At 36.4% G+C, this 331,105-nt stretch carries 262 protein-coding genes, 9 tRNA genes, 1 rRNA gene and 1 other RNA gene; 145 read left to right on the plus strand and 128 right to left on the minus strand.

All coding sequences use genetic code 11. From position 1 onward, the window contains the following. Window positions 1-1,265: 1,265 nt before the first annotated feature. The 14 genes from rpoC to JAZ75_RS02720 all read right to left on the minus strand — a co-directional run bounded on the left by rpoC (window position 1,266) and on the right by JAZ75_RS02720 (window position 14,644). The gene (rpoC, locus tag JAZ75_RS02655; protein ID WP_208700129.1) at window positions 1,266-5,543 is read right to left on the minus strand and encodes a DNA-directed RNA polymerase subunit beta'; all 4,278 of its coding nucleotides are present in this window, start codon (window positions 5,541-5,543) and stop codon (window positions 1,266-1,268) included. Between the two features lie 74 nt (window positions 5,544-5,617). Beyond that, complete coding sequence (gene rpoB / locus JAZ75_RS02660; protein ID WP_183915895.1) at window positions 5,618-9,427, minus strand: DNA-directed RNA polymerase subunit beta; 3,810 nt, start codon at window positions 9,425-9,427, stop codon at window positions 5,618-5,620. Between the two features lie 169 nt (window positions 9,428-9,596). Continuing rightward, on the minus strand, window positions 9,597-9,968 hold the full coding sequence (gene rplL / locus JAZ75_RS02665) for a 50S ribosomal protein L7/L12 (RefSeq protein WP_183915897.1): 372 nt from the start codon (window positions 9,966-9,968) through the stop codon (window positions 9,597-9,599). 80 nt (window positions 9,969-10,048) lie between these two features. Next, window positions 10,049-10,567: a 50S ribosomal protein L10 gene (rplJ, locus tag JAZ75_RS02670; RefSeq protein WP_183915899.1), complete on the minus strand. Its 519-nt coding sequence runs from the start codon at window positions 10,565-10,567 to the stop codon at window positions 10,049-10,051. Between the two features lie 2 nt (window positions 10,568-10,569). Next, on the minus strand, window positions 10,570-11,268 hold the full coding sequence (gene rplA, locus JAZ75_RS02675) for a 50S ribosomal protein L1 (RefSeq protein ID WP_021191049.1): 699 nt from the start codon (window positions 11,266-11,268) through the stop codon (window positions 10,570-10,572). Window positions 11,269-11,290: 22 nt separating this feature from the next. Then, entirely contained in the window at window positions 11,291-11,734 is a 444-nt protein-coding gene (gene rplK, locus JAZ75_RS02680; RefSeq protein WP_045752391.1) for a 50S ribosomal protein L11, read from the minus strand. A 186-nt stretch (window positions 11,735-11,920) separates the two neighbouring features. Further along, window positions 11,921-12,466, minus strand: a complete 546-nt coding sequence (gene nusG / locus JAZ75_RS02685; protein WP_132773503.1) for a transcription termination/antitermination protein NusG — start codon at window positions 12,464-12,466, stop codon at window positions 11,921-11,923. A gap of 18 nt (window positions 12,467-12,484) precedes the next feature. Beyond that, a complete protein-coding gene (secE, locus tag JAZ75_RS02690; protein ID WP_031288930.1) occupies window positions 12,485-12,679 on the minus strand; it encodes a preprotein translocase subunit SecE in 195 nt (64 codons plus the stop codon). 19 nt (window positions 12,680-12,698) lie between these two features. Then, window positions 12,699-12,769, minus strand: a tRNA-Trp gene (locus JAZ75_RS02695). Between the two features lie 164 nt (window positions 12,770-12,933). Continuing rightward, window positions 12,934-14,118, minus strand: coding sequence for an elongation factor Tu (gene tuf, locus JAZ75_RS02700; protein WP_045752394.1), 1,185 nt, complete (start codon window positions 14,116-14,118; stop codon window positions 12,934-12,936). A gap of 56 nt (window positions 14,119-14,174) precedes the next feature. Further along, window positions 14,175-14,246, minus strand: a tRNA-Thr gene (locus tag JAZ75_RS02705). Between the two features lie 94 nt (window positions 14,247-14,340). After that, window positions 14,341-14,413, minus strand: a tRNA-Gly gene (locus JAZ75_RS02710). A 56-nt stretch (window positions 14,414-14,469) separates the two neighbouring features. Continuing rightward, window positions 14,470-14,550 (minus strand) — tRNA-Tyr (locus tag JAZ75_RS02715). Window positions 14,551-14,571: 21 nt separating this feature from the next. Further along, window positions 14,572-14,644, minus strand: a tRNA-Thr gene (locus JAZ75_RS02720). A gap of 459 nt (window positions 14,645-15,103) precedes the next feature. Between JAZ75_RS02720 and JAZ75_RS02725 the strand changes: the two genes are divergently transcribed. Then, window positions 15,104-16,267: a BamA/TamA family outer membrane protein gene (locus JAZ75_RS02725; RefSeq protein ID WP_208700131.1), complete on the plus strand. Its 1,164-nt coding sequence runs from the start codon at window positions 15,104-15,106 to the stop codon at window positions 16,265-16,267. Window positions 16,268-16,339: 72 nt separating this feature from the next. Here JAZ75_RS02725 and JAZ75_RS25935 read toward each other — a convergent pair whose 3' ends face one another. The 4 genes from JAZ75_RS25935 to JAZ75_RS02745 all read right to left on the minus strand — a co-directional run bounded on the left by JAZ75_RS25935 (window position 16,340) and on the right by JAZ75_RS02745 (window position 21,326). Beyond that, window positions 16,340-16,867: a hypothetical protein gene (locus JAZ75_RS25935; protein WP_232789344.1), complete on the minus strand. Its 528-nt coding sequence runs from the start codon at window positions 16,865-16,867 to the stop codon at window positions 16,340-16,342. Between the two features lie 362 nt (window positions 16,868-17,229). Beyond that, window positions 17,230-18,549, minus strand: a complete 1,320-nt coding sequence (locus JAZ75_RS02735; RefSeq protein ID WP_208700133.1) for a sensor histidine kinase — start codon at window positions 18,547-18,549, stop codon at window positions 17,230-17,232. 3 nt (window positions 18,550-18,552) lie between these two features. After that, entirely contained in the window at window positions 18,553-19,914 is a 1,362-nt protein-coding gene (locus JAZ75_RS02740) for a sigma-54-dependent transcriptional regulator (protein WP_208700135.1), read from the minus strand. A 104-nt stretch (window positions 19,915-20,018) separates the two neighbouring features. Beyond that, window positions 20,019-21,326, minus strand: coding sequence for a TolC family protein (locus JAZ75_RS02745; protein WP_183915907.1), 1,308 nt, complete (start codon window positions 21,324-21,326; stop codon window positions 20,019-20,021). Between the two features lie 312 nt (window positions 21,327-21,638). On the opposite strand from JAZ75_RS02745, the gene JAZ75_RS02750 reads away from it, so the two are divergent. The 18 genes from JAZ75_RS02750 to JAZ75_RS02835 all read left to right on the plus strand — a co-directional run bounded on the left by JAZ75_RS02750 (window position 21,639) and on the right by JAZ75_RS02835 (window position 62,949). Then, entirely contained in the window at window positions 21,639-22,892 is a 1,254-nt protein-coding gene (locus tag JAZ75_RS02750; RefSeq protein WP_208700137.1) for an efflux RND transporter periplasmic adaptor subunit, read from the plus strand. Window positions 22,893-23,007: 115 nt separating this feature from the next. After that, window positions 23,008-25,362 carry an ABC transporter permease gene (locus JAZ75_RS02755; RefSeq protein ID WP_208700139.1) on the plus strand — a complete coding sequence of 785 codons (2,355 nt, stop codon included), beginning with the start codon at window positions 23,008-23,010 and terminating at the stop codon, window positions 25,360-25,362. A gap of 21 nt (window positions 25,363-25,383) precedes the next feature. Further along, entirely contained in the window at window positions 25,384-27,750 is a 2,367-nt protein-coding gene (locus tag JAZ75_RS02760) for an ABC transporter permease (RefSeq protein WP_208700141.1), read from the plus strand. Between the two features lie 49 nt (window positions 27,751-27,799). Continuing rightward, window positions 27,800-28,477, plus strand: a complete 678-nt coding sequence (locus JAZ75_RS02765; protein WP_132773513.1) for an ABC transporter ATP-binding protein — start codon at window positions 27,800-27,802, stop codon at window positions 28,475-28,477. A gap of 40 nt (window positions 28,478-28,517) precedes the next feature. Beyond that, window positions 28,518-30,920: an ABC transporter permease gene (locus JAZ75_RS02770; protein WP_208700143.1), complete on the plus strand. Its 2,403-nt coding sequence runs from the start codon at window positions 28,518-28,520 to the stop codon at window positions 30,918-30,920. Window positions 30,921-30,944: 24 nt separating this feature from the next. Continuing rightward, the gene (locus tag JAZ75_RS02775; RefSeq protein WP_208700145.1) at window positions 30,945-33,344 is read left to right on the plus strand and encodes an ABC transporter permease; all 2,400 of its coding nucleotides are present in this window, start codon (window positions 30,945-30,947) and stop codon (window positions 33,342-33,344) included. Between the two features lie 54 nt (window positions 33,345-33,398). Then, window positions 33,399-35,798 carry an ABC transporter permease gene (locus tag JAZ75_RS02780; protein ID WP_208700147.1) on the plus strand — a complete coding sequence of 800 codons (2,400 nt, stop codon included), beginning with the start codon at window positions 33,399-33,401 and terminating at the stop codon, window positions 35,796-35,798. 71 nt (window positions 35,799-35,869) lie between these two features. Next, window positions 35,870-38,269 carry an ABC transporter permease gene (locus tag JAZ75_RS02785; protein WP_208700149.1) on the plus strand — a complete coding sequence of 800 codons (2,400 nt, stop codon included), beginning with the start codon at window positions 35,870-35,872 and terminating at the stop codon, window positions 38,267-38,269. 46 nt (window positions 38,270-38,315) lie between these two features. Beyond that, window positions 38,316-40,721 carry an ABC transporter permease gene (locus JAZ75_RS02790; RefSeq protein WP_208700151.1) on the plus strand — a complete coding sequence of 802 codons (2,406 nt, stop codon included), beginning with the start codon at window positions 38,316-38,318 and terminating at the stop codon, window positions 40,719-40,721. A 52-nt stretch (window positions 40,722-40,773) separates the two neighbouring features. After that, window positions 40,774-43,179: an ABC transporter permease gene (locus JAZ75_RS02795; RefSeq protein WP_208700153.1), complete on the plus strand. Its 2,406-nt coding sequence runs from the start codon at window positions 40,774-40,776 to the stop codon at window positions 43,177-43,179. Window positions 43,180-43,343: 164 nt separating this feature from the next. Next, window positions 43,344-45,716, plus strand: a complete 2,373-nt coding sequence (locus JAZ75_RS02800) for an ABC transporter permease (protein WP_208700155.1) — start codon at window positions 43,344-43,346, stop codon at window positions 45,714-45,716. Window positions 45,717-45,851: 135 nt separating this feature from the next. Beyond that, entirely contained in the window at window positions 45,852-48,233 is a 2,382-nt protein-coding gene (locus JAZ75_RS02805) for an ABC transporter permease (protein WP_208700157.1), read from the plus strand. Window positions 48,234-48,287: 54 nt separating this feature from the next. Next, the gene (locus JAZ75_RS02810) at window positions 48,288-50,651 is read left to right on the plus strand and encodes an ABC transporter permease (protein ID WP_208700159.1); all 2,364 of its coding nucleotides are present in this window, start codon (window positions 48,288-48,290) and stop codon (window positions 50,649-50,651) included. A 163-nt stretch (window positions 50,652-50,814) separates the two neighbouring features. Further along, on the plus strand, window positions 50,815-53,175 hold the full coding sequence (locus JAZ75_RS02815) for an ABC transporter permease (RefSeq protein WP_208700161.1): 2,361 nt from the start codon (window positions 50,815-50,817) through the stop codon (window positions 53,173-53,175). 63 nt (window positions 53,176-53,238) lie between these two features. Further along, window positions 53,239-55,629, plus strand: coding sequence for an ABC transporter permease (locus tag JAZ75_RS02820; RefSeq protein ID WP_208700163.1), 2,391 nt, complete (start codon window positions 53,239-53,241; stop codon window positions 55,627-55,629). A 40-nt stretch (window positions 55,630-55,669) separates the two neighbouring features. Further along, on the plus strand, window positions 55,670-58,048 hold the full coding sequence (locus JAZ75_RS02825; protein WP_208700165.1) for an ABC transporter permease: 2,379 nt from the start codon (window positions 55,670-55,672) through the stop codon (window positions 58,046-58,048). 39 nt (window positions 58,049-58,087) lie between these two features. Next, entirely contained in the window at window positions 58,088-60,472 is a 2,385-nt protein-coding gene (locus tag JAZ75_RS02830; protein ID WP_208700167.1) for an ABC transporter permease, read from the plus strand. A 71-nt stretch (window positions 60,473-60,543) separates the two neighbouring features. Beyond that, a complete protein-coding gene (locus JAZ75_RS02835; RefSeq protein ID WP_208700169.1) occupies window positions 60,544-62,949 on the plus strand; it encodes an ABC transporter permease in 2,406 nt (801 codons plus the stop codon). Window positions 62,950-63,107: 158 nt separating this feature from the next. Here the strand turns inward: JAZ75_RS02835 and JAZ75_RS02840 are convergent, their stop codons facing one another. After that, window positions 63,108-63,788, minus strand: a complete 681-nt coding sequence (locus JAZ75_RS02840) for a hypothetical protein (RefSeq protein ID WP_183915940.1) — start codon at window positions 63,786-63,788, stop codon at window positions 63,108-63,110. A gap of 510 nt (window positions 63,789-64,298) precedes the next feature. Here JAZ75_RS02840 and JAZ75_RS02845 point away from each other — a divergent pair. The 7 genes from JAZ75_RS02845 (at window position 64,299) to JAZ75_RS02875 (ending at window position 75,616) form a co-directional block, all read left to right on the plus strand. After that, the gene (locus JAZ75_RS02845; RefSeq protein WP_208700171.1) at window positions 64,299-66,740 is read left to right on the plus strand and encodes an ABC transporter permease; all 2,442 of its coding nucleotides are present in this window, start codon (window positions 64,299-64,301) and stop codon (window positions 66,738-66,740) included. Window positions 66,741-67,015: 275 nt separating this feature from the next. Further along, window positions 67,016-67,309 carry a helix-turn-helix domain-containing protein gene (locus tag JAZ75_RS02850; protein ID WP_021192029.1) on the plus strand — a complete coding sequence of 98 codons (294 nt, stop codon included), beginning with the start codon at window positions 67,016-67,018 and terminating at the stop codon, window positions 67,307-67,309. Window positions 67,310-67,553: 244 nt separating this feature from the next. Next, window positions 67,554-69,998 carry an ABC transporter permease gene (locus JAZ75_RS02855; RefSeq protein ID WP_208700173.1) on the plus strand — a complete coding sequence of 815 codons (2,445 nt, stop codon included), beginning with the start codon at window positions 67,554-67,556 and terminating at the stop codon, window positions 69,996-69,998. A 226-nt stretch (window positions 69,999-70,224) separates the two neighbouring features. Then, window positions 70,225-71,133 carry a DUF4097 family beta strand repeat-containing protein gene (locus tag JAZ75_RS02860; protein WP_208700174.1) on the plus strand — a complete coding sequence of 303 codons (909 nt, stop codon included), beginning with the start codon at window positions 70,225-70,227 and terminating at the stop codon, window positions 71,131-71,133. A 431-nt stretch (window positions 71,134-71,564) separates the two neighbouring features. Further along, the gene (locus JAZ75_RS02865) at window positions 71,565-73,961 is read left to right on the plus strand and encodes an ABC transporter permease (RefSeq protein WP_208700176.1); all 2,397 of its coding nucleotides are present in this window, start codon (window positions 71,565-71,567) and stop codon (window positions 73,959-73,961) included. A gap of 68 nt (window positions 73,962-74,029) precedes the next feature. Beyond that, the gene (locus JAZ75_RS02870; protein WP_132773453.1) at window positions 74,030-74,689 is read left to right on the plus strand and encodes an ABC transporter ATP-binding protein; all 660 of its coding nucleotides are present in this window, start codon (window positions 74,030-74,032) and stop codon (window positions 74,687-74,689) included. Between the two features lie 78 nt (window positions 74,690-74,767). Further along, window positions 74,768-75,616, plus strand: coding sequence for a transglutaminase-like domain-containing protein (locus JAZ75_RS02875; RefSeq protein WP_208700178.1), 849 nt, complete (start codon window positions 74,768-74,770; stop codon window positions 75,614-75,616). 7 nt (window positions 75,617-75,623) lie between these two features. Here the strand turns inward: JAZ75_RS02875 and JAZ75_RS02880 are convergent, their stop codons facing one another. After that, the gene (locus JAZ75_RS02880) at window positions 75,624-76,757 is read right to left on the minus strand and encodes a hypothetical protein (protein ID WP_208700180.1); all 1,134 of its coding nucleotides are present in this window, start codon (window positions 76,755-76,757) and stop codon (window positions 75,624-75,626) included. Between the two features lie 155 nt (window positions 76,758-76,912). On the opposite strand from JAZ75_RS02880, the gene JAZ75_RS02885 reads away from it, so the two are divergent. From JAZ75_RS02885 to JAZ75_RS02945, 13 genes are all read left to right on the plus strand, one after another. Further along, entirely contained in the window at window positions 76,913-77,563 is a 651-nt protein-coding gene (locus JAZ75_RS02885) for an epoxyqueuosine reductase QueH (RefSeq protein WP_021192033.1), read from the plus strand. Window positions 77,564-77,671: 108 nt separating this feature from the next. Further along, a complete protein-coding gene (locus JAZ75_RS02890) occupies window positions 77,672-78,208 on the plus strand; it encodes a YceD family protein (RefSeq protein ID WP_132843715.1) in 537 nt (178 codons plus the stop codon). Window positions 78,209-78,222: 14 nt separating this feature from the next. Further along, window positions 78,223-78,414, plus strand: a complete 192-nt coding sequence (gene rpmF / locus JAZ75_RS02895) for a 50S ribosomal protein L32 (protein ID WP_021192035.1) — start codon at window positions 78,223-78,225, stop codon at window positions 78,412-78,414. A gap of 106 nt (window positions 78,415-78,520) precedes the next feature. Continuing rightward, on the plus strand, window positions 78,521-79,459 hold the full coding sequence (gene plsX / locus JAZ75_RS02900) for a phosphate acyltransferase PlsX (protein WP_021192036.1): 939 nt from the start codon (window positions 78,521-78,523) through the stop codon (window positions 79,457-79,459). Between the two features lie 5 nt (window positions 79,460-79,464). Then, the gene (locus tag JAZ75_RS02905) at window positions 79,465-80,454 is read left to right on the plus strand and encodes a beta-ketoacyl-ACP synthase III (protein WP_021192037.1); all 990 of its coding nucleotides are present in this window, start codon (window positions 79,465-79,467) and stop codon (window positions 80,452-80,454) included. Window positions 80,455-80,533: 79 nt separating this feature from the next. Beyond that, the gene (accB, locus tag JAZ75_RS02910) at window positions 80,534-81,007 is read left to right on the plus strand and encodes an acetyl-CoA carboxylase biotin carboxyl carrier protein (RefSeq protein WP_021192038.1); all 474 of its coding nucleotides are present in this window, start codon (window positions 80,534-80,536) and stop codon (window positions 81,005-81,007) included. 82 nt (window positions 81,008-81,089) lie between these two features. Beyond that, window positions 81,090-82,439: an acetyl-CoA carboxylase biotin carboxylase subunit gene (gene accC, locus JAZ75_RS02915; RefSeq protein WP_031289467.1), complete on the plus strand. Its 1,350-nt coding sequence runs from the start codon at window positions 81,090-81,092 to the stop codon at window positions 82,437-82,439. A 75-nt stretch (window positions 82,440-82,514) separates the two neighbouring features. After that, window positions 82,515-83,384 (plus strand): twin-arginine translocase subunit TatC, encoded by an 870-nt coding sequence (gene tatC, locus JAZ75_RS02920; protein ID WP_021192040.1) that lies wholly within the window; start codon window positions 82,515-82,517, stop codon window positions 83,382-83,384. Beyond that, window positions 83,384-83,830 carry a ribose 5-phosphate isomerase B gene (gene rpiB, locus JAZ75_RS02925; protein ID WP_208700182.1) on the plus strand — a complete coding sequence of 149 codons (447 nt, stop codon included), beginning with the start codon at window positions 83,384-83,386 and terminating at the stop codon, window positions 83,828-83,830. The genes tatC and rpiB overlap by 1 nt, the downstream gene beginning before the upstream one ends. An 87-nt stretch (window positions 83,831-83,917) precedes the next feature. Further along, on the plus strand, window positions 83,918-85,492 hold the full coding sequence (locus tag JAZ75_RS02930; protein WP_208700184.1) for a M28 family peptidase: 1,575 nt from the start codon (window positions 83,918-83,920) through the stop codon (window positions 85,490-85,492). A 255-nt stretch (window positions 85,493-85,747) separates the two neighbouring features. Next, window positions 85,748-88,435 carry a carboxypeptidase regulatory-like domain-containing protein gene (locus JAZ75_RS02935; RefSeq protein WP_208700186.1) on the plus strand — a complete coding sequence of 896 codons (2,688 nt, stop codon included), beginning with the start codon at window positions 85,748-85,750 and terminating at the stop codon, window positions 88,433-88,435. Window positions 88,436-88,480: 45 nt separating this feature from the next. Then, a complete protein-coding gene (locus JAZ75_RS02940; RefSeq protein WP_132843720.1) occupies window positions 88,481-89,377 on the plus strand; it encodes a DnaJ C-terminal domain-containing protein in 897 nt (298 codons plus the stop codon). A gap of 4 nt (window positions 89,378-89,381) precedes the next feature. Continuing rightward, window positions 89,382-89,672: a chaperone modulator CbpM gene (locus tag JAZ75_RS02945; RefSeq protein WP_132773437.1), complete on the plus strand. Its 291-nt coding sequence runs from the start codon at window positions 89,382-89,384 to the stop codon at window positions 89,670-89,672. 34 nt (window positions 89,673-89,706) lie between these two features. Here JAZ75_RS02945 and JAZ75_RS02950 read toward each other — a convergent pair whose 3' ends face one another. The 5 genes from JAZ75_RS02950 to JAZ75_RS02970 form a co-directional block, all read right to left on the minus strand. Further along, entirely contained in the window at window positions 89,707-90,588 is an 882-nt protein-coding gene (locus tag JAZ75_RS02950) for a hypothetical protein (RefSeq protein WP_208700188.1), read from the minus strand. 44 nt (window positions 90,589-90,632) lie between these two features. Continuing rightward, window positions 90,633-92,378 carry an energy transducer TonB gene (locus JAZ75_RS02955; protein ID WP_208700189.1) on the minus strand — a complete coding sequence of 582 codons (1,746 nt, stop codon included), beginning with the start codon at window positions 92,376-92,378 and terminating at the stop codon, window positions 90,633-90,635. A gap of 27 nt (window positions 92,379-92,405) precedes the next feature. After that, on the minus strand, window positions 92,406-92,780 hold the full coding sequence (locus JAZ75_RS02960; protein ID WP_021189331.1) for a BlaI/MecI/CopY family transcriptional regulator: 375 nt from the start codon (window positions 92,778-92,780) through the stop codon (window positions 92,406-92,408). Window positions 92,781-93,105: 325 nt separating this feature from the next. Next, window positions 93,106-93,510, minus strand: coding sequence for an alternative ribosome rescue aminoacyl-tRNA hydrolase ArfB (gene arfB / locus JAZ75_RS02965; RefSeq protein ID WP_208700191.1), 405 nt, complete (start codon window positions 93,508-93,510; stop codon window positions 93,106-93,108). Then, window positions 93,500-94,216 (minus strand): DUF1003 domain-containing protein, encoded by a 717-nt coding sequence (locus tag JAZ75_RS02970; RefSeq protein ID WP_031287875.1) that lies wholly within the window; start codon window positions 94,214-94,216, stop codon window positions 93,500-93,502. Before JAZ75_RS02970 ends, arfB begins: the two co-directional genes overlap by 11 nt. Window positions 94,217-94,375: 159 nt before the next feature. Here JAZ75_RS02970 and bshA point away from each other — a divergent pair, with 159 nt between their 5' ends. From bshA to JAZ75_RS02990, 4 genes are all read left to right on the plus strand, one after another. After that, window positions 94,376-95,512, plus strand: coding sequence for an N-acetyl-alpha-D-glucosaminyl L-malate synthase BshA (gene bshA, locus JAZ75_RS02975; protein ID WP_021189334.1), 1,137 nt, complete (start codon window positions 94,376-94,378; stop codon window positions 95,510-95,512). Between the two features lie 77 nt (window positions 95,513-95,589). Beyond that, complete coding sequence (gene pyrH, locus JAZ75_RS02980; RefSeq protein WP_021189335.1) at window positions 95,590-96,294, plus strand: UMP kinase; 705 nt, start codon at window positions 95,590-95,592, stop codon at window positions 96,292-96,294. A gap of 30 nt (window positions 96,295-96,324) precedes the next feature. Beyond that, window positions 96,325-96,888: a ribosome recycling factor gene (frr, locus tag JAZ75_RS02985; protein WP_132773429.1), complete on the plus strand. Its 564-nt coding sequence runs from the start codon at window positions 96,325-96,327 to the stop codon at window positions 96,886-96,888. Between the two features lie 130 nt (window positions 96,889-97,018). Beyond that, window positions 97,019-97,999 (plus strand): sugar phosphate isomerase/epimerase family protein, encoded by a 981-nt coding sequence (locus JAZ75_RS02990; protein WP_132773427.1) that lies wholly within the window; start codon window positions 97,019-97,021, stop codon window positions 97,997-97,999. A 54-nt stretch (window positions 98,000-98,053) separates the two neighbouring features. On the opposite strand, the gene purE is transcribed toward JAZ75_RS02990, so the two are convergent. The 8 genes from purE to glyA all read right to left on the minus strand — a co-directional run bounded on the left by purE (window position 98,054) and on the right by glyA (window position 105,591). Next, window positions 98,054-98,563, minus strand: coding sequence for a 5-(carboxyamino)imidazole ribonucleotide mutase (purE, locus tag JAZ75_RS02995; RefSeq protein ID WP_021188838.1), 510 nt, complete (start codon window positions 98,561-98,563; stop codon window positions 98,054-98,056). A gap of 6 nt (window positions 98,564-98,569) precedes the next feature. Then, window positions 98,570-99,712, minus strand: coding sequence for a 5-(carboxyamino)imidazole ribonucleotide synthase (locus JAZ75_RS03000; protein ID WP_132843726.1), 1,143 nt, complete (start codon window positions 99,710-99,712; stop codon window positions 98,570-98,572). Window positions 99,713-99,736: 24 nt separating this feature from the next. Next, the gene (locus JAZ75_RS03005; protein ID WP_021188837.1) at window positions 99,737-100,240 is read right to left on the minus strand and encodes an NADH-quinone oxidoreductase subunit B; all 504 of its coding nucleotides are present in this window, start codon (window positions 100,238-100,240) and stop codon (window positions 99,737-99,739) included. Beyond that, the gene (locus JAZ75_RS03010; RefSeq protein WP_208700193.1) at window positions 100,237-100,836 is read right to left on the minus strand and encodes an NADH-quinone oxidoreductase subunit A; all 600 of its coding nucleotides are present in this window, start codon (window positions 100,834-100,836) and stop codon (window positions 100,237-100,239) included. Before JAZ75_RS03010 ends, JAZ75_RS03005 begins: the two co-directional genes overlap by 4 nt. Before the next feature lie 259 nt (window positions 100,837-101,095). After that, window positions 101,096-102,433 carry a signal recognition particle protein gene (gene ffh / locus JAZ75_RS03015; RefSeq protein WP_132773420.1) on the minus strand — a complete coding sequence of 446 codons (1,338 nt, stop codon included), beginning with the start codon at window positions 102,431-102,433 and terminating at the stop codon, window positions 101,096-101,098. 155 nt (window positions 102,434-102,588) lie between these two features. Then, on the minus strand, window positions 102,589-103,272 hold the full coding sequence (locus tag JAZ75_RS03020; protein WP_132773418.1) for a zinc metallopeptidase: 684 nt from the start codon (window positions 103,270-103,272) through the stop codon (window positions 102,589-102,591). A 214-nt stretch (window positions 103,273-103,486) separates the two neighbouring features. Beyond that, complete coding sequence (locus JAZ75_RS03025) at window positions 103,487-104,077, minus strand: RNA polymerase sigma factor (RefSeq protein ID WP_132773416.1); 591 nt, start codon at window positions 104,075-104,077, stop codon at window positions 103,487-103,489. 242 nt (window positions 104,078-104,319) lie between these two features. Next, window positions 104,320-105,591, minus strand: a complete 1,272-nt coding sequence (glyA, locus tag JAZ75_RS03030; protein ID WP_132773414.1) for a serine hydroxymethyltransferase — start codon at window positions 105,589-105,591, stop codon at window positions 104,320-104,322. A gap of 409 nt (window positions 105,592-106,000) precedes the next feature. Here glyA and JAZ75_RS03035 point away from each other — a divergent pair, with 409 nt between their 5' ends. The 7 genes from JAZ75_RS03035 (at window position 106,001) to JAZ75_RS03065 (ending at window position 113,568) form a co-directional block, all read left to right on the plus strand. Beyond that, entirely contained in the window at window positions 106,001-106,354 is a 354-nt protein-coding gene (locus JAZ75_RS03035; protein ID WP_021188834.1) for a HesB/IscA family protein, read from the plus strand. Between the two features lie 234 nt (window positions 106,355-106,588). Then, window positions 106,589-110,002 carry an isoleucine--tRNA ligase gene (ileS, locus tag JAZ75_RS03040; protein ID WP_208700195.1) on the plus strand — a complete coding sequence of 1,138 codons (3,414 nt, stop codon included), beginning with the start codon at window positions 106,589-106,591 and terminating at the stop codon, window positions 110,000-110,002. A 3-nt stretch (window positions 110,003-110,005) separates the two neighbouring features. After that, the gene (locus JAZ75_RS03045; protein WP_021188833.1) at window positions 110,006-110,392 is read left to right on the plus strand and encodes a TraR/DksA family transcriptional regulator; all 387 of its coding nucleotides are present in this window, start codon (window positions 110,006-110,008) and stop codon (window positions 110,390-110,392) included. Between the two features lie 60 nt (window positions 110,393-110,452). Beyond that, window positions 110,453-111,103 carry a lipoprotein signal peptidase gene (locus tag JAZ75_RS03050; protein WP_021188832.1) on the plus strand — a complete coding sequence of 217 codons (651 nt, stop codon included), beginning with the start codon at window positions 110,453-110,455 and terminating at the stop codon, window positions 111,101-111,103. 55 nt (window positions 111,104-111,158) lie between these two features. Next, window positions 111,159-112,109, plus strand: a complete 951-nt coding sequence (locus JAZ75_RS03055) for a M20/M25/M40 family metallo-hydrolase (protein WP_208700197.1) — start codon at window positions 111,159-111,161, stop codon at window positions 112,107-112,109. Further along, window positions 112,109-113,026, plus strand: a complete 918-nt coding sequence (locus tag JAZ75_RS03060; RefSeq protein ID WP_232789345.1) for an SDR family oxidoreductase — start codon at window positions 112,109-112,111, stop codon at window positions 113,024-113,026. The genes JAZ75_RS03055 and JAZ75_RS03060 overlap by 1 nt, the downstream gene beginning before the upstream one ends. Window positions 113,027-113,040: 14 nt before the next feature. Next, window positions 113,041-113,568: an acyl-CoA thioesterase gene (locus tag JAZ75_RS03065; RefSeq protein WP_021188831.1), complete on the plus strand. Its 528-nt coding sequence runs from the start codon at window positions 113,041-113,043 to the stop codon at window positions 113,566-113,568. A gap of 60 nt (window positions 113,569-113,628) precedes the next feature. On the opposite strand, the gene JAZ75_RS03070 is transcribed toward JAZ75_RS03065, so the two are convergent. From JAZ75_RS03070 to JAZ75_RS03085, 4 genes are all read right to left on the minus strand, one after another. After that, window positions 113,629-114,036, minus strand: a complete 408-nt coding sequence (locus JAZ75_RS03070; RefSeq protein WP_021188830.1) for an EVE domain-containing protein — start codon at window positions 114,034-114,036, stop codon at window positions 113,629-113,631. A 10-nt stretch (window positions 114,037-114,046) separates the two neighbouring features. Then, window positions 114,047-114,397, minus strand: a complete 351-nt coding sequence (gldC, locus tag JAZ75_RS03075) for a gliding motility protein GldC (RefSeq protein WP_021188829.1) — start codon at window positions 114,395-114,397, stop codon at window positions 114,047-114,049. Between the two features lie 157 nt (window positions 114,398-114,554). Next, window positions 114,555-114,794, minus strand: a complete 240-nt coding sequence (locus tag JAZ75_RS03080; protein WP_132843735.1) for a hypothetical protein — start codon at window positions 114,792-114,794, stop codon at window positions 114,555-114,557. After that, window positions 114,794-116,143: a DEAD/DEAH box helicase gene (locus tag JAZ75_RS03085; RefSeq protein ID WP_168128229.1), complete on the minus strand. Its 1,350-nt coding sequence runs from the start codon at window positions 116,141-116,143 to the stop codon at window positions 114,794-114,796. Before JAZ75_RS03085 ends, JAZ75_RS03080 begins: the two co-directional genes overlap by 1 nt. A 186-nt stretch (window positions 116,144-116,329) precedes the next feature. Here JAZ75_RS03085 and JAZ75_RS03090 point away from each other — a divergent pair, with 186 nt between their 5' ends. Both JAZ75_RS03090 and JAZ75_RS03095 read left to right on the plus strand, forming a co-directional pair. Then, complete coding sequence (locus JAZ75_RS03090) at window positions 116,330-118,468, plus strand: S46 family peptidase (protein WP_208700199.1); 2,139 nt, start codon at window positions 116,330-116,332, stop codon at window positions 118,466-118,468. 127 nt (window positions 118,469-118,595) lie between these two features. Then, window positions 118,596-118,775 carry a hypothetical protein gene (locus JAZ75_RS03095; RefSeq protein WP_021188827.1) on the plus strand — a complete coding sequence of 60 codons (180 nt, stop codon included), beginning with the start codon at window positions 118,596-118,598 and terminating at the stop codon, window positions 118,773-118,775. A 134-nt stretch (window positions 118,776-118,909) separates the two neighbouring features. Here the strand turns inward: JAZ75_RS03095 and JAZ75_RS03100 are convergent, their stop codons facing one another. Both JAZ75_RS03100 and JAZ75_RS03105 read right to left on the minus strand, forming a co-directional pair. Beyond that, entirely contained in the window at window positions 118,910-119,704 is a 795-nt protein-coding gene (locus JAZ75_RS03100) for a GLPGLI family protein (RefSeq protein WP_183915973.1), read from the minus strand. A 9-nt stretch (window positions 119,705-119,713) separates the two neighbouring features. After that, window positions 119,714-122,467, minus strand: coding sequence for an outer membrane beta-barrel protein (locus JAZ75_RS03105; RefSeq protein WP_208700201.1), 2,754 nt, complete (start codon window positions 122,465-122,467; stop codon window positions 119,714-119,716). Between the two features lie 200 nt (window positions 122,468-122,667). On the opposite strand from JAZ75_RS03105, the gene JAZ75_RS03110 reads away from it, so the two are divergent. The 11 genes from JAZ75_RS03110 (at window position 122,668) to JAZ75_RS03160 (ending at window position 133,951) form a co-directional block, all read left to right on the plus strand. Continuing rightward, complete coding sequence (locus tag JAZ75_RS03110) at window positions 122,668-124,038, plus strand: dipeptidase (RefSeq protein WP_208700203.1); 1,371 nt, start codon at window positions 122,668-122,670, stop codon at window positions 124,036-124,038. A 100-nt stretch (window positions 124,039-124,138) separates the two neighbouring features. Further along, the gene (locus JAZ75_RS03115; RefSeq protein ID WP_208700205.1) at window positions 124,139-124,882 is read left to right on the plus strand and encodes a lysophospholipid acyltransferase family protein; all 744 of its coding nucleotides are present in this window, start codon (window positions 124,139-124,141) and stop codon (window positions 124,880-124,882) included. Between the two features lie 29 nt (window positions 124,883-124,911). Further along, window positions 124,912-125,670 carry an ABC transporter ATP-binding protein gene (locus JAZ75_RS03120; RefSeq protein ID WP_021188823.1) on the plus strand — a complete coding sequence of 253 codons (759 nt, stop codon included), beginning with the start codon at window positions 124,912-124,914 and terminating at the stop codon, window positions 125,668-125,670. Between the two features lie 145 nt (window positions 125,671-125,815). Further along, window positions 125,816-126,037, plus strand: coding sequence for a DUF2795 domain-containing protein (locus tag JAZ75_RS03125; protein WP_021188822.1), 222 nt, complete (start codon window positions 125,816-125,818; stop codon window positions 126,035-126,037). Window positions 126,038-126,117: 80 nt separating this feature from the next. Next, window positions 126,118-126,582 (plus strand): hypothetical protein, encoded by a 465-nt coding sequence (locus tag JAZ75_RS03130; RefSeq protein WP_168128233.1) that lies wholly within the window; start codon window positions 126,118-126,120, stop codon window positions 126,580-126,582. A 208-nt stretch (window positions 126,583-126,790) separates the two neighbouring features. Further along, complete coding sequence (gene trpD / locus JAZ75_RS03135; RefSeq protein ID WP_132843741.1) at window positions 126,791-127,780, plus strand: anthranilate phosphoribosyltransferase; 990 nt, start codon at window positions 126,791-126,793, stop codon at window positions 127,778-127,780. A 1-nt stretch (window position 127,781) separates the two neighbouring features. Beyond that, window positions 127,782-128,420: a phosphoribosylanthranilate isomerase gene (locus JAZ75_RS03140; RefSeq protein WP_132843743.1), complete on the plus strand. Its 639-nt coding sequence runs from the start codon at window positions 127,782-127,784 to the stop codon at window positions 128,418-128,420. Further along, window positions 128,401-129,585: a tryptophan synthase subunit beta gene (trpB, locus tag JAZ75_RS03145; RefSeq protein WP_021188818.1), complete on the plus strand. Its 1,185-nt coding sequence runs from the start codon at window positions 128,401-128,403 to the stop codon at window positions 129,583-129,585. The genes JAZ75_RS03140 and trpB overlap by 20 nt, the downstream gene beginning before the upstream one ends. A 3-nt stretch (window positions 129,586-129,588) precedes the next feature. Beyond that, a complete protein-coding gene (gene trpA / locus JAZ75_RS03150; RefSeq protein ID WP_168128235.1) occupies window positions 129,589-130,350 on the plus strand; it encodes a tryptophan synthase subunit alpha in 762 nt (253 codons plus the stop codon). A gap of 126 nt (window positions 130,351-130,476) precedes the next feature. After that, entirely contained in the window at window positions 130,477-130,920 is a 444-nt protein-coding gene (locus JAZ75_RS03155) for a hypothetical protein (RefSeq protein ID WP_021188816.1), read from the plus strand. A gap of 97 nt (window positions 130,921-131,017) precedes the next feature. After that, entirely contained in the window at window positions 131,018-133,951 is a 2,934-nt protein-coding gene (locus JAZ75_RS03160; RefSeq protein WP_208700207.1) for a TonB-dependent receptor domain-containing protein, read from the plus strand. Between the two features lie 35 nt (window positions 133,952-133,986). Here JAZ75_RS03160 and JAZ75_RS03165 read toward each other — a convergent pair whose 3' ends face one another. The 4 genes from JAZ75_RS03165 to floA all read right to left on the minus strand — a co-directional run bounded on the left by JAZ75_RS03165 (window position 133,987) and on the right by floA (window position 138,006). Beyond that, window positions 133,987-134,565, minus strand: a complete 579-nt coding sequence (locus JAZ75_RS03165) for a Maf family nucleotide pyrophosphatase (protein ID WP_208700209.1) — start codon at window positions 134,563-134,565, stop codon at window positions 133,987-133,989. A 3-nt stretch (window positions 134,566-134,568) separates the two neighbouring features. Beyond that, a complete protein-coding gene (locus JAZ75_RS03170) occupies window positions 134,569-135,087 on the minus strand; it encodes a KdsC family phosphatase (protein ID WP_206368672.1) in 519 nt (172 codons plus the stop codon). A 484-nt stretch (window positions 135,088-135,571) separates the two neighbouring features. After that, entirely contained in the window at window positions 135,572-136,873 is a 1,302-nt protein-coding gene (locus tag JAZ75_RS03175) for a DUF3472 domain-containing protein (protein WP_208700211.1), read from the minus strand. A 143-nt stretch (window positions 136,874-137,016) separates the two neighbouring features. Next, window positions 137,017-138,006 carry a flotillin-like protein FloA gene (gene floA / locus JAZ75_RS03180; protein WP_021188810.1) on the minus strand — a complete coding sequence of 330 codons (990 nt, stop codon included), beginning with the start codon at window positions 138,004-138,006 and terminating at the stop codon, window positions 137,017-137,019. Between the two features lie 364 nt (window positions 138,007-138,370). Here floA and JAZ75_RS03185 point away from each other — a divergent pair, with 364 nt between their 5' ends. The 7 genes from JAZ75_RS03185 to JAZ75_RS03215 all read left to right on the plus strand — a co-directional run bounded on the left by JAZ75_RS03185 (window position 138,371) and on the right by JAZ75_RS03215 (window position 147,556). Beyond that, a complete protein-coding gene (locus JAZ75_RS03185) occupies window positions 138,371-141,805 on the plus strand; it encodes a response regulator (protein WP_208700213.1) in 3,435 nt (1,144 codons plus the stop codon). Between the two features lie 12 nt (window positions 141,806-141,817). After that, complete coding sequence (locus tag JAZ75_RS03190) at window positions 141,818-142,627, plus strand: CheR family methyltransferase (RefSeq protein ID WP_132843750.1); 810 nt, start codon at window positions 141,818-141,820, stop codon at window positions 142,625-142,627. Window positions 142,628-142,756: 129 nt separating this feature from the next. Next, on the plus strand, window positions 142,757-143,332 hold the full coding sequence (locus JAZ75_RS03195; RefSeq protein WP_021188807.1) for a chemotaxis protein CheB: 576 nt from the start codon (window positions 142,757-142,759) through the stop codon (window positions 143,330-143,332). Continuing rightward, on the plus strand, window positions 143,332-144,936 hold the full coding sequence (locus JAZ75_RS03200; RefSeq protein ID WP_021188806.1) for a response regulator: 1,605 nt from the start codon (window positions 143,332-143,334) through the stop codon (window positions 144,934-144,936). The genes JAZ75_RS03195 and JAZ75_RS03200 overlap by 1 nt, the downstream gene beginning before the upstream one ends. A gap of 43 nt (window positions 144,937-144,979) precedes the next feature. Next, entirely contained in the window at window positions 144,980-145,516 is a 537-nt protein-coding gene (locus JAZ75_RS03205) for a plastocyanin/azurin family copper-binding protein (RefSeq protein WP_208700215.1), read from the plus strand. 162 nt (window positions 145,517-145,678) lie between these two features. Beyond that, window positions 145,679-147,085 carry a dihydrolipoyl dehydrogenase gene (gene lpdA / locus JAZ75_RS03210; RefSeq protein WP_021188804.1) on the plus strand — a complete coding sequence of 469 codons (1,407 nt, stop codon included), beginning with the start codon at window positions 145,679-145,681 and terminating at the stop codon, window positions 147,083-147,085. A gap of 66 nt (window positions 147,086-147,151) precedes the next feature. Then, window positions 147,152-147,556 (plus strand): acyl-CoA thioesterase, encoded by a 405-nt coding sequence (locus tag JAZ75_RS03215; protein ID WP_021188803.1) that lies wholly within the window; start codon window positions 147,152-147,154, stop codon window positions 147,554-147,556. A gap of 18 nt (window positions 147,557-147,574) precedes the next feature. Here JAZ75_RS03215 and JAZ75_RS25940 read toward each other — a convergent pair whose 3' ends face one another. Then, window positions 147,575-147,868, minus strand: coding sequence for a DUF3817 domain-containing protein (locus JAZ75_RS25940; RefSeq protein ID WP_232789346.1), 294 nt, complete (start codon window positions 147,866-147,868; stop codon window positions 147,575-147,577). A gap of 253 nt (window positions 147,869-148,121) precedes the next feature. On the opposite strand from JAZ75_RS25940, the gene lpdA (JAZ75_RS03225) reads away from it, so the two are divergent. After that, complete coding sequence (gene lpdA, locus JAZ75_RS03225) at window positions 148,122-149,510, plus strand: dihydrolipoyl dehydrogenase (RefSeq protein ID WP_132772342.1); 1,389 nt, start codon at window positions 148,122-148,124, stop codon at window positions 149,508-149,510. Window positions 149,511-149,584: 74 nt separating this feature from the next. On the opposite strand, the gene JAZ75_RS03230 is transcribed toward lpdA (JAZ75_RS03225), so the two are convergent. From JAZ75_RS03230 to JAZ75_RS03245, 4 genes are all read right to left on the minus strand, one after another. Continuing rightward, entirely contained in the window at window positions 149,585-150,592 is a 1,008-nt protein-coding gene (locus JAZ75_RS03230; RefSeq protein WP_208700217.1) for a LacI family DNA-binding transcriptional regulator, read from the minus strand. Window positions 150,593-150,730: 138 nt separating this feature from the next. After that, window positions 150,731-151,276, minus strand: coding sequence for an HAD family hydrolase (locus JAZ75_RS03235; protein WP_132772344.1), 546 nt, complete (start codon window positions 151,274-151,276; stop codon window positions 150,731-150,733). A gap of 7 nt (window positions 151,277-151,283) precedes the next feature. After that, a complete protein-coding gene (locus JAZ75_RS03240; protein WP_132772346.1) occupies window positions 151,284-151,772 on the minus strand; it encodes a hypothetical protein in 489 nt (162 codons plus the stop codon). 96 nt (window positions 151,773-151,868) lie between these two features. Continuing rightward, the gene (locus tag JAZ75_RS03245; RefSeq protein WP_183916712.1) at window positions 151,869-152,522 is read right to left on the minus strand and encodes an ABC transporter ATP-binding protein; all 654 of its coding nucleotides are present in this window, start codon (window positions 152,520-152,522) and stop codon (window positions 151,869-151,871) included. A gap of 173 nt (window positions 152,523-152,695) precedes the next feature. Here JAZ75_RS03245 and sucC point away from each other — a divergent pair, with 173 nt between their 5' ends. From sucC to JAZ75_RS03260, 3 genes are all read left to right on the plus strand, one after another. Beyond that, on the plus strand, window positions 152,696-153,889 hold the full coding sequence (gene sucC / locus JAZ75_RS03250) for an ADP-forming succinate--CoA ligase subunit beta (protein WP_132772350.1): 1,194 nt from the start codon (window positions 152,696-152,698) through the stop codon (window positions 153,887-153,889). Between the two features lie 184 nt (window positions 153,890-154,073). Continuing rightward, the gene (gene asnS, locus JAZ75_RS03255; RefSeq protein WP_132843754.1) at window positions 154,074-155,519 is read left to right on the plus strand and encodes an asparagine--tRNA ligase; all 1,446 of its coding nucleotides are present in this window, start codon (window positions 154,074-154,076) and stop codon (window positions 155,517-155,519) included. 100 nt (window positions 155,520-155,619) lie between these two features. After that, a complete protein-coding gene (locus tag JAZ75_RS03260; protein WP_021188797.1) occupies window positions 155,620-156,240 on the plus strand; it encodes an L-threonylcarbamoyladenylate synthase in 621 nt (206 codons plus the stop codon). Here the strand turns inward: JAZ75_RS03260 and JAZ75_RS03265 are convergent. The 7 genes from JAZ75_RS03265 to tilS all read right to left on the minus strand — a co-directional run bounded on the left by JAZ75_RS03265 (window position 156,235) and on the right by tilS (window position 161,023). After that, window positions 156,235-156,681: an SRPBCC domain-containing protein gene (locus JAZ75_RS03265; protein ID WP_021188796.1), complete on the minus strand. Its 447-nt coding sequence runs from the start codon at window positions 156,679-156,681 to the stop codon at window positions 156,235-156,237. The genes JAZ75_RS03260 and JAZ75_RS03265 overlap by 6 nt on opposite strands. 44 nt (window positions 156,682-156,725) lie before the next feature. After that, window positions 156,726-157,298, minus strand: a complete 573-nt coding sequence (locus JAZ75_RS03270) for a Crp/Fnr family transcriptional regulator (RefSeq protein WP_208700219.1) — start codon at window positions 157,296-157,298, stop codon at window positions 156,726-156,728. 29 nt (window positions 157,299-157,327) lie between these two features. Beyond that, window positions 157,328-157,654, minus strand: a complete 327-nt coding sequence (locus tag JAZ75_RS03275; protein WP_021188794.1) for a DUF721 domain-containing protein — start codon at window positions 157,652-157,654, stop codon at window positions 157,328-157,330. Further along, entirely contained in the window at window positions 157,647-158,750 is a 1,104-nt protein-coding gene (gene recF, locus JAZ75_RS03280; protein ID WP_021188793.1) for a DNA replication/repair protein RecF, read from the minus strand. Before recF ends, JAZ75_RS03275 begins: the two co-directional genes overlap by 8 nt. A gap of 35 nt (window positions 158,751-158,785) precedes the next feature. Further along, window positions 158,786-159,109 (minus strand): DUF4834 family protein, encoded by a 324-nt coding sequence (locus JAZ75_RS03285; RefSeq protein ID WP_021188792.1) that lies wholly within the window; start codon window positions 159,107-159,109, stop codon window positions 158,786-158,788. Between the two features lie 92 nt (window positions 159,110-159,201). After that, window positions 159,202-159,696: a hypothetical protein gene (locus JAZ75_RS03290; protein ID WP_132772360.1), complete on the minus strand. Its 495-nt coding sequence runs from the start codon at window positions 159,694-159,696 to the stop codon at window positions 159,202-159,204. 1 nt (window position 159,697) lies between these two features. Continuing rightward, window positions 159,698-161,023: a tRNA lysidine(34) synthetase TilS gene (gene tilS / locus JAZ75_RS03295; RefSeq protein ID WP_208700221.1), complete on the minus strand. Its 1,326-nt coding sequence runs from the start codon at window positions 161,021-161,023 to the stop codon at window positions 159,698-159,700. Window positions 161,024-161,165: 142 nt separating this feature from the next. On the opposite strand from tilS, the gene JAZ75_RS03300 reads away from it, so the two are divergent. After that, on the plus strand, window positions 161,166-163,523 hold the full coding sequence (locus tag JAZ75_RS03300) for an OstA-like protein (RefSeq protein WP_232789347.1): 2,358 nt from the start codon (window positions 161,166-161,168) through the stop codon (window positions 163,521-163,523). A 70-nt stretch (window positions 163,524-163,593) separates the two neighbouring features. Here the strand turns inward: JAZ75_RS03300 and JAZ75_RS03305 are convergent, their stop codons facing one another. The 7 genes from JAZ75_RS03305 to JAZ75_RS03335 all read right to left on the minus strand — a co-directional run bounded on the left by JAZ75_RS03305 (window position 163,594) and on the right by JAZ75_RS03335 (window position 169,585). Beyond that, window positions 163,594-164,172, minus strand: coding sequence for a DUF417 family protein (locus JAZ75_RS03305; RefSeq protein ID WP_132772366.1), 579 nt, complete (start codon window positions 164,170-164,172; stop codon window positions 163,594-163,596). A gap of 80 nt (window positions 164,173-164,252) precedes the next feature. Next, a complete protein-coding gene (locus tag JAZ75_RS03310) occupies window positions 164,253-165,071 on the minus strand; it encodes a helix-turn-helix domain-containing protein (RefSeq protein ID WP_208700225.1) in 819 nt (272 codons plus the stop codon). A 129-nt stretch (window positions 165,072-165,200) separates the two neighbouring features. Further along, entirely contained in the window at window positions 165,201-166,166 is a 966-nt protein-coding gene (locus tag JAZ75_RS03315) for a glycosyl transferase family 90 (protein ID WP_208700228.1), read from the minus strand. 2 nt (window positions 166,167-166,168) lie between these two features. Further along, window positions 166,169-166,741, minus strand: a complete 573-nt coding sequence (locus JAZ75_RS03320; protein ID WP_208700230.1) for a non-canonical purine NTP diphosphatase — start codon at window positions 166,739-166,741, stop codon at window positions 166,169-166,171. A gap of 67 nt (window positions 166,742-166,808) precedes the next feature. Continuing rightward, window positions 166,809-167,366 carry a hypothetical protein gene (locus tag JAZ75_RS03325; protein WP_168128248.1) on the minus strand — a complete coding sequence of 186 codons (558 nt, stop codon included), beginning with the start codon at window positions 167,364-167,366 and terminating at the stop codon, window positions 166,809-166,811. Window positions 167,367-167,373: 7 nt separating this feature from the next. After that, window positions 167,374-168,354: a deoxyhypusine synthase family protein gene (locus JAZ75_RS03330; RefSeq protein WP_021188785.1), complete on the minus strand. Its 981-nt coding sequence runs from the start codon at window positions 168,352-168,354 to the stop codon at window positions 167,374-167,376. 133 nt (window positions 168,355-168,487) lie between these two features. Continuing rightward, window positions 168,488-169,585, minus strand: coding sequence for a mandelate racemase/muconate lactonizing enzyme family protein (locus JAZ75_RS03335; protein WP_208700232.1), 1,098 nt, complete (start codon window positions 169,583-169,585; stop codon window positions 168,488-168,490). Window positions 169,586-169,695: 110 nt separating this feature from the next. On the opposite strand from JAZ75_RS03335, the gene JAZ75_RS03340 reads away from it, so the two are divergent. From JAZ75_RS03340 to JAZ75_RS03355, 4 genes are all read left to right on the plus strand, one after another. After that, complete coding sequence (locus JAZ75_RS03340) at window positions 169,696-169,944, plus strand: hypothetical protein (RefSeq protein ID WP_208700234.1); 249 nt, start codon at window positions 169,696-169,698, stop codon at window positions 169,942-169,944. A 552-nt stretch (window positions 169,945-170,496) separates the two neighbouring features. Beyond that, entirely contained in the window at window positions 170,497-175,011 is a 4,515-nt protein-coding gene (gene gltB, locus JAZ75_RS03345) for a glutamate synthase large subunit (protein ID WP_132772377.1), read from the plus strand. Between the two features lie 15 nt (window positions 175,012-175,026). Beyond that, window positions 175,027-176,484, plus strand: coding sequence for a glutamate synthase subunit beta (locus tag JAZ75_RS03350; RefSeq protein ID WP_183916012.1), 1,458 nt, complete (start codon window positions 175,027-175,029; stop codon window positions 176,482-176,484). Between the two features lie 269 nt (window positions 176,485-176,753). Continuing rightward, window positions 176,754-179,699, plus strand: a complete 2,946-nt coding sequence (locus JAZ75_RS03355; protein WP_208700236.1) for a VIT domain-containing protein — start codon at window positions 176,754-176,756, stop codon at window positions 179,697-179,699. Window positions 179,700-179,828: 129 nt separating this feature from the next. Here the strand turns inward: JAZ75_RS03355 and JAZ75_RS03360 are convergent, their stop codons facing one another. Genes JAZ75_RS03360 through tgt form a run of 3 tightly spaced genes read right to left on the minus strand, consistent with a single transcriptional unit; the run spans window position 179,829 to window position 182,985 of the window. Next, entirely contained in the window at window positions 179,829-180,740 is a 912-nt protein-coding gene (locus JAZ75_RS03360; RefSeq protein ID WP_132772383.1) for a DMT family transporter, read from the minus strand. Between the two features lie 11 nt (window positions 180,741-180,751). After that, window positions 180,752-181,831, minus strand: coding sequence for an LptF/LptG family permease (locus JAZ75_RS03365; protein ID WP_132772385.1), 1,080 nt, complete (start codon window positions 181,829-181,831; stop codon window positions 180,752-180,754). A gap of 23 nt (window positions 181,832-181,854) precedes the next feature. Beyond that, window positions 181,855-182,985 carry a tRNA guanosine(34) transglycosylase Tgt gene (gene tgt / locus JAZ75_RS03370; protein WP_108160421.1) on the minus strand — a complete coding sequence of 377 codons (1,131 nt, stop codon included), beginning with the start codon at window positions 182,983-182,985 and terminating at the stop codon, window positions 181,855-181,857. 201 nt (window positions 182,986-183,186) lie between these two features. Between tgt and JAZ75_RS03375 the strand changes: the two genes are divergently transcribed. Both JAZ75_RS03375 and rsmG read left to right on the plus strand, forming a co-directional pair. Beyond that, window positions 183,187-184,332: a glycosyltransferase gene (locus JAZ75_RS03375; RefSeq protein ID WP_132843773.1), complete on the plus strand. Its 1,146-nt coding sequence runs from the start codon at window positions 183,187-183,189 to the stop codon at window positions 184,330-184,332. 24 nt (window positions 184,333-184,356) lie between these two features. Further along, window positions 184,357-184,992, plus strand: a complete 636-nt coding sequence (rsmG, locus tag JAZ75_RS03380; RefSeq protein WP_132772388.1) for a 16S rRNA (guanine(527)-N(7))-methyltransferase RsmG — start codon at window positions 184,357-184,359, stop codon at window positions 184,990-184,992. Window position 184,993: 1 nt separating this feature from the next. On the opposite strand, the gene JAZ75_RS03385 is transcribed toward rsmG, so the two are convergent. Both JAZ75_RS03385 and JAZ75_RS03390 read right to left on the minus strand, forming a co-directional pair. Then, on the minus strand, window positions 184,994-185,599 hold the full coding sequence (locus JAZ75_RS03385; protein WP_208700238.1) for a hypothetical protein: 606 nt from the start codon (window positions 185,597-185,599) through the stop codon (window positions 184,994-184,996). An 89-nt stretch (window positions 185,600-185,688) separates the two neighbouring features. Beyond that, window positions 185,689-185,919 carry a hypothetical protein gene (locus JAZ75_RS03390; RefSeq protein ID WP_132772391.1) on the minus strand — a complete coding sequence of 77 codons (231 nt, stop codon included), beginning with the start codon at window positions 185,917-185,919 and terminating at the stop codon, window positions 185,689-185,691. A gap of 155 nt (window positions 185,920-186,074) precedes the next feature. On the opposite strand from JAZ75_RS03390, the gene dprA reads away from it, so the two are divergent. The 5 genes from dprA to accD all read left to right on the plus strand — a co-directional run bounded on the left by dprA (window position 186,075) and on the right by accD (window position 190,041). Next, the gene (dprA, locus tag JAZ75_RS03395; protein ID WP_208700240.1) at window positions 186,075-187,166 is read left to right on the plus strand and encodes a DNA-processing protein DprA; all 1,092 of its coding nucleotides are present in this window, start codon (window positions 186,075-186,077) and stop codon (window positions 187,164-187,166) included. A 24-nt stretch (window positions 187,167-187,190) separates the two neighbouring features. Continuing rightward, a complete protein-coding gene (locus tag JAZ75_RS03400; RefSeq protein WP_208700242.1) occupies window positions 187,191-188,675 on the plus strand; it encodes an MFS transporter in 1,485 nt (494 codons plus the stop codon). After that, complete coding sequence (locus tag JAZ75_RS03405; protein ID WP_021188509.1) at window positions 188,668-188,895, plus strand: DUF6814 family protein; 228 nt, start codon at window positions 188,668-188,670, stop codon at window positions 188,893-188,895. The genes JAZ75_RS03400 and JAZ75_RS03405 overlap by 8 nt, the downstream gene beginning before the upstream one ends. A gap of 84 nt (window positions 188,896-188,979) precedes the next feature. Beyond that, an RNA gene (ffs, locus tag JAZ75_RS03410) (signal recognition particle sRNA small type) lies at window positions 188,980-189,077 on the plus strand. Window positions 189,078-189,198: 121 nt separating this feature from the next. Beyond that, a complete protein-coding gene (gene accD, locus JAZ75_RS03415) occupies window positions 189,199-190,041 on the plus strand; it encodes an acetyl-CoA carboxylase, carboxyltransferase subunit beta (protein WP_021188511.1) in 843 nt (280 codons plus the stop codon). A 65-nt stretch (window positions 190,042-190,106) separates the two neighbouring features. Here accD and JAZ75_RS03420 read toward each other — a convergent pair whose 3' ends face one another. Then, a complete protein-coding gene (locus JAZ75_RS03420) occupies window positions 190,107-190,448 on the minus strand; it encodes a hypothetical protein (RefSeq protein WP_132843781.1) in 342 nt (113 codons plus the stop codon). A 199-nt stretch (window positions 190,449-190,647) separates the two neighbouring features. On the opposite strand from JAZ75_RS03420, the gene JAZ75_RS03425 reads away from it, so the two are divergent. Further along, window positions 190,648-190,983: a MerR family transcriptional regulator gene (locus tag JAZ75_RS03425; protein WP_021188513.1), complete on the plus strand. Its 336-nt coding sequence runs from the start codon at window positions 190,648-190,650 to the stop codon at window positions 190,981-190,983. 8 nt (window positions 190,984-190,991) lie between these two features. Here the strand turns inward: JAZ75_RS03425 and JAZ75_RS03430 are convergent, their stop codons facing one another. Both JAZ75_RS03430 and JAZ75_RS03435 read right to left on the minus strand, forming a co-directional pair. Further along, entirely contained in the window at window positions 190,992-191,486 is a 495-nt protein-coding gene (locus tag JAZ75_RS03430; protein WP_208700244.1) for a metallophosphoesterase family protein, read from the minus strand. A gap of 1 nt (window position 191,487) precedes the next feature. Continuing rightward, window positions 191,488-192,195 carry a tRNA1(Val) (adenine(37)-N6)-methyltransferase gene (locus JAZ75_RS03435; RefSeq protein ID WP_208700246.1) on the minus strand — a complete coding sequence of 236 codons (708 nt, stop codon included), beginning with the start codon at window positions 192,193-192,195 and terminating at the stop codon, window positions 191,488-191,490. A 97-nt stretch (window positions 192,196-192,292) separates the two neighbouring features. Between JAZ75_RS03435 and JAZ75_RS03440 the strand changes: the two genes are divergently transcribed. Then, entirely contained in the window at window positions 192,293-193,471 is a 1,179-nt protein-coding gene (locus tag JAZ75_RS03440) for a hypothetical protein (RefSeq protein WP_208700248.1), read from the plus strand. Here the strand turns inward: JAZ75_RS03440 and mutS are convergent. After that, a complete protein-coding gene (gene mutS / locus JAZ75_RS03445) occupies window positions 193,468-196,077 on the minus strand; it encodes a DNA mismatch repair protein MutS (protein WP_232789348.1) in 2,610 nt (869 codons plus the stop codon). The genes JAZ75_RS03440 and mutS overlap by 4 nt on opposite strands. A gap of 258 nt (window positions 196,078-196,335) precedes the next feature. On the opposite strand from mutS, the gene mtgA reads away from it, so the two are divergent. After that, window positions 196,336-197,064, plus strand: a complete 729-nt coding sequence (mtgA, locus tag JAZ75_RS03450) for a monofunctional biosynthetic peptidoglycan transglycosylase (protein ID WP_132772407.1) — start codon at window positions 196,336-196,338, stop codon at window positions 197,062-197,064. A gap of 64 nt (window positions 197,065-197,128) precedes the next feature. On the opposite strand, the gene JAZ75_RS03455 is transcribed toward mtgA, so the two are convergent. The 16 genes from JAZ75_RS03455 to JAZ75_RS03530 form a co-directional block, all read right to left on the minus strand. Beyond that, entirely contained in the window at window positions 197,129-197,584 is a 456-nt protein-coding gene (locus JAZ75_RS03455) for a hypothetical protein (protein WP_021189367.1), read from the minus strand. A gap of 14 nt (window positions 197,585-197,598) precedes the next feature. Then, window positions 197,599-198,141, minus strand: coding sequence for a DUF420 domain-containing protein (locus tag JAZ75_RS03460; protein ID WP_208700250.1), 543 nt, complete (start codon window positions 198,139-198,141; stop codon window positions 197,599-197,601). 1 nt (window position 198,142) lies between these two features. Further along, the gene (locus JAZ75_RS03465) at window positions 198,143-198,871 is read right to left on the minus strand and encodes an SCO family protein (RefSeq protein WP_208700252.1); all 729 of its coding nucleotides are present in this window, start codon (window positions 198,869-198,871) and stop codon (window positions 198,143-198,145) included. A gap of 5 nt (window positions 198,872-198,876) precedes the next feature. Continuing rightward, window positions 198,877-199,254, minus strand: a complete 378-nt coding sequence (locus JAZ75_RS03470; protein ID WP_132843793.1) for a cytochrome C oxidase subunit IV family protein — start codon at window positions 199,252-199,254, stop codon at window positions 198,877-198,879. Between the two features lie 27 nt (window positions 199,255-199,281). Then, window positions 199,282-200,016: a cytochrome c oxidase subunit 3 gene (locus JAZ75_RS03475; protein WP_021189363.1), complete on the minus strand. Its 735-nt coding sequence runs from the start codon at window positions 200,014-200,016 to the stop codon at window positions 199,282-199,284. Window positions 200,017-200,025: 9 nt separating this feature from the next. After that, the gene (locus JAZ75_RS03480; protein ID WP_021189362.1) at window positions 200,026-200,613 is read right to left on the minus strand and encodes a heme-copper oxidase subunit III; all 588 of its coding nucleotides are present in this window, start codon (window positions 200,611-200,613) and stop codon (window positions 200,026-200,028) included. Then, the gene (gene cyoE / locus JAZ75_RS03485) at window positions 200,613-201,521 is read right to left on the minus strand and encodes a heme o synthase (RefSeq protein WP_021189361.1); all 909 of its coding nucleotides are present in this window, start codon (window positions 201,519-201,521) and stop codon (window positions 200,613-200,615) included. Before cyoE ends, JAZ75_RS03480 begins: the two co-directional genes overlap by 1 nt. 78 nt (window positions 201,522-201,599) lie before the next feature. Then, a complete protein-coding gene (locus JAZ75_RS03490; RefSeq protein WP_132843797.1) occupies window positions 201,600-202,643 on the minus strand; it encodes a COX15/CtaA family protein in 1,044 nt (347 codons plus the stop codon). A 76-nt stretch (window positions 202,644-202,719) separates the two neighbouring features. Further along, the gene (locus JAZ75_RS03495) at window positions 202,720-204,582 is read right to left on the minus strand and encodes a cbb3-type cytochrome c oxidase subunit I (RefSeq protein ID WP_207898655.1); all 1,863 of its coding nucleotides are present in this window, start codon (window positions 204,580-204,582) and stop codon (window positions 202,720-202,722) included. Between the two features lie 28 nt (window positions 204,583-204,610). Next, window positions 204,611-205,948, minus strand: coding sequence for a cytochrome c oxidase subunit II (locus JAZ75_RS03500; RefSeq protein ID WP_208700254.1), 1,338 nt, complete (start codon window positions 205,946-205,948; stop codon window positions 204,611-204,613). Between the two features lie 42 nt (window positions 205,949-205,990). Then, window positions 205,991-207,226 carry a quinol:cytochrome C oxidoreductase gene (locus tag JAZ75_RS03505; RefSeq protein ID WP_208700256.1) on the minus strand — a complete coding sequence of 412 codons (1,236 nt, stop codon included), beginning with the start codon at window positions 207,224-207,226 and terminating at the stop codon, window positions 205,991-205,993. Between the two features lie 19 nt (window positions 207,227-207,245). Continuing rightward, window positions 207,246-207,884: a c-type cytochrome gene (locus tag JAZ75_RS03510; protein WP_380918722.1), complete on the minus strand. Its 639-nt coding sequence runs from the start codon at window positions 207,882-207,884 to the stop codon at window positions 207,246-207,248. Beyond that, window positions 207,868-208,404 (minus strand): DUF3341 domain-containing protein, encoded by a 537-nt coding sequence (locus JAZ75_RS03515; RefSeq protein WP_021189356.1) that lies wholly within the window; start codon window positions 208,402-208,404, stop codon window positions 207,868-207,870. Before JAZ75_RS03515 ends, JAZ75_RS03510 begins: the two co-directional genes overlap by 17 nt. Before the next feature lie 5 nt (window positions 208,405-208,409). After that, window positions 208,410-209,885: an NrfD/PsrC family molybdoenzyme membrane anchor subunit gene (nrfD, locus tag JAZ75_RS03520; RefSeq protein WP_021189355.1), complete on the minus strand. Its 1,476-nt coding sequence runs from the start codon at window positions 209,883-209,885 to the stop codon at window positions 208,410-208,412. Between the two features lie 29 nt (window positions 209,886-209,914). Next, a complete protein-coding gene (locus tag JAZ75_RS03525) occupies window positions 209,915-212,920 on the minus strand; it encodes a TAT-variant-translocated molybdopterin oxidoreductase (protein ID WP_208700258.1) in 3,006 nt (1,001 codons plus the stop codon). A 38-nt stretch (window positions 212,921-212,958) separates the two neighbouring features. Further along, on the minus strand, window positions 212,959-214,224 hold the full coding sequence (locus JAZ75_RS03530) for a c-type cytochrome (protein ID WP_208700260.1): 1,266 nt from the start codon (window positions 214,222-214,224) through the stop codon (window positions 212,959-212,961). A gap of 345 nt (window positions 214,225-214,569) precedes the next feature. Here JAZ75_RS03530 and JAZ75_RS03535 point away from each other — a divergent pair, with 345 nt between their 5' ends. Further along, entirely contained in the window at window positions 214,570-215,055 is a 486-nt protein-coding gene (locus JAZ75_RS03535) for a methionine-R-sulfoxide reductase (RefSeq protein ID WP_168128269.1), read from the plus strand. On the opposite strand, the gene JAZ75_RS03540 is transcribed toward JAZ75_RS03535, so the two are convergent. Beyond that, window positions 215,039-216,043 carry a LacI family DNA-binding transcriptional regulator gene (locus JAZ75_RS03540; protein WP_208700261.1) on the minus strand — a complete coding sequence of 335 codons (1,005 nt, stop codon included), beginning with the start codon at window positions 216,041-216,043 and terminating at the stop codon, window positions 215,039-215,041. The genes JAZ75_RS03535 and JAZ75_RS03540 overlap by 17 nt on opposite strands. A 149-nt stretch (window positions 216,044-216,192) precedes the next feature. Here JAZ75_RS03540 and JAZ75_RS03545 point away from each other — a divergent pair, with 149 nt between their 5' ends. Together JAZ75_RS03545 and JAZ75_RS03550 are read left to right on the plus strand one after the other, a co-directional pair. Further along, the gene (locus tag JAZ75_RS03545) at window positions 216,193-218,475 is read left to right on the plus strand and encodes a GH92 family glycosyl hydrolase (RefSeq protein ID WP_208700263.1); all 2,283 of its coding nucleotides are present in this window, start codon (window positions 216,193-216,195) and stop codon (window positions 218,473-218,475) included. A gap of 68 nt (window positions 218,476-218,543) precedes the next feature. Then, entirely contained in the window at window positions 218,544-218,870 is a 327-nt protein-coding gene (locus JAZ75_RS03550; RefSeq protein WP_021190954.1) for a DUF493 domain-containing protein, read from the plus strand. Window positions 218,871-218,965: 95 nt separating this feature from the next. Here the strand turns inward: JAZ75_RS03550 and pnp are convergent, their stop codons facing one another. From pnp to JAZ75_RS03565, 3 genes are all read right to left on the minus strand, one after another. After that, a complete protein-coding gene (gene pnp, locus JAZ75_RS03555; protein ID WP_208700265.1) occupies window positions 218,966-221,125 on the minus strand; it encodes a polyribonucleotide nucleotidyltransferase in 2,160 nt (719 codons plus the stop codon). Between the two features lie 264 nt (window positions 221,126-221,389). After that, window positions 221,390-221,668, minus strand: a complete 279-nt coding sequence (gene rpsO, locus JAZ75_RS03560; RefSeq protein ID WP_021191167.1) for a 30S ribosomal protein S15 — start codon at window positions 221,666-221,668, stop codon at window positions 221,390-221,392. Between the two features lie 230 nt (window positions 221,669-221,898). Then, entirely contained in the window at window positions 221,899-223,113 is a 1,215-nt protein-coding gene (locus tag JAZ75_RS03565) for an acyltransferase family protein (protein WP_208700268.1), read from the minus strand. 379 nt (window positions 223,114-223,492) lie between these two features. Here JAZ75_RS03565 and JAZ75_RS03570 point away from each other — a divergent pair, with 379 nt between their 5' ends. The 8 genes from JAZ75_RS03570 (at window position 223,493) to JAZ75_RS03605 (ending at window position 238,739) form a co-directional block, all read left to right on the plus strand. After that, window positions 223,493-224,671 (plus strand): ROK family protein, encoded by a 1,179-nt coding sequence (locus JAZ75_RS03570; protein ID WP_132772432.1) that lies wholly within the window; start codon window positions 223,493-223,495, stop codon window positions 224,669-224,671. 21 nt (window positions 224,672-224,692) lie between these two features. Continuing rightward, window positions 224,693-227,917 (plus strand): SusC/RagA family TonB-linked outer membrane protein, encoded by a 3,225-nt coding sequence (locus JAZ75_RS03575; protein WP_208700270.1) that lies wholly within the window; start codon window positions 224,693-224,695, stop codon window positions 227,915-227,917. Window positions 227,918-227,935: 18 nt separating this feature from the next. Further along, entirely contained in the window at window positions 227,936-229,516 is a 1,581-nt protein-coding gene (locus tag JAZ75_RS03580; protein WP_208700272.1) for a SusD/RagB family nutrient-binding outer membrane lipoprotein, read from the plus strand. Window positions 229,517-229,583: 67 nt separating this feature from the next. Next, the gene (locus JAZ75_RS03585; protein WP_208700274.1) at window positions 229,584-231,017 is read left to right on the plus strand and encodes an alpha-L-fucosidase; all 1,434 of its coding nucleotides are present in this window, start codon (window positions 229,584-229,586) and stop codon (window positions 231,015-231,017) included. A 329-nt stretch (window positions 231,018-231,346) separates the two neighbouring features. Next, window positions 231,347-232,522 (plus strand): ROK family protein, encoded by a 1,176-nt coding sequence (locus tag JAZ75_RS03590; RefSeq protein WP_208700276.1) that lies wholly within the window; start codon window positions 231,347-231,349, stop codon window positions 232,520-232,522. Between the two features lie 22 nt (window positions 232,523-232,544). Next, window positions 232,545-235,610 (plus strand): SusC/RagA family TonB-linked outer membrane protein, encoded by a 3,066-nt coding sequence (locus JAZ75_RS03595; protein WP_208700278.1) that lies wholly within the window; start codon window positions 232,545-232,547, stop codon window positions 235,608-235,610. Between the two features lie 11 nt (window positions 235,611-235,621). Next, window positions 235,622-237,529, plus strand: a complete 1,908-nt coding sequence (locus JAZ75_RS03600) for a SusD/RagB family nutrient-binding outer membrane lipoprotein (protein ID WP_208700280.1) — start codon at window positions 235,622-235,624, stop codon at window positions 237,527-237,529. A gap of 175 nt (window positions 237,530-237,704) precedes the next feature. Beyond that, complete coding sequence (locus tag JAZ75_RS03605) at window positions 237,705-238,739, plus strand: sialidase family protein (protein ID WP_208700282.1); 1,035 nt, start codon at window positions 237,705-237,707, stop codon at window positions 238,737-238,739. A 112-nt stretch (window positions 238,740-238,851) separates the two neighbouring features. Here the strand turns inward: JAZ75_RS03605 and JAZ75_RS03610 are convergent, their stop codons facing one another. The 5 genes from JAZ75_RS03610 to JAZ75_RS03630 all read right to left on the minus strand — a co-directional run bounded on the left by JAZ75_RS03610 (window position 238,852) and on the right by JAZ75_RS03630 (window position 245,088). Continuing rightward, the gene (locus JAZ75_RS03610) at window positions 238,852-241,218 is read right to left on the minus strand and encodes a glycoside hydrolase family 3 N-terminal domain-containing protein (RefSeq protein WP_208700283.1); all 2,367 of its coding nucleotides are present in this window, start codon (window positions 241,216-241,218) and stop codon (window positions 238,852-238,854) included. A 290-nt stretch (window positions 241,219-241,508) separates the two neighbouring features. Beyond that, window positions 241,509-241,991 (minus strand): hypothetical protein, encoded by a 483-nt coding sequence (locus JAZ75_RS03615; RefSeq protein ID WP_208700285.1) that lies wholly within the window; start codon window positions 241,989-241,991, stop codon window positions 241,509-241,511. Between the two features lie 76 nt (window positions 241,992-242,067). Then, window positions 242,068-242,559, minus strand: a complete 492-nt coding sequence (locus JAZ75_RS03620) for a hypothetical protein (protein ID WP_208700287.1) — start codon at window positions 242,557-242,559, stop codon at window positions 242,068-242,070. A gap of 106 nt (window positions 242,560-242,665) precedes the next feature. Continuing rightward, window positions 242,666-243,331, minus strand: a complete 666-nt coding sequence (locus tag JAZ75_RS03625; protein ID WP_208700289.1) for a hypothetical protein — start codon at window positions 243,329-243,331, stop codon at window positions 242,666-242,668. Next, window positions 243,328-245,088, minus strand: coding sequence for a hypothetical protein (locus JAZ75_RS03630; protein WP_208700291.1), 1,761 nt, complete (start codon window positions 245,086-245,088; stop codon window positions 243,328-243,330). The genes JAZ75_RS03625 and JAZ75_RS03630 overlap by 4 nt, the downstream gene beginning before the upstream one ends. A gap of 895 nt (window positions 245,089-245,983) precedes the next feature. On the opposite strand from JAZ75_RS03630, the gene JAZ75_RS03635 reads away from it, so the two are divergent. From JAZ75_RS03635 to JAZ75_RS03645, 3 genes are all read left to right on the plus strand, one after another. Then, window positions 245,984-247,774 carry an alpha-L-fucosidase gene (locus JAZ75_RS03635; RefSeq protein WP_232789349.1) on the plus strand — a complete coding sequence of 597 codons (1,791 nt, stop codon included), beginning with the start codon at window positions 245,984-245,986 and terminating at the stop codon, window positions 247,772-247,774. A 134-nt stretch (window positions 247,775-247,908) separates the two neighbouring features. Further along, on the plus strand, window positions 247,909-249,780 hold the full coding sequence (locus tag JAZ75_RS03640) for a PAS domain-containing sensor histidine kinase (protein ID WP_208700293.1): 1,872 nt from the start codon (window positions 247,909-247,911) through the stop codon (window positions 249,778-249,780). After that, window positions 249,781-250,209 (plus strand): response regulator, encoded by a 429-nt coding sequence (locus JAZ75_RS03645; RefSeq protein ID WP_021189865.1) that lies wholly within the window; start codon window positions 249,781-249,783, stop codon window positions 250,207-250,209. Between the two features lie 113 nt (window positions 250,210-250,322). On the opposite strand, the gene JAZ75_RS03650 is transcribed toward JAZ75_RS03645, so the two are convergent. Together JAZ75_RS03650 and JAZ75_RS03655 are read right to left on the minus strand one after the other, a co-directional pair. Beyond that, entirely contained in the window at window positions 250,323-252,566 is a 2,244-nt protein-coding gene (locus JAZ75_RS03650; RefSeq protein ID WP_208700295.1) for a glycoside hydrolase family 20 protein, read from the minus strand. 134 nt (window positions 252,567-252,700) lie between these two features. Beyond that, complete coding sequence (locus tag JAZ75_RS03655) at window positions 252,701-254,476, minus strand: aminopeptidase P family protein (RefSeq protein WP_208700297.1); 1,776 nt, start codon at window positions 254,474-254,476, stop codon at window positions 252,701-252,703. A gap of 136 nt (window positions 254,477-254,612) precedes the next feature. Here JAZ75_RS03655 and dacB point away from each other — a divergent pair, with 136 nt between their 5' ends. The 4 genes from dacB (at window position 254,613) to JAZ75_RS03675 (ending at window position 259,558) form a co-directional block, all read left to right on the plus strand. Beyond that, window positions 254,613-256,034 (plus strand): D-alanyl-D-alanine carboxypeptidase/D-alanyl-D-alanine-endopeptidase, encoded by a 1,422-nt coding sequence (gene dacB, locus JAZ75_RS03660; RefSeq protein WP_208700299.1) that lies wholly within the window; start codon window positions 254,613-254,615, stop codon window positions 256,032-256,034. A gap of 109 nt (window positions 256,035-256,143) precedes the next feature. After that, window positions 256,144-258,423 (plus strand): NADP-dependent malic enzyme, encoded by a 2,280-nt coding sequence (locus tag JAZ75_RS03665; protein WP_183916098.1) that lies wholly within the window; start codon window positions 256,144-256,146, stop codon window positions 258,421-258,423. Window positions 258,424-258,435: 12 nt separating this feature from the next. Then, complete coding sequence (gene ruvA / locus JAZ75_RS03670) at window positions 258,436-259,017, plus strand: Holliday junction branch migration protein RuvA (RefSeq protein WP_021189326.1); 582 nt, start codon at window positions 258,436-258,438, stop codon at window positions 259,015-259,017. Window positions 259,018-259,087: 70 nt separating this feature from the next. Then, window positions 259,088-259,558 (plus strand): GAF domain-containing protein, encoded by a 471-nt coding sequence (locus tag JAZ75_RS03675; protein WP_132843851.1) that lies wholly within the window; start codon window positions 259,088-259,090, stop codon window positions 259,556-259,558. A gap of 6 nt (window positions 259,559-259,564) precedes the next feature. On the opposite strand, the gene JAZ75_RS03680 is transcribed toward JAZ75_RS03675, so the two are convergent. The 11 genes from JAZ75_RS03680 to JAZ75_RS03730 form a co-directional block, all read right to left on the minus strand. Then, on the minus strand, window positions 259,565-260,485 hold the full coding sequence (locus JAZ75_RS03680) for a WD40 repeat domain-containing protein (RefSeq protein WP_208700301.1): 921 nt from the start codon (window positions 260,483-260,485) through the stop codon (window positions 259,565-259,567). Between the two features lie 144 nt (window positions 260,486-260,629). After that, window positions 260,630-261,214: a bifunctional phosphoribosyl-AMP cyclohydrolase/phosphoribosyl-ATP diphosphatase HisIE gene (hisIE, locus tag JAZ75_RS03685; RefSeq protein WP_132772467.1), complete on the minus strand. Its 585-nt coding sequence runs from the start codon at window positions 261,212-261,214 to the stop codon at window positions 260,630-260,632. A 61-nt stretch (window positions 261,215-261,275) separates the two neighbouring features. After that, window positions 261,276-262,028, minus strand: coding sequence for an imidazole glycerol phosphate synthase subunit HisF (gene hisF / locus JAZ75_RS03690; protein ID WP_183916106.1), 753 nt, complete (start codon window positions 262,026-262,028; stop codon window positions 261,276-261,278). Window positions 262,029-262,030: 2 nt separating this feature from the next. Beyond that, on the minus strand, window positions 262,031-262,783 hold the full coding sequence (locus tag JAZ75_RS03695) for a HisA/HisF-related TIM barrel protein (protein WP_183916108.1): 753 nt from the start codon (window positions 262,781-262,783) through the stop codon (window positions 262,031-262,033). Between the two features lie 20 nt (window positions 262,784-262,803). After that, window positions 262,804-263,397, minus strand: a complete 594-nt coding sequence (gene hisH / locus JAZ75_RS03700; RefSeq protein WP_208700303.1) for an imidazole glycerol phosphate synthase subunit HisH — start codon at window positions 263,395-263,397, stop codon at window positions 262,804-262,806. 152 nt (window positions 263,398-263,549) lie between these two features. Then, window positions 263,550-264,689 (minus strand): bifunctional histidinol-phosphatase/imidazoleglycerol-phosphate dehydratase HisB, encoded by a 1,140-nt coding sequence (gene hisB, locus JAZ75_RS03705; protein ID WP_132772472.1) that lies wholly within the window; start codon window positions 264,687-264,689, stop codon window positions 263,550-263,552. A gap of 4 nt (window positions 264,690-264,693) precedes the next feature. Beyond that, window positions 264,694-265,752 carry a histidinol-phosphate transaminase gene (gene hisC / locus JAZ75_RS03710; protein WP_183916112.1) on the minus strand — a complete coding sequence of 353 codons (1,059 nt, stop codon included), beginning with the start codon at window positions 265,750-265,752 and terminating at the stop codon, window positions 264,694-264,696. 194 nt (window positions 265,753-265,946) lie between these two features. Further along, window positions 265,947-266,858 (minus strand): ribonuclease Z, encoded by a 912-nt coding sequence (locus JAZ75_RS03715; RefSeq protein WP_183916114.1) that lies wholly within the window; start codon window positions 266,856-266,858, stop codon window positions 265,947-265,949. A 1-nt stretch (window position 266,859) separates the two neighbouring features. Then, window positions 266,860-267,240, minus strand: coding sequence for an STAS domain-containing protein (locus JAZ75_RS03720; RefSeq protein ID WP_132772477.1), 381 nt, complete (start codon window positions 267,238-267,240; stop codon window positions 266,860-266,862). A gap of 17 nt (window positions 267,241-267,257) precedes the next feature. Next, the gene (locus JAZ75_RS03725; protein ID WP_021189321.1) at window positions 267,258-268,208 is read right to left on the minus strand and encodes a phosphoribosylaminoimidazolesuccinocarboxamide synthase; all 951 of its coding nucleotides are present in this window, start codon (window positions 268,206-268,208) and stop codon (window positions 267,258-267,260) included. Between the two features lie 49 nt (window positions 268,209-268,257). Then, the gene (locus JAZ75_RS03730) at window positions 268,258-269,223 is read right to left on the minus strand and encodes a PhoH family protein (RefSeq protein WP_132772558.1); all 966 of its coding nucleotides are present in this window, start codon (window positions 269,221-269,223) and stop codon (window positions 268,258-268,260) included. 355 nt (window positions 269,224-269,578) lie between these two features. Here JAZ75_RS03730 and JAZ75_RS03735 point away from each other — a divergent pair, with 355 nt between their 5' ends. The 18 genes from JAZ75_RS03735 to JAZ75_RS03820 all read left to right on the plus strand — a co-directional run bounded on the left by JAZ75_RS03735 (window position 269,579) and on the right by JAZ75_RS03820 (window position 287,328). Continuing rightward, on the plus strand, window positions 269,579-270,367 hold the full coding sequence (locus JAZ75_RS03735; protein WP_132843862.1) for an S-adenosyl-l-methionine hydroxide adenosyltransferase family protein: 789 nt from the start codon (window positions 269,579-269,581) through the stop codon (window positions 270,365-270,367). A 74-nt stretch (window positions 270,368-270,441) separates the two neighbouring features. Then, a complete protein-coding gene (locus tag JAZ75_RS03740) occupies window positions 270,442-270,966 on the plus strand; it encodes a hypothetical protein (protein ID WP_183916118.1) in 525 nt (174 codons plus the stop codon). Between the two features lie 59 nt (window positions 270,967-271,025). Further along, complete coding sequence (locus JAZ75_RS03745; protein WP_208700305.1) at window positions 271,026-272,858, plus strand: ABC transporter ATP-binding protein; 1,833 nt, start codon at window positions 271,026-271,028, stop codon at window positions 272,856-272,858. A gap of 96 nt (window positions 272,859-272,954) precedes the next feature. Next, window positions 272,955-273,362 carry a hypothetical protein gene (locus JAZ75_RS03750; protein WP_031287862.1) on the plus strand — a complete coding sequence of 136 codons (408 nt, stop codon included), beginning with the start codon at window positions 272,955-272,957 and terminating at the stop codon, window positions 273,360-273,362. A 73-nt stretch (window positions 273,363-273,435) separates the two neighbouring features. Next, window positions 273,436-274,095, plus strand: coding sequence for a heme exporter protein CcmB (locus tag JAZ75_RS03755; RefSeq protein ID WP_208700307.1), 660 nt, complete (start codon window positions 273,436-273,438; stop codon window positions 274,093-274,095). A gap of 33 nt (window positions 274,096-274,128) precedes the next feature. Continuing rightward, window positions 274,129-274,794 carry a cytochrome c biogenesis protein gene (gene ccsA, locus JAZ75_RS03760; RefSeq protein ID WP_132772486.1) on the plus strand — a complete coding sequence of 222 codons (666 nt, stop codon included), beginning with the start codon at window positions 274,129-274,131 and terminating at the stop codon, window positions 274,792-274,794. A 28-nt stretch (window positions 274,795-274,822) separates the two neighbouring features. Beyond that, window positions 274,823-275,038: a CcmD family protein gene (locus JAZ75_RS03765; RefSeq protein WP_132772488.1), complete on the plus strand. Its 216-nt coding sequence runs from the start codon at window positions 274,823-274,825 to the stop codon at window positions 275,036-275,038. A 127-nt stretch (window positions 275,039-275,165) separates the two neighbouring features. Continuing rightward, window positions 275,166-276,149 (plus strand): DUF6427 family protein, encoded by a 984-nt coding sequence (locus JAZ75_RS03770; RefSeq protein ID WP_021189315.1) that lies wholly within the window; start codon window positions 275,166-275,168, stop codon window positions 276,147-276,149. 224 nt (window positions 276,150-276,373) lie between these two features. Further along, window positions 276,374-277,696, plus strand: a complete 1,323-nt coding sequence (locus JAZ75_RS03775) for a hypothetical protein (RefSeq protein WP_021189314.1) — start codon at window positions 276,374-276,376, stop codon at window positions 277,694-277,696. Window positions 277,697-277,709: 13 nt separating this feature from the next. Continuing rightward, a complete protein-coding gene (gene lptC / locus JAZ75_RS03780) occupies window positions 277,710-278,318 on the plus strand; it encodes an LPS export ABC transporter periplasmic protein LptC (RefSeq protein ID WP_132772489.1) in 609 nt (202 codons plus the stop codon). A 160-nt stretch (window positions 278,319-278,478) separates the two neighbouring features. Further along, the gene (locus JAZ75_RS03785) at window positions 278,479-280,584 is read left to right on the plus strand and encodes a SurA N-terminal domain-containing protein (protein WP_208700309.1); all 2,106 of its coding nucleotides are present in this window, start codon (window positions 278,479-278,481) and stop codon (window positions 280,582-280,584) included. 61 nt (window positions 280,585-280,645) lie between these two features. Beyond that, window positions 280,646-281,158, plus strand: coding sequence for a DUF2480 family protein (locus JAZ75_RS03790; protein WP_132772493.1), 513 nt, complete (start codon window positions 280,646-280,648; stop codon window positions 281,156-281,158). Between the two features lie 41 nt (window positions 281,159-281,199). Beyond that, entirely contained in the window at window positions 281,200-281,985 is a 786-nt protein-coding gene (locus JAZ75_RS03795; RefSeq protein WP_132772494.1) for a DUF3108 domain-containing protein, read from the plus strand. 9 nt (window positions 281,986-281,994) lie between these two features. Next, window positions 281,995-282,558, plus strand: a complete 564-nt coding sequence (locus tag JAZ75_RS03800) for a DUF3109 family protein (RefSeq protein ID WP_132772496.1) — start codon at window positions 281,995-281,997, stop codon at window positions 282,556-282,558. Between the two features lie 58 nt (window positions 282,559-282,616). Next, window positions 282,617-283,588, plus strand: coding sequence for a polyprenyl synthetase family protein (locus tag JAZ75_RS03805; RefSeq protein ID WP_208700311.1), 972 nt, complete (start codon window positions 282,617-282,619; stop codon window positions 283,586-283,588). A 3-nt stretch (window positions 283,589-283,591) separates the two neighbouring features. Beyond that, the gene (locus tag JAZ75_RS03810; RefSeq protein WP_021189307.1) at window positions 283,592-284,650 is read left to right on the plus strand and encodes a TerC/Alx family metal homeostasis membrane protein; all 1,059 of its coding nucleotides are present in this window, start codon (window positions 283,592-283,594) and stop codon (window positions 284,648-284,650) included. A gap of 131 nt (window positions 284,651-284,781) precedes the next feature. After that, a complete protein-coding gene (locus JAZ75_RS03815; protein ID WP_208700313.1) occupies window positions 284,782-285,969 on the plus strand; it encodes an aminopeptidase C in 1,188 nt (395 codons plus the stop codon). Between the two features lie 129 nt (window positions 285,970-286,098). Further along, on the plus strand, window positions 286,099-287,328 hold the full coding sequence (locus JAZ75_RS03820) for a thioredoxin family protein (RefSeq protein ID WP_132772502.1): 1,230 nt from the start codon (window positions 286,099-286,101) through the stop codon (window positions 287,326-287,328). Between the two features lie 79 nt (window positions 287,329-287,407). On the opposite strand, the gene JAZ75_RS03825 is transcribed toward JAZ75_RS03820, so the two are convergent. Both JAZ75_RS03825 and JAZ75_RS03830 read right to left on the minus strand, forming a co-directional pair. Then, window positions 287,408-288,457 (minus strand): NAD(P)-dependent alcohol dehydrogenase, encoded by a 1,050-nt coding sequence (locus JAZ75_RS03825; protein ID WP_208700315.1) that lies wholly within the window; start codon window positions 288,455-288,457, stop codon window positions 287,408-287,410. 80 nt (window positions 288,458-288,537) lie between these two features. Next, window positions 288,538-290,655 carry a prolyl oligopeptidase family serine peptidase gene (locus JAZ75_RS03830; protein WP_183916139.1) on the minus strand — a complete coding sequence of 706 codons (2,118 nt, stop codon included), beginning with the start codon at window positions 290,653-290,655 and terminating at the stop codon, window positions 288,538-288,540. A gap of 149 nt (window positions 290,656-290,804) precedes the next feature. On the opposite strand from JAZ75_RS03830, the gene JAZ75_RS03835 reads away from it, so the two are divergent. The 9 genes from JAZ75_RS03835 (at window position 290,805) to JAZ75_RS03875 (ending at window position 296,420) form a co-directional block, all read left to right on the plus strand. Beyond that, entirely contained in the window at window positions 290,805-292,979 is a 2,175-nt protein-coding gene (locus JAZ75_RS03835; RefSeq protein ID WP_208700317.1) for a M1 family aminopeptidase, read from the plus strand. Between the two features lie 101 nt (window positions 292,980-293,080). Then, a complete protein-coding gene (locus tag JAZ75_RS03840; RefSeq protein WP_132772509.1) occupies window positions 293,081-293,830 on the plus strand; it encodes a UDP-2,3-diacylglucosamine diphosphatase in 750 nt (249 codons plus the stop codon). Next, window positions 293,818-294,396: a Crp/Fnr family transcriptional regulator gene (locus JAZ75_RS03845; RefSeq protein WP_132843880.1), complete on the plus strand. Its 579-nt coding sequence runs from the start codon at window positions 293,818-293,820 to the stop codon at window positions 294,394-294,396. The genes JAZ75_RS03840 and JAZ75_RS03845 overlap by 13 nt, the downstream gene beginning before the upstream one ends. Before the next feature lie 62 nt (window positions 294,397-294,458). Next, window positions 294,459-294,788, plus strand: coding sequence for a DMT family transporter (locus JAZ75_RS03850; RefSeq protein WP_021189301.1), 330 nt, complete (start codon window positions 294,459-294,461; stop codon window positions 294,786-294,788). Between the two features lie 92 nt (window positions 294,789-294,880). Next, window positions 294,881-295,954: a peptide chain release factor 1 gene (prfA, locus tag JAZ75_RS03855; protein WP_132772513.1), complete on the plus strand. Its 1,074-nt coding sequence runs from the start codon at window positions 294,881-294,883 to the stop codon at window positions 295,952-295,954. 73 nt (window positions 295,955-296,027) lie between these two features. Continuing rightward, window positions 296,028-296,104 (plus strand) — tRNA-Asp (locus tag JAZ75_RS03860). A gap of 48 nt (window positions 296,105-296,152) precedes the next feature. Beyond that, a tRNA-Asp gene (locus JAZ75_RS03865) sits at window positions 296,153-296,229 on the plus strand. Between the two features lie 26 nt (window positions 296,230-296,255). Beyond that, window positions 296,256-296,332 (plus strand) — tRNA-Asp (locus JAZ75_RS03870). 14 nt (window positions 296,333-296,346) lie between these two features. Continuing rightward, window positions 296,347-296,420: transfer RNA gene (locus JAZ75_RS03875), tRNA-Asp, on the plus strand. Between the two features lie 414 nt (window positions 296,421-296,834). On the opposite strand, the gene JAZ75_RS03880 is transcribed toward JAZ75_RS03875, so the two are convergent. Then, complete coding sequence (locus tag JAZ75_RS03880) at window positions 296,835-300,878, minus strand: glycoside hydrolase family 2 TIM barrel-domain containing protein (RefSeq protein ID WP_208700319.1); 4,044 nt, start codon at window positions 300,876-300,878, stop codon at window positions 296,835-296,837. A gap of 339 nt (window positions 300,879-301,217) precedes the next feature. Between JAZ75_RS03880 and JAZ75_RS03885 the strand changes: the two genes are divergently transcribed. Continuing rightward, window positions 301,218-301,787, plus strand: a complete 570-nt coding sequence (locus tag JAZ75_RS03885; RefSeq protein ID WP_208700321.1) for an RNA polymerase sigma factor — start codon at window positions 301,218-301,220, stop codon at window positions 301,785-301,787. Window positions 301,788-301,813: 26 nt separating this feature from the next. Next, a complete protein-coding gene (locus tag JAZ75_RS03890) occupies window positions 301,814-302,926 on the plus strand; it encodes a S1C family serine protease (protein WP_232789350.1) in 1,113 nt (370 codons plus the stop codon). Window positions 302,927-302,998: 72 nt separating this feature from the next. Here the strand turns inward: JAZ75_RS03890 and JAZ75_RS03895 are convergent, their stop codons facing one another. Further along, window positions 302,999-303,634 carry a peroxiredoxin gene (locus tag JAZ75_RS03895; RefSeq protein WP_208700323.1) on the minus strand — a complete coding sequence of 212 codons (636 nt, stop codon included), beginning with the start codon at window positions 303,632-303,634 and terminating at the stop codon, window positions 302,999-303,001. 180 nt (window positions 303,635-303,814) lie between these two features. On the opposite strand from JAZ75_RS03895, the gene JAZ75_RS03900 reads away from it, so the two are divergent. Next, a complete protein-coding gene (locus JAZ75_RS03900) occupies window positions 303,815-304,954 on the plus strand; it encodes an acyl-CoA dehydrogenase (protein WP_132843885.1) in 1,140 nt (379 codons plus the stop codon). Between the two features lie 97 nt (window positions 304,955-305,051). Here JAZ75_RS03900 and JAZ75_RS03905 read toward each other — a convergent pair whose 3' ends face one another. Genes JAZ75_RS03905 through proB form a run of 3 tightly spaced genes read right to left on the minus strand, consistent with a single transcriptional unit; the run spans window position 305,052 to window position 307,735 of the window. Beyond that, entirely contained in the window at window positions 305,052-305,450 is a 399-nt protein-coding gene (locus JAZ75_RS03905; RefSeq protein ID WP_208700325.1) for a hypothetical protein, read from the minus strand. A 1-nt stretch (window position 305,451) separates the two neighbouring features. Further along, on the minus strand, window positions 305,452-306,699 hold the full coding sequence (locus tag JAZ75_RS03910; RefSeq protein ID WP_168128314.1) for a glutamate-5-semialdehyde dehydrogenase: 1,248 nt from the start codon (window positions 306,697-306,699) through the stop codon (window positions 305,452-305,454). 1 nt (window position 306,700) lies between these two features. Next, complete coding sequence (proB, locus tag JAZ75_RS03915; protein WP_021192437.1) at window positions 306,701-307,735, minus strand: glutamate 5-kinase; 1,035 nt, start codon at window positions 307,733-307,735, stop codon at window positions 306,701-306,703. Window positions 307,736-307,897: 162 nt separating this feature from the next. Here proB and JAZ75_RS03920 point away from each other — a divergent pair, with 162 nt between their 5' ends. Continuing rightward, entirely contained in the window at window positions 307,898-308,320 is a 423-nt protein-coding gene (locus JAZ75_RS03920) for a hypothetical protein (RefSeq protein WP_132772529.1), read from the plus strand. Between the two features lie 22 nt (window positions 308,321-308,342). Here JAZ75_RS03920 and uvrB read toward each other — a convergent pair whose 3' ends face one another. Next, window positions 308,343-310,373 (minus strand): excinuclease ABC subunit UvrB, encoded by a 2,031-nt coding sequence (uvrB, locus tag JAZ75_RS03925; RefSeq protein WP_132772531.1) that lies wholly within the window; start codon window positions 310,371-310,373, stop codon window positions 308,343-308,345. A gap of 152 nt (window positions 310,374-310,525) precedes the next feature. On the opposite strand from uvrB, the gene upp reads away from it, so the two are divergent. The 4 genes from upp (at window position 310,526) to JAZ75_RS03945 (ending at window position 313,086) form a co-directional block, all read left to right on the plus strand. Then, on the plus strand, window positions 310,526-311,170 hold the full coding sequence (gene upp, locus JAZ75_RS03930; protein ID WP_021190634.1) for a uracil phosphoribosyltransferase: 645 nt from the start codon (window positions 310,526-310,528) through the stop codon (window positions 311,168-311,170). A gap of 118 nt (window positions 311,171-311,288) precedes the next feature. Then, the gene (locus JAZ75_RS03935) at window positions 311,289-311,762 is read left to right on the plus strand and encodes a ribonuclease H-like YkuK family protein (protein WP_021190635.1); all 474 of its coding nucleotides are present in this window, start codon (window positions 311,289-311,291) and stop codon (window positions 311,760-311,762) included. A gap of 153 nt (window positions 311,763-311,915) precedes the next feature. Further along, window positions 311,916-312,521, plus strand: a complete 606-nt coding sequence (gene pnuC, locus JAZ75_RS03940) for a nicotinamide riboside transporter PnuC (RefSeq protein WP_132772533.1) — start codon at window positions 311,916-311,918, stop codon at window positions 312,519-312,521. Between the two features lie 34 nt (window positions 312,522-312,555). Continuing rightward, window positions 312,556-313,086, plus strand: coding sequence for an AAA family ATPase (locus tag JAZ75_RS03945; protein ID WP_132772535.1), 531 nt, complete (start codon window positions 312,556-312,558; stop codon window positions 313,084-313,086). A 285-nt stretch (window positions 313,087-313,371) separates the two neighbouring features. Here JAZ75_RS03945 and ahcY read toward each other — a convergent pair whose 3' ends face one another. Further along, window positions 313,372-314,688 carry an adenosylhomocysteinase gene (gene ahcY, locus JAZ75_RS03950; protein ID WP_021190641.1) on the minus strand — a complete coding sequence of 439 codons (1,317 nt, stop codon included), beginning with the start codon at window positions 314,686-314,688 and terminating at the stop codon, window positions 313,372-313,374. 171 nt (window positions 314,689-314,859) lie between these two features. On the opposite strand from ahcY, the gene JAZ75_RS03955 reads away from it, so the two are divergent. Further along, window positions 314,860-315,270, plus strand: coding sequence for a BrxA/BrxB family bacilliredoxin (locus JAZ75_RS03955; RefSeq protein ID WP_021190642.1), 411 nt, complete (start codon window positions 314,860-314,862; stop codon window positions 315,268-315,270). 110 nt (window positions 315,271-315,380) lie between these two features. Here JAZ75_RS03955 and JAZ75_RS03960 read toward each other — a convergent pair whose 3' ends face one another. From JAZ75_RS03960 to lipA, 7 genes are all read right to left on the minus strand, one after another. Beyond that, window positions 315,381-315,950, minus strand: coding sequence for a hypothetical protein (locus JAZ75_RS03960; protein ID WP_231577323.1), 570 nt, complete (start codon window positions 315,948-315,950; stop codon window positions 315,381-315,383). Between the two features lie 182 nt (window positions 315,951-316,132). Continuing rightward, window positions 316,133-316,372, minus strand: coding sequence for a hypothetical protein (locus JAZ75_RS03965; protein WP_132772536.1), 240 nt, complete (start codon window positions 316,370-316,372; stop codon window positions 316,133-316,135). A 233-nt stretch (window positions 316,373-316,605) separates the two neighbouring features. Continuing rightward, window positions 316,606-317,787: an ABC transporter permease gene (locus tag JAZ75_RS03970; protein ID WP_132772538.1), complete on the minus strand. Its 1,182-nt coding sequence runs from the start codon at window positions 317,785-317,787 to the stop codon at window positions 316,606-316,608. 5 nt (window positions 317,788-317,792) lie between these two features. Further along, window positions 317,793-318,764: an HlyD family secretion protein gene (locus JAZ75_RS03975; protein WP_132772540.1), complete on the minus strand. Its 972-nt coding sequence runs from the start codon at window positions 318,762-318,764 to the stop codon at window positions 317,793-317,795. Window positions 318,765-318,766: 2 nt separating this feature from the next. Further along, on the minus strand, window positions 318,767-320,158 hold the full coding sequence (locus JAZ75_RS03980) for a TolC family protein (RefSeq protein ID WP_132772542.1): 1,392 nt from the start codon (window positions 320,156-320,158) through the stop codon (window positions 318,767-318,769). Between the two features lie 100 nt (window positions 320,159-320,258). Beyond that, entirely contained in the window at window positions 320,259-320,822 is a 564-nt protein-coding gene (locus JAZ75_RS03985) for a Crp/Fnr family transcriptional regulator (RefSeq protein ID WP_132772544.1), read from the minus strand. A gap of 90 nt (window positions 320,823-320,912) precedes the next feature. Further along, window positions 320,913-321,794 carry a lipoyl synthase gene (gene lipA / locus JAZ75_RS03990; RefSeq protein ID WP_021190648.1) on the minus strand — a complete coding sequence of 294 codons (882 nt, stop codon included), beginning with the start codon at window positions 321,792-321,794 and terminating at the stop codon, window positions 320,913-320,915. Between the two features lie 148 nt (window positions 321,795-321,942). Here lipA and JAZ75_RS03995 point away from each other — a divergent pair, with 148 nt between their 5' ends. Continuing rightward, entirely contained in the window at window positions 321,943-324,204 is a 2,262-nt protein-coding gene (locus JAZ75_RS03995; RefSeq protein WP_132772546.1) for a family 20 glycosylhydrolase, read from the plus strand. A 227-nt stretch (window positions 324,205-324,431) separates the two neighbouring features. After that, window positions 324,432-327,248: a carbamoyl-phosphate synthase large subunit gene (gene carB / locus JAZ75_RS04000; protein WP_132772548.1), complete on the plus strand. Its 2,817-nt coding sequence runs from the start codon at window positions 324,432-324,434 to the stop codon at window positions 327,246-327,248. 79 nt (window positions 327,249-327,327) lie between these two features. Here carB and JAZ75_RS04005 read toward each other — a convergent pair whose 3' ends face one another. The 3 genes from JAZ75_RS04005 to rrf all read right to left on the minus strand — a co-directional run bounded on the left by JAZ75_RS04005 (window position 327,328) and on the right by rrf (window position 330,897). Next, on the minus strand, window positions 327,328-328,296 hold the full coding sequence (locus JAZ75_RS04005; RefSeq protein WP_132772550.1) for a formylglycine-generating enzyme family protein: 969 nt from the start codon (window positions 328,294-328,296) through the stop codon (window positions 327,328-327,330). 242 nt (window positions 328,297-328,538) lie between these two features. After that, window positions 328,539-329,948, minus strand: a complete 1,410-nt coding sequence (locus tag JAZ75_RS04010; protein ID WP_132772552.1) for a Gfo/Idh/MocA family protein — start codon at window positions 329,946-329,948, stop codon at window positions 328,539-328,541. 837 nt (window positions 329,949-330,785) lie between these two features. Next, window positions 330,786-330,897: ribosomal RNA gene (gene rrf / locus JAZ75_RS04015) — 5S ribosomal RNA — on the minus strand. Window positions 330,898-331,105: the final 208 nt, after the last annotated feature.

The raw sequence follows: 331,105 nt of genomic DNA on the forward strand, positions 1-331,105 counted from the left end.
CATCCTGAGCCAGGATCAAACTCTCCATTGTAAAATGAAGTGTAAGATCAAGACTATTTATAATAAATAGAATTGTCTTGTATTTTAATTTCTAATTCTAAAATTGAACAGGTTGATTTTTTTTAACTTTCGTTGTTTCTCAACACTACTCGTTACGTTACATGATTATATTTTTAAAGAACTTCTGTCGCTTCCGCATCTCGCTTCGGCTTTTATGATGTCGGCATTGCGCCGTTATCGATCTTGTTTCTGTTTCCCTTCGTTTCCGTTGGGACTGCAAAGGTAGAAATCTTTTTGGTTTCTCCAAAATAAATGTGAAAATTTATTTTTTTGTTTTCCTGATGTTTCTGCGTTTAATCTTCATTAAACCCTTCTTTTTTCAGTGCCCATCCTTTCGGATCAGCCGTTCCTCCCTTGCGGAGTGGTGCAAAGATAGCGACTTTTTATAATCACTTCCTAATCTTTTTTCGCTTATTTCTCCATAATAAGGTTAACTAACTGTAACATTGGATGATTCATTTATAAGCTATAGATCAATAGCAAGACATCTGGAATAAAAAAGGACTGGTTCCTTCTTTTATAAGGTGTTTTGGACTGCTATACTTGAACTCCATTTCAATGACTAATTGCTGCAATACCATAATATGTATTGGTATAATGCTCAAAAAAATATTGCTAATCTGAGAAAAACAATGATTCGAGATCCAATACACATCTGCTCAGGTAAGCATTTAATGCAAATCTTTTATCAATAACGGAAAATATCCGATCATTTAATAAGGAATGTACATTTCGGTAAATTAACTTTTAGCACCCGATATGTGGACCATCAAAAGATCTTCACTTACCGCTTATCCGTAACAAAAACTTTTACATAATGAACGAAAATCTTATCTGGAACGGCACATCGATTTATCTGATGCAACATGGCGTGCTATTTTCTTGGGTCTCCCCCTACTCAATCACTCCTGATGATGACTATTTCATCGAAACATTCGAATTGACGTTGAACGATCATCAACACTAAGTGGTTACCTCTGTTGCAACTGAATTCAGTATACTATGCGTAGATTAAGGCTTTGCTGATGTTTCTCAAAAAGTAGTAAATGCCTATTCACCAAAAGGTAGCAGGAACCACATAGTATTCATTCTTTAACCAGGTTGCAGCAACAACCTGTATATATACAAGAGTCGTAGTATAATATTGTAAAAAAAAAGGGTTGCAAATAAAATTTGCAACCCTTTTAAGTATTATTAATAAATTATTAATCTTCTTCTTTCGAAGCCAATAATTGATCATATTCTTCACGTGAACCAACGATAATATTACCGTATTGACGAAGACCTGTACCTGAAGGGATCAAGTGACCCACAATTACATTCTCTTTCAATCCTAATAAATTATCACGTTTACCTGCAATAGCTGCTTCGTTCAAGACTTTAGTAGTCTCTTGGAATGATGCTGCAGAGATAAATGATTTCGTTCCTAACGAAGCTCTAGTGATACCTTGTAATAAAGGACTTGAAGTTGCTGGAATAGCATCGCGTACCTCTACTAGTTTTTGATCACGACGTCTCAAGCTAGAGTTTTCTTCACGTAATCTACGTAATGAAACGATCTGTCCCGGACGTAAATCATTAGAGTCACCCGCATCAACAACAACTTTCTTGTCGTAAAGTGAATCATTTTCTTCCATGAAATCCCATTTGTTAACAGCTTCTTTTTCTAAGAAACGTGTATCTCCTGGATCTTCAATATTCACTTTTTGCATCATTTGGTGAACGATCGTCTCAAAGTGTTTATCATTAATTTTTACACCTTGAAGACGGTATACCTCTTGAATACCATTTACGATATAATGCTGTACTGCCGAAGGACCTTTAATTGATAAGATATCTGCTGGAGAGATCGAACCATCCGATAAAGGCATACCTGCTTTAATAAAGTCATTATCCTGTACTAAGATATGTTTCGAAAGTGGAACTAGGTATTTCTTAATTTGGCCATCGCGTGACTCAATAGAGATCTCACGGTTACCACGTTTAACACCACCTAAAGTTACAACACCATCAATCTCAGTTACAACTGCTGGATTAGAAGGATTACGCGCTTCGAATAATTCAGTTACACGAGGTAGACCCCCTGTAATATCTCGCGTTTTACCTGTAGAACGAGGAATCTTAACCAAGATACCACCTTCTTTAACAGTTACACCGTCCGATACAGAAACGTGAGCTCCTACTGGAATGTTATATGTACGAATTACTTCACCTTTTTTATCTAAAATTTTAATCGCAGGGTTCTTCGTTTTATCACGAGTTTCAATAATTACTTTCTCTTTGTGACCCGTTTGTTCATCTGACTCTTCGCGGAAAGTTACACCTTCAACAATTGCATCAAATTCAACTTTACCGGCAAACTCAGAGATAATAACAGCATTGTATGGATCCCATGCTACTAATTTATCACCTTTAGCTACTTGACTGCCTTCTTCTACAAATAATTGAGAACCGTAAGGGATATTTTGTTGGAATACAATTTTCTTAGTTTCATCCAAAATTTTAATCTCACCTGAACGACCCAATACTACTTGATGCGTACCGTCTTCACCTTCTTGAGATACTGTACGTAGGTTTTCAAATTCTACAGTACCAGCATATTTAGAAGAGATTTGTGACTCAGCAGCAATGTTAGAAGCCGTACCACCGACGTGGAAAGTACGAAGCGTTAACTGTGTACCTGGCTCACCAATTGATTGCGCTGCAATTACACCGACAGCCTCTCCCAATTGAACACGTTTACCAGATGCCAAGTTACGACCGTAACAGCTAGCACATACACCGCGTTTACACTCACATGTTAATACGGTACGGATCTCAACCCCCTCAATACCTGAAGCTTCAATACGTTCAGCAACAGCTTCTTCAATATCTTCATTTTCAGAAACGAGTAATTCACCTGTTTCAGGATCATATACATTGTATAATGAAACACGACCTAAAATACGATCGTATAACGGTTCTACAATATCATCGTTATCTTTTAATGCAGTTGTGTAAATACCTCTTAAACCTCCACAGTCTTGCGTAATAACAATCATATCCTGTGCAACGTCATGTAAACGACGTGTTAAGTAACCCGCATCGGCAGTTTTCAATGCCGTATCGGCAAGACCTTTACGAGCACCGTGGGTAGAGATAAAGTACTCTAATACTGAAAGTCCTTCTTTAAAGTTTGATAAAATCGGATTCTCAATAATTTCACCACCAGCTGAACCAGATTTCTGAGGTTTAGCCATCAAACCACGCATACCACACAACTGACGAATTTGCTCTTTCGAACCACGCGCCCCAGAATCAAGCATCATATATACAGAGTTGAAACCTTGGTTGTCATTCGATAAGATATCCATTACGTGTGATGTCAACTTATTGTTGATACGTGTCCAAATATCGATAATTTGATTATAACGTTCGTTGTTAGTAATGAAACCCATGTTATAGTTATTCATTACTTCTTCAACTTCGTTAGTAGCTTGTTGAATTAAGTCAGTTTTAGCAGCAGGAATGTTCAAATCTTGCAAGTTAAACGATAAACCACCTTTGAAGGCCGTTTGGAAACCTAATTCCTTCATATCGTCCAAGAACTGTGCAGCACGAGCCATACCCGTAGTTTTCACAATTTCTCCAATGATATTACGCAAAGATTTCTTCGTTAATAACTCGTTGATGAAACCTACTTCATGAGGTACAACCTGGTTGAAGATAACACGACCAACTGTTGTATCTAATAACGTATCAACAATACTACCGTCTTTTGTTCTGATTTTAGTTTTTACCTTAATAAAAGCATGCAAATCAATTTTCTTCTCATTTAAAGCGATAATAACCTCTTCAGCAGAATAGAAAATCATATCTTCACCATGAACGATATGGTCTGGTGTGCTCTTACGGCCTTTAGTAATATAATAAAGACCCAAAACCATATCCTGAGATGGTACTGTTACTGGAGAACCATTTGCAGGATTTAAGATATTGTGAGCAGCCAACATTAAAACTTGTGCTTCCAAAACTGCAGCATTACCTAAAGGTAAGTGGACTGCCATTTGGTCACCATCAAAATCGGCGTTGAACGCTGTACACACTAATGGGTGTAATTGAATTGCTTTACCCTCTACTAACGTAGGTTGGAAAGCTTGAATACCCAATCTGTGAAGCGTAGGTGCACGGTTTAATAATACCGGGTGACCTTTCAACACGTTTTCTAAAATATCCCAAACAACTGGATCTTTACGATCTACAATTTTCTTAGCCGATTTTACAGTTTTAACGATACCACGTTCGATCATCTTACGAATGATAAACGGTTTGTAAAGTTCTGCTGCCATATCTTTAGGGATACCACACTCGTGTAATTTCAAGTGCGGTCCAACGACGATTACCGAACGAGCCGAATAATCCACACGTTTACCCAATAAGTTTTGACGGAAACGACCTTGTTTACCTTTTAAGATATCAGATAATGATTTCAACGCACGGTTACCTTCAGTTTTCACTGCGTTAACTTTACGTGAGTTATCGAATAATGAATCTACAGCCTCTTGTAACATACGTTTTTCATTACGTAAAATTACTTCTGGCGCTTTGATTTCAATTAAACGTTTCAAACGGTTATTACGGATAATAACACGACGGTATAAATCATTTAAATCTGAAGTCGCAAAACGACCACCATCTAAAGGCACTAATGGACGCAATTCCGGTGGAATAATAGGAACGATTTTAACAATCATCCACTCCGGACGATTCTCAATACGATCTCTAGAACCACGGAATGCTTCTACAACGTGAAGACGCTTTAAAGCCTCATTTTTACGTTGTTGAGAAGTTTCGTTAGCCGCTTGATGACGCAAATCATAAGATAATTTATCTAAATCAATACGTTTCAATAATTCTTCTAACGCTTCAGCACCCATTTTAGCAACGAACTTTTGAGGATCGTTGTCATCTAAATATTGATTTTCTTTCGGTAATGTATCTAAAATATCTAAATATTCTTCTTCAGTCAAGAAGTCCATATAGTTGATACCATCATCCTCTTTAATACCAGCCTGAATAACTACATATCTTTCGTAGTAGATAATCATGTCTAGTCTCTTGGTAGGAAGACCTAATAAATAACCAATTTTATTTGGAAGAGAACGGAAGTACCAGATATGAGCAACAGGAACCACTAATGAAATGTGTCCCATACGCTCACGACGTACTTTTTTCTCCGTAACTTCAACACCACAACGGTCACATACGATACCTTTGTAACGGATACGTTTGTATTTACCACAGTGACATTCATAATCCTTTACAGGACCAAAGATACGCTCACAGAATAAACCATCACGTTCTGGTTTGTAGGTACGATAGTTAATCGTTTCCGGTTTTACAACTTCACCACTTGAACGCTCTAAAATTGTTTCTGGAGACGCCAAGCTTACAGTAATTGATGTAAAGTTGCTTTTAATTTTATTATCTTTTTTGTAAGACATACTTATTCAAAAGTTAAAGCTTTATGAAGAAGTTTTAGTGATCATAGCGATCACTAAAACTTCACTTTGCTTAATTAATCCAATGTGATATCTAAACCTAAACCACGTAACTCATGTACCAATACGTTAAACGATTCTGGTACAGATGGAGTTGGTAAATTGTTTCCTTTTACGATAGCCTCGTAAGTTTTCGCACGACCAACAACATCATCCGATTTCACAGTCAAGATTTCTTGTAGGATATTAGATGCACCAAATGCCTCTAATGCCCAAACCTCCATCTCACCAAAACGCTGACCCCCGAATTGAGCTTTACCACCCAATGGTTGTTGTGTAATCAATGAGTATGGTCCGATCGAACGAGCGTGCATCTTATCATCAACCATGTGTCCTAATTTCAACATATAGATCACACCAACTGTAGTTGGTTGGTCAAAACGCTCACCCGTTAAACCATTGTACAAGTAAGTTCTACCTGAAGCAGGTAAACCAGCTTTAGCTACCCAGTCTTCTACCTCTTCTTTTTCAGCACCGTCGAAAATAGGAGTTGCAAATTTAACACCTAATTTTTGACCAGCCCAACCTAAAACAGTTTCGTAAATCTGTCCCAAGTTCATACGAGAAGGTACACCTAATGGGTTTAACACGATATCTACTGGTGTTCCATCATCTAAGAAAGGCATATCTTCATCACGTACAATACGTGCAACAATACCTTTATTACCGTGACGACCAGCCATCTTATCCCCTACTTTCAATTTACGTTTCTTAGCAACGTAAACTTTAGCCATTTGAACGATACCTGATGGCAATTCATCACCGACAGAAACTGCGAATTTATCACGTTTGAAAGCACCTAACTCTTCGTTTAACTTAATGTTATAGAAGTGTAAAGCAGCTTTAATCATTTCATTCTTATCTTCGTCAGTTGTCCAACCTGTAGGGTTGATATTATTGTAGTCTAATTCAGCTAAGATTTTTTGTGTAAACTTAGCTCCTTTCGCTACTAATAATTCTTTATATACATTATAGATACCTTGAGCAGTTTTACCATTTACAACTGTAAACAATTTCTCTACTAAACGTTCTTTCAAAATCTTAACAGCTCTTTCATGCGCTGTTTCTAATTTCTCTAATGTTTTACGCTCAACTTCTTTTGACATTTTCTTAGCGCGTGCAAACAACTTCGTATCAATAACAACACCTTTCAATGAAGGAGAAGCTTTTAATGAAGCATCTTTAACGTCACCCGCTTTGTCACCAAAGATTGCACGTAATAATTTCTCTTCTGGAGAAGGATCAGACTCACCTTTTGGAGTGATTTTACCAATCAAGATATCACCACCATTAACCTCAGCACCAATACGGATGATACCGTTTTCGTCTAAGTCTTTAGTCGCTTCTTCCGAAACGTTAGGGATATCTGCTGTTAATTCTTCTTCACCACGTTTTGTATCACGAACTTCCAATTCAAACTCTTCAATATGAAGAGAAGTAAACCAGTCTTCTTTTGCTACACGCTCAGAAATTACGATCGCATCCTCAAAGTTATATCCTTGCCAAGGCATGAATGCAACTTTCAAGTTACGTCCTAATGCTAATTCACCATTTTCAGTTGCATAACCTTCACATAATACCTGACCTTTAGTCACACGTTGCCCTTTACCTACAATAGGTTTTAAGTTCATACAAGTATTCTGATTGGTTTTCTTGAATTTGATCAATCTATATGTTTTCACGTCGTCATCAAATGACACTAAACGGTCATCATCAGTACGGTCGTAACGAATTTTAATCTCATCCGCATCTACATACTCAACCACACCATCACCCTCTGCATTAATTAATGTACGAGAATCTTTCGCAACACGGCCTTCTAGACCAGTACCTACGATAGGTGCTTGTGGACGTAAAATTGGAACAGCTTGACGCTGCATGTTTGATCCCATCAATGCACGGTTGGCATCATCATGCTCCAAGAAAGGAATTAATGAAGCCGCAATAGATGTAATTTGGTTAGGTGCAACATCCATATAATCCAAACGTGTAGGTTCGATTACCGGGAAATCACCAAAATATCTAGCTTTTACTTTAGCATCGATAAAATTACCATTATCATCATATTGTGCATTAGCTTGACCGATTGTTTTCTCATCTTCGTCCTCAGCAGATAAATAATGTACAGGTTCTTCAACCACAACACGACCATCTTCAACACGACGGTATGGCGTTTCGATAAAACCTAAATTATTAATCTTAGCGTGAACAGCTAATGAAGAAATCAAACCAATATTTGGTCCCTCAGGAGTTTCGATTGTACACAAACGACCGTAGTGCGTATAGTGAACGTCACGAACCTCGAAACCAGCACGCTCACGAGAAAGACCACCTGGACCTAAAGCTGAAAGACGACGCTTGTGCGTGATCTCTGCAAGAGGGTTAGTTTGATCCATGAACTGTGATAACTGGTTAGTACCAAAGAAAGAATTAATAACAGACGATAACGTACGTGCATTAATTAAATCTGTCGGTGTGAAAACCTCATTATCACGAATGTTCATACGTTCACGAATAGTACGTGCCATACGAGAAAGACCTACTCCAAATTGCGCGTATAATTGCTCACCTACAGTACGTACACGACGGTTAGATAAGTGGTCAATATCATCCACCTCAGCTTTAGAGTTGATTAAGTTAATCAAATACTTCACGATAGCGATGATATCTTCACGAGTCAATACCTTCGTTTCATCAGGAGTATTTAATTTCAATTTACGGTTAATGCGGTAACGACCAACATCACCTAAATCGTAACGTTTGTCCGAGAAGAATAAACGGTCGATGATACCACGAGCAGTTTCCTCATCAGGTGGTTCAGCGTTACGTAATTGACGGTAGATGTGCTCTACTGCCTCTTTCTCAGAGTTAGACGTATCTTTTTGTAATGTGTTATATATAATTGAATAGTCAGCATTGTTAGATGCATCTTCTTTCGCTAAAATAATAGATTTTACTCCAGCGTCGATGATCAAATCAATGTGATCTTCTTCTAAAACAGTCTCACGTTCAAGTATGATCTCATTACGGTCAATAGATACAACTTCACCTGTATCCTCATCAACGAAATCTTCAATCCATTTTTTCAATACCCTTGCCGCCAAACGACGACCAACGTATTTCTTAAGACCAGATTTACTAACTTTAACTTCATCAGCAAGATCAAATAATTCTAAGATATCCTTATCCGAATCATAACCGATAGCACGTAATAAAGTAGTAACTGGGAATTTTTTCTTACGGTCGATATAAGCATACATAACGTTATTAACGTCAGTTGCAAACTCGATCCAAGATCCTTTAAAAGGAATTACCCTTGCAGAATATAGTTTAGTACCATTTGTGTGTCTACTTTGACCAAAGAAAACGCCAGGTGAACGGTGTAATTGAGATACGATTACGCGCTCCGCACCATTAATCACGAAAGTACCTTTCGGTGTCATATATGGGATAGTTCCCAAATATACGTCCTGTACAATAGTTTCGAAATCTTCGTGTTCTTCATCATTACATGATAACTTTAACTTCGCCTTTAGAGGAACGCTATAAGTTAACCCACGTTCGATACATTCTTGTATATCATAGCGAGGAGGATCAATAAAATAATCCAAAAACTCGAGCACAAAAATGTTTCTAGAATCAGAAATAGGGAAGTTTTCCGAGAATACCTTGAACAGCCCTTCCTGATGGCGGTTGTCAGAAGTAGTTTCTAATTGAAAAAACTCCTTGAAAGATTGCAATTGCACATCTAAGAAATCTGGATATTCCAGAACTTTCCTGCTTGTCGCAAAATTTACTCTTTCTTGTTGAATATTATTGTTTGCCAAGGGGATATGAATTTTAGTTTTAAAAAAACTGAGCTTAACTATGCTGTTATTACTACATCTCGACTATGTTCAGCACACACATAGACTAGTAGTCAAATATCATAAATAGGAATAGACTCTAACGAAATTACGTCAGAGTCTAAACCTTTTGAGGGCTTGTTAGATAAGATTATTTAATCTCAACAACAGCTCCAGCTTCTTCTAATTGTTGTTTCAACGCTTGTGCTTCGTCTTTAGAAACACCAGTTTTGATTTCTTTAGGAGCGCCATCTACTAAATCTTTAGCTTCTTTCAAGCCTAATCCAGCTAAATCTTTTACTAATTTAACTACAGCTAATTTAGCACCACCAGCTTCTTTCAAGATAACATCGAAAGATGTTTTCTCTTCAGCAGCAGCAGCTTCAGCTGGAGCAGCAGCAACTGCAACAGCAGCAGCAGCAGGCTCGATACCGTACTCGTCTTTTAAGATATCAGCTAGTTCTTTAACTTCTTTTACTGTCAAGTTTACTAACTGCTCAGCAAGTTGTTTTAAATCTGCCATTTTATTTTGAATTTTTGAATGTCGTTATGAAAAATTGTTATTAATAATAGTACGAATGTTTTATTATAAAAGAGTATTCGTTAACCTCTTTGCTCTAAAGCTTTTACTAAACCTGAAATTGTATTTCCACCCGATTGAAGAGCTGAAATAACATTCTTAGCAGGAGATTCCAATGCAGCGATAACGTCAGCGATGAGTTCATTTTTAGATTTAAGACTCACTAATGCTTTCAACTGATTGTCACCTACAAATGCAGTTTCTTGGATATAAGCAGCTTTTAACAAAGGTTTATCACCTTCTTTACGTAAAGCTTGGATTAATTTCGCTGGAGCATTTGCTACTTCAGAGAACATCATTGTAGAGGCACCTTTCAATGCTCCTAAGATCTCTTCTGAATCAACACCAGCTTCGATTAATGCTTTTTTGATTAAAGTGTTTTTAACAGCTTTAATTTCAATATCACTTTCGAAACATTTGCGACGAATGCCATTCACTTTCTCTACCGATAATTCAGAAGTGTCAGTAATATAGAAATTACCGTAAGATTTAATCTGCTCTGCCAAAGCTTGAACAATTTCTTGTTTTTCTTCTTTTCTCATGATTAAATACCCGCTACTGATTTAGTCTCAATATGAATACCAGGACTCATAGTTGATGAAATGTGAATGCTTTTAAAGTATGTTCCTTTTGCTGCAGACGGTTTTAAACGAGAGATAGTTTGTAATACCTCTAATGCGTTTTCATAAATTTTGTCTGCATCGAACGACGCTTTACCAACTGAAGTATGGATGATACCAGTTTTATCAACTTTGAAATCAATCTTACCGCCTTTAACATCTGTTACTGCTTTACCTACTTCTGTAGTTACAGTACCAGTTTTAGGATTTGGCATTAAGTTTCTTGGACCTAAAATACGACCCAATTTACCTACTTTAGCCATCACACTAGGCATTGTAATAATGATATCAACGTCAGTCCAACCGCCTTCAATTTTACTGATATACTCATCTAAACCTACGAAATCAGCACCTGCTGCTTTAGCTTCTTCTTCCTTATCAGGAGTACATAAAACTAAAACACGTACAGTTTTACCAGTTCCGTGAGGTAAAGTTGCAATACCACGAACCATTTGATTTGCTTTACGGGGATCTACGCCTAAACGAACGTCGATATCCACAGAAGCATCGAATTTGGTCAATGAGATTTCTTTAACTAAAGCCGCAGCTTCTTTTAAAGAGTATGCTTTACCAGCTTCAATTTTGGATAGTGCCGCTTTTTGATTTTTTGTTAATCTAGCCACTTTTCTTAAATTGATTTCTTAATTAATTGTTCCAAGGAGCATTACCTGATACAGTAATACCCATACTACGTGCTGTCCCAGCTACCATTCTCATAGCAGCATCTAAAGTAAACGCGTTTAAATCTACCATTTTATCTTTAGCAATAACTTCTACTTGTTCCCAAGTAACTGAAGCTACTTTTTTACGGTTAGGCTCACCTGAACCGCTTTTTAAACCCGCAGTTTCTTTCAATTGAATAGCAACTGGTGGAGTTTTAATGATAAAATCAAAAGATTTATCAGCGTAAACTGTAATGACAACAGGCAATACTTTTCCTGGTTTGTCTTGCGTACGAGCGTTGAACTGTTTACAGAAATCCATAATGTTCACACCTTTAGCACCTAAAGCAGGCCCTACTGGTGGAGATGGATTCGCAGCTCCGCCCTTAACTTGTAATTTTACTAACGCACTGACTTCTTTTGCCATCTTGTTTTGAATTAAATTATTAAATGTTTGTTAGTAAGTTGGAAGCAAATAACGTAACATTTATTATTTCACCTGGTTATTAACTTGCGTTTAACCACCAAATGAGGTGCAAAGATATATAGAATTAAATCTATTTGCAAATTTATTTTAACATAAAAAGAGCAAAGTTGTACTTTGCTCTTTTTATTATTCTTTTTCTACTTGCATGTAGTTTAATTCCAATGGTGTTTTTCTTCCGAAAACTTTCACCATTACAATCAGTTTTTTCTTATCTTCATGAACTTCTTCGATCTCACCTGTGAAACCATTAAATGGACCATCATTCACTTTAACTGTCTCACCAACGTAATATGGTACATTAATTGTCTCACCCTGCTCAGCCATCTCATCTACTTTACCTAGAATACGATTAACCTCAGCTTGGCGTAACGGAATAGCATTACCTGCTTTATCCCCTAAAAATCCAATGACACTATTAACTCCTTTTATAATGTGTTCCAACTCACCATCTAAAGCAGCTTCTAGCAAAACGTATCCAGGATAGTAGTTACGCTCTTTAGCCACTTTCTTTCCATCACGCATCAAATAGTACTTCTCCATCGGAATCAACACTTGAGTAATCAAATGCTCAATTCCTAAACGGCTAACTTCGGCATCGATATATTGCTTTACCTTCTTCTCCTTACCACTCACTGCACGAACTACGTACCATTTTAAACTTTGATCTGCCATAAATAATGTTTGATGAAATTAAGAAGCAATACCGTACAATAACTCTAATACGTTACTTGAAGCTTTATCCATTACAAAAACCAATAACGCTATTATAACAGAAGCAACAAGTACAATTACAGCGGAGTTTTGTAATTGACCCCAAGTAGGCCAAGTAACCTTCTCTGTAATTTCGACATAAGAGTCTTTAAAAAAATCAAGTACTTTTGCCATTTTCAGTTTATTTATTAAGCACGGGAACAAGGATTCGAACCCTGATCAAAGGTTTTGGAGACCTCTATTCTACCGTTGAACTATTCCCGTGTATTATCTTATTTTGATGATGCAAATATAGTGTTTTAAACTATTCCCTGCAAATTTTTTTAATCTTTTTTTATTGTTTTTTAATCAATAATCTGGACTGAAAAAATAAGCTAATCAGTATGAACTGATTAGCTTATTATATGTGATTTTAGAATCTTAAAAGACTATAAAATTTCAGTTACCTGACCAGCACCTACAGTTCTACCACCTTCACGGATAGCGAAACGTAGACCTTTTTCCATAGCGATAGGAGAGATCAATTTAACAGTGATCGTAACGTTATCACCTGGCATTACCATCTCAGTACCTTCAGCTAATGAAATCTCACCAGTTACATCTGTTGTACGGAAATAGAATTGAGGACGGTATTTGTTAAAGAATGGTGTGTGACGACCACCTTCAGCTTTTGATAAAACGTAAACCTCAGCTTTGAAATAATCGTGAGGAGTTACTGATCCTGGTTTACAGATAACCATACCACGTTTGATATCAGTTTTCTCAATACCACGTAACAATAAACCTACGTTATCACCAGCTTCACCGTAATCTAAAATTTTACGGAACATCTCAACACCAGTTACTGTAGATTTTAAGTTCTCAGCACCCATACCTAAGATTTCAACTGGATCTCCAGAGTTGATTACACCTCTTTCAATACGACCTGTAGCAACAGTACCACGACCTGTGATCGAGAATACATCCTCTACTGGCATTAAGAAAGGTAATTCAGTTAAACGTGGAGGAATTGGAATGTAGTTATCAACAGCATCCATTAATTCCATAATTTTAGCAACCCACTCAGGCTCACCGTTAAGAGCACCTAAAGCAGAACCTTTAATTACTGGAACATCATCTCCTGGATAATCGTAGAATGATAATAATTCACGAACTTCCATTTCAACTAAATCTAATAATTCTTCATCATCTACTAAGTCAGTTTTGTTTAAGAAAACAACTAAAGCAGGGATACCTACTTGACGACCTAATAAGATGTGCTCACGTGTTTGAGGCATAGGACCATCAGTAGCAGCAACTACGATGATAGCGCCATCCATTTGAGCAGCACCAGTAACCATGTTTTTCACATAATCGGCGTGACCTGGACAGTCAACGTGTGCATAGTGACGGTTAGCTGTTGAATACTCAACGTGTGCAGTGTTGATCGTGATACCACGCTCTTTTTCTTCAGGAGCAGAGTCAATTGAATCAAATGAACGAGCTTCTGATAAACCTGCGTCTGCTAATACTTTAGTAATAGCTGCAGTTGTAGTAGTTTTACCGTGGTCAACGTGACCGATTGTACCAATGTTTAAGTGTGGTTTACTACGGTCAAATTTCTCTTTTGCCATGTTTATGCGAATTAGTAATTATAAATATTTCTATACTTGTTATACAATGTTGTACGAGCCAAAGATGGGATTTGAACCCACGACCTCTTCCTTACCAAGGAAGTGCTCTACCCCTGAGCTACTTCGGCTTTTCGAAAATCCTGTTTACAGATTAATGCCTCCACCTTTAGATATAATATTATCAAAGAAGACAGAGACTAAAAATCAATACTTAAAAATTTGAGCGGAAGACGAGGTTCGAACTCGCGACCTATAGCTTGGAAGGCTATCGCTCTACCAACTGAGCTACTTCCGCTTTGTTTGCGTTTTATTTAGATTTTCACCTACCAACAGTACGCAAACTGTTTAGTGTGGGGGGAGAAGGATTCGAACCTTCGAAACCGAAGTAACGGATTTACAGTCCGTCCCATTTGACCGCTCTGGAACCCCCCCATAACTATAAAGTTATGTTTGAGCCTCTTATCGGAATCGAACCAATGACCTACTGATTACAAGTCAGTTGCTCTACCAGCTGAGCTAAAGAGGCGTCTTTATTTAAAAGCTTTCTTTCTAATCTCTAAACTCAATTTCTTTTGTTTAGCGAGTGCAAATATCTATTTTAATTTTGACACTTGCAAGCTTTTTTTTTATTTTTTTTCACTCTTAAAAGAACTATCAAACTTTCTGTGTTAGCATCGCTATTTCCTTGTTTGCTGATGCAAAGATATACACTAAACCCACATTACAAAAATATTTTTTTAAAAAAAACGCTACTTTTTCACAACACTACTGATACGCAGATAAATAAATTTCAAGCGAAATAAGACAATTAATAACACGGGTGCAAAATTCAGTATTGCATAGGCTAGATTATTATCCTTGACAGATCGAGATCCAGAACAGAGCTTCCATCATAAAGCCTAAAAAATAAATGTTAATCGATAAATTTGTTATCTATATGACGCAATTAAAATTGTAAATAAAACAAATTTATCTAAGTTTGGCCATGCAAAATCGAGATCAGCGTAAAGTGATCGAAATACTAGTTTCAATACTATTCATTGTTTTCATCACCGATACACATATTGTAAAAGCTCAAAATATAATAGAAAAAGTTACGAAAAAAGTTTTTTCGACCTCAAAGGACTCAACAAGATCGGGCGTATTCATGGTATTGCCGGCTTTGGGATATGCGCAAGAGACAGGTGCTGAATATGGAATCGCCAGCAATTACAATTTCTATTTTAACAAAAAAGATTCAAGTATTAGGTCATCAAACATTTTATTAATGGGTACCTATACAACTAAAAAACAATCCAATATTAAATTACAAGCTGATATTTGGACAGATAATAATGATTATCACATTATTTCAGAGCTCCGATACCGCAATTGGCCCTCGAATTACTATGGTATAGGTATGGATACAAAAAAAGCGGATGAAGATCTCATCAGTCAGAAACTTTTTCGTGCTAAATTAGAGATAGAAAAAAGAATTGCTTCCAAATATTACGCTGGTGTCAATATACAATATGATTATGTACAATTTAGGGACAAAGAAATCGACGGTATCTTTGACGACGCATTATTACTAGGAAAAAAAGGTGGCCAGCAGTTACTGCTGGGTATTTCACAGCTTTTTGACAGCAGAAACAATGTATCCTACACGACTCAAGGATATTACGCAAGAGCTAAGCTAGCTTATGCTCCAAAACTATGGACAAAAGAAGATTTCGAAGGTGGCAATTTTGACGCTGATCTGCGTGCATTTTTTCCTCTTCATCCCAAACTAACATTAGCTGCTCAGGCTATTTATAGATCTACCTTTGGCAAAACCATTCCATATTACGCCTATAGAGATTTAGGTGGTGATATGATGATGCGTGGATACTATATCGGTCGGTATAAAGATAAAAACTATCTGGCATCACAAGCAGAATTACGTTACCGGTTTCATCCCAGATTTGCAGCAGCAGCGTTTACAGGTGTGGGATCTGTCTTTTCAAAGGAATATAATGCTCGATTTATTCCATCCTATGGAGGAGGTTTTCGTTATTTTTTCAGCTTAGAACATAATAGTAATATTCGAATTGATTACGCTTACGGCGAACAGCGGCCTGGAGAAAAAAGACAATCGGGATTCTACCTTTCTCTTAGCGAAGCATTTTAAAATAACATACCAATAGTTAATTGATCATCTTTTCCGAATAAGTGATGATCAATTTCATAAATACTTCTTCTCTTAAAAACGAATGAGAAAATCTTCTTTTCTTTGACCTTTTTTAAAGAAAACCAATCCTAAATGGAAAAGATCAATAGTCACGACTACCATTTCAGCTTGTTTTAGTAGGTCCCAGTATTTTTCATTGTTTTTAGAAGCATGTGGCTCTTCAATAATTAAAATAGCATGTTCATCAACATCCTCCAATACAGATAGATAATCCTCATCGGTATCAATATAATAAATAACCCTAGGGAAGTCATCACTTCTTATTTGCCTAAATAATTCTAAAAGATCCTGCTGGACCATTTTACCTCTTAATTTAAAGGTTCTAAAGGCAAATGTCCGCAACAAACGTTCTAGAAATAAATATTTTTTGATAGCCTTCTTCCCTGCCCTCTTATAGAATAATGGCACTGCATTCAATTCTTCAACAGTAGGTTTTCGATAAAGAACTTCATCAACCAATTTATATACAAACGGTGAATGAGTCCCATGACGGCTATGAGAGATTAAGTAATGACGTAAATATTTTAGATAAAACTGCATTTCGAGGACAAATGTACATAGAGTTATACATATTTGGATCACCTGTGTAGCTTATTGGATATTTCTTCAGCGTTTATACTCATTTTACTTAGCATTAATAGAGGGTTTATAGAGCTTTACCTCTATGAACCCCCTATCAAACCTCTATAAAAGCTCTATAAATCCTTTAGAAAATAACAATAAGGTCTATACATATTTCCTATTAAGAAACAACATGATCTACCTTCATTTCTCTAAAAAAGTATAAAACAGGAAATATTTCACATGGAACATTCGTGAATAGCTGATGATAAAACACAGAAGTATAGGGCTAACCAGCGTAGAATTGTTAGCAATAAAATAAGTCAATAGCAAGGAATGATCTAAAACTGTAAGATAAAAACACTTCCTTTTCCTTCTTCACTATTAACAAAAATCGTCCCTTTGTGCAGCAGCATAATCTGCTTGCTCAAGGTCAAGCCAACACCTGTACCGGTTTTCTTTGTTGTAAAAAATGGTGTAAAAATTTGTTCTTGCAGATCACTGGGTATACCAATTCCATTATCTTCAATCCTCACCTGTATCTTACCATCGGCTTCTATGGCAGAAAGACTGATATAAGGGTTGTCATTTAATTTAACGGCATCAATAGCATTTAACATCAAATTGATGATAACCTGTTCAATCAGATTAACATCAGCGTGAAGAATCAAGCGGGTATTCTTCAAAATAATATCTACATCCACATTCTTTTGAAGAATTGTTGGTTCCAATAATTGGTAAATATGTTCAAAAAGCTGTGCTGCAGAAATGGGAACCAGCGAAGGTTCGTCGACCTTATTGATCATCCTGTAACTTTTAGCAAAATGCAAAAGTCCCTGACTTCTGCGTTGGATGGTCGAAATTCCTACTTTTAAATCCTCTATATCTTCCTGTCCTCTGAAATGATTTAGCCTTCCGTTTAAAGTCTCTGCTAGCGAACTGATCGGAGCAATTGAATTCATGATTTCATGCGTCAACACCCTTAAAAGCTTTTGCCAGGCTTTCGTTTCGGTCTCATCCATCGCTTCATTGATGTTTTGATAGACGACAATCCGAAAGACCGCGTCTTGTGTTTCAAAGCTAGAACTCTGAATAAGCAACTTTATCTTTCCTTTTTTTGACTGTACAGATTCCATTTGTTGCTGTCCAACATCCAAACGCATGGTCTTTTCGTACAATTCTTCGTGTTTTTTCTTTAGGGCAGAAATATTTCCTAAATGTGGCATATGAAACAATTGCTTAAAAGCATCATTTACCCACATCACTTTTCCGCTATCCAATTGATAGAAAATAATAGCCGAATTTAGCATATTAATAACCTTATCGAGATATTGATGCTGGATCTCCTTATCCATGCTGATCTCCTTATAGGTGTCGTTAATCTGATTAAAAGAGGTAAAAAGTCTACCTTCCGTTGATTTCGCATTTTTAACAACGAATCTACGTGTAAAATCATGGTATTTCACCGCCTCGGAAAACTCGACCACTTGCTGCGATAAAAAGTGGATTTGCTGATAGACGCTGTAAGCTAAGCAGGCAAGCAGAATAAAAATCAAAACAGCATAGGTATAAAAACCCTTAAACACCAGAAAGGCATCGATCACACATCCTGCCAACAAAATCAGTAATTTAACTAGATTAAAGAATCGATTACCTTTCATTCTTTAGATATCATATTTTTCCAATCTTCTGTATAAGGCTGCCCGTGTCAGTCCCAACTCCTTTGCAGCTTTACTTATATTTCCATTAAATCGGTCTATCGCCGCTTTAATCGCTTTTCTTTCTAATTCTTCCAAATTTGTACCAGCAATGCTCGTGTCAAATGAACTTTCTTCGGGCTGTTGCTCAATTGGGGAAAAAAAGATATCGTTACCGCTAATACTCGCTTGGTCGGCCATAATCACCGCGCGTTCAATGCTGTATTGTAATTCTCGCACATTACCCGGAAAATGATAAGAAAAGAGTTTTTTTATGGCATCTGCTTCAAATCCGTCAATCCGTTTATTATATTTCTTAGCATAAACGTTTAAAAAATGTTCTGCGAGAAGCTGAATATCATGTCCCCTATGTCGTAAAGGTGGAACCTGTATTTCTACGGTATTGATCCGGTAAATCAGATCTTTTCGGAATCTATTTTCATCAGCTAGTACTTTCAATCCTGCATTTGTAGCTGTTATGAGGCGGATATCGACAGGAATCATCTGATGTGATCCTAATGGCGTCACATAACGATTTTGAAGGACGGTCAATAATTTAGACTGTTGCTGCAGCGAGATATTTCCAATTTCATCCAAAAACAAAGTCCCTCCATTGGCCGCTTCAAACCGACCTTGACGATCCTCCCGTGCATCCGTAAAAGCTCCCTTTTTATATCCAAATAATTCGCTTTCAAACAAACTTTCCGTTAAAGAGCCTACGTCTACTTTCACATAGACATCATTGGCACGAAGTGAACGTTTCTGAATGGCCTGTGCGATCAGATCCTTTCCAGTACCATTTTCTCCTAAAATCAATATGTTTGCATCTGTCGGAGCAATCTTCTCTAACTTATATTGCAACTCATCCATTACGACCGACTGCCCAATTAAATCGGGAACACCGTCCAACGTTAAAAGCGAATTTTTAACTTTTTTGTCTTGATTTTTATTTTCTGTCAGCGCACTTTCTATTGTAGCCAATAGATGTTCGTTAATCCATGGTTTTACCACGAAATCTGAAGCTCCCTGTTTGAGCGATTTCACGGCTAGGTCAACAGCTCCATACGCTGTAATCATGATAACCCGAATATTTGGATATTTTTCTTTTATCCGTGACAACCAGAACAATCCTTCATTACCCGTATTGATTGTACTTTTAAAATTCATATCCAGTAAAACCAGATCGTAAGACATCTTATCCAGATGTCCCATGAGATTTTCTGGATTAGATTCTACTTGCACATGGCTCACTTTGGGCTTGAGTAATATACGTGCTGCTGTTAATAAATCATGGTCATCATCGACGACTAAAACTGCTGACTTTTTCATTAAAATAATTTGTTCTGCACTAGCAATGAGGTTATCATGAGTAATTTATTGTTCATAATTATAAAAGAATACTCATGCATGCTTTTATTCAGATACTAAGATAACTATAAATTCAACGAGCCTGCATAATAATCATTGATATATTTTTGAAGCAACCATTCATATTGCTTGACAAGCAACTGAATCTGACTACTGTCCAATTTATTCTTTGCTGTTAAGAACAGTACGGAATTGCTATTTCCTGCCTCAAAATGTACCTGTGCAATACGAAATGATTCCGAATAACTTTGTTGCTGTTCTTGCAATTGAACGATGTTATTACTGACATTTTTCAAATTAAAAACAGCCTTAGCAGTCTCGGTACGTAATTCATTGAGACTAACATCTTTTTGAAATTTGGCAGATTCCAAATCTAATTTAGCCAATTTCACTTGATTATATACAGCGAGATGATTGAAGATCGGAATGTTTAAATTGAGTCCAATTGACTTCCCTAAATTATTGTTGAATTGCTTAAAATAACCAAAATCAGCACCGTTTGAATAATTTGTAGATAAACCTGCACTGAAAGACAAGGATGGCCAATAATTTGATTTCACCACTTTAATATTGCGTTCAGCAGCCTTGATCCGCCAATCCAGTGCTGGTATAATTGGCAAATTCTCACTTGCAGCATCAAACAATTGCGCTGCAGTTTTAATTTCGGCATCCTGTTTAAATTCGATTGCTTTCAACTCGCCCAGACTTGTTTCATCTACATTCAATAAAGTAGATAACCTCAGTCTATTGACATACAAAATCTGTTTATTATTTTCAATCGCATTGATATCATTCGCCAATTGTCCTTTCAGATCAAAATAATCTCCCGGTGCAATTGCACCTTCTTTATGAAGTACTTCTGCCCTACGCACCTGTTCCCTGGTCACCTCAGTTTGCAATTCGGACTGTTTCAATACATCTTGAGCCGTCAAAATCTGAATAAACGATTCGATCACATCCAGTTTAAGCGTATTTATTCTCGAATCGAATTCCAACTTGCTGGCAGTTTTTGCATCAGCTTTCATACGTACATCATGCAAAATTCGAAATCCGTTAAACACAGGAACATTTACTCCTAAAGAAGCTCCTCCCGAAGAGTTGTTTGTAGTTGTGTATTGATTCACAGCCTTATCCAGAATACGTCCAGTACTAAAACCATGATTTAAACCTGCATTGACATCTGGCAGTCGATTTGCTTTTGCCTGTTTCAAATTAATGTCCGCCCTTCTTACATCTAGTTCGTTCTGCATTAAAGCCGGATTTGCTTTTATAGCCAACTGTATGCATTCATTCAACGAGCGCTGTTGAACTTGCGCACGGACAAAAGTCAAGCTATAAAGAAAACACAAACCGTATATAAAGATTCGTTTCATATTTCATATTTTCCAAATCTTTAACCACAGGCCATGCCAAACAAACAAATCGCTAATTATCAACCAAATAACAATAACCAGTAATCATATATGTTCATCTTCGTACATTCAGGTGTTCGAAAGCGAACACTTCAATAATAGACTCATTTTATATGAAAAAAAACGGCTCAATTATCAAGTTGTACGTAGCCGAACAATAAGTGTTCGATTACGAACACTAAACAAACAGCTAAAAGATAATAATATTATGAATATCAACACATTACATTTATGGCACATCTTTCATAGATAATAACAAAATTGAAACGTATTATGGACAGACCTTTAGAAAAGAAGAAGTGGAATAACAAACGCATATTAACCTTAGTCGGAATTACAGGTTTGGTCGGCCTTATAGCCGCAAGCTTTTATTTTACAAGCGGTAACAGCAAGTTGAATGTAGAAGCAGATCGTATTTCCATCGTTGAGATTAAAAAAGACAATTTTCAGGAATTCATTCCAATCAATGGATCTGTTCTTCCTATTAGCAGTATTTATTTAGATGCTTCTGTTGGAGGCCGTGTGGAGGAAAAATATGTAGAAGATGGTGCGACCTTAAAAAAGGGAGATCCAATCATGCGGTTGTCCAATACCGATCAGGAGCTTACTCTTATTCAACAGGAAACACAGGTTTTAAACCTCTTGACACAATCACAGATTGCCCAAACCAATGCACAACAGGTTTCGATCAATAACCGTAACCAGATGGCAGATGTAGAACAGGCTTATAAAGAGGCTGAACGTGTATATCAATTAAATAAAAAATTATTGAATGAAAAAGCGATAGGATCACAAGAATTTGAAAAATCAAAAAATGAATATAACTACCAAAAAGAACGGGTTAACTTAACAAAACAAATCCTAAAACAGGATGAGGTTTCGACCAATCAAAAAGCGCATCAGGATAAAGAAACGTATCAACGTACACAAAGTGCTCTTGAATTGATGAAGAGAAAAATCGGTGATTTGATCGTTCGTTCTCCTGTAGATGGTCAATTAACATCATTTGACGCTGAGATTGGACAAAATAAAAATGCAGGTGAACGTCTTGGACAGATCGACGTACTTACGGGGTTTAAGGTTCGTGCGGATATTGACGAGCATTATATCAATCGAATTTTCCCGGATCTTCAAGGTGAATTCACGATTGGTGATAAAGCATATAAGTTAAGAATCAAAAAAGTATATACGCAAGTAACAAATGGACGGTTTCAGGTCGATATGGAATTTATCAATGAGGTTCCTAAGGGTATCCGTAGGGGGCAGACTTTACAGATCAGATTGGCTTTGAGTGACGAGACCAAAGCAATATTACTTGCAAAAGGAGGATTTTATCAGCAGACCGGTGGTAATTGGATCTTTAAACTGGATAAAAATGGAAATACTGCTTACCGTGTGGATATTCAACTGGGAAGACAGAATCCTGAATATTATGAAGTCATTAAAGGCTTACAACCTGGTGATAAAGTAATTGTATCCAGCTATGAGACTTATGATAAAGTACAGGAGTTAAATATTAAAAAATAGAAACTGTAATTGGAACTCCTGCTATAAATTGTTGGAGTTCCTCAGCAGCGATCTTCAAATTTTAGAAGAAAAAATTATGATTATACAAAATTTTAAATTCGGAATCAGGTCCTTAATGAAGGATAAGAAATCCACGATTTTATTAATATTTGGATTAACCATAAGCTTAGTTGCTGTTATTTTGATCGCTTTATGGATTACAGATGAAGTTACCTATAACAGAAGTTTTAAAAAATCTGACCGAACCTATCAACTCGTTGCCCGTTTCGATAAAGATTTAGATAAATTCACATATTCAAGTCCTGCTGTAATTGCAAATCACATTAAGACAGATATTACAGGTATTGAAGAAATCTGTAGAATACAGAAATCAGCATTCACTTCCTTTAGAACGACACTTGGTCAATTTAATGAGGAGGGTATATTTGCTGATAATTCTTTCATAGAAATCTTCACTCCTAATATTGATCTTCAGAATGATCAAAATTTATTTCCATCAGATCATTCAATTATCATTACAGAAACATTAGCAAAAAAACTATTTAAGAATATAGATCCTATTGGACAATCTATTCAATTAGAATTGGATTGGATTCTAAAAACAGGAGATGAAGCATTCAACGTTTCTGGAGTTATTAAAGATTTCCCTGAGAATAGCTCCCTTAAGGGCAGCTTCATCCTACCCTATAATTTATTAAGAAGAATTAAAGGTAAAGATTTTGAAAGCGAATGGGGTAATTTCCAAACCACTACATTTATTCTATTAAATTCTAATACTGAAGCAAAGGATATCTCCAAACAATTAACTACAATTCAGAAAAGCAAATTCGGAACTGATGATGAAAATGCGCAAGGCGGTTTATATAATAAATTTGAATATCGTCTGCAGAACATTCAAAATTTAACATTATACAGCCCGACGGGTGAAGGTAAAAGAATTCTATTAGTATATACTTTTTTAATATTGGGCTTAGCTATCCTAAGTATTGCATGTGTTAATTATGTTAATTTGGTCACCGCTAAAGCAACGAAAAGAAGCAAGGAGATCGGTCTTAAAAAAATAATTGGCGCTTCTAAAAAACATTTATTTTTCCAATATATATTTGAAGCAATCATCGTATTTGCAATTTCAATGTTTTCGGCGATCCTAATTGCTTACTTATTGATGCCATTTTTTAATCAATTAGCAGAGAAGCAACTGCACTTTTCATTCAGATCGATTGAACTCTATTTTGTTATTCTTATAACTTTTATCACCTCAATTTTATTAGCGGGTATATATCCAGCTACATTATTTTCAAGTCAAAAACTTTCAGGTTTACTTAAGTCTAGCGATCCATCTAAATCTGGAAAAAGCATTATTCGTAAAACATTAATCGTCGTGCAAATAACAAGCACTGTTATGCTCATTATTGGCAGTATTGTATTTGAAAAACAAATACAATTTATGAGAAAAAAAGATCTCGGATACGATAAAGAAAATGTTTTCTTATTTGAACAAAAAAACTTCCTTCCCCATTATGAAGCAGTCCGCAATGACTTAGAAAAGGAATCTGGGATTTTAGGTGTCACTGCCGCTAGTAGCGATTTAACTAATTTTGGGTCGGAAACTGCTGATATTAGCTGGAAAGGAAAAACAGCTAATCAAACCAACTTCTTTATTACTCAGGTGGGAATTGATCGCAACTTCACTAAGGTAATGGGCATTCCACTAGTTGATGGAAAAGGATTCACAGGAACAGCCTCGGATAGTAACTATGTCTATCTAAATGAATCTGCTATTCAGCAAATGGGGATAAAAGATCCTATTGGAAAGAGCATTGAACTATATGGCAAGAATATGATCATCGCAGCAGTGATGAAAGATTTTAATTTTACTGATTTAAAAACAGCTATAAAGCCATGTGTGTTTTTCTTGGGGAATGGCTTTGCATTAGGTGGTATGTATGTAAAAGCCTCTCCAAACGAGACTCAAAAAGCAGTCGCTGCAGTGCAACGACTTTGGGCAAAGTACAACCCAGACTATACATTTCAGTACAACTTCTTAGATGAATCCTTTGATAAGCTTTATAAAACAGATCTTGTTAGTGGTAAATTAATATCCATATTAACGATTATCGCTATCATTCTTTCATGTATGGGGCTAGCAGGGATGATTGTTTTTACAACGGAGCTTAAAGTAAAAGAAATTGGAATTCGAAAAACATTAGGAGCAACAGTAAATAATATTTTATTGATTATTGTTAAGGATTACTTCCTCTTAATCGGAATTTCCTTCCTCATTGCTTTTCCTATTTCATGGTTAATTCTATCTAAATGGTTAGAAAATTACATTTATAGAACGAGTATAAATTATTGGGTATTTTTACTTACCGCCGCCATAACTATGATATTAGCCTTTATTACCATCGCTAAAATTTCTATGAAAGCCGCAAAAGCAAACCCAATAAACTCATTAAGAAATGAATAATTACAAACAATACTTAAAGATATGGTTAAGAATTTTATAAAAGCCACCTTTCGTAACCTTTGGAAAACCAAAAGCTACAGCTTTCTTAATATTTTTGGGCTTGCTATTGGAATTACGGCAGCAGCTTTAATTTTTCTATGGGTAGAAAACGAGGTAAATTATAATAAGAACTTTACGAACATAAATGACATATATGTTGTTAAATCTAAACAGACTTATGACGGTGCTACCTTTGTATTTGAATCAACTCCAGGCCCTTTAAGCCAAGCCATAGAAAAAGAAATTCCTGGTATAAAACATGCAGTAAGAGTCGGTTCGAATAATTCCCTATTGTTTTCAAATGGGGAGAATAATCTCTATCTAAATGGTTATCATGCCGAACCCGAAATTCTCGATTTATTATCAATAAATTTTCTGCAGGGCAATCGTTCCGAAGCATTAAAAGAGCCCAATAATATTATTCTCAGTGTGGATGGTGCGAAGCTATTATTTGGTAATGAACCCGCACTTGGAAAGTCTGTTCGTATCGGGAATAACGAATCATACATTGTTTCTGGTATAGTACAAGATTTCCCGAATAATAGCAGTCTGAAATTTAATTGGATGATTCCTTTCAAAAAATTTGAGACCGGACAAGAAGCGTTAAAAGAATGGGGAAACAACAGCATCATGACCTTGATCCAGCTTGAGAAAAATGCCGATGTTAATCAGATCAATGCTAAGCTACTAGACTTTGTTAAAAATAAAACAAATGGTCAAGTAACATTTTCTAAGAACTTCCTTTATCCGATGAACCGCTGGCGTCTTTACAATGCATTCGATCAAAATGGGAACGAAAAAGAGGGAAGAATTAAAAATGTTAAACTATTTAGTTTTGTCGCTGGCATCGTGTTACTAATCGCCTGTATCAATTTCATGAACCTGGCTACAGCCAGATCGGAAAAAAGAGCCAAAGAAGTTGGTATGCGCAAAGTGGTTGGAGCTACTAAAAATTCTCTAATTACACAATTTTTAGGAGAATCTTTGATTTTCGCCTTTCTTTCTGCACTATTGGCGATTCTGTTTGTTTACATCTCCATTGGACCATTTAATAGTATTATCAATCAAAAACTCGAAGTAAATCTATTGAGTACAAACCATCTATTATTTTTACTCACTATTGTATTATCATGTGGCATATTTGCTGGAAGTTATCCTGCATTTTATCTTTCGTCATTCAATCCTATTTCGACGTTAAAAGGACACAAGCAGAAAGCTGGTGCGTCAATTTTCATTCGAAAAGGATTGGTAGTTTTGCAATATACCGCATCAATTGTTCTTATTATAAGTACGATTATCATTTATCAACAGATAAACCATGCTAAAGGTCGAGATTTAGGTTATAATCGCAGTCAAGTCATTACCACCAATCTCCAAGGTGATTTATCTAAACATATTGATTTAATAAAAGATCAGTTAAAAGCTACAGGAAATATTGAACATTTAGGGCTTAGCGATATGAGTGTTTTAAATATCGGCAGCAATTCAAGTGGCTTTGAATGGGAAGGGAAAGATCCCAAATCCAGTATTCTAATTAGTATGTTGCGAACTGATGATGGTTTTATTCCAAGCATGGACATGAAAATGATCGATGGACGTAACTTTAATCCACACTTTTTAGGAGATAGTACATCTATTATCGTAAATGAGACTCTCGCAAAAATGATCAAAAAAGATGGAATGGTTGCAGGAAGTACGATTACCTATGGAACAGAATCCTTTCGAATAGCGGGTGTTGTTAAAAACTTTCTTTATAACAGTGTCTATTCATCGCCAATGCCACTTATTTTTATTCCTTTTTCTGCATCTAATGGAATCTTAAATATTAAAACTAAAAATGGTGTTGATTTTCCGGTCGTTATTCAGCAAATTGAAAAAATTATTAAAAAATATAATCCCTCTTATCCTTTTGAATATCGGTTTTTAGATGATTCTTTTAATAATACATTTCAATCTGAACTGTTTATTCAAAAACTAGCCTCAGTGTTTTCCATCCTTTCTATTATCATCTCTTGCCTAGGTCTATTTGGGCTGTCAGCTTTTGCAACAGCACAGCGATCAAAAGAAATTGGTATTCGAAAAGTATTGGGAGCATCTGTTACGCGACTGATCAATATGCTCAATCGTGAATTCATTATACTCATCTTTCTATCTTGCCTGATCGCTTTTCCGATCGCTTGGTACATGATGAATCAATGGTTAGGTAATTATGGTTATCGCATTGATATCTCCTGGCTAGTATTTTTACTCAGTGGAGCACTTGCACTTGTTATCGCCATCATAACGATTTCAGGCCAAGCTTTAAAGGCGGCATTATCTAACCCTACAAACTCATTAAGAGATCAATAATAAAATAGAACAATTACAAACAATACATAAAGATATGAGCACAAAAAATATGATCAAAATCAGTAACCTTCAAAAGTACTATCGTACAGAAGAAGTAGAGACCGTGGCACTCAACAATTTGAATATCCATGTTAAGGAGGGGGAATTTGTTGCCGTCATGGGACCCTCTGGATGTGGTAAATCTACATTGCTCAATATTATCGGGCTTCTGGATGATTTGGATGAAGGTAGCTACTTATTTAATGAAATTGAAGTCGCTAAATTCAAAGAACGTGGCCGTTCGGATTTACGTAAGCATAATATTGGTTTTGTCTTTCAGAGTTTTAATCTGATCGATGAATTGACGGTATTTGAAAATGTAGAACTTCCTCTAGTTTATACCAATGTTCCTGCAGCAGAGCGTAAACGTCGTGTTGAAGAGGTGCTGGAGAAAGTACAGATCATGCATCGACGCAATCACTTCCCTCAACAACTGTCTGGAGGTCAGCAGCAACGTGTTGCAGTGGCTCGGGCTGTTGTCAATAATCCAAAACTAATTCTTGCCGATGAGCCTACGGGTAACTTAGATTCCAATAATGGTAACGAAGTGATGCAATTATTAACAGAGCTGAATGAAGCTGGAACAACGATCGTTATGGTAACACATAGTGAGCATGATGCTAAGTTTTCCGATCGTGTGATCCGCATGTTAGATGGACAGGTCATTATGGAAACAGCAACATTATAAGGAAAATTTCAGGCACTGATTCATAACAACACGTACATAGATGGATATGATAAGACATTATTTTAGAACAGCTTGGCGCAACATAAGGCTACAGCCAAGCTACACAATCAGTAATCTAATTGGGCTTTCTGTAGGGTTACTGGTCATCCTTCTCATCAGTTCTACTGTAATCGATCAATTATCCTATGATAAACATTGGAAACATGCTGACAATCTTTACAGACTGCAATTAGCAGACCATTCCTTAGATAACCCTTCTATCAATCGACTGGACCGAGCTCCAGCTGGACTTGGTCAAGCATTAAGCAATGTCATTCCAGAAGTACAAGGAGCCTCGTTAGTTCAGAAAAGCTATTCTAAACTTATGTTAGATTCAGTTTATGACCGTAGAGTCGAACTCAGTATATTAGAATGTGATATCAATTTTTTCAATTTATTTGACATTCAGGCTACGGAAGGCAACCCCAAACACACTTACTCTCAATTCAAGAATATTGCGATATCGCAAGAGGTGCACCAGCAGTATTTTAACAAAGCAGATGTAATTGGCAAAATTTTCTATAATATCCCAGAGCATGGCGACTCCGAGCCCTATGTTATCAGTGCAATCATAAAAGAAATACCTAAAAACAGTCATCTGAACGTTGATGCAATCCTGATAAATCCCAAGCCTAACGTATTCCAACCTGGACAAGGAGGAGATTTGCATGGACAGTACATCCTGACGAAATCAGGTACTGATACAGCTTTAATTACTCAAAAAATAAACCAATGGTATGCAAGCCAACAAGGCCCATTATCCAACTACAAGCGTGTCATCGAACTCCGCTCTATCAAAGACATTCATTTAAAATCTGACACTGGCTGGAAAAGTCCTATGACCAATTTGTACATTTTAATGGGTATCGGGATCATCATCATCATCCTTATTTCAATCAATTACATCAACCTAACACTGGCACATACCTTAAAGCGCACACAAGAGTTTGGTGTTCGTAGGGTGCTAGGTGCCGACAAGAAACAAGTCGCGATGCACATTGCTACAGAAAGTATTTTGATCTTCACTATTTCGTTCTTCATCGCATTTATAGGCTATTTAACAATATTACCGCACTTCGAAAACTATTTAGGACAATCATTGACGTATAAATATACTTCTTTATCACCTATGTTAACTGCTTTTTGTATCTGGTTGGCAATAGGCATAATACTCAGTAGCATCCCTGCCTTTTTATCTTCCCAATCAAAAATATATAGTGGACTTAAAAAACAATACGCTGTACACAATATATCGATCAACCTAGGGTTTACACGTACGCTAATAGGAGTACAGTTTGCCATTACTGCAGTATTGTGCATGTGCATGCTAACCTTTAAAGAGCAACTACAGTACATCGATAACAAAGACCTTGGGTACAATCCTAAGGGTTTGCTGCTACTACAAAACCAAGAATGGGGAGGAAAAGTTAAAAGCTTCAAAAACACCTTACTCAGCAGTTCACACATCTCTTCGGTAAGTCTAGCGAGTTGGACACCTTTTAGTGGAGCTGTCAACTTTCAAGAAATTCAGAGCCCTTCAGATCCGACAAAAAAGGAAAACATGGTACTCATAGATGCCGATTTTGACTTCATAAAAACTATGGGATTAAAACTGATTGAAGGTCGTCAACTTTCACCAGCATATGCTCTGGATGGAAAAATTTTTTATTCGGCAGCAGATAGTGTTACAGGATACGCTAATGTATTACTTCTAAAAAGTACATATCAAAACTTCCACTTCAAATTAAATGAAAGTTCACCCTCACTAAAACGAACACCAGTTGGTATACTCGAAGATTTCCATGCTGCTAGTCTTCGCTTTCCATTACCCACGACTATTTCAATTGAAGCTACCAGAGAATCCGATTATGGTAGTCTACTCGTTCGAGCGAAACCTGGAAAAGAAAAAGAGGCCTACGAAATACTTCATAAAACTTGGGACAAATTCTTCCCCAAAAGAGTAGCTCCAGTCAGTTGGATTGAACAACAAGTTAAAGATCAATATGCTAACGATAGAAAGCAATTCCAGCAAATAGCGTTCTTTTCTATTGTGAGTATTTTACTTGCATTATTAGGAATACTTGGTATAACCATTTACAGTTTAGCTCAAAAAATAAAAGAAATTGGGATACGTCGTGTTTTAGGAGCTTCTAGTACTGCCATTATCCTACTGTTAACAAAACCGTATACGCGTCTTGTACTCATCGCGTCACTTGTAGCTATACCTATTGCATACTGGCTGATGAAACATTGGTTGGATAATTTTGCATACCGCATCGACATCCCTATTCTGCTATTTATTAGTACTATCATTTTCTTATTCATAGCCACGTTTGCTGTTATAGGTATCAATGTCTGGAGAACTGCTCGAGCTAATCCTGTCAATAGTTTGAGAGATGAATAAAGTAATTGTAAAACCTAAATCAAGATGATAAAGAACTATTTAAAACTAACCTTACGTAGCCTTTGGAAAATCAAAGGGTATTCGGCCATTAATATTCTTGGACTCACTGTAGGTCTAACTAGTTTCTTGATGATCTTATTATACCTCAACTATGAACTTAATTATGACCGTTGGGACCCGGAACTTGAAAAAGTATATAAAGTATCGCTTCGTGACGCCGAGAATGATATTTCTCCCAATACACAGGCACCTTTAGCGACTTTATTGCGTGAAAATGGTTCTCAAATCGAATCTAGCACTAAAATCTCAACAGATGCTACTTTTGAAGTACCTCTTTCTGTAGGAGAAAAAACATTTTCACAAAGTGGTACCATATCTGCAGACTCACTCTTTTTCTCAGTCTTTCCATATAAGATTGTAGCAGGAGATGCATTAAATCCTCTACAGAAACCAAATGCCATGGTCATTAGTGAATCGATGGCTAATAAACTTTTCGGAAATGAAAACCCAATAGGAAAGACTATTAAAACATTCAATTCATTTGATTTCGAGGTGACTGCAATTATGGAAAATCCAGAAGGGCCGACTCATCTGAATATTGAAATCGTATACCGTTCACCATTTGAAAAACAAAACTATCATTGGGAAAATTGGTCCTTCCATACGTATGTTAAAACCAAAAATATCCTAGCTGGAAATGATTTGGAGACAGCAATAGACCGTATTTATTATACGGAAAGACTTATGAAAGAAACAGGAAAGACCTATGATCAGTATATCAAATCTGCCAATCGCACAAGTCTTTTTGTCGATGCTGTTCATGATATCCATAATTTCCCTAAACACGGAACTAGCAATATTGGCACGATTTCAATCTTATTGGTTTTAGCTATACTGCTTCTCTTTACCGGAGCAATTAATTTTAGTAACCTTTCGATCGCATCATCTTTGAGACGCGCTAAAGAGGTGGGTATCAAAAAAGTTCTAGGCTCTAGCCGTGCTAGTTTATTTTGGCAATTTATGGTGGAAATTGCCCTGCAATGTACCATCGCATTATTCTTATCCTTCCTACTTTTAAGCGTAGCCATACCTTATTTTAATCAGGAATTCGGAGTCTCTTTAAATTTATTTGGTATAGGATCTTCGTGGTCATTAATTGCTCAAATTGCCGGTTGCCTTGTTACTGTCACCTTGCTTTCCGGACTTTATCCGGCCGTTTTCCTCTCACGCTATAATACCACAAAAGTTCTTAAAGGTGATTACTCAACCGGAAAACAAGGGCTTGCTTTACGAAACGGATTAATTGTGGTTCAATTTGTGGTGGCGACCTTCTTCATTATCAGTATTGTAGTTGTTAATCGGCAATTGACTTACATGCAGCAGTCAGACAAAGGGTTCTCGAGTGAACAGGTACTACGTGTGCAAGCATTCATACAGAAAAACAGAGACGAAAACTTTGACCAGGTTAAAAATGAACTGCTTCGTATACCAGGTGTACAGTCTGTCGCGAAAACAACCAAGGTACCTGGTGATGTTTTATCGGATACATCGACAATGAATTTTAAACATGCAGGAGCTTCCTATCGCCTGGGGTCGGTCAAAGTAAGTCAGGACTATTTTAAAACGCTCAACATTGATTTAGTCGACGGAAGGCCATTCAATGACAGTCATGCTGACCTGCATACAAGATCGGCTATTATTAATGAGGCCACGGCTCAAAAATTAGGTCTTAAACATGCTGGCGGAGCATATATCAGTTACCCTGACTGTGATAGTGTTCCTATCGAGGTGGTAGGAATTGTGAAAAACTTTAATGTGCTGGGCTTTGAGCAGGAAATACAACCGACTGTCTTCACTATAGGTAATGATGCTTGTGTTTTTCAATCAGGAGGTGCGATTTTGGTTAAACTTTCTGGCGGTGACTCGCACAAAACGGTTGCAGGTATTGAGAAACTATGGAAAGATATTGAACCTGGTTTAGGAATTCGTCACTCTTTTTTAGATGAAAATTTTCAACAACTATTTGCGAGTCATCTGCGCTTAAAACGTATCGTCACCTTCTTTGGATTTACAGCCATTGCAATGGCCATTATTGGGCTATTCGCGCTAACTGCATTTTTAATTGGACGTAGGACAAAAGAAATCAGTATCCGTAAGATTCTGGGAGCAGACTTAAGCGATTTAGGAATGTTACTCGGTAAAGATTTTTTACGTCTAGTTGCTTTAGCTGTATTGATTGCAATCCCGCTTGGTTGGTGGGCGACAAATGCTTGGTTGCAAGGCTTCGCTTATAAAATATCTCTTAGTGTGTGGCAATTTGTACTATCGGCAGCTGTCTTACTTATTGTCGCAGCCTGTACGATATGCATTCATATTGTAAAAGCATCCCGTTCAAATATCTCTGATAATCTAAGGAATGAGTAGTATATAAAAAATAAAGCACTTACCGGTTTTAATAGTCTGTGTTATAAAAATATTATGTTAAAGAATTATATCAAAATCGCATGGCGTAGTCTTTGGAAGAATAGATTTTTCAGTATTCTCAATATATTTGGTTTAGCCATAAGCTTGTCCGTTGCTATCCTATTGATAACTTACGGTCGCCAAGAATTAAGTTTTAATAAGCAATTTAAGAAGGAAGCCAATATATATCGTGTTCTATTGGAGTCCAACGGGAAATATAATTATGAGAAATGGAGCAATCTTCCTAATGCGGTTGGTCCCGCAATGCAAGATGATATTCCTGAAGTAAAATCAACCGCCCGATTGGTAAGGCTAGATTTTACAGGGTTTGGTTCTGTCCGTGCTAATGATAATAATTTCATCGAAAAAAATATTTACCTAACCGACTCCTCATTATTTAATGTATTTGATGTTGAATTTATAGAAGGAAATAGTCTTACTGCCTTTTCAAATCCAAAAAATGTTGTTATTTCATCCAGTAAGAAAAGTAAAATATTTGGTGAAGGATCTGCATTAAATAAAAAAATCATCATCAATCAGCGAGATACCTTAAATATTTCAGGTGTATTTCAGGATTTTCCAGCGAACAGTTCATTTGAAGGTGATATTTTCTTGAATATGATGGATTCTTGGATGGGGAAAGATCTCTATTGGTCAAATGCCAGCTACTACACATTTTGCTTATTAAACAATCATGCAGATCCCGCTCAAATAGCAAAAAAAACAACGGCCCTTATTGATAAATATATTCCAAAAGAAAATCAATATTTTACTCAATTTTATTTACAGCCTTTATCCCAAGTTTATTTAAACTCAAAGGATTTACGTGATAATATGTCCACTCGCGAAGGAAACATGAAAACTGTAAAAACAGTATTTTTTCTTTCCTTTCTTATTATACTGATCGCATGTATTAATTATATGAATCTGGCGACCGCTCGTTCACAAAAAAATGCGAAGGAAGTTGGTATTAACAAAGTATTGGGGGCTCATCGTAACCAAATCAAATTTCGATTTTACATTGAAACAGGAATTATTGCATTTCTCTCCATTACCCTTGGAATAGTTTTGGCTCTCGTAGCTCTCCCTTTATTTAACCATGTGATTGGTTCTGGTATTGCTGTTTCGAACTTGTTTACGCTAGAAAACATAGGAATCTGTTTGACTATTTGGCTAATTATTACACTTGTAGGTGGGAGTTATCCCGCCTTTATGATGGCCAATATCCCGAGCCTGTCTCTTATGAAAAATATCATTACACAAGGTAAGGTTACCCATTATCTGCGTAAGGGGTTAGTTATATTCCAATTCACCTGCTCTATTATATTGATTATTGGTGTTATTATCATTTCGCTACAGATGCGCCATATCTCTAGAAAAGATCTCGGATATCAGCCGACTAACATTGTTACGATTCCAATACGCTCTGTACCTTCTATGGACAAATTAAAGAATATTAAAGAATCTATTCAAAAGTTAACAGGCACTGTTAGTATCGCTACTTTACAAACATTCCCTGGTTTTGGTGAAAGTGGAAAAACAATGCATAAACCAGGGGATACGAATGAAGGTCTACCAATCAATACTTCAAGTAGTCTTGGAGCTGTAGTTCCCACACTAGGACTACAGCTTATTGCAGGAAAGGATCTACCGGAAGTATTAGCTCCTACAGATTCTACCTGTTATATTTTGATTAATGAAGTCGTTGCTGCCTATTTAGGCTATGAAAATCCAAGCGATGCTGTAGGACAAAATATTCCAACTGAAATAACTCCAAATACGACTATTGTAGGAGTAGTTCGAAATTTTAACTTTCAAAGTTTAAAAGAATCCATTGGTGGGTATATGTATTACCGTATGCACAACCCCAATGAAAGTTATCGTTATTTACTTATTCGATACGATACGCAAAACGTATCTTCCTATACTACCCAAGTCCAACAATTATTTACACAACAGGTTCCTGAGGCAGCATTTGATTATCAATTTTTAGATGAACACATCAAGAAATATTACACAGCCGAGAACCGAACAAATAATATCATTTCAACATTCTCCATTTTAACGATTTTCATTGCTTGTTTGGGTTTATTTGGTTTAGCGACATTTACCGCTCAGCAGCGAAAAAAAGAAATTGGAGTACGTAAAGTACTTGGTTCAAGTACTTTTAAAATCGTTCAATTGCTTTCCGGCCACTTTCTAAATTTGATTATACTTTCATTATTTATTGCAATACCTGTAGCTTGGTGGCTATTTTCTCATTGGCTTCAAGATTTCAATGATAGAATTGCATTCCCATTATGGTCATTCGCGATTGCTGGCTTATTTGCTCTGATAATCGCGTTTGTAACCGTAGGCTATCAAGCACTAAAAGCAGCTTTAATAAATCCTGTAGAAAGTTTGCGAGATGAGTAAACCGTTTTTAATCAATACTAAAAAAAACACTATTGATTCTGTTAGTAAAATCAATAATAAACCTTACGATAATGAACAATTTTAAATTAATATTTAGACAATTATGGCGCAACCGCCTCTTCACCTTACTTAATATTGTAGGGTTATCCATCGGTATCAGTGCCTGTTGGGTGATATTCCGTATTGTCAATTATGAATTTAGTTTTGACCAGAAACATCCTGATAAGGAATTGATTTATAAAGTCCACACGAGCTATCTTGAAAACAACAAAACAGATCATTTTGACGGTATTCCTGCACCACTACCCGCCTTTGTAAAAGATAATTTTTCTGATGTAGCATTATCTGTTCCTGTATTCAGTGAATATTTTGAAAAGGTCAGTTTACCGAATAGTAAAGCATTAGTTTTTGAAGACCCAAAGGAAATTATTGGAACTACACCAGATTATTTCAAACTCACCGATTATCACTGGTTGCAGGGAAATAAAGATATCGTATTTAAGAACCCTAATGAAGTGGTTTTGACGGCATCAAGAGCAAAATTGTATTTCCCGAAAAACACGTTTGCAGATATTATTGGCAAAACCTTATCCTACGACAGTACGTTATTTACAGTTGCTGGAATCGTGGAAGATCTAGCTTACCCAAGTAGTTTTATCGGTAAAGAATTTATGCAGATTCCGACAAAGGATTGGACAAGTACCACTTGGACAAATTCTAATTCCAATTGGCAGATGTTTATTAAGGTTAAATCGCCGAACGTTATTGCTCCCATTTTAAAATCGGTTAATGCTAAATTCCATGAGATGACCAATGAAGAATTTAAAAAATACGGCTTCAGTATGTCATCAAACTTAATTCCGCTATCTGAATTACATTTCACATCATTTGCACAAAAAAGTAGCGACAAAAAAACAATGTATGGCATTATTGGCATCGGAATATTTCTACTGATACTTGCTTGCATAAACTATATCAATTTAACGACAGCCCAAGTTCCACATAGAGCAAAGGAAATAGGTATCAGAAAAACGTTGGGAGAGAGTCAAAAGAGAATAACCGTCATCTTCTTTCTCGAAACATTTATCATCACAATATTGGCACTCTTGTTATCATGGCCACTAGTTAAAATTATCCAATCGAGCTTAAGTTCCTACATTCCGCAGCAGATGTACAGCTTTGCTGACAACTTAACGGTTCTATCATTTATAGCCGGGACGACAATTTTAATCACACTACTATCTAGTTGGTATCCGGCCATGCTCATTAATCGAGTTAAAATCTCCGAAGTTATCAAAATTACAGGAGGCAGTAAAGTGAAAATGGGCGGCCTGTCTTTACGAAAAACACTTATTGTATTTCAATTTGTGATTGCTCAAATATTTGTTGTCTCCACGTTTATCATCGGAATGCAACTTAAACATTCTTTAAATAGTAAACTGGGCTTCAACAAAGAAGCAATTATTACGCTACAGCTTCCATATAAAAGCTTTCAAAATGCTGATACGGATCCCTTCACCTATAAGCATGCTTTGGAAGGACTTTCTGTCATCAAAAACGTTTCTTTGGGGCATCTCCCGATGAGCGGTGATCATTGGGGTAATTCGATCGTTGTAAAAAGTGATACCGGAGAAGTACGGGTGGATCATCAATTTAAGTTTATAGATGATGACTATTTTAAATTATACAATATCAATATACTGGCTGGTCGAGCGATTAAACTATCGGACACAGCTTCAGGTATTGCTCTAAATCTAGTGGCTATTGAGAAACTAGGATTTAAATCTGCATCAGAGGCTATTGGTAATTTTGTAAAAATAGATGATCAGGATCGACAAATCGTTACCGTGATTGATAACTTTCACAGTAAAAATATGCATAGTAAAATTGGCCCTTTAGAGCTCAGACCTTCAAACAAAAAAGGACAATTAAAGAATATGAGTATTCAATTGCCGGATCATCAGGAAAAATGGCCATCTGCCTTGCAACAGATTGAAAAGGAATGGAAAAAATACTATCCAAATGCTCCATTTAAATACGAATTTTATGATCAGCAAATAAAAAATCAATATGAAAACGATACGAAGTTTTCAAAAATAATCAATTTGTCTACCTCAATAACCATTTTATTAAGTTGCTTAGGACTGATTGGTCTTGTGACGATTACTACAGCCCAACGGACAAAAGAGATTGGAATCCGTAAGGTATTGGGTAGCAAAATTTCTGGAATCATTGCATTACTATCCAAAGAATACATCAAATTAATTTTCATTTCGATTCTGATAGCATCTCCAATTGCCTGGTGGGCGATGAATCATTGGCTGAATGATTTTGCTTACAAAATTACGCTTAGCTGGTGGATGTTTACAATTCCTGCAGTGATTACTTTGCTTATTGCATTTATTACCATGAGCTATCATTCCATCAAAGCCGCAAACGCAAATCCCGTTGAGAGTTTGCGCGATGAATAAAGCTAAAATTTAGACATTAATGTTAACATCTTAAATAATTACAGCCATGATCAAGAGCTACATTAAAATAGCAATAAGAAACTTAAAGCGAAATATTTCTATTTCATTAATTAATGTATGTGGATTAGCTTTAGGCATTGCGACCTGCTTACTCATCAGTCTGTATATCACTGATGAACTTAGCTATGATCGTTTTAATAAACAGGCTGACCGCATCGTTCGCGTAGTTTTTAAAGGAAAAGTAAAGGGTGGCGATATCAAGGAAGCTCATATCATGCCACCTGTTGCTTCAACGATGAAGGCTGAATTATCGGATGTCGAAGAAACGGCTCGCTTACGCATGGGAGGAATTCCGCTATTTCAAATAGGCAACCAGGTTTTTCACGATGCCAATTTAGCATATGTTGATGCATCCTTCTTCAAGATATTCACATTACCTTTATTGAAAGGAGATCCTTTAACCGCATTAGCGGAGCCGAATACTGCTATTATATCTGAAACGATGGCACGTAAATACTTCAATACCAATGATGTGATCGGGAAAGAACTACCAATAAAGGGAAATGGGACAATTCTTAAAATAACGGGTGTAATGAAAAATATACCCAAAAACTCTCATTTTAATTTTGATATTTTCACTTCCATCGATGCGCTTGAAGATGCACGATCTACTTCCTGGATGACTTCGGAATATTATACCTATGCCCTATTAAAAAAAGATGTAACAGTTAAACAAGTGGAGACTAAACTCGCGGCCTTATTTAACAAGCATGTGGGGCCTCAGTTTATGGCAGGTTTCGGAATGAGTTATGAAGATTACAAAAAAACCGGGAATAAGATCGGACTATATCTACAGCCTTTAACTGATATCCATCTACACTCTGACTTTGTATATGACCTGAGTCCGTCTGGCAATATCAGATACCTTTATATTTTTGGAGTCATCGGCATCTTTATGCTCCTGATTGCTACGATCAATTTTATGAACCTATCGACCGCCAGTGGGTCTAAAAGATTTAAAGAAGTTGGCGTAAGAAAAGTATTAGGAGCTGGAAAACAAAAATTGCTGATACAGTTTTTTACAGAAGGAATCCTTACAACTTATATTGCTTTACTATTGGCTATAGGCATTGTTTTACTTGCACTTCCTTTGTTCAACCACTTTTCTGGAAAATCATTAGAGATCGGACAGCTTTCCTTTATCACAACAATTCCTTTATTACTTGGTTTTGGTTTACTGATCGGTTTATTCTCCAGTAGTTATCCTGCTCTATACTTATCATCATTTAATCCTATAATGATCTTAAGAAACAGGTTCAACGCCTCTGGAAATGGTCTGGGATTAAGAAGTGGCCTTGTGGTATTTCAATTTATCGTTTCAGTCGGATTGATATTTAGCACTGTAGTGGTAAGTCGTCAGCTGTACTACATGCGTCATATCAAACTTGGTTATGACAAGGAAAATGTTGTCATTATTCAAAGCTGGCCTCTAGGAGCTAACGAAAAAGCTTTCGCTGAACGCCTAACTCAGGATAGCCGTGTACTACATGTTTCACACTCGTCTTATCTTCCTGCGGGAGCTACCTACAATAACAATTTTTTTATCTATCCAAAAGAGAGCCCTAACCAATGGGTAAAAACTCTCCGTTATGATGTTGACGAGCAATACATTCCTACCATGGGTATGAAGTTGAAAGAAGGGCGCAATTTTTCAACAACCTATGGCAACGATAGCCTATCGGTTGTGATCAACGAAACTGCTGCCAAAAATCTAGGTTGGAAAGATAATATCATTGGTCGAACATTAACCGATAAGGATAATAAGGTCTTGCAGGTGATCGGTGTTGTTGAAGATTTTCATTTTAAACCGCTGCATGAAACTATTGCTCCTTTGGTGATGGTATTGAATGATCAGGCAGGAAATCTGATTATCAAAACTAAGGCGACAGACATGGAAAAATTACTGGCAACAGTAAAACAGTATTACAATGCATATCCTTCGGATCTGCCCTTTGATTATTCTTTTCTTGATGATCGTTATAATCAGACCTATCAGTCGGAACTTAAGACCGGACAATTACTGACTATCTTTGCGTCACTGACCATTTTTGTTGCCTGCCTTGGATTATTGGGATTGGCGATTTTCACCACGCATCAACGTAAAAAAGAAATTGGAATCCGAAAAGTAATCGGTGCTTCTGTGCCTGATATTGCGCGTATGTTATCCTTTGAATTTATTCGATTAGTGGTCATTGCCATCATTATTGCCTCCCCTATTGCCTGGTGGATGATGCACATGTGGTTGGAAGATTTCGCTTATCGCATCGACATTCGATGGTGGATGTTTGCTATTACAGGACTTTTAGCTGTCGTCATTGCGCTATTTACAGTCAGTTCACAGGCTATACGGGCTGCGGTTGCTAACCCTGTCAATAGTTTAAAAGATGAATAATACAATTAAAGCTTACATACTTCAAAAGAAATAAAGACCTAAAATATAAACAATGATCAAGAACTATATAAAAATCGCATGGAGAAATCTTTGGAAAAACAAGGGTTATTCTTCCATCAACATCGTTGGGCTAGCCATAGGCTTAGCTTGCTGTTTATTAATCGTCTTATATATTCATGATGAATTATCCTATGATAAATACCATGTAAATAAAGACCGCATTTACCGTGTTATTAATTCTTTCGAAGACAACGAAAAACTAATCAGACGTAATGTATGGGGGGTTGCCCCTATAGGTCCAGCTTTAAAAGCTGATTTCCCAGAAGTCAAGAATGTGGTTCAGTTTTCAGGAGTTACATCCATTTCTTTAAAAAATAAAGAAAAAGTATTTCAGGAAGAACGTGTTTTTTTCATGGACTCAACTGCATTTGATGTGTTTAGCTGGAAAGTACTGGCTGGTAATCCAACAACCGCTTTGACAGCGCCCTATACTGCTGTTTTAACAGCAAGTACAGCCAAAAAATATTTTGGAAATGAAAATCCGATTGGCAAAACATTAGAAGGCGGTCTTGCCGCAGGACGGGCAGACCCAGGACTATACAAAGTCACAGCAGTTATTGAAGATGTTCCTACCAACTCGCACTTTACATTTGATGCCTTGTTGTCGATGAATACATTTAAACAAGCGCGTTCAGATATTTTTGACAGCTGGGGTTATGTCGATTTTTATACTTACATACTGGTATCAGATCAATTTAACCTTTCTAATTTTAATAAGAAAATTCCGCAATTTCTCAAAAAGCATGTTGCTTCTGCAGAGGGAAAGTTTAACTTCTATCTTGAACCGATGCTGGATGCCTATATGCATTCGTCTGCAGGCAGACAGCCTGGTGTAACGGGGAGCGTACAGAATCTGTACATATTTGCTATCATAGGTCTATTTATCCTTTTCATCGCCTGTGTAAATTTCATGAATTTGGCTACATCTCGTTCCATGGAGAGAGCGAAAGAAGTAGGTGTGCGAAAAGCGATTGGAGCCAGTCACCGTAACTTGATCCTACAGTTTATGTTCGAATCGCTCGCTTTAGTTTTTATCGCTGCACTGCTAGCTTTGCTATTAGTCATCATTCTTCTTCCTTCCATGGAGGCCTTTGCAGGGAAACATTTTGCATGGAGCAGTCTATTCAATTTGACTACATTCAGTATCTTTCTAGGTATCGTGACAATAACCGGAATTATTGCCGCCAGCTATCCTGCTTTTATTTTAGCACGTTTTAAACCTGTTGAAGTTTTAAAGGGAACATTTAAAACCGCTGCTGGTGGTCAATTTTTAAGAAAAGGACTAGTAATCTTTCAGTTTGGTTTATCCATTGTACTTATTGCAGGAACCTGTATTGTCTTTTCACAATTATATCACCTGCAACATACGAATCTTGGTTTTCAGAAAGATCAGATGCTGGTTATCGATTATAATTTTGACGATGGGGTCAACAAGAATTTAGAAGCAATTAAAAATACGTTTAAGAGAGATAAGGACGTCATAGCGGTATCATCATCGCGCAGTGTTCCGGGTACATTTTTCCCTAATGCGGGCACAGAGATAGAGACTAAAGAAGGAAAAATGACGATGTTGGGTCCTGCACTTTTTGAGGTGGATATTGATTTTATCCCGAACATGGGGATTGAAATGGTCGCAGGACGGGCTTATTCCCGGGATTTTCCTGCCGACACTGCGCACTCCATGATAATCAATGAAGCTGCAGCTAAACTTTGGGGCTATAATAATCCACAGGATATTATTGGAAAGCGTTTTACGCAATGGGGACAAGAGGGACAGGTTATCGGCGTTGTAAAAGACTTTAACTATATGTCTTTACATAATAAGGTTGAACCACTTGCTTTGCGATTATCACCGTGGAGCAGCAAATTTATAACGATTAAATTGCAACAAGCGAATCAACCGGAAACTATTGCCCGCATCGAAAAGATCTGGACAAGCCTAGCTCCCCAGATTCCTTTTAATTATACATTTTTGGATCAGAGTTTTAAACGTCAATATGAAGCAGATTATCGTTTCCAAAGAATTTTCACCACATTTTCAGGATTTGCAATTTTTATTGCCTGTTTAGGGCTCTTGGGACTTGTGACTTATACCGCTCAACAACGCACCAAAGAAATTGGCATCCGTAAGGTACTTGGATCTAGTGTTTTTGGCATCATGCAATTATTATCTCTTGACTTCATCAAACTTGTCATTATTGCTATATGTATTGCCATACCGGTAGCCTATTGGGCAATGGGTAAGTGGCTCAATAATTTTGCTTATCACATTGATATGCAATGGTGGATGTTTGGTATAGCGGGAGTGAGTGCGCTGTTCATTGCTTTAACAACTGTCGGTTATCAAGCTTTAAAAGCTGCAAAGGCAAATCCTGTTGATAGTTTAAGAGATCAGTAATTTAGCATACATGTACGTTTGCGAACGCCAACTGTTCGGAAACGTACACTTACAAAACCAAACAATACAACACAAACAGTTGTAGAACAGATAATTAACACTATGGCTCACGGATTGGACTTTAAAATTAGAAAAGGAACAAAAATATAATCAATTAAACCTTTATGATTTTTAAATATATTAAAACTGCCTGGCGAAATCTAAAAAAGAGCAAGTTTTACACCGCCATCAATATTTTAGGACTTTCGATCAGCATTGCCACAGCAATTATGATATTGCTATGGGTACAGGATGAAATCAGTTTTGATCGTTTCCACAAAGATTATAAACAGATATACAATGTCCATAACATCTGGAAGGGAGGTGGTAAAGAAAACATTTCTAGTAACACACCTGGGCCAGTTGGATTCTATGCAAAAGACGTTCCTGCAATAGCATCATCAGTGAGAATAGCCCGCGAGTATTCTGGCATCATTAGCCTAAAGAACCAAAAAGATTCTTACACGGGTTTATCCATGGCTTATGCAGATAGTTCATTCTTTAATTTCTTCTCTTTTCCGCTACTACAATCCAGTAAGCCAAACTTATTGACAAATATAGACGAAGTGACCATAAGCGAAGCGCTAAGTCAAAAACTGTTTAAAGGAGAAAATGCCATTGGCAAGATGATTTTATTTGAGAAAACACCATTTTTCGTCACGGGAGTTTTCGTTGATATGCCTCAGAATTCAACATTAAGATACGATGCAATTTTTCCAATGACCTATCGTGCAAAAATTTTTACTGAAAATGGAGGCAATGGAATATGGAAAACGATTGATGAAGATCTTGGTAATTACTCCTTTGATACCTATTTCAAATTAACTCCAGAAGCAAACCCTGATCAAGCAATTGCTCAAATAAATAATAGCTATATTAAAGCTAGAGAAGGTAATAAAAATACCATTTTTAAATTGGGATCACTTGCTGATAAACATTTAATCGCTCCTGACGGAAACAAATCAGCCTTACGCATGGTGCAGATATTTGGTGCAGTAGCTTTACTCCTACTTTTTATTGGAGCTATTAACTATGTTAATCTTGCTACAGCTCGGGCTATGGACCGTGCTAAGGAGGTAAGTATTCGAAAAATTGTGGGCGCAAGCCGTAAACAACTGTTTTTTCAATTTATGGCCGAAACCTTCCTAACCTTTATTTTAGCAACTTGCGTTGCAGTTATCTGGATTGGATTATCCTTTTCTACTTATAATAGTATTTCGGGAAAATTAATGGCTTTTAATCTGAATAATCCCACACTTTGGCTTTTAATAGGGTCTTCTTTGCTAATGACCGTTTTATTTTCCAGCATATACCCTGCTATTCAACTGTCATCTTTCAAACCTATTGCAGCACTTAAAGGCAAATCATCCAAACCCACAAATAGTATTTTCCGAAAGGGCTTGGTTGTATTTCAATATGTATCATCAATTATTTTAATCATCTGCACCTTGGTTATTGAAAAGCAGATGAAGTTTATCCGCGAATTTAACTTAGGATATGACACTTCATATATTTTTACCGTAGAGCTCAATGAAGGAGCCGTTGAAAATAAATCTACTGTAGCGTCCAAACTCTCTGAAGATCCTTCCATTGTTTCCTACTCCATTAATGGAATATATAATCCAATGGACTATGGCAGTTCAACTGGAGATATCGACTGGCCAAATCGTACTAAAGATCAATCACTCATAGTAACCCAAGCAACCATAGACAAAAATTTCATTCCACTAATGAATTTAAAATTGATTGAAGGAAATAATATCAAAGGTGTACCTGCCGACTCGTCGAGTTATATCATCAACGAAACGATGGCCAAACAATTGGGATTGGAAAAACCGTATGTTGGCGCGCAAATGTCATTACATGAGGTACCCGGAACGGTGATTGGTGTTGTAAAGGATTTCAACTTCAGTAATCTGAAGAATAAGATTGAACCTCTAGTCTTTTGGACTCATCGTTATGCAGGTACCTTATATGTTAAAACGACTGCTTCAAATGCTCAAAAAGCAATTGAGAAGGTAAAAACGATTTTTAATAGTTATCCATCAGAACAACCTTTCGAATATACATTTTTGGATAGCAAATTCGATAAAATGTACAAATCGGACTTACGTACCGGATTGCTTTTCAACATCTTTGCTTCGATCGCAATTTTCGTTTCTTCACTAGGTCTTTTAGCTTTGGCCACCAATGCGGCACAAACGAAAGTAAAAGAAATCGGAATCCGCAAAGTCTTAGGTGCTAGCATACCACAAATTGTTCAGTTATTAGGTAAAGAGTTTGTGAGCTTACTCATCATCGCAATTTTAATTGCAAGTCCTCTTGCCTGGTATTTTGCAAATGAATGGCTGGCTAATTTTAGCTTTAAAACAGAATTGAATGTTTGGATATTTTTAATCGGCGCAAGTATAGCGCTATTAATTGCAGGGCTGACCATTAGTTATCAAGCCATTCGTGCGGCAAAAGTAAATGTGATCAATAGCCTACGAGATGAATAATTAACATACGTGTTTTATAAGTTAAGTATTAAGTGTGAAAATGAGGGTCGTTGGTTTTTAAAATCAACGGCTTTCTATGTTGCTAAAAAGAAGATAGTGACCAATTAAATCTAACAACTGACAATCGACTCAATCATGATAAAGAATTATATAAAAATCGCATGGCGAAGTATTTTCTCTAATAAATTTTATACTGCCATTAATATTTTAGGATTGTCGGCTGGATTAATCGTTGGGATATTCCTATTACTTTGGATTCAAGATGAGCTTTCTTTTGACAGATTCCATGAAAATGAGCGCCGGATCTATAAAATTGGTATTGAGGGTGGAACTGGAATAACTAAAAAAATATTTGAGAATATCATTGCTCCTGTTGGTACTTTTGCAAAGAAAGAGATTCCGGAAGTTAAAGATGCCGTTCGTATCCTCAAAATCGGAGATGGTCCCATCAAATATAAAGAGAAAATATTTATCGAGAAAAGCTTTGCTTTTGTCGATCCGAGCTATTTTTCTGTATTTAATTTTCCTTTGGTTCAAGGCAATCAAAAGCTACCTTTTCCAGACAACAATTCGATTATCATCACAGCAACTACTGCCCAACGTTATTTTGGAAATGAAGACCCCATTGGTAAAACTGTGACCATAGGTCTAGATGAACTTTGTGTGGTATCGGGTGTTATCGCAGACTATCCCGAAAATTCAAGTTTACAATTGCAGGTACTTCTTCCCCTTTCTAGGTTTAATGAGCAGGCATACGTAAAAAATAAAACCACTTATGACAACAAAACATATTTGTCATCGATGGATATGGATTGGTCCAGTTTTTCATTTGAAACTTATCTACTGCTAACTCCCCAAGCGAACCTCACTGCTTTAACTAAAAAGTTACAACAGATACATGAACGCAATAAACCTGAAGATACACCTGTACCTTACGTAGCACAACCACTATCTAAAGTTCACTTATACCACATGGATGGTAGCGATGGAGGAATCGGCGCTGTACATATTTTTATGGGAGTCGCCCTGATGATTATAGCAATAGCGAGTATTAATTATATTAATCTTTCGACTGCACGTTCTTTAAATCGGGCCAAAGAAGTCGGAATTCGAAAAATTATTGGGGCTGGCAAAAGGGAACTTTTCTTTCAGTTTATCATAGAAACTACATTATTGTTTCTTTTTGCAGTAACCATTGCGATAACGGTCGTTTTTATTTTTCTCCCTTCTTTTAATAACTTCTCTGGAAAACAAATAGCATTGGATCTCGCCAGTATTAATTTATGGGTCTACATTTTCATCTTACTGATTGGAACACTTCTCTTAGTGAGCATCTATCCAGCATTACTGCTATCAACTTTTGATCCTATCAAAGTCCTAAAAGGTAATCTGGGAATGAAAAAATCTAGTTCCAGAAAAGTATTGGTTGTATTGCAGTTTACGGTTTCTATTGTTTTGATAACCATGACAATTGTCATTGGTCGTCAATTAGAGTTTATCCGCGACAAAAATCTTGGCTACGAAAAAACCCATATTTTCGCGGTTCCTATGGGATCAAAAATGGGCGAACATTTTGATGCCATCAGAAATGAACTGATCAAAAACGAAGGAATAAATGATGTAATCCGACTAGGTCGTGATATGATACACGGCGGAGATGCTACTGGAGATAACGATTGGGAAGGAAAACCTGCAAAGTCAAATCTATGGTTTAATATCACGCATTCAGATCAACATACGCTCGATTTCTTTAAGATAAAACTAGTAGAAGGACGAAACTTTACGGGCTCATTAGCGGACTCTACCCATTTTATTCTAAATGAAACAGCTGTTAGAGAGATGGGGTTAAAAAATCCTATTGGCACCCGTTTGAGAATCCGAACTGTACCTGGAACTATTATTGGTGTCGTGAAAGATTTTAATTACGCTAGTGTACGTCAGAAGATTGAACCTATCGTTTTTAAGTTTAATCCAAAAAATTCTCGGCAGCTTTATATAAAAACGAATGAAAATAAAACTGTTGATGCTATAGGCGCTATGGAAAAAATTTGGAAGCAATACTATAATAATATGCCTTTCACTTATAATTTCCTGGATGAAAGCTATCAAAAACTATACACAAGTGAACAAAAACAGGGTACCATATTTAACTTCTTTGCAGTCATAACCATCTTAATATCTTGTTTAGGTCTTTTAGGTTTATGTACATACACCGCACAAGTAAAAACAAAGGAAATTGGGATTAGAAAGGTGCTAGGTGCGACGGTTTTCCACATTATACAAATGCTGAATCGGGAGTTTTTCATCTTAGTCATTATTGCGAATATTATTGCGATTCCTCTTGCTTTATATTTCGCAAATGACTGGCTTCAGGGGTTTGCCTTTAGAACTAATTTACCTATATCTATATTTTTATTTTCAGGTATTCTCACATTGTTCATCACGGCACTTACAGTTAGTTTTCAATCCATTAAGGCTGCAATTATCAATCCTGCAAATAGCTTAAGAGACGAGTAATTAGGACCTTTTCATATAAAAGAAATTGCTAAATATAATAATTGATTCAAAATCATGATAAAACTATTTTTTAAAACTTTTCTACGCAATATAAAACGTAATCCATTAAGTGGAATTATCAATATAATCGGTCTAGCATTGGGATTTACAGTCGTCATAATTAGTTCATTGTGGATAATGAAGCAGTTTTCTGTTGACAAAAACTTCAAAAACTACGATGATATCTACCAGGTCATGATCACAGGTACATTTAATGGTGAGAAGTCTACAGATCGATCTACTCCCATACCATTGGCTAAGCTATTGCAATCTGATTTTAAAAATGAAATGCAACATATTACTTTAGTCAGTAAACGTGAAAATGCTAATTTTAAGAGTGGTGAAAAAAGGATCACTGGCACAGGATTGTATGCAATGGGTGCATTTTCTGAACTTTTCACATTTGAATCTATAAAAGGAGACGTATCTACACCTGCCCTACCATCAAAAATGATTATTTCCGAATCATTAGCACGTCGGTTATTTGGAGATGTAGACGTTATAAGTAAAGTAGTTGAACTTAACGGTAAAGCGCAGTACCAGATAACAGGCGTTTATGCTGACTTGCCAGAAAATAGTACTTTTCATCAATTGGATTATATATTGCCATTTTGCGACTATCTGAAACAAAACCCTGATGCCGATCAAAGTTGGGGTAATTGTTTTTTCCATACTTATGCCTCTATTCAAAATCCGCTCTCTCTACCTTCATTAGAGAGAACGACAACCACCATTTTAAAATCGAAACTTACAGACATCGATCCTGAAGTTCTTTTACACCCTATGTCTAAATGGTATTTGTATAATGATTTTAAAAATGGTAAAAATATCGGTGGGCAGATTCAATATGTTTGGATGTTTGCATTGGTAAGTGCTTTGATTATTTTACTAGCATGTATTAACTTTATCAACCTCAGTACCGCTAGAAGTATCAAAAGAGGTAAAGAAATCGGTATATTAAAATCGATCGGCGTAAATCGCCGCCAATTGATTCAGGGCTTTTTATTTGAATCTATCTTATCTGTATTTTTAGCATTTATACTCAGCCTCCCCCTTATACTCTTACTTCTTCCATGGATAAACGGTTTTATAGGAACTGAATTACGAATACCTTTTCATTCGATATTTTTCTATCTTATTGCTTTCTTAAGCATCGTTCTTCTTGGTCTTTCATCCGGATTATATCCATCCCTGTTCCTATCTTCATTTAATCCAATTTTAGCACTTAAAGGAAAATCAATTCAAGGAAATAGTAAATTTAAAGCGCGGAAGATTATGGTTGTTATTCAGTTCGCTATTTCTATTTTTATGATGATCGCCACATACCTCGTCATCACCCAATTAAACTATGTAAAAGATCGTCCAATTGGCTACAGCAACAAAAATTTAGTTAATGTCACGAGTTCAAGCGGTGAGATTATTAAAAAATTCGACGTCCTCAAAAAAGAATTGTTTGACAAGGGACTAATCCAAAACGCAACTTTATCCTCTAGTTTTGTAAACAATCTCGCTTTAACAGGCGGTGGATTTACCTGGCAAGGTAATGATGCTAAAGAAGGATCAATCATGGGCATATATACTATTGACGAAAATTTTGCTCCTACTGTCCAATGGAAATTTATGAAAGGTAGAAACTTTTCGAAAGATTTTAAAACAGATTCTATTGCTGTCATTTTAAACGAAGCTGCTGCAAAATATATGGGAGTATCCGATTTGAATAGCAAGCAATTAAGTTTTAGAGGTGTAAAATACAGAATCCTTGCCATTATACAGAACACAATGTCGGAATCACCTTTCGAATCAATTACCCCAACAGCTTATTTCCTAAATCTATTACCAAAGAGTAAGATTACCTTACGCTTAAAGGATGACAGTGAAGTCAATACAACAATGAAAGCCATTGCTATGCACTTCACCAAAACAGATCCTGATATTACATTCAGTTACACCTTTACGGATCAAGATTATGGTAAGCAATTTAAGCAGATGGAAATGATTCGTAGTTTGACCAGTTTATTTACTGGTCTTGCAATTTTGATTTCCTGTCTAGGATTGTACGCCCTTGTCTCATTCTTAACTGAACAACGAGAAAAAGAAATTGGTATCCGCAAGGTATTAGGGGCATCTGAACTCGGTTTATGGAAATTGCTATCAACAGAATATATCTGGCTTACCTTAATTGGTTTTATGATAGCTGCACCTTTGGCTTATCTACTTATGGATAAATGGTTAGAAAATTATGTTTACCGTATTGCAATAAGCTGGTCTATTTTTGTCGTCACAGGAGGTCTGGCTCTTTTTATAACCTTGATCACTGTAAGTTATCAGGCCGTTAAAGCAGCTTTATCAAATCCTATAGATACCCTACGGAATGAATAATCACCCTCATAACCTGTACGCTTACGAACGCTAGGTGTTCGAAAGCGTACAGTTAAAGAAGGATACAGCAATAAACAATTAGCTGATTAGCAATAATTTAAAACATTGGCTTATGGATTGAACTTAAAAAGTGGCAAAAAATACGAGTCTAAAGTTTAAACAAATGATACAGAACTATATTAAAATAGCATGGCGCAATCTTTTGAAAAGTAAGGGATATGCAACCATTAACATTATTGGCTTAGCTATTGGTATGGCAGCTGTATTGTTAATAGGCATCTGGATACAGAATCAATCACAATTTGACAATTTCTATAGCAATAAAGATAATCTATATAGACTCTGGAACAAATATGACGAGGAGGCTGAAATCAACTTGCTAAACATCACAGCAGGAACTGCTTCATCTACTTTAAAAGCAGAATATCCAGAGGTGGAGCATGCTGCTCGTATGTATTGGAGCACCGATAGATTATTATCCTTTGATAATAAAAAGATAAAATCTAAAGGAAATGAAGTTGATCCAAATTTTATTGAAATGTTCGATTTCAAACTTTTAAAAGGTAATCGCAATGAAGTATTAAACGGTCCAAACAATATTATCCTAACAGAGCGACTCTCAAAAAAAATATTTGGGGATGCGGATCCTTTGAACAAAACGATTACATTGGATAACAAAGAACCTTATCAGGTGACTGGAGTAATAGCAGATTTACCCAGCAATACAGATTTTGATTTTACTTATCTGATTCCCTTAATCAATGCAAGTAGTCAATCTCCCACTTGGAACATAAATACATTTATGACTTATATCCAGCTAAAGAAGGGGACAAATGTAGATGCCTTTAATAAAAAACTAGTCAATATCATTGCAAAGAAAACGAATAATGAGCAGAAAGGTTCACTCTTTTTATATCCAGTATCCAAAATGCACTTGTACTCTAAATTTGAACAAGGTATCCCAGTTGGAGGCAAAATCACCCAAGTTAAACTTGTTGCTGGTCTTGGATTTTTGATTTTAGTGATCGCTTGTATCAATTTCATTAATTTAAGCACTGCGCGCAGTCAAAAGCGAGCAAAAGAAGTCGCGGTACGTAAAGTGGTTGGCGCCCAACGCAGCAGTTTGATTATACAATTTTTAACAGAGTCGGTCCTACTATCTTGTATTGCAGGAATACTTGCCATAGGATTAACATCTATATCCCTCCCACTATTTAATAAAGTATTGGACAAACCTTTAGTTTTTTCGATTACAGATCCTATGATCTGGGTCTCTCTTCTCGGATTTATATTGTTTACAGGAATATTAGCTGGGTTATACCCTGCATTTGTGCTATCGTCTTTTAAACCCGTTAAATCATTGAAAGTATTTGGAAAGTCTCAAAGATTTGCCTTCAATTTCCGTGAAGTATTAGTTGTTTTCCAATTTGGAGTTGCCCTAATCTTGATTATTGCAACCCTGATCGTCAATAAACAGATTGAATATGCAGGAAAACGTGATGTTGGTTACTCACCTTCACAACTGATCGAAATTCCAATGGAAGGTGATATGACAAAAAATTATGAAGTCATCAAATCTGAATTGATCAATAAGGATATTGCGCAAGCTGTGACCCGTACCGGATGGTCAATTACCCAAAACAATTCTAATTCAGGGGGTAATTTTTCATGGGAAGGATCTACCCCTGAACAAGGAAAAAAAATCGTATTCAATATTGGAAAAGCTGAGAGTGATTTTGTTAAAACTCTGGGATTAAAATTGATCGAAGGTCGTGATATTGACTTCGAGCGATTGGCTTCTGATAGTATGTCGGTACTCGTAAATGAGGCTGCTATCAAAGAAATGAAATTGAAAAATCCTATTGGCAGCATTTTGAAATGGGGAAGTAATACCTTTACAATTATAGGAGTTATCAATGATTACATCAGCGGATCTCCATACAGCCCAGTTACTCCACTTCTTATTCATCCTGCCAAAGAGTGGATGTTTAATATGGTTGTTCGTACTCCTGCATCTGTACCTATAGAACAGAGCTTGAAACAAATGGAGCAGGTACTCAAAAAATTCAATCCGGCGTACCCTTTTGAATACAAATTTGTTGATCAGCAATTTGCGGCAAAGTTTAAAGAGCAACAACAAACAGCTCAGTTAGCACTCATATTCTCTGCATTAGCCATTTTTATATCTTGCCTTGGATTATTTGGACTGGTATCGTACATCGCGGAATTGAGAACGAAAGAAATTGGTATCCGCAAAGTATTGGGTGCGTCTGTAACAGGTATAACAGCCATGCTCTCAAGAGATTTTGTAAAATTGGTTCTTATTGCCATTTTAATTGCCTCACCTATTGCCTGGTGGATCATGAATAAATGGTTGCAGGATTTTTCTTACCGCATCGAGATTCAATGGTGGGTCTTTGCTTTAGCGGGGATTGCCGCATTAACTATCGCAATTATTACGGTGAGTACACAAGCCATTAAAGCGGCAAATACAAATCCTGTAAAAACATTACGGGATGAATAATAACATACACTTACTGTAGGGTTATCTGAATGAATTAATGAAAAAAGCTTTAAAGCATAAAAAATGATACGAAACTATATTAAAATAGCATGGCGGAATATTCGAAAGAATAAAGGGTTTTCACTGTTGAACATGTCGGGATTAACAATTGGAATAACCTGCTTTTTGTTATTAGCTACTTACATATACCATGAATCCAGTTATGAACGTTTTTTCTCTCATGCAGATCGCATTGCGTATTTCAGCCTATCATACAAGGCTCCAAATAGCCCAGAAATGGTTTCATCCAGTACAACGCCAACAGGTCTACAACAGACTTTACAATCTGATTTTCCCGAAGTTGAGCAGGCCAGTCGTTTATATCCGTATATACAAGGTGGATTAGTTGATATTGGAAATCAATCTTTAAAGGAAAATAAGCTGATTTATGCTGATAAAAACGTATTTGAAATTCTCGATTATGATTTTATTGAGGGAAACAAAAAACATGTATTGGATGAGCCTAATCAAATTGTATTGACAGAAACCTTAGCTAAAAAATATTTTCCAAATGAATCGGCTATAAATAAAACATTGATTATTGATAAAGTGAACTGGAAGGTATCTGGGGTAATAGCCGATATGCCAAGTAATACGCAGTTCAGATTTTCTGCCATTCTCTCTAACCAAGGTCTAGCACACTATAAAGAAGCTTCATGGAATTCAGCTAACGATATTACTATAGGATTATTAAAAACTGATCAAAGCTTTCAATCGGTGCAACTTAAACTGGATAATCTGGTTAAGGACAAATTTAGTGAGTCTATTAAACAGGGATATGAATTCGGTTTTAAAGTAGAAAAATTAAGTGATATTCATTTGCACTCAAAAACTGCAGGTACAGGAAATATCCTCTATGTTTATATTTTAATGGCTTTGGGTATTGCTCTTATCGTCTTGACCTGCATTAATTTCACCAATTTGATTCTTGCAAATGCGATTGAGCGCAAAAAAGAGATCGGTGTAAAGAAGGTACTGGGTGCAGGACGAAAAACAATATTCTTTCAGTTTCTCTTCGAATGTAGCTTAATGATTTTGATATCCTTAATTATAAGCTTAGTGGCAACATGGTTACTTTTACCTCTATTCGGTCATTTTATGGGAGTAGAAATGCAGATCAACTTTTGGAACAAACCTATCCTCTATATAGCAATATTAACTTTCTTTATTATCCTGTCACTACTTGCAGGTGGTTGGCCTGCCTACTCGATTTCGAGTTCAAAACCGATTTCAATATTCAGAAGTAAACTGATCGAAAAACAGACAGGGATATCCTTGAGTAAAGTGCTGATTGTGTTCCAATTTTGTATTTCCATATTTTTTATCATCTGTACATTATTTGCTGGTCAACAAATGGAATTTATTCAATCTAAAAATACAGGACTGGATCGTTCAGATATATTGGTGCTCGATGGCCGAGGATGGCAGGATAAAGAGCGTCAATTGCTAAAGGATAAGCTAAGTCAATTAAACAGTGTTAAAGGCGTAACGGCATCTTATGATAGTCCGGTTAATATTCAGGGGGGCTATACGATTAATGAAGTAGAAGGACAGGCTCCAGACTTCTCTATTGATGTCACTGCTATTCCTATTGAAAAAGACTTTGTATCCGTGTTCAACATTAAATCTATTGCTGGTTCTTCCCTATCGGATACGGACATCTTAAGAGCAAGCGATACCGTCGCTCCGGAGAATAGTTTTATTATTAATACGCTAGCTGCAACTGCTATGGGCTGGACTCCTAAAGATGCGATCGGTAAGAAAATAAATTTAAATGGCCGCAAGGGCACTGTAAAACAAGTGGTTGAAAGCTTTAATTTTAAATCTTTACATAATGAAATCACTCCTGTTGTGCTCTTTCCTGAATATGGTTATTTCGGAAATATCTTTATTAAGCTACATGATGGAATTCCTACACAAGACGCATTGAATCAGATCAAAACGATCGTAAAAGAGATCGCTCCGAAAAACAATTATGACTATCATTTTTTAAATGACGACTTTAATCAACTTTATCTACAGGATCAACAGACAACGCGAGCGATGCAACTCTTTTCATTAATTACCATCTCCATTGCGTGTATGGGATTATTTGCACTTTCGACCTATACGGTGCAACAAAGAATTAAAGAGATTGGAATCCGGAAAATTGTTGGTGCATCTGTTATAAAAATTGTTAGCTTATTAAGTGTAGATTTCCTCAGGTTAGTAGTTATTGCGCTCGCTATTAGCATTCCTTTTGGCTGGTTTGCAATGCATAAATGGCTAGACAATTTTGCTTATCATATTGAACTTGACTGGTGGATCTTTATACTTGCCGGTGGCAGTGCTTTACTCATCTCGTTCTTAACAATAAGTTACCAGACTGTCCGTGCTGCTATGGTCAATCCAATTGATTGTTTACGGGATGAATAATTTACTGCATTAAAAAAATTGACTACTTTATACGATAACGATGATAAAGAACTATATCAAAATCGCATGGCGTAATTTATTGAAAAATAAGGCTTTCTCTAGCATCAACATCATTGGATTGGCTATTGGTATGGCCGGAACTTTGCTTATTGCGCTATGGTTGCAAAATATGCTGAGTATGGATCGGTTTCACGAGAAAAGTGATAGACTCTTTATCATCAGTAATCACGATCTTTATCAAGGTGAGATGCAGGCATGGACCAATACTCCCAAAATAATGGGTCCTATTTTAAAAAGTGATTATCCTGAAATTGAAAGTTTTAGCCGTATAGAAGACGGTAATAAATTCTTGACAACTTATGGCGATAAAAAATTGGTTTCCAATGCCAGTTTTGTTGATCCCGGATTTTTCAACATGTTCAGCTATCCCTTACTCAAGGGTGACAAAACGAACCTTTTGAAAGATGCAAATTCAGTCGTCATTACTGAGAAATTTGCGAAATCTCTTTTTGGAGATGAGGATCCTATAGGAAAATCTATAAAAGTCGAATCCAATAACTTGGTAACAGTTCAGGCCATAATTAAAGATCCAACAAGTTATAGCAGTATTCAATTTGATTATCTATTATCATGGGACTTTGCTAAGAAATTAGGGTTTGTTGACGAAAACTGGTCCAACAACTCTACTTATACCTATATTTTATTGAAGGAGGGTACATCCTTACAGGAGTTCAATGATAAAATAAAACTCGTGAGCCAAAATCATATCAATGTAGGTAACAATGAAATCAAGTCCACGAATGAGATCTTTGCTTTTCCCTATAAAGATACCTACTTATACAATAAAAGCATCAATGGGTCATATACGGCCGGTCGTATTCAACTGGTACATTTATTCTCTTGGATTGGAGCATTTATCTTGTTAGTCGCCTGTATTAACTTTATGAATCTGAGTACAGCCCGCTCCGAAAGAAGAGCCAAAGAAGTGGGTGTCCGCAAGGTTGTAGGCGCTGGTCGCAAAAGCCTCATGTTACAGTTTATTGTAGAAAGTATCTTAATCAGTTTTGGGGCTATGATATTGGCCATCATCTGTGTGATATTGGTTCTACCTGCATTTAATAATCTTGTAGAGAAAAATCTTCATATTTCTTTACTTTCCGGTAGTACCTGGTTCTTTTTAATTATTTTCTCGGTTATCACAGGGGTTTTAGCGGGTAGCTATCCTGCATTTTTCCTTTCCTCTTTTAAACCGTTGAAAACGCTTAAGGGAAAGTTGAATACCTACAATAAAGGCCTCAGTGTACGTTCTTTTTTGGTTATTCTTCAATTTTCGATCGCTATCATTCTGACTATAGCAACAATTATCATATTTCAACAGATCCAGTATACGAAAGATCGGGATCGGGGTTATAATGACAATGGCTTATTAACGACCCGTTTTTCAGGAGAATTAGACAAAAATTATCTAACGTTACGTAATGAATTGCTGGCTAGCAATGCTGTACTTTCTGTATCTAAAAATATGTCTCCTGTTACCGATCGCTATAGTAATGGATGGGGTTTTTCCTGGTCTGGTAGTACCGACAGTGATAAAAAAATATCTTTCAATCGTTTCAGCACCGATGCTGATGCAGTAAAAAACCTGGGATTCGTACTTATGTCGGGACGTGATATTGATGTATATAAGTATAAGACCGATAGCAATGCAATGCTTTTAACAGAAACTGCTGTTCGCAAAATGCGGTTAAAAAACCCCTTAGGGCAAATCATTAAAGGCGATGGAAGAGATTGGACTGTGGTCGGTATAATCAAAGATTTTATCGTGGAATCTCCATTTGATGAAATTATTCCTATGGTGGTATTTGGTCCTAGATCCTGGTTTACAACCATACATTACCGATTGAATCCAAACAATAGTACTGCTGTTAATTTAAAAACTATAGAATCTATCTTCAAGAAATACAATGCTGACTACCCATTTGATTATAAATTTATTGATAAAAATTTTGAAGCTAAATTTAAAGAGACACAATCCATTGGAACAATTTCTATGCTATTTGCAGGATTAACAATCTTCATTTCCTGTTTGGGCTTATTTGCCCTAATCGCCTATATGGCAGAGACACGAATGAAGGAAATTGCTGTTAGGAAGGTATTGGGAGCATCTGTTAGGCAATTAACATCTTTGCTCTCTTTAGATTTTCTAAAATTGGTCCTTATAGCAATTCTTATCGCATCACCGATAGCATGGTGGACAATGAATGACTGGTTGAAAGATTATAGTTACCGCATTGAAATTCAATGGCATTATTTTGCTATTGCAGGTCTTATGGCTATTCTGATCAGTTTGGCAACGATTAGTTACCAAGCGATCAAAGCCGCTCTTTCAAATCCTGTCAATAGTCTACGTGATGAATAACAGGCTTAATAGATATTTTAAATAATTTAGAACAAGTAAATGATTCAGTTATTTTTTAAAACAGCATTTAGGCAGCTCGTAAAGCACCGGTACTATTCAATTTTGACCATTATTGGTTTAGGATTAGCGATTGCATGTGGTTTGTTCATTTACATTTACAATAGCTATCAGCTTAGCTACGATCAATTTCATCATCAAAAAGATCGGACTTACATGGTTGTTTACGATCTTAAGCTGGAGCAGGTTGAGCATGAAAAAGGAGGATCATTTGCCATGTATGAGGCCATTTCGAAAGAAATGCCACAGATCGAGAAAACTGCTTTATATATTGACAAAAAAGATTTCACTATAGAAATCGAAGATAAACAGTTCAAAACAGATGGAAAAGCAGCTTTTGCTTCTTCAAATTACTTTAATATGCTTCATTTCCCCTGGGAACAGGGGAATCCTAAAGATTTAGATGCGCCTAATACTGTCGCGCTTACTGCATCTACTGCTAAGCTTTATTTCGGAGATGAAAATGCAATAGGAAAAACAATCCTAGTTGAGGGTGAGTTTCCTATAAAAGTTATTGGTATTATCGATGATAGTCGAAAGAATTCTGACTTTAGATCGGAAGTTTACTTTTCCTTAAAATCGATTCCGACACTTTTTAAGATCGATACAAAGGATGATTATTTTCATAATTGGGGTTATACAAATACGAACAACAATATTTTATTGACTTTAAGGAATAATGAAGATAAGGTTCAGGTAGAAAAAACAATCCATGAGCTTGTCGGAAAATATTATGATAAAAGTGTACTAGAATATTATTCCTATAAACTGCTTCCGTTAACCGATTTTCATTTTGATAAAGACTATGGAAAAGGTACCCAAAAATCGCTACTACAGATATTGTCAATTATTGCCCTTGGCATTAGTATCATGGCAATCGTGAATTACAGCAATATTCTTTTTGCGCAACAGATGAACCGTAGTGTTGAAATGGGGGTAAGAAAAATTTTAGGGAGCTCAAAGAAACAACTCTTTTACCAGTTTTTATTGGAGACTTTAATATTGACCCTTCTGTCCACTATTTTTGCACTCATTTTATTAAGCATTTTCCTAAACTGGAGTAATGAGTATCTTTTTCAAGATGAACCTATAGCAATTCTTTCTTTTAGTTCACTGATTAGTATTGTCGGATTGACCTGGATCTGCACGGCTCTTCTGACTAGTGTTTATCCTTTACTTTTCGTCAATAGGACACCTATCCAAGATGCTCTAAAAAAACTGACAATGGGTCCATGGAGTTTCACCAGAAAGTCTTTCATTATTTTGCAAAATGTAATCGCGATGGTACTTCTGATCGCAACCTTAGTGATCATTCTTCAAGTCAATTATCTTAAAAATACGGATCTGGGATTTGAGCGCGAGCAGGTATTCCTTTTTCCTATGAAAAAAGAAATGTTTGCCAGCAAAGAAAAAATTAAGCATTTCCTTGCGAAACGGCCTGACATTACCTCATTTAGTTTTTGTGATAATCCGCCAGCAAATGATAAAGTTTGGGGAGGAACTATTCAATTTGATGATCGCTCAGATTGGGAAAAATGGCCTGCCCGTTATGCTATTGCTGACTCTTCATATATTAAAACATTTAATATCAAACTTGTCGCTGGACATAATTTTAATGATAACCCCAAGAATCCGGAGTTTTTGATCAATCAAAAAATGGCTAGGGACCTCGGATATGAGAACCCATATGATATCTTAGGGAAAAACCTTAACGCGGGAGGATTAAATGAAGAAAGCATCGGAAAAATTGTTGGTGTTGTAGCTGATTTTAGTACAAACTCTCTAAAGGAAGGTATAGCGCCGACAGTTATCGGTTATAATGCGGGGCGTTTAAAAAATATAGCCATCAAGTTTAATGGTACAAATCCACAGCAATTTATACATGAATTTGAACAGCAATGGAGGGATTGGTACCCTAAGGAAATATTTGAATATAAATTTTATGATGAACAAATCGCTAATTTGTATGCAAAAGAAACACTAACTGAAAAACTGATTTGGATCGCTGCGGTCGTTTCTGTTATCATAAGCACTATGGGCTTTTTAGGATTGTTATCGATTACTATTCTGAAGCGAACCAAGGAAATTGGTATCCGAAAAGTTCTTGGCTCTTCTATAGCAGGAATTATTCAATTATTGACGCAAGATTTCGTTAAATGGATGATCATTTCTGGTATAATAGCTACGCCTATTGCCTTTTATTTGATGAATAGATGGCTGGAAGATTTTCCATTCCGAATTGAGCTGACATGGTGGATTTTTGCTTCAGCGTTGCTCTTTGGAGTCATGACTACGTTATTGGTAATCAGCTTTCAATCTTTCAAAGCTGCGCGGGCAAATCCGGTAGACAGTTTACGGGATGAATAAGTAACGCGATTAATAAACCCAAAATAAGATAATTAAACCCGAAGCTTAGCGCTGCGGTAAAAAATATAGCTATGTTAAAGAATAATATCAAAATCGCCTGGCGCAATATCATAAAACGTAAGTATGAAAGTTTAATCAATCTTTTGGGTTTGATCTGCAGTATTACTTTCGTCATACTGGTCGGCGCATATGTTTGGGAAGTGCATCAGGTCAATAGTGAACTTCGCAACAAAGAGCAACAATATATATTACAAAGTAATTATAAGAAAGAAGGTTTCGGCATCCCACTAACAAGTATTGGTGCTTTGCCAAAGGCTTTAAAAGAAGAGTATCCACAATTGGTGGCAAATTATTACCGCATCGACGGTTTGACCTGTATTGTCTCTCATGGCGAGCAGATATTTGAAGAAGGGACAGTTTTAGGCGATCCGACATTACTGGATATGTTTGGTTTTGAGATTTTTGCTGGAAATTCAACAACTGCATTAACGAAGCCTTTCACTGTGGTCATCACCGAAAAAGCTGCTCAAAAGTATTTTGGAAAAATAGATGTTTTGGGTCAAACACTTGAAATCAAAAACTTCAAAGGCGATAAGCAACCCTTCACCATTACAGGTGTAATCAAAGAAAATACTCAAAACTCCGTCATGCATTTAAATGACGCCATGAAGTCCGATATTTTTTTACCGATCGCGAGTGAATCTTATTTCGGAAGGTCTATCGACAACTGGCAAAACCCTTATATTGCATCATTTATTGAGCTACAGAAAGGTGTTACGCCTGAGCAACTCGCTATTCCTATCCAGGATCTGGTAAAGCGCAATACGGATGGTGAGTTTTCAACAAACTATGCCCCGGATTTAAAGCCTTTGAAAAGTTACTTTTTAGATGATAATAAGGGAGCTGTCCGCAAAATGATTGCTACTTTACTATGGATTGCAGGCTTCGTATTGTTGATGGCCATCATTAACTTTATCAATATCACCATCAGTCAAAACATTACCCGATTGAAAGAGATCGGGATTCGCAAAATGATGGGTTCTTCCCGTTCGCAGATCATATCCCAGTTGATAGCCGAATACATGACAACCATGCTGATTGCTGTCACGATCAGTCTTCCTATTTATGTACTTTTAAGTCCTATTTTTGAAGAAATCTTTATGCGTAAGTTACCATCGTTGACAGCACTACCTTTTAGTTTTTATATTTTACTTTTCTTATTTGCATGTATTGTTGGTCTTTTAGCAGGTATCTATCCAGCAATCAAACTTTCAGGCAATGACATTCTACAGTCTGTAAAAAATAAGTTTACACAAGGTAACGGCAAGCAGGCCGTTCGTCGTGTACTCATCTTCACACAGTTTGCGGTCGCTGTCATTATACTAATGGCTACAATCATTATATCGAAACAAATTAATCTATTTATAAATGGTGAGCTGGGCTATAATAAAGAATCGGTATTGAACGTTCAGGTACCCCGTGACTGGACCGAACAGGGGCTTAAAAAAATGGAAACGACGCGAGATGAGTTCCAAAGACTTCCACAAATAGAGTCCATTAGTCTTTCTTATGAGATCCCTGGCTTTATAGGAGGCAATAATCAAACACTTTTCAACACGAAATCTGAAAAAATAGTGCATTCTAAAATCATTATGTCTGATTCTTATTTTGCAAAAACGTATCAGATCCCGCTATTAGCGGGTCATTTTTTAAATCCTAACAGTTCTCAAAATGACCAAAATCCTGATGTGGTCATTAATAAAGAGGCACTGCTCGCTTTAGGGTTTACAAAAGCGGAAGAGGCTATTGGCCGAACAATCGGTTTTGGAGAAGCTAACGTTCCTGTCATGATATCTGGGGTAACAGCAGACTTCGTTCCAAACTCCATGAACGATGAAGCTACGGCAATAGCGTGGATCAATATTTCCAGATCTGCACAATTCCGATTTTTGAGTATCCGTTTAAAGGATGGTTCTTTGTCTTCATCTATGGAGGCTTTGGAAAAAAAATGGAAAGAACTCCTTCCTGATGCACCGTTTGAGTATCAATTTACAGATGACCGCATCCAAAAATTATATGAAACAGAACTGCAATTGCAACGTGCCTCCCAGATTGCAACTATTGCATCTTTACTGATCGTCGCCTTGGGCATCATCGGGTTGATTACATTATCCATCAACCTGCGTAATAAAGAAGTGGGTGTACGCAAAGTGCTTGGTGCTTCTTTGATGCATTTAATTTTACTTTTTTCAAAAGAGTTTTATCTCGTTTTTATTCTGGCTTTATTGGTAACTATACCTGCCAGTTATATGCTGATGAATGTCTGGTTACAGAATTATAATAATCGTATTGTTATCGACGTAGGGACATACCTGCTTCCATTGGGGTTTTTAGCATTATTGCTGGGTACACTGATTGTAGGTATTATATACCGTGCTACGCGATTCAATCCGATTGAGAAGTTAAGGGATGAGTAAAAAACAAAGCCGTAGGAGTTACGAAGCAAACTATACAAGCCGACTGAGAGGTGGGCGGTTTATAACTGGTGTTTTCCTACGGCTTAAGGTTTTAAAATGCTAATCTAAATTGTCATAAGCTTAGCTTACTCCTATTTTTCATAGTTTCTTGCTTCTATTTAAGATTTCACCTTATTTATCTGTAAATACGCAAATCCAGGAAAGTTCTTTTTACTGGATATCTTTTGCTCTAAATGATAGTCTTCCTTCTTATCTAAATAATCTTGTAAAACCAACATCAAATTTTTAGGAGATATAGATCTATCGATAGAATTTTGACATTTATTAAGTATTTCATAAGCGATTCTTTCTTCTGTAAAATAACCTTCTACAAACAACTGTCGCATAAGACTTCTTAATTGTTCAATTTCTGTAGCTGTTGAATTATTAAAGCAATCAATATCATGTCTTGAATCTATTAACAAGAAGATAGTTTTGATAGCTTTCTTGTTTTCATCCAACTGTTTGAGCTCATAAATTACACGATCACTAAAAATAGTTACAAACATGTCATAGTCAAACTTTTGATGATCAACATCAACAGATTTAGGGTAAGCTGCTCCGGCATTATAATCTAACACCTGTGTAAATATGTAAAGATCATGCGCATAGACACTCTTTATTTTAAAAGTCTCTATTTTTTCAATAAAATCATGCTCTTTACCCATTAAAAATGAAACTTCTTCTGTTGATAAATGTTTTGCTGTCCGTAGTAGCATCATGCGGTAGATAATGGTGATTTCAATCTCACTACACCGAATTGTGTGGACTTTGGTTCCTGGTATAATTTCTTTTTCCATAATTCAATAATATTGTATAGTTATTCTATACAAAGAAACATTATTACTAGCATAATTCAAAACAATTATATAGATAAATAATTCATTTTATAATTTTATCTATACATTACAATATAGTATATGATGTTTTTATAACAACAAAACTCAACGAATTTTTGGTAGATAGGTAAATCAATAACTATAGTTCGAGAAACTGCGATAAAACACTCATTAATAACCTTATGATAAGTAATATTCAAACTTGGTATAGACATCTCATTGAAAAATTTTGATCAACATAATAATCTCATAATCGATATTTACAATGGACATAGCCTAGAAATATTTTAAAATCTTAAAGTGCATTCGTACGAAAACGAACGAAAACTGTTCATTTTCGTACAAACCTCAACTGTAAAAAAATAATTAAACAAATACAAATCAAATACATAAATATTTGGCAATGCAATTGTTTTCAGATGTATGTCCCATACTATATTGATAGGACCCTGTGAAATAAAAACAATTATTATGTTGATCAATAATCTTAAAATCGCCTGGCGGAATATCACAAAGAATAAACTGTATTCCAGTATTAAGATTGGTGGCTTTGCCTTTGGTATTGCCATCTGCATTTTAATTGTTTTATATATTAAACATGAGACGAGCTATAATAAGTTTTATCCAGATGTTAGCCGGATCTATCGTATTGTATCAGAAATTCCGGATGGGGATGATGTGATGAGAGGTTTATCTTTGACTGCACCAGCGGCAAAAGTAATTAAAGAGGAAGTCCCGACAGTGGAACAATCCGGTCGGATATTGCCCAATCCGCTTTTTGGGGCTGGAGGTAACCAATTAACATTAGGATCTGGACCAGAGAACTATTATGACGATGGGTTTGTGTACGTTGATCAGTCCATTTTGGAAATGTTTCCATCGCCCATGATCTATGGACAATTAGAGCATGCTCTGGACAATCCAAATTCTATCGTCCTGACCAAAAGTAAAGCTTCAAAATATTTTAAGGATAATCCTGTAGGTCAACAGATTTATCTGAACAATGATAAATCGAAGGCTTATACGATTAGCGCTGTTATCGATGATATCCCAAGCAATTCGACACTGTATGGCTACACATTTTTCATGTCTTTAGCAGGTGAGCCTTTATATCCAGGTGAGCAAAATAGTTGGATGGCTACAAATTACACTGTCTATGTCAAACTGAGAGAAAATAGTGATCCAAAGCAAACGCAAAGTATTATTCAGAAAGTATATATAGATGGTCATCTAATCCCTGAGACGCAAAAAGCAGGTGGAAGCATTAAACCTTGGTTTCGTCAGGTAAAAATGTATTTACAAAATGCTTCTGATATACACCTTTACTCTACGGGTATCCGCGATGACAAAGTCTCGATATTAAATCGGGGAGATATTAAGATGATATGGGCATTTGCATCTATTGCGGCCTTTATCTTACTGATCGCCTGTATCAATTTCATCAATCTTTCTACCGCAAATGCGGCGACAAGAGCTAAAGAAATTGGTATTCGTAAAACCATTGGCTCAAACAGAAAATCTTTAATTGGTCAGTTTATGGTCGAAGCTATCTGTTATAGTTTAATTTCACTGATCATCGGCCTTTTGTTAGCTTGGATCTTATTACCATTATTTAACAATCTGGCTAATAAAAGTTTAGAGATTCCAATATTTAGCTGGTATTTTATTCCGACACTCCTTGTTTCTTTGCTGTTTATTGGAAGTTTAGCCGGTATTTATCCGGCACTTTACCTATCGGAATTCAAACCTATTTCAGCATTAAAAAATAAACAGGATTCTACTCCAAAAAGTTCGTTATTACGCAATGGTCTTGTTACGTTTCAATTTGCAACTTCTATTATTTTAATCGTGAGTGCACTTATTGCCAATCAACAGGTTAATTTTATTTTAAACAAAGATCTGGGTTTCAGTAAAGATCAGGTCATCGTATTACGTGGCATCACCACTTTATCTCAGGATCTAGCTAGTCTAAAGAATGAATTAAAATCACTTCCTTACGTTTCTGATGTTTCTGTGGGAGACTACCTTCCTGTACCTATTGATGGTGTGAAACGAAATGGAAATTCCTTTGCACTTGATGATAATAAAGATGTACAACTTGGTAGAGGAGCACAATTCTGGCTTGTTGACGATACTTATTTATCTACATTTGAGTTGCGCTTGTCTGAAGGCCGCAATTTCAATCCCAAATTGGCTTCAGACAGTTCGGCTACTATTGTTAACAAAACGCTTGTGGAACAATTGGGACTCACACATCCGATCGGTGCCAAAATCAATAACGGTCAGTCCTGGACTATCATTGGAGTGGTGGACGACTTTATATTTGAATCGCTAAAAGAGGAGTCTGGGCCAGTTTCTTTAGCTCTTGGAAACAGCCCTTCCCTCCTATCTATAAAAGTTAAAACTGGTCATATAGATCAATCTCTTGCACAGATTACTAAAGTCTGGGATAAATTTTCTCCCAATCAAAAGATCAATTATAGTTTTTTAGATGAAGGTTTTGAAAGTTTATATCAGGATGTTGCGCGTACAAAAAATATTTTTACAAGTTTTGCCTTTATCGCTATTTTCATTGCCTCATTAGGTTTATTTGGCCTTGCCACATATATCACTCAACAGCGTACAAAGGAGATCGGTATCCGAAAAGTATTGGGTGCAAGTAGTATTAGTTTGTTAAAACTGCTATCTAGCAATTTCATAAAACTGGTATTCATTGCTATCGTTATTGCTGTTCCCATATCGTGGTGGTCTATGGATACGTGGTTACAGGACTTCAACTATCGCATTGAGATAAACTGGTTATATTTTTTATTGGCAGGCTTTTCGGCTATCCTTATTGCTACCGTTACAATCAGTTACCAAACGTTGAAGGTTATTCGAACCAATCCTGTAGATAGTCTACGCGATGAGTAAGGTTCGTGATAAAATATAATAAAGGATTTTAGTGTTTGTTTAAAATCTCTTCTAAGAGATTAATATGTTTATGTTATGCCGGTTGTTCGATGATGGACAGCCGGCATTTTTTTACTATAATATCTATTATGTACATTCTTCTTATGTAGAAATTTTCCTTGTTGTCAACATAAGTTTTTTCTAATTATCAGTTTTTCCTTTAAGTTTTTCTCATTCATAAATTTATTTATATACATATTCTATACAAACAAACCGAATAACTGGCAATATTCGCAATGATTGTATATTTAAATACAACATTTTGTATTTTTATCTATACAGATGAGCAGACAGTAAATAGTATTATAATGACAAAACTTGGAGAGATTTTAGCAAAGAAATCCGTCAATAAATCTATGGTGGCACGCAAGACGGGACTAAGTAAAGCACGTATCAATGAACTAACGATGAATGATACAGCAAAATTGCGGTTAGATGAAATGTATCTTATTGCTCTGGCAACGGATAGTGATCCAAATGAGATGATGCTTAAATTATGTGAAGACCTACGCTTGAAAGAGCCTGAATAATAAAAATAAAATGATCGATCCGGTCCAATGACAATATAACCGATCGGTTTTTAGATCCTGACTAAAGTATTTGTACGGAAGCGAACGGAAACTGTTCATTTCCGTACAAATATAACCTACCAAAAACAGAAACAATAAGCTCATTAACAGCTACATAACTATTTGGCAACACAATTGTCTCTATTAAGTTACGCCCCCACTATCATCATGATAGGATATGGCTGTGTAAATAAATACTGTTGTTATGTTGGTAAATAACCTTAAAATTGCCCTGCGCAATATTTCAAAGAATAAGTTTTATTCCAGTATTAAAATTGGCGGATTTGCTTTTAGTATTGCAATTTGTGTACTGATCGTTCTCTACATCAAACATGAAATAAGTTACAACAAGTCTTATCCGTCAATGGATCGTGTTTATCGTCTCATTGTCCAAGCTGCAGAGGGAAATAAAATCAATCGCTGGGTATCGCTTTCTGCTCCAGGAGCTAGAACATTAAAAGAGGAAATTCCTGCCATAGAGAACTCCGGGAGAATACTCCCAAATCCGCAATTAGGAGCAGGTAGTAATCAGCTTTCGATTAATAATTTGCCCGATAGTCATTATGATGATGGATTTGTCTATATCGACCAATCCATATTGGATATGTTTCCATCTTCGATGCAATATGGTCAGTTACAGCATGCTTTAGATAAACCGAATACCATTGTGCTGACCAAAAGTAAAGCGCTTAAATACTTTAAGGGTAATCCTATTGGTCAACAGATCTATCTCAATAACAATAAGTCAAAGGCTTTTACCATTACAGGGGTCATCGATGATATTCCTAGTAATTCGACCTTATCTGGATATGGTTTCTTTATGTCCCTGGCCGGAGAACCATTTCACCCTGGTGAACAGAACAAATGGACAAGCAATAATTACACGATTTATATCAAACTGACTCCACAGGCAAATATAGATCTTGTTGAAAAAGAGATTAATAAAATTTACATCACTGGCCATTACATTCCGGAACTGATAAAAGCGGGAAGAAAAATAGGACCTATTGTCCATCAAATTAAGATCAGTCTTCAAAATGCTCTAGACATTCATTTACATTCATCTGATATCGAAGATGATCAAGTATCGACACTAAATCGCGGTGATATTCGCATGGTGTGGATTTTTGCATCGGTAGCTCTGTTTATCCTACTGATAGCTTGTATCAATTTTGTAAACTTATCGACTGCCAATGCCACGACTAGAGCAAAAGAAATCGGTATCCGAAAAACAATTGGATCTAACCGAAAAAGTCTAATCAGTCAGTTTATGACGGAGGCATTATGCTATAGCTTTATTTCTCTATTTTTAGCGATACTCATCGCTCACCTATTATTGCCTGTCTTTAATAATATCGCTCATAAATCAATTGAAATTCCGTGGTTCACGTGGTATTTTATACCTTGTTTATTGATTTCGGCTATTATAATCGGTAGCATCGCAGGGACATATCCAGCACTTTATCTTTCTGGTTTTAGACCTATCACGGCACTAAAAAATAAACTGGTTAACAATGCAAACCCTTCATTGTTACGGAATGGTTTAGTCATTTTTCAATTTTCAACATCGATTATTTTAATCGTTGGGGCATTGATCAGTCATCAGCAAATTCAATACATGCTGCAAAAAGATCTGGGATTTAACAAGGATCAGGTTATTGTACTTCGAGGTCTAAATGTAATAGGCGATCAGCTTGGTCCATTTAAAAATGAACTAACTTCGATTCCCTCCGTAAATCACATTTCCGTTAGCGACTATCTTCCGGTTCCGATAGATGGTGCAAAAAGAAATGGTAACGCGTTTTGGTTAGATGGAAGACGTGAACTTGATCTTGCAACTCAGGGTCAGTTTTGGAGAGTCGATCAAGAGTATCTGGCTACTTTTGAAATTGAAATGGCTGAAGGCCGCAACTTCAATGCGCAGATAGCCTCGGACAGCATGGGAATCATCGTTAACAAACAGATGGTTAAAGAAATGGGAATTAAGAATCCAATCGGTACAAAGATTACGAATGGTGAAACATGGACAATTTTAGGGGTAGTCGATGATTTTATTTTCGAATCGCTCAAAGGTGAAGGTACAGCTCCGGTTGGTCTGGTACTCCGGGATAGCCCTTCATTGTTGTCTATTAAGGTAAAACCGCAACATATGGATGAGACACTGAATGCGATAGCAAAAGTCTGGGATCAGTTTAGTCCAAATCAAAAGATCAATTATAGCTTTATGGATGAGAGTTTTAAAATATTATATCAAGATGTGGAGCGAACAAAAAATATTTTCACCTGCTTTGCAGTTGTCGCCATCTTTATCGCTTCACTGGGTCTTTTTGGACTGGTCACCTATATCACGCAACAGCGAACTAAAGAAATTGGTGTTAGAAAGGTTTTAGGGGCAAGTGATATGCGCTTATTGAAATTATTATCGGAAGATTTTATGAAACTTGTATTTGTCGCTATTGTTATTGCTACACCTATTGCCTGGTGGGCCATGAATACATGGCTTGCGGACTTTAATTACCGTATCGACATCGGTTGGATATATTTTATTATTGCTGGTGGATGTGCTATTCTGATTGCTTTGGCAACAATCAGCTTGCAAACATTAAAGGTAATCCATACAAATCCCGTGGAGAGTTTAAGAAATGAATAGGATTTTCTGATCACCAGCTGTATTTGTTGTGGGATTGAGATTCATTATTGTTCAAAACCGAACGTAAACTGTTCAATAGCGAACAGGTAATTCTTAAAATAAAAATAACAAATCACTGACTACTAATTGATAAGGAGAATGGCAAAATGATTGTATGTTATAGTGAATACATTGTGATTGTATCTTAATAAGGTACGCCAATTAATATCTTAATAAAAACATGAATATGAAAAGATTTATTCAAACCACATTATTACTATTGTTGGTACAGGTTTCTTTCGGTCAAAAAATGGTACGGAAAGAAACTTTTCAGAACAGCAAAATTAAAGATCTCGAAGTCAGCACATCGGCCGGGGCAATTAAAGTAACCGGGTCTAATAACCAACCTGGTTCGGTTGAAGTCTGGGTGTCTCGCAACGGAAACTTACTCAATTCATCAGCGGATTTAGAAAAATTATTGCAAGAAGAGTATGACGTTGTCATCCAGTTAGAAAGTGGAAAATTGACCGCATCTGCTAAACGTAAAAAAGGAAACAATGGTAACAGTTCGGTTTCTGTTGCTTTTTATGTAACAGTTCCTGAGTCTGTCAACAGTAATCTAAGCACTTCAGGAGGTAGTATACAGCTGAATGCACTAAATGGCAAGCAAACATTCCGAACTTCGGGTGGAAGTTTACAAATTAAATCGTTAGCAGGAAATATTTCAGGTAAGACTTCAGGTGGCAGTATCACTGCTAGCAACAGTCAGGGCGATATACAGCTCAACACTTCTGGAGGATCTATAAATCTGGATAATTGTTCTGGTAATATCCGTATCGCTACAAGTGGCGGATCAATTAATGGTAAGAATGTAGAAGAATTAGTTGATGCACATACAAGTGGTGGAAGTATTACTATGGATATGAAACGTATGTCGGATGACATTACATTAGCTACATCTGGTGGCAGCGTGAAGATTAAAGTACCAGAAGGAAAATATAACGTCGACCTAAAAGGTTCACGTGTCAATCTTCCGTCCGCTCAAAATTTTTCTGGCAGATCTAACAGATCTTTAGCTCAGGGTGCAATTAATGGAGGTGGCAAAAAAATAGATGCCCGTACTTCTTCAGGTTCTGTATCGCTAGATTTCTATTAACTAAATCTATACCAGAGTTTTAACATGTAAAAGTCAATAGATCACATGTTAATAATCTGAGTATAATAAAAAAGAGTATTGAATTTTTCGCTTGCTTTTCTAACGAAGCAAGCGAAAAATTACTGACGTCTGTTATGAAGTCCCCCTGCAAATTGAAATTTCCCGCCTCCCCTATTTCTATCCTAATCACGCATTAGTACTGTCTAACTGACTATGCATAATTTGTTTAAATATTCTGCTATTAACAAATGATGAGGATTTCTTGTCCAATACTGAACGGTTACTGTTCGATATCGAACAGTAATATAAATTAAATACAGAACAACACACTGATAATCAAACATAAACCAAAATGGCAACGCAATTGCATCTTCCGCTTTTGTAATGACTTCATACATTTCATTTTTAACAACGAACTAAACAGGCGACATATGATCTTAAACGAAATCAAAATTGCATGGCGAAGCCTATTGAAAAATAAGTTCTTTTCATTGTTGAACGTATTCGGACTGATGTTGGGATTTACAGGTTTTATCCTGTCGTACCAATACATCAATAGAGAAACAAGCTATGATAAATGGAACCCCAATTATGATCGGATCTATCAGGTTGGACTGACCTCTTCAGAAGAATTTACAGATGCAACAAATGCCATGCTTGCGCCCTTATTGAAAAGAAGTTTACCCGAAATAGAAACTGCCGGCAGAAAAATAATTTATAGTTTTGGTACTTATCCACTTTTCGGAGAAAATACGGTATTAATTAAAAATGCGGCGGTAATAGATTCTTCTGCAGCACATATTTTTCAAATTGAAAGTAAGACCGGGAACCTTTATAAGAGTAAAATTCAAAATGAGGCCACTCTAGTAAAGCAAGGTATCGCTGAGAAAATTTTCAAAAAGGAGGATTTAAATTTTGACACCCCTAAGTCTGTTCCAGTGCTTAGTTTACTATTAGATCAACATGAACGTATTTATGGAATTAGTAAGAATAATGGTTTATCCCTGATTGACCATGACTTACTCTTTATAAAAGAACCTGAGGATTTATTTGCAGGAGAAATTCCATTTTCATATCAAACATACATTCAAGTAAAGCCTGGAACTAATATCGATGTTCTGGCCCGTAAAATAGACAAACTCTACCACGATAAAATTGTTCCTCTATCTCAAACAGCAGCTTTATCGCAAGGAAAAATTTATTTAGATCCCCTAACAAATCTACATTTAAGACCAAAAAATGGAAGTAATACGCCTTATCTCATGTTATGGATAATTGGCATCGTATCGATTATTATACTTGTATTAGCATCAGCAAATTTTGCCAACATGATCATGGCGCAAGCTGACAAACGTATTAAAGAGTTAACATTAAAGAAAATACTGGGAAGCTCGCGCTGGACAATCATTCGTCAATTACTTTTGGAAGTCTTTATTTTGACATTAACTGCAGCTGTGTTTAGTTTTTTTATGCTAAGTATTACCGGAAATGTATTGCAAAAGTGGTTCAATGATGACCTCAAACAGTACATTTTAAATCAAGATACGGTAATGTATCTTTTTTTAGGTGTAATTGGCACAACCTGTCTATCCGGGATTTACCCAGCTTTCGTACTTTCGGGATTCAAATCTGTTAGTTTATTGAGGGGCGGACTTGGTAAGACGCAACGAAAAAATACACTCCGTAATGGTTTACTGGTTTTTCAAATTGGTATTGCTTTACTATTTATGACAGGAATGCTCGTTATACATGAGCAGATCCGGTATATTCAAACCACAGACAAAGGATTTGAACCGGCACAGGTGATTACATATAAGGGCTTAGGCATGTATTATGATGGCACATTAAATGGTACATACTACAATCTTAAGGAACGACTGCAACAAGATCCCAGTATTTTATCGGTTGCTTCAGCAACAAATATGCCTGGAGATGGGGAGCTTCCCCCCAAAAAACAGTTTTCTCATAACCAAAAACAATTGGAATTCGATCACGTCGGGATCGATAAAAGCTATTTCAGCACACTGAATATAGCGGTATTAAAGGGAAACATTCCCACATCAATCAAGCAATTGCTACAAGATTCTACTTCGCATTATGCAGTTATCAATGAATCGGCGGCTATGGCATTAGATCTAGGACAGCCTATCGGAGCTAAGTTAGCCGGTTGTGATGTCAATTTTGAAATTATCGCTGTGGTAAAAGATAGTAAAGCTTATGGTTTTGAAAATGTCGTGAAGCCAACGGTCTATTCTTATAAAAATGAATGTGGATCTGCAAGACCCCAGGCAACATTAATTGTAAAAGCTGCTCAAGGAAAAGCAGCACAAGCTATCGAAACTGTAAAAAAAGAATGGCAACAAAATTCATCAACAAAATCATTGCCTCTGGAATATGCTTTTATGGATCAACAATATGCTTTGTTGCATAAAAAACAACAGGAGATGCAGACTGTTTTCAATAGCTTTACATTTTTAGCAGTTATTATTGCGGCTCTTGGTCTTTTTAGTATGGCCGCTTATCAAGTAACAATTCGTAAAAAAGAAATGAGTGTACGTAAAGTATTAGGTGCTTCTGTACAATCTATTTTCATGCAACTCAACAAACCGTTTTTCCGACTGTTTTTAACTGCTACTCTAATCTCTCTTCCTCTGACTTACTTCATACTCAATAGATGGTTGGACAATTTTGCTTACCGCATTGACTTGCAGTGGTGGTATTTTCTAATTGCAATCATGATAATTTTCATCATCATCTGCGTTTCGATCAGCTATCAGACTATACGTGCAGCAAAAGTTAATCCGGTAGATAGTCTGAGAAATGAGTAAATTAGGATAACAACAGTTTAAAAATTATATATTACATACAGTTAAAATAACCAACAAAAATAGATAAAATGATACAGTTAAAACACTTATTTAAATGGTATAATGTTGGAAGTACACGTTCATTTGTACTAAAAGATGTCAGCCTAAATATTGAAGAGGGGGATTTTATTTCGATCATGGGACCTTCTGGATCTGGAAAATCAACACTATTAAACATCATTGGAATGCTTGATGAACCCGATGAGGGTGAATACCTATTTCAAGGTGAAAATGTGTTGGAGCTAAAGCCTAAAAAAAGAACGCAGCTTTTTCAGTCCCACATGGGCTATGTGTTTCAATCTTATCATCTGCTTGATGAAATGACTGTGTATGAAAACATTGAAACACCATTGATCTATAAGAATAAATCTTCGTCGGAGCGTAAGTCCATTGTCAGTGATCTATTGGACCGTTTTAACATTGTCGGTAAAAAAGATCTGTTTCCTTCACAGCTATCGGGCGGTCAACAGCAGATTGTAGGGATTGCAAGAGCTTTAGCGGGTTCTCCGTCGCTGCTATTGGCTGATGAGCCAACGGGAAACCTGAATTCTAAACAAGGAGAAGAAATCATGGAATTGTTTCAACAGCTCAACACGGAAGGTGTCACGATTATACAGGTGACCCACTCGGACAAAAACGCCACTTACGGAAAAAGAACGGTCCACATGCTGGATGGTCAATTAAAGTAACTCTATAACCATATACCTAGATATATCCCTGCATATGCTTCATTTGGCATATCGCGGGGATTTTTGTTAAATTTGTATATGGATGAAAAAGAATTACATGCTTTGGTTACTTTACTCGATGATCCGGATCAATTGATTTCTGAAGAAATCGAAAATAAATTATTGAGTTTAGGACCAGAGATCATACCTTCTTTAGAGGAGTATTGGGAGTCTGCTTTTGATCCCTTCATACAAGAACGCCTGGAGAAAATAATCCATGCAATACAGTTTGATCAAATTAAAAGTGAACTTCTGATCTGGAAGATGAGCAACTCATTTAACCTCTTAGAGGGCCTCATCATCATCAATAGCTATCAATACCCTTCTTACGACAATAACCTCATACGAATGAGCTTAGAAGAGCTAAAGCGCGATATATGGATGGAGTTGCGGTATGAAATGACACCCTACGAAAAAGTGTCACTGATGAATTATGTTCTATTTGATAAATTTGGTCTTTCCGGAAATACAAATGATTATCATAATCCGCAGAATTCGTTTATCGGTAGGGTTATAGAAACAAAAAAGGGAAATCCCCTGACCCTTTCATGTATCTATAGTATCGTTGCTCAAAAACTGGATATCCCGATCTTCGGCATTAATCTTCCAAAGCATTTTATTTTATCTTATCTAGATGAGGATCAGAACGCAGATCATTTATTGTTCTATCTAAATGCGTTTAATAAAGGTCAATTGATGCAAAAAGCAGATGTTATTTCATTCTTAAAACAACTGAACCTCCCACTCTCAAAAGAATTTATGCTGCCCTGTGACAATGTGACGATACTAAAAAGAGTATTGCGTAATCTTGTTACAGCTTACGAACAAAATGAAAGTGTTGGTAAGAAACAAGAAATCGAAATACTCTTTAAACTCTTAGAGGAATAATATAATCTTAATCGATCTCACTTGGTCCCCTTGCATCTAAAGATAGTGCAACAGGTGTTAAGGTATATTGTTTTTTCTTGTTGGGTTCCACATTATCTTTATCGGTAATCAAAAAACGGGAAACGATCTTAGTATCGGCATCGGCGACATACAAATATTTCGCTCCATCACGGTTATCAATAGCGACGTCCAAAGGTTTTTCCAATCCTGTTAATGCCCCCGTAATGACACGTGTTGGTTGAATAGCACGGTCTCCTGAGGCTGCTAATAATGCTCCTGCTCCTTCAAATAATAAAATTCTACCGACACTCTTTATAAGAGCAGTCCCTTGCGTATAACAAGCAACAGCAAGTAAATCCTGTCGCGCTGAGTAACTAAATCCTCTGATTACTCCCGGATCTTCGATGGTTAGCACAGCTTTTGGCGGAAATGCTGTCTCACTCAAGACACTATCCGCGGGTTGATTTTTTCTTAAGATATCTCTAAATATTGCTATACCCCTCTTTTCTCCATTGACAGCTACATATAAGTCTGAATTATCTTCGGCATTTTTAAAAGCCATCGTCCAAGGCAGTAATTTACCTAAGGATATTTGTTGATTTCTTTTTGCTTTTCCTCTGTAACTTCCTGGTCTTTGAAACAGATAGATACTCGGAGGTCTAGTACCTTCCCCAAGGTCTGCTACATAGAGATTTTCTGTGCCTTTATTATAATGGTAGGCTAACCCTCTGACACGGGTTAACAATCCATTTGAAATTAAACCATTAGATGCCAGAGCTCCTGTTATAGGATTTACTTTCATTACCTGAATGCTTGTATCTTTGACAATCCCTCCCTCATTAGCACTGCTTTGAAAAACATACTTTGCAATTGGGTCAAATAATATTGTCGCACCACCTTTTGCACTTGAATTATAGGACAAAGACGGTTCAAAATGAGTCAATGAGTCAGCAGGATCAATAATATCGACATTGTTATAAGGAGGTTGGCCTGCATCCAATTGATAATCTGAAAAAGAAACATACAGCCTCGAGATTGCTACCCTAGCCAATGCTGGCTCATCATCCTCTCGTACACATGAAGTCAAGCATGTTACAATAGCCAATAAAAGTAAAGTTATATACGTTGTTAGTGATTTCATTTTTAATCTGATATAGGTACAAATCTACAAATATGATCCAATATAAAGATAAAAAAAGAGAGATTGGCGAGGGTACAATAAATTCTGTTTATCAAATATTTGCTAGTTCAGTACTTTTTGAGTAAAATTGCCAAACTTTTATCAGTAAAATAGCAATGGAAGAGAAGGAGTTCATCAGAGAAAAGTTAACATTACCTAACGAAGGCAAAAATCTGCTTTTACATTCGTGTTGTGCACCTTGTGCTGGTGAAGTAATGGAGGCTTTGATCAGCTCGGATATCAAATTTACAATCTATTTCTACAATCCAAACATTCATCCTCGTAAAGAATACGATTTACGAAAAGAGGAGAATATCCGTTTTGCAGAAAAACATAATATTCCTTTTATTGATGCCGACTATGATGTAGATCATTGGTTCGACTTGGCAAAGGGAATGGAAAACGAACCTGAGAAGGGTATTCGTTGTACGATGTGCTTTGACATGCGCTTTGAGAAAACAGCAGAATATGCTGCTGCGAATGGATTTGATGTTATATCAAGTTCTTTAGGAATCTCAAGGTGGAAAAACATGGATCAAATCAATGATTGTGGTGTACGTGCTGCCTCCCGCTTTGAGGGAATGGACTATTGGACATTCAACTGGAGAAAAAAAGGTGGTGCTATCCGCATGTTAGAAATATCTAAAAAAGAAAAGTTCTACATGCAAGAATATTGTGGATGCGCTTACTCTTTACGGGATACCAACCGTTGGCGAATGGAAAACGGTCGGGAAAAAATAGAATTAGGTAAAAATTATTATGAATAACCGCTTGCTATAAGGCATATAAATGAAGTAGGAATTGAAATATATTTTTAAAAAAAATTTCAATGCTAACTTATTTATACATACCTTTGCAGGCTCAAATGCAAGATTGTGAAACATCTAATACAATACAAAATACCGTTTTCGGGGCTAAATGCAGGGAAGCACAATTTTGAGTTTGAGATCGATAAAAAGTTCTTTGATTGTTTTGAGCATTCCATTGTTAAAGATGGTCATCTAACAGCAAATGTTGAATTACAGAAGCAAGAAAATCTGCTTATTTTAAATTTCACAATTGTTGGAGATATCGGATTGACTTGTGATGTTTGTTTAAGCGAATTTCCATCGCCTATTACAGTAAAAGAGCGGATATTGGTTAAATTCACCGCTGAGGACTGGACTGATAATACGGAAGAAGTATTGGTTTTATCCAAAAGCGATCACGAGCTAGACCTGACTGAATTGCTATATGAATATATCAATTTGGCAGTTCCTTTGTTTGCTAAATGTAGTGATCAAGGAAAAGATATTACCTGTGATCCGATTATGTTAGCGCATATATCAACTGAGCAACAGAAAGAAGAGCAAGTAAAAGAAGAGAACATTGACCCACGTTGGGCCGCATTAAGAAATATTAAAAATAACTAAAACAGAAATACGAGATGGCACATCCAAAGCGTAAGACTTCTAAATCAAGAAGAGACAAGAGAAGAACACATTATAAAGCAGACAGACCTAGCTTAAGCATTTGTAAAGAAACTGGTGCAGTTCATTTACCACACCGTGCATACACTGTAGATGGTAATTTGTACTACAACGGTAAATTGATCATTGAAAATACGGCTGTTGTCTAACTTAGATCTTTCAAAACATAAAACATCCCAAAACGAGTATAATTTTCAGATTATACTTTAATTTGGGATGTTTTTTGCGTATTATTGACTTGAAAAATAATCACGAATGAAGATTGGTTTAGATATTTTAGGTGGCGATTATGCCCCTAATGCAACAATATTAGGTGCGATAGAAGCTCAACAACTCTTGACGGGAGATCAAAAACTTGTTCTTTTTGGTGATGAGGAGGAGACTAAATCGCTTATTGAAAAAGCTGGGGGTAATCCTTCGGACTTTGAATATATACATGCACCTGAAAACATTAGTATGGGTGAACACCCTACTAAAGCGATTACACAAAAACCCAACTCTAGTATAGCCAAAGGCTTTGAATTACTAAAAAACGGTGAAATTGATTCTTTTGCTTCTGCTGGTAACACCGGAGCAATGCTTGTCGGATCTATTTTTAGTGTAAAAACGGTACCTGGCGTACTAAGACCTGCTATAACGACAATTGTACCCAAACTGAAATCCGGTTTTGGACTACTCCTTGATGTCGGAGCTAATGCAGACTGTAAACCCGAAATGCTCAATCAATTTGCGATTTTGGGAAGTTTGTATTCGCAACATATGTTTGGTATTTCTTCTCCGAAGGTTGGTTTATTAAATATCGGTGAAGAAGAAGAAAAAGGAAATATCCTAACCACAACCACCTATCCCCTTTTAAAAAATAACGAACGCATTAATTTCATCGGAAATGCCGAAGGCCGTGATCTGTTTTCAGATATTGCCGACGTGTATGTTTGTGATGGTTTTACAGGGAATGTTGTTTTAAAGCTAGCAGAATCATTTTACGTAGTAACATTGAAAAAAGGACTTAAAGATGAGTTCTTCGACCGATTCAACTACGAGCAGTATGGAGGTAGTCCTGTTTTAGGAGTTAATGCTCCTGTTATAATAGGCCATGGAATATCAACTCCTCAGGCTATTAAAAATATGGTTTTACAATCTAGAGATATGATCCAGTCAGATTTTATTGACAAAATCAGATCTGCTTTTAATTAAATTTTATGTCAAAAATTCATGCTGCGATTACAGCAGTTGGTGGATATGTACCTGATTATATCCTCACAAATAAAGAGCTGGAAACTATGGTTGAAACCAATGACGAGTGGATTGTATCTCGTACAGGTATCAAAGAACGTAGAATCTTAAAAGGAGAAGGTAAAGCTACTTCGGACCTTGCTGTACCTGCGGTGCAACAATTATTAGAAAAAAGAGGAATTACTGCAAAAGATATTGATTTGATCATCTTCTGTACAAGTACTCCAGATATGCTTTTTCCTGCCACAGCTAATATCTTAGCCGATAAAATTGGGGCTACAAATGCTTGGGGATATGATTTACAAGCGGCATGTTCAGGTTTTCTTTTTGGCTTGACAACTGGTGTCCAATTTATTGAATCGGGTAAACATACAAAAGTATTGGTTGTCGGTGCCGATAAAATGTCTTCAGTAGTCAACTATCAAGATCGTAATACGTGTATTTTATTTGGAGATGGTTGTGGTGTAGTGCTACTGGAACCTAACACTGATGGCAATGGTATCCAAGATGCAATCTTGAAAACGGATGGTTCAGGTGGTCAATATTTAAATATCAAAGGTGGCGGTTCTCTAAATCCGGCATCCCATGCTACTGTGGACGCTGGTTTACACTATGCTTATCAAGAAGGAAAAACGGTATTTAAATTTGCTGTTACCAATATGGCTAATGTAGCAGCCGAGATTATGGAGAAAAATAATCTTCAAGCTTCGGATATTGCTTATTTGGTACCGCATCAAGCAAATAAACGTATTATCGATGCAACAGCAGAACGTGCTGGATTACCGGAAGAAAAAGTAATGATTAATATTCAGAAATATGGTAACACCACAAGTGCCACTATTCCTTTATGTTTATGGGAATGGGAAAGTAAACTGAAAAAAGGTGATAACCTGATTTTAGCAGCTTTTGGCGGTGGATTTACTTGGGGATCTGTATACTTAAAATGGGCTTACTAAGTACAAATATTATTTTGTAGCTTTGAAGGCTGTTTTAAGAATTTAAAAATTAACACTAAAATATTTAACCTGCATAACTATGGGTATGGACATTAAACAAATTCAAGACTTGATTAAATTCGTTTCAAAATCAGGTGTGAATGAAGTAGCAATCGAAGAAAAAGATTTCAAAATTACGATAAAAACAAATCAGGAGCCTACATATGTAACCGCTTCGGTTCCAGTTGCAGCAGCACCAGTAGCAGCAGCTCCTCAACCGGCTGCAGTTGCTCCAGCAGCGGCAGCTCCTGCAGTAGTTTCTGAAGAAGCTAATTTTATCACGATTAAATCTCCAATGATCGGAACTTTTTACCGTTCTGCGGGACCAGGTAAACCATCATTTGTAAATGCTGGTGACGAAATCAGTACAGGTAATGTATTGTGTATCATTGAAGCTATGAAATTATTCAATGAAATTGAATCTGAAGTTTCAGGTAAAATTGTTAAAATCTTGGTAGAAGATGCTCAACCAGTTGAGTTCGATCAACCATTATTCTTGGTAGATCCTAGATAAACAATCGTCAATATTTTTATTGTCGATCAACATGAGCGCACAGGTACTGTGCACTCATACCTCAAAACTTACAGAAAATACAATGTTTAAAAAAATATTAATAGCTAATAGAGGAGAAATCGCTTTACGTATCATCCGCACATGTCGCGAAATGGGTATCAAAAGTGTAGCTGTTTATTCAACAGCTGATAAAGATAGTTTACACGTTCGTTTTGCGGATGAAGCTGTTTGTATCGGTCCTCCTGCCAGTAAAGATTCTTACTTAAACATCCCAAATATTATCTCAGCTGCAGAATTAACAAATGCAGATGCGATTCATCCTGGATATGGTTTCTTAGCAGAAAATGCGAGATTTTCTTCAATATGTGCACAGTATGGTATCAAATTTATTGGTCCCACTGCAGAGCAGATTGAAAAAATGGGCGATAAATCACAAGCAAAAGATACAATGAAACAAGCTGGCGTACCTACGGTACCTGGTTCTGATGGTCTTTTGAGCTCATTGCAAGAAGGTGTTAAACTTGCTAAAGAAATCGGATACCCAGTTATCATTAAGGCTACGGCTGGTGGTGGCGGTAAAGGTATGCGCATTATTTGGAAAGAAGAGGAATTTGAACATGCTTGGGATTCTGCACGTCAGGAATCTGCTGCAGCCTTCGGTAACGACGGTATGTATCTGGAGAAATATGTAGAAGAACCAAGACATATCGAAATTCAGGTAGTGGGTGATCAATACGGTACCGTATGTCACTTATCTGAAAGAGACTGTTCTATTCAACGTCGTCACCAAAAGTTATTGGAAGAAGCTCCTTCACCTTTTATTACGCCAGAATTACGTCAGAAAATGGGCGAAGCGGCTATCAAAGGTGCTAAAGCTGTTAACTATGAAGGTGCTGGTACAGTAGAGTTTTTAGTTGATAAAAACCGTAACTTCTACTTCATGGAAATGAATACACGTATTCAGGTTGAGCATCCAGTAACAGAGGAAGTCATTAATTTTGATTTAATCAAAGAACAAATCAAAGTTGCTGCCGGTATCCCTATTTCAGGTAAAAACTACGAGCCGACCATGCACGCGATCGAATGCCGTATCAATGCTGAAGATCCATTTAATAACTTCCGCCCATCACCAGGAAAAATTACTAATTTCCATTCACCAGGTGGTCACGGTGTACGTATCGATACACATGTATATGCGGGTTACACGATTCCTCCATATTACGATTCGATGATTGCTAAAGTAATCTGTGTTGCGCAAACACGTGAAGAAGCTATCTCAACAATGGAAAGAGCTTTAAGTGAATTTGTTATCGAAGGTATTAAAACAACAATACCTCTTCATTTACGTTTAATGCGTGATCCTAACTTCAGAGCTGGTAACTTTACTACGAAGTTTATGGAAACTTTTGACCTTTCAGAAGATAATGTATAATAAAATTATCTTTACATAGATAAAAAATACCATTCTTTTCAATAAGAATGGTATTTTTGTTTACAAACAATTTTTATGAGTACTACAGAACGGAAAAGCCTAGTCGAATCTATAAAAGATAAAGGAAAAAATTTAGAAGCAGAAATGTCATTCTTTGATCATCTCGAAGTACTGAGATGGCATTTGGTTCGTTCGGTGATTGCAATTTGTATTTTCGCAGGTTTATCATTCACTTTCTATGATTTCGTATTTAACGAAATCATTATGGGGCCAAAAAGTCTTAATTTCTGGACATATAGAATGATGTGTCTTGTTGGTAACAAGTTTAATATCGATGGATTCTGTGTCGAACATATTCCTTTCAATATTATCAATACTGAACTAGCTGGACAGTTTATGTTGCAAATTAACTCTTGTTTGCTCATGTCTTTACTATTGGGTTTTCCTTACATCTTATTTGAAATCTGGCTTTTTATCAAACCAGCTTTAACAGATATTGAACGAAGATCTGCTCGAGGATTTGTTTTTTATGCTACCCTATTGTTTGTATTAGGAGTATTATTTGGTTATTATGTAGTCGTTCCGTTATCTGTTAACTTCTTAGCCAATATTTCATTAAGTATCGAAATTACGAATCAGATTACTATTGACTCTTACCTTTCAACGATCGCTACATTATCGTTAGGCTGTGGTATTGTGTTCTTATTACCAATTCTGATCTTTATCTTATCAAAATTAGGTATTATGACTCCAGAGTTTATGCGTGCAAGCAGAAGATATGCAACGGTTATTATCCTTGTTGTGGCAGCAATTATTACTCCTACAGCGGATGTCATCACCATGTTGACGGTAGCTACCCCAATGTTCCTTTTATACGAAATTAGTATCTTAGTATCGGCGAAAGTTAAAAAACAAAAATTAGCACAAGAAAAAAACAATATATAATGAGTACTGTAAAGACAATTGCAATAGGAAGTGACCATGCAGGTTTTGAATACAAAACGGCTATCGTAGCTTTATTAAAAGAATTAGGTTACGAAGTAAAAGATTTCGGACCATATAATACGGATTCTGTTGATTATCCAGATTATGCTCATCCGGTTGCAAGTGAAGTGGAAGAAGAAAAAGCAACATTAGGTGTATTGATATGCGGTAGTGCAAATGGTGTTGCAATTACAGCAAACAAACATCAAAGGATCCGCGCTTCAATAGCGTGGTTAGAAGAAATTGCAGCATTGGCACGTCAACATAATGATGCTAACATTGTGTGTATTCCAGCAAGATTTATTGATCTTGATCTTGCAAAATCAATCGTTAAAACATTTGTAACGACAGATTTTGAAGGTGGTAGACATGCTACACGTGTTGGTAAAATTGCCTGTGGTTGTTAATTTTAACATAATTTAATAGACGGAGAAAAGGTATATATATACTTTTTCTCCGTTTTTTTTGTTCTATTTGTTCTAAATGAAAAAACAATGAAAAAATTATTCAGTTTAATTTGTCTTATTTCGTCCATTTACAGCTGTGCAGTTGCACAAAATCCAGCTGCAAAATATGCTGATCTGATTACTGAAGAGTCTTCCAGAAAGCATCTTACTATCCTAGCATCTGCAGATCTTGAGGGACGTGGCACAGGTCAAAAAGGTGGTCGTTTGGCTACTGAATACATTGCAAATGAATTTAAAAAATTAGGATTAACACCACCTGTTGCAGGTAAATATTTTCAACCGGTAAGTTTACTAAAAAACAGTTATCAGGTTAAGAGCTTTAAAATTGGAGGCCGTCCTTTTGTCAATGGACAAGATCTACTGGCGTTAGGTAATAATGAGTTGAAATCAATCGACGATAAAGAGATTATTTTTATCGGTTACGGTATTGATGACCCCAAATATTCTGATATCCAGGGAATTGATTTGCAAGACAAAATTGTGATGCTGATCAATAACAAAGAACCTGTTGATGCAAAAGGGAAATCTGTGATCACTGGAACGACAAAATTATCGGAATGGTCCACCGTGCGTAATAAAAAGATTAGAGAGGTGCTAAAACATAAGCCTAAACTTATTCTTGCATACACTGAGGATCTCGGTACATGGCTGGAAAGTGCAGGAGATCGTGCAACCGAAGGACGCTTTAATTTAGCTCAGGATCAAACAGCTCCTGAAACTAATCCAATGCCTATTGTTGTCAATATCACCGATCATGTTGCTAACTATATCCTGAATCAGGGAAAAACAAGTCTTGCAAATATTACATCAAAAATCAATCAGAGTCAAAAGCCTCAATCTTTTGCCATCAATACAAACATTAATGCACAATTGGGTATGGTGGCTGAACAATTCACGGATCCTAATGTACTGGGCTTGCTTGAAGGGTCTGATCTGAAAGATGAAATAATTGTTATAGGTGGCCATTATGATCACGACGGCAAAAGTTCAAATGGCACTATCTTTCCTGGAGCTGATGATAATGCTTCAGGAACTACTGCTGTTCTTGAGTTAGCGAAAGCATTTAGTCAGGCTAAAGCTGAGGGCAAAGGTCCTCGGAGAAGTATCTTGTTTATCACATATGCTGCAGAAGAAAAGGGTTTATTGGGCTCTAAGTATTATACCGAAAACCCGGTTTTCCCTCTTGAAAATACCGTTACTTGTATCAATATTGATATGATAGGCCGCATTGACGATAAGCATTTAAATGGAAATCACAACTATATACATTCCATTGGAGCAGATAAATTAAGCTCTGAATTAGCAAGAATCAATAAGGAAGCAAATGATAAATCCAGCAAACTGGAATTAGACTTCATGTACGATAATCCAAAAGATCCAATGCGTCTTTATTACCGATCTGATCATTATAATTTTGCCAGTAAAGGTATTCCTTCAATTTTTTACTTCTCAGGTTTACATCCGCATTATCACACGCCTGAAGATACTGTTGATAAAATAGATTTCCCGATTATGGTCAAAAGAGAAAAATTTATTTTTCAAACGGCTTGGGATGTTGCCAATAGTGCTACAAAACCCGCTGTAGATAGCAAGAAGGATTAAAAATTAGTTGCGTAAGATTTTTAAAGTGGTTCTCCTGAATAAGGAAACCACTTTTTTTATGTGCTTATTGCACCTAATTAAACGAGTAAAACTGCTTCCTATTTTGATAACCGATCCAACTGATTAAATCGGATAAACAATTTCATTCAGCATAAAACAAAGTGAATGTGTTAAAAATAAGTTAATTAAAAATCGATATCTAAAAAAGTAATTATCTTAGCGAGCAATAAACCAACCATTCCTAAAAAGTCAATTATGAAGCTATATGTATTAAGCTTGCTATTTTTATGCATTAATTTTGCCTATTCCCAAAACTCAGGAAGTTTGAAAGGGACTGTTATTGATCATACAAATAAACCGCTTGAAAAAGCAACAGTTTCCATTCTTATGCAACAGGATTCTTCGGTACTCTCCTATTCTCTGACAAATGATAAAGGAGAATTCAACCTCGTTAAACTGCCTGCAAATAAAAATCTGATCTTATATATCTCGCACGTCAATAGCAGCAACTATCATCAGGACATTCTTTTAAATCCTGACGAAAAAAAGCAATTAGATTCGATTAAACTGGGGGGAAAACTATTGGACGAGGTCGTCATTTCTGTTGCACCACCTGTGCGCATGAATAAAGATACATTAGAATATAACACTGATTTTTTTAAGACTAGACCGAACGCCAATGCTGAAGAACTTTTAAAACAGTTGCCTGGTCTACAAATTAATATGGATGGTACTATTTATTATGAAGGTAAAGAAGTTTCTCAGGTAAAAGTAAATGGTAAGGATTTTTTTGCCAGCGATCTGCGAATTGCTACACGCAATCTAGATGCTTCCTTAATTAAAACGGTACAGGTATACCGCGATAAAGGCGAATCAAAAAAAACAGTGGAGGATGAAGAAAAATTACCTATTACCATCAATCTGAAATTCAAAAAAGATTTTCTGAAAGCAAGTTTTGGTAAATTATATGGCAGTGTCGGAACTAGAGACCGCTATGAAGCTGGTGGTCTGTTCAATACTTTTCAGGATACTTTGCAATTGAGTTTCATCGGATTCGGAAATAATATCAATCGAGAAAGTTTTGATTACAATGAACTTAATCAACACGGTGGATTAGGAAGAGCTGAAAATTATGGTTTTAATGACTTTGGTGGCAGAAATTATAATGGCAAAGCAAATGATATTGCCGGTGGCTTTAACCTCAATAATGATTGGGGAAAGAAAACAAAACTAAACCTCATGTACATGTTAAAGTACAAAAATGAAGAAGGCCAAAACCAAGGAAGTCAAACCTCGCTGTATGATAATGTTAAGCAATTCGGCGAAAACGAATATAATAGCTACCGGAAGTCGCTTGCGCACAATATCAATACGCTTTTCAGACACCGAATGGATACAACAGCATACGTCGAGTTTACACCTAAGCTTTCAATTACCAATAATGATGGTAAAACTGATAGCTGGATGAATACCTATACCGAAGACAAAAAAATAAATAACAGCAAAAGCAATAACACATCAGATGGGTATAATATTAATTACGATCATAATTTCCACATTGAAAAACAATTAAGTAAGAAACATCTTGTATCTCTAAAAAATACCATCAATATTAGAAATGGTAAATCAGAAGAAATTGGCAATCAATTAACAGAGATATTCCAGAACCCGATCCCAAATACTAGTCTATGGGAAAACAGAACGAATCGAGAGAAATCCAGCAGTATTAAAACTTTTGCTGGGTATAATAATACCAGTATCGAAAAACTAAATTTTGACTTCTATATTTCTTATAATACTTCGAGTAGCAGACCTACGCAAAGTTTATTCTACAACAGAGATAATACAGGGACTATCCATGGTGAGCAGTTTGAAAACAGCTATAGTTTTAAATCACAGGAATATGTGACTGCCATGAAATTTTACTGGAAACCTTTCAAAAAATTAGCGGTAAACTTTGGTACAGCATATGCTGTTAAGGATAATCAATTTAATTTATTCAAAATCAATGAACGAAAAACAACTTCGAATGGTTACTGGCTACCTAATATCAATATTCGCTATAAAGATTTTGATCTTTCTTGGTCTAAAGATTTAGAATCACCTGCAACATATCAGATCCAAAGTATTAGGGATACACTAAATCCTCTGATGACGCGACTGTCAGCTTTTTTCTATGAGAATAAACTGCAACAAAGTACGCGCTTTTCATTCAATAAATACACACAAAAATACCAACTGGGATTTAGTGCCGGTGTAAACTATAAAGATAAAAGTGAGGGTCATAGAAGTTGGCGTGATGTGACAAATGGACATTATACCATACAGGCATTTCAAGCAGGATCAACGACTAATTATAATGGCTATTTATATGGTAGATATAATTTTAAAGCTGGTAGCGATTGGGTATTTTATATATCTCAAAACAGTAGCTTATATACTTACCAATATTATTCTTCGATCAATGATGTGGACAACAAATTAACAAACCTCGGCATCAATCTAACACAGGAATTTTCTATTACTTGGAAGAATTTAATCGGCCTAACGCCTAAATATACCTACAGCTGGAACAAGGCTCAGAATTCGGTTAAAAACAATCCTGATTTTATTGCTACCGCTAATAGAACACACAATGTTGGCGTAGGATTAAATGTAAATCCTATAAAAGGTTTTTCTTTAGAGACCTCCTATTCACTAGAGAATAGGGCAAGTGGCCTAAGTGGAAGAGACAATTATCATATACTGAACTCTTCTATTTATTACACGTTGAAAAATAATTCCCAAATCAAATTAACGGGTTTTGACATCTTAAATCAAAACAGACAGAACTACTGGGGTACCAGTGGGAATACAACCTATTTTCAAAACACGGTTACTTTAAGACAGTACTTTTTGTTAGGATATATTTATAAATTTAAAGTAACAAAACTGAAAAATTAAACAAACAGGCTTCACAATTGTTGAAACTATAGCAACTAAAATAATATGGCATTTGAAGATTACTATAAAGTACTTGGCATAAGCAAAACGGCATCTGTTGATGATGTAAAAAAAGCTTATCGAAAATTAGCCCGCAAATATCATCCCGATCTCAATCCTAATGATGAGGCTGCAAAACAGAAGTTTCAAGAGATCAATGAAGCCAATGAGGTATTATCCGATCCGGAAAAACGTAAGAAATATGATCAATATGGTGAAAACTGGCAGCGAGGAGAGGAATATGAGCGGTCTCAACAGCAGTACCGACAGTCGAATGAAAATCCTTTCGGAGGTTCGCAGGGCTATACAGGAAATTTTGATGATGGACAATTTTCAGATTTTTTCGAACAGATGTTTGGTAACCGCTCCGGGGGCGGAAGAAGAAATAACTTTCGTGGACAAGATTTCAATGCTGAATTGGAGTTAACACAACAACAGGCTTATACTACTCATGCACAAACTTTTACGATTAATGGTAAGAACATCCGAATCAACATACAGGCGGGTGTAGAAGATGGTCAGAAAATTAAACTTAAAGGCCTTGGTAGTGAAGGTGTAAATGGAGGGCCAAAAGGAGATCTTTATATTACTTTCCACATCATTGCTGATCCCAAGTTTAAACGTCAGGGTAATGACCTCTATACAACATTAGATATCGATCTTTATACCGCTATTTTAGGCGGGGAAGCCATCATTGATACATATGGTGGTAAAATAAAACTTAAAATTCAACCTGAAACACAAAACAATGCCAAAGTCAGGTTAAAAGGAAAAGGTTTTCCTGTCTATAAAAAAGATGGTGAATTTGGAGATCTGTATGTCAGTATGAACGTGATGATACCAACCAATTTAACCGACAAAGAAAAAGAACTATTCAAACAGTTGGCCGATTTAAAGAAATAATCCTATGGAAAGGACCCTAATTAAACTATCTGATTACTGCTATTCAAGGAAAGCGGAGATTACTTTTATAGAAACTTTAAATGAGTATGGTCTTCTCCATATTATCATCCAACAGGAAGAAAAATATATTGAAGAGGAACAGCTTCGGGATCTGGAAAGATTTTCGGACTGGTATTATGAGCTAGATGTAAATCCTGCGGGTATTGAGGTAGCACATCATCTCATTCAGAAAGTGGAAGCATTACAAAGTGAATTGCAGCGCATAAAAAATCAGCTTAAAGCTTTGGAATCATAATTCAAAGCTTTAAGCTGATTTTTACAATATGGTATTAATTATCTAAGTCTTTATCAACTGTTATTATATCTTTCCAAATCACATTATGCCGTAAATCTGTTAATTCAATTTGATAATTACCTTTGCAAACAACAAACGAACCATATGATTGTCCTGGTTGAACAAGCCGGTAAATAATCAACTGTTTTTTTCCTTCATCTCTATCTGCAGAAAAGCCCTTCATTAATGTGTAATTTTCCTTTTGTATATATTGATCAGGAATGCGGTAATCAAAATGCCCCCTACTGCTGTCATCAGGACATAAAATTTCTGTACGGCTTGGCGTAAAAATATAATGCTGCCTATACATAGACGCATTTGATATCGCCAGATCTTCAATGTGATCAAAATTCTTAAAGTACTTCTCAGGGATAATGTAAATCAAACTGACATACTCTTCTCTTCCCAATTGCTGCTTAAAGGGAACCATAGCATGATAAATAACTTGTTTTTTTAAGGTCGTAGTTCGATAATAATATTTCCCTTCTGCTGTCTTTTTAATTTCGAATCCATCTCTTGACAACAATTCTTTTGTATTTTTAAAACGCTCATCCGATTTATTATTGATTAAGCTGATCAATCTAAATGTCGTATCTCCGATACTTTTTCCATTGAACAAAACAGTATACTTCGTCGCATCATAGCCTAATTTCTTTATGATCTTCTGATCGTCATGTGAAAGATAAGCTGTCTGCAGTCCAGTTTTCGTCCTTTCATCATAATTTGAAAAATTATCACCGACATATACGGACAGATTTCGTTCAACATTAACAAAATACTCATCCCCATCAACAATAAAACCTTTTGGAGTGAATTGATAAGCTGATCGACAAGACGTTAATAAGAATAGTCCAAATAAAATATAAATAGCTTTCATAACATTATTCAAAAAAAGCGCTATCGCATTAGAACGCTATTTAATTATTGGGCAGTTGTATTTAATCGGAAAGGCATGGTGTAAGCAACCCTTACATGCTCTCCATTTTGTATCGCAGGTTTCCATTTTTCAGGATAATTCTTCAAAACTTTCACCGCTTCTTGTCCAGTTCCGTACTTTAAATCTCTTTTTACATCAAAGTTAGATAGGCTACCATCTTTTTCAACGATGAATGATACTTCTACAACACCGTTAATATTATTTTCTAAGGCCTCCTTTGGAAAATTGTAATTTTCTCCAACATAATTCATAAAATCACGCATCCCCCTTGGTGGCGCTGGTTTAACTTCAACAGCTGAAAATATAACCGTATTTTCCGCTGGTTTCTTGGGATCCGGAAAACGAACTTCATCAGGAGACGATTTGACAGGTTTCTTCTTTGGCACTTCATCTTTCGTTACTTTCGGTGGCGGGAAACGAACGACATCCTCTGAAGATTTTGTAGTCTGTCTCTTAACAGCAGCTTGCTTATTTGATTTTTTAGGCTCTGGAAAATGGACTGTCTCTAATTTTATCGGAAGTGTAACTGCTGTTCGAACAGCTTTACCATTCTGAATTCCCGGATGCCATTTTTTTCCATTTTTTACTACATCTTCAGCAACCTTCGCTGAACCATATCCCAAATCTTTTTTTGTTTTAACATTCGTAATACGACCATCCTTCTCTACAATAAAAACGACTTCAAGAATACCATTAATATTATTTTCGGTCATCTCCTTTGTATAAATTAAATTCTGACCTACATATTTCATATAAGCCTGCATACCTCCTTTAGGTATTGGTAAAACTTCCGGATTACTAAAAATCTTTTCCTGCTGTGGTCCTTGTTCCTCAATCTCCATCAGTTTTGTAACAGCCTCAGATACCACCGGTAGTTTCACATCGATCACTTTATCAATCAGTTCTGTTTTTGCGTCAACGGTATTGTTTAATACCAGCCCCACCAAACCTATTAAACCAGCAATTGGAATAATCAACATATATTTCCACTGATTTGATTTCTTTGATTTATTTTGAAATAACATCATAATTCTCTTTTTTAAAATGGACTCTCTGGCAAAGCCATGTGATAACACATCAGTCGATACCCGGAGTGCATTTGCAATTAATAATTCTGCATAAGATGCTTTATCTTTTGCAGCACAAAGTTGATCAGCAATACATTCATGCTGAAATTTCAATTCTCTGATATAAAAAAAGAATACAGGATTAAACCAATTAAAAACTCGAACAATCTCTAAAAAAAGAATATCATAAGAATGCCCTTGCTGTACATGAACTAATTCATGACGGTGGATGATTTCATTTTCTTTCACTTCCTCACCGATATAAACAAAATTCAAAAAAGAAAATGAGTCGTTGCCATCAGCTTTATTAAACCTACGGTATAGCTTATACAATCGAATTAGTAAAAACGAAGTAGCAATGATGATTGAGACCCAATAAATGAGTTCAACATTCGAATGCAGTTGCCAAAATTGCTGTTTACCCTCAATTTCAGGTATACTAAATTCTGTTAATTCCAGCGAAATAGCAGGAATTAACGTAGTCTTATAATCCATTTCAGATAGATCTACAAATTGTATTGCTGGTAATGTAAAAGACAATAGTACAGCAACCAATAAATAGATCCGATTTCCTTGGAAAAATGTGAGTTTTCTCAGGACTAAATAATAAAGTAAATAGCATATGACGAGGCTTGTGTTTGCTAAAATCAGATAAGCTATCATAATTCAGGTGTTAAGTGATTGAAATCTTTAAATTTTCTTTTGTTTGGCAATCATCTCTAATAATTCGTTGACTTCGCCGAGATCAAGTTTATTCTCTTCAAGAAAATAAGATAACATGCTGCTCGCTGAATTATCAAAATAATTATTTAAAAGTTTCCCTGTAATCAGTTTCTTATACTCTTCTTTTGTAATCTTAGGGATATAACGATGACTTTTCCCATAAGATTCGTGCACTAAGAAACCCTTGGTTTCTAAAATCCTCACTATGGTCGAGACTGTATTGTAAGCTGGTTTGGGCTCTGGTAAACGATCTATCACTTCTTTAACAAAGGCTCCATCCATTTCCCAAAGCTCATGCATGATTTGCTCTTCAGCTTTTGTAAGTTCTTTAATTTCGTTCATAACTCTATTTATTAAAATGGCACGTCTACCGATAATCGATTATATAACAAGTATAAAACTAAAAACCTAGTTATCAAACTAATTTTTTAGTTCACAATATATTGCATTGATATACAATGAATTAAAATTAACAATAAAGTTACATTTTCATATTGTAAGAGACTATTGCTAAATTGAGTCATTTGGGATAACTGTAATTTAGGTTCATTAAATTCCTATAAATACTGGAGAATTACCTTCAATATTTACAGGAATATACTAGCATAGGCCTAAGTGACTATATTTTAAATTTGAGTTTTAAGCTTGAATGATTTTTTAATAGCCACTATTCAGCACTCCAACGTCGGTTACTTTTCTTTTCTGATTGTTTCGCCTTTCTATCTAGCCTATCTAAAACTTTCCGATAAGGTATTTTTGTTTTTTTCCGTGCTTTTACGGGTGTCAATGTCGTTTTGATAATATATAAAAATCGTTCGATTGCAATTTCTTTGTTTTTCAATTGAGAACGATCTGTATCGCATTCTAATTGAAAGATACCATCTTTATTGATACGGTTACTTAATGTTTCCATAATGAGACTCTTCATATCCTCATCAACGCATGTACTGGCCAAAACTGGCCATTGTAACAGGACCTTAGTTGAAACTTTATTGACATTTTGTCCCCCTGCTCCACCCGAACGTGCAAATTTAAAGGTTAATTCTCTTAATACTAATTCTTTATTTACCATTGTTACTTCTTTCCAACTTATCTATTTTATTGATTAGATCTTTTATGATATCTAACTGGAACTGCTGCATCTCGATGAGCTCCTGTTCTTTATGAATCAATAAATGATCTATCTTTTCATGTAAAGTACGTATTTCCAACTCTGCTTTAAGATTGACCATATAATCATTCTGCGCTCTTTTACGGTCTTTATCCTCTTGTCTGTTTTGACTCATCATAATAACGGGAGCCTGTAAAGCAGCAATACAGGATAACAACAAATTGAGCAATATAAATGGATATGGGTCAAATCCTTTGTTACTCAACCAATACATATTTAACACAATCCAACAAACTAAAAATCCTAAAAAGGATAAAATGAATGTCCAGCTCCCTCCAAACCCAGCAACTCTATCTGCAATACGTTCCCCAAAAGAATCTGCAACTTCCTCTTGGTCAATAGATGCGCTAATCATCTGATTATTATTCATACTCTCAATCACCAGCTGATCTAAACGTGTAAGCTCTCCCAACTCATTTTTCAAGATTGTTGAGATATACTTTTCTTTATATCCATCCAGTTCGCTAGAGGCAATGAGAGATTCTTTTGAAAATTCTGGAAAATCCTCCTTGACAAGATCAAAAATAGAAGTTCTTAATGTAGATCCCAACACTTTACTGGTAATGGGAAATGTCTTTCCAGATATACTGCTTACAAAAGTCTTCATAATAAGTTTAGTTAATATATAACAAGATAATTTATTTCCAGCAATAAACCAGCAATACCGATTCATAATACCTGAAAATAGTCCTTCACAAATTATTGCATTCGTGTGATTGGCTGTTTTACAAATTAATCTTTAATTTGCAGTAAATAAATAAGCATTATGAAAATAGGGATTGTATGTTATCCAACATTCGGCGGTAGTGGCGTCGTAGCAACAGAACTTGGAAAGGCTTTAGCTACGCATGGACATCAGGTTCACTTCATCACTTACCGGCAACCTGCCCGCTTGGATTTTTTTTCGGAAAATCTATTTTATCACGAAGTTGCTGTTTCACAATATCCTCTTTTTGATTTCTTGCCATACGAATCTGCCTTAGCAAGTAAACTTGTTGATGTTGTTCGTTTTGAAAAACTAGACGTCATCCACGTTCACTACGCCATTCCACATGCTTCAGCTGCTTTTATGGCTAAACAAATCTTATTAACTTACGGCATTAATATTCCTGTTGTAACGACATTACATGGCACTGATATTACTTTAGTTGGTAAAGATAAAAGCTTTAGCCCTGTCGTTACTTTTTCAATTAATCAGTCTGATGGTGTAACAACCGTATCACAGAGTTTAAAGGATCAAACGCTTACTTATTTTGATATTAAGCGAGACATTCAAGTTATTCCTAATTTCATTGATCTGGAACGTTTTAGTATAAAAGACCGTTCTCATTTTAAACGAGCTATTGCTCCTGGAAATGAACGCATTTTGATTCATACCTCCAACTTTCGAAAAGTTAAAAATACCGGAGATGTGATTCGCATATTTCAAAAAGTAAATGAACATATCCCCAGTAAACTATTAATGGTTGGTGATGGACCAGAACGGACGAATGCTGAAGAATTATGTCGTGATCTTGGTGTATGTCAAGATGTTCGCTTTCTGGGTAAACAAGATGCTGTTGAAGAAATTCTATCCGTATCCGATCTTTTCTTAATGCCATCGAGTTCTGAAAGTTTTGGTCTAGCCGCTTTGGAAGCAATGGCCTGTAAAGTTCCTGTTATTTCAACCAATACGGGAGGTTTACCAGAACTGAATGTTAATGGAGAAACAGGATTCTTAAGTGATATTGGAGATGTTGATGAAATGGCGAAAAATGCAATCTATATTTTAGAGGATAATGATCGCCTAGAAAAGTTTAAAGATGCTGCATTAGAGCGAGCTAAAACATTCCAACTTAGTAATATTATGCCCCAATACGAAGAATATTATAGGCAGGTGATAGAAAAAGTTAAAAATTCCTAATAAATATGACATTCGTCCTTATCGGATGAAAAAAAAATTTTATCTTTGGCCTTTGGAGAATTTCCAAAAAAACAATTATGAAATACAAACGTATCCTATTAAAACTTAGCGGCGAATCCTTAATGGGAGATCAAAGCTATGGCATTGACATCAAGAGAGTTGCACAATATGCAAAAGACATCAAAGAGTTACATACTCAAGGCTTAGAAATTGCTATTGTTATTGGTGGAGGTAATATCTATAGAGGTTTAAGTGCAGAACAGTCTGGTATGGACCGTGTACAAGCGGATTATATGGGCATGTTAGCAACGGTTATCAATAGTATGGCGTTGCAAGATGGTCTTGAAAAAGTAGGTTTGAAAACCCGTTTGTTGACAGCTATTAAGATGGAGCAGATCTGTGAGCCTTTTATTCGCAGAAGAGCTGTGCGTCACCTTGAAAAAGGCCGTATTGTTATCTTTGGAGCCGGAACGGGTAACCCATATTTTACGACAGACACCGCAGCTTCACTTCGTGCGATTGAAATTAATGCAGATGCAGTTTTAAAAGGTACTCGTGTTGATGGTATTTATACTGCAGATCCTGAAAAAGATCCTTCAGCTACACGTTTTGATGAAATTTCATTTACAGAAGTGTATCAAAGAGGTTTGAATGTAATGGATATGACAGCATTTACACTGTGTCAAGAAAACAACTTACCAATTATTGTGTTCGATATGAACAAGCCTGGTAACTTGTCTAAATTAGCAAACGGAGAGCCTGTAGGTACTATCGTACGCTAATCATAAAAAAGAAAAAAACGATATTAAGATATGAATGAATTGATTTCACTTGAATTGGACGATTGTAAGGAGAATATGTCCAAAGCTGTTTCTTTTACAGAATCAGAATTAACAAAAATTCGTGCCGGAAAAGCTTCACCATCTATGTTAGATGGCATTTCGGTTGATTATTATGGATCTCCAACTCCGTTGGCTCAAGTTAGTAATATTAATACAACTGACGCACGTACTATTGTTATCCAACCATGGGAAAAACAATTGATCAATGCTATTGAAAAAGCTATCACAGATGCTAACTTAGGTGTTAACCCACAAAATGATGGTATTGTGATCCGTTTGGTAATTCCTGCTTTAACAGAAGAAAGAAGACGTGATTTAGTAAGAAAGGCAAAAGAAGAAACTGAAAAAGGTCGTGTTGTTGTTCGTAATATCCGCAAAGAAACAAATGAGTCTTTGAAAAAATTGAAAAATGACGGTGCTTCTGAAGACGAAATAAAAGTTGGTGAAGCTGAAGTTCAGAAATTGACTGATTTATATATTGCAAAAGTTGATAAATTAGCAGAATTAAAAGAAAAAGATATCATGACGGTATAATTTTCTTTTCTGAGAATATTAAAATGGGGATGTATGCTATACATCCCCATTTTTTATTTTATAATAATGGTTTTCTTTAAAATTAGTTGTAACTTAATCCTTAAACTAAACTACAAACAAATTAAACAGTATGAATAATTCACGCCGTCAATTTATCAAAAAAGCTGGTCTTGGACTTTCTGCAGCATATTTCCTACCACAGCTCCTTTCTTGTGAAAGTAAGAAACCAGGTATTGATTCACCTTTTGCTAATATAGGTGTACAACTATATTCGATTCGAGATCTGATGACTGCAAACCCGACCGATTCTTTACAGCAGGTTTCTAAAATAGGTTATAAGCATGTTGAAACATATGGAATAGATACTGTAGCAAAAAGTTTTTGGGGTTTAGATTATAAAAGTTTAAAAAAAGTATTAGACGATAACGGCCTAAAATCGCATAGCGGTCATTACGATATGTCAAAATACTTCAGCCGAAACCATCAAGATAAAGAGGATCTAAATATCTATTTTGATGCGGCAAAAGAGTTAGGACAAGAATATGTTATCGCTCCTGTCTCTCCAATGTTTGATATTTCTGCCTTAAAGAAGGATGATTTTCTTTACATAGCTGAACAGCTCAATAAAGCGGGTGAAGCGGCTAAGAAACATGGTTTAAAGGTTGCTTTCCATAATCATTTCTGGGAATTTAGAGATTTAGGAAATGGCACCAAAGGGGAAGAAGTATTGTTGGCTTTTACAGAGCCCGACCTTGTTGATTTTGAACTTGATTTATACTGGGCAGAAAAGGCAGGAATTAATCCGGTCAGTTTATTTGAAAAATTTCCGAACCGATTCAAATTATGGCATATCAAGGATATGGATAAAGCATTTACAAAAACTATTGTTGGACCTGAATTTGACAAATTAGACTTTGGCGCAATTTCAAAAGAGGTAAAATATACAGAAGTTGGAACTGGCCATATTGATTTTATTGCTATCGCACAGGCAAAAGCAAAAGCTGGTTTAAAATATGCTTTTGTTGAACAAGATGATATCTATCTACCTAATAAATTTGAGAGCTTAAAGAAAAGCTACGATTACGTAGAACAGCATTTAGCTAAAATATAATTATAAAAATAAAGGGGGCTTAAGCCCCCTTTATTTTTATAATTATATTCACACTTAAAAAGTCATTTTTTCGACTTCTTCAGCTGTTTCAATCACTTTTGCGGCTAATTCAGCTTTAAAAGCGATGATATTTTTTTCGATTTCTTTATCTTGTGTTCCTATTATCTGTGCGGCAAGGATACCTGCATTTTTCGCTGCATTCAATGCCACTGTCGCTACAGGAATACCATTTGGCATCTGTAAGATCGATAATACAGAATCCCATCCATCAATTGAATTAGATGACTTTACCGGAACGCCGATAACAGGCAGATGCGTAATTGATGCTACCATACCTGGTAAATGTGCTGCTCCACCTGCACCAGCAATAATAACTTTCAAACCTCTTTTCGCCGCATCTTGCGCATAATCAAACATTCGTTGCGGCGTACGATGTGCGGAAACAATCGTTACTTCGAAAGGAACTCCCAATGTTTTTAATACATCTACTGCATCTTGCATTACAGGTAAGTCTGATTTACTTCCCATAATAATTCCAACTAAAACCTGGTTCAATGTTGACATATATTTTTAAGCTTTTACTTTTAAAATTTCTTGTACTTTTCTAGCATTACTGATGGCTAATTCACGGTCGTCATTGATAATACACACGTGTCCCATCTTACGGAAAGGTTTAGTGAATTTTTTGCCATACAAGTGTACATATACACCTTCCATAGCCAGAATCTCTTCTACACCCTCGTATTTTGCTAATCCTTCATAACCTTCTTCACCAAGAAGATTTATCATCACTGCATTAGTTCGACAACGTGTATCGCCTAATGGCAAATTAAAGATCGCTCTCAAATGTTGTGCAAATTGAGAAACATAGTTCCCTTCTATTGTTTGATGACCACTGTTATGTGTACGTGGCGCAAGTTCATTGACTAATATCTCACCGTCTTTTGTTAAGAACATTTCAACAGCTAGAAGTCCGACAATCTGTAAATCATTGGCAATCTTCTTGGCTAATTCTTCTGCTCGTTGCTGAATATCGAAACCATATGTTGAAGGTGCTATTAAAAACTCCACCAGGTTAGCTTCAGGATTAAACTCCATTTCTACCATTGGAAAAGTTGCAACATCACCATCATCATTTCGTGCGACTATAACAGCTATTTCTTTTTCGAAATCAACCCATTCTTCAATTAAAGAGGGTTCATCAAAAGCAGTTTCTAAATCATCAACTGTGTTTATCTTCTTCACTCCCTTACCATCATAACCATCTTTACGCAGTTTTTGAATATAAGGAATAGTCAAATTTGTATTTTTAAGATTCTCTTTGGTAGAGATCAGCTGAAATGCAGAAGTTGGAATATCATTTTGTTTAAAAAACTGCTTTTGCAATCCTTTATCTTGTATAAGACGAATGATACGCGATTGTGGATAGACAAGTACACCTTCTTCTTCCAATTTTTCTAAGGCATCCACATTTACCTTTTCGATCTCAATGGTAATCATATCAAGATCTTTTCCAAAATTGTATACAGTTTCAAAATCGCTCAGAGAGCCACATTCAAAACGATTGCATAATTTACGGCAAGGAGCATTCTTATCTGGATCAAGAATGTGAACATTAACGTTATAATTAATGGCCTCTTGAATCAACATACGGCCCAATTGACCACCGCCAAGAACACCTAATTGCAAATCACCATAAAAATCTTTTCCCATGTCTATTTTTCTATTTCTATTCTATTAAGCTTTTTGGTTAAACAACTGTTCTCCCAATAAACTTTCTTTTTCAATTTTCTTTTGTAGTTCTAAAAATGCACCAATCAATGCTTCTGGTCTCGGAGGACAGCCTTGCACATATACATCCACCGGTATAACGCGATCAACTCCCTTTACAACATGATATCCATGTTGCCAATATGGCCCTCCACAATTTGAACATGATCCCATCGAAATCACATATTTTGGTTCTGGCATCTGTTCATAAAGCTTCCGAATACGATCGGCCATTTTAAAGGTTACCGTCCCTGCTATAATCATCACATCCGACTGTCTAGGTGAAGGGCGAGGAAAAACCCCTAATCGATCGAGATCATAATTAGCAGCCATGGCTCCCATCATCTCGATAGCACAGCAGGCTATACCAAAACTAATCGGCCACATCGATGATAGTCTTGCCCAATTCAGGAGATCGTCCAATTTGGCTACAATAACACCATTATTCTGTATTTGACTTTCTAAACTCATGATGTTGCTCCTGGTTTTTTGAATCTGGGTTTAAAAACTATTTTTGGGGCTACAGGCATTTCTTCATTAGCTTTTTCTGCAGTTGCTTTATCGTCTAACTGCACTGTATACGCCCTTAAGGGATAAGTTGCTTGATTAAGACCATCATAAGCAGTACTTGGAATACTGACATTGACCTTTGGTCGTTGATGTATCGGCTTTACCCATTCGAGATCGCCCTTTACCCACACAAAAATCAACCCTATAATAAGTATACCTACAAACAATGCCATTTCAATCAGAGTAAACCACCCCCATCTTCCATCGGCGGCAATGTATTCGGCCTGTCCAAATACAGTAGCCCAAGGAAATATGAAAATGAGCTCTACATCAAAAAGTAAAAATATAAGTGCAATAACATAAAATCTTGGGTTAAATTGAACCCACGAAGAACCTACTGCGTCTTCACCACATTCATAAGTACTTAATTTTTGAGGAGTAGGTTTATTTACAGAAAGCATTCTTCCTGCCATAATGGTCATCGCAACTAAAAATATGCCTACCAAAATTATGATAAGTATCTTTCCGTATTCCGATAATTGCCCGGGGTCATCCATTGTTTTACAAAGTTAAAAAATAATTCTATTACAATCAGAACTAAGTCTAAAATACAAAAAAATAAATACGAATTGTCAAAAGATATCAGAGAATCCATGCCCTTATAGCTCATTTATTTCATCTTTGATAACTCTATGACAATGGGCCAGCTACAACGCTCCATTTACAATCGAACTGGCATTTTTTATATCTCTAAAAAAATACCCTAAAAATTATGCATTTTTAGGGTATTAAAGGATATAAAAAATAATTTCTATCTTATTTCCCTGGCATTTTAGGCATGCTTTTCATTAATTTCGCTGCCATTGCCGGGTTTGACATCTGCTTCATTACTTTTCGCATATCGCCAAACTGCTTCATTAACTTATTCACTTCATTGATATCAGTACCTGAACCTTTGGCAATACGAGAACGTCTTTTTTGATCGATCGCATCTGGATTTTCTCTTTCAAATGGAGTCATTGAATCAATAATTGCTTCAATTGGCTTGAATGCATTATCATCTACTTCAATATCTTTCATCGCTTTACCGACACCAGGAATCATACCCATCAAATCTTTCATGTTACCCATTTTTTTGATTTGCTGAATCTGCGATTTAAAATCGTTGAAGTCAAATTTATTTTTGCGAATTTTCTTTTGAAGCTCTGCGGCTTCTTTTTCATCAAATTGTTGTTGTGCTCTTTCTACTAAAGAGACAACGTCACCCATACCCAAAATACGGGAAGCCATACGATCCGGATAAAACACATCTAATGCATCCATCTTCTCGCCTGTACCGATAAATTTGATTGGTTTGTTTACAACAGATTTAATTGATAATGCGGCACCACCACGAGTATCCCCATCTAGTTTTGTTAAAACGACACCTGTAAAATCCAAACGGTCATTGAATGTTTTAGCTGTATTCACAGCATCTTGACCAGTCATCGAATCCACAACAAAGAGAATTTCATGCGGTTGAGTAGCTTCTTTTACAGCAGTAATCTCCACCATTAAAGGCTCATCAATAGCCAAACGACCTGCAGTATCAATGATCACTACATTATGTCCACTTCTTTTTGCCTCCTCTACCCCTGCTTTTGCTATAGCGATTGGATCTGTAGAATTACGGTCTACATAAACCGGAACACCTACCTGTCCTGCCAATACTTCCAATTGGTCAATTGCCGCAGGACGATACACATCACCAGCTACTAATAAAGGCTTTTTACCTTTTTTATCTTTTAAGTATAAAGCTAATTTCCCTGAGAATGTTGTTTTACCAGCACCATTTAATCCGGCGATTAGTATAACAGTCGGATTTTTAGAAGCTTCTAATTCAGTAACAGAGCCTCCCATTAACGCTGTCAACTCATCATTCATGATTTTGGTCAACAATTGGCCGGGTGAGATACTTGTTAATACATTTTCACCTAACGCTTTTTGTTTAACATCATCTGTAAATGTCTTTGCAGTTTTATAATTCACATCGGCATCTAATAATGCCTTACGAATTTCTTTCATCGTTTCTGCAACGTTGATCTCGGTAATACTGCCTTGGCCTTTTAAAACCTTAAAGGCTCTATCTAATTTATCCTGTAAGTTCTGAAACATGATAATTGTAAGTCTATGCTATTATAAAAAGCAAAGTTAAAAAAATAGTCGGAAGCTGAAGCATATAGAATTCAATTCCAAGGATTAATAGATAAAAAAAGCGAATATTTATAAAAACATTCGCTTTATTGTGCTTTTAAGTATCCGTAAAGCCCTTAATCTCTTCTTCCGAATAATAGGGAAGCATAATATAATAGGGTAACCAAAGCACTTAATGCTGCTACTACATATGTCATTGCAGCCCATTTTAATGCATCTTTTACACCTTCATCTTCTGTCGAGCTGTAAGTTACACCATTATTGCTTAACCAGGCTTTCGCACGATTTGAGGCATCAAATTCTACTGGAAGCGTCACGAAACTAAAAATTGTTGTAATCGCTAATGCCGCAACTCCTATTGCTAGAACAATGTAGTTCTGTGAAAAGGCCATTAATATAACACCCAACATCAAAACCCAAGATGTCAATTTTGAAGCGAAGCTCACCATGGGTACCATGGCAGATCTAAATCCTAACCATTTATATGCCGTAGCATGTTGCACAGCATGACCACATTCGTGAGCAGAAACTGCCGCTGCAGCAATACTTCTTCCACTGTAAACTTCAGGGCTTAGATTTACTGTTTTATCTGCTGGATTATAGTGGTCACCTAAACGATCAGGGATCGAAACGACCTTCACATCATAAATACCATTATCATGAAGCATTTTTTGTGCAATCTCTGCCCCTGTCAATCCGCTCGTTAAAGGAATTTCAGAATATTTTTTAAACTTATTTTTAAATCGGGTTTGAACGATCAGGCTTATAACCATGATCCCTATAAATAAAATCCAATACATAATATTTTCTTTGTTTTAGTAGTTACTTATCAAAATACATTCCACCTTGTCATAACAGACAAAATTTCACATACTAATGTACTAAAATCATTCATTAATACATAAAAGAACAATAAGTGAAACAAAAATATGACATTATTACATAGAAAGTCAAAAAACAAAAGGGATGCCCTCATCGGTTCATCCCTTTTAAATCGTAGTATATTGTGTGATACTAACCGATCTGCAACATCAGACTTTGGCCTTCGATCATCTTACGAAGGTTGGCTAATGCATACCGCATACGTCCCAATGCAGTATTGATACTCACTTCAGTGATATCAGCTATATCTTTAAAGCTCATATCGCAAAAATGTCTCATAATCAATACCTCTTTTTGATCATCAGGAAGTTTTTGAATCATTTTCTTCAAATCGATATCACGCTGTTCTCTTAACATTTTTGATTCCACATTTTCATCACTGAAATCCAATACATCGAAAATATCAAAACCTTCTGTATTGACAATACTCGGAGCTCTTTTCTCTTTTCTAAAATGATCGATAATCATATTATGGGCAATGCGCATAACCCAGGGCAAGAATTTACCCTCGTCATTATATTTCCCTCCTTTTAATGTATTGATTACTTTTATAAAAGTTTCCTGAAAAATATCTTCTGCAAGATATTCATCTTTTACTTTCATATAAATGGATGTGTATATTTTTGATTTATAACGTTCTAACAAAGCTGCTAACGCTGTTTCTTTACCATCTAAATATATATGGATTAATTCTTGATCCGTCTTTTTATTTAAAATACTCATACTTCACCTATTTTTAGCAGTTACCAAATTAATTTTAATTACAACCTGTTTAAAAAGTAGATGTCTGTCGTATAGTATTTCGTTTATATAGTGATCAATTTTCGTATACTCAAAACAAGAGAAAATTATCGAGTAATCAAATTATTACAATGGAATTTAAGACTTTTTAACATTTGCACAAAAAAAGTGCCCTGATTTTAAATCAAGGGCACTTATTATGTTATGATATGTTAACGTACTGCTTATTTATAAAGAGGGAAACCTGCCATCATCTCTTTTACCTTAGCGTGGATTTTAGCAAGTTCTGATTCGTTTGATGCATTTACGATAGCTGCATCAATTAATTCACCGATTTGTACAATCTCTGTTTCCTTGATACCGCGAGTTGTAATGGCTGCTGTACCAAAACGAACACCTGAAGTAACAAAAGGAGAACGAGAATCAAAAGGAACCATATTTTTGTTAGTTGTGATACCCGCTTTTCCTAAAACTGCCTCTGCTTCTTTACCAGAAATATCTTTATTACGTAAGTCAACCAACATTAAATGATTGTCTGTACCGCCAGAAATAATTTTGTAATCTCTTTCTACGAAGAACTGTGCTAAAGCAGCTGCGTTTTTCTTTACTTGAACAATATACTCCATATATTCGTCAGAAAGAGCTTCACCGTAAGCAATAGCTTTAGCAGCGATAGTATGTTCCAAAGGTCCACCTTGTGTACCTGGGAATACTGCTAAATCTAACAACTGTGTAATAGTTCTTGTTTCCCCTTTTGGTGTTTTTGCACCCCAAGTGTTTTCGAAATCTTTACCTACCATGATCATACCGCCACGTGGTCCACGAAGTGTTTTATGGGTAGTAGTTGTTACGATATGACAATGTGGAAGTGGATCATTCAACAATCCTCTTGCGATAAGTCCTGCAGGGTGAGAAATATCCGCTAAAACCAAAGCTCCAATTTCATCAGCAACTTTACGGATACGCGCATAATCCCAATCACGAGAATAAGCAGAAGCACCACAAATAATCATTTTTGGTTTTTCACGAAGTGCTGTTTCTTCTAATTGTTCATAGTCAATTAGTCCTGTATCTTCTTTTACACCATAAAACAAAGGTTGGTAAATTTTACCTGAAAGATTTGCTGGAGAACCGTGTGTTAAGTGACCACCATGCGATAAATCAAGACCTAGAATTTTATCACCTGGTTTAATTGTTGCTAAAAAAACTGCTGCGTTGGCCTGTGCTCCTGAATGTGGTTGTACGTTTACCCATTCTGCACCGAATAATTGCTTTGCACGGTTGATGGCAATAGTCTCAATTTCATCGACTACCTCACAACCTCCATAGTAACGTTTTCCCGGTAAGCCTTCAGCATATTTATTTGTCAAAACTGAACCTGCAGCTTCCATAACTTGTTTTGAAACGAAGTTTTCTGATGCGATTAATTCGATACCCTCCTCTTGGCGTTTCAGCTCATCAGCTATCAAATTGAAAATGGCTTGATCTCTTTCCATTGTTTTAATCTAGTGTAAAATATGAATATTATGATTTTAGTCTACAAATATAGTATAATACTTAAAAAAGGCCTCAAAAAACAGGCTTTATTATTACGAAATTTCACAAAAACCCCTTATTTATTAAAATTCATTAAAATGAAAAATTCAAATATCGCCTGATTCTTTCCTGCATATGATGCACATAAAATCAATAAAAGAAAGTTGCTCATCCACAAATAACTATCAATATCAGGAATCCCATGACGATCAAATTGATGTTAATACATATTACTTTGTAACATGTTACGAACCGACCGATGTCCGATATTGGCAATCAATGTGTTTAATCAATGTCATAAATTAGAAGCAGTCCTATTTTCTATTAAAATTATGTAATTTTGTTTAAGTTGGTTAAAATATTATCACGATGAGTACAGAGACTATAACAGAAAAAGCTCCCTTGACATTAACTGAAGGAGCGATAAAGGAACTAAAAAAACTGAAGGATCAACAAGAAATTTCAGATGATTTTGGATTACGTATTGGTGTTGAAGGTGGCGGTTGTTCTGGGATGAGCTATATTTTAGGATTCGACCAGAAAAAAGAAGGTGATAGCGAATACAGTATTTCGGGAATTAGGGTATTTATGAACAAAGCACATGGTTTATATTTAGCTGGGATGGAAGTTGATTTTAGAAACGGTTTAGATGCACGTGGTTTTACCTTCAACAATCCAAATGCTTCCAGCACTTGTGGTTGCGGAAGTTCTTTCTCTGCATAAAGAATTAAAATATACAGACAAAGCCCAATATTCAGTGAATATTGGGCTTTTTTTATTTATGAATCCTATTGATATGATCACTCCTTCAAGTTGAAATATCACTTTTTAGATTGATTATGCTATACAACCTGATGTTAAAGGTTGTATTTACCTTAAAAGGGTTGTTTTTTAGCTTTTACCTTTCAGCTTAATTGATTAAATTAGCGACCTTTAGAAAAAGAATACGAGACACTGATGTATAAAGAATATAAGCAGCTTAATTTGCCGGAAATAGGCAAAGAAATATTGACCCGTTGGGAACAGGAAAAAATATTCGAAAAAAGTATCACAAACCGTCCAGGAAATAAAACGTACACCTTCTATGAAGGTCCTCCTTCTGCCAACGGTATGCCTGGTATTCACCATGTAATGGGGCGCGCAATCAAAGATATCTTCTGTCGTTATAAAACTTTAAAAGGATTTCAAGTAAAACGTAAGGGCGGATGGGATACGCACGGCCTTCCAATTGAACTTGCTGTTGAAAAAAAACTTGGCATTACTAAAGAAGATATTGGAAAGAAAATATCTGTTGAAGAGTACAATGATGCCTGCCGTACAGAGGTAATGAAATACACTGATGTATGGAATGATTTAACTATAAAAATGGGGTATTGGGTAGATCTTGAAAACCCTTATATTACCTATGAAAATGAATATATTGAAACACTTTGGTATATCTTAAAAGAATTTTATAAAAAGGGTCTTTTATACAAAGGGTATACCATACAGCCTTATTCACCTGCGGCGGGAACAGGATTGAGCTCACATGAACTAAATCAACCTGGTACTTACAAAGATGTAAAGGATACGACAATTGTCGCACAATTTAGATTAATCAAAAATCAATTGCATCCAGCAATTGCCACTTTAGTGGAAGATGACTCTGAAGATGTTGCTTTCATTGCTTGGACAACTACGCCTTGGACATTACCTTCCAATACGGCACTGGTCGTTGGTAAAAAAATAAACTATGTAAAAATTAAAACTTTTAATCAATATACAGGGACACCGGTTTCGGTTATATTGGCTAAAGATTTGATCCCTAAACATTTTAAAACTGAAGGAAAAGACGCATCGTTTCAAGATTATAATTTAGGTGATAAGGTTATTCCTTGGGAAGTTGCGGCAACTTTCACGGGCGAAGAGCTTGTTGGTTTACGCTATGAGCAGTTGATGCCTTATATCACGTCAGATGAACTACAGGAAAAAGCTTTCCGTGTAATCCCTGGAGATTTTGTAACCACAGAAGATGGTACAGGTATCGTGCATGCTGCACCAACATACGGCGCAGATGACTTTAGAGTAGCTAAAGAGCAAGGTGTACCGGGAATCTTGATCAAAGATGAAAATGGCAAAGAGGTACCTACTGTGGATCGTACAGGTCGATTTGTTAAGGAAATCACTGACTTTGCAGGTCGTTTTGTTAAAGAGGAATATTATTCGGATGCTGAACGTGCCGATAAAGATTTCCGTCCTACGGATGTGCTTATCGCCATAAAATTGAAAGAAGACAACAAAGCTTTTGATGTTAAAAAATACGAGCATACTTACCCACACTGCTGGCGTACAGACAAACCTGTTCTCTACTATCCTTTGGATAGCTGGTTTGTTAAATCGATCGCTGTTAAAAATGATTTAGTTGCACTAAATAAAACCATTAACTGGAAGCCTGAAGCGACTGGTACTGGACGCTTTGGTAATTGGTTGGAAAATCTAGTTGACTGGAATCTATCACGCTCACGTTACTGGGGGACTCCCCTACCTATCTGGCGCTCTGAAGATGAGAATGAAGAAATCTGCGTTGGTTCTATGCCTGAATTAAAGGCTTTATTGGAAGCATCTCTGGTTTCTGATGTATTATCTGAAAAAGAAAAAGAAACTAACAAAGCATATTTGGATAAATTCGGAACTGAAAAACTTGATCTGCACCGTCCTTATGTAGACGATATTGTATTTGTATCGGACGCGGGTCAAAAATTATTCCGTGAACCTGATTTAATCGATGTTTGGTTTGATTCTGGTGCTATGCCTTACGCCCAGTGGGGTCTAGACTATGAAAAACTTGCAAAAGGAGAAGCACTTCCATTTAAAGAAGGTTATAAAGAAGCATTTCCGGCAGACTTCATTGCGGAGGGAGTTGATCAGACACGTGGCTGGTTCTTCACACTTCATGCAATCTCAACGATGCTGCAAAAATCGGTTGCATTCAAAAATGTCATTTCGAATGGATTGGTTTTAGATAAAAATGGTAATAAAATGTCTAAACGTCTTGGTAATGGGATTGATCCATTTACCATGTTAGATAAATATAGTGCTGATGCAACACGTTGGTACATGATCAGCAATGCTTCACCATGGGATAATTTAAAGTTCAATGAAGAGGGGCTGGATGAGGTACGTCGTAAGTTTTTCGGAACTTTATATAATACTTATGCATTTTTTGCTCTGTACGCTAACATTGATAAATTTAATTATAGTGAAGCGGATATTGCTTTAGAAAACCGTCCTGAAATAGACCGTTGGGTAATATCACTATTGAACAGTTTAATTAAAGAAGTCGATGAATTTTATGCGGACTTCGAGCCCACAAAAGCGGCACGTGCAATCCAAAATTTTGTTGACGAGCATTTAAGTAACTGGTACGTTCGTCTTTGCCGCCGTCGTTTCTGGAAGGGAGAATATTCTGAAGATAAGATCTCTGCTTACCAAACTTTATTTACTTGTTTGGATACGATAGCGAAATTGATGTCTCCTATCTCGCCTTTCTTTTCAGACCAGTTGTATCTAGATTTGAACAACGCTACGGGTAGGGAAACTTTTGAATCTGTGCATTTAGCAAATTTCCCGAATTATCAGGAAAAACTGATCGACAAGGATCTGGAGGAGCGTATGTCATTGGCTCAAGATATTTCATCCCTTACCTTATCACTGCGCAAAAAAGTAGGCATCAATGTAAGACAACCGTTAAACAAAATCTTACTTCCGGCACTGGATAATAGCTTCCAAGAACGTGTAGAAAAGGTAAAAGATTTGATACTTTCCGAAACGAATATTAAAGATATTCAATTCATTACGGACACGACAGGTATCATCAAGAAAAAAATTAAACCGAACTTTAAAGCTCTTGGCTCGAAAGTTGGTAAAGACATGAAGTTAGTGTCTGCAAAAATCAATGCACTTTCTACAGAAGAGCTTGCAAAATTGGAAAGCGATGGTGAAATTTTATTAGCCGATACACCTTATACAATTCAATTGAGCGATGTAGAAATTATAGCAGAAGATGTTGCTGGCTGGCAGGTCGCTAATTTAGCTAAATTAACCGTAGCCCTGGATATCCATATTTCTGAGGAATTAAAACAAGAAGGATTGTCAAGAGAGTTGGTTAACCGTATCCAAAACCTAAGGAAAGACAAAGGTTTTGAGGTTACTGACCGTATCCGTGTTTTAGTTAGCAAAGATGCTGATATTGAGAGCGCAACGAATGAAAATTTATCTTATATTTGTACCGAAATTCTAGCGGATTCATTGAGTTTCGAAGAATCACTAACTACCGGAGATAGCATTGATATTGACGGAAAGGAATTGAATGTTTTAATCGAAAAAATTTAAATTATGGCAACTAATAACGAAAAGACACGCTATAGCGATTCAGAGCTACAAGAATTTAAAAGCATTATCTTAGAAAAACTAAGAATTGCAAAAGAGGAACTTGCTGCCTTAACAGCCTCTCTAAATAATAGTGATGCAAACGGTACGGATGATACTGCTGGTACTTATAAAACTTTGGAAGATGGTTCTGCCACTTTAGAAAAAGAACAAACGAATCAGTTAGCTGCTCGCCAACGAAAATTCATCGACAACTTAGATGCGGCTTTAGTTCGTATTGAGAACAAAACTTATGGTATTTGTAGAGAAACGGGAAAATTGATCCAAAAGGAAAGATTGAAAGCTGTTCCTCACACTACGTTAAGTATCGAAGCTAAAAATAAACAGTATTAATATTTTTTAAATACAAAAACATAATGGTCTTTACCAAAAGTAAAGACCATTTTTACAACTATGAAAGGCTATACTAAACCAGTAATTCTGATTATTCTCGTTCTTTTAATTGACCAGATATCAAAAATATGGGTCAAATTAAATATGACCATTGGTCAAAGTTATGAGGTGATTGGTAAATTTGTACAAATCCATTTTATAGAGAATAATGGAATGGCCTATGGAATGGAATTTGGTGGCGAATTTGGGAAACTGATGCTTACACTTTTTCGTATTATCGCTGTCGGAGCAATCGGCTATGGCCTGCATTACATGGTTAAAAAGAAATATAATCGCGGATTTATTCTCAATATTGCCTTAATCTTTGCAGGAGCACTTGGAAATATTATCGACTCTACTTTTTATGGTATGATCTTTAGTGAAAGCACCTGGTACGATAAAGCTTCATTATTTCCTGCAGATGGAGGATATGCAACGATTTTCCATGGAAAGGTCGTTGATATGCTCTATTTTCCACTGATTAATGGAACATTCCCATCTTGGCTCCCGATTTGGGGTGGTCAAGAATTTCTATTCTTTCGACCGGTATTCAATATTGCTGATTCTGCAATATCGGTGGGGGTTGTGCTGATTCTACTCTTCCAAAAGAAATATTTTAAAGAAGAGAAAGAAGAAAAAACAAGTATACATAGTGAAATCGTAGAAGATTAATAACGACTTCTAAAAAGTCTTGAATTTTCAAGGCTTTTTTTATGAACAACTACAAATGATAAAATTATATATTAAATGCGCCCTTTTAACACTTTTCAGTGTTCTAAGTTTACAAGGAATTGCACAATACAGCAATCCTGAACTCGTAAAAAAACATATCAACTATCTCGCAAGTGATAAAATGAAAGGTCGCGGTACAGGAAGCAAAGAAGTATTCAAAGCGGCAGATTATATTGAAAAATATTTTAAAACACTTAAACTTCAACCGTTAGGTGAAAAAGGATTCAGACAATCGTTTGATGCTAAAGTATGGAAAGTTAAAGTGAGTGACAGCATTCGCAAAGCAGATAACATCATTGCATTTTTAGACAATGGCGCTCCACTTACTATTGTAATCGGGGCACATTATGACCATTTAGGAACTGGTCATCAAGGCAGCTCAAAAGACTCTCTCGGTGTTGGTAAAATACACAACGGAGCTGATGATAATGCTTCAGGCGTAGCCGGTTTACTGGAATTAGCACGTTATTATAGTACGAATAATTTAAAGGAAAGTTATAATTTTCTTTTTATCGCATTTGGTGCTGAAGAGTTAGGATTAATCGGATCAAAATATTTTACCGAACACCCAACTTTGCCACTTGATAAAATAACAGGTATGTTAAACATGGATATGATCGGCAGGTTAAATCCTGAACAGGGTGTTGCTGTAATTGGATATGGAACAAGTAAAAAATGGCCGGAAATATTTAAGGGTATCACACCTAAAATTAAGTTTTATACAGGTCATGATGGTAATGGTGGTTCTGACCAGACCTCATTCTATAAGAAGAATATTCCAGTTCTATTTTTCCACACAGGAGGTCATCCTGATTATCATATGCCAACAGATGATCCAGAAAAAATCAACTATTCAGGACTTACTGGAATTATCGATTTCGAGGTATTGGTTATCAACAATATGTTAAAACAAAGTGAGAAACTCGAATTCCAATTCACAAATTAATGATGGTTACCAACAAAGTGTTAATAACTGGGTCAAATGGGTTTTTAGGACAAAAACTAATCGATCTACTTAGTAAAAACCTCAATTATGAAGTTTTTGCTATTTCCATGAATAAAAACGACAATCCGAATGTAGCGAATTATCATTTTCAACAATTGGATTTGATGAATTCGGATCTTTTAAACACCTATCTGTCAGAAGTTAAACCAAATTACATCATTCACACTGCTGCAATCACAAGTGTTGAAGGGTGCGAAGCTGATAAAGTGCTCTGTGAAAAGATGAACGTTGAGGTAGCGAAGCAATTGGCCGATTATTGTAAGCAGACAAATGGTTTTTTAGTACAGTTATCCACAGACTTTGTTTTTGATGGCCAAAATGGTCCATATAAAGAGGATGATTCAACCAATCCATTAAGTGAATATGGTAAAAGCAAATTACGTTCAGAACAAGTTATCCATAACTCTGGATGTGAATATGCGATCTTAAGAACGATATTGGTGTATGGAATAAATGCTAATCCAAACCGCTCTAATTTAGTGCTTTGGGCAAAAGAAAAACTTTCAAAAAATGAACCGATAAAAGTGGTGAAAGATCAATGGCGCATGCCAACGTTTGTTGATGATTTAGCTGAAGCCTGTCTTTTAGCTATTGAAAAACGTGCAACAGGAGTTTTCCACATCAGTGGGGAGGAAATGTTTACAATTGCTGAAGCAGTCTATCAAATTGCAGATTTTTGGAAATTTGACAAATCCTTAATTTCAGAAATTACGGCGGCATCAATAGGTCAATCTGAAAACAGACCACAAAAAACAGGGTTTATATTATCAAAAGCCAAGTCGATTTTGGGCTTTCAACCAACTCCTTTCAAAGCGAGTTTAGAAATAATCGATAAACAATACGGAATCTTCCGTTAATAATAAAAAAAGAGATGAAGGAGAAATGTGCTAAAGAGTCTACAACGGTAATGAATGAATTAGTATTACCGAATGATACGAATACTTTTGGTAATTTAATGGGCGGTAGATTGTTGTATTGGATGGATATCTGTTCTGCAATGGCAGCGCAGAAACACTGTAATAGTCCAGTAGTAACCGTATCGGTCGATAACGTTTCATTCAAAAGGTCCATTCGACTAGGAGAAGTTGTGACCATTGAAGCGAAGGTAACGCGTGCCTTTAATACTTCAATTGAAGTAAGAATGGAGGTGTTTGCTCAAAATCTTCCATTGGGAACAAAAGAAAAATCAAATGAAGCTTATTATACATTCGTAGCGGTAGACGAGCATGCCAAACCGCAGCCTATTCCAAAAGTAGTTCCGGAAACGGAATTGGAACATAGGCTTTACGACGAGGCAATGAGACGTCGTGAGTTACGCTTAATATTAAGTGGTAAGCTAGATCCAAGCAAAGCTACTGAATTAAAAAACCTTGTCAATTTATTTGATCACAAAGGCTAATTAAAAATGCCTCAGATGGTGTATCTGAGGCATTTTTAATTTTAATTAGTGCAAACGCTATTATTCAGAGCCTAAAGCCACTATACGATCAAACTCTTCAGCCTTTAGTGGCATTACAGATAATCTTCCTTGACGTACTAATGCAACATCCTGTAAAAACTCATCTGCTTTGATCTGCTCTAGTGTAACTGATTTTTTAAATGTTTCGACAGGAGCTAAATCTACGACTACCCATTTCGGATCTTCAGTTGTAGGATCCTGATAGTATTCTTTTACAACTTTTGCAATACCCACCACTTCTTTTCCTTCATTGCTATGGTAAAATAAAACAAGATCGCCCTCTTTCATTGCTTTAAGATTGTTACGGGCTTGATAATTACGTACACCATCCCAAAATGTCTGACCATCTTTATTAAATTGCTCCCAGCTGTATTTGAAAGGTTCAGATTTGACCAAAAAGTAATTCATATCGAAAAAATTAGTTTTGTTGTTCTAATACTTCCATTTTATCAGCAAAGTGAGCGCAATAATCACGTAAATCTGCGATTACTTTCTCTGCCATAGGATCACCGCCTGAAGAACGTAGAAATGAATCTCCTAATGTCTGTAAGGTTTCATAGAAAAAACGTTTCATCTCATCATAAGGCATATCTTTAGTCCATAAATCGATACGCATTGAGTTTTTATATGCAGAATCCCATAATGCTAAAAACATGGCTTTGGCAGGAAGTTCATCAGAAGATTCACCATCATTAGAAGACCAAGTAATTTTGTCAGGCACGTTTGCATCATCCAATTCAACCTGTAATTTTATTTCTGCTTTTTTCATTAGAATATGATTTGTTTTAATAATGAGTGTTAGCTTTTACTAATTATTAAGCTGGTTTCACTCGGTTTTTAAAGGCTATGAAGCTACTCTGAACATGTTGATTTCTATATGATATGCTCAAGATTGTTCCATATTAATAATGCTTTTTACAAAAGGCTTACGCTATTTTTATAATAAGTGTTAAGATCGCGACTACCACTATAAAACCCAACTCATAGAGCCAAAGTTTTTTATTTTGTTTGACAATAATCCGGAAGAAAATATCCACCAATAGTAATACCACCATTAAGATCAACAGCGCGGTCATAGACAGTAATGGTTTCGTATCGGACATATCCTCTACAAAATACCAAGCTACTAAGCATGCCGATACGATATTAATTGGTGTAAGTCTCACTATTTTGTTCTATAATTTCTTTTAGTAGAAGTTTTAGGACCTTGTTTATTAGACTTGAACCCCGATGCACGCTGTGATGCTTTTGCTTCTTTCTGCTTGATTGCAAATTTCTTCTCGTGGAACGCTCCTTTAAAATCTGGATCTTCTTTTCGTTTTTGAATATCGATTTCTTTGGCAATAGCCTGGCGTTCGAAATATGGTGTTTCTTCGATAAAAACTTCATCTGGTAGTGGAGCAACATCAACAGACTGACGCATTAGCTTTTCAATTTTTCTGAAATAATATTTTTCTGCATCATTGCAAAAAGTAATAGCATCACCAGAATTAAATGCACGGCCGGTACGTCCGATACGGTGTACGTAATCTTCTGTCACTATGGGAACTTCAAAGTTAATCACATGAGAAACATTTGAAACATCAAGACCACGTGCTGCTACATCAGTCGCTACTAAAATTCGTATATTTCCTTCTTTAAAGGCATTAATAGAATTGATACGTGTATTTTGACCTTTATTAGCATGTATAACCCGTACTTGATCTTTACCATATTTACGTTCTAAAAAGGCAAAAACATTATCCGCAACTGTTCTTGTTTTGCAAAAAACAATTAAACGATGAAATGATTCATCATCTTTCAATAGATGTTGCAATAAATTGAGTTTTGTTTTTTGGTTAGGAACGAAATAAACTCTCTGACTCACCGTCGAAGCTGGCGTTGCTTGCTCAGAAACTTCTATAACCGTTGGAAAAGCTAAGAAATCACCAGCAATTTTCCGAACCAGCTCTCCCATTGTTGCGGAGAATAATAAATTTTGTCTTTTTCGAGGCACGACTTCCAAAATACGGTGCAATTTAGAAATGAATCCCATATCCATCATTTTATCGGCCTCATCCATCACCAAAAATTTCAATGATTTCACATTAATATGACCTTCTAAATATAAATCTAAAAAGCGCCCCGGTGTCGCGACAATTATGTCTACTCCTTTTTCAAGGTTTTCAATTTGGGTTTTAGGCCCCAAACCACCATATAAAACGACTGTACGTAAATCAAGATATTTTGAAAATGTCTGGATATTTTCCTCGATCTGCATAGCAAGTTCGCGGGTTGGCGATAAAATTAAAGCGCGTGCATCTTGACCTTGCGCATATTTCAATTTCATTAATATAGGTAAGACAAATGCAGCCGTCTTTCCAGTGCCTGTTTGCGCTACTCCCATGATATCTTGACCAGCTAGAATCGGTGTAATAGCTTTTTGTTGTATTTCTGTTGGAACCGAATAACCTGCTTCTTCAATTGCGTTCAAAAGCTGCTTATTCAATTTAAAATTTTCAAATGTTTGCTGCATTTTACAAAGATAATGAAAAGCATCCACATGCTTATCTTATGCATTAAATGATTATCAGATTGACGTAAAACTGACATAACTGTTTCATTATTATTGTTAAAAAGATGCTTCATTGGTCGCATTTTGATTTAAAGCAGAATTAAACCACCTTTGTAGTAAATAACTAAACTTTTTTATCAAGTTTGTATGAAAAAATTATGGATCTTATTGCTGCTTATCACAGCAAGTATGACCACATTCGCAGATGAAGGAATGTGGTTCTTAATGCACTTGAAGCGACTTAATGAAGCTGATATGCAAAAGAAAGGATTGAAACTGACGGCTGAGGAAATCTACAGCATCAACAATTCAAGTTTAAAGGACGCAATCGTACAATTCAATGGTGGTTGTACTGCAGAAATCGTTTCTGACCAAGGCTTAGTATTCACAAATCACCACTGTGGATATGGTGCAATTGCAGAATTATCAACTCCTGAAAATGACCACTTAACAAATGGTTTCTGGGCAAAAACAAAATCTGAAGAACTAAAACCGAAGTCTTTGTTCGTTCGCTTCTTTGTTCGTATGGATGATGTTTCAAAAAGAATTTTGTCATTAGTAAATGATAAAATGTCTGAATCTGAACGTCAAAAAATCATTAATCAGGAAATCGCTAAAATCGAAAAAGAAAACAGCAAAAACGGTAAATACATCGTCAATGTAAAATCATTTTACAATGGCAATGAATATTACTATTTCGTTTATCAAGATTTTAACGATGTCCGTTTAGTAGGAACTCCTCCTAACAGCATAGGTAAATTTGGTGGTGATACAGACAACTGGGAATGGCCACGCCACACAGGAGACTTTTCTATCTTCCGTGTATACGGGGACAAGAATGGTAACCCAGCAGAATATGCTAAGGAAAATGTTCCTTTAAAACCAAAACACTTCTTACCGATCAGTTTAAAAGGTTTTAAAGAAGGTGATTTTGCTATGATATTGGGATACCCTGGCCGTACCAATCGTTGGATGCCTGCAGGAGGAATTGATCAAAATGTAAAGTTTGCTTACCCTGCTTGGGTAGAGGCATCAAAAACAGGAATGGATGTCATGAAAAAATACATGGACAAAGATCAAGCTGTTAAAATCAATTATGCTTCTAAATATTCTCAAGTAGCTAACTACTGGAAAAATCGCCAAGGAATGATCGACGCTTTAACGTTGCACAAAACTGCGGTGACAAAAGCTCAAGATGAGGCTAAATTTAACAAATGGGCTAATAAAAAAGAGAATAAAGCAGAATATGGTGATGTAATTGCTACGATTAATGCTTATTATGCTGCTACGAATGAAAAAGCACGTCATGATAACTATTTAAGTGGTATGATCCGTTCAAGTACATTAGCCGCTTTACCGTTTTCAATCGGAAATGGATTGGATTTATATGTAAAGTCTAATGAGGCGAAACGTAAAGAGTTATTACCGAAGTTGCAAGGAGCAATTGCTTCAAGTTATGAGAAATTATACTTACCTCTAGAGGAAGATGTATTGATTGATGAATTGAACCTATATGCAAAAAAAGGTGGCAACATCGCTCCTTATGTTGCAGAACTAGCTGGTAAAAACAACAATGATCTAACATCATATATTCGTGAAGCTGTCAAAAATAGTATTTTTGCTTCCGAAGAAAGACTTAATAACTTTTTAGACAATCCGACAGCGTTAGCGTTGGATAACGATCCATTGTACAAATTATCGACAGCATTATTAAATAAATACCGTGAGTCTTCGCCTTCAGATAAAGAAGCAACGGATAAATTCGAGGCTGCACACCGTAAATATGTTGCTGGCGTATTAGCTTCTAATCCAAAAGGAAAATTCTATCCAGATGCAAACAGCACGTTACGTTTAACATATGGTTCTATTAAATCATTGCCTGCAGATAAACGTAATGATGCTGCACAAAACTTCTATACGACTTTGAAAGGCACTATTGCTAAGTACAAAAAAGGAGACGAAGAGTTTGATTTGCCTCAGAGATTGATTGATTTGCAAAACAATAAAGATTACGGTCGCTATGCAGATAAAGCTGGATATCTTCCAGTTAACTTCTTAAGTGACAACGACATAACTGGCGGAAATTCAGGTTCTCCTGTAATAAATGGAAATGGCGAACTAATTGGCTTGGCTTTTGATGGTAATATTGAAGCGATGGCAGGTGACGTTATTTTTGATCACAAATTGCAACGCACGATATCTGTAGATATTCGTTACGTTTTATTTGTAATTGACAAATTTGCTGGAGCTACCAATATCATTAGTGAATTAAAAATTGTAGAATAATCATATTTCACAATTTTTAACAGAAATTTTTCTGAAAAAATATTTTCTATTAAATTGGTTTTTGTATATTTATTGTGTTAATTAGAGTAATAAACAAGACCATAAAACTAAAATTATAATTATTAAAATGGAAAACTACGTAAAATTAAAAGAGTTAGTAGCATCAATCGAAGGAGATGCAGACAAATTTTTCAACAATGGTAACTCTGCTGCAGGTACTCGTGTACGCAAAGGATTACAAGACATTAAAACATTAGCACAAGAAATTCGTAATGAAGTTACTGCTAAGAAAAATGACGGTAAATAGTTTTTATTTATCTTAATCAAAATAAAAGGCGCTTTAAAAGCGCCTTTTATTTTGATATTATTTTTTTATATTAATAAAGCCCTTAAATGTAATATTTAAGGGCTTTATTAATTAGACACAGCTTGGTTTTACAATTACAATAAAAGTAGCTGCATAATATATTTAACCATATCCTTTGTCATCATTCCTGACGAAAGAGTCTGTGTAAATTGCTTATCGACCTCAGCTCTTGTTAATACTTTAACTTTTTTGGCTTCAAATACTTTCTTATCCATTACTGGAGCACTAGAAAGTTCAACTTTAGAGGCAAAATAGGAAACATGTTGATTAGGAACCACAAGCCCTAAAATCATTCCTGGAAGACCATTTATTGATTCAGGGCCACCGTATACAGGTATTTCATTTGCATAAAATCCAATCACATAAATTGAATCTGAAGTAACACCATTGGCCCTTCTGCAGTTAAATCCAGCAATTTCACGATATTCATCTGTAATTTTCCATTTAATTTTCTTCAAGGAATCTTGAATTACTATCTTTTCTCCAAATATGTCATTGAATCTTTTATAGCTATTTTGTTCAAGATTAGAAGATGTAACCCCGTCAAAATCTAATGCTAATTGCATCATGTAACGTGATGATGCTGGATCAAGCTCCTTCTTAACAGGCTCAAAAAGAGTTTCACTACCATTAAATTTCAATGTTTTTTGAATTGTAACACTTTGAGGTGCTGTTGTCACCATTTCTTGAAACCAACGACGAGAATTTTCATCTGCTTTTGCTACAAATTGCTTAGCAATGATGTTTTTAATATACATTGTCTTATCAAATGTAATTGTTCCGGTCTTTGAAAATAGGGTATACTGTGCTTTACTCTCCCCTACTACAAACAGTAAGAATAGAACTGCTATAAATTTTAATATTTTCATAAATAATTTTTAATTCATAAACATTTTTGTGAAATCCCAGCTCAACTTCAACATGTAATAACGTTGAATTGTGTCATAACGACGTTGTGTGAAAACTGAATTATTTTGACTACGTGCAAATCCTTTATTTTGATTCAGGATATCATTTACTGTAAAATCCAATTCTAAGGATTCGTTTTTCAAGAATTTTTTACTTACGCCCGGATGAATCAACAATTGATCAAATTTTGTTGCAAAAGCTTTAGTTGATGCTTCGTAGGTATAATCATAGTTAACGTAAACTTTAAATTTCTTAGGAAAAAAATAAGTCGCTCCACCATTAGAACCAAAAGTAAAACCATTACTATTTACATCAGGCTGTAAAGAAGAATTCATAGTTTTAAATCCAGGTGTCAAGTTAATATCGAAATCAAAACCTTTTTTCATATTTCTAAAAATGGCATATGTAAAACTGTAATTTAGCACATCAACTTTATTTAAAGCTCCATTGATCATATTATAGTTCTTTGATCCATAAACTGCTATCCTAGGAGAATTTTCTATTCCCAATTCTTTATTCAATTTAAAATGGAAACCACCATAAACGTTAATTGATTGATTTGTTTTATCTGTTAAATTTTCCCAACGATAGATACTTTTACCACTTTCTTCATCAGTTGTAATATTCTGGACAAATGCGTCATTCTGATTACTATAATTTGCACCCAAATAGGTATAAGAACCTGAAAGAATTTTAAAAGAATTATAATTTACATTAAAACTATTGCTAAATGAGGGTTTTAGATTCTCATTACCGATCACCAAGTTTAATTGATCAGTATTATCAAGAATTGGCTGAATTTGATTCAAAGATGGCAATTGATTTCTTCCTGAATAACTAAAATAAATTCCTTTTCCTTTTGTGATATTATAGCTAATATTCAAATTAGGATTGTAAGTTAAAAACGAACGTTGAACTTGTTCTTTCGAACGGTTATTAGATTGCTTTAATTGATCATCATTTATACTATTCGTGAAATTGGCTCTAAGTTTTTCATCTTTATAAGTTAGTGCAACCTTATAATTATTAGAAAATCTATCGTAACTATAATCATTACTAAAACGATCATCTAAGACATTATAATTACCTGCTTGATCTCTGTTATAAGAGAACTGTGATGAATTATTATCATTTTTATTTAAACCATAATTTAAAGAAAGATTCAATTTCTTCGTTAGTGGTTCCGTATAAGTTATTGTAGCACCTTTGGTCGTATTATTTCCATCGTTCTTCTTATACTGATCAGTGGTATCTTTTGAAGCTACATTATCTTTGTAAAACTGAATGTTAGCAAATAAATAACCATCACCATCATTTTCATCTCTATTGATATTCATATTTAAAGAGACTGAACGTCCAGCCTTTTTGAATTTCTTAGTTAAAAAAGCATTAAGACCAAAAGATTGCGCATTCGAATTTCGACTATTATTTGTCGAATCAGAGTTTAATAAAATGCCATCCTTATTTATCGTATTTGATAATGATCTATCATCAGTCCAATTTTTACTTTTAGAAGCATTACCTTGAATAGTTAAAGTAGTCAACGAATCAAATTTCAAATCATATTTCAGATTCATTCTTTGTTTCGTTAAATCAGATTTAGCATTTCTTACTTTATCTGTAAATTGAATATCGTTCTCGAGATTATTTTGTTTATTTGTTGTCTCGTTACCATCACTTTCAATTTTCCCGTATTTGTAACTTAAATTTAATTTATGCTTATCTGTTTTCCATTTATCAAAAAAGTTGACACCTGTATTCATCACTTTAGGTACTCCTATAGAGCCAGATCCTGAGAAATCATCTCCTCCTGAACTAAAATACATACCATCATCATTGTAACTAACTCCGGAATCCGAGCCGTATTTCTGAGCATCTTCCCAAGACAATGAGGTGCCACCGTTATTTCCAAATAATCCGTAAGCGGATATTTTTTGTGAACCTTTAAATTTGTTCAGCATTAGCTGTCCATTGTAATAATCATCAGTTCCCACTCCGGCAACAGCTTTACCAAAGATTCCATTTTTAGAACCTTCTTTTAGCTTTACATTGATCGTTTGTTCTTTATTTCCATCATCGACTCCAGTACGTTCCGCTTGTTCAGACTGTTTTTCATAGACTTGCACTTTGTCGACCATATCCGAACGGATATTACGAGTTACTAATTTTGGATCATCGCCAAAGAATTCTTCCCCGTCTACTAAAACTTTTTTCACAGTTTTACCTTGTGCAGTAATCTTTCCCGATGCATCAACCGTAATACCTGGCAATACTTTCAATAAATCTTCAACTTTAGCATTTTTTTCCACTTTAAAGCTACCTGCATCATACTCCGTAGTATCTCCTTTAATAGTGATCGGAATACGACCTGTCACGATAACTTCTTGTAAAAGCTGTGCTGTATTTGTCAAACCAACTTTTAATGCTGAATAATCTTGATTTGGTAATATTTCGGTATAATAGTCTCCGTATTTGGGATAACTTACAATAAGTACTGCCTCACTTTGTACGGGTGTACTTAACGAAAAATTACCATTTTCATCAGATCTGGTAAAATCTAAAAGAATAGAGTCTTTGGCACTCAAAAGCATGACTGTTGCATTTGACAACTTCTGCTGATCTTTGGCATCACTAATTTTACCTTGAATTTTACTCTGAGCAAAGCAAAAGCTCACAAGCATCGGTAATAGCAACAACAAATGGAAAATCGTTTTTCTTTTCATCTAAAAACTATAATTATCACTTTGGTTAATAAAACTGCACAAATATATTGCATAGTTACCCCTATTAGATAGGCTTTCAATAGAAATGTTACAACTTTTTATAACTTTTTTTTAAATCCTTTAATTATGCCTCTAAAACCATAATTACCAAGGTGAAATTATAATGTTTTACCTATTTTTGTTTTAAATACATTCATACTATGCAAACTATACAAGAATATGTTGAGGCGAACAAACAACGATTTTTAGATGAGTTGTTTGATTTATTACGTCTTCCGTCAGTAAGTGCTGATCCAAAATTTAAAGGTGATATCGAAAAAACGGCAGAATTTGTAGCACAAAAGTTAAAGGAAGCTGGCGCAGATAATGTAGAAATCTGTCAAACAGCGGGTAATCCGATTGTATATGGAGAAAAAATTATCGATCCTGCTTTACCGACGGTATTGACCTATGGACATTATGATGTGCAACCTGCTGATCCATATGAATTGTGGGATACGCCACCGTTTGAGCCAACAGTACGTGATGGTAAAATTTACGCGCGTGGTTCTGCAGATGATAAGGGACAATTCTATATGCATGTAAAAGCATTTGAATATATGATGAAAAATAATGTACTTGCGTGCAATATTAAATTCATGATCGAGGGAGAAGAAGAAGTTGGTTCTGCTAACCTTGGAACTTTTGTAAAAGAAAATAAGGAAAAATTAAAAGCTGACGTAATTGTTATTTCTGACACATCGATGATCAGTCTGGAAACTCCATCTTTAGAAACTGGATTAAGAGGATTATCTTATGTTGAAGTTGAAGTAACTGGCCCAAATAGAGATTTACACTCTGGTGTTTACGGGGGCGCAGTTGCAAACCCAGCTACAATCTTAGCAAAATTAATCGCATCTCTACATGATGAGAACAATCATATTGCCATTCCAGGATTTTACGATGATGTCGTCGAACTATCTCAGGAAGAACGCGATGAGCTCAATAAAGCGCCATTTGAAATCGAAGCATATAAAAAAGATTTAGGTGTTCAAGAGCTATGGGGAGAAGAAGGATATTCAACAATTGAACGTACAGGTACTCGCCCGACTTTAGAAGTGAACGGTATTTGGGGAGGTTATATTGGTGAAGGTGCAAAAACTGTACTTCCTTCAAAAGCATATGCCAAGATTTCGATGCGATTAGTTCCAAATCAAAATTCACAGCGCATTACAGACTTATTTAAAAAACATTTCGAAGCAATTGCTCCCAAAAATGTACAAGTCGAAGTTAAACCGCATCATGGTGGCGAACCGGTTGTAACTCCAACTGATAGTGTCGCTTACAAAGCTGCTGAGAAAGCTTTAACGGACACATTTGGGGTAAAACCTATCCCAACCCGCGGCGGAGGTTCAATTCCTATTGTAGCCTTATTTGAGGAAGTTTTAGGCTTAAAAACTGTCCTTCTTGGTTTCGGATTAAATAGTGACAACCTACATTCTCCGAACGAGAAATATGGTATTGAAAATTATCTTAAAGGTATTTCAACTATTCCTTTGTTTCATAAATATTATGCTGCATTAAGTAAATAAATACCTGCACAAAATACAGAAAGGGGTTCGCTAATTTGAACCCCTTTTTTATTATATTGCTCTCCTTACGAAAAGCTATCTTGTATAAAAATATTATTGAATGATTAAAATTCTGAAGAAACTGCATCGCTATTTTTATTTTGCTAGTGTTTTTATTGTGTTCTGTTGTCTTTTTCCCATCATATGGCTATATGCAAGAAATGCATCCAAAAACTATAATCAAATCGCGTATCTCAGGAGATGGATGAGTCTCATCGGTTCATATGGTGTCGGTATTTTTTACCGCGTAAAGTTTGAAGAAAAAATTGACTGGTCCAAACCTTATATCCTCTGTGCCAACCATACTTCCGTTTTAGACATCACGGCGATGACTTTTATATCCCAGAAGGCTATTAGTTTTATTGGAAAAGCAGAGTTATTGAAAAACCCCGTAACACGCATATTTTTTAAAACAATTGATATCCCTGTAGATCGTAAGAGCAGAATGGCTTCTTTCAGATCTTTTAAAAAGGCTAATGAAATGCTTAAGGAGGGAAAATCTCTTGCCATTTTTCCGGAAGGAAAAATTGATGAGCAGTATCCACCTACTATACATCCTTTTAAATCTGGTGCATTTCGTCTGGCAATTGAGAATAATATTCCAATAATCCCGATTGTCATTGAAAATGCCTGGGAAATTTTATGGGATGACGGTCATAAATTAGGATCGCATCCAGGCATCGTAAAAGTGCAAGTATTTGCTCCGATTAATACAGATAATTATGATGAACAAAATGCTGCTGACTTAGAAAATTACGTTTACAATAAAATGCTTTCACATTGGAAATTGCAGAATAAATTGTAATTTGAACACCAAATTTAAACAAGTTTGCTATGGCTTCCGCAACATTAATTGAAATTCAAGAGATCGCTCGACAATATACAATAGGAACAGAGACTATTCATGCGTTAAAATCTGTTTCTTTAAATATAAAGAAAGGTGAATTTGTAGCTTTAATGGGTCCATCTGGATCTGGAAAGTCAACATTAATGAATATTTTAGGTTGCTTAGACACTCCTAATTATGGTGATTATATTTTAAATGGCATCAATGTCAGTGATATGACAGATGATGAACTGGCTGAAGTTCGGAATAAGGAGATTGGATTTGTTTTTCAAACATTCAACCTTTTACCCAAAAGCACAGCATTGGAAAATGTTGCACTTCCATTAATTTATGCAGGGATTAAACAAAGTGTGCGGGAGGAAAAAGCAACACAAGCTTTAAATAGTGTCGGATTAGGAAATCGTGTTGATCATCGTCCAAATGAGTTATCAGGTGGTCAACGCCAACGTGTAGCAGTTGCCCGTGCATTGATAAACAACCCATCCATTATTCTTGCGGATGAACCTACAGGAAATCTTGACACAAAGACTTCTATCGAAATCATGGGGCTTTTAGAAGAAATCCATTCTAAGGGAAATACCATCATATTGGTAACTCACGAGGAAGATATTGCACAGCATGCACATCGAATCGTCCGCATGAGAGATGGACTTATAGAAGCCGATTATCCAAATACAGATATCAAATCCGTTTCTCCAAGACTATCAGCATTAGAAGAAAAAGGTGATGATTTTGAAAATATTTAGAAAGATGAGCACAACGCTAGTGTATTTTTTCAAACTGAATATCAATTACTTAAATTGATGATAAAAAAAATAAATGACAAATAACTTGCTAAAGACAAATTAAATTATATTTTTGCGAAAATTGAAAACTTAATCTGTTTTTATTATGTATTGGACATTAGAGTTAGCTTCACATTTAGAAGATGCCCCTTGGCCGGCAACAAAAGATGAATTAATCGACTATGGTATTCGTTCTGGTGCTCCTGTTGAAGTAATCGAAAATTTACAAGATTTAGAAGACGACGGTGAGCCTTACGAGAATATAGAAGAAATTTGGCCAGATTATCCTACAAAGGATGATTTCTTCTTTAACGAAGACGAGTATTAATAAAAAATGCCTTACATTGAATTGTAAGGCATTTTTTATACGATTTAATCCTTTTCACTAAATAGCAGTCTTATCACTATATGATAACATATCTTAAAAGTGCATGTATACTTTTGGCATTTCTGATTCCCAATATCAATTTTGCACAGGAAAACAGAGTTCCTGATTCCAATTTGGTTATTGTGAAAAAATTTGTCACTGCTCTTAATGACCCCAATATTGCTACAGATGTGATCTTAAGTCAGCACATCATCATCAACAAAAAGCTTACGGATGAATATTTTGAATATCTCGAAGCAAGTCTAAACGAAGTCCGTCTCAATATACAGATGAAAGATATTAGTCAAATTCAGTATCTCAACTATCATCAGCTTCCTAAAAAGGAAACTAGGGATATCGACTTAGAAGGAAAAAATGCGTCGAACATTTACTTTCTTAAAATAAAAGACAGGCTGATTGTATCCCTTTATCTTGAAGCAGACAAAATTGCATCCTTTACTTTAGTCTCAAAAGGAAATAATTTAGCACATTTTGTCACATATTAAAATTATTCACTAAATCACTTGCTTTTTTTAAAATAATCAACCATATTTGCTATTACAATAAAGAAATGAATATAAACGTATTAAATAAGTCTTGGTGGTGGCATAACAGTTAAACTGTTGTGGCAAAGAACTATTGCTTAGATTTATCTATACATCAAAATAGTAGGCTTGCCTTTTTAGGTAAGCCTTTTTTTATTTTAATAATACCATGAAAAAAATATTAGCGCATTTATTTGAATATAAATCATTCAGCAGAAAAGAGGCTTATGATATCCTCATCAATATCACAGAGGGCAAATATGATAGCCATCAGATCGCTGCATTCATGACAGCTTACGGCATGCGAAGTATCCGTGTGGAAGAACTTGGTGGATTTAGAGATGCGATGTACGATCTATGTCTTCAGCTTGACTTCAGCGGTTATGATTTAATCGATTTATGTGGTACAGGTGGAGATGGAAAAAACACTTTCAACATTTCTACATTAGCATCCTTTGTTGTAGCTGGAGCAGGTTATCATGTCGCTAAACATGGTAATATCGGCGTCTCATCGGGCTGTGGTTCTTCCAATGTTATGGAATATTTGGGCTATCAATTTACAAACGATAAAGGCGAGCTAAACAGACAACTGGATGAGGCCAACATTTGCTTCTTACATGCCCCTTTATTTCATCCTGCGATGAAGACGGTAGCACCTATTCGAAAAGCGTTGGCCGTTAAAACATTCTTTAACATGCTAGGCCCTTTGACGAATCCTGCGAATCCAAAATTTCAATCCGTAGGTGTTTTTAGTCTAGAGCTTGCAAGATTGTATGGATACCTCTATCAAGATTCAGTAAAACAATATTCGATTATACATGCACTGGATGGATACGATGAGATATCACTTACAGGTGATTTCAAAGTTATAACCAATGCTGGAGAAAAATACTACAGTATTCCTGAACTTGGCTTTGATATTGTTGCACCAGCTTCTTTAGCTAGTGGGGAAACAATCAATGAAGCGGCAGACACATTTTTGAAAATTATAAGCAATGATGGCAATGACATTCAAAATAACGTAGTACTTACAAATGCCGCCTTTGCTATCAATACATTTGATCCGCAAAAAACATTTGCAGCTTGTTTGGCCGAAGCAGCAGAATCACTTAAAAGCGGAAGAGCATTCAATAGTTTCAAAAAACTTATAAATAAATAACATGAGCTTAAAAATTAAAGTTTGTGGCATGAAAGATCTGGATAATATGCTAGATCTCATTAAATTACCGATCGATTATATGGGTTTGATTTTCTATGAAAAATCAAAACGATATGTCAGTGCTTTGGATGCCCATTTTATAAAGGCAATCCCAGGAATAAAAAAAATAGGTGTTTTTGTAAATGCCAGCGAGCAGGAAATTTTACAAAAAATCAGTGATTACGGATTAGCCGGAATTCAGTTACATGGTCATGAGGATCCTGATTTTTGTCTTAGGTTAAAATCTAAAGATATTCTTGTCATCAAATCTTTTGGCATTGACGAAAACTTTGATTGGCAATCTCTCAACGCATACGAATCGGTTGCTGATTATTTTTTATTTGACACTAAGACTAGTAACCATGGAGGTTCGGGAATACACTTTGACTGGGATTTATTGAGGAACTACCCATTAGAGAAACCCTATTTTTTAAGTGGTGGTTTAAGTGCTGAAAATATAAGAGAGGCAAGCCAGATTTCCGACCCTCGTTTATACGGTCTCGATTTAAATTCAAAATTTGAATTTAAGTCAGGAATAAAAAATGTAGAATTATTAGAACAGACATTGAAAAACATGAATTATGAGCAAGTACCAGGTTAATGAAAAAGGATATTATGGTCAATTTGGAGGTGCTTACATTCCAGAAATGCTATACCCTAATGTAGAAGAACTACGTCAAAAATATTTAGATATTATTCAAGAACCCAGTTTTCAGGAAGAGTTTAATCAACTTCTAAGAGATTATGTCGGTAGACCATCACCTTTATACTATGCAGGCCGTCTATCCGAGAAATATGGGAGTAATATATATTTAAAAAGAGAAGATCTAAATCATACAGGTGCTCATAAAATAAACAATACAATTGGTCAAATCTTACTTGCACAGCGACTAGGAAAGAAAAGGATCATAGCTGAAACGGGAGCTGGGCAACACGGTGTTGCTACTGCTACTGTATGTGCACTAAAAGGATTAGAATGTGTGGTCTACATGGGCGCCATCGATATTGAGCGCCAAGCACCAAATGTGGCCAGAATGAAGATGATGGGAGCACAAGTAGTACCAGCACAATCGGGAAGCAAAACTTTAAAAGATGCTACTAACGAAGCTTTAAGAGATTGGATAAACAATCCCGTTGACACACATTATATCATTGGTTCTGTAGTAGGGCCTCACCCCTACCCAGATATGGTTGCTCGTTTTCAGTCTATCATATCTGAAGAAACAAAAAAACAGCTCTTAGAAAAAACAGGCAAATCCAATCCTGACTATGCAATAGCATGTGTAGGTGGAGGATCGAATGCTGCAGGTATGTTTTATCACTTTGTAGATGAAGAATCAGTAAAGCTGATTGCTGTAGAAGCTGCTGGATTGGGTGTTGATTCTGGCGAGTCTGCCGCAACAACGGCACTTGGAAAAGAAGGTGTATTACATGGGAGCCGATCATTGCTGATGCAGACTCCAGATGGACAGGTTATAGAACCATACTCCATATCTGCGGGATTAGACTATCCTGGAATTGGTCCACAGCACGCCTGGTTATTTAAATCCGGACGCGGCAATTATGTGAGCGTGACGGATAAAGAGGCAATGGAAGCAGGATTGTTGCTCACAAGACTGGAAGGAATTATTCCTGCTATTGAAAGTGCTCATGCTTTAGCATACTTAGAAAAAATGGATTTAAAACCAGATGATACTGTGGTCATCTGTCTGTCAGGACGCGGAGATAAGGATCTGGACAATTACATGAAATATTTTGGCTTTTAAACGATGAGAAAAATAAAAAAAACAGGGGATCAAGGTCTCTTATCGATATATTATACTGCTGGTTACCCAACACTTGATAGCACAGTAACTATTGCCAAAAAGCTGGAGGAATCAGGTGCTGATTTTTTAGAAATCGGTTTCCCTTATTCAGATCCTGTTGCCGATGGCCCCACTATTCAACATAGCTCCGAGGTTGCTTTAAAGAATGGCATGACAGTAGAAATTCTTTTTGAACAATTGAAAGAGTTACGTAAGCATGTGACCATTCCCGTATTTTTAATGGGGTATGTAAACCCTTTATTACAATATGGTGTGGAACGCTTTTGTGCTGACTGCAAAAAGGTGGGTATTGACGGAATAATTGTACCGGACTTACCGATGTATGAATATGAAGAACTTTATAAAGATACATTTGAAAAGAATGACGTTGCCAATATTTTTATAGTGACCCCACAGACTTCAGAAGAACGTATTAGAAAGATTGATAAACTTTCCAATAGCTTTATCTACTTGCTCTCCTCTAATGCAACTACAGGGACAGAACTGAATGTAGGAGACACAACAACTGCTTACTTCCAGCGAATAAAAGATATGCAGCTTGAAAATCCAATTGCAATCGGATTTGGTATTTCAAATAAACAATCTTTTGAACAAGCTACATCGTTTGCCACAGGAGCTATTATAGGTACAGCATTTGTGAAACTACTAACGAAGGACAATTACTTAGATGAAATTCCTAATTTTATTAAATCAATAAAAGGTTAAACAAAAAATAGTCCTTGCTCCATCAAGGACTATTTTTATAAACTTCTACTAACTGAACAAAAATTGTAGCAATAATATGACAACAAGAATGCTTAAGAGAGCAAGTTGTTTATTAGCTTTGTCGAAATGAAACAGTTGATCATACTTATCTTGATTTTTCACTATTCCCTTACGGCGACTAGTGCAACTGTGTACTTTCATTTTTGTCATGGAGAAACGCAATCCATCTCCCTCAATAAAGACGAGGCCTCACATGCAGAATGTGCATTATGCAAAAAAAATGATGCCTGCCATAAAACTCCTGTTTCGGAAGAGCATAAATCAACTGAAGATAATAAATGTAAAAATGTTTCTGTCGATTTAAAAAACGTCGACGACAATCATTTTTCATCGGATAGTGCAAAGGTTTATCCGGTTATCAGTCCAGCCATTCTGGTATTAAACTGGATTATTATAAATCAAAACTACTTTGAAAACATTGCCAATTCCAAATGTGTTTTCGCGTCAAATAAACCGATATCGGCAACTGATATTTCTCCTTATTTGATAAACTGTAACTTCAGAATCTGATTTTTAAATTTTTTAATAGGTCTTTTAAAGACAACCAAGGTCACACTTTAGCGATAAAAGCTGAAGTATACTACTATTTCAAAATTTTAAAAAAATCATGAAACAAATATTAAAATACGCACTTATACCCCTATTTATTTTTCTTGCAAATACTTCGCTGAAAGCCACTTCTTATATTGCTAAACAAGACAGTACGGTCACATTACATGTCGCTGGAAACTGCGGTATGTGTAAAAAACGTATTGAAAAAGCAGCCAATCTTCCGGGTGTGTCGAACGCCGTGTGGAGTGAAGATACCCAGAAGCTGTCCTTAACATATAGTGCTAAAAAATCAACATTAGAAACGATTAAAAAAAGCATTGCGGCTGTCGGACATGATGTTGAGAATGTACGAGGAAACGATAAAGCATATGCCGAATTACATGAATGCTGCTTATATCCTAGATTAGAAAAAGTTCAAGCTTCGCCATTAACAGTTAGTGCTACCACAAACAATAGTAGTGCTACAACAACCGTTTCTGTTGATAGCACAACCACTATGCATGTAGCAGGAAACTGTGCTTTATGTAAAAAAAGAATCGAAACTGCAGCAACTATTACTGGTGTTACATCAGCAATCTGGGATGTGAACACAAAAGAGCTGTTAGTAAAACATAATCATCAAAAAGCACCTTTAGAAGAAATAAAAAAGAGCATTGCTGCCGTTGGACACGATGTAGACAATGTACGTGCCGATGATCAAGTATATGAACAATTACATGAATGTTGTTTATATCCGAGAATGGAAAACGGTAAAATTACGGATGTAAAAGCAAAGAAAGATGATCATCATGATCACAACCACATTTTAACGGGCGTAGTTGTTGAAGAAAATGAAAAAGGAGACCTCAATCCAATCACAGGTGTTAATATCCATTGGTTAGAAGATAAAAGCAAAAATGCAAGAACAAATGAAAATGGTGTTTTCAAATTACAGCATCATGGAAATTTTAAGAAGATCGTTGTGAGTTTTGCAGGTATGCAATCGGATACGATTACTATAAAAGACTTGCATGAAGTATTGATGATAAACGCAAAAAGCAATGTCTTATCTGAGGTGGTAGTAACAGGAAGCAGAAGATCAAACTTCATCAATCGAATGAATCCTGCACGTGTAGAGGTATTAACAACTAAAGAACTATTTAAAGCTGCATGTTGTGATTTAAGTGAAAGTTTCGAAACAAATGCTTCTGTTGATGTCGTAAGTAATGATGCTGTAACAGGTTCTAAACAGATTCAAATGCTAGGATTAAGCGGTATATATACACAGCTTACTGTAGAGAACTTACCTGGCCCTAGAGGCTTAGCAGCCCCACTAGGTTTAAATTCGATATCTGGAAGCTGGATCGAATCTATTCAAATTGCAAAAGGCATTGGTTCTGTTGCAAATGGATATGAAAACATGGCTGGACAAATTAATGTTGAACTTAAAAAACCGCAAAATTCGGACAGACTTTATTTCAATGCCTATGCAAACAACATGGGAAGAACAGATGTAAACTTAAATTTAGCTCAAAAAATAAACAACAATTGGTCTACCGCTGTCCTGTTACATGATAATTTCATGTATAATAAAACAATGAATTTCAGTGATAACGGTTTTCGTGATATCCCTGTTGGAAACCTCTTTTCCGGAGTAAACCGTTGGAACTACGAAAACGGAAAAGGCTTCATGGCACAGTTTGGAATTAAATACTTAAATGATGACCGTACAGGTGGTCAAACAGATTTTAACAAAAAAACAGATAAAGGAACTACCAATAGATATGGTCTAGGTTTTGATATTGAAAGAATCGAAGGTTTTGCTAAAATCGGCTATGTATTTCCAGAAAACAGACACCGCAGTATAGGTCTACAACTTGCAGGTTCAAACTATAATCAAAAAAGTTATTTTGGTCTAAAAAATTATAATGGTGAACAACAGAATGGATATGCCAATTTGATATTTCAAGATGTTCTCGGAACTGTAGCTCACAAATACCGTGTGGGAGCTTCGGTAAATTATGATAACTATGATGAGTTATATCTGGATGTTCAGAATTTTAAGAGAAAAGAAACTGTTTCCGGTGCTTTTGTAGAATATACTTTCAGTCCAAATGAAAAATTTGATGCCGTAATAGGTTTAAGACAAGATTATAACTCATTGTACGGTTGGTTTACTACACCTCGTTTAAATTTACGTTATGCACCTTTTACAGGTAATACAATGCGTTTAAGTGCTGGTAGAGGGCAAAGAACGGCTAACATTATTGCCGAAAATATGTCTGCACTAGCAAGTAGCCGTACATTAATTATCAAATCTCCAGACAATTTTAAAAATGCTTACGGATTAGATCCTGAAGTTTCTTGGAATACTGGCTTTACAATTGATCAAAGTTTCAGATTGTTCAACAGAGAGGCAACTGCATCGGTTGAGTTATTTAGAAACAGTTTTGAAAATCAGGTCGTAGTTGACTATGAAAACCCTAGAGAAATATCTTTTTATAACTTAACAGGTAAATCATATTCAAATAGTCTTCAGGCAGAATTACGTTTCAATCCTCTTCCTCGTTTAGAAACAAGACTTGCATATCGTTTACTCGATGTTCAAACTGACTTTGAAAGTGGTAGAAAAAGTAAACCGCTATTGGCTAAGCACAGAGGTTTTACTAATCTAGCTTATACATTACCTTCATCAGGATGGAGCTTTGACTATACCTTAAATATTGTAGGAGATAAAAGAATACCTTCAACAATAGAAAACCCAGTTGCATATCAGGTAGCAACAAAATCAAATGCTTATGTAACGATGAATGCGCAGGTAAGTAAAGATTTTGGAAAAAATAAAAACTTCACAATTTATGTCGGTGGTGAAAACTTAACAAATTATTTCCAACATAATCCAATTTTAGGAGCAGATGATCCATTTGGATCTTACTTTGACACGTCTCTATTATGGGGACCATTAACGGGAAGAATGTTCTACACCGGTGTAAGATTTCATATCAACTAAAATAAAAAAGGGAACCAAGTTAGCGGTTCCCTTTTTTATTTTAGTTTCTTTAGTTCCTGATAGAGTCGAGCTGTTGGCAATCCTACCACATTTGTATATTCTCCCTTGATACTTTTGATCCCGATACGACCTATCCACTCTTGTATTCCATAAGAGCCCGCTTTATCAAATGGCTCATATTTTTCAATATAAAAATTAATTTCATCATCACTAAGCGGATAAAATTCTACTTCAGTGGATTCCGAAAAAGTAATTAATTTTTCATCTTCCAGAATACAAACTGCAGTAATTACTTCGTGGATATCACCAGATAACATCTTTAACACGTGAAAAGCTTCCGCTTTACTTTTGGGTTTTCCTAATATTTTTTGATCAGAGGTAACAACAATAGTATCTGCAGTAATGATTACAGCCCTTTCAAAATCATTAAGAAAAGCCTCAGCTTTTTTTGTCGCAATGGCCTTCACTACCGCTATAGGTTTTAGAAGTTCATCGACAACTTCATCCGTCTCGCGGACCACCACTTCAAACTTCAAACCCAATTCACTTAACAATTGGCTTCTTCGCGGCGATTGAGAGCCCAGTATTATTTGTCTATTCTCTAAATTTATCATTACTTATATACTTTTGACTGTTGTATCCATTTGCCATTTACCCTGAATTTTTAATACTTTTTCCATGACATCTCTTACAGCCCCATCACCACCAATTTTTGGAGAAATATAATGGCAAATTCCTTTAATTTCCTCAATAGCATCAGCAGGACATGTGGCTAGACCAGCCAGTTTCATACAGTCAAAGTCTGGCATATCATCTCCCATATAAAGGATATCTTCAAAATTCAGGCTCAGTGAAGCCAGGACTTCATTCAGCTTTCCAATCTTATCGGAGATTCCTGAATGAATTTCTTGAACACCTAACCCCTTTAGTCTTTTAACAACACCAGTAGAATTTCCACCTGTAATAATGATGATTGGATAACCCCGCTTAACAGCTAACTGCATGATATAACCATCCTTAATATTAAAAGTGCGCAACTGTTCACCAGCCTCATTGACCAGCACACGTCCATCAGTCAACACACCATCCACGTCCAATACAAAAGCTTTCACTTTTTTAAGATTATCAAAAATCATAGCTGTTTTCTTTCAAAAATAAGTAATATATAATTCGAAATACAATATAAAATAATACAAAATTTACAGCTATTAAGACAACTTATTATTACAAATAGACAAAAAATCATATTAATGTCACAACACATATTGTGGAGACAACTTTAATTCAAAAACATTTGGAATAAATAGGTTTTTTGATGTATCTTTGTAGGAGATAATTAAGGTTATCTATTGCAGGGGAATAATGATGAATGACATCAAGAAATATTTGAAATGACATTCACATAACATAATATCAAATGTTTATCATTAATTTTGCTGTATCAAATCACTACTTAAAAACAGTGATTATTAAAAATGTCTTTTCATAATTTAGGTTTATAATTGGTTAGTAACAAACCCTGGTGCCCATCACCAGGGTTTTGTTTTTTAAACAACTAGCAAGACAAAAAAATAGCTGCAAATAAACTATTTACAGCTATAATTCCTTAAAAAAACGTTATTATCTTGGAAGTGATTTGAAATCAATATTAGGCTTCGCTCCTGTTGCTTTTCTAATAAATTTACTACCAAACGGAACATACTTATTAAAGAATCCAAAATTCTTTAAATAAAACCCTTTCTCATTTACGCCACCGGCATAGTCCATACGGTAACCTTTACGGCCAGTATTATCAATGGTAAATCTACCTTCAGTACATTCGAACCAGTCCCCTTTGTCATCGGCTACCCATTGATTTGAAAACTGTACCTCCCGTTGATAAATACCTTGATCAGGGTTAAAATTTTCTAAGAAAGAATGAAAGCCTGTTAAATATTGATTCGTCTGAGGACGTTCAAATTCGGCTATAATTTGCCATTTACCTACTTCAGGCGCATAAAACCAAGCAGTATAAGCAGTATAATTATTTGCAATAGGTCTACCTCGCAATAAGAATTTATAAGTACTTCCGGCTTTCCAATTAAATTTCAAATAGCTTTGTCCACCAGAGCCTTCGTTTCCGAATTCGCCTGTATGAACAGTTTGACCTTTTGTTTTCAAAATTATCTTATGGTCATCAGGAATTTCTTTAGGATCATCTGTTGTAAAAGGACTCCATACGGAGAATAAGACACGACGTTCTGTACTGCTATTTACCTGCATACCAAAATATCCTACATTAAAACCATTGGACATAAAATAAGATCCTTCCACATCACTACCGTTTGGAACAGTAACTTCGTTATAATAATATTCTATATTCTTATCTTTCGGTTGCTGATATCCCATGTGGGTCGACGGCCCTCTTCTACCCCAGTAGAAGAAATTATCTTCATTATCTTTAACATAGTTCATCTGACCATCGGAAGCTGTTCCTTTCAAAACGTAACCACCTATTGTCGGATACAATGAAGCTGTAGTTTTTGCTTTTAATTCAATTGCGTGATATCCGGTATCCGCAATACTAAAATCAGCAACATTGATCAGTCCTTTTTGATTCGGTTCTATTGTTACATCAACGCTTTTACCAGCGAATGTAAAAGTGAATTTCCCACCAGCATTGGCTTCAAGTACCTGAACGGAAAGATTTACCTGACCAGTTTTACCAAAGCGAACAAATGTCTTTACTGTCCGTTTATTGTCTTTCCAATTTTCAATCTTTCCATTCTTTACAATAGATTCTCTATGATTGCTATTCGGATACTCCCAACTATTACCTCCAATAGGGACAAAATTCTCTTTTCCCGATGTCAAAGACTGTGCGTAAGCTAGCGTCAGATTCAAAGAAAGGAAGAGAAATAATAACTTTTTTATTGATTTCATGTTTATAATAATTAATTATAGCACTAAATATAATGATAGGAATAGGAATATAGAACAGTCCAAAATATTTAAAAAAAAACAACCGATTGCATTTTAACTGCAATCGGTTGTTGATTCGTATAAAAAATCTGTTACATCAGCTTTTAATCTTTCTGCTGTCCTCTGGTATCATGTCCAGGTTTGGAAATAGAAGTTCGCATGTCTGTATCTGCCTGTATATTTTGCATCTTATAATAATCCATTACACCCAAATTTCCATTTCTAAAAGCTTCCGCCATAGCTAATGGCAACTGTGCTTCGGCCTCAATAACTTTCGCTCTTGCTTCCTGTGCCTTGGCACGCATCTCTTGTTCACTTGCAACAGCCATTGCTCTACGCTCTTCTGCTCTTGCATTAGCAACTTTCAAATCAGCTTCAGCTTGATCTGTCTGCAATTTTGCTCCTACGTTTTCACCGATATCTATATCTGCAATATCAATAGATAATATTTCAAATGCCGTACCGCTATCAAGTCCTTTTGAAAGAACAGTTTTAGAGATTCGATCTGGATTTTCTAAGACCTGCTTATGACTTTCCGACGAGCCTATCGTTGTTACGATACCTTCACCGACGCGCGCTAAGATAGTTTCTTCGCCGGCACCACCAACTAATTGATTGATATTGGCGCGAACAGTTACTCTTGCTTTCGCTATTAATTGAATTCCATCTTTAGCAACAGCTGCCACTGGAGGTGTATTAATAACTTGAGGATTTACTGATAACTGCACAGCATCAAATACATCACGACCAGCCAAATCAATAGCTGTAGCAAGCTTGAAACTCAAAGGAATATTTGCCTTATCGGCGGATATTAAAGCTTTAATTACTCTATTAACATTTCCCCCCGCCAAATAATGGGTTTCAATTTCATTAGATGTGATGTTTAGTCCTGCTTTTGTTGAGATTATCATTGCGTTAGTGACCAAAGAAGGTGGTACTTTACGTAATCGCATCAAAACCAAGTTCAATAAACTAATTTTAACATTAGAAAGCTGTGCGGTAAACCAAAGATTTACAGGTAATAAATAAAGCAATAGAAACAAGGCTACAATACAGCCTATAATCATTAAAGCGAAAGAAAAATTTGGATCCATTTGATTAGATTAATTAAATAGTAATTGTCTTAAAGATATCAAATAATGATCAAACATGAGCCAAAACAATTCAAAAAGTGTAAATAAAGTAAAATCCAACCAAACTCAACTTCCAAATATTAACCTCAAAAACTACGAGTACTTCCTCATTTTTTTACTACTTTTACTTAGAACTAGCATTGATTTCTAATTTGCCACTTTTCCCTTAAAAATTATTGAAAAACGCTAAAGAACAGCTTTCTTTGACGCATTTGAATGATAAAAAAGGAATCAAAAGAAATCAGAAAATTATTATGCTATTACTCTAATGTCAATTAGCGTATTATTTTAACGTGTTATCAAAAAATATTACTCTTATATCAAGATGAAAAAGCTACGTTTTCAACAACAACTCATCATTGGAATTATATTTTCATTTCTAATCATACTTTCGGCATCGTTATTATTTTTCATCCAATTGGATAAAAGTACGGCTCATGAACAAGACCTTATACAAAAAGCAGAAGCAAAGTTTGATCTTATCGATAATATCAAGAATAGTGTTGCCCGAGTAAATGATGCAAAACTTAAGTTTTATACAGAAAAAAATGCAAGTGTATTTGCACCCTATGCTGGTGAAATAACTGTGGTCCTTGAAACTATAAAAAACTTAAGCAAGAAGGACAGCTACTATACATTTGATGCTAACAAGCTAAATAATTTAAAAAATACCATTTTAGATTTCTATGACTTCGAGCGAGCCATCTCGTTAAGTAAGGAAAACAAATTTAAAGCGCTAAATGTAAACAATAAACGAGCTGATATTCAAAATCAGATTTCTATAATCTCCAAAGACTTAATCGATAAAAGAAAAGATTTAATTAAAAAATCAACAGATAGATTAGAAAATATCAGGTATTTAACTTACTTTCTAGTTTTTGTGGGTCTAGCGATCATGATCTATATATTCATCATTGTTCTTAATGTTTTTAAAACATTAAAAAAGAGTATAATTGATGAAAAGAAGTCCAATACAGCCCTTTTAAAATTAACCTCTAAAGTTGAACAAGACAACTCTATTTTAAATAACATCAACACTTTAGACCACAACCTTCGAGGCGATTTTAATGAAAAACAAATTGCAACGATAGGACTCGATAATATCTGTAAAACGACTTCCTCTCTTGCTGGTACAGTATATGTCAAAAAAGAAAATAGTACCCTTTTTTCCCTATTAGCAAATAAAGGAATCCCATTAGATGTCCCTATTAAAACTTTTATTTCAGAAGGAGATGGGATACTCAGTGATGTGATTAATAATCAAAAATTAACGATCATTCGCGATGTAAATGCAAACAAATATCAGATTGCGTCTTCGTTAATTGATCAATTTGAAACGAATCTCTATCTTATTCCGATCGTATATGAAGAACAATCTATTGGTATAATTGAATTAGTATGTCCAAAAGACAAAAAGAATGAAAATATTGAATATTTACACCGCGTTAGCAAAATATTAGCTGTTAGTTTGAAAGTTGCGCAAGCGCATTCAAAGATGGCGGAACTCTATGAAGAATTACAGCAACAAACGGAAGAATTAGAAGCGCAACAGGAGGAACTGAGAACAACGAATGAGGAATTAAGTTATAAAACGAATTTGCTAGAAGCATCCGAAGAGGAATTGAGAGTACAGCAAGAGGAGCTTGTACAAACAAATAATGAACTGGATGAAAAAGCTAAATTACTACAGGAGCAGAATAATGAATTAGAAAAAGCAAAAGATAACATTGCTTTAAAAATCAAAGAGGTTGAATCAGCCTCTAATTACAAATCGGAATTCATGGCAAACATGAGCCATGAACTGCGTACACCTTTAAATAGTATTTTAATATTAGCAAAATTATTACAAGATAATAAACTAGACAATCTAACTGGTGAACAAATCAAATATGCCAGTGTGATCCATAATGCAGGCACTGATTTACTTCATTTAATCAATGACTTACTTGATCTTGCTAAGATAGAATCGGGCAAAGTGGAACTGGCACAGGAGAACATTGACAACAAAGATCTCATCGATTATATCTTAAATTTCTTCAAGAATACTGCGGAAGACAAAGGAATCAATTTCAAGATAGCTCTTTCTCCAGATGTGCCTACTCATTTTTATTCGGATGAATATCGGATCCAGCAGATCTTGAAAAACTTACTATCAAATGCTTTCAAATTCACCAATCCTAATGGAAATGTAACACTTGATATTGGTATAACTAAGGGTGATGAACTTACTTTTAAAGTTATCGATTCTGGAATTGGCATTGCTGCTGATAAACAAAAACTCATATTCGAAGCTTTTAGACAAGAAGATGGTTCTACAAGCCGCAAGTATGGTGGAACTGGTTTAGGATTATCAATATGTAGAGAAACTGCAAAATTACTAGGTGGTCGAATCACATTATCGAGTGAAATCGGAGTCGGAAGCACCTTTATGTTTACATTGCCACTACGCACCGCGCCCGGTACTATTCAAACGCTTAAATCTAATGAGGAACATACTGAAAAAATAATCTCGTCCACTGAAACCGATGATTCAATACTGTTACCAGAAAATAAAGATATAATTCGAAACCCAGATGACCTGAATACCTTGTTGATCATTGAAGATGATTTGATTTTTGCAGAAATATTAAAGGATTATGCCGAAGCATATCATTACCGTGTCATACTTGCCCATGACGGAGAAGAAGGATTAGAAAAGGCAATGGCACTAAGACCAAAGGCGATTATTTTGGATATTATGCTTCCTAAAATTGATGGTTGGAATGTACTAAAAGTTTTAAAATCAAATCGGGAGACCTCCTCAATACCTGTACATATGATGTCTGCAGGGACGTATTTGGATAATGAACCAATCAATGCCGGAGCTATCGGATTTATGGCTAAGCCAGTTTCTGAAAAAACCCTTCAAAAGACATTTGAAAAAATTCAATCCATGCTTTCGAATGTTATGAAAAGAGTTTTACTTATTGAAGACCAAAAAGTACAAAGCGATTTTATCAAACATGGTTTAAAAGATGAAAAACTAACAGTAGATCAAGCCTATGATGCCAATAAAGCACTTGAATTATTGAAGAATAAAGCGAATAATTACGATTGTATTATTTTAGATTTAAATCTTCCAGATAAATCAGGGTTAGAATTACTAGACGAAATAAAATCCTTAGAGACGTACAATGAAACTCCTATCATCATCAACACGGCGATGGAATTGACCTCTGAACAGACTACCAGAATTTTAAAACATTCACAAGCTATGGTTTTAAAATCTGCCAAGTCAAACGACAGATTAGTAGACGAAGTACGTCTTTTCCTGAATAAAATTGACCAGAAAACAGAAAATAAATCGAGGATAATTGATAAAGCAAATGATTTTCAACTTGAAAAAACATTAGAAAACAAAACAATTTTACTAGCAGATGATGATATGCGAAATATCTTTGCATTGACAAGTGCATTTGAAAGTTTAAATATTCATGTTGAAATTGCCAATAATGGTCAGGAAGCGCTTGATATTCTCAATCTAGAAAATAACATTGATCTGGTATTAATGGATATTATGATGCCCGTTATGGATGGATATGAAGCCATTGCCAATATCCGTAAAAATAAAAAGTATCAGGAGTTACCCATCATTGCCATAACAGCAAAAGCGATGAAAGGTGATAAAGAAAAAGCTATCGAAGCGGGTGCCAATGACTATGTCAGTAAGCCTATTGATATTGACAAATTAATTTCATTGATCCGTGTTTGGGTTAGTTAAATAGAATTAGATATGTTAGACTATTCCGAATTAGACGACGTTATAGAAATCATAAAAAATTTCCATGGATTAGATATCTCTGGATATTCAAAAGCATCTTTAAAAAGACGAGTTACCCGCATCATGGACATTAATAAACTGGATGTCGTTGGTCTTAAATCAAATCTGATCAATCAAGAAGGTTTTATACATTATTTCATCCCAGAAATGACGGTAAATGTTACAGAGATGTTTCGGGACCCCGACTTTTATTCATCTGTAACCACAAAACTGTTCCCCTATCTGGAAACTTATCCACATATAAAAATATGGAGTGCTGGCTGTTCTACAGGCGAAGAAGTTTATTCCCTAGCTATCTTACTAAAAGAAGCTAATTTACTCAACAGATCGTTTATATATGGTACTGATATTAATTCGCAGGTTATAGAAAAAGCAAAAAAAGGTATTTACACCTTAACAAAGCTTAAGGAGTATTCCGAAAATTATATCAAAACAAAAACTGAACATTCTTTATCCGAGTATTATACCGCGATGTATGATGCAGCCACCATTCAGAATGATCTAAAAAAAAATATACTATTTTCTATTCACAATTTAATTTCTGATGGTGTTTTTAATGAATTTCAATTAATTACATGTAGAAATGTATTAATCTACTTTGATCTTAACTTACAAGAAAAAGTACTTGATCTTTTTTATGATTCTTTGTGCAAATTAGGATTTCTATGCTTAGGATCAAAAGAATCCCTAATCAACTATAAGCACGCAAACCGATTCAAGTTAATTGATAAAAAAAACAATATCTATCAAAAAATAGCGTAAGAAATATCATATGGAATAAGCTATTTCGTAAGCGGGCGAGATCCAGTACATAACAAAGATTTCATTAACGCTATAAACGAGCTTAATAATAACACTAAAACGAACACGCATTAAAAAAATTAGCCGTATATGAATAAGGGCAATAAAATATTACTGTTGGGAGGATCTGCCGGAGGTTTTGGTGTGATTTTAAATCTATTAAAATCAATACCGAAGAACTTTCAGATTCCAATACTTGTAATCGTTCATCGTAACCCAAAATTTGAATCTAATTTTGAGCAAGTTTTAAAAAAAAACTATGCCCTACAAATTAAATCGGCTGAAGATAAAGAACAGATTCAAGGAGGAAAGGTTTATTTTGCGCCCCCTGGTTACCATTTATTGATAGAACCTGATTTCAAACTTGCATTAGATAATTCAGAACCCGTCCAATTTTCAAGGCCTTCGATTGATGTCACATTTGAATCAGCATCCGAAGTTTATAAAGAGAACTGTATTGCAATTTTGTTTTCGGGAGCGAATCAAGATGGTGCAAAAGGCTTATTAGCAATTAAAAATAGGGGCGGAATATGTATAGTACAACATCCAGATTCTGCAGAAGTTCCTACAATGCCTCAAGCAGCTATCGATTTACATGCTCAACATCATATTTATACAACAGAAGAAATTGTAAAGTACATTGATCATTTAAATGGACTAGTATAATGAAGAATATAAACTTATTAATAGTTGATGATAAAATTGAAAATCTCATTAGCCTTACAGCATTATTAAATGATATTGTAGGTATCAATATTATCAGTAGCCAAGATCCTAATGAAGCACTTCGCATCTGCTATAAACAAAACATTGATATTGCATTGGTTGATGTACAAATGCCAGACATTAATGGGTTCGAATTTGTGGAGCTTATCAAGCATAATCCGAAAACCAGCCACATTATTGCCATCATGGTTACGGCTATATCTAAAGAGGAAAAATATCTCATTCAAGGATTGAATAGTGGGGCTGTCGACTACCTTTATAAACCGCTAAGTCCTGAAATCACCATTGCTAAAGTAAAATCCTTTATTCAGCAGGTGCAAACTCAAAACGAGATTAAAGAAAAAAATCAGGCTTTAGAGAACTCCAAAGAAGAACTTATACGAGCAAAGGAAGAGGCAGAATTAGCCCGAAAATCCAAAGAAACTTTTCTAGCAAATATGAGTCATGAAATTAGAACACCAATCAATGGTGTGATGGGAATCGCTCAAATGTTAAAAAACTCACCGCTTTCACTTGAACAACAAGATTGGGTCAATAAGTTAAATAGTGCATCGCTCAATTTACTTAATATCGTAAATGATATTTTAGATCTTTCCAAATTTGATTCCGGAATGATGAAACTAGAAATTGAACCCACCTCCGTACATGATATAACAGACGACCTCAAAAATCTATTTGTACATAAAGCGATTCATCAAGGTCTAAATTTTTCTATTTATATCGATGAAAAAATAGATAGTTTTTTCTTAGCAGATCCATTGCGATTAAAACAAATTCTCACCAATTTCATATCAAATAGTTTCAAATTTACTGCAGAAGGCAGTATCACTTTAAATATCAATTTAATTGATAGCAATGTTTCAAAACTTCACCTACAATTTCAAGTTACCGACACTGGAATAGGTATACCGGAACATTCTTTGGAGAAAATCTTTTTTGCATTCGAACAGGGTGAGGATGGAATCACGAAAAAATTTGGAGGAACAGGTCTTGGTTTAGCAATTGTGAAAAAACTCTCCATATTGTTAGGAGGAAAAGTTACTGCTGTTAGTACTTATGGAAAAGGGAGTGAATTTACATTTGACTGTTGGTTTGACAGAACAAATGCAGTCACAAAGTCTAAACCTGAAAAAATACTATACTCAGAACTCAAAAGTTTCGATAATTTAAAAATTCTAGTGGCAGAAGACAATGAATTGAATAGTTTCATGCTTGCTAATATCCTCAGAACTTGGAACTGTGAAATTAAAACTGCGAATAATGGTAAAGCCGCACTTGAAAAGGTAGAAAGTGAAGATTTTGACATTATTTTTATGGATTCACATATGCCTATTATGAGCGGTTTTGAGACTATCCGTAGAATCAGACAGCATGATAATCCAGCAATTTCGAATATTCTCATCATATCGATATCCGCATCTGTGCTTGAGGCAGAACAACAGGAAGCTCTTGATGCTGGAGCGAACAATGTGATTGGAAAACCTTTCGATCCAAACCACCTACATGAAATGATAGAAAAAATGTTACGCAAAAAATACAATTAAAAGCAATATTTTCCTTATTTTTAGTAAAAATATAATTAACATAATGAAAAAATTATTTGTTTTACCAGTTATTGCCTTAGCAGTAGCCTTTGCTTCTTGCGGTGGCGATTCAACGAAAAAAGAAACCAGTTCAACAACTGAACAAACAACTCCAGAGGTTGCTGAAACAGAAACAGAAAAAATCCCTGGAATTGAGAATGTAGAGCTTTCTAATACATTAGCTTTAGAAGGTAATGATGCAATGAAATATGATAAAAACCTATTCCGCGTAAAAGCTGGAGCGAGCGTTGAGTTAAATTTTAAGAATGCTGGTACTATGCCTAAAGAATCTATGGGGCATAATGTTGTCATTTTAAAACCAGGAACTGACCTAGCGACATTTGGCGCTGAAGCAGCTGGTGCTCAAGCAGATGAATATGTACCTAAATCAGCACTTTCTTCTGTAATTGCACATACAAAATTATTAGGTCCAGGTGAAACAGATAAAATCACCTTCACGTTAGAAAAAGGAACTTATGATTTCATCTGTAGCTTTCCAGGACATTACGGTGTAATGCAAGGAAAGATTGTTGCAGAATAATCATTCAGAAATATTTCAATGAGGCATTCCTTAAATAGGGATGCCTTTTTTTATGACATTATAACGAGACTACTATTTCAAATTTATACACGTTTTTAACAAAATAGATTTCCTATAATGTTAATTATGACTAAATTTGCTCAAACATTTAAAACGTAATAGATGCAATACGACGTAATAGTAATTGGAAGTGGACCAGGCGGATATGTAGCAGCAATCCGTTGTGCACAATTAGGGTTAAAAACTGCTGTAATTGAGAAGTATAACACTTTTGGAGGAACTTGTTTAAATGTAGGTTGTATTCCTTCAAAGGCTTTATTAGATTCATCTGAGCATTACCACAATGCTGCACATTCTTTCGAAGCACATGGTATTAGCTTAAGCAATTTAAAAGTTGATATTAAGAAGATGATTGCTCGTAAAGACGATGTTATCAATCAAAATACTGCAGGTATCACTTACCTATTCAAAAAGAACAAAGTTGAAAGTTTCCAAGGAATTGGTTCATTTGTAGATAAGAACACCATTAAAATCACAAAAGATGATGGTACTTCTGAGCAAATTACAGGTAAAAATGTAATTATTGCTACAGGTTCGAAACCTACTTATTTACCATTCTTACCTGTTGATAAAAAAAGAATTATTACTTCGACAGAAGCTTTAAATTTAACAGAAATTCCTAAACACTTAATCGTAATCGGTGGTGGTGTTATTGGCCTTGAGTTGGGTTCTGTTTACGCTCGTCTTGGTTCTAAAGTATCTGTTGTAGAATTTGCAAAATCAATCATCGGAACTATGGATGGTGGTTTAGGTAAAGAATTACAACGCGTTTTGAAAAAATCAGTTGGTATGGAGTTCTATACTGGTCACAAAGTAACAGGAGCAACTTCAAAAGGTAAAACTGTAACTGTGACAGCTGAAAACCCTAAAGGTGAAATCATCTCATTAGAAGGTGATTACTGTATCGTAGCTGTAGGACGTACTGCTTATACGGATAATTTAGGTTTAGAGAATATCGGTATCACTGTTGAAGAAAGAGGTAAAAAAATCACAGTGAACGATCATTTAGAAACAATCGTCCCAGGTGTATACGCAATTGGAGACGTTGTCAAAGGTGCTATGCTAGCGCACAAAGCAGAAGATGAAGGTATCTTCGTAGCAGAAAGCATTGTTGGTCAAAAACCACATATTGATTATAATTTAATTCCTGGTGTTGTTTACACTTGGCCTGAAGTTGCCTCTGTAGGTAAAACAGAAGAACAATTAAAAGAAGCTGGTGTTAAATACAAGACGGGTTCATTCTCATTCAAAGCTTCTGGTCGTGCCAAAGCTTCGATGGATACGGATGGTTTTGTAAAAATATTAGCTGATGCTGAAACTGATGAAGTTATTGGCGTACATATGATTGGACCAAGAGCTGCTGATATGATTGCAGAAGCAGTCGTAGCGATGGAATATCGCGCATCAGCAGAAGATATCGGTCGCATTTGCCATGCACACCCGACATATACGGAAGCAATAAAAGAAGCTGCGTTAGCCGCAACTTCGAATAGAGCAATTCACGCTTAAAATACTAAAAAGGGGAAAATAAAATTTTCCCCTTTCTTTTTCAACAAACCAAGCCCAAAATAAAACATGAATTTCTATACAAGAAAATGGGTAAAACCAGAAGACTTAAACCCTAACGGTTCACTATTTGGGGGGACCCTATTGAGATGGATTGATGAAGAGGCTGTTATCTATGCAATTGTGCAATTGGCCAATTCACATGTAGTAACGAAGTATATTTCTGAAATCAATTTCGTCAGTTCGGCTCAACAAGGTGATATTATAGAATTAGGAATAGAAGCAACTAATTTTGGTACAACATCCATCACGATGCGATGTGAGGTTCGCAACAAAATTACGAGAAAAACAATTCTATCCATCGACAAATTAGTTTTTGTCAACCTTAATAAAGAAGGCACACCAACACCCCATGGACGCACCGAAATTACTTATGCTTATGTAGGTATTGATAAAATAAAAAAGGATGAATAAATCATCCTTTTTTATTTTCTATTTCTTTTGTCCATTAATAATCTTCTTCACATCCAATTCTACCCAGAAACCTACAATAGGAATTAGAGATAAGACAAAATAAGTCAATGGTCTTTTCCAGTTCCATTTATATTCTACTGTGCACATGATCAACATGATGACAAATATGACGACAAAAAAGCCATGAATCGAGCCTGCAATTCTCACCGCTTCGGGCGTTTCAAAAAAATATTTCATCGGCATAGCAAAGAAAAACAAACAAATGGTTGAAACAGCTTCCCAAAGTGCTATTTGTCTAAAAATACGGAGCATAAAAACTTGATTTAAAAATAAGTAATCCCAAAAATAGAATTATTTAGTGAGATGGATATTTTTTCTGAATGCTTTGACCTTCCTTTGACATATTAATCTTTAAAATGACGTGCGCTTATTAAAATCTGCCAATATAATGTCGCTCAATTTTATAACATTCAGAAAAAATGCGTACTTTTGAATAAGCTTTGCTATTCTGAATCTCAAGAAATTCAGAAATAGATTGAGCATTCAACTACACAATAATTATTTTATGAATTACGACATCATTGTAATTGGTAGTGGTCCTGGTGGATATGTTGCTGCCATTAGAGCCTCACAATTAGGTTTCAAAACTGCTATCATCGAGCGCGAATCTTTAGGAGGTATTTGTCTAAATTGGGGCTGTATCCCGACGAAAGCTCTATTAAAAAGTGCACAAGTTTTTGAATATTTAAATCATGCTGCTGAATATGGTATTAATGTACAAGGTGGTGAGCCTGACTTTGATGCTATTGTAAAAAGAAGTCGTGGCGTAGCAGATGGAATGAGCAAGGGTATTCAATTCTTAATGAAAAAGAATAAGATTGACGTCATTAATGGTACTGCAAAAATTAAAACCGGTGGTAAGATCGATGTTAAAGCTGCAGATGGTTCATCAAAAGAATACACCGCGAAACATACTATTTTAGCTACTGGTGCAAGATCACGTGAATTACCAAATTTACCACAAGACGGTAAAAAGATCATCGGTTACAGACAAGCATTAGTATTACCAAAACAACCAAAATCACTTGTGATTGTTGGATCTGGAGCTATTGGAATCGAATTTGCATATTTCTACAATGCAATTGGTACGAAAGTAACAGTAGTAGAATTCATGGACAGAATCGTTCCTGTTGAAGATGAAGAAATATCAAAACAATTAGAAAAAAGCTTAAAGAAACAAGGCATTAACATTTTAACTTCATCTGAAGTACAATCTGTTGATACTTCAGGTACTTTAAGTAAAGTAAATATCAAGTCTGCTAAAGGCATGGAAGTTATCGAGGCTGAAGTTGTATTATCAGCAGTAGGTATCATGCCAAATATCGAAAACCTAGGTCTTGAAGAAGTTGGTGTAAAAACAGACCGTGGCCGTGTTGTGGTTGACGATTATTATAAAACAAATATCGACGGCGTTTATGCTATCGGTGATATCGTAAAAGGACAAGCTCTTGCACACGTTGCTTCAGCAGAAGGAATTTTATGTATAGAAGCGATTAAAGGTCTTCATGTAGAACCAATTGACTATAACAACATCCCTGGATGTACCTATTGTTCTCCTGAAATTGCTTCAGTAGGTTATACTGAGAAAGCGGCAAAAGAAGCTGGTTACGAAGTTAAAGTAGGTAAATTTCCTTTTTCTGCTTCAGGTAAAGCATCTGCTTCTGGAGCAAAAGATGGTTTTGTAAAAGTTATCTTTGATGCAAAATACGGTGAATTCTTAGGAGCTCATATGATCGGTGCAAATGTTACGGAATTGATTGCTGAAATTGTTGTAGCAAGAAAATTAGAAACAACTGGTCATGAAATGATTAAAGCGATCCATCCTCACCCAACTATGAGTGAAGCTATTATGGAAGCTTGTGCCGATGCTTACGATGAAGTGATACACTTATAACGGTAACGGACAACATAAAATAGAAAGGGCTTATCATAATGATAAGCCCTTTCTATTTTATGTTAAAAGATTGATCACATAATCAATCTCGACTTAAATACAATCTGTTGTGGAGCAAGATCAGGATTATTTATTTTTTCAAATAAAATCTCAGCTGCTTTCTTAGCTTGGTTTCCTGGAAATTGTTCAATACATCCCATTGGAGGATTTTCCATATATTTCCAGAGAGGATAATTAGCATAACTAATAAAGTGAATATCATGATTAAGAACCAGACCTCTGTTTCGGGCAGCCTTCATAACATCTAAAGTCACAAAGTCATTAAAAGACACAACTGCTGTAGGCCTTTCCGGTAAGGCATATAGTTTCTCCATAGCAGCCTCATTTCCCTCAGTCGTTAAATCCGTATTCACAATATACTTTTCATCATAGTCCAAGCCATTACGTTTCGAAGCGGATAAAAAGGAATTTTTGCGTTCTTCACTTGCAGGAAGCAATTGTGGACCATTAATAAGTGCTATTTTAGCATGACCCCGAGCAACGAAAGCATCAATAGCTTCGTTCATACCCGTTGCTAGATCACTTTCAACTTTATTAATTTTAGGAATATCGGGTACACAGTCAAAGAATACAATTGGTGTTCCAGAATTTTCTAGCTTTTCAAGAAACTCAAGATTTGTGGTATTTTTACCTACTGACATTAAAACACCATCAACACGATGGCTTTTAAAGGTTTTCAAAATTCTCTCTTCTCTTTCGGCATCGTCCAAAGATTGCCCCATGATCACGGTATACTTACGGTCGTTGGAAACATTTTCAATTTCACTAATTGCAGAAGAGAAAAATGGTTCAGATAGACTTGGTAATAAAACACCGATTGTAAAAGTTTTGCGTTGCTTAAAAAATATCGCCGTTTGGTTAGGCTCATAATTCAATTCCTCAGCAACTTTTTTCACACGCATGGTCGTCACTAATCCAATACTTGGATGGTCATTCAACGCTCGAGATACAGTAGAGGGTGAAATTTTCAGCTTCTTCGCTATTTCCTTAATTGTTGTTGGTTTATCTCCTTGTATACTCATAGTCGAATCTCACTAAATTTACATTCTGATAAATATAACATTTTTTAGCATATTTTTTAGAATTAGAGTTTAATTTTAGAAAAAAGCAATTAATTACATAAATTTAAACAACTGATAATCAATGGCTAAATCGAAAAACTAACAATCTTGATATATAAAATCATTTTTAGCTATTTGTAGCTCATCAGCTATATAATCGAGAGGCTCCAAATTGCGGAATTTTAACTCATCCACAAAATAAACCTTTAATTTAGATGCCAAAGGCCCCCACTCCATATGTTTTATTTTATTCAACTGCATAAGCGGATTCCCTTTCGTCAAAATACAGATCTGTTTATCTGCATTAACAATAGCTGTTAATAATTCTGGAATACCATCTTTCATCAATAATTTAACGGGTAAAACAGCATTAACAAATAATCTTTCGAAATGCTCTTTATACTTTAAATCAAAATGAAAAACTTCGGCAGCATGTTCAAAGATCATATCTTCTCCTTGACTATCTAGATGATTCTTAAAAAATGTAACCAAATCAGCCTGAGGAGGAAAGGTCTCTGTAAATTCAAGAAAATTAGCAAAAAGATAATATACCTGTAATAAATAGTCCCGTTTTGGATAAATAACGTCATCCAGTTCAAAAATAAATACCTTTTTATCCGTTGGGAAATCTTGATATCTTAACATAAAACAATTAATCTTTTGAAACAGCACATAAGGCAAAATCATCACCTGAATCCGATACCACAAACAAACCATCCAATCCAGGATGTTCGGTTGTAAAATCATCAATCAATGACTTACCATCAACTAATAAAGCAAGTGATAATTCTTTTGGTGGATTTTCAATCACATAGTAATCTTGTAAAACATCCTGAGCTGGAACAATTACCTTAATATCATATTCTTCAAATAATATTTTGGCCACGGCTAGAGGTTCAAATTCATAACCACCCAAAGGCAGGACATAGTCAATCTGATGATCTAAACTTATTTTTAATACTTCGTGAGCATAGGTTGGCATTAACCCCGCAGGCAATTTAAAATACTTGCCTGAATTTAATAACAGTGAAGGAATCTCCTCAGAACTCGCAAAAAAGATTTCAAATTCATCCCCTAATAGCTTTGCAATACGTTGCCCAAGCCCTCTAGTTCCAAAGGTTATTAGTATTCTTTTTTTCATCAGAATAAAGTGTTTTTTTAAGCGATAAAGTTATAATGAGCAATACATTTATCGCGGTTTATGTATTCTAAGTGACTTATAATGACTGTATACATACTATACGATCACAATTCCATCACGCATATGAATAGTACGGTCCGAAATACGTGCCAGCTCTTCATTATGAGTAACGATGACAAAAGTTTGTTCAAATTTATCCCTTAGGTCAAAAAACAACTGATGTAATGCTGTAGCATTTTCAGAATCTAGATTTCCTGAAGGTTCATCTGCCAAAATAATAAAAGGGTTATTAATTAAGGCACGAGCAACAGATACACGTTGTTGTTCTCCACCAGACATTTGAGTCGGCTTATGACTAGCCCGATGTGCTACACCTAATAAATCCAATATCTCCATCGCACGAACTTCTGCATCTTTGCGCCCCACACCTTTAATAAATGCTGGGATACACACATTTTCCAAAGCCGTAAATTCTGGGAGTAGGTGATGGAACTGAAAAACAAACCCGATATGTTCATTGCGAAAGGCACTCAGTTTTTTTGCATTCAGTGCACTGATGTTGGTTCCATTGATATACAGTTCTCCCTTATCTGCTAAATCCAAGGTCCCCAAAATGTGAAGAAGCGTACTTTTCCCAGCTCCCGAAGCTCCAACAATACTCACAATTTCACCCTTTGCAACTTCTATATCCACCCCTTTTAATATAGGTAAAGGACCGTATGATTTGAAAATACTTTTGGCTTGTAACATCATATGACAAAGTTAAATATTTTTTATGAACAAAACCTTTGAATAAATCAAGACCTTTTAACTCCATATCCGCCAAGTAGTATATAATAAAAGTCAATTTAAGCTAAATTTATGCTTCAGAACTTGACCATTCACTTAAAAAATAATACTTTTACAACACAAACATTTTTGCAATGAACATTCACGAATATCAAGGAAAAGAAATACTTAAAAGTTTTGGCGTAAGAGTACAAGAAGGTATTGTTGCTGAAACTCCAGAGCAAGCTGTAGAAGCTGCTAAAAAATTGAAAGAAGAATACAATTCTGACTGGGTTGTAATCAAGGCTCAAATTCATGCTGGTGGTCGCGGTAAAGGTGGTGGCGTTAAATTAGCTAAAAACCTAGAAGAAGTATCACAACGTGCTACAGATATCATCGGTATGCAATTAGTAACTCCTCAAACTGGCGCTGAAGGTAAAAAAGTAAATAAAGTATTAGTTGCTCAAGATGTTTACTATCCTGGTGAAAGTGAAACTAAAGAATTTTATGTATCTGTGTTATTAGACCGTGCTAAAGGTCGTAATATCATTATGTATTCTACAGAAGGTGGAATGGATATTGAAGAAGTAGCAGAGAAAACTCCAAACTTAATCTTCAAAGAAGAAATCGACCCTAAAGTTGGTTTACAAGGTTTCCAAGCACGTAAAATTGCTTTCAACTTAGGCTTAACTGGTGGTGCACATAAAGAAATGGTGAAATTCGTTGCTGCTTTATATAAAGCATACGATTCAACAGATTCTTCTATGTTCGAAATCAATCCTGTATTAAAAACATCTGATGATAAAATCTTAGCTGTAGATGCGAAAGTAGACTTAGATGAGAACGCATTATACCGTCACCCGGATTATGCAGCATTACGTGATGTAACGGAAGAAGATCCTACAGAAGTTGAAGCTGGTAAATCTAACTTAAACTATGTAAAACTTGACGGTAACGTAGGTTGTATGGTAAATGGTGCTGGTCTTGCAATGGCAACTATGGATATCATCAAAATTGCTGGTGGTGAGCCTGCTAACTTCCTAGATGTAGGTGGTACTGCAAATGCTGAAACGGTAAAAGCTGGTTTCAATATCATTTTATCAGATCCAAATGTAAAAGCAATCTTAATTAACATCTTCGGTGGTATCGTTCGTTGTGACCGTGTTGCGCAAGGTGTAATCGATGCTTATAATGAAATCGGAAATATTCCTGTGCCAATTATCGTACGTCTTCAAGGTACAAATGCTGCTGAAGCGAAAAAATTAATTGATGATTCAGGCTTACAAGTTTATTCTGCAATTCAATTACAAGAAGCTGCTGAATTAGTAACTAAAGTATTAAAAGGATAATCTTCCCTTTAAAACAATATCAAAAGCCTCTGAAAATCTCAGAGGCTTTTTTAATTAAAACAAATACCGAATATTTCTAAATAAATAAAGGATTTTTATAAATTATACCCTATTTTTGAGTTTCATACAAAAAAATAAGATCCTGATCTATTATTTAGACCTGATTTGAAATGCCACAATAAAAATGGAACATACACGTATAAAAGAATTATTAAATGCCACTGAATTTGGGCATGAAGTTATTGTTAAAGGATGGGTTAAAACTTTCCGAAACAATCAATTTATAGCAATCAATGATGGATCTTCCATTCACAACATCCAAGCAGTAGTTGATTTTGAAAACACACCCGATGCTTTATTAAAAAGGATCACAACAGGTGCTGCATTACGCGTAAAAGGAAATTTAATTGAATCACAAGGTAAAGGTCAAAAAGTTGAGATCAAAGTAAATGAGTTGACGATCTTAGGTGATTCAGATGCTGAAAAATATCCTTTGCAACCGAAAAAACATAGCTTAGAATTTTTACGTGAAATCGCTCACTTACGTTTCCGTACAACGACATTCAATGCTGTCTTTAAAGTACGTAATGCCTTAGCATTTGCTGTTCACAAATTCTTCAATGACAAAGATTTTGTGTACATGCATACGCCAATTATTACTGGTTCTGATGCAGAGGGTGCTGGTGAAATGTTCCGTGTAACTTCATTAGATCTTAACAATATTCCACGTACAGAAAATGGTGATATTGATTTTAAAGAAGACTTTTTTGGTAAATCTACTAATCTAACCGTATCAGGACAATTAGAAGGTGAATTAGCGGCTATGGCCCTTGGGAATATCTATACCTTTGGTCCAACTTTCCGAGCTGAAAATTCTAATACAACCCGTCACTTAGCAGAATTCTGGATGATTGAACCAGAAATGGCATTTTATGAGTTGGAAGATAACATGGATTTAGCGGAAGATTTGTTGAAGTATGTCATCAAGTATGCGCTGGATACCTGTCCTGAAGAAATTGAATTTTTAAAAACACGTTTATTAGAAGAGGAGAAAAATAAACCTGCGGCAGAAAGAGCAGAATTAAATCTAATAGATAAATTAACGTTTGTACTGAATAATGATTTCGAACGCGTAACCTATACAGAAGCGATCGACATATTGAAACGCAGTAAACCAAATCAGAAGAAACAATTTAAATACTTAATTGATGAATGGGGAGCTGATTTACAGTCCGAGCACGAACGTTATTTAGTAGAGAAACATTATAAAAAACCGGTAATCCTGATTGATTATCCAGCGGAGATCAAATCATTTTATATGAAGCAAAATGATGTAGATGCTAATGGACACAAAACAGTACGCGCGATGGATATTCTTTTCCCGGGAATCGGTGAAATGGTGGGCGGATCACAACGTGAAGAAAACTTAGATAAGTTATTATCACGTATGGCTGAAGTCAACATCCCTGCGGAAGAAATGGAATGGTTCTTAGATACACGTCGTTATGGCTCAGCTCCGCATTCCGGTTTTGGACTAGGATTCGAGCGTTTGGTATTATTTGTAACAGGAATGACCAATATTAGAGATGTTATTCCGTTCCCTCGTACACCGAACAACGCAGAATTTTAATCGATAACAATACGATAGCAAGCGGTCAAAACATATCCAGTTTTGACCGTTTTTCTTTTATCTATAAATAATTTGTAATTTAGTATTATATCTCAACGTTATGTTAGTCCGAATTTACGATAATAACCCCAATGAAAAGTCAATACAGCAAGTTGTTGACGTTCTAAAAAAAGGTGGAGTCATCATCTACCCCACCGATACGGTTTATGGTATAGGATGCGACATTACAAATCAGAAAGCAATAGAAAAAGTTTGTGAAATTAGAGGATTAAAGGCAGATAAAGCCAATCTATCCTTTATTTGCTATGACTTGACAGATATATCTTTGTATACCAAACCATTTGATACAACCGTTTTTAGAGTATTAAAAAAAGCCCTTCCAGGTCCATTTACATTTATCTTTAATGCCAGCAGTCAAGTTCCAAAATTATTAAGTTCCAAAAAGAAAACAGTGGGTATCCGTGTTCCTGATAATAATATCGTACGCGAAATCGTACGTGTGCTTGGTAATCCCATTGTTACAGCCTCCATTCGAGATGAAGATGACATTCTAGAGTATTCAACAGATCCAGAATTGATCCATGAAAAATATGAAAATCTAGTCGATTTAGTAATTGATGGTGGTTATGGTGATAATGTTGCTTCTACAGTAGTTGACCTTACAGAGGGCGAATTTGAAGTTATCAGAGCTGGCAAAGGAAACTTAGAGGAATATCTATAAGATATTCCTATTCTCCACCTGTTTCTTTAAAGCTTCATTAAAAGACTTAAAACCATTGGAGGTTACACCATAAATCATTTTTCGAAAAAAATAAACCAACACTCCTGAAAAGTATTCACCTTGAGTCACAACTGTTTCATGATCGGATTTTTTTTCGAGTATAAAATAATGTTCGCCATCGAACAAACCTGGAATAAAAAGACTGCCTTTCCAACGAAGCTCCTTCTGAGGATTGATAACTAAAAACATCGGATTCATGGTCATACTTGGTCCATCAGGCTGTTCCAATCTAACCTTCGATCTTTCTCCAACGCTTGGAATAGAAAAAAAATGCTTAATTGTAGGGCTCCAGATAGAGTAACTATTAAAATCTGCTAATACATTCCAAACTGATTCGATTGATGTATTAATAGTAATTGTCTGTTCGATATGTGCTTTCATATACCAAAACTAGTATATTCAAATAACCATACACTTGACTTTTATCAAGAATTAATTTTTGCTCTTATTCGGCTCAATGTTTCTGGAGACATACCCAGTACAGACGCAATGTATTGAAGCGGCACTCGGTTAAAAAGCGCTTTATGCTGTTCAAAATATAAATGATAGCGTTCTTCTGCCGTATGCGCTATAAAGTTATATATGCGATCTTCCAATTGTAAAAAACATTTGGCTATAAATCTTTTTTCCAACCGGTTCCAATCAGGGATCTGCTGTTCAAATAAAAGATAATCCTGTTTAGAAATGGAAAGTAACTTCGTATCCTCTAAGACCTGAATACTCCACCTGGCAGGCTCATCAAAAAGAAACGAAGATAAGTCAGTAACGAAGTACCCCTCCTGCCCTATCCATTGCGTAACCTCGCCTGAAGCATTTTCTTTAAACACGCGGACAATACCCGACTGAATAAAACTCAATCGATCACAGCGTTTACCGTGCTCTAAAAAATATGTTCCTTTTAAAAGATCCTCTTCGACAAAAGAAGATAATATGGTGGTCAGATTATTGGGGGAAACATCAAAAAGCTTCGCAATTTGATCTTGAAAAAATGTATTCATCTCCTAATACTGAAGATTTGAGAATTAAATTATAAAACGACAAGTTCTTCAACGATGACGTGACCAACATGCTCATTGACTCGTCCCAATATCTGCCTGCGCATTAAAACAAGTTCATTTTTAATTACAGCAGACTCGACCTTTACAAAGAGTTTTTTGTCTTTAATATAGATCTGTTTTGTCCGATTGGCAATAGCCTTACCGATCAACGTTGGCCATACTGCCAGAATAGAAGTTTCTTCAAATTTACGTTTCAATTTGTAAGCATCCAAAAGACGGTCAATCGCCTCTTTTATTGTGATATCATCACTCGAACGAATATATTCCAATCCGCCCTTATACTTCTTATTATACATAAACTTCACCTCCTGCTATGTCAAAGATACGCACTGGACTGGCAATCGCATCAAAAATTCGCTTAATTCTTTTTGCATCTGTATCTGTTAGAAAAATTTGACCAAATTCATCATCAGATACCATCTGCATCAGTTTGTGCGTACGTTTATCATCCAATTTGTCAAAAATATCATCCAAAAGCAATAGTGGTTTAAAGCCTTTCTTTTGTTGAAAAAAGGAATACTGTGCTAATTTTAGTGCAATTAAAAATGATTTTTGCTGACCCTGAGAACCAAATTTTTTCAAGGGCATACCTCCGTGGATGGTGAAAATTAGATCATCTTTATGTATACCCACTGTGGTTCTCTCCAGTGCCCGGTCGCGTTCCAGGTTCTTTTCCAAAATGTTCAAAAATGAATCTTCCATCAAAGGAGATTCATAGACAAGCTGGACAGTCTCTGCATTTTCAGTCAGGTATAAGTAATGCCGATCAAATTCCGGCTGAAATTCAGCCATAAAAGCAATACGTTTATTATAAATGACAGTACCAACTTCATCGAGTTGCATGTTTAGCACTTCAACAAGACCAAGATCCAATACCCCACTTTGTTTGGCCAGCTTTAATAGCATATTACGCTGGGCAATGATTTTATTGTAAATAATAAGCGTGTCCAGATATTTATTATCTGTCTGCGAGATGACATTATCGATAAATTTACGGCGTTCTTCACTGCCATCAGTAATAATTAGGGTATCATTAGGAGAGATCATTACCAAAGGAAACTGACCGATATGATCAGCCAATCTAGGATAATCCTTTTTATTTTTCTTAAATTGTTTCTTTTGATTACGTTTGATGCTACAGGAAATAACATCTTGAAATTCGTTTTTTTCGAATGAACCCTGCAACATAAACCAGTCTTGGCCCTGTTTAATATGTTGGGAGTCGATGGGATTAAAATAGCTTTTACATAGGGAAAGATAATGTATAGCATCCAAAAGATTGGTTTTACCAACACCATTATCCCCCGCAAAAGCATTTACCTCCGGTAAGAATTCTAAAGAAGACTCTGAATAATTTTTAAAATTTAAAACTGAAAGCTGACGCAACCACATAGCACAAAGATACGCTATTTAGCGTAGCAACTCATCTATTTTATTTCTTCAAAATCCACAAATTCACCAGCATTGTCAGCCACTTTTCTTTTTGACTCTTGTTTAGGTGGAACATAATCTACCGATATACGACCATCTGTTTTTGGAGCTGATTGCGAACTGTTATTATTTTGACCAAATGTTTCATAATGGAACGAGCCACCACCATTGGTATAGGTAGAGCCACCTTGTTGCTGCGCTTTTTTCATAAGCTTTTCTGCAGCCTTACGCATTGCAAATGGTAATATTAATCGAATTAAGAATTTAACTAAATACCATACAGCGAATGCAATCAATAAAAATTTTAATAATCCTGCCATAACTTTATATTCGTTGTCATTTTAATCAAAAATAAAGAATCTCGTTCAAAACAGTTGTCTTAAAAATGTCAGTATATTCGATTTAACAATTTTTAAGGGTTTGTTTTGGACTTTGCTGTCTCAATTGCACGAAATAATTCCTCTTGACGTTGCGTACCGATTACGTACACCAGACCATCTTTATCTGTTAACCATACCGCATCTTTCCCACCTGCATAAAACTTAATCTTACCATTAATATGTAGATTATAAACAGGATTATTGAAGAAAAACTTACTAAATGGTTTTTTTTCCACCTTAACAATTGAACTCAATTCAATTTTAACTAAGCGCGTAGTCCATAAGCCACTCAACATCACCTTTCCTTCAAAAACTTCGATACGGTACAGCAATAGATACATCATGACCACAGAGGTAATAATAATCGCTATTCCGACTAAAAAAAACAATTGGCTGGAAAGTAATTGATCTATGTTGAGATAAACAGCTGTAAAACAAAACAAGGCCAGAACCAGACGTACACTTATCCAAACACGGTCCCGCCCCAAATATTGATTTTCAGTATATAGAAGTCCTTCTTTTATCATGTTATTTACAGCTTAAAATAAACACTTTATTTGTATTTCCACTTATTTTATATCGATTATCAAGTTGATAGTTTGCTACCCAGATGATATCGCCGTTACCGTTTATTAAAATTGGAACATTTCCCTTTTCAAAAACATTCACCTTATAATTATTAAAAAGATCACTCAATTTTTTACGTCCTGTCATTCCCAAAGGATAGAAATAATCACCCGTTTTCCAAGCTCTTAGCGTCAAAGGAAAAATCAGAAGATTAGCATCTATTTTTGCAATCTGCTTATCCCGAACAATAGAAACATCATGACTATAATCACAACAAAAACTATAATTTCTCCAAGATACAGATTTAGTTTCTGAAGTAATAATGGTTTCATCTTCCTGCTTATACTCTTTTTCACGAATAATCAAAAAATCGCGATCAAGTAACAGATCGTATCCCTCAGATTGAAACAATCGACCTGATTCCTTATCAAAACAAGATTGGAGATCGGTCAGCACACTTTTACTAAAACAGAATGGTGAAAATAATTCATACAACAGCGGAAGATCCGTTATATGCTTCCGAAGCTTTTCCTTTTCAATAATCCAAGCTTCTTGTTCCTTTATAAAAAGGTCATTACGAAGGGGTGTTATGAATTGTTGCAACAAAGCATAGCTTTCTTTGAAGTGAGCAATGTTCTGTTCAAAAATACGTTCAAAATCAGGTTGCATTTTTTTAAATTGCGGAATGATGTCGATACGTACTTTATTACGCGCATATTTCGTCGAAAAGTTGGATTGATCATCACGGTATGGAATCTGATATTCCTGGACATAATGTAATACTTCCTCTGCTTTAAGAAACAGTAATGGACGAATCAGGCGGTCGCGTTTTGCCTGAATGCCCTGTAGGCCTTGAAGGCCTGTTCCACGGGATAGATTTAACAACACCGTTTCAATATGATCATTCAAATGCTGTGCAACAGCTATTTTATCAAAACTTAACGCTTCTCTTAATTCTTCAAACCAGGAGTACCGCAGTTCGCGTGCAGCCATCTGTATAGAAATTCCTCTTTCGGAAGCTATCTTCTCTGTATCGAAATGCCTCACATAAAAAGGGATACCATGCGCTTCAGCGAAATCCCGAACCAAGCACTCATCCAGATCAGATTCTGCACCACGTAATTTAAAATTACAATGAGCAATAGCTATCTGATAACCGGCCTTTGCCAATAAAAAAGTCAAAAGCATCGAATCGCGTCCACCGCTCACTGTCAACAAGATCTTATCATCAGCCTCAAAAAGGCTGTTATCTTTGATAAAAAATGTTAATCTTTCCAGCAAATTCATATATCAAAGATAATGTATATTTTTTGAGCATATATTTGTTTAAATGAAAAATTACCATTAATCAACAAGTTCAATTAAAATACATATTTTTGTCTCTGTGAAACAATACTTTTTGTCCTTTATATTTATGGCCCTGGGCCTCATGCTAGCATCTGCACAACAGCAAGATGAACTCCGTTTATTGTCGTCTTCTTACAGTGTTCTCAATTCAAAAACAGGCAATGCAATGTTTTACAGACCGGTTTATGAACATAAAGGATCTACCCTCTCTGCAGATAGCGGTTATTTACATAAAGACGACATAGGGCGCCAGTTCTTTGAAGCTTATAGCAATGTGATCATTACACAGCCTACCGGGACTCAAATATTCGCGGATAAACTTCACTACGATGCGGCTTCACAAAATGCAACGCTAACGCAAAACGTCCGTATGGTCAGTCGGTCTTCCATACTTACGACCAATCATCTGCAGTATAACATGAGAAGTAGTGTTGGAAATTATTATGGTGGCGGCCGTATCACTAGTGGTACAGATACCATTACGAGTACCAATGCGACTTATTTCGAAAATACGCAAGATGCCTTTTTCAATAAAAAAGTCGTGGTACGCACACCAAATGTCAAAATATACACGGATTCAATGAAGTATAATTCGCCTAGCAGTATGACTTACTTCTATACCCCTACCAATATCAAAGGGAATAAAGGGGAAAATCTATATACAGAAAAAGGAGATTATAATACCAATACCGGCGTAGCAAACTTCACAAAGAAAAATCTATATACCGAAGGCAGTAAAATGCTAAAAGGAGATACGCTGCATTATGACCGACGAACCGGAGAAGGAGAAGCGATCCGGAATGTTGTATTTGTCGACACGACCGATAAGTTTTATGCCTATGGGGACAAAGGATTATATCGACAGTCGGATGAATCCATCACGATGACCGACAAGCCCTTGATCATCTCTGTCGTCAAAAAAGATAGTACGCAAAGTGATTCAACAAATACTGGAAATACAAAAACCAATCCGTCCAACAAAAAAGAGGTAAAGAAGAAAGAAAAAGAAGATAAAAAGGTTAAAGAAGAAGTTGTCTCAAAAGATGATAACAAGGGAGAGAATAAACTAGTCAAATTAGATCCTGTAGTAGTACCTAAGGACTCTGTACAGATGGATTCTATATTTATGACTGCAGATACCCTGTTCTCAAAAATGATTCTCCGAAGCACCTACATACCCAAAAATTTCAAACTAAGCCGTGACGGTGGTGAGCTAGATGTAGAGGTAGATGAAGATTATGGAGACGATAATGATAGTACGGATACCGATTTTACATCAGGTTTAGATTCTTTGCAGCAGCAAGGTGATACCTTAGGAAAAAAGGAAATCAATAACGATGCACCTCAACAGAAAATTAAAGACAAGCAAGCTGTCTTAAAAGAAAAAACCAAACAGGAGCCTAAAAAAGCAAGTCCAAATACTGAAAAAACAACAGCAAAACCTGTTGTAAAAGATTTAAATCGTTTTGAATTAGAGAAAAATAGTAAGGCTGACAGTATTTTGCGAAAAAATGCAGTCGTCCCAAAAGCAGATTATAGTGATCAAATCTTTAATAAAGCTCTTAAAGCTGCGAAAAACAATCATGAAAAACCTGCAGCTCCACCCGACACAGCAAAAACCCGTATTGTCAAAGCATACCATAATGTGCGCATGTTTAAATCCGATTTTCAAGCTGTAGCAGATTCTGTTTACTATGGTATGGCAGATTCTATGTTCAGGCTAATGGGAAAACCGATGATCTGGGCAGAGAAATCTCAAATATCCGGTGATACGATTTTTCTGCAATTTGTGAATCAGAAACTGGACAATACGTTAATTGTAGGTAATGCATTTATGGTAAATGCAACTTTGGACTCCGCTAAATACAATCAGTTAAAAGGCCGTAAAATAACAGGATTCTTTGATAAAAACAGTTTAGAACGGATGTTCGTTGATGGAAATGCCGAAAACATCATTTATGTCGTCAATGAAGAAACCAATGTAGCAACAGAATTATTCCATGATCGCAGCAGCCGCATTAAAATTTACATGGAAAACAATAAATTGAAAGAGTATGTTTCCATTAGAAAAGTTGATGGTAAAGTCTACCCAATTGCCCAATTAACGCAAGAAAAAGAATTTCTACCGGGGTTTATTTGGAGGCCGGAAGATAGACCGAAGTCAAAAGAAGATTTACTCAATAGAAAACGATCTGTTGCAAAAGACGAGATTAAAGTTCCCGAGGCTGAAAACAAAGAGGGAAAACCTAAAGAGAAAACAATTAAGAATATAGAAAGCGAACCGGAGGAAAAGCCTCAAGAAGAAGTTAAAAAACAAACTGCGCCTAAGCGGGAAATTCAGAAAATGGAAAGTAAGGCTCAAGGAGAAAAATTGCAGGCCGTACAAGATAGCACTCTTATTAAGGCAGTTTCTCCAAATAAAGAACCGATCAAAAAGTAAGATTTAATTAAAAGATCATCAACAATGCGGCCTGTCAATAATACCGCATTGTTGATGATCTTCAAATAAGTTAATGTCTTTCGGAAACCAACAAGCGCTTAGCACTATCTGCAGCGATCACAAGACCTGCAGCCAACATAATAATATCTTTTATAACCAAACGCCCTGCTGCGGAAAGGTAGGGAAATCCATAGTGAGGTGTCGGAAAATCACCACCTAAATTTGGCACAAATGTTTCTGGTGTGGTAATCAAGAATGATAAAGTCACGAGGGACATCCCAAATGTCAAAACACCACTAAGCAATCCTATTTTCGGAAACCATATACCCAATAAAACAAAAAATCCAATTCCGACAATAACCGCTCCCAAGCCATAAGAAAATAGATATGTCCTGTTTTCATTATGCCAATCCACATTTTTTTGAACAGTTTTACCTTCAGGATTTTTATACTGCTGATACTCTGGTGCCTTCTTGCTGTAAAAAAAAGACATAACAGGACTATTGGCTACAAATGGAACAATACCATCAGCTTCGTACTGAAATGCCTTTAAACCACCTATCCATGCCATCACAAGAAAGACTGCAAAACGTAAAAAATTAATAAATTGATTTTGTAGTCCCGCTAGAAAAGAAATAAATCTGTACATAGTTGTCTATATTTGATATGGCTACAAATTTCCATTTAATAAATCAGCTATGACATGGACAAATCGGTAAATTCAATAGATTATTTAGCCACAATGGAGATCCCTACACGCTCTCGAAAACCTGAAGGAGAAATACCAACATTCTTCTTAAAATACCTGCTAAAGTAAAACTCATCTTCAAACTGAAGTTTTGCAGCTATTTCTTTGACAGATAAATATGTCAGATGCAACATTTTTTTTGCTTCAAGAACAACACGATCCTGGATCAATTGGGAAGGAGATTTTCCCAATTCTTTTTTAACCTTTTTGCTGAATGAATCTACTCCAAGAGCAAGTTCATGTGCATAAAATTGCACCGATCTCTCTAAAAGAAAAGCAGACTCCAACAGTTCTTGAAATTTTAGACTAACTGTCAATTCGTTCTGATAAACATCGGTATGAACAAGCTGAAGAGATTTTTCCTTACTGCAAAGAGCCAAAACAAGTTGTAGATAAGATTTCAATACAGATTCAGAAAATGGACTTCCTCCATCTTTCTCCACTTCAATTTTATTAAAAATTGTTTTTATTTCAGTAAATAAAATCGGAGAAATAGTCACAAATGGTGTTAAGTAGATATTGTTAAATAATAAACCATTGCAAGCAACTTCCTTTTTATGATATTCAATGCAGTAAAAATCACCATGGAACTCCAATTTAATAATGGAAGCCGGTGTTGTCCCCTGCCACTTGAAATGTTGATAAGGAGATAAAAAAACCAAACTATAAGCCGCGCTGGAATAATTTGAAAAATCAACCGAAAATTTCGCCGGATTTTCGAACATAAAAATCTGATATAAAGCCGATTGAAAATCATCTTGAAGCGAAGATGTATGAAGATGCTGAATATCGATTAACATAGTTTTTCTCCTAAATTTTTAGCTCTATTATAATCTACTTTGAAAAAAATAAAATAGACTATTCTAGCGTTCGCTTAATTAAAGTAACATCGATTTACAGCTGACTAAATTGAAAAGCAACACTCACTGCTATAATACTGCTCTTTGACCAGTTTTTATAAAAAACTTTTCTAATACCAGGACAGAAACCAGATCTTCTACCATCTGATTTTCAAACCGTTTCACAAACTGATGTGCATTCTTAATGATTTCTTCTGCCTTTTCCGGATTTTCGATATAATAATTTAATTTCACTTCTAAATCCGAATAATCATCTTGGATATGTATATAATGATAATCAGGGATCAATAACCCTTCCATAAACCAAGTTTCAAACTTTGGAATTGGCATTACGGCAATAGAATTTGATGACATCACCCATTTTAAATTGGTCGCCACATCATTTCCTTCTAAGGCCAGTATAAATTTATAATGTAGATGTTCTGTTATTGAAATCGCAGGTTTATACCAGCCTTTATGTTGATTCTTTTTAGAGACATCTCCTAAATCGCACAGAGGATGATCAAAATAGATCTGAAAAAAACGGCTTCTGTGCTCCTGTTGAACTGTAGCGCGTCCCAGCAACATATTTTTTTTATCTCGAAAAGCAATCTCATCTTTGATAAAATTAAAATGCCTGACTTTATCCATATTTAGCAATACTGAATTGCAGTTATTTCCTCCAATAGGTCTGCTTTTCACAATTGCAGGTGTTTTGGGAATATCAACAACATCACCTGGAATCATATCTATTCGAAGATCACCGTCAAAATATCGTAAATATTCTTTCAGATCAAAATAATAAACTGAACCTTTTTTAGGTCTCTTCATATCCTTTAAGTAGCAAGCACCCTCGCCCACTGTTTGAATCTCATCTAGTTTATTGTAATAAGCCAGACGATCAACAATAGCCTGGTCATAAGAAGAAAGATTGTTGATCATTGCTACTCTTTTGGATCGAAACAAAGGCAAAAATGAATATTCCCGGAAACTAGCTTTCACATAATATCCAAACTTAAAATTCTTATTCTTAAAAAATATTCGTTTTATATTCATTTCTAATTACTCAAAAACGCGGCTAATTTCTGAACAGCGACTGCCCGGTGGCTGATACTATTTTTCTCGTCTGCAGTCATTTCCGCAAATGTTTTATTATAGCCATTTGGTATAAAAATAGGGTCATAACCAAATCCATCCGCACCTTTACGTTCATCAATAATGTGGCCTTCAATACTACCTTCAAAAAAATGTTGCTGACCGTTTAGGTTAAGTGAAATCACTGTTTTAAATCGAGCGGTACGATTAGCGATACCTGCTAACTTCTCCAGAACCAAATTAATATTTTTTTCCATATCACGGCTACCAGAATAACGGGCCGAATACACACCTGGTTCACCATTTAATGCATCAATTTCCAACCCAGAATCATCTCCGAAACAATTTAATCCATATTTATTGACTAAATAATCTGTCTTCTGTTTTGCATTCTCATGAAAAGTAACACCTGTTTCAGGAATATCTTCATGGCAATCAATATCAGCCAAAGATTTAAGTAGGAATTTCTTTCCTACAATAGCCTGCACCTCTTCCAATTTATGTGCATTATTAGTCGCAAAAATAAGTTCAATCATCCGAATAAGATTTTATTCAAATGTATTAAATATAATAGAAAAAACAGCTAATTATCCGAGCTAAAGACTAGCTCTGATGTTGAATTAATGACTTAAACTCAGTCCAAAAAGCTTTTTTCTTAACCATGTCTGCAAACATCTCTTCAAAACTGTAGGTATTGAAGACTGTCGCAATACGACCGTGCATATAGGAGTTATGCGCAATCTCAGGCAACTTTAATGATAAAGGTTCAACGCCTAGAAGAATAATCTTTTTAGGAGTGAAAAATGACATAATTCGCTTAAAGTCATTTGGATTGTGTGCATTGGCCAAATTAACAACCGCAACATCAGCAACTGTTAGCTTAAGCGCCCCAATTGTCTTTACAAATGCCTCCTCTGCTTCCGGAGAAAAGTAAGGATAAGCGGGATATCTTAAGATAAACAGAATTCCTTTTGCTTTAGAGCCTTGATATATAAATTCCTCAACAGATTCCTGATGAGCAGTAACCTGTTGAGGATTTAAAGGTGAAGATACCGATTCAGACTGACCCGAAAAAGCTTCTACAGCATCGGCCGTCGCGAATATAGTCTCGGACATGAATGCCTGTAAAGCAATGGGGTCTGTAGTCAGTAAATTCGACATATTCTTATTATTTACCCAAAATATAAGAGAAAATCAAAGGAGCAACAATAGTTGCATCAGACTCAACTACGAATTTAGGTGTATCGATATCTAATTTACCCCAAGTGATTTTTTCATTTGGAACAGCACCAGAGTAAGAACCGTAAGATGTTGTTGAATCAGAGATCTGACAGAAGTAAGACCAGAAAGGAACATCTTCCCACTCTAAATCTTGGTACATCATCGGAACAACACAAATAGGGAAATCACCAGAGATACCACCACCGATTTGGAAGAAACCAACACCCTTACCAGAAGAGTTAGCACGGTACCACTCTGTTAAGTAAATCATATATTCGATACCAGATTTCACTGTATGAACATTTAATTTACCTTTGATTACATTAGAAGTAAAGATGTTACCTGTCGTTGAATCTTCCCATCCTGGACAAACGATAGGCAAGTTTTTCTCTGCAGCGGCAACAATCCAAGAGTTTTTAGGATCAATTTCGTAATATTGTTCCAACACTCCAGAATTAACCACCTGGTATAAAAATTCGTGTGGTAAATAACGCTCGCCTTTTGCTTCAGCAGCATGCCATACATCTTCCAAATGTTTCTGTAAACGACGGAATGCTTCCTCTTCAGGAATACAAGTATCTGTAACACGATTATAATGTTGATCTAATAATTCTCTTTCTTGCTCTGGAGTCAAGTCACGATAGTTAGGAACACGCTTGTAATGTGAGTGTGCTACTAAATTCATAACATCCTCCTCCAGGTTAGCACCTGTACATGAGATGATATGTACTTTATCTTGACGAATCATTTCAGCCAAAGAAATTCCCAATTCAGCAGTACTCATTGCACCACCTAAAGAAATTAACATTTTACCACCTTCTAATAGATGAGCCTCATAACCTTTAGCTGCATCCACCAATGCCGCAGCATTGAAGTGAAGGTAATTTTCCTCAATAAACTGAGAAATAGGACCTTTTTGTGTACTCATAATATTTTGTTACTTTTAATAAAATAATAAGTGTAGCAAAGGTACTGAATATTATTTATTTTAAGCTTGGAGGTCTGCCAAACAGCATGCTATTCAAGCATTTTTTAACAAATGTTAAAAAATATTTGCAATCTTAAATTACCCATCGCTCACAGGAATCCAAAAATTCCTGGTTAATATCAGCACCAATACCCGGAAGATCCGAAAGATGAATATGATATCCTTTATATTGAATACCACCGACAACAGGATCCTCTAGATGGCCGACCATACAAGTATCCAAATCATAAAACTTCACATTCGGCACAGCATAAGCAAAATGAACTTTCGCGGCTAAAGCCAATCGACTTTCAAGCATCCCCCCTATCATACAGGGAATATTAAATTCAGCAGCTATTGCGGCAATTTTTAATGCCTCATGAATGCCTCCTGATTTTGAAAATTTAATATTAATATAGTCACAGGCATCTGCACGACACAAGCGTTCCGCATCATGATGGCTATAGACAGATTCATCTGCCATGATCAGAACCGTTGTTTCGGTACGAAGTTCAGGAAGCAAATGATCTAAATAAGTACGCATAGGCTGTTCACAAAACTGAATCTTAAAAGGTTCCAGTCCCTGCAAAGCCTCTACAGCACCTTCGTATGTCCATCCTTGATTTGCATCAATACGAATCGGCATATCAAAGCCGACCGCTTTACGGATTTCCCGAATCCTTGCGATATCCGTTTTAGGATCCTTGCCCAATTTCACTTTCAACATCACAGCCCCTGCACGGTACAACTCTTTTGCCTTAGCTGCCATTTCTTCCGGACTGGCGATACCTAACGTGATATCGGTTACGATCTCTCGTGGAATACCTTTTAAAAATTGATATAACGGAACTCCTGCATTTTTTGATGCAATATCATATAAAGCCATGTCAAATGCAGATTTTATTGTTGTATTGCCGGCTATATACATATTTAGCTCTGCGAGACGCTCCTCTATATTTAAAGGATCTTTACCTTTCCATAACTTCGCAAAGTCACGCGCTATCACTAAACAGGTGTCCTGGGTTTCCCCTACAATCATAGGAAAGGCAGAACATTCACCAACCCCAACGATTTCGGTATCCGTACGAATCCGAATAAAGGTGTTCTGTGCAAAATCCATAGTGCCTGTTGCAATGACAAAAGGCTCCATAGGAATGCTTAATCTATAAATTTCTATTTCAGTGATTTTCATGGTTTAAACTATTATGTATTTCCTACCTCACAGCGAAAATAACAAAAGCTAAGATAGATAAAGAATATCTAAAATATAGCGCAAAGCTTATCCGTTCCAGAATTAGTTATATGCTAAAATCTATTATTTTTAAGGACCTGTCTCCGATCGACTTCTTATTGAGATCGGAATACAATGCGCAAAGGAAAGTCCGTGAAAGTCCATGGAAGTCCGTAAAAGTCCATACAAGTGCATACGTTATTTCGCCTTACTCCGACATTGCTAGGGCATTGGCAGGACAACTCTTCGAGTCTGGTTCGAGTACCCTTCGACTATTATTCGACAGGTATGCGGCAGGGTGTCGAACACCTACCGAATAGACCACGAACAACTGTGGGGCTTGTCTCCTATCTCTCCCCTAGCAAACTCGAACTTAAGTCAAACGGCAGTCATTCACAATTGAATAAAGTAAGAGTTGATTTCGCCCTTCGTTCGCAAAAGGTTCGAAAAGGATTCGTCTTCCTTATACTAATCCTATACCCATCCTATACCTCGCCTATACTGAAACAGTAGACAAACGGAAGACAAACAGAAGACAAACAATAGACAAAAGGTAGAGCTTTACCGAAGGCTTCCCGAACAAAGTGCGAATAAAGATTGAAGCATACTCTAATCAAGTAAAAGGCAGATCATCTTGATGAACCCGCTTTAAAAACTGCATCACCAATCATTAAGATGATACAAATCATTTTATTACAACACGTAACATGCTCATTCAAAAAACAAATCACAAAGCTCTTTCAAAATACAATATCAGCAATAAAAGACTTTTTATTTACAAATAACATAAGCTTATTTAAAATAATTTATAAAATCTATAATATTTTAATGTTTTTATTCATATATTAGCAAAGTAATAATTGAATAGGAAGATGATTGAAAGTAACACAAATCAGCAAGGGCTATACGACCCGAGTTTTGAGCATGACGCCTGTGGGGTTGGTTTTGTAGCGCATATTAAAGGAATAAAATCACATGCACAGGTAAAAGATGCCTTGACCATGTTAGAAAATATGGAGCATCGTGGTGCTTGTGGCTGTGATCCAGAGAGTGGAGATGGCGCAGGTATTATGATCCAATTACCACATGAGTTTCTTTGGGAAGAATGTATTAACCTAGGTATACAACTTAAAGAACCAGGATATTATGGAGCAGGAATGGTTTTCCTACCCAAAGAACCTGAAATGAACAAAATTTGCAGAACAGTTATACAAGAAGCGGCTACTGAAAGGGATATGAAATTCCTTGGATTTCGGGATGTACCAGTAAGTAGAGCAGGTATAGGCCCGACAGCATTAAGCGCTGAACCCGAAATAGTTCAATTCTTTATCGACAGACCCGAGACCGTACATAACACTGAAGAATTTGAACGCAAATTATTTGTCCTCAGACGTTTGATTATCCAAAAAATCAAACAATATCAAGAATATCCACTACCGCTTTACTTCGCTTCCCTATCTTGCAAAACAATTATTTATAAAGGTCAGTTGACAACTTACCAAGTTGGCACTTATTTTAAAGACCTTCGCGATCCAAGAGTTGTTTCTGCATTTGGATTAGTACACTCTCGCTTTTCAACCAATACTTTCCCTTCCTGGTCTTTAGCACAGCCTTTCCGTATGTTAGCGCATAATGGTGAGATCAACACATTAACAGGAAATCTGAACTGGTTTTACGCAGGCATGCGTGCGCTTTCGTCTCCTTATTTTACAGAAGAAGAGATGGAGATCTTATTACCTGTTGTAGACCGTGGTCAATCTGATTCTGCATGTCTAGACAATGTTGCAGAACTTTTATTACACAGTGGCCGCAGCCTTTCCCATGTGATGCTGATGCTGGTCCCTGAGGCTTGGGATGGCAATACACAAATGGATCCATTAAAACGAGCATTTTATGAGTACCACGCCACATTAATGGAACCTTGGGATGGTCCAGCTGCTCTTTGTTTTACTGATGGCAAGTCCATTGGTGCAACCCTAGATCGAAACGGATTGCGTCCTTTACGCTATGCCATTACTTCAGATCATCGAGTCATCGTTGCTTCAGAGGCAGGCGCACTTCCTATTGATGAATCAACGATCATCAAAAAAGGAAGACAACAAGCTGGTAAAATTTTCTTGGTCGATATGGAACAGGGTAAAATTTTATCTGACGAAGAGGTAAAAGGCGACTTAATACGTCAACAGCCTTATGGCGATTGGTTAGACAGTTATAAAATAAAATTAACAGAATTGGCTGAGCCTCGTGTTACTTATACCTATCTGTCTAAAGAATCGGTATTTAAGTATCAGCAGACTTTCGGATATTCGAGAGAAGACTTAGAAACAATTCTAACACCAATGGCACTGACCGGGTATGAGCCAACAGGTTCCATGGGATCTGATGTACCATTAGCTATACTTTCCGATCAACCGCAACACTTATCCAGTTACTTCAAGCAGTTTTTTGCTCAAGTGACAAACCCTCCTATTGATCCAATAAGAGAGCGTTTAGTTATGAGTCTAGCAACATTCATTGGAAATGCAGGCAACATACTCATTGAAGATAAAAAATTCTGTCACTGCGTTACGCTCGAACATCCGATATTGACCTCGAAAGAATTAGAAAAGCTACGGTCAATAGACACGGGTGTATTTCAGGCAAAAACTTTACAATCTTACTTCCGAGCAGATGGTCAAAATGGTTCTCTGGAAGCTGGATTAGAACGCCTTTGTCGATATGCAGATGATGCTGTACGTGATGGCTTCGAAGTATTGATACTTTCAGACCGTGCCATTGATTCACAACATGCTCCTATCCCGTCCATATTAGCTGTATCTGCAGTACATCACCATTTAATCAAAACAGGAAACCGTGGTGCTGTCGGTCTTGTTGTAGAAGCTGGAGATGCTTGGGAAGTTCATCATTTCGCATGTTTACTTGCATTTGGTGCGACTGCAATCAATCCTTACATGGCTCTTGCGAGTATTCGTACGATGAAAGAACAAAGTAAAATCGAAACCGAATTAACATGGCCTGAACTTTCCAAAAACTATGTAAAGGCAGTAAATGCGGGATTATTAAAGATATTTTCAAAAATGGGGATATCGACCCTGCAGTCGTATCATGGTGCACAAATTTTTGAAGTATTAGGTTTAGATAAAACTGTTGTAGACAAATATTTTTGCGGTGCCGTATCCCGTATCGGGGGCTTAAACTTGGACGATATTGCACAGGAAGTATTGACAAAACACTGGGTGAATTTCAAAGAAAGCCGTACTCCACAAACATTGCTTCCTGAAGGCGGTCTTTACCAATGGAAACGAAGAGGTGAAGGACATCTTTGGAACCCAGATACTGTACATCTTCTACAACAGGCTTGTCGCAATGATGATTATGCTACTTATAAAAGATATGCGGAAAAAATAAACAACCAAAAAGAACAGATGTTCACCCTGCGTGGTTTATTAGATTTTGCTAAACATAGAACAGCAATTCCTTTAGAGGAAGTAGAACCAGCTAGTGATATTTTAAAACGTTTTGCCACAGGTGCGATGTCATTTGGTTCTATTTCACATGAAGCACACAGTACACTGGCAATTGCGATGAACCGCATCGGTGCAAAATCAAATACTGGAGAAGGTGGTGAAGATGAGCTCCGTTATCAGCCTCTTCCTAATGGTGACTCGATGCGCTCTGCAATCAAACAAGTAGCATCCGCAAGGTTTGGCGTTACATCCAACTATCTGACACAGGCAGACGAAATACAGATCAAGATGGCTCAAGGTGCTAAACCTGGAGAGGGCGGTCAGCTTCCTGGACCTAAGGTTAATGAATGGATTGCTAAAACAAGACATTCAACGCCAGGTGTAGGGTTAATTTCACCGCCACCACATCATGACATCTATTCGATTGAAGATTTAGCACAATTAATCTTTGATCTAAAAAATGCAAACCGTGCTGCACGTATCAATGTCAAACTCGTTTCAAAAGCGGGTGTTGGAACTATTGCTGCGGGTGTCGCAAAAGCACATGCCGACGTTATACTGATAGCAGGATTTGACGGAGGAACAGGAGCTTCTCCGATCAGTTCGACAAAGCACGCAGGTTTACCTTGGGAATTGGGATTAGCAGAAGCACACCAAACTTTGGTGAAAAACAAACTTAGAAGCCGTATCGTACTACAAGCAGATGGACAGGTAAAAACTGGACGTGACATCGTTGTAGCAACCTTATTAGGTGCAGAAGAATGGGGCGTATCAACTGCTGCCCTTATTGCTGGAGGCTGTATCATGATGCGTAAGTGTCACTTGAATACTTGTCCAGTAGGTGTAGCCACACAAGATCCAGAATTAAGAAAATTATTCACCGGTAAACCTGAGGACATTGTTAACCTATTCCGCTTCATGGCCGAAGAAATCAGAGAGACCATGGCAGAATTGGGTTTCCGTACCATCAATGAAATGGTAGGAAAAGCACAGTTCCTTAAAAAACGTGAGAACATAGATCATTGGAAAGCTTCCAAAATTGATTTCTCAGGCATATTATATGTTGAGCCCAACGATCCTAATCAGTCTCTTTACAATACTGAAGAACAAGATCACGGCATGGGTATGATCTTAGACTGGGGATTATTGAAACAAGCGAAACATGCCTTAGAAAGCAAAACTCCAGTTTTTGGAACTTTCACGGTTAAAAATACGGATCGTACCATCGGTACGCTATTGTCGAATGAGATTTCTAAACTATACGGATCCGAAGGCTTACCTGATAATACCATCAATTACAAATTTGAAGGTTCTGCGGGACAGAGTTTTGGTGCATTCTCAACAAAAGGACTATCATTTGAGTTAGAAGGTGAAGCAAATGATTATGTTGGTAAAGGATTATCTGGTGCACAATTAGCGATCTATCCGAAAGCAGAAAGTAAATTGATACCGCATGAAAATATCATCATCGGTAATGTTGCTCTATTTGGTGCTACATCGGGACATCTCTTTATTAATGGACAAGCCGGCGAACGTTTTGCTGTTCGTAATTCAGGTGCTACGGCAGTAGTAGAAGGTCTTGGCGACCATGGTTGTGAATACATGACCGGGGGACGTGCACTTATCTTAGGAGCTACTGGAAGAAATTTCGGCGCTGGTATGAGCGGAGGTATCGCCTGGATCTATGATAAACAAGGAACATTTAGAGACAATTGCAATACTGAAATGGTAGATCTTGATCCATTGGAACAAGAAGATGAAACAGCAATTATTGCATTGCTAAAAAGACATATTTTACTCACAAACAGCAAAATTGCACAACATATCCTCGAAAACTGGACTGCTGAGAAAAACAGCTTTATCAAAGTATTTCCAAAAGAATACAAACAGGTATTACGTACAAAATTAGTTGAAGCATAATCAGGAGGAAAAATCATGGGAAAAATAACAGGATTTAAAGAATACGATCGTGAGCTTCCGCAAAAAGAACCGGTAGCTTACAGAATACAGAATTTTCAGGAATTCAACAAGGGTTACACAGATAGTCAACTGAATACACAGGCCGCACGTTGTATGGACTGCGGTATTCCATTTTGTCACTCAGGATGTCCTTTGGGCAATGTAATACCTGAGTTTAATGATGCCGTTTACGATGGAAAATGGGAAGATGCATACAACATATTGACCTCAACAAATAACTTTCCCGAATTTACAGGAAGAATTTGTCCAGCTCCATGTGAATCGGCCTGTGTATTGGGTATACACAGTTCTCCTATTACCATTGAAGAAATTGAAAAACATATTATTGAAATTGCTTTCAATAAAGGTTATGTAAAACCTAACAAAAGCTATATTAAAACAGATAAAAGAGTTGCTATTGTTGGATCAGGACCTGCGGGTTTAGCTGCAGCCGCACAATTAAATAAAGCTGGTCATGACGTTGTCGTTTTTGAACGTGATGATCAACTGGGAGGCTTACTCCGTTATGGTATTCCAGATTTTAAATTAGACAAGAAAATTATTGACCGCCGGATTTCGGTGATGCAGGAATCAGGTATTAAATTTAACGTAAACGCTGAGGTTGGCAAAAACATCTCCACCCATGAGTTACTTTCTTTTGATGCTGTTATTTTAGCAACAGGCTCAACTGTTCCTTGGCATTTGGATATTCCTGGAAAAGAATTAAAGGGTGTCCATTTCGCGATGGATTTTCTGAAACAGCAGAATAAAAAAGTGAGTGGTATTGAATACACGGAAGAGCACATCATCGCCCAAGGAAAACATGTAGTCGTAGTCGGTGACGGTGATACTGGATCGGATTGTATCGGTACTTCCAATCGACAACTGGCACAGAGCATTACCCAGATCGCACGTAAACCCATCCCTGCAAAGGAACGATTAAAGAATAATCCATGGCCATCAGATAAAATCACTTTCAACACTTCATCATCACAAGAAGAAGGTTGTGACCGACTTTGGGCGACCGAAACAAAAGCCTTCATCAGTGATGACCATGGAAATGTCAAAGCTGTTCAGATCATAGAGGTCGAATACGAAGTAGATGATTTCGGTAGAAGAACAAAATTAGGTCAATCAGAGCCTAAAGAAATTCCGGCAGATCTTGTTCTTTTAGCTGTCGGTTATCAACATACAGAGCAACAATTGCCAGAAAAACTGGGTGTTCAAGTCGATAGCCGAGGAAATATAGTAGCGACAGATAAAGCTTACCAGACTTCGGTAGATAAGATCTTTACAGCTGGAGATTGTAGGAAAGGACAATCATTAGTTGTATGGGCGATATCAGAAGGCCGTGAGTGTGCTAGAAAAGTAGACGAATTCCTAATGGGGCATTCGGAGCTTGAAAGCAAAGAAGCTATTCATCAATATGCTTAATACCAATCCTAAATATAAAAGAATGAGCCCCGTAAATATATTTACGGGGTTTATTCTTTTATAGCACTTCCTATCACTGACTCATCCAGTTATTTCATCTCAAAAATGAGTAGCATATGGACCCTCGCTGATCTCAAAAAGCTTTTATTCATTTTAACCGGGACTAAGATTTTCAACCTACATGAAGTTTTTTAATCCTGCGGTTAATTATGGAATTCGTTACTAAGATGCATCATCTTAAATGAACACAGCAAGCTAATTCAAAAAATATGAATAAGATCCTCATAATAGCATTGATTTTATGTCTCCTACTTCAGGGAGAGAATATTAAATCACAGAATAATCCAAATAGACCTATTCCCAGCTTAAAAATATCGAATGATCCAAAAGATCAGGCAAAAGTTAATCTACAGGAGCTCGATATTCAAGTTAATATTTTTGGTAACATCGCGAAAACAACGATGACAATGATCTTCCGTAATAATGAAAACAGAGACTTGGAGGGCATACTGACATTCCCCATGCCTGAAGGTGTTTCGGTAACAGGATACGCCCTTGATATTAATGGAAAACTACGTCAAGCTGTTGCAGTTGATAAAAGCAAAGGGACTGAAGTCTTCGAAAGTATTGAATCTCGTCGTGTAGATCCTGGATTATTAGAGCGTGTAGAAGGCAATAATTTTAAGACCAGAATATATCCTATACCTGCACAAGGTCAACGAACCATTAGCATAACTTATGAAGAGAATTTACAATTCCATGCATCGACTGGTTTTCAATACCATTTACCTTTAGCCTATAAACAAGCGATCGAGCGGTTTAAACTTCAGGTAAATATCTACCAAACAGATCAGATACCGACATTGATCAGCAAACCAGATGGATCACTCATATTTTCAGAAAAAAATCATATTTATCAAGCGGCTATAGCTAAAAACAATTTTATACCTGAGAAATCATTAGTAATTGGACTACCTAAGCGACCAAATGAGAACAACATTTTGACACAGGTTAATCAAGATCAATCTTTCTATTTCCTTAGCAATATATTTATCGATGCTCCTTCGAAAGCAAAAACCTGGACTAACAAAATTGGGATCATTTGGGACAATTCTTTAAGCGCTAAAGATAAAGACATTCAAAAAGAATTAGCACTTCTGGATCTCATCATACAACAAAAAAAGAATTTAACTGTAGAACTGGGCTTACTGAATATCAGCTATGTAAAAGCGGGAACATTTCACATAGAAAAGGGAAATTGGACTGCTCTAAAAAATTATCTCTTGCATTTAACTTATGATGGCGGAACAGACTATTCAAAATTAAATGATCAAGTGCTGCAAGCAGAGGAATATCTTTTCTTTACTGAAGGGTTATCCACATTTGGGTCAAATCAAGTAAATATCAACAAACCAATATATTGTATCACTTCCTCTGCTATTGCAGATTACAGCACCCTCCAGGCCATTAGCAAAAAAACTGGTGCAAAAACGCTCAATCTATTGAACACATCACCTATTGACGGTATCAAGAAATTAAGTTCAGAAAATTTAAAATTTTTAGGGATCAAAGAACATGCTGATTTCTCAGAAATATATCCAGCGATCCCTACAGAAGTACAGGATCATATCGCGATTACAGGTCTCGGAAAAAACAACAATTTAAAACAGATTACCTTACTCTTTGGCTACGGGAATCATGCGACTCAAGAAGTCAAAATTGACATTAATTATCAAGAAAATGAGTTGGATATTCATAAAATCTGGGCTCAGAAAAAGATTGCAACATTAGATGTTGATTACACGGAAAATAAAGAACGTATTGAAGAACTTGGTAAGCAATTTGGTATTGTTACCCGTAACACAAGTTTAATTGTATTGGAAACCGTGGAAGATTATGTACGATATGCCATCCTGCCTCCAACAGAATTGCTTCCAGCTTATCATAAATTGATTAAAGAACAAAGCGTTCTTCGGGAGGAACGTATGCATGATTTATTGGCACAGGCTGAAACCGCTGTCCAAGAATTAAAAAAATGGTGGCAGACCGACTTCAAAGTAAAGAAAACCTATCCACAGCCTAACAGGATCGTAGAAGAGTCATTTGTAGAGCCCGAAGTTCATCCAATCAATAATGCACAAGCTGCAACATCAAAAATGGTATCATTAGAAAGCAGACAGATGTTTATAGCAGATGATCAATATTCAAATCTGGAGGAAATAGCATTAAGCGATTTAGAAGACCTTGTTTCTGATCAACAGCATTATTCCGGCACTGATGTGAGTGACAGAACAACTGCTGGTGCAAAAATCACCATTCCTGACATTAAAAATGACAATATGTATCTGCAGGTCTTAGAAGAATCAGCGAATCCCTATCAAACATATCTCGAACTTCGCCAAGCATATTTGGGTACTCCGAGCTTCTATTTTGACGTTGCTAATTTTTTCTATCGAAAAGGCACAAAAGAAAAAGCATTATTAGTGTTGAGCTCACTTGCAGATCTTCAAATTGAAAATGCAGATTTATTTAAGACAATAGCTTACACACTTAAACAATGGGAACAATATCAATATGAACTTTACATCAATAAGAAAATCTTAGACTGGCGTCCTATGGATCCGCAAAGCCACCGCGATTATGCTTTAGCATTATTAGATAATAAACAATATCAAAAAGCTTTTGATCAATTATATAGTATCCTAACGCAAAGTTATTCCCCTGAAGCAGCCGATCGCGACGATGGTATAGAAGAAATTATTGTGATGGAGTTAAATAATTTATTAAAATTAAACCAGACTCATGTCAATAGCAATAACATCAGCAAAAAACTAATTGCAGATCTTCCTGTTGATATTCGTGTGGTGATCAATTGGAATTCAAACAATACAGATATAGATCTTTGGGTCACAGATCCATATGGAGAAAAATGCTTTTACAGCAATAATAGCACTGCAATGGGAGGACGTTTAAGTAATGATTTTACCGGAGGATATGGCCCTGAACAATTTCTATTAAAAAGAGCAGTCAAAGGAAAATATAAAGTCGAAGTAGATTTTTATAATGATAATTCGCTAACACTAGCAGGTCCAACAGCAGTTATGGCAGAAATATTCACCTATTATAGCTCCGGAAAACAGGAACGTAAAATCATCACCCTGTACTTAGATAAAACCAAAGAGCAGCACGTGACCATCGGAACATTTGATTTTTAATCCAGTGCTAAGTCAAAAAAAAGCGTGCTTAAAATCAGTTTTAAGCACGCTTTTTTTATCAGGATACGCAATAAATCCATTAAATTCCGTTCTGCAACAAGAGCAGATATATAAAGCTAAAATAGATAATTAATAGATTTTTCTAATAACCAAATCCTGCTTCCGTTTCTCGATTTTTGTTTTTAAGTAAGGATAAAAGAAGACTGCACCTAAAACAATGGCAGCACCACCATAAAAACCTAAACTCATCGTCTCTTTTTGACCAAAGATCAGCATGGCCAATAAAATGCCATAAACAGGTTCCAGATTTGTCGTTAAAGCAACTGTAAAAGCACTCAATTCTTTCATCACAGCAACACCTAACACATACGCAACGGCAGTACACAATACCCCTAAGATCAATAGATAAATTAAATCCGATTGATTGAGAACCATATTTTCATTAAAATCTCCACTGAATAACATAAAAACTGACACCCAGAAAAAAGCACCCAGCATTTCATAAAATGTGATCAAGGTAGCGCTTGATTTTTTAACCATTCTGGCATTTGCAATCGAGAAAATACTTGCACAGAATGCACATGCTAAGCCCGCAAGAATACCTTCAATATAATTGGATTCAAATTGAAATATCATATAGATACCCATTATTATCACTACACCAACTAACATATCCATTAGGGCGATCTTTTTCTTATTGATCAGGGGTTCCAAAATAGAAGTATACAATGTCAAAGAAGATAATGTTACCAAAGCTACTGATACTGTAGATACCTTAATTGCATAAAAAAAGAGTACCCAGTGAAGCCCTACGACACCCCCGACCATTATGAAAGAGATAAAATCCTTTCTTTTTACCAAAATCTGCTGCTTGCTAACGGCAAGATAAATCCATAGAGAAATCGCCGCAATCAAAACCCGATACCAAACAAGATGTATAGCAGATATCGAAATCAAATTACCCAAAATTCCTGTAAAACCCCATATCAGGATTGTTAAATGCAGAATAAGAACATTCTGATTAATTTTAATTTTTGACATTGTCGGTTTGTTTATTTTGGCGCCTTTATAGCCAAATAGATTGCAATAATTAAAAATGTAATATTGGGAATTAACACTGCAATCAAAGGAGGGAGCCCTCCTTTTAATGAGAACATGGTGGCAAATTGAATGAACACGATGTAGGTAAAGCTCAATCCGATACCGATACCCAAACTAAGACCAATACCTCCTCTGACCTTCTTAGAGGATAAGGCAACGCCCATCAAAGTAAGCACAAATGCCGAAAAAGGATAGACATAACGTTTATATTTCTCCAATTTAAGATCTGTCATCATCCCTGTACCCCTAATTTCCTCTTTATGGATACGCTCATCCAGCTCTTTCGTATCCATGGCTGTAAAAATATTATCATACAGTTCAAAATCACTCGGCTTCATATCCAAAGTGGTATCTTTTACGGTACCCTTGTCCATTCGTTCATGAAGACCATTAATAATCCGGTTTGTATAATCATGTATTTTCCACTTAGTCGTTACAGAATCCCATGTAATACGCTCAGCGATCATTTTTTCCAATAAGGTATCACCCTTAAATTTTTCCAGTACAAACTTATATCCAATCTTGGAGTTGTTATCAAAGTTGTCTATGTATACATAACTGTTTTTATCAATCTGCATATGCGTGGACACTTTCGTATTATCTTTCAAAGGTTTTACATACACATTTTCAAAACCGATCTTCATTTTATTCGTTTTCGGAATAATATAAAGGTTAAAGACAAAAGAAACTGCAAATATAAGCGTTGCTGAAAAAATATAGGGTCTTAAAAGCCGGTTAAAACTATAGCCGGCACTTAATATGGGTACGATCTCTGTTTGATCGGCCATCTTCGAAGTAAAGAAGATAACAGCGATAAAATTGATCAGAGGACAAAGGAAATTTAAATAAAACGGGATAAATCCTGCGTAATATTCAAATATAATTTTGTCCATAGGAGCATTATATTTCAAGAAATCATCCAATCGCTCAGAAATATCAAAAATGACCATGACGACTGTAAAAATAGCCATCGTGAACACAAATGTGCTCAAGTACTTTTTAATAATGTAACGATCGATAATAGAAAACATAATACTACTAAGATGCAAAAAAATTACAAACGTTGACCTAATACTTTGACCATTTTATTTTTCCAATCGTAGAATGTACCATCTACAATTTTCTCACGCGCTTCATTTACCAGCCATAAATAGAAGTGTAAGTTATGTAAAGAAGCAATCTGTGCACCTAAAAGTTCTTGCGAACGGATTAAATGGCGTAAATATGCTTTTGTATATACTTGATCTGAGTAAAGATCACTATCTGGATCAATTGGAGAAAAATCGTCTTTCCATTTTTCATTCTTGATATTGATCGTTCCGTGACGTGTAAAAATCATACCGTTACGTGCATTACGCGTTGGCATTACACAATCAAACATATCTATACCCAAAGCGATGTTTTCAAGTAGATTGATTGGTGTACCTACCCCCATTAGGTAACGTGGTTTATCTTCTGGAAGAATATTACAGACAACTTCCGTCATCGCATACATTTCCTCAGCAGGCTCTCCTACGGATAAACCACCGATTGCATTTCCTTCACGATTGAAAGACGCAATTTTCTCAGCAGATCTTTCACGTAAGTCTTTATATACTGATCCTTGAACAATGGGGAACAATGTCTGGTCATATCCATATAATGGTTCTGTACTGTCAAAACGATCACAACATCTTTTCAGCCAACGGTGAGTCATTTCAATCGAACGACGGGCATACCCATAGTCACATGGATAAGGAGTACACTCATCAAAAGCCATGATAATATCCGCACCGATTACTCGTTGTGTATCCATCACATTTTCAGGAGTAAATAAATGCTTTGAACCATCAATATGTGACCGGAACGTCACACCTTCTTCTCGTATCTTACGATTGTCTGACAATGAATAAACTTGGTAACCTCCAGAATCTGTTAAAATTGGACGGTCCCAACCGTTAAATTTGTGAAGACCACCTGCCTTATTCAAAACATCCAGTCCCGGTCTTAGATATAAATGATAAGTATTTCCCAAAATAATTTGAGCTTTGATATCATTTCTCAATTCGTGCTGATGCACACCTTTGACCGTACCAGCTGTTCCAACCGGCATAAAAATAGGAGTTTGAATTTTTCCGTGAGCTGTCTCAACAACACCTGCACGCGCTTTAGAAAATTTATCTTGTACTTGAAGAGTGAATTTCATTAATCTTTTATTTTTTGGGGATTCTAATTTGATGATTTTTACTGTTTCAGAAGCAAATTCCCCAACATGCTTTTTTTAAAATCTTTGCAAAAATACTATAAAAAGCAATGCAAAGATTGACCTTTTACAAGATTTTAACATTTACAGCACAAAAAACATTATTAAAGCAAATATCCTTGGAACATACTATCTTTGCAACCTATGAACATCGTACAGCAATACGCCTTCTATTACCCCTATATCGCCTTTGGCATCATCGGTTTATTACTGCTCATCCAGTTGTACTATATTATAATTGTATACGGAAAACTGAGTCGTCATAAAGTGCATTCTTATCAGGAACAAGATCAATTTGATCCTATTTCTGTCATCATCTGTGCACATAATGAACAAAAAAATCTAAAGCAGTTTTTAGCATCAATTTTAGAGCAGGATTATCCCCAATTTGAAGTAATTGTTGTTAATGATTACTCTACTGACGAGACAAAATGGATTTTAAAAGAATATCAATCTCAATATGATAACTTAAGAATTGTCGATATTAAGGAACATATACGGCTTAAGCATGGAAAAAAATTCGCCGTTACCCTAGGAATTAAATCTGCTATTTACGAAAAACTGGTTTTCACAGATGCTGATTGCAATCCAAATTCAAGCAATTGGTTAAAAGAAATAGCTGGAGCACTTAACCAACCGGATACAGAGATTGTCATCGGGTACTCCCCTTATTTTAAATATAAAGGTTTTCTCAATAAACTTATCCGGTTCGAGACAACGCATACAGCAATGAGTTATTTATCGTATGCGATAAAAAAAGATGCTTACATGGCTGTAGGCAGAAACATGGCCTACACAAAAACGTTATTTTTCAGTAAAAAGGGATTTGCATCACACATGCACATTAAATCTGGTGATGACGATCTTTTTGTAAATGAAAACGCTACGAAGAAAAATGTAGCCATATCCATTCATGAGGATGCTATCGTTTACTCAGAACCTAAAACAACCTGGAAAAGCTATTACAAACAAAAAGCACGGCATTCGGGCGCTTCGGTTATCTACAAAAAAAGACATCAGCGTATGTTGGGTATGCAATTGATCACTTCATTTTTGTTCTACTTTACGATTATCCTGACTGCGATTATTTTCCCTAATTACTGGTACGTACCTGTAGCTGCATATCTAATTCGCCTACTTGCACAGCTCATTGTTTTTAGGGCAATATATAAGAAATTAGCAGTTTCTGACCTCATTTGGTGGTTACCATTATTAGACATCATCTACTATTTCTATATTTGCATCAACGGACTATTCAACCGTAAAAAGAAATCACTTAGCTGGAAATAATATTCATATTTTAAAACTTTCACTTTGAATCCTACAGTAGACATCATATATCAGTATTTTCCAAACTTAACAGAAGTTCAGAAAACACAATTTGCACAACTTGCAGAACTTTATCCGTTTTGGAACAATCAGATCAATGTTATTTCACGCAAAGACGTTGAAAGCCTTTATCTGCATCATGTATTACATTCTTTAGGTATTGCAAAATACGTCATGACATTTGCTCCGGGCACTCGTATTTTAGACGTTGGCACAGGCGGAGGATTCCCAGGAATACCATTGGCTATTTTATTTCCTGAAGTAAAATTTCATTTAGTAGATTCGATCGGAAAAAAAATTAAAGTTGTTCGCGAAGTTGCGTCTGCTTTAGGACTTGAGAATGTTGAAGCAGATCACATCCGTGCAGAACAATTGGACGACAAATATGATTTTGTTGTATCACGTGCTGTAACACGATTAGCAGATTTTGCTCCTTGGATCCGCAATAAATTCCTTAAACAGGATAAAAATGGAATTCCTAACGGTATCTTATATCTAAAAGGTGGTGATCTTAAAGAAGAAATTAAAGAGTCACGACTGAAAGCTGAGCTGCACCCACTTTCCGATTATTTTAAAGAAGATTTCTTCGAAACGAAATATGTCGTTTATGTTCCGATGTAATTTAGGGATTTAAGATTTCTAATTTAGGGAGACTCAGACGTTGATGAATGATTTCGACAGAATCTAGGTAGTTTTTTAAACTGTGCTGCACATAAGCAATCTGATCGTAATGGTCTGCCTTGCGCAACCATTTGGAGGAAGGTTCATAATAAGAACGAAATTTAACCAAAGAGTCTCCCGTTAAAGGCGTGTAGGCTTCAGTTAGCGCAGTCCATTGTGCTAAGACTTTGTCTTGCTCGAACTCCCGCTCGAATAGTCTTTGAAGTCTCCGAGAAGCACGACCCTTCTTACTCAAAAGATTATACAACTTATTGAGATTAACGGCAAGACCGCCCTGATATGGCAAAGTCACCATATTTTTGGTATCTCCCCAAAAGTATATGGACTTATATGTAACCTGCTTTTCGGCCATTTTCTCTTCCGCCGTTAATTTTTTCCCAACTATTAGCGCAGTATCCAGTATATTGGTATCCTGATTAATTATTTTTTCATTCCGAAGAGTGGTATCTTGATAGGAAAAAACAAAATGAGCAGATGAAGATTTGACCCGGCTAAAAAATAAAAGCAGACAGATAGACATCAAAAAAAATAAGCGACCTGGATTCATTTCTTTATAATTAGTTATTTAAAAATAACAACAAAAGAAATACGAGCGACGATTTTAACTTTGTTTAACTGTCTATCTATCTTGAATTATTAACCCAATTCTTCTATAATTTTTTTGCCAATCGCATTAATCTCTTCGTCCATACCAAACATTGGTAAACCAGTCTCAGGATTGGTTTTCAACCACAGATTCTCTGTATCTTTAATAATCTGTACATATTCTACCCCTTCTTTAAAAATCACATAAGTATCTTCCTCTTCTGGGAATACCGAGTAAACAATATTTTCAATTTCTATATCAAACGGTTCTTTCATTTCCATAGTCATATATTTTTATTTCAAACAAAGATACAAGCTATCTCATAATTCTCTAAAATATGAAAGTAAAAATTCTTTTCTAATCATTTTTGATACCAAAAGTAAAACTGTTTTAGCCTGAATTTCAGTAAAATATTATTATCTTTAAATAACCGAATATGAACTTTTATCATCAAATAGCACTTACCAAAATTAAGGGGGTAGGACCTAAAACTGCGCGAGCTTTGCTTACGCACTGCGGCTCTGTGCAAGAAATCTTAGAGACAAATGCCAGTACTTTAGCAAAAATTCCAGGAGTAAATAGTCGAACAGCTAATGAAATCGCTGCGAAAAACTATCAGGAAGCAACCGAAAAAGAAATGGCATTTGTTGAAAAACACCAAATAAAAGTTTTATGGATAGATAATCCGGATTATCCTCAGAAATTGAGAAATTGTGAGGATGCACCACTCGTCTTATATTACAAAGGGAATGCCGACCTCAATAAAGAACGTATGGTCAGCATTGTCGGAACGAGAAATGCCACCAGCTATGGTCGCAAAATTTGCGATACGCTCATTGAACAGATGCAGTCTCTTGATACCACAATTGTAAGTGGACTGGCCTATGGTATCGATATCATGGCTCACAAAAATGCTTTACTGCATCGGATACCAACAGTGGGTGTATTAGGACATGGACTAGACCGGATTTATCCGGCGACTCATAGAGAAACAGCGTCAGCAATGCTTCAACAGGGTGGATTACTAACCGAATTTCCGTCAGACAGCAATCTTGACCGACAAAATTTCCCTATGCGAAATCGCATTATAGCAGGCATGTCTGATGTAACGATTGTCATAGAGGCGGCCACAAAGGGAGGCGCGCTCATTACTGCTGAAATAGCAAATAGCTATAACCGCGATGTATGCGCATTCCCGGGAGCAATAGATCAGCTTTATTCGGCAGGTTGTAATTATTTAATTAAAACTAACCGCGCACATCTGATCCGGGATGCGAAAGATCTTTGCTACCTGATGAATTGGGAAACTTCAGAAAAACAAACAGGTATACAGCTCCCACTCCTACCTCCTGAGTTAAATAAAGATCAGTTGCACCTCTATCTCTTTCTCCAGGGTAAACAGCAAGTGGGTATTGACGACATCACGCGTTACTGTAACTGGCCACAAAGTAAACTTGCGATGATTTTACTCGAAATGGAGATGAATGGTCATATCACCTCTTTACCTGGAAAAATGTATAAAATTTAAACCTAAACAACCTTATAAATCTAAATGAAAGAAAATACAAATACCAAAACTATTTGGAAAGTAATCGGTGCGTCCTCCATGGGAACACTGATTGAATGGTATGACTTTTTTATCTTCGGAAGTTTATCCATCGTCATTTCAACCAAATTTTTCCCTGCGGACAATCCGACTGCGGCTTTCCTTTCTACCTTAGCCACGTTTGCTGCTGGTTTTGTTGTCAGACCCTTCGGTGCACTTTTTTTCGGTAGATTAGGAGACCTTATCGGAAGAAAATACACATTTATGGTTACACTGTTGCTCATGGGAGGTGCCACTTTCTTGATCGGTTGTATACCCAGCTATGAGAGCATTGGCTTTCTTGCTCCCTTACTGGTACTGATCTTACGTTTATTGCAAGGGCTGGCACTTGGTGGTGAATATGGAGGAGCGGCAACTTATGTGGCAGAACATGCCCCTGAAGGTCAACGTGGCTATTGGACATCCTGGATACAGACGACAGCAACTTTCGGTTTATTTATCTCTTTGGTTGTTATACTCGTAACAAAATACATCTTGACCGAAGAACAATTTGACGCCTGGGGATGGCGTCTTCCATTTATTCTATCCATATTGATGGTGTATGTGTCTTACCTCATCCGTAAAAATATGAGTGAATCGCCCGAGTTTGCCAAAGCGAAAGAAGAGGGTACAACAAGCAAAAATCCTTTAAAAGAAAGCTTTGGAAACCGGTATAACTTAAAATTTGTGTTGCTTGCTTTATTTGGCGCAGCTATGGGACAAGGAGTCGTATGGTATACGGGACAATTCTATTCCATGAGTTACATGAAAACTGTGATGCACCTCAATTCGGACGAAGCTGATATGATCTTAGGAACGGCATTGCTGATCGGAACACCATTTTTTATTCTTTTTGGCTGGTTAAGTGACAAAGTCGGCCGTAAATGGATTATGCTTTTGGGCATGTTATTGGCACTTTGTACCTATAGACCTATATACAAAGCGATGTATCAACTAGCGGATACCAGCACAAAAGAAGTGAGCTCGACCAATACATTAAAATTGGCCGATAACAAGCTTCAAACGATCATCCAGTATACTGATGGAACACGTTCTCAAGAAATAAGCCATGATCAATCGACCGAACAAGATACGCTCATTAAAAAAACGGTAACTGTGCATGGTAGTAACCGCATAGGTTTAACGGCATTGATATTTATTCAGATCATATACATCACCATGGTGTACGGACCAATCGCGGCATTTCTGGTGGAAATGTTTCCGGTTAAAATTCGTTACACGTCCATGTCCTTACCTTACCATGTCGGTAATGGCATTTTCGGAGGCTTATTGCCTGCAATTTCGACTTACCTGACGACAAATGCGCAAGTTGCTCAAGATCCTGAATTTTATTTGGCAGGACTTTGGTATCCGATCATTATTGCGGCTGTATGTTTCATAATCGGATCGTTGTATATTAAAAATAAACCTAATCACCTCAACAATGGATAAACTAAAAAAAATATTAGGGATTCTTTGGATTGCGCTGGCGCTATTTACTGCATACTTTTGTCTTTTTGAGCTCGCAATTCCTAAAATAATGATCGGACATCAAGAAGATTTAGTATTCGGAATCATTATTATGTTCATTTTAACACCAATTATCTCACTTGGTCTAGGTCTTTTTGGGTATTATTCGCTCTGTGGCGAGTATGGAAAAGACAAGACTTAAAATTATTCTTATTGACTATCAGCGAAGTAAGCACTAATAGCAAAATATCTTTCTTTAGAAGGATTTTTTTTCTACTTTTGTGACGGGTAAGTCTTTTACGACCAGCTCCCATTGACTCCCCCAGGTTGGGAACAAAGCAAGGGTATTTGGTTGAGCGGTGCGATAAAAGGAGCTTACCCATTTTTTATGCCCAAAATTTCGGGTCAGCTTCCTTTCACAAATCGTAAATACACAGCAATTTTAAGGAATACTTCTACTAAACAAAATAATTTTGTTTATTTGTAACTGAATTAGAACTATCGTATGAGTTGGTTTAAAAGAGATAAAGCCGGAATTAACACGGCAACAGAAAATAAAAAAGAGGCGCCAGACGGATTGTGGAACAAATGTCCATCATGTAAAAAACCGTTGTTGAACCTTGAACAAATCGAAAACAATTACGTTTGTCAATACTGTGGATACCACCTTAGAATTGGTTCTGCAGCTTATTTTTCAATCATTTTTGATAATAACGAGTTTACTGAATTATTCCCGACATTAAGCTCAGGTGACCCGATCAATTTCTTCGATTCAAAACCTTATACAGAACGCTTAAAAGAAAGTCAGGCTAAAACAGGTCTGGTTGATGCTATTCGTTCTGGTCATGGTAAAATCGATGGGCAGGAACTGGTTATCGCTTGTATGGACTTTAACTTCATCGGAGGTTCTATGGGTTCTGTAGTAGGTGAGAAAATTGCACGTTCCATCGATTACTGTATCGAACATAACATTCCTTTTATGTTGATCTCCAAATCAGGTGGAGCTCGTATGATGGAGGCCGCATTCTCATTGATGCAAATGGCAAAAACAGCGGCAAAATTAGCCCTATTGGCTAAAGCAAAATTGCCTTATGTTTGTTTGCTTACAGATCCGACGACAGGAGGTGTTACCGCTTCTTACGCCATGTTAGGAGATATCAATATTGCTGAACCAGGAGCTTTAATCGGTTTTGCAGGTCCACGCGTTATCAAAGAAACAATCAAAAAGGATCTTCCTAAAGGATTCCAGACTTCAGAATTTATTTTAGAGCACGGCTTCCTGGATTTTATAGTAGACAGAAGACAATTAAAAGAAAAAGTATCAACATACTTGAGATTGATTAAATAATAATCGGTCTTTAAAATATCTTCGGTGTTCCACCGAAAAAATAAGAGCTCCTACTATTGGAGCTCTTATTTTTTTAGATACTTAAAAAAAGCCCAAAATCTCCGCTTGGACAAATAATCAAAATCAGCCTCATTCGCATAAGCCTCCCGCTCGTAAGATATATTCAGGTAAGCCTGATGGAAATTTCTGTACTGCAGATAACGAAATAAAAATTCAATAAGATAACTGATATAAAAGAATATAATGAGTAATTCCACCGCCTGCCTCATATGTATCTGCTCGTGATTGATCAATTGACGGTTATCTTTAAATATACGCTTCTTTAGAAAAATAAAAGGATAAATAGTAATGGCATCAGCCTTTCCCCATGAAAATACTTTTGTCCAAAACCGACTAACCAAAATCATATCTTTTCAAATTAAATCCAATTCTATAAATTACTACGAATCAAGATAGATAATTTTTATTATCTATCTTACATTGTATATTTCCTCTATAAAATAATTCTTGATGGTAGAGGAAAGAACGATAAATTTGTTTTATATTAGGTGCAACGATATTCAACAAATTTATCTAAGTTTGTTATATAAAAATTAACAGATTAGTATGCCTTACAAAGAGCGCGAAATTAATAAATTGTATTACACGATGGGTGAAGTGACAACCATGTTTGATGTCAACGCATCCCAAATTCGTTTCTACGAGCGTGAATTTGATATTATTCAACCAAAAAAGAATAAAAAAGGAAATCGTCTATTTACCCAAGATGATATTGCTAATTTAAAAATCATCTTCAATCTGGTTAAAGATAAAGGTTATACCCTTCAAGGTGCACGTGAATATCTGCGCACTAATAAATCTGAAGCTAAAGAAAATCAGCGCGTCGTCGATTCTTTAGAAAAATTAAAGAGCTTTTTATTGGAAGTACGCGACAGCTTATAATGAGTTGCCTACCTTCCCGCAAGTTCAATAATCTCTAAATTTTCAATTTTACTGCCATTAATTTCAAAACGCATAAGTGTTCTCACTTTGTGCCAGCCCTGTTTTCCCGCAGCTCCTGGATTTAAATGTAGGCATTTTAACTTCTGATCATACATCACCTTCAAGATATGCGAATGCCCCGTAATAAAAAGCTGGGGAGGATGAGCCGTTATCTGCTTTTTTATCCGTGGTGCATACTTACCGGGATACCCGCCGATATGTGTCAACCAAACATCTACGCCTTCACAGGTGAACCTCAGATCTTCGGGAAAACGATGACGTAATCCTTGATCATCGATATTTCCATAAACACCTCGTAAAGGTTTAAAACCTTCCAGTTGGTCTGCAACAGCGGCATTTCCAAAATCACCAATATGCCAGATTTCGTCACAGTTTTCAAAGTGCTTAAACACCGACTCGTCCAGATAAGCATGTGTATCTGATATCAATCCAATTCTTGTCATACTAAAAAGCTAAAAAATAAGGTCGCAAAGCGGTCTTATACATTTCTGAATAAACACCTTTCGCTTCATAAATTATAAAATCAGAAACTGTTGAAACTCCACGATAAGCTTTCTGAAAAACAATAATCTTACGGATGATGGCATCACCTTCGAAAGATCGGATCTGAATCTCCTCTTTTAAACATAAATCCAAGGTTTCCGCAATCTCCTTCAGTTCATCGGCCAATAGTTTTGGAACGATCAAAGCCAATTGCCCATCTACCTGTAGTTTGTCTGCGGCGAAGGTCAACAGCTCGTTAAAAAACTGAAGATCGGTATGTCTGGCCAACTTCTTCCTTGCATCGGGATTATGCAAGGAATCGGTATAAAATGGCGGGTTAGAAATAATAAAATCAAAAGAGCCTGTATCAGTAAAATCTTGAAATGAACAAGCGTGCATCACCATTCGGTCTCCAAAATTGGAGTTTCTAAAATTTATTGCTGCACGCTTCGCGGCTGCAGGGTCAATTTCCACAGCGATCACCTCGCTATCCGCACAGCGCTGTGCTAACATAAGCGCAATCACACCTGTACCTGTACCAATATCTAATATACGTTCCGAGGATTCAACATGAACGAGTGAAGCTAATAACACAGCATCGGTATTAATTTTCATCGCACAATCAGATTGATCAACGGCAAACTCTTTAAACTGAAATATAGAAGCCATTGTCACAAAGATAATTCTTTTAAAACCGTTGCACTATTTGATCTTTACAATATTTGAATAAATTTTTATTACTTTAGGTCAATAAAAACAAATACGTATGAACCGATATATTTCTGTTATTCTCTTCAGTATTATCACCCTATTCACGATCATTCCTTCATCCTTTGCACAAGATAAATGCGAACTAACGATCAACAGCTCGCTTGACCCCTTGACTAAGATATTAAATGCAAACCAGTACGATAAATTAGCATCGATCTTAGCTCAGATAGAACAAAGCTGTGGGACTATAGAACTTGTTCAGCGAATCAAAATAGTACATTTGATCATCGCTAAACAAAGTAGTGGCAATGCCATCGAGCGTTATTTAGACAATGGTTTTGATGAACAATTATTGAACCGCTTTGCTGATGCTGCAAGAGAGGATTTTGCCTATCAGTATGAATCTAATAAACAACAATATAATTATGTTCCACTAAGACATCCGATCGACCAGCTCATTAAAACACGTGCAAAAGCTTTATTGCAGTCTCAATCCTATACGCTTTCCGATGCAGAAATTGACATCTTAAATCTTTTTTCGAACGAAGAGTTATTGCGTAACCAGGCATCATCTGTAAAACAAACGGTACCTGAAAAACAAGAGCATGCAGTAAAAGAGGAACTTGAGGAGACATTAGCTTTAGCAGATTATTACAGTAAGTCTAAGATAGGTTTTCTTCCGTATATAGGTGTATATGGTCCTTTAGGTGGGAAAAACACCACATTTGGACCTAATCTTTCTGTTGGTTTTACTATTATGAGCTCGCTCCAAAAGTCATTTATATTTGAAGGGGGATTTAAGGTCCGTATCAATAGCAACGATAAAAATTTTGACTACAATTATTACGATCAGAGCGAATCTGTGAATTCCAATTTCGGTTTATTTTTTGGCGGAGCTGTCGGTTACAAAATCTATGATAACACCAAGTATATTGTCATTCCTAAACTTAATATCGGAATAGATATGGTCGACACAGGAATATCTGAAGATATCTATACAGATGGTTATTACGATGGCTATGGCGATTATATATCCGGCGGAAATTCCACAAAATTACATACTGTGAATACTATGCACTTGGGACTTAGTATGGCAGGAATGCGTCAGATTAAAGGAAAAAATTATATAGGAATAGAAGCTGGATATCATTATACCCCATACCAGTGGGATCATAATCTTCTCAGCAACATCTACAACCACTACGGAAGTATCGAATTATTTTTCAGATTCTAATTTTTCAATAACCGCTGGATCTCATCCAATTTCATAAGCGCTTCCACAGGGGTCAGCGTATTCACATCCAAATTATTCAGCATATCACGGATTTTCTCAAGGACGGGATCATCAATCGAAAACATCTGTAATTGATAGGCTTGCTTTTGGATTTTGCGCATACTATCTTTAATCTGTTCGCCACCAGTCCGCTCCTGCTCTAATCTTTTTAAGATTTCATTTGCACGGGATAGTAATTTTGGTGGCATACCTGCTAATTTAGCTACGTGGATACCAAAGCTATGTTCTGAGCCTCCTGGAACTAACTTACGTAAGAATATAACCTTATTGTTCATCTCCTTAACCGTCACATTATAATTCTTGATGCGGGGCATGGAATTGGTCAATTCATTCAGTTCATGATAATGAGTAGCAAACAATGTTTTGGCCTTAGCTGCAGGATGGTTGTGAAGAAATTCAGCGATAGCCCAAGCGATAGAGATACCATCATAAGTGCTTGTTCCTCGACCAATTTCATCCAATAAAATTAAACTCCGGTCAGAGAGGTTATTCATGATACTGGCCGTTTCATTCATTTCAACCATAAATGTTGATTCACCGGACGATAAATTATCAGATGCTCCTACCCGGGTAAAGATTTTATCTACAAGACCTATCTTTGCTTCCTTTACAGGAACAAAAGAACCGATCTGAGCCATGAGTACGATTAGTGCCGTTTGGCGCAAGAGCGCCGACTTACCGGCCATGTTGGGACCAGTGATGATGATAATCTGCTGCGTGGTATTATCCAAGTAAACATCATTCGTGATATAATCTTCACCAATGGCCATTTTCTTTTCGATAACGGGGTGACGACCACCTTTAATATCTAATACTTTACTTTCTGATATCTCGGGCTGAACATAATAATTCTTTTCTGCGATAACAGCAAAGTTCAAAAGCACATCTAATTTCGCCAGTAACTGGGCATTCAATTGAATCGGTTTAATGAAAGCCGCAATAGCAATTAACAATTCGGCATAAAGACGATTCTCAATGACCTGAATTTTTTCCTCAGCACCTAAAATCTGATCTTCATATTCTTTTAGCTCCTCGGTGATGTAGCGTTCGGCATTCACCAAAGTCTGCTTTCTAATCCATTCTGTAGGTACCTTATCACGGTGTGTATTGGTAACTTCTAAGTAATAGCCAAAAACATTATTAAAAGCAATCTTAAGGGAAGGGATACCAGTTGCCTCCGCTTCTCTCTTTTGGATTTCGATTAAATAATCTTTTCCTCCGAAAGCGATCTTACGTAAACGGTCCAATTCATCGTCCACACCATCAGCAATTACATTTCCTTTATTCAAGGCAACAGGAGGTTCTGCGAAAACTTCTTTTTCAATCTTATCACGAATGATACGACAGACATCCAGCTGATCAGCAATGGCTCGAAGGGCTTCAGAATTTTCCTGATTCGTTAGCTCCTTTAATTTTTCAACAGCATATAAGGCACGTTTCAACTGTACAATTTCGCGGGGTGAAGCTTTCTGAAGACCAATTTTAGAAATAAGCCGCTCAAGATCGCCTACATACTTAATCTCTTGAATCAAGGCATCACGTAAATCTTTATGCTCAGAAAAGTAAGCAACCACATCGAGACGTTCTTGAATTGATTTACGATCTTTCAATGGCATTACAATCCAACGTTTTAATAAACGCGCCCCCATGGGAGAAGCAGTTTGGTCCAAAACATCCGATAAAGTCGTCGCATTTTCATTTGCAGATCCGATCAGTTCGAGATTACGAACTGTAAAACGATCTAACCACATGTAACGATCTTCTTCAATACGCGAAATATTAGAAATATGCTGCAGATTGCGGTGTTCTGTTTCATTCAGATAATGTAAGGCAACACCGGCAGCAACCATCCCAATAGGCATCCGGTCGATACCAAAACCTTTCATTGAATTAACTTCAAAATGTTTCAATAAGTGCTCTGTTGCGTAATCTCCAGTATAAGGCCATTCGTCTAGCGTATAGGTATAATACTGACTCCCGAATAGCTCCAAAAATTCTTTGGATTGCTTACGCGACATGATGACTTCAGTTGGTTTAAATCCCTGCAAAAGTTTGTCAATATAAGACTGCGTACCTTGTGCGACTAAAAACTCACCAGTAGAAATATCTAAGAAAGAAATTCCGATCTGCGTTTTCTCAATATAAACTGAGGCTAAATAATTATTGGACTTCTGTTGGACAATATTATCATTATAAGAAACGCCAGGAGTCACCAATTCTGTCACTCCACGTTTAACGATGGTTTTGGTTTGCTTAGGATCTTCCAATTGGTCACAGATAGCTACACGCTGACCTGCACGGACAAGTTTTGGCAAATAAGTCTCCAGAGAATGATGCGGAAAACCTGCCAGAGCAGTTTCCGATTCGGTTCCATTTCCTCTCTTAGTTTGTACGATCCCTAAAATACTGGCGGCCTTAATGGCATCTTCACCAAATGTTTCATAAAAATCACCTACACGGAACAACAATAATGCACCTGGATATTTCACCTTGATCGCATTGTACTGCTGCATTAATGGAGTTACCTTTTTTTCTGCCTTTGCCAATTGGATTTCGTTTATTGATAATAAGCCGTAAAAATAACATAATCTACCTGATTAGACAAACGATCTCGTAGAATATGAAAAACTTAATTCTCTTTTCGCCTTAAATCATTTTTCAGTATACATACTTACCGAAGAATATCCATTACCTCGATCTCAGGCTTGTAAAAAAGAACATCTAAAAAAAAGCATATCATAAACAATACTGAACATAACAATTGGGCAAAATATTTCGTTCCTTTGCATTGTTTTTCAAAAGATATGGCAATTAAAAGAACGAATCAAGTAAAGAAAAAAAAGGTTCAAACAGGTTGGCAAAAAAAAGTTAAAACTTGGTCAATACGTATTGTTGGAGGTTTCTTTGCAATAACTCTATTTTGGGTACTCGCACTTAAACTCATCAATCCACCTATTACCTGGCTCATGATACAACGTGGGTTTGAGTTACAGGCAGCTGATAAAGGATTTAAACTGGAAAAAGATTGGTTAAATTACGATGAGCTCTCGGACAACCTAAAACGTGCTGCGATAGCAGGTGAAGATGCTCATTTCATGACGCACTGGGGTTTTGACACTGATGCTATTCAAAAAGCTATAGAGAAAAATAAAGATGGAAAAAAATTACGTGGGGGAAGTACAATCAGTCAGCAGGTAGCAAAAAATGTATTCCTGTGGCCAAAGCGTTCTTGGCTTAGAAAAGGTTTAGAAACTTACTTTACTGTTTTAATCGAAACATTCTGGAGTAAAAGAAGAATTCTGGAAGTCTATCTCAATGTTATTGAAATGGGGCAAGGTGTTTATGGAGCAGAAGCTGCATCCCAGTATTACTTCAAAAAATCAGGATCTACCTTATCAAAGAAACAAGCCGCACTGATCATTGCAATCCTGCCCAATCCAAGACAGTGGGATGCCCGAAATCCATCAGCCTATGTGAATCGTAGAGCAAATAGTATTGTTCGTTACATGGATCATTACCAAATACCAGAATAGCAAAAATATGATGAGGTTATAATAAAAGAAGCGATGATTGATCAATCATCGCTTCTTTTATTATCTAGCCAAACACTCGTTTATGCCAACTTTCTCCAAAAGGAATCTGCCATTTATCAGTTAAAGACGCTAAAGATGTGATCGTATTATCAAAGACAACAGTTGTGTCGTCAATCTGACCATCTTTTACTAAATTTTCAAATTCAGATCTGGATGCAGCATGCAACTGACCTTCCTTTTTAAAAGCAACGTTCATACGATCAAAAAGCTGAATATCAAAATCTGCTTCTAGTGTCTTCAAAAAGCGGACGGAACTGTCAATTGAACAACCAGATGCTGCAGCAATCTGCTCATCCACGGATAGCACAATAAACAAGTTATACCTAACCTCCGCCTGAGCAGATAAAGGTTCTCCATGCACTTTCCAGCCTGCGGCAAAATCTGCCAACCTGTTTTGAATCAATAACGCTTCATCATCAGTAAAGAAACGATTTGATTGATATACCCACGCACTTGTCATAACTTTTGAATTAATTAGTGAACATAATATGGTGAAATCATCAAATATACAATAACACCCGTTACCGCTACATATAACCACATCGGGTACGTAATACGTGCTATTTTTTTATGTCTTTCAAACGACCCGGCAATACCTCTTACATAAGTAATCAGTACAAAAGGGATAATAATAACAGACAATACTATATGTGTTATTAATATAAAATAGTATATCGGACGTAATATGCCCTCTCCACCGTATGGCGTAGAGTTAGCGGTCATATGATAAGCAACATACATCCCTAGGAACGCAACAGAACAACATACACAAAGTTTAATTAACCTTTCATGTAATTTACGATTACCTTTTTTAATCGCTAAGACTGCCCAGAACAATAATATCGCAGTGATACCATTGATCGTTGCATATATAGGGGGCAAAAATCCCAAAGGTTCTACATCATACCCTAATTTGCGTAAATTAACGCCAAACAAAGCCGCCACTACAAGTGGAATAACAACCGATAAAACGATGATCCACTTGTTATATTTCTTCTCTTCTGCTGTTTGTCCCATTTTATTTAGTTTCAATCTTTGGAGGATGATTTCTTATTTCCTCCACAACCAATAATTTAACCTCATCACTTAAGCGTTCCGCTTCTTTTTTCATCGTGATATCATAAAACCCTCTGATTCTACGTTTTGTATCTATCAAAACATAAGATGACCCCACAACAAAAGGATTATCTTTATCTGCTGTAGCTAAAGCGTCCTGTAGTAAACCATCTTTTGCAAATTTAAAGATATCCGAACTCGGTTTACTTACAAAGTACCATCTTTTATCTGAGGGATCGATATTCTTAATGTAATTTTTTAATACATCGGGTGTATCATAAGTCGTGTCGACGGAAACAGAATAGAATTTAATCATCTTATTATGTCTAAACTCACCAGATATCTTATTCAGGCTATTAATCATTGTTGTCGAAAACGACTTATCTCTCGAATAAAAAAGATGTACAACAGTAATAGCGCTATCCTTACCAAACAGATCAACGGGTTTGCCATCGTAGTTGATAAAAGACATATTTGGAACCTCATGATAGATTGTATCCATGATATCTCGGCCCCATTTACGATGAGTAGTACCTGGAACTTCTTTTTGACCGAATATTGGCAAAGTAGAATACGAATTCGCCATTCCAGTTCTATTCAGCACTACATACAAAAATCCTGGCAATAATAATATTATTGCCAGGATCATGATAGTTTGAATACCTTTATTTTTACCAGTATTTTTACCCATTTATATTATTTATTTTCCCACAATTGGTGAGGTTGTAATTCATGCAATAGGAAGTTACCTTCAGTAAGCATTAAAATGATAAAATAAATAATGAAGATAAATACGATACTTACAGTAACGATGAAACTAGATTTCTCAAATTTCAAGTGCATAAAGTAAGCTACGATATAATACGCTTTTATTAATGTTAATACAATATAGATAGAGTTAACCAAAGCACCCTTTGCTAAGATTTGCCAGTGATGAACAAATCCCAATGCGATTAAGAATTCGACAGCAGTTAATGCTAAAAGGACGAAGAAAATTCTCCAGATACCTTTTTTATCCATTCCTTCTCCGTGTCCGTGCTCCTCATGAGCAATATTATCGTGATGTTGTGACATAGCTTTTCTAAAATTAAAAACTTATAATTATACTAAATAGAAGAATGTAAATACAAACACCCAAACTAAATCCACAAAGTGCCAGTATAAACCTACTTTTTCAATCATTAAATACGAACCGCGATTCTCGAATGTGTTATTCAAAGTCATGCACAGGACGATAATATTTAAGATAATACCTACAGTAACGTGAAAACCGTGAAAACCTGTGATTGTAAAGAACAGATTGGCAAACTGCAACGCTGAAGTATAGGAGATATCATGTGTAAAATACGGTTGCAAAGCATCTTTAATAGCATCCCCCTCTAAACCTGTTGCCGGGTTTTGACCAAACCAGAAACCAGCATGGTGTAAGTGAGTCCACTCGATCGCTTGACAGCCTACGAAAGCAATACCACCAAGTATTGTCCATAACATCCATTTTACTACTTCATTTTTTGAGTTACGATGCCCTGCTTCTACAGCTAATACCATAGTCACAGAAGACATAATCAAAATAAAAGTCATAATACCAACGAACACTAAAGGTTGTCCGTGTTCTGCAATACCTGGTATAGATTGGAAAATCTTATCCGCATCTGGCCATGTACTATGTGCAAATCGTTGCGTTCCGTAATAAACCAAAAACGCAGAAAATGTAAAGGCATCCCCAACTAAGAAAAACCACATCATGATTTTTCCGTATTCCAAATTCCAAGGTGATTTTCCACCATTCCATGGACCGGTTTTTACCTTATCCAATTGTGATACAGTTGTACTCATTGTTTACTATTATTGATTCAAAAGTAAGAAAACATATATATAAATCCACAAAAGATCGAGAAAATGCCAAAAAATAGTGGCTAGATTCATGCGGAATTGATTGCCGTCTGGAGGAAGTGGTTTAAATACTCCCACTAAAGCGGTAATCAACACGATCACTCCCGCAATAATATGTGCTAAGTGCATTCCTGTAAAAACATAAACAAAAGACTGTGACGCATTGTTATTCACAAAATAAACGCCTCTTTCTGTTAATATTTCCCACGAATAAACCTGTAGCGCAAAAAATATAATTCCCAAAATTAAGGTAGCAAAAAGCAACGCTTTCTGTCTAGCCAAATTACCTACCTGCGCTGCCTTATAAGCAAAATGCATGGTAACACTACTTAAAACAATTGCCATCGTACTATAGATAAAAGTATCTGGTAATAATGTTTTAAGTCCTTTATCAACACCACTTGCTGTATAGACAATAAAACCGCTGGATAATGCTGCGAACATCATAAACATACCCAGCATCCCCAACCATAGGGTAAATTTTTGAGCCTTACGCGATACTAACTTCTCGTCAGTTTGTTGTACTCCTTGATTTAACATTATTTCAAAGGTATAAAGTCAAATAATAACACTAATTGCGTAATAGGAAGATAAAAAAATGAGGTAAACATCACTTTTCTCGCCGAAGCAATATCCTGATTCTTAAAAAGCTGAAAGCCATAATAAGCAAAGAAAACACCCCCTATCGCAGAAACAGCTGTAAAGATCCAGCCTCCGAAACCATAATACATGGGAAGAAATGCTGCTGGTATCATGATCAATGCTGAAAGAAAGACCATAAAAGCAGAAATCTTATCACGCTTGGTCGTTGGCAATAACCTAAAACCCGCCTGTTTATAATCATCATCAATCACCCATGCTAGAGACCAGAAATGTGGGAATTGCCACAAAAACTGAATTCCAAACAAAATAAATGGAATCATAATGATTGCACTTTCATTTGTTTGACTGTAGATTGCTAAATCATCTTGACTAAAGGCAGCAAAATAACCAATCAATGGTGGCAATGCACCAGGAAAGGCCCCTACAAATACAGCAATCGGTGATTTCCTTTTTAATGGCGTATACACAAATGCATATAACAATATGGAAAATACCGATAGTAATCCCGCAACAAAATTCAAACGTACCAAAACCAAAGTTCCCAAGATTCCCATAAATAAACTTAGAATCAAGGCTTGACCAGTTGTCATTCTTCCTGAAGGAAGGGGACGGTCAGCAGTACGGGTCATTAACTTGTCTAGATCTTTTTCGATAATTTCATTGAAACCATTTGCTGCACCTGTCACTAGGAAACCTCCTAATGTCAATAGCAACCAATTGATCCACAAAATATCCCCTCCAAGTTGCTTTGCTCCGATCAAAAAAGAGATGGATGCCGAAAAAACAACCGTTAATGTCAATCTTAACTTAACTAATTTCTTGAAATCAGAAATAAATTCTTTCATAGCGACAAATGTCCTCTTTTTAATTGTTTGTACAAAGTAAAAACTAAATTACCTTATACATCCATTTCATTCATTCAATTAACGTTGCGATTTTCCTAACAACAACATCAAATAATATTGACATCCAAATAAAAGACTGCCAATGACCAAATGAGTTGTCTGTGCGAATGCAGGAACAGCAAATCTTGCCAGGATAATACCCGATAACATCTGAATACCTACTAAAATAAAGAGTAGCGTACCAAACCTTGCTTGAACTGTACTGCTACTAAATTTTGTACGCACTAAAAAGAACAATACAATTACTAAAATCAAAGAACTATATGCTAGCCAACGATGTATTTCAAAATGTTGGCCAATATTTTGTATAAAATCTTCCCTAGGCATACCGGAAGCTGTCAACATATCAACAATTTCCCGTACTTCTGTTCCGAAGACAACCTGCACTAACATCAACACTAAAGAGATGATGGCAAGCATTTTTAATCCACTGGAATCTCGGTTAATCAGGATTGACTTATCCCGTAATGTTGTTGCTTTAAAGTAGGTATAGATGGAGATTGCTACAATAACCAATGCAAGAAGCATGTGTACTGTAATCACCCAAGGAGTTAAATTAGTTGAAACAACTATCGAACCCAACCAAGCTTGAACGACAACAACAAAAACATTAACCACCGACCAAATAAAAATTGATCGTTTCGATTTAATATAGGTAAAAGAATAGATGGCTGTAAACAATAAACAAAAGCCAGCAACAACACCAACTAAACGATTGGCATATTCTGTCCATGTTTTTGCTACATTAAACTCCTCATGTTCAAGAATACTTTTGTCATGACGAATTTTAGTTGCCAAATCACGATAGCCAAAGAATTCAATCATCTTGGCAAATCGCTCATTTTTCTTAGCTCTACCTGTTATATAATGTTCTTCATAACCAACCGGCAACTGTGATACATCCGTAGGAGGAATAATCCGATTAAAGCATTTAGGCCAATCGGGACATCCCATTCCGGACCCCGTACTACGTACAACACCTCCAGCTACAATCACTAAAAACAAAACAACTATTGTAATGAAATTGGATCGAATAAAACGCTTTTCAGCAGCTGGAAACATATCTTTTACCTTTTTGGTTATCAATAATATTTAGAGTAAGTCATTTCGCACAACTTACTCTAAATATCGTTTTTAATTATTTTTTATTTTGAGCATCCCATTCTGTCTGGATACGCTCAGCTTCTTCATTACCTTCAAAATCATGAAGGAAATTAGAGCTCATTGTTTCTGAGAAAGGTACAGTCTGAGGAATAAAATCTTCATCATGTCCTGGCTTACTGTAATCATACGGCCAACGGTGTACTGTTGGGATCTCTCCTGGCCAGTTACCATGGATATGTTCTACTGGAGTAGTCCACTCTAATGTATTGGACTTCCAAGGATTCTGAGGAGCTCTTTCTCCAAAGAAAATGGAGTAGAAGAAGTTGAACAAGAAAGCTACTTGACCTAAACCTGCAACAATAGCAGCCCAAGTAATTAACATGTTAACTGAAACCCATTTCTCCATGAAGGCAAACTCTGTAAATGCATAGTAACGACGTGGAACCCCATCTATACCCATAAAGTGCATTGGGAAAAATACCAAGTAAGCACCGATAAATGTCATCCAGAAGTGTAAGTAACCCAATTTAGTGTTCATCATACGACCAAACATTTTAGGGAACCAGTGGTAAACACCACATAGCATACCGAAGATCGAAGCAGATCCCATTACCAAGTGGAAGTGGGCTACAACAAAGTAAGTATCGTGCAAGTTGATATCTAATGCTGCATTACCTAAGAATAATCCTGTAAGACCACCTGAGATAAAGAAAGATACTAAACCAATAGCAAACATCATCGCTGGAGTGAAACGGATGTTACCTCTCCATAATGTCGCCATGTAGTTAAATGCTTTTACCGCAGAAGGAACTGCAATGATTAATGTTGTGATCATAAATACACCTCCTAAGAAAGGATTCATACCTGTCACAAACATATGGTGACCCCAAACGATAAATGATAAAACTGTAATACCAATTAACGAGTAAACCATGGCATGGTAACCAAAGATCGGTTTACGAGAGTTTGTTGAGATAACCTCCGAAGTAAGACCCAATGCAGGCATTACAACGATATAAACTTCCGGGTGACCTAAGAACCAGAATAAGTGTTGGAACAAAATTGGAGATCCACCTTCATTAGGTAAAATCTGGCCTTGAACAACTAAATCTGATAAATAGAAAGAAGTACCGAATGAACGGTCAAAAATCAATAGAACAACTGCTGATACTAATACTGGGAAAGATAACATACCTACGATGGCAGTTAAGAAGAAAGCCCAGATTGTTAAAGGCATTTTCCAAAGATCCATACCTTTAGTACGCATGTTCAAGATTGTACTTACGTAGTTAATACCACCGATCAACTGTGAAGCTACGAAAAGAACCATACTTACCAACCATAAAGTCATACCAGTAGCAGACCCTGCAATTGCTGTAGGTACTGCAGATAGCGGTGGATAAATTGTCCAACCAGCTGATGCAGGTCCACTTTCAACAAAGAAAGAAGCTATCATGATAACTGAAGCTACAAAGAACATCCAGTAGGACAACATATTCATTAAAGGAGACGCCATATCGCGTGCACCAATTTGATAAGGGATCAGTAAATTACTAAAAGTACCCGATAGACCCGCTGTTAAAACGAAGAATACCATGATGGTACCGTGAATGGTTACCAAAGAAAGGAAAAATGAAGGGTTAATACGACCACCCTCAGCCCATTTACCTAAGAATACTTCCAGAATCGGAAATTCTTTATCCGGCCACGCAAGTTGGATACGGAATAAGATGGATAAGATCATAGCAAATACCGCCATGAAAATACCCGTGATCAAAAATTGCTTAGCAATCATCTTGTGGTCACCACTGAAGATATACTTCGAGATGAATGACTCTTGATGATGTCCATGCGAATCGTGATGCTCAGCGCTATGCGAAATAACTGTACTTGACATATTCGTTTTTAAAATTCAATTATTCTAATTAATTTAATGAAGCTGTAACGTTTACGCTATCTTTTACTTGTGGAGTCTTTACTTCTTTTGTAGCAAACTCCTTTTGTACATCCTCAGTAAAATATTTATTTTGCGTCGCTAACCACGTTTTATATTCCGCTTCAGTAACTACAACTACTTTCTTAGACATACTATAGTGACCTTGTCCACAGATTTTGTTACATAACATAACGAAATCATATTTAGGATCATTCATACGCTCACGCATTTCTTCGGTAGTTACAGTAGGTGTAAATTGGAAGTAATTCGTCATACCCGGTACAGCATTGATCTGAACGCGGAAATCAGGAATGTAGAATGAGTGAATAATATCTTTGGAAATGATGTGGAAACGTACAGACTTATTAACCGGAAGCACAATATCAGCACCTTGAATATCATCCCATGAAGTTTTATCATTGAAGTCGATACCGTAAGGATTAGTCGGAGTCGTTAATTTATAATTACGTTTTCCTATCTGACCATCTAAACCTGGGTAACGCACATGCCAAGCAAATTGCTCACCCAATACTTCAATCTGAAGAGCAGATTTCTGTAAATCTTCTGGAACATTTGTAATTGATCTCCATGTAAAGAAACCAAATAATACCAATACAGTCAAAACAACAGCTGGAACGATTGTCCAGATTTTTTCAATTGTATTGTTATGTGGTAAATAGTAAGCTTTACCATTTTTCTTCATTCTATAAATGAACGTAAACGTCAGTAATAAAATGTGTGTGATAACCAACACAAATGTTGTAATAACAGTTGTGATGATAAACATCGTATCAATCTTAGCACCATGTTCTGTTACAGCATCTCTCCAAGCCATACCGCCATGGTGAGAGAATGAATAATACACACCTCCTAAGAAAACAAATAGGAAAATGAATAATAACCATGCCTGAAAACTATTTGATGCTAAAGGATTATGCTTTCTATTCATCTTATTTGTTAACTCATAGATTGAGATAACTTTACCAATAACAGCAACAACTGTACAGATAACTAAGAATAATAAAACATAATAAATGAAGTTTTTATAGACTTGAGGGTCTATCTTCTTCTCTACCTCCGCAGCTTTGGCGTCAACTTTTGTTGTAGACGTACCTGCTGACGCAGCAACTTCTGCTTTTGCAGTTGTAGCCGAATCGACAACATTTGCTCCAGCAGCTGTTGCATTAGTTGCAACAGCTTCCGTAGCTTTAGTCGTATCTACCACTACAGAATCTTGGCTTGCAAAAGATGGGACTGTGAATAACAACCCGATTGCAAGGACCAAACCTGAGATGGATTTGAATCTATTATTTAATTTAAAGCTCATTTCTTTATAACGATTTTACGTAATATCCCTTTAAAAGCGAAACTATATTTGGTGATGTAAACTCTCATCCAAGAAAGGATGATTTTTAGCTACTAAGCTTTGTTTACTCAATTTACTCATTACTAAGAATGTAAATAAACCTACAAATCCAAGTGCTGTACCAATTTCTACAATACCAAATCCATTGTGAGATTCAACTGTACCAGGCATAATCATGATATAGTAATCTAACCAATGACCAGCTAGTAATAAGATCGCAACGAATAACATGGCATTTTTCTTACGTTTTGCATCACGATCAACTAAAAGCAATAAAGGAGCTAAAAAGTTGATAACAATGTTTACCCAGAACCATAGTTTATATTCCGGCTCCCAACGTTTGTAAAAATATACAGTTTCCTCAGGCATGTTAGCATACCAGATTAAGATAAACTGTGCAAACCAAACGTAAGTCCAGAAGATAGAAAAACCAAAGATCAATTTACCTAGATCATGTAAATGATTTTCATTTACCCAGTTCATGTAACCTGCTTTTTGTAATACAATTAGAATAATTGTAATCACACAAAGACCACTAACCCACATTGCTGCAAAGTTATACCAGCCAAACATCGTAGAAAACCAATGTGCTTCTAATGACATGATGGTATCAAATGACCAAATTGGAGTTGTAAAACCAAAAATAACTAAAAATATAGCTGATAATTTAAAGCTCTTTTTGTAAGAATTTAAACCACCTTCTAAATCTTCTTTATAAGACAATTTCGCTAAGATAATGGCAAAAATACTATAAAGTCCCATAAAAATTACCTGGCGACTTAAAAAACCTGAAAAATTCAAATACCATGACTTTCCAGCGATGATACTATCATAAGCAGGGCTATTTGGATCTGTAAGACCTTCTGCATACCAGTGATGGTATAGATTGTGAGTGCTTAATCCCAATGCAACAATCACTAATAAAATGATTGACGCAATAGGCAAAATACCTGCCATAGCCTGAGGTATACGGATGATACCAGCCGACCAAGCAGACTGTGTTACATATTGTAATGCCAGGAAAAAAGCTCCAGCAGCACATACACATGTAAAATAATAACCCATCAATAATAAGTTAGCATAAGTACGCTCTACTAGAATATGATCGCCCATAAGCATTCCGTAGGCTACTGCAGCTATACCAACAACGATTGCGATGATACTGAATGTTTTTGCTTTACCAGCAAACTCGAATCGCTCGTTGAAATTATAATCGTGATGATGATTGTGAGTTCCCATTTATTTATCTGATGTTAGATTATTTCTTTTGTAATTCATGAACGTACATAACAACTTCCCAACGTTCTTCAGGAGACAACTGCGATGCATGCGATCCCATTGAGTTGTGACCGTAATAAATCGTATGGTAAATCTTACCATCTGTCAAATCAGCCATCATACCGCCACGAGAAGAATTTGCAGCATCCGTTTTGTGATAAGACGGTGGATTAGGGAAATTCTCAAGCTTACGTGTGCCTCTAGAATCTGTAATTTCACGGTCTTTTGTAATAGAACCATCACCTTTACCTTCTGGTCCGTGACACACAGCACAGTAAGTAGTAAACAAAGCCTGGCCTTTTTCAAGTCTAGCTTGTGTTAACTCAAAAGGGTTAGTAACTTCACGTCCTGCGCGTTCGTAATCTTCCAAAGTATTAGCATATTCAAATCTGGTAAAACCGATCGGATCTGTACCTTTTGGAGGTGTTTGTGCAGTTTGCTTGTTTTTAAAATTCTCGTTTGGTTGATCTGGATTGAAAGCAATCGGATCGTACATGTTGCGAGAAAACTCCCAACCTGTACTACGAGTAGTCTTGTCACCACAAGAAGAAACGACTGCTGTCAACGACAGAGCTGCACATACTGTAACTAGTAAATTCTTCTTATTCATAACTAACATATTTTCTATCATTGTACTTAACTTCTACAGCACCGGCTTCTTTCAATAAAGAATCGATCAAAGCATGGTCTGTGTTCTCACGAGCATCTATAGCGATAACGAAACGATCATCTGTAGCTCTTAAATCCATTACGCGAGGTGTACGTCCCGGGAATAAATGATTGCGATAAAAGAAAGTTGCAACCATACCCAAGGCACAGATTAAAATAGTAACCTCAAATGTTACTGGAACAAAGTTCGGGATAGCGAATGATGGTTTACCGCCGATATTCATTGGCCAGTCGTGTACCATTGTATAGTACAATAAACTGAATCCTAATGTTGTTCCTAGTGCTCCAAAGCAAAATGCTGCAATAGGCAAACGCGAAGGTTTAACGCCCAATTTATCTTCAATACCGTGAATTGGCATTGGAGTAAAGCAATCATAGATGCTTACATTATTTTTCTGCAATTTGTCGATCCCATGCATCATTTCATCCGGATCAGCAAAACTACCTAATATATATTTTGTATTGCCCATTGCTATTATTTTAACTCTTTAATTTCTTGTTCTGTTACCGAATCATATTTACCTAAAGAATCTCTAAAGTATTCCACTTGTTCAGCTGGGAATGCGCCTTCTTTAACCAATTTCGTTTTTTGTTGTAAACTAGAGCTTTTCAGCAATAATTTAACCTCTGCAATCGCGATACCTGGTAAGAAACGTAAGAACAATAAGAACAATGTAAAGAATAAGCCGATCGATCCAACGAAAATACCAACATCTGTCCAAGTTGGGTAAAACATAGCCCAAGATGAAGGTAAATAATCACGGTGTAATGAAGTCACGATAATTACGAAACGTTCAAACCACATACCGATGTTTACCACGATCGATAAGATCCATGAAATAGGAATACTCGTACGGATTTTCTTAAACCAGAATAATTGTGGAGAAATTACGTTACAAGTCATCATTGACCAGTAAGCCCAAGCATAAGGACCAAACATACGGTTTTGGAAAGCGTACATTTCGTACTCAGATTGTGAATACATCGCGATGAATAACTCTGTTAAATATGCAATACCAACGATAGAACCTGTCGTCATGATAATTTTATTCATGGCTTCAATGTGGAACATCGTGATATAATTCTCAAAATTCATTACTTTACGTAAGATCAACAATAAAGTCTGCACCATTGCAAAACCTGAGAAGATCGCACCAGCAACGAAGTATGGAGGGAAAATTGTTGTATGCCATCCTGGGATAACAGAAGTTGCAAAGTCAAAAGATACAATCGTGTGTACCGAAAGTACCAATGGAGTTGAGATACCTGCCAAGATAATTGACACAATCTCAAAACGTTGCCAAGTTTTTACTGATCCGTTCCAACCGAAAGACAATACAGAATAAATCTTTTGTCTTAAACCAGTAGCACGGTCACGGATAGTCGCGATATCCGGTAATAAACCACAGTACCAGAATACTAAGGATACCGTGAAGTATGTAGAGATCGCAAATGCATCCCATACTAATGGTGAGTTAAAGTTAACCCATAAAGATCCGAACTGGTTTGGCAAAGGGAAAATCCAGTATGCTAACCAAGGACGCCCCATGTGAGCTACAACATACGTTGCGGCACAGATAACGGCGAAGATCGTCATCGCCTCTGCCGAACGGTTGATGGAGTTACGCCAGTTCTGGCGGAAAATTAATAATACGGCCGAAATTAACGTACCTGCGTGACCGATACCTACCCACCATACAAAGTCGGTGATATCCCAAGCCCAGCCTACAGTTTTGTTCAGACCCCAAGCGCCGATACCTGTCCAAAAGGTATAACTAACGCTGACTACCCATAATAAAGCACCTAATACGGCTACAGTGAATCCGATCCACCATGCTTTATTCGGTTTATTTTCAACCGGTAGTAAGATATCATCCGTAATTTTAGCATACGTAATGTCCTTACCGGTCATTAATGGTTCTCTTAATATTGATTCGTTATGCGATGACATAGTATTTTTATTTCAAATAATGAACAAGATTACGCCTCAAAAGTGTTTCTAACTTTTGTCATATAACCGATACCCGGCTGTACATTGATTTCCTCAAGTACGTAATAAACACGCTCATTGCGTAATGCTTTAGATACTTCTGATTCTGGATCATTAGCATCACCAAAGATAATCGCATTTGCAGAACATGCTTGTTGACACGCCATTTGGATATCGCCGTCTTTTACTTTACGGTTCTCCATTTTCGCATGTAATTTACCCGCTTGGATACGTTGGATACACATCGAACATTTCTCCATAACCCCACGTGAACGTGTCGTTACATCTGGATTCAATACCAATTGTGTAAACTCATTATTCAAGTAGTTGTCAAAACGTGAATCATTCCAGTAGTTAAACCAGTTAAAACGACGTACTTTATATGGACAGTTATTCGCACAGTAACGTGTTCCGAAACATCTGTTGTAAGCCATATGGTTCAAACCTTCTGATGAGTGAACAGTAGCTAATACTGGACATACTGTCTCACATGGTGCATGTGCACAATGTTGACATAACATCGGTTGGTGAACAACGGTTACATTTTCGAAACTATTCAGTTTTTCAATATCCGCTTCTTTTGTATATTCTTTACCATCCTCTTCGATAGTGTAGTAACGGTCAATACGTAACCAGTGCATCTCACGACGACGGCGAACCTCATCACGACCTACAACAGGAATATTGTTTTCTACGTTACAAGCAACGATACAAGAACCACAACCTGTACATGCATTTAAATCGATTGCCATCACCCATTTGTGACCTGGTTGCTCATACTTGTTCCACAAATCATATGTTTTGTGTTTATCTGTAAAGCGGCCTGACTCTGAGTTAGGATCTTTTAAATATTTAGCGAAAGTAGTTTCACGAATGATGTTACGACCTTCGATTGTGTGGTGTGTTTGTGTTTGCGCTAATTGATAGATCGTATTCGCTTTAGCGATAGTTGCTTTAGCTACAAACTGAATTGTACCATTAACTAAGCTTGCAAAAGGGTAAGCATTTTTACCTACATTATTACCAGCCTTACCAACTTTAGTACGTCCGTAACCGATGGCTACTGAAACAGTACCCAAAGCTTGTCCCGGTTGTTGAACAACTGGTAACTCAACTTTGTAACCATTAGCTTCAACAGTAACTGTTGCATCTTCACCCAATCCTAATTTCTCAGCATCTTTAGGGTTAATAGCAGCATAGTTGTCCCAAGTTACTTTTGAAACCGGATCAGGAACTTCTTGTAAGTAGGCATTATTTGCATATCTACCGTCACGTAAAGCACTTGATTCATACAATTTCAATTCGAACTCACCAACTACTGTTTTAGCAGCCGCGATAGCAGCACTAGCAGCAGCCTCTACATTACCAGCGAATGAATAAGAAGCTGCAGTTTTTGCACCTTTATATTCAAATCCAGTTTGCAAAACGCTATTCCAGTTCTTTGTACTTCCAGCTAAAATAGTTGAAGTCCAAAGGTTTTTAACGAATGAATAGATATCTGTTGTATCACCCGCCCAAACCAATAAAGATTGATCCGCTTGACGTGTGTTAAATACAGGATTAATTGTCGGTTGAACGATTGAGAATAAACCTTCTTTTGGAGAAGCATCACCCCAAGACTCCAAGAATGTATTTGTTGGAGCAATAGCAGTCAATTCTGAAGCTGTTTCATCAGCACGTTGAGAGAAAGATAATGTAAAATCAACTTTCTTCAATGCAGCTTTCACGTCTTCAGCTTTGAAATAATCATAAACAGGGTTACTGTTTAAGAATAAAGCAACACCTACCTGACCTGCATTTGCGTTTGTCAAGAATTGTGAAAATACAACGTCTGAACCTTGATGTTGTTTAGAGAAATTATCTAAATCAATTGTCGATCCGTATGAAGCTAATGCACTGTTGATCGCATTTGCTAATGTTTGAATGTTAATATCATTCGAACCAGCAACCACAACAGCAGCACCTTTGTTCGCTAACAATTCTTTTGCCGCTAAAGTAACCGCAGTTTGTGCTCTTTTTGCAGCAATACCACCTGCTAAAGAAGAACCTGTAATTGCATTATACAATGAAATTAAAACAGCTGCTTCTTCCGAAGGTTTAATTGCGATACGCACATCGGCATTTGAACCGGTCATACTTAGACCCGACTCAAACTGAATGTGACGTGACATCTTACCATTTTTCAATGATTTGTAATCACGGTTTTTAATATATTGCTGTGTATGCTCCTCGCCCGCTAACCAAGTTCCTAAGAAATCAGCTGCTACTGAAACAACAACATTTGCTTTTTCAAAATTGTATGAAGGAACAACTGCTTTACCAAAGGAGTTTTTATTCGCTTCAATAATAGCGCTATAAGAAACAGCGTCTACTTGAACCAAATTAGTCGTTGGGTACTTCGCCGTTAATTTAGCGATTGCAGCCAATGTAGTAGGACTATTTACTGTGCTTGCAACAATAGTAATTTGTTTTCCAGCAGTAGCTGCTGCATTTAAAGCAGCGATAACAGTACTATCTAATTTAGACCATTCAACATCCTGCCCTTTTATTTGGGCTGTTTTTAATTTAGACTCATCATATAAGTCTAAAACTGATGCTGCAGTTCCCGAATCTGTACCTTGATTTAAACCAATTGCGTTCGGGTTTGCCTCTACGTTAATAGGACGACCTTCACGCGTTCTTACTAAGATACTCTGACCGTTAAAAGTCGAAGTATAAAAGTTAGGAATACCTGGAGTAATTTCCTCTGGTTTAATTAAATAAGGAACTGCTTTATGCACAGGAGTGCTGTTACAAGCTGCTAAAGTAACAGCCCCAACACCAAAACCTAATGCTTTTAAGAAGTCACGGCGAGGAGTTTTTGTACTCAACCCTGCTTCATTTAAGACATCTTCTACAGGAATAGATTCGGCAAACTCACCCTTGCTTTTTTCTACAAAAGCAGGTGTTTGTTTCAATTCTTCCAAACCTTTCCAATATTTTTTATTGCTATCCATTTAAGCTGTATATAAGATTGCGTATTTCTGAATAATTATTAATAGTGACATTTACCACACTCAAGACCACCGATCATCGCCGCTGTCATTTTTTCACCTTTTTTGATGCTTTCATGAGCTTTGATTAAGTCTTCGTAGTATTTGTTATCTGATTTCACATCTGTTGCCTTATGACAATCCACACACCATTTCATTGTTAATGGCGAGTATTGGTATACTTCTTCCATTGTTTCAATAGGTCCGTGACAAGTCTGACACTCTACTCCTGCTACTGTAACGTGTTGTGAGTGGTTAAAATAAGCAAAATCTGGCAAGTTGTGAATACGAACCCACTGAATCGGCTTAGGATTGTTTCCGTAAGTACGAGTCTCTGGATTAAAATCCAATGCGCGGTAGATTTTTGCAATCTCAGGTGAAATTTCACCATCATAATGCTCAGAACCAGTAATCGTATTGTGACAGTTCATACAAACATTTGCAGAAGGAATAGATGCATTTTTAGATTTAAAAGCACCACCGTGACAATATTGACACTCAATTTTGTTTACACCTGCGTGTAATTGGTGCGAGAATTTAATCGGTTGAACCGGCTGATAACCTGTGTGAACACCTACGTTCCACATGGTTTTCCAACCACCAACAGCCAATAAAGCAACAAGCATTAATACAGCAAATCCGACTAATTTCTTGTTCTTAACAAAAGCTTTAGCAAAAGCAAGGAATTTAGAACTCGTTTGAGGCTCCTCTTCTGCTTCAACAGCAGCTTGATTTGTTGCGATAACCTTCTCTAAAGTACGGATGACACGGTTTAAAACAACGATAACAACAATTGCCAAAACAACTACACCTATTAATCCGAAGATCATAAACAAGTTAGCATTGTCATCTTTCGCAGCTCCACCACCTGTAGAACCAGCTTCTTTAGGTTTTTCAACAGACTCAGCTTTAATATAAGCCAATACCGACTTAATATTATCATCTGATAAATCTGTAAAAGAAGTCATCACAGATTTATTGTACTCCTCAAAAATTGCAATTGCATCGGCATCACCGGAAGCAATTAAAGCTTGAGAGTTTTTAATCCATTTAATCAACCACTCTTCAGACTTAGTTTCGGTAATACCTTTTAAGGCAGGACCAACAACTTTTCTATCAACTTTGTGACAGCTCGTACACTTTGCTTTGAAGATTTTTTCACCTTCCTTGACATCTTGCGCATGCAGCGTCGTAACGGCAAACAACAGCACCAAACTCATTGACGCTATCCTCGCAAGTTTTCCCAAAACGGATGAGATATTTCTCATATTTAACACTTTATACTATTTATTTGTGAATATAAAAATTTAAACACCATTCTAAACAGAGCACACTCTGCCTAGTAATGCCACAAAAGTATAACTTATTAATAAATCCCTGACAATTTTGTGACGTTATTTATCAATTTATAATCGTTCTAAATTATTTTAAAATGACTATTTAATGCAGATTTAAACCACCTCTTGTACTTCAAGGCGGAAATTGATAAGCCTCAAATTTAAGATATCAATAGGACATAAAAAAATTCAAAACTGCCCGAAAGTGTTTCTTGATAACAGTATGCTGACAAAGAATTGATTAGAGAATTGTAACTTTACGGATATGCAGTTATCATGAAAAAATTAGTATTTTTATATGGCTTGATTTTTTTAATAACCTCCTGTAATGCACAGACGCATCAAGCTCCAAAACAAACATCAATCTTTAAGACAATGGAAGATTCAACAAAATATAACAAATTAACGCCAGAAGAGGAACATGTTATTGTTCACAAAGGAACGGAGCGTCCCTACACGGGCACCCTACTGGATAATAAAACAAAAGGAACTTACGTTTGCAAAAGATGCAACGCGGCACTTTATCGTTCGGAAGATAAATTTGATTCGCATTGTGGCTGGCCTAGTTTTGATGATGAAATCAAAGGGGCCATACGAAAAGAAACAGATGCAGATGGAAGAAGAACAGAAATTCTGTGTAACGCATGCGGAGCACACCTCGGGCATGTTTTCATCGGCGAAAGATTGACCGATAAAAACACACGTCATTGTGTCAACTCCATTTCTATGGTATTTGTAGCAGATACTATTGCTTCAAAATAGAAGATTCACGTATTTTCAATTCGCAGGGTAGTGTCAGATGTTTAATTGATTTGGCTTTACCCTGCAATTTTAGCAATAAAATATTGATAATGTGATCCGCAATTTCTTCAATAGGTTGCGAAACAACAGTGATGGCAGGTTCGTGCAATTTAAATACCGTATGATCATCAAATGCAATTAGTGCCGGTAATTTATAATTATGTTTCTTCCCAGACTTAAGTCCTGTAATTGCCAAATAATTAGTTGCAAATAAAACAGCATCCAGGCGGTTATCTACAATAAACTCATGTAAGTCATCTATTGCCTCTGCTTCTGATGCGTCCAGTTGTATTTTCTTGATGTATACCTGCTTCTTAAATTGATCCATACCTTTCATGTAGCCATCTAGGCGATCCCGCATTTGGGTCTGATCAGAGTATAACGAGACTAGACCGATGCGTTTATAGCCCTGCTCATTAAAATGAACGGTAGCATCAAAGGCGCCTTGAAAATTATCAGCAATAACATAATCTGTTTCCACATCCGGCAAATAGCGGTCAAATAAAACAACAGGTACATTAGATTGAATCAAATTAGAAATTGTCTCCTCAATTCCTTCGGAAGGTGTAATGATGAAACCATCAACCTGTCGATCATTGAACATACCGATCAGCTCTTTGGTCTTCTCGCTATCATTATTGGTACTACAATAGATAATCCGATACCCTTGCTCATAAACTTTAGTTTCAATCAAACGCGCGATATTACCAAAGAATGGATTTGAAATATCTTCAATGATGAGACCGATAATTTTCGTTTTACCTGTACGTAAACTTTTAGCAAGTTCATTAGGTTTATAGCCGACTTTTTTAACATAATCAAGAACTCGCTTTGTCAATGACTCACTTATACGCTTCTCCTTGGCTTTGTCATTCAATATAAAAGATACCGTAGTAACCGAAACCCCTAAAGCCTTTGCTATATCACTGATCAAAATTCTCTTCTTCATTAAGTATAGTGTGTTTATAATATGAGTTACTAATCTAAAAAAAAATAAAGTAATAACGCCATATATTGTAAAAATATTTAAGCTAAAAGGATTTATTAAGCAAAAAAAATGCTATATTTCACCCCTAAATAAGATCAAACTAATTAATTATGATTCAATTGAATTACAATAAAATTTTATTAAGTATTCTTGCATTATCGCCATTAAGTTCAATGGCTCAACAAAATTTGACTCAATATGTGAACCCTTTTATCGGTTCCGAAGATCATGGACACGTATTTGTCGGTGCCAATGTACCATTAGGAGCTGTACAATTAGGTCCATCTCAGATTGCACAGACCTGGGATCAGTTTAATGGCTGGGACTGGTGCAGTGGTTACAATTATAAAAGCAAAGAAATTTTGGGTTTTACCCATACACATCTTAGTGGTACCGGTATTGGCGATCTTAATGATATTATGATTGTACCTGCAAACGGTAAAGTACAGTTAAAACCTGCAGAGTTTAACAAGATGGGTACCGGCTATGGATCTAGCTTTAAAAAAGAAAATGAAATAGCCCAGCCTGGATTTTACAGTGTTCTATTAGACGATTACCAAGTTCAGGCAAATCTAACAGCAACTGAGCGTGTTGGCTATCATCAGTATGTCTATAATAAATCGGACAATGCCCACTTATTCATCGACCTTTCTTTTAAGATGAACTGGGATAAAACAACAGACTCGTACATTAAGCAAATCAATGACAGCACATTTGTCGGATACCGCTTTTCTTCAGGATGGGCAAGTGACCAAAAAGTATATTTTGCTTTAAAAACATCTGTTCCTATCCAAAAAGTGCAGTTTTATGAGGAGAACAGTCAAAAATTAGGTTCTTCTACCGTAAAAGGTCAAGCTATTAAAGCTGCTTTATTTTTTGATGCTGTAAAAAATAAAACCATTGAAGTGAAGGTTGGTCTTTCATCTGTAAGTACGACAAATGCTTTAGAAAACATACAGGTGGAAATGCCGAACTGGAATTTTGCAGATGCGAAGAAACAGGCAAATGACAAATGGAACAGCACTTTAAATAAAATTCAATTTGAAGGAGATGCAGATACCAAAACCATTTTTTATACCGCATTGTATCATACCTATTTTGCACCGACCATCTTTAATGATGCAAATGGTGATTATCTAGGTACAGACAAACAAGTGTACGAAAAACAGGATTTTACCAACCATACCGTCTTCTCTTTATGGGATACTTACCGTGGACTTCACCCTTTAATGAATTTACTGGAGGATCGTAAGATCAATCAGGATTTTATTAAAACCATGCTGGCGATTTATCAGCAACAGGGAAAATTACCGGTATGGCATTTACAAGGTAATGAGACCAATACTATGGTTGGATTACCGGCAATACCAGTAGTAGCTGATGCAGTTATCAAAGGGATTTTAGATGAGAAAGATTACGAATTGGCTTGGGAAGCAGTAAAAACCACCGCAATGGGTTATGAAAACGGCTTAAAATTCGTACGTGACTTAACTTATATTCCAATTGACAGCATGGATCATGAATCTGTAGCTTGGGCATTAGAATATGCTATTGCAGATTATAGTGCTTACAAAATGGCGGTGAAATTAGGCAAAACAGAAGATGCTGCATATTTTGAGAAGAGATATAAGCTTTATGAGCAATATTTTGATAAAGAAGTAGGACATTTTGTGGGAAGAAAAGCTAACGGTGAGTTTAGAAGACCATTCAACGCATTGATGGCTAAGCACCGTGAAAACGATTACTGTGAGGGTAATGCATGGCAATACACCTGGTTAGTTCCACAAGATGTAAAAGGCCTAATCAATCTTTTTGGAGGCGATAAAAACTTCTTGAAGAAACTTGACGAGTTCACAACAATGTCTTCCGATCTGGGCGGAGAAGCTTCAAATGATATTACTGGTCTTATCGGTCAATATGCTCAAGGCAATGAACCCAATCACCATGTCCCTTACCTGTATGCATATGCAGGAGAAGCTTGGAAAGGTTCTGCACTTGCCCGTAAAGCCATGATGGAATTTTACACAAGCAAACCTAATGGTTTGTGTGGTAATGACGATGCTGGACAGATGAGTGCTTGGTATGTGTTTTCAGCAATGGGTATGTATCCATTAAATCCAATCAGCGGTGTCTATGTTTTCGGATCACCGATGATGGAAAAAGCTACGATTACCCTTCCAAATGATAGGCAGTTAACGATACAGGTTAAAAACCAAGCGAAGAAAAACAGCTACATCAAAAGTATCAAACGCAACGGTGCATCTTATTCCAAATCATTTATCACTTATGAAGAAGTTCTAAAAGGTGGTACAATCGAAATTGAAATGAGCAGTACACCAAACAAAAATTGGGGTAAAACGCCACAGGATAGACCTATTGCAGTCGACAATTAATCTGCAAGTCTGTCAGGCCACTATTTATGGAATAGCTTTTGATAATAATCAACAAAAGGAGATTAAAAATGTCAGAATTAAACAACAACATCAATATCCAAGATATTGAAGACGGAAATAATCAGCAAGATTTCTATACAAATTTCAAAGAAAAATTGATTGCTGTAGAACAATTTCCATCCTTGTACAAATTCAAATTCATTGTAAAAGCCGATTTGGAGAAAATAGAGCAAGTAAAACAAGTATTTACGCATGCAAGCACCAAATACGCGGAAAAAGAATCATCAGGTGGTAAATACAAGTCCATCACCGTAGAGACTTTTGTCAATAATGCCGATGAAGTAATTGATTATTACAAAGAAGTATCTAAAATAGAATCCGTTATCATGTTATAACAAATGAAAACAGGCTGTCAAATAGACAGCCTGTTTTTTTTAGCAAAAAAAGCTCACTTTTCAGTGAGCTTTTTATATGATTAAGTTTTTAAAACTTACGCTTGTGGAGCTGCGTCAGCAGCAGGTTTATCTTCACGAGGAGGACGAGGCAATAAAGCTTTACGAGAAAGTTTCAATTTACCTTGTTTGTCGATATCCAATAATTTAACCGTTACTTTATCACCTTCAGTAAAGATTCCATCCATCGTTTCAAAACGTTTCCAATCAATCTCAGAGATGTGTAATAAACCATCTTTTCCTGGCATGATTTCAACGAAAGCACCAAAAGGCATAATAGACTTCACTTTACCTTCGTAAGTAGCACCTACCTCAGGTTTAGCCGCGATATTTTTAATACGTGTACTTGCATCATCAATAGCAGCTTTATTGTCTGCAAAGATCTGAACGATACCTTTACCGTCTACTTCTTCAATAGAAATAGTAGCACCAGTTTCACGTTGCATTTCTTGGATAATTTTACCACCTGGACCGATGATAGCACCAATAAATTCTTTATCGATAATGATCTGAACAATACGAGGAGCATGAGGTTTGTAATCTTCACGTGGCTCAGAAATTGTTTTCTTCATTTCACCTAAGATATGAAGACGAGCCTCTTTAGCTTGATCCAAAGCTTGTGTCAAAACTTCCCATTTCAATCCATTGATCTTTAAGTCCATTTGACAAGCAACAATACCTTTTTCAGTACCCGTTACTTTAAAATCCATATCACCTAAATGATCTTCATCACCTAAAATATCTGAAAGAATTGCATACTTACCTGTTTTCTCATCCGAGATTAAACCCATAGCGATACCAGAAACTGGAGCCTTCAATTTAATACCCGCATCTAATAATGCTAATGTACCAGCACAAACAGTTGCCATTGAAGAAGAACCGTTAGATTCTAAAATATCAGAAACAACGCGGATCGTGTAAGGGTTTTCAGTATCAGCAGGCAATACTCGTTTCAATGAACGTAATGCTAAATTTCCGTGACCTACTTCACGACGACCTGGACCTCTATTTGGTCTAGCCTCACCTGTAGAGAAAGCCGGGAAATTGTAGTGTAAGATAAATTTGTTATAACCGTTGATGAAAGCACCATCGATCATTTGTTCTGCATCTTTAGCACCTAAAGTAACAGAAGTCAATGATTGTGTTTCACCACGTGTAAATACAGCCGAACCGTGAGCCGCAGGTAAATAATTTACTTCTGACCAGATTGGACGTACAGTACGTACATCACGTCCATCAAGACGTTTTCCTTCGTCCAATACTAAATTACGAACTGCATCGTATTGTACATCATGGAAATATTTTTTGAATAAGAATTTTGTATCCTCATCCAATTCTTCTGGAAGTGTCGCTCTGAATTCTTCAGCAATTTTTGCGAAGGCTTCAGAACGGTCATGTTTTGCAGAAGCAGAAGCTGCTACAGCATATACTTTATCGTATGTCGCACTGAAAATTTCAGCTCTCAAAGTCTCATTAGTTGGCTCGTGGTTATACTCACGTTTTACATTTTTACCGACTAAATTTGCTAATTCAACTTGAGCAGCAACTTGTTTTTTGATCGCCTCATGCGCAAAAGCAATTGCTTCTACCATTTCAGCCTCAGAAATTTCACTACACTCACCTTCAACCATACCGATATCTTGAGCAGAACCAGCTACGATAAATTCTAAAGTTGCTCTTTCTAATTCAGACATTTTTGGGTTAATCACCAATTGGCCATCGATCTTAGCAACGCGAACCTCAGAAATAGGTCCATTGAAAGGAATATCAGAAACCGCAATAGCAGCAGAAGCCGCTAAACCAGCTAATGCATCAGGCATAATATCTTTATCTGCAGAGATCAAAGAGATCATTACTTGCGTATCTGCATGATAGTTTTCAGGGAATAAAGGACGTAAAGCTCTATCTACCAAACGAGAGATTAAGATCTCATAATCTGACAAACGCGCCTCACGACGTAAGAAACCGCCAGGAATACGGCCTGTAGCCGCGTATTTCTCTTGGTAATCTACTGACAAAGGTAAAAAGTCAACTCCAGATTTCGCTTCTTTAGCAGAAACGACTGTTGCTAAAAGCATCGTATCACCTTGTTTTAAAACTACTGCACCATCAGCCTGTTTAGCCAATTTACCAGTAGAAAGTTCGATCTGGGAGCCATTGCCCATATCAATTACTGTTTTGATTTCGTTATAACTCATTCGTTGTTATTTGCGATATGCTTTTCATCTTTTGGCAGCATACCTATATTAAAAATATTTTAATTTCATCGCAAAGATAAGGTAAAATATTTATAATCAAACTGACGTAAGTTGCATTTATGACAGTAATTATCATGCTACCCTTAACCATTGAAGGTGGTTTTATAATAATAAGTAGCATAAAATCATCATTTCAAAATTTAGCGACAAAAAAAAAAGCCATCTCCAAAGAGACGGCTTTCTAAAGTTTTTATAACTAAAAGCTTATTTGATGATATCACGTAAACCAAGACCTTTAATGATCGCACGGTAACGGTTGATGTCAGTTTTGTACAGGTAAGCTAATAATGAACGACGTTTACCTACTAACATTTGTAGGGCACGTTGTGTGTTAAAATCTTTTCTGTTTTTTTTCAAATGCTCAGTTAAGTGAGCAATTCTCTTAGTGAATAAAGCTACTTGTCCTTCTGTAGAACCTGTGTTCGTTGCCGAACCTGCAAATTCCGCGAAGATATCTGCTTTGTACTCTTTACTTAAATACATCTCTGAAATAATATTAAAGCGTTAAAAATTTTTGTTAATTGACTGCAAAGGTAGCACTTAAACTTTAATCTGCAAAGAAAATGAAGATTAAAATTTAAGTAGTAACGCAGTAATATTAAATTGCCACTTTAATAGGCACCTAGTAATTTACATAAAGTTTAAATCAATTGAGGGACAAAACACCTGATAACAATAAACTTAAAATTCGCTCTGCATTAATAAGGAATGCCTTAAACTTTCACATAGATTTTCTTTTTATCCAAGTAATAGCATATACCCCACATCAAGGCCAAAAAGCATAACGAGTAAAAGAAAGAACCGACCTCTGGTGGGCCTGGTAAAGGTTTGCAGATTGTTGTATAAAACCAGGTAAATGCGTTGGTGTATAAAACAGTTCCATCATCTCCTACCCCATCCGGAATACGGATCAGCCCTACCAATCGCGGTAAAACACCACTTAGCACAAAGATAAAAAGTGGGTTTTTGCCAAACACATCAAAAAATTTAGTCAAACCATTTTTCACACCTTGTACTTCAACAAACCAGATCATTCCACCGATGGTCATAATTCCTAATCCCGTTGTGTACAGTACATAAGAACTTGTCCATATTTTTTTGTTGATCGGAAAACCTAATGACCAGATCCATGCTAAAACCACCAGAATAAACCCCGTTACAAATAACCCTGAAAGTAATTTGAAATGAGGCTCTTTACTTTCAGGAACCTTAGACCATAACCAATCTACCTGCCCTTGCTTCTTGATATAAGTACCGGCAAGATAACCGAAAACGACTTGTACAATAGTCGGTAATGTACTCATCAGGCCTTCAGGATCAAAAGGCACACCTTCTCCCTTATAAATATGAGCTACTCCCAATAGCTGTATATCAATCGGAGTGCCAAACCAACCTGCAAGGCTATAAGGATCTCCTGCCTGTCCAGCAAAAGCACAAATAGCCCAATAAGCCAATAACATAACAGCAGAAATCCAGATCAACGCCTTCTCTTTAAAGTAATAAGCCAGAATAGAAGCAAAACAATACGCCAAAGCAATGCGCTGAAGTACACCTAATATCCGGATGCCCTTTTCAGGATTATTTGGATTTACCCAATGTTTCAAACCAAGTGTATCACCGTCCCACTGCACAAACGGAGCCCAGTTAAGGAATAAACCAATAGCAAAAATCAAAACCGTTCTTTTGATAACTTTCTTCCAGAATACAGCATCTCCAGCTTCCTGAAGTCGAGGAATAACAAAAGACATGGCATTACCAACTGCAAATAGAAAAAAAGGAAAAACAAGATCTGTTGGGGAACAGCCATGCCAACCGGCATGTTTTAATGGTGCGAACATATGAGCCCATGTTCCAGGGTTATTGACCATAATCATCAGAGCAACTGTAGCTCCTCGGAATACGTCAAGTGAATAATAACGCTGTTTCATAAAATAGTTTATTTAAGGCATAAAAATAACAATTTTACCATTCACTTTTACGCGCAATTTAATTTAAAATGGCATAAACACGGATTTTTGTTTTTTTAAATAAAAAAACAAAAAATCAATATTATTCATCATCACCTCAAACAAAAACATAAGAAAGTAGAAGCAATAAAGTATGCATAACAACTGTAAAAGGATCCGCGAGCTTTTTACGTCTGTTACATTCCAAAAAACTTTTGAAAAATAAATCAAATTAAATTGCCAATTATTAATAAAATGAGACAAAGAACCTAATACTTATTAATAAATATTATAAAGTAATGGATTTTACAAAGAAATTTGCTTTCTTTACCCCTTCAATACGACAATACGAAGATTATTAATGATGAACAGCCAAATCTTAAAAGCACTTTACTTTCAGGAATCACAATCAATTGCACAGCTAAGTAAAACTTTTAATAAAAGTATTCCGGTTATTACCAAATCAATAAATTCCTTACTGGAAATGAAACTCATTGAGGGTAATGGTTTTGCGACATCAACGGGAGGAAGACGCGCTATTCAATTCAAGCTAAATAATAGCCTTTCTCATTATATGTTAGTTATTGCGCTTGATCAATATTATACATCGATTTACATTTATAATCTTGAAAACAAAATAATTGAACAGATTACTGATCAATATAATCCCCTTTCTTGCGAGTCAGAAGCACTCCAAAACATCATCAGTTATGCTGATCAGCTTATTACTAAGTCACAGATTCCACTAGCCAATTTTATTGCGGCTGGTGTCAGTATGCCCGGATTTGTAAACACACAAAAAGGCGTTAATGATTCGTACGATAAAAAATGTAACCTACACCACATAAAAAAACACATCACTGATCATTTTAAAATTCCGACGATTATTGAAAACGACTCCACCTGCATTGCTTTTGCCGAACAAAAATTTGGCGCCGCACAAAAGACAACAAATGCGTTAGTCATCAATTTAAATTGGGGGGTCGGATTAGGCATGATCGTAAACGGTCAAATATTTAAAGGATCGAGTGGTTATGCAGGAGAATTTAGCCATATACCACTAAGCCATAGCAACACCCTTTGTTCCTGTGGAAAAAAAGGATGTTTAGAAGTAGAGGCATCGCTCAGCGCTGCAGTAAAAGATGTACAAAATGCTTTAAAGGCCGGAGAAAAATCGAGTTTAGAAGCCGAGCAATATAATAACCTATTAGCACAAGGTGATGCTTTACTGGAGAATGCATTACAGGGTGATCAGCTTGCTATTGCCAGTCTTGGGAAAATTGGCTATATGTTAGGAAAAGGCATTGCTACATTAATCCATATCCTTAACCCTGAAGTCATCATCATCAGTGGCCGGGGAGCCAAAGCTGGCGCCATACTCATGCCTCAGATTCAGACTGCAGTAAATGAATTTTGCATACCTAGATTGGCCAGCACAACACAATTAAAAATATCAGAAACAAATAAACAGGCACAAAGTATTGGGACTGTTGCCTTTATTATAGAAAACACATTACAAACCCTTATAACTACAAACTAATTAGCTTATAAATCATTACTCATGAATTATTTTCAGAAAAAGAGTGCAGGATTAGCGTTATGCACTTTAGTCAGTGCATCATCCTTATTCGCACAGCAATCCATTACCGGAACAGTAAAAGATGCTTCGGGGCCCGTATCCGGCGTAACGGTTACCGTAAAAGGAACCTCAAGAGCTACACAAACCACTGCAAACGGCAGTTTTACCATCCAGGCTTCACAGGGAGAAATCTTGCGATTTACAACGATTGGATACAAAACTACTGAAATTACTGTTGGCTCAACTAAATCGATTAATGTAACATTAACGCAAGATGCTTCTGCATTAGACGAAGTCGTCGTAACAGCAATGGGTATCAAACGTGATGCAAAAGCATTAGGGTATGCGGTCAGCAATATCAAATCAGAAGAAATTACAAAAGCAGGAAATACCAATTTTGGATCTGCATTGTACGGAAAAGCTCCAGGTGTTAAGATCACAACAGCACCGGGCGGTTCAGCAAGTGCTGTAAATGTACAGATCCGTGGCATTAACTCGTTGAACTACCAAAGACAACCCCTTTATGTAGTCGACGGTATTATTATTCGTAATGATCAACAAAATGGTGCCTCAGGAGCTAACAACAACAACTTCAACAATGATCAGCGTATCCGTGGAAATGGAATGCTAGATATTAATCCTTCTGACATTGATAATATTTCTATTTTAAAAGGAGCTGCAGCAAGTGCACTATACGGTTCAGATGCAGCAAGTGGGGTTATTGTCATCACCACTAAAAAAGGTACTAAAGGCCGCGGGCTTGGTGTTGATTTCAATTACAACGGTTCTTTGGAGAGAGCGGCATTTCTTCCAAAATTCCAAAATGAATATGGACCTGGGTATGATGCTACAATTAATACAACAAATGGAGCAACTGCCGAAGGTTGGATCACAGATCCAAATTCTCCATCAGGAAGAAGACCTTATTTTAGATCTTACGCCAGTTTTGGTCCAAAATTTACAGGCGAGGATGTACTATGGTGGGATGGACAAGTAAGACCATATGTGGCTCGAAAAAACAACTATTATGATGTCTTTGATAAAGGTTACAATTCAACAGCAAACGTTGGTATATCCAATCAAACCGAAAAACTAAACTACCGTTTAAGTGCAACCCGAATGGATTACAAAAGTACAAGTCCAGGTAGCAAGCAAAATAAAAATACCTTCAACTTAAACAGTTCACTTAAATTAAGTGACAAAATATCAACAGATATCGTTGCAAACTATATCAATACCAACACACACAACCGTACCTATTTACTTGGAAATGTTTTGGGAAGCTTTGATGGGTTTTTCAGCAGAACTGAAGATATGGCAGCAATGAAAAATGCATACCAAACTTCTGATGGTTATAAGTACTCTAAATTTGGAACGGGTCGACCAGAAGATTTCACCTATACCATGAGGGCGTCCAATCTGTTGGATTACTTCTGGAATCAGTACAAAAACAGCTACGATGAAACTGAAAATCGCCTCTTAACAAGCGCTACATTAAATTGGGATATTGTCAATCATTTAAAATTCCGTGGAAGAATTGGTAATGACTTTACATCTGCTACGAGTACAAACAAACAGTATAATGAAAATGCAACCGTGTACAATCTTCCTGACAGAAGTACAGGTGGATATGCAACAACAAAAGGAGCTTATTCTATCTTGTATGGTGATGCCATGTTGACATACAGCAACAAAATCAATCAAGATTTTGACTATACTGCAAGCGTTGGTTTCCAATCTCGTTCGGAAAACTATGATGATCAATCTTCAAGTACGGACGCTGGTTTGGTTACAGAAAACTGGTTCAGTCTAAGCAACAGTTTAGTCCAACCATTAACAACTAACAGCCGCAAGGAGATGTTAAAATACGCCTATTTTGGATCATTAAATGTGGGTTACAAAGGTTATCTATATCTTGATGGTACTTATCGTTCAGAATATTCTTCTACGCTACCTGTTCAAAACAATAACTATCAATATGGTTCTGTTAGCGGAAGTTTTATCTTCAGTGATGCTTTCAATATGAAGTCTGATAAATTCTCATATGGTAAACTTCGTGCATCATATGGTATAGTAGGGAATGATGCGGCGATCTATGAAGCCAATATCGCTTATATGCAAGGTCCATTATTAACAGTTAATGGAGCAATACCAGCATTAACCTATAAAAATAGATACGGGAATTTAGACCTTAGACCTGAACGAAAATATGAAATGGAGTTTGGTCTGGAATTAAAATTCTTAAAAAATAGATTAGGTTTAGATGTGAGTTACTACAATAATTACATCGAGAATCAAATTCTTGGATTGACATCTCCAGCTTCTACAGGTGCTACTTCTCAAATTTTAAATATCGGAAAGATAGCTAATAATGGTTTAGAACTTTCTTTAAACGGTACACCGATCCAAAATGAAAACTTTACGTGGACCTCGAGATTGAACTATTCATTCAACAATTCCAGAGTAAAGGAATTAATGGCTGGTGTCAATGAACTTGTTTTCTATAGTGCTGATGCTAATTCATTAAAGATAACAGCAAAAGCAGGAGAAAAATTGGGTAATATCTATGTCTACGATATCGCAAAAGATGATCATGGTAATAATTTGATTTCAGATGAAGGTTATTATGTAATGGACAAATCCAAATATAAAATGGTTGGCAACATTATGCCTAAAGCAATTGGCGGATGGACAAACACATTTACATATAAAAACTTCATGTTAGATTTTACAGCTGATTATCGCTTCGGTGGTAAAATGGTTTCTGAGAATTTAAAATACGGAATGGCTTCCGGGCTGTATGAGAACACCCTTCCATATAGAGAAACTGGAGTTACTCTGCCAGGAGTTAATGCCAATACAGGTAAAACTAATGACGTCAATCTCAGTGGAGCAGAATACTACTTCAATACATTTAACTGGGGTGATGACTCTTGGTCTGAAAAAGGGGCAGTATATGACAATGATTTCATTAAGCTGAGAGAGTTATCCATTGGTTACCGTATTCCTGATAGCTTTACAAAAAGAATAAAAATGAACAATCTTAGATTTTCATTAATCGGTAGAAATTTATTTTATATCTACAGAACTTTAGAAAATCTAGACCCGGAAGCACCTGTAGGAAATGCATGGTGGTCACAAGGAGTTGATGTTGGTTCATCAGCGGCGACAAGAAGTTTCGGATTTTCATTAAATGCAAACTTTTAACTCTAAATCTTAAGAATCATGAAAAAAATACTCATTACTATATTTACAGTTGCTACAATCTTCTCATCATTGATAGGATGTAAAAAACAACTGGAAGAGAAATTCCAAAATCCTGATGCGACAGAAAAAGCAAGTATTTCGGCTTTCTTCGCTGAATTATTAAATAATGATCGCGTAAGACCATCATACTGGCATTATCGTACATTCATATTGTCTAATCAAGCAATTTATACACAGACGGCATCTTTCACACCGTCTAACTCTATGTACCAACCTAGTGATAGCTATTCTTATCAATATTGGACCGATTTTTATGCTCCAGGTGTATTAGGAATATATCGTTCTATGGAAAAAGCTTATACAGCTCTTCCAGAAACTGAACAACCCAATTCGAAAATAATTCTTCAGGCCGCTAAAGTTGTGATGTATGATGAAGCTTCTAAACTAATTGACAATTTTGGAGATATCCCATTTAGTGAAGCTGGAAGTCTACCATTCACAAATGAGATCAAATTGCCCAAATTTGATGAGCAAAAAGAATTATATTATCAATTTATTGCAGATTTAAAAGAAATAAACACTTATTTTGAATCTGCAAAGTCAACACCTGAATTCAGTAAATATGATATTCTCAATAAAGGTAATATCACAAAATGGAGAAAATATACAAATTCATTGAGATTACGTTTATTGATGAGAATTTCAAATGTTGATGAGGCAAAAGCAAGAACTGAAATTTTGGAAATGTTAAATAATCCAGCACAATACCCACTTGCTGACGGTGATAATGATGCTAATTACAAACCAGATCAAGCAGACATCTTACTTGCTCCTCTGACAAATAACACATCGACACTAAGACAGGCATTGATTGAAGGTCCTAATCACTATGCGACAGACCATATGTTAAACAAAGTGATGTTACCATCACAAGATCCTCGCATTCCTGTATTTTATGATAAATTTGGAAAAACAGTTGATGGAAAGTTTATTGCAAATAAAGAATATAGGGCTATGCCAATTACCTTCACTTCAATTGAGGTAGAACAAAATTTCCCACTTTATTCAGTTTTGGATTCGACCACATTTGCTGATAATAAAAGATTACCAGGCATTGTTTTCTCTGCAAGTGAGACAAATTTCATAAAGGCGGAAGCACAATTGAGATGGGGTTCAGCAGCTTTAGCAAAAGAGGCTTATAATACTGCGGTAAAACAATCTATTTCTTTTTATTATTATCTAAACAGTATAAATGATGTCGAACTGAAGAAAGAAACAAAACCTAGCGAAAATATCATTACTAATTTCGTTGATAAATCATCCATCTCATTTACTGGTAATTCTAACAAAGATTTAGAATTAATATTAACACAAAAATGGCTTCATTATGGATTTCTTCAAGCACAGCAAGCTTGGGCAGAATTGCGCAGAACAGGTTATCCTGTATTGACATTTCCTGTTGCAGGATTAGTAAATTTTGCAAACCCGCCGATGCGATTAAACTATCCTTCTGAAGAAACAGCAAATAATAGTGAAAACTATGAAGCAGTAAAAGCAAAGGACAAGAGAGATACCAAAATATTTTGGGACGTCAACTAATTTTTTATACCTTTAAAACGAAAGCCACGTGAGTGGCTTTCGTTTTATAATAACAAATTATAACCAAATGAAATTAAAAACCTTAATTCCTACCCTAGCATTACTTTGGGCAGGACAACATAGTTTTGGTCAGGCCCATAATGTATCTTCTGGTTACCAAAAACCAACCGACCCATTAGTTATTGAAAACCTTGAACAATGGCAGGACATGAAATTCGGACTTTTTATGCACTGGGGCACGTACAGTCAATGGGGTATTGTCGAAAGCTGGAGCTTATGTCCGGAAGATGAAGGTTGGACACAACGTAAACCGGAACATGGAAAGAACTATTATGATTATGTAAAGAATTACGAAAATTTACAAAAAACATTCAATCCAACAGATTTCGATCCTAAAAAATGGGCCGATGCCACAAAAGCTGCCGGGATGAAATATGTTGTATTTACCACAAAGCACCACGATGGATTTGCCATGTTTGACACGAAAGAGTCTGACTACAAAGTTACCTCTCCCAATACACCATTTTCAAAAAATCCGAAAGCCAATATCACAAAAGAAATTTTCAATTCCTTCCGAAACGATGGCTTTAAAATAGGAGCTTATTTTTCGAAACCTGATTGGCATACCGATTTTTATTGGTGGAACTATTTTCCACCTAAAGACCGTAACGTGAATTACGATCCGCAAAAACATCCTGAAAGATGGGAGAAGTTTAAAAACTATACCTACAACCAATTGAACGAATTGACCTCTGAATATGGAAAAGTGGATATTTTATGGCTAGACGGCGGTTGGGTAAGACCGTTCAAAACCATTGATCAATCTGTTGACTGGCAACGAACCATTAAGGTAGAACAAGATATAGATATGGACCGTATCGGTAATATGGCGCGGAAGAACCAGCCGGGCATCATTGTCGTCGACCGTACTGTACCGGGGAAGTGGGAAAATTATGTCACGCCGGAACAGGCCATCCCAGAACACACATTAGACATCCCGTGGGAGAGTTGCATCACCATGGGTAACTCTTTTAGTTATGTTCCTAATGATCAGTACAAGCCCACTAAAAAAATTGTAGAAACTTTGATCAAAATTATCGCACGAGGAGGCAATTATTTAATGAACATCGCGCCTGGACCAAATGGGGACTACGACCAAGCGGCGTATGACAGATTAAAAGAATTAGCATCATGGATACAGATCAACGAAGGCGCAATATATGCTACCCGTCCAGTCGCTCCCTATCACGAAGGAGATTACTACTATACCAGAAGTAAGGACGGCAAGACCGTCAATGTTTTCCATATTGTAGAAGGCGACAGCTATAAACAACCAACTGAGTTTACGTTCAACGTTCCACAGAATTTCAAAATTAAAGACATGAGTATCTTAGGTCACACAGGAAAATTGAAATGGACACAAAAAGAAAATCAAATTGTTGTTAAGAATCCGAGCACAAAATTAAACTATGCTACCGTTATTCAATTAAAATCGAAATAAGGTTTAACAATAAATAACTACATAAAACCTACTGCATCTGATCCTGCAGTAGGTTTTTTTTTGCCCTTCTCTCCGAATCCTGTTACAATTTTTCGAAACTTATATCACTTCTCAAAGAATAGTTTTAAAATAATAAAATCTCTCAAAAATTTTAAATTCCCCATTTTATTCCTTACAAAATATTGAAATCTTAATCAAAATATCTTAAAGAGATTAAAATAATATTAATTCCCGTTATTAAGAAAATATACTTATTAAAAAAAAGTAAAAAGTATTTGCATCTTAATAATATAACTGTAACTTTACTATTACGGAAAACCAATCCAATTATGAATAACCAGATTATAAAAGCAATATACTTTCAAAAACTGCAATCGATTGCGCAGTTGAGTAAGACATTTAATAAGAGTATTCCACTCATTACAAAGTCAGTAAACTCATTACTGGAAATGAATTTAATTGAAGGTAATGACCTTGCAGCATCTACTGGTGGAAGAAGAGCTATTCAATTTAAAATAAATAACAATTTAAACACTTATACTTTAGTTATAGCATTAGACCAATTCTACACTTCCATTTACATATTTGATCTAGAAAATAACGTGATTGCAGAAAATGTCGACAACTATAATCCTTTAAAAAATAGCAATAAAGCTTTAGAGACAATTATCAGTCTAACAGAAGCCATCATTGTTGAATCAAAAATTCCTGTTACCGATTTCTTAGGTATAGGCATTAGTATGCCTGGCTTCGTTGATACAGAGAAAGGTATTAATGATTCATATGATAAACAATCAAAGCTATATCATATTAAAAAGCACATATCCGATCATTTTAAAATTCCAACGATCATTGAAAATGACTCCACCTGTATTGCTTTTTCAGAACAAAAATTTGGTGCTGCTAAAAATATAAAAAGTTCTTTAGTCATTAATCTCAATTGGGGTGTGGGTTTGGGTATGATCGTTAACGATCAAATATTCAAAGGATCAAGTGGTTACGCTGGCGAATTTAGTCATATCCCACTCAGTGACAGTAACGAATTATGTTCTTGCGGAAAAAAAGGCTGTCTCGAAGTAGAAGCTTCCCTAACCGCCGCAGTAAAAAACGTACAGACAGCAATTAATGCAGGAGAAAAATCGAGCTTAGAAGGTGACCAACACAATAACCTCTTAGCTCAGGGTGATGCACTCTTAGAAAGTGCCCTAAATGGCGATCAATTAGCTGTCGCCAATCTTGGAAAAATAGGTTATATGCTAGGAAAAGGAATAGCGACATTAATTCATATCCTCAATCCTGAAGCTATCATCATCAGTGGTAGAGGAGCTCGGGCAGGAAACATTTTAATGCCTCAAATCCAAACAGCAATCAACGAATTTTGTATTCCACGATTAGCACAGGCTACACAGCTAAAAATATCTGATACAAATAAACAGGCACAGAGTCTAGGAACTTCAGCCTTTATTATAGACAATTTTATACAAACACTTTTTCACACAAACTAATCACACTTATAAACCATTTATTATGAGTTATTTTTACAAAAAAAGTGCGGGATTGGCATTATGCACCTTATTTAGTGCATCCTCCCTTTTCGCACAGCAATCTATTACCGGGAGAGTAACAGATGCAAAAGGACCAGTCGCCGGTGTAACAGTTTCTGTCAAAGGAACAGCTCGCGGAACACAGACGGACACAAATGGTAGTTTTACAATTCAAGCCTCACAAGGCGAAACTTTACGTTTTTCCAATATTGGGTACAAGTCAACAGAAATTGTAGTTGGATCAACTAAAACGATTAATACTACTTTAACTGAAGATGCTTCAGCATTAGATGAAGTTGTCGTAACCGCAATGGGTGTAAAGCGTGAAAAGAAAACACTTGGCTATTCTTTTCAAGAAGTTAAAGCAGAGCAGATAACTGATGCAAAGGAAAACAATATCGCTAATGCTTTAGTTGGAAAAGTGTCAGGTCTACAGGTTATCAAGGGTTCTAACGGACCAGCTTCCTCAACTAAATTAACATTGAGAGGAAATAACTCTTTAACAGGAGATAATCAACCATTAATAATTGTAGATGGTGTGCCACTTAATAATTTTTTAGGAGCCAAAAATAATGATTTTTGGAATCCAGGTACAGATATGGGAAGTGGCTTAGGGGACATTAATCCTGAAGATATTGCAACAATGTCGGTATTAAAATCAGGTGCCGCTTCAGCATTATATGGATCCAGAGCAGGAAATGGGGCAATTGTAATCACAACGAAGTCAGGAAAAGCACAAAAGGGTACGGGTATTACTTATTCATCAACTTTAGGTTTAGAGAGATTGTTTTTAATCCCTGAAATTCAAAGCTCGTTTGGTCAAGGAAGAGATGGGGCATTAATTCCTACAAGTACAGATAATTGGGGAGCACCAATTGATAAATCCTACGACAATATTAACAACTTCTTCAAAACGGGAGTTAATCATACACAAAATGTATCGTTCCAACAACAATTTGAAGAAACTAGTATCTATTCTTCTGCAACTTACTTAAATGATCAAAGTAAGATTCCTGGATCTTCATTTGAAAGAATAAATTTAATGACGAAGGTAAATTCTTCTTTTGGAGCAAATAAAAGATGGGTAACAGATGTGAAAGTCCAGTACATGAATTCCAATGCGAAAAACCGTCCATTATCTGGTCAAAATAATTCAAATGCCTATGCAACTTTATTTAGAATGCCAAGATCATTGAATATTTTAGATTTTAAAGACGCTGTTAACGATCAAGGAAAAATGCTGTGGTATGGTACGAGTAACTCAACAAACCCCTACTGGTTAGCGAAATACAAATTGAATGAAGATGTTCGTGATCGATTCATTATGAATGGAAATTTAAAATATAAAATCACGGATTGGTTAGATGCCGAAGCTCGTTTTGGTAGCGATCAATATACTACAAATTATTCAAATAAAACTTACTCAGGAAGTCCACTAGCTACAACGGGTCAATATTCATTAGGAAAAAATACGTTCTTTGAGAACAACTATACAGTTGCATTAAACGCAAGAAAAGATGACTTATTTGGAAAATGGGGAGGGGCCTTATCTCTATTTGGACAAATCATGAAAACCAAATCAACTGGAATTGATGCAAATGCCGGTGATTTAGAAGTTCCTGATCTATTTTATATTAGAAATAGTAAATCAAATCCTTCAGTAGATGAATCATTCTATAGAAAACAAATAAATTCAGTATATGCATCAGGAGAAATTAACTATGATGGATACTGGTTCATAAATTTTACAGGAAGAAATGACTGGTCTTCAGCATTAGGGTTAAATAATCGTTCATTCTTTTATCCATCTGTAAGTACATCATTTGTTCTCTCAGACATGATTACAAAAAATGGAGGAAGTCTTCCAAATTGGTTAAGTTTTGCGAAAATAAGAGGATCTTATGCTGCTGTTGGTAATGATTTACCAGCATATCAATTATATAATGTTTATAACATTGGAAAAGATCCAAATGGTAATACAACTGCCAGTAGAAATAAAATTAAATATAATCCGGACATTGTTAGTGAATTAATCAAGACTCTGGAATTTGGCTTTGACACAAGATTCTTTAATAGTAGGTTAGGATTAGATTTTGCTTGGTATAAGACCAACGCAACAAATCAATTGATCGATTTACCTATGAATCCACAAAGTGGTTATGAATCGGAAAAAATCAATGCTGGAAACATTCAAAATCAAGGGATCGAAATCGTAATGGATGGTCGAATATTAACAGATCCAGATAAATTAAATTGGACAACGAGTATTAATTTTTCTAGAAATAAAAATAAGATCGTTAGTCTAACAGAACAATCCAAAACCTATCCTTTAGGAGGTTTTGATAATCTTGCTATTCGAGCAGTTGAGGGAGGACTATATGGCGATATTTATGGAACTAAATTTGTACGTGTGGAAGATGCTTCTAGTCAATATAATGGTCAGCTTTTATTAAATGGAAATGGATTACCTCAAGCAACAGAGATTCAATTAATCGGAAATCAGGCACCTAAAGCTTTGGCGGGATGGACCAACAACTTTTCTTATAAAAATATAGGATTAAGTTTTCAAATTGATGGTCGATTTGGCGGAGAATTCTTTTCGGGAACAAACGTCAATCTACAGGCAAATGGAAGTGCCGCGTCAACAGTTGTTGATGGTAAACGGGACAACATGGTTGTTGGTGGGGTTATTAAACAAGGAGACGGATATGTAGTTAATGATAAATCTGTAACTCCTCAACAATATTGGACACAAGTAGCAACATCTGGGAATATGGGTATCAGTGAAGCTAATTTATACGATGCAACCAATATAAGACTTAGAAACATCAACCTAAGTTACAACATTCCCTCTAACATATTAAAAAGCAGTATATTACAAAGAGCAAAAGTTAGTTTCACTGTAAACAACGTATGGATGATCAAGAGTTATGCAAACGGTATTGATCCTGAATCAGTATTCTCAATTAATTCCAATGCAACAGGGTTTGAAAACTTTTCAACACCTACTTCAAGATCTTACTTTATCAATTTAACACTAGGATTTTAATATTCAATATTATGAAAAATATATTTTCAAAACTTAGCATAGCTATTTTACTTGCTGGAAGTTTTGTCTCATGTAATAAATTTGAGGAAATAAACACAAGTCCAACGGCAGCAAATGAAAACCAAGTTCAAGTAGAATATTTCCTTAATAATTCTATTACTGGAGCACAACAAGATCCAAATATTGCAGAACGTATCTTTGTATTAGATTGGAAGACAGCTGGAAGACAGCACATGACAAACGGATTAGCACTGGGAACTGTTAATGATGATTGGTCAAGAGAATATTGGCGCTATTCAGCAGAATGGTTAAATAGTGTAAGCACTGGTATTATTATTGGTGAAGAACAAATTGCCAAAGGCACTGCAAAAGAATATACCAATAACATGGTTCAGATTTCAAGAATTTGGAAAGTCTACTTAATGAGTGAGTTAACTGACAATTTTGGACCAATTCCAATTGAAGGTTTTAAAGGTGTTAATCCTAAAACTAATTCAGTAAAAGAAGTTTATTATTTTCTCTTTGATGAGTTAAAAGATGCTATTTCAAAAATTGATGAAAAAATAGTAATACCAGCTGATTTCTCAAAATTCGATCGTGTTTATGGGTTTAAATATGATAATTGGGTTCGTTATGCGAATTCTATGCGTATGCGTTTAGCCATGCGCTTATCTGAAGTCGATGCCGCCAAAGCAAAGACTGAATTTGAATCTGCAGTTGCTACAAAACGATTCATTACAACAACTGATCAAAATTTTACAGTTGCAGAAAGACCGGGATGGGATGCATTAACTGGTGTTATGAGTCGAGAATGGAATTCGCAAACACTTTCAGCTACACTCAACAACCTTTTTATTGGACTTGGAGGAATTAAATCAGAAGTACAAATCTCAAGTACTATGACAAGTGCCATTAAAGACGAAAAATATATTGGAAAAAGGTATGCAAATCAATTTACAACACTGACTAACGATCCTTCGGCTGGATATTGGCTAGATGGTCTTCCTAATAAAATTGATCCAAGAGCATATAAAGCATTTTATATTCCTGGCGATTTAACAAATAGTAATTATTCAATGTATCCTTCGTGGACTGAAGATGCTAAAACAAATGTAGACACTTTAATTAATGGCTCAACAAAAATTGCTGTCAATACAAAATATACCTGGAACGCATTTTCTCTTGGAGACTGGGGAGCTAAAGGCTCCAATAATAGATTAAGAAGTACTTTAGTTGGAAAAGTACCCGCATTAAGTCAGCAGTTTAGAGCAAGTGCTAGCAGTCGAATCTTTTTTGCTAATTGGGAAACCTATTTTTTGCTAGCGGAAGCATCAGTTAAGGGGTGGAATACTGGGACTTCTGCTCAAATAGCATATGAAGATGGAATTAAGGCTAATTTTGCATACTGGGGTGTATCACAATTTGCAAGCGAATACCTAAATTCATCAGATTTCAATCGAGTAGGAACATCTGTAAAATTTACGCATACCACCGAGCCTGGAAATACGCATCAGATGAATTATGTTGATGGTTACACAGGTACAACAGGAACAGTAAATATCAACTATCCTATCAATAATATTTACAAAAATGGAACTGTTAGAAATGATATCTTAACAAAAATAATAACGCAGAAATTTATTGCAAATCTACCTTGGTTACCTTTAGAAGGATGGAATGATCAAAGAAGATTAGGATTACCTTTCTTTGAAAATCCGGCAATTGAAAATCCGTTGACTAATTTACCTGATCTAAACTCAGGAAATTATATGACTAGTAACATTAAATTTTTTCCACAAAGATTACCTTATCCTTCTTCATTTAGAGAAGCTGACGGTGTTGAATACAATAATGCTGTTACATTATTAGGAGGTGCTGATAAAGTATTAACCCCTCTTTGGTGGGCTCAACAGAAATAATAAGGTAGAGTGCCGGCACTTTTAGTACCGGCACTCCACTTAATTATTTTTATAGTGGAAGATAATATATGAGGCAACTTAAGAAGAAGCTTCCAAATTTGGATATCAAACTTTGAAAAAATCAAAAATTCATCTGACACTAAATTTTACAATTAATTTTTCTACAGATGAATTTATGAACAAACTATTCTTCTTTTCGATTATCATACTAACTATACTTTCTTCTTGCAATAATTATAAACCAGCACTATTAACATCAACTCAGATTTTTAACGAAGGTCAGGTACCTTTCAAACAGTGCCACGCCTCCACTATAGAACAAATTGGAAAAGATAGCCTAATTGCCGCCTGGTTTGGAGGCACACATGAATCCAATCCCGATGTTGTTATCTGGACTTCACATTATATTAATGGTAAATGGCAGCACCCTGTGCAAGTTGCCGATGGAGTCCTTGGAGACATACGCTATCCAACATGGAACCCCGTATTTTATCAACATCCAGCATCGGACAGCTTATATCTTTATTATAAAATAGGACCTAATCCTAGAGAATGGAAAGGTTATTACAAATATTCGCTAGATAAAGGCAATACCTGGTCAACAGCGAAAGCATTACCCCAAAACATTTTAGGTCCCATCAAAAATAAACCCATCACCCTAAAAAATGGTACTATCCTTTCCCCTTCAAGCACCGAGTCAAAAGACGAAATTTGGAAAGCTCATTTAGAGATCAGCGCAGATAGAGGTAACACATGGTCAATTGTTAACATTAACCATGCAAGCCCAGTTCAGGTTATCCAACCTAGTATAGTAAAACATAAAAACGGAAACATTCAGGTTTTATGCCGCAGTAAAGAGAATAAAGTCATGAGTTCATTTTCCAATGATGATGGGCAGACGTGGCAACCTTGGCAAGCGACAAACTTGCTCAATCCAAATGCGGCAACAGACGCAATATGTCTAAAAAACGGACAATTTATGATCGTCTATAATCCCGATCTTGCCGGAAAAGATTGGTGGGAAGGACGTACGAAACTACGCGTGGCATTATCTAAAGACGGTCTGAATTGGAAAGATGCATTGATCTTAGAAGATGGTAAAAAGGGAGATGAATACTCCTACCCGACAATAATACAAGATGATGAAGGTTTGATACATATCAGCTACACATGGAATCGAAAAAGCATTAAGCACATTGTATTAAAATAAAACTGGGGTTGTCTATAAATAGACAGCCCCAGTTTTATTTTATATCCTAAGTGAGTAGGATCATTAAAGATTCAATGCGTGTGCAGCATACCTTTCGAACGTACTACTCTTCCTACAAATAGTCGTTCTTCAATTCCAATGTACCTTCCAGTCGCACATCATCAGATCCCGCACCGATCAGTAATTTAAATTTTCCTTTCTCAGTTTTCCACCGGTTATCCACAGCCCAAAGTTTAAGATCCTCCTTCGTCAATTGAAAAGAGACCCTTTCACGTTTTCCTGCTCCAATGGACTTACGCTCAAATCTTTTCAATTGTTTGATAGCTGTAACCACCGAACTAACCTCATCCACAACATATAGCTGAGCCACCTCATCACCGTTTAACAGCCCTTTGTTTTCCACATCAAAAGAAACCGTACACGCAAAATCTTCTGCACTTTCCTTCACATCAACAACAAGATTAGCATATTCAAATTTACTGTAGCTCAAACCATGACCAAAAGCATATAAAGGCTTTGCAGACATTTCTACATAATCATGATGCTTAGGTTTGTTATGGTTATAATGAATGGGTAACTGTCCTACAGAACGAGGTACTGAAATAGGCATACGTCCAGCAGGATTATAATCTCCGAAAAGAACGTCAGCTATCGCAAGTCCACCCTCCTGCCCAGGGTACCAGGCATTCACAATAGCGGGGATATGTGCGGCCGCCCAATTCAGATTCAGAGGTCTTCCCATAATTGTTACAAGAACAATAGGTTTACCTGTTTTCTCCAAAGCCTGCAATAATTGCAACTGATGCCCCATCATATCCAAAGAGACGCGGTCAAAACCCTCGCCACTTTCCATATCACTGACAGCGTTGATATCCACATTGGCGGCACCCGTAGCTTGATAAGTTGTTTTAAAATCACGCGCACTAGAACCTCCTAATACCACGACAACCACATCCGACAATTTTGCTGCGGCAACCGCATCTTGGATATTACTATTTAAAGTATCACGAATAGCACAACCCTTCACATAATCAATCTGTGTACCTTTACCTACCGCAGCACGAATACCAGCCAGTACCGTTTTCACTTTACCATCGGCCTGCGGAGCAGTATAATCTCCCAGTTGATTATACGCATTATCTGCATTAGGACCAACAACTGCAATACGTTTAACCGTTTTCTTCAGAGGCAATAAATCTCCTTCATTTTTAAGCAATACGATAGACTCCTGAGCTACTTTACGTGCTATAGTCACATTTTCAACAGTAGCAACCTTTTTTGCAACCAGTTTTTCATCCACAAAAGGACGGTCAAATAAACCCAGTTTAAATTTCATACGTAGTACACGTGCCACAGCAGTATCAAGAACTGAAGTTTCTACAAGACCACTATTGACCGCCTCCAATAAGTTAGCACCATATCCTGTACCGCTCAAATCTACATCAAGACCGGCATGTATACTTTGTGAAGCTCCCTCTGCGGCAGTAGAAGCTGTAGCGTGTCCTCCGTTTAAACCAGAAATACTTAATAAATCGGATACAACAAAACCGTTAAATCCCCAATCTTTACGCAATACATCTTTCAGTAGCCAGGGATTTGCAGAACAAGGAATACCATCAATACTGTTATAAGCCGTCATCACAGAACCTGCTCCTGCGCGAACAGCTTGTTCAAAAGGATACAGATAATGGTGACGCATTGCTCTTTCACCGACAGAAACACCTTCACCATTATGACCACCTTCAGGAACAGCGTAGGCAACAAAGTGTTTAAGTGTACCAATTATTTTATCTTCTTTCCCAATGACATCGCCTTGGAAGCCCCTCACCATCGCCCTTCCCATCTGCCCGATCAAGTACGCATCTTCACCATAAGTCTCTTCTGTTCGTGACCACCGTGGATCACGTGCTAGATCCAATACAGGACCATAACCATTTTTTCCACCTACAGCGTAAGTTTCCTTTGCAATCGTAGCCGCCATCTGTTCAATTAAAACTGGATTCCAAGTACTTGCTTGACCAATTGCTGTAGGAAAAACAGTAGCACCTATAGCCATATGACCATGCGGAGCCTCTTCAGATAACAACAAAGGAATACCTAAACGGGTACTATCCAACATATAGCGTTGAATCGCATTTGTAGCTCGTGCCGCTTCTACTGGACTCAAACCGTTTAATAATGTTTTTTGAGTCCAGGGGTCAGCGCGCAAGGTTGCCCAGAGCAATCCAATATGTTGATCCTGAACCGCTTTTTTCAGTTTAGCACTTACACCAACACCTTTGGCACCCTTCTCATACATCTCCCAACCCAACAATTTCGACAATTGACCAACTTTTTCCTCCTTTGTCATTCTTCCCAATAAATCCTGAACCCTTTTTTCGGTAGGAGTTTTACTGTTTTTATAGGGTGCCTGTTGTCCCTGTAAGCTTGGAATGGCTAGAAAAATCATTCCGCTAAAAAATATACTGCTAAGTTTCATTTAAGAATATATAAAAAAGACCATTGGTCGGTTTGTAAAACACTAAATTAACGTTTTAGCATTAATAATCAGTAATTCATCATGATAATAACACTAAAAATACACTCCATAAAAAAGGACGATTTTGATCGTCCTTTTTTATGGAGTGTATAAACCTGTTGCAAAGAAAAAACATGGTCCAAATACGATAAATAAACGCTGACTCTTAGAAGATTTTAAGCCCTTTGTTGTTCTTAATAATTTTTAAAGAAACAAGCACACTATAAACCTCGCAATCAACATCTACGAAATTATGGAGCTTTCACCCCTTTAAAATAATATTTCACGGGAACAACAAAAGCCGCAGGATTATTATTCTGACTCGTTAACACCAACTTATCACCATTTATCGCAACCGCGTAAGAAGAATACTTATCCTGATTTTCAAATTTAATTGCTCCGTTCTCTTTATTAAAAGTAAAGCTTATATTATTTTTATCCTTAAAAGTAAACTTTTCAAAAGCTCCTTTATTCGCCTCACAGATCTTCACTCCTTTATCCAAATTCAATTGATTTGACTTTTCCTGAAATACAAAACGGTAACTGTTATCCATTTCGCAGTCATCTAGATCATAATCGGTTTCCTTCACGTTCCCTACAACAGGATGCCACACATATGCCCGCAAACGAACTTGAATATCTTTCGAAAAGTCTGGATCCGGCGTACCACTATCTTTACCACAACTGCTAAATAAAGTCAAAATAGCAATGCTACAATATATTTTTCTAATCATAATTTTTAATCGTTAGTATAAGGATAATTACGCGATCCATTGAACGCTATCTTAAAATCAACAAATACAAAATGGATTACTTTTTCACCCCTTTAAAATAATATTTCATAGGAATAACATTGGCAACAGGATTATTATTCTGACTTGTTAACACCAACTTATCACCATTTATCGCAACCGTGTAAGAAGAATACTTATCCTGATTTTCAAATTTAATTGCTCCGTTTTCTTTATTAAAAGTAAAGCTTATATTATTTTTATCCTTAAAAGTAAACTTTTCAAAAGCACCTTCATTTACCTCACACACCTTCACTCCTCTATCCAGATTCAATTGATTTGACTTCTCTTGGAGCACAAAACGGTAACCATTATCCATTTCACAGTCATCCGGCTTGTAATTGGTAATATTATCCTTTTCTGCCGTCTCACCAATGATAGGCCGCCAAACATAACCAACTAATTTCTCTTGAACATTTTTCGAAAAGTCAGGATCTGGTGTACCGCTATCTTTTGCACAGCTATGAATTAATGCCAGAACAGCGGCACTATAAAAAAATTTTTTTGTCATAGTTTATATATTGTTAGTATAAAGATAACGCTACCAACTAGATAAATGCTACAGCTTTACGTAAACATAATATACTATTAAAATATCTGGCAAAAACCACAGATAATTAACTCACAGTACTAAAAGAATAACGATCATCCACATTGCGAACAACTATTTTCCCCTTCTGAATCATTTGATATAAACAGTTTTTCAAGTGTCTCGGATAGATAATCAATTTAGAAGACCCATTAAATCGTACCTTTTGAAATAATTCCCATGAAGATTTTCCGCCCTCAAATCCACTTCCCGCCAACAACGCTTCCAATCTAGAGCGCACATGAATCATCGCATCCGATTCCATAAGCACATTAATCTCAGGTTTCCACTCTTCCAAAGATAGCAAAGGAGGGACGGGATAATGCTCTCCGCGCTGAAAAGTCCATGGAATATCAATCTTGTAATTCCATTTAACTTCATCTTCTACTAATTTAACACGAACAATACGCTCTGTTGATGCTTCATACCGTTCGCGATAAAATTCCATCGGAACAACTTCCGAACAAGCATAAATGCGATCCAGTAAAATAGATTCAGATAATAAAAATTTAGGAACCTCAAATAGTTTTTCAAAATCCAGATAAGCATGATCAGGCTTACCTAATAAAAAAGAAAGATCCTGAGGACTCCAACCCATTTTTAGTCTCCGGCTAAAATAAGTATACCACAATTGAAAATCGTTCGAGTACATCATTCCTGCATAGGAACACTTAATCACCATATCACTTCTCATATCGTCTCTACATTTGCTTGTTTCTCAATACGCTGTTCTATAGATTGAACGACGGCTTTTAACAGTCGTTCATACAATTCAACCACAGCACCAGCGCGCGTTATGATTAAATTTTTATGCTGATCATCCATATCCATTGCCGCACTTTTCCACCAGATCTCCTGAGGTTTTAAAATGATGGAAAGAATCAACATATCGAGTTCATTATCATTCAGAATACCCTGTATTACATCGGTACTGGCAATAGCAGACCACTCCATGAGATCCAATAAATCAGTATTTTTAGGAATATATCCGACAGCACATCGCAGATAGGTCTGTATACCGATACTGTACAATTCGCGCAATAGCAACAAAGCGGTGTCTGCCATCAATAGAGGAGAGTTTGTCATCGTTAATAATAGGTTACGCATGGCAACAACAGCGTTTTCCGATATGATTTTAATTTTCTGAAATTTTGCAGTCCAATCTATTACCCTAGGTACCAATTGAGAATTGAAAGTGGACTTTTGCCTCAAAATCCAAGACTTCTGCCAGACAATGCTCACAAACCGGCCTCCAAGAGTCAACTGCTTTTCCACATGAGGCAAATCAAGAAATACAACCGAAGCGCGAACATCACCCACTTTCCTAATCTGAAATGTATAGGGTGAGTTCCGTTTAGTAAGCACCACCAGAAAAAGTTCAACTTTGATACCATTTTCCTCTTCATCAATACCCTCTTGAAAAGGATTACCATGTGATAAGCCTTCCGTTTGATAGTTGACCAATAAGATCTGTTCTGGATGAATGCCTGAATACAACTTATCAAGAAGTAAATTAGCGTCATCCTTATATTTTTGTGGCCATGGAAAGCCTGAGAAATCTTCGAGGATATGAGGTCCCACATCCTTTTCATCACTTTTTTTTCTCTCTGAAATTGACACTTTCTCTACACTTGTTATTTCCTGAACTACTTTGACGACACGATCTTCCCGATATTTTTGATAAACAGCCAGCCCATTCCACATAAAATCGACCGTATCATCCAGAGCTTTACCAAATGCCTGACACTGCAACAATAAAAACTCAAATTCCTCTTCTAAAATATCGAGACGATCCTTTTTCTTCAAATAACTATGACAAGTATCCAATAACCGCAACAAAGGTGTACTATGGGCATCATAAGTAAAAATCTTAAAAAGTCCAGGTAAAGTGCCCCGCATCAGTTTAAGAATATGCTCCAGATTTTGTGCTTTACCAATCGTTACACCCGCCATGGTTTGAAATCCTTTTAACCGCAACACAATAAACTGATGCAACATGGCAGTTGCTTGAAAATAATCCGTTTTAGATTGAAAATTGTAACATGCGAACATAAATTCATCGGCTAAATTTTTGCCTTTAGCATAGTCTACATGAGACATTTCCATTAAACTGATCACGAGCTTACCCCCTAAAATGGGGCTCTTTTTGCTGTCTGCCTGATAAAGCAGGTGTGCAGGCAAAGAAGCATACGTAAAATAAAGGCTTCCTTTTTTCAACTGATTACTCCACTCCCCTGTCCAGATCACATGGAATGGAATATCGGGCATATCGGCCATACAGAGGCGGATAATAGGTTCAATACTTTGAACAGAGATACCCTTTATAGGATTAACAACTAATAAAAGATGTGGACTTTCGACGCTATCATTGAGAAAATTAAACAAAAAAATACGATCTAAATCAATCCGCTGAACCAATCGATCGACCAATAATTGGGTGTTAAGTTGCATAATTAGAGATTTAATAATAAATAGTTAGTATAGATTTAATATACAAATATATATTAAATATTGTAATTTAAAATTATTTGTATAAAATATCTATACGAAAGATATGAATTACAATAACATCTATACTTTACAGCTACATAGTTCAGCTTTGGCTTTACAGAGATTCACCAGAATCTTTACGACTCACAGATGATCAACAGGCTAAATAAGCAAGTGTATCGGGCACTCCAATCCAATCCCGATCAATTGTCCGGAAATATGTCTATGGAACCCGCAATTCTCAAACGGTTAGTTGGATTTCAATTCAATGAAAAAAATCATTTGGAAGACTACTTATAACTTGATCCGGAGCTCTTCTTGGATAAAGATGAACAACTCACTATACGGTTCCACGAATTTGATGTGCTAAAAGCGATTTAGGATGACAAAAGATTGTCTTAATTACCTGATTAGTTTTATAGATAATCAAGATAAACATTAGAACAGGAACATCCTAATACTATATAATAACTAATACCAATTTTTAACCAATTTTTAGACAGTAATCAGTCATTATTGATACAGTTTACACTGAGTGATCACTGAGCAAGCACTGAACAAACACTGAACAAGTAATGTTAAAAGACATAATCTGGTAATCATCTGATCTTCGTTTGCTCCCTAAAAATTAAAAGAGAGGAACCTACGTTTGTGTAACGGTGCGTTTTCAATTTAAATAAAATGTGCTCAGGTAAAAATCGGAAATAGTTATTATCCTATTAAACAAGAAGTAAGGAACAAAAAAAGCAAATCTTTACTCCTAAATGTCCATAGAACAGTAGCCAAAATCATCTATCACTAGCCCTACGTAAGATTTTTTTCACTATATTAGTAAGACATAAGAACTGAAACCTTTATGCTACAAAATCTGAAAAGAATTTCAATTACAATTTCTTTATCCTTAACGTTAACATGTACACTTTTTGCTCAGGAAAATCCTAAAACCAAATGGTTTAGTCATGATCGCTTCGGGATGTTTATACACTGGGGACTATACAGTGGTGCAGAAGGATTGTGGAAAGGCGAAAAACTACGCTATATCAACAATTACGCGGAATGGCTCCGCTATAGAAACCGAGTTTCTAAAGATGAATATGGTGAGTTAGCGAAGCGCTTCGTATGGGATCAGATCAATCCAGAAGAATGGGTATTGCTTGCTAAAAAAGCAGGTATGAAATACATTATCATGACTACTAAACATCATGACGGTGTAGCCATTTGGGATACCAAAATTGGAAACTATAGCCTTAGCAAATTAAGTGGTAGCAATCGGGATATCATAAAAGAATTAGCTGCGGCATGTAAAAAACATAACATGAAGCTAGGTTTTTATTATTCACATTGGATTGACTGGGAACACCCATATGCCTGGGATCATAATCAGGAACTCACAGGACATGTCACAGACACCCAGTACAATCAGTATTGGCAGGAAAAAGTAATGCCACAATTACGTGAACTTTTAACAAACTATGGCGATATCGCACTGATGTGGTTTGATATGTGGATTCCATATCAAAAATCAATAATTAAAAAAGAACAGCTTGAACAGGTTGTGGAGCTTATTCATACCTTACAGCCCAATTGCCTGATCAATTCAAGACTTGGTCTACCGACCGACGAAAAAAATATTGATTTTGAAACCTTCGGCGATAATCAATTTGGAACCTCATACATTCAACATCCGTGGGAAACACCAGGTACCATTGCACATTCGTGGGGCTACAACGGTCAAGAAAATGAATGGAAATCAACCAGTCAAATCTTCAATTCGCTGATTTCAAATGTTAGTTTAAACGGTGGATTTACCTTAAATATTGGACCTCGTGCAGACGGCACAGTACCTTATGAAAGCGTAACAAGACTGGAAGATATCGGTAAATGGCTCAATAAACATGGAGAAAGTATTTACGGAGCCACTGGTTTAGATCTAAGAGCTAACCAGCACGATTGGGGATACCTGACAACCAAAACTACAGGAACAAAAACAAATGTATATGCACAGGTGTTTAATTGGCCATTGGATCGGGTGTTGCGTATCTCAGGAATTAAAACAAAACCGTTACAGATATCCATTCAAGGTACGACAGATCATCAGAACTTAAAATTTGAACAGATTGGCAGCATCCTGCATGTGTATCTTCCCAATAAGCAAACAGACAACTATGTATCTACCATAGTAATCCATTACAATGAACCATTGCAACTGGATAAAGATATTGTTGCTGAGTCCACTTTTGGTGGTTTTGCTTTAAATAGTACTAATGCACAAAACAGAGAACAATTAAAAGTAATTCGCTATGACGGAAAAAAACCTAACCATATTCAAACAGCTGGAGAAACCATTGCCTGGGAGGTAGATTTTTCTGAAGCAGGAACTTATAAAATAGATGTATCTGCACATAATCCAAATAGAGATCCTATAGAAATTAAGGTTCACACCACGAACGAAACAGCTTCAGGAAAACTAACACCAAATGGAAAAATGGTAGTAGAACCGAACGAGAATAATTACACCGATGAATTTGTGAATACTGCCATAGGTAGAATTCGTATTAATCAACCAGGAAAACAAAAAATTACGTTCCAGACAACTGGAAATCAACAACTTTGGCTTAACAGTATTTGGTTAGAAAAAATTAAATAAATTTAGGTTATGCATAGCATATCAGACGATTATTATACATGTGAATAGGTAGTGTTGCCATTAAATTTCAAGAAAATGTGCACATTTGCATGCATTAACATTAGAAAAACAGGTTTTCTCAACTAGAATTGCGAATGGAATTTCACAATCAAGCATTGGACAAACAAAACATACTTCTAGAAACTTTAGGTTTTGAAGGATTAGTTGCGCTTGATTATGAAGGGCATATTTTGGCATTAAATAATCAGGCTAAATCCCTATTACCTTTTGACAAAATAGCACATAAAAAATTGCATGAGGCGTTGACCTTCTACAGCAAAGAAGGTCAACATCCAATACATCCCAATGAATTATCATTTAATAAGACATTGGAGACTGGTGCGGTACAGCGTGATATAATCTATGGTATCACAACAGAAGATAACACGTTGATCTGGCTTTCTTTTAGCTCTAAATTAATACCAGATAGACCTGATATCCACATGCTCATCAGCATTCAGGATGTTTCCCCACTCGTCAATGAAAACAAAAAATTACTAGATAGCAAACAAGAACTACAACTTCTAATAACATCGCTCGATGATATTGTATTTGAAGTAACCAAAGAAGGAGTTTTCAAAAATTATTGGACCAGCGAACCGGATTTATTATTTTATGAACCAGAGGAATTTTTGAACAAAAATATTGTAGATCTATTTCCTTCGGAAATGACCGAAAAAACATTACCATTTATCAATAAGGCGTTAACCTATAACAAGGTTTATCATATGGAATTTCCTTCTCCTTTTGATACGCATAAAGGTAGATGGTTCAAATTAAAAATTAAACCCATACACAGTACAAAAGATCGTGTAGCAGTTGTTGTCTCCGATATTTCCCAAAAAATTAAATCGCTTGAAAAAATTAGATATAATCAACATAAATTCAATCAAGCTTTTCATTTCTCCGGGTTAGGAATATCCTTGACCGACACACAAGGTTACTGCCTGGATGCAAATAATATGCTCAGTAAAATTTTAGGCTTTTCGCAAGAAGAATTATCCTGCACAAACTTCTTTGATTATATACATCCTGACGATATCAATAATGATTATCTACAACGTCAACGATTGTTAAAGGGAGAAATGGACAGTTTCACGTTAGAAAAACGGTATCGCCATCAACTCGGCCACTATGTATGGTGTTCAGTGACCACCTCGGTCGTACATAACCAATCCAATGAAGTATCTTTTTTTATTGTTCAGCTACAGGACATATCGGAATGTAAAAAGAATCTTGAAATACTAGAAAGGCAAAAGAAGGAAATCGAAATTGTCAAAATCGATCTGGAAACGAAAGTGCGCCAGTTGGAAGAGTTTAACCATATTGTAGCCCATAATTTAAGGGAGCCCGTCAGCAATATTCATATGCTCATCGATGAGCTGAAAGATGAAAACAGAAAGGAAGTTAACAAAGAATATTTTAAACTACTGAAAAGTAGTAACAACAGTTTAACAGATACTTTACAAGAACTATCGGAGATATTAGAAATTAGTCAAAATAGAAACATAGAAAAGGTGAACTGTCATTTCCCTACAATTTTTAAAAAGGTATATGATCAATTTTTAGCAGAGATATATAGTAAAAAAGTAATCCTGACAACAGATTTTGAGATTGAGTATTTACAATACCCTAGAATATATCTCGAAAGTATTATTTATAATCTGCTTAGCAACGCACTAAAATACACCGTTCCCCGTGTTCAACCACAAATTCATATCAGAACATATCTACAAAATAATTCAACCTTACTGAGCATCCAAGATAATGGAATAGGTATTGACCTACCTAAATTCAAATCGCAAATCTTTATGTTTAGAAAAGTTTTTCATCGTGGCTTTGATAGCAAAGGCCTAGGTTTATTCATTACACGCTATCAGATTGAATCTTTAGGAGGTAAGATCGATGTTATTAGCAAGCCAAACAATGGCACTACTTTTTTAGTAAATTTTTTAGAAAACAACTAAATGGGATCAACCAATACTATAAAAATAAGAACTGTCACCCTTGTCGATGATAATGCTATTTTACGCGTTATTTTCAGTAACATGATCAAGAGTTTTCCAGACTTTCCGCTACAGATCAACTTATTTGAAAATGCGCTAGATGCATTAGAGTATTTTGAAAATAAAAAGGAAAATCTCGACCCTTCTTCAGAAATAATATTTGTCGATATTAATATGCCCTTTATGACAGGTTGGGAAATGATGGATAAATTAGAAGAGTTTGGTCCTGACTTTTTAAATCTTTTGAACATTTATATCATAAGTTCATCCACAAGTAAAAGCGATAGGGAACAAATTCAAGACTACCCATTCATTGATGGGTACATATTGAAACCTATAGACAAACTTAAATTGTATGAACTGATCCGCAAACTCAATAATGAAGCATAACATGATGCTATTTATTTAACCATACTTCCGACAAACTAAAAAGCGCTACTTTATAAATCTGTATCCAGATCCTTAAGTAGCGCTTTATTATCGCAAATTGGGTATGCTATATACTAATATACCGATAGCTCATCCACAAATAACCAGGCCGGAGAACCCGCACCACCAGATCCTGCAGGAATCTTATTCAGATGTTGCACTTCAACTTTAACAAACTTAGCATGCTGCTTTTCAAATGATAATTTGATGGTTCCTTTAGATTTAGCGATCACTTCTTTTCCCACCTCTTGTACTAAGGTGTAATTTTGATTATCCTGGGAAACATAAACTTTAACTGCTTGCGGATAGTATATCCAGCTCGCATTTTGATCAACGACATTCAGTTCCACATTTGAAAATGAAACTGGCTCAGCCATATCAATCGTAGCCACTAAATCTTTACCATTGAATCCTAACCAGTTTTTCTTAAAATACTGTTTATTGCCATAAACACCATCCACTAATGTTGCTGTACCGTTCGCTTGATATGCTTCATTTGGCTCATATAGCAATTGAATAGATTTCCCTGTAGATTTACTAATTACAAAATCCTGCTTCAATACTGAACCGACCATACGTGCAGCACTAAAATTTGCGGCATTGATGGTCATTGTTCTATCCACTACAACAGGCTCCTTATAAACGGCACTTTGAACAGTCGGTGCTGTTCCATCTGTAGTATAGCGAATCGTATTGTCATTTTTGATTGTTGACAATTCATAATACATCTTTCCGTTTCTGGAAATGATATTACCATTCAATTCAAAAATAGCTTTACTATAATTGATCTTTTTTCTGTCCAGATAAGCAAACTCATGAATCACCCTGTTTTCGAAAGATTTATACGCTTCCGGTTTTGATGTTCCCCATGCCACTTCAGACAAAGCCAACAATCGAGGAAACAACATATATTCAACATGTTTAAAATTCGTAATATACTCCGTCCACATATTGGCCTGTGGTCCCAAGATATGCTTTGCTTCTTGCGCATTCAACTCCTTGGGTATCGGGTTGAAGCTATACACTTTATCCAAGCGAAGTTCAGCATTAAAAGCCAAAGGTTCAGATTGCGGATTCCCCTGATAATAATCCAGATACATATGACTTACGGGAGTCATGATGGCATCGTGTCCTGCCTTTGCTGCGTGAATACCACCTTCAATACCTGTCCAGCTCATAACTGTGGCATTTGGAGCCAAACCGCCTTCTAAAATCTCGTCCCAGCCGATAATATCTTTACCCTTTGAATTAATGTATTTTTCCATCCGTTTGATGAAATAAGATTGCAGCTCGAACTCATCTTTTAATCCTTCTTTTTTAATCATTTCCTGGCAATGTGCACAGGTTTTCCATCTTGTTTTAGGGGCCTCGTCGCCACCGATATGAATATAATGACTTGGAAAAAGTGTAACAACTTCATCGATCACATCTTCCAATAAAGCAAAAGTTTCCTCCTTAGGACAATAGATATCATCCATAACACCCCAGGTTGTACCTACCTGAAAAGGACCTCCTGTGCAAGAAAGTTCAGGATATGCAGCCAATGCAGCTTGAGCATGACCTGGCATTTCAATTTCAGGGATTATTTCAATCTGCAGTTTATTTGCATAGGCAACAACATCTTTAATCTGTTCCTGTGTATAAAATCCGCCGTAACGTCCATCTTTAGTTAATTTAGAATCTTTCACATCATCTGTCACTGCACGGTATGCTCCGATAGCGGTAAGTTTCGGATGACTTTTGATTTCAATACGCCATCCTTGGTCATCAGTAAGATGCCAGTGAAACTTATTCATTTTATAACGCGATAAATAATCTAAAAATAATTTCACTTCATCGGCAGTAAAAAAATGTCTGCTGACGTCAAGATGTGCACCACGATAAGTGAACTTCGCATAATCTTTAATTTCCAAAGCAGGAATACTTCCACTAGCTTGGTTTTCCTCCACAAGCTGCAACAAAGTTTGAACAGCATAAAAAGCGGCACTTTCTGTAGAAGCAGCTATGAAGACACCACTAGGATCTATCTTTAATTCATAATAATCATGCTTTTCTACCGCAGTATTGTTAATTTTCTGAAATCGGATTGGTCCCGATTTTTTAAGAGTAACTTTCGTCTGTAATAAGCTTTCTAATTGATTAGCCAAATATTTTGCTTGGGTCTCAAATGCCCCTGCTCCAACAGTTAGATTTCCTTTTAAAGGAAAGGAACCTTGCTTTGATATCTCCAAATGCTGAGGCATCGGTATCAGGTTCTTCTGTGCGAATAAAACAGAAGAATAGAAAAAAATAAAACTTAAAAATAGGATTTTACGCATGATAGTGATTTGGTCTTTCAACAAAAGTAGCATTAATTTTAAAAAATTAAAACGTTATAGCATGCTCGTTACATTAAACCAAAAAAGGAGATCATATGATCTCCTTTTCCTATTATATTACATTTTAAATAATCTTAAATTGCTTGCGTTTTGGTTTTCAACCAAGCCTTTTCATCATCATTCAATCTGCCTTCCAGTTTATCATAAACCCATTGGTTATACTGATTCAACCAGTTTATATGTTGCTGATCCAGTAACGTTTTATCAACTAGATCTGTTGCAATATAGCAGATTGTCAATGTTTCAAAATCCATAAACTCTCCGAATATGGAAGAACCGGCATGTTTTGATAAGACAAGATTTTCAATGCGGATACCATGTTTTCCCTCACGGTATAAACCCGGTTCAATCGAACTGATCATTCCCGCTTCAATTGCAACATCAATATTTGCGGCATTAAACGTCTGCGGACCTTCGTGTACATTCAAAAAGAAACCAACACCATGACCAGTACCATGTCCATAATTACGTAATGTAGCCCAAATCGGACGACGTGTAATCGCATCAATCTGATAACCTTTAGATCCTTGCGGATAAATAGCCTGGCTACCTTCTATCGTACCCTTCAATACCGTTGTGTAATCTTCCCTCTCTTCCTGCGTAATATTTCCCAACGAAACCACACGCGTAATATCTGTTGTTCCTGTCTGATATTGACCTCCCGAATCGACCAATAACAGCCCTGACGTTTTTAAATCGTAATTGCTTTCTTTACTAGCGGAATAATGTGGCAATGCACCGTGGTCTAAATAGCCGGCAATGGTACCAAAACTAATATCATTAAAACCAGGTTGCTCCTCTCGAAACTCTTGTAATCTTGCGGCTATAGAAATCTCAGACTCACCACCGGCAGGTACTGCCGATTCCAGCCATTTAAAGAATTTAGTCATCGCAACACCATCATTGATCATTGTTTCGCGCGTATGTCCAATCTCTACTTCATTTTTAATTGCTTTCAGAGAAGCTGAAGGATTGATTTTCTCAATGATTTTTACGCCAGAGGGAATAGAATCATAAATAGCAAAACAAGTTCTTTTTGGATCAATCAAAATAGATTCTACAGCTAGATTGCTCACTTGTGCATACACTTCCTCATAAGGCTTAACAGTTACACCGGAAGCTTCTAAACTGATAACCGTTTCCGAATCCAATTTAGCTGTTTCAATATATAAAATAGCTTCATCTGCTGTTACATAAACGAATCCTAAAACAACAGGATTACATGGTACGTCACGTCCGCGGATATTAAGCAACCAAGCCAGATCATCTAAAGAAGAAACCAGATGTGCCTGTGCTCTATTTTTGGCCAATACAGTGCGCACAGCCGCCAATTTAGATTTTGTAGATTGACCTGTTGTCGTATCGGCCAATAAATATGCTTTTGCTAAAGGCAAAGCCGGCCTACCCTCCCACAATGGAGACAATAGATCCACATGACCGTCAACTACAATATCAAGAGGTTTCAAGATTTGCTGAACAGATTGTGCAACTAACAAAGAAGCTAAATTACCATCAAAAGCAACTTTGGCACCTTTTGTTAAATGCTCACCTAACCAATCCGCGTACTCCGCATTCCCTTGAACTTTTAATTTTACAAGTTCGAAACCGCTCCCTGCCAGCTGTTCATTTGCCTGAACAAAATAACGGGTGTCTGTCCACAGACCTGCGAAATCCTGTGTAATAACTAAAGTACCTGCTGAACCTGTAAACCCTGATGTCCAAGCGATACACTTATAACGATCTGGTAAATATTCGCTTATATGCGGATCAGAAGAAGGAATGATATAACCATCAACACCTTGCTCTTTCATCAGACTTCTAATTGCCGTCAATTTTTCTGAATGCGTCATTGTTTCTTTAATTTGATCATGCAAGTTATAAAATTTCAAGAAGTAAACACGTTTTGAAGGCTAACTTTTGACTTTCATATTAAACACTTTTGATCAAACAATAGTATCTTTATGAAAACAGAAAGATTTAATATTAATGAAAACCAGTATATCCCTTACCCTTCTCAGTATCTGCTTATCCCCGTTATACAGTATTCCTACTTATTCACAGTCAGCAACAAAAACCAAAATTGAAGAAGCTTATCGTCAATTTGAAAAAGACCCTTCATTAAAAAATGGTACAGCATCGCTATCCGTATTTGATGCAAGCACAGGAACACCCATTTTTCAGCATAATCAAGAGATAGGATTAGCAACGGCTTCTACGATGAAGATTATCACCGCAAGCACAGCATTTGATATTCTAGGCAAGGATTTTAAATTTAAAACCAATCTATCATATACCGGAACGATTCAGGCCGACGGCGTGCTCCATGGAGATATTATTATTGAAGGTAGTGGAGATCCCACGTTGGGAAGTAACCGTTACCCCGAAACCAGTGAAGAACAAATACTCAACAAATGGATCTATGCAATCCAGAATGCTGGTATTAAGGAAATAAAAGGCCGTATCATCGGGGATGACAGTCGCTACCAAGGATATAAAGTTCCTGGAGGCTGGATCTGGTCCGACATTGGAAACTATTATGGTGCGGGCGTATCGTCGCTGAATTGGCGGGAAAATGCAGTAGGAGTAGTTTTCACACCTAACGATGCGCTTGGAAAACCAGCAACAATACAAAAGCTTACTGCGGATCTTTCCTATATAAAAATCACGAACGAAGTTACTACCGGAAAAAACGGCTCAGGAGACAATGTATACGCCTATTCAGGTCCATATGCTACAAACATTTACATCCGGGGCACGTATGGTTCAGATCTTAAAAAAACAATTGAAATCTCCGTACCGGATCCAGCTTATGATGTTGCCTTTCAATTAACAAAGGCACTTAAGAATGTCGGCATTAAAACCGCTGAATTACCGAGTAATAGTAAAGCGATTTCAACAGCAGAAATCTCAAGGCATATTCTGGACACCCATGAATCACCTGATCTTGCTGCGATTATCTACTGGTTCAACCAAAAAAGTATTAACCTATACGGTGAAGCATTACTGAAAGCAATTGCATACCAAACGGCACAAAAGACTGAAACAAGTGAGGGAGCAACCTTTATTCAAAAATATTGGGAAAATAAATTGCAGATCAATAGCAGCGAACTCAATAACCAGGATGGATCTGGTCTATCTCCACAAAATAGAGTAACAACTGCCGCCATGACCAAGATTATGCAGTATGCACAATCACAATCCTGGTTTCCCGAATTCTATAAAAGTCTGCCCGAATACAATAATATGAAGATGAAAAGCGGTACGATTGGAGGAGCTTTAGGCTATACCGGTATCCAAAATAATAGCACAGGAGAGAAATTCACCTTCACCTTGTTAGTGAATAATTACTCAGGATCGACTAGTGCAATGCGCAAACGAATGTTCACACTTCTTGATGCCTTAAAATAAATTGACACTTCAGAATAAATTTTTGACTATTTATCATTTCTTTCTCAAAAAAAGAATGATACATTTGTAACCTTAGTTTAACAAACTAGCACTATATAAAAGAATTAAAATGAGTAATGTAAATCGTAAACAAGCGGCATTAGACTACCACTCAATGGGTAGACCTGGTAAAATAGCTGTTGTGCCAACCAAGCCAACAAATTCTCAAAGAGACTTATCGCTAGCTTATTCGCCAGGGGTTGCTGAGCCTTGTTTAGCTATCGCTGCAAATAATGAAGATGCTTACAAATATACTGCAAAAGGTAATTTAGTTGCAGTTATTAGTAATGGTACGGCTGTTCTAGGTCTTGGAGATATTGGCGCTGTAGCCGGCAAACCAGTTATGGAGGGAAAAGGTCTATTATTTAAAATCTTCGCTGATATCGATGTTTTTGACATTGAACTTGACACTAAAAATGTAGATGAGTTTGTCAATATCGTAAAAGCAATGGAACCTACCTTTGGCGGTATCAACCTGGAAGATATTAAAGCTCCAGAATGTTTTGAAATCGAAAGACGCCTAAAAGCGGAAATGAATATTCCGGTTATGCATGATGATCAGCATGGTACAGCAATTATTTCTTGTGCAGCCTTGATCAATGCGTGCGAACTGATCGGAAAAAATATCGAGGATGTTAAAATCGTCGTAAACGGCGCAGGTGCTGCCGCTATTTCTTGTACAGGTATGTATGTATCTGCTGGTGCGAGAAAAGAAAATATTGTTATGTTAGACAGTAAAGGTGTAATCCGTCGTGACCGTGAAACGTTAGATGCGATGAAAGCTACCTACGCTACTGACCGTGATATCCATACGCTTGCTGATGCGGTAAACGGATCTGATGTTTTCATCGGACTTTCTGCAGCAGATGTGTTGACTCCAGAAATGTTATTGACAATGGCTAACCAGCCGATTGTATTAGCAATGGCAAATCCTAACCCGGAGATCGCTTACGACTTAGCAATTGCAACACGTAACGATGTCATTATGGGCACAGGACGTTCAGATTATCCGAACCAAGTTAACAATGTGTTAGGTTTTCCTTACATCTTCCGTGGTGCGTTAGACGTACGTGCAACAGCGATCAACGAAGAGATGAAAGTGGCAGCTACAAAAGCAATTGCTGACCTCGCTAAACAACCAGTTCCAGAAGAAGTAAACTTAGCATATAATACCAATAATCTAAAATTCTCAGCAGATTATATCATCCCAAAACCTAATGATCCACGTTTGATCACTGAAGTTTCAGTAGCAGTTGCAAAAGCAGCGATTGAATCAGGTGTTGCCAAACATACAATCGAAGATTGGGATAAATACAGAGAAACTCTTCGTAAAAGATTAGGTCAAGACGATGCTATTATGCGTAACTTGACAATGGCAGCAAAACGTAATCCTAAACGTGTTGTCTTTGCTGAGGCAGATAACTACAAAACACTTCGTGCGGCACAGATCGTAAAAGAAGAAGGTATTGCAGTTCCTATTTTGCTCGGTAAAAAAGGAAAAATCAATGCTTTAATCAATGAGTACGGTTTTGAATTAGCAGGCGTACAGATCATTGATCCATTTGAAGAAATGGAAACAGAACGTGTCAACCAATATGTTGAACATTTGTTTGTGAAAAGACAACGTCGCGGTCTTTCAAAATTAGATGCTAAAAAGCTTTTAATTGACCGCAACTACTTCGGAGCAAGCATGGTGCAGTTTGGCGATGCCGATACCTTAATCTCTGGATTAACAAAAAACTATGCAAATACGATCAAACCAGCAATCCACGTTATCGGAGCAAAAGAAGGTAGCCGTATTGCGGGTATGTACATGATGTTAACAAAAAAAGGCCCTATCTTCTTAGGAGATACTACTGTTAACAAAGAGCCTTCAGCAAAAGAGTTGGCAGACATCACCGTATTGTTAGATAAAGCAGTTAGAAAAATGAATGTAAGCCCTCGTATTGCATTACTTTCTTATTCTAATTTCGGTTCTAACGAAGGTAACACACCGACAAAAGTTCGTGAGGCAATTAAAATCGTACACCAGGAGCATCCTGAAATTGTTGCAGATGGTGATTTACAAGCAAACTTCGCATTAAACAGCGAGCTATTAGAAGCAAACTTTCCATTCAGTACATTGAAAGGACAACCAGCAAATACGTTGGTATTCCCGAATTTGGAATCTGGAAATATTGCATACAAATTATTACAGGAAGTAGGCAACGCCGAGGCTGTTGGTCCAATCTTATTGGGTATGAACAAACCAGTTCACGTATTACAATTGGATAGTTCAGTTCGCGAAATCGTGAATATGGTAACGATCGCTGTTGTCGATGTACAATCTCACGAAAAACAAGGTAATTAATTCCGTATCGCTATGTATGCATATTTTAACGGGAAATTAGCACATAAAGCACCTACCCATGTTGTTCTCGACGTGGGTGGGATTGGCTATTATATCCATATTTCCCTCAATACTTTTTCCTTGATTAAAGACCAGGAGCAGTGTAAGCTATTCATTTCTTTTCAGGTTAGGGAGGATGCGCATACCTTATACGGATTTGCAACAGAAGGTGAAAAAAAACTATTTGAAAATCTGATTTCAGTATCAGGTATTGGTCCAAATACAGGACGTATGATCCTTTCATCCAATACACCGGAAGAAATACAATCTGCTATTGTAAATGGTCAGGTTACACTGATTCAGCAAATAAAAGGTATTGGTCCTAAAACAGCACAACGTTTGATTTTAGAATTGCAAGATAAGCTAAAAAAACAGGGCGTAGAATCCTTGTCAACGATTCCAATGGCACAATCTGTACCAGACGAAGCATTATCCGCTTTGGTCATGTTAGGATTCAATAAAGCTACCTCAGAAAAAGTTTTAAATACTGTCATCCAAACGGATCCAAATCTGACCGTCGAAGGAATGATCAAATTAGCTTTGAAAAAGTTGTAAAGAAAGATTATTTATTTTTAACAAGCGCTATTATTCTGTTAACTTTGAACAGCATAATAGCGCTTTTTTTATGGCAGAAGATTTAACAATTAAAAAAGGAACAAAGGAAGAACAATATATTGCTCTTCTTCCTCAAATAAAAGGCTTGATCACCGGTGAAACGAATCAAATCGCTAACCTGGCAAATATTGCTGCAGCATTGAAAGAACAGTTCAATTTTTTTTGGGTAGGTTTTTATTTAATTGAAGGGGAACAACTTGTACTTGCACCTTTTCAGGGACCTGTAGCCTGCACACGGATCCAATATGGTCGTGGCGTTTGCGGAACTTCTTGGAAAGAAAACAGAACGATTATCGTACCCAATGTAGATGAATTTCCTGGGCATATCGCTTGCAGCTCACTTTCAAAATCAGAAATTGTTATCCCTGTTTACAAGGGCAACAACATCATTGGTATTCTAGATGTAGATAGTAGCGAACTCAACGATTTCGATGCTGTCGATGAGCAATATTTAACTGAAATAGTTGCTTTACTTTCTTAAGAATACCTAAGACAATTTCATCTCCCAGACTTTGATTAATTTATCATCACCTGCAGTGAGAAAGTATTTTCCAGAAGTAGTCCAAAGTCCGGTGTTGATCGATAAAGTATGCGAGTCATAAAATTTATCACGACTGACTGATTTGCGTAAAGCATAGGTTTCCTCATCCCAAATTTTGAAAGATTTGTCCCGGCTAACCGTCGCAAATACTGGATAACTGGGATGTGGGTAAATGCCATATACGGTAAACATATGCGGAACAAAGCCATGCTGTTCTTTTAAAGTTGCTACGTCGGAGATTTTCAATGCAGCATCTCTAGCTCCACTCAAGAGCTCAAGTCCGCTACGAGAGAAGATCAGACTCGTAATCGGCATGGTATGTTTCTGGTTCGCTAATAGAAAATGAAAATCTTCTGCAGAGAATAAAAATATATCTCCGTTCTTATCTCCAAATGCGATTTTCTTTTGATCATGAGAAAGAGCAATCGTACGGATTGTGTTTGAGGAAATAGCAAATTCATATATCTTCTTGTAATCTGTCAAACACCATACACTAGCAATACCGTCCTCCCCTACGACAACCAGCTCATTCTTGGTCGGAATACTCTGAAGGGCAAAAATTGCTTTCTTAGAAACTTGAATGCTCGCTATTAATTTTTGATTTTCAACATCAACAATCATAACCTTACCCTCACGAAGTGCAATCGCCAAAAAAGAGGTATTAGGGATAAGATGTAAGGCGTAAATTGAAGAACTTACCGCACAAAGAATGCGCTTGAATGACTTCGTTTCCAAATCCCATTCCACTACACCTTTATCATTTCCTCCAGAAAAGAACGTATTGGTAAAATATCCTCTCTCCAAAGCGAAGATAGGATTTTGATGTCCAGTTAATGTTGCTGCTAATTCCATTTCTAATGTATCCATAATCATATTACCCTATACAAACTTAGCTAAATTTACATCAACTAGAAGCTATATCAGTAAATTTACAGCGTAGTATAAATCTTAAAAGGCACCCATAGGTGCCTTTTTTACAAATTTTATACATCTTAATAACGTAGAACAATACTATTGATGTCTACCTTCGAGATTCTTAGCAATTGTCTCTAATGAAATTCCTTTTTCGCGTAATAATACGAGAAGGTGAAACAATAGATCAGAAGTTTCATTAATAAAATCATGCTCTGTTTCTGTCAATGCAGCAATAACTGTTTCTACGGCTTCTTCACCTACCTTTTGAGCAATCTTATTGATTCCTTTTGAACGCAAACGATTAACATATGATTCATCGGAAGGAAATTCATAGCGATGTTTGATGATTCGCTCTAGCTCCAGCAAGAAATTTTGATTAAAATCAGTATTAAAACAACTGCGGCTACCTGTATGGCAAGTAGGGCCTGCAGGTCTCGCTTTAATTAATACCGTATCTTTATCGCAGTCAATATGTAAGCCGACAACCTCTAAAAAGTTCCCACTTTCCTCACCCTTAGTCCATAAGCGGTTTTTACTTCTTGAAAAAAAAGTAACACGCTTCTCGGCTTGTGTTTTTTGCCATGCTTCTTCGTTCATATAACCGAGCATTAACACTTCCAATGTTTGGGCGTCTTGTACAATTACAGGGACAAGTCCGTCACTTTTTGAAAAATCTAACATTTCTTTTAATTAGTATCGAGTACATGGTATGAAGTCATTAGAGTTGCTATAGGAAGCAAATTTAACGTACTACAATGCCATTACTCCTTAAAGTATTCTTTAATTCTGGGATAAGGATTTCACCGTAATGAAACACTGATGCTGCCAAAGCGGCATCTACATTTGCCTGTTGAAATACATCGACAAAATGTTGCTGATTACCCGCACCTCCCGATGCAATTAACGGAATAGTAATAGCATCATTAATCTTTTTCAATAACCCATTATCAAATCCATTCTTGGTTCCATCATGGTCCATAGATGTCAGTAAAATCTCGCCAGCCCCTCTTTCCTGTGCTTCGTGTACCCAATCCTCTGTTTTGATATCAGTCTTGATACGCCCTCCGCTTAAGTGAACAAAATTTTGATTTTCTAAAAAACGCGTATCAATCGCAACCACAACAAATTGCGCACCAAAGGCCGCTGCTAGATCATTGATCAATTGTGGATTACGAACAGCAGCAGAGTTGATCGAAATCTTATCCGCTCCAGCATTCAACAAAATCTCAGCATCTTTCATTTCGTTAATTCCACCTCCGATTGTAAATGGAATATTGACTTGACGCGCAACAGCCTTAACCAGGTCAATAGTTGTTTTACGCCCTTCATGCGTGGCTGCAATATCTAAAAAGACCAATTCATCAGCCCCCTGTTCAGAATACTGCCATGCCAATTCAACTGGGTCACCAGCATCACGTAAATCAACAAAATTAACTCCCTTTACTGTGCGGCCATCTTTAACATCAAGACAAGGAATTATACGTTTTGCTAACATCCTTAGAAGTTAATTAACGATTTCAGATTCCAATCTTTAATCTCTTCAATTGAAATTCTATTCTCATAGATCGCTTTACCAACAACAACAGATTCCATTCTTCCCAATGCTTTTAAGTTGCTGATGTCTTCCATTGAACTGATACCACCAGATCCGATTAATTTAATTATAGGAGAATGATCTAATAATTTCTTATATAATTCAACACCAGCACCGCCTAATTTACCATCTTTGCTGATATCCGTACATAAGAAACGGTAAAAACCTAAAGCTAAACACTTATCGATATATGCAATTAACTTGATTGGAGAAGATTCCAGCCAACCTGAATATTTAATCACCTCGTCCAATACATCAATTGCAATAACGATATGATCGGCATATTTAACTTTACCTTCATTTAAGCTACTTAACTCTTCCAAAAATGATGGATTAGTGATTGCCTGAGTACCAACAATAACACGGTAAATACCAGCATCAACCAATTCTTTAACTTTATCAATACTACGAACACCGCCACCGTATTGAATTTTCATTTCTGTTTTTTGAATGATATCAAATAAATATTCTTGATTACTAAAATCACCTTTTGCACCATTTAAATCAATGATATGTACCAATTCTGTACCATTTGCATGATACTTCTCAATCTGCTCTTCTAAACTGATTTCATAAGTAGTAACATCGTCATAATTTCCTTCTCTTAGACGAACAACTTTCTTATCTAATACATCAATTGCGGGTATAATATACATTGTAAACTGTTTTTTATTTTCTAACTTAATTTTGAAAAATTCACTAATAATTGCTCGCCAGCCTTTCCTGATTTTTCAGGATGAAACTGCACACCATAAAAATTACCTTTTGCTATAGCGGCCGAAAATGGCAATCCATAGGCACACATTGCTGCCGTGTATTTCGCATCATACTCAATGAAATACGAATGTACAAAGTAAAAATAAGCATTATCTTCTATATTGCTGAATAATGGATTGTCATTTCTGATCGATACACTATTCCAACCCATATGCGGAACTTTTTCCTTGATTTTTTGATCAAAGTGTAAAGTCTTCAAAGGTATAATGGATAATAAAGAGGCATTTCCTTCTTCTGAGAAATCTGTTAGCAACTGCATGCCCACACAAATACCCAGAACAGGCTTATCAATGTTATGGATACATGAAGCTAAACCTGAGTCACGCAGTTTTTGCATCGCTGCACCTGCATGTCCTACTCCAGGAATGATAATACGATCATATTGTTCCAGCTCTTCTTCCTTGTTGACCATGCCATAGGCTAGTCCAACACGATCTAAAGCTGCTGTCAATGAAAATATATTACCTGCTCCGTAATTTATAATTCCTATCATTTTTGTTTTTTTAGATGTCAGATAATAGATATCAGACATGAGATTGAAGATATCTGATTTTCTTATATGCTATTTTTTTAGAATTTAGGAAACGATATACGGTCTCCAATCTATTATCTATCGTCTCAAATCTAATATCTCTAATCTACCGATTACAAAACTCCTTTCGTACTCGGGAGCTCCATATTATCAGCATCACGACGTACAGCTTTCTTTATTGATTTGGCAAAAGCCTTAAATATTGCTTCGATCTTATGGTGCTCATTGTCACCTTCAGCTTTGATATTTAAATTAGACTTAGATGCATCCGAAAATGATTTGAAAAAGTGGAAAAACATCTCTGTAGGCATATCACCAATTTTCTCACGCTTAAAATCAGCTTCCCAAACAATCCAATTACGGCCACCAAAATCCAAAGCAACCTGCGCTAAGCAATCATCCATAGGTAATGTATATGAATAACGTTCAATACCACGTTTATCACCCAGAACCTTTAAGAATACTTCTCCCAGCGCAATACCAGTATCTTCTATCGTATGATGTTCATCAATATGTAAATCACCCTTCGCTTTTACTGTCAGATCGATTGCACCATGACGGGCAATCTGATCCAGCATATGGTCAAAAAATGGCAAACCTGTTTCAATATCACCTTTTCCTGAACCATCTAAATTCAATTTGATATAAATATCCGTTTCATTCGTTTTACGATGATGTTCACCGGTGCGTGTTCCTAACTTCAGGTATTCATAAATAGACTTCCAGTCGGTTGTTTCAAGACCAATTGTTTCTGCATCAATCTGCACATTTTCCAAAGCCCCCAAGTCATCATTATTACGTAGCCAAATAGCTTTAGCACCTAGATTTTGAGCCAGCTTTACATCATTGACACGATCTCCGATAACAAAAGACTGTGCTAGATTATATTGTGAAGGATCGAAATAGTCCAATAGCATACCGATACCTGGCTTGCGTGTAGCCGCATTTTCATGAGGAAACGTACGGTCGATATGTTCTTTAGAAAAAACTACACCTTCAGCCGCAAATGTATCCAGTATAAATTGATGGACAGGCCAAAAGTTTTCTTCTGGATGAACATCTGTACCCAGACCATCTTGGTTAGAAACTAATACTAAGTCGAAATCTAATTCTTTCGCGATGCGTGGAAGGTATTGCAATGCACCTGGGTAAAATTTAAGTTTAGCAAAAGAATCAATTTGTTGATCCTCAGGTTCCAAAATTAAAGTACCATCACGGTCGATAAACAATACACGTTTTAGCTGATTAGGCATTATTTTATATGTTGATTGTGGTTAATTTTTCCAATAATATACTATTCTCTTCTGGTGTACCGATTGTAATTCGAAGACATCCTTCACAAAGTTCCACTTTCGAGCGGTCACGTACAATGATACCGTGTGATACCAAATAGGCATATACTGCTCTTGGATCATTCATTTTTACCAAAATAAAGTTGGCATCAGAAGGAGTAATGTGTTGGACCATATCCAGTTTGTACAATCCCTGCACTAACTTTTCACGTTCCACCACAGTTTGTTTGATCCAGCTATTAACCTGATCAACTTGATCTAATGCTTCCAGAACAATATCCTGTGTCGCTTGGTTAATATTATACGGTGGTTTTATCTTATTAAATACCGAAATAATTTCGGTACTTGCAAAGGCCATACCTAAACGTAAAGCGGCTAACCCCCACGCTTTTGAAAGCGTCTGTAAAACAACTAAATTTTGGTATTCGGCCAATTCCTGAGTAAAGGATTTAGTTTGTGAAAAATTAATATAAGCTTCATCCACCACAACCAGACCATCAAAGTTGTTCAAAATGGTTTCGATATCATGACGATTTATCGTATTACCGGTTGGATTATTCGGTGAACAAATGAAGATCAATTTAGTATGCTCATCGACAGCATTTTCAATGCCTTCTAAGTCCAATTGATATTCCTTTGTTAAATTTACCTTCCGAAAAGCAACATCGTTGATGTTGGCTGAAACCTCATACATCCCGTATGTAGGTGGGACTAAAATTACATTATCAACACCTGGACGACAAAATGCACGAAATAAGATATCAATAGCCTCGTCACTTCCATTACCTAAGAACATATTCTCTGCAGGCACTCCTTTAATATGTGCTAGCTTATGCTTAAGTTGATGTTGCAGAGGATCTGGATAACGGTTATAGTTATGCGCTAAAGGAGAACCAAAAGCGTTTTCATTGGCATCAATTAAGATAGATGCTTCCCCCTTGAATTCATCTCTAGCAGAAGAATAAGGTACGAGATTTTTAATATTTTCCCGTAAAAGTTTCGTTAAGTTGAATGGAGTGTCCATTAAATTATTAAATTTTAAATCGTAAACTTAGATAAATTTGCTTACATCCACAATATAATTACAGATCAATAGAAATTTAGCCTTATTTATTGTTAGTTCATAGGTATTGACGCATGCCGCTCAAATATAACTTTATTGCTCCCTTCTGAAAATTTTTGGCGTAATTTAATATAACAGGGATTTTACAAATAACATTATACCGAAAACCATTTTCCCTCTTGCGATAGCATCGTTTTCGGGAAAACAGACTGCGCCTCAAGTAATAAAGGCTGTAAATCTTTATATCGTGCAGAATAATGACCTAATAGTAATTTATCTGCATGCGTTTCCTTGGCTATCTCTGCAGCCTCCAGGGCTGTAGTATGAAAAGTTTCCTTTGCGCGATCGACCATCTCATGGAGAAAAGTAGATTCGTGGTAGATTAATGTCGCATGTTGAATATACGGTAAGTAGTTTGCTGTACGAATGGTATCTGAACAGTACACATAACTGCGGGATAATGGTGCAGGCAAAGTATAATCTGATGCGCTGAACACCTGTCCATCTTCACGAACATAGTCCACCCCATTTTTCAATAATTGATAATAAGCAACAGGTATACCGGCCTCCTCAATATCTTCTACAAGTAGGTGTCGTGAACGCTGTCCCTCATCAAAACGAAAGCCCGTACAGGGAATTCGGTGAGTCAAAGGGAATGTACTTACTTTAATGGTTCTATTTTCAAAAATAACCTGCGGTTCGTCGGCAGAAGTTTCATGGAAAATAAGATCGTAGCGAAGTAATGTCTCTGAATATTTAAACTGAACCGCTAATATTTCATCAAGTCCCTTTGGTCCATAAAGGTGTAGATCACTTTTACGCCCAATCAGGTGCATGGAGGACAATAACCCAACTAAACCGAGGTAATGATCTCCATGCAGATGACTGATAAAAATATGATTTATTTTATTGCTTTTAATGCCATAACGGCTAAGCTGCATTTGTGTACCTTCTCCACAATCAATTAAGAACAATTGCTCATTGAAGTTTACGACTTGACTAGTTGGATGCCTATCGTACATAGGCGTTGCGGAACTATTCCCTAAAATCAAAACTTCAAATCGCATATTATTTTTCTTTCTCTCCTCTATAATCTAATTCAATTTCGTGTGCAAAAACACGGTCTTCAGCATCTTTAACAGAGTTTACGATCGTAAAGTTGGTCTGTAGGTGAGACATTTCCAATACCTCAAGGACTTCAGAATCCAAGTTTGCTAAAATGAATAGCCCACCACTTGAATCACAAAGACGATTTGCCAATAGTGCCAAGCGAATACTGCTTTCGTCTATTTTACGCACATTAGATAAATCTAAAATAATATTACGTTGACCAACCGTGTTTCTCAACAAAAACTCACCTTTTAATTTAATCGCTTTTTCCGCATCTAAGCTATCACAAAGCGGTTCTATTACAATATAGCGGTCATGCTTATCAATCGTATATTTCATAATCTAGATCCTTTCTCTTAATATTTTAGTTGTTTTAAAGCTTGAGTCACATTCCGTTCTACACGTTCCAAAACATCTTCTTGATTTGGATAAACAAACTTCTCGCCTACAATATGCTCATAAAGTTCGATATATCGCTCAGAAATTGATTTTATTATTTCATCTGTCATTTCCGGAACCTGCTGTCCATCTTTACCTTGAAATCCGTTTTCAATTAACCATTTGCGTACAAACTCTTTCGACAATTGCTTTTGTGCTTCACCACTTGCCTGACGTTCAGCATAACCTTCCGCATAAAAATAACGGGAAGAATCTGGTGTATGAATTTCATCGATCAAAATAATCTGACCATCTTTTTTGCCAAATTCATATTTGGTATCCACCAAGATCAATCCTCTTTCAGCTGCGATTTCAGTACCTCGTTGAAATAATGCTTTTGTATATTTCTCCAACTGGATATAATCTTCTTCACTCACGATTCCTCTTGCTAAAATAGCATCTCTAGAAATATCCTCATCGTGACCTACTGCTGCTTTTGTCGTGGGAGTAATAATAGGTTCAGGTAATTTATCATTTTCTTTCAACCCCTCTGGCAGGGCTTCGCCACATACCGAACGTTTTCCTGCACTATACTCTCTCCAAGCGTGACCAGATAAATAGCCACGGATCACCATTTCTACTTTAAAAGGCTCACACATTTTACCAATCGTAACACTTGGGTCCGGAACAGAAACTACCCAGTTTGGCAGAATATCTTCCGTTGCTTTCAAAAATTTTGCAGCGATCTGATTTAACACCTGTCCTTTGTACGGGATAGGCTTTGGTAATACCACATCGAATGCCGAAATACGATCTGAAGCCACCATAGCTAAATATTCATGAGCAATGGTATATACATCACGTACTTTACCTCTGTAAAAAGAGGTTTGATTTTCGAAATTGAAATTTGTTTCTTGTATTGCGTTCATATATTGATGAATGGATAGTATCTCTCTATCTCAAATTTATTATTGACTATTAAATATCTCCGTAAGCCTCTAAAATGCGTTTCACTAGTTTGTGCCTCACAACATCTGAACCGTTTAAATGTATAATATCAATACCCTCAATATTATCCAGCAATCGTACAGCAGTTGCTAGTCCTGACTGATTCTTTCTTGGTAAATCGATCTGTGTCACGTCACCCGTAACAATGAATTTTGCTGTCGGTCCCATCCGGGTTAAAAACATTTTCAATTGCATATCGGTTGCATTCTGTGCCTCATCCAAAATCACAAAACAATTATCTAAAGTACGTCCACGCATAAAAGCTAATGGAGCGACCTCAATGGTTCTATTCTCGAGATATCCTTTGAGTTTTTCTGCTGGAATCATATCATCAAGCGCATCGTATAAAGGACGTAAGTAAGGATCAACTTTTTCTTTTAGATCTCCCGGAAGAAAGCCCAAATTCTCTCCAGCTTCAACAGCCGGTCGTGTTAAGATGATACGTTTGATTTCTTTATTGCGTAATGCACGGACCGCTAAGGCAACGGCGGTGTAGGTTTTACCTGTACCTGCAGGACCTATAGCGAAAAGGATGTCATTGTTCGTGATGCTATCCACCATCTTTCTTTGATTCGGTGTACGTGCACGCACAATAATGCCATTAGGCCCAAAAACAATAGGCTCGGAACCGACACTTGCAGCTTTATCAGCAAGCATTTTTTCTTCCAGTACAGCAGATCCCGAAGTTGTCTGCATCAGGTTTTCCAAATCCATTAAGGAAAGTTTATTGTACTTTTCCAAATGGTTGATAACATCGTCAAAGGAATTTTTGAAAGATTCAAGTTGCTTTTCATCACCCAATACCTTCATCTCATTACCCCTAGCTACAATTCTCAATTTTGGATACTGTTTTTTTATGTAGTCAAAGTGCTCATTCTGAGCGCCCCAAAGTATCGCTAAATTGATAGCATCCAATGTAATTTGTAATTCGTTCAAATCATTCAATTTAAGGTGAATTATTTCCATATTGGCCTGTTACCTACAAACATCAACCAATATCCAAAAATACAGTATTAATATCAATTTTAGCATCAGAATATGCAACAAAAATAAAAAAAAGAGTTCATTTTTTATTTTTATATTGGTGGATATCAAGATTAAAAACATCCAACTCAAATCGATCGGATCGAATATGTACATTCTATTTATTTTTATCAGAAGACATTACGTACTTTTGCGTACCTTTTCTTTTTTTTGAGTTAATTTTACTTTAATTTTGAGGATTAAGTTTATATATTAAAACCTTAACAAAAAGAATTCTAGGGTATATCATAAAGGGTAATTAAGAAGAATGGGAGTTATTACATTAACAACAGATTTAGGACATAAAGATTTCTATCAAGCAGCACTTAAAGGCAGTTTGATATCGGAACTTCCGGATGTTCGAATTGTTGATATTACACACGAGATACCTGCCTTCAATATTCCGAGAGCAGCTTTTGTGCTGGCCAATGCTTATCATTATTTCCCAAAAAAAACAGTCCATATCATTGGAATCAACACCTTATTTCATGAAGGATCACGTTACGTGGCAATGATGTATAATGATCACTTCTTTGTAGGTGCTGACAATGGCATCTTTAGCTTACTCTTAAATGGCGATAAACCTCAAGAACTTGTTGAACTTAATTTGATTCAGGATCTTCGATACTTACATTTTCCACTTGCTGATATTTTGACCAAATCGGCCTGTCACATTGCTAAAGGCGGTAAATTAACGGAGATTGGCAATTCCATAGATCAAACCGTTGAAAAAGTTACGTTACAACCTATATATGACAATGATACCATCCGCGGTAATGTCGTCTATGTCGATGCTTTTGGAAATGCGATTACCAATATCTCCAAGGAATTATTTAACCGTGTACAAAAAGGTCGAAGCTTCACACTATATTTTAAAAGAAGTGAAACCATCACTAATTTATCATGGAACTACAATGAGGTAACGGAGGGAGAAAAACTATGTTTGTTTGGAATCAGTAATTATCTGGAGATCGCTATGAATAAAGCAAACGCAAGTCAGCTCTTAGGATTATTTGATGATGAATCTCATATCATCAGAATCGAATTCCACAATTAATAACAAAACGAGCGATTAAACTTTTATTCCTTTTTTTTGTCTTATCCAAGATTTTAAAAAAATATCATTTGAATATGCAGTTTATAAAAAGTCTTTCTTTTCTTCTATTCTTTCTGACAGGTTTTGCTGTTAGCGCACAAAATGCAGACTCAACTTCCTTTGAGGCACAACGTATGCGTGTCAATAAACTTATTGAAGATCGTAAAGTAAAATTTGGAGAATACGATCTAAGTCTGGAAAAGAAATCAGCCATATTTGGGCTTTTTAAATCGAAAGATGATATGCAGCGCACCATAGATATTTTAAAAAATATCGTCATCACCGACAACAATATTTTTTTGGAAACACGTAGACTCATCAGCATCAAAGATGATGAAAAACAGAAGTTCCAGAATCTAGCTTCGGAATATGACAAACAGGTTTCTGCTTACATGGGCACCATCAATAAGCTGCAAAAAGAGAATGAGAAACTCAAAAAAGACATAGAAAACCTAGAAGGAAGTGACAATAGTTCAAATATTTTACTTTATATCGCCCTCGCTATCATAGCTGTTCTGAGTTATTTAGTATACCGAAATCAAAAAATTACTAAAGGATGATAAGTGATTAATGAAGAGTAGTTACTTTTGCAGGTCTCAATATTAAATTGATTGGTGCTATGGCAAGAGGATTTAACAGCGGAAATAAGCAAGAAGAAGAACTACCAAAACCGAAACTTAATAAGGAATTATTAAAAAGAGCGGCACAAATACTATCGTATCTAAAACCATTTAGAACCAAATTTTTGTTAGGAATGCTTTTCTTGATACTTTCAAGTTTGGCAATGCTGACTTTCCCAGCACTTTTAGGTGCAATGATTGATGCTTCTGAAGGAAAACAAACTTACACATGGCTCCCAGCCGATGTTTTTGAAATAGGATCCATCGCTTTTGTTATCCTCACTTTTACTTCCATTGTCTCTTTTTTTAGAATTCGCCTATTTGTGGAGATTGCAGAAAAATCTCTCGCATCAATTCGCCGGGATTCATACCAGAAATTGATATCACTTCCCATGGAGTATTTTGCCAATCGTCGCGTTGGCGAACTCAACAGTAGGTTATCTGCAGATTTAGCGCAGATACAAGACACTATGACAACTACTTTAGCTGAAATCTTGAGACAGTGTATCAGCTTAGCATTTGGTGTTGCATTATTAGTTTTTGTATCACCAAAGCTAGCTTTAATGAACTTATGCATTTTGCCAGTACTCGTTGTAACAGCTATTGTATTTGGTAAATTCATCAGAAATCTATCACGTCAGGCTCAAGATAAATTGGCAGAATCTAACACCATCGTGCAAGAGACATTACAGGGAATCAGCAATGTTAAAGCTTTTGTCAATGAATATTATGAATCAAACAGATATTCCAATAAACTAGATGCCGTTGTTGGCTTAGCAGTAAAAGGTGCAACATATCGTGGTGCATTTGCTTCCTTTATCATCTTCTGTATCTTTGGTGCTGTCATTGCAGTGATCTGGTACGGTTCTACTCTAGTGTTTTTAGGAGAAATGTCTGTTGGAGATTTGACCACTTACATTCTATATTCGATGTTCGTTGCTGGATCTATGGGGAGTTTTCCAGAACTCTATGCCAATATTCAGAAAGCTCTGGGAGCAAGCGAACGCGTACTGGAAATCCTACAGGAAGAACAGGAAAGTATCACAATCGATGAATCTTCTAAAGAGATCCGTAAATATTTTCATGGTGATCTGACTTTCAACCATGTATCTTTTTCTTATCCTAGCAGACCTGATATTAAAATATTAAAAGATATTACCTTTCATGCGAAAGCTGGACAAAAAATTGCGATCGTCGGCCCGAGTGGTATCGGTAAGTCAACTATTGCTTCATTGGTCTTGCAATTTTACAAACCTGACAGCGGAGAGATTCTGTATGATGGGATGAGCAGCGCTGACTATTTATTGTCTGACATCCGTAATCAAGTCGCCATTGTTCCACAAGACGTCTTACTTTTTGGCGGTACTATTCGTGAAAATATTGCTTATGGACGCCTAGACGCTGATGCTGACCATATCATTACAGCTTCAAAACGTGCAAATGCACATGATTTTATTATGAATTTCCCGGAGGGCTATGATACACTGGTAGGTGAAAGAGGGGTTAAATTATCAGGAGGTCAACGTCAACGTATCGCAATTGCGCGCGCTTTATTGAAAGATCCTGCGATCCTTATCCTGGATGAAGCAACATCATCATTGGATTCCGAATCAGAAAGACAAGTACAATTAGCACTTGAAGAATTAATGAAAGGAAGAACTTCCATTATCATCGCACATCGATTGTCTACTATTGTAGACTCGGATCAAATTATGGTCATCGAAAACGGCGTGGTATCCGAATCAGGAAATCATATCGAATTAATGAGCAAAGGTAGTGGACTATACCATCACCTGTACTCATTGCAATCCAAACATAAGATTCAAGTGTAAAAAAATGTTAATTCATAAGCCCTTTTAAAACTTTTCTCTGTATCAACTGTTTAATTGGTATCATAGTTGAAAGAAGTATATTAAAATATGAGCGATATGAAAAATAAAAATGGATTAGTTGCATTTGCGTTAATAGGTTTAGCAGCAGGTGCTGCAGCATGGTATTTATTAGGTACTGATGATGGCAAGAAACAATTAAGTCGTGCTAATGACGGAATTAAAGATCTGACTCGTTCTCTAAAAGATGTATCAAAAAGAGAAGCAAAAAGAGCTCGGAAATTAGCAAACCAGGCTTCCGAAGAATTACATGCTTTAAAAAATAAAGCTGCTGAAGGATTTGGATCATTGAAAGATAAAGCTTCTGATGAAGTGGATGCTTTAAAAAATAAAGCAAAAGAAGTAGGCAGAGAAGCATTGAATAATACCAATAGCGCTGCTCATAAATTAGCAGATCACGTTGACGATGCTGTCGATACAGCAAAAAGCAAAGTTGATAAAGCCTAAAACCTTTTAAAATTTACTTCCTCGTTGCACTATTCATTCAGCTTATTACATTTCATTTGTATCTTTGCGCTGTATGAATTTACTACAACAAGTAAAAACTTTAGTCTATAAAGATGCTATTCTAGAGTGGCGATCCAAATATGCCATCAATAGCATTTTACTATATGTAATATCTACAGTATTTGTTTGCTATCAAGCATTCAAATCTGTAGATGCTACGATATGGAACGCTTTATTTTGGATTATCATGCTCTTCGCATCGGTGAATGCCATTAATAAGAGTTTCACACAAGAAAACCAACAACGCCAACTTTATTACTACTCCATCGTAAACCCGAAAGCAGTTATACTCGCTAAAATCTTTTATAATATGTGCTTGATGGCATTTTTGGCCGTTGTTGCATACATCACTTACTCTGTAATTTTTAAAAATCCATTAGGCGATCCCGTTTTATACTTTTTTGCAGTCATCCTGGGCAGTGTCAGTTTTGCTTCTGTTTTCACTATGGTTTCGGGTATTACTTCTAAAGCTGGAAATAACAGCACTTTAATGGCCATCCTGAGTTTTCCCGTTATTATTCCGTTGCTTATTGTACTGATTAAGCTGTCACAGAATGCAATGCAGGGTATGGATAGAGCAGAAAGTTTGAATGAAATCGTCGTTTTAATTGCAATTAATATCATCACAATCACTGTTTCTTTATTGTTATTTCCTTACCTTTGGCGTGATTAATTGCACAATTACAGTTTTTAAATATTCATAAAAATGAGAAAAAGTTGGTGGAAAATTTTGGCAGTAGTCTTAATTTCATTGGTCATCATTGCAGGGCTACTAGGTCCAGTACCTGCTTTATTCCTTCTTCATGAAACCATCCGAAATATTTACTTCCATGTCCCGATGTGGTTTGCAATGCTATTCCTTTATACAATATCTGTTATCTACAGTATCAAGTACTTGAATACGGGCAAGCAAGAGTATGATTTAATGGCGGTAGAAGCTGTAAATACCGGGATTACATTTTGTTTTATGGGATTAGCTACAGGTATGCTATGGGCAAATATTACCTGGGGGGAAGCATGGCCCAATGATCCTAAATTGAATGGATCTGCAATTGCGACATTGATGTACTTGGCCTACTTGGTCTTGCGAAATGCGCTTGAAGAGGAGCAGAAAAGAGCTAAAATATCTGCCGTATATAATATTTTTGCTTTTCCTATCATGATTGTTTTGCTTTATATCTTACCAAAACTGACTGATTCACTGCACCCAGGTAGCGGAGGAAATAGCGCTTTCAGCAACCTGGACATGAACAATCAGTTAAGACCGGTATTTTACACAGCCGTCATTGGGTGGATTTTGATCGGTACTTGGATGTTTACCTTACGCTACCGTTTACGTATCATCGAACAGAAGCAAAATGAAATTAATTAATTTTTTGAAAAATCTTATTACAATTGATATGAAAAAGTTATCACTATCAATCGCTTTAGTCTTCATGACAACATTAAACATCTTTGCACAAAGCGAAATTGATATGGCGACCGGACTAAGAAGTTCAGGTAAAATATACGTGGTTGTTTTGGTTATGCTCGTTTTGTTCTTAGGAATAGCTGGTTATTTGTTTATCCTGGATAGGAAAATAACAAGATTAGAAAAGAAACAAAATCAAAAATAATTTTACAATATCATCTTATAAAAGGCAATGCTATCATATCAAAAATGTGATGGCATTGTTGGTTTTAATCAACCTAATTCGGAATTAAATAGTAATATTGTAGAGAACAACTTGTAACAAGGCATACATGATTATCAGTCAATTTAGGAAATTCACGCCCATTAATATCGTTCTTCTTATACTTATAGGATTTTTCTTATGCTTTGGCGTATTCATTCATCTGCCCGAAAGCCTGACTCCTATCCTATTTGAGCCCGCACTTGGCAATTTACTCGGAAAAGACGGTATCAATACCTTATCACCGCAAATGAATGTGCTGGTGACATTAGGATTAACCATTATTCAAGCTACCATCCTAAATCGAATCATCGGTCATTTCAACTTGTTGGGTAAACCAAGTTTTCTTGTTGCATTGATGTATTTGACTTTAGCCAGTTTGTTTTTACCATTTCTGGTTATATCACCGACCCTGATCTGTAATTTCATATCGGTATGGATGCTGAGCAAATTATTAAGTTTATACCGGCAACAAGATATCAAAGCACTGATGTTTGACCTGGGCATGATCGTAGCTATCGGTAGCTTGATCTATTTCCCTTTCATCATCATGTTTCTATTACTTTGGATCAGTCTCATCATTTTCAGACCATTCAACTGGAGAGAATGGATCTCACCGTTGTTGGGTTTTGCAACCATCTATTTTATCCTTGCGGTAATCTACCTTTGGTTAGGGAGATTTAAGGATTTCTATAGCATCTGGCTACCGCTGACGAAAACATTTCCAACAACAGTAACGATGGAAATTCATGATTACTTTGTACTTATACCCATCGTATTTAATTTGATACTTTTTCTCATCATTCTAAAAGATAATTTTTTTAAGAGCGTAGTACATATTCGAAAATCATTTCAGCTCTTATTTTTCATGTTGTTATTAGCAGTTGGTTCCTTTTATTGGAACAAGCAAATAACCGAAACACACTTTCTACTATGTGCACCTCCATTGGCAATTTATATGGCTTATTATTTCACACATGCAAAGAAAAAATGGCTTTTTGAGAGTGTATATGCAATCATTATTTTAACAATACTGTATTTTCAGTTTTTCTAAAATTTTAGCTATCAGGAGTTTAACCTTTTTTAACAAAATCAACTCTACAAGGTCGCAAAAATTAAATAGTTTTGTATGCTGATAGGATCATCTTAAAATATAAATTTGAACAGATTTTTAACCCGTTATACCGATCTTTTCGCATATTTTTAGAATCTTTGAAACACAAAACTTTAATATATTATTTATATAAAATAAAAGTTTCGCAACTTTAATCTATAATCATGCAGAAACGCTTTTTAAGCTCCATTACAAGTAAAGTACCTCAAGTGTTATTGACTTTAGGCTTATTATACAGCTCGTCAGCAGCATTTGCGCAGAAGTCGACGTCTGCATCACCTTATTCACAATTTGGCTTAGGTCAAATGCGTGAAGATCTACTACCTCAACATCGTGCGATGGGTGGCTTATCCACGGGTGTCCGTTACTTCGGTTCAGTTTATAATACGAATCCTAGTAATCCAGCCTCATACTCTGCTGCCCAATTCAGTACTTTTGATGCCGGTCTATATGGAAATTTCACCCAATTGAGTTCGAAAAATAAGTCAGATAATACGGCAGATTTTGCTTTCAGTCATATCACAATGACCTTCCCAATGAAAAAAGCGGGCGGTATCAGTATCGGTCTTTTACCATACTCAGATTTAGGTTACAACTCAAACAGTACACAAAAAATAGACACCGTTAATTACAGAAAAACATTTACCGGAGAAGGTGGGTTAACAAAAGCTTATTTCGGATACGGTGTTAATATCACGAAGAATTTCAGTGTCGGAGCTAATATTTCTTACCTATTTGGTACGTTAAATGATTTTAGCCGACTTGAATTACCCTTTAACTACGGTCTGAACGTACAACAACAAGATAAACGTGAAATCCAAGGCGTAAGCTTTGACTACGGAGCGCAGTATTACAAAACGATCAATAAAGAATATTCTATAACAGTTGGTTATTCGGGATCATTGAATAATGCGATCCATGACCGCACAACATCATTTGTAACGCGTACGCTACCCTCAAACAATAGTGACGACACAAACATCGCTTTGGATACAGTGAGTCAAACTGAGCGAACAAGAAGAGATTTAAACCTTCCATTAAAACATAATGTAGGTATTACTTTTGCCAGAACAAACCGTTGGTTAGTAGGGGCAGAATTCAAATATGCAGACTGGTCGAAATTTCAGGTAAGAAAAAACGAAGAAAACTTAAAAACAAATTATGGATTTGCAATCGGTGGACAAATCACACCAGATCCAACTTCATTTAAATACACAAGCTTAATGGATTACCGTATCGGCTTCCGTTATAACAGAACGCAATACTTTATCAACAAACAGGATATCAATGATATGGCTATTACCTTTGGTGTTGGCCTTCCATTAGCAAGAAATCCTTACAGTGGTGCATTTTCCAAAATCAATATCTCTGCAGAACTGGGACAAATGGGAACCATGAACAATAGCTTGATCAGAGAGAGATACGTCAACTTGAATGTTGGTTTTACTTTAAATGACCGTTGGTTTAGAAGAAACTCCATTGATTAATCAAGAGACTGATATGGCAACACATACAATTGCCTCAAAAAAGCATTATACATTGCCTCTACTGCTCCTCATTGCAGTAGGGGCAATCTTCTTTACAGCTTGTGAACCCGATTTAAAAGAAGTAGATCGGATCGCTAATCTTAAAAAAGAAGAAGCCGTTGATATCTCTCGTCACGTGGACGTCATCTATAGCGATTCAACGATCGTAAAAGCACGGATGACTGCTCCTGAAATGCGCATTAAACATGACAGTACGCAAGTGTATGAATTTCCTAAAGGTATCCAGATCATATTCTATGATAAAGATGTTAAAGAAACACAACGTATTATCTCGGATTATGCCATTCAGCATGAAGCGGCAAAAACAACAACTTTCAAAAAGAACGTTGTCGTAACGATGGCAGACGGGTCAATCATTAAAACAGATGAAATCATCTACGATGAAGGCAAAGAATCTTTCTATAATAATATGCCTATAACGGCCTATTTCAAAGATAATAGAGGTAACCTGCAAGGATCTTCCTTTACTTCTGATAAGGATTTTAAAAAAATAAATATCCAAAATTCAACAGGTGTCATGCTCGTAAAAGACAATAGTATGTTCCCTTCATTTGGTCAATAAAATTTGCTCAAAACAAATTTGGATGAAATAAGTTTCCCTTAATCAGAAATAATTACTCTTTTTTTTATAAAAATTGTATCTTGCACCGCATTTAGGCATACTATTTCCTAAATAATGGTATTTTAAGTATTTAAACAATAATAAACACAATAAACAGACTATGGGATTAATGAGCTTTTTGCGCAACCGAGCTGGTTTCATTTTAACTGGAGCTATGGCTGTGGCAATTCTAGCATTTTTATTAGGAGATGTTGTCAAATCTGGAACTCCGTTTTGGGCTAAAAACCAAAATCGCGTAGCAGAAATAAATGGAGAGAAAATCGATTTCCAAGAATTCAACCAACAAGTTGATCAAACAGCAGAAATGTTTAAGCAACAAATGGGTGGTAACTTGACTCCTCAAATGAAATCATATGCTGTACAACAGGTATGGAATCAATTGTTGCAAAAAGAAATCCTAAAAAGCGAAATTGAAAAAATCGGCTTAGAGGTTGGTAAGAATGAATTAAATGATTTAGTAACTGGTAATCGTCCTTCTAATCAAATCGTTCAAGCTTTTACTGATCCACAGACAGGTCAATTTAATCGTAACCAATTGTTAACATTCATTTCACAATTAAACACTGCAGGTAATCCTCAGGCAGCACAACAGTGGGAAATGTTATTAGCAGCTGTAAAGGAAGAACGTTTGAACAATAAATACTCAAGCTTATTAAACAACAGTGTTTATGTTACATCTTTAGAAGCTAATGATGAATATCAACAACGCAATAAATTAGCAAATTTCAAATATGTATTATTGGATTATGCTGGCGTTAAGGATAGTGAAATTAAAATCACGGATGCTGATTATCAAGCATATTACGATGAGCATAAAAACTCATTTAAAAATCAAGAAGAAACTCGCTCTATCGAGTATGTTGTTGTAGATGCACGTCCTACTGCAAAAGATATCGATTATGCAAAAGAGACTATCAATAGATTGAAAACTGAATTAGCAGCTTCAACAAACGATTCTTTATTTGCATCGATCAACTCCGACAATAAATACCCTTACACTTTTGTTAAAAAAGGTCAATTAAGTCCAGCATTGGATTCAGTACTTTTCAATGTTCCGGCTGGAACTATTGTTGGTCCTTACGAATCTAACGGTCTATTTGAAATTGCTAAAGTAGCACAAACAACTGTTGGACCTGACTCCGTAAAAGCTAGTCACATTTTATTGAATGCAACTGCTGAAGGTGGTGTTCAGAAAGCATTAGCAAAAGCAGACTCGATCAAAGGTTTATTAGCGAAGGGAGAAAGCTTCTCTTCACTAGCTGTCCAATTCAGTACTGACCAAGGTAGTAAAGTAAATGGCGGCGAACTTGGAACATTCCCTCGTGGACAAATGGTTCCTGTTTTTGATAATGCTGTATTCAATGGAAAAACAGGTGATATTAAAGTTGTGGAATCACAATATGGTGTACATATCATCAAAATCGAGAATCAAATTGGTTCTGCAAAATATGTTAAAGCTGCGATCGTAGATAAAGCGATTATCAGCGGTAAAGAAACATTAAACACGGCACATAGCAAAGCAAATGCTTTCTTGACTGCAGCTACAGCACAAAACTTTGCTCAAGAAGCTCAAAAATTAGGATTGAAAGCAACTACTGCAACTCGTGTTTTAGCAATGGATAATACATTAGACGGCAATGAAGCTCCAAGAGAATTGATCAAATGGGCATTCGAAGCTAAAAAAGATGATATTTCTGATCGTGTTTTTGAAACAGAACAATCGTATATATTAGCACGCCTTGTAGATGTACAACCTAAAGGTATCTTGCCTTTAGCAACTGTAAAAAAAGATATTGAGCCTGCTGTAAAAAATGCAGTTAAAGCAAAACTATTGACAGAGAAAATGAATGCTGCCTTAAGCGGTGCTAGCTCTCTTGATCAGGTAGGACAGAAATTAGGTAAAACTCCAGTAGCAGTTGAAAATATCGTATTGGCAAATCCAGTTATCCCTGGAGTTTCTTTAGAAAACAAAGTGGTAGGTACGGTATTTGGTTTACAACCGAACAAACCATCTAAAGCAATTGAAGGTGCACAAGGTGTATACGCTGTTCAAGTGAATGGCTTTGTTAACCCTGCTGCGATTCCCGATTTAAATGCTCAGAAAAAACAAATTTTAGCCGGAAAACTGCAACGTTCTTGGGCTTCAATTTTCAAAGCTTTACAAGATAAATCAGAAATCACTGACAATCGCGTGAAATTCTTTTAAGATAATTTTAATTAACTTTGTAGCCGGACGAGTATATCGTCCGGCTTTTTTATTATTTGATATGGATATTCAAACCGACATTGTAAATAAAGTTGCTCAGAGTGGTATTATTACTGTAGATCTTGCGAAGTTCAAGCCAACAGGTGAACTTGTTGAATATGATATTAAAGACAATCTATTTCATGGCCTGATCTTAAAAGAGAAAGACTTTAGAGATTTTATAAAAACACATGACTGGTCAGCATATGCGGGCAAACATGTCGCAATTACATGTTCGACTGATGCTATTGTCCAGACATGGGCATATATGCTTTTAGCGACCAAATTAGAACCATTTGCAAAGACTGTTGTATTTGGAGATCTGGTTGAACTGGAACGTATACTGTACGCCCAAACTATAGCCGAAATTGACATGTCTGAATATACAGATCAACGCGTAGTTGTAAAAGGATGTGGAGATATCAAAATTCCAGAATCGGCTTTCGTTCAGTTCACTACTGCCTTGGCAAAAGTTGCGAAAAGTATCATGTATGGAGAACCATGTTCTACCGTTCCTGTCTTTAAACGTAAATAGCGGTATTCGTAATTTCAAAATATTTTTGTATTCTTACGTATATGAAAAAGCTAGTCTCGTTAATACTCTTAGTGCTCAGTTTCTGCGGTCAGATATTTGCTCAAGAACTTCCTCATTTGAAAGAATCCGCTTTTAAAGGCGGAGAAAAATTAGAGTACAAATTAAAGTATGGTTTTCTATCTGCGGCAACTGGCCTATTGACGGTAACAGATACTAAATCAGGTAGCGGGGCACCTGCATTTCGGTTATATGCAACTGGGAAAACTGCCGGAGCATTTGCTTTATATACAGTAAAGAACGAATACAACTCCTATATAGATGGTAAGACTTATCTTCCTTATTATTACACTGAAAACATCCGAGAAGGAGGCTACAGAAGGAATGATAAGGTTACTTTCGACCAAAAGACAAGATCAGTAAGCGGAAACAAAGGAGACTTTAAAAGTGTAGTATCTCAAACATTTGATTTACTATCAGCATACTATTTTGCGCGCAATTTGGACCTTTCGTCTGTCAAGCCAGGAGAGTCATTTAAATTGACTTATTTCTTAAACGACGAAATCGCCACATTAGGCATTAAATATATTGGCGTAGAAACCATAAAAACAGATTTAGGATCTTTAGAATGTCTTAAATTCAGTCCTGAAATAAAGCCAGGTCGAATTTTCAAGAAAAACAGTAAGTTATATCTTTGGGTAACCAATGATGGGAATCGTATCCCAGTAAAAGCTAACGTAGACATTTTAATTGGTTCTGTGACATTAGAACTCTTAAAAGCCGAAGGCTTGAAACATAAACTCGGACAGCGTGCGAGTTATTCAAAATAAAAAAATATCATGATAGAAGTAGGAAATGTATTAGTGCACGAAGATTTGATTAACAATGATTTCGTATGCAATCTTTCCAAATGCAAAGGCATTTGCTGTATAGAAGGAGATTCCGGCGCTCCATTAAAACAAAATGAGCTGGCCATACTTGCGGAGATATATCCAAAAGTAAAACCTTACATGACAGCTAAGGGTATAGAAGCCATAGAAGATCAAGGCACACATGTGATTGATATGGACGGAGATTTAACAACCCCATGTGTCGATGGCAATAAAGAATGTGCCTATGTTACCTGGGAAAATGGTATCACAAAATGTGCCATTGAGAAAGCATATGAGCTTGGAGATATCAACTGGAAAAAGCCAATTTCCTGTCACCTATACCCTATTCGCACGACAAATTATCCTGAATTTGATGTGCTTCATTACGACAGATGGCACATCTGCAAAGATGCATGTACTTTTGGAAAAGAACTACAGGTTCCCGTATACAAGTTTCTAAAAGACCCGTTGATTCGGGAATATGGTGACGAATGGTACCAAAAATTAGAGAATGCGGTAGATTCATTATAATCTATTGCTTATATTTATAGACATTTAAGGAGATTATAGTGGTTTTTAACCATCTTGCATGCTGAAATTAAAAGAAATACAACGTCCCATCCTCAAGGAATTGGCAACTTTTGAAACTGAATTTAAAGCTTCAATGAAAAGTTCAATCCCTCTATTAGATCGTATTACAGGATATATTGTGAAAACCAAAGGAAAACAGATGCGTCCAATGTTTGTTTTCTTTTCGGCAGGCCTGTGCAACGGTATAAAAGAATCCACCTATCGTGGCGCTTCCTTAGTTGAGTTACTTCATACAGCGTCATTGGTCCATGATGATGTTGTAGATAATGCAAATGAACGAAGAGGTTTCTTTTCTGTGAACGCACTCTGGAAAAATAAAGTATCCGTTCTAGTCGGAGATTTTTTACTTTCCAAAGGATTGCTTCTCTCAGTAAAGCATCATGAATATGACTTACTGAAAATTGTTTCAGAGGCCGTTGAACAAATGAGTGAAGGTGAATTATTACAGATTGAAAAAGCGCGGAAACTGGATATCGAAGAATCAATCTATTTTGAAGTCATCCGTCAGAAGACAGCTTCATTGATTGCTTCCTGTTGTGCTTGTGGAGCATCATCTTCGGGAGCCGATGCGGCGACCGTTCAGAAACTACATGCATTTGGCGAAAAAATCGGTATCGCTTTTCAGATAAAAGATGATTTATTTGATTTTGGAGTCGACGATGTGGGCAAGCCACTCGGTAATGATATCAAAGAGAAAAAAATGACTCTACCACTGATATATGCATTGAGTCAAGCGGAAAAATCAGAAAAAAGAAGAATCATCAATCTGGTAAAAAACCATAATGATGACAATAAAAAAGTAGCAGAAGTCATTGCGTTTGTAAGACAAAGTGGTGGATTGGAATATGCAACAGAAAAAATGTTGGATTACCAAAAAGATGCTTTTAAAATATTAGATGAATTCCCTGATAATGAATATAAAACAGGGTTACTACAACTTGTCAAATTTACAACTGAAAGAAAAAAATAGAAAATGAGTCACGAGATCATGTTTTTTGGAGGATTTTTAATCTTCATTATTTTAATGTTAGCGATCGATTTAGGAGTGTTTTCGAAAGGAGACAAAACTGTATCCCTAAAAAGTGCCGCCATCATGAGTATAATCTGGGTATTATTAGCATTAGGCTTCTACTGGGTGTTACGTCACTATGGCCATGAATTACACAACATTCAAGATCTAGATCATCTGCAACAAGTCATCAAAGCTCATCTGCATGACGTTAAAATCATACCTGGAGATCTGGAAGGCAGCATTGCGTTATACAATAATAACCTAGCCCTAGAATTTATAACAGGCTATGTAGTAGAATATGCCCTATCTGTCGATAATATCTTCGTTATGGTGCTCTTATTTTCATCTTTTGGTATTCCAGAACGTTACTACCATAAAGTATTGGTATGGGGCGTAATTGGAGCCGTATTAATGCGTTTCATATTCATCTTCTTAGGAGCAGCATTGATTACAAAATTCGGGTGGATCTTATACATCTTCGGAGGATTCTTATTGATTACCGGTATTAAGATGTTCTTAAATAGAAATCAAGAGGAAGAAGTGGATCCACAAAACCATCCTGTGGTAAAATTTGCATCTAAATATTTTAAGGTAACGCCTAAATTAGATGGTGGTCACTTTTTCCATATTGAAAATGGTGTCAAATATATGACACCTTTATTCTTGGTTCTGTTGGTAATTGAATTTACCGATTTGATTTTTGCTGTAGATTCTATTCCAGCGATCTTCTCGGTAACAAAAGATGCATACGTCGTATTTTTCTCAAATATCTTCGCGGTATTAGGATTGCGTTCGATGTTCTTCTTATTGGTTAATATCATTCACAAATTCCATTACTTGAAGGTAGGATTAGCATTTTTACTAATTTTCATTGGATTAAAAATGTTACTGCATCACTGGTTGGTACAAATTGGTTTTTCAACATCACATTCATTGATTATTATCGTCAGTATTTTGGTGATCAGTGTCGTCGCGTCATTGGTATTTCCTAAAAAACCAGATCTCAAAATAGAAAATTAATAAAAAACGGGGCTTTTAAAGCCCCGTTTTTTTGTTAAGCACAATTTTATTACAATCAAATTGTAAGAATGTCATGATGGTAAATGAATTTATTTTTAATTTAGCATCATAAAATCATTAACTTTTAAAAAATGAATTGGAATAAATCACTCGTATTGGCAGCATCACTATTTGCAGCTTCATTACAAGTAGTACAGGCTCAGGATAATTTAATCAATGCCTTAAAAACAAATCAAAATGATAACAGTAAGGCTGGCTTCAATTTTACCGAAATCATTAATCTAAAAAATACTTCGATCAAAAACCAAGGTTCTTCCGGTACTTGTTGGTCATATTCTGGGAATTCATTCCTCGAGTCTGAAATGATCCGTATGGGAAAAGAACCTGTAGAAATTTCACAGATTTTCTCTGCTCGTAATACTTATTTAGGAAAAGCAAAAAACTACGTGCGTTTACACGGCGGATTATCTTTAGGCGAAGGTGGACAATTTCATGATGTTTTAAATGCGTTCCGCCACTATGGTGCTTTGCCACAAACAGAGTACACAGGCCTACACTATGGATCTGATAAAAACAACTTTGGTGAAATGACCAATATGTTGGATGCCATGTTAGCTACTTTTGTAAAAAGCAAAACGTTAACTCCAAACTGGGAAAAAGCGTACACTGCTGCAATGGATTCGTACCTAGGTGAAGTCCCTAAAAACTTCCAATACAAAGGCAAAAGCTATACACCACGTACATTTGCTGATCAAGTAATTGGTATTAACCCTGATGAATATGTCGGTATTGCTTCTGTTACAGATCAACCTTACTACAATAAATTTGTATTATTGATTCCTGATAACTGGTCATTTGATAATTTTTATAATGTTCAAATCAATGACCTAACTGATATCATTGATAATGCATTGAATAATGGTTATACAGTAGCTTGGGCAACAGATGTTTCTGAGAAAAGCTTTAGCTGGAAAAATGGTGTGGCTTATGTCCCTGCAAAACCATTCGAGCAAATGACCCCACAAGAACAACAAGAAATGTTTGTTGGACCAAAACCTGAGGCTAAAATTACAGCTGAACAAAGACAGACTGCTTTCGACAACTACCAAACAACTGATGATCACGGTATGCACATCGTTGGATTAGCCAAAGATCAAACAGGTAAAGAGTATTATATCGTTAAAAACTCTTGGGGTGTGACAAACGATTATAAAGGTTACTTGTATGTAACAAAAGAGTTTGTTCGTTACAAAACAACATCACTTTTAGTTCATAAAGACGGAATTCAAAAAGGTTTAAAGTCCAAAATGAAGATCTAGGCTTATAAAAAGCACTATTCTACAAATAGGTTACAGAAATAAATTTCTGTAACCTATTTTTTTTACAATTTTATTACATAACTTTAATTTCAAGAAATGATTAAGTGAGCAACTTCTTAGAGACTGGTTATGAAAAAGATATTATTATTCCTCCTTATTTTACCCTTTGCCGTTATAGGTCAAGAAAAAGGAATAACATTTGAGCACGGATTGAACTGGAGCCAAATTAAAGAAAAAGCAAAAAAAGAAAACAAATTTATCTTTGTGGATTTGTTTACTACCTGGTGTGGTCCTTGTAAATACATGAGTGCTAGTGTATTTCCACAAACAAAAGTGGGAGATTTCTTCAATTCTAAATTTGTTAACGCCAAAATCCAAATGGATAAAACGGACAAGGATAGTGAAGAAGTGAAAGCATGGTATGAAGAAGCCGAACGGTTCGGTAAAGATTACAAAATTGCCGCATATCCTACCTTCTTAATTTTCAATCCTCAAGGTGAACTTGTGCACCGTATGGTCGGAGGTGGCGATGCTGATGAATTCATTGAGCGGAGTAAAGATGCTTTAAAACCTGAAACACAGTATTATGCTTTGTTAAAAGCGTTTAACGAGAATCCAACAGATTTAGCCTTAGCGCACCGAATGGTTAGAGCTGCGAACACAGCTTATGATGAAGCTACTGTGACACAAGCTGAAGATATCATTATCTCCCATACCAAACCTGAAAATTTAACGAAAGAATGTGCTGCCTATCTCGTGGCAAACACACGCACATCCCGATCTAAAGCTTTCGAGCTACTACGGGATAATCCTGAAAAAATTGATGCTTTATTAGAAAAAAACGGCGCGGCAAATCGTGTACTTGCCACTGTGGCCATCAATGAAGTATTAGGAACTAAAATCGATTTCAATACAGAACCTAATTGGGAAGCTTTAAAAACAGAAATTTCCGACAAATACGCAAATATCAATTTTGACCCAATCTTCAAATTGATGAAGGCACAGTATTATGTACAATCGCGTAATTGGTCTTCTTTAACAAATATTGTTGACAGCTATTTAACATCAGAAGATCTAAATTCAAATCAATTGAATAGTTATGCTTGGGAAATTTTTGAAAACAGTACCGATGCGGCATGTTTAGACGCAGCTTTAAAATGGAGCAAAAGAGCTGTAGAACAAGATGTAAAAAGCGCATACTTAGACACCTATGCCAATCTACTGTATAAAAAAGGAGATAAGATAAATGCTATAAAATGGCAAGAAGAAGCATTATCTCTAGCGACAGAAGGCGAACAAGATAACTATCAGGATACACTAGCTAAAATGAAAAGTGATATCCCAACCTGGAATTTATAATACTCTTGAACATAATTATTAAATAGAAAAAGGGTTGAAAATTATTTATTTTCAACCCTTTTCGATACCGCAGAAATTATTAACTGTTTTTCAATGATTTCATATCGATTACAAAACGGTACTTCACATCTGATTTAATCATACGTTCGTATGCATTATTGATATCTTGAATATTGATAACCTCAACATCTGAAACGATCTGGTGTTCACCACAGAAATCTAACATTTCCTGCGTCTCTTTGATGCCACCGATCAACGATCCTGCTAAGTGTCTACGCTTACCGATCAGCAAACCACCATGAACTCCAGGCAATGGCTCTACAGCTCCTACAATACACATTGTTTTATCCAATTTTAAAAGACTTAAATATGGATTAACGTCATGACCCACTGGAATTGTATTCAATAAAAAATCAAACGTATTTGCATGCGCCTGCAATTGTGGCGCATCTTTAGAAATCAAAACTTCATCAGCACCTAATTTCTTTGCATCTTCACCCTTTTCTGGAGAAGTTGTAATCATGACAACATGTGCACCCATCGCTTTCGCAAATTTAACACCCATATGCCCCAATCCTCCAAGACCAATTACACCAACTTTATCACCTTTTTTCACATTCCAGTGACGCAAAGGCGACCATGTTGTAATACCTGCGCACAATAAAGGAGCAGCTGCTTTCACATCAATTGTTGTCGGGATACTCAGAACAAAATCTTCCTCTACAACGATATTCTCCGAGTAGCCACCATATGTAATACCACCATATTTAGATTTAGCACTGTTATAAGTGCCAATCATCCCACTTTCACAGTACTGCTCCAACCCTTCATCACAAGGATTACAGTGCTTGCATGATTCGACCATACAGCCTACACCAACAAGGTCACCGACCTCATATTTTGTCACATTTGGCCCTACGGCCAACACACGTCCAATAATTTCATGACCAGGAACTACGGGGTAATGAGGTTGTCCCCATTCTGCTCTTGCTGTATGAATGTCACTATGGCAAACACCACAATATTCAATATCAATAAAAACATCCTTATCCTGCAAATCCCGGCGTTGAATCTGATGTGGTTTTAAATCTTCGGCCTCCGAAAAGGCTGCATATGCTTTTGTACTCATCTTAGTTTGTTTTAAGTAAAAGTAGCTCTTTTAATAAAAAATCCACTCTTGTCAGGAGTGGATTTACTTTGAAATGATATTTATTTTAGTGCTTTAATTCCCATATTCCACAGGGTAAAAGCATATTTATCAGCTGTTTCATTAATCACCACTTCTGTAGAACGGCCTGCCCCATGCCCAGCTTTTGTTTCAATCCGAATGAGAACAGGACGATCACACTTCTGTTTTGCCTGTAGTTCTGAAACAAACTTATAAGAATGTGCAGGCACTACACGGTCATCATGATCTCCGGTGGTAACCAAAGTCGCAGGATAACAAACACCTTCTTTAACATTATGTACAGGTGAATATCCCTTCAGATAATCAAACATCTCTTTGCTGTCATTAGCAGTACCATAATCATATCCCCAACCTGCTCCTGCTGTAAATGTATGATAACGTAACATATCCAGCACTCCTACTGCTGGTAAAGCTACTTTTGCAATAGTTGGATCTAACGTAATGGTTGCCCCAACGAGCAATCCTCCATTTGAACCTCCAGATAGTGCAGTATAATCAGGAGAAGTATAGCCATTGCTCTGTAAATACTTTGCTGCGGCAATAAAATCGTTAAACACATTCAGCTTATTAAACTGACGGCCACCATCATGCCATTTTTGACCATATTCACCTCCACCTCGTAAGTTTGCGACAGCATATACGCCACCATTTTGAATCCAATTGGCTGTAGATACACTAAAACCTGGAGTCAAACTGATATTAAAGCCACCATAACCGTAAACAATGGTCGGATTTTTACCATCCAGCTTCAATCCCTTTTTATGCGTAATGATCATTGGAACTTTTGTTCCATCTTTTGATGTGTAGAAAACCTGTTTAGATTCAAACTCATCTGAATTGAACTTCACTTTAGGTTTAATATAAACCTCAGATTGTCCATTGTCTACATTAAATGTAAAACTTGTAGATGGGGTGATGTAATTTGAAAAACCGTAATAGATTGTTTTTTCCTTTTTCTTCCCGGAGAAACCTGCAGCAGTTCCTACACCCGGTAATTTGATCTCACGGATTTTTTTTCCTGTATAATCGTATTGCTCAATAACTGAGATTGCGTCTTTAAGATAATTAGCAAATAAATAACCGCCACCAGTCGAAACTTCAAGAACATTTTCCGTTTGAGGAATAACATCAATCCAGTTCTTCGATTCAGGTTGACGAATGTTCATCTTCACCAATTTATTATTTGGTGCATTTAAATTTGTTTGCACATAAAAAGTATCGCCATCATTATCAATGATACTTGTGTTACTGTCAAATCCACTTAAGATGTTGATGATTTTACTTCCAGGCTTAGATAAATCCTGTACATACAATTCATTGCCGGTCGTTGTATTTGCGGCAGAAATGATTAAAAACCGCTCATCATCCGTTAAGTTGGCACCGATATAACGGCGTTGAACAGCAGCTCCACCGAAAATCATTTTATCTTTTGCCTGAGCGGTACCTAGTTGATGAAAATAAACTTTATGCTGATCTGTTTTCTCCGATAATTCTGAGCCTTTCGGTTTATCATAGCTGGAGTAATAAAATCCAGTATTCCCCTTCCAGGCAATACCTGAGAATTTGATATCAATTAACGTCTCACCAATTTGTTTTTTATCAGCAGTATTCAAAATAATTACTTTTCTCCAATCCGAGCCTCCTTCTGAAATAGAATAAGCCATCAAACTACCGTCTTTTGAAAAACTTACATCTGACAAAGAAGTTGATCCATCTTTAGAAAATGTATTTGGATCTAAAAAGACCTCTTCCTTTCCACCTTTATTTGATTTTCTATATAGAACGGCGTGTTGCTGCAAACCATCATTTTTATAAAAATAAGTATAAGCACCCTCTATAAAAGGAGTTCCAACTTTCTCATAATTCCAAATATCTGTCAATTGTTGTTTCAGCTGATCGCGATATGGAATCTGAGCTAAATAATCATACGTCACTTTATTTTGCGCAACAACCCAAGATTTTGTATCCGCTGCTAAGTCATTTTCCAACCAACGGTAAGGATCTGGCACTGATTCGCCAAAGAACTGATCAACTACCTGACCTTTTTTTGTTTCTGGATATTTCAATTCTTGTGCGTTTCCAAGATGTACGGACGACATAGCTATTACTGTTAAAATTAAACTCAGTTTTTTATTCATGTTTTTTTCAAATGAGGTTATAAACAAATTTAATAAATTATAACGTGTTTCAGCGTCGCTTAAATAATTAGATTAGGCAAACATTTTTTCAACAAAATTCGTTTACTACAGAAAATATCGCAAATTGCCTAAGTATAAGTTAACATCGAATGATTCATAAAATATTTTTAACGCTAAGTGTACTAACTGCTGCCAGCTTAACAACAGTATTTGCACAACCTAATCAAGCGTTACCGATCAATCAATACCGGGCCACAGAGACTAAAATCAATGATTTGGTCCATACTAAACTGAATGTAAAATTTGATTACGGAAAACGCTACCTATATGGAGAAGAATGGTTGACGCTAAAACCTCACTTCTATCCGACCGACTCTTTACGCTTAGATGCCAAGGGGATGGACATAAAAGAGATTGCATTACAAGAAGGTAATCAAAAAACACCACTCAAATATGATTATGATGGCGAATCGCTATTCATTAACTTAGGAAAACCATTTCAAGGGACCGAGAAATACACCATTTATATAGCCTACACTTCTAAACCAGATGAATTAAAAGCCAAAGGCAGTGCGGCAATTTCCGATGCAAAAGGATTGTATTTTATCAACCCGGATGGAAAAGTTCCAAATAAACCGATCCAGATATGGACACAGGGTGAAACGGAGGCCTCTTCGGCCTGGTTTCCTACCATAGATAAACCAAATCAAAAAACTACTTCTGAAATCTCCATTACGGTTCAGGACCACTATACAACCCTTTCTAATGGAGCGTTAACAGCACAGCATAAAAATACGGATGGTACCCGAACAGATACTTGGGAAATGACCCAAGCTCATGCTCCATACCTATTTATGATGGCCGTTGGTGATTTCAAAATAACAAATGATCACTACAAATCCATTCCGGTAGATTATTACCTCGAACCAAAATACGCTCCATATGCGAAAGATATATTCGGCAAAACACCAGCAATGATGGCTTACTACAGTCAAATTTTAGGCGTAGAATATCCCTGGAATAAATATGCCCAAGTAGTTGCGCGAGACTATGTATCGGGAGCTATGGAAAATACAACCGCAACTTTACATGGTGAACCGGTACAAAAGACAACACGGGAATTACTAGATGATAATGAGGAAGGAACTATTGCCCATGAACTATTTCATCAATGGTTCGGTGATTTAGTAACAGCCGAATCATGGTCAAATCTGACCATGAATGAATCTTTTGCAACATTTGGAGAGGTGATATGGCGCGGTCATGATGGCGGACAAGATAAAGAGGATAAATCTCGGTTTGAAAAACTGCAAAGTTATTTAAGATCGACCAAAAATGGAATAAGCCCTACCTTAGCACGCTTTCATTATAACGATAAAGAAGATATGTTTGATAATATTTCCTATTCAAAAGGATCGGTAATTCTCTATGCATTAAAAAATCAGATGGGAGATGCTGCTTTCTATAAATCGTTACAAAAATATTTAACAGACAATGCCCATAAAACAGGAGAAACGCACCAGCTTCGACTTGCTATGGAAGAAATAACAGGTAAAGATTGGAGTCCATATTTCAATCAATGGTATTATCAAGGCGGTCATCCTATTTTAAATATCCAATATACTTATGAAAATGGGACGCAGAAATTAGCCATTAAGCAGATGCAGGATGTCAGCGTGCAAACGTTCACTTTACCTTTAAGCATCGATTTTTATACGGCAAATGGAAAAGAGACTAAAAGTATTCTTATTAATCAGCGAGCACAGGAATTTAGTTTTCCTTTTGAACAAAAGCCTGATTTTATCGATTTTGATCCTGCTAAAATATTGGTTGGTGAAGTCATCGATAATAAAACAATGTCCGACTATACGTATCAATATCAAAATGTACCGACCTATTATAACCGTATTAAAGCAATTGGATATGCCTTACACAATAAAAATACGGAAACAACAAAATTGTTAATAGAAGCATTAAACGACAAAGAAGAAGATCTTAGAGCTGCTGCAATTCAAGGATTGGATTTAACAGACCCATCCGTTAAAAATAGTGCTGAAGCAAAAATTATCTCCATGGCGCAACAGGATCCCAAAACGAAAGTAAGAGCTTCAGCATTGGTCGCATTAGGAAATAGCGGTAATCGTAAATACTTGCCTATTATTGAAAAAGGTCTAAAAGAACAATCCTATGCTGTATTAAGTGCATCATTGCTGGCCATAAAAAAAATCGCTCCTTCAAAATTGGATAAATCAATTGAATCATTGGATTCCGAAGCAAAAGCATATTTAGCACCATTCATCAAACAGCTTAAAGAAAAACGCTGATGGTAATTTTTAATGGATGTTATTTCCATTAAAAATTAGAATTGTAAAAAACAAATTTATCGAAGTTTGAAATCCGAAGTGATTTAGGTAGTTTTGACCACATGTCAACAGGAAAAAATATCTATTTCGCTTCGGATTTTCATTTGGGATCTTATCCACAAAGTAAATCCAAAGAAAGGGAACGTCTAATTATATCTTGGCTTGATCATATTAAAGATGATGTTGCTGAATTATATTTAGTCGGTGATATTTTTGACTTTTGGTTTGAATACAGTACCGTTGTACCAAAAGGATATATTCGTTTTCTAGGAAAACTGGCAGAATTGGTGGATAAGGGAGTCAAATTAACCATCTTTAAAGGAAATCATGACATGTGGATGTTCGATTATTTTAAAAACGAACTGCAAGCAACTATTGTCGATGACGAACTACTCATAAACCGAGATCAAAAATCTTTTTATCTCCATCATGGTGATGGCTTAGGTGCGGGAGATCGTAAATATAAAATCTTAAAAAAATTCTTCCGAAGTAAGACCTGTCAATGGCTATTTGCAAGATTGCACCCAAATTTAGGAATCGGCATTGCCACACGCTGGTCAAAACACAGTCGACTTGCTAATAATGAAGATGAGCATTTTTTAGGTGAAGATCAGGAATGGCTCATTGGTTATGCAAAAGAAATGGAAGCCAAGCAGCACCATGATTTCTACATTTTCGGACATCGTCATTTACCTTATGACATTAAACTTTCGGATCAGAGCCGAGTGATAAACTTAGGTGAATGGATGAATTACCAGACCTATGCAGTCTGGGATGGTCATAAACTAAAACTTGAAAAATGGTCGAAATAAAAAAAAGTTTACGCGATTGCCTTTTGAGTTACTACCCCTTAGAAGCTGAGGATATTGAGGCTATAGAAGCTATTACGACCGAAGTCCATATCCCTCGGAATACCATCATTATACAACAGGACAAACTGCAACATGATATCTACATACTATCATCAGGATTAGCACGCGTCTATTATGAAGTTCCTAATAGAGAAATCACCCTTGATTTTAATGATGCAGGCTGTATGCTGATGTCGATCAATACCTACGCCCGAAATGAGCCTGGATATGAAAACATTGCTATTGTAGAAGATGCTACTTTATTTAAAATAAACTCTCCAGCCCTTTTCAGGTTGTATGAAGAAAATATTCGCATTGCTAACTTAGGGAGAAAAATTGCAGAGTACGAGTTTATTAAAATTGAACAGAGAGCGATGTCCAAACTTTTCAATACTGCACAAAGTAGATATATGGATCTGCTCGATAAATACCCCACTTATATCAACCGTATCAAATTAGGTTACATTGCCTCCTATTTAGGAATTTCCCAAGTCACCCTAAGCCGTATCCGCGCCAACATTCGGTAATTTTTTAACATTAGTAAAAAATAATTACGCTAATTGTATCCATCTTTGCAAAAAAAAAGGCTATGAATTGGATATTATTAATTTTAGGTGGGTTATTTGAAATTGGGTTTACCACCTGCTTAGGAAAGGCAAAACAAAGCGAAGGTTCTGCCATGTATCTTTGGTATTTCGGATTTGTCCTTTCCCTGTTTTTAAGCATGGGTTTACTAATCAAAGCAACGCAAACCTTACCGCTCGGTACTGCGTATGCAGTTTGGACAGGAATTGGTGCCGTAGGAACAGTTTTAATCGGAATCTTCTTCTTTAAAGAACCTGCAGATTTTTGGCGCATATTCTTCATTTTCACTCTTATCGCATCTATTGTAGGCTTGAAGGCAGTTTCTTCACATTAAGCAATAGAACTATTATTAAATCGACAAAATTTCTTTACTTTTGTAAGCTTAAAAGCTCTTGCGCATGTCGCAGGGTTTGAATAATGTGAATTATGTTAGAAAAATTACAGGCGATAAAAGAAAGATGGGAAGAAGTGGAGGCTGAATTAAGCAATCCAGAGACCATCAAAGATATGAAGCGTTTTGCCAAATTAAATAAAGAATACAAAGATTTAGGCAAAATCGTAGATCAGTACCATATTTACAGAAATATGGTAAGCAATATCGATACCAATAAAGATATTATCAGCAATGAGAAAGATCAAGAACTTCGCGATATGGCGAAAGAAGAACTTGATGAATTATTAGTTGCAAAAGAAGAGAAGGAAGATGAAATCCGCATGATGCTGATTCCGAAAGATCCGGAAGATGACAAAAATGCAATTTTAGAGATTCGTGGTGGTACTGGTGGTGATGAAGCGGCATTATTTGCAGGTGATTTATACCGTATGTATACCCGTTTCTTTGAAACCAAAGGCTGGAAAGTTGAGGTTATGGATGTAACGGAAGGAACTTCTGGTGGCTATAAAGAGGTAATCTTGAAAGTAATGGGTGAAGATACTTACGGGCAATTGAAATATGAATCAGGTGTACACCGTGTACAACGTGTTCCTGATACAGAAACGCAAGGTCGTGTCCATACTTCTGCGGCATCTGTTGCTGTTCTTCCAGAAGCTGAAGAAGTGGATGTTGACATCAACCCAGGAGATGTTGAGATGCATACGTCACGTTCAGGTGGTGCCGGTGGTCAGAACGTCAATAAGGTAGAAACAAAAGTACAGTTGACTCACAAACCTTCTGGTATTGTAGTGGTATGTCAAGTAGAACGTTCTCAATTAGCGAACCGTGAATTGGCAATGGAAATGCTCCGTACTAAACTTTACGAGATCGAATTGAACAAAAAGAACGGCGATATTGCAGCAAAAAGAAAAACTTTAGTCTCAACCGGTGACCGTTCTGCAAAAATTCGTACTTATAACTACCCTCAGGGAAGATTTACAGAGCACCGTATTGGAATGACAACATACAATTTACCAGCTATTTTGGACGGTGATATTCAGCCGATTATCGACGCATTACAGTTCGCTGAGAATGCAGAAAAGATGAAAGACGGAGCCGTAGACTAGTTTTTTTTAAAATAATATTAGCAAATAAAGAAATAAACGCTATATTTGCACACCTTCAAGAGAGAAGGTAAACGGTCTGGTAGTTCAGCTGGTTAGAATACATGCCTGTCACGCATGGGGTCGCGGGTTCGAGTCCCGTCCAGACCGCCAGAAATAAGAGAGTAATCTCGAATAGTTCTTTAACAACATTTAAAATTTGGTCCGGTAGTTCAGCTGGTTAGAATACATGCCTGTCACGCATGGGGTCGCGGGTTCGAGTCCCGTCCGGACCGCCAATTTTAAATAACATTTTACATTTTTCGGTCTGGTAGTTCAGCTGGTTAGAATACATGCCTGTCACGCATGGGGTCGCGGGTTCGAGTCCCGTCCAGACCGCCAAAAAAAGTAAAAACGGTCCGGTAGTTCAGCTGGTTAGAATACATGCCTGTCACGCATGGGGTCGCGGGTTCGAGTCCCGTCCGGACCGCTGGAATAAAAAAGCTTTCAATGCAAATTGAAAGCTTTTTTTGTTTATTAGGATTTCTCCCTAATTCACCTGTTCTTTTTTTATTACATTTTCTATAGATAGCTTTTAGTATAGCTATACGAAATATGCATAACGCAAAACATGTTCAACATCTTGAACATCTAAATACCCTATTATTTTAACGCTTTTAATCTATTTTTCAAACTCAGAGATAGATCTAGCAGATTATTGTGGTAACTCGTCCCTAAATATCATTTTTGACTCATAATAGCGCAAGACAAGCTTATCATTGGCTAACTGTCCAAATTAAATGTACACTCTAAAATTCCTATCAATATATAGATACTGACAAAAAAAAGAAGCCTTAATATGCAAGGCATACGAAGGCTTCTCTTTTGCTTTATTATAAAGCTATTATTCTGCGCTCACAGAGAATTCCGCTGCTGCAGCAAAGTCTTGTCCATTTTGCGAACTTAATGCTGTAAAACGAATAAAACGACCTTTTACTGGCTTAGCCAAAGTTACTGTCTTCGGTTTTCCGTTATTTTCGAAATTACCTTCAGCAACTGGCTCGCTCCAATTCTTACCATCTGTACTCACTTGCAATTTATAGCCTTTAATGGTACCATTACCACCACCTTGACGTGGGGTATAGGTAAAAGCTTTAATGGTTTTAATTGCATTCGCATCAAAATCTACCCAATGCGGATATTGTGCCACAGTAACAGAATACATCGAATGCCAAATTGTACTTGGATCACCATCTAATAAATTAGAAGCTTCACCTTCCCCTGTTTCTTCACTCGAAGCAAATACAACTTGCATCGGTATACTTTCTATTTTAGGAAATTGGAAGGAAGCTTTCAATTTCTCATTGCCCTTTGCCCATGCTGTCACAATACCACCTTCACGTAAGTTAACAGGAACTTTGTATATTTGTGGCTTTCCTTTACCAATGGTATAATATAGTTCCGCACCTACCTGCTCACTTGCGATATACACATCACCGTTACGGCTTCTTGACACCGAGATCGGCACATCACCCGCTAGAGATACCTGAGACTTCTGACGATAATCCTGATTAGCAACAGGACGGATAATAAAGCCAAACGAAGTTGATTTTGCTTTCACACGATCTTGTTCCAATGGAGGTCCTTGCCCACAGCTATTTCCACCCAAACCGGTAACTGCCGCATCCACATGTAAATGTGTACCTGAGCTTTTTGGTAATTTATAGGGATGACTTGCTAAGGTAACTTCCATCTCACTCCACGGCAGTGCAGATGTCGACATATGATCTTTGGCAATAAAGACCACACCAGACCCCGACTCATCCGTTAAAGCTGTCCAACGCACCTCTTCATTATTACTCATACTTTGAGGATTGGGCCATGGAACAAATTGGTCTTTAACCGTACTCGTATGTAACTCTATATTCTGTGCAGTTTTACGGTCTGCATAGTTATTGATCGGTCCTCTTCCGTAATACGTATAGTTGCTATATTGTTCTGGTAGCTGCAAACCATAACCTAATCGGGCTAAAGCTAACGTTTCATCATTGGATGTTACATTAGCGGCTAATTCGAGCGAACCATCTTGATATACTGTCCAGACCTGATTTGTTGTAAACTTGAAGTCATTAGCGCCAAAAGGTTTGTCTTTATGTTCTTCAATCGTATATGTTCCAGAAGTACCACCATGAATAGTCGCTGCATTAGGCGCTTGCGATTCGACCATAAATGACAAAATGATTGCTCCATCTTGTCTCGTGTAGATCGAGCTGGATAATGCTTTGTGCTTCAGATTATGTAAGCCCTTTTGAAACCATTGCTGATAAGCCCAGTTATCATTATCTACTGGTGCACGGAAAGCATCTAATTTAGGTCCCTCTCCGTCACGAATAACCTGTTTACCAGCATAGTTTAGGCTATAAATACTACCATTTTCCGTATCAAACTTAATAATGAAATCTGAACCTTTAATTACTTTTAACTTTTGTTCATCAACGATGCTTAGTTTAGCGTTTGTCTGAACAGCAGCTATAGTAGGTTTTTCACTTGCAGCTTTAACAAACAACTGTTCCTCCATCTGTAAATATCCTTTAGCTGCCCATAATTGATCTTTAGCTAATAAGAACTGTACTTTAACAAAGTATTCCGATTGTTTATTTAATTTTTGAAAGTCCAAAGGTAATGTAACCACTTTCTTCTCACGAGCTCCAACTGTTTCACCCTTTACTACTGAGACAGGCTTCTGTATCTCCACACCATTTTCATATAAAGACCAAACGATATCGTAATCTGCTAAAGAAACAAAATAGTTCTTATTAAAGATTTCTATTTTACCCTGTGCAATATCAACAGCCTTAACGCCCACATTCTGGTAAACTTTCTTTACCTCATAATATTGCGGCTTTGGCTTCATATCTGCGAAAATCAAACCATTATTGACAAATGTTCCATCATTAGGTTTATCACCAAAATCACCTCCATAAGCAAAGAACTTTTCACCAGACTGTTTATCATAATAATACATGGCCTGATCGATCCAATCCCAAGTAGCTCCGCCCATAAAGAAATTTGTCGATTCAATTGCTTCCCAATAATCAATCAGGTTACCTGATGCATTCCCCATAGAGTGTGCATATTCGGAAATATGGAAAGGGTATTTCATCTTAAACTGCCCTTTTACAGCTTGACGAACCCATTCGATCGAAGGGTATTGGTTCGACCCCATATCAACGATATTATTATTACGCTCGTACTGAACAGGACGTGATGTATCAAATTTTTTAATCGCATCATATGCCGCTACAAAGTTGTTTCCAGGGCCGGCCTCATTACCCAATGACCAGAGAACAATAGAAGGATGATTTACATTTGCATGAACCATCTCCAAGTTACGTGCTACGTGTGCATTCTTCCATTCCGGAGGGTGTGAAAGAGAAGCATCGCCATAGTAATATTCATGACTTTCAATATTAGCCTCATCTTCTAAATAGATTCCGTATTTATCACATAAGTAATACCAATATGGATCATCTGGATAATGTGAATTACGAACATGATTGATATTCGCTTTCTTCATCAAGATGATTTCTTGCTCCATCTGCTCATGTGTCACCACTTTTCCTTTCTCAGGATTTGATTCATGGCGATTTACCCCTTTCAATTTTACAGTTTTGCCATTTACAAAGAAATAACGTCCTGCCAAACCAAACTCATCATCAGAAGCCTTTGTATCTTTAATTTCCACTTTACGGAAACCAACATAAAGAGAAGATGTTTCTATTGTACGGTTTTTACTATCTTTTAATTCAGCAACAAGTGTGTACCGGTATGGACGCTCTGCTGACCATTTATTTGGGTTTTCAACTTGAAGAGAAGCTTTCACGATAGATGAGGTATTCGGATTAACATCTACCACATCACTCGATACCAAAATAGATTTTACAGCTGTATTAACATCGCTATAAAGTTCATTCGCATAAAGACTATATTTAATCTGATGACCTTTAGCAACTTTTTTATCTTTATTTAAGATTTCAGCTTTAATACTTAAAGTTCCATTTTGATACTTTTCATCCAGATCTGGAATGGCGACAACATCACGAATCTGAACCTTCGGCTTTGCTGTTAACGCGACAGTTCTAAATATCCCCGGAAGACGGAACATATCCTGAGCCTCAATAAAAGAAGCATCGGAATTCCTGTACACTTCTACGGCGACAACATTTTCACCTTTCTTATTCAAATAATCAGTGATATTAAAAGAAGCGACATTACGTGAATTTTTTGAGAAACCAACATACTTCCCATTGATCCATAGATAAAAAAATGAATCTACCCCATCAAAATTAATATAGATATCACGGCCGTCCCAATTAGTTGGCACTTCGAATGAGCGTCTATAAGATCCAACTTCATTTCGGTAGATATACGTTGTCCAATGCTTTGGTGGGGTACGCATAACACCTCCGCGCCAGTCATCCAATTTTACCTGATGTTGAAAAATAACAGGTTGGTTAACATAAATCGGCACACCATATTTTAGCGTACCATCTTTTTGAATGCCCGCTATATTCCAGCTCATTGGAACACCAACATTATCCCAAGCTGTTACATCTGCTTGAGGATCAAAAAAATTCTTCGGTCTTTCATCAGGAGTTTTTACCCAATTAAATTTCCAGGTACCGTTTAAAGACTTCCAATACTCACTACTTTCCGGTAATACTTTACGAGCCTTATCAGCATCTTTAAAAGAGAAAAAATAAGCATGGGGTTGCTCCTTATTGAGCGCGAGGTCTTGGGGAGACTCCCACTCTTTACCTGTTGGAATCGTTTCGACCCCATAACGAAAGCCTGCAATCGGATCACCGATTTGTGCATTCGCCTGAAAGGCCGATGCTAATAAAACTGCCATGACACAGCTTATTCGCATAGATAATGATTTGATCATATTCATTTATTAAATAGAGGTTGTCCACAAAAATATAAGCAATATAATGAAATACAAGTAGCTACAATTAATCATTCGATTGCGTAAAATTTATATATATAAAGATGGATAAGTTCCATTCTGTTCGAAAAGTTAATTAGGAAAGCTTCATAAACGGCTGAGTGCACAAAATCAAAAATAAACTTGATGCACACGAAACCGCTATTTTTTTCGTTTAAAAAATTTACGCTTATCAAAAAAAAAGAGTAGGTTTGGCCCTACGTAGAATGGGTTTTTCTACCAAACAACACAAATATTAAACTCGTTGGGTTACTATTAGTTATATTAAGGTATTAATAGGTGAGTAAGATCAGTAAATCAAATAAGCTCGAGAATGATGAGCAAATCATAGCCGGTATTAAATCGGGTAGTAGTATTGCATTGGATGCAATATATGAATTATACTATCCATCTATTGCCCATATGATTTCTCAAAATAACGGAAGCGAAGATGAGGCAAAAGATATCTTCCAAGAGGCCGTGATTGTTATTTATGACAAGGTTTCTAAAGGTAATTTTGAATTAAGCAGTAAACTTAAAACCTATCTATATTCGATTTGCCGAAGACTTTGGCTTAAGCAGTTAAATCGTGCAGGTTTTGGATCAGTAGATATCCGAGGTTATGAAGATTCGTTACCGGATAACGATGATATCGAGCGACATCAGGAGCTTGACAAAAAATTTGACCAAATGGAACACGCAATGTCTCTTTTAGGAGAACCTTGTAAAACCATTCTCCACGATTTCTATATCCAGAACCATTCCATGCAGGAGATCTGCGAGAAGTTTGGATATACCAATACTGACAATGCCAAAACTCAAAAATACAAATGCCTGCAAAGATTGAAAAAACTATTTTTCATGCAGTAAAGAAATTAGTATAACAAACAATGAGTATGATGAGTCAACAAGAGTTTTTTGAATTAGCAGATCGCTATCTCAGGGATGAAATGATAAAAGAAGAGCGTGCTTCTTTCGAATCTTTCTGTGCAGAAAACCCTTCTTTCTCGGCACAGCTAACGCAACACCGTCAATTTCTTGACAATCTTAAAGATACACAGTCACGTATTGATTTTAAACAGCAACTCGCACAGTCCGCTAAAAGTTATCACCAGTCGCATCAGCAGGCGAAAGTGCTTCCGATGAAGCAAACAAAAGTAATCTCTTTATGGGAAAAATTGAAAGCAAGTTCATTAGTAGCTGCTTCGGTAGCCGTAGTTGCCGTATTTTCCACATTATGGATTTCAGGATATTATAAGAATATTGATAAAGCTAATACAGATTACAGTGCATTGAAGCGTGACATGAATAATGTGAAGAAAGATGTCAATGAACATAATGCTGCGCTGAAAAGTATTAATAATAAATCAACCAAAGCAAGTGAATCTTCTGTCAGTCAATATGGAGCTACAGGGTTTATGGTTTCAAATAATGGTTATGTCGTGACCAACTACCATGTTGTAAGCGGTGCAGATTCAATATACCTGCAAAATAATAAAGGGGAATCATACAAAGCACAGGTAATCCATTCGGACGCCAGCAATGATTTAGCGATACTACTAATTGAAGATGCTAACTTTAAAAGAGGCAAAACTTTACCATACACCTTTAAAACCGCAGCATCAGATTTAGGGGAAGATATTTATACGATAGGTTTCCCACGGGATGAGGCCGTGTACGGGCAAGGATATTTGAGTTCATCGACAGGATATGCCGGTGATACAATCGCTTATCAAATTTCAATCCCTGTTAACCCAGGTAACAGCGGTGGTCCAGTAATGGACACCAAAGGAAATGTTATCGGTATTATCTCCGGTAAACAAAGAGGGATTGATGGTGCCGGTTTTGCAATCAAAACAAAATCGATATTGAAAGCATTAGATGAAATACCTGCCGATTCATTGCAAGGGCAAGTAAAATTAAATAAGAAAAATATGCTCTCTGGTCTTTCAAGAACAGAGCAAATAAAAAGAATGCAAGATTATATATACATGGTGAAAGTATATTAATCATATTTACTACCCATAAAAAAAGGCATCAATTCAAATTGATGCCTTTTTTTATGAATAATATACTCCTAATTATAAATTAGGCTGTGGAGTTGTTCTTAAGTAAGGTTTGATTTCTTTAAAGCCTTTCGGGAACTTTGCAGGGATGTCCTCTGTTTTGATACCAGGGACCACAATCACATCCTCTCCATGTTTCCAGTCCGCAGGTGTAGCTACAGAATAATCGGCAGTCAACTGTAAAGAATCAATAACACGTAATATTTCATCAAAATTACGACCGGTAGATGCAGGGTACGTTAGTGTTAATTTAATTTTTTTATCTGGCCCTATAATAAATACCGAACGTACTGTTACCGTTGCAGAAGCATTGGGGTGAATCATATCATACAATTCGGATACATGACGATCTTCGTCAGCAATAATCGGAAAATTAACAGTAGTACTCTGGGTTTCGTTGATATCCTGTATCCAATCCAAATGATCTTGAATAGGATCAACACTTAAAGCGATTGCTTTCACACCCCTTTTATCAAACTCCGATTTTAATTTCGCTGTCCGTCCAAGTTCAGTTGTACAAACAGGTGTATAATCAGAAGGGTGCGAAAAAAACACAACCCAGCTATCTTTAATAAACTCATGGAAATCAATATCTCCTATTGTCGTCTGCGCTTTAAAATTTGGCGCTTCATCTCCTAATCTTAAACTCATATCTTTCTTTTTTAAATTCGTAATACACTATATACTCTACAAATATAGTAGATTTTTATTCATAACAAAATCTAAGCTTTGTTTTTTACAAAAACCTGTTAAAAATTATTAAACTTTATTATGCAAGCATAATAATAAAATAAGTATATTTACTTACAAACCATTACCAATGTACACATTATGAATTTTGAATTAAACGAAGAATATAGCATGATTCAGGAAGCTGCTCGAGATTTCGCGCAGCAGGATTTAAAACCGGGTGTCATAGAACGGGATGAGAAAGCACTATTCCCTTACGACCAGGTGAAGAAAATGGGTGAATTAGGATTTATGGGCATGATGGTCGACAGTAAGTATGGAGGTGCAGGGCTTGATGCATTAGCTTATACCTTGGTCTTGGAAGAAATTGCTAAAATCGACGCATCAGCTGCAGTGATCATGTCTGTTAATAATTCTCTCGTATGCTACGGCTTAGAAGCTTTCGGCACCGAAGAGCAAAAAGAAAAGTATTTAAGACCTTTAGCTTCTGGAGAAAAGCTAGGTGCTTTTGCCCTATCCGAACCTGAAGCGGGTTCAGATGCAACATCCCAGCACACAACAGCAATAGATCAAGGAGATCATTACCTTTTAAATGGCACTAAAAACTGGATCACAAATGGCGGTAATGCCGATATTTGCCTCATCATTGCACAGACGCATCCCGAAAAAGCACATCGCGGAATAAATGTACTGATTGTAGAAAAAGGGATGCCTGGTTTTACAATCGGACCAAAAGAGAATAAACTTGGCATCAGAAGCTCAGATACCCACTCACTCTTATTTACTGATGTTAAAGTCCCTAAAGAAAACCGCATAGGTGAAGATGGATTTGGATTCAAATTTGCCATGAAAACATTAGATGGAGGTAGAATTGGTATTGCGGCCCAAGCATTAGGTATCGCCGCAGGTGCTTATGAATTCGCTCTTGCTTATGCAAAAGAGCGAAAAACCTTCGGAAAACCAATTGCTGAGCATCAGGCTATCCAATTTAAACTCGCAGATATGGAAGTTGAAATAGAAGCCGCAAGACTATTGACATATAAAGCAGCATGGACAAAAGATCAAGGGTTGCCCTACAGCAAAGAAGCGGCAATGGCCAAACTACATGCTTCCGAAGTTGCGATGAAAACAAGTATTGAAGCCGTTCAGATCCATGGTGGATATGGATATGTAAAAGAGTACCATGTAGAAAGATTGATGCGTGACGCAAAGATCACACAGATTTATGAAGGAACTTCTGAGATACAGCGATTAGTCATCGCTAGAGAGATACTAAAATAAAAAGATTCACAGGGCAACCGATCATGCCCTGTGAATCTTTTTATTTTCCTCTATTTTAAGGATAGCAGATTAAAAAGTGCTCAAATTTTATCTGCCATTAAACAAGCTTACCATCTATTGTTGCTAAATAGCCATAATCTTCAAATGCAAAGCTAGAGGTTTCTTTCATTACATAATTTAATAACAACTTAGATTTTAGAAGTAAGATTTGCTGTTCTTGAAAGTCTTTACTTTTCAAACCATCGTGCATCAGTACCAATGCTAATGGTCTTATCTGCTCCACTTCCAGATCTTCTTTCGCGTAGCTTAATAAAGCTTCATCAGTTACCGTCAAAAAAAATTGACGGCTTTTTTTAAAAAACTCATCGTAAGCTTTATCAAATACAATTGATGAAGGCTCATCAAAAACATGCTGTTCATCGACAAGTAATCTCAAAAACTTACCCATTTCATTTGTCCAATTCAACAATGAATTACTTTCAAATCTAATTCCCATACTATCTTATTTGTCCATTACCCGTTACATACCATTTTTCAGTCACTAATTTTTCTAAGGCAAAAGGTCCTCTAGCGTGAAGCTTTTGTGTAGAAATACCGATCTCAGCTCCTAAACCAAATTCTCCACCATCTGTAAATCGCGTGGAGGCATTGGCATACACTGCAGCAGCATCCACAGCATTCATAAATCGTTCCAATTTTTCCGAATCATTGGAGACAATACATTCTGAATGACGGGAGGAATAAGTAGCAATGTGCGTCAAAGCCTGTTCCAGTCCGTTTAATATTTTAATTGAACATTTAAGATCTAAAAATTCACGCCCAAAATCAACTTCATTTGCTTGTTGCAAATAAGGATATCCCAATCGCTCTAAAATAGCATAACTCCGTTCATCAGCAAAAACTTCCACCCGCTCCTTTTCAAAGGGAACGATAATTCCATCTAAAAATGAATCAGCAATCTCTTCATCTAATAATATCGTATCCAATGCATTGCAAACAGAAGGTCTGGATATTTTTGCGTTAGCAACAATAGCAACAGCCTTATCGATTGTTGCTGATTGCTCTACATAGGTATGACACACCCCAGCACCTGTTTCAATAACGGGAACTTTAGCATGCGCACGAACAAAATCAATCAATGATTGCGAGCCTCGGGGGATAATAATATCCACAAATTTTGTTGCCGTAAGTAATTCTTGTACAAATTTCCGGTCTGTTGGCAGTAATTGAACAATATTTGGGTTTAAATGATGCTGAATCAAAACTTTTTGAATGATCTCAACCAATATCTGATTTGTATGAAAAGCATCCGTGCCACCCCGCAACAGACAAACATTGCCCGAGCGAATACATAATGCAGCCACATCAATAGTCACATTCGGTCTAGACTCATATATAACCGCGACTACCCCCAAAGGAACTGCTTTCTTTTCCAACAATAAACCATTATCCAAAACCTGCTGGTTTAATAACTTTCCGGAAGGATCAGGAAGTTTAGCAACATCCAACACACTTTTTGCCAAAGCCTCTATCCTTTCGGCATTCAAAACCAACCGATCTCTTTTCGGATCATCTGCATCTAATAATTTCAGATCTTTTTCATTTTCAAATAGAATAGCAGTAACCCGTGCTCGCAATATCTCTGCCAGATCAGTTAAAATATGTGCTTTTGTATCTGAATCCAATTGATTTATATCCCTTGTTGCAGCCAATGCTGCTTCTAATTGCTCTGTGATATTTTCCATATTATAACAATACGATATCATCAGCATGTGCTAAGATGATATCTTTACGTTTTACATTCTTCATTAAATCGCCCATATCCCACTTAGATTTAGCAACAGCAATGATTTGATCATCTTCGTCAAAAATATGGAACACTTCACCTTCCTCAAACTGTTCAACACAGGTTTTAACACCAACAAGTAAGAGACTTTTTCGTTGCAAAAGTGCCTCTACAGCACCTCTATCAATAATTACTTTACCCTTAATTAAACTTCCACTTGCTAACCATTTATTGCGGGAAGAAACCTTTTTAGGCTGTGCCATGCAGATCGTACCCGTTTGACCTTCGATCGCTTTCAGCAAGGCATTTTCAGTTTGCATGCTAAAAATAACAGCCCGTATCCCCATCTGATTAGCCAACCGTGCAAAATTTAATTTTGACGTCATACCACCAAGACCGACAGAAGACTTATCTGTTCTTGCTAAAGAAAGTGCGGCCTTATCGATCACTTTTAATTCGGGGATAACTATTCCTTCCGAATCCATAACTCCAGGTACCGAAGTTGTAAATAAAATTTGCTCAGCACCAAAGCCAACTGCAATCAAAGTCGCCAACTCATCATTATCAGAAAATTTCAATTCTTTATTACTCACCACATCATTTTCATTGGCAATAGGAATAATGTTATTTTTCCATAAAGTTTCATAAGTATTCTTCAATTGCACAAATTGATTCCTATTTGCAAAATGCTGACGCTCACATAAACTTTGAGCTAAAGCAATTTTAAAGGGTCGAAAATAAGTACTATAAATTTGCAATAACAAAGGATTACCAATAGCTGCTGCAGCCTTTCTTTCTGACAAAGTCCCCGAATACCGTGTCAAAAACTTTTTCCCTGCCGCAACTGCTCCTGAAGAAACCAGAACGACGTTATATTTTTGTTGTATTTGAGCAACCTGTCTTGCAATCTCCAATACGATCCGTTCATCTACCTCCCCGTCCGCTGTCGTAATAGAAGCTGAGCCAAACTTGATAACAACAATTGGCTTTTTCATATATTTTTTTGTGTTTATTTTGTTTAGGTAATTACTTATTCTTATAAAAATAAAGAAGCGTTTTGACAAAAGAAAGGTTTATGAAAAATTATCTACCAAAAAGGTATATTTTATATGGTACAATTTGTGTAGGAATACTCTCAATTCAAAACACCATCATATATGAATCGTTTACTTAACAGTATCATGGTTGCTTCGCTTTTGTTCGTTTCATGCCAACAAAAGAACAAGGAGGCTGCCCAATCCAAAGAAACAGCGACAGTGGGCGGTGATAAAGACAAGCACGGCTGTATCGCCAGTGCAGGATACACTTGGTCAACTTTAAAAGATAGCTGTGTTAGGCCTTTTGAACAGATACAATTGGATATCGTTAATAATTCAGATAGCTATGAAACAGCGGCATTTCTGATTATTGATGATAAGAAACATGCCGCAGAGGTTTTTCTAAAAGAAAGCCCAGAAAGCATTGTCTTAAAACACGTCAAAGAATATGCATATGAAAATCAGGATTACAAGTTAATTCAGGATCAGCATTGCTGGACATTAATTAAAGGCGACAAAACTTTATATAAAGAAAAAGAATAAAAAAAGGGCTTAAGCCCTTTTTTTATTTAAATCGTTCATCAAATATTTTCTCTAGGGAGAACATCTCATCTCTAAGTTTAGCGGCCTCTAAGAAGTCCATTTCTTTGGCTGCCTTTTCCATTTTCTTACGAACTGTATCGATCGCTTTTTTAAGCTCTTTCTCACCTAGGTATTGTAACACCGGATCTGCGGCAATGGCTACCGAAGGATCTGGCTCAACATATATCTTCGGCTCCAGTCCATTGAAATCAGCGACCGAGGTTTGCTCCATAATCTCCTCTTTAGTTTTTCCGACAGTTCGAGGCGTAATATGATGTTCTTCGTTATATTTCATTTGTTTCTCACGACGGCGGGTAGTCTCATCAATAGTAGCAGCCATACTATCTGTCATCCGATCTGCATACATGATCACACGCCCTTTGTCATTACGCGCAGCACGACCGATTGTCTGAATCAATGATCTCTGAGAACGCAAAAAACCTTCCTTATCAGCATCCAATATCGCGACTAATGTTACTTCAGGTAAATCAAGACCTTCCCTCAATAAGTTGACCCCTACCAGAACATCAAATTCACCAAGACGCAATCCTCTTAAAATTTCGACCCGTTCCAATGTCTTTACCTCAGAGTGAATATACCTAACTTTTATATGCAGCTTAGTCATATATTTGGTTAACTCTTCTGCCATACGCTTCGTCAACGTTGTCGCTAACACACGTCCACCGGCTTTAATGGCCTTATCTGCTTCCTCAAGGAAATCATCCACCTGATTAATCGCAGGATGAACTTCAATAATCGGATCTAACAACCCTGTCGGCCGTATAACTTGCTCAACAAAAACACCTTCCGTCTGCTGTAACTCGTAATCTCCCGGTGTTGCAGAAACATAAATCGTCTGATTCGTCAAAGATTCAAATTCAGGGAAATTCAAAGGCCTATTGTCAAGCGCTGCCGGTAACCTAAAACCATGTTCTACCAAAGCAATTTTTCTGGAACGGTCTCCACCATACATGGCACGTAATTGCGGAATCGTTACATGACTTTCGTCTATAACAAGTAAATAATCTTCGGGAAAATAATCCAGTAAACAGAAAGGACGCATCCCAGGCTCACGACCATCAAAAAACCGCGAATAATTTTCAATTCCGGAACAATAGCCAAGCTCTCGCATCATCTCCAGATCGTAATTAACACGTTCTTCCAGACGTTTCGCTTCCAACATCTTTCCTTCCTCTTCCAACTGTGTCCTACGTTGCACCATCTCTTCTTGAATTGCCCAGATCGTTGAAGTAAACTTTTCCTTTGGTGTTACAAAGAGTGTTGCAGGAAAAAGAGCTAGATCTTCCATTCTACTTAAGGTCTTTCCTGTTACCGGATCGATTTCACTCAACTCATCAATCTCATCACCAAAAAATGATACGCGAATGGCAAAATCCAAATAGGCTGGGAAAATATCTACTGTATCTCCCTTCACACGAAAAGTACCTCTCTTAAATTCAGTCGTCGTACGCGCATACAAGATCTCAACCAAGCGATGCAAAAATGCGTTACGGGAAATCACTGTCCCAACAGCAAATCGAAAAATCGACTTGGAGAAATCTTCAGGATTACCCATACCATAAATACAGGAAACAGAAGATACAACAATAACATCACGCCTTCCCGACATCAGTGCCGTTGTAGTAGCAAGACGTAATTTCTCAATCTCTTCATTGATCGCTAGATCTTTCTCAATATACGTATTCGATGAAGCGATAAAAGCTTCCGGCTGATAGTAATCGTAGTAAGAGACAAAATAATTGACAGCATTGTCAGGAAAAAACTGCTTAAACTCTCCGTAAAGCTGAGCTGCTAATGTTTTATTATGGCTGAGTATTAAAGTCGGTTTCTGTGTTTGCTGAATCACATTCGCCACTGTAAACGTTTTTCCAGATCCAGTCACCCCTAAGAGTGTTTGGTATTGTTCTCCTTCGTTTAAACCCTGCACCAATTCTTTGATTGCAGTAGGTTGATCTCCAGTAGGCTTATATTCAGACGTAAGTTGGAACTTCATAAAATCTTATTCAAGTAATACAAATTTAATCAAAATAAATGAGGCATTTATATTATTCAATGAGTCTGCTATTCACAACTATTTTTCCGTTTAAACAAACAATAAGTAATAATATTTGTGTAAATTGGTATAATCACTAAAATCTACACGATATGCTCAATATCCTCAGCACACAGAACAGCATCGCAAATCAATACATTGCCGAACTACGTGATGTCAACATTCAGAAAGACCGCATGCGCTTCCGGCGCAATCTAGAACGCCTTGGGGAAATATTTGCCTATGAAATCAGTAAAACACTGACTTATGCACCTGTAGATGTAGAAACTCCATTGGGTGTTGCAAATACGCAGATGCTCCTTGATCAACCCGTTTTGGCAACTATTCTGCGAGCAGGATTACCCTTACATCAAGGTTTGTTGAATGTTTTCGATCACTCGGACAGTGCATTTATTGCGGCCTATCGTCACACCAAGAAAAGTGGTGAATTTGAAATCCATAAAGAATATGTAAACACCCCAAATCTGGATAACAAAATTGTCATTGTTGCCGATCCGATGCTCGCCACCGGAAAAAGCGCCGTACTATGCTGTAAGGATCTTTTAAATGATTATGCAATTAGAGAATTACATATTGTTATTGCCATCGCTTCCGAAGAAGGTATTAGACATGTGCAGGCATTCTTACCCAAAGCGACAATATGGGTCGGAGCAGTAGATAATGAACTGACAAGCAAAGCGTACATTGTACCCGGTTTAGGCGATGCGGGAGACCTTGCTTTTGGAAATAAGCATTAGTCTTTTAATAATTTAGTAGTAAAAACTTAATACAGAGCATCGCTCTTAACACATTATATATCAGTAAATTTAAACAACAAAATGAAATACGCACATACACAAACTAACTTATCTTTATATGACTTGGCAAAAATACAATGGCGAAAGCATCAAGACATCCATATGGGATGCTGTTGAAACCAACATCTTAAAAGAAATAGATCTAGGCAATAAGCTCAAAGTCTATATCGGGACAGATTCACAGATTAAAAGAGGAACTATTGATTTTGCAACCGTTATTGTTTTCCTCCGAGAACACCGAGGCGGATTTATGTTCGTACATAAAGATAAAAGAAATCACCTGATGGGCATTAAAGAACGGATGCTCCTCGAAGTTCAAAAATCCATCGACGTTGCTTACGCACTTTGTCCACTCCTAGAGCAATACCAAGTCGATTTGGAAGTCCATGCTGACATTAATACCAACCCTAATTTTCAATCTAATGTCGCATTAAAAGAAGCCATGGGTTACATTATGGGAATGGGTTTTGTGTTTAAGGCAAAACCAGAATCATTTGCCAGTACGACTTGTGCAAACAAGCAAGTACAATAAATGAAAATAGTGACTGAGCACCTTAAAGATCGTTCGATACGATAGCTCTAATAGTGCGCAATTCATCTTAAAGTGTTGATGTCCTAAAATTACTTTTGGACAAATGAACGGTTTTGCTAAATTCGTATCTTTACTTCTAAAGACACGAGAGCTATGCCAGCAATTATACAGCAGATTATACAACAATTTGCCCAGACGACCATGCTTGAATGGATCGGTACCATCACCGGTTTTTTATGTGTCTATCTCGCCACTAAACAACATATCCTTAATTGGCCCATTAGCGTAATCAGTGTGGTGACCTATGGCTATATTTTCTATCATAGTAAATTATATGGGGACGCTGTATTACAACTCTATTTTTTAGGTACAGCCATTTATGGCTGGTATTATTGGTCAAAGAAAATCAGAGAAAACGATAAGCCTATTGTCTCCTTTACAAAACGTGAAATGCTGTTCACGATAATTACTATCGGAATCCTGACTGCTTTGCTTGGCACTTTTCTACAAAAGCTGACCGATTCAGACGTTCCATATGCAGATGGTTTTTGCACTGCCGTAAGCTTTGTTGCACAATTTTTAATGACACGAAAAGTACTGCAGAACTGGCTACTGTGGGTTTTTGTAGATATCTGTTATATTCCACTTTACCTACATAAAGGTTTATTGCTAACGGCGATTCTATATTTTGTATTTGCCGTGATTGCTTGGGGAGGTTATAGAGACTGGAAGTCCACTTATCGTACTTTTATGCAATAATGTCCAAACAAGATGCCTAACTTTATGCGCACAAATGAGTACATCAAATCCAGAATTAATGAAGATCGCTGTCGTTGGACCTGAATCAACAGGTAAATCAACGATTGCTCAGGCTATAGCAAGACATTTCAACACGGTTTGCGTTCCTGAATTTGCACGTGAATATTGTAAAAACTTGCATAATGAATACACGCTGCAAGATGAAGTTAATATGTATTATGGACAAATCGCGCTTGAAGACACTTTAATACCTTTAGCTCATAATAATATGTTGATATGTGATACAACGATATTGACTGTCAAAATCTGGTGTGATCATCTCTTTGGTGATACACCTCAGGAAGTAAAAAACGAAATACAACAACGACCATATGACCTTTTCCTACTCATGGATATCGACCTACCATGGGAGGAAGATCCATTACGCGATTTTCCGGAGCAACGTGAACACTTTATGGAAGTGTGGAAACAGGAATTAAATCAACTCAATGCGCGATATGCCATTATTTCCGGATTAGGAGCTGAACGTTTTGAAAATGCACTTAAGGCGATTAAAAGCAAATAGCTTTTTTGCCATTTGTATTAAACTGATATCTAAGCTCGTTTATAATTCATAGACTCCGATTATAGAAATGTCAAAAGTAATATTGATCATAAAAAAGATTTTATCTTGGTAGCACCGCAAAATAAATCGTATTTTAACCTAAAATAGGCTAGAGAAGAGCTACAAAAATCAATAGTTATCCATCCTAATGTCACAAAAGCTTTGGAATGGCAAAAGAAATGAGATAAAAATAAGAAAGGCGATCTTGATTAGAGATCGCCTTTCTTATTTTTAACAAAGTGAATACTAGTAACGGTAAGCTTCCGCTTTAAACGGACCGTCAACTGTAACACCAATATAAGAAGCCTGCTCTTCAGTCAACACATCCAGTTCAACACCGATATGCGCTAAATGTAAACGAGCAACTTTCTCATCCAAATATTTTGGAAGTGTGTACACTTTATTCTCATAAGCAGCCGTATTCGTCCATAATTCCAATTGCGCTAACGTTTGGTTTGTGAATGAATTTGACATTACGAATGAAGGATGTCCCGTAGCACAGCCTAAATTCACTAATCTACCTTCTGCTAATAAAATGATATCAACACCGTCAATCGTATATTTATCAACCTGAGGTTTAATTTCAATTTTTGTATTACCATAGTTTTCATTTAACCAGGCAACATCAATTTCATTATCAAAGTGACCGATATTACAAACGACCGTTTTGTCTTTCATTGATTTGAAATGCTCAGGACGAACAATATCTTTATTACCTGTAGTCGTAACAACGATATTAGCTTCTTTAACAGCATCAGCAAATTTTTTCACTTCAAATCCTTCCATAGCAGCCTGTAAAGCACAGATAGGATCGATTTCAGTAACGATAACACGAACACCAGCAGAACGTAAAGACTCTGCAGAACCTTTTCCTACATCACCGTAACCCGCTACGACAGCAACTTTACCTGCCAACATCAAATCTGTTGCACGACGGATAGCATCCACTAAAGATTCGCGGCAACCATATTTATTATCAAATTTAGATTTTGTAACAGAATCATTAACATTGATAGCTGGTAAATGTAATGTCCCGTTCTTCATACGTTCGTATAAACGGTGAACACCAGTAGTTGTTTCTTCAGACAAACCTTTGATTTCAGCGATCAATTCTGGATATTTATCAAACACCATATTTGTTAAATCACCACCATCGTCTAAGATCATATTCAACGGTTGACGCTCTTCACCAAAGAATAATGTTTGCTCAATACACCAATTGAATTCTTCTTCGTTCATACCTTTCCAAGCATATACGGGAATCCCAGCAGCTGCAATGGCAGCAGCGGCGTGGTCTTGTGTAGAAAAGATATTACAAGATGACCAAGTCACATCAGCACCCAGTTCAACCAAAGTTTCAATTAAAACAGCTGTCTGAATAGTCATGTGAAGACAACCCGCAATACGCGCACCTTTTAAAGGTTTTGCAGCACCAAACTCAGCACGAAGGCTCATTAAACCCGGCATTTCAGCTTCCGCTAATTCTATTTCTTTACGGCCCCATTCAGCAAGGGTGATGTCCTTAACTTTGTATGGTACGTACGTACTTTCTACTGATGACATATATTATTCTTTTTAAGTTTTAAATTTATTAGCAAAAATACCATTCAATACCTTTAAATCAAAACGTTGAATTTGAAAGCTGTAAAATTCTGACATTGTTTTGAGACTAACGTCTTGACTTAGCTCCTAACAACACTTATATTTGTATGATTAAATTTAAAAAAGAAGATTATGTATCCAGAATATTTAGTAGAACCAATGCGTAAAGAGCTTACAGATGTAGGTTTCGAAGAATTAAAAACTGCTGAGCAAGTTGATGCGGCTATTGCTACAGAAGGAACTGTATTTGTGGTTGTAAACTCAGTATGTGGTTGTGCAGCAGCAAATGCTCGTCCTGCTGCTAAAGCGGCAGTAAAAAATGAAAAACATCCAACTAAATTTGTTACTGTTTTTGCTGGTATGGAAAAAGAAGCTGTTGATAAAGCTAGAAACTATATGTTGCCTTATCCTCCATCTTCCCCTGCTATGGCATTATTCAAAGATGGCAAATTAGTTCACATGATAGAAAGACATATGATTGAAGGTCGCTCTGCCCAAATGATCGCTGATAATTTAGCAGCTGCATTTGACGAGTACTGTTAATCATTTATTTTGATTTTTGAAAAAGAAAAAGGCTGTTCGAGTTATTCGAATAGCCTTTTTTGATATTATCAAATCATTTGCTTTGCTCAAATGAGCCTTGCAGATTCAAATTAATTTCTTGGAATATAAGTCTTATTACCATTACTATTGATATAATATTTGCCACCTTCTGGGCCAATATATACATCATGACCATTATACTTCTCTGAAGATAACTTGCCTGCAGTTGCTTTAGTAGGAGTTGCAGTCGATTTTTTCACCTTATTTGTTGAAGCTGTCACATTACTTTTAGCTTTCTCAGTTGATTTAATCGCTTTTTCAGATTCCGCTTTTGATAAAGCGCTTTCGTTCTTAACTGATTGCTTATTTACTTCCTTCGCTTTTATTGCTTCATCCTTCGCTTTTCCGGCAGCTTTAGTAGCTTTAACGGCATCTGATTTAGCGACCTTACTTTCTTTTTCAGCGACCTGTTTTGTACTTGCAGCATTCTCCTTTACTTTTTCCGAAGCTTTTACCGTTTTACTTGCGGAAACCTTCTCCTTTTTAGCTGTCTCTTTTGCTTTTACGGTATTATCCTTCACCGCTTTCTCTGTTTTTTTAACAGCCTTGTTTGGAGTAGTTTCTTGTGCAGTACTCATGGTAATACCAAACACAGAAACAAATGCAGCTAATGCTGCCATTTTTTTAAAATAATTTAAGGTATTCATAACCCAATATATTTAAGTGTAAAACTAGTTTTAAAAATCAAAACAAATGCCAAAACACCTTAACAACAAGCACGTTAACAGATATTTAACGTTACTAATGGTTAATAAAAAAAGGGTTTTATGAGATCAGTCATAAAACCCTTTAATCTGGTTCTTTATTTACCTGGTGGCTTAGCTTTAGGCATCATTTTATTACCCTTTCTGTCAGGAGTCTTTTTTCCTGCAGTTGAATCCTTTGCCGCCTCAGGATTTTCTTTAACCGGTGCTGCTGGCTTCACCTTTGGTTCCGATTTTTTCACAGGATGCGTCTGTTGCGCAGATACTGAGGCTGCTCCATAAACCAATAAAGAGGCAACGATAGCTGCAGTTATTCCTGAAAATTTTATTGCTTTCATAATTGAAGATAGCGTTAGTTTATTTTGATAAGAATCGCTCAAACCAAGTGCCACAAAACAATCCCAAAATTATTTAACACACTTACTTACAATAAATTAAAATCAAAAATCATTTATTATTGTATTATAATAATTATGATTACAGGTAATGAAATTATTTTTAAACTGAAATTTGTAAAATATTAAAACTGTATGTTTTAACCTTCATGCACATATCCTTATATTCATACACATCATTCAATCTCCTTAACAACTGGTGTATTCTCCTTCTTTATTTTTCGAACTTTTAAATACAATAGAATAAATGAAAGAATAAAACAAACAACTGTTGTCAAAGCCAGCGCTAAGATCGAGGACTTCACATTTGCAACTGCCCCCTGTTCTATCACTAACACCCGGAAGATCTCTAAATAATGTGTCAGCGGAATCAATTTAGATATATAGACTACCCAATCAGGCATCTGGCTCAAAGGCCAAGTAAAGCCGCTCAAGATAAAGCTTGGTGTAGCGATAACCATGAGTATCTCGGTTGCTTTAAGTTGACTCGGAATAATAATACTCACCAGTATACCGATAAAACTAACTGCGAGTAAGAAGAATACAGTTCCTAATAAAAACGGACCAATTGGTATTTCAAGAGGCATTCTATAAAAAAGTGAAAAACCATAATAAAGAAAATAAATACCTACGGACATGATCAAAAAAGGCGCTATTTTCACTAAAATCAGGAGCAGCACATTAGACGATTTAGATACTAACTCCTTAAATGTTCCCTTTTCAAACTCTGATGCAAAACTTAATGCCAAAGCTAACATCATCACTTGTTGTAATACAGTTAATAGCACGCCCGGAAGCATGAAATATAAATAGTTTCCGCTTTTAATATGCTGTTTAATGATTGTAGTTTTAAAAGGTTCATATTGCTGATTGGCTACGTACCCTGGGACACCTTTCTTCTGCTGTGCTTTAATCTGAATACCAGCTTTTAATGTTGCTGCACAGACATTCGCCGCCATGCTCGCATAATTAGAAGTTAATGTATTGGCTGCATTGACAAAGAGCGTCAACTCCGTAGAACGGTTATAGTTCACATCCGAATCAAAATTCTTCGGAATCTGTACCACAACCGTTGCTTCATGTTTCAATGCCTCTTGTTTTGCATTAAAAGCATCTGGCAAAACTGCTGCAACATAAATCACCTCACTCTCATTAAACATAGTGATCAGTTGCTTGCTTAGCGGACTTCTGTCTTGATCTACAACGATAATAGGTAGATGAGTCACTTTACCCTTTTGATAAACTGCCCCAATTAACACCCCATATAAAATAGGTGCGCCCACAAAAAGCATCAATAACACTTTATTTTGAAAAAAGAGCCTAAATTCTCGTTTTAATAAGGATACGAATGTGCGCATAATACTTATTTTGTGTTATCAAGATGAAGAATAAACGTCGCCTTAGTCAATAATTTATCCGAACCATCTTTTTGCACAGGTTTCAATTTTACCTCAAACAAAGATTCCTGCTGTTCAAAATCAGGATAAGCCGTAGCAATATTCGCATAAGAACTCAATGTTTTAATGGAAACCACCTCAGCTTCTATTTTTTTATTCTCTAAATATGGAAATGAAAGTTGCTGCTTACTTCCTACCGTCAGGTTATGTAACTGCTTTTCAGGAATTGTAACCCGAAAATAGGTACCATCCACCAAGTAACCAGAAATTAAGCTATATCCCGCCAAAGCAAGTTCCCCGACTTTTAAATTTATGGTTTCAATTGTCATATTTTGAGGCGCGATGATAAAACGTTCCTTCGTTGCAACATCCACTTCGGATACTGCCCCTATTGCTCTCTCCTTTTGTCCCAGCGCCATTTTCTGCTGTTCTATTCGGGCACCGTTTTCAGCATCCGCAAGTTCGGCCTGAACAGCTAAATATTGATTCTTTGCTCCTTGAAATTTCATATAAACTTCATCGTATTGCTGTTGAGCAACCAAAGAGTCCTTAATGAGGTTTTGCATTCTATTCAGTGATTTTTGTGCAAATTCAAATTGCTCACGCAACCCATCACGCTTCGCTCGCAATTGCTTCAACTGATTATCTGTTGCTCCTTTTACAGCCATTTTATATTGCGCCTCAGCAGACTCAAGAGCCCCTTTAGCCTGAATAGATTTGGCTTCAACCTCTGGAAACTCCAAAATCATCAAGGTGTCACCAGCCTGCACAACATCGCCCTCACTCACTAAAATCTGATGTATTTTGCCAGGAATCTTGGTCGTTACAGCAATCTGATCCCGCTCAATCTTTCCCTCAAAAGTATTTTTAAGAGGAGCTTCATTGCTACAGCTTTGCATTAATGCCGCGATTCCAAGTATAGATATATATTTTCTCATAATTATTTCACTAATGATTGATAAAGACTTCCTTGTGATTTTAATAATTCTAAAACAGCAGTACGCTGTAATAAAAGTTGATTATAAAAACTAAGTGACTGCTTGTAAAGCTCATTTTCTGCACTTAACCTTTCCGTTACATCTATTAATCCAGCTTCAAATTGCTTTGATGCCAATGAAAGATTATTATTTGCAATTTTTATCTGCTGTTCATGCACCGCCATTTTTTTCATCGACAACTGGTAATCCGAATTTGTCTTACGTTGCAGCAACATTAGTTTATCCCGCGTATCATTCCATTTATTCTGATTCATAACCAGATCCAGATTTGCTTTTTTGATATTATTTCGATGTTGATTTCCATCAAATACATCCCACTTAACACCAACCCCTACAGCAAAACCCGGTGCCATCTGAAAATGATTAGCACTTAAATTAAGATCACCGGCAAGCGGTACATCTTTGAATTTGAACTTTGTGTCAAAGGCGTTGAAATAAAAAGCACTACCAAAAGCAAAAATCTGTGGTAATTTTGCACCCTTTTCTTTTTTCAGTACATACTCGTACGCACGTTGAGAACTCGCCAAAGCTTGCATTTCCTTCCTGTTCTCTACAGCAGGTTGTACCGGATCTACAATCGCTAGTTCCAATGGATAGCTCACTGTCTTAAGACTATCTAGAGGCATTTTAGTCAATTCCTCCAATTTAAAATATAAGAGTTCACGACTATTGGTCGATTCGGCTTTCTTGCTTTCTAACTCCAGCATAGCCAATTTAATTTTATCACGATCGTAAGGTATAGCCAAACCATTCTCGATCGCTTTTACTACTTTAAGATGCTCCTTATTCAATCTTTTCTCCGAATCAGCAATCAAGGCATCAACTTCTTTCAATAACATGATCTGGTCGAAAGTCTGCACCACTTCCTGAGCAAGGCCCTCATAACCGGCCTCGGTCATCAGCTGCTGTGCTTTATACTTTTCATCCAAAGCTTTTTTCCCATTCGTAATCTGTAGACCACTAAAGATAACCTGTGTCGCATTTACACCTGCAAAGCCAACCTGAGAAGAGGTATTAAATTTTTGTGCACCTTCAAAAAGATTCAGTCCCAAGATCGGAAGAGTTTTTGTTGGAAGATCCAATTCTCCACTAGCATTGAGATATCCATACATACCCATAGCAGATATGTGGGGTAATAACTTTCCGCTCACAGAATTCTTATCTAAAAGGGTTTTCTGATTTTCTAAATAACTATTCTTAATATCGCTATTATTCTGAATTGCCTTTTGAATAAATTCTTTTAGCTGGGGACTAATACCTTGCTGTCCAAACGTTGTATTTTGAAACAGAAAAGGCATTAAAAATATAAAGCATGAAATCTTTTTAACTAACATATTCATAACTCGCATAAGGGTCGATTAGTATATTAAGTAACAATACAAAGATGCGTATGTTTTACGATTTAATTTTTAAGATATCTTAAAAAGGAAAAAATTAATCAAGTTGTCCTCTTATTACCGATAAAGTCTGTTGCGACATCCCTAAATATGAGGCAATATGTCCTAGAGAAGCATTTTTAAGAAGTTCCGAATTTTCTGTTAATAATAATTGGTATCGTTCCATAGCCGTTTGAAACTGCATATTATAAAACCGATTGGAGAAACTGATCACCGAATCGAGTAAAACTTTTTGAATGATCTGATTCACGACAATGTGAGTCTTTGCTAATTCCAAAATATGTTGAAAAGGTATGAATGAAATTTTACATGTGGTCAAGGCTTGAAAACCAAATAAAGAGGGTTTTTGATAGAAAACACTCTCTATACCTGTACTAAATGTATTGGGTCCAAAGAAATAATGTGTAATATCCTTACCATTCTTATAGTAGAAGATCCGTGTTAAGCCAGATTCTACAAAATAAATATATTTTAAGTAGCTATCAGGTTCAAAAATTATATCTCCTTTATAAAATTCCTTTGTTTCAATAATCTGAGAAAACAACAACATTAAGTCGTCATCAATAAGATATAAGGTTTTGAAATGTTCCAATGCAGTCATAAATTAAATATGCCAATTTTAAATCAAAAAACCACAAAAAAAAGCCCTTACTATTTATAGTAAGGGCTTTTCTAACATATATTTTTTCTTCTATTGCATATCAAACAAATGTTTTTCTGCATGATAAGAAGATCTCACTAATGGACCAGATTCAACATATTTGAATCCCATTTTTAAACCTATTTCTTTATATTTATCAAACTGCGCAGGTGTAACCCACTCCACTACAGGGTGATGAGCCTTAGTCGGCTGTAAGTATTGACCTATTGTTAAAATATCAACCCCTACATTAAATAAATCTTGCATCGTTTCAATAACATCTTCCTCAGTCTCTCCAAAACCAAGCATAATACCCGATTTGGTACGCAGACCGGCTTCAGAAATACGACGAAGACATTCTAATGAACGATCATATTTTGCTTGAATACGCACTTCACGAGTCAAACGTCTTACGGTTTCAATATTGTGAGATACAACCTCTGGACGAACAGCAAGCACGCGATCAAGATTTTCCCATTGTCCTTTAAAATCAGGAATCAAAGTCTCTAAAGTGGTAGTAGGACTTTCTTGACGAATAGCATTGATTGTTTCTGCCCAAATGATAGACCCCCCATCTTTCAAGTCATCACGATCGACAGAAGTAATGACACAATGTTTCACCTGCATCAGTTTAACCGAATTAGCAACTCGCGCTGGTTCATCCAGTTCAACAGCTTTGGGACGCCCCGTTGATACAGCGCAAAACGAACACGAACGTGTACAAATATTGCCTAAAATCATGAATGTAGCAGTTCCTGCACCCCAACACTCACCCATATTAGGACAGTTTCCACTCTCACAGATCGTATGTAGCTTATGCTCGTCTACTAGTCCTCTTACATGTCTATATTCTTTACCAACTGGCAATTTTACACGCAACCAATCTGGCTTACGCTGTGTTTGTGTTGCAGGGATAACTGGAAGTTCAATCATGATGCAAAGTTAATGATTATAAATGTAATTTTTTATCGACATTTTGTTTGAATACTATCATAATAACCATTGTCACCACATATCATACAGTTGAACGTATTGTTTTTTTTATGATATTTGTAAAACATCATATTAAATACCAATTCACATGCGATTTAGCCATTCAGTAACTTTGGTACTTTTAGCGGGACTTTTACCCCTAAAAATATTTGCTCAGCAAAATTTTGACTTAATACCGAAACCCAGCAGTCTTACACTAGCAGTTGGTTCTTATCAAATTCCAGCTTTTCCAAAAGTTTATGTTTCAGAAGAATTCATAAATGCCAGTCAGTTACTAACGGAACATCCGGCTATAACATCTATTACGACCGAAATTGTAAAAAAGATAAAGAAAGCCCCCAAAGAAGGAATTCGCATCTTAAAAGCTGAGGAAACAGATAAACTAGATAAAGCAGCCTATCGCATCGGTATTACTGATAAAGGAATTGTTATCTTAGCTCATGAAGTTGCCCCTGTCATCAATGCCATTTACACACTTGTTCAACTCGGCTACTTACAGGACGATCCTGCTCAGATAAATGCTGTGGATATCGAAGATCAACCAAGTTTTTCATATCGCGGATTACATTTAGATCCTTCACGTCATTTTATTCCTTTCCCTATTATGAAGAAATTTGTAGATGTTATGGCTCTCTACAAATTGAATAATCTGCACTGGCATTTGACTGATGGAGCGGGATGGAGATTAGAGATTAAGAAATACCCAGAATTAACCAATAAAGCGGCGTGGCGCACGCATGTAAAATGGAAAGACTGGTGGAACAATGGCCGTCAATATGTGGATGCAGGAACTCCAAATGCAAGTGGTGGATTCTATACACAGGATCAAGCCCGAGAACTCGTAGCCTATGCCGCGCAACGGGGGATTAATGTCATTCCTGAAGTTGAAATGCCTGGACACTCTGAAGAAGTTTTAGCCATTTACCCCGAATTATCCTGCTCCGGTAAACCGTATACACAATCTGAATTCTGTGTCGGTAATGAGAAAACTTATGAGTTTTTAAAAAATGTACTGGATGAAGTTATTGCCATATTTCCTTCACCTTACATTCATATTGGAGGAGATGAGGCCGATAAGAAACATTGGAAAACCTGTCCTAAATGTCAAGCTTTAAAAGCAAAAGAAGGTTTAAAATCTGAAGAAGAACTTCAAAGTTACTTGATTAAACAGATGGATGAATATGTCCAATCTAAAGGTCGTAAAATTATCGGCTGGGACGAAATCTTAGAAGGAGGATTGACAAAAGGTGCTACTGTGATGAGCTGGAGAGGCGAATCAGGAGGTATCAATTCGGCTAATGCAGGACACGATGTCATCATGACCCCAGGATCCCACCTTTATTTTGATTCATACCAAACGGACCCTAGAACGCAACCTGAAACAATTGGCGGATACCTTCCTATCAATAAAGTCTATGAATACAACCCTATTCCAGCTGCTATTCAGCAAGATAAAATTAAGCATGTTTTAGGTGCTCAGGCAAATTTATGGGCAGAATACATGCCTAATTATCAACAATTAGAATACATGGCTTTTCCAAGAACATTAGCTTTAGCTGAAGTTGTCTGGACAAAAGCTGATCTAAAAAATTGGCCGAACTTCCATAAAAGACTGCAATCACACTATAAAATTTTACAGCACTTCGATATCAATTATTATCGACCATCGTACAATGTAAAAGCTTCCGTAGATTTTGATGCAAAGAAGGCCTCAAATACGGTAACATTAACGACCGAACAATTACATGCAGATAATATCCGATTTACGATAGATGGATCAAAACCCACTTATCAAGCAACCCCTTATAACAATTCATTTGATCTCTCTGTTCCTACGATTGTTAAAGCAGCTTACTTTTTAGATTCAACTCAGGTCGGACCCATCGAAACGATCCAACTGGATGTTCATAAAGCAATAGGAAAAGCTGTTTCTTATACAAATAAATGGGACGATGGATATCCTGCACAGAAAGAACTGACATTAACAAACGGTGTTAAAGGCGGGTTAACATACCAAGATGGGCAATGGCAAGGATTTTTAAAAGATCTTGATGTTGTTGTTGATTTCGAGCGACGTGAAGAGATCAATAGTGTTGCCATGAATTTCATGCAGATTACAGGTCCTGGCGTATATATGCCTGGAGAATTTAAAGTTTTATTATCCGAAAATGGTCGAACTTTCAGAGAGGTCGGTATCGTACAGAACGACGTTTCTGATCAAGACCCAACCTTAACTTTCAAACGGTTTGAATTGAAATTAGCGAAGCCTCAACAAGCACGTTTTGTACGTGTCGTAGCAACAAATCCGAAAAAAGGATTTCTATTTGCGGATGAGCTGATTGTCTATTAAATAATGCATTCTTTACAGAGAGCAGCGGTATTACAAAAATGTGCTGTTGCTCTCTTTTTGACTATCTTCCCGTACATAAATGATTTATCTGAAAATAAATATCGGAAAATCAAATAAAATAATGTAATTTTGCACTCCGACAAAGCGGTCGGAATATACCCTTCTCGAAGCGCATTTTTGATTGTCTTTGTTCATACTTTGAAATTTTATTTTTTGAACTAGATATAATGCCAAGAAACACCTCCATTAAATCGGTTTTAATCATTGGATCAGGTCCAATTGTAATTGGTCAAGCCTGTGAATTTGATTATTCGGGATCTCAAGCAGCCCTTTCTCTAAAAGAAGAAGGCATTGAAGTTTCCATCATCAACTCGAACCCTGCAACGATTATGACTGATAAAGTCATTGCAGACCACGTTTATTTACTTCCTTTAACTGTAGAAAGTATTGAAGAAATTCTTAAAGAACAAAAGATTGACGCCGTTCTACCTACTATGGGTGGCCAAACAGCGTTAAACTTATGTATCGAAGCTTCAAACATCGGACTATGGGAAAAATACGACGTTAAAGTTATCGGTGTTGATGTTGCTGCAATTGAAAAAACAGAAAACCGTGAAGAGTTCCGTCAATTAATGATTGATATCGGTGTAGGTGTAGCACCTTCGAAAATCGCTAACTCTTTCTTAGAAGGTAAAGAAGCAGCGCAAGAAATTGGTTATCCATTAGTGATTCGTCCTTCTTATACCTTAGCTGGTACTGGTGGCGGATTTGTACACTCGAAAGATGAATTCGACGCAGCTCTTAGTAGAGGTTTAAGTGCTTCTCCTACTCACGAAGTATTAGTTGAAAAAGCAGTATTAGGCTGGAAAGAATTCGAATTAGAGTTATTACGTGATACCAATGATAACGTAATTATCATCTGTACTATTGAGAACTTTGATCCGATGGGAATCCATACAGGTGACTCAATCACGGTTGCTCCAGGGATGACTTTATCCGACAAATGCTACCAAGACATGCGTAATCAAGCAATCCTGATGATGCGTTCTATTGGTAACTTTGCAGGAGGTTGTAACGTACAGTTCTCTGTTAATCCGGAGGATGAAGACATCATCGCAATCGAAATCAACCCTCGTGTATCTCGCTCTTCAGCATTAGCATCTAAAGCAACGGGTTACCCCATTGCAAAAATTGCTGCTAAATTAGCGATTGGTTACAATTTGGATGAATTACAAAACCAAATCACAAAAACAACGTCAGCTTACTTCGAGCCAACTTTAGATTATGTAATCGTAAAAGTACCTCGTTTCAACTTTGATAAATTCAAAGGAGCAAATACGGAATTAGGTTTGCAGATGAAAGCGGTAGGTGAAGTAATGGCAATCGGCCGTACTTTTATCGAAGCACTTCAAAAAGCATGTCAATCATTAGAAACAAACCGCGCAGGTTTAGGAGCTGATGGTCGTCAATTACGCAATTTAGAAGAGATCATGCATAGCCTTGAGCATCCAAGTGGTGATCGTCTGTTTCATATCAAAGATGCGTTTGAATTGGGTGTTCCATTGGAATCTATCCGCAAAGCAACCCGTATCGATAAATGGTACTTAGTACAAATTCAAGAATTAGTAGCCTTAGAAACAGAACTTCGCCGCTACCAATTGAACAATATTCCAAAAGACTTCTTCATGACCTTGAAACAAAAAGGTTATTCAGATATCCAAATCTCTTGGTTATTAGGAAATGTAACGGAAGATGAAGTATATGACCGTCGTAAGGCATTAGGCATTAGCCGTGTTTATAAAATGGTTGATACTTGTGCTGCGGAATTCCCTGCGCAAACACCATACTACTACTCTACTTTTGAAGAAGAAAACGAATCAGTAGCTTCTGATAAGAAAAAAATTGTTGTATTAGGTTCAGGTCCTAACCGTATCGGTCAAGGTATCGAATTTGATTACTCTTGTGTACACGGTTTATTAGCTGCTAAAGAAGCAGGATTCGAAGCAATCATGGTTAACTGTAACCCAGAGACGGTTTCAACGGACTTCAACATGGCTGATAAATTATACTTTGAGCCAGTATTCTGGGAACATGTTCGCGAAATTATTGAATTAGAGAAACCAGTAGGTGTTATCGTTCAATTAGGTGGTCAGACAGCTCTTAAAATGGCTGATCAATTAGAAGCACTTGGTGTTAAGATCATCGGAACAGATTTCCAAAATATGGATTTAGCTGAAGATCGCGGTCGTTTCTCAGATCTATTGAAATCTTTGGATATTCCTTATCCTAAGTATGGTGTAGCTGAGTCGGCAGAAGAAGCAATCAAAGTTGCGAACGAAGTTGGATATCCAGTTCTTGTTCGTCCATCATATGTACTAGGTGGTCAAGGAATGAGCATCGTGATCAACGATGATGACTTAGAGAAAGCAGTTGTTAACTTATTGAAAAACCTTCCTGGAAACCGTGTCCTAATTGACCACTTCTTGGATCGTGCTGAAGAAGCAGAATCTGATTCCATCTGTGATGGTGAAGATGTACACATCATTGGTATGATGGAACACATCGAACCTGCAGGTATCCACTCTGGTGACTCTTACGCAGTACTACCTCCATTTAGCTTATCACAAGCTGTACAAGATAAAATGGCAGAGTATTCGATCAAATTAGCGAAAGCATTAGATGTAAGAGGGCTATTAAATATTCAATTCGCCGTGAAAGGTGAAAATGTATATGTAATCGAAGCAAACCCACGTGCATCTCGTACAGTTCCTTTTATCGCTAAAGCATACGATGTACCTTACATCAACATCGCAACAAAAATCATGTTAGGCGTAAACAAATTGAAAGATTTCAAAATCGAGCGCAAATTACAAGGTTGGGCAATCAAAGAACCTGTATTCTCGTTCTCTAAATTCCCTGAAGTTGATAAACAGTTAGGTCCAGAAATGAAGTCTACAGGTGAAGCTATCCGTTTCATCAAAGATTTAAATGACCCTTACTTTAGAGATTTAGTTGCTAAAAAATCGATGTTCTTATCGAAATAAGCTTAAACTCTTATTGCATAAAAAAGCCTTCTTATTTATTTAAGAAGGCTTTTTTTATAGGATCATATTTGTTCACGAGTTAAATGTCTTTAACGCATCTAAATCCTACATTGTTTGTCGGACTATTAATCTCACCCTTTCCCCGGCTACCTGCTTTATAACGCTCACAATATTGATCATTGCAGAGAAACGATCCACCCCGTTGTACTCGTTTTACAGCCCCCGGTTCATCGGGATCATATGCATCAGTTGGACCTTTAGGATTATCGGCAGTACTTTTTGCATAATAATCAGGACGATAAAAGTCAGCGCACCATTCCCAAACATTCCCTTCCATATCATACAGACCGATTGAATTTGCAGGAAAAGCTTTAACTGGCGACGTACCGATGTAACCATCTAACTTCGTATTGAGAACAGGAAACTGTCCTTGAAAAATATTAGCCAAATAACGATCATTATCCAACAATTCATTTCCCCAATAATAGGTCATCGGATTTGATGTACGAGCACGTGCTGCGTATTCCCATTCGGCTTCTGTTGGTAAACGTTTTCCTGCCCACTTTGCATAGGCTTCAGCATCTTGATAAGCAATGTGTACAACAGGAAAGTCCTCTTTACCCTCAATACTGGTATTTGGACCTTCAGGATGCTTCCAATTAGCCCCTACGACATAAGACCACCACTGCAGATGATTGGTTAAACCTTGAACCTCTTTTGGTGGTGAAAAAATAGCAGAACCTGGCTTTAACATCGCCGGATCTACACCTGGAAATTCCTTTGGATCTAACGGTCTTTCAGCCACAGTTACATAACCGGTCGCTTTTACAAATGCTTCAAATTGACCATTTGTTACTTCATGTTCATCAATTAAAAAATCATTGATTTTAACTTCATGAACTGGTTTAGCATCAACAAACTGATCCGAACCCATCATAAAATATCCACCTGTAACCTTGACCATTTTAACTTGATCAATACCAGCCCCTTCAACGATATGATGCGCAGTATCTAAATTCGAAAATCGAGAGGGAATATTTGTTGCCATATAACAGCGGGAAGAATCCTGCGAAACAAAGAGATCGGCAGTATTACCTTTCGGCTTACTGTTACTGAAGCATGAAGTCAATAAGACAAAACATGGGACACAAAAGAATATATTCCTGTACATAGGTCGGTCGATAACAAATAAAGTTACAATTTAGATATTTTTAAACAAGAAGTGAAACGATCGTCAATAAAAAAGGGAGAACAATAACCGCTCTCCCTTTCTAATAGTTAACAAAAAGATTATACGTCTAATTGAACACCGCTTACTTTACCTTCTTTTGAACGTATTTTCGTTGTACCACCACCATTTAAAGTGATATCTACAGGCTTATTCGTTTTCCATGCACCTTTAGTAAAATCAGGAATATTGACCGTTCTAGAGTTGTTTTTTACAGAATCAAAACTTAAAGGAACGATACAACTCCAAGAAGCTGCATCATAAACATCTTGATCCAATGGTAAACCATTGCGCAAACAATCTATTAATCTCCAGTCCATCATGAAATCCATTCCACCATGACCACCTACCTGTTTTGCCTGCTCACCAATAAATTTCACTAGTTCAGGTGTATATTTAGCATACAGTTCTTTCATTTTATCTTTAGAGATAAATTCATGTCCAAACGCAATATTTTCATCAGGATATTTCTGCGCATAACCTTTTGTACCGCTTAATGTATGTAATCTAGAATATGGTCTTGGCGAAGTCACATCATGTTGCAACATAATTGTCTTACCCAATTCTGTACGGATTAAAGTTGTATTCATATTACCACGGAAGTTCTTACCAACAAATTCTTGATAAAAAGAATCTTTTGCTGCCAATTCTTTCGCTTTAGCGCCCATTTGGAAATCATTTGTAGACATAGCAACTAAATGATTCATTTTATCACCACGGTTTATATTCATACATTGCGCAACCGGACCTAAACCATGTGTTGGATATAAGTTACCATTTAACTTAATATTTTCACGCAATCTCCACATATTATCGTAACCATTTTTCGCAAAATTTAAGTCCAATAAATCGTGAATATATGCTCCTTCGCCATGTAACAGCTCACCAAATAGACCTTGACGCGTCATGTTTAATGTTAGCATTTCAAAGAAATCATAGCAACAGTTCTCCAACATCATACAATGTTTTTTCGTTTCTTCTGATACGCGAACCACTTCCCAACAGTCTTTAAGAGTTAAGGCAATCGGCACTTCACACGCAACATGCGCACCAGCTTTCATTGCGCCGATACTCATGGGAGTATGATAGTCCCATGGAGAACAGATATAAACTAAATCCAATTTCTCATTTTTCAGCATGTCTTTCCATCCCTCTTCACCAGAATAAGATTTTGCATCTTTCAGCGATTTCTTACGCAGGATACCTTGAGCCCGTTCTACACGATCTGCATGTTTATCACATAACGCAACGATCTCAACACCATCAATGTAAGACAAACGATCCACAGCACCAGGACCACGCATTCCTAAACCAATAACTGCTGCACGCACTTTATCAATCTTAGGGGCCGCATGACCGGACATGTTGAATTTTGTTGCGGCCAATACATTGGAATTTAAAGTTGGTAATGTCACCGCTACAGATGATAAGATACCCGCTTTCTTTAAGAAATCTCTTCTATTAGAATTCATATTTTGATAGATTAATTTACATACAAAATTAAAGGGGCCATAGAAAGCCCCTCTAAAATCACCTATTTTAAAACAAACTAAACAGTCTTTGAAATGATTATCAAACTTAATGATAACAGTCGTTCAATAATTAGTTATAGAATCAGCCGTAGACCTTTTCTATAACAAGAATACACTAGAAAATCGGTAATTAAAAATAAAAAAACAAAGCAATCGTTTGCTTAAAATAAACAACCGTTTGCAAAGTGACATCCAGCATTCAGATATTTCTCAAATTCTAGTAACCAATTAGTTACATCTAATAATCTTGTTCATAATTAAATGAAGAAACTTCTGAATTATAATTTATAGCATCCTGAATTCTCTTATCATGAAACGCAGAGACGTGTATCTGTTATTAAAATAAAAATCATTTCTGAAGTCCTTCTTTTGGATTAATAAACCTCAATCTGAAGAGCTCGTTGGCATATCTTATGAATTATTAAAATATACTATGAAATAATAATGTGTTATCAAACTGAACACAATCCTAGTAATATGTTGAAGAATCAATCAACATATTAAAAGAATCTAATGCCACTATGAGGAGCAATCAATAAGTAATAATTATGGATTCTGAAACTAATGGGGTTATAAGCATGGGTATGTATATCATAAAAGCAGAAGCTGCCATTATGTTTGTCCGATAGGAAGAAGATGTAGAAGCTGAATAGGTTAAATGATGAGCATGACGGGTCTGCAGAAGTTACCGAAAGAACAGGAATAGCTATGCTCTCAGCATAAAAAAGGTATAAACACAAAAAAGCCTCTGCTGTATAGCAAAGGCTTCTGTATAAAAAAAGGCACCGACCTACTCTCCCACCTGTTACGGCAATACCATCGGCTCTGGCGGGCTTGACTTCTCTGTTCGGAATGGGAAGAGGTAGACACCGCCGATATAGGCACCTAAAATGTTTTTATGTGATATATGCTCTTTAAAAAGCATTATCTATAGACAATTGAAAGAAAAACTAAAAGAGGAAGACAACAGTGTTTGCGTTGCTTGAGAAAGCTTCGGGTGATTAGTATTGCTCAGCTATGGTATTTCTACCTTTACACCTGCAACCTATCAACGTAGTAGTCTACTACGGCCCTATAAGGAAGTCTCATCTCGTGGC

The sequence above is a fragment of the Sphingobacterium sp. UDSM-2020 genome (assembly GCF_016132525.1).
Lineage (GTDB): Bacteria > Bacteroidota > Bacteroidia > Sphingobacteriales > Sphingobacteriaceae > Sphingobacterium > Sphingobacterium anhuiense.

Coding starts and splice junctions, on each gene's coding strand:
- rpoC (WP_208700129.1), bottom strand. CDS start 5,543: ATGTCTTACAAAAAAGATAATAAAATTAAAAGCAACTTTACATCAATT.
- rplL (WP_183915897.1), bottom strand. CDS start 9,968: ATGGCAGATTTAAAACAACTTGCTGAGCAGTTAGTAAACTTGACAGTA.
- rplJ (WP_183915899.1), bottom strand. CDS start 10,567: ATGAGAAAAGAAGAAAAACAAGAAATTGTTCAAGCTTTGGCAGAGCAG.
- rplK (WP_045752391.1), bottom strand. CDS start 11,734: ATGGCAAAAGAAGTCAGTGCGTTAGTAAAATTACAAGTTAAGGGCGGA.
- nusG (WP_132773503.1), bottom strand. CDS start 12,466: ATGGCAGATCAAAGTTTAAAATGGTACGTAGTTCGTGCAGTGAGTGGT.
- secE (WP_031288930.1), bottom strand. CDS start 12,679: ATGGCAAAAGTACTTGATTTTTTTAAAGACTCTTATGTCGAAATTACA.
- tuf (WP_045752394.1), bottom strand. CDS start 14,118: ATGGCAAAAGAGAAATTTGACCGTAGTAAACCACACTTAAACATTGGT.
- JAZ75_RS02725 (WP_208700131.1), top strand. CDS start 15,104: ATGCAAAATCGAGATCAGCGTAAAGTGATCGAAATACTAGTTTCAATA.
- JAZ75_RS25935 (WP_232789344.1), bottom strand. CDS start 16,867: ATGCAGTTTTATCTAAAATATTTACGTCATTACTTAATCTCTCATAGC.
- JAZ75_RS02735 (WP_208700133.1), bottom strand. CDS start 18,549: ATGAAAGGTAATCGATTCTTTAATCTAGTTAAATTACTGATTTTGTTG.
- JAZ75_RS02740 (WP_208700135.1), bottom strand. CDS start 19,914: ATGAAAAAGTCAGCAGTTTTAGTCGTCGATGATGACCATGATTTATTA.
- JAZ75_RS02745 (WP_183915907.1), bottom strand. CDS start 21,326: ATGAAACGAATCTTTATATACGGTTTGTGTTTTCTTTATAGCTTGACT.
- JAZ75_RS02750 (WP_208700137.1), top strand. CDS start 21,639: ATGGACAGACCTTTAGAAAAGAAGAAGTGGAATAACAAACGCATATTA.
- JAZ75_RS02755 (WP_208700139.1), top strand. CDS start 23,008: ATGAAGGATAAGAAATCCACGATTTTATTAATATTTGGATTAACCATA.
- JAZ75_RS02760 (WP_208700141.1), top strand. CDS start 25,384: ATGGTTAAGAATTTTATAAAAGCCACCTTTCGTAACCTTTGGAAAACC.
- JAZ75_RS02765 (WP_132773513.1), top strand. CDS start 27,800: ATGATCAAAATCAGTAACCTTCAAAAGTACTATCGTACAGAAGAAGTA.
- JAZ75_RS02770 (WP_208700143.1), top strand. CDS start 28,518: ATGGATATGATAAGACATTATTTTAGAACAGCTTGGCGCAACATAAGG.
- JAZ75_RS02775 (WP_208700145.1), top strand. CDS start 30,945: ATGATAAAGAACTATTTAAAACTAACCTTACGTAGCCTTTGGAAAATC.
- JAZ75_RS02780 (WP_208700147.1), top strand. CDS start 33,399: ATGTTAAAGAATTATATCAAAATCGCATGGCGTAGTCTTTGGAAGAAT.
- JAZ75_RS02785 (WP_208700149.1), top strand. CDS start 35,870: ATGAACAATTTTAAATTAATATTTAGACAATTATGGCGCAACCGCCTC.
- JAZ75_RS02790 (WP_208700151.1), top strand. CDS start 38,316: ATGATCAAGAGCTACATTAAAATAGCAATAAGAAACTTAAAGCGAAAT.
- JAZ75_RS02795 (WP_208700153.1), top strand. CDS start 40,774: ATGATCAAGAACTATATAAAAATCGCATGGAGAAATCTTTGGAAAAAC.
- JAZ75_RS02800 (WP_208700155.1), top strand. CDS start 43,344: ATGATTTTTAAATATATTAAAACTGCCTGGCGAAATCTAAAAAAGAGC.
- JAZ75_RS02805 (WP_208700157.1), top strand. CDS start 45,852: ATGATAAAGAATTATATAAAAATCGCATGGCGAAGTATTTTCTCTAAT.
- JAZ75_RS02810 (WP_208700159.1), top strand. CDS start 48,288: ATGATAAAACTATTTTTTAAAACTTTTCTACGCAATATAAAACGTAAT.
- JAZ75_RS02815 (WP_208700161.1), top strand. CDS start 50,815: ATGATACAGAACTATATTAAAATAGCATGGCGCAATCTTTTGAAAAGT.
- JAZ75_RS02820 (WP_208700163.1), top strand. CDS start 53,239: ATGATACGAAACTATATTAAAATAGCATGGCGGAATATTCGAAAGAAT.
- JAZ75_RS02825 (WP_208700165.1), top strand. CDS start 55,670: ATGATAAAGAACTATATCAAAATCGCATGGCGTAATTTATTGAAAAAT.
- JAZ75_RS02830 (WP_208700167.1), top strand. CDS start 58,088: ATGATTCAGTTATTTTTTAAAACAGCATTTAGGCAGCTCGTAAAGCAC.
- JAZ75_RS02835 (WP_208700169.1), top strand. CDS start 60,544: ATGTTAAAGAATAATATCAAAATCGCCTGGCGCAATATCATAAAACGT.
- JAZ75_RS02840 (WP_183915940.1), bottom strand. CDS start 63,788: ATGGAAAAAGAAATTATACCAGGAACCAAAGTCCACACAATTCGGTGT.
- JAZ75_RS02845 (WP_208700171.1), top strand. CDS start 64,299: ATGTTGATCAATAATCTTAAAATCGCCTGGCGGAATATCACAAAGAAT.
- JAZ75_RS02850 (WP_021192029.1), top strand. CDS start 67,016: ATGATTGTATATTTAAATACAACATTTTGTATTTTTATCTATACAGAT.
- JAZ75_RS02855 (WP_208700173.1), top strand. CDS start 67,554: ATGTTGGTAAATAACCTTAAAATTGCCCTGCGCAATATTTCAAAGAAT.
- JAZ75_RS02860 (WP_208700174.1), top strand. CDS start 70,225: ATGAAAAGATTTATTCAAACCACATTATTACTATTGTTGGTACAGGTT.
- JAZ75_RS02865 (WP_208700176.1), top strand. CDS start 71,565: ATGATCTTAAACGAAATCAAAATTGCATGGCGAAGCCTATTGAAAAAT.
- JAZ75_RS02870 (WP_132773453.1), top strand. CDS start 74,030: ATGATACAGTTAAAACACTTATTTAAATGGTATAATGTTGGAAGTACA.
- JAZ75_RS02875 (WP_208700178.1), top strand. CDS start 74,768: ATGGATGAAAAAGAATTACATGCTTTGGTTACTTTACTCGATGATCCG.
- JAZ75_RS02880 (WP_208700180.1), bottom strand. CDS start 76,757: ATGAAATCACTAACAACGTATATAACTTTACTTTTATTGGCTATTGTA.
- JAZ75_RS02885 (WP_021192033.1), top strand. CDS start 76,913: ATGGAAGAGAAGGAGTTCATCAGAGAAAAGTTAACATTACCTAACGAA.
- rpmF (WP_021192035.1), top strand. CDS start 78,223: ATGGCACATCCAAAGCGTAAGACTTCTAAATCAAGAAGAGACAAGAGA.
- plsX (WP_021192036.1), top strand. CDS start 78,521: ATGAAGATTGGTTTAGATATTTTAGGTGGCGATTATGCCCCTAATGCA.
- JAZ75_RS02905 (WP_021192037.1), top strand. CDS start 79,465: ATGTCAAAAATTCATGCTGCGATTACAGCAGTTGGTGGATATGTACCT.
- accB (WP_021192038.1), top strand. CDS start 80,534: ATGGGTATGGACATTAAACAAATTCAAGACTTGATTAAATTCGTTTCA.
- accC (WP_031289467.1), top strand. CDS start 81,090: ATGTTTAAAAAAATATTAATAGCTAATAGAGGAGAAATCGCTTTACGT.
- tatC (WP_021192040.1), top strand. CDS start 82,515: ATGAGTACTACAGAACGGAAAAGCCTAGTCGAATCTATAAAAGATAAA.
- rpiB (WP_208700182.1), top strand. CDS start 83,384: ATGAGTACTGTAAAGACAATTGCAATAGGAAGTGACCATGCAGGTTTT.
- JAZ75_RS02930 (WP_208700184.1), top strand. CDS start 83,918: ATGAAAAAATTATTCAGTTTAATTTGTCTTATTTCGTCCATTTACAGC.
- JAZ75_RS02935 (WP_208700186.1), top strand. CDS start 85,748: ATGAAGCTATATGTATTAAGCTTGCTATTTTTATGCATTAATTTTGCC.
- JAZ75_RS02940 (WP_132843720.1), top strand. CDS start 88,481: ATGGCATTTGAAGATTACTATAAAGTACTTGGCATAAGCAAAACGGCA.
- JAZ75_RS02945 (WP_132773437.1), top strand. CDS start 89,382: ATGGAAAGGACCCTAATTAAACTATCTGATTACTGCTATTCAAGGAAA.
- JAZ75_RS02950 (WP_208700188.1), bottom strand. CDS start 90,588: ATGAAAGCTATTTATATTTTATTTGGACTATTCTTATTAACGTCTTGT.
- JAZ75_RS02955 (WP_208700189.1), bottom strand. CDS start 92,378: ATGATAGCTTATCTGATTTTAGCAAACACAAGCCTCGTCATATGCTAT.
- JAZ75_RS02960 (WP_021189331.1), bottom strand. CDS start 92,780: ATGAACGAAATTAAAGAACTTACAAAAGCTGAAGAGCAAATCATGCAT.
- arfB (WP_208700191.1), bottom strand. CDS start 93,510: ATGGTAAATAAAGAATTAGTATTAAGAGAATTAACCTTTAAATTTGCA.
- JAZ75_RS02970 (WP_031287875.1), bottom strand. CDS start 94,216: ATGAAGACTTTTGTAAGCAGTATATCTGGAAAGACATTTCCCATTACC.
- bshA (WP_021189334.1), top strand. CDS start 94,376: ATGAAAATAGGGATTGTATGTTATCCAACATTCGGCGGTAGTGGCGTC.
- pyrH (WP_021189335.1), top strand. CDS start 95,590: ATGAAATACAAACGTATCCTATTAAAACTTAGCGGCGAATCCTTAATG.
- frr (WP_132773429.1), top strand. CDS start 96,325: ATGAATGAATTGATTTCACTTGAATTGGACGATTGTAAGGAGAATATG.
- JAZ75_RS02990 (WP_132773427.1), top strand. CDS start 97,019: ATGAATAATTCACGCCGTCAATTTATCAAAAAAGCTGGTCTTGGACTT.
- purE (WP_021188838.1), bottom strand. CDS start 98,563: ATGTCAACATTGAACCAGGTTTTAGTTGGAATTATTATGGGAAGTAAA.
- JAZ75_RS03000 (WP_132843726.1), bottom strand. CDS start 99,712: ATGGGAAAAGATTTTTATGGTGATTTGCAATTAGGTGTTCTTGGCGGT.
- JAZ75_RS03005 (WP_021188837.1), bottom strand. CDS start 100,240: ATGAGTTTAGAAAGTCAAATACAGAATAATGGTGTTATTGTAGCCAAA.
- JAZ75_RS03010 (WP_208700193.1), bottom strand. CDS start 100,836: ATGGATGACCCCGGGCAATTATCGGAATACGGAAAGATACTTATCATA.
- ffh (WP_132773420.1), bottom strand. CDS start 102,433: ATGTTTCAGAACTTACAGGATAAATTAGATAGAGCCTTTAAGGTTTTA.
- JAZ75_RS03020 (WP_132773418.1), bottom strand. CDS start 103,272: ATGTATTGGATTTTATTTATAGGGATCATGGTTATAAGCCTGATCGTT.
- JAZ75_RS03025 (WP_132773416.1), bottom strand. CDS start 104,077: ATGAGTATTTTAAATAAAAAGACGGATCAAGAATTAATCCATATATAT.
- glyA (WP_132773414.1), bottom strand. CDS start 105,591: ATGGAAAGAGATCAAGCCATTTTCAATTTGATAGCTGATGAGCTGAAA.
- JAZ75_RS03035 (WP_021188834.1), top strand. CDS start 106,001: ATGAGTACAGAGACTATAACAGAAAAAGCTCCCTTGACATTAACTGAA.
- ileS (WP_208700195.1), top strand. CDS start 106,589: ATGTATAAAGAATATAAGCAGCTTAATTTGCCGGAAATAGGCAAAGAA.
- JAZ75_RS03045 (WP_021188833.1), top strand. CDS start 110,006: ATGGCAACTAATAACGAAAAGACACGCTATAGCGATTCAGAGCTACAA.
- JAZ75_RS03050 (WP_021188832.1), top strand. CDS start 110,453: ATGAAAGGCTATACTAAACCAGTAATTCTGATTATTCTCGTTCTTTTA.
- JAZ75_RS03055 (WP_208700197.1), top strand. CDS start 111,159: ATGATAAAATTATATATTAAATGCGCCCTTTTAACACTTTTCAGTGTT.
- JAZ75_RS03060 (WP_232789345.1), top strand. CDS start 112,109: ATGATGGTTACCAACAAAGTGTTAATAACTGGGTCAAATGGGTTTTTA.
- JAZ75_RS03065 (WP_021188831.1), top strand. CDS start 113,041: ATGAAGGAGAAATGTGCTAAAGAGTCTACAACGGTAATGAATGAATTA.
- JAZ75_RS03070 (WP_021188830.1), bottom strand. CDS start 114,036: ATGAATTACTTTTTGGTCAAATCTGAACCTTTCAAATACAGCTGGGAG.
- gldC (WP_021188829.1), bottom strand. CDS start 114,397: ATGAAAAAAGCAGAAATAAAATTACAGGTTGAATTGGATGATGCAAAC.
- JAZ75_RS03085 (WP_168128229.1), bottom strand. CDS start 116,143: ATGCAGCAAACATTTGAAAATTTTAAATTGAATAAGCAGCTTTTGAAC.
- JAZ75_RS03090 (WP_208700199.1), top strand. CDS start 116,330: ATGAAAAAATTATGGATCTTATTGCTGCTTATCACAGCAAGTATGACC.
- JAZ75_RS03095 (WP_021188827.1), top strand. CDS start 118,596: ATGGAAAACTACGTAAAATTAAAAGAGTTAGTAGCATCAATCGAAGGA.
- JAZ75_RS03100 (WP_183915973.1), bottom strand. CDS start 119,704: ATGAAAATATTAAAATTTATAGCAGTTCTATTCTTACTGTTTGTAGTA.
- JAZ75_RS03105 (WP_208700201.1), bottom strand. CDS start 122,467: ATGAAAAGAAAAACGATTTTCCATTTGTTGTTGCTATTACCGATGCTT.
- JAZ75_RS03110 (WP_208700203.1), top strand. CDS start 122,668: ATGCAAACTATACAAGAATATGTTGAGGCGAACAAACAACGATTTTTA.
- JAZ75_RS03115 (WP_208700205.1), top strand. CDS start 124,139: ATGATTAAAATTCTGAAGAAACTGCATCGCTATTTTTATTTTGCTAGT.
- JAZ75_RS03120 (WP_021188823.1), top strand. CDS start 124,912: ATGGCTTCCGCAACATTAATTGAAATTCAAGAGATCGCTCGACAATAT.
- JAZ75_RS03125 (WP_021188822.1), top strand. CDS start 125,816: ATGTATTGGACATTAGAGTTAGCTTCACATTTAGAAGATGCCCCTTGG.
- JAZ75_RS03130 (WP_168128233.1), top strand. CDS start 126,118: ATGATAACATATCTTAAAAGTGCATGTATACTTTTGGCATTTCTGATT.
- trpD (WP_132843741.1), top strand. CDS start 126,791: ATGAAAAAAATATTAGCGCATTTATTTGAATATAAATCATTCAGCAGA.
- JAZ75_RS03140 (WP_132843743.1), top strand. CDS start 127,782: ATGAGCTTAAAAATTAAAGTTTGTGGCATGAAAGATCTGGATAATATG.
- trpB (WP_021188818.1), top strand. CDS start 128,401: ATGAGCAAGTACCAGGTTAATGAAAAAGGATATTATGGTCAATTTGGA.
- trpA (WP_168128235.1), top strand. CDS start 129,589: ATGAGAAAAATAAAAAAAACAGGGGATCAAGGTCTCTTATCGATATAT.
- JAZ75_RS03155 (WP_021188816.1), top strand. CDS start 130,477: ATGAAACAGTTGATCATACTTATCTTGATTTTTCACTATTCCCTTACG.
- JAZ75_RS03160 (WP_208700207.1), top strand. CDS start 131,018: ATGAAACAAATATTAAAATACGCACTTATACCCCTATTTATTTTTCTT.
- JAZ75_RS03165 (WP_208700209.1), bottom strand. CDS start 134,565: ATGATAAATTTAGAGAATAGACAAATAATACTGGGCTCTCAATCGCCG.
- JAZ75_RS03170 (WP_206368672.1), bottom strand. CDS start 135,087: ATGATTTTTGATAATCTTAAAAAAGTGAAAGCTTTTGTATTGGACGTG.
- JAZ75_RS03175 (WP_208700211.1), bottom strand. CDS start 136,873: ATGAAATCAATAAAAAAGTTATTATTTCTCTTCCTTTCTTTGAATCTG.
- floA (WP_021188810.1), bottom strand. CDS start 138,006: ATGGATCCAAATTTTTCTTTCGCTTTAATGATTATAGGCTGTATTGTA.
- JAZ75_RS03185 (WP_208700213.1), top strand. CDS start 138,371: ATGAAAAAGCTACGTTTTCAACAACAACTCATCATTGGAATTATATTT.
- JAZ75_RS03190 (WP_132843750.1), top strand. CDS start 141,818: ATGTTAGACTATTCCGAATTAGACGACGTTATAGAAATCATAAAAAAT.
- JAZ75_RS03195 (WP_021188807.1), top strand. CDS start 142,757: ATGAATAAGGGCAATAAAATATTACTGTTGGGAGGATCTGCCGGAGGT.
- JAZ75_RS03200 (WP_021188806.1), top strand. CDS start 143,332: ATGAAGAATATAAACTTATTAATAGTTGATGATAAAATTGAAAATCTC.
- JAZ75_RS03205 (WP_208700215.1), top strand. CDS start 144,980: ATGAAAAAATTATTTGTTTTACCAGTTATTGCCTTAGCAGTAGCCTTT.
- lpdA (WP_021188804.1), top strand. CDS start 145,679: ATGCAATACGACGTAATAGTAATTGGAAGTGGACCAGGCGGATATGTA.
- JAZ75_RS03215 (WP_021188803.1), top strand. CDS start 147,152: ATGAATTTCTATACAAGAAAATGGGTAAAACCAGAAGACTTAAACCCT.
- JAZ75_RS25940 (WP_232789346.1), bottom strand. CDS start 147,868: ATGCTCCGTATTTTTAGACAAATAGCACTTTGGGAAGCTGTTTCAACC.
- lpdA (WP_132772342.1), top strand. CDS start 148,122: ATGAATTACGACATCATTGTAATTGGTAGTGGTCCTGGTGGATATGTT.
- JAZ75_RS03230 (WP_208700217.1), bottom strand. CDS start 150,592: ATGAGTATACAAGGAGATAAACCAACAACAATTAAGGAAATAGCGAAG.
- JAZ75_RS03235 (WP_132772344.1), bottom strand. CDS start 151,276: ATGTTAAGATATCAAGATTTCCCAACGGATAAAAAGGTATTTATTTTT.
- JAZ75_RS03240 (WP_132772346.1), bottom strand. CDS start 151,772: ATGAAAAAAAGAATACTAATAACCTTTGGAACTAGAGGGCTTGGGCAA.
- JAZ75_RS03245 (WP_183916712.1), bottom strand. CDS start 152,522: ATGTTACAAGCCAAAAGTATTTTCAAATCATACGGTCCTTTACCTATA.
- sucC (WP_132772350.1), top strand. CDS start 152,696: ATGAACATTCACGAATATCAAGGAAAAGAAATACTTAAAAGTTTTGGC.
- asnS (WP_132843754.1), top strand. CDS start 154,074: ATGGAACATACACGTATAAAAGAATTATTAAATGCCACTGAATTTGGG.
- JAZ75_RS03260 (WP_021188797.1), top strand. CDS start 155,620: ATGTTAGTCCGAATTTACGATAATAACCCCAATGAAAAGTCAATACAG.
- JAZ75_RS03265 (WP_021188796.1), bottom strand. CDS start 156,681: ATGAAAGCACATATCGAACAGACAATTACTATTAATACATCAATCGAA.
- JAZ75_RS03270 (WP_208700219.1), bottom strand. CDS start 157,298: ATGAATACATTTTTTCAAGATCAAATTGCGAAGCTTTTTGATGTTTCC.
- JAZ75_RS03275 (WP_021188794.1), bottom strand. CDS start 157,654: ATGTATAATAAGAAGTATAAGGGCGGATTGGAATATATTCGTTCGAGT.
- recF (WP_021188793.1), bottom strand. CDS start 158,750: ATGTGGTTGCGTCAGCTTTCAGTTTTAAATTTTAAAAATTATTCAGAG.
- JAZ75_RS03285 (WP_021188792.1), bottom strand. CDS start 159,109: ATGGCAGGATTATTAAAATTTTTATTGATTGCATTCGCTGTATGGTAT.
- JAZ75_RS03290 (WP_132772360.1), bottom strand. CDS start 159,696: ATGATAAAAGAAGGACTTCTATATACTGAAAATCAATATTTGGGGCGG.
- tilS (WP_208700221.1), bottom strand. CDS start 161,023: ATGAATTTGCTGGAAAGATTAACATTTTTTATCAAAGATAACAGCCTT.
- JAZ75_RS03300 (WP_232789347.1), top strand. CDS start 161,166: ATGCTAGCATCTGCACAACAGCAAGATGAACTCCGTTTATTGTCGTCT.
- JAZ75_RS03305 (WP_132772366.1), bottom strand. CDS start 164,172: ATGTACAGATTTATTTCTTTTCTAGCGGGACTACAAAATCAATTTATT.
- JAZ75_RS03310 (WP_208700225.1), bottom strand. CDS start 165,071: ATGTTAATCGATATTCAGCATCTTCATACATCTTCGCTTCAAGATGAT.
- JAZ75_RS03315 (WP_208700228.1), bottom strand. CDS start 166,166: ATGAATATAAAACGAATATTTTTTAAGAATAAGAATTTTAAGTTTGGA.
- JAZ75_RS03320 (WP_208700230.1), bottom strand. CDS start 166,741: ATGATTGAACTTATTTTTGCGACTAATAATGCACATAAATTGGAAGAG.
- JAZ75_RS03325 (WP_168128248.1), bottom strand. CDS start 167,366: ATGTCGAATTTACTGACTACAGACCCCATTGCTTTACAGGCATTCATG.
- JAZ75_RS03330 (WP_021188785.1), bottom strand. CDS start 168,354: ATGAGTACACAAAAAGGTCCTATTTCTCAGTTTATTGAGGAAAATTAC.
- JAZ75_RS03335 (WP_208700232.1), bottom strand. CDS start 169,585: ATGAAAATCACTGAAATAGAAATTTATAGATTAAGCATTCCTATGGAG.
- JAZ75_RS03340 (WP_208700234.1), top strand. CDS start 169,696: ATGCTAAAATCTATTATTTTTAAGGACCTGTCTCCGATCGACTTCTTA.
- gltB (WP_132772377.1), top strand. CDS start 170,497: ATGATTGAAAGTAACACAAATCAGCAAGGGCTATACGACCCGAGTTTT.
- JAZ75_RS03350 (WP_183916012.1), top strand. CDS start 175,027: ATGGGAAAAATAACAGGATTTAAAGAATACGATCGTGAGCTTCCGCAA.
- JAZ75_RS03355 (WP_208700236.1), top strand. CDS start 176,754: ATGAATAAGATCCTCATAATAGCATTGATTTTATGTCTCCTACTTCAG.
- JAZ75_RS03360 (WP_132772383.1), bottom strand. CDS start 180,740: ATGTCAAAAATTAAAATTAATCAGAATGTTCTTATTCTGCATTTAACA.
- JAZ75_RS03365 (WP_132772385.1), bottom strand. CDS start 181,831: ATGTTTTCTATTATCGATCGTTACATTATTAAAAAGTACTTGAGCACA.
- tgt (WP_108160421.1), bottom strand. CDS start 182,985: ATGAAATTCACTCTTCAAGTACAAGATAAATTTTCTAAAGCGCGTGCA.
- JAZ75_RS03375 (WP_132843773.1), top strand. CDS start 183,187: ATGAACATCGTACAGCAATACGCCTTCTATTACCCCTATATCGCCTTT.
- JAZ75_RS03385 (WP_208700238.1), bottom strand. CDS start 185,599: ATGAATCCAGGTCGCTTATTTTTTTTGATGTCTATCTGTCTGCTTTTA.
- JAZ75_RS03390 (WP_132772391.1), bottom strand. CDS start 185,919: ATGGAAATGAAAGAACCGTTTGATATAGAAATTGAAAATATTGTTTAC.
- dprA (WP_208700240.1), top strand. CDS start 186,075: ATGAACTTTTATCATCAAATAGCACTTACCAAAATTAAGGGGGTAGGA.
- JAZ75_RS03400 (WP_208700242.1), top strand. CDS start 187,191: ATGAAAGAAAATACAAATACCAAAACTATTTGGAAAGTAATCGGTGCG.
- JAZ75_RS03405 (WP_021188509.1), top strand. CDS start 188,668: ATGGATAAACTAAAAAAAATATTAGGGATTCTTTGGATTGCGCTGGCG.
- accD (WP_021188511.1), top strand. CDS start 189,199: ATGAGTTGGTTTAAAAGAGATAAAGCCGGAATTAACACGGCAACAGAA.
- JAZ75_RS03420 (WP_132843781.1), bottom strand. CDS start 190,448: ATGATTTTGGTTAGTCGGTTTTGGACAAAAGTATTTTCATGGGGAAAG.
- JAZ75_RS03425 (WP_021188513.1), top strand. CDS start 190,648: ATGCCTTACAAAGAGCGCGAAATTAATAAATTGTATTACACGATGGGT.
- JAZ75_RS03430 (WP_208700244.1), bottom strand. CDS start 191,486: ATGACAAGAATTGGATTGATATCAGATACACATGCTTATCTGGACGAG.
- JAZ75_RS03435 (WP_208700246.1), bottom strand. CDS start 192,195: ATGGCTTCTATATTTCAGTTTAAAGAGTTTGCCGTTGATCAATCTGAT.
- JAZ75_RS03440 (WP_208700248.1), top strand. CDS start 192,293: ATGAACCGATATATTTCTGTTATTCTCTTCAGTATTATCACCCTATTC.
- mtgA (WP_132772407.1), top strand. CDS start 196,336: ATGGCAATTAAAAGAACGAATCAAGTAAAGAAAAAAAAGGTTCAAACA.
- JAZ75_RS03455 (WP_021189367.1), bottom strand. CDS start 197,584: ATGACAAGTGCGTGGGTATATCAATCAAATCGTTTCTTTACTGATGAT.
- JAZ75_RS03460 (WP_208700250.1), bottom strand. CDS start 198,141: ATGGGACAAACAGCAGAAGAGAAGAAATATAACAAGTGGATCATCGTT.
- JAZ75_RS03465 (WP_208700252.1), bottom strand. CDS start 198,871: ATGGGTAAAAATACTGGTAAAAATAAAGGTATTCAAACTATCATGATC.
- JAZ75_RS03470 (WP_132843793.1), bottom strand. CDS start 199,254: ATGTCACAACATCACGATAATATTGCTCATGAGGAGCACGGACACGGA.
- JAZ75_RS03475 (WP_021189363.1), bottom strand. CDS start 200,016: ATGAGTACAACTGTATCACAATTGGATAAGGTAAAAACCGGTCCATGG.
- JAZ75_RS03480 (WP_021189362.1), bottom strand. CDS start 200,613: ATGTTAAATCAAGGAGTACAACAAACTGACGAGAAGTTAGTATCGCGT.
- cyoE (WP_021189361.1), bottom strand. CDS start 201,521: ATGAAAGAATTTATTTCTGATTTCAAGAAATTAGTTAAGTTAAGATTG.
- JAZ75_RS03490 (WP_132843797.1), bottom strand. CDS start 202,643: ATGTTTCCAGCTGCTGAAAAGCGTTTTATTCGATCCAATTTCATTACA.
- JAZ75_RS03495 (WP_207898655.1), bottom strand. CDS start 204,582: ATGTCAAGTACAGTTATTTCGCATAGCGCTGAGCATCACGATTCGCAT.
- JAZ75_RS03500 (WP_208700254.1), bottom strand. CDS start 205,948: ATGAGCTTTAAATTAAATAATAGATTCAAATCCATCTCAGGTTTGGTC.
- JAZ75_RS03505 (WP_208700256.1), bottom strand. CDS start 207,226: ATGGGAACTCACAATCATCATCACGATTATAATTTCAACGAGCGATTC.
- JAZ75_RS03510 (WP_380918722.1), bottom strand. CDS start 207,884: ATGTTAGTTATGAATAAGAAGAATTTACTAGTTACAGTATGTGCAGCT.
- JAZ75_RS03515 (WP_021189356.1), bottom strand. CDS start 208,404: ATGGGCAATACAAAATATATATTAGGTAGTTTTGCTGATCCGGATGAA.
- nrfD (WP_021189355.1), bottom strand. CDS start 209,885: ATGTCATCGCATAACGAATCAATATTAAGAGAACCATTAATGACCGGT.
- JAZ75_RS03525 (WP_208700258.1), bottom strand. CDS start 212,920: ATGGATAGCAATAAAAAATATTGGAAAGGTTTGGAAGAATTGAAACAA.
- JAZ75_RS03530 (WP_208700260.1), bottom strand. CDS start 214,224: ATGAGAAATATCTCATCCGTTTTGGGAAAACTTGCGAGGATAGCGTCA.
- JAZ75_RS03535 (WP_168128269.1), top strand. CDS start 214,570: ATGAAAAAATTAGTATTTTTATATGGCTTGATTTTTTTAATAACCTCC.
- JAZ75_RS03540 (WP_208700261.1), bottom strand. CDS start 216,043: ATGAAGAAGAGAATTTTGATCAGTGATATAGCAAAGGCTTTAGGGGTT.
- JAZ75_RS03545 (WP_208700263.1), top strand. CDS start 216,193: ATGATTCAATTGAATTACAATAAAATTTTATTAAGTATTCTTGCATTA.
- JAZ75_RS03550 (WP_021190954.1), top strand. CDS start 218,544: ATGTCAGAATTAAACAACAACATCAATATCCAAGATATTGAAGACGGA.
- pnp (WP_208700265.1), bottom strand. CDS start 221,125: ATGAGTTATAACGAAATCAAAACAGTAATTGATATGGGCAATGGCTCC.
- rpsO (WP_021191167.1), bottom strand. CDS start 221,668: ATGTATTTAAGTAAAGAGTACAAAGCAGATATCTTCGCGGAATTTGCA.
- JAZ75_RS03565 (WP_208700268.1), bottom strand. CDS start 223,113: ATGAAACAGCGTTATTATTCACTTGACGTATTCCGAGGAGCTACAGTT.
- JAZ75_RS03570 (WP_132772432.1), top strand. CDS start 223,493: ATGATGAACAGCCAAATCTTAAAAGCACTTTACTTTCAGGAATCACAA.
- JAZ75_RS03575 (WP_208700270.1), top strand. CDS start 224,693: ATGAATTATTTTCAGAAAAAGAGTGCAGGATTAGCGTTATGCACTTTA.
- JAZ75_RS03580 (WP_208700272.1), top strand. CDS start 227,936: ATGAAAAAAATACTCATTACTATATTTACAGTTGCTACAATCTTCTCA.
- JAZ75_RS03585 (WP_208700274.1), top strand. CDS start 229,584: ATGAAATTAAAAACCTTAATTCCTACCCTAGCATTACTTTGGGCAGGA.
- JAZ75_RS03590 (WP_208700276.1), top strand. CDS start 231,347: ATGAATAACCAGATTATAAAAGCAATATACTTTCAAAAACTGCAATCG.
- JAZ75_RS03595 (WP_208700278.1), top strand. CDS start 232,545: ATGAGTTATTTTTACAAAAAAAGTGCGGGATTGGCATTATGCACCTTA.
- JAZ75_RS03600 (WP_208700280.1), top strand. CDS start 235,622: ATGAAAAATATATTTTCAAAACTTAGCATAGCTATTTTACTTGCTGGA.
- JAZ75_RS03605 (WP_208700282.1), top strand. CDS start 237,705: ATGAACAAACTATTCTTCTTTTCGATTATCATACTAACTATACTTTCT.
- JAZ75_RS03610 (WP_208700283.1), bottom strand. CDS start 241,218: ATGAAACTTAGCAGTATATTTTTTAGCGGAATGATTTTTCTAGCCATT.
- JAZ75_RS03615 (WP_208700285.1), bottom strand. CDS start 241,991: ATGATTAGAAAAATATATTGTAGCATTGCTATTTTGACTTTATTTAGC.
- JAZ75_RS03620 (WP_208700287.1), bottom strand. CDS start 242,559: ATGACAAAAAAATTTTTTTATAGTGCCGCTGTTCTGGCATTAATTCAT.
- JAZ75_RS03625 (WP_208700289.1), bottom strand. CDS start 243,331: ATGAGAAGTGATATGGTGATTAAGTGTTCCTATGCAGGAATGATGTAC.
- JAZ75_RS03630 (WP_208700291.1), bottom strand. CDS start 245,088: ATGCAACTTAACACCCAATTATTGGTCGATCGATTGGTTCAGCGGATT.
- JAZ75_RS03635 (WP_232789349.1), top strand. CDS start 245,984: ATGCTACAAAATCTGAAAAGAATTTCAATTACAATTTCTTTATCCTTA.
- JAZ75_RS03640 (WP_208700293.1), top strand. CDS start 247,909: ATGGAATTTCACAATCAAGCATTGGACAAACAAAACATACTTCTAGAA.
- JAZ75_RS03645 (WP_021189865.1), top strand. CDS start 249,781: ATGGGATCAACCAATACTATAAAAATAAGAACTGTCACCCTTGTCGAT.
- JAZ75_RS03650 (WP_208700295.1), bottom strand. CDS start 252,566: ATGCGTAAAATCCTATTTTTAAGTTTTATTTTTTTCTATTCTTCTGTT.
- JAZ75_RS03655 (WP_208700297.1), bottom strand. CDS start 254,476: ATGACGCATTCAGAAAAATTGACGGCAATTAGAAGTCTGATGAAAGAG.
- dacB (WP_208700299.1), top strand. CDS start 254,613: ATGAAAACCAGTATATCCCTTACCCTTCTCAGTATCTGCTTATCCCCG.
- JAZ75_RS03665 (WP_183916098.1), top strand. CDS start 256,144: ATGAGTAATGTAAATCGTAAACAAGCGGCATTAGACTACCACTCAATG.
- ruvA (WP_021189326.1), top strand. CDS start 258,436: ATGTATGCATATTTTAACGGGAAATTAGCACATAAAGCACCTACCCAT.
- JAZ75_RS03675 (WP_132843851.1), top strand. CDS start 259,088: ATGGCAGAAGATTTAACAATTAAAAAAGGAACAAAGGAAGAACAATAT.
- JAZ75_RS03680 (WP_208700301.1), bottom strand. CDS start 260,485: ATGGATACATTAGAAATGGAATTAGCAGCAACATTAACTGGACATCAA.
- hisIE (WP_132772467.1), bottom strand. CDS start 261,214: ATGTTAGATTTTTCAAAAAGTGACGGACTTGTCCCTGTAATTGTACAA.
- hisF (WP_183916106.1), bottom strand. CDS start 262,028: ATGTTAGCAAAACGTATAATTCCTTGTCTTGATGTTAAAGATGGCCGC.
- JAZ75_RS03695 (WP_183916108.1), bottom strand. CDS start 262,783: ATGTATATTATACCCGCAATTGATGTATTAGATAAGAAAGTTGTTCGT.
- hisH (WP_208700303.1), bottom strand. CDS start 263,397: ATGATAGGAATTATAAATTACGGAGCAGGTAATATATTTTCATTGACA.
- hisB (WP_132772472.1), bottom strand. CDS start 264,689: ATGCCTAATCAGCTAAAACGTGTATTGTTTATCGACCGTGATGGTACT.
- hisC (WP_183916112.1), bottom strand. CDS start 265,752: ATGGACACTCCATTCAACTTAACGAAACTTTTACGGGAAAATATTAAA.
- JAZ75_RS03715 (WP_183916114.1), bottom strand. CDS start 266,858: ATGCGATTTGAAGTTTTGATTTTAGGGAATAGTTCCGCAACGCCTATG.
- JAZ75_RS03720 (WP_132772477.1), bottom strand. CDS start 267,240: ATGAAATATACGATTGATAAGCATGACCGCTATATTGTAATAGAACCG.
- JAZ75_RS03725 (WP_021189321.1), bottom strand. CDS start 268,208: ATGAACGCAATACAAGAAACAAATTTCAATTTCGAAAATCAAACCTCT.
- JAZ75_RS03735 (WP_132843862.1), top strand. CDS start 269,579: ATGGGAGTTATTACATTAACAACAGATTTAGGACATAAAGATTTCTAT.
- JAZ75_RS03740 (WP_183916118.1), top strand. CDS start 270,442: ATGCAGTTTATAAAAAGTCTTTCTTTTCTTCTATTCTTTCTGACAGGT.
- JAZ75_RS03745 (WP_208700305.1), top strand. CDS start 271,026: ATGGCAAGAGGATTTAACAGCGGAAATAAGCAAGAAGAAGAACTACCA.
- JAZ75_RS03750 (WP_031287862.1), top strand. CDS start 272,955: ATGAAAAATAAAAATGGATTAGTTGCATTTGCGTTAATAGGTTTAGCA.
- JAZ75_RS03755 (WP_208700307.1), top strand. CDS start 273,436: ATGAATTTACTACAACAAGTAAAAACTTTAGTCTATAAAGATGCTATT.
- ccsA (WP_132772486.1), top strand. CDS start 274,129: ATGAGAAAAAGTTGGTGGAAAATTTTGGCAGTAGTCTTAATTTCATTG.
- JAZ75_RS03765 (WP_132772488.1), top strand. CDS start 274,823: ATGAAAAAGTTATCACTATCAATCGCTTTAGTCTTCATGACAACATTA.
- JAZ75_RS03770 (WP_021189315.1), top strand. CDS start 275,166: ATGATTATCAGTCAATTTAGGAAATTCACGCCCATTAATATCGTTCTT.
- JAZ75_RS03775 (WP_021189314.1), top strand. CDS start 276,374: ATGCAGAAACGCTTTTTAAGCTCCATTACAAGTAAAGTACCTCAAGTG.
- lptC (WP_132772489.1), top strand. CDS start 277,710: ATGGCAACACATACAATTGCCTCAAAAAAGCATTATACATTGCCTCTA.
- JAZ75_RS03785 (WP_208700309.1), top strand. CDS start 278,479: ATGGGATTAATGAGCTTTTTGCGCAACCGAGCTGGTTTCATTTTAACT.
- JAZ75_RS03790 (WP_132772493.1), top strand. CDS start 280,646: ATGGATATTCAAACCGACATTGTAAATAAAGTTGCTCAGAGTGGTATT.
- JAZ75_RS03795 (WP_132772494.1), top strand. CDS start 281,200: ATGAAAAAGCTAGTCTCGTTAATACTCTTAGTGCTCAGTTTCTGCGGT.
- JAZ75_RS03800 (WP_132772496.1), top strand. CDS start 281,995: ATGATAGAAGTAGGAAATGTATTAGTGCACGAAGATTTGATTAACAAT.
- JAZ75_RS03805 (WP_208700311.1), top strand. CDS start 282,617: ATGCTGAAATTAAAAGAAATACAACGTCCCATCCTCAAGGAATTGGCA.
- JAZ75_RS03810 (WP_021189307.1), top strand. CDS start 283,592: ATGAGTCACGAGATCATGTTTTTTGGAGGATTTTTAATCTTCATTATT.
- JAZ75_RS03815 (WP_208700313.1), top strand. CDS start 284,782: ATGAATTGGAATAAATCACTCGTATTGGCAGCATCACTATTTGCAGCT.
- JAZ75_RS03820 (WP_132772502.1), top strand. CDS start 286,099: ATGAAAAAGATATTATTATTCCTCCTTATTTTACCCTTTGCCGTTATA.
- JAZ75_RS03825 (WP_208700315.1), bottom strand. CDS start 288,457: ATGAGTACAAAAGCATATGCAGCCTTTTCGGAGGCCGAAGATTTAAAA.
- JAZ75_RS03830 (WP_183916139.1), bottom strand. CDS start 290,655: ATGAATAAAAAACTGAGTTTAATTTTAACAGTAATAGCTATGTCGTCC.
- JAZ75_RS03835 (WP_208700317.1), top strand. CDS start 290,805: ATGATTCATAAAATATTTTTAACGCTAAGTGTACTAACTGCTGCCAGC.
- JAZ75_RS03840 (WP_132772509.1), top strand. CDS start 293,081: ATGTCAACAGGAAAAAATATCTATTTCGCTTCGGATTTTCATTTGGGA.
- JAZ75_RS03845 (WP_132843880.1), top strand. CDS start 293,818: ATGGTCGAAATAAAAAAAAGTTTACGCGATTGCCTTTTGAGTTACTAC.
- JAZ75_RS03850 (WP_021189301.1), top strand. CDS start 294,459: ATGAATTGGATATTATTAATTTTAGGTGGGTTATTTGAAATTGGGTTT.
- prfA (WP_132772513.1), top strand. CDS start 294,881: ATGTTAGAAAAATTACAGGCGATAAAAGAAAGATGGGAAGAAGTGGAG.
- JAZ75_RS03880 (WP_208700319.1), bottom strand. CDS start 300,878: ATGATCAAATCATTATCTATGCGAATAAGCTGTGTCATGGCAGTTTTA.
- JAZ75_RS03890 (WP_232789350.1), top strand. CDS start 301,814: ATGATGAGTCAACAAGAGTTTTTTGAATTAGCAGATCGCTATCTCAGG.
- JAZ75_RS03895 (WP_208700323.1), bottom strand. CDS start 303,634: ATGAGTTTAAGATTAGGAGATGAAGCGCCAAATTTTAAAGCGCAGACG.
- JAZ75_RS03900 (WP_132843885.1), top strand. CDS start 303,815: ATGAATTTTGAATTAAACGAAGAATATAGCATGATTCAGGAAGCTGCT.
- JAZ75_RS03905 (WP_208700325.1), bottom strand. CDS start 305,450: ATGGGAATTAGATTTGAAAGTAATTCATTGTTGAATTGGACAAATGAA.
- JAZ75_RS03910 (WP_168128314.1), bottom strand. CDS start 306,699: ATGGAAAATATCACAGAGCAATTAGAAGCAGCATTGGCTGCAACAAGG.
- proB (WP_021192437.1), bottom strand. CDS start 307,735: ATGAAAAAGCCAATTGTTGTTATCAAGTTTGGCTCAGCTTCTATTACG.
- JAZ75_RS03920 (WP_132772529.1), top strand. CDS start 307,898: ATGAATCGTTTACTTAACAGTATCATGGTTGCTTCGCTTTTGTTCGTT.
- uvrB (WP_132772531.1), bottom strand. CDS start 310,373: ATGAAGTTCCAACTTACGTCTGAATATAAGCCTACTGGAGATCAACCT.
- upp (WP_021190634.1), top strand. CDS start 310,526: ATGCTCAATATCCTCAGCACACAGAACAGCATCGCAAATCAATACATT.
- JAZ75_RS03935 (WP_021190635.1), top strand. CDS start 311,289: ATGACTTGGCAAAAATACAATGGCGAAAGCATCAAGACATCCATATGG.
- pnuC (WP_132772533.1), top strand. CDS start 311,916: ATGCCAGCAATTATACAGCAGATTATACAACAATTTGCCCAGACGACC.
- JAZ75_RS03945 (WP_132772535.1), top strand. CDS start 312,556: ATGAGTACATCAAATCCAGAATTAATGAAGATCGCTGTCGTTGGACCT.
- ahcY (WP_021190641.1), bottom strand. CDS start 314,688: ATGTCATCAGTAGAAAGTACGTACGTACCATACAAAGTTAAGGACATC.
- JAZ75_RS03955 (WP_021190642.1), top strand. CDS start 314,860: ATGTATCCAGAATATTTAGTAGAACCAATGCGTAAAGAGCTTACAGAT.
- JAZ75_RS03960 (WP_231577323.1), bottom strand. CDS start 315,950: ATGGCAGCATTAGCTGCATTTGTTTCTGTGTTTGGTATTACCATGAGT.
- JAZ75_RS03965 (WP_132772536.1), bottom strand. CDS start 316,372: ATGAAAGCAATAAAATTTTCAGGAATAACTGCAGCTATCGTTGCCTCT.
- JAZ75_RS03970 (WP_132772538.1), bottom strand. CDS start 317,787: ATGCGCACATTCGTATCCTTATTAAAACGAGAATTTAGGCTCTTTTTT.
- JAZ75_RS03975 (WP_132772540.1), bottom strand. CDS start 318,764: ATGAGAAAATATATATCTATACTTGGAATCGCGGCATTAATGCAAAGC.
- JAZ75_RS03980 (WP_132772542.1), bottom strand. CDS start 320,158: ATGTTAGTTAAAAAGATTTCATGCTTTATATTTTTAATGCCTTTTCTG.
- JAZ75_RS03985 (WP_132772544.1), bottom strand. CDS start 320,822: ATGACTGCATTGGAACATTTCAAAACCTTATATCTTATTGATGACGAC.
- lipA (WP_021190648.1), bottom strand. CDS start 321,794: ATGATTGAACTTCCAGTTATCCCTGCAACACAAACACAGCGTAAGCCA.
- JAZ75_RS03995 (WP_132772546.1), top strand. CDS start 321,943: ATGCGATTTAGCCATTCAGTAACTTTGGTACTTTTAGCGGGACTTTTA.
- carB (WP_132772548.1), top strand. CDS start 324,432: ATGCCAAGAAACACCTCCATTAAATCGGTTTTAATCATTGGATCAGGT.
- JAZ75_RS04005 (WP_132772550.1), bottom strand. CDS start 328,296: ATGGCAACAAATATTCCCTCTCGATTTTCGAATTTAGATACTGCGCAT.
- JAZ75_RS04010 (WP_132772552.1), bottom strand. CDS start 329,948: ATGAATTCTAATAGAAGAGATTTCTTAAAGAAAGCGGGTATCTTATCA.